Origin of the sequence: Aliirhizobium smilacinae, from assembly GCF_006335145.1 — a bacterium.
In the GTDB taxonomy this organism is placed as follows: domain Bacteria; phylum Pseudomonadota; class Alphaproteobacteria; order Rhizobiales; family Rhizobiaceae; genus Neorhizobium; species Neorhizobium smilacinae.
Map to the genome: position 1 here is coordinate 1244459 of NZ_VDMN01000001.1, position 461373 is coordinate 1705831.

The window sequence follows — 461373 nt, forward strand, 5'->3', positions numbered from 1 at the left end:
TGACAACCAGTTCACAGTCCTTACGGCCCTGTTTCAAGACGCTGTCGATAGCATCGATGACGTATTCCGCATAATTCCAGCAGGTCACGATAACCGCGAGTTTGGGAGTGCCGGAGCCGTGCGGTTCCGCGGTAAGATTACTGCTCAGGTCTGCCGAGGCGCTCTCATGCGGTATCGAGACAGCATCCTCTTTCATGATCGCTGCCTGTTGATCACATAACCAACGAGGTTGGCGCCGGCCCTGCGAAACTGCTGTTCGGCATCCTTCACGGCCTCCCGCGTCGTGCGCCCCCACCGCGCGACGATTACCACCGCATCGGATTGAGACGCCAATGCCAAAGCATCGAGAGAGCTGTCCAGGGCTGGCAGGTCGATGATGACATCGCCCTTCTGACGAGCCGCCTCGATGATCTCGCGAATGCGCGGATGGCGGAAATTGGAATAGACGTTGGTCGCCGTATCACGGGAAAGCACCGGCAGGATCGCGACCCCGTTCCGCTGCTCGAAGACCATGTCCGCGATATCCGCATCCGAAATCGCAGCATCGGCCAGCGATGCCAGCGGACCGCCCGTCACGCCTCTGATCTGCTCGCCGCACCAGAACAGGGTTGCTGTCCGGCCGCTTCGCTTCAGCATGTCGGCAAGGCTGAGCGCGAGCGCCGAGCTGCCGGCATCGCGGGAATGCCCCGCCAGGGCGATCACGGCGTTCTTCTCGCCTTTCTTGAGCGTGTAGGAGATGTCGATCAAGGTACGCAGATCGCGGATCGCCGCGGCGTGGCGCTGCAGCCGCTGGCTGGCCCCTACCCGCGTCGCCATTTTCAGCCTGCCGCCGGTTTCAGGAATCTGCGCCATGCAAGGAAGCGTGGTTTCGAGCTGGAGATCCTTGGGATCGCGAACCCGGCGATCGAAAGCAATGCTCATCGCCAGCCCGGCCATTCCGACGAACAGGCCGAGTATACCACCGAATGCGACGATCAGCGAGGTTCGCGGGCTCGACGGCGCAAGCGGAGAAAGTGCTGCACCGGTGATCTTGGCATCAGCATCGGGCGTCGCCGCCTTCGGCAGCGTGCCTTCCTTCATCGCTTGCCTGGCCGTCTCCACCTGAGCCGACAATGCATCGAGCCGGCCTTGCAGGGTTTCCGTGCCGGCACTTGCAACCTGTTCCTTGGAGGTTACGGATTGCAGGATGTAACCGGAGATGATGGCGTTGGCGACGCGCGCGGGCTGGGCCGGATCCGTCGACCAATAGCCAACCGCAACGACATAGGATTGGCCGACGCGGCGTGCAGAAACCCTCTCGATGAAATTGGCGAAAGCCACCCGCTTGAGATTTTCTTCCGGACCTTGCGTCAGCGCGGACACATCACTCTCGCCGGGCTGGGCGGAAAAGGTGGAGCGCACCAGTTCGATCGCACCCGTGATTGTCGATTTCAACAGACCTGCGGGCTGGGGGGCGAGTTCCGGGCTTTCATAGAGTTTCAGGCTCTCGAAAACTGCGGAGAGAAGCCGTTCCGAAAGAATGATCTGCAACTCGCTTTCGGCACTGTTCAGATCGAGCCCCTGCTGCAGGACAGAGCTGGCATTGGCGAACTGGCGCGGCTCGAGCAGCATGGTTGCAGTCGCATCATAGGTCCGTGGCAATGACTGCGCGTAGAGTGCTGCTGCGACAATGCCGGAAAACATGCAGGCCAGCAGGCGGATCTTGTATCGCCACGCGATCGCAAAAACCAGTTTCAGGAACATGACAGGGCCATCGACCCTGTTGTCCTTCGGCGCATTATCCAGCGGCCAGATTCGCGACGCTCGCTCGACGGGACCCGGTCTGTCAAAAGTCATCGTGCGACACCTCCGCCAAGGCGCTCGAGTTTGGTCGGCGCAACCTCCAGCGAGGCTGCTCTTTCGGGATTGATCTGGCCGCGGAAAAGGTCAAGCAAAGCCCTCAGATTTCCCTTCACCCTGCCCCGACGATCGATGAACGGCTCAGGCGACAAGGATTTTGCAAAATTCATCGACATGTTGCGCCAGATCTGGCCGATCGCCTGTTTGGTCGTCATCGTTCCCTTCCGACGTAGATAAACGGGATTGATTACCTGCGAATATCCCAGGCGCTGGCCGCTGACCCGGCCGACCTTCACCCCCATGTGAACACCATAGGCTTCTGCGCATTTGACCAGATCCCCGCTTTTTTTCGCAAGCGATGCACCGAAATCCCGATCTTCCAGCCAGCCATAGAGAACAAGACGCTCATCGAAGCGGTTGTCGCCTATGGCCGACACCCTGTAGGCCATGTTGCAGCCGTAAGGACTGAACGGCCGCTCCCATCCTGGTCCGTTAGCAGCGGGAGCCTGTTCGACCAACCTGACCGCCTCGTCAAACGGTATGCCCGGCCCCTTGATACCATCGGCCACCACGCGGCCAGTAAATCCGACGACACTGCTTTCATCGGCGAAGGCGCGAGCCGCAGTTGCAAGCCAGTTCGGATCAGCGACGAAATCGTCGTCCAGAAAGACGACGACGTCAATTCCCACTTTCAGATGCTCCAGAGCGTTGTTGCGCTGTGCCGGCAATCCCGCTTTTCCCGTGATGACCTCGACACGATGATCATCGGCGAGATCTCCGGCATCGCTGCGATCGACGCAGGAAAGGATCACGCGTTCCGGAGCGAGGGTCTGCGTTGCCAGCAAATGGCCGATGGTCTGCGACACGACGGCCGGGCGACCGCGGGTGGCGATGGCAACCGCGACCCTCGCAATGGGCTGGACTTCCGCTTGGCGGGACGCAAGCCGAGCTGTCGGTCTCTCAAGCAATTCACGGTAACCGGCGGCGGTCTCGCGCCAGGAGAATTTCTGCGTCTGAACGAAACCTTTTGCGCGCAGGTCGTCCGCCACGGAGGCCGAATTCTTCAGGGTTTCGACATGTTTTACCCATTGCGCCGGGTCGAAAGGCGATGCCAGCAGTGCGGCATCGCCACAGACTTCGGCCATGCTCGAATGGTAGGATGATATGACGGGACATCCCAGCGCCATCGCCTCGACGACCGGAAGGCCAAAACCCTCGTTCAGCGACGGGAAAGCAAGACACAGGGCATGTTTGAGGAAATAAGCGATATCATCGTCCGACACACGGCCGGCCATGATGACATTGCCGGGCTGCTCCGCGGTGCTTTCGCTGAAAATGCCGAAATCCCCCCCGGCGACGACAATGTCGATGCCGAGTGCATCAAGCTCTGCCGCGATCTTCGACAAAAGCGAGAGGTTCTTGTGTTTGGCGCGGGATCCGAGAGCGAAAACATAGCGGCGTGACCGCGTGGCAATCGAGCTTACGATGCCGGGTGCCACTTCCGCCGCATCGGCATTCCATTGCAGGACATGCTCATGGCCGTTGGGTAGAACGGCGATATCCTTTGCATCGATCGGCAGGTAGCGGGCCAGCTGACGCGCCGAGGCATGCGATACGGTCGCAATCCTCGTTGCGCGTCTTGCCAGGACAGGCTGGATGGATTTGTAGGCCGTGCGGAACGCGAGGCTGTAACTGTCAGGCGCCGCAAAGACATTGCCGTCATGGATACAGACGATCTGCTCCTTTTTCGCAATCGGAGCCGTATTGCATAGATTGAGCAAAGGCCCGCGCCAGTTTAACGGCAATGCGCATTGTTCCCACGCATGCCCTTTAAGCCTGCTGCTGATCTCGATCCGTTCGAAAGATTTCAGGCCCGGATCAACCGCACCGGACGGGAGGAGAAGCGTCGCGAGCGGATCGCCGCCACTCGCCTCGTCCAAAGCCTTCAGGACATTCAAGGCATAACGCTGCACACCGGTTGGCGCATGGGTCAGAAAGCGTCCATTGACTGCAAAACTATTCTTCAGGCCCATCGATCAATTCCAACGCTTTCTCTGCAACAGAAACTATTGTTGAAATCTCGCCCCAGTAAAAATACCGGGCACTTCAATATCATTAGCACAATAAATTTGAGCTGCAGCACTGAATAGTCGAAATAGTTAATCCGGCGGGGATGAAAATCCTGAGGACATCGGGATAGGTCGATCGCGCGCATCGGGCGCTCGGATGAGGCGCATGAAACGAGAAGACCGCGATCTCTCAATAGCTTCCACGCGCATTCAGAACGGCAGGGATGGTCTTCACCATGATCATGAGGTCACCGACAAGGCTGCGGTTGGCGACGTAAAGTGCGTCGAGCTGCACCCGTTTGACGTAGTCCGCATCGCTTCGTCCGCTAACTTGCCACAGTCCCGTGAGACCGGGACGCACGCGGATGTAATCGGCATAGTTCTGGCCGTAGTATATCGTTTCACTGGGAACGATCGGACGAGGTCCGACCATGCTCATATGACCAAGCACGACATTGACGAGCTGCGGGATCTCGTCAATGCTGCTCTTGCGCAGGAACGCCCCGAAAGGCGTCACGCGCGGATCGTTCTTTAGCTTGCGCGTTGCCGCCCATTCGGCCCGTTCCGCCGGATTGGCCGCCAAGTATTTCTCAAGCAACTCTTCGTTATTGTTAACCATCGTCCGGAACTTCAGGCACGGGAACATTCCCCCGCCGCGTCCGATCCTGCGATGTCCGATAAAAATCGGCTTCCCTTGAATCACAAGCAAAATAAGAGACGTGATCAAGAATAGCGGAGCGAGAACAAGCAACGCAGTCAGCGAAAGAAGAACATCCAACGCACGCTTCACAAACAAAGAAAGCCGTCTGGACATTCTTAACTTAGTTTTATCGGAAACGAATAATCGCTGAACGCCGCTTTCGCTAGCGCTTGCATTAACGTCACGCATTGACGCACTCCATATCAGCAGATGTGATTAAAGATCAGTCGTTTTGCATGCACTTCTTAACACTGTTAATTATTGCTAACAAATGCTTAAAAGTTTGACAATATATTTATTGACTGTAGTCTAGTGAAAATTGTGAGAAACTCCAGAAAGTCTTCTTTGATGCTTTCCGGCCCGTTCCCGCTTAGTTCCTCTTTGGAACAAATCAACAGTTGAGGTAAGTCCTCAAAACTCTCGGGCATTAGTACGGTTTAGAGAATTTATCCATTCTCATGAGGTTGTTCATGCGCGTTGCAATCATCCACTATTGGCTCGTTGGAATGCGAGGCGGTGAAAAAGTTCTTGAAGCGATCTGCAAGATTTATCCGCAGGCCGACATTTACACACATGTGTATGACAAGGATTCTATATCCGCTGCGATCAATTCACACACAATTTATCCGACCTTCATCAATTCTTTGCCATATGCAAAGCGGCTGTATAAAAAGTACCTGCCGTTGATGCCGATGGCGCTGGAACAGCTGGACCTAAGTCAATATGACCTAGTCATCAGTAGCGAATCCGGTCCCGCCAAGGGCGTTATTCCGAACTCACCTGCCGTTCACATTTGTTACTGCCATTCGCCGATGCGATATGTCTGGAACATGTATCACGAATACTATCGAAAGTCAGGCCTGATGACGCGGTTGATGATGCCGCCGCTCGCGCATCGCCTGAGAGCCTGGGATATAGGCACGGCGAGCCGTGTCGATCATTTCGCCGCCAACTCGGTCACGGTCGCCAACCGGATCAGAAGCTATTATCGGCGGGATTCCGATGTTATCCATCCTCCGGTCGATACTCAGGCCTTCCGGCCGGTGCCGATGCAGGAGGTCGGCGACTATTACCTGATGGTCGGCGAACTCGTCGGTTACAAAAGGCCCGATCTGGCTGTTCAGGCCTTCAACCTGATGAAGAAGAAACTCGTCGTCATCGGCGGCGGCGAGATGCTGGATTACCTTCGCAAGATTGCCGGCCCGACGGTGACGATCATGGGGTCGCAATCCTTCGACGTGCTGAAGTATCATTATGCCCGTTGCAGAGCCTTGATCTTCCCGGGGGAAGAAGATTTTGGTATTGTGCCACTGGAAGCAATGGCGAGCGGTCGCCCGGTGATCGCGTTTGGACGCGGCGGAGCAACCGAAACGGTTATCGATGGCAGGACGGGCGTGTTCTTCAAGGAACAGACCGTCGAGACGCTGATCGACGCAATCGATCGCCTGGAGCGCATGGACTTTGACCCGGCCGATGCCGTGACACGCGCGGCCGATTTTGCAACGCCTGTTTTCATCAGGAAATTCAGTAACTTCGCGTACAAGGCATTGGGCACTGAGCCGCCGCCTGCCGTGAGAGCCGCACAGATCGCATGACACAGACGAAATAGCTGAAGGAGCATCGGGAACGTGACGCATACCAATTCCTCCAGTCATCGCCGCCGCAAAGCAATCTCTTCTTTCTCTGCAAGTGCATGGATAGTTGCACTTGCTTCAAGCATGCTCGTGTCCGCCCTCGGCCCGACAATGGCGGCCACCTATCTGCTTGGCCCGCTCGATGTGCTGAAGATCCGTGTGTTCGAATGGCGACCGAGCGCCGGTATTGCCTATGAATGGGTGCCGCTGACGGGAGAGTTTACGGTTTCTGCCTCCGGCACGCTGTCGCTGCCGATCGTCGGCACGATCCCGGTCGCCGGCAAGACGCCGGAAGAGGTATCCGACATCATCGGCGAGCAACTGCAGGCGCAGATTGGGCTTCAGAAGCGTCCGAACGCGTCGATCGAAATCTCCAGCTACAGGCCCTTCTTCGTCACGGGTGCTGTCGGAACACCTGGCAAGTTCAACTTTCTCCCAGGTCTGACCGTCACGCAGGCGCTCAGCATGGCAGGCGGCAGCGGAAGCATCGATCCGCGGGTCATGGAGGTTCAGCGCGAGGCCCTGGTCAACCAGGGCGCGATGCGTGAACTCGAAGCAGAACGCCTCGGCCTTGTGGCGAGGCAGGCACGCGTGGATGCGATGCTGACAAAGAGCAGCAAGATCAATTTTCCGCGGGAACTGACGGAGCGCGCCGTCCAGACAGGTGCCGGACCTGTGATGCGCAACGAGCAGGCTCTTCTCGACAGCCGCCTGCGATCGATGGATTCGGATCTGACGGCGCTTGAGCAGTCCAAGGTTCTTGCCAAGAACCAGATAGAAGGGCTGAAGCAGAAAGAGGCGTCCCTTACGAAGCAGATCGATCTTGCCAACAAGGATCTGAGTTCCGTCAACAAGCTCGTCTCTCAGGGCCTGACCGTATCGTCACGCCAACTCGGCGCCAACCAGAACCTTGCGGATCTCGAAAGCCGGAATCTCGACGTGTCGCTGGCGCTTCTGACGACACAGCAGGATCTGACCAAGCTCGATCAGGACGCGTTGGCCGTGGTCGAGAAATTCAAGGCTTCCGCCCTGACGGAAGCTGCAGAGCTCAGAGACAAGCTCGCGGCCAATGACGAGAAGATGAGAACATCGCAGGCCTTGATGCTCAATATTGAGATGCGCGTGCCGGCCGCCTTGTCTGCCCTGAATGCCGAAGGCAGGCCCCGAACGATCACCAAGATCAGCCGGAATATCAACGGAACAGCCGAGACGTTCGTGGTCAAGGACGATGATCTGGTGCAGCCGGGCGACGTCATTCGCGTGGAGCCGCAACAAAACACCCTGACGCAAAACGGCGGTGCGTCTCAGTAACCGGCATAAACCTTAACCGGCAGGAAAACTTAAAACCACGGCAAGCGGGGCTTGATCGAAGGCGGGCGTACATGCGATATTAATATTAGAGAATCCTAATTAAAATTGAGTAATGAATGGTTACTTGGGTCCTAATCCTGTCCGCCGCTATTGGCGCCGTTTGCGGAATCTGGCTCCATGTTGTTGTATTCACGATACTTTCCGTAGTCGTTGCAGCCGGCTACCTGTTAACCGCCATCATTTCCGGGCTTTCCCTGGCGTCTACCGCCTTATGGATCGTGATGCTGAGCGCTGCGCTTTGTGCCGGTTACATCGCCTCGCATGTGCTGCGCTATGTGATCCATACCCGCGCGTATAAAGCCAAGCGCCAGCATTCGGAACTGGAAGCGGGCAGCAAATACCTCCACGATCAACAGCAGCCATGACCGCGAAAGCACGCAACAGGATGCGTGCTCGAAGCCAGTGCCGAGCCTGACAAAAATTTGACGGTTCGCAGCGAGTTCTTCCATCTACGCTCCCGCCCCCAGGTCAGCCTTGTAGTATTCTTCGCCGCACAGCGGGATCAAAATCACGCATCAATGTTTATTTCGATAGACGGCATGTCTATCGTTGATCTACTCTATCAATACATAGTGTTCATCTGAAATATTGATGCCTGGATCATAGGTTTACCACGATCGGTGGCTCCAATTCCGATAATACAGGGTAACATCCGAGTAGACGCGTTATCATCCGGAAATCGTTGAAGTGCGAGTTCACGCGCAACCTCCTTGCAAACAGGATCCGACATGTCGAAGCTGCCACGTAGAACATTCGTCAAGGCATCGATGCTGGCAGGCGCCGGGGTGATGCTTGGGGGCAAGGCACAGGCGGCCAGCGACCCGACGAGCGGGCGGCGCCTGATTTTTGACGAGCAGTTCAGGACGATCGACTGGACGGTATGGGAAGCCGGACGGAAAGCGACGACATTCGACCCCGGTTTTTACGGCCGTTCGGCCTTTTCCCGCAGCACAGGCGAGGAAGGTTTCAACCCTTACGCAATCGTCGACGACGCGGCCACGGCCAATGGCAAAGCCTTGCAGATCTCTGCCAAATATATCGGGCGGGAGATGTCCGTGCCGCATTATTTCGGCAACCAGCAGCCGGAGTTCCAGTGGATATCCGGCAACCTGCAGACGGCCCGCGGAGACGGGACGATCATGAAGGGATGGCGGACCGGTTATTTCGAGACGCGGATGATCTTTCCGAAACATCCCCTCACCTGGCCTGCCTTCTGGCTGATGAACGGCCGCAGCATTCTGTTTCCCAAGACCAGCATCGAGATCGATGTCGTTGAACAGAAGGGGTTCGAGCCCGGCAATTACGGGGCCTATCTGCACGAATGGGGCGAACCGGGGGAACGCCATGCCGAGGTGGGCGTGAAGACGCCGGTCGACATGACGACGCAATATTGCCGATACGGGGTACTGGTGACGGAAACGGAATGCAGACCGTATTTCGAGCGGGAGCCGGTCATCGATCCCGCGACCGGCAGGCCGACCATCTGGCCGATTGGCCGCGCTGCCGAAATAACGGCCAACAACGATGTCTTCTGGCCGCTTGTAACACTCGCATTGCGGGCGGACATTCCCTATCCGGACCCGCTGCTTGCCGAACATATGGAGACGTCGATGCGGGTGGACTATGTAAAGGTCTATGCCTGAGCGGGCACCGGTGCGAATGACGTTTCGGGCTCTTGTGACGGCACTGCGGTCGCAAGTCCGGCCATGACGAAGAACAACAGACCGGTATCGACCGTCGAGCCCGACACCGAGGCGCCGATGAGAAGGCAGAGGCAGCCGTTGCGGGCTGCGAGGCGGACATCGCCGTCGAATGTGCGCTGTGTTCCGCGTCTGGTGTAAAAGGCCGAGAGGAAGAACAGGCCGAAGAAGATAACTCCCGGAATACCGACATTGGAAAGAAGCGCGAGGACGAAGCTCGATGTGCGGGATGTGCCGAGCCCGACGCCCAGCCCGTAGCTATCGATGAAATTGCTCCAGCCATAGGCGTTCCACATGCCGCGCTCCACACCCGATGCGGATGTCGCCTTGCTGAACAGGAGCAGATCGAAATAGGCGTAAAGCTGGCGGAATATCTCATCCTGCATCACGATTATCATGCCGATCAGGATGAGGATGACCGGTGCGAACAGCACGATGCCGGCGCTGATACGGGTGCCGGATTGCCCTCCGCAGCGGAAAAAACACGTGACGTAGAGAATTGCAAGGCAGACCGGCAAACCGAACAAGCCTGCCGACGAGGTCGATCGAATGACCATGATCGAGGTGAGAAGAAACAGGAAACCTGTGGTCTTGCTGTAGCGTCCGCAGATGCGCATCGTGCCGGTAAATCCGATCACGCCGAGGCTGACGCCGGCGAATGTCGAGGCTTCCGGCCAGGATCCCACCACACGCTTGACGCCGGCGACGACGTCTTCATCATGAAAGGCGTAAGGCGCGTTGCGGATATAGCTGAAAAGCTCCTGTACAGGTGTGCCGTAGGTGACCAAATCGGCGATGCCGAAAAACAGGTTCGCAGATGCGAAGGTGAGAACGGTTGCTGTCGCGGCACGAAAGCCGGCCACGGTGGACGCCATCGCAACGACCATGACAAAGGTCACGATGTTGGCCGTGTTGTAGATGGCCTGGGTGAGGTTGCTGGAGACCGGACCGAGAGGGACCGCGCCGCCGGTATCGGGATATTCCGACGACCCGAGCGGGATGATGTTCATCGTCTGCGCCCAAAGCCTGGGGGCAAAGAAGCCGGTAATCACGCCATAGGTCAGAAGGCAGACCAGCCAGAAGGCGGGTTGCGGGAACGCCAGGGCGTTGATCGCAACTTTCATCTTTTCGCGATAGGAGAGCGTTGCAAGCGCGAGGAAACCGACAAACAGATGGCCGGGCTGGATGCCGGCCGAGCCGATCATCACTGCCGCGGCACCGCCGAACACGGTCATCACGCCGAAGGCAATGGTTGTCGCCCGGTAGCCGGATATCAGGCAGAGGATTCCGATAATGAGCGTGAAAACGCCAACGGGCGGGATACTCATCGCTGAGCCCCCGCCGCTTTCGGCAGATGATTTTCGCGCGCCCTCACCCGAAAGCGTTTTAGCGCAAAACCGGTTTCCACTTTTGCTGGAATCACTCTACTCCTCGACTGTTCCAGATAGTCCAAGCGCTGCGCGGGCTGCACGTTCACCGCTCAGGAAGGCGGCGTCCGTCCAGATATAACCCCACTGGCCGAAGCGTCCGCAATATTCAATGCCGACCTCGTCGAGATAGGCATGCACGGTCTCGACGGCGGCCTTGCGGTCGAGGTCGAAGATCACGTTGCCGAAGGGCAGCATGATGGCGCTCTTGTGGATGATTTCGGCCCGCGACTGGACGACGCCGGACTTGATCAGCGCATCGATGGCCGGTTCGATCCAGTCGTCCGCGTGGCCGGTCAGCGGCCGGTACTTCTCGCTGAAATAGATTTCGGCCTGCAAGGCACCACAGCCATCGGGAACGCTTTTCTTCGACAGGTTGCCGCGATAGCTGACGCGGGCAAACGGGATATCCTCGTCGTAGAAATAGGACCATTGCGGCTTGGTCTCGATCGGGCGGTTGAGGCCGATATTGACGACGACGACCTGAGTGCAGGCAAGCCTGGCTGCAGCTTCGCGGACATCATCCGGCACGCCCTTGATCAGCGGGATGACGATCGGAAGCGGCAGGGATGAAATCAGCTTGTTGAAGTCATGCGTCGTGCCGTCCTTGAAGGTCAGCTGCTTTTCTTTCGTGTCGATCGCCGCGATCTCGTGGTCGCAGAGAACTTCGGCCTTATCGTAAAAACCGCTGATGAAGGACTCGAAGCCACCTTCCGTCGGGTAACGGAACTCGTTGACATAAAAGACGTCGAGCGGCTCATGCTCCAGTGCGCCGCGCAGGACCTCTTCAAGATTGGGCCGGTAGAGACGCGGTCCCAGCCAGTCGGTCGACATGTTGCTGGCACCGGTCGTATGATATTTGCGGGTATAGACCGCCGGAAAAGTTTCCGCGAAGGTCTTGCCGAAGGCGGCCAGCAGCCAGTCCTCGTAGTTGGCGATCTTCGGGTTTTCGACCTGCCGGGCCTCGATGAAATCCTTGATGCAATTGACCACCAGATCGGCCGGCAGGCCATGCAGGTTGACCTGGGCCGGATGCTTGATCCAGTGCCCCTGCCAGTAATTGTTGCAATAGACATTGCCGGTCTCGAATTTCTGGCCGGTCGATTCCGCGAACAGGTCCTTCACACGGGGGTTTTTCGTGAACGAGATATGCACGCCCTCGTCGAAAACGAAGCCGTCGCCATTGCCGAAACTCGAGGTCAGCCCGCCCGGCCTCGAGCGCTTGTCGTAGATCCTGGCCCTGATGCCATTGGCAAACAGAACGTTGGCGGCGCCGAACCCGGCCATGCCGCCGCCCAAGATCGCGTATCCCTGATGCTCCATCATCGTTCCCTTGTCACCATTCCCTCATTACCGTTACCGGTCGTTCAGTTCACCCAGCGGACGTCGTCGGAAAGACGACCTGAATCCATCAGGCGTTCCAGTGTCGTCAGCCGCTTGGCGGCAGCAGGGATGACTTCGCGTCCGGCCTGCTTGGCAATTGTGAGACCGTTCACGAGGCGCTCGATCGATTCCGACAGGGAAACCGCCGGCTGATGTTCGGGGGCCGCCTTGGCGAAGCGGGTGAAATCCACCTGATAGGAGCGCAGATCCGGCAGTGCATCCTTGTTGATCGAGACGCTGGTACCAGGGATGGCTTTCGCCACGGCTTCAGCGAGCTGAGAGACCTGATAATTGTTCTCGTTGCGGCCGGCATTGATGGCGACGAAGCTTCCACCATTGTCGATCTCGCGTTTGATCGCCCATTCCATCGCACGCGCCATATCCTTGACGTCGATCAGCGGACGCCAGGGCGTGCCGTCGCTCAGAACCTTGATCTCGCCGGTCGACAGGGCCGTGGCGACGAAATCGTTGAGCACCAGATCGAGCCTCAGACGCGGGGACTGGCCGCAGGCTGTCGCAAAACGCAGGCAGGTGATCGCCATGTCCGGCGCCTCAAGCTGCTCCAGCGCCTGTTCGGTGGCGATCTTCGAGCGCGCATAGGCCGTCAGTGGCGTCAGCGTATCGGTCTCCTTGCGCGGGCCGCCCTCGGCATAACCGTAGACGCTGCAGCTGGAGGCAAAAACGAAGCTCTTCACGCCGGCTTCGGCTGCCGCAGAGGCGATATCGACGCTGGCGCGGTAGTTGATGCCCTCCGTCTGCTTCTCGAAACGGGCGCCGATCGGATCGTTGGAAAGGGCTGCGAGATGCACGACCGCATCGACGCCCTCCAGCAATTCAACCGGAAAATCCCGAACATCGCCAAAGACCTGTTTGTCGAGCACGCGTTCAGGGAATTCGTCAGGCGCGGTCAGGCATTGGGCGAAATAACCGGTGTCGAAGCCGATCAGCTCGGCATCCGGCCAGACGGAGCGAAAATGTGCTGCGACGACCGGGCCGATATAGCCCATGTTTCCGGTGATCAGGATACGCATACTTCACCTCTGCCTTATCTTGTGGTTGTCGAAAGAAAAGTGACGGACGGGCTCGCCCCGCCCGCTTTCTCAAGCTGCGTCGGCCGGTAGCCGAACTGGGTGACCGTGCGCAGCAGCATGCCGAAGCCAACCCTTCTGACATCGCGCGGTGTCCGCATCGCAGTTGCGATACGCAGCAGATGCAGTCCGTTGCGGATATTGGCGCCGATGCGACCTATCTTGTGGCCGCTGCGGGTTATGCCGCCATAGATCAGCTTTGGTTGAGGCAGCCCGCGGAAACTGCTCCTGATCTCCTTCAGATCGCCTTCCGGATTCATGCCCAGTTTCTCGAAGGTCTTGTACACGGCCCCGGTGTAAAGCGGCCTTGTATGCAGAATTGGCGAGGCATCGATGAAGGCGGCGCGATAGGCCGGTTTTGCCATCATCATAGTCCAGATATCGTCCTGCCCCCAGCCGGTCGGCCAGCGGTCGAGCACGGGCAGAAGCGTGCGCAGATAATCCGTGCGGATGATCGGGCACATCGGCTCGACATAATTTGCATAGCGAAGCTGGAATGCCGGGCAATGCGCCGTGACGGGATAGGAAATATGGCTCGACGGCAGAAGCGACGGCTGGCCTATATCGAGATCGTTCGAGGCCATGATCTGAAACAGGCTCGACAAGCCGCTCGGCTCGAACAACAGGTCGTCATCCGGGAACATGATGTAATCGTATCGGTCGAGCAGATCGGGGTTCGCCCGCAGATACCTGCAGGCGCTATCCCATTTCGTGCCCGTATCGACCGAGAGCGGAAAATCCCCGTCGTCGAGGTCCGTCTGCTGCTCGTCATAAGTGCTCAGTTGCAGGTCCCAGTTTCGCGACGCCTTCGCCTCAAGCAGCCAGTTGCGATGCAGCGACAGGCGGCCGACACGGGCGAAGACCAGGTTTCGAACTTGATGAGCGTCAGACATCAGGCGACCTCGATCTCCTGCGGATAGGGAATGGCCTTGAGGAAGGTGCCGCCCTTCTTCTTGTAATCCGCCTGCTGGACGACGATCTCGTCGGCAAAATTCCACGGCAGGATGAGGAGATAGTCGGTCGGCGCGGTGACGAGCTCTTCGACCGGCTTGATCGGCAGGCGCACGCCCGGCATGAACTTGCCGACCTTGTGGGTATTGCGATCGACGACGTAGGAAATCGTGCCGTGCGGCAGGTCCGCGTAGTTGAGCAGCGTGGCGCCCTTGGCGGCGGCGCCGTAAGCGGCGATCGTCTTGCCGGCAGAGTGGAATTCACCCAGCATTCGGCGCAGTTCATCGCGAATGCCCGAAACGCGCAGGCCGAAATCCCGGTAACATTCGAAACCGGTCAGCCCCATCGCGGCTTCCTCGTCCTGCATCTTGACCAGGCGATCCGTCTTGCCGGGCGTCTTGCTGACCCGCAGGCGCAGCGAACCGCCATGGATATCGAGCTTTTTGGCATCGTTGAGATAAAGCCCGTGCCGGCCCATCAGCGGTTCGAGGGCTGCCAGCGAATAATAGAAGAAATGCTCGTGATAGATCGTGTCGAAGGCGCAGCTTTCGATCAGATCCTTGACGTAAGGGAATTCGAATTCGGCAATGCCGTCATCGGCAAGCAGGATCGAAAAACCCTCGACGAAATAGTTGATGTCGTTGACATGGGCGAGCACGTTATTGGCCAGCATGACCGAGGCGCGCTTGCCTTCCGCGACCAGTTTCGTCGCCACGTCCTTGCCGAAGAAATCGATCACCGTCGGCACACCGATCTCAATCGCTGCCTTGGCCGGGCCGGAGGCCGGATCAATGCCGAGAACGGGAATGCCCTGTTCGACGAAATTCTTCAGCAGATAGCCGTCATTGCTGGCGATCTCGACGACGAGATTGTCAGGCCCGAGGCCACGTTCCGCGATGAGATCGAGCGCATGCTCGCGGCTATGGACGAGCAGGGCCGGAATGAAGGAGGAGAAATACGGATAATCCTGACCGAAGAGGATTTCCGGCGGCACGTCCTCGCTCACCTGCAGAAGGCCGCATTCCTGGCACAACACGACCTCAAGCGGGAAAAGCGGCTCCTGAACACCGAGCTGTTCGGGTTCGAGCAGCGCGTTTGCAAGCGGCTGCTGGCCGAGGTCGAGGATCGTGTCCAGATGATTGCCACCGCAGGACCGGCAGGCGGTGATGCGGCCGGATTTCGGCGTTGATGCTTCCACTTGAATGCTTGCGATAGTCATGGCCGAACCTCCGTGATTAATTCAGCGTTCAAACATAATTCTGCGGCTGCGCGTATTCTGGAGAACGGCGCTTTGGCGCGTTCTGCGATATCGAGAAGCGAGCGGTTGCCGTCGCACTGGTTGAGGATCCAGAGCAGGTCCATCTGCGAGGCACCGCCGGCTTCCTTCTGTCCGGCAATGGCACGGTAGAGCCCGCGCCGGCCAAGCTGAGGTTCGCCCCTTCCGTCGACGCGGCGATAGGTAACGTTCCGCTGCAGCAGATCGATGAGGTCCACCAGCAGCCGAAAGGACTGACCGAGCGCCTCCGACGTGACGAAATCGCAATTGTCGAGCGAGGTATGATATTCCGGAAAGGTGCCGTGGATGGCACGCATAAGGCAGCCGACCGGAAGAGCGATGCCGGGCGAGCCGTATTGACGCTCGTCATAACCATAGGGCGAGAATTCAAGCGTTTCGAAAGCGTGGCCGCTGTGCCGCAACACATGCTCCGTCGCCAGATCCACGACGGCGCCGTTGACGGTCTTCTTGTAATGGAACGGCCCGTCGTCACCGATGCAGGTGAGAACCAGACCGTGGACGATCCGGTCGAGATGATCCTCGTTCTGCGCCAGCCAGGTGATTGCGCCGATGGTTGCCGGCAGGAAGAGGAAGCGGATACCGAACCGAGGCTTCGGCTGCGCCAGGAAATGCCGGACGAGCGCGGTCGCGACGGTGATGCCGGACAGGTTGTCGTTGGCGAGGCTCGGGTGGCAGATGTGGACGGAGATCAGGATTTCCTGTTCGGTTTCGCCGGGAATGAGGAACTCGCCATAGGTCAACGCGCCATCGGCCAGCTCGCTGTCGATCTCGACCTCGTAAGCCTCGTCCTGCATCGTCTGCCAGAGCGAATGCGGCAGGCAGAAACCCCAGTTCTCGGCATAATAGGAGGTGCGATAAGGGATTGCGTCCGGCTGGTCCGGCAGCGTGTGGATATGCGCCGCCAATTGCTCACGGGTGAAGGTGCCGCGGACGGGCACGCTGTAACCGACCACATGCAGGTTGCTGTCGGCAAAATCGACCAGCACACGACCATCGAGCGTCTTGATCGTCGCTCCGCGAATATTCCACTCGCGCGGCACGTCCCAATCGAAGACCTTTGTGCCGGTGGCAACTTCGTGGATGTCGAGCGGGATATGCTTTTTCAGCGCCTGCAGCGTCGCACGCACGCCGTCGCCGGTCAGGCTGCGCGGCAGCGGAAACAGCGTCTTGAGCAAAGACATCATGTCGAGCGGCAGCAGGGTGCCACCGTCTTCACTGTCCGCAGTCTTGAATACGCCATCCAGCATCATGCATCGCTCCGTTGGAGCCAGGGCATTCTCGCCTCAAGATCCGGCCATATCCGATCCTTGTCGGACATTTCCGTTACCGGTTCCGGCCATTCGATCGACAGGAGCGGATCATCGTAACGCGCTCCGTCATAGAGTTCCGGATAATAGGCCTCGCCCATCAGGTATTCGACAATCGCATCCTCGGTCAGAGCCTGAAACCCGTGGGCGAAACCGGCCGGAATAAACAGCATCTTCCCTTCGTCTTCGCCGAGTTCGACATGAAATATCTCGCCCAGCGTCTTCGATCCCTCGCGAAGGTCGACTATAACGTCGTGGATGCGTCCATGACTGCAACGGACGACCTTGGCATCGGCATGCGGCGCCCTTTGAAAATGCATGCCGCGAACGGCGCCGCGTGTTTTCGTCAGGGACGTATTTCCCTGAATGGGCGTGAATGGGACACCGGCATCGTCAAAAAGCTTCGTGCACCATACGCGGGCAAAGCTGCCGCGACTGTCCGCGTGGACCTTGAGATCGATAAGCTTCGCATCCGTGCCGCCGAGAGAGGTGAAGTTCATGACGCCTCCTCGAGCCTGCGGCTACCAGACTTTCCACTCAGCCGAGCGGGATGCCCACATGTCGTTCAGCACCGTCTTGTCGCGCAGCGTATCCATCGGATGCCAGAAGCCACGATGGCGATAGGCCATCAGCTCGCCCTGCTTGGCCAGCTCGTCCATCGGCCCCCTCTCCCACATGACCTCGTCGCCTTCGATGAGGTTCAAGACGGAGGGATCGAGGACAAAGAAACCACCGCTGATCCAGGTGCCGCCGTTTTCCGGCTTCTCGTTGAATGCCTGGACGCGCGGATCCTCGTCTTCCAGATACATCGCGCCGAAACGGCCGACCGGCTGTACGGCGGTGACGGTTGCGCTTTTGCCGTGGTCCTTGTGGAACTTCAGCAGTGCCGTCAGGTCTATGTCGCCGACGCCGTCGCCATAGGTCATGAAAAATGGCTCGTTGCCCAGGAGATGCCGAATGCGGGCAAGCCTGCCGCCGGTCATGGTATCTGAACCCGTATCAGCCAGCGTGACGCGCCAGTCTTCGCTTGGCGGGTCGAGATAGGTGACGTCCGATGTCGCCAGATCGAAGGTCACGCTCGATCCACGCATGCGCAGGTCTTCAAAGAACTTCTTGATCAGATGCCCTTTGTAACCACAGCATACGATGAAGTCCTTCACGCCATGAGCGGCGTATATCTTCATGATATGCCAGAGAATTGGCTGTCCGCCAATTTCAACCAAAGGCTTTGGAACAGTCGACGTCTCTTCAGAAAGTCTTGTCCCAAGACCTCCCGCCAAAATTACTGCTTTCATAGTAAAACACGCCACCCGCTCTGTGACATCCACAAGAGGATTTCACATTAAACACAAAGGATACTCTAATGCCGGCAATTTCACGTGATATGCCAAGAAAAACATAAATCATCGGACCGGGCAAGCGCTTTTTAGTTATTGTTAAGCTTTAAAAAATGCAGGTGACAATAATAAAACGAAGATCGGGAGAATTGAGCAAAGTTATCCGGCAATAGGCAGGGCAGTCGTCAGAATATCGGGCTTTCGCCTTTGTATCAGACACTGCAGCAGCCACCCGTTGAGGAGGACCATCAGGGGATAGCCACAGCTCAATCGGGGACACAGCTCGATCATACAAAGCCTGCAAGTCAGCCCAAGGGCGCGGCGCGGTCAGCGTGCATCAAACAGCTCGAACCGGCCACCGCCGAGCTTCAACCTCAGGCCGAGAGCCAGAAGGGTCGCGCCGTAGCTCGCCGCACCAAAAGCCGCAATCAGGGCCATCTCGGCGAAGTCCGGTATTACCAGCCCGGCAAGCTGCGTCCGCAGCCAGTAGACGGCAACCACCATCATGGCGCCGGCCACCCCGACCTTCCAGAGGTTGGCGACCTGCCGTCGCAGGCCAAGGTTCAAAAGGCGGCGCAACAAGAAGACGTAAACGGTCCCCATGACGGCTGCCATGATCAGTCTGGCGAAGATGACACCCTCGATCGAGAAGAAATAGAAACCGATCGTGGCCGCAGTCGTCCGGAGGACGAAATCGATCAGGTTGATGCGAAACAGAACGTCCGGCCGGTCCAGTGCGAGGCTCAACGAGATGAGCGTCTGAAAATAGGGTACCGGCAGCATCGAAAGCGACAGGAGAGCCAGGTAAGGCGCGGCTTCCGCCCATTTCGGACCAAGCAGAAGATTGGTGACGAGATCCGCAGTCAGGGCGATGCCAAGCGTGGCCGGCACACAGATCAGCATGGCGATGCGGATGGCCTTCAGAAACGCGAGGCTCACCCGGCCACGGTCGGAACTCATCTTCGAAAACGCCGACATCAGCGGCTGCAGGGCAGGCCCGATGAGGCTCTGCGTCGGGATCAGCGATACATCGTTCGCCACCGTGTAACGGCCGAGCATCGCCTTTGGAACGTAAGCGCCGATCATCAGGCGATCATATTGCCAGTTCAGCGCAGACACGACCTGCGATGCGGTGAACCAGCCCATGAAACCGGCGAAATCACCCAGACGCTGGAGAGAGAAAGACGGGCGGTAACGGGCAAATACATAGGACATAATGGTCGTCACGCTCGCGGCGACGACATAGTTGGCGACCAGCGCCCAGTAACCGCCCTCGGTGTAAACGATCACGATAGCCGCGATAAGGCCGCAGACCTTGCTGGTCGTCTCGGCGATGAAGGTCGGCCGGAAGTCTATATTGCGGGCGAAATACACCATTGCCGGGCTGTACAGCCCCTTCACGACGGTGCCGATCGCAAGGATGCAGACCACCGGAACGAGTTCCGGATCGCCGTTTATCCAGGAATATGGCCAGGCGCAGCCGATTGTCAGGACCGCGACCGCAATACTTCGCAAAACGGCCAGGGTGAAGCCGGTATCGAGATGCTGCCGGTCTATCGTGGGAAGGCGCACGAGAGCCTGGGTGACGGGCACTTCCAGTACACTATCGATAATCAGCACCAGCGCCATGGCCAACGCAGTCACGCCAAAATCGGCGGGAACAAGCAAGCGCGCCAGAATGAGCAGATTGAGGAAATCGACAAGGCGGCCGAACAGGCGCGAGAAAATCAGCCAGGACGCGCCTCTTAACGTGGCAAATGCAAGCATTGACGACCCAACCCTCAAACAACAGAGACCGTCAGCGGGCCTTTACCAGCAAGGCTCACCGATAGAGAGAGCTTTCCGCCACCTGGATAGGATGACACGACGCGGAAGACTTCACAAACACAAACTATACGACTTCAACTCAGCCGGAGCGGCTAATTTTTCATCGAAACATGCCCTGCAAATACCGGAAACAGCAGCGACACGCCCTTCGACAAGCTGGACGATACACACAACCACGCAATAATCTATACTAAAATCAAAGATATTGTCGATATTCTACTGAGTTTCCATTCTACCGACTCGTAACTTATTGTGGATTTCTTCGTCTGATGACACAGTAATTATGGTAAGGATTTAGTCTCTGTGGTATTTCCCAAAACTATTGTTAGCCTTAGAGCCAACTGTAAAGGGGAATCGATGCATGATTCTTACGAGTTGCAGCAGGAAACGATATCCGAAGCCGAAGTCTTCGACGCAATCATCCTGGGCTCAGGCGTAAGCGGCCTGGTGGCTGCTTCAATCCTAATCCAGCAAGACAACAGACGTATTGCGGTTGTCGACGAATATGAAACCATCGGCGGAAACCACATCGACTGGTCGGCGAACGGATTTACCTTCGATGTCGGCAGCCTGATTTTTCAGGATGACTCTCCGTTGCTCAAGCATTTTCCGGAATTGCTGGAACACTATGTTCACATTCATCCGACCTGGGGCAGACTGAACCCTCAGGGAAAAGTTACCCGCTACCCGATTTCGATCCCCGACGACATTCTGCGTGCCGGACCACTCGCCATCTGCCGGATCGCGCTTTCCGTCATCCATGCGCGTCTTCGGCGCCGGCAGCTGCGCAACGCGAAGGATTTTGCGACATTCTGGATCGGCAGCTACCTGCTCAAGCGGTCGGGGCTGGAAAATTACATGGCCCGATTTTACGGTGTGCCGCCCGAATATATCGACCTGGAACCGGCGCAGAAGCGGATGATGTGGATCCAGGAGCATTCTTCGCTCAGGAGCCTGCTGCGAAAGATGCGACAGAAGAAATTGCCCCATATGCAGAACAGGCAGCTTGCACGGCCAAAGGAAGGATATGCCGCGCTCTACGAGCCGGCCAAGCTCAGACTGAGCAAAAACGGCATCACCTTCAAGCTCGGAACTCCGATTGCGAAGGTAGAGAAGGAGGCGGAACAATTTGTCGTGACATGCGCCCGCGGCAACCGGCTCGCCGCTGCGCGCGTGATCTCTACCGTACCGATCAACATCGCCAATCAACTTTGCGGATTGAGCCAAGAGAAACCGCTGCAGACGATCACGCTTATCAGCCTCTATTTCAGCTTTTCCGGCGAGCGCGGCTTCGAGCAATCGATCCTCTACAATTTCTCCTACGAGGCGGCGTGGAAACGACTGACCGTCTATTCGGACTTTTACGGCCGCACCGACGGCCGCGAATATTTTGCAGTCGAAGTGGTCGCCAACGATACGATTACAAGTATAGAATTGGCGGAAGCCGAATTCAGGGCGCATGTCGCCAGCAACACCATATTCAATGGCGACCTGAGGCTTGAAGGCGGCCAGGTTCTGGAAAATGCCTATCCGATCTATACGCATGGCGCACCGGCGGATGCCGCCAGGCAGATCGAGCGGCTGAGGCAATTCGGGATCGAATCTTTCGGTCGACACGGCGCCTTCAACTATCAGCCGACGGCCCGCGTTTCTACATTGGAAGCGGAGCAGGCTTTGGGCTATCGTCACCCGGTATCGGTCGGCAATCCGATACCGGAACCCACACGACAAGAAATTTGCGCTTATTCCATGTGAGAACGAGTAACCGATCATGCGTATCATGCATCTTCTCAACCATACCTATCGACTGAACGGACATGTGCATGCGGCAGTCGATCTGGCGTGCGAACAAAGAAGGCTCGGTCATGATGTGTGTATCGCCAGCGGTGGCGGCGACTTCGACCAGTTACTGGAAAGCAACCATGTAGCGACGCGCATTGTCGATCACGAACGGCGGGCATTGACAGTTGTCCGGTCAGTATTGGCGTTAAGACGGCATGTTAGGGAATGGAAGCCCGACGTCGTTCACGCGCATATGATGACGAGCGCCGTGATCGCCTATCCGGTCTGCAAGCTGTCCGGCATTCCTCTCGTGACGACCGTTCACAACGAATTCGAGAAAAGCGCCATTCTGATGGGGCTTGGCACCCGCGTGATTGCGGTCAGCGAATCCGTCAGCCGCTCGATGCAGCAAAGGGGCATTTCGGCGAAAAAGCTGCATGTCGTGCTGAACGGGACGATCGGAACGGCGCGCTTTGCGAACAGAGAGGCGGTGGCCGCAGACCTTTCGCATCCGAACATCGTTTTCGTCGGCGGCCTGCATCCGCGCAAGGGCGTTATCGATCTTATCCAGGCTTTCAAGACGGTTTACGCCACCTATCCGGCGGCGAGACTTTTCATCATCGGCAGCGGTCCGATGGAGAACGAATACCGGGAACTCGCCAGACAGACCGGCTACGGCGATGCAATCACCTTTCTCGGCGCAGTCGCGGATCCCTATCCCTATATGCTGGCAGCAGACATATTCGTCCTGCCCTCGCTTGCCGATCCGGCCCCCCTGGTCATTTCCGAGGCGCGCGAAGCACGCTGCGCCGTCATCGGAACCACGGTCGACGGCATCCCGCAGCTGCTGGAATTCGGCGAAGCCGGAATGCTGGTTCCTCCGGCCGCGCCCGACATGCTGGCCACGGCCCTCGCCGAGCTTCTGGCCGACCCGGCCAATCTTCTCGCCTGGCAGGAAAAAAGCCAGCTCCGTATCGATAATCTGACGATCGAGCGTGTTGCTCTCGAAACGACTGCCGTCTATCGATCCGCCATGACAAAGCCGAAGCTTGTTGTCGCCGCCAGTCTGCCAACCTGACGGCCTTCCTTTCAGAAATCATTCAATGCCGTTTTGTGGCGCGGAGACACATGGCGCGCCGGGTTTCGCGCGCACAAATCCGTGATAATCCGCTTTCGCGCCAAGAAATACATGCTCAACGCCTGGGTGCCAAATATTTTTTCGGCATAAAATCCCACCGAAATACACCCCTAGGTAGATAATTAAGTTATTGATTCGTTAAACCAATATTTTTCCTTTGGCCCGGAACAATCGTATTTCCGTACGGCCATGGTTAAGCTTAAAGCAATAAATAGTATTGAGCTTATTCACTTTGTAAAAATTTCATTTAACATAACGTCGTAAATAAACGGTAAATAAACTCAGGCGCAGATCCACACCGTAAACATAGTTTGAATCTATAGTATTGAGGCTAGATTCGATGATCACGCGTACCAAGAGTATTAATCAGCAGAGTCAACTAAAGGCTGCTGCAGAAACAGCTTTCGATCGACTGACGCCAACAATATTTCACGAGCAGTGGTGGCTGCAGGCCGCCACCGGTGGGCGGGTCGATTTCGTCGAAGTTACCGAGGGCGGACGAACGGTGGGACGCCTTCCGTATATGGTGAATTCCCGATACGGGCTGGCGAGCAGCAACATGCCGACGCTGACGCATTTTCTCGGACCCGGCATCGATGACGGCGGCGGCAGCGAAGCTAATCGCTATGTCAAACGTCACTCGATCACTCAGGAACTCATCCGCAAGCTTCCGTCGCTGTCATCCTTCCGCCAGAAGATGCATCGCGGCGTCTGCGACGCCCTGCCTTTCCAGGCGCAAGGATATAATGTCCAGGTCCAGTTCACCTTCGAGATCGAACCATACCCGGAAGCCGTGATCTGGAAGGCGATGCGCGACAAGACACGTAATGTCATTCGTCGCGCCGCCGAAAATTTCGATGTCTACGAAAGTTCCGACCCGGAAGCCTTCTTCCATCTTTCGGCGGTCCATCTCGAACAGCGGAATTTGAGGGCCAATATCGATTTCACAACTTGCAAGGAGATCGCGATCCAGGCGGTGAACCGCGGGCGCGGCCATATCTGGGTTGCGCGTGAGAGTGCAACCGGCGAACCGAAGGCAGCCATTTTCTGCGTCTTCGACAACAGTACCTATTATTACCTGATGTCGACCCGCGCGCCGGATGCCGGCAATGGCGTCGTGCCACTATTGCTCTGGAACGCGATCCAGTCAGCCTCGGCGATGGGATACGTCTTTGACTTCGACGGGATCGTCAATGCCGGCTCGATCCTGCTGTTTTCCGGCTTCGGCGGCAAGACATCCCCGCGCTACATCGTCACCAAAGCCAGCATGCCTTACCGCGTACTGCGACAGCTCCGCCGGATGGATACTTCGGTCCACAACGCATTTTGTTGAGGACAGATCGCTGAGCGGCTGAACATCTTACGAAATGATAACACGACCGCCTGATAGCGGATCGTGGCTGGGGCGCCAGGATTCGAACCTGGGAATGCCGGTACCAAAAACCGGTGCCTTACCGCTTGGCGACGCCCCAACGCGTCCATGACGGCACAAAAGCCGCACAGCAGGCGCTTCCTCTAGCAAAGCTTTATCTCGCCCTCAACGGCTATCTTCGTTCGCCCGCCTATTTTCCTTGCGATAGTTTTTGGAATAAAGCGGGGAATGACAAAGAAAACGACTGGCAAGACGCAGGGTATGGCAAGCGACATCGATTTCGACACCGAATTCTCTCCGGCTTACGGCACTGCCGTTGCGATCGCAGACGGTGTTGAGAGACTGACGGTCAACAACCCCTCGCCTTTCACCTTCCACGGCACCAACAGCTATATCGTCGGAAACTCCTCGGTTGCCGTCATCGACCCCGGCCCTGAAAACGAGGCGCATTTCGATGCACTGATGAAGGTTCTCGATGGCCGGACGGTCAGCCACATCTTCGTCAGTCATACGCATCGGGATCATTCGCCGCTTGCAAAGCGGCTGAAGGATGCGACAGGCGCGCTGACGGTTGCCGAAGGCCCGCACCGCGCATCGCGACCGCTGCATGAGGGCGAGATCAATCCGTTTTCCGAAAGCGCCGATACGGATTTCCGCCCGGATATCGCGATTGCCGACGGACAGGCGATCGAGGGCGACGGCTGGACACTTTCGGCCATTCATACGCCCGGCCATACGGCGAACCACTCGGCTTTCGCGCTCGACGGCACCGGCATCGTGTTTTCGGCCGATCACGTGATGGCATGGGCAACCACTATCGTTGCGCCGCCGGATGGATCGATGGCGGATTTCATGGCCTCGATCGAAAAACTTCTGGCCCGTACCGACCGGATCTATTTTCCCGGCCACGGTGGCCCGGTGCGCGAGCCCGCCTCGTTCCTGCGGGGCTTGCGGATGCACAGGCGCATGCGGGAACGGGCCGTGATGGAACGTATTCGTGCCGGCGACCGGCTGATCGCCGATATGGTCAAGGCCATCTACGTGAAGACCGATCCCAGGCTGCATGGCGCGGCAGCGCTTTCGGTTCTCGCCCATATCGAGGACCTGCTGGAGAAAGGACGGGTGACGACAGACGGTCCTCCGTCCCTGCTCGGCTCCTACCGTCCGGCCTGAGCGGGTAATTTAGCCGCCGGCCAGCCCGAGCAGTTCGGTATCTAGCCGATCGAGGAAATCCTCGGCGATTTCGGCGCCGAAACCGAGGTCGTGCGGCCCGTAACGGGAAACGACGCGGATATCGACGAATGTCGTTTCGGCATCCTCACGCAACCGGATCACCACGTCGAAGCGCAATCCGGCGATGAGGGTACGTGTCGCGCCCTGCAGTACAACCTCGGTCGGATTGCCGACAGCGGCATCGAGGGATGGTTCCGGCCGCGGCATTGGAACGGGTGCAATGTCCGGAACGGGGGCCTGGTCATCCTTGGGGGCGCTCCGTTCGGTCAGATCAGGCTCGACCAGCGAAAGGCCTTCGGTCTTGGCGATCGCAATCCTGGCCGACAGGGATGCCTTGCGGACGCCATCATAAACGCGGTCGAGCGCGCCTTCGTATCGTCTGCCGATCAGCCCCGGATAAGCGGCGAATTGGGCACGCCGTTCGCCGGCTGCCGGCGCCGGGGGTCTCGGAAGCCAACGCTGGGCAAAATGCGGCTCGGAGATGAAAGCCGGCGGATCTGTCAGATCGGTCGAGATGTCGTAGATCGCCGGTGCCGTGTAATATTGCATCGCGCCGTAAACGACGGTGCCGAGCGGCAGCGCCGCATAGATCAGCCCCTTCGTGGCCGCGATGCCGCCATCCGCCCCGACCTGCCACAGACGGACAATGCCGATCAGCGAAAGCGGCAGGGATACGGCGGCGATGGCTGCGGAGAGAAACAGCAGCGCCAGGAAATCCGGCTCGATCAGCGGACCAAAGCGGTGGGCAAGCACCACGAGCAGAAACAGAAGCAATGCCGACAAAGCCAGCCGCCGGCCGAGATAGGCGGAATGGGATACGGGCCGGACGAAACGGACTGTCATTTTGCGGCGCAAGCTCCGGGCGAAACAATCATGACTGTGTAGGACAGGTGTTGAAGAAATGGAATCTCAAAGCGGCGCAGGCCTCCTCCACGGCTGCGTACAACCCGTTTTTCCACCTCGATTTTTCGTGATGCCCCGCGCATTTTCGCGACGAATGCTCTACATAGCTGTTCGCGGCTCTCGCGCGCGATCTGATGGAGCATGACCATGCGTCTTCACCGAATTCTCATTCCCTCGGCACTGCTGCTGTTGCTGGCCTCGTGCCAGACATTAACGCCGGAGGAGAGACGAGCGGCCGACGAGAGAACCTGCATGGGTTACGGCTTCCGCACCAAGACCGATGCGATGGCGCGATGCCTGCTCGATATCGAACTCGACCGGCGCGCACAAAGCCGTTCGATGATGGAGCGCAGTGACTCGATGTTCTGGCGCCCACCGATCGTGGTGGAGCGGCGGGTGATCGTTCATCGGCGGTGATTGCCGCTACTGACGATACTGCAGCTCGATCCTGATTCCTTCAGGGCCGTAGACAAATATCTGGCCGATGCCCGCGCCGGGTATCTGATCGTGTTCGATCCGGAAGCCTGTTGCGGTCGCTCGTTTGATCGCGTCGTCACGGTCGAAAAATGCGAAGGCGGCGTGGTTGAGCATTCCCTGCGGGAAATCGTTTTGGCGCTCCACGATATTGAGATGGATTGCCGGGTGACCATCGAGATAAAGCCAGTGGCCGGGCATCTCGAAGGGCGGTCGTTACCCCTCCTCCACTCCGAGAAGCGTCTTCAGGAAATCGATCATCGCTTTCGCATCACGGGCATGGATATTGACATGATCCAGACGTGGCATCGGCCTCTCCCACGGTTTTCCGCCAAGGGGAGCACAATAGCATGACGCGATCAGTCAGAGCATCTGACCTGGTGGTCACAAAGCGGCCGTCAGGCGTTGCGCTTGGCGATCGCGGCCTGCGCTGCCGCCAGCCGTGCTACCGGCACGCGGAAGGGCGAGCAGGAAACGTAGTCGAGATCGGCATTTTCGCAGAAATGGATCGATGCCGGATCGCCGCCATGTTCGCCGCAGATGCCCATCTTGAGATCCGGCTTGGTCTTGCGTCCGCGCTCCGCCGCTATCTGGATCAGTTCGCCGACACCGTCGAAATCCAGCGAGACGAAGGGATCGTGTTCGATGATCCCCTTTCTCTGATAGGTCGGGATGAAGGTGGCGGCGTCGTCACGGGAAATGCCGAAGGTGGTCTGTGTCAGATCGTTGGTGCCGAAAGAGAAAAACTCGGCGGTTTCGGCAATCACATGGGCGCGGATCGCGGCACGCGGCAACTCGATCATGGTGCCGGTCAGATAACCGATCTTCACATCGGTCTCGCCGAATACCTCAACCGCAACGGCATCGATCACGCCCTTGACGTAGTCGAGTTCGGCCCGGAGGCTGACCAGAGGCACGAGGATTTCGAGCTCGACCGGCTCGCCGGTCTCCCTGGCAGCTTCGGCTGCAGCTTCGAAGATGGCGCGCGCCTGCATCTCGGCAATCTCGGGATAAGAGATCGCCAGGCGACAGCCGCGGTGGCCGAGCATCGGGTTAAATTCGTGGATTGCGTCGATACGGCGGGCGAGAAAGGCTGGCGGCATGCCCATGGCACGGGCGACGTCGTCGATTTCTGCTTCGGTCTTCGGCAGGAATTCATGCAGCGGCGGATCGAGAAGGCGGATCGTTACCGGCAGGCCGTGCATGATGGTGAAAAGCTCGGTGAAATCCGATCGCTGCAGCGGCAGAAGTTTTTCCAGCGCTGCACGCCGGGCCGTCTCGTCCTCGGCAAGGATCATCTCGCGCATCGCAAGGATGCGCTCGCCCTCGAAGAACATGTGCTCGGTACGACAAAGACCGATGCCTTCTGCACCGAAAGAACGGGCCGAACGGGCATCCTGCGGCGTATCGGCATTGGTTCGAACCTGCATACGACGCGCCTTGTCCGCCCAGGTCATCAGCTTGCCGAAATCGCCGGACAGTTCCGGCTGCTGCATGGCGACACTGCCCTTGAGGATCTGGCCGGAGGAACCGTCTATGGTGACGATGTCGCCCTTCTTGAGCGTGACGCCGCCGACACCGGTCAGAAGCTCGTTGCGCAGGTCGACACGCATCGAGCCTGCGCCAACGACGCAAGGGATGCCCATGCCGCGGGCAACGACCGCCGCATGGCTTGTCATGCCGCCGCGTGTCGTCAATATCGCTTCCGCGGCGTGCATGCCGTGGATGTCTTCCGGGCTGGTTTCGATGCGGACAAGAATGACGCGACGCCCTTCGGCTTCCGCGTCGACGGCCTGTTCGGCGGTGAAGACGATCTCGCCGGTTGCGGCACCCGGCGAAGCGGGAAGACCCGAACCGATCTGGTGTCGCTCGACGCGCGGATCGATGGTCGGGTGCAGCAGCTGATCAAGTGACGGCGGGTCGATGCGACAGACCGCCTGTTCTTCGGTAATCAGGCCTTCCTCAACCATATCGACGGCAACCCGCATGGCAGCCTTCGTCGTCCGCTTGCCGTTTCGCGTCTGGAGCATCCAGAGCTTGCCGCGCTCGACGGTGAACTCGACGTCCTGCAGGTCCTGATAATGTCGCTCAAGACGTTCGCAGATTTCGCGAAATTCCTGAAACGTCTCCGGCATCAGCTTTTCCATCGACGGCTTTTCGGAGCCGGATGCAAGCCTGCCTTCCTCGGTGATCGACTGCGGTGTGCGGATGCCGGCGACGACATCTTCCCCTTGCGCATTGGCGAGAAACTCGCCGTAAAGCGCCTTTTCACCGGTGGACGGATTGCGGGTGAAGGCAACGCCGGTGGCCGAGGTGGAACCGAGATTGCCGAACACCATGGCCTGGACGTTGACCGCCGTGCCCCAGGTTTCAGGAATACGATGGAGGGTGCGATAGGTGACGGCGCGGGCATTGTGCCAGCTGGAAAACACGGCGGCTATCGCCTTCCAGAGCTGCACATGCGGATCCTGCGGGAAACTTTCGTCCAGTTCATCTTCGATCAGGCGCTTGTACAGATCCACGACATGCTGCCATTCGACGGCGGAAAGATCGGTGTCGTTCTGGCGGCCGAGGCGGCCTTTCTCGTCTTCGAGAACCTCCTCGAAGATTTCATTGTCGAGACCCATGACGACATCGGCATACATCTGGATGAAGCGGCGATAGCTGTCCCAGGCAAAACGGGCGTCGCCGGCATCATGACCCAGCGCCTGCACCGTCTCGTCATTAAGGCCGAGATTGAGGACCGTATCCAGCATGCCGGGCATGGAGGCGCGCGATCCCGAACGGACGGAAAGAAGCAGCGGGCTCTCGCTGCCGCCGAAAATGCGGCCGGTTTCTTGTTCGACCGCTTTCAGCCCGGCCAGGACATCGGCCTTCAGGTCGTCGCAGAGTTTTCGATCATTGCGGAAAAATTCTTCGCAGCAGTCACAGGTGATGGTCAGCCCCGGAGGCACAGGCAGGCCAAGGCTTGCCATCTCGGCAAGATGCGCTCCTTTGCCGCCCAACAACGCGACATCCACCGCACCGCCATCGGCCTTTCCGCCGCCGAACCAGTAAACCCGTTTTGCCATTCCTGCCTCCCCGCTCATTGTTCCCCGAAATTCAGAGCTTTTGCAACAGCTTGGGAAATCATGACGGCAGGATTATGTGCGCTGCAGCATTAAGCAACAGGCAATTTGGCGCAATTTGCGGGAGAGCCGGATGTTGGAGATAAAAGCTTTGCGGGGCCGGATCACACTCGGCCCCGCAAAGCCTTCCGCGTAGGACAGGAGACCCACGCGGGGGGTACATATTCGCCGAAATGGCCTTTGCGCCCAAAAGACGCCCCCCAGCCCCCGCCGAATCCGTAATTCTGCATAGCCGTATACCACATCGGGCGCATCCCCTATATGGGTGAAACAACGTAGATGTGACTACAATCAATTATGGCGCGGAAAACTGTCGCTTTTTTCAGCTTGCCTCGCGCAACAGCTCGGCGGCCTGCAAATCCACAGATACCAGCTGGGAAACGCCCTGTTCCGCCATGGTCACACCGAAAAGCCGGTTCATCCGCGCCATGGTGATGGGGTTGTGGGTGATGATGACGAAACGCGTCTCGGTCGATGCGGCCATTTCGTCCATCAGGTTGCAGTAACGCTCGACATTGTGGTCGTCGAGCGGCGCATCAACTTCGTCCAATACGCAGATCGGCGCCGGATTGGTCAAGAAGACAGCAAAGATCAGCGCCATGGCCGTCAGCGCCTGTTCGCCGCCGGAAAGAAGCGTCATCGTCTGCGGTTTCTTGCCGGGTGGACGGGCGAGGATTTCGAGGCCCGCTTCGAGCGGATCTTCGGATTCGATCAGCTGCAGTTCCGCAGTGCCGCCCCCGAACAGATGGGTGAACAGGCGCTGGAACTGGGCGTTTACGACGTCGAAGGCGGCGATCAGGCGTTCGCGACCTTCCTTGTTGAGGCTCTGGATGGCGCCGCGCAGCTTGCGGATCGCATCGACCACGTCGTCACGCTCGCGTGTCAAGGCGTTGAGCTTGTCGGACAGTTCCTTCTGCTCCTCGTCGGCACGAAGATTGACGGCGCCAAGCCGCTCGCGCTCCATCTTCAGGCGATCGACATCACGCTCGATGGTACGGATATCCGGCAGCGGCTGGCCGGGCTGCAGGCCTGTGAGGCGCAGCACTTCCGGCGGCGAGACATTTAAGGCTTCGCGGATACGCTGCTCGCTCTCGTGACGCCGTTCGGCAGCAGAGACGAGGCGTTCTTCGGCACGGCCACGTTTCTCGCGCACATCGGCAAGTTCCGACAATGCGATTGCGGCGCGCTGGTCTGCCTCCCGCTGACGAGTTTCGGCGGTTACCAGTTCGTCGGCAGCAAGTTTTCGCGCCTCTTCCGCCTTCTGCAATGCAGACATCAGGCTGCGGCGGCGATCGTCCACCTCCTCCGGTGCCGCTTCCAGCTCGACGATTTCGTCGCGGGCCTCTTCCTCGCGTTCGCGCAGACTATCGATATGGGCGGCAGCGCTGTCGGACCGCGCCTTCCACGACGAGCGTTCCTGGGCAATCGCAGCGATGCGGCGCTTGCGAGCTTCGAGTTCGCGGCTCAGCCCTTCATAGCTGGCGCGCGCTTCCGCCAGACGCCCGCGATCGGTCGCAACCGCGGCTTGCTGATCGCGCAGACGGTTGTCGAGATCGGAGAGATCCGGTGCGTTTTCCAGCTCGATGCGGGCATTCTCGCCCTGCGCCTCGACGTCCTCGATCTGCGCATCGACCTGGCTCAGAGCCTCAGACACGACATCGCGGCGGCGCATGAGATCGCCGGACGCGCGTTCGGCGGCGGCAAGAGCCTCGCGGGCATCGGCGACCTGGCGCGTGGCAAGCCTCACACGGTCACGGGCATCGGCAAGCATCCGCTCGCTGGTGGCAATCTCGGCTACGGCCTCCTCCAGAAGGCTTTCGCATTCCGACAAAACATCACGGGCTTCATCGATCTCGGCTTCGAGTTCGGACAGGCGGTTCTTCTGCGACAGACGCAAGGCGGCGGCACCGGGCGCTTCCGACCCGGTCACATGACCATCCCAGCGATAAACGGCGCCGTCCTTGGTCACCAAACGCTGGCCGGGCTTCAGCGAAGCCATCAGTTTCGCGGCGTCGCCGGCGGAGACGATGCCGATCTGGGCCAGCGCGCGCGCCAGTTCCGGTGGAGCCGTGACGCGGGATGATAGCGGCGGCGCACCATCCGGCAGACGCGGATCGGCTGAGGCATCGCCATTCACCGACCAATAGGTGGGAGCGGCGTCATCCACCGGGCTTTCGAGATCATCGCCGAGCGCTGCACCAAGGGCTGCTTCATAACCGCGCTCGACATGGACCATTTCGGCGACCGGCACATAGTCACCCGAGGCGGCACCGGCGGCGAGCATTTTTGAAATCGTGCGGGCTTCGGTTTCCAGGCCGTTCACCACGGTCTTGGCATCCTCCACGGGACGACGTGCAGAAGCTTCGGCAGCGCGCGCGGTGCCAATCTCAGCCTCGGCCTCTTCGGCGGCGGCGGTCGCATCTTCCAATACGATCTCGGCGGCCTCGACCAGTTCGGCCTTTTCCGCCGGGTCATCCAATGACGCCAGACGTTCGGAAACGGAGTCGAGTTCGGCGCTCGCATCCTGCCGCTGGCGATCGAGACGCTGGCGGCGTTCGGCAAAATCGCGGATCAGGCGTTCGAGCTGGTTGCGTCCCGCTGCCGCCTCGGCGCGTTCGCCGGTAATCGTCGCCAGCGATTGCTCGCTTTCGGCAAGCGCTGAGCCGGTCGCCTCGAATGCCTCGCGCAGATCGGCACTTTCGGCACCGCTGTCTGCCAGCATGTCGCTCAGCTCGGCTTCTTCCTCGTCCAGCTTTTCAAGAAACGCGGTATTGTCGGCGGCGAGTTGCTCCTCGCGGCGAATGTCCTCGGCCAGTTGGGCAAGACGGCGGGTCAGCTCGTCGCGCCGCTTCAGCAGGCGACCCGCCTCTTCCTCGAGCTGGCTGCGGGCGATCTGCAGGCGCTGCAGGGCGGCACCGGCTTTCGCCTCTTCCTCACGCAGTTCCGGCAGTTTCAGGCTGGCAATCGCCTGATCCTTCGCCGCCTGCATCTGGCCCTGAGCTTTTTCGGCGACAATGTTGGTGATCTGGTTCAGCGCGGTCTGAGCTTCAAGCTCGGCCTGTTCGGCCTCGACCCAACGGATATGCAGCAGCATCGCGTCGCGGGCGCGGATATCGGCAGAGAGCGACTTGAAGCGGTTGGCCTGACGTGCCTGACGTTTGAGGCTTTCGATCTGGCTTTCCAGCTGGACGACGACGTCTTCCAGACGCTCCAGATTGGTTTCGGCGCCACGCAGGCGCAGTTCAGCCTCGTGCCGGCGGGAATGAAGGCCGGAAATACCGGCAGCCTCTTCCAGCAGCTGGCGACGGGCCTGCGGCTTGGCGTTGATCAGCTCGCCGATCCTGCCTTGCCCGACCATGGAGGGAGAGCGGGCGCCGGTTGAGGCGTCGGCGAAAAGCAGTTGCACATCCTTGGCGCGGCTTTCCTTGCCGTTGATGCGGTAGACGGAACCGTTTTCCCGCTCGATGCGGCGGGTGACCTGGATCTCGTCTGCATCGTTAAAGGCGGCCGGTGCGGTGCGATCGGAATTGTCGAGGTAAAGGCCGACTTCGGCTGTGTTGCGTGCCGGACGGTTGCCGGAGCCGGAAAAGATGACGTCGTCCATGCCGGACGCGCGCATGTTCTTGTAGGAGTTTTCCCCCATCACCCAGCGCAAAGCTTCGACAAGATTGGACTTGCCGCAGCCGTTCGGCCCGACCACACCGGTCAGGCCGCGCTCGATGAAAAATTCCGTCGGCTCGACGAAAGACTTGAACCCGACGAGGCGCAGCTTGTTGAACTTCATGCTGCGCCCCTCACTCTCTCAGGTGAGAGAGCGTTATCAGATGCTGTCGAAAAGCGCCGACATGGATTCAACCGACATGTCTCCAGAATACTTCTTCCCGTTGATCAGGAAGGTCGGCGTGGAGTTGACGGCGAATTCATCCGCACCCCGCTTAACCGAAGCGTTGATTTCATCGAGAAGCTTCTGGTTCGTCAAGCAGGCTTCGAAACTCTGCTGTGTGTAACCGGCGATCTTGACGGTCTGCATCAGCGCATTACGCACATCCTTGTCGGCCGGGGCTGCCCAGGTGCGCTGCTGCTTGAACAACATCGAGACCATGGCGAAATACTGTTCCGGTGTCGCAAGCTCTTCCGGCTTCTGCGGATTGCTGCGTGCCAGCATGAAGGCTGCGGTCGCGACCGGATCGAACGGGAATTCGCGGATGATGAACTGCACCTTGCCGCTATCGATGTACTTGGTCTTGATCGGATCGAAAGTGACATTGTGGAAGTTTGCGCAATGCGGGCAGGTCATCGACATGTATTCGATAACCTTGATCGGGGCATCGGCATTGCCGAGCGCCATTTCAGGCAGAGGACCCGGCTTCAGCGCCGCAGCCATATCGACAGTTCCCTGCGATTCCGGCTTTTCCTGAGCGAATGCGTCTGTGACGCTAAGCGGAAGGGCAAGAGCGAGCGCAGTGACAGCCACGCCGCCGAGAAGCGCGCGCCGTGTCGTGGTCATATCGTTCAAAAGCATGGGACACCCGTGTGAGAGCAAAAAAGAAAGATTGGAACCTCCGTATCCCGGCGCTCAATCCTCGGCAAGTTGCCGTTAAGTAACTTACTTCAAAGAATTGTGACGAAAGCTGGGAAATCAACCGCCTTAGCCAGCCTTCACCTCAACGTGTGCGCTTTTGCTGCATGACGGCGGTGCCGAGGCGTTCGACCGCCTTGCGCAGCGCCTCGCTTTCGATCCCCTCCATCATCTCGTGAAGTTTGCGCGCCGGTTCGCCCTTTAGCGGAGCGGGGGCACGGGCATGCCTGACCTGTGGCGCAACCGGCTTCTGAACGATGCGGATCTGGCGCACGGCGGGAAAGCCGAAAAAGCTGTTGATGCGTCCGATCAGTTCGCCCTGGGCATGGGTGAGGAACAGAGCGCGCGCACCTTCGCAGGCAATCGTCAGAACACCGGGCGTATAACCGTCGTCTCGATATCCGTCATTGCGCGCCCAGGTGATCTTTTCCGGCCGGGTGCAGTCGGCGAATTCCTCACCGGCGATCTCGTCCCAGGAGCCGAGCAGCGCCGTCGAAATGCCGGCGCGCTTGGCCAGAACCGGATCGATGATGCCGTTGGCGATCTCGGCGATCTGGTTTGCGCCCTTGCGGGTGAACGGCTTGTTCTTCTTGATGGGGTAATTCATCGCTGGATAACCGGCCTCGCAGGCTTGAGCCGTCCTTGATGCCGGCGCATTCATCTTCCAAGTATAGGGCACGCACCCCCATAACGGCAAACGATGCTCGATACCTTATCCCCGATACCCCCGCTAACCCACGCGGCAAAGCTGCTTTCCTGGTACGATCGCCACCATCGGGAACTGCCGTGGCGTGTCAGCCCGTCGGCTGCGACGGCCGGAAAACGGGCTGATCCCTATCATATCTGGCTTTCGGAAGTGATGCTGCAGCAGACCACCGTGCAGGCGGTCAAACCGTATTTCGCAAAGTTTCTCGATCGCTGGCCGAGCGTCAGGGACCTGGCGGCAGCGCCTTCCGACGATGTGATGGCGGCATGGGCGGGGCTCGGATATTACGCCCGCGCCCGTAACCTGAAGAAATGCGCCGAGGCGGTGGCCGCCGACCATGACGGCATCTTCCCGGATACGGAGGATGGGCTGCGCGCCCTGCCTGGCATCGGCGATTATACGTCTGCAGCCGTGGCCGCTATCGCTTTCAACCGGCCGTCCGCCGTGATGGACGGCAATGTCGAGCGGGTGATTTCACGCCTCTATGCAATCGACGCACCGCTCCCCGGCTCCAAGCCGGTGATGAAGGCAAAAGTGCGGGAACTGACGCCGACCGACCGGCCCGGCGATTTCGCCCAGGCGATGATGGATCTCGGTGCCACGATCTGTACCCCAAAGCGCCCCGCCTGCGCGCTCTGTCCCTTTCGCGACGACTGTCTTGCGCTGGCTGAACACCATCCGGAGCGCTTTCCGGTAAAGGCTGCGAAAAAGGAAAAGCCCGTGCGCGTCGGTGCCGGTTTCGTCGCCGTGACGGAGAGTGGCGAGATCATGCTGAGGCGGCGGGCCGAAACCGGCCTGCTCGGCGGGATGACCGAAGTGCCGACCACCGCATGGACTGCGCGAACCGACGGCGGTACCGGTATCGACCATGCCCCCTTCGCGGCAGACTGGCAGGCATGCGGCACGATTACCCACGTCTTCACCCATTTCGAACTGAGGCTTTCGGTTTTTCGCACGCGGCTTCCTGCCGGGATAAAACCGTCCGGCTGGTGGGTGCCAGTCGAAAAGCTGGACAACGAGGCTTTGCCGACTGTCATGAAAAAGGTAATCAGTCAGGCTATTCCGACAGCCTTTGCGAAACACTGACCGCAGGAAACATCATGGCAGACAAGATCGACCACATCGTCTTCGACATCGGCAAGGTTCTCATTCATTACGATCCGAACCTGCCGTTTTCCCGCATCATTCCCGATGCCGAAGAGCGGAAATGGTTTTTCCAGAATATCTGCACCCACGACTGGAACCTGGAGCAGGATCGCGGCCGCAAGTGGAAAGATGCCGAGGCGCTGCTGATCGCCCAATATCCCGAGCGAGAAGAGCATATCCGCGCATTCCGCACATACTGGCCCGAAATGGTGTCGCATTCCTATGACGATACGGTCGCGATCATGCTCGGGCTGATCGACAAGGGCCATGACGTGACGATGCTGACGAATTTCGCGGCCGACACGTTCGTCGAGGCGCGCAAAATGTATCCGTTTCTCAATGCGACACGCGGCATAACCGTGTCCGGCGAGATCGGGCTTATCAAGCCTGACGTGGCGATTTTTGAGCGACATGCGAAGGATTTCGACCTGGTGCCGGAAAACTCGATCTTCATCGACGATACGATGGTGAATGTAGAAGGCGCCCGTGCCGCCGGCTGGAAGGCCGTGCAGTTCACCGATGCCGAAACCCTGCGGAAGGATCTCATCGCTCACGGGGTCGAGATCTAGAGCAATTCCCGCAAAAGTGGTAACCGGTTTTGCGGTGAAACCGCTCTAAATTCCGGGCATTTCCGGCCGTCGTCAGCAGGCAACGGCCACACTGCGGACGCGGCCGATGATATCAAGCCCGGCCGATGCTGTTTCATCGATCCGCTGTGGCGGATAGGCGGCATTGTTGTCGGCCAGAAGCTGCAACCCTCCCCCGATCAGGCGTTGCACGCGCCGAATGAAGACGCTGCTTTCGATCCGCAGGGCATAGATACCGCCATCGACAAGATCGCGATCCCCGGTATCGACGAATACCGGGGACTGGTCGGCAATCGTCGGCACCATGCTGTCACCTTCAGCAAGAAATGTGCTGACGGCGTCAGGTTCAAGCCCCAATCTTGCCCAGTAATCCTCGATCACTGTAGCCGCCGCTACGGATGATGGCCTGATCTCGTCATAACCGTGAATATAAGGCTGAGACGGGTTGTCCATCAGGCCGGGGGGCATCGGGAGGCGCATTGCTCCGGCCTGCCCGGACAAGTCGATACGGACGCTATCCGCTTCGAACGACCAGTCGCCTCCGAGATAACACGAGGCAATGCCGGCCTTTTCCGCCATCAGGCCAAGCGTGGCATAGGTTGGATCCTTGATGCCGTGGCGGTAGTTGTCGAGCGTGTTGTCGGAGAGTTGTGCCGCCTCTGCCGCCTTCGTCCGGCCGCCCAGCATTTCGCAAAGGACAAGGACCTTGAACGATGTGGCGCGACGCAGAGGATCCAGTTCCAGCTTTGCCCAGCCACGAGAAAACTTGGCCAGCTTGGCCTCGATCTTCGCCGCAACATCTCCCTGAAGTGGAATCTTCATCTCACACAAAACCCTGAGTAGAAATCAGTTTACAGGTGAAATTATTTTTACTAGCCTTCAGACAATTAGGTTGATCCAGATTAGCCGCCAAAACCACAACCGCAAGTGGATTTCGTGGTTTTAAACCGCTCACCTCTGCGGCGAGCGGGCAAAAAGCTTCGTACCAACTTACAGCGACAGCCGCCCCTGATGCCTCACCCCGACAATCTCGCGCAGACATTCGAGACATCCGATGAGGATTTCAGCCAGATCTAAGGCTTCGACATGGAGGGAGACTTGCGCAAATCGGTCACGCTTGTCCGGTCAGGCCAAAACCTCAAGGTCGAGATCACCTATCTCGACGGGGCAGTGACGGATACGACCGTCGAGGTCTTCGAGGCCGATGGTCCGGTCAGGATCAGCGTCACCGAGAGCGGCGTGTATCTTGCCAGTTACCGCGCCCTGCTTGCCGACCGCGTCCGGCTTCGTCGAACCCGATTTTTCTGAACCGACAAAAAAATGGCGCCCGGGTACAGCCACCCGGGCGCCGATTATCCTCTTCCGGGACTAGAGGTACAAAAAACCGGAAGAGGAAATACGTGATTCTCCCCAAGGTCAGGGGCCGACTGGTGGTTCAGTCGAGCTTGGCGAGATCGTTGCGAATGACGACGCGGAGTTCATCGATGGGACGCAGGGACTGGCCGTCGTCGAAGTGCCAGAAGGTCCATCCGTTGCAGGCATCAAAGCCCTGTACTTTTGCGCCGAGCCTGTGGATCGAGCCGGCATCGCCGCCGGATGCCAGCGTTCCATCGGCGCGGATGATCGCGCTGTGGCGGCGGCGGGCGTCGGTCAGCACCTGGCCGGGCTTCAGCAGACCGGCTTCGATGAGGACATTGAAGGCAACACGCGGTTCTGCCCGCTTGCCGGTCATGACCGTCAGTTCCGCCTTGCCCAGCGGTTCGACCGCCTCGATACGGGCGGATGCAGCGTCGATATAGACCTGTTCGCGTTCGATGCCGACGAAGTTGCGGCCAAGGCGTTTTGCCACCGCACCCGTGGTGCCGGAACCGAAGAACGGGTCGAGAATGACATCGCCGGGCTTGGTGGAGGCCATGATGACGCGGGCCAGCAGCGCTTCCGGCTTCTGGGTCGGATGCACCTTCTTGCCGTCTTCACCCTTCAGGCGTTCGCCGCCCGAGCAGATCGGGAACAGCCAGTCGGAGCGCATCTGCACGTCGTCGTTGGAGGCCTTCATTGCATCGTAGTTGAAGGTATAACCCTTGGCCTTGGCATCGCGGCTTGCCCAGATCATCGTCTCATGGGCGTTCTGGAACCGGCGACCCTTGAAGTTCGGCATCGGGTTGACCTTGCGCCAGACAACGTCGTTCAGCAGCCAGAAATTCAGGTCCTGCATGATCGCGCCGACGCGGAAGATATTGTGGTAGGAGCCGATCACCCAGATCGTGCCACTCGGCTTCAGCACGCGACGGCAGGCAAGCAGCCAGGCGCGGGTGAAGGCATCGTACATCTGGAAGGAAGCGAACTGATCCCAGTCGTCATCGACGGCATCGACGACGGAATGATCCGGGCGATGCAGCGTGCCGCCAAGCTGGAGGTTGTATGGCGGATCGGCGAAGATCACATCGACGGAATGATCAGGCAGCGCTTCGAGAGCTGCGACGCAGTCACCCTTGATGATGGAATTCATCCAAGCGTCGGGACGGACCTGATGCTTCAGATCAGACAGCGGAAGAACAGCAGCCATTTCACACTCGCTACGCTATACATAAAACGAATTTACTGACTGTTATGGTTACTCATTCTGGTTACCAAAACCTGAAGGCGCTGAATTATTTCGGGAAAAGTTTGTTCAGGCGGCCGCCGCGACAGAGGCTGCATGCTGACCGCTACTGTCGCCGATCGGTCCAAAAATCGTTCTTGTGCTCGACCGCTGCCTTCGAATAACCGATTTCGGCCTCAGGTGCCCGATCGACGGAAAAGCTTTCGAACGATGCCGCCGGAAGCGAGCCGGCCGTCATAAGACCGAAATCGAAATTGCTACGGAGGTCGGAAGCCAGCACATATTGGCGATGCACGCGCAGGAAATCCAACTTGATCCTCCGGTATCGCTCGGCGGAGAGCATTTTTCGGATGCGGAGAAAGACAAGTTTCGGCTGGGGCGCATCCGGGTTTCCGGTCAGAGCCGTTACCGAGGATTTATAAAAGCTGATGATATCGGTCAGACACTGGACTTCAAGCCAGAGAACGGGTTTGGCACGGGCGATCGCGCCTACCCGAGTGCGAAGCACGCTTGCAGAGCGCAGCAGCGCGCATTGAAGCGTTGCCCCGCCAAGGGTTACGAACACGACGCGCTTGCCATCCAACAGATCCGGCTCCCGTTCGAGCAGAAGACCGATCGTGTGGGCCGCCATGCTGGAGCCCATGCTGTGGGAGCTGACGACATATTCATCGGCCTCCTGCGCAAATGCCTGCCTTGCCGATCGCGCCGAAGCCTCGATCCAGTCGTTGATCGCGGGATTATCCAGGCGCGATACCGCGACGGCCATTTCCCAGTCGGAAAACAGGTGCAGGGTGTGAAACCGCTCCGACCAGGGAATGAACAGCTTGATGAAAAAGAGAAAGCCGAGGGCTATCCCGATCGGATAATGCCAGACGGCAAGGCCCAGCCACAATGGGTAAGTCGCCAGCGCCAGACTTATCGCCAGAGCCAAAGCCACGAGCAGGAAGGGAAAGATGAAGAACAGGCCAAACCGCCAGGCATGCCGGAAATAACCGAAGGCACCGCCTTCAACGACGACGGCTGCCGCACTTTTAAACCCTTCGGCCAGCCGCTTTGCGAGCGGGCGGTTGGCCAGACTGTCGACGATATCCGCGTAATCGAAAACGAAGAACCGGGTCGATGTCTGCCAGGTGTCTCCGGGCCGGCTGGTCTCGATGTCGAAATGGGGCTGGCCGCCATCCTGACGCAAGGGGCTGATCCCGGCGCTCAGGCCCCAGAGTTCCGCAGTCTTCTGCATCGCCCTTTCATAACGGACCCGGTGCTTTTCCGCATCCAGAGGTTCAAATCCGGGGAAGTGCAGGACGACGCGTGTTTTCACACGTGCGGATGACAAAATTTCGGGCACTTAGTTCTTTCTCGACGACAACGCGGCTGCAGGTCGAACGGCTATGATCCCAGCGCTGTGGCGAGAATAAGGTGGTTCGGCAGAGGTGCTGACGCGCGCCTGCCGGATTTCGTTAGATCGCGGCCGTCAGATTGCCAAGCCCCCTGCGACATCGATGACACCGCCGGTCATGTAACCGCCATTCGGCCCGACCAGATGGATAACGAGCGCGGAGACTTCCTCAAGCGTTGCGATGCGGCGGATGGGATGCAGGTTGAGAAGCGCTTCAGGCACGCCTTCGCCCAGCACATCCGCCGCCATGTCAGTGGGCATGACGCCGGGCTGGATAACGTTGACGGTAATGTTGCGCCCGCCGAGATCACGAGCAACACCTCTCGCATATCCGACAATCGCCGCCTTCGTGCCCGCGTAATCCGCGGCGCCGGCGAACGGCACATGAGTGCCCAGAAGCGAGCCGATGAAGATGATCCGCCCACCATCCGACAGGACGGGCGCTGCGGCGCGCGTCACAGCCACCGATCCCATGACATTGATCTGCCACTGGCGATCGAGATTCACGGTATCGAGGGCGGGGTCATCGACCGTCTTGCCCTGCACGGCGATCGCCGCATTGTTGACGATAATATCGAGTTTGCCGAAATACTCGACGACCTTGTCGATCAGCGGCTTGGCTGCAGCCATATCGGCCTGATCGCTGCGAAACGCGACCGCGCGGACGCCCCTCGCTTTCAATTTTTCGACCACAGCTTCGGCCTTCTCGGAAGAAGCGACGTAGCTGATCGCGACGTCGGCGCCTTCTTCCGCCAAAGCTTCCGCCGTTGCTGCACCAAGCCCGCGTGAACCGCCGGTAACGAGGGCCACCTTTCCCTTCAAGATCTTCGACATGGATATCCTTTCCGTAACCAGCCACTGCGCTGCCGGTTATCGGAAAGCGCCAGCATTTATTTCGTAACATTCATTACTATAACGATCGGTATGAAATTTGACCTGAACCGTCAAGCAGTTTAATAACGGTCATTATGGAAAAATAGTTGAGTTGACCGAATGGGACGCCATCGCGAATTTGACGTGGATAAGGCGCTGGATGCGGCCCTGTGCGTTTTCTGGCGCAAGGGGTATGAGGGCGCTTCCTATGCCGATCTGACCGAGGCCACCGGCGTGGAAAGGCCCGCGCTTTATTCTGCCTTCGGCAACAAGGAGGCGCTTTTCGGCCGCGCGCTGGATCGTTATTACGAACGGTATCTGGATTACATACCGGAGGCGCTGAAGCTGCCGACCTCGAAAGAGGTCGCGGCTCACATGCTTTACAACGCGATCGATCTCAACACGCGATATCCGAGCCATACGGGGTGTTTCAACGTCAACGGCCTGCTTGCCGGATCGGATGCGTCCGAAACCGTCAGGCAATTGCTGATCAATGTCCGTGCGGCCGGTGAAGCGCAGTTTGTCGAGCGGTTCGAGCGGGCGAAGACCGAGGGCGATCTGCCCGAAACTGCCAAGCCGGAGGCGCTTGCTGCATTTCTGATGGCGGTGCTTCACGGCATGGCGGTGCAGGCGAAGGCCGGGTTCAGCCCGGAGACGTTGGAGTTGGTTGCAGAACAGGCGCTTTCCACATGGCCTGTTGGAGGCTCAAAGTTTTCGGATGGGTGATGCGCCTTCGTCTCGTTGAGCGATCCGTTTCCTTATCTTACGAATGGGGATGACGGGCCCTTAGTCGATGGATAATTCACATCGCCTCGCAGGTTTTCCGTCACCCCCTCTCAAATCAGCCGGCGTTTTTCGGCACCGGCGTGTTGAGCAGCTGTTGCTCCCACAGGAACGCGATGCCGCTGCCTGCGGCGTGATGCTTGAGTATATCCGTCAGTTCCGCCGCATGCTCGGTCCTTGCCCAGTCGCGCTGCCATTCCGACGCAAGCGCCAGCCATGTCATCACGTTCGCGCCGGCGGCGATCATGCGCTGGATGGCAACTTCGTGGGCCTCGACCGAAACCCCACCCGACGCATCGGTGATGACGGTCACGTCCCAGCCTTCGCCAAGCGCCTGAATGACCGGCATCGCGACACAGATTTCGGTCCACAGGCCGGCGATGATCAGCTGCTTGCGGCCCGTCGCCTTCACCGCATCCACCACCTTCCTGTCTTCCCATGTATTGATGAACGTCCGGTCGATTACCTCTTCGCCGGGGAACACGTCGGTGATCTGCGGAAAGATCCGACCGCCGCGGTCCGCGATCACGCTGGTCACGATGGTGGGAACGCCGAAAGCCTTGGCGGCCTTCGCCAGCGCCGTCGCATTGTTGACCACCATGTGCGGATCGTGACTGTTCAGGTTGGCAAGCTGGTAGGGCTGATGATCGATCAACACGAGTACCGAGTCTTCGGGACGAAGGAGCGACGCAAGGCCGTTACGAAAGGTCATGAATACATCCTCTGCTGCCGTTTTGTGTATGAGGCCGGTTTGCCGACAGACCTGCGCTGACAGCGGCGCTGCCTGTGCGGCGGAGACTGTCATTCCGGTTTTTGATACGGTAGCCTCCATTCCTGCCAAGCTGTGTCGCGAAACGAGGAACGCAAAGTTGGATATCGAAGACCTGCGGACATTCGTGGAAGTTGCCGAGGCCGGTGGCGTTTCACCCGCTGCGCGGCGGCTCGGCCTGTCGAAATCGATCGTCAGCCGACGGCTTATCCGGCTGGAGGCCGAGCTGGGCATTCAGCTCGTTGCCAGAACGACAAGGGGTTCTGCTCTCACCGAAGCCGGGCTTACCTTTCGGGACCATGCGGCCAGGGCCTGCGCCGAGATCGACCAGGCCAGGGAAACGATCCTGCCCGCGGGCGAACTTTGCGGCCGCCTGCGCGTTGCCGTGCCGCTTTCCTTCGGCCCGACCCATTTCGCTCCCGTGCTTGCGCAGATGGCGCAACGGCACCCGCAGCTGAACATCCAGACGTCCTACAGCGATCGCTTCGTCGACCTTGTTTCTGAAGGTTATGATTGCGCGATCCGGGTCGGTTATCTGCAGGACTCGAACCTGATCGCCAAACGCGTCGGGCCGCTCTACGGAAAGCTCGTTGCCAGCCCGGACTATATCAGGGCCCATGGTTCTCCGGAGACGCCGGAAGAGATCGTCGCGCATCAGGCACTGATGCAGGGGACGGAAGCCTGGCAGTTCATCGATGGCGAGAAGATCGTGACAGTCTATCCGCGCGGCCGCTTCAAGGCCGACAACGCCGTGGCGCTTACCGCCGCCGCATTGGCGGGACTGGGCATAGGCTGGCTGCCCGATGGCATCACCGAGGAACATATAGCTTCCGGCGCGCTGGTTCCGGTCATGACGCGCCATCCACCACCACCGGCGGGCATCTATGTCATCCGCCCGCCAGGGCAGCATCCGGCAAAAAAGGTCCGTGTGCTTACCGAGATGCTGATCGAGTGTTTCGAACAGGCCACGCAGCCGGCGGGCGCGGTTGGCTGAGGTACGGTACGGACTGTCATCAAATGTTTGTACGCTTTACAGTATTCCCGGTACCGCCAAGAATGATGATGCAAAATCGGTAGCATTATGAGCACAAAATCTATCGCATCGGTAACATCCGCCAATAAGGCGGCATGGGAAGCCTCCGCATATCTGCATAAATCCGGTGATGGCTGGGCAAGACTGATCGAGGCTGCCAGCCAACCCGGTTTTTCGGTCCTTGATGACACCGTCACCGAACTCCTGCGGAAGTATCATGTCGAAGGACGCTGCGCGGTTCAGGTCGGCTGCAATAATGCGCGGGAGCTGATATCGCTGGCGTCCCTTGGCGGCGTCCCCATGCTCGGGATCGATCAATCACCCAGCTTCCTGGCGCAAGGGCGTGAACTGGCTGATGCCGCGGGACTGGAATTGAACGTTCTTGAAGCCAATATCTATGACCTTCCGAAAAGTGTGGGACGTTTCGATCTGGTTTTAATCACGATCGGCGTGTTGAGCTGGATGCCTGACCTTCCGGAATTCTTTCGGGCCATTTCAGGCTTGATGGATGATGGCGCAGTGCTCGTGATCTACGAAACCCATCCCTTTCTCGAAATATTCGACCCGCATCGCGAAAACCCGCATGAACCGGGCTTCAGTTATTTCGAAGGAGCCTCAAGTACTTACTCAGGCGATTACCTATGACGGCAAAGACCATCACAAGGTGGAACCCAGCTACTGGTTCATCCACACTCTTGGGGACATCGTCACCTCTTGTATTCAAGCGGGTCTGCAACTGGTCGAGTTGACAGAATATCCGCACAGCATCCGCGAACCTGAATACGATATATATGCTGGTCGTTCTGCGCAGGTGCCGATGTCCTATTCTTTGGTCGCTTCAAGATGACATCCTTCGGCATCGCCGATTCACGCTCCTGACATGACCGCAATTGGCACGAAAACGCCACACTACCTGACCGCGCAGCATCCGGCCTTGCCTCTCGCGCCTGCCTTTCCTATTCAGGACCCTGATTTGGAATGAAGGAGCCGGAGCGCCATGGATAGTATCACGATAGCCCTGGTCCTGCTCCTTGCCGTCATTCTCAGCGGCACGATCTCGCGGCTTCTTCCGCTGCCCGTTCCCCTGCCGCTGATCCAGATCGCGCTCGGTGCGGCAATCACAGGGATCACCGGAGACGGTGTGGTGCTGGAACCGGATATATTCTTCCTGCTGTTTCTGCCGCCGCTTCTGTTTCTCGATGGCTGGCGTATTCCGAAAGAGGGGCTGTTCCGCGACAAGGGCGTGATCCTGGAACTGGCGCTTGGTCTGGTGATCTTCACGGTCGTCGGCGTCGGGCTTTTGATCCACTGGATGATCCCGGCCATGCCGCTTGCCGTCGCCTTTGCGCTTGCGGCCATCGTTTCGCCGACCGATCCGGTCGCCGTCTCGGCGATTGCCGCGCGCGTGCCGATCCCGCCGCGGCTGATGCATATTCTCGAAGGGGAATCACTGCTCAACGATGCGTCCGGTCTTGTCTGCATGCGGTTTGCGGTTGCCGCCGCCGTGACCGGCGCATTTTCGCTGACCGATGCGGTCGGCACATTCCTGTGGGTCGCGATCGGCGGCATTGCGATCGGCGTCGGCGTTACCTGGCTGATCGTGCGGGTGAAGGAAATCGCCTCCCGCAAGCTTGGTGAAGAGCCGGGCGCGCAGATCCTCATCAGCCTGCTCATTCCTTTCGGCGCCTATCTGGTTGCCGAACACCTGCATTGCTCGGGCATCCTTGCCGCCGTCGCCGCCGGTATCACGATGAGTTACGCGGAATTGCGGGGCAAGGTGCTCGGCATTACCCGCGTGCGGCGCAATGCCGTGTGGGACACGGTACAGTTCGCGCTCAACGGCATCATGTTCGTGCTTCTCGGCGAGCAACTGCCCGGCATCGTTTCGGGCGCAGCGCGGGTCGTCACCGAGACCGGGCATGTCGATCCGATCTGGCTGATCGGTTATGTGATCGCCATCAATGCAGCGCTTGCCGCCCTGCGTTTCGCCTGGGTGTGGGTTTCGCTGCATTTCACCATGTTTCGTGCCGCACGTCGCGGGCAGGAAATCCGTAAACCCCACTGGAAGCTGCTGGTCGCCACCTCGCTTGCCGGCGTGCGCGGCGCCATCACGCTTGCCGGTATCCTGACCCTGCCGCTGTTCCTCGATGACGGCATCACTCCCTTCCCGGCCCGCGACCTTGCGATCTTCCTTGCCGCCGGGGTGATCATCTTCTCGCTGATTGCCGCAAGCGTCGGCCTGCCCTTCCTGCTGAAAGATCTCGAACTGCCGCCCGAGCCGGACCATCACCAGGAAGAGGATACGGCCCGCATCGCCTCGGCCGAAGCTGCAATCCGGATGATCGAAAAGCTGCAGCACGCGATGAGCGAGGGCCGCACCGATGCCGATCTCTATGGCGATGTCGGGACGCGGCTGATGGAGCTCTACCGGCAGCGTATCGACGGGCGCTCGAAGATCGGCGACGAGGCCGAGGAGCTTCGGCGGATGGAAGAGGTCGACAGGCGGTTGCGCCTCGCCGCACTTCGTGCCGAGCGCGACGAGATTTTCCGCCTCAGCCGTGCGCGAAAGGTTTCCGAAGAGATCGCCCGCAAGCTTATCCGCGAGATCGACCTTGCGGAGGCGCGCTATACGGTGTGAGGTCCGCTACGCGGCATGGGTTTCCCGGCTGTCCTTCGGGGCTTCGTCGCGTTCGAACATGCCGTAATCGCGCAGCACATGGCCGATGCGCAGGCGGTAATCGGCAAAGACGCCGTTGCGGCCGGCATGCTGTGCGGCGCGGTGAACCTCCAGGTTTCGCCATTGCCGAACCGCTTCCTCGTCGCGCCAGAAGGAGAGCGAGAGGAGCTTGCCGCGCATCGTCAGGCTCTCGAAACGCTCGATGGAAATGAAACCGTCGATCTTTTCCAGCTCGCTACGCAGGTCGCCGGCGAGATCGAGATAACGGTGGCGTTCGCCCATATAGGGCACGACTTCGAAGATGACGGCGATCATGGCTCGACCAATGCTCCCATCGGGGCGCCATGCGGCTGGGACATGTTTTTAAGGAAGATGCGATCCTCTTTCAGGATGAAACGTTCGCGTTTGGCGAATTCGTAGTTCTCGCGGCCGAGTGGATCGGCGGACAGCCGGGCGCGGTAGGCTTCGTAGGCCGCCAGGTTCTCGATGTTGTAGACGCCGTAAGCGGTGGTGGCGGATCCCTCATGCGGACCGAAATAACCGATCAGGTCGGCGCCGTTGCGCGGGATCGACTGGCCCCAGGCGCGGGCATATTGCTCGAACCTATCGCGCTTGAACGGATCGATCTCGTAGCGGATGAAGCAGGTGATCATGGCATTTTCCTTGGGTTCGTTTCCTCGTGACCGGCTGTCTTTGCCATGGTGATGGACGACGATGCTTCGATAGCGATCGAAGTATGGATGGGAAAAGCGTGATAGAAGGTGGTGCATGAACGAAGGTCCAAACATTGCACAGATCGCCTCGCTGATCGGCGATCCCGCCCGCGCCAACATGCTGGCAGCGCTCACCGGCGGGCGGGCGCTGACGGCCACCGAGCTGGCCGCCATCGGCGGCATCACGCTGCAGACGGCGAGTTCGCATCTTTCCAAACTCGAGGCCGGAGGGCTGCTGGCCCAGCGCAAGCAGGGACGCCATCGCTATTTCGCACTGGCCGACGAAGCCGCGGCCCGGCTGATCGAAACGATGATGGGATTTGCCTCGAGCCGCGGACATCTGCGCTACCGACCCGGACCGAAGGACCCCGCGCTGCGCAAGGCACGTGTCTGCTACGATCATCTCGCGGGTGATTTCGGCGTGCGGATGCTCGACAGCTTTGTTTGTCACGGCGAGATCGTGTCGGATGGAGAGAACCTTTCGGTAACGGACAAAGGCCGCGCGCAGCTGGACGCCTTCGGCATCGATCTCTCAAGCCTCGCCTCCAACCGCCGGCCGTTGTGCAAATCCTGTCTCGACTGGAGCGAGCGCCGGTCACATCTGGCGGGTACGCTCGGCAAGGCGCTGCTTGGCCACATGTTTGATCAGGGATGGGCGCGGAGGAGCGAGGAAAGCCGGGCCGTGATTTTTACGCCTGAAGGCGAGCGAAAATTCCTGCTGCAGTTTCCCATCGACCCTTGAGCATCAAAGCATCCCGCCTCGCTCGACCCAGCCATGCGGCTGAACCGGTTGAGCTTATGCCGTCCATCCGGTAGAAGGCGGCTGACGTCTTAAAAAGGTATCCATCATGAGTGGCTTCGATCTCATCCTCTTCGATTGCGACGGCGTGCTCGTCGATTCCGAAATCATTGCAGCGCAGGTCGAATCGCGACTGCTGACGGAAGCTGGTTATCCCATCAGCGTCGAGGAAATGGGCGAACGTTTTGCCGGCATGACCTGGAAGAACATCCTGCTCGCCGTCGAGAAGGAAGCCGATATCCCGCTTTCCGCCTCGCTGCTCGACAAATCGGAAAAGCTGCTCGACGCCCGGCTGGAACGCGACGTGAAGATCATCGACGGCGTGAAGTTTGCGCTGGCCCGGTTGACCATGCAGCGCTGCATCTGCTCCAATTCGTCCAGCGCGCGGCTGGACATGATGCTGACCAAGGTCGGCCTCAAGCCGTATTTTGCCCCGCATATCTATTCCGCCAAGGATCTCGGGCCGGACCGGGTGAAGCCGAAGCCGGACATTTTTCTACATGGCGCACAGCAGTTCGGCGTCGATCCGTCGCGCTGCCTGGTAGTCGAGGATTCCACCCATGGCATCCATGGCGCACGCGCGGCCGGCATGCGGGTCGTCGGCTTTACCGGCGCATCGCACACCTATCCGAGCCATGCCGACCGTCTGACGGATGCGGGTGCCGAAACGGTGATCTCGCGCATGCAGGACCTGCCGGCGGTGGTTGCGGCGCTCGGCGAATGGGCCGACGCGATCTAATTCGCTTTGTTTTTTAGAAATCAACGACGAGACTGGCCTTTGCCGCATGAGCGGCAAAGGAGTGGGCGAATTCGCCCGAATAGCTGAGCTTGACCCTTGCCGTCTTTGAAACCTGCGCGGAGAGCGAAGCCTCCAGCACTGCCGTATCGCGCGGCAGGGAGACGCCCTCGATCACAAAAGGGCTGCCGGTTGAAAAGGCAAAGCGCGACGACGGCGTCAGATCGCCGATCGCATGGCGCCAGCCGAGCATGCCGGAAAACGTCGCCGGCAGATCCGCATTGCCGATATCGGCCGACCATCGGAGACCAAGCGTCGTCAGCGTCACGTCATCCGTGCCGCCATTTGCAGACAGGGCCGCTGCACCGCCTTTTTCGCCAAAACCATCGGTTTCGAGATTGATATAGGCGAGATTGGCGAAGGGTTCGAGCGTAACGGCTCCGAGCTTCTCGGACCAGCCGAGATCGGCGAAGACCTGACGCGTCGCGCTCCGATAATCGGCATGGAGCTGATCCTCGAACGTGCCGAAAGCGACATCCCGCTCCGTCGAGATATCATTTTTCGAGTAGATCGCGCCCGTCGTGAAGTTGAGCTTTCCCCACTCGGCGGCGGCATAAACACCGGCGCTGTAGCTGTCCCAGTCGGCATCGCTGCCTGCAGATGCGTTGGCGTAACCGAACATGCCGCCGATGCGCCAGTGATCCGAGACGTCAGCATCGATACCGCCAAACAGGCCTGCAACATGGCCATTCATGGCCGCGGCATTGCCGTCACTGTCGAAACGGTCGCTGGCGGCGATGCCGGTCATCCAGAAACTGGCGCCGCCTTCGACTTGCTGTACCGGCACATCGCCCTTGATCCGGTCGATCACAGCCTCGCGGGCAAGACTGCTCTGCTGCAGCAACTGGCTCTTCAGCGAGGCGTGCAGTTCGCCGCTCAGCTGCGAGAAGGCATCTCGGGCGCCGGCGGCATTGAGTGGCAGCACGCCAAGGAAGACGGAGTTGGTGCTGCCGAGGGATTGCACTGCTTCGGCCGTCGCGCGGGTGTTGCGCGTCTCGGTCACATCGGCGAAATCGACATCGTTGCGATAGAGGCCTAATGTCACCGAGGTCGGATCGTAGGTGAGGATCGGCGAAAGGAAGGCGAGATCGGAATTCACCTCATCGAATTCGCCGGTGACGCTGTCGCCGGTCAGGATCGTGTAGGTGGTGGCAAGAGAATAGGTTCCGGAACCGGCCAGCACATCCACGGTACCGCCGTCGATCGTTACCGTTCCGGCGGCATCGAGGCGGTCGGACAGGCCGGAGGCATCGGTTTCCACCTGGAAGGTGGAGCCCTTTTCGAATGTGACATCGCCATTCACCGCAACAGTCGCAATGCCCGGACCCGGCGCGAATGTTCCACCGGAGCCGACGGTCAGCCCTCCGATTTCACCCGATCCGGCCAGCGTTCCATCCGCGCCGATCGCGATTGCGCCGCCAACGGTACCGTCATTGACCAGCGTGCCGCCGATCACCGTTGCGTCGCCGGTAATCGTGCCGCCGTCATTGTTGGTGAACGTGCCGCCGGTATTGGTCAGCGAGGCGATCGTACCCGCATTGGAGACAGTGCCGGCGTTGGTTATTTCGCCAGCCGTTGCGCCGGTATTGTTGACGAAGCTGGAGGCGGCCGCGACGTCGACATCGGTGACGACAAAGTTGTTGACGACCGCGCCACCGGAGACCGTCGTATCGCCGGTGATCGTGCCGCCGTCATTATTGGTGAAGGTACCCCCGGTATTGGTCAGCGAGGCGGTCGTGCCGGCGTTCGAGGAATTGCCCGCATTGGTGACATCACCTGCCGTGGCGCCGGTATTGTTGACGAAAATCGCGGCGGCCGCCACATCGACGGTGGTGACGACAAAATTGTTGGTCAGCGTGCCACCGGTGATGACGGTATCGCCGGTGATCGTGCCGCCATCGTTGTTGGTGAAAGTACCACCGGTATTGGTCAGCGAGGCAATCGTGCCGGCATTCGAGGCCGTGCCGGCATTCGTCACGTCGCCGGCAGTCGCGCCGCCATTGTTGACGAAGATCGCCGCGGCCGCGACATCCACATAGGTGACAACGAAATTGTTGGTCACCGTGCCGCCGATGACATTCGTATCGCCGGTGATCCTGCCACCGCTGTTGTTGGTGAACGAGCCGCCGGTATTGGTCAGCGAGCCGACCGAGCCTGCATTGGAGGCCGTGCCGGCATTGGTGACATCGCCTGCCGTTGCACCAGAATTGTTGACGAACTCGGCCGCCGCCGAGACATCCACATCCGTGACAACGAAATTGTTGGTAAGCTTGCCGCCATCAAGATTGGCGGTGCCGGTAATCGTGCCGTCATTAACCGTCTCGCCGCCGGTCATATGAAGGTCGCCATCCAGCGTGCCGGAATTGGCGATATTGCCGCCACTCATCTCGACGTCGGAAGCGAGCCGGCCGCCGGTGGAGATTTCCAGCCGGCCGGGGCCTGAAAGACTGGTGCCGCCGGCTGCGGACAGATCGGCGTCGACATGCAGCGTGCCGCCGGACACATCGACGGTGTTGACGGTCGCATCCGTCGAGACCGTTGGAGCGCCCAGCCCTATCGCAGCGCTATCCGTTGCACCGGGTGCTGCCGGCGTCCAATTGGCACCGTTGGAGAAATCGTTGTCGGAAGCGCCCGTCCAGGTGGATTGCCCCGAGGCAGCAGCCGGCAGCAGCCACGCCAGCGAGACGATGGCCGTGCAAAGCTTGAGGCGCAGTTTCGCGCCCGCCGAGATCGCTGGAGCAGACATTCCTACCTCACCCAGACCCGATTAAAGACGATGCGCCCTTAACGATCTGCTAATATGAGTTAAGGAATTATGGTTAACGAAGCCTTAACGGCGGCCGCGACAGCGCGGCCGGAGGCTGTTCTTTTCTGCGCGCCGTTGTCGCGGGATAAAGATATCAGGAGCGCCGTGGCTTCTTGGCCGCGGGCGCATTGTCGAAGCCAAGACGAACGCGGGTGAAACGCGATGCGCCGCCTGGATTGTTCGGGATCTGAACGTCAGCCTTGGAGAAGATGAACTGGGTGCCGCCGACCGGCACGTCGACCGGATAGGCCACCTTCTGCGAATAGATGATGTTGTCGCCATCGACCACTTCGACCAGGATCGGCAGGGAGACCGAACCCGGCGTGCCTGCAGGACCCTGAACGACGCGGCCCTGGGCAATGAGATTGATGGTTATCGTGGTTTCGTTCGCCGTGCACTGGCGCGTCGAATCGTTGAACGAGACCTGGTAGAGGAGCTTGTCCGGGTTATCCTGACCACCCTTCGCATAGGAGCGATAGACAGCGTTCTGATCCCGCATCACCACCTGCGGGCAATAGGCCTGGACAACGGCCTGTACCGGCTGCGCGTTTGCAGAAGCAGCGTTGGAACTCAGGTCCAGTCCCTGCGAAGCAGAATTGCAGCTGCTCAAGCCAGCCACCAAAGACAACGTCAGAAAACCGCGAGAGAACTTGCCAACCACGTTACTCAACCCTTTGCAGCCTCGTTTCAAATGGCGGTACCGACCCGTCGTATTCCGGTCTTTCACCGCCGATTTCGATAGTCTATATCAGCGCTCAGAACAAAAATCGATTAGGGATTCAAGGTCGTGGAATACATTTCTACCCGGGGCACAGCACCCGCTCTCGGCTTCCGTGATGCGCTCATGGCCGGACTTGCAACAGACGGCGGCCTCTATGTGCCGCGCAAATGGCCTACCCTGTCGAAAAAGCAGATCCGTGGCCTCCGCGGCAAATCCTATCAGGATATAGCTTTTGAGATCCTGTCGCTCTTCGTCGATGGCGAGATTGCCGACGACAAGCTGAAGGCGATGATCGACGAAGCCTATGCCACGTTCAGGCATCCCGCAGTCGTGCCGCTGGTGCAGATCGGGCCGAACGATTTCATCCTCGAACTCTTCCACGGCACAACGCTCGCCTTCAAGGACGTGGCGATGCAGTTGCTTGCGCGACTGATGGACCATGTGCTTGCCGAGCGCGGCGAACGGGCAACCATCGTTGGCGCCACATCAGGCGACACGGGCGGAGCCGCGATCGACGCATTCGCCGGGCGCGAGCGCACCGACATCTTCATCTTCTTCCCACATGGCAAGGTTTCGCCGGTGCAGCAACGCCAGATGACCTCGTCGACGGCGTCGAACGTCCATGCGGTCGCGGTAAAAGGCAATTTCGACGACTGCCAGAACCTCGTCAAAGAAATGTTCAACGACGCCGCCTTCCGTGAGAAGGTCAAGCTTTCGGGCGTCAACTCGATCAACTGGGCGCGCATCATGGCGCAGGTGGTCTATTACTTTACCGCCGCCGTTTCGCTTGGCGGACCGGACCGGAAAATCTCGTTCACCGTACCGACCGGCAATTTCGGCGACATTTTCGCCGGATATGTCGCCAAAAAGATGGGTCTGCCGATCGATCGCCTTGTCATCGCCACCAATGACAATGACATTTTGGCCCGCACATTGAAGACCGGCCGTTACGAGATGAAGGGCGTCACCGCAACGACCTCTCCTTCGATGGACATCCAGATCTCGTCCAACTTCGAGCGCCTGCTGTTCGAGGCTTACGATCGCGACGATGCCGCAGTGCGGCGTTCGATGGACGGGCTGAAGCAATCCGGTGCATTCGAAATCAAGGACAAAGCGCTGAAGTCGATCAAGCGCGAATTCCGCGCTGGCCGCGCCACCGAAAAACAGGTCGCGCAGACGATCCGCGAGACATTGTCGGCCACCGGCTACCTGCTCGATCCGCATACGGCGACCGGCGTTTTCGTCGCAAAGAAGAACGCAAAGCCGTCTAGCCCGATGGTGACTCTGTCGACCGCGCATCCGGCCAAATTCCCGGCTGCGGTAAAATCCGCTTGCGGAATTGATCCGGCGCTCCCATCATGGTTGTCTGATCTTATGCAAAGGGAGGAGCGCTTCGATATACTTGAACCGGAGCTGAAAGCCGTCGAAACCTATATCGGCAGCAACGCACGGGCCAAGTAACAGCGCGCCGGAAAGACATAATATGAATGTAGAGATTACCCGGCTCCCCTCCGGGCTGACTGTCGTCACCGAAAGCATGCCACATCTGGAAAGCGTGGCACTCGGCGTGTGGATCAAGTCGGGTTCTCGCAACGAGACGACCGAAGAACACGGCATCGCCCACCTGCTCGAACATATGGCCTTCAAGGGAACCGCGCGACGCAGTGCCCGCGATATCGCCGAGGAAATCGAGGATGTCGGCGGCGAACTCAACGCCGCGACGTCTACAGAAACGACGTCCTATTACGCCCGCGTGCTCAAGGATCACGTGCCGCTGGCGGTCGACATTCTCGCCGATATCCTGACGGAATCGGCTTTCGACGAGGAAGAACTGCGGCGCGAGAAGCATGTTATTCTTCAGGAAATCGGCGCGGCCAACGATACGCCGGACGATGTGGTGTTCGACAAGTTTTCCGAAGTCGCCTATCGCGACCAGACGATCGGGCGCGCCATCCTCGGCACACCGGAACGGGTGAAAAGCTTCACGCCGGAGCAGATCCGCGGTTACCTCTCACGCAATTACACGACCGACCGGATGTTCGTCGTGGCCGCCGGCGCCGTCGATCACCAGACCTTCTGCAAACAGGTCGAGGAACGTTTTGCCGGTCTTCCGACCTCGCCGAGTGCTCCGCCGGTCTTCGACGCCGCCCGCTATATCGGCGGCGACATCCGCGAGGAACGTGACCTCATGGATACGCAGGTCCTGCTCGGTTTCGAGGGCAAGGCCTACCACATGCGCGACTTCTACTGTTCGCAGATCCTGGCCAACATTCTCGGCGGCGGCATGTCCTCCCGGCTGTTTCAGGAAGTACGCGAGCATCGCGGCCTGTGTTATTCGGTCTACGCCTTCCACTGGGGCTTTTCCGATACCGGCATTTTCGGCATCCATGCCGCGACCGGCGCAGACGACTTGCCGAAGCTGATCCCCGTCATCATCGACGAATTGCACAAATCGGCCGATACCATTCATCAGGTGGAAATCGACCGGGCACGCGCACAGATCCGCGCCCAGCTTTTGATGGGGCAGGAAAGCCCGGCCGCGCGCGCCGGCCAGATCGCCCGGCAGATGATGCTTTATGGCCGCTCGATCCCGAACGAGGAGATGATGGAACGCCTGGCAGGCATTACCACGGAGCGGCTGACGGATCTTGCCGGCCGCCTGTTCATCGACACCGTACCGACACTTTCGGCCGTCGGGCCGATCGAGAAGCTTGCCCCGATGTCCGATATCGCGGCGGCTCTTTCGTCTCCGGTGGTCAAGGCCAAAGCGGCCGGCTGAGCAGAGGTCCCGAAGCACAATGGGTAGATCGGTGTTTCGGTTCCTGTCCCGTCAATCGGACGCGCCGGAGCTGTCCGGCCCTCAGCACCTGCTGAGGCTGCCGCATAATTCCGACTATAAGCAGTGGTACAGGCTGCGTTCCGAGAGCCGCAGTTTTCTGCAGCCGTGGGAGCCGACCTGGCGCGGCGACGAGCTGACCGAGAGCGCATTTCGTGCCCGTATCCTGCGGGCCACCCAGGAATGCGCGTCGGGTCTTGCCGTGCCGATGCTGCTGTTCCGCAGGGAAGACATGGTGCTGCTGGGCGGGCTTACGATCGGCTATATCCGCCGCGGCGCCGCGCAAAGCTGCATGATCGGATACTGGATGGGTGAAAAACATGCGGGCCAAGGCCATATGTTGGCCGCATTGAGAGTGGCAATCCCCTATGTCTATGGCGGACTTCAGTTGCACCGGATCGAGGCAGCCTGTATTCCGGACAATTGGAAAAGTATCCGGCTTCTCGAAAAAGCCGGTTTCGAGCGGGAAGGTCTTTTGCGGAAATATCTCAAAATTAATGGCGAATGGCGTGACCACATGATGTTTTCCCGATTGCCGGAAGACGGCGAATTCGGGAAAATGGTCGGGCCATGATCGACGGTATGCGTTTTAGTTTTGCGTATCGGGCCTTCGGCCTGAAATTCCTGCTGCTGACAATCGTCGCCATTCTGGCTTTCGGGCTTGCAGGCGCACGTGCTGCCGAACCGGTAAAGATTTCCCGCGACGACACGGCACTCGACCTGACAGCCACGACCGATATTTATGCCAACCAGGGCGAGGCTTTTCAGGTTTCGACCGCTGCCGGCGGCGACGGGATCAGGCGGCGTATCGAAGTGCGCTCCAGCAACCCGAGCCACCAGGGTGACTGGGCGGTATTCGCGCTTTCCAACGTTTCGGAAGAACAGCTTGAGCGCGTTATCGTCGCGCCGCACTTCCGTCTCGTCGGGTCCAAAGTGTTCTGGCCGGATCTCGGCTCGCAGCGCATCATCGCGATCACCCCTTCGGAAGGTTTTTCGCTCGACCGGGTTCCGAGCGTCGATGACGACGTTTTCCGTATCACGCTCAATCCGGGCTCGACGATCACCTTCGTCGCCGAACTGGCCACCCCTTCCCTGCCGCAGATCTATCTCTGGGAACCGAACGCCTACAAGGACACGGTGAACTCCTTCACCCTCTACCGCGGCATCGTGCTCGGCATTGCCGGTCTTCTGGCGGTGTTCCTGACCATCCTCTTCGTCGTCAAGGGAACTTCGATGCTGCCGGCGGCGGCCGCCCTTGCCTGGGCGGTGCTTGCCTATATCTGCGTCGATTTCGGTTTTCTCGACAAGCTGATCACGATCACATCCAGCGACCAGCGAATATGGCGCGCGGGTGCCGAAGTGGCACTCGCCTCGTCGCTTGTCATTTTCTTGTTTACCTATCTCAACCTCAACCGATGGCATGTGCATCTCGGTTACGCGACACTTGCCTGGGTGGTCGGGCTGGTGCTGCTCGGCGGCGTGGCGATCTATGATCCTTCGGTTGCCGCGGGTATCGCGCGGCTCTCCTTTGCGCTGACAGGCACTGTCGGCATTCTGCTGATCATCTATCTCGGTTTCAACCGCTACGACCGCGCCATTTTGCTGGTGCCGACCTGGACGCTGATCCTGGTCTGGCTGTTCGGCAGCTGGCTGACGGTGACGGGACAGCTTGACAACGACATCATCCAGCCGGCGCTCGGCGGGGGTCTCGTTCTGATCGTCTTGCTGATCGGCTTTACCGTGATGCAGCACGCTTTTGCCGGCGGCGCCTACCAGCAGGGACTTTTCTCCGATCTGGAGCGTCAGTCGCTGGCGTTGACCGGAAGTGGCGATACGGTGTGGGACTGGGACGTCGCCCGTGACCGCGTCGTCACCACGCCGGATATTTCCGGTCGTCTCGGACTTGAGGCCGGCGCCATGCATGGCCCGGTGCGCAACTGGGTTCCACGGCTTCATCCCGATGACCGCGACCGGTTCCGCGCCACACTCGACGTGCTTCTGGAACATCGCCGCGGCCGCCTGCACCACGAATTCCGCATTCGTGCCGAGGACGGGCATTTCCACTGGCTGCAGATCCGCGCGCGGCCGGTGCTTGGTTCCAATGGCGAGATCATCCGCTGCGTCGGCACGATCGTCGATGTCACCGAACAGAAAAACTCGGTCGAACGGCTGCTGCAGGATGCGTTGCACGACAACCTGACAGGCCTGCCGAACCGGCAGATTTTTCTCGACCGCCTGCAGGGCGTGCTGACGCTTGCCGCGAGCGGCGACACCGTGCGTCCCACCGTGATGGCGATCGATCTCGACCGTTACAAGCAGGTCAACGACAGTCTGGGGATTGCCGCCGGCGACAACATGCTGATCGCGCTGACCCGGCGTCTGCGACGTCTGATGAAGCCGCAGGACACGCTCGCCAGACTGGCCGGCGACCAGTTCGGCCTGATCCTCGTTTCGGAACGCGACCCGGCCAAGATCGCCGACTTCGCCGATGCCGTGTCGCAGGCGATCATGGTGCCGATCAATTATGCCAATCGCGAGATCGTGCTGACCGCCTCGATCGGCCTTGCCTCCTTCGTCGACCAGCAGGAAAGCGCAGCCGGGCTTCTGGCCGATGCGGAACTTGCCATGTACCGTGCCAAGCGTGGCGGCGGAAACAAGGTGGAGCCGTTCCGGCCGGTCTTCCGCACGTCGGGTACAGATCGGCTGCAGATCGAGACCGACCTTCGCCGCGCGATCGAGCGCAAGGAGCTGTCGCTCGCTTACCAGCCGATCATCCAGCTGAAAGACGGCGAGATTGCCGGTTTCGAAGCGCTGATGCGGTGGGAACATCCCAAGCGCGGCACCATCCCGCCGGCGGAATTTATCCCGATCGCCGAAATGTCGGACCTCATCGGGCCGCTCGGCGTATTTGCCATGGAACGCGCGGCTGCGGACCTCGTGTCCTGGCAGGAGCAGACCGGCGAAGTGCCGATCTTCGTTTCGGTCAATCTTTCCAGCGCCCAGCTTCTCAATGCCGACCTCTATAACGATGTGCGGGCGCTGATTTCCAAGACGCAGGTCAATCCTCACCAGTTGAGACTTGAGCTGACCGAATCCCTGATGATGGAGAACCCGGAGCAGGCCCGGCTGATCCTCGCAAAGATCAAGGAAACGGGTCTCGGCCTGGCGCTCGACGACTTCGGCACCGGCTATTCCTCGCTTGCCTATCTGACCCAGTTCCCGTTCGACATGATCAAGCTGGACAAGACACTTGTCAGCGACATGAGCGAAAAAGGCGCCATCCTGCTCCGCTCCGTGATCGCCATGGCGCGTGGATTGGAAATGTCGGTCGTTGCGGAAGGTATTCGCACCGACGAGGACGCGATGGAACTCGCCAAGATGGGCTGCCATTTCGGCCAAAGCTATCTGTTCGGCCCCCCCGCCACGAGCGAGGCCATGCTGCGGCTTCTGAAGGAACGGTTTCCGCTGACGAAAAGGGCCTGATGCCTTAGGTCTTAGCCGCTGCCATCATCCTCGGGACAAGACCGAGGATGATGGCGTTGGGCAATTTACCGCCTCAACACCAGATCATGCACGAACTGCAGCTTCGTCGTTACCGCCGGTGTGAGGATGAACGGGTAGAGATCCGGCACGCCCATCGAGCGGTGGACACTGTTGAGTGCGAGACTGAACGGGATCCAGGCGGAGACGAGCTGTTCGGCATCGTGTGCAGAATAGGGATTGAAGTCGATCTCGGTCGATAGTTCCTCATGCCGGCGCGGCTCGACCGACATGCCGTAGGAGCGTGCCGTTTCCAGCGTATCGACGATATGGATGTAATGGGCGAAGGTCTCGGCGAAATCCTCCCAGGGGTGGGAGCTTGCATAGGTCGAGATGAAGAAATCCTGCCAGTTCGGCGGCGGGCCCTGTTCGTAATTGCGCTTCAGCGCCTCGCCGTAATCTAACGTTTCATCGCCGAATACGGCACGGAACTCATCAAGCCGCCCGCCATCCCTCACCATCTTGTCCCAGATGTAATGCCCGGTTTCATGGCGAAAATGGCCGAGCAGGGTGCGATAAGGCTCGTTCATCGAGACGCGGATCTGTTCGCGGGTGACGTCATCCGCCTCGGCGGCACGGATGGCGATCAGGCCGTTTTCGTGGCCGGTCATGGCCGCCTTGAGCGTGCCATCCGGCTGCATTTCGTCGACAAGGAAATCGAAGACGAGACCGCCAGCCGGGTCCTCGTCGCGATTGATCCGCGGCAGGTTCCATTTCAGCAGGGAATAAAAGAGGTGGCGCTGGGCCTGGCTGATCCGTCGCCATTGCGTCAGGCCTTCCTCGGCGGAAGCATCCGGCACCAGCCGGTTATGACGGCAGGCGGGGCAGAAGGGGTTAGGATCGTCGGCAAGAACCGTCCAGTTGCAGATATCCATTCCGGCATTGGCGCAGAGCCGAACTTTGTGTTCCGGCCTGGCGACGAGAGACCAGATTTCCTCTCCATCCACCGGCTGAAGCGCGTGCATGGCGAGGGTCGCCGGCACGAAGGCCAGTCGATACCCGCAGTTCATGCAATCCCTGTTGTCGAAGTGAATGGGTTGTCCGCAATGATCGCAATCGTAAAGGCGCATGGGCTGATCCGCGTGGAAGAGGGGAAACATAGAGAAAACCTGCTCCGGCTTGGCCGAAACAGGTTTTTCATAAAATGACTGGAGATCATTCTTCGGACCTTGAAAGATCCGGTATTTCCGGGGTGTGGTTAGGCCCCAGTATTAGAGTCGATCAACGAAATCCTTGCCGGCTTCCTTGATCTTGCCCTTGGCCTGCTGTGCATCGCCCTTTGCTTCCTGGGCAGTACCCTTGGCCTTGAGCTTCGGGTTATCGGTAAGGTCGCCCGCGGCCTGCTTGAGCTTGCCCGCAACTTCGTTACCCTTGCCTGCAACCTTATCGCTAGTGCTACCCATCCTAGGTCTCCTTTATCTTTTCCGGCGCTGCGTGCGCCTTGCGATAATAGAACTCCGGGAGGTGGATATCGTTCCACCGAATTGTTCAGGCGTGCCCGGCTTCGGTGGACAGCATTTCCGGGCTGACGCCCATGATGGCGAGCGCGCGCTCGTATTTGGTATCGACATTCGGGTCGAAGATGATGTCGTCCTGCGGGGTGCAGTTCAGCCAGCCGTTATTGCTGATTTCCGCTTCGAGCTGTCCCGGTCCCCATCCGGCATAACCTAGCAGCAGCGTGGCCCGCTTGGGACCTTTTCCTTCAGCGATCGCCCTCAGAATGTCGAGCGTGGCGGTCAACGAGATATCATCGCTGACAGGGATGGAGGATTCGCTCGAAAAATCATCGGAATGCAGGACAAAGCCCCTGCCAGTCTCCACCGGCCCCCCGTAGAGAACCGGGAAATAACGCGCCTGCTCGGAAAGGAACCCGGTGTGTGGCTCTTCAATAAGCTTCAGGTGTTCGAGCACGTCTGGAAAGGAGAGGTCCTGCTGCCTGTTTAGGATAAAACCCATGGCACCAGCTGGCGAATGGGCGCAGATATAAACGACACTGCGAGCGAAATTTCCGTCCTGTACGCCGGGCATGGCGATGAGGAACTGGCCGTCGAGGAACCCGCGTTCACTCTTGTCTTTCAGTGCCGAAATTCCCATCAAGCCTCCCGTCTGCCGTTAAAGCGCCGTGTGGCGACGGCTGCATCAGGCAGCCCTTCAGGGCAACATGGGGCAGTCGACGATATCATTCAACCGAAAATGATCGGTTTTCATCAGACGTGGCTGGCGAGCGATCAAGGGCTGGGTTAAATCCGTTGGCATGATCTCGACAGCCTTCATCATCCGCCGCCTTTGCCTTGCAGCCCTGCTCGCCCCGGCCTCCGTCGTTTTACCGGCCTCCGTGATGGCCGAAACGACAGACTGGGTCAGCAATGAAGGCGGGCGCATGCGGATAGTCGCGCTGGCACCCGATGCACGGGGCAGCGTGCGTGGTGCTTTGCAGATCGAGCCGAAGGCCGGCTGGATCACCTACTGGAAAGAGCCGGGTGATGCCGGCATACCGCCGCATATCGCCTTTGCCGATACGGCAGGCGTCAGCCTGCAGCGCATGTCCTATCCGGCGCCACGCCGTTTCGACAACGGCCCGATCCGCGACATCGGCTATGATGGCCCGGTGACATTTCCGTTCGAATTGAAGATCGAGGATGTCAACAAACCAGCAGCCCTGACGGCATCCGCCTTTGTCGGTCTGTGCCGCAATATATGCATTCCCTTCCAGGCCGATTTCAGCCTGTCGCTCAAGACGGATGCCGGCACATCCTTTGCCGAGGCGATGATTATCAACGACGCGGAAGCCAAATTGCCGGAGCATCCTTCCGACGATTTTGCCGTAACGCATTACGCAATCTCCTCCGACGGCGACACATTGCGTCTGCGGTTGCAGCTTCCGAAGGATGCGCCGAAGAAACCGCAAGTGATCGTCACCGGACCGGAAGGACATGTGCTGTTCAGCGATGCCAAGGGCGAGCGCACCGACGACAGCTACTCCCTGGAGATACCGGTCGGCAAGCTGCCGAAAGACTACGACATGAGCGGCAAACGCTGGGGCATCCTCGTACTTGCCGGCAAGCGCGCGATGGAAACGTCCCTCGCCTTCGAATAGGCAATGATCCCGTCGCTTACCGGCTCCGCGAAACCGCTTCAGAGGCCTCAAGCCCGATCGGATCTCCTTGTCTTGTGATTTGCCAACCCTATAGTGCCGCCAGACGATTGCGTGGGCAATCGAGATGGCTGGAGAAACAAGATGACGATTGCAGTTGGCGAAAAGCTTCCAGAGGCGAAGTTCAAGGAAAAGACGGCGGACGGCGCGGTGGAATTGACCACGGCTGACCTTTTTGCCGGCAAGAAGGTCGTGCTGTTTGCCGTACCCGGCGCATTCACGCCCACCTGCACGCTCAACCACCTGCCCGGCTACCTCGAAAATCGCGATGCCATTCTTGCGCGCGGCGTCGATGATATCGCTGTCGTCGCCGTCAACGACTGGCATGTGATGGGCGCATGGGCGCAGCAAACCAACGCGCTCGGCAAGATCCATTTCCTCGCAGACTTCGACGCCTCCTTCACCAAGGCGCTGGGGCTCGAGGCAGATCTTTCCGGCGGCGGGCTCGGCCTGCGTTCGAAGCGTTATTCCATGCTGGTGGAAGACGGCGTGGTGAAATCGCTCAACGTCGAGGAAAGCCCCGGCCAGGCCACCGTTTCGGGTGCAGCCGCGATGCTTGAACAGCTCTGATTTTCACCGCGACTATGTGTGAAACGACAGAGGGCGCCAACCGGCGCCCTTTTTACTTGCTCCCGAACCTATGACGCTAAAGCGCGTCGCGATCTTTTAGATTCGCTTGCCGCGCTTTAGCTCCTTGTTTCTTTGCATGTCTTTATCCCGAAACCGGAACCACTTTCGGGAGACATGCTTTAGGCGGCCAGATCGTAGACGATCAGGCCGGACAATCCGCCATCGGCGGAGGCGACGATGCGTTCGGCGACGGCGAGATGATCCGGCGCAGCGAGATAGGTGTCACGTGCTTCCGGGCTTTCGAATGTCACGATGAAACCATCGAGAAAACCACCGCTCAAACCTTCGGACGACACGTTCGGGCCGAATTTCACATCGATGATGCCCGACAGCTTATCCTTGAGAGCTGCAATCGCCGCGTAGATTTCCTGTTTTTCGGCGTCCTGTACCGACGACTTGAAGCGCAGAAAAACACAGTGAAGGATCATGCGTAGTCTCCCGTTATCGTGCCCTGTTTTTGCCGCGTTCACCATAGGCGGTCATTCCGCAATGGCAAGCTGCACCTGATGCGGCCCAGCGACACCGGTAAATTCTGTTTGATGCGAAATCCCGATGGCCTGGCGACTGTCGCGTCACCGAAAGCGATTTACTTCACCAACAGCGACCGGCCGAGAGTAGGTTTCTTGAAAGGCGCCATGCCGAGGCGGGCGAGTTCATCAGCGCGTTCATTCTCCGGATGGCCCGCGTGGCCCTTGACCCAGTGCCATTTGACCTGATGACGCTGGTTGGCGGCATCGAGCTGCTGCCACAACTCGCCATTCTTGACCGGTTTCTTGTCAGCGGTCTTCCAGCCGTTCTTCTTCCAGCCAAAAATCCATTTCGAGATGCCGTCCATGACGTATTTGCTGTCAGTGTGGAGGTTGACCTCGCAGGGGCTTTTCAACGCGTTCAGCGCCGAGATCGCAGCCATCAGCTCCATACGGTTGTTGGTGGTTTCCGCCTCGCCGCCATTCAATTCCTTGGTGGTTTCGCCATAACGCAGGATCGCGCCCCATCCACCGGGGCCGGGATTGCCGGAACACGCACCGTCCGTGAAGATATCGACTTGTTTCATGATGCCACCTCGATGGCCGGCGCATATTCGGCGACGGAGGAAATATGGCGGTGGAAACGCAGCTTCCTCAGATATTCGAGCGGGTCTTTCTTGACCACCAGAGCACCTTCCGGCGTGGTTAGCCAGTCATAGAGACGGGTGAGGAAGAACCGCAAAGCCGAACCGCGCGAGAGAACCGGCAGCGCATCGCGCTCTTCAGCGGAAAGCGGACGGACGGAGCAATAACCTTCCAGCAGTGCTGAACCCTTGGTGACGTTGTAGGAGCCATCCTTTTCGAAACACCAGGCATTGAGGCAGATCGAGACGTCGTAGGCGAGTAGATCGTTGCAGGCGAAATAGAAGTCGATCAGGCCGGAAAGCCCGTCACCCAAGAAGAAGACATTGTCCTGGAACAGGTCAGCATGAATGACGCCTGCCGGCAGGTTTTTAGGCCAATGCGCTTCGAGGAAAGCCAATTCGGCGGTGATTTCCTGCTCGAGGCCGGTCTCGACCTCATCTGCACGTTCGGCCGACTTTTCCCACAGGACCTTCCAGCCTTCGAGCGACAGTGCGTTCGGTCGCTTTATCTCGAAACCTTCGCCGGCAATATGCATTCCGGCCAGCGCCTTGCCCACCTCCCGGCAATGCTTTGCCTCGGGTTTTCTCAGCCACATGCCTTCGAGGAAGGAAATCAGCGCTGCGGGACGGTCGGAGAGTTCGCCCAGCAACTCGCCATCCCAGCGCGGCAAAGGCAGCGGGCAGGACAGGCCGCGTTCCGATAGGTGCTGCATCAGGCCGAGGAAAAACGGCAGATCGGACTTTTCCACGCGCTTTTCATAGAGCGTCAGGATCAGCGGGTCCTTCGTCGTATGGAGCAGGAAATTGGTGTTCTCGACGCCTTCGGCGATGCCCTTATACGAGGTCAGCTCACCGACGTCATATTGCGCCAGAAAATGCTTGAGGTCGGTTTCGGTGATGTCGGTATAAACGGCCAAGGCGGTCTCACAGTCGATCAGGGGGCAGAATCAACTGCCGGAAATATTGGCTTACCTATCGCGCTGTTTACGTGGTTGCGGCAAGCGGCCGATCGCCATTTACCCAGGCCATATCCTCCACCGTCAGCGGCACGGAGCGGAGCTCGCGGTTGACGAGGAAGTTTTCCGTCTCTTCAGCGGTGATCGCCAGTTCGATCTCGGCGACAAAACGCTCTTTGAATGCGGCGATAATCTCGTCGACGATGACTTCAGGCGCCGAGGCGCCGGCCGACAGACCGAGCGTACGGATCGGGCCGATTTCGTCCCAGTTCAGCTCGGAAGCGCGCTGGACGAGCAGGGAGCGCTTGGCCCCTGCCCTCAACGCCACTTCGACAAGGCGTTTGGAATTGGAGGAATTCGGCGCGCCGACGACGAGGAAGAGATCGCAGCCGGGGGCGGCTTCCTTGACCGCTTCCTGACGATTGGTTGTGGCGTAGCAGATACTGTCGGCCGCCGGTGCCATCAGGTTGGGGAAACGTTCCTGCAGCTTGGCGATCACGCCTGCCGTGTCATCCACCGACAACGTCGTCTGGGTGACGAAGCCGAGATTGTCGGGATCTTCCGGCATATAGGCTTCCGCATCGGCGATCGTATCGACCAGCGAGACCGTGCCGGGCGGCAACTGGCCCATCGTGCCTATGACTTCCGGGTGGCCGGCATGGCCGATCAGGACGACATGGCGGCCGAGGCGCTGGTGACGCATCGCCTGCTTGTGGACCTTGGAGACGAGCGGGCATGTGGCATCGAGATAGAAGAGATTGCGGGCCTGCGCGTCTTCCGGCACCGATTTCGGCACGCCATGGGCGGAAAAGACGACCGGCTGCTGACGGTGTTCGGCCGGGATCTCGTCGAGCTCCTCGACGAAGACGGCGCCCTTGGCTTCCAGTCCCTCGACCACATACCGGTTATGAACGATCTCATGGCGGACATAGACCGGTGCGCCATAGGATTTCAGGGCCAGCACGACGATCTGGATCGCCCGATCGACGCCGGCGCAAAAACCGCGCGGACCGCAAAGCCTGATCGTGAGAGCCGGTTTGGTGACCTGGATATTCATTCCGCGTCCGCTATTGGTGAATGTCTGAGGCCTCATATAGGCGAGGCAAATGAGGCACGCCAACAGAAAATGTCGTTACTGGCCTGCCGCGCCGGATGCCGCAGCCGGCTTGCGGCTTCGCCACCACATGCCGAAGACCACTGCAAGCAGTGCCGCGGCCAGCCCGTACCAGGTCATGGCATATTGAAGATGACTGTTCGGCAGGTCGAATTGCGTCACGCCGCCCTTCGGCCATCCACCGGGATTTTGCACCGTGCCATCGGCATCGACGAAGAACGGAATGACCTTGGACAGCCCGGCGCTTGCGGCCATGGCATCGAGGTCCTTCCAGTAGAAGATGTTTTTCGCCAGATCATTGTCCGGCACGAGCGATGACGGTTTTCCGACAAGTTTGGCGCGCGCGTAACCAGTGATCGTCTGTTCGCCTGCCACCTCGCCGGCCGCCCGCGTCGCCGGCTCCTTCATCTCGTAGGGTACGAAGCCGCGATTGACGAGGATGATGCGGGCATCGGACAGCGTCAGTGGCGTATAGACGTAAAAGCCGGTCCGCCCTTCGAAGGTGGCGAAGAAATGCCGTTCACTGGCATGATCGAACGTGCCGGACAGCGAGACGCGGCGATATTCGATATCTTCGCCGGCTGCTGCTCGATGTTCGATTTCGGAAAGCGACACCGGCTCCGCCGCGCGCCGCTCGGCGATATCGGCGAGAAGGCCTTCTTTCCAATGGAGGCGTTCGACCTGCCATGTGCCGAGGGTCAGCAGGATGGCGAGGGAAACGAGGACCAGGATGGCTGCGAGAATGGTGCGGGGTCGGCGATCTCCGACTGCCCGCCTAGCTGGCGTATCGAGCACGTTCAAACGAGCTCGATACGCAGGTTACGTCCAACGGCGGCAGCGGCGCGTCGTAAGGTCAGAAGAGTCACGGACGGATTGTTGGGATCAAGCAATCTATCCAATTGCTGCCGGCTGGACTGCATCCGTTGCGCCATCGCCGTTTTCGTCAACCCTTCCTTTTCCATTGCCGCACGCAGTTGATCCGCAATCACCTGCTTGAGCGCAATGGCCTCCGTTTCTTCCAGCAAGCCATCCGCTTCGAGGAAATCGTCAAACGTTTCCGAATGATCGATATAACCTTTGGCTTCCTTGCTCATTCCAAGTCTCTCTTTCTCGCCAAAGCCAGATTTATCTCGTGCGTTGGCGTCTTCTGCGTCTTTTTCTCGAACCCGTGGAGCAGGATCATCTCTCCGTCGTGAATAAAGAAGATGACCCTCGCTATTCGGCCACCATTCAGGGAGCTTCGCACCTCCCAAAGTCCATGCCCCAGCGATCGGCAATAGGGCATGCCGAGCGGCCAGCCGAACTTAACACGTTGGATATCGATGCCTATTTGCTTTCGGTCTTCACGAGAGAGAGCCATTAGCCAATCACGCGCCGGTTTGCGCCCGCCGCCAGTCGCATAAAACTTACCGACTATTATTTTTAGGCGGCTCGATCATCGCAGCAATATGTACCAAAATTGATACGTTTCCGCAAGCTAAAAAGGCGGCCTCCCACCGCCTTTCAATGTGTTCTAGGCCCAACTCTCACAAATGCGCCAGCGGTGCGCCCCAGCCGCCCCAGATGTAGATGGAGAAAAACAGGAACAGCCAGACCACGTCGACGAAGTGCCAATACCAGGCCGCCGCCTCGAAGCCGAAATGGCGTTCCGGGGTAAAGCCGCCGTTGATTGCTCGGATCAGGCAGACGATCAGGAATATTGTGCCGATGAGGACGTGGAAACCGTGGAAGCCGGTGGCCATGAAGAAGGTGGCACCGTAGATCGAATTGGAAAATTCGAAGGGTGCGTGGGCGTATTCATAGGCCTGCACCGCCGAGAACAGGATGCCGAGCGCCACTGTCAGGCCCAGGCCGGTGACCAGCCCCTTGCGGTCGTTGTGCAGAAGCGCGTGATGCGCCCAGGTCACGCAGGTGCCGGACAGGAGCAGGATGATGGTGTTGTAGAGCGGCAGATGCCATGGGTCGAGAACCTCGATGCCCTTGGGTGGCCATTGCCCGCCGAGCGCTTCGACGCGGGCGGCCTGGATCGCTTCGTTGGGATAGAGGCTCGCATCGAAAAAGGCCCAGAACCAGGCGACGAAGAACATCACCTCCGAGGCGATGAACATGATCATGCCATAGCGCAAATGCAGCGACACGACCCGCGTGTGATGGCCTTCATCACCTTCCTTGATCGTGTCCGACCACCAGCCGATCATCACGTAGAGGATGATCGCGAGACCGATGAAGAACACCCAGGGGGTGGCCCAGTTGAGGCCGAACATGTGGAATTCGGCACCCTTGAGGTAGCGCATGTAGCCGACGCCGCCGAAGGTGATGACGAAAGCGCCGATCGCGGCCAGAAGCGGCCAGGGGCTCGGGTCGATGATGTGGTAGTCGTGATGTTTCTGATGCGCGTCTGCCATGTCAGAATCCCCGATAAATGCCTCTCACCACCTCGGAGCCAACCCCGAAGCGTTCCTCTCAAAGCTTGCCGTCTGCCTCTTGCCCATTCTTCTTCACCGCGGCGACCGGCTTTGACGGCTCGCTCGGATAGAAGGAATAGGAAAGAGTAAGCGTCCTCAAATTCTTCGTCTCTTCCGCCTTCACGATCTCCGGATCGATATAGAAGATGACGGGCATAGAAACGGATTGACCGGGCTGCAGCGTCTGTTCGGTGAAGCAGAAACACTGGACCTTATTGAAATAGGCGCCGGCTTCCATCGGCGTGACGTTGAACACGGCGGTGCCTGTTGTTGCGACCGGCGAGCGGTTGGTCGCGGTGAACTCGACCTGCACGGTTTCGCCGATCTTCGGCTGCACCGGCTTGGCCGCCCTGAAATCCCAGTTCAGACCGCTCGAAATATTGGCGTCGAAGGTGATCTGCATGCTGCGGTCGAGCACGGTCGTCGAATATTGTTCGACCCGCTGGGTGGTGCCGTTGTAGCCGGTGACCTGGCAGAAGAGGCGGTAAAGCGGAACGGATGCATAGGCAGCGCCGACCATGCAGGTGACGAAAACGGCGCAGCCGGCAAAGATCGAGGCGTTGCTGACGCGCTTCGTCTGACCGTTTTGAATTCCGCCTCCCATGTCGCTCCTCCCTTAGCTCCGTGGTGCCGTCTGTTCTGGCCTAGTTCCAGAACCCGCCGACCTTGACGAGCGTGATGATGTAAAACAGGACGCAAAGCCCCGCGAGAACGAGGCCGAGCGCCACATTTCGGTTTCGCCGCGATTTCTTCTGTGTCTCGCTGAGCTTGACGGTGTCGATCACAGAAGTCCTCCGAGGAACTGGCCGAGACCGGCCGCCACATGATCGAACAGAAGCGCGGAGAAAACCGCGAAAAGGTAGAAGATCGAATAGAAGAACAGCTTCTTCGCCGGCAGCATCTTCTCGTCGTCCTCGCGCATGCGAAGCACAAGGATGGAATAGTAGATGAAGATGGCGCTGAGAATGCCGGCAAAGATGCCGTAGCCGATGCTGGCGAGACCGGTGAAGGTCGGCGCGACGGCGACGGCGGCCATCAGGAACGAATAGATGACCATCTGGATCTTGGTCGAACGCTGGCCGGCGACATTCGGCATCATCGGAATGCCGACGGAGCCGTAATCGCGCATCTTGAACAGAGCCAGCGCCCAGAAATGCGGCGGGGTCCACATGAAGGTGATCATGAACAGGATGACGCTGTCGAGCGACACGCCGCCGGTGACACAAGCCCAGCCGAGCATGGGCGGGAAAGCGCCGGCGGCACCGCCGATGACGATATTCTGCGGCGTCGAGCGTTTCAGCCACATCGTATAGACGACGGCATAAAAGAAGATGGTGAAGGCGAGCAGGCCGGCGGCGAACCAGTTGACCGCAAGGCCGAGGATGACGACGGAAAAGGCCGACAGGGTCAGGCCGAAGGCAAGCGCTTCGCGTGGCTGGATGCGGCCGGCCGGGATCGGACGCTTGGCGGTGCGGGTCATCACCGCATCGATATCGGCGTCATACCACATGTTGAGCGCGCCGGAGGCACCGGCACCGACGGCGATACAGAGGATCGAGATGATCGCCAGAACCGGATTGAGATGACCGGGCGCCAGAACGAGGCCGGCAAAGGCGGTGAAGACCACCAGCGACATGACCCGCGGCTTCAACAGCGCAAAATAATCGCGCGCATCCGCCTCGGAGAGGAGTTTTGTCTCCTCGCTGCCAATAACGTGGGTGGAATCGATGACGGTCATTTCAAATCAAATCCTGACGACATGCCGGGCGCCTCCCCGACACCCGGTTCTTAAAATTCTTACTTGATGCGGGGAAGCTGTTCCCACTGGTGATAGGGCGGAGGCGATGACAACTGCCATTCCAGCGTGGTCGCACCCTCGCCCCAGGGGTTATCACCGGCAACCCGCTTCTTGGCGAAGGCTTCCCATACGCCGAAGAGGAATATGAGTACACCCACAAATGAGATGTAGGATCCGACCGAGGACACGTAGTTCCAGCCGGCAAAGGCATCCGGGTAATCGATATAGCGGCGCGGCATGCCGGCCAAGCCCAGGAAGTGCTGCGGGAAGAACACCAGGTTGACGCCGATGAACATGACCCAGAAATGCAGCTTGCCGATGGTTTCGTTATACATGTAGCCGAACATTTTCGGGAACCAGTAATACCAGGCGGCGAAGATGGCAAAGACCGCGCCGAGTGACAGAACGTAGTGGAAGTGGGCCACGACATAATAGGTATCGTGCAGCGAGCGGTCGAGACCGGCATTGGCCAGCTGCACGCCGGTGACACCGCCGACGGTGAAAAGGAAGATGAATCCGATCGCCCACATCATCGGAGTCGCGAAGGTGATCGAACCGCCCCACATGGTGGCGATCCAGGAGAAGATCTTGATGCCGGTCGGCACCGCGATCACCATTGTGGCGAAAACGAAATAACGCTGTGCGTCCAGCGACAGGCCGACCGTATACATGTGGTGGGCCCAGACGACGAAACCGACGGCGCCGATCGCCACCATCGCATAGGCCATGCCGAGATAACCGAAGACCGGCTTTTTCGAGAAGGTCGAGACGATGTGGCTGACGATGCCAAAACCGGGCAGGATCAGGATGTAGACTTCCGGGTGACCGAAGAACCAGAACAGATGCTGGTAAAGGATCGGGTCGCCGCCGCCTTCCGGCGAAAAGAATGTCGTGCCGAAATTGCGGTCGGTCAGCGCCATGGTGATTGCACCGGCCAGAACCGGCAGCGACAGAAGCAGAAGGAAAGCCGTCACCAGCACCGACCAGGCAAACAGCGGCATCTTGTGCAGCGTCATGCCCGGAGCGCGCATGTTCAAAATGGTGGTGATGAAGTTGATCGCGCCGAGGATGGACGAAGCACCGGCGACGTGCAGCGAGAAGATCGCCAGATCGACGGCAGGTCCCGGATGGCCCGTGGTCGACAGCGGCGGATACATGGTCCAGCCGCCGCCTGCGCCATAGGCGCCGGCCGGGCCTTCGACGAACATCGAGAGCACCAGAAGCAGGAAGGCCGGGACGATCAGCCAGAAGGAAATGTTGTTCAGTCGCGGGAAGGCCATGTCCGGTGCGCCGATCATGATCGGCACCATCCAGTTGGCAAAGCCGCCGATCATCGCCGGCATGACCATGAAGAAGATCATGATCAGCGCGTGGGCGGTGGTGAACACATTGAACATGTGCTTGCCGCCATCGATCGCGGCATCACCCTCGAAACCGTAGACGATCGAGGCAAGGCCATGGAAAATCTGGATACCCGGTTCCTGCAGCTCCATGCGCATGGCAACCGACAGAAGGCCGCCGATGATGCCCGCCATGATCGCGAAGATCAGGTAGAGCGTGCCGATATCCTTGTGATTGGTGGAAAACAGCCAGCGGGCTGCAAAGCCCGGCTTGTGGTGATGTTCGCCGTGGGCATGCGCGTCTTCGTGAGCGGCGCGATGGGAATGGTCGTCGTGATGAGTCGTTTCAGCCATTGATCTCGCCTCCCCTTACTTGACGTCGTTTGCAGCGACATCGACGCCGGCTGCTTTTTTATTGTCCGCGGATGCGAGGAGCGCCTTGTAGGCTCCCGGCAGATCATTGGCGGCGGCGGAGAGCCAGGCTGTGTATTTTTCGTCCGAGACGACGCGGATGGCGATCGGCATATAGGCGTGGTCCTTGCCACAAAGCTCGGAACACTGTCCGTAATAAAGGCCCTCGCGCTCGGCGCGGAACCAGGTTTCGTTCAAACGGCCCGGAACGGCATCGATCTTGACGCCGAAGGCCGGCATGGCGAAGGCGTGGATGACATCCGTCGGCGCTGCGGTGACGAGCAATCGCACCGTCTTGCCGATCGGGATGATCATCTCGTTATCGACGGCGAGAAGGCGCGGATAAACACCTAAGTCGGTCTTGCCGGCTGCGGCGCGATCCGGCTCCTTCAAGAGAAAGCTGTCGAAAGCGACCGGGGTTTCGCCGGATCCTTCATATTCGTAATTCCACTGCCACTGGGTGGCGGTGGCCTTTACCGTCATATCCGTCTCGGGAATTTCGAGCTGGGCGTTCAAAAGATTGAAGGACGGGATGGCCAGCGCGAACAGAATCAGCACGGGCGCTACCGTCCAGACGATCTCGATCACCGTGTTATGGCTGGTGCGCGATGCTGTCGGGTTCTTGTCGGCGCGGAATTTGACCGCCACGATGATCAACAGCGCGAGCACGAACAGCGTGACCGGAACGATGAACCAGAGCGTGTAGTGCTCGAACCATTTAATCTGATGCATGATTTCGGTTGCCGGCGCCTGAAGATCAAGCTGCCAGGCATGCGGTTGGTCCGCATGCGCAACCGAAGCGCTTACCAGCCCCGCAAGCGGGGCAGTGATAAGACAGATGATCGCCATCATCATCGCATAAGCCCTGTTCACCACAAACTTTCTCCCCACGCATGTGATTCAGATCAAATCTTACGCAGTCTCCAAGCTATAGGCTTGGTTCAACCATAGTTTGCTTATATCCGCAACGCCTTGCGACAAATGCCCCTGCGGCATTTTGCGCATTGAAGGCATGCGACAGCCTGTGGTTGAATTCCCTCCGTAACAGACCACACCTCCCTCCACAGAGTCGCAGCCTAAATTGAGGATAAGCTCTTTCGGCTGACAAATTCCACCATATTTTGAAGGCGGCACCAACCTTGTGACTTGAACAGGGTCCTACTTTCGCCGTACTCCGCTGAAAACTCCGCAAGGCTTTCCAATTCGCGTCCCGAGCGACAAGAATGGCCGCATTGATTCGAACCAGAGGTTTCCATGGCTCGTCCCTCCCTCATCGGCGCAAGCCTTATTGCCCTCATCACGCTGGGCTCCGTCTCCGCCGCATTGGCGCAGCCGGCACAAACGCCGCCGGCGACGGGTGCAGCACCGAAAGGGCCGGCACCGAGCATGCAGGCTCCGGCGCCAACGCCAGCCCCGACTCCCGGCCCTTCGCCATCGGGACAGCAACCCGGCAACGTCAAGGAAAGCCATGGCGCATGGTCTGTCATCTGTGATCGACCCGCAGGCGCTTCTGCCGAGCAATGCGCGCTGATGCAGAACGTCATTGCCGAAGACCGGCCGGAAGTCGGCCTCTCGGTCGTCGTGCTGAAGACCGCCGACCGCAAGGCCCGCATCCTGCGTATCCTGGCGCCGCTCGGCGTATTGTTGAAAGACGGCATGGAGCTCTATGTCGACAACAACAATATCGGCCGCGCCTATTTCACCCGCTGCTTCTCCGAGGGCTGCTATGTGGAAGTGGAGATCGACGAGGAACTGATGCGCATCCTGCGCGCCGGCAAGAACGCCGTCTTCGCCCTGCGCGAATCCTCCGATCAGGACCGTGTCGGCATTCCTGTCGAACTCAACGGTTTTGGCCCCGGCTACGACGCCCTTCCTTAAAGCGTGAGCGGCGCAAGGCCCGACAGCGCTTGCGCCTGCCTGCTGAGGGACCTACATCGGTTTTCAGATATTTCGGCTTGGGCGCAAGTGATTGCCCCTCACCCTAACTCTCTCCCCGCTAGCGGGGAGAGGAGACGAGCCTCTATTTTGGCCGAACGGGTGCCCGCATAGGTCCTTCGTCTCGCTTACGGGGAGAAGGTGCCGGCAGGCGGATGAGGGGCGGATGCTTGCGCATACGCCAAAGGCCAGCGGAGCATGAAACAATGAACACCGATCTCTTGAGCCTGTTCGACAGCGACGAAGCGAAGCTGCGGGCAATCGTGGCGAAAGCGCTTGCCGGCGCCGATGACGGCGAACTTTTCGTCGAACATGCCCAGGCGGAGTCGCTGACTTTCGACAATGGCCGCCTGAAGGGCGGGTCGTTCAACACTGACCAGGGTTTTGGCCTGCGCGCGGTAGCCGGTGAAGCTGTCGGTTATGCCCATGCGGGCGACCTGAGCGCTGCTGCGCTGGAACGTGCTTCGGATGCCGTTCGGGCCGTAACTGCCGGTCACTCCGGCTCCTATGCGGCCGCTCCGCAGCGGACCAACAAGAAATATTACGGCGACGAGAACCCGATCGGACAGCCGAGCTTCGAGGCCAAAGCGAAGCTGCTTGCCGATATCGACGCCTATCTGCGCAACAAGGACGACAAGGTTCGCCAGGTCACCGCGACGATTTCCGCCAGCTGGCAGGTGGTTGATATTTTACGCGCCGACGGGCACCGGGTACAGGACATCCGTCCGATGACCCGCATCAACATTTCAGTCGTCGTGGGAAGCGGCGACCGACAGGAGAGCGGTTCGTTCGGTACCGGCGGCCGTATCGGCTTCGGTGATTTCGTCGCCGAGGGCAACTGGCAGACGGGTGCGGACGAGGCACTGCGTCAGGCGCTGGTCAATCTCGAAGCGATTGAAGCGCCGGCCGGCACGATGGATGTGGTGCTGTCTTCCGGCTGGCCGGGCGTGATGCTGCACGAAGCTGTCGGTCATGGGCTGGAAGGCGATTTCAACCGCAAGAAAACCTCGGCCTTTGCCGGGTTGCTCGGCGAGATGGTCGCCTCTCCGGGTGTCACCGTCGTCGACGACGGCACGATCGACAACCGTCGCGGCTCGATCACCATCGACGACGAAGGCACGCCTTCGGCCTATAACGTGCTGATCGAGAACGGAAAACTCGTCGGCTACATGCAGGACCGGCAGAATGCCCGGCTGATGGGCATGAAACCGACCGGCAACGGCCGCCGGCAGGGCTATTCTTCGGTGCCGATGCCACGGATGACCAACACATACATGCTCGGCGGCGATAAAACCCCGGAAGAGATAATCGCTTCCGTCAAAAAGGGCGTCTATGCCGTTTCCTTCGGCGGTGGTCAGGTGGATATCACCTCGGGCAAATTCGTCTTCGGCTGCACCGAGGCCTATCTCATCGAAAACGGCAAGGTCGGGCCGGCGATCAAGGGGGCGATGCTGATCGGCAACGGGCCGGATGCGATGAAACGCGTCTCCATGGTTGGTAACGACATGAAGCTGGATACCGGTATCGGCAATTGCGGCAAGGCCGGGCAATGGGTTCCGGTCGGCGTCGGCCAGCCGCATCTGAGGATGGATCAGGTCACCGTCGGCGGCACGAAGGCGTAAAGAGCCATGAGCGACATCGTCATCCGCGCCTTCCGCCCCGGCGACGAACAGGGCGTGATCGGCGTCATCCTGCCGATCCAGCGTGAGGAGTTCGGCGTGGCGATCACTGCCGCCGACCAGCCGGATCTCGCTGCTATTCCGGATTTTTACCAGTCGGGCAAGGGTGGGTTCTGGGTCGCGGTGAAGGACAGACATGTCGTCGGCACGATCGGGCTGAAGGATATCGGCGGTGACGAGGCGGCCTTGCGCAAGATGTTCGTTGCAGCCGAGGTTCGCGGCAAGGAGTTCGGCGTAGCTGCCAGATTGCTGGATACGCTGATGGCGCATGCTTCAAATGCCGGGCTGAAGGCGATCATTCTCGGCACGACCGACAAGTTTTTGGCCGCCCACCGCTTCTACGAGAAGAACGGGTTTGTCGAGATTGCCGCGGAAGACCTGCCTGCTAGCTTTCCACGCATGGCAGTGGATACGAAGTTCTATCTACGGACGATTTGACGGAGCAGACGGTGGGAAATGCTCTCGTTCCTGAATTTGCCGTTTCCGATTGGTTGAAAAGCCGACGATTTTACTGCGACCTGATCGGCTTCTCCGTCCGTTACGAAAGACCGGAAGAAGGTTTCTGTTATCTCGAACTCGGCGACGCGGAGCTGATGATCGACCAGATCGGGATAGGCCGCACCTTCAGCATCGACGGCGCACCCCTGGAAAAGCCGTTCGGGCGCGGTCTCAACCTGCAGATCCGGGTGACTGATGTCGCCGCCATTCTTTGCCGTCTTGCCGAGGCAGGTATCGATCCATATCTGCCATTGGAGGAAAAGTGGTACCGACGCGATAATCACGAAGTCGGTAACCGTCAATTCGTCGTAACTGATCCCGATGGTTATCTGTTGCGGCTGTTCGAGGACCTGGGAGAAAGGCCAATGCCCCATTCAACCGTTTCTGCCGATCAGTAACAATCATGGCGGGTGACACATTTACCCTGCAATATATCTCACCGGAAACAGATTGCTCCGTGCACGAGCTGCGCTTTCGTGCTGATCCCCAGCTCGTTACTAAAGCCCTCGCAATAGACACGGCCGTGCTGGCGACACAAATAGTCTATCTCGACGCAGATGATTTGGGCGCTCTTTCGAAGGTCACTGGCCTGTCCCTGCCCGAATGGGCGGGTGAGGTCATATTGAGGCGGCCTCACCGGATCGATGAAACCCCTATCTCGTCCATACCAATTTCGAATTGCCGCTGATGCTGGATGGTCGCAAGCCATTGACCATTCACAGTGGAGAAAGAGGTTTTGATCCGTTTGAAACTGGGCGCAGCTGTTTCAGACCCCATGTCGAGAATGGCAGGATCATCGAGCGCATTACTTCCGTTCAAGGTGGCGGCAGGAGTTTCCTGACCCTCTATTATGCCTTGCCGGGCCAGGAATGGCGGTTTGACGCTTATGACGAGCTGATGAACGGACCTCGCCCTTGGACCGAGGCAATGGAGCGACGACTGGGTATGCTGCTCGGTTATACCGACGAGGAATGCGATTGGTGGATCGCCAATGGCTTCAGGCATACATCTCCGATCGCCACTTCTTGACAGGTGAGATGAAACCACCACAGGTGGGCGGCTGATCCTCTTCCTGCAGCACGCCACATCATGACATCCCCCGATCCGATCTCCGCTTTTTTAACCGCATGGCTTCCAGGCCATTCGATCGGCGAACCTGCCTTCGTCCTGCTCGCCGCCGTTATCGCAGGGCTTGCACGCGGGTTTTCCGGGTTCGGCGGGGCGTTGATCTTCATACCGCTCGCCGGCGCAGCGACGAGCCCGCAGATGGCTTCGGGACTGCTGCTCGTGATCGATTGGGTGATGACACTCGGCATGCTGCCGCAGGGATGGCGCAGGGCGAACCGTCGCGACGTCTTCACCATGCTGGCCGGCGCCATTATCGGCGTTCCGGCTGGCGCGGCAATGCTTTCGCTCATGCCGTCGGTGACACTACGCTGGATCATTTCCGCTGTCGTCGTCTGCCTGCTGGTCTTCCTGATCTCGGGCTGGCGTTATCATGGTCGGCCGAAAACCTGGCTGACTGTCGGCGTCGGCGCAATTGCCGGGCTTTTCGGCGGCGCGGCGCAGATGTCCGGCCCGCCGATCGTCGCCTATTGGCTCGGCGGCGCGATCGAACGCAAAACCGTGCGCGCCAATCTCATCCTCTATTTCGCGCTGGCGAGCGTGCTGTCGGCCACATCCTACATCATCGGAGGAATCCTGACGCTCGACGTTCTGCTGATCGCGCTGATTGCCGGGCCGGCTTACGGCATCGGACTTTTCTTCGGATCGCGGATGTTCGGGATCGCCAGCGAGACGACGTTCAGGCGCATCTGCTTCGTGCTGATCGGGGCTGCCGCGATCATCGGACTTCCCTTGCTCGACGGGTTGCGCCCCTGAGATCGCTTGTCATTCAGCAAGACTTAACCGGTGCGGGACTAGCTTTCCCTATCCGGGGCAAGGACGAATCCGCAGAAAGATGAAGGACAGGGCAAAAGCGATCTGGCGTCGCAACGTCAAACGCTGGCTGATCGGCGCCGGGCTGGAAGCTTCGGCGCTCGCCACGGGTGCCGGCCTGATGAAGGCCGCACGCGGTTCGGGCGTCATCTTCACGCTGCATCATGTCAGGCCGGAAGCGCCTTCGATCATCGGCCCCAACCGGCATCTCGAAGTGACGCCGGAATTTCTCGATCTCGCCATCCGGCAATTGAAGAAACTTGGCTACGATTTCGTGCGCCTGTCGGACGTGCCGGCGCGGCTTAAAACTCCGTCAGGAAAGCCGTTCGCAGCCTTCACCCTCGATGACGGATACCGCAACAATGCGGAGCATGCGCTACCCGTCTTTGCCCGGCACGGGGTGCCCTTCACCGTTTTCATCGCGCAGGGGCTGGCAGAACATCGACAACCGCTCTGGTGGGAGATCATCGGCCGGCTGCTGCGCGAGCAGGACCGTGTCACTTTCGATTTCGGCCAAGGCCTGGAGACGGTCGATCTCAAGACACCGGTACAGCAGCTCGATACGTTCTTCCGTTTTGCCAGCTATGTCTGGGCGCGAGAGGAAACAGCGGCCGTCGCAGATCTTTGCGCTCTGGCGGAAAGATACGGTATCGATCCGCTTGCCATGACCCGCGAACTGCTCATGGGACCTGAGGAGCTCAAGGACTTCGCAGCCCATCCGCTCGTGTCGCTCGGCGCCCATACCGTGACGCATCGCAAGCTTTGCCGATTGACCGCAGAGGAAGCGACCAGGGAAATGCGCCAGTCGGCCGACTGGCTGGCCGATCTCACCGGCACGCGACCGACTGCAATCGCTTATCCTTACGGAAGCCGCGACGCCGTGGGGCCGCGGGAATTCCAGACGGCCCGCGATCTCGGTTTTGTGATCGGTCTCACGACACAACCTGGAATGCTGACCGAGGGCGATCTTTCACGACCGACCGCCCTGCCGCGCGTGTCGCTGAACGGCTATTATCAAAAGCCGCGTTACGTCACCGCGCTCGCCTCCGGCATTCCCTTCGCGCTGAAGCGCTAGAGATTTTGTTTTACCCAATTCCAGCAAAACCGGTTCCCGCTTTTGCTGGAATTGCTCACGGGTACATCCGCACCTTATTCCAATTACCCGCCGGGTCATCGCGGCGGAACTCGACGCGGTCATGCAGGCGGAATTGGCGGTCGTGCCAGAATTCGATCGATGTCGGACGGATGCGGAAGCCCGACCAGTAGGACGGCCGCGGGATTTCACCGATGGCATAACGCGCGGCGTATTCGGCGACCGATTTCTCCAGCGCAAAACGTCCTTCAAGCGGACGCGACTGTTTCGAAGCCCATGCGCCGATGCGGCTGCCACGCGGGCGGGACGCATAATAGGTATCGGCCTCGGCATCGGCGACGACCTCGACCGGACCGCGGATGCGCACCTGACGGCGGAGCGATTTCCAGTGGAAACACATGGCCGCCTTCTTCTGGCCAAGGATTTCCTGCCCCTTCTGGCTTTCGAAATTTGTGTAGAAGACGAAACCCTGCTCATCGAAGCCTTTCAACAGCACCATTCGCACGTTAGGCAGGCCATTCTCATCAACCGTTGCAACCGCAACGGCGTTCGGATCGTTAGGCTCGGAGCCCTCCGCATCCTTCAACCAACGGGCGAAAAGAGCGAATGGTTCAGATTCTTCGGTGAAGTCACCGGTTGTTAACTCACTTCCAGACATATTGACTTAATTACTCCCAATCTGCTCGAACATGCCCGAGACGAAGCGCCGGACAGGATACAAGGTGTCAGTGATAGCAAAGTGGACCGAAATGACAAAGTGCTGGGGCCGTAAGAGCGGCGCTGCAATTTGCCTCGCCACGCTGACGCTGTCGCTTGCGGGATGTACAAGCAGTATGGATTTGTTCGGCGGATCGAGCAAAGTCGATCGGTCGCTTGCAACGGGAACCGTCGCCGGCGCGCCGCAGTCCGATACGAGCCTTTCCGACGAAGCAACCGTGCGCAACGCGGTCACCTCGGCGGATCTGGCCAAGATGGGCGCCAGCCCCCTTCCCTGGGCCAATGCCGCGACCGGCAGTGCCGGCGTCGTTTCCGTCATCCACGAAGACAATGCCCAGGGCCGCGTCTGCCGCGCCTTCAAGACCACGCGTCATTCCTACGAGGGCATCGCCGTGTTTGCCGGCCAGACCTGCATGACGGGAAGCGGCGACTGGATGGTAACCGCCTTCGACAAGCAAGGCTGAGCCAAATCGCCACTTTGAGCGGAATTGTCTCGAAATCCTCCACATCGTTAACTCTTCCTTCACCATGCCTTCGTTGTGAAGCCGCGCTGTAACCACTGATTCAGGACTGCGCCTCTACTCTCCAATCTTGAGAAAATCGGAGCAGCGAGCAGTGCATGATGGCCCTGTGTTGCCCGTGATGTGTCGAGTATCGGTAGGTCCGCGATTATGCCGGATCTGCTATCAAAAGCGTAACCGGTGGTCTCACAATGCGTGATCCCTATTCCATCCTCGGCGTCAGACGAAACGCCGATGCAGACGAAATCAAGGCGGCCTGGCGGACAAAAGCCAAGACGATCCATCCTGACCAGAATCGCGACGATCCGAGCGCGACGGACCGGTTTGCGGAGGTCGGGCAAGCCTATGAAGTGCTCAAGGATCCCGAGCGGCGGCGGCGTTACGACCGTGCAGCCGACATGCACCAGACAATCATGCAGCAGCGTGATGCGGCCGAACGCGCCAAGGCTGCGCGTGCGAATGCGGAAAAGGTGATGGAGGAACTGGCACGGACCCAGGCTGCCCGCGCCCAGTCCGAGGCCGCAAAGGCGGATGCGAAGTCCGAGACCGCGAAGGCGAAAGCCCAGGCAGCGTCTGCCGGACAGACAAAAACACAGGATGGCAAGAAACCGGGTGAAAGCCCCGAGGAAACCATCGAGCGGATTTTCGGCGGTGGGCCTGAGGCCCGCGAGCGTGCCAGGGAATATCCCGAAACGCCGCCAGAGCCCAAGGCCGCGGAGACCGAGGTGAAGGAAACGCCCGCGCCGGAAGTTCGGCCACCCCTGCCGCTCATGGCGGTCGATCTGATCGCCAATCTCGTCAAGCGGATCCGTGGCACTGCGCCCGTGCCTGAAAAGGCGCCGGACCTTCTGGTCGAGGCAAAGGTGACGGTGGCCGAATTCCTGGCGCTGAGGCCCGTGATGATCAAGCTCTCCGACGACAGGGAGATTCGCGTACCGATCGAGAAAGGCGTGACCGACGGACAGCTGATTCGTCTTTCGGGCCAGGGCCTCAAGCTCCCCAACATGAAACAGGGCGATCTCGTCGTAACGCTGAAGGCGGCCCGCGACGACACCTATATCGTCAAAGATTTCGACCTTCACGTCGTGCTGCCCATCTCGCTGCAGGATGCCGTGCTTGGCGGCGAGGCCCGGGTGGAGACGCCATCTGGCCCGCGCTCGATCGAAATCCCCAGCTGGTCCGGATCTGACCGGACGGTCAGAATCGAGGGTCTCGGCCTTCACGGTGCTAACGGACGCGGCGATCTCGTGGTCGAACTCAGGATCGTGCTTCTGGAAAAACCGGATGCCAAGGTCACCGACCTGATGCGGCTGATGCGCGACGGGCTCTATCTGTGAAACGGGCCGGCATGGCGGGCGTATGACGTCATCCCCAGCCAAGCACCCATTGTTACGCCCTCTTAACAGTAGATGATACGACGCCAGCTTGAACCATGGTGCCGCCTATGCCATAGGCAGCACTCAATTTTTTCGTGTCAGGGATTACACAATGGTTCAGGCATCCGGCCTTATGGCAGGCAAGCGCGGGCTCATCATGGGCGTTGCGAACAACCGCTCGATTGCATGGGGCATTGCCAAGGCCATCGTCGACAATGGCGGCGAAGTTGCATTCACCTACCAGGGCGACGCCCTGAAGAAGCGGGTCGAACCGCTGGCTGCCGAACTGGGCGCCTTCCTGGCCGGACACTGTGATGTCAGCGACGAAGCGACGATCGACGAGGTGTTCGCCAATATCGAAAAGCACTGGGGCAAGATCGACTTCATCGTTCACGCCATCGGCTTTTCCGACAAGGACGAGCTGACCGGCCGTTACGTCGATACCTCGGCCGAGAATTTCGCCAAGACGATGCAGATCTCGGTCTATTCGTTCACCTCCGTTGCACGTCGCGCTGAAAAGCTGATGACCGATGGCGGCTCGATGCTGACGCTGACCTATTACGGCGCTGAAAAGGTCATGCCGAACTACAACGTCATGGGCGTTGCCAAGGCTGCACTCGAAGCGAGCGTCAAATATCTCGCCGTCGACCTCGGCCCGAAGAACATCCGCGTCAACGCGATCTCGGCTGGTCCGATCAAGACGCTTGCGGCATCCGGTATCGGCGATTTCCGTTATATCCTGAAATGGAACGAGTATAATGCACCGCTGCGTCGTACCGTGACCATCGAGGAAGTGGGCGATGTCGGTCTCTACATGCTTTCCGACCTGTCCCGTTCGGTCACCGGCGAAGTGCATCATGCCGACAGCGGTTACCACACGATCGGCATGAAGGCGGTCGATGCTCCCGACATCTCGGTCATCAAAGACTAATAAAGGATACTTGCCGTGCTCATCTATGTGATCCGCCACGGCCAGACGGACTGGAATGCCGAAGGCCGTCTCCAGGGGCAGAAGGACATTCCGATCAATGCGATCGGGCGTGGACAGGCGACCCGCAACGGAGAGACACTCCGCGACCTCGTCGGTTCTGCCGACGGGTTCGATTTCGTCGCCAGCCCCCTCTCCCGCACGCGGGAGACCATGGAGCGCGTACGGACTGCCATGGGGCTCGACCCCATGGGCTACCGCACCGACGAGCGTCTCAGGGAGCTCTCCTTCGGCGACTGGGAAGGCTTTACCACCGCCGAAATAAAAAAGAGCGTGCCGGAGCGGCTACGCGAACGGTCAAAAAACAAGTGGAGCTTCATTCCGCCGGGTCCGGATGCCGAGAGCTACGAAATCCTCTCGTGGCGTATCGGGGCATGGCTTGCCTCGCTGAAGGGACCGACGATTTCCGTCAGCCATGGCGGGGTGCTGCGGTCGCTTTTTCGCATCATCGGCAATGTCGATGAGAATGAAGCCGCCAACATGCCGATCCATCAGGACCGCATCGTCAGGATCGAAATGCACGATAGCGAAGCCAAAGATGGCGCTGCCGCAAAAAGCACGATCGCCTGGATCTGACACCGACCTGATCGGCCTTCGAGACGGTTGAAGGCGCCGGCACTGCCTATCGGCTTATTGAACGATTTCGAGATCGTCGACGATGCGGCTGCCATCCACCGTCGTGTAGAAGACCAGAACCTTCACGCCCGCCTTCAGTCCTTCGAAGTTGAATTCCTCCGGAACCTTGTAGGTCTTGCCGTCATCGAGGGTGAAGCTCAGCGCGTTGACATCCACCGTCTTGATGGTCGCTTCGATATCGACGCTCTGCGCCCAGCTGTTGAGCGGAGAGAAGATGCTGGCGGTGGCGAGCAGGGTGGCGATGAGCATGCGCATCTTGGAGGCCTTTGATGAGGTCCGTGTGTTTCGTTTCGATGCAAGGATAGCCTTGAGATTGTGGCAAAAGTTGCCCTCGATCATGGCATTTCATGCGCGAAACGAGGCATTATTATTAACAAAATATCACCAAATACTTTTTTCCACTTTCCACAGCCGTCTGAAAACACGAAAATCAAGTATTACTTAAGCATAATTCAGAACCCGCATGCCCTTCATCGCGAAATGATAAATTAACTCCCGAACAATACACTATTTCCTGCGTCTCAGGGGTTAACGGAAGGCATTTTGCAGGTGAAGTTCAGGCAGCCGCAACAACTAATCTGGCAGAACATCATTGCCTCGAATCCAATCTCCCTGCTTGTGGCGCTGACGATTTCGCTCTGCATCTTCGCGGTCGCGATAGGTCTTGACCGACGCAACACCGAATCGGGGCACGCCGCCCTGCGCGCGGATGTGGAAAACACTGCGTCGGCCATGACGCGCAATCTGACAGGGCGCATCGAGAGCGATATCAAGGACGCAAAGGCGCTGGCCCAACGCCTCATTCGCGAACAGAATGCGACTTCCGAGCATCTTCGCCATGTGATCGAGGCGACGTTCGAGAATCACCCGCATTTTTCCGCAGTAGCACTGGCGCCAAATCTTGCAATATCGCAGATCCACACGCCCGAAGGCATTTCGAGCATTGGCGGACCGCTGCCCTTCAATATAGAGCGGCTCGGCGACGATCTGACGGGAGCCAACGACAAAACATCGCCGATCATCGTGACCGGTTCGCAGGAAAATCACCTGACACTGATCGTCCCGATCACGCTAGACGAGAAAACGCTTCACCAGCCATGGGGCGCCATCGCAATCATCATCGACAAGGCGGAGCTTCTGAGGGAAGCGGGCATGTTGGTAGATGGCAATGCGGCCCGACCTAGTCCGGTCGATCTTACCAACGTGAATTTCTCGCTGCGGGACAAAGCCAAACCTGACTATCTGGCGTTTCTTGGTGACGATACCGTGGACAGCCAGTCGCCGTTGACCAGGGCGCTGGACGTTGCTGGCTCACGCTGGGACCTTGCCGTTGCGCCCAAAAGCGGTTGGACGGCGGCCCCACCCAACCAGAGCCATTTCCGACTTTTTCTTGCTTTCGGGGCGGTGGTGGTCATCGTGCCGATCTTCGTGGCGACCGGACTGCTTTCGGAACGAAACCGCAATATCGCCGAACTGAAGACACGCGAAACCAGCCTGTTAGACCTTTCGCAGCGTTTCAACCTTGCAATGGAAGCCTCCAATATCGGCATCTGGGAAGTGAGCGGCGACGGATTGCAGCTTTTCCTCGATCGGCGGGCCAGGATGCTTCACGGCGTGAACTCTCCCCAGGATGTTCAGCGCCTGAAGGGCCTGCTGCAACTGGTCGTGGCCGAAGATCGGGTCAAGGCGGAAGCCCATTTCATGAAATGGGCGCGACTCTACGAATCTTGCAGCGAAACCTATCGCATCACCCTGCCGGGCGGCCAGATCCGCCACCTGAGATCGGCCGGCGCGCGTTACGAAAACATCGACGGCAGCCAGCGCATGACCGGAATCGTCTGGGACGTGACGGCCGACATGCTGATGGCGCAAACGCTGCGCGACTCAAAGGCGAATACCGAAGTGAAGAATGCAGAGCTCGAACTTGCGCTGGACGAGTTGTCGAGCCGCGAACGAGAGCTCGAGGAATTGTCCGGCAAGCTGGATCTGGCGCTTGCTTCCTACGGCTGCGGCATATGGGAATATACGCCCGGGCTCGGCACGGAGACCTGGGATGCGCGCATGTGCCAGCTCTACGGCGTCCCGTTCACCAACGGCGTCGTGGCCCAGGAGCGGTGGCTTAACCTGCTTTTGCCGGAGGACCGGCCGATCGCGATCAATGCATCGAGAGCGTATCTGAGCGGACAGACGAAAGAAGCGCTGGTAGTTCGCGTGCCACAGACGGACGGCACGATCCGTTACGTGCGCTCCGTCGGCCAGTTGCATGTCGGCAAGGATGGCTCGAAAAAGCTCATCGGGCTGGCCTTCGACGTGACAAAGGACACGGCGCTGACCGTCGAACTGCAAAAGGCCAAGACCGAGGCCGACGCAAAGAACAACGAGCTTGAAATGGCCAAGAGTCGGATCGAGCACAATGCGCTTCACGATCCGCTGACGCATCTCGCCAACCGACGCAAGCTCGACATCGAACTGGATGCACTGTCACGCTCTGCGGGAAGGCGGAAATTCGCCCTGCTGCACCTCGATCTCGACCGCTTCAAGCAGATCAACGACACGCTGGGACATGCCGCGGGCGACGCCATGCTTGTGCATGCCTCGAAAATCCTGACACGAAACATCACCGAAAAGGACCTCGTGGCGCGGATCGGTGGGGACGAATTCGTTATTCTCGTGCATGACCAGGCCAGCTCCAAGGATCTTGCGCAGCTTGCGGCGCGGATCATTTCCGAGTTCCGCCAGCCGCTCGATTTCGACGGGTTCTCCTGCCGCTGCGGCGTGTCGATCGGCATTGCCGAGGCCAATGGCAGCCATGTCGATGCGCGCCGCATTCTCGTTAACGCCGATTTGGCGCTCTACCGGGCCAAGGGCATGGGGCGCAACCGCTTCGAATTCTTCACGCAGAACCTGCATGCGGAAATCATCGACCACAAGCGGACGGCAGACGAGCTGCTGGCCGCCATCGAAAACCACGAGTTTACCGCCTGGTACCAGCCACAGCTCAACGCGACCAACAATCAGCTGACGGGTGTCGAGGCGCTGATCCGCTGGCGGCACCCCCGCCGCGGGTTACTGGCTCCGGACCAGTTCCTGAAGATCGCCGACGACCTGAACGTGACGGCAACGCTCGACCAGATCGTGCTGGAAACGGTGCTGAAGGACAAGATGCGCTGGGCCGCCATGGGTGTTGCCGTTCCCAGGGTTTCGGTCAACGTGTCATCGAGACGGCTGCATGACGAACATCTGATCGACATGCTGCGCGGCCTGCAGATCAGTCCCGGCGAGATCGCCTTCGAACTGGTGGAATCGATCTTCCTAGATGACGGCGACAGTGCCGTGATCGCCAATCTGGACAGGATCAAGGAACTCGGCATCGATGTGGAAATCGACGATTTCGGCACCGGACACACCTCGATCGTCAGCCTGCTGAGGCTGAAGCCGAAGCGGCTGAAGATCGACAAGCAACTGGTGCTGCCGATCCTTCATTCGCCGCAGGAGCTGGCGCTTGTGAGGTCGATCATCGACATCGCCCGATCGCTCGGCCTCGAAACGGTGGCGGAAGGCGTCGAGACCTTCGAGCATGCAAACCTGCTGGAAAAACTAGGCTGCGACCTCTTACAGGGTTATGCCTTCGCCCGCCCCCTGCCCTTCGACGACTTCACGGCGAGGGCACAGGAAGGATGGCGGAGGTCGGTGGCCTGAGCGACCATGCTACCGTCAATTGACCGGAGTGTTCACCTGACCGGTACCGGTCGGGCGCAAGAAAGGCTTGTCCGCGCCCGGGCTTTTGCCTAAGAAAGCCTCGATAAAAACGGCGATATCCGCGCCCCGCAGCCAGGCAGCTTCCATGTCCCACAATACGTTCGGCCATCTTTTCCGCGTTACGACCTGGGGCGAGAGCCATGGCCCGTCACTCGGTTGCGTCGTCGACGGCTGCCCTCCCGGACTTCGTTTCACCCATGCAGACATCCAGGCCTGGATGGACAAGCGCAAGCCCGGCCAGTCCCGTTTCGTCACCCAGCGGCGTGAAGACGATATCGTCAAGGTTCTCTCCGGCGTGATGATCGACGAGGACGGCGAGACGATGATCTCGACCGGCACGCCGATCTCGATGCTGATCGAAAACACCGACCAGCGCTCAAAGGATTACGGCGAGATTGCCCAGCGTTATCGCCCCGGCCATGCCGACTATACCTATGATGTCAAATACGGGATCCGCGACTATCGCGGTGGCGGACGTTCATCGGCCCGTGAGACGGCGGCCCGCGTGGCGGCCGGCAGCATCGCCCGGCTTGTCGTGCCCGGCGTGAAGGTTCGCGGCGCGCTGGTACAGATCGGCAAGCACAAGATCAATCGCCAAAACTGGGACGGGGACCAGATCGACCAGAATCCGTTCTTCTGCCCCGATCCGCAGATGGTCCCCGTCTGGGAAGACTATCTCGACGGCATCCGGAAATCCGGCTCCTCGATCGGCGCCGTCGTCGAGGTGATTGCCGAAGGTGTTCCGGCGGGTCTTGGCGCGCCGATTTACGGCAAGCTAGACCAGGACATCGCCTCGTTGCTGATGTCGATCAATGCGGTCAAGGGCGTCGAGATCGGCGAAGGCTTTGCGTCCGCGGAACTGACCGGCGAAGAAAATGCCGACGAGATGCGGATGGGCAATGACGGCAAGCCGCTCTTCCTGTCCAACCATGCCGGCGGTATCCTCGGCGGCATTTCGACCGGCGAAGCGATCATCGCCCGTTTCGCGATCAAACCGACCTCCTCGATCCTGACCGAACGCCAGTCGATCGATGCGACCGGTAACAATGTCGATGTCCGCACCAAGGGTCGTCATGACCCCTGCGTCGGCATTCGCGCCGTGCCGATCGGCGAGGCCATGGTCGCCTGCGCCATTGCAGATCATTATCTTCGCGACCGCGCCCAGACCGGTCGCCTGAAATAGGATTATCATCATGGCCTACGATCAGAAGCATGTCGTCGATGCCCTCCGCGCTTTCGAAGCCGGCGAGATCGTCGTGGTCACCGATGACGACGACCGGGAAAACGAGGGGGACCTGATCGTCGCCGCCGTGCATTGCACGCCGGACAAGATGGCCTTCATCGTGCGCCACACATCCGGCATCGTCTGTGCCCCGATGCCACGTGAAGAAGCCAAGCGGCTGAACCTCAACGCCATGGTTGCCGAAAACGACAGTGCCCACACGACGGCCTTCACCGTCACCGTCGATTTCAAGCATGGCACGACGACCGGTATTTCCGCCGACGACCGGACGCTGACGGTGCGCAACCTTGCCAATCCCAATGCCGGCCCTTCCGACTTCGTCCGTCCCGGCCATATCTTCCCGCTGATTTCCCGCGAGGGCGGCGTGTTGATGCGTTCCGGCCATACGGAAGCGGCCGTCGATCTCTGCCGGCTTGCCAATCTGCCGCCGATCGGCGTGATCTCCGAACTCGTCAACGATGACGGCACAGTGATGCGCGGCCAGCAGGTGGCGGAATTTGCCGTCAAGCACGCGCTGAAGCAGGTTTCCGTTGCGGATCTGATCGCCTACCGGCAGCGCAAGGAAACGCTGATCGAATTGAAGTCATCCTTTGACGTGACGACCCCGAACGGAAAAGCCAAGGCGCATGCCTATTCGCTGCCCTGGGATCCGATGCAGCATGTCGCCGTCATCTTCGGCGACATCCGTGACGGCGTCGATATTCCGGTCCGCCTGCATCTCGAAAACGTGGCGCAGGACGTGTTTGGCGCGGAACGTTCGGTCGAACGCTACATGCGGATGATCGAAAAGGAAGGCCGCGGCGTCATCATCTATCTGCGCGAAGGGTCCGTCGGCGTCGGCCAGACGGACACCGGCCGCAAGGTGCGACAGGGCCAGGAAGCCCATGCCGAAGCCCAGGCACGCGAAAGCGAATGGCTGGAGATCGGGCTTGGCGCCCAGATTCTAAAAGATCTCGGCGTTTCCTCGATCAAGCTTCTGACCCGCAGCGAACGACACTATGTCGGCCTCGAAGGTTTCGGCATCCGGATTGCCGAGACGGTGATCTGCTGACCGTTAAAATCACGGCCCCCTAGAATCATATGATTGTAACGCTTTTCGTTTCGTCGGATCGTCGCTCGTTGTCGAGCGGCAATTTTTCGTGTACGAATAATGGTCAGATTTGTTTGGGATGAGATAAAGCGACAGAAAAACATCGCGCTGCACGGCTTGGATTTTGCCGTTGCGGCTGCAGAGTTCGATTTCAAGGAAGCCTTGATCGAGCCTGGCTATCCTGGGAGAGATGGTCGTCACCGATTTATGGCCATAGGACCTTTAGGTGACGATCTGACAACTATTGTTTTCTCAAGGCTTGGAAACGAAGCTATTTCAATCATCAGCTTCCGGCGCGCGAGCCGGAGTGAAAGGAGACGTTATGCAGAAACCTGAACCACGTTTCCGAGAGCTTACCGATGAAGAAGAGGCACGGATTCAGAAGGCCGCAAAGGAAGACCCGGATAATCCGCCGCTGACCGACGAAAAATTGGCACGTATGCGGCCGGCACGCGAAGTCATGCCGATGGAATTCTTCGAAGCAATCGACGAGATGCGCAAGGCCCGTGGCCGGCCAAAGATCGAGGCGCCCAAGGTCGCGGTGACGCTGAGGCTCGATCCCGACGTGCTCGACAAGTTCAAGTCATCGGGCAAAGATTGGCGCGGCCGTATGGCCGAAGAGCTGCGCAAGGCAGCAGGGCTCTGAGCAAACTCAACGCGCGTTGGCTAGGATCGCCTCGATCAGGCGGTGTGCCTTCAAGGCATCGTCTCCCGTGACCCGAAGCGTCTCGACACCCCTGATCGCAGCGAGAAAATTGCCGATCAGTGCACGGTGCATTTCATGGCCAAAGGCCATCGGGTCGGCGCCGGTGCCGATCGATCTTTCTCCGCCGAAACTCGCCACCGTTCCATCCATGAACGAGGCTTCCAGCGTATCGCCGGACAGCACCGCCGTGCCCTTCGTGCCGATCAGTTCGATGCGTTCCGGCAGGCCGGGATAGGCGCAGGTCGTGGCATTGAGCGTGCCGATCGCGCCACTTTCAAAGGAGAGTGTTGCCGTCACCAGATCTTCGGTTTCCATCGCATGGATGGGGGTGGTCCGGACGAAGGAAAAGACGTCTTTCGGCTCTCCCGCATAGCTGAGCAGCAGATCGATCGTGTGGATGGCCTGTGTCAGCAGAACCCCGCCGCCATCTCGCGCACGCGTGCCCCTGCCCTCGACATCGTAATAGCTCTGCGGCCGCCAGTTGCGGATTGCGGCGGACGCCTCGACCAATTCGCCGAGCCGGCCGGTGCGGACGATAAGGTCGAGCGCAAGCGCCGCCGGCCGAAACCGGTTCTGCAACACCATGCCCAACATCACGCCCGCTTGCGCTGCCGTGTCGACGATTGCCTCAGAGCGTTCGATGCTGATGTCGAGCGGTTTTTCCAGAAGGATATGTTTGCCGGATTGAGCCGCACGCTGCACCAGTTCCAGATGGCTTGCCGGCGGCGTCAGGATTAGAACGGCGTCGATCGCCCGGCTGTCGAAGATCGCATCCAGGTCTTCGACGACGGGGATGGAATATTGTGCTGCAAAAGCGTCGCGACGCGCCGCCGTCGGGCTATAGGCCGCCAGGCATTCGACCTCTTCTGAAAGGTCGAGCAACGCTCGGGCGTGGTGTCCCGCCGCCATGCCGAGACCAATAATCGCCACCCGTAACTTGCTCATGCCATGCCTCTCCCGAAATGCTGCAGGTAGAGACTTAACCGGTTCATGTCCTTTTTGCGAAGCCGAAAACATCATTCGCTACGCAGGATCGGACGTGGCGAATGGACGCCTGCGATGAAGGTGTATCGAAACGCCACTCCTCACATCGGCCGTTGATTGCTGTTGCGCTTCAATATCTTCGGCATCAGGGGCGGCGATGCATCCACCGCGATAGGCCTGATCGCAACAATTTTATCGGAACCGCCTCGGCTGCCCGGCAGTTAGACCACGAACTTCGTGGCTTCGATCGATGGCCCCAACCCTAAAAGGCAGGCAGAACCGATGAACACGCGACCGCAATTTGCATCCCGCACATCCCTTACCGACCTGCCGCCGCAGATCTATTATGTGCATCCGCTTGCGCTGAAAGGCGCCGATGCTTGGCGTGAGGTTTTCGCCCATGCGCGAGACCTCGGTTTCGATACCGTGCTTTCCGGCCCTCTGTTCGAGCGTGGAGACAAGGCGAGCATTTTCACGACGCGGAATTTCGGCCAGCTTGATCCGGCGCTTGGACTTGGGGACGATCCGAACGAAGCCATCGCCTCGCTCGTCACCGCTGCGCGGGACCATGACTTGAAATTCATGCTCGACCTCGTGATCGACCAGGTTGCAGCCGATCGGGAACATGCGCCGCCTGTCGCAGCCGACCCGCGGCTGAAGCCGCAAGAGAGCGGTGCGCGAAAGATCGATTTTCTGGCGGAGTCGCGACATATCGAAAACTGGCGCGACCGGCTGGTTTCGCTGGCAAATCTCGGGGTTGCCGGTTTTCGCTGCCTCGGCATCGGCCATATCGCGCCCGAAGCGTGGCACGATCTCATCGCGTTCACCCGCCGGTCGAAGCCAGATGCGGCTTTCATTGCCTGGACACCCGGCAGCTCCTTTGCCGATCGAAAGGCACTGGCCGGCACCGGCATGGACGGCAGTTTCTCATCGCTCGCATGGTGGGACATGGAGGAGCGCTGGATCATGGACGAGTACCAGATCCAGCGGGATCTCGGTTACCAGATCGCCTTCCCCGAAGCGCCGTTTGCCAAACGCATCGCGCATGGAACCGATGGATGCGAAGTGCTGAAACGCAAAGCGGTTCGCGCGCTGAAACTCGCTTCCACTTTTACCAGCGGTCTTATGATCCCGATGGGCTTCGAATACGGTGCCTCCATTCCGCTCGATCCGCTTTATGGCGATGGCTCGGGCCTGCGCGGGCTGAAGGAACAGGGCTCCTACGATCTGTCGGCCGAAATTCGCGAGATTACCGGGGCGACCAACAAGACCGCCGCAGGTTTTGCGCGGCGGCCGCTGAAACTGGTCTCCGCCAGTCAGGGTCCCGTCGTCGGCCTCTTCCAGACCGACGAAGAGGATAGCCGTGCGTCGGAAAAGATGCGCGTCATACTGCTCAACCGCGACCTGAGAAAAACGGCGGCAGCGCCTTTCAACCTTTTGCGCGAGGCCGCCTCTCCCTTCCTGCCGCTGATTGCGCCCGAGGATGAGACGGAGGTTTTCGACGCGAAACTGAAGCTGAAACCCGGTGAAATCCGCATCTTCGAAGGGTATGTTTCGGAGCCTATCGTCGATGCCGTGTCGGTACCGAGCGCCGGTGAAGCTGCCGCCACGCCGCGGCTGGCAATCGAGAAGATCACCCCGGCAGTCGATGATGGGCGTTTCGTGGTGAAGCGCGTTGTCGGCGAAGTGCTGAAGGTGGAGGCCGACATTTTCGGCGACGGTCACGATCCGCTTTCCGCTGCCCTGCTGTTTCGCGCCGCTGATGACGAAGAATGGCAGGAAGTGCCGATGGCGCTGGTGCTCAACGACCGCTGGCAGGCGGAATTTCCGCTGAAGCGGATGGGCCGGCATGAATTTGCAATCGAAGGCTGGAAGAACCCGTTCCAGATCTTTCGTTACGAACTGACCAAGAAAAATGAAGCCGGGCTCGATCTTAGGCTTGAGATCCAGGAAGGCATAAATCTGGTGCTCGATGCGCTGGACCATACCGATGGGCACCTGAAGCCGCATCTTCAAAAACTGTTCGACACGTTGACGGCAGAGCAGGACAAGCAGCGGACACAGATCCTGTTGCTGGCGGAAACTGCCGACCTGATGGCGAAGGCGGATCGCCGCCCGCACCGTGTCCGCTCCCAGGTCATCCCGGTCGATGCCGAGCGCATCGGCGCGGGGTTTGCCAGCTGGTACCAGATCTTTCCGCGCTCGCAGAGCGGCGATCCCGATCGTCACGGCACGTTCGACGATGTGATCGGCCGCTTGCCAGCGATCCGCGAGATGGGTTTCGACGTGCTCTACTTCCCGCCGATCCACCCGATCGGCAGCACCAATCGCAAGGGCCGAAACAACACGCTGACGCCGGCTCCGAACGATCCGGGCAGCCCTTATGCGATCGGCTCGGCGGATGGCGGGCATGGCGACATTCATCCCGAACTCGGCACGTTCGAGGATTTTCGCAGGCTCGTCGATGCGGCAGAGGACCATGGGCTGGAGATCGCGCTCGACCTCGCCATCCAGGCGTCTCCGGACCACCCGTGGCTGACATCGCATCCCGGCTGGTTCGACTGGCGGCCGGACGGCACGATCCGGTATGCGGAAAACCCGCCGAAGAAATACGAGGATATCGTCAATGTCGATTTCTACGCCAAGGAGGCGGTGCCGTCGCTGTGGATCGAGCTGCGCGACGTGGTGCAGAAATGGGTCGATAATGGCGTCAAACTGTTTCGGGTCGACAATCCGCACACCAAGCCGTTTCCCTTCTGGGAATGGATGATTGCCGATATCCGCTCGCGCCATCCCGATGTGGTATTCCTGTCCGAAGCCTTCACCAAGCCGAAGGTGATGTACCGGCTGGCCAAGGTCGGGTTCTCGCAGTCCTACACCTATTTCACCTGGCGTAATGCCAAGTGGGAACTCGAAGAATACATGCGCGAGATCACCACACAGGAGCCGAAAGAGTTCTTCCGGCCGCATTTCTTCGTCAACACCCACGATATCAACCCGGACTTTCTGCAGAACGCGCCGCGCCCGGCCTATCTGATCCGGGCGGCACTTGCCGCGACGCTGTCCGGCCTATGGGGCGTCTATAACGGGTTCGAGCTTTGCGAAGGCCGGCCGGATGCCAAGCGCAAGGAATATGCGGATTCGGAGAAATACGAGATCCGCGCCTGGGACCATGACCGGCCGGGCAATATCAAGGGCGAGATTGCGCTTCTCAACCGCATCCGCCGTGAAAATCCGGCATTGCACTCGCATCTGGGGTTGCAGCTTCTGCCTGCCTGGAACGACAACATCATGTTTTTCGAAAAGGCGAGCGCCGGCCGGGAGAATGTGCTGCTGATCGCGGTCAACCTCGATCCATACAATGCGCATGAAGCGGATGTCGAAATACCGCTCTGGTCATGGAACCTTCCGGACCACGGAGCACTTCAACTTGAAGATCTGATCGCCGGAAATCGATTTAGCTGGACAGGCAAGATCCAGCGTCTGCGGCTCGACCCGCAGGCAGGACTGCCGTTCGCCATATGGCGCGTCAGATAAGGGAGGAATGCGCCGTGGATTTCATGACGAACAGCCAAACAGACGCGATGGGCCAGAACCTCGGCCAGGGCGGCGATCCGCTATGGTACAAGGATGCGATCATCTACCAGCTGCATGTGAAGTCGTTTCACGATGCGAACGGAGATGGGATCGGCGACTTCAAGGGCCTGCACGAAAAGCTCGACCATATCGCTTCGCTCGGCGCCAATGCGATCTGGCTGCTGCCCTTCTTCCCTTCCCCGCGCCGCGATGACGGTTACGATATTGCCGATTACAGCAATGTGAGCGCGGATTACGGTACGATGGAGGAGTTCCGTGCCTTCGTCGATGCGGCCCACGAGCGCGGCATAAGGGTGATCATCGAACTCGTCATCAACCACACGTCAGACCAGCATCCGTGGTTTCAGCGGGCGCGCAACGCGCCGGCCGGTTCGCCCGAGCGGGATTTTTACGTCTGGTCGGACTCCGACCAGAAATTTCCCGAAACACGGATTATTTTTATTGATACGGAGAAGTCGAACTGGACATGGGACCCGGTCGCCGGCGCCTATTACTGGCACCGCTTCTATTCCCATCAGCCGGATCTCAACTTCGACAATCCGCAGGTGCTCGACGAGCTTCTAGAAGTGATGCGCTTCTGGGCCGATACGGGCATCGACGGTTTCCGGCTCGACGCCATCCCTTATCTGATCGAGCGTGAGGGGACCAATAACGAAAACCTGCCCGAGACCCACGATATCCTGAAGAAGATCCGTGCAGCGCTGGATGAAAGCCATCCCGGCAAGATGCTGCTTGCCGAGGCCAACCAGTGGCCGGAAGACACGAGCGAATATTTCGGCAATGGCGACGAATGCAACATGGCGTTCCACTTTCCGCTGATGCCGCGCATGTATATGGCGATCGCCAAGGAAGACCGTTTTCCGATCACCGACATCATGCGCCAGACACCGGAAATCCCGGAAAACTGCCAATGGGCGATCTTCCTTCGAAACCATGACGAGCTGACGCTGGAAATGGTGACCGACGAAGAGCGCGACTATCTGTGGAACACCTATGCTGCAGACCGCCGCGCCCGGATCAATCTCGGCATCCGCCGCCGTCTGGCCCCACTGATGGAGCGCGACCGGCGGCGCATCGAGCTGATGAATGCGCTGCTTTTATCCATGCCGGGCACGCCCGTTCTGTATTATGGCGACGAGATCGGCATGGGCGACAATATCTATCTCGGCGACCGCGACGGAGTCCGCACTCCGATGCAGTGGTCGCCTGACCGCAATGGCGGTTTCTCCAAGGCCGATCCGGCGCGGCTGGTGCTGCCGCCAGTGATGGACCCGCTTTACGGCTACGAGGCGGTGAATGTGGAAGCGCAGGGTGCGGATGCGCATTCGCTGCTCAACTGGACGCGGCGGATGCTTTCGCTGCGCAACCGGCATCCGGCCTTCGGTCGCGGTTCGCTGCGGTTCCTGACGCCGGGCAACCGCAAGATCATGGCTTACCTGCGCGAATATGACGGCGAGACGATCCTCTGCGTCGCAAATCTCTCGCGCCTGCCGCAGGCGGTGGAGCTGGATCTGGCGCAGTTCGAGGGCTCTGTGCCGATCGAGCTGACCGGCATGTCGCCTTTCCCGCCGATCGGCCAGTTGACCTATCTGCTGACACTTCCGCCCTACGGTTTCTTCTGGTTCCAGCTCGCGTCCGATTCCGATGGCCCGAGCTGGCGCAAGGCGCCGCCGGAACAGGTGCAGGACATGGTGACCATGGTGGTGCGCCGCGATCTGCAGGAGCTGATCGACCAGCCGAAATTGGCAGCCACCATGTCCAACGACGTGCTGCCGGGCTATCTCACCATGCGGCGGTGGTTCGGCTCCAAGGGGCAGATGCTCAACAGCGCATCGCTGGTTTCCGCCACCCCGCTGCCTTTCGCCAACAATATTCTGCTCGGCGAACTGGAAGCCGATATCGGCGGGCGCACTGACAGCTATCTCCTGCCGCTCGCCGTCTCTTGGGACGACAGTTTTCCGACCGCACTTGCCCAGCAGCTCGCTCTGGCACGGTTGCGGCAGGGACGGCGTGTCGGGTTCCTCACTGACGGTTTTGCCCATGAGAGTTTTGCGCGGGCCATCCTGCGCGGACTTTCGGAGCGGGCATCGATTACCGGCCGCACAGGAGCACTCGATTTCATCGGCACCGACCAGCTCGACACACTCACCATTACCGACGACCTGCCTGTGCACTGGCTTTCCGCCGAACAGTCGAACAGTTCGCTGATCGTCGGCGATCTGGCGATGGTGAAGCTGATCCGGCACATTTTCCCTGGCACCCACCCGGAAGTGGAGATGACCCGGCACCTGACAAAGGTTGGCTACCGGAACACAGCGCAGTTGCTGGGCGAAGTGACGCGCACAGGACCTGACGGCACAAGCCATACGCTGATCATCGTGCAGAAGGCGATCCGAAACCAAGGCGACGCCTGGAACTGGATGCTCGGCAACCTGCGCCGGTCGATCGACGATATCGTCGTTACCGGCTCGGACGGAGATGCGGCCGACGATCATTTCAAGCCGCTGGTCGCCTTCAGCGCCCGCATTGGTCAACGTCTCGGCGAACTGCATGTGACGCTGGCCGAAGAGAGCGACGACGAGGCTTTCAAGCCGGAATGGGCCAAGGAGAAGGACATTGCCGCATGGCGCGAGTCCGTCACCACCCAGATCGGTCAGAGCCTGACGGTTCTGGAAAATGCAGTCGGCGGGCTGGAAGGCGAGCTTGCCACGACAGCCAGATCGCTGGTCGAGCGGCGCGACGAACTGATCGATCTTGCGGCCCGGCTGACCGAACATACCAAGGGCACGCTGATGACCCGCCATCACGGTGATTTCCATCTCGGCCAGATTCTGGTGGCGGAAAGCGATGCCTATATCATCGACTTCGAGGGCGAGCCGACGCGGGCATTGGCCGAGCGCCGGGCAAAGACCAACCCGTTGCGCGATGTCGCCGGGCTGCTCAGGTCGCTGAGCTATCTGGCGGCCGCTGCCGACATGGACCGCGAGGTGGTGAGCGAGGTTGACGATATCCGCCACCGCGAGCTGATCACCCGCTTCATTGAGCTGGCCGAACCCGCGTTCTTGCAAGCCTATTTCACCGCCGTCGAAAAATCTGATGCGCTGATGCATTCGAATACGGCGCGCGAAAAGGTGCTCGACCTCTTCCTGCTGGAAAAGGCCGCCTATGAAGTGGCCTACGAGGTTCGCAGCCGTCCGCACTGGCTTCCTCTACCGCTCGCCGGATTTTCGGCGATCGCATCCCGACTTCTGGAGAGTGACCGATGAGATACGAGCGCGCAGACCTGATGACCGGCATGGTGCAGGAGGGTTTGCAGGCCCTTGTCGACGGGCGCCACGGCGATCCGTTCTCGATTCTCGGTCGGCACCAGTATGGTGATCTCACCGTCGTACGCGTTCTGTTGCCGGGCGCGCTTTCTGTGGCCGTGATCGAAAGCGAGACGGGAAAGGTGATGGCGGAGTTGGAGCCGATCCATGAAGCCGGCATCTTTGCCGGTCTGGTCGGCAGCCCCGTCCCTTATAAACTTCGCATCGAATGGCCGGATGCAATACAGGAAACCGAAGACCCCTATTCCTATCCGCCGCTGCTGGGCGAACTCGATCTGCATCTGATCAGCCAAGGCACGCATTACGAGCTGGGCCGCACGCTCGGGGCGATCCCGATGGAGATCGATGGCGTGGACGGCGTACGTTTTTCGGTCTGGGCGCCGAATGCTCAACGGGTCTCCGTCGTCGGCGATTTCAATGCCTGGGACGGACGGCGCAACCCGATGCGGCTTCGCGCGCAGGCCGGGATCTGGGAACTGTTCATTCCCCGCCTGACGCATGGCGAGCGCTACAAGTTCGAGCTGCTTGACGCCCACGGCAATCTTCTGCCGCAGCGCGCCGACCCGGTGGCACGGTCTTCGGAAGCTTCGCCTTCGACGGCATCGATCATCGCCTCGTCAAAACCGTTCCGCTGGAACGATGCGGACTGGCTGGCATCGCAGGCGAAGGACCGGACGCGTGAAGGCGCGATGTCCGTTTATGAAGTGCATCTCGGCTCGTGGGTCAGGATTGCCGAGGAAGGCAACCGCTCGCTCGACTGGGTGGAACTCAGCCAGCGGCTGGTGCCTTATGTGAAGAAGCTCGGTTTTACCCATATCGAGATGCTGCCGATCATGGAGCATCCGTTCGGCGGGTCCTGGGGTTACCAGCCGCTTGGCCTGTTTGCCCCGACCGGGCGGCACGGCACGCCGGAAGACTTTGCCTATTTCATCGACCGCTGCCATGAGGAAGGTATCGGCGTCATCCTCGACTGGGTGCCTGCGCATTTTCCGACCGATGTCTGGGGTCTGGCGCGCTTCGATGGCACGGCGCTTTACGAACATGCCGATCCGCGCGAGGGGTTCCACAAGGACTGGAACACGCTGATCTACAATCTCGGCCGCAACGAGGTGAAGGGGTTCCTGATCGCATCCGCGCTCGAATGGCTCGAACATTTCCATGTCGATGCGCTGCGCGTCGATGCCGTGGCCTCGATGCTCTACCGCGATTACAGCCGCAACGAGGGGGAATGGATCCCCAACCAGTATGGCGGTCGCGAGAACCTCGAATCCGTCGAGTTCTTCAAACATCTCAACAGCATCATCCATGACCGATGCCCGCATGCCTTTACCGTGGCGGAGGAATCGACCGCTTGGCCGGGCGTGACCAACAGCGTCGAAAATGGCGGGCTCGGTTTCGATTTCAAATGGAACATGGGCTGGATGCACGACACGCTGCATTACGTCTCGGACGATCCGGTCTACCGGAAATACGAACATGGCAGCATGACCTTCGGGATGATCTATGCCTATTCGGAACGTTTCATGCTGCCGATCAGCCATGACGAGGTGGTGCATGGCAAGGGCTCGCTGCTCGGCAAGATGCCGGGCGATGCGTGGCAGAAGCTCGCCAACCTGCGGGCCTATTACGGCTTCATGTGGGGCCATCCCGGCAAGAAACTGCTGTTCATGGGCTGCGAGATCGGCCAGGAAACAGAATGGAACCATGACGGGTCTGTTGTCTGGGACCTACTCGACCGACCGGAGCATGCTGGCATCCAGTTCCTGATCCGCGACCTCAACCAGATTTATGCCAAGGAACCGGCCTTGCAGTTCAGCGACCTCCACGCTGAAGGTTTTCAATGGGCAGTGGCGGATGACGCGGAAAACTCGGTTTACGGAATGCTGCGGACATCCGAGGATCGGTCGTCGCACATGCTGGTCATGTCCAACATGACGCCGGTGCCGCGATACGGCTACCGTGTCGGCGTGCCGGATGAAGGGCGCTGGGAAGTGGTGCTCAACACCGACGCGTCGATCTATGGCGGCACGAATTTCGGCCAGATGGACGCCTGGGCGCATCGTTCGCCGGAACACGGCAAGCCGTTCTCGGTGGCGCTGGACCTTCCGGCGCTGTCGACGGTGTTTCTGAGGTGGCGGGGATAACTTACCGCCGGGTTTGCCCGGATTGAAGAGTTGCGAAGATACGATTATCTTCGGGCAGCATGAGGCCGGAAACTCCGCAATGCCTGACCACGACAATGCCTATCGCCAGACGATGAACCAGATATCGGCACTCATGGATCTGATGCGGCCGATGATAAATCATGTCGGCCATTTCACGGAGGCACTGGGTCGCCATGATGTCGAATTCAACAAGATTGGGCGTCACTTCCATGACCTGCGTCAGGACATGATCACCTTGCGAACTGGGCAGATGCAGATCAAGTCGGAATTGGCGGAATTCAAAGCGGATATCACAATACGTCTAGACGCAATCTTCATTCGGCTAGATGAGATAGAGAGCACCGGGGTGAGGAACGAAACTGCAATTCGCAACCTTGCTTCGGAGATGGTGCTTCAGCACAATACGATCCTCAACGCGCTGCAGGACAGCCACAACAACAAGCTTGCCCTTGAGCAGCTTGAGGAAAGACTGAGTGAGCTTGAGCGCGAGGTTCGTCAGTTGCGGCGCAACTGACGTCGATCGTTTACAAGGTCTCTCGCCATCCTTGTTGATAGACCACCCGCTCCACCCCCGCGAACCGTGCAACGCGCTGCAATTCCGCATCGAGCTTTTCCAGCCTTCCCGCAGACGCCCGCACGCCCTTTTCAAGCCACAGCCGTTTGACGTCCAGCACGCCCGCCTTGCGGTCAGCCTTCATGTCGATCCGGCCGATCATGCGGTCGCCTTCGAGAAGCGGAAAGACGTAATAGCCGTATTGCCGTTTCGGCTCCGGCACGAAAACCTCGATGCGGTAGGAGAAGTTGAACAGACGTTCGGCACGGTTGCGATTGCGCAGCAGCGGGTCGAACGGGCTGAGAACCCGGATGCGAGCCGGCGGTTCGGGGATTGCGCCGAGATGGTCCAGAAAACCGAGAAGCGCGAAAGAGGCGCGTGGACGGCTGCCATCGGCCGCTTCGATCACCACCTCCGTCAGTTCGTCGCGATGGCCTGCCACCCATGCCCGCGCCTCTTCCGGCGTGACGATGTCCCAAAAGGCCGAAAGTTCGCCCGATGTGGCGAAACCGAGTTTGGTCATGGCACTGCGGCAGGCCCAGTCGACGAACTCATCGTGCTCGACATCCGGCTCATGATGATGCGCGGCAATGACACGTTCGGTGAGATTGTAGACCTTCTGGAAATTCACCCGGCCAGCGATCGACAGCTTGCCGGTGTGCCAGTGATATTCGAGCGCGCTCTTGTTCGGATGCCAGTTCCACCAGCCGCCGGATTTGTGGTCCTCCACCTTCATATCGCGTGACATGATGGCGCCGTTTTCGGTGATGTAACGGAGCGTTTCCTCGAATGCGGAATCGAAGCCTTCGCCCTGCCATTTCCGCCAACGCTCGGCGAGGATCGGCGCGCGGCGGCGGAAGCGGTGTTTCCAGTAGCGGAAGAGCTTTGCCGGGATGATCGAGGCGTCATGCGTCCAGTGTTCGAAAAGCTCGCCGTCCTTTTCCAGAAGTGCCGTCAGATGCTCCCGCCTGTAGGTCTGGTTGCGGGAAAACAGGATCATGTGATGGGCGCGTTCCACCGTCGCGATACTATCCACCTGGACGAAACCGAGATCGTCGATGAGCTGTAGAAGATCTGCCTTGGGCAACGCGCGGCCGGGCGGAGCGGAAAGCTGTTGCCGCTCGAGGAAGATGCGTCGTGCCTGCTCGTTCGGAATCAGGATAGCCATGCGTGCGAGATTAGGTCGGCTTTACGCCCTTTTCAATGTTCTTTTTTTGTTCCGAATTCCTTTGTTGGCGATGCGGGTTTATAGACGCTGGGACATTTTGAGGATCTGGTTTGGATATCCATTTTGACAAGGTCGAGGTTCGCTTCGAAGGCCGCACGGTCATCCATCCGCTCGACCTGACGCTCAGCGAACGGCGGATCGGCATTATCGGGTTGAACGGCTCGGGCAAAACCACGATCGCTCGGATGATCAACGGGCTGGTCAAGCCATCCTCCGGCCGGGTCACGGTCAACGGCTTCGATACGCTTGCCCAGGAGGACGAGGCCCGCGGGCAAAGCGGCTTCATCTTTCAGAACCCGCAGAACCAGATCATTCTGCCGCTGCTGCGCGAGGATATCGCGCTTGGTCTCAAGTCGAGGAAACTTTCCAAGACAGACGTGACGGCCGCAGTCGATGCCGTGCTGGATCGTTTCGGCATCCGCCATCTCGGCGACCGGCGTGCGCACGAACTGTCCGGCGGGGAACTGCAGCTTGCAGCGCTCGCTTCGGTGCTCGTGACCCAGCCGAAGATCCTGGTGATGGACGAGCCGACCAACCAGCTCGACATCAAGAACCGAAACCTCGTGGAAGAGACGATCCGAACGTTGCCGGAAGACGTCATCGTCATCAGTCATGATCTCAATCTCGTGGAAGGTATGGAACGGGTCCTGCTGGTCCGGGGCGGGCGAATTGCAGCCGATGGGGAACCGGCTCGGGTGATTGGCGAATATCGGGCGATGCATGGAGTCCCGGCCTGATGCGCTCGCTGCATATCGAGGGCGACAGTGTTCTTCACCGGCTGCCGGCGGGGGTGAAGCTGGCGACGCTGGCCGTCATAAGCCTTGTTCTGTTCAAGATCGATATTCCCGGATTGCTCGCCGTGGCAGCGCTCGCCGGTCTCGTCGGACATGCATTGCTGCGAATCAGTACAGCGGAAATCTGGCACCGGATGCGCCCATTTGCGCTGATCGTTGTCGTCGTTGCGCTGTTCACGGCGGTTTTCAGCGGCACCACCGAAGGCCTTACGGCATTTTTCCGGCTGGCGGCTCTGGCACTGTTTGCCAGCCTGGTTACAGCGACGACCACGACCGGTGATTTTATCGACGTGATCACCAAGGCGGCGATGCCACTTGAGCGTCTCGGCGTTCTGAGGGCTCAGGATGTCGGCCTTTCGATCGGTTTGGTCATCCGTTTCGTGCCGGAAATCCTCAGCCGCTACGAAATCATCCGCGATGCGCATTACGCCCGTGGGTTGAAACCTCGCCCGCTTTCCATCATCGTTCCGCTGATCATCACGACGCTTCGAAGCGCCGACGAGATAGCCGTAGCCATTGACGCTCGCGGCATCCGCAGTCAGAAGTGAGGCAATCTCAGCCTTAAGGATACCGAAACCATGGCAACCCGCGACCTCGTTCTCTCAGCGCTCTTTGCTGCCATCATCGTGGCTCTCGGCCTGGTTCCCCCGATTATGCTCGGCTTCATCCCGGTTCCGATCACCGCCCAGTCGCTGGGCGTGATGCTGGCGGGCGTCGTGCTCGGCGCCAAGCGCGGTACGATTGCGGTGCTGCTCGTGCTCGTGCTTGCCGCGATCGGGCTTCCGGTTCTTTCCGGCGGCCGCGGCGGCCTTGCCGTGTTCATGGCGCCGACGACCGGCTATCTGATCGGCTGGGTTCTGGCGGCGTTTACAACCGGCTACCTGTCGCAGCTTCTCGTCAGCCATAGTCAGGCCGGCTTCGTGCAGACCGTCAACTTCTTCGTCGCCGCGCTTTTTGGTGGCGTGATCGTTCTTTATGTCTGCGGCATCAGCTATCTGGCGCTGGTCACAGGCCTCGGTTTCTCCAAGGCCTTCATGGGATCGCTCGCCTTCATTCCGGGCGACGTGCTGAAGGCGCTGATCGCAGCCCTTGCCGGCCGGGCCGTCATGGTCGGGTATCCGCTCCTGCCGCAGCGGGCATGAATTCAGTCGAGGAACGAATAGAGCCAGTCGCGCAGGTCTTCCGGCAGCGCGACCGAGCCGCCGCCTTCGTTATCCATCGCTACCCAGACGATCTCGACTTCGGCAACCGCCTCGTCGCCGCGGGTCATCCTGACAATAAAACCCGAGGACTTGCCGCCGATCTTGCTGACGCCGACATGGGTGTGGATGATATCGCCGATTGCAAGCGGCACGTGGAATGTTGCCGAGACCTTGCCCACGATGAAGGCCGGATCATCGGATGCAGCCCTGCGGCGACGCCAGAAATCGGCGACGGCCTCTTCCGCCCGATCGACATAGACCGAGCGGAACATCTGCCCGTTCATGTCGACATCGCGGAAGGTGACGCGAAAATCCGACGCTTTAATCCTATCCTTGACCACGTTTTCCCCTGAACCGCTATTTCCCCAGGCGTTATTCTTTCCGTCCAAACAAACGCAAGAGCAAGGGCTGGCGCTTGAAAAAGTGCCGCGGATGCGCCATGTCGTGAACATCCCACGCCGGGGTACACGACGGGAACGCCGCATGACCACGCGCCTTTACGAACATCAGATATTCCTTGAACACCCCGCACCGGAAGGTCATCCCGAACGGCCGGACCGGCTGCGTTCGCTGGCAATTGCGCTGCAGCATCCGAATTTCGACGCGCTTGACCGCAAGCAAGCGCCTCAGGCCAACGAGGATGCCGTTCTTCTAGCGCATCCGGAAGATCATCTGCGCGCCGTCATGCGCGAAATTCCCGAAGAGGACATTATCCGGCAGGTCGAAGCCGATACCTATGTCGGTCCGAAAAGCCTACAGGCAGCGCTGACCGGCATCGGCGGAGCGATGGCCGCCGTCGACGACGTGATGACCGGCAAGGTGGACAATGCCTTCGTTGCGGCCCGACCGCCCGGCCATCATGCCGAGAAATCGAAGGCCATGGGCTTCTGCCTGTTCAACAACGCGGCAATCGCCGCGCGCCATGCGCAGCAGACCTATGGGGTCGAGCGGGTAGCGATCGTTGACTGGGACGTGCATCACGGCAACGGAACCCAGGACATCTTCTGGGACGATCCCTCGGTGCTGTTCTGCTCGACGCACCAGATGCCGCTTTATCCGGGCACCGGCGCGAAAAACGAGACGGGCGCGAAGAATACGGTGGTCAATGCGCCGCTTTCGCCCAATGACGGCAGCGAACATTTCCGCGAGGCGTTCAAGGATCGCGTATTGCCGAAACTTAACGATTTCCGTCCGGATTTCATCATCATTTCCGCCGGTTTCGACGCTCACCACCGCGATCCCCTGGCGCAGATCAACCTTGTCGGCGACGATTTCGACTGGGCAACCGGGCGGCTGATGGAAATTGCTGGGAAATACGCCAACAACCGGGTCGTCAGCCTGCTCGAGGGCGGTTATGATCTGGAAGGACTGGCGGAATCCGCCGGCATGCATATCTGCAGATTGATGAGAGGATGAAGGACATGACCGAAACCACACGGGATCTGGATGGCCAGGTCGATGTGAGCGGCTATTCCTTCGAAAAGGCCGTCGCCGAACTGGAAAGCATCGTTGCGCGGCTGGAACGCGGCGACGTGGCGCTCGACGAATCCATTGCCATCTACGAGCGCGGCGAAGCGCTGAAGAAGCATTGTGAAAACCTGCTCACCGCCGCCGAAAACCGCATCGAGAAAATCCGCCTCGACCGCGCCGGCAAGGTGCAGGGCGTGGAGCCGCTCGACGGCGAATAATGCAGATCGGCGGCAATTGAAATCATAGGTTGCCATGGCCGGTTTCACTCGACTGTCATACTGTTCCTTCCTATATTATCCGTATGGACAAGGATCAGGTCATCGCCAAGCTCAGAGAGCACGAGACGGAGCTGCGCGCCGCGGGCGCTGAGCGGATGTCGATCTTTGGCTCGGTGGCCCGTGGCGAGGCGACCGAGGACTTCGATATCGATCTGTCTAAAGGCTCACTGACACGCATTCGCGATATTTTGGAGAACGGTTCTGCCGCTCTTGCCTATACGAAGGGCATGGACTTCGAAGCCTATATGGGAAACGGTCTTGTGCGGGATGCAACCGAACGCTGCTTCACTCGAATAGCGGAAGCGGGGGCCAAACTTGGGTCATTGGCGGTAGAGCTGTTTCCCAATCATGACTGGCTGGCGATGCGGCATCTGGGCAATGTCCTCTGCCACGATTACGACGGCGTTCTGGATGAGACGATCTGGTCGATGATCACCGATCGCCTCCCTCCCCTCATCGTTGAACTGGAAACCTTCCTGGCCCAATATCCCGAAGATCAGGAAACGCTCTAGCGAGGCCCCATGTCGTTTTTCCCTGGAACCGATCCCGCCGCCGGCGATGCTTTTGCCTGCGATGCGATCGAAAATCTCATCATCCCGCGATCCAGCGACATCGGCGGATTTTCCGTGCGGCGAGCACTGCCGAGCCGGCAGCGGCGGCTGGTCGGGCCGTTCATCTTTTTCGATCGCATGGGGCCGGCCATTCTCAAGCCCGATGAGGCGCTGGATGTGAAGCCGCATCCGCATATCGGGCTGTCGACCGTGACCTACCTGTTCGACGGAGAGATCAAGCATCGCGACAGTCTCGGCACCGAACTTGTCATCAAGCCGGGCGACATCAACCTGATGACCGCCGGGCGCGGCATTACACATTCGGAACGCACGCCGGAAAATCTGCGCGGGCATCCGCTCTCCATGTCCGGGCTGCAGACCTGGCTGGCACTGCCGGATAACAAGGAAGAGATCGATCCAGCCTTCGCCCATACCGGCCGGGAGGTGATGCCCGAGATCAACTGGGACGGCGCGCATGGGCGCGTGGTGATCGGTGCATTCGAGGGACTTTCCTCGCCGGTCGCGACCTTCACCGATACGCTCTATGTCGATCTGCGGCTCGAGCCCGGCAAAAGCTTCCCCTTTGGCGCAGGTCACGAAGAACGGGCGCTCTATATCCTCGCCGGGGAACTGGAGATCGCCGGTGATAGATTCGCCCCCGATCAGCTGCTGGTTTTTCGGGCCGGTGACGAGATCACGCTTCGCGCGGGGCCGCTCGGCTGTCACGTCATGCTGTTCGGTGGGGCGGCACTGAACTCGAAGCGTTACATCTGGTGGAACTTCGTTTCCTCGTCGAAAGAGCGGATCGAAAAGGCCAAGGAAGAGTGGCGAACGGGCCGTTTTGATATCGTTCCGGGCGACGAAGAAGAGTTCGTACCGTTACCCTCCCCCTTGCCCGCAGGCTAAAATCGATTAGAACCAAGTATTCGTGAAACTTGAAAAAGTCCGTTTTCTGCTCATCTTTCGAGACGAAACGTTTCAAGAAAACAAGAAGAGAAAGCCAGCTTCCGTGACTTCCCTGCCCGCGACGCCGCTGCTCGACACCGTCAAGCTTCCCGCAGACCTTCGAAAAGTCGATGACCGAGACCTGCCGAAGCTCGCCCGCGAAGTGCGCGACGAGATGATCGATGCCGTCTCCAAGACAGGCGGGCATCTGGGGGCCGGCCTCGGCGTGGTCGAGCTGACGATCGCCATCCACAAGGTTTTCAACACGCCCGACGACAGGCTGATCTTCGATGTCGGCCACCAGTGTTATCCGCACAAGATCCTCACCGGGCGCCGTGACCGCATCCGTACCCTGCGCCAGGAAGACGGGCTTTCCGGCTTCACGCGACGAGCGGAAAGCGAATACGATCCCTTCGGCGCCGCACATTCCTCCACCTCTATCTCCGCCGGCCTCGGCATGGCGGTCGGTGCGGAGCTTGCAGGCAAGAAGCGCAATGTGATCTCCATCATCGGCGACGGTTCGATGTCGGCCGGCATGGCGTTCGAGGCGCTCAACAATGCCGGCGCGCTGGATGCCCGGCTGATCGTCATCCTCAACGACAACGACATGTCGATCGCCCCGCCGACCGGCGCGATGAGCGCCTATCTGGCACGTCTGGCCTCCGGCCGCGCCTATATGGGCGTGCGCGAGATGGGCAAGAAGCTGACCGGGTATCTGGGCAAATCCATCGACCGGGCGATCACCCGCGCCGTCGAACATGCCCGCGGTTACGTCACCGGCGGGACGATGTTCGAAGAACTCGGCTTCTATCATATCGGCCCGATTGACGGTCATTCCTTCGATCATCTTCTGCCTGTGCTGCGCAATGTGCGCGACAATGCCCATGGTCCGGTGCTGATCCATGTGGTCACGCAGAAGGGCAAGGGTTATCCGCCGGCGGAAGCCGCGGCCGACAAATATCACGGCGTCAACAAGTTCGACGTCATCACCGGCGCGCAGACGAAGGCCAAGCCGAACGCGCCCTCCTATACGAGCGTCTTCGGTGACGCGCTGGTGCAGGAAGCCGGCTTCGACGACAGGATCGTCGGCATCACCGCCGCCATGCCCGATGGCACCGGTCTCGGCAAGATGCTTCAAGCCTATCCGTCGCGCACGTTCGATGTCGGCATTGCCGAACAGCATGCCGTGACCTTTGCGGCCGGCCTTGCGACGGAAGGTTTCAAGCCGTTCTGCGCCATCTACTCCACCTTCCTGCAGCGCGGTTACGACCAGGTCGTGCATGACGTGGCGATCCAGGGATTGCCGGTCCGCTTCCCGATCGACCGCGCCGGTTTCGTTGGTGCCGACGGGCCGACCCATGCGGGATCTTTCGACACGACCTTCCTCGCCACCCTGCCGGGCATGGTGGTGATGGCGGCCGCCGACGAGGCGGAGTTGAAGCATATGGTGCGCACCGCCGTCGCCTATGACGACGGCCCGATCTCGTTCCGTTATCCGCGCGGCGAAGGCGTTGGCGTCGAGCTACCCGAGCGCGGCGAAATCCTGCAGATCGGCAAGGGCCGCATCGTCAAGGAAGGCTCCAAGGTCGCGATCCTTTCGTTCGGCACACGGCTGAAGGACTGTTTGCTGGCCGCCGAAGATCTCGAGGCCGCAGGCCTTTCGACGACCGTTGCCGATGCACGTTTTGCAAAACCGCTCGACCACGAGCTGATCCGCCAGCTGGCCCGCCACCACGAGGTGCTGATCACCATCGAGGAAGGTGCGGTCGGTGGCTTCGGCAGTCATGTGCTGCAGTTCCTCGCCACAGAGGGCCTGCTCGACCACGGACTGAAGGTTCGCTCTCTGGTGCTGCCTGACATCTGGATGGAGCAGGCAAGCCCGGACGTCATGTATGCCAAGGCCGGCCTCGACCGCGCCGGCATCGTCAAGACCGTGTTCGGTGCGCTTGGAAAGACCGTGATCGGCGTGGGTGCAGCGAGCTAACCGCCTTTTCAGTTGCGCTGGCCTTGCATCATCATGTCGAATTCCACCACGTTGGAATAGATCGGCGTGCCGACATCCATGGCGTAGTGCGACCGGAGTATTCGGCCGCTGACGGTAAAACCGATGGTCCTGCCGTTCCACGAGGTCAGCTTCACATCGAAACTTTCCGCGCCACTATGCCCCTTGGCCGTCAGCGTGCCGGTGATGTGAGCGCTATCCGGACCCGTTTGATCGACACGATCGGACCGGAAGGTAATCGTGTCGTAATTATCGGTATCGAAAACCGCGCTGGACCGCAGAAACGCATCCACTCGCGTTTGACCCGTGGCGACGCTTTGCGGTTTCAGCTCGAAACTCACCATTGCATGGGTCAGATCTCCGGCCTTGAGATTAAAGCTGCCGGAGAATTTGGCGAAATTTCCTTTGATGCCGCCGCCGCCGACCTGATCGACGTGAAAGCGGATGCTGGACGAGCTGGTGATCGCGTAACGCCCGGCAGCCTCCATAAGACTGGGAGTGTTGGTCACCGCTGACGCGAGTTGCGGAAACGTCGAACAAAAAGCCATTGCGGCAAAAATTGTGGTTCTTCGGATCATGATACGTCACCTCCCTGACGGATCTTTTTCATCGATGGCCGCGAAAACCGAGCATGCGGAGCAAAACGGAATCGCGCCGTACATAGTGATGATAGAGCGCAACGCTGGCATGCAGTGCCACCAGCGCGAGGACGAGATAGGCGAGCACGGCATGTGCTGTTGTCCACCACGCTTCGGCGGCATCGGATTTCGCGACCGGCAGATGCGGGATGACGAAGAGATCAAAAGCGAAAGTCGGAATTTCCAGCGTTGAGACAGAAGCGATCATCCAGCCCGCAAGCGGAACCGCCAGCGCCAGGAGAAACAGCAGGTGATGCATGCCTCGAGCGGCCCGATGCTCGAGAGGGCTGATGCCGGCCACCGGTTTCGGCTGCGCAGCGAAAAGCGAATGGACAAAGCGTATCAGCGATACAAGCAGCGCCAACATGCCGAAAGACTTGTGCCATTGAAAAAGCGAAAACTGCAATGCCGGGTCGATGGACCCGCGCGTCATCACGAAGCCGAGCATGATCAGCCCGAGGATCAACACAGCGACCAGCCAATGCAGCGTGATCGTCAGAGAACCATACCGATCAGGACCTTTGGCATGACAATGCATGACTGGATTTTCCGATGCCTGTCCCGGCAGCTTTGCGCCGGGTTGGCGGCGGCTTCAACTCACAATCACTTGCGTCGTCTTAAAATATACCGAGCGATCGACCGTGACTGGTATCCCGGTCAGGCCGGATTTGCCCCGTCAAACTGCAGACGGGTGGAGGAACTGCGCAATCTGTGCCGCTCGAGGAACCAGCCAAGTGCCAGATGTATGGCGCAGCCCGCGAAAAGGATTGCCATCTGCACGCCGAGCGGCGCATGCGGGTTCACATCCATGTAAACGCTTGCGGATGCCGACAGAACGATACCGATCGAAAAGATTGGAAGGCTGTGCCGGCCGATCATCGAGACAGGCCGCAGCCAGCTCAATCGAGCAGCTTTTTTGACTATGTCGAGGTTCCAGGCGAGATAGAGAATGGCCAGAGCATCGACGATGCGCAGCGGCCCGCTGTTTGTCTTGGAGACCAGCTCCCTGTAGAAGCCCTGATAGGGCAGCTGCGCCCACTCCAGGAAATAGGCGAGATTCATCGGAATGGCGAGGATGGCGAAGACTGCTGCCAGTGCGAACGCCATTCTGTTATAGGGTAAGGGATCGCGTCCGGTCCTGATACGGATGCCGAGGACGACACCGATCGTGAAGATCAGCTGCCACGACAGCGGATCGAAATACCAGTGACCGCCTTCCTGAGCGAGGTTCGAAAGGTTCACGTGGCCCAGGCCTGCAATGACCCAGAGCGCAGCCGAAATCCCCACCAGCAGTAGGGGAAACCGATCATAAAGCACGAATACGAACGGCACCCAGAGCATCAGCACGATATACATCGGCAGAATATCGAGATCTCCCGGCATATAGACCAGCAGCAGCGCCTGTATTCCGCGCCAAAGCGGGTCGGCAAGAAAACCGGACACATATTCAACGACGCTGGTGTCGGCATATTCTATCGCCACCATGGAGGCGAATGCCGCCATAATCAGGAACAGCAGTAGATGCGCGAGATAGATGCGCCAGGCGCGGCGCCAAGGGCGCAGTAAGGAGAGATCGGCATTCGGGCGATAATAGGCGAGCGCGGAGGACATGCCGGCGAGCAACACGAAGAGTTCGGACGCGTCTGCAAAACCGCGCGAATGCTGGAACGTGGCAGAGAAGGTGAATTCGGCATGGCCAATAAAGATCAGCAGCAGCGTAATGCCGCGCAGAAGATCGATCCTGACTTCGCGTTGAATGCCCATAGGTGTCTCCGCGACAAGATCTCCATGAATGCCGCAGCCCCGTTCCTAGCGAAAAATCGCTACTGCTCGCTTTACGCGCTCCGAATTATTTTAGCGATTTTCGACTTATGCCCGATTTCGGGATTTTCCGCCGGTTGCAACGGCAAGGCGCCATTGCTCTTGCCTTGCGGACGGGAAACCGCCAAGAGAGCCGCATGAACCAGAATTCCTCATCCGTACGCCTCGACCAGCTGCTGGTCACGCTCAACCTTTTCGACAGCCGCTCGCGGGCGCGCGACGCGATTGCGCGCGGAACCGTCAAGGTCGACGGCAAGGTCATTACCAAGCCGGCGCAGACCGTATCGGCGGAAGCTGAAATCGTCGTCGATGATCCGGCAAGCACCTATGTCTCGCGGGCCGCGCTGAAACTGATTGCGGCGCTCGACCATTTCGGTCTCGACCCGGAAGGCCTCACCTGCCTCGATGTCGGCGCTTCGACGGGTGGCTTTACACAGGTTCTGCTGGAGCGCGGAGCTGCCCATGTCATCGCCGTCGATGTCGGCCATGACCAGATGCATGAGCGACTGAGGAACGACGAGCGCGTCACCAATATCGAAGGGTTGAACGCCCGCGAGATGACCGCTGACGACATCGATGACGAGCCGGTCGATTTCATCGTCTCCGACGTCTCGTTCATCTCGCTGAAGCTTGCGCTGCCGCCGGCACTGGATCTGGCGGAACCGGGCACAGCTTGCGTGCTGCTGGTCAAGCCGCAATTTGAGGCGGGGCGGGACAATGTCGGCAAGAGCGGGCTTTTGAAGCAGCCGGAGACGGCACCGGACGTTGCGGCGGAACTGGAGCGCTGGCTTGTCGAGGAGATGGGCTGGACAAGCCTTGGCCTGATCCCCTCGCCGATTGCCGGGGGAGACGGCAATGTCGAATTCCTGCTTGGCGGAAGGAAACCATCGTGAGCACGGTCACCATCACGATCGACCGGCTGGGCGCCCAGGGCCATGGCATTGCCGATGGCGAAGACGGTCCGGTCTATGTGCCCTATGCACTGCCCGGCGAGACGCTGGCGATCGCCCGTAACGGCGACCACGGCACGGTCATGTCCACCTCCAATCTCTCGCCGGACCGGATCGAGCCCGTCTGTCGGCATTTCGATCCCGATCGCGACAATTGCGGCGGCTGCTCGCTGCAACATCTCGCGGCACCGGCCTATCTGGCCTTCAAGCGCGGGCTCGTCATCGATGCGCTGAAATCGCGTGGGCTGACGCCGGAAGTCGGCGAAACGATCGCCTGCCATCCCGGCGAGCGACGCCGTACCGTGTTTTCCGTGCGCCGCACCGAGAAGGAACTGCTGCTCGGCTTCAACCGCGCAGAGACCAATCATATCGTTTCGATCGAGGAATGTCCCATCGCCTCGCCCGGCATCGTGGCGAGGCTCTCCGCAATCCGCACGGTCGCGGCTTCGCTTGCGCAAGGGGCGGAGACTTTCCGCCTTACCGTGCTGGAAACGCTCTCCGGACTTGATCTCGCGGCCGACGGTCTGAAGAAGCTCGACGACAAGCAGCGTCGTGCCGTGACCGAGGCAGTGCTTTCGCTGAAAGGTATCACGCGGGTTTCGGTGAATGGCGAGATCGTGCTCGAGCCGACCAAGCCGGTTATCGATTTCGGCGGCGTAAAGGTCTCCCCGCCCCCCGGTGCATTCACCCAGGCGACAAAACCTGCGGAAGAGGCGATGGCGGAACTCGTCATGAGCCATATCGGCAAGGCCAAGCGGGTGATCGATCTGTTTGCCGGTTCCGGCACGTTTTCGCTCAGGATCGCCCGCAAGGCGAAGGTGCATGCGGTCGAGGGCGAGGAGATGTCGATCAATGCGCTCGATCTGGCCGCCCGCAACACGCAGGGGCTGAAACCCGTCACCGTTGAGAAGCGCGACCTGTTCCGCCGTCCGATGACGACGAAGGAACTGAAGGTCTATGACGCAGCCGTCTTCGACCCGCCGCGCGCCGGTGCAGAAGTGCAGGTGAAAGAGATCGTCGGCTCCGGCATCAAGACGATCGTCGCTGTCAGCTGCAACCCGGCCACACTTGCCAGAGACCTCAGAATTCTCGTCGATGCAGGCTACCGGATTCAGTCGGTGACGCCGATCGACCAGTTCCTGTGGTCGCCGCATGTGGAGGCTGTGGCGCTGCTTTCGCGCTGATTAAAGGCAAACAGCCGTCCTGGTCGGGCGTCAGCGCTGCAGGAAAGCCTCGAAGGCGGCGCGCGCCTCGGCGCTTTTCAGACGGGCGGAAAAATGGACGAGTTCCTCGTCGATACGGGCGAGAACCTCATCGCGCGGACCACGGACGAGATCGCGGGCTATCTTCAACGCCTGGGCTGGTTTCTTGCCCAGCTCCGCGCCAATTGCCAGCGCCTCCATCTCCACCTCGTTCGGACCGACGACTTTCCAGATCAGCCCGGCCTCGAGTGCTGCCTCGGCCGAAAACCCTCCACCGGCGACCAGAAGCGCGAAGGCCCGTTGATGCCCCATGATCTTCGGCGCAAGCAGGCTTGATGCGGCTTCGGGAACCAGGCCGAGATCGACAAAGGGCGTCTTGAACAGGCTTCGGCCGGAGGCAACCGTCAGGTCACAATGAAGATTGAGTGTCGTGCCGATGCCGATCGCCAGACCGTCGACGCCCGAGACAAGCGGTTTTTCGGCCAGCGCCAGCGCCTTGATGAACAGGGCTCCGGCAGGCGGCTCGCTGGAGCCGGACATGGCGTAACCGACAAAGTCACCCATGTCGTTACCGGCGGAAAAACATCCTTCCGTACCGAAAAACACGACGGACTTCACTTCGTCATCGGCATTCGCCTGTTCGAGCGCTGCCGTCATGCGCTGATACATGGCGGCGGTGATGGCATTCTTCTTTTCCGGCCGGTTGAAGCGGATGATCATCACACCCGGATAGGCGTCGGTACGCTCGACGATGATATGTTCGGTCAAGATGTTTTCCTCAATCCAGAAGGCCGCGGGCCGCTGCAAGGCTGGCGGAGCCGGCGATGACGCGATCCTTCAGTGCGGAGGTCTCGGCCAGTAGGTTTTCGGCCATGAAGCGGCATAGGCTGACACGCCCGTTCCCCTCGCCGTTATCGACCGCGACCAGGCCGCCTTTGGCCAGATAGACACCGGTGAGAACGAGGCCGAACAGCCGCTGGTACGGCGTGGCGCCTGCCAGGGCATCAGCGGTGCGGCCATCCGCCTGCGCCTGAAGCAGCCAGACGGTGGCGGCTTCCAGGGCCGCGATCGCGGCGCGCAACCGGCCGCCGGTCTCGCCGAAGGACGTCTCGTCGCGCGCGGAGACTTCGTCGGCCACCTGCTTCAATTCGGCCAGCAGCCCCCTGACCTGATCGCCGCCGGAAAGCGGCAGCTTGCGGGTGACGAGGTCGATCGCCTGAATGCCGTTGGTGCCTTCATAGATCGGGGCGATGCGGGCATCACGCAGATAACGCGCGGCACCGGTCTCTTCGATGAAGCCCATGCCGCCATGGACCTGAATGCCGAGCGAGGCGACATCGACGCCGATATCGGTGGAGAAGGACTTTGCGATCGGGGTCAGAAGCGCTGCCCGCTCGGCCCAATGCTGCGCCTCCGCGCCGTCGTGATGATGAGACATATCGGTCGCATGGGCGCAGACATAACAAATCGCCCTTGCCCCTTGTGTCAGCGCCTTCATGGTGAGCAGCATCTGGGCGACATCAGGATGCTGGATGATCGGGCTCATTGTGTCTGCCGCCCAACCGGGCGCCTTGCCCTGTATGCGCTCCTTCGCAAAGGCGATCGCCTTCTGGGTGGCGGCTTCGGCAATCGCGACCCCCTGAATGCCGACTGCGAGGCGTGCGTTGTTCATCATCGTGAACATGCAGGCGAGGCCCTTGTTTTCCTCGCCGACGAGATAACCGACCGCGCCCCATTCCTCACCGAACCGGCCATCGCCGAAAATCATCGTGCAGGTGGGAGAGCCGTGAATGCCGAGCTTGTGTTCGATCGAATGGCAGAGAACATCGTTGCGCTCGCCCAGCGAACCATCCTCGTTCACCAGGAATTTCGGCACCAGAAACAGCGAGATGCCCCGTGTGCCGGCCGGTGCATCCGGCAGACGTGCGAGCACGAGATGAATGATGTTGTCGGCGACATCATGTTCGCCCCAGGTGATGAAGATCTTCTGGCCGAAGATGCGGTAGGTGCCGTCGTCGCGCGGCTCGGCGCGGGCCTTCAGCACTCCGAGATCCGAACCGGCATGCGGTTCGGTCAGGTTCATCGTGCCGGTCCACTCGCCGGACACCATTTTTTCCAGAAAGACTTCCTTGAGAGAATCCGAGCCATGGGCGGCAAGCGCCTCGATCGCACCCATCGTCAGTGTCGGGGCGAGTGCAAAGGCCATGGAGGCGGAGTTCCACATTTCCAGCGCTGCGACGTTGAGCATATGCGGCAGGTTCTGGCCGCCATAGGCTTCCGGTGCGGTGAGACCGTTCCAGCCGCCTTCACGCCAGCGGCGGTAAAGATCGGGCCATCCCTTCGGCGTTTTCACTTCGCCGTCGTCTAGTTTTGCGCCTTCGCGATCGCCTTTTTCGCCCAGTGGTGCGATTTCGCCTGACGCGAAACGGCCGGCTTCTTCGAGGATCGCCGCCACCAGATCGCTGCTGAGGTCGCCGAAGCGCCCTTCCTCCAATGCACCGGAAAGACCGGCAACGTGATTCAATGTGAAGGCGATCTCCTCCACCGGGGCGCTGTACATGTGATCCTCCTCATCATCCGTGCAGCCTTGCCTCTCCAGACAAGAACCTACCTTTTACGTAAACGTAAATATGGTTGTCAATCGGATGGTTGTTCCATCATGAAGCAGTCGCGTTTTAGGGGAAAGCGAAATGATAAACCGCAATCAGCGCGGCACGCTAAAGATTCCTTCGCGAGTTTGACGTAGAACGTCGTCAGGATACCGGAGTTCTTGTGATGGATACGCCACCGCTGATGACGCCTGCCATTCCCGGCCTCGTCTGGGCCTATCGTTTCGATGCGCCGACGCGATCCTGCATCCGGCTTCCGCTTGAAACGACGTCTTCGCAACTGGCGGTCGAAGACGGTTTTCTATGGCTGCATCTGAGCCTTGCCGACAGCCGGGTACCGGCGTTTCTCGAAAACCTGCCTGGCGTGACACCGCCGGCGCTTGCCGCTCTCACGACACGCGATACACATGCGGCGATCATTCTCGACGAACAGCTGATCTATGGCACGCTGATCGATTTCCAGAAGGAATTCGACAGCGAAACACGCGATATTGGCTGGCTGCATTTCTTCGTTTCGGACCGCCTCATCATCACCACACGGCTGCAGCCGCTTCGCTCCATCGACAGGCTGAAGTCCCAGATGGAGAAGAATGCCGCCCGCTACAAACGGCCGATCGACGTGTTCGAGACGCTGGTGGCGGAATTCCAGCGGACGCTGATCTCGCTGGTCATGGAGCTGACGGAAGAGCTGAACCTGATCGAGGATTTCGTCTACGACAACGCACCCCGCGACGAACGCCGCAAGCTTGCGCCCGTCCGCCGCACCGTGGTGCGGCTGCACCGGCATTTGCGAACCGTCCTGACGCTGATGCGACGCGCTGCAGCTTCCGACGAGGATGACATGCCGGACGGTTTCGACGATGCGGCGGCGCGACTGATCGGCCGGCTGGAGGCGGTGGACCACGACGTCTACGCTCTGCAGGAGCGGGCACGCCTGCTGCACGAGGAAATCGATTCCAAGCTGTCATCGGAAACCAACCGCCACCTCTACATCCTGTCGCTGATGACTGCTTTCCTGCTGCCGCCATCGCTTGTTACCGGCTTTTTCGGGATGAACACGGATGGCCTGCCTTTCGCGCATCTGGAACACGGCACGCTGTTCGCCTTCGGCGCGATCGGGCTTTCGGTCGCTGCCGCATGGTGGCTACTGCGCCGTGTCGGCATACTCTGAAACGACAAAACCCGCGCCGGAGCGCGGGTCTGATAATTTCGGCCCGAGCGCCCTACCTCAGTAGTAGGGCGAATAACAGGTCTGGCGTGGGCCGTTATAGGGCTGGAACGAGTTCGAATAGGCGTCGTAGGACCGGTAACGGCCAGAACACCATTCGTAGTGGCGCGGATTGAGACCACCGCCGCCGCTATAGGCGGGTCTCGGCGCAGGCTCGACATAACGAGGCTGCGAGGCGATCGCACCGCCGATGATCGCACCGGCGCCGAAGGCTGCCAGCGGATACCAGTAACCATCGCTATGACGGCGATAGCCATCGCGATGATAACGGTAGCCGCGCTGACCGCCGTACCAGCCGCGGCGCGGGCCATCGCCACGCCAGCCGCGGTCGCGGTAATATTGCACGTTGCTGACGTCGGATACGACCGGTGCATTCGGTACAGCCGGGAGCGGCAGCGCCTGCGCGCTTCCCAAGGAGCCAGCCAGCACGAGTGCCGAGACGGCTGCGACAGCAAATTTCCTGAACAGAGGCATTTCCAAATTCTCCATCCCGCGATTGAAATAAGTCAGGTGACGCCTCCCGCGCCTCCAACCCTTACGATAGCCACCAAACATTCCACAACGCTAGGATTTTTATCCTGAATGGATAATGCGCGCGAAAATGTGAAAGCCCGGCCGCAAGAGCGTCCGGGCTTTTGGTCTTCAGATCGATTTACCTCGGCGAAACGCACGAGCGGCGAACGCCAGCGCTGGCGACGTAGGTGTTGTCCGAAGCGCGGTAAGTCCGGTAGCGGCTGGCACACCACTGTACGTGGCTGCTGCCGGAAGCGCGGGGCTGGCTGTTGATGGCACCGCCGATGATTGCACCGGTGGCGAAAGCGGCCAGCGGGAACCAGTAACCGTTATGCTGGCGATAACCGCGGCGATGTTCGCGGTAGCCGCGGTGGCCATTGTAGTAACCGCGACGGTTATCGCGACGCTCGCGATAATACCTGCGGTCGCGATCATCGCGACGATACTGGACCTCGGTCGCCTGAACGGACGATGTCTGGACCGCCATGGGTGCAGAAGGTGTCAGCGGCATGGCGGAAGCTGGAATGAAACTCGTGGCAAGAACTGCCGCCGCCGTCAGGGCGGTGGCAATACGCATGCGAAATGCGGTCATGGAATGTTTCCTCAAATGTAGATCAGCGGTCTAAAACGCGAGATATTCCAATTTGTTCCAGACGATCGACAGGCCCGCTCATCTAAAGCGATTTCCTTGTTCGCCGGTATCATCGTAGGCCTGCCGACTTTCTTCGATACGGGGGAGATTGTCCCTGATCCAGAGATTGAGACCTTGAAGCGAGGCCAATATGCCAGCCCCCAATCCGGTCAGTTCATATTCGACACGTGGAGGAACCTCGGGAAAATAATGGCGCTTCACGAAGCCGTCGCGTTCCAGATTACGCAAAGTCAGCGTCAGCATGCGCTGGGTAATCCCGTCAGTCTTCCTCTTGAGATCGGAGAAGCGCAGCCTGCGCTTTTCAGCAAGAGAAAGGCGCCAGATGACCTCGATGGTCCATTTGTCGCCGAGGCGCGCGCATATCCCGTTCGACGGCTGCGGCAAAAAACTGCGAGCACTTTCCGTCTGCTTGTCCGATCCGCTCTGGCTTGACGTGTCCAAAAGTATCACCCCTGTGCCCGAGGCTAAAAATAGTGCCGTCTTCCGGCAGCGTTTCAACAGTATATATGGGGACCCCGTGTTCACCACGAGGGTTTTCAGATGAAGGAATATAAACTTACGATCCTGGTGTTCGGCGCCACGGGCCGGCAGGGCGGTGCGGTTGTCCGTGCCCTGACAAAGGCCGGCTGGCCAGTTCGTGCGCTGGTGCGCGATTGCGCTGCAGCGAAGTCAGCGGCTCTTCGTGAAGCGGGCGTCGAACTGGTAGAGGGGTCGTTTGACGATATCGATGCGATCCGCTCTGCCATGAACAATACCCATGGCGTATTCAGCGTGCTGCCGGGCAATCTGGCCGAGGCGGAAGAGATACGCATAGGATGCGCGATCGCGGATCTTGCCGCCGAAAGAGGTGTCGCCCATCTCGTTTATTCTTCCGGCGCCAGTTCGGGTGATACGCCGACCGGCGTGGCCCGTTTCGACGCCAAACCGCGGATCGAAGCACATATCCGCGGGCTTCCAGTGACGGCGACGATCATCAGGCCGATGATCTTCATGGACATGCTGGTCAATTCCACATTCGGCCTGTCGGAAGGACGTTACACCTTTTTCCTGAGGCCGGAGCAATCGATGCAGATCGTTGCCGTCGACGACATCGGGAAATCCGTCGCTGCGATCTTTTCCGACCGGATGCGGTTTGGCGGAAAGACGGTGAAGCTCGCCAGCGATACGGTGACCGGCCGCGAATTGGGAATTATCTTCAGCGAGGCCGCTGGCCACCCGATCGTCTATTCCCGCTTTGCTGAGGAGGTTCTGGCCGCCAACAACGATCTGGCCCAGCTTGCTGCGTTGCTGGATGATGGACCGCTGGCAGATCATGTGGACCTCGACCTGATGCGCGACATCAATCCGGAGATCGTGTCGTTTCGATCCTGGCTCAAGGACGCCGGACGTCAGGCCTTCGATACGGCAATCGGAAAAGATCGCGATACGCTCCAGGTTTGAAAGCCGCGTGTTCGCAGCGTGCATGCGGCACGCTGCGAAGAGATCGTTTCAGCTTAGGCGACGGCGTGAAGCTTGCCCTCGCTGCCCTGCAGGCGATCGATCATGAAGTTCGAATACCATTCGACGAACTGCATCACACCGCCCTCATGCGCTTCCGAATAGGGACCCGGCTCATAGGCCGGCGAGCGGATGCCGAAGGCGTTTTCCTCGACGATCTGGCGGTCCTGGTCGTTGGTCATGTTCCACACATGGGTCAGCTGCTCGATATCGTAATCGACACCTTCGACGGCATCCTTGTGGACCAGCCAGGTGGTGGTGACGGCCGTTTCTTCCGGTCCGACAGGAATGACGCGGAAGGAGATCGCGTGGTCGACGAGCATGTGGTTCCAGGTCGTCGGGTAATGGAACAACAGCATCGTGCCGATATGGGAGATCGTCACGTCGTCGGACAGCGACCGCTGCACTGCAGGCCGGCCGTTCATCGTGTAGCTTTCGGCATCCTCGACCAGCGGCATGCGGGCAACGCGGAACTGGCCGTCCGGCGACATGTTGAACGTGCTGGGCAGGCCAGCCTGTTCGCAGCGGCTCCAGTGTTCGGAGATAAAAGGATCGTCGCCGGCGCCCTGCACGCCGGTCGCGGTCGGGGCTTCGGGATAGGTGCGGCAGAGTTCCGGGTGGTTGCCGGCGCAGTGATAACACTCTCGGTTGTTTTCCCAGACGAGCTTCCAGTTGCCCTTCTCGATAATGGTGTTCTGGGCGGCAACCTTCGTCTCAGGCAGCCGATGCGGCGCCATGTAAGGTTCGACGGTGGCGCGCACGGGCGCAAAATCCGGGGCCTCCTTCGCAAGGCAGACGAAGATGTAACCGGCCACCACCTGGCAGTGGATGGGCTTGAGGCCGAACTGCTTCTTATCGAAATTCTCGCCCATGTGACGGGCCGACATCAGCGAGCCGTCATGCTGGTAAGTCCACTGGTGATAGGGACAGACGAGACGGGTGGCAGAACCGGTCTCCTTGGTGCAGACGCGGTGACCGCGATGGCGACAGGTATTGTGAAAGGCGCGGATATCGCCGTCGCGGGTGCGGATGACGAGAACCGGATAATCGCCGACCTGCAGGGTGAAATACATGCCTGATTTTTCGATTTGGCAATCATGCCCGGCGAACAGCCAGTCGCGGTACCAGATCATCTCGAGATCGAGCTTGTAATAGTCGGGATCGATATAAAAGGGCTGCTCCAGGCTGAAACCTTCGCGGCGGTTCTTCAGCTGACGCAGAACCTGATTGTGAATGTCCATATGCTTCCTCGCAATACAAGCAAGCTTCAGGGCATGGACAAGCCGGCAGCAGCACATGCAGCCAATTCCCGTCCCGTGCGCCCTCCGCGACCGGTCTTCATCAAGCTCAGGCTGGTTTCCGGGCTGAGGAGTTGTCCTGACGGACGGCATGGAACCTTCCCGGGCGGCCGTTCGGCTCTGTCCCAGTGGTTGGGGTTGCCCCCTACCATGCCTTCAACTCCACCACCGTTGCGGGGGCAGCGCCGGATAGATCTCACCGATCCGCCGGCTTCCCAATTCTCCGCCTCCCCTAGCGAGGCGGCACCTTGAGCTTTGTCATATTTAATCGGGATGCCGGCCTGTCGCATAGACGACATTGCGACATCGAACACTGCATTGGCGACGACCAAAGACAGACACAGGTTCGTGGAGAAACCGACTGTTAAGGTCTTGCTAATAGTATTCATCAAAATTCATGGGGAAGAGCCGCCACGATGCCAGGACAGCTCCGGTATTACGAAGTCAACAGGCAGAGGCCTTTGATGGTGCCGCCAAGCAGCGGCAACGCCCATACGGAATTTCTGCGAACCGGCAGAATTGCCCGCTCCCGTCCAATCTGGGCACCCGACGAGCGGCGTTATCTCACCCATGACGAAGTGGCCGAGAAGACGGGCAAAAAGCTCGAGGCTGCAGGCGAGACGACACACAAGCGGCTCAACAGTTTTCACCGGTCGATCCAGCTGCCGAAGATCATCTTCCACCGCACGCTAGATGGCAGCCCGCATCTGGGCTATTGCCACGTGACGGCGGCGCGCACTTTCTTCTCCCAGGATGCGATGGTCAGTTGGTCGTTCTACATCGCCAATTTCTCCTCCGAGATCGGTGGGAACGAGGTATTTTTCGCCCGGATCAACCCGAAAAACTCCCGCATGTACTTCGCTGTCGCCGTCGAAGGCGAAGCAGGCGAGCAGGCGAAGATCGACCGGACATGGCGCAAGAACGGGCTGCTGTTCCAGACCAACAGCCCGCGCGAGGCGATGCGCAATGTGCTGATGCTCGGCGCGCCCGATGCCGCCGTTCGGGAAATCATCAAAAGGCTTTAAAGCGCAGGCACGCCGCTGTATTGACAGCGTCATGACAGCCGAAATCATCGATATCACCCGTGAGCCGCAGCGCGCCATCAGCGCGGCAAGCCGTGTGCTTCACGAAGGTCTTCCCGTCGCCATTCCGACCGAGACCGTCTATGGGCTTGCCGCCGACGCGACGCGGGCGGACGCCATCTCGCGCATCTACGAGACAAAGGGCCGGCCTCAGTTCAACCCGCTCATCTGCCATGTCTGCGATATCGAGATGGCAGAGCGTTATGCCGTGTTCGATCCGGTATCGCGGCAGCTGGCCGAAACCTTCTGGCCGGGTCCGCTGACCATCGTGCTGCCGCTCAAAAAAGACAGCGCCATCCATCCGCTCGCCACTGCAGGGCTGGAAACCGTCGGCCTTCGTTGCCCGGAAGGCTATGCCAGCGACCTGATCCGCGCCTTCGACCGTCCGCTTGCGGCCCCAAGCGCCAACACGTCCGGCAAGATCAGCCCGACATCCGCCCGCCATGTGATGGACGATCTCGGAGCCAAGCTTGAACTGATCATCGATGGCGGCGCCTCGCCTGTCGGCGTCGAGTCGACGATCGTCCGTGTCGATCCCGATACAGGCACGATCCTTCTGCTGAGACCAGGCGGGCTTGCCGCGGCGGACATTGCCCGCGCTGCCGGGCGCGATCTCAAGCGACGAGCCGGGCCTGCGGCGATCATCGAAGCGCCGGGCATGCTTGCCTCCCATTATGCGCCGGGTGCCGCCGTCCGCCTCGATGCGCTTTCGATCGAACCGGGCGAAGCGCTGATCCGCTTCGGCGCTGCACCGGTAGAAGGGATGGAGGCTGCAGCAATCGTTCTTGACCTCAGCCCGTCATCGGACCTTGCGCAGGCAGCGGCGAACCTGTTCGAATATTTGAAACGCGCCGATGCCAGCGGCGCCGCCCGCATCGCCGTGACCCCGATCCCGAATGAGGGACTGGGCGAAGCGATCAATGACAGGCTGGCGCGGGCAGCAGCACCACGCGACGGGGAGGAATGATTATGGACAATGCAAAGGGCGGCGCCGACATGGCGCCCGGTTTGGTCGATCGTTTCATCGCCATCGTCGGAGAGACCAATGTGATCCGGGATGCGGCAGGCCTTGCACCGCATCTTGTGGAAGACCGCGGCCTCTACAAGGGCTCCTCGCCTCTGCTCTTGAAACCTGCATCGACGCAGGAAGTCTCGGCCATTCTGAAGCTTGCCAGCGAAACCGGCACGGCCATCGTGCCACAGACCGGCAATACCGGTCTTGTCGGCGGGCAGACCCCGCGTGCTGGCGGCAGCGACGTCATCGTCTCGCTTGCCCGGATGAACCGCATCCGTGATATCGACCCGGTCGCCAATGTTCTGGTGGCCGATGGCGGTGCGATCCTTGCCGATGTGCAGAAGGCCGCCGAAGACGTCAACCGGCTGTTTCCGTTGTCGCTCGGCTCGGAAGGGTCCTGCCGGATCGGCGGCAATCTTTCCACCAATGCCGGCGGCACGGCGGTGCTTGCCTATGGCAACATGCGCCAGCTCTGCCTCGGGCTCGAGGTCGTTCTGCCGACCGGCGAGATCTGGGACGGGCTGCGACGCCTGAAGAAGGACAATACCGGCTACGACCTGCGCGACCTGTTCATCGGCGCGGAAGGCACGCTCGGCATCATCACCGGTGCGGTGCTCAAACTGTTTCCCCGTCCGGTCGGTCATCAGGTGGCATTTGCCGGTGTCGGTTCGACCGAGGATGCACTTCAACTGTTCGACAAGGCCTCGACGCTTTGCGGGTCCGCACTGACCGGCTTCGAGCTGATGCCGCGCATCGGCATCGAATTCACCACGCGCCATATCGACGGCGTGCGCGATCCGTTATCGGAGCCGCATCCATGGTATGTATTGATCGACATCTCGACCTCGGACTCGGCCCAGACCGCCGAGGTGATGGTCCATTCGCTGCTGGAACAGGGCTTTGAGGCCGGGCTCGTGCGCGACGCGGTGATCGCCTCGTCGGTCGCACAGCAGAAGGCATTGTGGACGATGCGCGAAAGCATGTCGGGCGCGCAGAAGCCGGAAGGCGGATCGATCAAGCACGACGTTTCGGTGCCGGTATCAAAGATCCCACAATTCATGGCGGAGGCCGAAAAAGCGGTGCTTGCCGCCATGCCCGGCGCACGCGTCTGCGCCTTCGGCCATATGGGCGACGGCAATATCCACTACAACATCTCCCAGCCGATCGGGGCCGACAAACAGGCCTTCCTCGACCGCTGGCGCGAGATCAACGCGATCGTCCATGCCATCGTGCTCAATGCCGGCGGGTCGATTTCCGCCGAACATGGCATCGGCCAGCTGAAGCGGGACGAGCTTGCGCATGTCCGTTCGCCGATCGAGATGGAGCTCATGTACCGGATCAAGAAATCCTTCGACCCGGCCGGCATCATGAACCCGGGCAAGGTCGTCATCGCCCCATGAGCCATATCCGGAAAACCACGATCCGCATCGATTTCGACATCGGCGTCAGGCTTGGTCCCGGTAAAGCACAACTGCTTGAACTGATTGCGGAACACGGCTCGATCCGGGCTGCCGGCGCCTCGATCGGCATGTCCTACCGACGCGCATGGCTATTGGCAGATGAGATCAACCGGATGTTCCGGCAACCTTCTATCTCTACCCGCCATGGCGGGAAAAGCGGTGGCGGCGCGGGACTTACCGAATTCGGTACAGAGCTTCTTTCACGTTATCGCCGGATGGAGGCTGTGATGCTTGCGGCGTCGCATGAAGACCTTAACTGGCTGTCCGGCGAAATCGACCCGGCCTTCGTTCCGTTCGCCAAAAAGGACGAAAGCTGACATTTTCTGGAGCGCGCTCCGGTCCGTTTCCGGAGTTTTCCACAGGCTCCGGGCGATGCCCCGGATGCCTTGTCCCGCAGCGATACGACTTCAATAAACAGACCCGCGTTCACCCTTCGGAAACCGCAATGGTTGTGACATTCGGTAACCATCCACCAAGGCAAACTTTCCTTAACCGCGATTTTTAAGGGGTTCTCGCAAAGCCCCCGCCTATTGTGAGGCCATCAGAGGACAAAAGTCCCGCAGAGAAACCGGAAACGGCTCTCAGGTAAAACAAGGGTAGCATTAAGCGATGAGCAAAACCGTTCTGAAGCCCGAATGGGCAGGGTCGACATTGAGGCTCGATCCGTCTCGTTTTCCGCAGCAAATCACCTATGCGCTGCGCGAGACCTCAGGAGATGTCACGATCACCATCGACGAGCGCGGCGCAGTGCTGCGCAAGATCCTTCCGGGTAGCGGCCTGCCGCTGTCCTTCGCACTGCCAGCACGTGCCTTCAAGGGCGTTGCAGCCCGTGCGATCGACCATGGCGACGGCGAAGTCACCGTGACGCTCGAACTTCATCACGACGACCCGGATCTGTGCATCCCGCTTCTCGTCGCCCACGATCTCTGCGACATCGCCGCCGACTGGCGCAGCTGGTCCGAAGCCTTCCGCATTCCGATGCTGATGGTGGAAGCCGATGGCGTTGCCCGCCCGCTGGAAAACCATATCGGCGATGTGCGCAACCACGGCACCAAGCAGCGCCGCCGTCACTCCTATTTCGCCTCAAGGCGTCCCCGCTTCCTCGTCCGCCGCTCGACCGGCAGCCTCGGCGTCGCGCTGAAGATCGAAGGCCGGGAAATCATCGCGCGCCGTTAAGGGTTCGTCCCCTTTTCCCGATATGGCGTAGCACAAAGCCCGGCTTTTCGAGCCGGGCTTTTCGATTCGATCCGTCCAGTTCCTGTTCTTTACAGAATGAGCGAGAGCGCCAGTCCGACAAACAGAATTGCACCGACACGGTTGTTCGAGAGAAACAGCCTGCGGCACTGATCGGGATTGCGGATATCCAATATCAGGATCTGCCAGCCCAGCATGACGGCGGTGACGATCAGCCCGACATAGGCGAAGAAGCCGGCACCGGCTGTGATGAAGGACAGAGCCAAAAACAGCAGCGTGATGCCGTAAAGGCCAACAAGGCAGGGTTTAGCCTTGTCACCGAACAGCCGTGCCGTGGAACGGACGCCGATCAGTTCGTCGTCCTCAATGTCCTGATAGGCATAGATCGTGTCGTAACCGATCGTCCAGGCGACGGCGCCGATGTAAAGAAAGATCGCAGCCCAGGAAAGCCCGCCGAAAATCGCGGCCCAGCCCATCAATGCGCCCCAGGAAAAGGCCAGCCCCAGGAAAAACTGCGGCCAATCGGTAAACCGCTTGGCGAAGGGATAGATCGCCACGACTGCCAGCGACGCGATGCCGAGCACGATCGAAAACGTGTTGAACTGAATCAGGACAAGCAGACCGACCAGCGCCTGCAGGGCGATGAATACCTTGGCGCCAAAACGGGACACGCGACCCGATGGCAGCGGCCGCGAGCGGGTGCGCGCAACTTCCATGTCGATGTCGTGGTCGACGAGATCGTTATAGGTGCAGCCGGCGCCGCGCATGGCAACCGAACCGACGAACATCAGGAACAGGTAGAAGATGACCGTGCCGAAGGACGGCTTGAGACCACCATGGGCCGCATCCGCCGCCAGAGCGATGGACCAGAAACACGGCCACATGAGAAGCTGCCAGCCGATCGGCCGGTCCCAGCGGGCAAGCTGGGAATAGCCCCAGAGGGATCGCGGCAGCACGCGATAGACAAAATTGTCGGAAGGGGCATCGGCCACGCGGGCGCCAAGATCAGGAGTGTTCGTCATCATGGCCGAGGTTCTAGCGCCCGGAAAAGCTGGCGGTCAAGGATTCTGAAACCGAGAGATGCTGTCCGGCATCGATCCCCTCACTTGCAATTTCTGAAACTTAGCCTTCGGCCAAGATTTCGAAATTGCTTTCTCTCCCACAAGGGGAGAGATAAAGGCGCTGCGCTCTCTATGCTTTACCTCTCCCTTGGTGGGAGAGGTTACAAAATCAGCATCTTAGCCAACGGCTAAGTGCTAGATTTTGTTGGTAAGGGGGTCGGCCACGGATAGCTACACCGCGATCTTATCCAGCGGCAGACGGCTTTGTTCGAACGCCTGGAGTTCCGACTCGCGCTGGTGGATGTAATCGCGGTTGTCCGGTACGGCCTGGCGCTTCTTGACGATCTGGATCTGGAAGATATGGAAGGCTTCGTGGGTGAAGGCCATTTCGGACGCGGCGAGATAGAACTCCCACATGCGCACGAAACGCTCGTCATAAAGCGCTGCCGCCTTTTCCCTGTTGGCCATGAAGCGCTCGCGCCAGTGCCGCAGCGTATAGGCATAATGCATCGGCAGGATCTCGACATCCGAAACAAGCAGCCCCGCCTTTTCGATCGACGGCAGAACTTCGGCGAGCGACGGAATGTAACCACCCGGAAAGATGTATTTCTCGATCCACGGATTGTTGTAGATCGCCGGATAAGGCTGGCCGATCGAATGCAGCACCATGACGCCGTCGTCGGCCAGAACGTCGTTCACCTTGTTGAAGAATTTTCGGTAATTCAGCCGCCCGACATGTTCGAACATTCCGACCGAGACGATCCGGTCATAGCTCTTGGTCGGTGGCAGATAATAATAGTCCTGGAGTTCGAAACGGACGGTGTTTGCCAAACCGCGCTTGGCGGCGCGCTCGCGCGATATTTTAAGCTGTTCGGTCGACAGCGTGATGCCGGTGACATCGACACCACAGCTTTCCGACAGATACATCGCCATGCCGCCCCAACCGGAGCCGATCTCTAACGCCTTCTGGCCGGGCTCGGCCCTGAGCTTCGCCACGATATGGCGCTTCTTGGCGATCTGGGCTTCGTCCAGCGAAATGCCGGGCGGGTTGAAATAGGCGCAGGAATACTGCCAGTCCTCGTCGAGGAAGAGCGAGAACAGCTTTTCGTCGAGATCATAGTGGTGAGAGACGTTCTTGCGATTGTGGTTGATCGGAACGCGATTGCGGAACTGCGCCTCGATCATGCGGCCGATACCGCGGACGACCATACCGAAGGTCAGCCCTTCAGACAGCGTGTTGTCCTTGATCAGGGCCAGGAACTCGTAGATGTCGCCTTCCTCTACGAGCAGACGACCGTCCATATAGAGTTCGCCGAGCATTAGCTGTGGGTCGCGCAGAAGCTCTTTTTCGGCCGCTTCCTCGGTGAAGCGGATCGTCACCGATCTCCCTCCCCCGCCGCCATAACGCTGCTGGCCGCCTGTTCCGCGGACTGTCAGAGTGCCTATCTTGATGATTTTGCTAAGAAGATCGTGAAGTGCCGAGGTCATCGAGCCACCTCCTGAATACTAAGGTTGCCTTACTAATTCTCGAAATCTAGCGTCTATTTGTCGGACTGCAAGCATATTCCGGCCACGAAAATGACATGAAACGGCACGCCGTCAAACGGGTTGTTTGACGGCGTGCACTTAAAAGTAGCGGTGAGTTCGAATCTTGTAAAATTCAGCGCTTTTTTAAAGCTTCTGCGAGCGCTGCACCGAAAGCGCCCTGCGAAGACGGCTTTTCGGTCTTCATGAATTTTTGATTGGCGGGGCGCTCGTTTTTGCCCGGACCGCGCGGCGCAGGGGCGGAATCGGCTCCATCCTTGCGCATTGTCAAGGCGATTCGCTTGCGCTTGACGTCCACCTCGACCACCTTGACCTTCACCACATCGCCGGCCTTGACCACTTCATGCGGGTCCTTGACGAACTTGTCTGCCAGTTGCGAAACGTGAACGAGGCCATCCTGATGCACTCCGATATCGACGAAGGCGCCGAAGGCCGCAACGTTGGTGACGGTCCCTTCCAAAAGCATGCCGGGCTTCAGATCGGTGATCTCGTCAATGCCATCGGCGAACGTGGCGGTCTTGAAACTCGGGCGCGGGTCGCGGCCGGGCTTTTCCAGTTCGGCGATGATGTCCTTGACGGTCGGAAGACCAAACTGCTCGTCGATGAACTGGCGCGGATCGACGGACTTCAGGGCAGCGCTGTCGCCCATCAGGCTGCGCAGGTCACGGCCGCAGGCGGCGACGATCTTCTTTGCCACGCCATAGGCTTCCGGGTGCACCGACGAGGCATCAAGCGGCTCCTTGCCGTTGACGATACGAAGGAAGCCGGCGGCCTGTTCGAAGGTGCGGTTGCCAAGGCGGGCGACCTTCAGGAGTTCCTTGCGGCTGGCAAAGGCACCGTTGGCGTCACGGTGGGCGACGATTGCCTCGGCGATCGATTTGCTGAGACCCGACACGCGGGAGAGAAGCGGCGCAGACGCCATGTTGAGATCGACGCCGACGGCATTCACCGCGTCTTCGACGACGGCATCGAGAGAACGGGCGAGTTTGCCCTGATCGACATCATGCTGGTACTGGCCGACGCCGATCGCCTTGGGTTCGATCTTCACCAGTTCGGCCAGCGGATCCTGCAGGCGGCGGGCGATGGAGACGGCGCCACGCAGCGACACGTCGAGGCCGGGGAACTCCAGGGCCGCAAGTTCGGATGCGGAATAGACCGAGGCGCCGGCTTCAGAGACGATGACCTTGGTCGGCTTGGCGCCCGGAAGCGAGACCAGCATGTCCGCCACCAGCTTTTCCGTCTCGCGGCTGCCGGTGCCGTTGCCGATGGCGATCAGCTCGACACCGTGCTTGCGGATCAGCGAGGCAAGTTCGGCCTGCGTACCGCGCACGTCATTGCGCGGCGGGAACGGGTAGACCGTCGAGGTTTCCAGGAGTTTGCCGGTCGCATCGACGATCGCGACCTTGACGCCGGTGCGGATGCCCGGGTCGAGACCCATCGTGGCGCGCGAACCCGCGGGTGCTGCCAGCAGCAGATCCTTCAGATTGCGGGCGAAAACGTGGATGGCATCCTCTTCGGAACGCTCGCGCATTTCCCGCATCAGGTCGAGCGACAGCGATACCGACAGCTTGACGCGCCATGTCCAGCCGGCGGCTTCCATCAGCCACAGATCGCCCTTGCCAGAGCCGCGGATCTCGAAGGCTGCGGCAATGATGCGTTGCGACGGTTTGACGGGTGACGTGTCGTCGGCATCCACATCGATCGTCAGCGTCAGCATTTCCTCGTTCCAACCGCGCAGCATGGCAAGCGCGCGGTGACCGGGGACTGTCGCCCAGCGTTCGGTGTGGTCGAAATAATCGGCGAATTTCGCACCTGCCTCCTGCTTGCCATCGACGACCTTGGCACGCAGCACGGCGCCATCGCGCATATGCTGGCGCAGGCGACCGAGGAGATCAGCATTTTCGGAGATTGTTTCGGCAACGATATCGCGCACACCATCGAGCGCCGTCTTCAGGTCGGCGACCTCGCCCTGAATATAGGCTTCGGCGAGCTTTGCCGGATCGGCGCTCCGGTCGGCCCAGATCGCCTCCGCCAGCGGACCGAGACCCCGTTCGCGGGCGATCTCGGCGCGGGTACGGCGCTTGGGTTTGTAGGGGAGATAAAGGTCTTCGAGTTCGGCCTTGGTGGCGGCACCGGCAAGCTTTCGCGCCAGTTCGTCAGTCATCTTGCCTTGCGTGTTGATGCTATCGACGATCGAGGTGCGGCGGGCTTCCAGTTCACGCAGATAGACGAGGCGCTCAGCGAGGTTGCGCAATTGCGTGTCATCGAGGCCGCCGGTCACTTCCTTGCGGTAACGCGCGATGAAGGGAACGGTCGCCCCCTCATCCAGCAGGCCGATCGCAGCCCTGGCCTGATCCGGGCGTGCGTTGATCTCAGCGGCAATCGCAAGGCTAAGTTTCTGGATATCGGCGGCCATGGAAGTCCTCGTCAAAATCAGGAGGCGCGACCATAGTCAAACTTTGCGGCAAGACAACACCGCCTTGCCCTGCGCTCACAGGATGATGAGGTGGCATGTGCCGAAATGGGCCACCGTTCAGCAAATGATAACCGTCACTCGGTGGATAAAGACGTGACATCTTCTCGCATTTACCTCCCTCCCTATAGTTAGGGGCGTCGCATGATGCGGCACGCATGGAGGTATGAATGCCCAGAAGAATCGCCACCCAACTAGCCAGTGATGACGCGGTGGGCTCCGAGGAGCTTGAGGCCGCCATCATTTACCTGAGCGAAAAGATCAAAGATGCAGCACATAGCAACGAGCCGGTTCCTTTTCTTGCCTATCGAAACCGGCTGATTTTCGAAACCACGCTGGCATTGCGCCGGCACGAGTATTTTCTGCTCTAGACATTTCCATCACCATGGCCGCGCCGACCCTAATACCCCTTCCGGGCCGGCCGCCAACCCGTCACTTCAAGTGCATATCGCTTGCAAAGCCTTGACCTTTGCGGCAACGGGCCTTAACCGCCCAGTTAAACAACCATGAGGGCGGTTTATGAAGGTTCTGCTGATCGGCTCCGGTGGCCGCGAACATGCATTGGCGTGGAAGCTCGCGCAGTCTGCCAAACTGACCACCCTTTATGCCGCTCCCGGTAATCCCGGCATCGCGGAAAATGCCGAGATCGTTTCTCTCGATATCGACGACCACGGCGCAGTTGCCCAATTCTGCCTGACCAATAACATCGATTTCGTCGTGGTCGGCCCTGAAGGCCCGCTTGTCGCCGGTCTGGCCGACGTGCTGCGCGCAAAGAACATCGTCGTTTTCGGACCTTCCGCGGCAGCAGCCCAGCTGGAAGGTTCCAAGGGTTTCACCAAGGATATCTGCGCCCGCTACAATATTCCGACCGGCGCCTATCGCCGCTTCGACAATGGTGACGAGGCCAAGGCCTATGTGACCGAGCAGGGCGCGCCGATCGTCGTCAAGGCGGACGGGCTTGCCGCCGGCAAAGGCGTGACCGTGGCAATGACGGAAGACGAAGCGCTGTCCGCTATCGACGATTGCTTCGACGGCGCCTTCGGGTCGGCCGGAGCGGAAGTGGTGGTCGAAGCCTATCTCGACGGCGAGGAAGCAAGCTTCTTCTGCCTGTCCGACGGCAAAACGGCGCTGGCGCTCGCCACCGCGCAGGATCACAAGCGTGTGGGCGACGGCGACACCGGCCCGAATACCGGCGGTATGGGCGCTTACTCACCTGCCCCTGTGATGACGCCCGAAATCGTCGAGCGGACGATGAAGGACATCATCGAACCGACGATCCGCGGCATGGCGGAAAGCGGTCATCCGTTTACCGGCGTCTTCTTTGCCGGCCTGATGATCACCCAGAAGGGTCCGGAACTGATCGAATACAATGTCCGCTTCGGCGATCCGGAATGCCAGGTGCTGATGATGCGGCTGAAGAGCGATCTTCTGGAACTGCTCTACGCTGCGGCGACCGGCACGCTGGATCAGGTAGAGGCGCTGTGGAGCGACGACGTGGCGCTGACCGTCGTCATGGCCTCCAAGGGCTATCCTGCCGCCTATGACAAGAACACGCCGATCGCAGCCCTGCCGACAACCGCCAAGGGCGAGAAGATCTTTCATGCGGGCACGGCGCTCAAGGACGGGCAACTGGTTGCAACCGGCGGTCGTGTGCTGAACGTGACGGCCATCGGCCACAATGTCCGCGAGGCGCAGGCCGGCGCCTATTCGCTGGTTGAAGGCATCGTCTGGGACAACGGCTTCTGCCGGCGGGATATCGGCTGGCGGGCGGCAGCGCGGGAAAACTCCTGACCTGATCGCCCTTCGGATGGGCCGCGCCCGGTTGTGGCCCATCGTTTCAGTTTAAGGCGTTATTTACCGATTCTCCTGACGGGATCGAAACCACTCATGGCGTATGCGTGATGCAAAGAGAGGATTTGCATCATGCGCCATCTGGCCCTTACAGCCTTCGTGCTTTTCGCCGGCACCGCCCAGGCGCAGTCGATCCTGCCGCTTTCAAGCAATACGCAGGGCACGAGCCCGAGCATGCTCAGCATGACATGCGAAACCTGCCCGCCCCTCAAGGCCTCGGATGACAGCAACTACAAAGTCCCAGTGCTGAGAGGAACGACCCAGTCGGTTTCGCTGATGGAGATCGACGGTCAGAAGAAGATCGTGCGGACCGATGCCTGGATGGGCGGCTCGCCGGTCGTTTATATCAGCAAGGTTCCGGACTGGATGAGCGTCGACCAGCTGCAGGCCGTGATCAATACGGGCAGCGGCAAGCATGTGCAGACCGAGGTTCAGATTGCCAGCCAGCAAAGCGATCCAATCGACCTTGAATCTAAGACGGGCGCGGTCGAGAAAAGCACTCATGACGAGCATGAATTTAATGCAATTCCCCTCAGGTTGAATCAGTAATTCGAGCTATCACGTTCGCATTTATCAAGATCCAATATTCCTAATACTTTCACTTGCGCATTATGGTGGTCTACACCGGCCATAAATACCCGATGACGGCAGATAATATCTCCGTTATCGAGGCTTGGGCCGCGAAAATTTAAATTTTTATTTAAATATACAGGGCATTGCTAGCCTTGTGCGATGCAGCACGACACCTGCGCAGGATGCGCGCCTTTCCAACACTTGAAATCTATTCGCCTGCCGAAACAACGGCGGCTCCTACGGTCGTGAGGATTCCATGAAGAACCTGAAGATCTCCCATCAGCTCGTGCTGCTTGTGCTGACCTTGATGGTCGCCTTCGCGGTCGGCACCTATTTCGAACTGCGCGCATCCACCAGCGCCATTTACGCCGAGCGCTACGGAATGCTACGCAGCCAGGTGGAATCCGGCATCGGCATTCTGAAGAAATTCCAGGAGCGTGAGGCCGCGGGCGAGTTTAGCCGCGACGAAGCGCAAAAACGCGCCTTTGAAGCCGTCGCCGCCATGACCTTCAAGCCGGATGGCTATCTCTACGCCTACGACTATGACGTGACGATGCGCCTGCATCCCGACGCCAAGCGTCTCGGCCAGAATTTCAAGGGCAAGCCTGACAGTCAGGGTTTCATGTATCGCGACGAGCTGGTCAAGCTTGGCCGCGCCGGTGGCGGCACGGCAGACTTTCTAGGCCCGAAGCCGGGCGAACAGGGGGAAAGTTTCCGCAAGAGCTCCTACGCGCTTGCCTTCGAACCGTGGCAGCTGGTGCTCGTCACCGGCGTATATGTCGACGATCTTGAAACTCAGGTCCGCGCCGACGTCATGAAGGCTGTCGGCATCGGCGCCGGCATTCTTCTCATCGCAACGCTTCTTGCCTTCGTCGTCATCCGCAACATTTCCGGCCCGCTTAGTGACATTCGCCAGGCGCTGAATGCCGTCGCCGACGAAGATGTGGCGCTGAAAATCCCGCATACCGGCATGACGAATGAAGTGGGCCTGATGGCCCGCGCCACCGAAGCCCTGCAGCAGAAGGTGCGCGAGCGCCACGCGATGGAAGAACGCCAGCAGCGCAGCCAGGAGGAACTCGACGGCGAGCGCCAGCAGAATCTCGACATGCAGCGCAGCGAAGCCGAACTTCAGGCCCGCGTCGTCTCCACCATCGGCGCCGCGCTGGAGGATCTGGCCAAGGGCGATCTGACCGTACGCTGCAACGATCTGGGCAGCCGCTATGCCGGCCTGCGCGACAACTTCAACGAGGCTCTCGGGCATCTCGAAGCCGCCATGGCCAAGGTCAATGCCAAAGGCATCGACATCAGCGGCTCCAAGGAAGAAATCCGTCGCGCTTCGAACGAGCTGTCCCAGCGCACCGAGCGCCAGGCGGCCAATCTCGAGGAAACATCGGCTGCCCTCGACGAACTGACGGTTGCCGTCAAGCAGACGGCCGATGGTGCCCGTGAAGCAGCACAGCGTGTCGTCACCGTCAGTGGTGAAGCAAACCGCAGCGATGCCGTGGTGGCGGAAGCCATCGAGGCGATGAGCGGTATCTCGAATTCCTCCGGCGAGATTACCAAGATCATCGGCGTGATCGACGAGATCGCCTTCCAGACCAATCTGCTTGCGCTCAACGCCGGCGTCGAGGCCGCACGTGCCGGCGAAAGCGGCAAGGGGTTTGCCGTCGTCGCCCAGGAAGTGCGCGAGCTTGCCCAGCGTTCGGCAGCCGCCGCCAAGCAAATCAAGGACCAGATCTCCCACTCCTCCCATCAGGTGGAGAACGGCGTGCGCCTCGTCGGCGAGGCGGGCGAAGCGTTGAAGCGGATTTCGAGCCAGGTGAAGGCTGCTAGCGACATCGTCAGCAAGATCGCCGATTCCGCTGCAGAACAGGATTCCACCCTGCGTTCCATCTCCTCGTCGCTCAATCACCTCGACCAGGCAACGCAGCAGAATGCCGCGATGGCGGAAGAGACAACAGCATCCGCCGAAGCGCTGGCAGTCGATACCGAGGATCTGCTGACGCTCATTCGTGGATTTCGCATCAGCGAGACCCGCAATGCCGGCACTCTGCGCGACATGGCCGGCCAGATGCGGATGGCAAGCTGACGCCTATCCGGCAACTCCGCAAACTGTTGGTGGAGTTGCCTCAAAGTTACGCGGGGGACGCGGGGAAGAAAGCCGTCCGGACACTAGGGTCCGGCGGCTTTCTCTTTTTCGGGGCAGCGAATTCCGGCAGATCCGGTCAGGCTGCGGTTAACGTCAGGACCTGCCCAGCAAGGCGTCCAGTTCATCCACCTGCTTATCCGAGCGCACGACGATACCGGCTTCCAGCAGCAGTGCTGCCGTTACACCGTTTCCGGCATGTTTTTGCCCATCGAACGAACCATCATAGATAAAGCCGGAACCACACGAGGGGCTGCCATCGATCAGAAGCGCATGGGTACAGCCATGCATTTGCGCAAATTCCAATGCGTGCCGGGCGCCCGCAACAAATGCCTCGGTGACGTCGCCACCGGTTATTTCCACGACCCGCGCCCGGCCGGCAAGCACATCGGCACCGGTCATGCCGTTCTCGATTTCGGCAGGTGGCCGCGGCACGCTCATGCCACCGGCAAGTTCGGGGCAGATCGTCACCAGCCTGCCCTCCGCGCGCCATCGGTCGATCGCCGGATGCACAAGCGGCTTGCCCTTGCCGTCATAACGGACAGCATGGCCGAGAAGACAGGCGCTGATGAGGATTTTGGACGTGGTCATAGCTGTTCGTCGAGATGGCGGCGGATATCGACTTTTTCGTTGAGGATGCGCGCGATCTCCACGGAGTCATCCGCCATGACGGCATAGAATATAAGATGATGGCCTGCAGCGCGGCGACGATACCCTTCGCGGATATCACTCACATCCTGGCCAGAAAAAGGATGGTCGCCGATTTGCTCGATCACATCCAGAAGCTGATCTACATAAATCCCGGCCTGATCTGCGGACCAATGTTCACGAGTATATCGCCCGATGCCGCGCAGATCGCTTTTCGCCGTCCGACGTAGCCGAACTTCAACCACGCTCAGCCCACGATGCGCGAACTGACGCCATCAATGCTTCGCGGTCGAAAGGCTCGGCCGGGCCGCTGTTCTCGCTTTCGATCAGCAATTCTCGCAGTCTTTCAATCTTCAACTGCTCATCTTCGAGCATTTTAAGGCCTGCCTCGACAACTTCATCTACAGTGTCGAAACGTCCGCTTTCCAGTTCGCGCGAAAGAAAGCTTGCAGCCTGGTCGCTGAGAGTGACTTGCACGGGCTTGTTCATCCAAAGCTCCAGAATCGTATCAGGGAGTTAGTTTAACACGGAGCATAAGGCAGAAAAAAGCCCCGTATTATCGGGGCTTTTGGAGAGGCTGACAGGGCGAACCGGAGACCCCTGCCCCTCGCCTAAGCTCAAGGGCTTGGGCGCTGCAATCGATTTACGGGATCGAGCGTTTCTGCTTACGGAGAACCGCGCCTCACCCACTGATCTTGGAGAAGTCGGCAACCGTAGCAGTCGCCTCGCGGATTGCCTTGAGCAGGGCCAGGCGATTGGCGCGGATGGCGGCATCTTCGTCGTTGACCAGCACATCCTCGAAGAACTTGTCGACCGGAGCGCGGAGTTTCGACAGGGCTTCCATGGCAGAGCGGAAGTCTTCCCTCGCGACGGCTTCGGCAGCTTCCTTCGAAGCAGCTGTGATGGCCGCCCAGAGCGCCTTTTCGGCATCGAGCTTCAGCAACTCGTCCGAAACACCATCGGCGACGACAGTGCCCTTCTTCTCTTCGGCGGCGAGCAGCTGCACAGCGCGCTTGGTGCCGGCCAGCAGGTTCAGGCCGTCATCCGACGAGATGAAGGAGGTCAGCGCTTCGGCACGACGGGCGACGAGCAGAAGATCGTCGGTCTCGGGCGTCAGGACGGAGTCGATAATGTCGTGACGGGCGCCCATATCGCGCAGATAGACTTTCAGGCGATCGTGGAAGAAGGAGAGAAGGTCAGAAGACTTCTCCCACGCAATTGGCCCCATAGCTTCGATCAAGGCTTCAGCACCGGATCGTCCGATCAACCTATCTCTTATTTCTTCGAAATTTTCAGTTGAGAGAAGTCCTTGCTCAACGAGCTTCTTCGCATTTTCTACCTCTGGCAAAGCAGCATCGAACTGCCAAGCTGCGACGAGACTCGCGAAGGTTTTTGCGGTCGCGAAACGAAGTGGTACACGCACATTCCGCTCCAGCAGAATGCGCACAATGCCAAGCGCTGCACGGCGCAGAGCATACGGGTCCTTCGAGCCGGTCGGCTTTTCGTCGATGGCCCAGAAGCCAACCAGCGTATCGAGCTTGTCAGCTAATGCGACGGTGATCGCCACCTTGTCCTTTGGCACGCGGTCGGACGGGCCCTGCGGCTTGTAATGATCCTCAAGCGCAATGGCGACGGATTCGTTTTCGCCCTGCAGGCCGGCATAACGGCGGCCCATCAGGCCCTGCAGTTCGGGGAATTCACCAACGGCTTCGGTGCGTAGATCAGCCTTGGCGAGAACCGCGGCCCGATCGACGAGGATCGGGTCGGCGCCGACGATCGGGGCCAGTTCCTTCGCCAGTGCGCGGATACGGGAAACACGTTCGCCCTGCGTGCCGAGCTTGGCGTGGAACGTCACGTTCAGCGCATCGAGCTTGGCTATGCGCTGGTCGAGCGGCTTCTTCAGGTCGAGATCGAATTTTTTGGCCGAATCCACCAGCGTGCCGAGATCCGGCAGGTCGCCCTGGTCGCGGGTCCAGAAATGCTTGGCATCCGACAGGCGCGCGCGCACGACCTTGCCGTTGCCGTGGATGATTTCCTTGCCGCCATCCTTGGCATCGATATTCGAGATCAGGATGAAATGATTGGACAGACCTTCTTCCGCGCCTTGCGGGCGGGTAACGAAGCATTTTTGGTTGGTCTTAATCGTCAGGCGGATGATCTCGGCCGGGATTTCGAGATAATCCTTCTCAAATGTGCCCATCAGCACATGCGGCCATTCGACCAGACCGGAGACCTCTTCCAGCAGGCCTTCATCCTCGACCAGATCCAGACCGCTTGCGAAAGCGAGGTCACGGGCGTCGTGCAGGATCATGTCCTTGCGGCGGTCCGCATCGAGCATGACCTTCGCCTTTTCGAGGCTTGCGACATAATCGTCGAAGCGGCGAACGGTTAACGCATCCGGCGCGTGGAAACGGTGCCCATAGGTGACGTTGCCGGCGGTAATGCTGTCGATCTCGAAGGGGATGACCTTCGTCTCGTCATGCTCGGAGCCGAAGGTGCAGACGATCGACTGCAGCGGGCGCACCCAGCGCAGGCTTTCCGACCCCTTGCCCTCGACGCCGCCATAGCTCGAGCCCTTCGGCATGGAGGCGAAACCGGAGCGCATCGATTTCGGCCAGGGGAAGGAGCGGATGACGCCGGGCATGACATCGGCAATGATCTCTTCGGCGGCACGGCCGGCCTTGGAAACGATGGCGACGTAGAAATCGCCCTTCTTCGGATCGGTGGCGACCTGAGCCTCAGAGATATCGGAGAGGCCTGCCTTGCGCAGGAAACCGGCGATCGCCTGTTCGGGCGCCTTGGTGGACGGGCCCTTGATTTCCTCGCGCAGATCGGCGGAACGGGCTGTCAGGCCGCGGATATCCAGCGTCAGGCGGCGCGGTGTCCAGTATTCGCGCGCCCCCTCGTAGGTCAGGCCTGCATCCACCAGCGCGTCGGTCACGAGCTTTTTCAGGTCACCCGCCGCCTTGCGCTGCATGCGGGCGGGAATTTCCTCGGAGCGAAGTTCTAGAAGCAGGTCGGGCATGAGGCTCAAGTCTTTGCGCTAAAAATGATGTCGTGGCGGGCTTAGCAAGCCCATCCGCAAAAGTCATCAGGTCTGATCGGGAAAGTGGAGGCCTAAGCGGCCGTCATGACCGGTATGGCCGCAATCTCCGCGGCCTTGGTCTTGCTTTCGATTTTCAGGTCATAACTCGTCTGGAGATTCATCCAGAACTCGGGCGTCGTGTTGAAAAATCGCGCAAGCCTCAGCGCCGTATCAGATGTTACCGCGGTCTGTTCGGAAACCAGCCGCTCTATGCGGGTTCTTGGCACATTCAGCTTTTTCGCCAGTCCGCCTGCGCTCAGCTTCAATGGGACGAGGTATTCTTCACGGAGAATTTCGCCGGGATGGACGGGGGGCAAGACACTCATCATTGTTGAAATCCTTCAGTGATAGTCGACAATCTCGACATTTTCCGCTCCGGCGTCCGTCCACACGAAACAAATCCGCCACTGATCGTTGATCCTGATCGAGTGCTGCCCCTGACGGTCAGCCTTTAATGCCTCCAGGTGGTTTCCCGGCGGCGAACGTAAGTCGATCAGTTCTCTGGCATTCTCTATCATGGTCAGCTTACGGACCGCTCTCCTTGCAAGGTCGGCTGGAAAGCCCTTAGGGACGTTGCCATAGGCGACTTCCTTCGTTCTGCTATTGGCATAAGATCGAATGACCATGAGCTAGCCTCCGTGTATCACGAAATGATACATTTCGCAACCTCCCTTACCATCCACCACCACCTCCTCCGCCTCCACCACCACCGGAGAAACCGCCGCCGGTGGAGAGGCCGGAGGACGAAGACGAGGATTTCGGCGTCGGGATGGTCGAGGCGATCGTCTGCGACATGGAAGACGAGAAACCGCCGATGCGATCGCCAAAACCGCCGAATCCGTCGCCGTGGTACCAGGTCGAGGTATAGGCGGCCGCACCGGCTGCAACGGCCGTCGCAAGCCATGTTTCGAAAGCCTCGCTCCACGGTTTTTCGACGCCGAGCGCCACGGCATAGGGCAACAGCTTTTCGAAATGCTGCGGCGACATGGCGGGCGCGCCGGCCATGTTCATCCGGTCTTTTTCGGCCACCGTCAGATAGGTGCGCAGGCCCTCGATCTCATCCATCAGCTTGCGGCCGAGCGGAGTGGGCGCGCCCATCAGGAAAAAGAACACGACATTGATGAGGACAAGGCCGCCGATGCCGGCAAAGACCGGCCACTGGCCATCCGCGATGCTTTCGACCGCACCGACGATGAAGGTGCCGCCGATGGAAAAGGCGACGAGGCCGAATATGGCGAGCGAGATGATCGCGCCGATACGGGCAGCAACCGTGTTCTTCCGCAGCAGCGATTTTCCGGCCTTGACGGCGAAGAAGGACCAGAAGGCGCCGAAGATGACCGACGGTATAAGCAGCCCCAGATCATCCGGATCGATATCGCCGAAAATCAGCAGCGCGCCGGCCGCAAGCAGGCTGAGCAAAACCCCAAGCACGATATAGACGACATTGTGCTTGTAATATTTGCCGCGGTGTTCTTTCTCGATCGCCAGACGGAAAGCCTTGCCGATTTCCTGCACCCGTTCGCCGTTGGACTTTTCGATCGCAAAAGTCTCGCCTGCCGCACCCATCTGGAAGAGCATGGCCTTTTGCCCGGATGGAAGATCCTTGAGCGGTTTCCTGTCGCTGATGCGGACGACGACCCGCGATTTCAGGTCTTCCAGCGTCAGATAACCTTTTACCGCGAGATCGAGCAGGCTGGCGGAAAACGCCGTCCAGCCGCCGCCGGAAAAGCCCTTGTTGTCGATGTAGTTGACGAGAGCGGGCGAAATGCCGGCCGGAGTATCCCAGCGCGGCACGATGACGCCGCCCTGCGGATCGCGGCCGACCCTGCGCCAGACCAGGACGTAATAAAGGGCGACGATGGCAAGACCGCCGAGCGCCAGCAACAGATTAAGATTGTCGCGCCACCACCAGGCGCTTTGCTGGTCTGCCGAGGGTGCTGCGACAACGCCCTTGGGGAAACCGACGACGATGGTGAGGCCCTCTTCGCTGCCCAGCGGCCGGGTCGTGGTGAAAACCGCCTGATTGCCGGTGGCGCTGATACGCGCATCTCCGGCAGTGGAACCGTAGGGACCCGTAAAAGCGGCGGTTTGCGTGACCCTGCCGCCCGGCAATGTCACCCGCGCCGAAGCACGCGCAATGCGGAACTGCCAGCCATTGCCGGTCGCATTCCAGTAAAGCTCGTCGTGATCGTTGAAATAGCGGATCTGTCGATTGCTCTTGTAGGTGATGGCATAGGTGTGCTCGCCGGGAGAAAGCTGCGTGTTTTCATCACCGGCATAGATGCGGATGCCGCGGGAAATGGATTCGGTGTGAAAGGCCTCGGGCCGCCCGTCGCGGGTAACGGAAACGAGTTCGAAACCGACCCTGATCGTGCGGCCTTTGGCATCTTCCATGGTCATCGGGAAATCGCGGAAGATGCCGCGGCGGATGCGGTTACCCTCGGCATTGACCGTGATCGTCTCGGTGACCGTCAGCGCGCCATCTGCGGCGATCAGGATGTCGGAGTTGTAGCTGCGGATATACTCCTCTGCAGCAGCCGGCAGGCATCCTGCCAAAAGCAGCGCAAGGGTGAAGAGGATGCGCCGAAACATCAGCCGCCTCCCGTTTCAGAATTTCACGCTGGGGACGGCGCGATCGGCCTCGTTCTCGATCTCGAAATATTCGCGCTTGGAAAAGCCGAAGGGACCGGCGATGAGATTGGCGGGAAAGCTCTCGACCTTGATATTCAGGTCGCGGGCGGAACCGTTGTAATAACGCCTTGCCATCTGGATCTCGCTTTCGATCGTCTCCAGCGAGGTCTGCAGCTCGGCGAAATTCTGGTTGGCCTTGAGGTCCGGATAGGCTTCGGCGAGTGCGAACAGTTTGCCGAGTGCCTGGGAAAGAAGCCCTTCCGCCTGCGCACGTCCGGCGACATCGCCTGCAGGCACGGCCTGCGCCTGGTTGCGCAGTTTCACGACCTCTTCGAGCGTACCCTTTTCATGGGCAGCATAACCCTTGACGGTCTCGATCAGGTTGGGGATGAGGTCGGCACGACGCTTCAGCTGCACATCAATGCCCGACCACGCTTCTTCCGCCATCTGCCGCGCCCGCACGAGGCCATTGTAGATGACGATCACATAAAGAGCGACGAGCGCGATCAAGCCGAGTGCGATGTACATGAAGAACTCCCCCGAGGTGTTTAGCCGCGGGGAGACTATGTCGCTAAAGCCGGATTGTCACCGGAAATTGATGATCACAGCGTTAGGCTGCCTTCTCACCAAAATTCGCACCGCCGGCATCGGTCAGCAGAAACGCCTCGCCGCAGGCCTTTGCCAGCGTGCGCACCCGTAAAATGTAGCTCTGGCGTTCGGTGACCGAGATCACGCCGCGGGCATCCAACAGATTGAAGATGTGGGATGCCTTGATGCACTGGTCATAGGCCGGAAAGACACATTTGTGCAGCATCTGGTTGGCGTTGTCGCCCGGTGCACCAGCAGCGAGAAGTGCCAAACATTCCTTTTCGGCATCGATGAAATGGCGATGCAGCATTTCGGTATTGGCGTATTCGAAATTGTGGCGTGAATATTCCTGCTCGGCCTGCAGGAAGACGTCGCCGTAAGAGATCTTCTCTTCGCCTTCGCGGCCGTTGAAGTTCAGGTCATAGACGTTGTCGACACCCTGGACATACATGGCCAACCGCTCAAGGCCATAGGTCAGTTCGCCGGCAACCGGGGAGCAGTCGATGCCGCAGACGGCCTGAAAATAGGTGAACTGTGAAACTTCCATGCCGTCGCACCAGCATTCCCAACCGAGACCCCAGGCACCGAGCGTCGGGCTTTCCCAGTCATCCTCGACGAAACGCACGTCATGCAGAAGTGGATCGAGGCCGATCGCCTTCAGCGAGCCGAGATAAAGCTCCTGCAGGTTCGACGGGTTCGGCTTCAGGATGACCTGATACTGATAATAGTGCTGCAACCGGTTCGGGTTTTCGCCGTAACGACCGTCGGATGGGCGGCGCGACGGCTGCACATAGGCAGCCTTCCACGGCTTGGGGCCGAGCGCGCGCAAAGTGGTGGCCGGATGGAACGTGCCTGCGCCGACTTCCATGTCATATGGCTGCAAAACGGCGCAGCCCTTGTCTGCCCAGTAGTTATGGAGCGTCAGGATCAGCGCCTGGAAAGAGCGCTTGGGGTCCATATGTTCGGGCAGATCGGTCATGGGCATATCGGCATCGTTTGATTGAGGATGCGGACGAGTGCCATGCGATGCAGAATGGGTCAAGGATTTATAGCCGAACCCGCTGAGCGGAACGGATTTATGACCGTCAGCGTACCATCGATGAGGAGGCCGTCATGAAGATCTTCAGACAGGAATAGCGTCGTTTTTGCTTCGAGAGCAGCAGCTATCATCAATGCGTCGAAGAATCCGAGGTTGTACCGGCCAACCAGATCAAAGGCCCTATCATTCAATGCCAGATCGACAACGACCACGCGTTCCGACATCCGATAGATGGCCGAAATGGCTGTCCGTATTTCATTCCATTCCCGTCGGGATTTGCGCCGCATGACATGTGAGAATTCATTGAACGCCTGCACGCTTGTGACATAGGGCTTTTCGAGCGAAGCTTGAGCCCTTGCGGTCCGCCGATCGTCCGTGAACGCGTAGACAAAGATATTCGTGTCCAGAAACGGCGACGCGCTCACCGTTCATTGGCCTCGTCACGATCAAATTTCCAGCCGTCTGGCAGCTTCCACCGCCGGGACCGAATGTGCTCCATTATCCTTTCGCGCTCTTCGACGGAAACCGGACGCTTATCGGGGTCAAGCTTCAAACTAAGCTCCACCTCATCGCCTTTCTTGAGATCGAGCGATTTGCCACGTCGTCGGGTATCTGCAATGCCAGAGCATCATTCCACTTGGTCACGCGCATGGTCGTCTCCAGTCCACTGTCTCCGCATTCTAGCAGAATATGTGGACTTTTCCGCTATTCCTCTTCCTTCTTCACCCGGTACTCGCCCGTCACCGGATCCTTCTCCAGCGTACCGACGGCGCCGGTCTGGCGTTCTTTTTCCTGCTGCTTGCTGCGTGCGGTCAGTTTCTCGGCATCCTTGATGAAGCGCTTGTAGAGCATCCACCCGCCGCAGATCAGCACGGCCATAAATATAAGCTGGGCCATTTCCCCTCGAAGTCCTCATAGAAAGCGCCTCGCCTTACAACGAAGCACGTCGGGCATCAGAGCCCGTATCGGCTCCACAATGCCCTTTCTTCGATACTTGCGGCAAGTCCCGCACCCGCCTGCGCGGCGATTTCGCCGAAGGACGGTGCGCCCGAGACCACGCCGGGAAGCCGCTTGCCGAGCAGCGTGCGGGCACTGCCGATCAGTTCGAGGCGAACATCCTTGCCGAAACGGCGTTTCAGCACTTCGCGCATATCACCGAGGCCGTCGATCAGGCCAAGTTCCAGTCCTCGCCCACCGGTCCAGAACAGGCCGGAGAAAATCTCTCCGTCATCAACGAGACGCTCGCCACGGCGCATCTTGACCATGTCGATGAACACCTTGTGGATCTCAAGCTGCAGCGTCTTCAGATATTCGATATCGCTGCCCTTTTCCGGCTGGAACGGATCGAGGATGACCTTGTTCTCGCCAGCGGTGTAGACGCGGCGCTCGACGCCGATCTTTCGCAGCAGTTCCGGGAAACCGAAACCGCCGGAGACGACGCCGATCGATCCGACGATCGAAGTCGGATCGGCAAAGATCTCGTCACCCGCAAGCGCGATCATATAACCGCCCGAAGCGGCTACATCCTCGACGAAGATCAGCACCTTCTTCTGCTTTTCCTCCGCAAGCGCACGAATGCGCTGAAAGATCAGCCGCGATTGCACGGGCGAACCACCCGGGGAGTTGAGCGAGATAGCGACAACCGGCGATTCCTTATTGGAAAAAGCCTTTTCCAGCATCGGCGCAGCGGTCGCGAGGCTCAGCGTCGGCTTGAACTGGCTTCCGCCCGTCATGATCGCTCCGTGCAGCCGGACGACGGGTATCGCCAATCCCTTTTTGCGAAAACGCTTCGGGAGCAGACGATTTAACAAGCCAGCCATTTACGATCCTTCCAGATACTCGGTTCAGCAATCCATGTAGGCATTGGAACGACAAGTGCAATCGTCCTGTTCCATGGAAGGTTTACAGCTTATTGCGAATGACTTGCAATTTCATTCCAGACAAGCATGATGCCGACACCGCCTATCCGAGGACTACATGGATCTCTCACGCATTAAGGCCGACAACGGCTGGCGCAACGACGCCCGCGAGGCTTCGCTTTCCGACGTCTACCAGTCGGTCAAGGTTACCAGCCACAGCTCGAAGCTCAGGCGCGTCCTGGCTTTCGCCGGTCCCGGTTATCTGGTGGCCGTCGGCTATATGGACCCCGGCAACTGGGCGACCTCGCTCGCCGGTGGATCGAAATTCGGTTACGCGCTGCTTTCAGTCGCACTTCTGTCCAACCTGATGGCGATCGTGCTGCAATCGCTCTGCGCCCGACTGGCGATCGCTTCGGGTCGCGATCTGGCGCAGGCCTGTCGCGATGCCTTTCCGCGGTCGGTTTCGGTCGTGCTGTGGGCTCTCGCCGAAATCGCCATCATTGCCACCGACATTGCCGAGGTAATCGGCACGGCGATAGGTCTCAACCTGATCTTCGGCATTTCGCTCGAACTCGGCGTTCTCGTCACCTCGCTCGACGTGTTTCTCATCCTCTATCTGCAAAAACTCGGTTTCCGCTGGGTGGAAGCTTTCATCATCACCCTGCTCGGCGTCATCGCCGTCTGTTTCGGGGTGCAGATCTTCTTTGCCGATCCGGTCTGGTCCGAGGTCGCCTTCGGTTTCGTGCCGACGACGGAGATCGTCAGGAACCCGGAAATGCTCTATCTGGCGCTTGGCATTCTCGGCGCGACCGTCATGCCGCACAATCTCTACCTGCATTCCGGCATTGTGCAGACGCGGGATTTCGGCAAGACCGTGCCGGAAAAACGCGAGGCGCTGAAATTCGCGACGATCGATTCCACCGTGGCGCTGACTTTTGCGTTGATGATCAATGCCGCCATCCTCATTCTGGCGGCCGCCGCCTTTAATGCCAACGGGCACACGGATGTGGTGGAGCTTGGCCAGGCGAATGCGCTTCTGTCTCCGATCCTGGGGCTGGCGCTGGCGCCTGTGTTCTTCGGCATCGCGCTGCTCTGCTGCGGCTTGAACTCGACGGTGACGGCAACACTTGCCGGCCAGATCGTCATGGAAGGTTTTCTGCACATCAAGCTGAAGCCATGGGTGCGGCGGGTGGTTACGCGGGCAATCGCCATCGTTCCGGCCGGCATCGTCACTATCTGGTATGGGGATGCAGGCACGTCCGAATTGCTCATCCTGACGCAGGTCGTGCTCAGCCTCCAGCTTTCCTTCGCCGTGTTTCCGCTGGTGATGTTCACCACCAGCAAGGCGAAGATGGGCGCTTTGGTCGCACCACGCTGGCTGGCAGCACTCGCCTATCTGATCGCGCTTGCCATCGCCGCGCTCAACGTCAAACTGCTGGTTGACGTGGTGACCGGCTGACAACCCGCCTGCGATAGGCCGAGCGGCCGTTGTTCAGGTCATCGACTTCGGTGTTGAGCGAGTGGCCGTCCGCGCCATGCACCACAAGTGGTGCGCGGAAAATGAGCCTCGCCTTCGATCCCTTGATCGCCGTCACGAGGATACGGGTCGCATCCTCACCGGGTCGCGGATGAACGGGGGTGATTTCCACGCCGCCGAAACGCCTGCCACAGGCCTCCAGAATCTCGGCAATCGATTCAGGCCTTGCGATCAACGACAATTGCCCGCCGGGCTTCATGATCGCACCTGCCGTCCTCAGCCAGGTCTCGAACAGGCCTTCCGTCATCGCATGCGCTTCAGCCTTCAGGTTGTCGGGTGTCTTTCGATCCCCGGCATGATTGAAGGGCGGGTTCATGATGACGTGATCGTGAACCTCGTCGTTCAGGCCTGCCGCGAGCCGGGCTTTTCCCGTCAGTGTCACGTCCGCCTCGACCACGTTTACGCGGTCTGCCAGAAAGGCGTTTTCAGGCAGTCCGATGCTTCTTCGGGCATAATCGGCCATGACCGGAAACTTCTCGATCAGCATGATACGGGCATCGGCAAGTCGCGACGCAACAGCAAGGCCGGCCGCCCCTGCCCCGGAACCGAGATCGGCAACGCTGACGGGTCTGTCGCTTGCCACCAGCGAGGCAAGCAGCATGGCGTCGATACCAGACCGATGCCCTTCATTCTTCGGCTGTACGACGTGAAACCGCCCCCGATGGAAGGCGTCGATCGTGAAGGCAGGTTCTTGCAGATCGGCGTTGCTCATGGACGAAGTTCGGCCTCCAGACCGGCATCGCTCAGAATGCCGCGAGCCTCGTCCGAACGTCCCTCTTCCACCAGAAGACGCCTCTGCAACAGACCGAGCGAACCTTCAAGCACGCTCATCGACTGGTCGGCAACAAGGCAGTGGATGCCGGCATCCTTCATCAGCGCCTCCGCCAGCGACAACGTGACGACGTCATTCGTGCGGATAAGCTCGATCATCAGGCATCCTTTCGTGAAAATCGCTTTATGTTTTCGTCTTGCCGCCCTATGGACCTTTTCTATTGTCGTAGCGAAATTTCCAAGGAGGCCTGAACTTGGGCGTCGTCATACCGCTTGAAGAAGGCAAAAACAAATCGGCATCCATCAAGCCGCTCGTCGACCTGACCAAGGCCGACATGGACAGGGTCAACCAGTTGATCCTGTCGAAAGCCGGTTCGGATGTTCAGATGATCCCGGAAGTGGCCAACCACCTGATCTCGTCAGGCGGCAAGCGACTGAGGCCGATGCTGACATTGGCTTCCGCCGCGATGTTCGGCTACCAGGGCGAAGGCCATGTGAAACTCGCCACCAGCGTCGAGTTCATGCATACGGCGACGCTGCTGCATGACGACGTGGTCGACGAGAGCGACCTGCGCCGCGGCAAGTCCACCGCGCGGATGATCTGGGGCAACCAAGCGAGCGTGCTTGTGGGCGACTTCCTGCTCGGCCAGGCGTTCAAGATGATGGTCGATGTTGGCTCGCTCGAAGCGCTCGACGTGCTGGCGACCGCCGCCGCCGTGATCGCCGAAGGTGAAGTGCTGCAGCTCTCCGTCGCCAAGAACATGGAAACGACCGAGGACGACTATCTTTCGGTCATCCGCGCCAAGACCGCAGCCCTGTTTGCAGCCGCTGCCGAAGTCGGTCCGATCATCGCCAATGCCGACAAGGCCAGCCGCTCGGCGCTGCGCTCCTATGGCATGAACCTCGGCTACGCCTTCCAGATGGTCGACGACGCGCTGGATTACGGCGGCAAGGCCGCCGATCTCGGCAAGAATGTCGGCGACGACTTTCGCGAGGGTAAGATCACTCTGCCCGTCATCCTCGCCTTCCGGCGTGGCACGCAGGAAGAACAGGCCTTCTGGCGGAGCTCGATCGAAAACGGCGAAAGCAGCGACGAGAACCTCGAAAAGGCGCTCGGGCTGATCACCCGGCATGATGCGCTGAAGGATACGATCGCGCGCGCGCTGCATTACGGCAAGATCGCCCGCGATGCGCTCGCGCCGCTACCGGCCGGCCCGCTGAAGGACGCGATGATGGAAGTCATCGACTTCACGATCCAGCGGGTGAACTGATCAATCTGCCGTGACAAGCCTTCTGTGGACAGGTGTGCTCACGGCAGATTTCCTTGCGGACCTGCTTCAAAAAAGCCATTCTGTTATGAATCATTCGGCGCACTCCTGCGGCGACGCGTCGCCGACACGCCAGCTTTCATGAAAGGCCCGTTTATGCGGCAGACAAACCGTCATCTCCTGCTTTCCAGCGTCGCGCTCGCGGCATGCCTGGTTTTCGGTTCCGTGGCGGGTGCCGCAACACCGGAAGCCAAACCTGCCGAAGAGAAGGCTGCAACGTTCGAAGCGCGCGACGTGAAGTCGTTTGCCGGCGCCTTTCTGGCGGCCCGCACGGCCGATGTCGATCACGACTATCCGACCGCGATCGCGCTCTATCGCAAGGCGCTCGATTTCGAGCCGGCCAATATCGAGATCCGCGAACGGCTGATGATCTCGTTTCTGCTCAACGGCGATTTTGAAGACGGGCTGAAGGAAGCCGAGGCGCTGAAGAGCGACACGGCCGTCGAGCGCGTCACCAAGATCGTGCGCGGGCTCGAAGCCTTGCGCACCGGCAAGTTCGACAATGCCAAGAAAATCCTCGCCTATGAAGGCCCCAACGATCTCGACCGGCTGACGCATCTTCTGTTGTCCGGCTGGGCCGATGTCGGCGCCGGCAAGGGAAAGAAGGCGATCGCCTCGATCAACGGTCTCAAGGGACCGGCGTGGTTCAAGGTCTTTACCGATTACCATCTCGGCGCGATGGCGATCGTCACCGGCGACATCTCGACTGCCCGCCAGTATCTCAACAAGGCGGTGACCAACAACGATGCTGTGGCAACCGCCCCGGACACGTTCATGCGCGCCGTCATGGCGCTGGCACGGCTGGAAGCATCGGCCGGCAACAAGCAGAAGGCGCTTGATGCGATCTCCGTCGGCGACGGGATGATTTCCAATTACGCGCCGCTGAAGGCGCTGCGCCAGAGCATCGAAAAGGGCGAGAAGCCGGTCCAGCAGATTACTACCGCTTCGGAAGGTGCTGCCGGCGTGCTCTTTTCCATCGGCGGCGCGCTGAACCGCCAGGGTGCCGAGGACATGGTGGCGCTTTATCTGCAGATTTCGCATGCGCTCGACGAAAAGAGCGCAGACACGCTGATCATGCTCGGCGGCATTGCCGAGAAACTGGAGCAGCCGCAACGCGCCATCGCCTTCTATCAGCAGGTGCCGCAGGATTCGCCGATGCGGCGGATTTCCGAGCTGCAGCTCGGCATCACGCTGTCGGATACCGGCAAGCTGGATGAGGCCAAGAGCCACCTGAAGGAACTGATCACGTCGGATCCGGCCGATATCCGCAGCTATATCGCCTATGGCAGCGTGCTTTCGGAAGCAAAAGACTACAAGGAAATGGCCGCCAATTACGACAAGGCCGTCGAGGTCATCGGCCCGATGCCCCGGCAGGGCGACTGGTCGGTGTTTTTCCAGCGCGGTATCGCTTATGAGCGCCTGAAGGACTGGCCCAAGGCTGAACCGAATTTCCGCAAGGCGCTGGAGCTGAACCCCGAACAGGCGCAAGTTCTCAACTATCTCGGCTATTCGCTGGTCGACATGAACCTCAGCCTGGACGAAGGCCTGAAGATGATCCAGCGGGCCGTCGATGCACGCCCCGATGACGGCTACATCGTCGATTCGCTCGGCTGGGCTTACTATCGCCTGGGCCGTTTCGACGATGCCGTGACGGAACTGGAAAAGGCAATCCAGCTGCGTGCCGGCGATGCCACGATCAACGACCACCTCGGTGATGCCTACTGGCGCGTCGGGCGCAAGCTCGAAGCCGTCTACCAGTGGAACCGGACGTTCGTTTCCGAAGGCGATGACGTCAACCGCGAACAGGTAAAGCAGAAAATCGAAAACGGCCTGCCGCCGCTCGATCCGAATGCCACCAATACCGTGCGCAACCAGACCGAAACGCCGGCCACGCCTTCGCCTGAACCGGCGACGCCCGACAAGAAGTCCTGATGTTCGACCAGTCGCTCGATCAGCCAAGGCCCGCCGCAGACGCGGGCCTTGGCGAATTTGCGCTCAGTGAATTTGCGCCGGCGAAAATCAATCTGGCGCTGCATGTGGTCGGTCGACGGGCAGACGGTTATCACCTGCTCGAAAGCATCGTGACTTTTGTGGCCCATGAGGCATCAGGCGGTGCCGATACGATCTACCCCGCAGGGGACCGGCTCGATTTTGCTTCCTCCGCCAGCGATGCCTTTTCGATCTCCGGGCGTTTCGGTGTGGACCTGTCGCCTGACCCGGCTGCCGTTCAGCAGAACCTCGTGCTCAAGGCCCGCGATCTTTTGAGAGCCGCGCTTGAAGCCAGGGGCATTGCCGCATCGCCGGTTGCCATCCATCTGGAAAAGAACCTGCCGATCGCCTCGGGCATTGGCGGAGGCTCGGCAGATGCGGCTGCGGCATTGCGCGGCCTTTCACGGTTGTGGAATGCGAAGCTCACCGACCCGGAGCTTTCGGCTCTTGCCCTTTCACTTGGCGCGGACGTGCCGATGTGCCTGAAAAGCCAACCGCTCGGCGCAAAGGGGATCGGCGAAGACATCACGTTGCTCGGCACCATGCCATCCTTTGCGATCGTGCTCGGCAATCCGCTTCGCGGCGTTTCGACACCGGACATCTTTCGGCGACTGACACAGAAGAACAATCCGACCATTCAACCGCTCACCGGCGACTGGCCCGCCGACCTCATTGTCGCGCGCAACGACCTGGAGCCACCAGCCCGTTCGCTTGTGCCGGAAATTGCCGAGCTTTCCGACATGATCGCCGCCGAAGGCGCGTGGCTGACGCGCATGTCGGGTTCCGGCGCCACATGTTTCGGGCTGTTCGAGACGTCGACTAAAGCCGCGCAGGCTGCGGCCAACCTTCAGCGCAGGCGGCCCGACTGGTATTTCGTCGCCGCGCAGACAATCGGAGTACATCCATGATCGGGATAGACGAGAGCCGCAACTTCGTGCCCCTCGGCATTGCCGTGATGACCGTGTCCGACACGCGGACGATGGAAAACGACAAGTCGGGCCAGACACTGGTCGACCGCATCGAGGCGGCCGGTCATCTCATGAAAGCCCGCGCCATCGTGACCGACGACAAGGATAAAATCGCCGCCCAGGTGACGGCGTGGACACTCGATGCCGGGATCGACGTGGTGATCACCACCGGAGGCACCGGCTTCACTGGCCGCGACGTGACGCCGGAAGCGCTGGAGCCTTTGTTCGAGAAGCGGATGGACGGATTTTCGGCTCTCTTTCACCGGATCTCCTATGACAAGATCGGCACCTCGACGATCCAGTCGCGGGCTACCGGCGGCGTGCTCAACGCCACGTATATCTTCGTCATTCCCGGTTCGCCCGGTGCCTGCAAGGATGCCTGGGACGGGATTTTGAAGGCGCAGCTAGACTATCGCCATATGCCCTGCAATTTCGTCGAGATCCTGCCGCGGCTGGACGAGCATCTGCAGCGGATGAAGGGCTGAGACCCTCCAGCTGATCAGCGTGCGGCCACGACCCAGGCGGGGATGAGCTGGCTCATCAGCTTCGAGGCCTTGTGGCCCTTGGCCAGCGTCTCGAGATCCATGCCGGATTTTGCCAGCGCAATGGCATTCTTCTTCGGCAGCAAAAGGCCATATTCCAGCGGTGGAACCGTGCGGCCGATACGCTTGAAAAAAGGACGGCGGTAACTACGCGACGGCGAAAACCGCGCCGCCTGCTTGTGAAGCGCCAGATATTCCATCACTTCGTCGATCCAGCCGCTTTGCGGTCGCGCACCCGCCTCGATGAACAGCAGCCATTCACCGCGCGCGCTGCGCAGCACATCCTTGATGTCCCAATGGTTGTGAAAACGGCAGCCGGCCGCATCCGCCACGCGGGACGAGCCGTCGCGCGACGCATGATCGAGCACGATCACATCGCTTACAAGTCCTTCCACGGCGGCCGTGACAAGGATCGAAAGCGTCTGCGCCAGCTCGGCTTCCTGATCCCTGCATTCCATCAAAACAGTCAGCATTCCTGACCCTTAACCCATAGCAATGGCGAAAGCCAGCAAGGAACAAAGTTTGTTCTTGCATTGTTCTCATATCAGCGGTAGGAATTTAGTCATCGAGAACGGGAAGCGATCCCGTCAGGAGCCTTCAATGACCGAGCTGTCTGATCTGCGGCAGGGTGCTTTTGCGCCCGCCCATACGGCTGACATTGCCGATGCGCTGGTTCAATCCTCCGGTCTGCGGATCGAGATCGACCGGCGTCGAGGCCGCGGTGCGGGCCTCAACCCGAGCGGACGCTTCGAGGCGGAACGGCGCGAGGCTTTCGACGATGGCTGGCAGCTGCTCGAGGAGCTGGAGCCGTTCCGAACCGAGGTGCAGGTGGAAAAGCCGAAAACGGCGATCACCCGCAACGATAGCCCCGATATCGGCTTCGACCGGTCGATCAATCCCTATCGCGGCTGCGAGCATGGCTGCATCTACTGCTTCGCCCGACCATCGCACAGTTTCATGGGCCTCTCACCGGGGCTCGACTTCGAGGCGAAGCTGTTCGCCAAGCCGGATGTGCCGCGTCTTCTCGAGCGGGAGCTGAGCCGGCAGGATTACAAGGTCAAGGCGATCGCGATCGGCACCAATACCGATCCCTACCAGCCGATCGAGCGGGAATGGCGGATCATGCGCCAGATCCTCGAAGTGCTGCAGAAGGCCAACCATCCAGTGGCGATCGTGACGAAGTCGGCGCTGGTCATGCGCGACATCGACATCCTTTCCGACATGGCGTCAAAAGGGCTTGCCAAGGTCGGTATTTCGGTGACGACGCTGGACCGCAAGCTGGCCCGGACGATGGAGCCGCGCGCCGCGACACCGACAAAGCGGCTGGAAGCGATCAAGGCGCTGACGGATGCCGGCATACCAACTGCGATCATGACCTCGCCGATCATTCCGGCTCTCAACGACCACGAGATCGAACGTATCCTCGATGCCGGCCATGCTGCGGGTGCGACGGAAGCAAGTTACGTCCTGCTTCGCCTGCCGCTGGAAGTGAGCCCCCTCTTCCGCGACTGGTTGCTGCGCAACTATCCGGACCGCTACCGGCACGTCATGTCGCTGATCCGCTCGATGCGCGGCGGCAAGGATTACGACGCCGAGTTCGGCAAGCGGATGAAGGGTGCCGGTCCCTATGCCTGGCAGATCGGCCGCCGTTTCGAAATGGCGACCAAGAGGCTTGGTCTCACCCGTCGCGGCATGCCACTGCGCGACGACATCTTCATCCGCCCCGACGGCGGTGGCATCCAGCTCTCGCTTCTGTAGGAGAACCACGAACACATTAGGCGAAGGACGGACGAAAATTGGAATATCCAAGAATGCGCCAGCGTTCTCCGGCAGGTTTCATCCCCGTCCTTCATATTCATTCTCATTCGTTCTCGGTCAGGTCCCCGCCCCCTTGCCCGCCGAGAACGTTGCCCCGAACCCATCGCCATCGGCGGTGGACAGCAAGGCCGCACTTGCTTTCGGGGCTTGCAGGAGATCGGGACGGCGTGCGAGCTTGCCGCCATGTTGGTTCGCACGCCGCCCGATTCTCCGATGCCCTTTGATACATCAACACTCATCTGCGATTTCAGCCTGGAGCTTGCCGCGCGCAGCGCCGGACACTGGCCGGTTGCCGGTACCGACGAGGCTGGACGCGGGCCGCTTGCCGGCCCGGTGGTTGCAGCCGCCGTCATCCTCGACGCGGACAATATTCCAGCCGGCCTCAACGATTCCAAGAAACTGAGTCTGAAACAGCGCGAAATTCTGTTCGAAATGATCATGGCGACCGCGCATGTCTCGATCGCCTCGTCGGGACCGCGTCTGATCGACGAGATCAATATTTTGCGCGCCAACCTGGACGCCATGCGCCGCGCCGTGGCCGGATTGCCGGTCAAACCCGCTCATGTGCTGGTTGATGGACGCGACGTGCCCAAGGGGCTTTCCTGCTCGGGCAAAGCCGTGATCAAGGGCGATAGCCGCTCCGTCTCGATCGCCGCCGCCTCGATTATTGCCAAGGTGACGCGGGACCGGATGATGGCACGCGCCGGTATCGTCTACCCGGCCTACGGTTTCGCCAAACACGCCGGTTACGGCACAAAGCAGCACCGCGACGCGATCATCACAGACGGCCCCTGCCCGTTGCATAGAATGAGCTTTCGGCCGTTGAAGAAGGATAATGTCGAGGGATAGGCCATTGGCAATGGACGCAGAGGCAGCAAGCCAATCCGTCCGCTCGCAACAACGAAAGCTCCACCGGCTATCATGGTGGCGATTCGTCATCCGCGATCATTGCGGCGGCTTATTCGCAAAGCTATGACTGCGCGCTTACGCACCAGCCATGGAGAGTTAAGATTATCAAGATAATGGTATTGCTGCACAGCGCCGTCGGCCTGGGCTGGCAGTCTCCCCCCAAGGGCACGAGCCTGAAGACGTTGAGCGAAGCCCAGGAACAGGGTTTCATTCTTATCCGCGGCGAATTCCAGAAACGGCAATTCCGCCTGACAGAAAAAGGGTTCGAGCACGTCGAGCATGACAAGCGACGCCTGGAAGCGCGCAAGCTCTAGACTATCTTCCCGTCGGCCAGATTGCGGCAAATACGGATGTAGCGGTTCACTTGCGTGTAAAACCCGTGTCCGTATAGAGGGCTAGACACAGATGATTGGCAAGCTTGTGAAACGGATCGTCCGCTCCGATCAAGCGATGCGCATAAGCGTATACCAGTGTTCGAACAGCGTGTTTTGTTATTTGGAGGAGCGGTTATCCGACACGGGCGATTGCCCACCAATCTGGGTGGAGGAATTGGTTTCAGGCATTTTCTACAGCGCAGCTGAGGCCGTCATCGAAGCTCGGCAGGCAGTCAGTTGGCTCAATTTCCCTGATGAACAGAGCAGTACGGCATCCGGCGAAAATGTTGCGGGACAATGGAGACCCATCGGCGAACGTGAATACGATGTACTGATGCATCTGATTCGAGATCAATTTCCCGGACGGCGTGAAATACTGACGCAGATTCAGTCCGTCGAGGTGATGCGCATCGACCGCGAAGGAAGCTTGAAATTGCGCAGCGGTGGACCGTTGGCCGTCGTGAAGGACAACGACTATCCATCTGCTCGGGTAGATGGGCGTATTCCGGTCGAGGGCTTTTATATGGATGACGTGGACGAAAGCGGCGCCTTGGTCCATTTACTGGTTCATGTCATCGGCGGGAAAATAGATGAGTTGGAGATCTACAAAGAAGACGGCAGTCCGATTCTGATTGATCCGTACGAAATTGAGCTCTCAAAAATCTACTTCTATTAAGGGCTCAGGCTTTCTATGCCATACACAGCCATCACAAACAAAAAAGCCGGGCGTTTCCACCCGGCTTTTAAAATATCATCTCTGATCGAAATCAGTTCAGACGCGACTGAACCTTGGAGACGGCGTCCTTGAAGAGCGCGGTCTGCGTCGTCTTGTCGGTCTTGGCAGCAATCACCTTTCCGGCAGCGGCGATTGCAATGTCGATCGCGGCAGAACGGACGGCATCGATGGCGTCGGTTTCGGCCTGCTTGATCTTCTGTTCCGAGAGAGCGTTGCGACGAGCGACGAATTCCTCGGTCTTCTGGCGCGCTTCCTCGGTCAGAAGAGCAGCTTCACGCTCGGCGGCGGCCAGCAGGGCTGCGGCTTCCGCTTCGGCTTCCTTGCGCTTCTTCTGGTATTCGGAAAGCAGCGCCTGAGCTTCTTCACGCAGGCGCTTGGCCTGCTCCAATTCGTCGCGGATATTGTCGGCGCGCTTGTCGAGCGAACGCGCCACCATGCCCGGAACCTTGAGGTAAACGATCAAAGCGATGAAGAGGAGAAGGCCGACGAGGGCAAAAAACGAATTGTCCAATGCCATGGATCAGGCTCCCTGCTTGGCAGCCGCAACTGCGGCCTTGATGTCTTCGCCAGTCGCCTTGCCGCCGATCAGCTGATCGACGATCGCGGTTGCCGTGTCTTCGGCGATCGCACCGACCTCGGCGAAAGCCTTGGTCTTGATCTCGCCGATGCGGGTTTCCGCGGCTGCCAGCTTCTCGGCGAGTTCTGCCTCGATTGCTGCGCGATCGCTTGCAGCCTTGGCCTTGGCCTCGTTGCGAGCGGCCTCGGCAATGCCGTTTGCCTTGGAACGGGCCTGAGCCAGCTCCTTCTCATAGGTCTCGACTGCAGCGTCGGCTTCCGCCTTCAGGCGGCCGGCTTCTTCGAGATCGCCGGCGATACGGCCCTTGCGATCTTCGAGAATGCCACCGACGCGCGGCATGATGACCTTCTGAATCACAAGATAGAAAAGGCCGAAAGTGATGACGAGCCAAAGAAGCTGCGAGGCGAAATGCGACGAATCGAAAGGCGGGAACCCCGCGGAACCGCCTTCAGCCCCGTGGGCGACGCCGGTTTCGGTATGAACCTCGCCTGCGGGCGCAGCGGGCGTTTCAGATGCGGCCGGCGCGGTCTGCGCGTATGCCGAGGTCACGAACATCATCACCTCCAGGTGAATTCCATAAAAAGTGGATCACGGCGCGCCATGAATGGACGGCCGTGATCCTATCCTATGCCGCTAGACGGTTATGTCTTAGACAGCGAACAGGAGAAGGAGAGCAACGAGCAGCGAGAAGATGCCCAGAGCTTCCGTAACGGCGAAGCCGAAGATCAGGCGGCCGAACTGGCCATCAGCAGCCGACGGGTTACGCAGAGCGCCCGACAGGTAGTTGCCGAAAATCGTGCCGAGGCCAATGCCTGCGCCACCCATGCCGAGGCAAGCGATACCTGCGCCGATGTACTTTGCTGCTTCCGCGTCCATATTGAACTCCTTCGATTGGTTTTTGCGGCTTTGGACTGGTGCTGGAAGCACCAACGACTTTATTTCTCAGTGACCGTCGGGATGCAGCGCATCGTTCAGGTACATGCATGTCAGGACCGCGAAGACGTAGGCCTGAAGGAATGCAACGAGAAATTCCAGACCAGTCAGAGCGACGGTCATGATGAGGGGCAGGATCGCGGTACCGATGCCGAGCGCGCCGAGCGCACCGAGCGATGCGACGAAACCTGCGAAAACCTTGAGCGTGATGTGGCCGGCCAGCATGTTGGCGAACAGACGAACCGAGAGGCTGATCGGACGGGCGATGAAGGAGATGACTTCGATCGAAATAACGAGCGGCATCAGGACGCCCGGGACACCCGAAGGCACGAACAGCTTCAGGAAACGCAGGCCATGCTTGTAGAAACCGTAAACGACGACCAGGCCGACGACCAGCATCGACAGTGCGAACGTGACGATGATCTGGCTGGTGACGGTGAAGAAATAGGGAACCATGCCCAGCAGGTTTGCCGTCAGGATGAACATGAACAGCGACAGAACCAGCGGGAAGAACTTCATGCCCTGGCTGCCCGCCCCTTCGCGCAACATATTTGCGACGAATTCATAGGACATTTCGGCTACTGACTGCGCACGACCCGGGATCAGCGAGCGCTGCGAGGTGGAGAAGTAGAGGAAGCCAGCGGCTATTGCGACCGTCGCGACCATGAACAACGAAGCGTTGGTGAAAGAGAAGTCAATTCCGCCGACTTCGATCGGAACGATCGTGTTGATGTGGAACTGATGGATCGGATCGTTTGCCACCGTCTACCCTCTTTCGATGACCGCCCGCGCGGCCTGTTCACCAGACGACCTTAAGGCCGTCTCACTTCTTGTCTTCACTGCTGCGACCATCAAGGTGCGGCGGCTGAGCCACCATGCCTACGGCGCGAAGCACACTTAACACGCCTGCGCAAAAACCGAGGAGGACAAAAAGTATCATCCCCCAAGGTTTTGAGCCGGCGGCCCAATCGATCAGATAGCCAAGAACCCCGCCAACGGCGATAGCAGCAATAAATTCGGAGGAAATCTTCAATCCGAGCGCCATACCCCTGCGGCTGGCTTCCGACTGCGCTTCCTTCCGATCTTCTGCCGCGCTTTCGGTCTTTCTATCAGCCAAGGCTGCAGAAAGACGTTTCCGGCGCTCATCCAGACCATCATCAGGGTCGTCCATCGCATCCTCCATCACCGGCTCTCCCGTCCGGCAAAGCCGCACGACGGTTAGCGAGGGATTTCGCGCCTTCCGGCCCTCTTTCAAGTGCGCGCAACATAGTTTTGACGGCCTTGCTAGTCAAGGCGCTGAAACAGCTTGCCCCAAGGGATTTAAAGCTAATGAATTCATCGCCTTATAGCAGAAGTGGCACTATGGCGGATAAAACTGATGCGGGAAACTGCGGGGTTGAAGCGCTTGTATCAGCTCCAACCACCACCATAGGTTCTGTAGAAGACGTGCAAACCGATGCGACCGACCTTTTTCATCGTCTTCGCCCAGTTCGGCCGCACATAGGTCGCGTGATAATGTGTCGCAGATCCGACTTCGGGCATCCAGATCCTGCCGGCAGTCACCGCCATCGCCACTTCCCGCGCCGTTTTCCAGTGGTCGACCGAGCGTATCCGGTCCTTGATATTGTCGCAGGCGAAGGAGAACTGGCAGCGGTTGCGCCAATCCTCGTTCTGGTAGACGACATCGCAGATCGTATCGGGATAGGCGGGATTACGTACACGGTTGAGAATGACCTGTGCAACTGCGGCCTGCCCACGTACCGATTCGCCACGCGCCTCAAAATAGACGCCGGAGGCGAGGCACTGCTGTTGCTTGGGGGAGAACGAATCAGCCGGCAGTGGGTTGGCGGCCCAGGCGTGGTCCTCCGGCCCGATAGGCGGAATGAAGCGGCCGGTATCCGGTTTCGTCAGAATGGCATCGAAGGGCGACTGGCGGGAGAAGTCGGGCGCAGACGAGGCATAGGCTGTCGCAAGGATGTCGGCGTGATCGTTGGTCACGAGACTGGCGATCATCGGCGGCAGGCTCTTTTCCTTCACCTCATCCTTGCGGAAATAGAATTCGGCAACCTCGACGGGCTGCGGATTGAGTTGCTCGCCATTATCGACTTTGACGAAGGCGGTCATCTCGTCTTCATCCTGAACGGGCCTGGTCAGGGAGCTGGAGCGCTCAAGGATAGATCCGGCGGAGAAAGCCTTCGGTGGCAGCATCGGCATCACCGCAACGATCCGCCCCTTCTTTTCGGAACGGTTGATGCGGTCTTCGTCGGGCGTGCCCTCGCCCGGCTTGTCCTTGTCGGCCAGCGCTACGGTGCGGCCGTCCGGCAAAGCGATCCCCGCATCACCGCCGAGAACCCGCGATCCGCCGGGGAACGCAAGTGAGGCCGTGTGGAGCGAACCGGCGGGCGACTGGGTAATGACCATGCGCCAGCTTTCGGACGATCCGTCGAGGCCGGCGAAAAGATCGGTCAGGTCACCCTGGGATGGGACTGCCGGAAAGGCCAGCCATGCGGCAAGGCCCAGCAAAACCGGAGAGGCCAACCTGTCCCAACGCGGCAGGGACCCCTTACGCAGAACTCTTTTCGAACGCAAAACGGCAACTCCACAAGGTAACCATAGGAGCCCAGGCGGGCAGCGACTATGCTTGAAGAGTGAATCATTAACCTTGATGAGCGGTTAACACGGAAACGGAAAGCCTTGCGCCACAGGCTCCTTCAGCACACGTGCATTTAACAAAGGCGTGAATGTTGCGTCAGGGACACGCGGCGGACGCAGGCTTGGCTTTGTCAGCGACAACATCACTAAATGTCTTTTGCCTCAGATGATCACATGAGAGCCAAGCTCGACAACACGGTTGGCCGGCAGGTGGAAATAGTCGGATGGGTCGGTCGCGGCATTGGCCATGCCGATGAACAGCGTGTCCTGCCACATGGGCATGCCGGATGCGGCATCCGGCACCAGCTTGCGGCGGCCCAAATAAAAGGAGGTCGACATGATGTCGAACTTGAAGCCGGTCTTGCGCAGATAGGCCAGCGCCTGCGAGACGTTATGCGACTGCATGAAGCCGAAACGCAGCTCGATCAGGGTGAAGCGCTCGGAGATCTTCTCGACATGATATCGCTCATCGATGCCAACGCGTGGCTTGTTCACCGTGCGGATCGTCAGGATGACGTTCTTCTCGTGCAGGACGTGGTTGTGCTTGATGTTGTGCAGCAATGCGGCGGGCGCGGTTTCCGGGTCGCTGGTCAAAAAGATGGCGATGCCGGGCACGGAGACGGGTGCATGGTCGGACTTCTTTTCCACCATCGGCACGAAGGTTGCGAGCGGCACGTCGATGCGGCGGGTCTTTTCGAACAGGATCGCCGTACCGCGTTTCCAGGTCCACATGACGATGGTGAAAAAGGCTGCCATCATCACCGGCACCCAGCCGCCGTCATGGATCTTGAGCAGGTTCGCGCCCAAAAAGACGAGTTCGAGCGCCAGCAGCGGCGCCAGCGTGGCGATCGCCACCGTCTGCGGCCAGTGCCATCTCAACCGCACGAATTCGAACGCCATCAGCGTGGTGACGACCATCGCGCCGGTCACAGAGATACCATAGGCGGTTGCCAGCGCTTCGGAGCTTTCAAATCCAAGCACCAGCGCGATGACGCCGATCAGAAGCAGCGTGTTGACGCCGGGCAGGAAGATCTGCCCCGTATTGGTTTCGGAGGTGAAGAGGATCTGCATGCGCGGCAGATAGCCGAGGTGGATCGCCTGCCGCACCAATGAGAAAGCGCCGGTAATGACCGCCTGGCTGGCGATGATGGTCGCCGCGGTCGCCAAAAGGATGACCGGGATGAGCGCCCATTCGGGAAACATCAGATAGAAGGGATTGCTCATCGCTTCGGGATGTTTCAGGACCATGGCGCCCTGGCCCAGATAGTTCAGCGTCAGCGCCGGAAAGACCAGCAGAAACCAGGCCAGCTGAATCGGCTTGCGGCCGAAATGGCCGAGATCCGCATAAAGCGCCTCGGCCCCGGTCACCGTCAGGAAGACTGCGCCGAGCACGACAACACCGGCGAACCCCTCGCGCAGCATGAACTCGGCCGCGTACCAGGGATTAAACGCCCTGAGGATGCTGAGATCGTCGACGATATGCACCAGCCCGATCGCGCCCATGACGATGAACCAGAGCGCGGTAATCGGCCCGAAAAAGCGGGATACAAGCGCCGTGCCCTTCGACTGGATGGCGAAAAGCGCGATCAGGATGACGACCGAGATCGGCAGGACGGCGCTGTCCAGTCTCGGCGTGACGAGTTTGAGGCCCTCGACCGCGGACATGACCGACAGAGCCGGCGTTATCATCGCGTCACCTAAAAAGAGCGCTGCGCCGATCAGGCCGAGCAGCATCAGCATGGCGCGCTGGCCGTTGGCCGACTTGGTCAGAAGCGCCAGAAGCGAGAGCGTGCCGCCTTCACCGTCGTTATCCGCTCTCAACAGGAAGATCACGTATTTCAGGGTGACTATGATCGTCAGCGTCCAGATCATCAGCGAGATCAGGCCGATGATCTCCATATGGGTCACGCCATCATTGGCAACGGGCTTCAGCGCTTCGCGGAAGGCGTAAAGCGGGCTGGTACCGATATCGCCGTAAACGACGCCGACTGAGCCTAGCGTGAGCGCAAACAGGCCGTGGCTACGCGTCTTTTCAGCAGCGTGATGTTCAGCGGGGTGACCCATAGAGTGCCTGACCTTCGGTCAGCCTTTCCAGAAGACGACAGGAAATGAAATGGATAGCGGCATGCGGAATGGAGCGGGCGGACTTCCAGACGACCTTTGGTTCGGCAGACTACCTTTTAATATGGCTGGCTTTTTATACGGCGAACCTTGATCACTCTCAATTTTTTGCCCGGAAACGGCCGACGAATTGCCGCCTGCCGTCAAGCGAGGCGTCTGTAGAGACGGCTACCAACAAAATCAAGAGGCGGGGTGCCCCGGACAATAGAGAGAAAATGGCGCTTTGAGGCCTTGTACGCAAGACCCTTGCGGCGATCGGCCACAAGCGGCACAGCACTGAGGGGACCGCAATACAGAGAGACCCCGGTATTGTGATGCCACACCTTATCTCTATTCGAAGACGATAGATGGCGCCTTTCGGCGCGTGCCTTGCGATACCTGCGACCAGACATTGGCGGCGATATCGCGATAGATGGCGGAGATTTCGCTGTGGGGATCGGCATGCACGATCGGCGTACCGAGATCGGAGCGCTCGCGTATGTCCATCGTCAGCGGCACTTCGCCAAGGAAAGGAACACCGATCCGCTCTGCCTCGGCGCGGGCGCCGCCATGGCCGAAGATATCGTAACGCTTGCCGGTATCGGGCGCGAGGAAATAGCTCATGTTCTCGACGATGCCGAGGATCGGGATCTCCACCTTGCCGAACATCGTCACTGCCTTGCGGGCATCGATGAGCGCCAGATCCTGCGGCGTGGAGACGATCACTGCGCCTGCGAGCGGCACCTGCTGGGCCATGGTCAGCTGCACATCGCCTGTGCCCGGCGGCATGTCGACGACCAGCACGTCCAGATCGCCCCAGGCAACTTCTCGCAGCATCTGCAGCAGCGCCGACTGGACCATCGGACCGCGCCAGATCATCGCGGTTTCCTCGTCGACGAGAAAGCCCATCGACATGGCCTTCAGCCCATAGTTTTCCTTGGGCTTGATCAGCCGACCATCGATCTGTTCGGGCCTGCCGGAAATCTTCAGCAGCCGCGGTACGGACGGGCCGTATATATCGGCATCGAGAATACCGACGCGCAGGCCATTCGCATGCAGCGCCAGGGCAAAATTGACGGCGGTAGTGGATTTGCCGACGCCGCCCTTGCCTGATGCCACTGCAATGATCGCGCCGACGCCGGGAACGCCGGCCTTCACGTTGGCAGGGCCGCGAGGCTGCCCACCGGCGGGAGCGTGAGAATGGCCGTGAGGCTGGGGTGCCGGCGCCGATTGCGGAGCGCTCGACGCCTTGCGATCGGCAGTCAGCGTGACCAGCGCGCCCTTGACGCCCGGCACAGCCGTCACCGCCTTTTCGGCGGCCAGCCGCAAGGGCTCCAGCTCTTGAGCCTTTTCGGCGGGCACGGTGATCGAAAAATAGACTTTTGAATCAGAGATGAAGACATCCGAGACAAGGCCGCGGGAGATGAGGTCGCTTTCCAGATCCGGGCTGCGAACCTTGCCGAGCGCCGCCAGCACCTGGTCCTTCGTTACATCCGGCATGTCGAACTCCTGCTTGTGCTCTAGCGCATCTCGGGCTTGCCGCCCTGACGCGTATCCATGGCCATATATAGGAGTTGCTGCTGCATACCGGCAAGACGAATAAAGCCGCCGCCCGGACGGCAGCCACAAGGCGCACAAACCGGACGACGGCTTTTTTCTCGAACGCGTCTCTTGGGACGCTTTTCTTAAGTCCCCTCTGGACCTGTTTCTAAGGAAGCATGAAACATGCCAGTCTGAAACACGCCGTTTAGGGGCTTTTTCGGAGTATTTCCGAGAATAAAAGTCGAATAAGTCGGCATTCCGCACTGCAGCAAACAGTGACCGCACACTAATTGTGCAGATTAGAAAAGGCCTATTTAATCAATCCGATGCGCAGAGCCTTGGCGACAGCCTGAGTACGGTTAACGGTATCAAGCTTCTTGGCGGCACGGTTCAGGTAATGATTGACGGTATGCTCAGATAGACCGAGGATATCGGCGATTTCTGCACTCGTCTTGCCGGCGGCAGTCCAGGTGAGGCAATCGATCTCGCGATCCGTCAAAAGATCGGTCGCACGTATGTCCATGTTGCGGATTTCGGCAAGTCGATCGAAGATATGGATCGCCGCGAAGCTCAGCTCCATCAGTTTCTGGCGATTTGGTTCGCCGCCGAGGCCGCCGATCACGACTGCGCCTCTGGCCCCCGCCGGATCGTGGACCGGAATGCAGGCGCCGCGGACGATGCCGAACCTGGTGAATGTAGCGGCCATTTCCGGCGTTTCTGCATCACGTTCAACGTCGAACGAGAAAGGCGTAACCGAACGGCGCAGCTGGCGCACAACGAAGCTGGAGCGAATCAGCCCTTCGCGGTCAAAGAGCGATACGAGTTCGGCCGGCCAATTGTTGATGATGGCGCTGCCGGACAGGCCGAGCGCGGTTGCCGGAGGCAGGTTGAGCACCATGAAATTCCGGAAGCCATAAAACTCCACGAGCGTCTTGGTAAAACGGAAGACATCGAACTGGGTCTTCAAACCTGCGATCTCTTCGACGTCTATGTCGAAGGTCAACAGTTCGGCGGCCGTTTCCGTTTTGGACATTTTTTAACTTCTCTGTTCCGAATGCACCGGGTCGCCGGCGCAAGCACACGAATCATTCAGGTGATGTTCGGAGATCGCTCAGTGGGAGAAAAGGCAAAAGTTGCAAATTCCCTGCATTTCTTCCCGCATCGCGTGTCTTACAATATAGGAGCTTCCACTGCAGACTTAAAAGAGATGTTAATTTTTTCGGCGATCAACCGTTTTATCAATAGTGACAGTTACTCGTCTTAACAGGGTTTGTCCGGGTAAAACATGATGTCGCAGTTATTAGCTGGGGACGACGTATTTGATTACACGCCATGTGGACAGTCACGCCACGATGTGGCGAATAGGCACCCACGATTGTTTCATGGCATCCGGGAGGAAGAAGATGGCATCCATTCATCCGTTCGAGGGCACCGTCCTGTCCTCGACTTTGTGCGACCTGGGCGAAGGGATCAGCTTCGAAGCCGAAACCAATACGCTGTGGTGGTGCAATATCCTCGGCAAGGCACTGCATTCACTTGATCTGACAAGTGGTAAGGAGACGATCCATCCGCTTCCGGTCATGGCAAGCGTCGTCGCGCGCATCGATGACGAGCGCCAGCTGATCGGAAGCGACAAGGGCCTGTTCATCCGCACCCGGGCAACGGGCGAACTTGCGCCGCATTGCGAACTCGAACCCGGCAACGACGCCAACCGATCCAATGACGGGCGCGTGCACGCCTCCGGCAGCCTGTGGATCGGCACGATGGGACGAACCGCAGCCGATGGCGCGGGCGCGATCTATCACGTCTCGAAGGGCGCGGTGACGAAACTTTACGACCGAATCAGCATCCCGAACGCGATCTGCTTCTCCCCCGATGCCGCGACGGCCTATTTCGTCGATACACGCGGCAACAGGCTGATGAAGGTTTCAATCGATCCCGCAACCGGCCTGCCGAGCGGTCAACCATCGGTATTCGTCGATGGGAGCGCCGATGCAGGCGGTATCGACGGAGCGATCTGCGATGCAAACGGCCATCTGTGGAACGCCCGCTGGGGCGAAGCGGCCCTCGACCATTACAATGCGGACGGAACGTTCATCCAGCGGTACCAGCTGCCGGCGAAGCGGACGACCTGCCCGGCCTTTATCGGCTCCAGCCGTATCGCCGTCACCTCCGCATGGGAAGGGCTGGACGATGCCGGCCGCGCTGCCGATCCGATGGCCGGTGCGACATTTGCCGTCGACACCGGCGCACAGGCTAAATACGACCCCGCCTATCGCCTCTGAGCATTGCAGAGACGTATCAGGTCGAGACATTTCCAGCCTAAAAAATCGGCATCCAGGGAACCAATGCCGTTCCAGCTTGTTACCTTATCGAGCCGCCAGCGTGACGACCTCCCGGTCAGATGAGCGGTTTTATGCAACGATAACAAACGGAAAAGGCAGGAACACCATGAAGAAGACATTTGCAGCAATTATCGCGACAGCTCTCATGACGTCCACCGCCCTTGCACCAGCATTTGCGCAGACCAACAATGCCACACCAGCTACTCCGGCAGCGCCGACTGCCCCGGCAGAAACCAATACGATGGCGCCAGCGGCTGGCTCGGCCATGTCTGCCGCCGGTGATGCAGCCTATCTGACCCAGCAGACGGAAACCCAGGTCAGCGCCAATGAATATATCGGCAAACAGATCTACAACGCCGGCGATGAAAGCATCGGTAAGGTCAACGACCTGATCCTTGAACAGAATGGCGGAATTGTTGCAGCCGTGGTCGGCGTCGGCGGTTTCCTCGGCATCGGTGCGAAGGATGTGGCCCTCCCGATGAGCAAGGTCAGCCTGACCCGTGACGCGGCAAACAACAACGATGTTCGCCTGACCACGACGGAGACGGCCGAAGCGCTTCAGGCGGCTCCCGAGTTCAAGACGCTGAGCGACAAGCAGGCGGCAACCGATACGACCACCACGTCGTCCACGACAACGGCACCGGCGACATCCGCCGCGCCTGCAACGCCCTCCACGGGTGGCGACACAAACTCGTCGACGGCACCGAAGCCGTAAGCTTCGGATCTGGAACGAGCTATCCGCCTCCCGTGATGCGAGGACGAGTGACAAGATGATGAAAAAGGGGCGGTGCTGCGGCGCCGCCCCTTCGTCGTTTTACAAGAGAGAACAGAGCCGCAGCGCGTCATAGATGGCCGCATGTACGTTACGACTAGAGACCGCGTCGCCAATCCTGACGAGGTCAAAGGCGCCCCCATCATTCTTGACGGCCAGCGGCGCGCGGCGCTCGATCAAGGCGCGATAATCCACGGCACCGAGATTTCTCGACAGTGGTTTCAATTCGAGAAACAGGTCGGCATTGGCCTTAGTGCCATGTTCGACAACGACCTGTCCGACCAGACGCTCGACAGTTGCCGGCGAATAATCGGAGCCGAGAACGGCGGTCAGGCCGTTACCGTTGCGTCGCACGGCCTTCAGCCGTGTATTGATCGTGACCTTCACATTCTTTTCGGCAAAGATTTTCGCATAGGGGACATGGTTCATGCCGCCCATTTCCGGTGCAAAAAAGCGTTCGGGAGAGACCAGTTCCAGCTCCGCGCCGGTCGATGCGATGATTTCCGCCGCGCTCATGCCGGGATGGCCGCCATTATCGTCGAACAGAAGAACCGGCCCCTGCGGTTTTGCCGTGCCGGCCAGGATATCCCAGCTCGAAGTGACGAGATCGTCGCCCTCGTCCAGCTCCGGTGTCTGCGCAAACCCTCCGGTCGCGACCACGACAAGATCGGGCGCGAGGGACAAGACGTCATCCGCCTCAGCATAGACGTCATAGCGGATGTCGACGCCGAAACGCTCGAGTTCTGACAGACGCCAATCGACGATGCCGATCATTTCGCGGCGGCGCGGATTTCGAACAAGCAGGTTGATCTGGCCGCCGGCCTGCCCCGTCGCTTCCAGCACGGTGACCGAATGGCCGCGTTCGGCCAGAACCCTTGCCGCTTCCAGCCCCGCCGGCCCTGCCCCGATCACAACGGCGCGGCGGATTTCCTTCGCAGGAGCGATGTCGTGGGAAATCAGCGCTTCGCGGCCGGTCGCCGCATTGTGAATACAGAGCGCCTCGCCGCCCTCATATATCCTGTCGAGACAATAGGTGGCGCCGACGCAGGGGCGGATTCGGGCCTCCTCGCCGCGGATGATCTTGTTGACGATATGCGGGTCAGCAATATGGGCGCGGGTCATGCCGACCATATCGAGCTTGCCTTCGGCGATCGCGTGGCGGGCGGTTGCGACATCGGCGATGCGGGCCGCATGAAAAACCGGGAATTTCGTCGCCGCCCTCACTTCGCCGGCAAAATCCAGATGCGGAGAGGCGCGCATGCCCTGGATCGGGATGACATTGTTGAGATCGGCGTCGTGGTCGATATGGCCGCGGATCACATTGAGAAAATCGATATGACCGGAGGCGGCCAGTCTCTTCGCAATTTCGATCCCTTCTTCGCGCGAAATTCCTTTTTCCCAGTCCTCGTCTGCTACCAAACGGATACCGACAATGAAATCCGGCCCCACGGAGCGACGGATCGCCTTCAGCACCATATCCGAGAACCGCATGCGGTTTTCCAGCGAACCGCCGAACTCATCCTCGCGCCTATTGGTGGCGGGCGACCAGAACTGGTCCATCAGGTGGCCATAGGCTTCGATCTCGATGCCGTCGAGCCCACCTTCGCGCATACGGGCAGCGGCATCGGCGTAGTCGGCGACGATCCGCTCGATGTCCCAGTCCTCCATCTCCTTCGGAAAGGCCCGATGGGCAGGTTCGCGGATCGGAGAGGGGCTGAGAACCGGCAGCCAGTTTCCCTTATTCCAGTTGGTGCGCCGGCCGAGATGGGTGAGCTGGATCATCACCGCCGTGCCGTAGTCATGACAGTCGTCGGTCAGGCGCTTCAGCCACGGAACGATCTCGTCCTTATAGGCCAGCAGATTGCCGAAGGCGGGCGGGCTGTCGACCGAGACGCTGGCGGACCCCGCCGTCATGGTCATGGCGATACCGCCCTTGGCCTTTTCCAGATGATAAAGCCGATACCGATCCTTCGGCATGCCGTCCTCGGAATAGGCCGGCTCATGCGCCGTCGACATGATGCGGTTTTTCAGCGTCAGATGCTTAAGCTGAAACGGCTGCAGAAGCGGATCGTTGGATATCGACATGGGGGCGCTCTCGTTCAGTCGAGAGAGGATCATCGCCGAGTAGCCGTCATTGCGCGAGGATCAGAAGCGCCTCTTGGTGTCGGTAAAGCGGCAGAGAAGTGGTCATTACGGAAAAGAAGCGCGGCTGTTTCGAGACGTCCGCAAGGCTCTCGAGCCTTCAGCGCCTCAGATCCGCTCGATCGCCATGAAGTCGTGGTAGTGATCCTGCAGATACCGCAGGGTCGCTGCGCCATCCACCGGGCGGCCGTAGTGATAGCCCTGGCCCATGCCGCAGCCCAGCGCGCGCAGCATCTCGACGTCGGCGGGTTCCTCTATGCCTTCGGCAACGACTTCGAGATCGAGGCCCTGGCACATGGCGATGATGGCGCGCACGATATGTTCGGACGGCCGGTCGCTGGTGATGCGCGAGATGAAGGCGCGGTCGATCTTGACCTTGTCGAAGGTGAAGTCGCGCAGCCGGCCGAGGCTGGACTGGCCGGTGCCGAAATCGTCGAGCGAGATGCGCACGCCTTTTGCCCGCAGCTCGCTGATGATGCGATGGGCGGTATCGGCAGACGTCATCACCGCGGTTTCGGTGATTTCCAGTTCGACGCGGCGCGGATCGAGACCGACATGCGAAAGGGTCGAGAGAATATTGCTCGACGTGCCCGGATCCATCAGCTGGGCGGAAGACAGATTGAACGACAGGAAAAGTTCGCGCGGCCATGAGAGCGCCGCTTCAGCAGCCTTGCGCAGCAGCGTATCCGACAGCGCGTCGATGAAACCGCGCTCTTCGGCCAGCGGCACGAAGACGGCGGGCGAGACGAAGCCGAGATCGGCATCGCGCCAGCGCGCGAGGGCCTCGAAACCTGCCACCACGCCGTCACGGATGCGGACGATCGGCTGGAAATGAACATCTACCGCATCGGAAATGATGGCGTTGCGCAGCGCCTGCTCGATCTGCGTGGCGCGCTTCATTTCCTGGGCGATTTCGGTGGAATAAACGGTGATCTGAGCGCGGCCGCGGCGCTTCGAGCGATAGAGCGCCGTTTCGGCGCTTTTCAGCAGGTCCTCGAATTCCTCGCCTGCAAAAGGATAGATGGCAAAACCGAAGGATGCCGACAGCCGGACATTGCGGTCGCCCAGATCGTAAGGGGCAGACAGAACATCCTTCATCATCTGACCGATGCGCTCCGCCCCCACCCGCTCGAAAACGAGCGGCAGGACGAAGGCAAACTCGTCGCCATCGTGACGCGTCACCGTCGCGCCGTCGGGCATGCATGCCTTCAGGCGATGGGCGACCTGGCAGAGAATTTCGTCACCGGCTTCTGACCCGAACAGATCGTTGATCGGCTTGAAGCCATCGAGATTGGCGATGCAGATGGCAAAGGGAGCCGGATCGTCGGCGCGTTCAGCGGCAAGCAGGCGCACCTTGTCGCGCAACCTGTAGCGGTTGCCCAAACCGGTCAGCGGATCGCTGTAGGCCATCGCCTGCAGTTCATTCTGGCTGACTTGCGGCAATGGGTTGCCCGCTGACTTCATAAAAAATCCTGCTCGTCGAAACCAGCGAAGGATGCGGGACAAAGATTAAGAAACTTTGCTGGTGTATCAGCTTATGCCAAGATGGTCACGAAACGGGCCATGCTTCAGCCTCGACCTCGTCTTCCGCCACCGCCAGAAACCGCTGGAAGACCGCATCCAGTGCTTCAGGGCTTATCGGCTTGAGGATCACGTCGTTCATGCCGGCCTCGATGCAGGCTTCCCGGTCACGGTCGAAGGCCTGCGGCAGAACGCCGATGATCGGCACAGGCTGCGTTCCGTCTTCCAGCGCCCGGATAGCGGCCGATGCCTCGAAACCCGTCAGTTTCGGCAGCGTCACATCCATCAGCACAAGGCGAGGTGAATGCTTACGCCACAGCCGTACCGCCTCTTCGCCATCGACAGCCAGGACATACCGATAGCCGAGCCCTTCGATGATCTGGGAAAAGACGATCTGGTTCACCTCGTTGTCCTCGGCGACAAGGACATCGATGCATTCGCTCTGCGACGATGAAGGGAAAGCCTGTCCGTCGACAGCCGGCAAGACCAACTCGGCAAAGGGTTTTCCGAGTTCGGCGGCGACCAGAACCGGCAGGTTGGGACCGATATGCGCTTCTTCGACACGCAATGCCGCGACCCCATAGGCTTCGGCAACCTGCGTGAGTTCCGCCGGCATACGGGCATCGATGACGACGAGATCGATCCGTACATCCGCTTCGGCGGCCAATTGCAAAAACAGGGTGAATTCGTCGGCATCGGCGGCAGCGGAAACATCGGCTCCCTGCCAGGACAGGATTTCGATAGCCTGTGCCGACGTATCGGCGAAACGGCTGACGACCAGAACCTTGACGCCGACGATGGCGGGGCCCGTGTTGACTGGCGAGGCCGGAACCGGTTCCCGCGTCATATCGATCGGCACGAAGCCGGAAGCCCATTCGTTCGACTGCAGCGACTGGTCGGCGCCGGCTCCTGCGGCAATCGATGAAACATCCTGCTTGACGGTGACGAGATAGTAGCGACCGGGCTTGCCGATCCGGTATTTGTGGACAATGGTAAGCGCCGTCGACCCATCCGGGCGGGTGATGCGCTCGGGAAGCTGGATGGGCTCACCGGTTTCGTAGACATGCTGGTTGATCGGCGCGAGACGATCCTCGAATGCCTTGGAATTGATGTCTGCACCCTTGTGACCAAGGATCGCATCGGCCGGAAGATCGAGGAAATCGCAATTGGCCTTGTTGACCGCGACGAAGGTGGAATTCCGGTCCTTGACGCTGATCGGGAAGGGAAGATTATCCAGCACTTCTTCGGTGACCTGAACGCGTTCCGTATCGACGCGCCACTGTTCCTCACGCCTCTTCTGCTCGGAAACGTCCTTGATGACGCAGACCCCGTAACCCGAGGGAAGACGCCGCTTGGCGACACTCAGCCAGCGGTCCGGTGCGGGGCGTTCCAGGCTTTCCGAACGTTCCTTCCACAGACCGGCAATCTGCTCGGCGACCCAATCCTCGCGGCTCAGCGCACGGCGATAATTGTGGGTGTCGGCGACGAGGCGAATACCCGCATCATACATGGCTGCCAGAAGATCGCGTATGCGGGTTCCGGGCACAAGAAGGCGAGGCTGCACCCGCATGATGTTTGCGATCTGCTGGCTGGCGAATACGACCAGGTCGTTCCTGTCATAGAGCAACACTGCCGCGGACATGCCTTCGGCCAGTGCTTCCAGAATGGCAGTCTGAATGTTCGGATCCGCCGTGTCCAAATCATTCATGGATGAAACTCCGTATGCTTTCAGGACGGCTTTTCGCCATGCCCGGTCAGCCGATTCAACGCTTGATCGGCAAAACTTCCTTCACGCTCGTCAGTAGGGAACATGCTGGCTCCAAGTCATCAACGAACGACCAGGTTGTCATGACGGTGCCCAGCTGGCCGCCACTCCGGTCATTCGCGAAGAGCAGAGATGCTCTCCCGGATTCATCCAATTTCTCAAGCAGACCCTAGCCAGTTTACCTTAAGGCCGGATTAATGGCGTTTCTCATTGAGACGATTGCCGAGGATAATCTTGCCGCAGCCCTTTCCTCCGACGGCAGAATCCCCGAAAATGGCACCATGTCCGTAAAACTCCTGCCTGAAACACTGATCAACCAGATTGCCGCCGGTGAGGTCATCGAACGCCCGGCCAGCGCGACCAAGGAATTGATCGAGAATGCGATCGATGCCGGTGCGACGCGCATCGAAATCGCCACGGCCGGCGGGGGAAAAAGCCTCGTGCGGGTGACCGATAACGGCTCGGGCATGGATGCGGCAGATCTGGAACTTGCCGTGCGCCGCCATTGCACATCGAAGATCTCCACGACGCTGGACGATATCCAGACGCTCGGTTTCCGCGGCGAAGCGCTGCCGTCGATCGGCTCGGTCGCACGACTGACTATCACCAGCCGCCGCAATAGTGATCCATCCGGCTTTCAGGTTTCCGTCAATGGCGGTGCTGCCTCGCCGGTCAAGCCGGCACCGGCCAATCAGGGTACGGTGGTCGAGGTGCGCGACCTGTTCTTCGCTACCCCTGCCCGGCTGAAATTCATGAAAACGGAGCGGGCGGAAGCGGCAGCGATCACCGAAGTGGTCAAGCGCATGGCAATCGCCTTCCCGCATGTCCGATTCGTGTTGTCCGGTTCGGATCGGTCGACGCTGGAATTTCCGGCAACCGGCGACGACCATCTTGCCCGCATGGCGCAGATTCTTGGCACGGAATTCAAGGAGAATGCGATCGAGATCGATGCCGGGCGTGAAGACGTGTCGCTCTCCGGCTTCGTCGGCGTGCCGACCTTTCACCGCGGCAACTCGGCGCACCAGTTCGCCTTCGTAAACGGCCGCCCGGTTCAGGACAAGCTGATCCTCTCAGCCATTCGCGGCGCCTATGCCGAACAGATGCCATCCGGGCGCTATCCGGTTGCGGTGCTGTCGATCGAACTCGATCCGGCCTTCGTCGATGTCAACGTGCATCCGGCCAAGGCCGATGTACGCTTCCGCGACCCGCAGCTGGTGCGCGGGCTGATCGTCGGTGCCATCCGCCAGGCGCTGCATCGCGAGGGCGACCGCGCCTCGACGACGGGTGCTGCCGCCATGTTGAGGGCTTTCCAGCCCGGATTCTCCCAGCAGACACCCGCACAACCGGGCTTTTCCGAAACACCGGGATCGGGTTTTCAGCGGCACTCCTATCCGCATTCGGCCCCTCAGGCGAGCTGGTCCGCGTCGTCTTCCCCTTCCCGGCCGCTCGATCTCGACGTAGCGACGTCTTATGCTGCCCGTCCGGTACAATCCGGGTTCGACGCGTTCTCGGCGCCGACGGCGCGCGCCGACACGGTTGCAGACACGACCTATACGCCCGAGACAACGGCCGCCGGCTACAGGCTGGGTGCAGCCCGTGCGCAGGTGCACGAGAATTATATCGTCGCTCAAACCGAAAACGGACTGGTGATCGTCGATCAGCACGCCGCGCATGAACGGCTGGTCTATGAAAGCCTGCGCAAGGCGCTGGAAAACGACCGCCTCGCTTCGCAGGTATTGCTGATCCCCGAAATCATCGATCTGCCGGAAGAGGATTGCGACCGGCTGATGGTGCATGCAACCGAACTCGACCGGCTCGGCCTTGCGATCGAGCGCTTCGGCCCGGGGGCTGTCGCCGTGCGCGAAACGCCGGCCATGCTTGGCGAAGTGGATCCGAACGCACTTATCCGCGATCTCGCCGACGAAATCGCCGAATGGAACACGGCAAGCGGCTTGAGGAACAAGCTCGAATATATAGCAGCCACCATGGCCTGCCACGGGTCTGTCCGGTCCGGGCGACGGCTGAAGCCCGATGAGATGAACGCGCTCTTGCGCCAGATGGAAGCGACGCCGGGTTCCGGCACCTGCAACCATGGGCGGCCGACCTATATTGAACTCAAGCTTTCTGATATAGAACGGCTGTTCGGGCGCAGTTGAGACGCGCTCTGGTAATCGCGCTTGGTTCGGGGTAGAGGGGACCGATGTTTTTTCGCAGGAGACGAGTGATGAACCGGTTTGAGGGAAGCGGCTTTCGCGAGGCCAAGATCCGCTATCTCGACGGCGACTATCAGATCCTCAGTGCCGGCTCCTACGTCGTGTGCGCGGCAACCGGCGTGCATATTCCCGTCGACGAACTTCGCTACTGGAGTGTCGCCCGACAGGAAGCGTATGTCGATTGCGCAACCTCGCTCGAAGCCGAAAAACGTGCCGGCATGCTGCCAAACCAGCAGGTGGGCTGAAAGATCAGCCCTTGGCCGCGCCTTCGCGCAGACGTCTTTCGCGGAAATTCCTGAATGCCGCTTCGATCATGGCCGAGGGGCCGTGCGGATCGTCGAAGATCATGTCGACCTCGACGATCTTTGACCTTTCCAGCAACTCGCGAGCCGGGCCGGAATGGCCGGCAAGGCGGGCAGCGTCCTTGGCCGTCGTCGCCAGCAGCAGGCCTTCGCGCTCGGCATCGTCGATCAGCGACCGGATCTCATCCTCGGTGAAATAGTGGTGATCGGGGAAAGAGCGGGTCGTGGTGATCAGCCCGCCGATTGACCGGACGGTGCGATAGAATTTTTCCGGATCGGCGATGCCGGCATAAGCGAGCATGTTTTTTCCCGCCAGCGTATCGTCCGGACGCGGCTGCAGAGTTGCCACATGGATCGCCTTGCCAGCGCGGGCCGCCTTGCGGACCAGCGCATCCGCAGCGTCCCCATTGCCGACCTTGAGGAGCGCCGACAACTGCCGCATCTGTTCTGGTATCGGCGCGCGCACCGGACCGCCCGGCACGAGATGGCCATTGCCGATGCCCCTGACGCTGTCGATCACAACAAGTGCGAAATCCAGATGCAGGCGCGCGCTCTGGAACCCGTCGTCCATGATGATCAGGTCAGCACCTTCGGCGGCAAGTTTCCTCGCGCCATCGACCCGCTTGCGCGAGATCACCGTCATGGCTTCTGATGCCAAAAGCAGCGCCTCGTCGCCCACGGCATCGGACCGGTGGCGATCGCAATCGACCAGCGTGGTCACGTCCAGCGAGCCGCCATAACCACGGCTCAGGAAACCGGGCGTGTGCCCCATTTCCTTCGCTGCCCTTGCGAGCGCAATCGAAGTCGGGGTCTTGCCGGCGCCGCCAACGGTGAAATTACCGACGCAGATGACCGGGATCGGGGCGGAAGCACGTTTGGCCGTGCGCATCCTTTTTCCCGCGATTGCGCCATAGATGGCCGAGAATGGCATCAGCGCGTAAGCACGCCAATCGGGTTTTTCCCACCAGAAAGGCGGTGCTTCGGAAACCATCGCGTCTATTCCCCCGCAGACGCCGCGTTGGGAGATGCCGGAGCGAAGATGACGTCGGAGAGTGTGGTGATGTCGTCGAGGCAGTGGTCGGCCAGCGCGGAAAGCGTCTCGCGCGTTCCGGTTCCGGTCAGAACGGCGAGGTTAAGTCCTGCGCCTGCGGCGCGGCCCATATGCATGTCGTGATTGTTGTCGCCGACCATCGCGACATGACACGGCTGAAGACCGACAGCCTTACAGAACGCCAGCATCATGCCCGGTTGGGGTTTTGTGCCGAAACCGCTGTCGTAACCGGCGATAAAATCCACATGGCCGGTTATGCCGAAGCTTTCCGCCATGCGGCGGATTGCCTTCTCGTTGTCGCTGGAGGCGATGCCGAGCTTGAAACCGCGCGCCTTCAGGTCAGAAAATACCGCCGGAAGATCGGCAACCGGGACGGAGAATTCGGCCGCCCGGAGGAACAACGCATCGAGTTCCCGTGTCAGATCGCTTGCATCGAGCGGCGATCCGGCGCCCACGAAACCTTCAGCGATCTCGGCTGAATTGCCGGCGGCGAACAGGCTGTCGGCTTTGGTCTTGCCGGTCTCGGCATCCATGCCACCGGCAGCCAGCAACACCGGCTCAAGCGCGCTATTGCCGGCTGACGCGATGCGCGCCGCCTCACGATTTACCGGCCCCCAGCTTTCGTCGTAGCGGATGAGCGTGCCGTCCTTGTCGAACAGAATGCCCGCGATCGCGGGGGAGGAACTCACCGGATGTTACCGGCGGCAGCGACCTTCGGCTGCAAACGCGCCGTGACGGTCAACGGATTGATATAGGGCTCGAGCGCCTTGATGGTCTTGCCGAGCGCGCCGCGCAGGTCTTCCATCGCATCGGTTCCGGCCTCCACCATCTTAGCTCGGGCTGGATCGGTGATCAGCAGGTAATGCACGGCCTTGGCCAGCATCTCGACATCCTTGACCATGCGTGCGCCGCCCTTGCGGACGAGGTGTTGGTAGGCATCGCGGAAATTCTGGATGTTCGGCCCGGTAAGCACCGCGCAACCGATCATGGCCGGTTCCAGCGGGTTCTGGCCACCTTCATTGGTCAGCGAGCGGCCGACAAAGGCGATCTCGGTCAGGCGCAGGTAAAGCCCCATCTCGCCAATGGAATCGCCGAGGAAGATATCGGTTTCGGGCGTCAGTTCGTCATTGCGCGAACGACGGGCGACGGCGAGACCTTCTTCCTTGAGCATGGCTTCGATCGCATCGGCCCTATCGGGATGGCGCGGGACTATGATGGTCAGCTGGCCGTTCTTGGCTTTCAGCGCCCGATGAACGGTCGCAGCGGCCTTTTCCTCACCGTCGAAGGTGGAGATCGCCGCCCAGGTCTTGCGGTCGCCGATCTCGGCCTTGTATTTTTCCAGAAGCAGTTCATCGCAAGGCGGTGGATCGGTGTCACTCTTCAGGTTGCCCGAAACGATGACCGGCCAGGCGCCGAGATCGCGGAACCGTTCGGCATCAAGATCGGACTGGGCGACCACGAGGGCCATCTTGTCGAACAGCGCCTCGGCCACCTTGGCGTGATTGTGCCAGCGGCTGAACGAGCGATCCGAAATGCGGGCATTGACGCGGATCTGCGGCACACGGCGGCGCGCAAGTTCGGCAACCGTCGTCGGCCAGATCTCTGATTCCGCCGTGATGCTGGCGTCCGGCTTCCAGTAGCTGAGGAAGCGCTTGATAGGAAACTTAACGTCGATCGGCACGTATTGATGGATGACTTCGTCGCCGAGCCGCGCTTCCACGAGAGCTGCAGAAGTGACGGTGCCGGTGGTCAGGACGACATAGATTTCACGACGGCGCAGTTCACGGATCAGCGGCAGAATGGAGAGGGTCTCGCCGACGCTGGCGGAATGGACCCAGACCAGCGGTCCTCTGGGACGCGGCTGGCTGGCATAACCAAGCCTTTCCAGCCGCCTTGAGCGATCTTCCTTGCCCTTCATCGCCCGAAAGGCGAGATAAGGGCCGGCCAGGGGATAAAGCGCGACACCTGCAAGGCGATAGCCGGCAAGAGCCATGCGAGCCATAGCACTGCTCATAGCCCTCGCTCCAGATCCCTGCATAGCACCATCAATACCTCACCCCTGAAGTGATATTCTAACCCGGCTTACGTGTTTCATAAATGCGTCAAAAAAGCGGGCTTCCGGTCGAGCCCCCTCAACCTGAAGCCTTATCATATTTCTTGCGGCTTGTGTCAGGCCTACTTGTTTTCAGGGTCCAGCAGGCGATGCATGTGGACGATGAAGTAGCGCATTTCGGCATTATCGACCGTCGACTGGGCCTTCGCACGCCAGGCGACCAGTGCCGTGGCATAGTCAGGATAGATGCCGACGATGTCGAGGGCCGACAAATCTTTGAACTGGACACCAGCCAGGCTCGAAAGTTCACCGCCGAAAACCAGGTGCAGGAGCTGCTTCTTGTCGCTCGATTCCGTCATTTCCAAATCCGTCCGTTTATTCGACTAGAAGCCCTTCCTCTGCGGCATTACGCCACAAAGGTCAACCCGCAGCACCGGTCACAAGATGAGGCAGAAGCACCTGGCGCGCGTGGCGCGTGCCGGCGACCAGAACGCCGTGACTGACGATTGTGCGATTGTAGGTCAGGGGCTCGTCTTCAAGGCCCGCCAGCGCCCCGCCGGCACGTTCCAGGATCAGGTCGGCAGCGGCCAGATCCCAATCATGGCTGCCCGTTTTGACGATCGTGCCATCGATACGTCCGTCAGCGGCCATGGCCAGCCGATAGGCGAGTGACGGAACGTGGCTGACCCGGTGGATGGCAAGCTCGGCCTGCAGCTTTCGAACGATCTTCTCGTCCGCAGCCAGAACCAACTCGCCAGTCTCGGTGCCTGACCGGACAGCAATTGGGGAGCCGTTTCTCAAGGCAGGCCCGTCGGCGGATGCCTGATATTCCTGTTGCAGCGCCGGCGCAACGAGCACGCCCGCCACCGGACGGCCATTGTGGACGACCGCCACCGACACGCACCAGATCGGCTCACCGGCAATGAAGGCACGGGTGCCGTCGATCGGGTCGACGACGAACAGGGTTTCGCAGCTCAGCCGGGCGCTGTCGTCATCGGTTTCTTCCGAAAGCCAGCCGTAGTTCGGGCGCGCTTTCAAAAGAAGCGACTGGAGGCAATCGTTAGCGGCAAAATCGGCAGCGCTGACCGGCGAGCGGCCCTCGTTCTTCCACCAGACTTCCGGCGATTGCCGGAAGAAGCCGTTGGCGATCTCACCCGCCTGACGCGCAGCATCGAGGATGAGATCGAGATCCGCACTCCATGGATTGTCGAAGGGAGCCATGGCGTCAGCTTCCCGCCAGCGTCATGCCCTCGATCGCGATGGTCGGCGAAGCGACGCCGTATTTGCGGTCGATGTCGTTTGCCAGCGTCAGGCGCATGAACATGTCCTTGAGGTTCGACGCGATCGTCACTTCCGAGACCGGAAAAGCGAGCTTGCCGTTCTCGATCCAGAAGCCGCTCGCGCCGCGCGAATATTCACCCGTGAGCATGTTGACGCCCTGGCCGATCAGCTCAGTCACATAAAGGCCGGTACCGACCGAAGCGATCAGCTCTTCCGGCGAGATGTCGCCCGGCTCGAGCGCCAGATTGGTCGAGGTCGGGCTGACGGAATTGCCGCCGCGCACGCCGCGTCCGTTTGTCGGCAGGCCGAGTTCGCGGCCGGTCGAGGTCGACAGGAACCAGTGTTTCAGCACACCGTCCTCGATCATCGTCATCCGTTCGCCCGAAATGCCCTCGCCGTCGAACGGACGTGAAGAGGAACCACGTACGATCAGCGGATCGTCGGTGACGTTGAGGCCGGCCTTCAGCACCTGCTCGCCCATCCGGTCACGCAGGAAGCTCGTCTTTCTGGCAACCGATGCGCCGTTGATCGCACCTGCAATCGTGCCGACGAAACCGCGCGCCATGCGAGGGTCGAAAACCACGGTGACATTGCTTGCCGTCGGCACCTGACGCGGGTTGATGCGGGCAACCGCCCGTTCGCCGGCGCGGCGGCCGATCAGGTCGGGCGCATCGAGGTCGGCAGCGTAAAGGCGGCTGTCGAAATCGTAGTCGCGCTCCATCTTCGTGCCTTCGCCGGCAATCACGCTGACTGAACGACCGAAGCGGGTGGCCATGTAACTGCCGGAAAAACCGTGCGACGTGACGAGAACCATGCCGCCCATGCCGGCAGATGCTCCGGAACCGGACGAATTTGAAACCCCATTGACCTCAAGGGCGGCCGCTTCCATCGCCAGCGCCGTCTCGCGCAGATCGTCCGTCGGCACATCGGTCGGGTCGAAGAGGTCGAGATCAGGATAGGATTTTGCCAGCCGCTCGGCGTCCGCAAGGCAGACGAAGGGATCTTCGGGCGAGACCTTCGCCATGGCGACGGCGCGTTCGGCCAGCGTCTTCATGTCGAAGCCGGGATTGGCTGAAACGCTCGCGACCTTCTGGCCGACGAAGACGCGCAGGGCAAAATCGTCGCTCTCGGAGGATTCGGTTCCCTCGACCTTGCCGAGGCGAACCGAGACGGAGCGGGAGCGGGAGCGCACGACGACGGCATCGGCCGCATCCGCCCCTGCGGCCTTCGCCAGATCGATCAATTCGGAAGCACGGGACAAAAGCTGGGCGGAATCAATTTCGGAGCTCATATTTGCAAGCCTTTCGTTGCCGTCCCATTTATTGTGAGCGCTTCGAAGCATCAAGGGCGCCACACCTTTTCTTGACCGGGTTGTCGCGCCTTTCGAACGACCTGACTACCCCTTTTCGCCGATCGAAAGTTTTTGCATGACCGCACCCGGCTCGCTGTTTACCGAAATGCTGCTTCTTCTGGCCGGAGCGGTCATCGCCGCGCCGATCTTCAAACGGCTGGGGCTGGGCACCGTGCTCGGTTATCTGGCGGTCGGCGTGATCATCGGACCGGTGTTCCAACGCATCACCGATACGGAAGAAGTGCTGCATGTTGCAGAATACGGCGTCGTCTTCCTGCTCTTCGTCATCGGGCTGGAACTGAAGCCTTCGCGCCTGTGGCAGATGCGCGGTGACGTATTCGGCCTCGGGCCTGCCCAGGTGCTGCTCAGCGGGCTTGTGCTCGCCGCGCTTTCCTTCGAGACCGGTTTGGCGAACTGGCAGGGCAGCCTGATCATCGGCTTCGGCCTTGCCCTGTCATCCACCGCGTTCGCCCTGCAGTTGCTCAACGATGCCGGCGACATCAACAGCCGATACGGGCAGCGGTCATTCTCGGTGCTGCTGTTCCAGGATCTGGCGATCGTGCCGCTTCTGGCGCTGATCACCGTGCTCGCACCCGGCACGGAAGAACAGGCCGCCACGCCGCTTGTCGATTTTGCCGTCGCGGTCGCCGCCATCGCCGCGATGATCGTCGCCGGAAAATATCTTCTCAATCCGATGTTCCAGATCATTGCGCGAACAGGGGCGCGCGAGGTGATGATCGCAGCCGCCCTGCTCGTCGTGCTCGGATCCGCGGCCGCGATGCAGATGGTTGGCCTTTCTATGGCGATGGGGGCATTTCTCTCCGGCGTGATGCTGGCCGAATCCTCCTACCGGCACGAACTGGAAGCGGATATCGAACCGTTCCGCGGCCTGCTTCTGGCGTTGTTCTTCGTCGCGGTCGGGCTGTCGCTCGAACTCGGCGTGATCATCGACCATATCCTGTTCATCGTGCCGGCCGTGATCGTCTTCATGGCGGTCAAGGCGCTGGTGGTCTACTGGCTGTGCCGGCTGTGGGGTTCATCCCATAACGACGCGATCCAGATCGCCTTCCTGCTGCCGCAGGGCGGTGAATTCGCCTTCGTACTGTTTACCACCGCGACGGCCGCCGGGCTGCTTTCTTCATCGACTGCCTCAATGCTGATCGCCATCGTAACGCTGTCCATGGCGCTGACGCCGCTTGGGGCAGCACTCGCCAAGCGGTTCATGAGCGGCGAAACACGGGAGGAGCTGGACGAGGATTTTGCCGGTGCCGGTGCTGGCGCCGACGTGCTGATGATCGGCTTTTCGCGCTTCGGCCAGATCGCCGCGCAGATCCTTCTTGCAGGCGGACGCGATGTTACCGTGATCGACGATTCGGCCGATCGCATCCGCCAGGCCGCCAATTTCGGTTTCCGCATCTATTTCGGCGATGGCACCCGCCGCGACGTTCTCGTCTCGTCGGGCATCGAACGAGCCAAGATCGTCGTCGTCGCGACGCAGAAACGAGAGACGACCAACAAGATCGTCGAACTGATCCAGTCCGATTTCCCAAATGTGCGGCTGTTTTCCCGCTCCTACGACCGTATCCACTCCTTGTGGCTGCGGGAAAAAGGCGTCGAATACGAATTGCGCGAGACGCTGGAATCCGGCCTGCTTTTCGGGGCAAAAACGCTGGAAGCGCTCGGAATGCCCGAGGCACGTGCCGGGGAAATCCTCGAAGACATCCGCCGCCGCGACGAGGAACGGCTGCAGATCCAGGCGGTCGAAGGTATTTCGGCGGGGCGGGACAAGCTGTTCAACAGCCCGGTCAAGCCGGAACCGCTGATCAAGCCGAAACGCGTCACCGTCGAGGAAGACGATGCCGGCGGCGTCAACACGGGTTTGTCAGTGGGGAAGTGGTGACGACGGACAGGTTCAGTCCCTTCCAACCGCCGTCTCCAACGCATCGACCGCCCGTTTCAGCTCGTCCTTCACATGGCTCGCTTCGTCGAGGATTTCCTGGGCTTTGAGAAAATCCAGGACGCGGAAGCGGTTTACCTGTGGGCGCAGAAAGATGTGCGGCGGGTTGAGCTTGAGTTTCAGTGCGATCGAGGCCTGCATGGTCAGCTGGCTGGCGCCGAAAAGACTGTCGATACGGCTGGGCGGATGGGTTCCGTCGCCTTCCGGGGCGCCGACCACATCGACGCCGATCACCACATCGGCAAGGTCCAGCAGCTGTTCGTAAGGAACAGGATTGAAGACGCCGCCATCGATCATCACACGGCCGTTGACCCAGACCGGCATGAACAGGCCTGGAATGGCAGCCGATGCGGCGATCGCTGTGCGCAGATCGCCCTCTTCCAGCACCACCTCGGCCTGCCCGTAATAATCGGTGGCGGAGATTTTCAGCGGGATTTTCAGATCGGCAAAATCCTCCGGGATATCGGGAGGTAGGAAGGCATCGAGGATAGGGTCGAGATTGAAATGGCCGAAACGGAAGCCGCCCAGCTTGTCGCGCATGCTTGCGGGGCCGAGCGTCCAGAGGCGATTGAAGAGCGAATTGCGGTTGCCCATCGTGCGCAGCGTATAGTCGCGGATATCCGAGCCTCGCATGCCGGACGCCATGCCGGCGCCCATGATAGCGCCGATCGAGGATCCCGAGATTGCCACCGGCGTGATGCCGAGTTCGTCGAGCGCCTCGATGATGCAGATATGCGAGACACCTCTCGCTCCGCCGCCACCGAAGGCGACCGCATAACGCAGGCCCTCCCCGCTTTTTTCAGGATCCAGATCCGGCAGGGAGAGGCGTGTGTTCATCGTGAGGATCAGCCCGGCTGATAACGATAGAATTCGATGCGGCTATCGCCGAACATCCGGCTTTCCAGCTGTTTGAAGGCAGGATCGACGGTGATTACGGCATCCGCATGTTCCTCGAGCGCAACGAGGGCGCCTGCCGCCAGCCAGCCGCCATTATGAGCCGAGAACAATGCCTTTTCGCCCAATCCCTTGCCGTATGGTGGATCGGCGAACAGGAAATCGAAGGGCTCGATGTTGCCGATCGAGCCCAAACTGGTCGCGTCGCGACGGAGAATGCGCGCCCGGCCGTGCAGACCGAAACTGTCGATATTCTCCCAGAGCAGCCCCCTGCCCTCGACGCTGTTTTCGACGAACAGCGCCTGCTTGCAGCCACGGGACAAAGCTTCCAGCCCGACAGCACCGGTGCCGGCAAAAAGGTCGATCACCCGAGTACCATCGACCGCGTCCGGATAGACGTGGCCGATGATGTTGAACAGGCTTTCGCGCGTCCGGTCGATGGTCGGCCGGATATCGTTCGTCTTCGGCGTGGCCAGAGCGCGGCCGCGGAACTCACCCCCTACAATCCGCACAGCTTAGCCCCTCGGTGTCCGCGGTTTACCGCCAGGACGTCCACCGCCTGGGCCACCGCGCGCACCACCACCGGGCTTGCCACCACTGGGTCTGCCACCGGACGGCTTGCCGCCAAACGATTTTCCGCCGCCCGGCTTACCGCCGAAACCGGGTTTTCCACCCGACGGCTTGCCACCAAAACCGGGTTTTGCGCCTGCGGGCTTTCCACCGAAAGGCTTGTCGCCCCTTGCTGGACGATCACCGAAAGAGCGTTCACCGCTGCCTTCGCGGGCCGGGCGGTCACCACGCGGCGGGCGATCCGAGAAAGACCGTGCGGGACGGTCGCCATCTTCGCGCGGCTTGCGGTCACCAAAGGGCCTGTCGCTTCTGGGGCGATCACCGAACGAACGTTCTCCCCTCGGCTTGTCGCCGTAGGGACGGTCGCCACGTGGCTTGTCGCCAAAACTGCGTTCTCCGCGCGGACGCTCCGAGCGCCCCTCGCTGGAAAAGGACTTGGGCCGTGCCGGACGGTCGCCGTCTTCACGGGGCTTGCGATCGCCATAGGGCTTGTCGCCGCGGGGGCGATCACCAAAGGAGCGTTCACCCCTCGGCTTGTCGCCGAACGAGCGCTCGCCGCGCGGCTTGTCACCAAAACCGCGATCGTCGCGATCACCACGCTTGCCGCCGAAACCACTCTTTTCCGGCTGGTCCTCGCCGCGGATCCAGTCGCTGTCTTCCTTGACGCGGTTGACGACGACACGGCGGTCGTTCTCCGGTGCCGGCTTCTTGAACAGCTGCTCGGCCTGGGCGCGGGCTGTGACCTTGCGGCCAGTGTCGTCGGTCGTCGGACGGGCGCCGGGCGCCATCCAGACATTGGCGGTGCGGCTGGTGCCCATCGGCGGGCGCTTCTTCGGCTTATCCTCGCCGAAATCGCGATCCGAGGGCTTGCTTCCGAACTTGCCTGCCGGCTTGTCGGAAAACTTGCGATCATCCCGACGGGCTTCCGGGCGCTTGGCATCGGGCCGTTTGGTGTCTAGACGACCAAGGGCACGCTCGCGGCGATCTCCCTGGTCGTTTCCACGATCGGCCCAGCCACTGCGCTCGGGCCTTGCAGGCCGTTCGGCCTTTTCTTCCCGCTGCGGCTTTTCGTCTTCGACGACGCGCTCGTTATAAATCGGTGCTTCGAAATTCGCCTTGGATTCGTCGATCAGGCGTGGGCCGAGCTGGTCGCGCAGCGTGCGGCCGCGCACTTCCAGAACTTCGCCTTCCGGCAGGTCCCCGAGCTGGAACGGGCCGTAGGAAATACGGATGAGGCGGTTGACCTCCAGACCGAGCGCGCCCAGCACGTTCTTGATTTCGCGGTTCTTGCCTTCGCGAAGACCCATGGTGATCCAGACGTTACGGCCCTGGCTGCGGTCGAGCGTCGCTTCGATCGAACCGTAGAGAACGCCGTCGACGGCGATGCCGTCCTTCAGCTTGTCGAGTTCGGCCTGATCGACCTCGCCATGGGCGCGGACGCGGTAGCGGCGCAGCCAGCCGGTGGTCGGCAGTTCGAGTGTGCGCGACAGGCCGCCGTCATTGGTGAGCAGCAGCAGGCCTTCGGTGTTGATGTCGAGACGGCCGATGGAGAGAACCCGCGGCAGGCCTTCCGGCAGGTTATCGAACACGGTCGGGCGGCCTTCCGGATCGGAATTGGTCGTCACCAGACCGCCGGGCTTGTGGTAAAGCCACAGGCGCGTACGCTCTATGCCGCGAATTGGCGTGCCATCCACCTCGATCTTGTCTTCCAGCGTCACGTTGACGACCGGCGTATCGAGCGGCTTGCCGTTCAGGGTAACGCGGCCTTCGAGGATCATCCGCTCGATGTCGCGGCGCGACGCCACGCCGACGCGGGCGAGTAGTTTCGAGATACGCTCCGGCTTGCCTTCCGTCGGTGCGGACGCGCCATCAGCAACGAATTCCTCACGCTTGGCCGAACGAACCGGCTTCCTGACAGCACCTTCCGCCTGGGCGCGCGGCTTTGCAGCGCCACCGGCCGGCTTGGCCGCGGACTTGAAACCGGGCTTGGCGCCGGACTTCGAAACAGTCTTGCCTTCCGCTCTCGGTTTGATTTCGCGAACGAAGGTCTTGGCTTCGCCGCGCTTCGGCTTGTCTTTTGAATTCATTTGTTGTTTGCCTGAAGCAGGATGTCGACGGATACGTTCCGGACATACTTGTTCGTGTTGACCAGATGGATGCGCACCCATAAGGCGCGCTTCGTGTTGCATGCTTCCTACCAGTTCATGCGATCCGGGTTAAGAGGAAATCGCTGAAATGCCTAAGAGCGACGGCTTCATGGATGCCGCACTGACAGAAGCCAGGAATGCCGCCGAACGTGGCGAGGTTCCGGTCGGCGCCGTACTCGTCATCGACGGCGAGATCGTTGCCCGCTCGGGCAACCGCACCCGCGCCGAAAACGACATTACCGCCCATGCCGAAATTGCCGTGATCCGTGAGGCTGCAGCCAGTTTCGGCAGCGAACGCCTCGGTGGAGCGGATCTCTACGTGACGCTGGAACCCTGCACCATGTGCGCCGGGGCGATATCCTTTGCCCGTATCCGCCGCCTCTATTACGGCGCAAACGATCCCAAGGGCGGAGCTGTGGAAAGCGGCGTGCGGTTCTTCTCGCAACCCACCTGCCACCATGCGCCGGAAGTCTATTCCGGCATTGCGGCAACACCGGCAGCCGAACTGCTTACCGGCTTTTTCCGTTCGCGACGGGAGAAATAAGCCTTATTGGCCGAGCCTTACTGGCCAAACTTTACTGGAAAGGCTTCCACCAGGAGGAATCCTTTGTGGACGCCGCCTCGGCTTCCTTCTTGCGGCGCGCTTCCTTCTTGGTTTCCGGCTCGCCGAGATCCTGCAGGGTCGTGGCATCGGCAGAGCGATACTGACTCGGCGGGTCAGACAGCGTCCGGCGGCCACCGACGATACCCGGATCGTTTGCGTTGGCCTTGGCCCTGCGGAAGGCTTCCCACTTCTCCGGCTCCGTCATCTGGCCGGCCTGACCACGGCCTGCCAGCAGCGGCGAACGATAGTTCGGATTGCCCTGGTTGTCGGTCGCTTCCTGACGCAGACGCTCGCGGGCTTCTTCCGGCGACTCGACCCAGTTCGGATTGTTTTCGCGGTTGGCAAGCGATTGCTGCGGTGGAGGCAGGTTTCCGCCTTCCTGATGGCTGGCAACAACCAGCGACGGACGCGGGTTGTAGCGGATCTTGGCCTTTTCCTTGCTGCGATCACCACCGATATCGATAGCCGAGGTCACGTCATCGCCCAGCTGTTCCATGGCCGTCTTGTCGGTGCCATAGGTCGGGCTTCCCATGCAGCCGGAAAGCGCCACGGTCACAGCCAACAAGCCGGCCGCGCTCAGGGCCACATGCAAGGTTTTCTTCGTTTCCATCAAACCCCTACCAGAGCGCCCGCCTCGACGCTTTAGAGACAATTGCAATCGACTGACGGATAAATCCGGCCAATTTCAGGCAGGAATACCGGATGACGCACTCAAGCGCAATCATCCGGCACAGTTCATGACATTACAGTTTGCCAAGCTTTGCGAGTTCGGTGAGTGCCGCCGCATCGCGCGCCGAAACATCCGGCCAGACAGGATCGGAACCGACATCGGTCGTAACCCGCCACGAACGGGCGCATTTGACCCCTTCGGCCAGCTTCGGATCGACGGAGACACCCTGTATTTCGGCCAGACGGAAAGCCGCTTCCGGCCCCTCGCCTGTCGTGATCGTGATGGCCGAGGTGATGCAGGTCTCCTCGAATTCGAGGCCTTCAAGTGCGGCCAGAAGATCGGCATCGGCGACATAGACGACCGGAGCCGCTTCCAGTGAAGAACCGATACGCTTGTCCTTGCGCTCGATTTCCAGCGCGCCGGTCACGACCGAACGGACCTTGCGGATTTTTGCCCACTTTTCGGCAACCGCGTCGTTCTTCCACTCGGCCGGCACGTCCGGGAATTGCTCGAGATGCACCGAAACCGCATCGGGCTTCAGCGACAACCATGCCTCTTCGGTGGTGAAAGGCAGCATCGGCGCCAGCCACGTCACCATGGATTCGAAGATCTTGCGGATGACGGCAAGCGACGCACGGCGGCGCGGGCTAGACGGCGCATCGCAATACAGCGCGTCCTTGCGGATATCGAAATAGAAGGCCGACAGTTCGATATTGGCGAAATCGATCAGCGCGCGGGCGATCTTCTTGAACTCGAATGCGTCATACCCTTCGCGCACCAGCTTATCGAGCTCGAACAGGCGATGCAGCATCAGCTTTTCGAGTTCGGGAAGCTCTGCATAGGCGATTTCCTCGCCTTCATCATGCGCCAGCGTGCCGAGCATCCAGCGGATGGTGTTGCGCAGTTTGCGATAGGCATCGACGTTCGTCTGGATGATCGTCTTGCCGAGACGCTGGTCTTCCCAGTAATCGGTGGTCATGACCCAGAGGCGCAGGATATCGGCGCCGGCATCCTTCATCACGTCCTGCGGGGACACGACATTGCCGAGCGACTTCGACATCTTCTGGCCCTTTTCATCCATGGTGAAACCATGGGTGACGACCGTATCGTAAGGTGCGCGGCCGCGGGTGGCAGCCGATTCCAAGAGCGACGAATGGAACCAGCCACGATGCTGGTCGGACCCTTCGAGATAGACGTCGGCCGGCCATTTCAGGTCGGGGCGATCTTCCAGCGTGAACGTGTGGGTGCTCCCCGAGTCGAACCAGACATCGAGGATGTCCATCACCTGCGTCCATTTGGCGTGGTCATGGCCATTGCCGAGGAAACGTTCCTTGGCACCTGCAGCAAACCATGCGTCCGCCCCTTCGGCATCAAAGGCTTCGAGGATGCGCTTGTTGACCTCTTCGTCTTGCAGGACATTGCCTTCGTCATCGGCAAACACGCAGATCGGGACGCCCCAGGCGCGCTGACGTGACAGAACCCAGTCCGGGCGCTGTTCGATCATGGCGCGCAGACGGTTCTGGCCGCCGGCGGGGACGAAACGGGTATCGTCGATGGCGTTGAGAGCGCGGGTGCGCAACGTCGTGCCGTCCTTCAGGTCCTTGTCCATATAGACGAACCATTGCGGCGTGTTGCGGAAGATGATCGGCTTCTTGGAGCGCCAGGAATGCGGATACTGGTGCTTCAGGCGACCACGCGCAAACAGCGCGTTGCGTTCGATCAGCGCCTTGATGACGCGATCGTTGGCATCGCCCTTCTTGCCGTTGTCATCCATGACGCGAGCGCCGTCAAAGCCGGGGGCGTCGGCGGTGTAGGTGCCGGAATCGTCGACCGGGAACGGGATGCGGGTATCGATGCCGCGCGCTTCGAGTTCCTTGACGCTGGACATCCAGGCCTCGAAGTCTTCGCGGCCATGGGAGGGGGCCGTATGGACGAAACCGGTACCGGCATCATCGGTGACGTGGTCGCCGGCGAGAAGGGGCACGGCGAAGTCGTAGCCGAGGTCGGCGAGCGGGTGGGCAGCAGTGATGCCGGCGAGTTCTTCGGCGGAAACGTCACGCAGCTTCTTGAAGGTGAGCTTTGCCTTGGCAGCGGATTCGTCCGACAGACCATCGGCAAAGATCAGCTTTTCACCCGGACGCGGGCCGAAATCGTTTTCGGCCGTCAACACTTCGTACAGGCCGTAAGCGACGCGCGGCGAAAACGCGATGGCGCGGTTGCCAGGGATGGTCCAAGGCGTGGTCGTCCAGATGACGACGTGGGCATCGGCCAGCTCTTCCGAGCCACTAACCACCGGGAATTTCACCCAGATCGTGTCACTCTCGTAGTCATGATATTCGACCTCGGCTTCCGCCAGCGCCGTGCGCTCGACGACCGACCACATGATCGGCTTCGAGCCGCGATAGAGCTGGCCGCTCATGGCGATCTTCAGCAGTTCTCCGGCGATGCGGCTTTCCGAATGGAAATTCATCGTCAGATAGGGATTGTCGAAATCGCCAACGATGCCGAGGCGCTTGAATTCTTCCGCCTGGATCTTGATCCACTTTTCGGCATAGGCGCGGCATTCCTTGCGGAATTCGATCATCGCGTCCGGCTGCTTCAGGTCAGGCTTGGCCTTGCCCTTGGCGCGGTAGTTTTCTTCCTCGATCTTCCACTCGATCGGCAGGCCGTGGCAATCCCAGCCGGGAACGTAGTTCGAGTCATATCCGCGCATCTGGAACGAGCGGGTGATGACGTCTTTCAGGATCTTGTTCAGCGCATGGCCGATATGGATGTTGCCGTTGGCATAGGGAGGGCCATCGTGCAGCACGAACTTTTCGCGGCCGGCGGCGGAAGCGCGGAGTTGTCTGTAAAGATCCATCTCGCGCCAGCGGGCAACCGTTTCCGGTTCTTTCTGCGGCAGGCCTGCACGCATGGGAAATTCGGTCTCGGGCAGATAGAGGGTCTTCGAGTAATCGAGCTTTTCGCCCGTTTCAGTCACTGTATCGGTCATGTCTGGCAATCGTCTCTGGCGCCGCTTTGGGGCGCGATGCGGATGAGAAGTCGGTGGCGGAGGCGCTGTTCAAACGCCAAAATCCCGGACCTTCCCGCAGCTTTTCTCAAGCAGCGGAGAAAGCCGGGCCGATAATTCGTATGATCATCTTGCGCATGATCCGTGCCGACCGGAAATCTGTCATGGACGCGGTTATTAAGGCGTTTTCGGACGGAAAGGAAGGGGGAAATCAGATAGGAGAGACGACACGATTGCCTGACCAACGAGAGGGCGTATATTCTTCTATCGACTGCACCAATACAGGTTTGGGCCATGGTTATGAAAAGAACGTTTTTCGTAAAGGCTGTTTGGGACGCCGAGGCCAAGGTTTTTTATTCCGAGAGCGATATCGATGGCCTCCATATCGAAGCTCCGACTGTGGACGCTTTCGAGGACGTTCTTTTTGACGCAGCCATCGACCTGATCGTTGCCAACCATATGTCGGCAGCGGATCTTGCGGACACACCGATCAGGGATCTCATTCCGGCAATTCTCTGGGAGAGACCCACCGCCATTCCGGCTGCCGCCTGATGGTCGATGGTTTCTACAAAACCGTCCGCACCATCATTTCGGAACTCGGATATGAATATCTCACCAACGCGAAGGGCTCACACGAAAAGTGGCGCTCGCGGGACACCGGAAAAATCATATTGCTTCCGCGTCATCTTTTGAGCCGGCACACCGCCAACGCCATCCTGAAAGATGCGGGTTCGGAAAAGCGCCTCTAAAAAATAGAGACCTCGTCTCAATCCTTCGGATTTTCCAGCATCACCGCCCGTAGCGCATCGTTGATGCGGTCCTGCCAGCCGGGGCCGTCATCTTGAAAATATTCGATCACGGCGCTGTCGAGTTTTATCGACACAAGTTCTTTCGCTTCCGGCACAGCGCGTTTTTCGACGGCCGGAGCGGCAGGTTTTTTGGTGGGCTTGAACAGGGCTTCGGCTGCATCCATCGGATTGACCGGTCTGCGCGGGGTCGTTGCCATGTGTTTATCCTTCGCTTTTCACATCCGAGGCGAATGCGATTTTCATGTCGAGTTCGCCGATCGGCGCCACGCCCGAGAGTAGCGCACGCGCCTCCTCTTCGTCGCGTTTGATCTGCGCCACCAGCGGCTCGAGCCCGTCGAATTTCAGCTCGTCGCGCAGATGGCCGAAAAAGGACACCGCGCATATCTCGCCATAAAGCGAACCGGAGAAGTCGAACAGATAGGTTTCGAGCAGGGCCACACCATTATCGGTCACCGTCGGGCGGCGGCCGTAGCTTGCGACGCCATCATACATGCTGCCATCCGGACGGCGGAAACGAACGGCGTAGATGCCGGGCTTCAATTCCACCTCAAGCGGCAGCTTCATGTTGGCGGTCGGAAAACCGAGCTGGCGGCCGAGCTTTTCTCCGTCGATCACCTCGGCCTCGACCGTATAACGATAACCGAGCAAGCCGGCGGCATGGCTGACATCGCCCGCGGAAAGCAGGTCGCGGATGCGGCTCGAGGAGATCACGTCGGCATTTTCATCGCGGAAGGCGTCGACCAGCGAGACGGTGAAACCATGGCGCTCGCCGGCTTCCATCAGGAAGGCCGGGCCGCCTTCGCGGCCCTTGCCGAAATGGAAATCGAAGCCGGTGACGACAGCACTTGCGCCCAGCCAGTCGACCAGGATCGACTTGACGAAATCCTCCGCCGAACGGGAGGCAAAGTCGCGATCGAACGGATATTCGATCACCGACCGAAAACCCATCGCCTCCAGCAGTCTTGCCTTCAGCGGTGCCGGCGTCAGGCGGAAGACCGGTTGATCCGGCTTGAAAACCGTGCGCGGATGCGGCTCGAAGGTCAGGACCAGCGCCGGCACGCCACGCTCTTTTGCGAGCGCCAGCGCGCGTTCCAAGACGCTGCGATGGCCGCGATGCCCACCATCGAAATTGCCGATCGCCACCACGCCGCCCTGCAGGGCCTCGGGCAGCGGATCCTTCTTTTCGTTGCGATGGAATACAGTCATGATGAGACGTCCGGATCAGGCTATTCGACTTTACAAGATCAGTCAGGCCACACCGTCAGGCCAGTCTGGGCATCCAGAATTTCGGCGCGGCATTTTCGCTTTTCAACCAGGCCTGCAGGATGGCCTCGTCCGTCTCGCCGTTGACGGTGTATTCCGCCACATGGATACCGGCGCTGATATAAAGCAGGTCGAGCCCTTGCGAAAGCGCGCCGCGCACATCGGTCGGCATGCCGTCACCGATGGCGAGCACTTTCGCCTTGTCGAAATCGCCGCGCGCTTCGCGGGCAGCTACCAGCGAAGCCTCATAAATCGGAAAATGCGGCTTGCCGGCGATGCGGGTCTTGCCGCCGAGCTGTTCATAATAGGCGGCGACCGCACCGGCGCAGGGAATGATCCTGTGGCCGCGCTCGACAACCAGATCGGGATTGGCGCAGATGAACGGCACGTCACGCTTCACGAAAGCCGTCAGCATCTCGGTATAGTCTTCCGGCACTTCCTTTTCGTCGTCGAAGAAGCCGGTGCAGACGATGGCTTCCGCCTCGTCGGCCGAAACGACCTCGACATCCAGCCCGTCGAACAACGGCATATCGCGCTCGGGGCCAAGCAGGAAAACCTTCTTCGGACCTTCGGCGATCAGATGGCGGGTCACGTCGCCGGAGGTGACGATGCGATCATAGGTGCCGTCTTCGACGCCCAGCACTTTCAGCTGCTCGATGACGCCAGGGGCCGGACGCGGCGAATTGGTGATCAGCACGACGGTCGCGCCGGCTTTTCTGGCTGCGGCGAGCGCGGCGCAGGAATGCTGGAAGGCTGCGACACCGTTATGCACAACGCCCCAGACGTCGGACAGAACCACATCGTAGCCGCCGATCACTTCGTTCAGATTCTGGATACGCTTTGCCATGCCTGTCGATCACCTTGCTTCATATCTCGCGCTGATGTCGCAAAGCGTGGCCATCATGGCAAGGAGATTTGCGTGCAGTGCGGGATATTTCATGCGGGCGTTACAGGATGGCAAGCAGGCGGATCACCAGTCCGGCAGCCGCACAAAGGCCAAGAACCGGCACCATGCCGAGCTTCAAACCGAACAGCAGAAAGGCCGAACCTACGAAGAAAGCAAGTGCGGCCGGGTCTAGGCTCGACCAGGCGGGCAGCGCAAGATCAAGACCGATTACCGGCAGAAGCTCGATCGTCCCGACTTCGCGGAACAACACATGCAGCCCGAACCAGATCGCCAGATTGAGGATGACGCCGACGACCGCGGCGGTGATTGCCGAGAGCGCACCGGGTAAAGTCCGGTTGCCGCGCAGGCGCTCGATATAGGGTGCGCCGGCAAAGATGAAGATGAAGCTCGGCACGAAGGTCGCCCAGGCGACGAGAAAAGCGCCGACGATTCCGCCCACTACCCCGCCCGCCGTGCCAGATGCCTCGCGAAAGCCGACGAGAAAACCGACGAAGGAAAGAACAAGGACCAGCGGACCGGGCGTCGTTTCGGCTAGTGCCAGCCCGTCCAGCATTTCGTCGGGGCGCAGCCAGCCGTAATCCTCGACACCCACCTGCGCCACATAAGCGAGAACGGCATAGGCGCCGCCGAAGGTGACCATCGCCATTTTCGAAAAGAAGGCAAACAGGTCGGTCAATGCAGCCGGCGCCGAACCGGCCCAGAGGATCAGCAGCGGCAATTGCCAGACGATTATCCAACCCAGCAGCCCGGCGACCGCCCTGCCTGCCGGCGGTCTGGGCGGCAGATCACCAGGCTCGACGGCAACGGCCGGTATATCGAGACGCCGTGCATTGACGAAGCCGGCCAGTGCCGCGACCAGGACGACGACCGGGAACGGCACGCTAAAAAAGAACAAAGCCGCGAAAGCCGCAGCGGCGACGCAACAGAGAAAACCGGTTTTCAGCGTTTTTTTGCCAAGCCGGATCACCGCCTCGACGACGATCGCCAGCACCGCAGCCTTCAGCCCGAAGAACAGACCTGTCAGCCAGGCCGTCTCCTGATAGAGTGCATAGGCTGCCGACAGGATGGTGATGACGACGAGGCCCGGAAAGACGAATAGAAGCCCGGAAATGATGCCGCCGCGCGTGCCGTGCATCAGCCAGCCGACGTAAGTTGCCAGTTGTTGCGCTTCCGGCCCCGGCAGGAGCATGCAGTAGTTCAGCGCATGCAAGAACCGCTCTTCGGAGATCCAGCGTTTTTCCTCAACCAATGCCTTGTGCATCATGCCGATCTGCGCCGCCGGGCCGCCGAAGCTCAACAGACCGATCCGGGCAAAGACAGAGGTCAGCTCGGCAAGCGTCGGAGGTGCGGATAGCTCATTCGTCGCCACGCGATCCGTCACTGCCATTCACTTCCCCCCACCGATCCGGCACCGGCCGGATATCAGACTGTGCCGTCTAAGCAAGCAGCATGAAAGCCATGTGACACAACATTCATATACCTGCCACGCTTCCACCAAAGTCCGATGCGAGAAGCCACCGCGCCCGAGCGGGAGAACGATCGGTCAGCGAGCCAGGGTCAAAGCCGTTAATACTCTTGCGACTGAAGGTTCCGGGCGGCGCTTTAAATTTCGAGCCCGTTCTTGACTCGTCCATCGGCCACCCTTATCTCGGGGCCGGTTAGCACTCTTAACAGAGGAGTGCTAAACGAGATCCGCGGGTCCTTAAGGACCTGTCCATGTCATTTGATCGAGGGATTAGACAATGGCAAGCACATCTTTCCGCCCCCTGCACGACCGCGTTGTTGTAAAGCGCGTCGAGTCTGAAGAAAAGACAAAGGGTGGCATCATCATTCCGGATACCGCCAAGGAAAAGCCGGCTGAAGGCGAAATCATCGCTGTTGGCTCCGGCGTTCGCGACGACAAGGGCGCAATCGTTGCCCTCGACGTCAAGGTCGGCGACCGCGTCCTGTTCGGCAAGTGGTCGGGCACCGAAGTGAAGCTCGACGGCGTAGACCTTCTGATCATGAAGGAATCCGACATCATGGGCGTTATCGGCTGATTGCCGGTTACGCCTTTTTCGTAATTCGCTGACACCTCTTTTCAGGAGTTCACACAATGGCTGCTAAAGAAATCAAGTTTGGCCGCACCGCGCGCGAAAAGATGCTTCACGGCGTCGATATCCTCGCTGACGCAGTAAAGGTCACGCTCGGCCCCAAGGGCCGTAACGTCATCATCGACAAGTCCTTCGGCGCACCGCGCATCACCAAGGACGGTGTTTCTGTCGCCAAGGAAATCGAACTTGAAGACAAGTTCGAAAACATGGGCGCCCAGATGGTCCGCGAAGTCGCTTCGAAGACCAACGACATCGCCGGCGACGGCACCACAACTGCTACCGTTCTTGCCCAGGCGATCGTTCGCGAAGGCAACAAGGCAGTTGCTGCCGGCATGAACCCGATGGACCTGAAGCGCGGCATCGACCTCGCTGTCGGCGAAGTCGTCAAGGATCTCCAGGCCAACGCCAAGAAGATCTCGACTTCGGAAGAAGTTGCACAGGTCGGCACGATTTCGGCAAACGGCGACACCCAGGTTGGTCGCGACATTGCCGAAGCCATGCAGAAGGTCGGCAACGAAGGCGTCATCACGGTTGAAGAAGCCAAGACCGCTGAAACCGAACTCGAAGTCGTCGAAGGCATGCAGTTCGACCGCGGCTACCTGTCGCCTTACTTCGTGACCAACCCGGAAAAGATGATCGCCGATCTCGACGACGTCTATGTCCTGCTTCACGAAAAGAAGCTTTCGAACCTTCAGGCAATGCTGCCGGTTCTGGAAGCCGTCGTTCAGACCGGCAAGCCGCTCCTGATCATCGCTGAAGACGTCGAAGGCGAAGCTCTTGCAACGCTCGTCGTCAACAAGCTGCGTGGCGGCCTGAAGATCGCTGCCGTCAAGGCTCCGGGCTTCGGCGATCGCCGCAAGGCCATGCTGGAAGACATCGCCATCCTGACGGGCGGCACTGTCATCTCGGAAGACCTCGGCATCAAGCTCGAAAACGTCACGCTCGACATGCTCGGCCGTTCCAAGAAGGTTTCGATCTCCAAGGAAAACACCACCATCGTTGATGGTGCCGGTCAGAAGTCGGACATCGAAGGCCGCGTAGCCCAGATCAAGGCGCAGATCGAAGAAACCACTTCGGACTACGACCGCGAAAAGCTGCAGGAACGTCTTGCCAAGCTCGCTGGCGGCGTTGCCGTCATCCGCGTTGGCGGTTCCACGGAAATCGAAGTCAAGGAACGCAAGGACCGCATCGACGACGCGCTCAACGCAACGCGCGCTGCCGTTCAGGAAGGCATCGTCCCCGGCGGCGGTACTGCCCTGCTGCGCGCTTCGACCAAGATCACCGTCAAGGGTGTGAACGACGACCAGGAAGCCGGCATCAACATCGTCCGCAAGGCGCTGCAGTCGCTGGTTCGCCAGATCGCCACCAACGCTGGTGACGAAGCTTCGATCGTTGTCGGCAAGATCCTCGACGGCAACAGCGACAACTTCGGCTACAACGCACAGACGTCCGAATATGGCGACATGATCGCCATGGGCATCGTCGACCCGGTCAAGGTTGTCCGCACGGCTCTGCAGAACGCAGCTTCGGTTGCTTCGCTGCTGATCACCACCGAAGCCATGATCGCCGAACTTCCTAAGAAGGAAGCAGCTGGCGGCATGCCTGGCGGCATGGGCGGCATGGGCGGTATGGACATGATGTAAGACCGAAAGGTCTTATGTCTGATCCATCCGGTTCAGCTTACGGAAAGGGCGGTCGCAAGACCGCCCTTTTTGCATTTTGGGTATGAGATGCGTGGGATGCCATGGAGACCGCGATAAGGCTGCTGACGGGCCCAATCTGGACATCGACGGCCAACTATGCGCACCGTGAACCATGTCCCTGACGCAAGACCTCGAAAAAATTCTGGAAACTGTCCTGCCAACCGATCCCAGCTTTCGGCGGAGCTTTCGGCGGATCGAACAGGCGATGATCGACAGCTGCATTTGTGAAACGCGACGATACGCTTTGGAGGGCTCCAAAGAGGCCTTTCTGTTGTCCGCGATGCGCCTACTCGCACTTCCCGACAATGGACACACACGGCTGATCCCGAACGATTCCATCTCGGTGCTCCCGCTGAGGTTTGTGAGCGTCGGTACGGTGGTGCAGTTAACTGACACGGCACTAGAGACAACTGCGCCAAGAGGAGAGCTGATAGCAGTCAACGGCACACCTTTGGGCCAAATCGAAGCTGCTGCAGAGAATTTTCTGGCGGGAACGCGCCAGAGGAAACGGGTCATCGGGCCGATTCTTCTCGCATGGCCGTATGCATTAGCTCACCTCGGTTTTTCTTCAAAAGAGAATACGACTGAATATCGCGTGAAAGGCGAGAATGGGCAGATAACCGATTTGAAGGTGGAGAACGGGCGTACGGTTCCTGCATCGACGCTCTACCCGAGAAGCGAGCATGGCAAGGCTGATCCGGCCTGGGAACCCGAGAGATTGGTGGAGATCAAGGACTGGCAGGAGCTTGGGCTTTCAATATTATTGCCAAGTTTCTTCGATCCAAGCGAAAGTGCGCTGCCGAAAGCCATCTCCGGTGCAGCGGAGCATGTACGAACCTGCTCCAATAAAAAACTCTTGATTGACGTTCGCGGAAACACCGGTGGCGACTTCCTTAAAACGATGCCCTTGATCGACGCCATCTCTGAAAACGCAAGCAGGCAGGTTGTTGTGCTTGTCGACAAATTCACGTTTTCCGCAGCGATAGTGTTTGTAGCCATCCTCAAACATCGTTTGGGACCCAGGCTCAAACTCATCGGGGAAGAAATGGGCGACGGGTTGATGTTTTTTGCCGAGGGAGGGTTGCTCGATTTGCCGATCAGCGGAGCGGTTGTTCGATACTCGTCAGCCTTTCACGACTGGGAGAACGGAACTAGCAACGAAACCACACCGGCTGAGATCGCGCGGCAACTGGTCCCGGCAGGAAAACTGAACTTGGATTGGGAATGGGTCGCAAGGTCTACTGCTGAGAATGCACAAGGCGCGTTCTATCAACAAGTTCTAAAGAGTCTGAACGATTAGACGAACGACGGCCCAGTCCGCACTGCTGACGATCGACCCTCGGAAAATGCTGCGCCAAGTATGAAATGTTCGCTTTCGGCGCCGCGGCAATCAGGCACGCTGCCACGGCCAACGACGCACACTTCATCCGTCCGCTTTCTGCGGCTCCCCCCTAAGGATTCACAGCCGTTGAACCCGACTTGTCGTTTTACCTGTCATCCTTGCCGTCGAAATCCAGCGCGCATTTTCGTGATCGACCCGGCGCGCGGCATTAGCCTCTCGTTAACCACCCCTGCTTAGAAAAAGCCGCAAGCACGGTGGTCAATGAGTTTCCGCCAAGGACCAGAATACCGCCATGTCAGTCATCTCCTTTTCGCTTCGCAAGAGCGGCCGCATGAAGACCTTGGCTGCGACTGCGCGCGCTCCCTGGGCACGGCAAAAAGCACCCGGCAGCGTCAAGCAGGCCAAGTCCCGGGTTATCGTGCTGACGGCCTGTTTCATCGCCGCCTATGGGGCCATGGTCGCCCGGCTCAGCTATTACGGCCTTACCCCGCCGGAAGTGACCGCATCCATTCCGGCCAATACCGCTATCGCTGCCCGTCCCGACATTACCGACCGGAACGGTGAATTGCTGGCGACCGATGTCCATACCGTGTCGATGTTTGCCGAGCCGTATCGGATCGTCGATGTCGACGAGACCGTGGAGAAGATCGGAAGCCTGTTCCACGACCTCGATCGCAAGGCGCTCTATGCCAAGCTTTCCGATAGGCGGCAGAAGTTCATCTGGGTCCGCCGACAGTTGACGCCGAAGCAGCAGAGCGACGTTCTGAAACTCGGCATGCCGGCGATCGGTTTCCGCCCCGAGGTCAAGCGCTTCTATCCTGACGGTCGTGTCGCCGCGCATGTGCTCGGTTATGTGGACATCGACAATCGCGGCGTCGCCGGCATGGAAAAATATCTCGACATGCAGGGCCTGTCCGATCTGAAAAGCGTCGGGCTGACGACGGAAGCGGCCTTGCAGCCGATCCGGCTTTCGATCGATATCCGGGTGCAGAACATCGTCCACGACGTGGTCGAGCATGCGATCACCGAATACAAGAGCAAGGCTGCCGGTGCGGCGGTCATCGACATTCACACCGGCGAAGTTCTGGCGCTTGCCTCGGCGCCCGATTTCGATCCGAACGACCCGCAGGCCGATGGCGGCGAAGGCTGGCTGAACCGGATGACCAACGGCACGTTCGAAATGGGCTCGACGTTCAAGACCTTCTCGATGGCGATGGCGCTGGATAGCGGCGCGGCAAAACTATCCGACACGTTCGACGCTTCGGCGCCGCTTCACTATGGCGGCTTCACCATCCATGACGACAACGAGGTGCCGCGGCGCTGGCTGACCGTTCCGGAAGTTTTTCGCTACTCCTCCAACATCGGCACAGCCAAGATGATGGACCGCGTCGGCATGGACAATCAGAAGGCCTATCTCACCAGATTTGGCCTGCTGACCCGAATGCAGACCGAATTGCCGGAGGTGAAGACGCCGAGCCAGCCGAAAGTGTGGAAGAAGATCAACTCGATCACCATCTCGTTCGGCCATGGCGTGGCAACGACGCCGCTGCAGACGGCCGTTGCCGGCGCAGCACTGGTCAATGGCGGCGAGTTGATCGAACCGACCTTCCTGCCGCGCACCGCGTCTGCTGCCGAACAGACGGCAACGAGGATCGTCAAGCCGGGCACCAGCGATACGATCAGGGCGCTGTTCAAGCTCAACGGAGAGCAGGGCTCGGGCAAGAGCGCCGATGTCGCGGGCTTTCATGTGGGCGGCAAGACCGGAACGGCGAACAAGGTGATCAACGGCAAATATTCGCACAAGCTGAGCTTCAATGCCTATCTTGCCGCCTTCCCGATCGATCATCCGCAATACGTGATCCTGTCGTTCTGCGACGAGCCGCTTTCCGGCGAACATACGACCAGCACGTTTGCCACAAATACGGCCGCCCCGATGGTCAAGCAGATCGTTGCCCGCGCCGCCCCGATGCTCAACGTCGTGCCGGATTTTGCGCCGACGATGGTGGCAGACTATTGATTGCCGACAGATAGGCTCCGACACGTCTGGAGCATGGCCGAAGTTTGCAAAAGCCGGTGTCAACGCAACGGGCGTAAACAATCACACCCATGTCGTTCATTTTTAGCGAACAGTTTGTCTGCCAGCGTTCATCTTTCGTGTTGCCGGTGAAAGTGGCACATAGGTTTCCAGAGAATTCAACGACTGTCCCGACATACCGGAGCACAGCGCACTTCTGGAGACTTCCATGTCTAGCTCGCAAAACACCGTTATCCTGATCGCCCGCATCCTGCTGTCGTTCATCTTCATCTATTCCGGCTTCGGCAAGCTGACCGACCCTGCCGGCACCGCCGGCATGATCACCGGCGCAGGCCTGCCGGCTGCAACTGCCCTTGCCTATCTTGCCGGTCTGTTCGAATTCATCACGGGCCTTGCCATCCTCGTCGGCTTCCAGACCAGGATAGTCGGCTGGGCTCTGGCCCTCTTCTGCATCTTCACCGGCCTCGTCTTCCATTCCGGCACGGTTGCCGTACCGGGCTGGCCTGACGCCGCACTCGGCTGGATCAATGCTCTGAACGGCATCATGCTGATGAAGAATTTTACGCTGGCCGGCGCCTATATCCTGCTCGCAACCTTCGGCCCCGGCGCATATTCGGTCGACGCCCGCCGCGGTTCCGTCGCAATTGCTGCCTAACTTTTGATAATTCCCTGCCAAGACAGCTCCCGCCGGACCAAAATCCGGCGGGTTTTTTGTTGTCTGAACAAGGAGATGTTTCAGCGCCTGATATTCTTGGCGAGCCAGACGGTGGCGCCGCCGCAGGCGGGATCCTGGGAGATCTGGGCGACGACCTTGAAGCCGTTCTTTGCCAGAAGCGCCTCGTATTCGGCCTTCGAGAGGCTGGCGTGATAAAGCGGTTCGCCACCGAACTCGCCCATCGCCTCGCCTTCGAAATGCCCCGAGGTAAACATCAGCGCAGCACCCGGACCGGCCAGCGCCCCGAAGCGCGGAAACATCGCCCGCTGGTCGTCTGCATTCAGGTGGAAGAAGCTGTGCCAGGCGAGAATGCCGTCGAACTTCGTTGGAATATAGAATTTCCGCATGTCGGCGACATACCAGGCCATGCCCGGAAACCGCTCCCGGGCCAGCCCGATCATCGTTTCCGACGTATCGACACCGGTGATGTGAAAACCGCGCCTTGCGAGATCCGCTGCCATCGGCTCGGCCGCGCCGCAACCGAGATCCAGCACATGGCCTTGACGCTTTATCAGCCCGGAAAAGTGGTCCAGCCACGGTTTTTCGAACAGGTTCCTGCCGCGAACCTTGTCGAAGGCCAGCGCGTGCCGTTCGTAAAGCGCTGCGATATTGGCGTCTTCGCCTGACATCAGAGAACCTTGCGCACAGCCTCGACGATTTCGGTAATCCGCACGTCACCGTCATGTTCTGCCTTGCGGGCACGAACGAGGCAGGCTTCCGATTTCAGGATCACGCCATCCGAAAGGATTTTGAGGTGATTGGCCTTGAGCGTCGAGCCGGTCGAGGTGATGTCGACGATGATATCCGCCTGTCCCGCCGCCGGAGCGCCTTCGGTCGCCCCGAGACTTTCGACGATGCGGTACAGCTGAATGCCGTGGCTACCCGAAAAATGCTGCTGCGTCAGCCGCCAGTACTTTGTCGCGATCTGCAGGCGGCGACCATGGCGCGAGCGGAAGTCGGCGGCGACGTCACCGAGATCGGCCATGGTATCCACGTCGAGCCAGATTTCCGGCACCGCGACAACGACATCGGCATGGCCGAAACCGAGACGAGCGGCGATTTCAACCTTGCGGTCGGCATCGGCCAGACCTTCGCGGATCAGGTCCTCGCCGGTAACGCCGAAATCGACAGTGCCGGCGCCCAGTTCGCGGGCAATCTCGGAGGCCGACAGGAAGGCGATCTCGATATCGCCGTGGCCTTCGACCCTGCCGCGATAGGAGCGTTCGTTGCCGACCGCGACGATGGGCAGACCGGCGCGTTCGAAGATCGCCGAGGCATCGTCCTTCATGCGTCCCTTGGACGGCAGGGCAATGGTAATGGTGGACATCAGCGCGCCCTCGCCTGTTCGATCCGGTCGAGCCAGAGCGAGAAGCCCACGGCCGGAATATCTTCACTCGCGCCAAGCAGTGTCAGCAGCCGGTCGAAACGCCCGCCACCTGCCAGAACCGCGTTTTCACGGCTGACCTCGAAAACCAGGCCGGTGTAATAATCCAGCGGGCGACCGAAAGCAGCGCGATAGGTCACCTTGTCGAGATCGACGCCGAGATCGGCCATCGCCTCGGCCCGCGCTTCGAAGGTGACGAGGGCTGCGCCCATGGCAAGCCCTGCGGCATCGGCAAAACCCGCCAGTGCCGCGGGTGCCTGTGACATCGGCAGTTCCAGCGACAGGAATTCGGTCAGAAGCACGAGGGCCGACCCATCGAGCCGGGTTTCGGCCAGCGACTGCTTTTCCTTCAGCCGGGCCGCGATCTCGCGCGGCGAACGGCTGGCATTGGTGGAATAGCCGGTTTCCTGCATCGTGCGGTCGATATGGGCGATCAGCGCCGCCTCGTCCTGGCCCAGAAGCTCGACAAGTTCCGGTGACAGGCCGGAGACCGCCTGCGGGCTCGCCAGCGTCATCAGCAAGTGGCGCAGATGGGCATTGTTGCCAAACGACTGGATCAGCCGTTTCTGCCAGCCGCCGGGAAGCCCCAGTGCCCTGACCACGGCCTCGAACACGGCCTGATCACCGAGCGTCACCGTCAGGCGGCGGCCGGGGATGAGGCTTTCGAGGATCTGCATCGCATCGTTGACGGCGCGGGCATCCGCATTCGCCGTCGCGGTCTCGCCGAGATCCTCGATGCCGGCCTGATAGAACTCGTTGTCACCCTCGCGGCGCTGGCGGAACACCTCGCCGAGATAACAATAACGCCGCGGCGTGCCGGTGGCATTGGAAATATGGCGCAGGCAGACGGGAATGGTGAATTCCGGCCGTAGGCACAGGCTTTCACCGGTCTCGCTCTCGGTGAGAAAGATACGGCGGCGCAGGTCCTCGCCGGCCATGTCGAGAAAGGGTGCCGCCGGCTGGATCACCGGCGTATCGATCCTTGCTGTGCCACGGGCTGCGAACTCGTCGAGCAGGTGGCTGGAGAATTCGGGCATGTTGATCAGCGGCATGGGCGCACCTCGGCGAGGCTGGCATACTCCCCCAACACAGAACGATTAAACATCCTTGGCCCGCCTGCGGTCTTCCGCCTGGGCGGCCAGAATTTCCTTCACCTTGGCGACCAGATCCGCCTCGGAGACGGTGTCCTGCGCCACGCGGGCTTCTCGCCACGAGGCATTGTCCTCGATCTCGCCGGAAAGCCGCTTGCCCTCGATCAGGTCCTTCAGCTGCACGACGCCTTGCGCGCGCTCATCACCGCCCTGGATGATGGCGATCGGGCAACCGCGGCGGTCGGCATATTTCAGCTGGTTGCCGAATTTCTTCCAGTTGCCCTGGTACATTTCGGCCCGAATACCTTCATTGCGCAGTGCTTGGGTAAAGCGCTGGTAACGGCCCATGCTTTCGACATCGCCATCCATGACGGTGACGAGAACCGGTGCAATCACATCGTCCTGACCAAGCTTGCCGAGGTTTTTCAGCGCCGTCATCAGGCGCGAGACGCCGATGGAAAAACCGGTCGCCGGAACCGGTTGGCCCATGAAGCGCGAAACGAGACCATCGTAACGGCCACCGCCGCCGACCGAGCCGAAAACGACCTTCTCGCCCTTCTCGTTGGTGACGTCGAAGGTGAGTTCGGCTTCGAAAACCGGGCCGGTGTAATATTCGAGGCCACGCACGACGGAGGGATCGATCTTGATGCGATCCGGGCCGTAACCGGCGCTGGTTGCCAATGCGCCGATGGTGTTCAGCTCATTGACGCCTTCGCCTCCGTTTGCCGTACCGGCAACGAGTTCGCCAAGTTGGGCAGCGCTTTCCGCATAATCCTTGATGCCGACGAAGAAGAGAACCTTGTCGATCTGCTCCTCATTCAGCCCGGCACCCTTGGTGAAGTCGCCGCTCTCATCCTTGCGGCCGGGGCCAAGCAGGAGCTTCACGCCTTCCGGGCCGAACTTGTCGAGCTTGTCGATGGCGCGCAGCACGTTGAGGCGCTGGCCAGCCTTGTCGTCACCGCCGAGGCCGATCGCCTCCATCACGCCGTCCAAAACCTTGCGGTTATTCACCCGGATCACATAATCGCCGCGCTTGATGCCGAGAGCTTCCATTGTGTCGGCCATCATCATGCACATTTCGGCATCGGCCTGGACGCCCGGTGAGCCGACCGTATCGGCATCGAACTGCATGAACTGGCGGAAACGGCCCGGACCCGGCTTTTCATTACGGAAGACATAACCGGCGCGATAGGTGCGGAACGGTAGCTGGATCTCGTTGAAATTCTCCGCGACATGGCGGGCAAGCGGCGCAGTCAGGTCGTAGCGCAGCGACATCCACTGGTCGTCGTCGTCGGTCAGCGAAAACACGCCTTCGTTGGGCCGGTCGCTATCGGGCAGGAATTTTCCCAGCGCATCGGTATATTCGAACAGCGGCGTCTCGACCGGATCGAAACCGTAACGCTCGTAAACCTCGCGGATTTTCGCGGTCATCTCGTTGGTGGCATGGATATCGGCAGCCGAGCGATCGACAAAACCACGCGGCAGGCGAGCTCTGAGTTTCTGGGGCTTCTTCTGCTTGTCATTCATGATCGATATCCATTGCCTTGAGGCCTATCTGAAAGGCCGAAATACGAGCGGTTTCTTAGAGGATGAAGGCTTAAGCGGCAAGGGCGGCGGCTGGCGAACTACAGGCCGCGATGGTATATATCCGCCATCAAAGGGATCATCGCCATGAACAAGCGTGTCACGATCGAAATGCCGGATGAGATGATGAAGCTCGTCGAGGAATATGCGGCCGAAGCCGGCTCCGCGCCGGACGCCTATGTGCGCGAGGTGATCGAGCAGCATCTGGAGGATCTCCACGACATCGCCTTGGCCGAGGCGGCGATGGAGCGCATCCGTTCTGGAGAAGACAAGGTCATAAGCTCCGAGGAGTTCTGGCGTGGCATGGACGATTGAGTATTCCACGTCGGCACAAAAGCAGGCCAAAAGGCTCGATCCCGTCATCCGTAAACGCATCAGACAATTTCTCGACGAGCGGCTTGCCATCCATGAAAATCCTAGAGAACTCGGCACCGCGCTGAAGGGGCATGCTCTCGGTGGTTTCTGGCGCTACAAGGTCGGCGACTATCGTATCATCTGCGACATCCAGGACCAGAAGCTTGTCGTGCTGGTGGTCGAAGTCGGCCATCGCCGGGAAGTCTATCGCTAATCCCATGTCCTTATCAAAATGATCGTCGAAGCCATCCAATATGCCGCGACTGCACTGGTCACGCCAAAAGAATTCCGTCCGTTCATCCGCTCTTCGCTTGGTCTTTGGGGCCGTGCGAAACGTTGCGCGAAAGCTTGGCGGCCGCATGAGGAAAACTGCCATGCTTTCATCCGCGAGGCCACGTTACCGATGCGGCAGAGGCGGACCGCCGTGGTGCTCGGCTCCGGCCTGTTGCGCGATGTGCCGATCGTAGAACTCTCGAAGAGATTCGATACGGTCGTGCTGGTCGATCTGGTGCATCTCGCCAGCGTGCGGGCGTGGATCAAGGTCAGGGGGCTCAACAATATCCGGCTGATCTCCCGCGATCTTTCCGGCCTTTCGCATGCTCTTGCCGGGACTGCGCCGGAGCCGCTCGGCTTCCTGCGGCAGGTGCCCTATCTCGATCTCGTCGTCTCGGCCAATATCGTCTCGCAGATCGGCGTGGGATGCCGGCGAAAGCTTGAACGCTCAGGCCATGCCGATCCTGACGCGATCGTCGCACAGCTCATCCGGGCGCATCTCGACGGGCTGGCGCAGTTGCAGTGCAGGACAGCGCTGCTGACGGATGTCCACTACCATGTCAGCGATCGCAGCGGGGCTGTTCTCGAAGAGGATGATCTTCTGTGCGGCGTGCCTGTGCCTGCGGCAAAACGCAGCTGGGATTGGCCGGTGGCGCCTTTCGGAGAATTGGGCCGAGACCGGCAGGCCGTACATCGGGTGATCGCGGCCTGATGCGGGGGCGACCCCCGTTCAGCCGGACGTGATATCGACCTCGATTGATTTCCGCCGCCCGAAGCCTAGAATGATTTCAATGAAACAGTTCGCCGCCATGATGATGTTTGCCGCCTGGCTCCTTTACGGGGCTATGCCGGCGATGGCGACCATGCCGATAAACGGTAAATCGATGGATGCCGGCACCGTGATGGCAGATCACGTCATGCCGGGGCATTCCGGCCACGGAGACGTGGCGGTTAAAAAGGTTCATTCAGGACAACCGGACAATATCCAGCAGCCCTGCCCGCATGAGGGCGAAAGCGGCAAAACGACCTGTGTTGCGCCTTTCTGCTCCGCCTGCCTCGTAATACCGCCGCATATCGTGTTCACCGAGACCGGCCGTTTCGTTCATCCCCATCGGGCGCCGGACGCTGGCCCGTCGATCATCGTTTCCGGTCCCGCACCGCTGACCCCACCTCCCCGCGCCTGATCGTTTTCGCCAACGGATCGAATAACGAAACTTTGGGACACGGAAGGATACATCATGTCCAAGACCACGATCATCATCGCCGCTGCAATTGCGTTCGCCTGTGCCACGGCCTCTTTTTCCGGTGCGTTTGCGCAGGATATGAAGGGGCATGACATGAAAGGCCATGCCGGTATGGCGATGAATACGGCCCCGGCCGACGACCATGCCTCGACCAAGGCCTTCAAGGCCGCCAATGCCAAGATGCATGAAGGCATGGCGATCGAATTTTCCGGCAATGCGGATGTCGATTTCGCCCGCGGCATGATCGCCCATCATCAGGGCGCGATCGATATGGCCAAAGTCGAACTCGAACACGGCAAGGACCCGGTGCAGCGCAGGCTGGCGGAAGCCGTCATCAAGGCGCAGGAGCAGGAAATCGCCGACATGCAGGCCTGGTTGAAAGAACACGGAAAATAACGGCCTGAACAAGCCGGCACCGGGTGAGCTTACCGCTTGCCCGGCGTCCATCTCCCTCCATATGGTAGAGCCGGAGGCAGAAATCATGCGCCCGATTACCGCCATCGGCTTCGATGCCGACGATACGCTCTGGCAGAACGAGCAATATTACCGGCTGACGGAAGAGCATTTTCAATCGCTGCTCGGCGATTTTGCCGAGGAAGCGGATATTTCCGCCCGGCTGCTGCAGGCCGAAAAACGGAACCTCGAATATTACGGTTTTGGCATCAAGGGGTTCACCCTGTCGATGATCGAGACGGCCGTGGAGATCACCGAGGGCAAGGTGACGACCGAAACGATCACAAAAATCCTCGACATCGGCCGCGATCTTCTGCGCCATCCGGTCGAATGCATGCCGCATGTGGAAGAAACGTTGCAGGCGCTGAACGGCCATTACCTGCTGGTGCTGATCACCAAGGGCGATCTGTTCGACCAGGAGCGCAAGCTGGCGCAATCGGGGCTCGGCGATTATTTCGATGCGGTGGAGATCGTCTCCGACAAGAACGCCACAACCTATCGCCGCATTTTTTCCAAGGTGGCCGACGGGCCGGAACGGGCGATGATGGTGGGCAATTCGCTGAAATCCGACATCGTGCCGGCAATCGCCGCCGGTTCCTACGGCGTCTTCGTTCCCCATGCGCTGACCTGGGTTCTGGAACATGTCGATGCGCCGAAAGACGCGCCGCGCTTCCGCCAGATCGAGCATCTGGGCGAGCTTGGAGGCGTGCTGAACGGCATCACCTCGTCCTCGGCCTGAACATCAGGGACGCACGAATTTCAGCCGCATCGCATCTACCTCGCGCTGGCAGAAACAGCCGTCGAGATGGTCGTTGACCATGCCCATGGCCTGCATGAAGGCATAGATCGTGGTCGGGCCGACAAAGGTCCAGCCGCGCTTCTTCAGGTTTTTGGACAGGGTGACGGAAACCGGCGTGGTCGGGTTGGCGCGCAGCGTGTCGAGATCCATCACCAGAGGCCGCGTGTCGACGCCGGGCTCGAAACTCCAGAAGAATTTCGCTAGCGAACCGAACTCGTCCTTGAGTTCAATCGCGCGCTTTGCATTGTTGATGGTCGAGACGATCTTGCCGCGGTGGCGGATGATGCCGGCGTCGGTGACCAGACGTTCGATATCGGACTCGCCGAATTCCGCCACCTTGTGGAAATCGAACCCGGCAAAGGCCGCGCGAAAATTCTCGCGTTTTCTTAAGATCGTCAGCCAGGACAGGCCGGATTGAAAGCCTTCGAGGCAGATCTTTTCGAACAGGCGGATATCGTCTGTGACGGGGCGGCCCCATTCCTCGTCGTGGTAACGGCGGTAATCTTCCAGCCCCCCATGCCAGAAGCAGCGCCCCCTGCCGTCGTCCCCGACGATGATGCCAGCCATTTCCTTCTCCCAGACCATCAAATTTCCAATCGTTAACGGCCCTAGCGGCCGTTTTAGTTTCAGGCAACCATGTTTCCAAACCGGCGGGTAACCCTGCCAAAAGCTATATCGGATTTGAATGCTTAAAGGCGCCACCTGTTTACCATTCGCTTTGAGCTTGCGTTCACCATTCCGATCACACGGCGGGGGTACCGCCTTTCGGTGATTGTAACGAGTGGATCCGACATGAAGGCGAAACTTCTTCTCGCGCTGGGCCTTGCCGCCCTGTTTTCCAATTCCGCACTGGCGGACGACCGTTATCGCGAACGGCCGCCGGTCATGGTGAGCCCCGATCTTGCCGCCCCATGGCTGATGCAGCTCGGCGCGCAGCCGAGATCAGGAGCGGCACAGCAACGCCCTGCCTATCAGCAGCCGCAGCGGCAGATGCGCCCGCAGGCCGTTGTAACCGGCCAGCGCAATTATTACCCTGCAGCCCCGAGCCGAGCCGGCGTTGCACGAGAGGCGGACGTCCAGCAACCGGCCCGCACACCGGTCGTACGCCGCGGCATCTTCGGCAATAACAGCCAGGTCCAGCAGGCGGCCGTGCGCCCCAACCGGGCGGTCCGCAGCCAGATCGAGCCGCAGTTCCTGCCGCAGATGGTGACCTATGACACGAAGGAAAAGCCGGGCACGATCGTTATCGATACCAACAACCGGTTCCTCTATCTCGTGATGGAAAATGGTCAGGCCAAACGTTACGGCGTCGGCGTCGGCAAACCGGGCTTCGAATGGGCAGGCGAACACAAGGTGACCCGCAAGGCCGAATGGCCGAACTGGACCCCACCGCAGGAAATGATCGCCCGCGAGGCCGCCAAGGGTCATTATCTTCCGGCACGCATGGATGGCGGCCCGGAAAACCCGCTTGGCGCGCGCGCCATGTATCTCGGCTCGACGCTTTACCGCATCCACGGCACCAATGCGCCCTGGACAATCGGAAGCGCGGTCTCGTCGGGTTGCATCCGCATGCGCAACGAGGATGTCACCGACCTGTACGGTCTGGTCAATGTCGGGACGAAGGTCATCGTGATCTAAAGCTTGTCGCGATCCTTCGGATTCGCTCCTCACGCTTTAGATTCTTGTTTTATCGCATGTCTTTTGCGCAAAACCGCTGCACACTTTTGCACGACATGCTTAGGCTTCCTCACCCCCTCTGCGACGATATCATGTGGCCGGATCGACACGATCCGGCCGTTTTATTATCCACACCCTGCTCATATTCTTGCCTCCTTGACTTGCTCTGCCGGCCAAGCCGGGACATTTTGCCTCAGCTTGAAGATCAGACCTGTATGAGGGGTAAGGATGAAATCGCGTAAATTGCTGCTGGCAGTGGCCGGCATGATGTTTGCAGCCATCGCCACCACGGCACCGGTCGAGACGGCCAGCGCACAATCTCAGAGCACAGCCAGCGACGTTGCGCCGAAAGTGCGCAACAAGGAAGTGCCGGCGAAATTCCAGCGCCGCAGCGTGCGCTTCGCCACAAACGAGGCACCGGGCACGATCATCGTCGATACAAACAACAAGTTCCTGTATCTCGTCGACGGCCAGAACCGCGCGACGCGTTACGGCATCGGGGTCGGCCGCGAAGGGTTCGGCTGGTCGGGCGAAGTCTCCATCGGTCGCAAGGCCGAATGGCCGACATGGACGCCGCCGGCCGAGATGCGCGCTCGCGAAGCCCGCCGCGGCATCAAGCTGCCGGCCGTGCAGCCCGGCGGCCCTGACAACCCGCTCGGCGCCCGCGCCATGTATCTCTACAAGGGCGGCCGCGACACGATCTTCCGTATCCACGGCACCAACCAGCCCTGGTCGATCGGCCTCAACCTGTCTTCCGGCTGCATCAGGATGATGAACAAGGATGTCGAGCATCTGTATGCCCGCGCCCCCGTCGGCACCAAGGTCGTCGTGGTCGGCCCCGGCTCCAAGCCCGGTGAAGTCGCCTTCAAGGACCGCGGCATCGACATTTTCCGCACGATTTTTGGCGGGTAATGGGGACAGGGGAAGCATAGAAACTCCCCTCATTCCTGTGCTTGTCACAGGAATCCAGCCAGCCCAAGTCCTTGGGCTGGAAAGAGTCATTTCGCCGCGCAGACGCGCGTCTGCTGGATCCCTGTGACAAGCACAGGGATGAGGGAAGAGTATGAGGTCGCCCTTTCAGCCCTTCAATTTCCCCGGCTTCTCGCCGCCATAGGCCCAGTCCAGCAGTTCGACCGTGTGGACGATCGGGATCGCTGTGCCTGAGCCGATCTGGGTCATGCAGCCGATATTGCCGGTGGCGATCACATCCGGTTTGGTCGCCTCGATATTTTTCACCTTGCGGGCCTTCAACTCGCTCGAGATTTCCGGCTGCAGGATGTTGTAGGTACCGGCCGAGCCGCAACAGAGATGTCCTTCCGCCGGATCGCGCACAGTGAAGCCGGCGTTTTTCAACAGCAGTTTTGGCGCGACGGTAATTTTCTGGCCGTGCTGCATTGAACAGGCGGAATGATAGGCGACGTTAAGGCGTTTCGGTTCCTGCCGCGGAAGATCGAGCGTTGTGAGATATTCGGTAATGTCGCTCGCCAGCGCCGACACTTTCGCGGCCTTTTCCGCATAATCGGGATCGAGCCGCAGCATATGGCCGTAATCCTTGATCGTCGTGCCGCAGCCGGAGGCGGTGATGATGATCGCATCAAGGCCCTTGTTGTCGATTTCCCGCATCCAGACATCGACATTACGGCGGGCAAAACCGAGCGCTTCGTCTTCCCGCCCCATGTGATGCACCAGTGCTCCGCAACAACCCTCGCCTTCCGGCACCACGACCTCGACACCGAAACGGGCAAGCAGCCGGACCGTCGCGAGATTGATGCCGGGATCGAGCACGGACTGGGCACAACCGGAGAGGATCGCCACCCGGCCACGCCGTATGCCTAGGACCGGCTGAGCGCCGCGCAGAACCGAGGACTGCGGCGCGGCGGCCGCTTGCGGCGCCAGATCGAGCATGGCGGCAAGCGGCCTGAGCGCCTTTACCTGTTTGAGAAGCGGGGCGAAGGGTCGGCCGAATTTGGCGAGCGTCAGCGCCGTGCGGAAACGGGCCGGGTAAGGCAGGACGGCTGCAAGCAGGCCGCGGACCAGCCGATCGGCAAGCGGGCGTCGATACGTGTTTTCGATATGGACACGGGCATGGTCGACCAGATGCATGTAGTCGACGCCGGAGGGACAGGTGGTGACGCAGGACAGGCAGGAGAGACAACGGTCGATATGGGTAACCACTTGCTCATCGGCGGCCCGGCCGTTTTCCAGCATGTCCTTGATCAGGTAGATGCGGCCACGCGGGCTATCCAGCTCGTTGCCCAGCGTCAGATAGGTGGGACAGGTGGCCGTGCAGAAGCCGCAATGCACGCAACGGCGGAGAATCTTTTCGGATTCGGCAACATGCGGGTCTTCGAGCTGTTCGGGGGTGAAGGAGGTTTGCATCAGGAAATCCCTCGAATCGAGGGGCCGAGCCCCCCTCTGGCCTGCCGGCTATCTCCCTCACAGGTGGGGAGATCACAAGCGGCAGGACCTTCGCCCATCTTTTTGACGGCATCAGGTGCGGCAGCGCCAATCCGGTTCACTCGGGGCAAAGCAGTGCGCCCAGCTGATCTCCCCCCTCGTGGGGGAGATGGCCGGCAGGCCAGAGGGGGGTGCCGCAGCGCAATCGTAATCGTCATCATCTCCATCACCCCAGCTTCCCCGGAGAAAAAATGCCCGCCGGATCGAGTTTTGCCTTGATGCGGGCAGAGAGTGCCGCGATCGCATCGGGTAGCGGTTCGAAGGTCGGGATTTGCGGTCTTCCGGCTTCCGAGGCGCGGATCAGCGTTGCGTGGCCGCCACCCAGCGCACGGATGTAGCGACGCAGCAGCTCGGCTTCCGGATCGGCTTCCATGCGCATCCACACCAGTCCTCCCTGCCAGTCGTAGAAGGCATCGATGCCTGCCTCCAGCCGCAGCGCGGAGACGAGATGATAACCGGCGCTCGGTGCGACCGAGACGCGCCAGAGCGGCTTTTCGGTGCCATCAGCGTAAGGAGCGACGTCGCGGATCTGGCGCCAGAGCATCAGGCTATTTTCCATGCCGAGTTTTCCCACAGGGCCGAAGGCTCCCATGACTGCTGCAAGTTTTTGCGATCGCACGTCAACGGAGGCGGTGAGGCCTTCGAGCCGCAAGACGGTCGCTTCACCTTCCGGCAGGACACCATCGATGAAACGGGAACGCACGGTTTGGGGCAGATGCGCGGCACCCGAAATTTCCACCGGCAGCGCGATTGCGGCGGCCATCGCCTTTGCCGCCGTTTCATCGTCGAGACCGGAGATGACAATGGTTTCCGTCATCGGCGGCACGGGCAACACGCGGAACGTGACTTCGGTGAGGAAACCGAGCGTGCCCTGCGAACCGGCAAGCAGTTTTACCAGATCGAGCCCGGTGACATTCTTCATCACCCTTCCGCCGGCGCGTATGATCTCGCCGCGGCCATTGACGAAGCGAATGCCGAGAAGACTGTCGCGCGCAGCACCGGCAATGAGGCGGCGGGGACCGGAAACATTGGCGGCAAATACGCCGCCGATGGTCGGTTCACCCTTGTTGCCCAGAATGCCGCGATGGTCCATCGGTTCGAAGGCCATCATCTGGCGATTGGCGGCAAGCGCTGCCTCGACCTCCGAAACCGGCGTGCCGGATTTCACCGTCATCACCATTTCCGCCGGATCGTAATCGACGATGCCGGAAAGGCCGCGGGAACTGATCGGTTCGGCCGGCTTGTTCAATCGGGCAAAACCGCGAGTGTCGGCGCCGCAGATCGACAGGGGCTTGTTGTCGGCAGCGGCATTGCGGATGACGTAAGCGGCATCGGTTTCGGAATTGGGGATCAGCATATGGGCAGCCTTGCCCGGCTTGCTCTCCGGAAAACACCCCCCTCTGCCCTGCCGGGCATCTCCCCCACAAGGGGGGAGATCAGCTGGGCTCGCCATCCTACCCCGATCAATGTCGCGATCTCTCCAACCAAAGAGGAAAACCATTCGGGCGAAGGTCGAGCGGCTTGTGATCTCCCCCCTTGTGGGGGAGATGGCCGGCAGGCCAGAGGGGGGGTTTTGGCGGATGACATAGAGACAACGGGGCGCATCATCCCCTCCCCTCCAGCGGAAACACCTTCGACGGGTTCAATATCCAGTCCTCGTCAAACGCCGCGCGCACCGCCATCTGCTGGGCGAGTTCGGCGTCCGTATATTGATGGCGCATCAGGTCGCGCTTTTCGATGCCGACGCCGTGTTCGCCGGTCAAGCAGCCGCCGGCATCGACGCAGAGTTTCAATATCTCGTTGCCGGCCTCTTCCGCTTTCATCGCCTCTTCCGGATCGTTGGCGTTGAACAGGATCAGCGGATGCATGTTGCCGTCGCCGGCATGGAAGACATTGGCGACGCGCAGGCCAAACCGGTCGATGATCTCAGACGTCTGTTTCAGCACATAGGAAAGCTTGCTGAGCGGCACCGTGCCATCCATGCAGATATAATCGGCGATGCGGCCGGTGGCGCCGAAGGCGGATTTGCGGCCCTTCCAGATCAGCGCCGCTTCCGTCGCCGACTGGCATTCGCGCACGGTCAAGACGGCGTGGCGGCGGGCAATACCGACGATGTTTTCCAGCATCGCATCCATTTCCGCTTCCGACCCCTCGACCTCGACGATCAACAGCGCGCCGACATCGAGCGGATAACCGGCCTTGGCAAAGGCCTCGCAGATCTCGATCGCCGGCTTGTCCATGAATTCGATGGCGACCGGAATGATGCCCGAGGCGATGATATCGGCGACGCAGGCACCCGCCTCTTCCGAAGTTTCGAAACCGAAGAGAACCGGTCGGGCACCTTCGGGTTTGGCGATCAGCCGCACCGTCGCCTCGGTGACGATGCCGAGCTGGCCTTCTGAACCGCAGACGAGACCCAAAAGATCATAACCTGCCGCATCCAGATGCTTGCCGCCGATTTCGATCACCTCGCCATCCACCAGCACCAGCTTGACGCCGAGCAGGTTGTTGGTGGTGACGCCGTATTTCAGACAGTGGGCGCCGCCGGAATTCATGCCGATATTGCCGCCGATGGTGCAGGCGAGCTGCGAGCTCGGATCAGGGGCATAAAAGAACCCATCGATGCCGACCGCTTCGGAAATGCTCAGATTGGTGACGCCTGCCTGAACCGTGGCGGTGCGGTTGGCGTAATCGATCTCGATGATGCGGGCCATGCGCGACAGGCCGAGCACGACCGCATCCTCCTGCGGGATGGCGCCGCCCGAAAGCGAAGTGCCGGCTCCGCGCGGCACGACCGGAATGCTATTGCGATGGCAATATTTCATCACCGCCGCGACCTGCGACGTGGTGCGCGGCAGCACGACCGCAAGAGGCATGCGACGATAGCTGACGAAGGCGTCGGTCTCGAACGGAACCAGTTCGCGCGCCTCATGGATGACGCAATCAGCCGGCAGAAGGCCGCACAGGTCGTCGATGATGATTGACCGCCGAGCCAGGACTTCTGGTCGTGGCAGCAGAAACTGGATTGCCTCCGGCATGCATTCCTCCTCGCATGACTCGATCGCAGCCTATTTCATCACGCCGGGAAGCTTCAACCTATTCTTGACGAATGTCGTATCGAGGCTGCCGGCACTCACATTTTCGCAACATCCGGAGGAAAGTTGAACAGCTGTGCAATAAGCTGTTGACGTCTCAGCTTCGCGACCCCTTTATACTTAGCTGAGTAAGGGTTTGTAACGAGTGATTCACGATCAAATTCGATCACGATGCCTCGTTAATCCTGGCGCAAGCATTATATTAGTAAAATGAAACTCTCGGAGGTGTTTTCGAAATTGGGCCTTATGAACCGCATCGCCAGCAATCTTCGTCTCATGGTGCAGCGCCCCCCGCGCCAGCAATATGCTGCGATCTGCTATCGCGCCAAGAAGCGCGGCGAAATCGAGGTTCTGGTTGCGACCAGCCGGGATACCGGACGCTGGGTGATCCCCAAAGGCTGGCCCATGGAAAACAAAAAAGCCCATCAGGTGGCCGAGCAGGAGGCACTCGAGGAAGTCGGCGTCAAAGGCAAGGCGGAAAAGCTTCCATTCGGGTTCTATCATTACCGCAAGGGGCTCGATAACGGCATCAGGGTGCCGGTGCGCGTGCAGGTGCATCTGCTCAAAGTCGAAGATCTCTGCAAGGACTTCAAGGAAAAGGGCGTGCGGCGCATCGAGTGGGTTTCCGCCGAGGAAGCCGCCAACCGGGTGAACGAGCCGGAGCTGAAAATCCTGCTGCTGCAGTTTGCCGAACGCGTTCGCAAGCCGGTGCAGGACGTAGCAGTTGCCAATGTGGCGATGAAAGCCACGGGCTGAGCAGACTGCCTGGCCCAGCATCATAATCTCTTCAAAAGCAAGTGCTAAAATCTCATACTTGGAGACAGGGCAGTATTGCCTCTAGCACCGCCCCTTACCGATAAAATGAAGCATGGCCCAACAGAAGCCGCGTCTGGCAAAACCGACGCTCGACAAGGATCTTGAAAAGCTATCCTCGGTGGAAGACGCCGCGCGACACACGTCGCGTGGGCTCGCCGGTCCGGGCGCGGCACTTGTCTTCATCATTCTCGCCGCGATCTTTGCCTCATCCTATGTGACGGGCGCACCCGGTTCGGTGATCGTCATCGCCGCTGCGGCGCTTGCCGGTTACATGGCGATGAATATCGGCGCCAACGACGTGACCAACAATATCGGTGCGGCCGTCGGTGCCCGCGCCATGACGATGGGCTTCGGCCTTGCACTGGCCGCCGTTTTCGAGGTTGCCGGTGCGGTGCTTGCCGGTGGCAGCGTGGCGCATACGATCGCCAGCGGCATTACCAATGGCGCCCTGGTTTCCAGCCCGAACATGCTGATCTGGGCGATGATGGCGGCGCTGCTTGCCGCTGCCGTGCTGATCAATATCGCTACTTGGGTCGGCGCGCCGATCTCCACCACCCACTCGATCGTCGGTGCGGTGATGGGAGCCGGCATCGCGGCGGCCGGTTTTGGTGCCGTCGACTGGGGTATGGTGGCCGGAATTACCGCAAGCTGGGTAGTCTCGCCGCTGCTGGGCGCCGTGATCGCGGCTGCTTTCCTGCTGCTGGTCAAGGAAACCATCATCTACCGCGAGGACAAGATCGCCGCGGCAAAGACCTGGGTGCCGGTGCTGATCGGTATCATGAGCGGGGCATTTTCCGGATATCTGGCGCTGATCGGTCTCGGCCAAATGATGACGGTTTCCGCTCTTACCGCGACCGCAATCGCAATCGTCATCGGTCTCTTCTCATGGCGGGCGCTGATCCCGGTGATTGCGGCGCAGGCGCAAGGGCTGGAAAACCGCAACCAGTCGTTGAGGAAACTTTTCCGCATTCCGCTGATCCTGTCGGCCGCGCTGATGTCGTTCGCGCATGGCGCAAACGATGTGTCGAACGCCATCGGGCCGCTGGCAGCGATCGTTTCTGCTGTTCAGGACATGGCGACGGACAGTGCGCTCCACGTTCCCGGCGTGCCGCTGTGGGAACTGGTCATCGGCGGATTGGGCATCTCGCTCGGGCTTTTGCTTTACGGTCCGAAACTGGTGCGGCTGGTGGGTGCCGAAATCACCAAGCTCAACCCGATGCGGGCCTATTGCGTTTCGCTGTCGACCGCGCTCACCGTGCTCGTCGCGTCCTGGGCGGGAATGCCGGTGTCGTCTACCCACATCGCCGTCGGTGCCGTGTTCGGCGTCGGGCTGTTCCGCGAATGGTACACGCGCAATTCGAAGCGGCGCTACGAATATATGCGGGTACGTGCCGGCAAGGTTTCCGCCGGGGAGCCGGAGGAAAACGAAACATTCGAGCGCAATGACGACGAGGTGAAACGGCGTTATCTCGTGCGCCGCTCGCATATGCTGAGCATACTTGCAGCCTGGATGATCACACTTCCGGCGGCGGCAGGCCTTGCGGCAATCATCGCGACGGTTATGTTCTCGCTGTTTCTGTAAGGACTTCCACCAGTGCGCGCCAATTTTCGCCTGCAACGGCTTTTCATCGATACACCGCTTTCCGCCGAAACACGGCATGAGGTGGCGAGCGAGCAGTTCAACTATCTCGCCAACGTGCTGCGGCTGGAGGCTGGCGCGAATGTGCTGGTGTTCAACGGCCGCGATGGCGAATGGCTGGCGCAGATCACCTTTCCGAGCCGCAAGAAGATCGTGCTGGCACTGACCGAGCAGACCCGGCCGCAGCCTCCGGCTTCGGATCTGCATTATCTCTTTGCGCCGCTGAAGGTGGGTCGGCTGGATTACCTGATCCAGAAGGCGGTCGAGATGGGTGCGGGCCTGCTACAGCCGGTGATGACCCAGCATGTGCAGGGCAAGATCACCAATCTCGACCGGCTTCGTGCCAATGTGACCGAGGCCGCTGAGCAATGCGGCGTGCTGTCCATCCCCGAGGTTTCCGAGCCGCGCAAGCTGGCCGATATTCTCGAGCGCTGGCCGTCGGATCGGCGGATCATCTTCTGTGACGAGAGTGACGAGGGACAGAACCCGCTGCCGATCCTGTCGAAAATCAGCGAGCGGAAACTGGCGCTTCTGGTCGGGCCGGAGGGCGGGTTTTCGGAAGAGGAGCGCGCGCTTTTGCATTCGCTCGCCTTCGTGACGGCAATACCGCTCGGGCCACGGATACTGAGGGCGGATACGGCAGCGGTGGCGGCGATGGCGGTCATTCAGGCTGCGGTGGGGGATTGGCAATGACATCGCACCGGCAAGAGGCTTGCGAAACCGCAACACTCGGCCTTGTTTTTCTGAACCGATCTTGAAACAAATTCGCTTGCACCGCAGATGAATTCGGTTCAATCAGCCGGACGATCATCAGTCTGGCTTATCATTCAGGCATTCCGACCAAGGTATCTTCATGGCGCGCGATACTACCGACCAGACACCACTCTCCTCGGTATCTGAGCTTTCGGCCTATCTGGCACAGGGCTCGCGCCCGAAAGAGCAATTCCGGATCGGCACCGAACACGAGAAATTCGTCTTCTTTGCTGCCGATAACGGCACTGTTCCCTATTCCGGCGATGCCAGCATTTCCGCGCTGCTGAAAGGCATGCAGGAAAGGCTCGGCTGGGAGCCGATCATGGATGGCGACAACATCATCGGGCTTGGAGAGCAATCCGGCATGGGTGCGATCTCGATCGAGCCCGGCGGGCAGTTCGAGCTTTCCGGTGCGCCTCTTGAGACGATCCACGAGACCTGCCGCGAATCCAACCGGCATCTGGCGCTGGTGAAAGAGATTGCCGAGCCGATGGGCATCCGTTTCCTCGGCCTCGGCGGCAGCCCTACATGGTCGCTTGCCGAAACCCCGCGCATGCCAAAATCTCGCTACGACATCATGACCCGCTACATGCCGAAGGTCGGCGCCAAGGGTCTCGACATGATGTATCGCACCTGCACGATCCAGGTGAATCTCGACTTCTCTTCCGAAGCGGACATGGCGCGCAAGATGCGCGTGTCGATGAAGCTGCAGTCGATCGCGACCGCGCTGTTTGCCTCCTCACCGTTTACCGAAAACAAGCCCAACGGGCTCGTCTCCTGGCGCGGCGACATCTGGCGCGATACAGACAACCAGCGTTCCGGCGCCCTGCCCTTCGTCTTCGATCCGGATTTGCGCTTCGACCACTATGTCGAATGGGCGCTTGACGTGCCGATGTATTTCATCGTCCGCGACGGCAAATATCATGACTGCACGCATGTCACCTTCCGCCAGTTCATGGCCGGCGCCCTGAAGGGTGAAGTGGCCGAGTGGCAGCCTAATATGGGCGACTGGACCAATCACCTCTCGACGCTCTTCCCGGATGTCCGACTGAAGCGCTTCCTCGAAATGCGCGGCGCCGATGGCGGACCGTGGCGCAGGATCTGCGCCCTGCCGGCCTTCTGGGTCGGATTGCTCTATGACGATGCGGCACTTGCCGATGCGGAAACGCTGACGGCCGACTGGACGTTCGAAGACGTCGTCGCCATGCGCGACAGCGTGCCGAGCCAGGGCTTGAAAGCGACGATCAGGGGCCGTTCGGTTCTGGACGTAGCACGCGATACGGTGCGTATCTCGACCGCGGGCCTGAAAGCGCGGGCGCGGCTGAACGGCGATGGCCAGGACGAAAGCATTTTTCTTGCCCCGCTCGAGGAAGTGCTGGCGAAAAAGGCGACGCTCGCCGACGATCTGCTCGGGCTTTACAACGGACGCTGGAACGGTTCGGTAAAGCCGGTGTTCGACGAATATCAGTACTGATTCTTCGCCTTCCTGCCCCCTCACCGTCATCCTCGGGCTTGTCCCGAGGATCTATGCACGTCGAGCCAAGTCGGGGCGTAGCAGATGCTCGGGACAAGCCCGAGCATGACGGAAGATGGGTTTGAATCCCTTTCCCCATAGACAAAAAAGGCCCGGCGCGGATGTCCGGCCGGGCAAGAAGCAGGGCTTTTGGCTCACCCTGCGGGGAAAACTGTCTGTCAGCGCCGGGCTGGGCGTGAAAAGCGGGTGCGGGCACGTTCGCGTGCTGCCTGGCTCAGGAGCAATGACGGATCGTCAAGAACACCGGAGCGGTCGAGTGCGATGACGACATCACCACGCGTCAGACCGATATCATCCAGCTGGTAATCGTCGAATTCGGCCAGGCTGTTGGACGCGATGCGGTTGCAGATGGCGCGCCATACGGATTTGATACGCACCAGCGTGGTCGAGCCGCCGGACTGAAGGCCGGAGGCCTTAACAAGCTTGATATCTGTTCCGCATTCGGTCGTGCTCATCGGGGTATCCTTTCATCGGGCACGGTCAAGGCTTACCGATCGCTGCTGCAAACGGACTGCCGGTGAAACATCTGCGCTTTTGGCAAGCGCCGTTGTTGAAGAATTGCCGTCGTTATCGGTTAATCGTATTGATCAGTCCAACGAATGTTTCTAATGATGATTATCAAGTTCACTGATGGATTGCGCTCATGTCCGCTCCTCTCGATATCGACCAGTTGCATACTTTCATCGCCATCATCGACACCGGCAGCTTCACCAAGGCCGCCGACCGGGTGTTCAAGACGCAATCTGCCGTCTCGATGCAGATGCGACGGCTCGAAGAACGGATCGGCAAGCAGCTGTTCGCCAAGGACGGTCGCGGCAACCGCCTGACCACCGAGGGCGAGAAGCTGATGAACTACGCCCGCCGGATCATCAGGCTGAACAACGAGGCGATCGCCGCCTTCGATGACAACCGGCTGGAAGGCACGCTGCGCATCGGCACGCCGGACGATTATGCCGACCGCTACATGCCGGAGATCATCGGCCGGTTTGCCAAGACCCATCCGAATGTCGAGCTCTACATAGTCTGCGAACCCTCGGTTAGCCTTGCAGAGAAGATGGCGCGCGGCGAGCTGGATATTGCGCTCGTGACCCACAATCCGCGCCAGAGGATTTCCGACGTGGTGCGGACAGAACCACTCTGCTGGGTGGGATCGGCCAACCATCCGCTGAAGGATGATGCGCCGGTGCCACTTGCGGTGGGACGCCGCGACTGCCTGTGGCGTCAGCTTGCCTGTTCGGCGCTCGATGCGGATGGACGCGAGTATCAGGTCCTGTTTACCAGCTGGTCTTCCACCGTCATCGCGGCTGCGATATTGGCCGGCATGGCCGTATCGGTGCTGCCGGAATCTGCGTTGCGACCTGGCATGAAAGTGCTGACCGCCGCCGACGGCTTTCCACCATTGCCGCCGGTGCAGATCGGCCTGATGAAGCGGCCGGGGCTTTCCCCCTCGCTGATGAACGCGATCACCGACCACATCACCGCCTGCCTCGACAACATCTCGCCGGCAGCGGCACCCGGCGATCTGGATGGCGAGGTGAAGACGTTTCGCCAGTCGCGTGGCCGCTCGGGGCAGTTGATGACGACGGGGTGGTGAGAGGCACCGTTTCGTTGACTTTCATTCGGACGAAGCGCAGGCTGACCGCGTTGCCTGGGAGAGATCGTTGAGCGAAAAAACGTCCCATATTTCAGCATCACTGCCGGCCGAACTTGTCGAACGGGTGGATAATCTTGCCACTTTAATCGAGCAGGATCGGGCCTGGATCATTCAACGCGCGCTTGAAAACTATCTGACAAACGAAGGCGCTGATCTGCAGGAAGACGCTGCGGGATTGGCAGAGCTGCAGGCCGGCAAGTTCAGCGAACTCGACGAGGTTCTGAAAAAGGCAAACTCCATCGTCGAGCATGCCGAAGCAAAGCGGGCACTACGAGCACGGTGACATGCCAAAACGCACGGTCCGTCTTTCCATAAGGGCCGAGCGATGGCTTCTCGCCTATATCGGCGAACTGGCAGAGCAAAATCCAGCAGCAGCACGGAACATTCTTTTTCGCCTCGACAAACTTCAAGACATCTTGGCAGAGTTTCCCGAAATGACCGAGCATGGGCCGATACCCGGCACGCGTCGCGTGGTCATGCGACCGCTTATTCTCACCACACGACTAAGGGGTGATATTCTTGAGATCGCTTCCATTCGACATGAAAGACAGCAGCCCCCGCATCGCCCAAAAGGCGATTGTGGTCTCCGGCGGGAACGACAGCTGTCTCTTTCATAGTTGAATCTGGTTACATCATTTCATAATCTCCAGTCGCAGCACCTGCACCCCGCGATTGGAATAAATTATCATGCTTACGCTTCGCCAGATGCGTTATTTCGAGGCTCTCGCCACGACGCGGCATTTCGGCAAGGCGGCGGCGATGGTACATGTCAGCCAGCCGGCGCTTTCCACCCAGATCATGGAGATGGAGGATCATCTCGGCGCGCAGCTGGTGGAGCGCAACCGGGCGGGTGTGCTTTTGACCGCAAAGGGGGAGGATGCGTTATCGCGCATCCGCGTCATTCTCGGTGCCGTCGACGAGCTGGAGGAGGTTGCAAGACGCAAGAGCTGCGTGCTTGGCGGCCCGATCCGTATCGGCATCATCCCGACGGTCGCCCCCTATCTGGTGCCGCGGCTGGTTCCTCATCTGCGTCGGGCGTATCCGGAGATCGAGATCGAACTCAAGGAGGCCGTGACCGATAGGCTGGTGGCGGAGCTGACCGAGGGCCGGCTGGATGCGGTGATCGCGGCGCTGCCGGTGGAAGCCGAAACGATCGAGACACGTTCGCTGTTTGCCGACCGATTCTTCATGGCGATGGCAAAGAACGACCGTGACGTGTTGATCTCGCCGATGACTGAAAACCAGGTGGATGCTGACCGGCTGCTGCTGCTTGAGGAAGGGCATTGCCTGCGGGATCAGGCGCTTGCGGTCTGTGGTGCAGCAGGCAAACGCAGCCTCGTCAATTTCGGCGCGACCTCGATGGCGACGCTGCTGCAGATGGTTTCCCACGACATGGGGATGACGCTGATCCCGGAAATGGCGCTCGCTTCGGAAACCACGCGCAACAACCTGAGGATCGTGCCTTTTGCCAACCCCGCACCGGCGCGCGAGATCGGCCTGATCTGGCGCAAATCGAGCGGCAGAACGGAGGATATGACGGCGCTGGCGCAAGCCGTCATCGCCTGCGCGCCATCCGGAGACGATAGGCCAGGCGATGCGGTTGTTTAGAACAGGCAGCGCTACGACAGATACTTTTTAAAGAAGGCGGTCGTCCTGCTCCAGGCGAGATCGGCGGCCGTCTTGTCGTAACGGGCGGCAGAGGTATCGTTGTTGAAGGCGTGGTTGACGCCTTCGTAGACGAAGATCTCGAAAGTCTTGCCATTCTTCTCCAGCGCCTCGCGATAGGCGGGGATACCGGCATTGATGCGTTCGTCGAGGCCACCGTAATGCAGCATCAGCGGCGCCTTGATCTTGGGTACGTCCGAAGCCTGCGGCTGCTGGCCGTAATAGGCGACGCCGGCATTCAGTTCCGGCGAGTTTACCGCCATGCGGTTGACGAGGCCGCCGCCCCAGCAGAAGCCGACAGCGCCGACCTTGCCGTTTGCACCTTCATGTTTCGCGAGCCATGTACGCGCCGCTTCGCCATCGGCTGCCGTCTGTGCCGGATCGAGCGTCGAGAACATTTCGCGCGCCTTGTCCTCGTCGGCGGGCGTTCCTCCGAGCGGAGACAGAAAATCCACCGCGAGCGCATTGAAGCCTTCGAGCGCCGCACGGCGGGCGACATCGCGGATGTGTTCGTTCAGACCGCGGTTCTCGTGGATGACGATGATGGAGCCGAGCGGGCCGGTCGCGGATTTCGGGCGGACCCAATAGGCTTTCCTCTCGCCCGTCGAGCCGGGAAAAGTGACATCTTCCGTAGTCAACCTGTCGTCAGCGGCCTCGACCACGGCGGCGCGAGCGCCGTTGCCGGCAAGCATGGGGGCGATGGCTGCGGCTGCCGCGCCGGATCCGGCCAGAGCCGTCAACCGCTCCATGAACTTGCGGCGATCGAGATGGAGATGCGTGTATTCGTCATAGGCGTTGATCATCGCCTGTGTGACTTTTGGCTTCGTGTCCATGCTGCCTGCTCCTCTCGCTTTCAGTGAGGCGAAGGTAGGGCAGGCCTTGCAACATGGCGATGAAGCGCGAGGTCGCCCGCGCTACACATATGCGTGAGGGCAAGGCCGGATCAGGAGGTGGCGAGCCAGATCGCCAGCCAGCCCCACATCAGCACGGTGGCGAGAAAACCGACCATGAACAACGGACGGCGCAAGAGCAGCCGGTTGCTGGTGACGTGCACATAGGAATGCACATAACGCGAGATGACAAAAATCCAGGCGAGCCCGATGGTGATGATGTTGTCGGCATTGCAGATGAAAATCGCCACGACACCGGCATGAAACAGCATCGGCAATTCGAACTGGTTCTTCAGATTGTTATGGACCAGCAGGCTTTCCGCCGGTTCGGCAAGGTTTTCCTTGAACTGCCGCGGATCGACATCTCCGGAGACAACCGCGGCCATGCGGCGCTTCGACAGCATGTAATAGAGGATGAAGACCAGAAAGGCATGGGCGATCATCGGCCAGAACATGGCGGTCGTGTCGGTCATCATCGGGCAATTCTCCTAATTTTGCCGGTGTTCTGACACGAAAACGGGCCAGGTAAAATGCCCGGCCCGCCTGAAATCGGTGGAGACTTTTCGTCAGATCAGGAGCTGGCGCCCGGATAGTTCGGGCTTTCGCGGGTGATCGTGACGCCATGCGGGTGGCTTTCGCGAAGGCCAGCGCCGGAAATGCGCACGAAGGTCGCCTTTTCCTGGAAGTCGGGAATATCCTTACCGCCGACATAACCCATAGCGGCCTTCAGACCACCGGCCAGCTGGTGCAGCACGGCCGAAACCGGACCCTTGTACGGAACCTGGCCTTCGATGCCCTCCGGCACCAGCTTCAGCGTATCGCGCACTTCCGCCTGGAAATAACGGTCTGCCGAACCGCGGGCCATGGCGCCGACGGAACCCATGCCGCGATAGGCTTTGAACGAACGGCCCTGGTAGAGATAAACTTCACCCGGGCTTTCATCGGTGCCGGCCAGCAGCGAGCCGACCATGACGGCCGAAGCACCGGCGGCGATTGCCTTGGCCAGATCGCCGGAGAACTTGATGCCGCCATCGGCGATGACAGGAATGCCGTGCTTGTTGCCTTCCTCGACAGCTGCCATGACAGCTGCGAGCTGCGGCACACCGACGCCTGCAACGACGCGGGTGGTGCAGATCGAACCCGGGCCGATACCGACCTTGATGCAATCGGCGCCGGCATCGATAAGCGCCTTGGTGCCTTCCGAGGTCGCGACATTGCCGGCGATGATGCGGATCGCATTCGACATCTTCTTGACCTCGGCAACCGCATCCAGAACCTTCTGGCTGTGGCCGTGGGCGGTATCGACGACGATGACATCGACCCCGGCTTCGATCAGGCGCTCAGCACGTTCGCGGCCATCAGAGCCGGTGGAGATCGCGGCGGCGACGCGCAGGCGACCCTGAATGTCCTTGGCGGCATTCGGGTTGAGCTGCGACTTCTCGATGTCCTTGACGGTGATGAGACCAACGCAACGGCCCTCATTGTCGACGACCAGAAGCTTCTCGATGCGGTGCGAGTGAAGCAGGCGCTTGGCTTCGGACTGTTCTACGCCGTCCTTGACCGTGATGAGATTCTCGCGGGTCATCAACTCGTAGATCTTCTGGGAAGGATCTGAGGCGAAACGGACGTCGCGGTTGGTGAGAATACCGACCAGACGGCCCGGACGACCGCCGTTTTCGACGACCGGGATGCCGGAAATGCCATGCGACTTCATCAGCGACAGGGCTTCGGCCAGCGTTGCGTCGGGGCCGATCGTTACCGGATTGACGACCATGCCGCTTTCGAACTTCTTGACCTGGCGGACTTCCTCAGCCTGTTCGATAGGGGTCAGGTTGCGGTGGATGACGCCCATGCCGCCCGACTGGGCCATGGCGATGGCAAGACGGCTTTCGGTGACCGTGTCCATGGCAGAAGACAGAATCGGCAGCGAGAGGTCGATATCCTTGGCGATACGGGTGGAAATGTTGGTCTGACCCGGCATGATTTCCGAGTGCCCCGGCTGCAGAAGCACATCATCGAAGGTAAGCGCTTCCGCGCCGGTTGCCGAGATTACGATGCGAGCCATTGCCAGTTCCTTCAGTTGGATAGGCAGAATCCGCCGGAAAAAGGAAAACCCTTGTCCGGTTGCTTCTGCATGAAATACATGGAAGTTGGCGAGGGCTGGTAACACGTTCATGACAACAAGGGAATAGAAAATTCCCGGGAGGCAGACCCTCCGGGTTTGCATGGCTTGGTATAGAAGGCCTTCACTGATTGCAGGCTGGACAGGGATGTCGGCCGCGATCGTGAAAATTGAGAGTTGGCAGAAATCACTTGATACCTATGCTGCGTAGTCACCAATATTGCAGCATAGTGGGCACGGATCATGCATATCTCACGCGGGCCGCAGGAATGCGTCGCCGTCTCCCGAAAGGGACATATAAGCCAAAGCCACCCTCGCGGGTGGCTTTGGTCGTTTTGGATGTTACTCGACAGTTCTGGATGACTATATATGACGGGCACGATTGCGCCCGTCGCCGGTCATATATCGAACTGGTAGCTCTTCGGCACGAACCGGTATCCGGTTTCCTGCCTTTCGGCGTAACCGACGGCCGGGAACGGCATGTGGTAGCCGAGGAAGGCGACCTTGTCGGTGGAGACCATGTCGAAGACCTTTTTGCGGGTGGCTGCGGCGGCCGTCTTGTCCATATCGAACTTCACTTCCCATTCCGGACGCTGCAGCGACAGCACGAAATGGTTGGCCGTGTCGGCCGTCAGGATCAGGCGCTTGCCGGCGGATTCGACATTGAAGATCAGATGGCCGGGCGAATGGCCGAAGGCAGCCATGCTGGTAATGCCAGGGACGACATCGGCGCCATCACCGATGAAGGTGATCTTTTCGGCGAGTGGCTTGACGTTGGCGAGCACACCCTTCTGACCGCCTTCGGCCGGCGTGCCGACACGCGCGGGATCAGTCCAGAAGTCATATTCCTTCTGGCCGGCGACATAACGGGCATTCTCGAAGGCCGGCTTTCCGTCTTCCATCAGGCCGCCGATATGATCGCCATGCATATGGGTAAGAACGACGATGGTCACGTCCGCCGGCATGTAACCGGCCGCGGCCATGCCTTCGATAAGACGACCTGCACCCTGCGCGCGGCCGGCCTTGCCGAAACCGGTATCGAACAGGATGACGTCGCTGCCGGTATCGATCAGGGTCGGCGAGAAGCCGTTGACGAACTGGTCGGTCGGCAGGAAGTTTTCAGACAGAAGCGCGCCGACGGTTTCAGCGGACTGGTTGATGCCGAAGGTCTCGTTCGGTACGCCGGACGGCCGGGCGCCATCCTTGACGACAAGAACCTCGAAGCTGCCGACCTTGAATTTGTGAATGTCCGGCGGGATGACGCGATCGATTGCCAATTTTCTGCTCGCTTTGCTGCTGTCCTGGGCGAAGGCTGCCCGATTGCCGATGATCGCCGGGGCGGCAAGCAGGGTGAGGCCTGCAGTGCCCAGCAATGTTCTTCTTCCGATACCCGTTCCAGTCATGTCCCGTTCCCTCTCGACTGATTTCCAGAAACGCTAACCTAGTGCGGCAGGAAGAAAAGTTGACGATCATCAGTCGCTAAAAGCGAATTTTCACGCAGACGTGACGGAGGCCGCAGAACGGCCGGCCATCAATGCAAGAAACGACAGGATCATCCATTGGCAGATCGGCATTAGAGGTCTACATCGCCTCTACCCTTCATCTTCCCGGGCCTCATGCCGTGGCATCCGCATCCATGAACCGCATCATTCCGCTCATCCTCGCCGTCGCGCTGTTCATGGAACAGATGGATTCGACGGTGATCGCCACGGCGCTGCCGACGATCGCCTATGATCTCGGCGTCAGTCCGATCACGCTGAAACTGGCGCTGACCTCCTATATGGTGGCGCTCGCGATGTTCATTCCGATCAGTGGCTGGATGTCGGACCGGTTCGGCGCCAAGAAGGTGTTCCGGCTGGCGATCTGCGTTTTCGTCATCGGCTCGATCCTCTGCGCCATATCGGATTCGCTGCTGCAATTCGTCATGTCGCGCTTCCTGCAGGGTATGGGCGGGGCGATGATGACGCCGGTCGGGCGCCTCGTGCTGCTTCGAACCACCAAGCGCAGCGATCTCGTCTCGGCCATGGCGCTCCTGACCATCCCTGCCCTTGTCGGACCACTGACCGGGCCGCCGATCGGTGGTTTCATCACAACCTATTTTTCCTGGCACTGGATTTTCATCATCAACGTGCCGATCGGCCTTGTCGGCCTCTATCTCACCGGCGTCTACCTGCCGGAAGTACCGCCGATGGAAACGGCGCGGATGGACTGGATGGGTTTCCTTCTGACCTCCGTCGCCGCGTCGGGCGTCGTTTTCGGCCTTTCGGTGATCGGCCTGCCGGCGCTTCCGCCCGCGGTCGGGATCAGCGCGACGATTGCCGGCTTTATCGCCACATTCCTCTACATTCGCCACGCAGCGCACCACCCTCACCCGATCCTTAACCTGAAAATCTTCAATGACCGGGCGTTTCGCGCCTCGACGACGGGCGGCACGCTGTTTCGCGTCGCCACCGGGGCGATCCCCTTTCTGATGCCGCTGATGCTGCAGCTTGGTTTCGGGCTGAATCCGTTCCAGTCCGGGCTGATCACGTTCTCAGGCGCGATCGGCGCGCTGACGGTGAAATTCATTGCAAGAAGGGTCTTCGCGCTGACCGGTTTCCGCACGGCGCTCTTGGTCGCCGGCATGCTCGGCGCAGCGATGACCGCGGTGAATGGTTTTTACACGCCGGAGACGCCGCATATCTGGATCATCGGCGCGCTGCTGGCTGCTGGCTTCTTCCGCTCGCTGTTCTTCACCGGCGTCAACGCGCTCGGTTATTCGGAGATATCCGACGACCTGGCGAGCCAGGCGACCTCGATGGCATCAGCGCTGCAGCAGGTGAGCCTGGCGCTGGGCGTGGCGTTTGCCGCCTTCATCCTGGAAATGTCGTCGATGTATTCCGGCAGCCATCTGCAGCTTGCAGATTTCCACCTGGCCTTCTTCATCGTCGCAGCCATCTCGCTGTTCTCGATCATCCCGATCTTCAGGCTCGACCCGTTGACGGGGACGGCCGTTTCCGGCCATCACGGCCGGCGCCCGGCCGAAGTGCAGCCGGAAGCCGGAGAATAACCGTCAGTCGTCGGCAGCCGCGTCTTCGTCAGCCTCGACCTCTACCTGCCTGCGGCCCTTGAAATGCTTGGCGAGCAGGAACATTTCGACCGATTCCTGACGCGACGAAGCGGGCTTCACGTGCACGACCTGCTTGAAGTTCTTCTTCAACAGGTCGAGCAGATCCTTTTCCGTGCCGCCCTGGAAGGTCTTGGCCAGGAAATGGCCGCCTTCCGCCAGAACCTCGATAGCGAAATGCGCCGCGACCTCGCACAGATGCATGGTGCGCAGATGGTCGGTCCGGTGGTGACCCGTTGTCGGGGCCGCCATGTCGGAGAGAACGAGGTTCGGTGTGCCGCCGATCGCTTCCATGAGGAGAGCGGGAGCGGCGTCATCGAGGAAGTCGAGCTGCAGGATTTTTACACCCGGCAGCGGATCGACCTCAAGGAAGTCGATGGCCGCGACGCGGGGATCATCGTCCGTCGAGTTCGTCACCTTTGCGGCAATCTGTGACCAGCTGCCCGGTGCGGCGCCCAGATCGATGATGCGACGGGCGCCCTTTAGGATCTGGTGCTTTTCGTCGATCTCCAGCAGCTTGAAGGCCGCACGGGCGCGATAACCCTCCAGCTTTGCCCGCTGGACGTAAGGATCGTTGATATGGCGCTCCAGCCAACGGCGCGAGGACGCCTTCAGCTTGCCCTTCTTGACCTTCTGGCCGAGCTTTCTGCCCGTTCTGTTTATTCCGACCGGTGTCTTCGTCATCGCCGTCTCAAACCTTCTCCGGAACCTGTCGCACCCGATCTGCGCGAGCGCATGCGTCGCCAGACGCCATCATCGGCCATCATATCGGTCAAAAGACCTTCGCGCAGCCCGCGATCGGCAACGCGCATTCTCGGGCTTGGCCAACGCCTGCGGATCGCCTCCAGAATTGCGCAGCCCGCCAACACGAGATCTGCCCTGTCCGGGCCGATGCAAGGGTTGGCGGCACGCCCGGCGAAATCCCAGGACAGGAGTTTCGCCTGCATGGCGGACACTTCCGCATCCGACAGCCACAAACCATCGACCTTGCGGCGGTCATAACGCGGCAGATCGAGATGGACGCCGGCAAGCGTCGTCACCGTGCCCGACGTGCCGATCAGATGGAAATCGTAGTCGCCATTGTGGGTGGAGGCTTCCTGCGGCGGGCAATCGAATTTTGCCAGCATGCCCTCGACTTCGCAGGTCATCGCCTCAAACACATCCGGCGTCACGTCGCGGCCGCCATAACGCTCCGACAGCGTGACGACACCGACGGGCAGCGAGGTCCAGTGGGTGATGTGGTTGGCAAGCCTGGAGGACCGGTTGTCGCCGATGCGGATGACGGCGATTTCCGAGGAGCCGCCGCCGATATCGAACAGCACGATCGAACGCGCCTCGCGACCGACCAGCGACGAGCAACCGGAGACGGCAAGCCGTGCTTCAGTCTCGCGATCGATGATTTCGAGCTCGAGCCCGGTCTCGGCCAGCACGCGCGCCAGAAACTCCTCGCCGTTTTCGGCAGCGCGGCAGGCTTCGGTGGCGATCAGCCGCATCTTGCGGATCGGCTTGGCGGCCAGCTTCAGGGCGCAGATGCGCAGGGCCTCGACGGCGCGATCCATGGCATCGTTCGACAGCCGGCCCGTCGCAGCAAGCCCCTCGCCCAGACGAACGATGCGCGAAAACGCATCGACGACGCGAAAATGACCGGGGCGTGTCGGCTGCGCAATCAACAGGCGGCAATTGTTGGTGCCGAGATCGAGCGCTGCATAAAGATCGTCATGGAAAGGAAGCGCCGCCTCGACCGCCTGCAGCGCAGCCGTCATCCCGCCGCCCTGCTCCGACGACGGACCCGACAGGGCACGCGCCAGTGCGGGTTGCGATACGCCGTTCAGAGCGCCTTTTGCCTGTGTGAGTGGACGCCCCTGCAGACCGCGCCCGGACCGGTTTTTCTTCCGGCGGTCACGACCCTTGCCGCCATGAGGTCGGTCACCCTGGTTTTTGTCCTCATGCCGCTGGCCGCCCTCGGCAACTGGCGGAAGGGCCGGTTGTGCATGGGTGCCGGCATTGGCCGCACCTGACGACTGGGACGATCCGCTTCGACTCTCGGCATGCGGCTTGCCACTGGCTTGCGCGACGGCACCGGATGCTGTCTGCGACGCATGGTCGGGTGATGCGGCGTGATGGGACCTCGAACGTCGACGCTTGCGTTTGCGCGCAGGCTGATCCTGCTTCGCAACATCCGATTTCACGGAATCACGTTTCGCCACGTCCTGTCTCGACAGGTCCTGCTTTTTTTCTGGGCGCGCGGCCGGGTCGGCCTGAACAGCCGAAGACGCGTGCAGAGAAGCTGTCGCATTGCGGTTTTTACCGCCGCGCTTCCCTTTCCTGCGACGGGGCCGCTTTTCTGCCCCACGCTCTCCGGCCGACGCCCCGCCATCTGGCGGCGCGCGGCCGCTATCGGGGTCCATTGGTCGTTCTATCCATTTCGCGGCGCACCGCCAGAAAAAGGCGTGCTGCTGCGTCTGATTGCTTCGTTGCACAAAGGATAACAGCGCAGGCGCCATTCGCCAATGTCTTTTTCCGAGTGGCGACCAAAAGTGGCCAAAGCGACATGACGCAATTTTTTCGGAAAAAACTATTTGCAAGTCGCGAAGGTTTGGCTATAAGCGCCGCACACCGATGAGCCGACCAGTGGTCGCTCCTGCTGGGGAATAGTTCAACGGTAGAACGACGGACTCTGACTCCGTTAATCTTGGTTCGAATCCAGGTTCCCCAGCCAATTTTCCTTTTTTATGATCAGATAAATAGAACTCTATTGGCGAAGAAATCGTCAGGCTTTCGGATGCCGGCGGCTCAACATCCGCAGATCCCGCAATTCATCCTCGGTCAACGCCCTCACGTTACCCTTTTCCAGCCCTCCAAGTACGAGATTGCCAATCGCGACGCGGATGAGGCGAAGGGTGGTGATGTCGAGGGCTTCGAGCATGCGGCGGATGTGGCGGTTCTTGCCTTCGTCGAGTTCAATTTCCAGCCAGGAGTTCTTGTCGCCTTCGCGCAGTCTTATCGCGCGGCGGGCCTTGAGGATTTCGCCGTCCTGGTCGAGGCCTCTTGTCATCGATTTCAGCATCTCGTCGTCCACGAGCGTGTCGATCTGGACATGATAGGTTTTTGGCACATGCGTCTCGGGATCGAGCAATGCATTGGCGAAGAGCGTGTCGTTGGTGAAGAGAAGCAGGCCTTCGCTGGCCTTGTCGAGCCGGCCGACGGGCGACAGGTGGGCGTGGTCGAAACCCTTGAGGCAATCAAAAACGGTCGGGCGGCCTTCGGGATCGTGACGGGTGGTGACGAGGCCGCGGGGTTTGTTGAGTATCAGGTAGACGGGTGTTTCAGCGGCAATTGAGTTTCCATCGACGGCAATCTTGCCGGTGTCGAGGTCGATCCAGGCTTCGATATCCGTGACGAGACTGCCGTTGACGCTGACGCGACCGGCTTGGATCAGCTCCTCGGCCTGTGTGCGCGAGCAATAACCGAGCTTGGAGAGAGCGCGGGGAAGCGTGACGCGCTTGCCGGCGGATGGCGGGGCGGGTTTACGGCTGGAGCCGATTGTCGGCTTGCGGTTTTGCGCCGAATGAGGCCGTCGGGTCTTTTCTTTCATTCACACGGTTCCTGCCGACACAATCATACTCTCGCTTGTCTATGAGTTTCCGGCACCCCTCCGGCCTGCCGGCTGCCGAGGTGGAGCACAAGTGGCTGCCGCCTGCCCAACTCAGGCTCTCGCTGAGCATCCGAATTACGCCTTCCATTCGACAAGAGGAGAAGTTGCACGATACTGCCTGTTGACCCATCCGCCCTTGCCATTCTATGCCCGGCTTCGTCCAGCCCTATATGGTCCGGACACGATCGAATCCCAGTTGCGAGCGAAGAGAGACACCGTTGGGCCAGGACAATATTACGACAGACCTCGTGACGCTGCGCGATTACTGGCGTTATGCGATCTCCCGTTTCAACGCCGCCGAGCTGGGTTACGGCCACGGCACGACGACGGCCGGTGACGATGCGGCGTTTCTGCTGCTCGATTCATTGAACCTGCCGATCGATGCGCTCGATCCGTTTCTCGATGCGCGGCTGCTGCCGTCCGAGCGCAAGCTGCTGGCTGACCGTATCGAGACGCGGGTGACGACCCGCAAGCCTTCCTCCTATATTACCGGTCATGCTTATATCCAGGGCGTGCGGTTCCATGTCGACGAGCGAGTAATCGTGCCGCGCTCGCATATCGGCGAGATCCTGTTTTCGGAATATCTCGGAGGACAGGGTTCGTCCTATCTGCCCGATCCGTTTGCGGTGGAAAGCGCTGTCGATATCTGCACCGGTTCCGGCTGCCTTGCCGTGCTTGCGGCAAAGTTCTTTCCCAATGCGGCGATCGATGCGGTCGACCTTTCGGCCGATGCGCTCGAGGTTGCGAAGATCAATTTGGCCGAACATGAGGTCGAGGAGCAGATCTCGCTTCATCAGGGCGACCTGTTTGCGCCGCTGAAGGGCAAGACCTACGATCTGATCATCACCAACCCGCCCTATGTGGATCATGCCTCGATGTCCGGTTTTCCGGCGGAACATCAGGCGGAGCCTGCCATGGCGCATGATGGTGGCGAGGACGGGCTCGATCTGGTGCGCCAGATTCTCGAGCAGGCCGGCGATTATCTCAATCCCGAAGGTGGGATGATCTGCGAGATCGGTTCGGGCCGTGAAATCCTCGAAGAAGAATATCCGCATCTGGAATTCCTCTGGCTGGAGACGGCAGAATCACAGGATGCCGTATTCTGGATTTCGGCCGATTCACTGAAGGGCTAAAGTACCGTCATCCCGGCACTTTTCGTTTGCGCAGCGATCACCGGAGCGGCATGTTCCGGTGATCGGGTGAGTGTGGAGACGAAAGATCATGGCTGCAGCGGATGTCATCGTGCTTGGGGCCGGCATTGTCGGTATTTCGACGGCAGTGCAGCTTGCACGGCGCGGCAAGGCGGTGGTCCTGGTTGATCGGGGCGAGCCGGGGCGTGAGACATCCTATGGCAATGCAGGACTGATCCAGCGCGAGGGCATTGTACCTTATGGCTTTCCGCAGCAGTTCGGCCAGATATTGCGTTATGCGCTGAACAACCGGATCGACTCGCATTTTCACTGGCGGGCGATTCCTTCGGTCTCCTCCTTTCTGGCGAAATACTGGTGGCATTCTAACCTCTCCCGCCATCAGCTGATCGCACGCGCCTATGCGCCGCTGATCGAACATTCGATCTCCACTCATAACGAGCTGATTGAAGAAGCGGGCGCGCAAGAACTAATCGCCAAGAACGGCTGGACGGAGGTTTTTCGCACATCGGCCAAGCGGGATGGCGAGCTTCGCGAGGCCGAAAGGCTGAAGCAGGAATATGGCGTTGCCTTCGAGGCGCTTTCGCCCGGGGATCTGGCGGCCAGGGAGCCGCATCTTTCCCATGATTTCGCCGGGGCATTGCGCTGGGAGGACCCGTGGTCGGTCAAGGACCCGCTGGCGCTGAGCCAGGCTTATGTGCGGCTGTTCGAGAAGCTTGGTGGACGGGTGCTGAAGGGGGATGCCCGCAGTCTTTCGAAAACCACGAGCGGATGGCGGGTCGTGGCCGGTGACGGCACGGTGGAAGCGAAAGACGTGGTCGTGGCGCTCGGGCCGTGGTCGGATGTGGTGACGAAACCGCTCGGCTACAGTTTCCTCGTCGGCGTGAAGCGCGGTTACCACATGCACTATGCGCCGAAGGGTAATGCGGTGCTCAACGGCTGGCTGCTGGACGCGGAGCGCGGTTATCTTCTGGCGCCGATGAACCAGGGGATCAGGCTGACGACCGGCGCCGAGTTCGCAAGACGGGACGCGCCGAAAACGCCAGTGCAGTTGGCCCGCGCGGAAGCCGCGGCGAAAGCGATCTTTCCGCTTGGCGAGAGATTGGACCAGCAGCCGTGGATGGGCGCCCGCCCCTGCACGCCGGACATGATGCCGGTGATCGGCAAGGCGCCCCGGCATGACGGATTGTGGTTCGCCTTCGGCCATGCGCATCACGGGCTGACGCTCGGGCCGGTGACCGGCCAGGTGATCGCCGAGGCGATCCTGGGCGAAAAGACCCTGATCGATATTTCCGCCTACCGGCCGGAGCGGTTCAATGCGTAAAGTTTCTGGGCCCGAAGCTTACGGGCCTGAATGACGATCGCAGCCGTCGGACTGGCTTTTGGCAAAAAGGCGGGTTAGGCTTGGATCAACAATCAAAGGGAACGATGCCCGGATGATCCCCATTGATCCCGCCGGACCGACGCGACAATGGCACGATATCTTATCTACGACGCCAGATTCCTCGACCGTTAGCGCGCTTCAATGCAGGCGTGAACGGGCGCTTGTTGCCCATGGTTCGAGTGAGTTTTCTGGTGTTTCATGAATGATATTGCCGACGCAAAAGCCTTTTTCGATGCCAATCCCGATATCGAGGTTCTCGAAGCCTTCGTGATCGATGCAAACGGTGTTCCGCGCGGAAAGTGGATACCGCGCGAACGGGCGCTCGACGTGCTGGACAAGGGCATGGCGATGCCGCGCTCGGTCTATGCGCTCGATGTCTGGGGCCGCGATGTCAATGCGGCGGGACTGGCTCAGGGAACCGGCGATCCGGATGGGCTGTGCTTTCCGGTACCCAGCACGCTGTCGCGGATCAGCTGGCTGAACCGGCCGACGGCGCAGGTCCTGCTCGACATGCGCGATCCCGACGGGTCGGGCTTCTACGGCGATCCGCGGCAGGTTCTGGCCAATGTCCTGAAAGGGTTTTCGAAGATCGGGCTGACGCCTGTGGTGGCGACGGAACTGGAATTCTATCTGATCGATCCGCTTCGCTCCGCGCTTGATCCGGTCCGGCCACCGAATTCACGTGAGGGACGCTGGCATGCCGGCCAGACCCAGGTGCTTTCGATCTCCGAACTGCAGGATTTCGAAGAGGTGTTCCACGGCATCGCCAGTGCTGCACGGGCGCAAGGCATACCGGCCGACATGGTGGTGCGCGAAAACGGTCCCGGCCAGTACGAAATCAACCTCAACCATGTGCCGGATGCGCTGAAGGCCGCAGACTATGCGGTCCTCCTGAAGCGGATCGTCAAGGGCGTGGCGCGGGCCAACGATCTCGATGCGACCTTCATGGCGAAACCCTATGGCATGCAGGCCGGCAGCGGCATGCATGTGCATTTCTCGCTAATCGACGAGACCAGTCGCAATGTCTATGCCGGCGCGGACGGGCCTTCGGAACTGCTGTTTCATTCGGTCGGCGGGTTGTTGGAAAACATGGCGGAGAGCATGGCGGTGTTTGCGCCGCATGCCAATTCCTACCGGCGGCTTCGGCCTTCCGAACACGCGCCGACCTACGCATCCTGGGGGTTCGACAACCGTTCGGCGGCGGTCAGGGTGATCACTGCGTCAAAGCCTGCGACACGGATCGAGCATCGCGTCGCGGGTGCAGACGTCAATCCCTATCTGGCGCTGGCGATGATCCTCAATGCCGCACTTTCCGGCATCAAGGAAAAACGCAACCCGGGCGGTGCGATCACCGGCGACGAGCATGCGATCAACCATGATCCGCTGCCGACCAATTGGGACTACGCGCTGCGGCAGTTTGCCCGATCCACATTCGCCTATGCCACACTCGGCCCGAAATACCGCTCGCTCTATATTGCCTGCAAGGCACAGGAACTGGCCGAATTTTCGCTGCGCGTCACCGATGTGGAATATGACGCCTACATAAGGACGGTATGAGATGACGTTCAACGATAACGCCAATCCCGGCCATACCGGTTCTTGGTACGCAGCAAGCGCCAAGGACAAGCGCGTGCGGCCTACGCTTGCCGGCGACATCGAAGCGGATGTCTGCATCATCGGCGCGGGTTTTACCGGCATATCTGCGGCGCTGGAGCTTTGCGAGCGCGGGTTTTCGGTGGTCGTGCTGGAAGCGGCAAGGATCGGCTTCGGTGCATCGGGGCGCAATGGCGGGCAGATCGTCAACGGTTACAGCCGTGACCTTGAGGTGATTGCCAAGCGTTACGGCAATGAGAAGGCCGTAGCGCTCGGCAAGATGTCGCTCGAGGGCGGCAATATCATCCGCGAGCGGGTGGCCAAATATGCGATCGACTGCGACCTTCAGCATGGCGGCTTTTTCGCAGCCTTTACCGACAAGCAGATCCGCGGGATGGCCGAGAGCAAAGCCGACTGGGAGCGGCATGGTCATCCGGGGCTGGAAATGGTGTCGAAGTCAGAGGTCTCAAAATATGTGAAGACCGACCGTTATGCCGGCGGGATGATCGATACACTCGGCGGGCATATCCATCCGCTCGATCTTGTGCTTGGCGAGGCGGCAGCGGCGGAAAGCCTTGGCGCGAAGATATTCGAGGGCTCGCGGGCGATTGCGGTGGATACAGAGAAGAAGCGGCCTGTCGTCAGCACGGGCGGCGGATCGGTGACGGCATCCTATGTGCTGATCTGCGGCAATGCCTATCTGGCGCCGCTGTTTCCGCAAGTGCATGGCCGGATGATGCCGGTGTCGAGCCAGGTCATGGTGACGGAACCGCTGGATGCCGATCTGATCGAAAATCTGCTGCCGGCGGATTACTGCGTTGAGGATGCCAATTACATTCTCGACTATTATCGCCGCACCTCAGACAACCGCCTGCTTTACGGCGGCGGCATCGGTTATGGCGGAAATGACCCGAAGAACCTGACGGGTGTGATCCGTCCCAACATGCTGAAGACATTTCCGCAGTTGAGCGACACGAAGATCGACTATGCCTGGAGCGGCAATTTCGCGCTGACCCTGACCCGCATTCCGCATATGGGAAAACTGTCCGATAGCGTCTATTTCTCTCATGGCGACAGTGGACACGGGGTGACGACGACGCATCTGCTGGGAAAGATCCTCGGCGAGGCCGTGGCCGGCCACGCCGAGCGTTTCGACGTCTGGGCATCGCTGCCCAATCTGCCCTTCCCCGGCGGACGGATTTTCCGCGTGCCGCTCACCGCGCTTGGTGCTTGGTGGTACGGTCTCAGGGACAAGCTTGGCGTCTGAGGCTGGATCGGTAAGGGCCCATCTCAGACCGTTGCAGGAAACTTGCCCGTCAGGAAGTAGGTCGCGTGGGTGCGTACGATCGACTTGAACTGGGCAGAAATCTGCGCCGCCTCATCCGGCACCATCAGCGCCAGGCGAAGCGTGGCGCCCGCCATGTGGAACATGACGAACAGTGTGTCGGCATAGTTTTCGCGCAGGTTCTCGGCGACGAAATGCTGGGTCACCTGATAAAAGCCTTCGGCCTGCGCACGCGTTTCGGCGATATCCAGATCGGCAAGCACCTTGTCGGCCTGGATGGCGTTCAACAGGTCCTGGGTCGCAGGCTCCTGGCGCATGCGCTCGTAATAGATATCGAAGAGATTGTCGGTCGCGTTCAACGCGTCTTCGGCAGTCTCGATCCGGGCCAGATTGCCGGCGATCAGCTCGCGCACGTCATCGACATAAAGCTCGTAGAGCATGCCAATGATCGCGGATTTGTTGGGGAAATACTGATAGACCGAAGCAATCGGGCCACCGGAGAGCGAAGCGATCTCCTTCATGGTGACGGCATCGATACCTTTCTGGCCGATCAATTCCTTTGCGACTTTCAGGATCTCGCCGATACGTTCGCGACTTCTTTCCTGCTTTGGCACCCGACGAAGCGCTGCCCGCCCGGCACCCTGGCTCGATTCCTGCATGCGAAACCTTTTCCCACCAACACTCATTGAACACGCGCCGTCAGCCAAACTGACACCGCTAATTGAGTGTTTTACGTAGAAGGGTCAGGTTCAGATCACCCGGCCAAGCAAAAATTGTAAATAAAAGATTAATTCGACAAGAAATGACGGATCGACCTAGCTATTGCTCAAATATCTACTCGCCAGAGTTTTTCCAATCTTCCGATTGCATCTTCTACGATATGCGGCACGGAAGCATCGATATCCACCGTCACCACATTGACCTCGCCTTGCGGGCTTTCCAGCGTCGCAAGCTGGCTCTGCAGCAGCGAGGTCGGCATGAAATGGCCCTTGCGTTCGCCCATACGGGAGGCAAGCAATTCGGGAGTGCCTTTGAGAAAGACAAAGTAAAGCGGCTCGCCGCCGGCGGAACGAAGCTTTTCGCGGTAGATCTTCTTCAACGCGGAACAGGTCACGACAATGTCTTCACCGGCAGAGCGGGCGGCCTGAAGCTCGTTACCGATGATATCCAGCCAGGGCCAGCGATCTTCATCCGTCAGCGGCGTTCCTTCCGCCATCTTCTTGACGTTCGCTTCCGGATGCAGCCGATCGCCCTCGACGAACCTGCAGCCGAGGCGGCTGGCCAGAAGATCGGCAATCGAGGTTTTACCGGCGCCGCTGACACCCATGACGATAATCGCCTTCGACATTCGTCCTCTTCTCCCTGCTTATTCTGCGCACATTGCGCAATGAGCCTATTTCAATCTTGCATCCCTGCCGATGACGAACGGCATCAGCACGGACAGGAACATCAGTCTTAACACATGGTGGGCCCCGACATAGGTCGGATCGGCATTGAGCATGACCGCCATGGCGGCCATGGTTTCCAACCCGCCGGGCGAAAACGCGATCAGCGCCGCATCGAGCGGCACATCGGCGACATAGGAGACGGTGACGGCAATGCCTGCCGCAAGCGCCATGACGACGAAGGTCACGACCAGCCCCGACACTAAGGCGACGCGCAGATCCGCCAGGGATACGCCGGAAAAGCGCGAACCGATGAGGGAGCCGAGCAGGACATAGATCGGGATCAGCAGCCAGTTGGGAACGGTGCCGGAAACCGATCCGGTAATATGGGTCGAGATGGAAACGAAGACGCCACCGACCAGAAGCGCTGCGGGAAATTTCCATCGCTGGAAAAGCAGACCGAAACCTGCCGACACGATCACCATGACCATGAGGATCGGGATACTCATCGACTGGGGGATAACGACCACGTCATTGCCGGCGAGATCGAAGATTTCGACGATCAGCGGGACACTGATCGTCAGCGCGAGCACGCGCACACTCTGGGAGATGCTGACGGCGCGAAGATCACAGCGCATTTCGGCGGCAAGGCTCAGGACATAACTCAGGTGGCCGGGCGATGCGGCGAGAAGTGCCGTCGTACGGTCGTATCGGAACAATCGCTGAAGCACCCAGGCAGCGGCGAAGAGCAGGATGACGACGGCCACGAAGACCATGACGAAGCTGAGCGGCCATGTACGCGCGGCAACAAAAATCTCCGGCGTGACCGTGGAGCCCATGGATATGCCGATAATGACGAAACAGGCGTTGCGGACGATATGCGGTATTTCCAGACTGAGGCCTGCAAGTCCGGCAAAACTCACGGCGACTGCCGGGCCGATCAGATAAGGGGCCGGAAAACCGATGGCGATCGCCACAAGTGCACCGATCGTTCCGATCAGGGACGTTATCAAAAATTGGCGTAATTCGGGGAAGCTCATAAAGACCGGTCCTTACGCCTGTCGGCGCGGCAGGTCGCCATTACGGCAGACCGCCGACGTGGCAAGGCGTCATTCGTTCTAGCCACCCGAACAGGAAGGTCAACCGAGGACGGTCCGCAGAAACAAAAAACGCCGGACGGACCGGCGTTTTTTCGCATTCTGAATTTCAGGCAGATCAGGCGGCGGGCGCAACAACCTTCATCATATCGACCGGATCGAGGCCGAGAAGGAAGTTGATCTGCGGGCGTGCCTTGACCAGATCATCGATAGTGTAATCGGCGAGAACGTCGAAAAACGCGTTCAATGCCTTGCGAAGCGCGGAGTTGAGACCGCAGCTGTCGACCAACGGACATTCGATGGCGCCGTCATCCTCGAAACATTCTGCCATTGCGAAACTGTCTTCGGTAACGCGTACGACATCAAAAAGGGTGATCTTGTCGGCAGCCCGGCCAAGCTTCACACCACCATTGCGGCCACGAACAGTCTGGACCAGACCAGCCTTGTTGAGCGGCTGGAGGATCTTGAAGAGGAAGAGTTCGGATACGCCATAGGCCCTGGCAATTTCCGGAATGCGGCTGAGATGCCCGTCATTCGCCGCGCAATACATCAGCATTCTTACGGCATAATTGGTCTGTTTTGTCAGGCGCATGATGGTCTCCGAAGACTCGAGAGAGCTCTATATAGACGCTTCCCTAGTTTTGAACAATTCCAAAATAGGAAAATCGAGATCATGTTTTCAAGTGCACTAATTCACCGAACGCGCAAAAAAGCAAATCCTGAATGCAAATATCAACATAAAGCAACCGCTGGATGCGGATTGCGTTGCAGCGATCATGTCTTCTTACACCTGTGCGGGCCTGCAATCCTTGACATACGGCATTTTCGGGGGCGCTGTGACAATAGGGTCAGACGGTTGGTAATCTTCCCTTAAGAAGATCTCTCGACACCGTCATCTAGGCAGAGAACCGGCCTTTGAACGAGGAAAAAGTCGCATCAGGCCGCCAGCCTTTCAGACCAGTGACATGGCTATTGCGATTGCGGCGGATACGCCCAAAGCGATTGTGGCTGCCAGGATGCTCAGGCCAATACGCGCCCAATGCGTGCGACGGGCACGCTTCTCGTCCCACTCGTAAACCATGACACAACTCCCACTCCTACCCGCTCCAATTTAGGGCAACAGGCGGCCACGTCAATCTTTCGTGAGGGATAGTTTACATAAGAGTGTTCGATGGCGGGGCCTGCGGCACCCGCCATCGATAGGGGTTCGATTACTTCATCACCGGCATGACGAATTCTGCGCCGTCCTTGATGCCGGAGGGCCAACGGGCGGTGATCGTCTTGGTCTTGGTCCAGAACTTGATCGAATCCGTGCCGTGCTGGTTCAGATCGCCGAAGGACGAGGCCTTCCAACCGCCGAAGGAATGATAGGCGAGCGGAACCGGGATCGGCACATTGATGCCGATCATGCCGATGTTGATCCGGCTGGCGAAATCGCGGGCGGCATCGCCGTCACGGGTATAGATCGCAACGCCATTGCCGTATTCGTGCTTCATCGGCAGCGACAGCGCATCCTCGTAGTTCGTCGCGCGGACGACGGAGAGAACGGGACCGAAGATTTCCTGTTTGTAGATTTCCATATCCGGCGTGACGTTGTCGAACAGCGAGCCGCCGACGAAATAGCCGTTTTCATAACCCTGCAGCTTGAAACCGCGGCCATCGACCAGAAGGCTTGCGCCCTCTTCGACACCCTTGTCGATCAGGCCATTGATACGCTCCTGTGCCGCCTTGGTGACGACCGGACCCAGATCGGCCTTGTCGTCCGTATACGGCCCGATGCGCAGGCTCTCGATCTTCGGGATCAACTTTTCGACCAGCCTGTTGGCAGTGTCCTCACCGACCGGAACCGCCACCGAGACGGCCATGCAGCGCTCGCCGGCAGAACCGTAACCCGCACCGATCAGGGCATTGACGGCCTGATCGAGATCGGCGTCCGGCATGATGATCATGTGGTTCTTGGCGCCGCCGAAGCACTGGGCGCGCTTGCCGTTCTGTGCGGCCGTTCCATACACATAGAGCGCAATCGGGGTGGAGCCGACGAAGGAGACGGCGCCGATATCAGGATCGGTCAGGATCGCATCGACGGCTGCCTTGTCGCCGTTGATAACGTTGAGGATACCGGCAGGCAGGCCTGCCTCGATCATCAATTCGGCAAGCCGGATCGGCAGAGACGGATCGCGCTCGGATGGCTTCAGGATGAAGGCGTTGCCGCAGGCGATCGCCGGGGCGAACATCCACATCGGAATCATGCCGGGGAAATTGAACGGGGTGATGCCAGCACCGATGCCGACCGGCTGGCGGATCGAATACATGTCGATCTGCGGACCGGCGCCTTCGGTGAACTCGCCCTTGGAGAGATGCGGAATGCCGATGACGAATTCGCAGACTTCCAGGCCGCGGACGATATCGCCCTTGGAATCCTCGACCGTCTTGCCGTGTTCCTTCGACAGCATCAGGGCCAGTTCATCCATGCTGCGGTTGAGCAGATCGACGAACTTCATGAACACGCGGGCACGGCGCTGCGGATTGATGGCCGCCCATGCCGGCTGGGCCGCCTTGGCATTTTCGACTGCGGCGCGGATTTCCGAAACGCTGGCGAGTGCTACCTTCGCCTGAACTTCGCCGGTTGCCGGGTTGAAGACGTCGGCTGTGCGACCGCTCGTTCCGGCAACGTGCTTGCCGCCGATGAAATGACCGATTTCCTGCATGGGATTCCTCCTAGTTTCTATTGGACGCAGCATGTCACTCGAATTTGCGCAATTCAACGCGATAGTTTACGCAACCGTTGTGCAAATTTCGACATTGAAAGGCGCGTTCGATGGATTGGGATGATGTCAGGATGTTTCTGGCGGTGGCGCGCACCGGCCAACTTCTCTCGGCTTCGCGGCGTCTCGGCATCAACCATGCTACACTCGGGCGACGAATGACGGCGCTGGAGGATGCGCTGCAGACGCGGCTTCTCGTGAGGCGTACCAACGGCTGTACGCTGACGGCGGAAGGTGAAGTGCTACTTGCGGCGGCCGAAAAGATGGAAACCGAAATGCTGTCGGCGCAGGCAAGGACCGCCAGTACCGACACGGTGATTGCCGGTACGGTGAGGATCGGCGCGCCCGACGGTTTCGGTGTGTCGTTTCTCGCATCGCGAATGGGCCACCTGACCCGCCGGCATCCGGAGCTGAAAATCCAGCTGGTGCCGGTGCCGCGGCATTTTTCGCTTTCCCAGCGCGAGGCCGATATCGCGATCACCATCGAGAGGCCCGATCAGGGCCGCCTCGTCTCCTCCAAGCTGACCGACTATACGCTCGGGCTTTATGCCTCACGCTCCTATATCGAGGTAGCTGGTGAACCGGAAACGGCAGAGGACTTGAGGCTGCATTCGCGGGTGGGCTACGTCGAGGACCTGATCTTTTCGCCGTCGCTGAATTTTACCGGCGAAATCATGCGCGACTGGGATGCGGGATTCGAGATTTCCAGCGCCATCGGCCAGACAGAGGCGGTGAAAGCCGGTGCCGGCATCGGCATCCTGCACGATTATGTCGCGCGTCAATTTTCCGACCTGGTCAGAATTTTGCCCGAGGTGACGCTCAAACGATCCTACTGGACGACCTATCACGAGACATCCCGCGATCTAGCACGGCTTCGGATCGTCGTCGACTACATCCGTGAACTGGTGACGGAGGAAAGCCACATCTTCGTCGCCACCTGAAGGCAGGTTCGAAAAAGCCCGGCCGAAGCCGGGCTTTGTTGGTGCGCCTTACGATCAGGCGACGAGAAGCGCCGATGGGGGCAATTTCAGCGCCAGAGCAATACGTTTCAGCCTGGCCGGATCGGCATTCAAGCCTTCTTCGACGCCGACGATTTCCTCATGTACGAGGCCAGTGGTCAACGCCAGATCATCGATGCTGTAGCCTGCGGCAAGACGCGCTTCGGCGACCGCTCGTGCTACATGACCAGAAAGAACAGCGCCGTTTTGGGATGCCTTGATGTTGCTAATCGAGACTGTCATGGTTTCATCCTTCTTGAAAAAACCCGTCGCAAGCGCCGGGTGAAGGGGGCCGAATGGCCCAGACTGCGACATGTCGTCGCGAGACAAACATAAGCCATAAAACGCGTTGTGCAATAGCCATTGGTGCATTGCACAAGATCGGGCGCGAAAAAACGGCGGCGCCTCCGTATTTTAATGGCGAAAATTCCGGCAGAACCAAAGCCGATCCTGCGCGTTTACAAGGCAAACGAGGACAAGATCATGCCCTATTCCGACTTTGCCTACACACCGCAAAATAATGATCACGATCACGGAACGGACGCGCAGCTGCTGCAGGCGGCGCACCATCTGGTCGATGTCTACCTCGTTTACCTTAGGGAGCATGAAACCGCCGGGGATCTGTTCGACACGCGCGAGCTTCCGGCGTCGAAGGGCAGCCTGATTAACGCGTTTCGGGTGGTTATTGCAACGGAAAGCCGTCCGGGCGTACGAGCGCTTCTGGTGAAAGCCGGCATGACGCTGGCCCAATTTCAGGAAAATATCGGGCCGCGCATGTCGGTCAGGCCCGCACACCAGAAAGAAAAGCCGAGCGACGGGCACTGGCGGCCTGAACCGAGCCAGATCCGTCGGTTCGATAGTGCCCTGATGCGGTTGGGCGAGGACCGTACGCGGCTGGTGCAGATGTTCCGGCATGCTGCCGATATCGCCGAGCACAAACCCTACTATAACGCGTAATTCAGTCTCATCTGGCAGCGATTGCGTTGGGTCAATGACGCAACCCTCCGTCTCTATAAGTTGTTATCCATACGACCAAACAGCGATGCACACTTTTAAAGTGCACATCACGTTTGCGGCCGCAGGCAAGGTGAAGACTGAGATCCGCTACCCCGTTCGATAATATCATCGATATCTTCGGGCGGCTGAAGGACGGCTCGTTTGAAGCCGGTTGGTGCCGGATTTCGCCACAACTGCCTGTACGGTCGGCTGGGGCGGCGCGACGGAGGCCGCGTCGTTCAGGAGGGACCCGGCCCAATATCCAATGGGCCGGGTCTTCGCGTTTTAAAACAGGGCTATAGTCGCCCGCATCGGCGATTTCGTCTCGCCGCTACACGCCATTCTTCGCCAATCCTTACAGGACCTATGGCTACCGGACGGTGCAGGTGGACGCTATCTTAATGATCCGTGGCACAGGGGCGTTCGCCTTAACGGGCCGATGGGACGATTTGGCGCTCCTGGTTGCCAATTCCGAGAACCGGTCGCCCCCATAGAGGCAAAACGCTGGCAATCGTCATCCTCTGCCCTATCCTCCGGCACATCGCGCGATAATTGATTGCTTGTCACAAAAAACGTCCAGACTGCCGCAAGCGCGATGCCTCTTGAGAGACGGACAATCCGCCAGTCCATGATCCATGTCATGAAACACATCATCTAAATCGATTAACATCGCAGATGAGGAAAAAAGAGGAGTTTTCAATGCAGCAACATGTAGTCCCCAAGGACGCCGCATTTTCGCAATCGGAATATTTTGATCCCGCCCGCCCGCGCACCGAATTGTCGCAGGCGGAGGTGACGCTGATGAACCGGTACTGGCGAGCGGCCAATTATCTTTCGGTCGGGCAGATCTACCTTCTTGAAAACCCGCTTCTGCGCGAGCCGCTTCAGCCGTTGCATATCAAGCCGCGACTTCTCGGCCACTGGGGCACGACCCCTGGCCTCAATTTCATCTATACCCATCTCAACCGGGTGATCAAAAACCGCGATCTGGACGTCATCTATATATGCGGGCCGGGACATGGCGGGCCGGGCATGGTCGCCAATACCTGGATGGAAGGCATTTACAGCGAAGTCTATCCGAACATTCCGGAAAACGCCGAGGGCATGCACAAGCTGTTCCGGCAATTCTCCTTCCCCGGCGGCGTGCCGAGCCATGTGGCGCCTGAAACGCCCGGCTCCATCCATGAAGGCGGCGAACTGGGTTATGCGCTGGTGCATGCTTATGGTGCAGCCTTCGACAACCCGGACCTGATCGTTGCCTGCGTCGTCGGTGACGGCGAGGCAGAAACCGGGCCGCTGGCAGCAAGCTGGCAGTCAAACAAGTTCCTCAACCCGGCACGCGACGGTGCGGTTCTACCGATCCTGCATCTGAACGGCTATAAGATCGCCAACCCGACCGTGCTTTCGCGCATTCCCCACGATGACCTGAGGAAACTGTTCGAGGGTCATGGTTATGCGCCGATCTTCGTCGAGGGTCATGAGCCGGAGGCGATGCATCGGTTGATGGCGGACGCGATGGATCTCGCCACGGACATGATCCGCGACATCCAAGAGAAGGCCCGCTCGGGTGCCGCTTCGACGCAGGCACCGCGCTGGCCGATGATCATCCTGCGCAGCCCCAAGGGTTGGACGGGACCGAAGGAAGTCGACGGCAAGAAGGTCGAGGATTTCTGGCGGGCGCACCAGGTTCCCGTCGCCACCTGCCGGGAAAACGACAGCCACCGCAAGGTTCTCGAAGACTGGATGCGGAGCTACGATCCGGAAGACCTGTTCGACGCGGACGGAAGCCTGAAGGCGGAATTGAAGGCGCTTGCGCCGACCGGCAACCGCCGTATGGGCGCAAACCCGCATACCAACGGCGGCATTCTGCGCAAGGAACTGAAATGCCCGCCGATTTCCGACTATGCCGTGGATGTGACGGTGCCGGGCGAAAAGATCGTCCAGACGACGGACGTGCTCGGCAAATACCTGCGCGACGTGCTGAGGCTCAACGACGAAGAAAAGAATTTCCGCATCTTCGGACCTGATGAAACGGATTCCAACCGGCTGGGTGCGGTGTTCGAAACAACCGACCGAGTGTGGATGGAAAATATCGAGCCCTTTGACGTGCATCTATCGCCGGAAGGGCGGGTGATGGAAGTGCTTTCCGAACACCTGTGCCAAGGGTGGCTGGAAGGGTATCTGCTCACCGGCCGGCACGGGTTCTTCTCCTGCTACGAAGCCTTCATCCACATCATCGACTCGATGTTCAACCAGCATGCCAAGTGGCTGAAGGTGACGCGCGAGCTGAAATGGAGAAAGCCGATCAGCTCACTCAACTACCTGTTGACCTCGCATGTGTGGCGGCAGGACCATAACGGCTTTTCGCATCAGGACCCGGGTTTCCTCGATCACGTCGCAAACAAGAAGGCAGACGTGGTGCGCATCTACCTGCCGCCGGATGCGAATACGCTTCTGTGGGTGGCCGACCATTGCCTCAACACCTGGGACCGAATCAACGTGATCGTGGCCGGCAAGCAGCCGGAGCCGCAATGGCTTTCCATCGAGGACGCGGCCAAACATTGCCAGGCCGGTGCCGGCATCTGGGACTGGGCCAGCAATGAAGATGACGCGATCGCACCGGATGTGGTGATGGCCTGCGCCGGCGACGTGCCGACGATGGAAACGCTGGCCGCCGTCATGCTGCTGCGCGAGGCGATCCCAGAACTGAAGATCCGTGTCGTCAACATCGTCGACCTGATGACGCTGCAGGCGAAGGAAGAGCATTCGCATGGCCTGACGGACGAAGAGTTCGACAAGCTGTTCACTACAGAACGGCCGGTCATCTTCGCCTATCACGGTTATCCCTATCTCATCCACCGGCTGACCTATAAGCGCAACAACCATCGCAACATGCATGTGCGCGGCTTCGTCGAGGAAGGCACGACCACGACGCCTTTCGACATGACGGTGCTCAACCAGCTCGACCGCTACCATCTGGCGCTCGAAGCTATCGAACGGGTGCCGGAACTGAAGGAAAAGGTTCCGCATGTGATCGAGATGCTGAACGGTAAGCTTGCCCTGCACACGGCCCATGTCCGTGAATACGGCGAAGACATGCCGGAGATCCTCAACTGGAAATGGACAGGCCTCACAGCTTAACCATCCGTTGATCGGCGGGGTCATCTCCCGTCAATGTCCGAATGACCCGGGCGGGCCGCACACAAGCGGCCCGCCTTTTTTATGCCGGTCACATGGGACAATCCGCCACACGAATGGGCCAAGGCCGTTAAACAGAAATTATCTGATACATTGTCATGTTTTGTTAATAGGCCGCAGTGCTGCGCGGGGCGCTGTAAGCCTTTTGTTAGGAAAGCTGTCACAAATCTCACCTGGCACGCGCACGAAACAAGAATGCACGGCACATCCAAGGACCAGATTATGTTTGCAAAAATTCAGATCAAAACACTTTTACCAATGCTATTCGGTCTCGTCGTCATGCTCGGGATCACTCAGGGCGCATTTTCCATTCTCTCCGTCAACTCTCTCCAGACCCATGTCGACAATGTTGGTGCGCGTGTTTCGCGGGCGGCGCAGATGGGCGAATTGGAGCGCCTTTTCGGCGACGTTCGACGCAATGCCGCGCTGCTTCTGAGCACATCGACCAAGGAAGAGCGCAGCGCCGGATCGACTGCCCTGAATGCCGCCTACCGCGCACGCGGCAAGGCTTTCGACGCTTATGGTACCAGCATAAACAGCGATGAGATGCGCGCCAAATATCAGGCCACAAAAGCTGCCATGGATGCCTATGAGGCTGAAGGTGGACGTCTCATTTCCCTTGTGGAAGAAGGCGATCTTGCGGCGGCCAAAAGGCATTTTAACCAGCAGCTGGTGGTAATCGGCGGAGAAGCCGTCAGGCTTTTCGGCGAGATGGTCAGTCTGAACAAGGCAAGCGGCGATGCGGCGGTCAGCGAAGCAAAAGCCACGGCAGGGTCGTCGTTGATGACCACAACGCTGATGGTGGCAGTCGTGGCCGTGATCGGCGGGATTGCAGCTCTGCTCGGCTTCCGCTGGATCGCCCGGCCGATCACCAATATCACCCTGTCGATGAATGCGCTCGCCGCCGGCAATACCGAACACCAGATCCCGCATCGTGACCGGAAGGACGAGATCGGCGACATGGCTGCCGCCGTCTCGATTTTTCGCGACAATGCGATCGAGCGCGAAAGGCTGGAACAGGAGGCGGAAGCCAATGGCAAGCTTTCCGAACAGGAACGGCTGGCCCGCGAGGAGCAGAAGGCGAAGGAAGCCGAAGAGGTCAAGTTTGCGGTGGACGGTATCGCCCGCGGCCTGAACCATCTTGCGGAAGGTGACGTGACCCACCGCCTGGACACTCCGTTTGCCGGCCAGCTCGATACGGTTCGTCTGAACTTTAACGAGTCTATTTCAAAGCTGCAGGCGGCGCTTCGTTCGGTCGGCGACAATGCCAAGATGATCGATGCGGGTGCGAGTGAAATCCGTTCCGCGACCGAGGACCTGTCGAAACGAACCGAACAACAGGCCGCATCGGTGGAAGAGACTGCTGCCGCGCTCGAACAGGTCACGACGGCCGTCAAGGATTCCGCCATGCAGGCCAGCAAGGCCGGTGATCTGGTGACTAGGACCCATGACGGCGCCGAACGCTCCGGAGAGATCGTTCGCAAGGCCGTTCAGGCGATGCAGGAGATCGAGAAATCATCGTCCGAGATCGGCAACATCATCGGAGTGATCGATGATATCGCGTTCCAGACCAATCTTCTCGCGCTCAATGCCGGTGTCGAAGCGGCACGTGCCGGCGATGCCGGCAAGGGGTTTGCGGTCGTGGCGCAAGAAGTGCGCGAACTGGCGCAGCGGTCCGCCCAAGCTGCCAAGGAGATCAAGGACCTGATCACCAAGTCGGGTGCCCAGGTGCGTGACGGGGTGGCTCTGGTCGGCGAGACCGGCACGGCGCTGCAGGCGATCGTCTCGGAAGTGCAGGAAATCAACCGGAATGTCTCTGCCATCGTGTCCTCGACACGCGAACAGTCCACCGGGCTTTCGGAGATCAATTCCGCAGTCAACCAGATGGATCAGGGTACCCAGAAAAACGCGTCAATGGTCGAGGAAACGACTGCCGCGACCTACAGCCTTGCGTCTCAGGCCGCAGAACTGACCACACTGCTTGCCCAGTTCAAGCTGGAAGCAGAAGCCCCGGTTCGTGGCGTCAACAGCGCGACAGCGGATATACGGGAAAAGGCACAGCCATCGCCGGCACGCGCACTCGGGCAGAGGCTGGCATCGGCCTTCCGCTGAGGCTTAACGCGGGCGATTGCTGCATTCAGGACGGATCCTCCGGGCCGCAAGCGGTCCGGAGGATTTCTTTTTCTCATGCCTGCGAATTGGCCAGCGCCACCGCATCAGCCCCGGCGGGGAGCCGCATCGGAGACGAAGGATCGGTAGCCGCCTGCCAGACGGCTTCCGCGACATCGATCGGCAGCGTGACTTCGGTTCGCTGCATCATCTCGCCAAGAACCTCCTTGGCATAACCTGCGTAGGCGTCAGGGAAGCCACCCTGCCCTTCCATGCGCGAAATCGCGGTCTTGCCGAAACTGGTGGCCGGTGCCGCGCCCGGAAGCACGATCCTGACATCGATGCCGAACGGCTCCAGTTCCAGCGCAAGCGATTCCGTAAAGGCGTTTACCGCCGTCTTGCTGGCGGTATAGACGGAGAGAAGCGGCAGCGGCTTCAAGGTGACTGTCGATGTGACGTTGACGATCATTCCGGCCTTCTTTTCGCGGAATTGCGGAAGCACGGCCTGGGCCATGCGCATCGTGCCAATCGTATTGGTCTCGAAGATGTCGCGAATAACGTCCACCGGCGTTCCTTCGAGCGCGTTCAGCCAGCCGATACCGGCATTGTTGACGAGGACATCGATCGGACCTGCCGCTTCCACCGCCCGGGTGACGCTTTCATCACTCCTGACGTCGAGCGGGAGGATGCGGAGGTTTTCGGATGCCGGCAGCAGATCCCCGCGCGGCGTGCGCATGGTGGCGATCACCTTCCAGCCGCGTTCGAGGAACAGTTTTGCGATATCGAGGCCAAAGCCGGACGAGCAGCCGGTGATGAGGACGGTCTTCATGGTGGTTCCTTTCATGTTTGCCGGACATGAAAGTAGATATGGAGCGCAGGACGCACTATAGTCGATCGTCCCATTTTCATTTCCGAGAGTCCTGATTTGGCCGATCCTTTTGCAGACGTGGTAACTTTGCTGCAACCCAGCCTTCCGTTTTCCAAGATGGCGAGCGGGTCTGGACCATGGCGCGTGGACGCGCCGGCAACCGCCCGGCCGCTCTTCTGCGTCATTCTTGAGGGCGCAGCACGGCTGTCAGCCCCCGGCGAGGAGCCGATCGAACTTCAGGCGGACGATTTCATCCTGATCCCCGCAGCCTGCGATTTTACCATGTCGAGCATAGAGCCTGTCGATGCCAGGAATGCCGCGCACTTCGCCGTCACCAAACGCGATGACGAAACCCGGCATGGCGATCCGGACGGATTGCCCAATATGCGCATGCTTGTCGGCGGGCTGGCATTCGGGTCTCCCGATGCGAGCCTGCTTGTCTCGCTGCTGCCGCGGTTGGTACATGTGCGGGGAGAAAAGCAGTTTGCCACGATCGTCCAACTCATCAGGAATGAGGCTCGGGAGGAGAAACCGGCACGCGACATGGTTCTGACCCGACTGCTGGAAGTCTTGCTGATCGAAGCCCTGCGGTCGGCATCCGGCGGCGGCACATCTGTGGGCCTGCTGCGCGGGCTTGCCGATGAGAGACTGGCAGCAGCACTCCGCAGTATCCATGGGGATCCGAAGCATGACTGGACGGTAGAGAAACTTGCGGGCGAAGCGGCGCTGTCGAGATCCGTGTTTTTTGAGCGGTTTCGCAAGGCGATGGGGGTTGCACCGATCGAATACCTGCTCTCGTGGCGCATGGCGATCGCGAAAAACCTGCTTCGGCGCGGAGATGGAGGCATCAAGGAGATCGCCGATCGTGTCGGCTATGGCTCGGCCAGCGCTTTCAGCATCGCATTCACGCGATTTGTCGGCGTGCCGCCAACGCATTACGCGCGTTCTGAGATGAACCGAGGCATCGAAGAAGCATAAAAGGAAGAAATGGTACGGTTGGGGGGAATTGAACCTCCGACCTCAGGTGCCACAAACCTGCGCTCTAACCAACTGAGCTACAACCGCATACATCGCCGAGGCGACGTTCGACCGGTCACATACGGCCATCGAATGAAGATTGCAAGCCTTTCCGACCGACAAATTTCGATCGGGCAATGATCCCTGCCAAGCCGGTGTGGACAACCCGCCTGGCAGAGGGACGTCAGGACGGCTTGAAGGCGTTCACGGCCTTTTCCGAAGCTTCCTTACCCGGCTTGGCCACGTCATCGGCCATCTTCTGGACTGCCTGCTGCATTGTCCTTGCTTGCTCGACGGTGAATTCCGCCTGCTTACGCACGAAGGTCGTCTGCAGTTCCAGCACTTCGAAGAAGGATTTTGCACCCATCAGCTGTTCCATATGGGAGAGCGACATTTCGGTATTGGTGCGAAACGCGTCGATCGCCTTCAGGCCGAATTCCATCGAGCCGACCTGAGCCGAATGGATTGTGGATTCAACCGTGCGGGAGGCTTCCTCCGCAGCGGTTTTCATCTTACCGTAGGCGTCGCGGGAATGGGTCGTGCCTTGCTCTGCGAATTCGCGCCAGCCCTGCGTGAGCTTTGCCGGGTCGAAAGCCGAGAACGAGAAGATATCATCAGTATAAGCCACAATCTTTTCCTCCAAAAAGATCCGGCCCGGCGAAATAACAGGCATCGCCGAACCTGTTCTGCCGTAAATATAGTCGATGCCATTGTGCATTGCAACATACGCCGCTTGCACGACCGTCCGACGTTAACCTTGTTTACGCGTTCCTGTTCTCCGATGTGGACCCTTTGAAGGGGGGAGGATATTAACAAGAGGTTAATTCCATGGCCTCATAGGCCGACACGTAATTTCACAGGCTTGCCCATGTCGGACGTGCAATACCCATTCATCGACGTCGCAGTACACGAGCGTGTCAGCGAAGCCTTTGCCGCGGGTATGGCGGTGGTGCTGTTTTCACCGGATCTGCGATCAGTCTCCTGGGCGAATGGCCGCGGGGCGGCACTTTTCGGCTTCGGCTCGATCTATGATTTCCTCGACCAGGGTCTCGACCGGGGCGAGCTGATGTTCCGCCAGGTGGAGCCGGTAGCCCGCTCGCTGCAATCCGTCGGTGACCGGCGCAGCTTCACCGTCCGCATCGCCTCCGGCTTCCTGCGGGTGGCCGTGCAGGCGCGTTGCGAGATGATCCGGGTGCAGAACAAGTCCTGCATCCTGCTTTCGGTCCCGGTCGACAACCAGCGCCTGTCGCTGAAGGAGTGCGCGGCCCGCCTGATCGAGGGTTTCGACGATCCCGAAACGCATATGGCCGTGCTCGATGCCGAAGGTAACGTGCTTGCCGCATCCGGCCAGTTTTCGGCACTCAACATTTCCATCCAGACGACGCGGATGCTGGTCTCGATGGTCGGCAATGACCGCCACCGGCTGATCAAGCGGCCGATCGCCACTGCTGGCGGATACCTGCCCGCCGCGATCGGGCAGGTGTCTGAGGAACCGGCACTCAATCTGCTGTTTGTCGTGGGGGTTGCCAAGGCGCAGGCTGCGGCCGTGACTGCCGTGCAGGCGATCGATGTTGCTGCACCCGATGCAGTTTCACCGGCTCCAGACGTCGACAAAACAGACGCGATCGCCGTACCGGATTATGAGGACGCGCTGAGCGCCGTCGCCGCAATCGAGGACAATCCGGATATCGAAGAAGAGATCTCGCTCGACGATACGTCAGAGGCTGGCCCTTCGGATGTGATTGCCGCCGACGAGACGGAGCTTGCCGAGGCTTCGCTGCCTGAGGCAGATGAGAACGTTTCGGCGGTGGAGAGTGACGCGGTAACGGCCAACGCGGATATCGGTAGCGTCGCGGCTGCAGATATCGAAGCCGGTATCGATGCTTCCGAGGAATTGCAGATCGGCGACGATCTCAACGACGATCAGGCCACGTTGCAGGACGAGGCCGAACCTGTTCTCGAAAGCGACGCGGCGGATGCGAGTGACGTCACGGAATCTTTCATTGAGCAGTCGGTCGATGAAGAGCCTACCGAGCAGGAAATGATCGAAGCGGAAGACATCCCGGCTGAAACGCAGGAGATTTCCGCCGGGCAGGAAGACCTTTTTGACGGTGGCGAAGAAGACGAGACGGTCGAAGACGCTTCGGTGACGGAAGACGACAGCAATGAGGCGGCTCCCGAAGGGCCTTCCGCGTCCATCGAGGCGGAGGAGCCCGTTGCGGCCGCAGTCCCGGCAGATGACGACGCTGATCTGGCGCCGCCGGTTGTCACCCAGCCGGTGCGTCCGCTCAGAACGGTGCGCTTCGTCTGGAAGATCGATGCGAGCGGCCGGTTCAGCGAGGTCTCGAAGGAGTTCGCCGAGGCCGTCGGGCCGCATGCCGCGGATATTTCCGGCATGGCCTTTTCCGATCTGGCGGCGCTGTTCAATCTCGATCCGGATGGCAAGATCACCGAACTTTTGAGCCGCCGCGACACGTGGTCGGGCAAGACGATCTGGTGGCCGGTGGAAGGTACGTCGCGGGTGGTGCCTGTCGATCTCGCAGCACTTCCGACCTATACGCGGGCACGCGAATTCGACGGTTTTCGCGGTTTCGGCATTGTGCGGATGGGTGATGCCGCCGAAGATCCGCATGCAGCCGGCCTGGCACTCGGTGCTGCTCAGGAGGATCACGCCGCGGAACCGGTGGAAACCGAACAGAGCGAATTACCGGTCCACGACTTGCCGTCGGTTGAAGCCGTTGCAGAACAGCCGGCCGATCATCACGTTGCGGAAGGTGGTGTTCTCGCTGCCGACGACATTGCGGAAACAGGTATCGAGCCGCTTGATGCTTCTGGCGATGAGCCGGTTGAAGATGTGGGGGCTGAACCGACATTTGTCGCAAATGACGACACACCGGCTGTTGCGGAGACGGTTGATGACGCCGACGCGTCCGACGATGATGCCGATGTTCCGGAAGCAGAAGACCAGCCGAAGGCCGGCGAATGGCCGGAAGGCGAGCGCCCTGCCCTGACGCTGGTCGACAATCCCGGCAGACGGCAATCGGACAAGGTGATTCAGCTCGAAGAGCGACGCTCTCGGCTCAGCCCCGGCGAGCAGGCAAATTTCCAGGAAATTGCCAAGCGGCTGGATAGATTCGTGAAATCCGCCGATGACGCGGAGGTCGAAGACGGCAGAACCGTCGAGGATGTGGCCGTCATCGAAGACGAGACCGCGGCCATTGCGCCGGAAGACAACGCACAATCGCTGGTTTCCGAGGAAGAACAATACGAGAGGAACGAAAACCTCGTTCCCGAAACGGATGACGTGACCGAAAAGCCTACATCGGTTGATGAGGGCGAATCCCAGTCTGCCGTTGAAGAAAAGCCGGAAGATATTCAGGCCGCTGATCTGGATCGCAACCTTGCGGCATCGGATCCGGTTGAGACGCCCGATGATACGGTCGTCGCGCTATTCGATGACGAATCGGCGGACGTGCCCGATGAGGTTCCGGCGGATGAGGCCGGAGATGAGGATGATGAACCGTTGGACGCTGCGGCTCTTGCCGCGATGCTGCCCGGTCGCGACCGTATCGGACTTTCCGAGGAGATCATCGACCAGATGCCGGTGGCGCTGCTGGTGCATGCCGGCGAAAAGCTGATCCATGCGAATGGCGAGTTCCTCAAGCTGACCGGCTATTCTTCGCTAGAGGCACTGGCCGATGTCGGCGGGCTCGATGCGCTGTTGCAGCGACAGGAGCTGGAAGGCAAGACTTCGGAAGCCGGCGGCATGGTCGTGGTGCGAGCCGACGACGTGATCGTGCCTGTCACGGCACGGCTGCAGTCCATCCGTTTCAACGATAACTCGGCCCTGATGCTGGCGCTGATGCCGGTGGCTGCCACCGAGCTGGAACCGCAAAGCGGCACGACGGCAGAGGTGCTGCCGCTTCGCCCGATCCGGACCGCCGACCAGCTGGCCAAGCTGCAGGTCGAAGTCGAAGAGCTGCGCGCCATTCTGGAAACCGCCACCGATGGCGTCGTCATCATCGGCTCCGACCGGGAAGTCCGTTCGATGAACCGGGCGGCGAGCGCGCTGTTCAATTTCGATGGCGAGGAAATCAACGGCAAACCTTTCGTCACGCTGTTTGCGCATGAAAGCCAGCGGGCCATTCTCGACTATCTCTCCGGGCTTTCCGACCACGGCGTGGCGAGCGTGCTGAATGACGGGCGCGAAGTGATCGGGCGCGAGGCATCCGGCGGCTTCATTCCACTGTTCATGACGATCGGCCGGCTGACATCGTCGAACGGTTATTGCGCCGTCATCCGCGACATCACCCAGTGGAAACGAACCGAAGACGAACTCAGGGCGGCAAAACGGGCGGCCGAAACCGCCAATGCGCACAAGAGCGAGTTCCTCGCGCATGTGAGCCATGAGATCCGCACGCCGCTCAATGCGATCATCGGCTTTGCCGACATGATGGCATCCGAACGGCTCGGACCGGTCGGTCATCCACGCTATATCGAATATTCCAACGATATCGGCCGCTCGGGCCGGCATGTGCTGGATATCGTCAACGACCTTCTCGACATTTCCAAGATCGAGGCCGGCGAACTGGATCTCGATTTCATCGCAGTCGGCCTGAACGAAACGGTCTCGGAGGCGGTGTCGCTGGTACAGCCACAGGCGAACGGCCAGCGGGTGATCATTCGCACGGCGCTTTCGCAGGCCGTGCCGCAGGTTGTGGCCGATCTGCGCTCGGTCAAGCAGATCGTGCTCAACATCCTGTCCAACGCGATCCGTTTCACGCCATCGGGCGGCCAGATCGTCGTCTCAACCGCCTATGAGGCAAACGGCAGCGTCGTGTTGCGAATCCGCGATACCGGCATCGGCATGAACCGCGCCGATCTGGAGCTTGCGATGAAGCCGTTCCGGCAGGTGGCGGGTGCATCACGCAAGCGCGGTGACGGCACCGGCCTCGGCCTGCCGCTGACCAAGGCGATGGTGGATGCAAACCGGGCGAATTTCGCTATTACTTCGGCGCCGAACGAGGGAACGCTAGTGGAAATCACCTTCCCGTCGCAACGGGTTCTGGCGAGCTAGGTTTCACACCTGTAAAACGCGACAATCTATCATAAAAACACGTTATGCGTGCATATGTCTTCAAAAAAGAGGCAGCCTTGGCTGCCCTGAAGAATTTGTGCTGTTCAACAACGATAGGAGAGCAAGACGTCCCGCCTCAAAATCTCATCGCGTGCTGATGTCATACACCCAAACGGGCCATTTTGCGCCAGGATTGACAGACGTCACTCAACAAGAGCTTAAACCTGTCCCGATCCGGATCATCGGAAGGTATTGCTGCATTGCAGCAAGATCAGGTGCCAAGCTCTGCAAGGTTTTCGTAGAGTTTCAGCGCATCGGGATTGGCGAGCGCCTCCCTGTTTTTGACCGGCCTTCCGTGGACGATATCGCGCACGGCCAGTTCGACGATCTTGCCGGATTTGGTTCGTGGAATATCGGCAACCTGGATGACCTTGGCGGGGACGTGGCGCGGCGTGGCGCCCGTCCTGATCCGGGTCCGGATCGCCTTTGCAAGCTCGTCATCAAGGGACAACCCATCGGCGAGCCGGACGAACAGCACGACGCGCACATCATCCTGCCAATCCTGACCGATGCAGATGGCTTCCGAGACCTCCTCCATCTGTTCGACCTGGTTATAGATCTCCGCCGTGCCGATGCGCACGCCGCCGGGATTGAGCGTCGCATCCGACCGGCCATGGATGACGAGGCCGCAGTGATCGGTCCATTCGGCAAAATCGCCGTGGCACCAGACGTTGTCGAAACGCTCGAAATAGGCGGCGCGGTATTTCGATTTGTCCGGGTCGTTCCAGAACATGATCGGCATCGAGGGGAAAGCCCTGGTGCAGACAAGTTCGCCCTTCTCGCCGCGCAGCGGTTCGCCTTCGTCGTTCCAGATATCCACGGCGAGACCAAGTCCCGGCCCCTGGATCTCGCCCTTCCAGACGGGTTTCAGCGGATTGCCGAGGACGAAGCAGGAGACGATATCCGTGCCGCCGGAGATCGAGGCGAGATGGATATCATCCTTGATGCCTTCGTAGACGAAGGAAAAGCCTTCAGGCGAAAGCGGCGAGCCGGTCGATGTCATCAGCCGGAGCGAGGAAAGATCGTGGCTCTCTTTCGGTACGAGGCCAGACTTGCGCACCGCATCGATATATTTGGCCGATGTTCCGAAGACCGCAAAACGCTCGTCCCGGGCGAAATCGAAGAGGATATTGCCATCGGGCGCAAAGGGTGAGCCATCGTAGAGGCAGAGCGTTGCACCAACCGCGAGGCCGGAAACCAGCCAGTTCCACATCATCCAGCCGCAGGTGGTGAAATAGAAGAGCCGTTCGCCGGGCTCGACCCCACAATGGAGACGGTGTTCCTTCAGATGCTGCAGCAATGTGCCGCCGGCCGAATGAACAATGCATTTGGGAATGCCGGTCGTGCCGGAGGAAAACAGGATGTAAAGCGGATGGGAGAAGGGCAGACGGGCGAATTCGAGCGGTTTTTCCTGATAGGCGGCTGTCACATCGGGATAGTTGCGGCCATTCTCTAGGCTGACGGCCAGCGCTGCTGCATCACCGGCATAGGGCACGACGATAACCGGTGCACCAAGCGTGGCTGCAACGGCCTTCAGCTTGGCCGAAACATCCTGCTGCTTGCCGTTATACCAATAACCGTCACAGGCGATGAAAAGTCTGGGCTCGATTTGCCCGAAACGGTCGAGCACGCCCTGTTCGCCGAAATCGGGAGAACATGACGACCAGATTGCGCCCAGCGATGCGGTGGCCAGCATGCAGGCGATGGTTTCGGGCATGTTCGGCATCATTGCCGCAACGCGATCGCCCTCTCCGAGGCCGATTGCGCGAAACGCCTGCTGCAGCTTCGAGACCTCGCAGCGCAGCCGGTCCCAGGTCCAGCTGTAACGGACTTTGTCTTCGCCGCGAAAGATCAGCGCCTCCTGCGATCCCTCACCGGCATGTGACAGCAGGTTTTCGGCAAAGTTCAGCCCGGCTTCGGGAAAGAAGCGTGCCGCCAGCATATCGTCGCCGTTTGCCAGCACCGTTTCGCCAGGCTCCCCGGTGACGCCGCAGAAATCCCAGATCGCAGACCAGAATTTCTCGCGCTCCCGGATCGACCAGGAATAAAAGGCATCGTAATCGGAAAATTTGTTTCCATGGCGCGCCTCGCACCAGTGAATGAACCGATGAAGCGGCGTTCTTTCCCGCTTCTCTTCGGACATGGTCCAGAGCGGCTTTTTCTGATCGAGCATATTCCTCCCTTTCCGGCCGTTGCCACGGGCCTTCCGACGTTTGCCGGCCTCCTCATGCCGCAGGCACCTCCATGCCCGTGCGACGGAGGATGTATAACATGTCGCATGCGACAATGAAGCACAGGATGCGGTCGTTGCTGCACCTGAATTGCGCCGTGCCGGCAATTCCTATATGCGCCTTGCATGTTCACAAAAGCCGCCCAGACATTCCGCAGGCATGCCCGCCGGCCAGTTGGCCGCACGGTGCTGATCGCGCTCGCGCTGATCCTTGCGGTGGCTGCCATTTTCCGGGTCGTCACGCCTTTCCTGATTTCCACCAGCGTGGTGCGGGAAAGCATCGAGCAGTCGGTCGAACAGTGGACCGGCAATAACGCCACGATCGGCGGCGTCTCCACCATTCGGTTCTGGCCACATCCGGAAGTCACGCTCACCGACATCACCATTCACAACGATGGGCAGGGCGAGCGGAAGATACTGGCGACGATCAAGGAACTGTCCGCATCGTTCGACCTGATCGAAGCCGTGCTGGGCCACCCCGTCTTCGAGGATTTCCGCCTCGTCGATCCCCACTTCTTCCTGAGCCGCAGCAAGGATGGACGGCTTCACTGGGTGAATGGCGGACAGCTGGTCGATGCCATGGCCAAGGCAACGGTCAATGGCGACCGGCAGAGGCTCGATCAGGCGCTCGATGCGCCGATCGGCGAAGTGCAGGTTCGAAACGGCATTATCGATATCATCGGATGGACCGACGGAAACGCTGCCCGCTTCGACGCCATCAACGGCGTGATGGACTGGCCGCATCTTTCCGATACCGCGACCATCCGTGGAGAGGCCGTCGTTCGCGGCAAGAAGATCGGCCTCGATATTCGCAGCACGCAGCCACTGCTGCTTCTCGACGGCAGAAGCGGAGACTTCGAGGGGACGGCCAGTGCCGATATCGGCCTTGCAAAGTTCGACGGCATCGCAAGCCTGACGCCGCGAGGTTATTTTTCCGGCAATGCAGAGCTTCGGGCGTCGGACATGCCGGCCGCATTGCGCTGGTTCGAGATCGATCCCCGTCTTGTCGACGGGTTGCAATCGGCGTCCGTCTCAGCCCGGCTGATTGCCGACCGGCAGGAATTGCGGTTCGAGGAACTTTCGCTCGGATTGAACGACGAGCATGCCACCGGCCTGCTGGAACTCGACACACCTGCGACCGGGCAGCCGAGGCTTTCAGGCACACTGGCCTTCGACCACATCGATCTGCGGCGCCTGCTTCTTGCGCTGGAGCCGACGATCAGCAGGGACGTGCATGCGCTGCCCTCGCTGGTGACCGATCTGGATCTCGATCTCAGGCTGTCTTCTCAGATCGCTTCGTTCGGTGGCGTGCAGCTTCATGACATCGCGCTGGGGCTGATGAACGTAGCGCAGCAATTCCGCCTGGACATTCTGGATAGCGACCTGCAGCCGGGCCGCGTGACAGGCCGGATCAGCACGCTCAAAGCCAATGCCGGCGCCGAGGACGAAGGACAGACGGTCGCTTTCCGCGCGGCCATCCGGGGAGCGGATTTTGCCGCGATCGCCCAGCAATTGCAGCTCAAAGGCGCATTGCCGGCGGCGCAGGGTTCACTCGATATCTCGCTGGACGTGCCAAGGCCGATCGATCAGAACGCGTGGAATGCAGCGGTGGGGACGATCAGTTTCCAGACTGGACCCGGCAGGCTGAACGGCATCGACCTATCGGCCATCCGCCAGCTGGCGGTGCAGAAGCCGTATTTCTCGCTCAGTGACGCGGCGACCGGATCGATCGAATTCGACAGCCTGAAAGCAACTGCGACGATCCGCAACGGCATCGCCGACCTTCAGGACACCGAGATTGCCGGCCGCAACGAGACGATAATGCTGGCGGGAGCCGTGCCGCTTGCCAATAGCAGCCTGGCACTTTCCGCCACGATCAGCCCGAAGGACGCAAGCCCGCCGCTGAACTTCTTCATCGGCGGAGCATGGCCAACACCGATCCTCTGGCCGATGAACGTGCCGGCGCCCAAGCCGGGCGAATAAACCGGCCGATCAGGATGCAGCTGCACCACGCACGGCAAGATGTTCGTCGCGGATACGCTTGATCTCGGTGCGCTTGGTGGTCAGAGACGCAGCGATGACACCCAATGTTACGAGGCCGATCAGGATGGTGCAGATGGCGTTGATCTCCGGCGTCACGCCAAGGCGGACCTGCGAATAGATCTTGATCGGCAGGGTCGTCGCGCCCGGACCGGTGTTGAAGCTGGCGATGACCAGATCGTCGAGCGAGAGCGTGAAGGCCAGCATCCAGCCGGCGATGACGGCGGGGAAAATCAACGGCAGGGTGATCTTGAAGAAGGTTTTCACCGGCGGGCAGCCGAGATCGAGTGCCGCCTCCTCAAGGCTGCGGTCAAAGGTCAGAAGCCGCGACTGCACGACAATCGCCACATAGCACATGGTGAAGGTCGTGTGCGCTATCGTGACGGTCCAGAAGCCGCGGTCGATGCCGATGGCGACGAACAGCAGCAGTAGCGAGAGGCCGGTAATAACCTCCGGCATGACCAATGGCGCATAGATCATGCCCGAGAAAGCCATGCGGCCCGGAAAGCGCGAATAACGGGTGAGTGCCAGTGCCGCCAGCGTGCCGAGGATGGTGCCCAACGTGGCGCTGAGCAATCCCACACGTGCCGTCACCCAGGCTGCGTCCATCAGGCCCTGGTTGGACCACATGGTCGAGTACCAGTTCAGCGAAAACCCGCCCCAGACCGTGACCAGCCGCGAGGCGTTGAACGAGTACACGATCAGGATGATGATCGGGATGTACAGGAAGGCGAAGCCGAGGGTCAGGACGGTGGCGTCAAAACGGGGAGATCTCATCACGCCACCTTCTTCTGCTGGTTCTGGAAGATCATGATCGGCACGACGAGCATGATCAGCAGGATAACGGCAACGGCGGAGGCGAGCGGCCAGTCGCGATTGCCGAAGAACTCGGTCCAGAGCGTCTTGCCGATCATCAGCGTATCGGCACCGCCCAACAGGTCGGGGATGACGAATTCACCGGTAATCGGGATGAAGCAGATCATCGAACCAGCGATGACGCCCGGCAGCGACAGCGGGAAAGTGATCTTCCAGAAGGCTTTCCAGGGCGGGCAACCGAGATCGCTCGCGGCTTCAAGCAGCGAATTGTCCATCTTTTCCAGCGCCGAATAGAGCGGCAGGACCATGAAGGGGAGATAGGAATAAACGATGCCGATGAAGACGGCATAATCGGTGCGGAAGATTTGCACCTGCTGGTCCGGGCCCATAAGGCCGACCGTCTGCAACAGAAGCGTCAGCAGCCCATCCGGCTTCAGGATGCCGATCCAGGCGTAAACGCGGATCAGGAAAGAGGTCCAGAAGGGCAGGATGACCAGCATGACGAGAGTCGGCCGAATCGACGTCGGCGCGCGGGCCATGGCAAGCGCCATCGGATAGCCGATCAGCAACAAAAGCAGCGTCGAGATCGCCGCGATCCTGAGCGACGATAGGTATGACCAGATGTAGAGCGGGTCTTCTGTAAGGAAGATGTAGTTCTCGAAATCGAGTTGCGAGAAAAAGTCGCCGAGCGCCCCAAAACCCTTGAAGGTCGGCGTATAGGGCGGGATCGAGATGGCCGTGTCCGAAAAGGATATCTTCAGGATGATCAGGAACGGCGCGACGAAGAACAGCAGCAGCCAGACATAAGGCACGGCGACAACCAGCCAGCGTGTCCAGGACGGGCCCCCTGCATTGATGGCGGCGTTGGTGGCAGGATTGGTTTCAGCGACATTGGTCATGTTCGCTCCCCCTTCCTATCGCGTCAGAACGAGGCCGGCATCACGCGACCAGGTGAGCCAGACCATATCGCCGAAGGTGATTGGCCGGTCGACGAGGCGCGAGACGTTAGCTTGTGCAGCGCGGAGAATGCGGCCATCCTCGGAGCGGACGAGGAAGAGCGAGAAATCGCCGAGATAACCGATATCCCAGACCTCACCGTAGAAGCTGTTGACCGACGTGTCGGCCGGTGCGTCCGGCGAGATGCGAACCTTTTCCGGTCGGACGGCGAAGGCGACCTGATCGCCTTTCACCGCCTGGCATTCCTGATCGACGGCAACGAACAGGCCACCGCAATCGATATTGACCGCTCCCGGCGCGCCGAGCGCACTGCCGGTTTCGGTGATCGTGCCTTCGAGAATATTGATGTCGCCGATGAAATCCGCGACGTAACGGCTGTTCGGCGCCTCGTAGATTTCCGCCGGCGTTGCCACCTGGACGATGACGCCCTTGTCCATCACCGCGATACGATCCGAAACCGTCATCGCCTCTTCCTGGTCGTGGGTGACGATCAGGAAGGTCAGGCCGAGCGTGTGCTGCAGATCCATCAGTTCGAACTGGGTTTCCTCGCGCAGCTTCTTGTCGAGTGCTCCGAGCGGTTCGTCGAGCAGCAGGACCTTGGGGCGTTTGGCGAGCGAGCGGGCAAGCGCGACGCGCTGGCGCTGGCCGCCGGAAAGCTGGTTCGGCTTGCGTTTGGCGAACTGTTCCAGCTTGACGAGCTTGAGCATTTCCTCGACGCGGGCCGCGATGTCGGCCTTGGGAAGATTGTCCTGCTCGAGGCCGAAAGCGATGTTCTTCTCCACCGTCATATGCGGGAAAAGCGCATAGGACTGGAACATCATGTTGGTCGGACGGCGATAGGGCGGCACGCCTCTTATATCGTTGCCCTGCAGCAGGATGCGGCCTTCGGTCGGCTCCTCGAAGCCGGCAAGCATGCGCATCAGCGTGGTCTTGCCGCAGCCGGAGGGGCCGAGCAGCGAGAAGAATTCCTTCTCGTAGATATCGAGCGTGAGGTTATCGACGGCGACGAAATCGCCGAAGCGTTTGGTGATGTTCTCGAAGCGGATAAAGGGGACCGCATTCGGATCGGTCCAGGGAGAGAATTTACGTTTTACCGGTCCGAGAGTTTTCGCCATGCCTTGCCCCAGCTTGTCTTTTAAGTCCCAGCGTGTCGTTCAAATCAAAAAGGCGGGTCAGTGCCCGCCCTTGAAGATATCGGTATCAGCTGCCGGTCTTGATCTGGGTCCAGACCCGGTTCAGCACGCGCTGTTCCTTGGGGCCGTAAGGCGAGATGGTGAAGAGCTTCGCCACGACATCTTCCGGCGGATAGACCGACGGATTTTCCAGCACTTCCTTGTCGACGAATTTCTGCGATGCGAGGTTGCCGTTCGCATACTGGACGTAGTTGGAGGCCTTGGCGATGATTTCCGGCTTCATCAGATAGTTGATGAAGGCATGGGCTTCCTCGACATTCTTCGCATCCGCAGGGATGGCGAGATTGTCGAACCACATGTAGGTGCCTTCTTTGGGGATGACGAAATCGACCTTGACGCCGTTGCCGGCCTCTTCGGCACGCGTTTTCGCCTGCAGCACGTCACCCGACCAGCCGATGGTGATGCAGCTGTCGCCATTGGCGAGCTCATCGATATAGGCCGAGGCGTTGAAGGTCTTCACATAAGGACGGATCTTCTTGTAGACCTCGCCGCCGGCTTCCAGATCGGCGGTTTCCTTGCTGTCGGGGTTCTTGCCGACATAGTTCATCGCGATCGCGAATGTCTCGTCGGAGGCATCGAGGATGTTGATGCCGCAGGATTTCAGCTTTTCGGCGTTTTCGGGCTTGAACAGGATGTCCCAGCTATCGACCGGCACATCGCCGAGGGCTGCCTTCACCTTATCGACATTGTAGCCGATGCCGGTGGTGCCCCACATGTAGTTGACGGCATATTCGTTGCCGGGGTCGTATTTGGCGAGGCGCTCGGAAACCAGCGGCCACATGTTCGTCAGGTTCGGCAGCTTCGACTTGTCGAGCTTCTGGAACACACCGGCGGTGATCTGGCGGGCAAGGAACGGGCCGGTCGGGACGACGACATCATAACCGGAGCCGCCGGCAAGCAGCTTGGTTTCCACGAGGTCATTGCTGTCGAAAACGTCGTAAACGACCTTGATGCCGGTTTCCTTGGTGAAATCCTCGAGAATGGACTCATCGATATAGTCCGACCAGTTATAGACGTGGACGACCTTTTCCTGCGCAAAAGCGGAGGAGCCGAGAGCGGTTGCAGCAAGTGCAGCCGCCATTCCAAGCAGATGGTTTCTCATGATTTCTCCTGTTTCTTTTTCTCCGCGGCGCCCACCGCGCAGGAATTCCCTCTGTATTTTGCAGTCAGAGTAGAAAGGATTTTTACGACCTACAAGTGGGAATGTGCGGTGCGGAAGAACTTGCCCCAAGGCTTGTTGCCCAAAAGCTCATTGAAAGTCGAAGGCACTCAGGCCGGTCACCATTTCGTCAAGTCCCAGCGGACGCGTGATCGGCGGCTCGGCGCGAGACAGGCACGCCTTGCGTTCGCAGATACGGCAGGCAGGACCGGCTGTGACGGCAAAGCCAGTGGCGGGCAGAGCCGCGGCATAGGCGATATCGGGTGCAAACCCGATATCGCAGCCGATGAGGATTGCCGTGCGCCGGATCCGCTCGCCGAAATCCGCCTGCGGTCCCTCAAGCGTTCTCGACACGGTGAGAAAGGCGTTGTCTTCCGACATCTCGACCCGATCGACGAGAATGCGGCCGGGTTCGGCGAAGGCGGAATGGATGCCGAGCTTGGGACAGTGGCCGCCGAAGCGCGACTGAGGAAACCCCTGCGCACCCGCGCGACGCACGGTGTTGCCGGCGTGATCCATCTCGATCAAGAAGAACGGGATACCGGCAGCCTCCGGCCGACACAGCGAGGTGAGACGGCCTGCCGCCTGTTCGAAGGAGACGTCGAAACGCGAGCGCAGCACGTCGATATCGTAACGGGCGCGCTGGGCGGCGGCGAGAAAAGCCGCGTAGGGCATGAGCAGCGCATGGGCCGCATACCGGGCGAGTTCGAACCGGGCGATACGCCGGGCCTCCGCCGTCTGCAGGGCCAGTCCATCAAGCTCCGCATCGATTTCCGACGTCAGCGCGAGAAGCGCCACCTCCATGGCCAGCTCGCGATTGCGATCGAAGGGCGACAGCCTCTCCGACAGGAAGAGCCGCATGCTGTGGCGATCGTAACGACGGCGCAGGCTTGGCATGACGTGGGTGGGAAGCGTGCGCACGGTTACTCCGCGCTCGCTTTTCAGCCAGGCTCGCAAGGCTGAAGGCGGGTCGTCACCTGCGGCAAAGGTCTTTGCCAAGGCTTCCGCAGCATCCTCTATGCGGGCGAAAAAATTCGGCCGGCGCTCGAGAGACTGGCGCACTTCATCGATCGGCATGCGGCTGCCGGTCGTCGCCATCTCGCGGCCTTCGCTTGCCAGAAGGGCTGCAAGGTCGGAAAGCCGACCGGCCTGTTCCCGATAAGCACGATAGAGCTTCACGGTTGCGAGTGCTGCATTGGGAGCAGCTTCCGCCACTTCGACGATCTCCTGGTCGCCGGGAATTTCGCCGGCCAGAAGCGGATCGGCAAACACCTCGCGCAATTGGCCCGAAAGACCGCCGCCCTCGCCCTGCAGCGCATCGAGATCCACCTTGTAGGTGGAGGCGAGCTTCAAGAGCAGCTGAACGGTCAGCGGCCGTTGGTTGCGCTCGATCAGATTGAGATAGGAGGGCGAGATTTCCAGCGCTCCTGCCATCGCCGTCTGTGTCAGTCCCAGCCCCAGACGGACACGCCTGACGCGTCCTCCCGCAAATACCTTCCGCTCCACTCCAGACCTCCTCCTGTCAAAGTTTTACGCGGCTTCGATTTTTACAATATTTACAAAAACACCTTCGTCTCTGTGTAAGTCGTGACATCGTAACTTCTTTTATATCATGTACTTATAGAATTAACATTCGTCATTCTGTAAATATTTCACATGACCTTCGGGCCTTATCCGAATGCTCAGGATCAAGTGGGAGAGAGACGCATGACAGGTTTTGACACGCTGGTTACCAATGCTCCGCAAGGCCGTTTCGATGGCATTACCCGGCCCTATTCGGCAGACGACGTGAAGCGGCTGCGCGGTTCGATCGAGATCCGTTATTCGCTGGCGGAAAGAGGCGCCAACCGGCTCTGGGAGCTGCTGAAAAGCGAGGACTTCGTCAACGCGCTAGGGGCAATGACCGGCAACCAGGCCATGCAGCAGGTTCGCGCCGGGCTGAAGGCAATCTATCTCTCCGGCTGGCAGGTGGCTGCAGACAGCAATACTGCCTCGTCCATGTATCCCGACCAGTCGCTTTATCCGGCCAATGCCGCGCCGGAACTGGCACGCCGGATCAACCGCACGCTCCAGCGGGCGGACCAGATCGAGACGGCGGAGGGCAACGGGCTTTCGGTCGAGACATGGTTCGCGCCTATTATCGCCGATGCGGAAGCCGGGTTCGGCGGGCCGCTTAATGCTTTCGAGATCATGAAGGCGTTCATCGAGGCGGGTGCTGCAGGCGTCCATTTCGAGGACCAGCTGGCTTCGGAAAAGAAGTGCGGCCACCTGGGCGGCAAGGTGCTGATCCCGACCGCGGCGCATATCCGCAACCTGACGGCCGCGCGGCTTGCCGCCGATGTCATGGGGGTGCCGACGCTTGTCATTGCCCGCACCGATGCGGAAGCCGCCAAGCTGCTGACCTCCGATATCGACGAGCGCGACCAGCCTTTCGTCGATTACGATGCGGGGCGGACGGCCGAAGGGTTCTACCGGGTGAAGAACGGGCTCGAGCCCTGTATTGCGCGAGCGGTCGCTTATGCGCCGCATTGCGACCTGATCTGGTGCGAGACGTCGAAGCCGGATCTGGAGCAGGCGCGCAGGTTCGCCGAGGGCGTGCACCGAGATCATCCGGGCAAGATGCTCGCTTACAATTGCTCGCCGTCGTTCAACTGGAAAAAGAACCTCGACGACGCGACGATCGCCAAGTTCCAGCGGGAGCTTGGGGCGATGGGTTACAAGTTCCAGTTCATCACGCTTGCCGGTTTCCACCAGCTGAATTTCGGCATGTTCGAGCTTTCACGCGGCTACAAGGACCGGCAGATGGCGGCCTATTCGGAGCTGCAGGAGGCCGAATTCGCCTCCGAGGTTAACGGTTATACCGCCACCAAACACCAGCGCGAAGTCGGCACCGGCTATTTCGATGCCGTGTCGATGGCGATTACCGGCGGGCTGTCTTCGACAACGGCGATGAGCGAGTCGACCGAACATACACAGTTTAGGCCGGCGGCGGAGTAACAACGCTCCCTGAAGTGCCACACACGGCTTGCGGTCGTGGCTGCCCCTCACCCTAACCCTTTCCCCGTAAACGGGGAGAGGGGACGTGCCCCGCTCGACGCTTCAGAGGGATGGAAACCTTGGCCGTAGGAGGCCCTTCGCCCCGCCTGCGGGGAGAAGGTGGCGGCAGCCGGATGAGGGCACACGCCGACATCGAGGACAAAACACCGAGGCTTAAGGCAGACAACCAAACCCAAACGAAAGGAGACCCCGACATGACGATCCAGACTCCCATCAAGACACACGTTAAGGAACGCGCGGAAGAACAGGCGAGTGCCATGACCGCCGACCAGCAGGCTGCGATCCGCTCGCTTGCCAATGATCTGCACCGGCTGAACCATGCCGTCATGAAGGCCGTCGAAGCCGGTGTTTCGGTCGAACTGATACGCTCGGCGCGGCATCACGGCGGCGACGGGCATTGGGGCGACCTGATGGTCCCAGTCGTCATGACCAACCGGCTTCAATAGCCCCCCGAGACAAACACCGGTCTAAACAAGTACCGGGACCATGACGAGCGTCGGCGCAGGCCGACGCCGGCCATACCTTCTCCGTTCCCCGCAAAGAGAAAGGGCGACCGATCGGCCGCCCCTTCTCGCATTCGGTATATGCAGGGGAGTCAGGCGGCGCGGTCGTAACGTTGCCCCGTGCGTGTGGACGCATCGATACGGAACTGCTGCAGCAGGCCGAACAGTGCTTCTGTCTCATCGGCCAGACGGCGGCTCGCCTCGCTGGTTTCGGCGACCATGGCGCCGTTCTGCTGGGTCATCTGGTCCATCTGGTTGACGGACTGGTTGATGTTCTGCAGCGCGGCCGACTGGTCGCGGCTGGCGGTGGCGATGGTCTCGACATGCTGGCTGATGACGACGATCTCGCTGCTGATCGTGGCGAGAACCTTGCCCGCCTGCTGCACGAGTGAAGCACCCTCGCCGACTTCGTGGGTCGACTGGTTGATCAGTCCCTTGATTTCCTTGGCGGCATCGGCGGAACGCTGCGCCAGTTCGCGCACTTCCTGCGCGACGACCGCAAACCCCTTGCCGGCGTCACCGGCGCGGGCCGCTTCGATGCCGGCGTTCAGCGCCAGAAGGTTGGTCTGGAAGGCGATATCGTCGATCACTTCGATGATCAGCTCGATCTTCTGCGACGCATCCTCGATCCGGCCCATGGCCTCGACGGCGTTCTTGACCACCACGCCGGAATTGTCAGCACTCTTCTTCGTGTGGGTGACTGCCTCGTTCGCCTCGCGGGCACGATCGGCAGACGAGCGGACGGTCGTGGTGATTTCGTCGACGGCAGCAGCCGTTTCCTCGAGCGATGCAGCCTGGCTTTCGGTGCGGCGCGACAGATCGGCGGAAGAATGGCTGAGATCGGCGCTGCTCTTCTGGATCGCCATCGTGCTCTGGCGGATATTGGAAAGCGTATCGCGCAGTTTGAGGATCGAACCGTTGAAATCTGTACGGAGCGGTTCGAGCTTGCCGGAGAAGGGATGGTCGATGGTGACGGAGAGATCACCCTGCGACAGACGCGAAAGCGCTGCGCCGAGTGCGGTGACAGCCTGATCGATCTGGCCGTCGACCAGACGCTTGTCGCTGTCGTTGCGTTCCCGCTCGGCTTCCGCCTCGGCGCGTTCCATGGCGCTCTGATGCTCGATACGCAGTTTTTCCAGCGCATTGTCGCGGAAGACCTGCAGGGCACGGGCGATATTGCCAAACTCATCGGAGCGCTGGTTATAGGGGATCTCGGACTTGTTATCGCCATCGGCAATCGCCCGGACCGAACCGGTCAAGACGCCGAGTGGACGGACAAGCGCACGGATGACGAAATAGCTGGCGACGGCAATGAAAAGAAGCGCGACCAGCGAGGAGATCATCAGCGCTGTGCCGGCAGATGCGATATGGGCGAAATAGACTTCCATCGGAATGCCGATGAAGAGGACGCCGCTGACGCCGGATGCATTTACGACAGGATAATAGGCGGTCATGAAATCGCGACCAAACAGGACGGCCGGGCCGTAATAGGCTTCGCCTCGGCCAAGTGCGGCCTGGGCGGGATGATCGGCTGCCAGCTTGGTGCCGATGGCGCGTTCGCCCTTTTCATTCTTCACATTGGTGGAGATGCGGACGTAATCGCTGCCCTGTTTTTCGAACACCGTGGACACGCCGCCGATGGAGCCAGCGGTACGATCGACGAGGTCGTGGCCCTGAAGTGCGCCGTCACCGGTCATGACTCTCGAAAGCTTGCCTTCGGTGAGCGTCGTCCTCGCGCCGGTCACAGATGTCTCATAGATCAACGCCATGGTCCGGATGGACTTGTGCGTATCCTCGACCGCCGTTTCCATGATGTCCTTGCGAAACGTGTTGTAGGCCAGCCCGGAAACGGCGGACACTGCAACCACGATGAGAAACAGGCAAAGGAATACAATTTTGGTGACGACCGAGGAGGGAACGATCTTGTTCATGGCGAGCCCTTGTGGGTGTAGAAGACCCACATACACTCGCCGATATAGGTGAAATTTTTGCTAAATTTGACTAAAGCCAAGACCAAGTCTTCGGATGCCCGCAGCAACGCGCCGGCAACCCATCACAGATCAAACTAATTTAGCGTACCGCTTAGAACAGTACCGGTACGGCCAGAAGTGCAGCCGTGGCTCCCACAGCAATCATCAGCAGGCTGAAGCGAACGAGTTTTACGCGGTCATCAGCCTTGGCAATTGCGATGGCGCGGGCACGGCGAGCATTCGACATGGATTGGAACTCCGAGACGATAATCAAACCTATAGTGGCAGCCTATTGGGATTTTGAACACTGAAATAAGCTGTCATTGTGGCAGGATCGTCCAGCTATATTAAGAAGTACTGAATGATGCCATTGCAACCGGAGGAACGCCCGGTTCGATGACGGAAATCAGAGGGCTTCTCCGCAGACATGGCCGGAAGACCATGCCCATTGGAAATTATAACCGCCGAGCCAGCCGGTGACGTCGACACATTCTCCGATGAAATAGAGGCCGGGCACGGACTTCGCCTGCATCGTCTTCGATTCCAATTCAGAAGTATCGATGCCGCCGAGCGTGACTTCCGCCGTGCGATAACCTTCGGAGCCCGCGGGGCGGATGCGCCAGTCCTGAATCGAGGCTGCAACGGCATCAAAGATCTTGTCGGAACAGTCGGCGAGCTTTGTTGCGGCCGGATGTTTCTCGGCAAAGAACTGTGCCAGTCGCTTGGGCAGGATTTCAGCCAAAGCTGTCTGGACGAGCTGCTTGCCGTTCGCCTTGCGGGCGGCCTTCAGATCATCGGCAATCCTGCGATCCGGCTCGCTCACAATGCTGATCTCGTCGCCTTCGCGCCAATAGGATGAGATCTGCAGGATTGCAGGACCACTGAGGCCACGGTGGGTGAAGAGCAGCGCTTCGCGAAAGGCGGTCTTGCCGTGGCGGATTTCTGCAGGGACGGCAATGCCCGAGAGCGGTGCGAGCTTTTCGAGCAGATTGGGATCGAGCGTCAACGGCACGAGGCCGGGGCGGGTTTCGATGAGCTTGAGGCCGAACTGTCTGGCGATGTCATAGGCCAGACCGGTCGCGCCCATTTTCGGGATGGACTTGCCGCCGGTGGCGACAACGACGGAGCGAGCTTCTATCGTCTCTCCGCCGGATGTGACGACGCGAAAACCATCGGCGGACTTTTCGACCGAGGCGACACCGGACTGCAGTTCGAGCTTGGCGCCGGCGGCCTGCATTTCGGACAACAACATGCGGATGATGTCCTTGGCGCTGTCATCGCAAAAGAGCTGGCCCAATGTCTTTTCCTGGAAGGCAATGCCATGACGGTTGACCAGATCGATGAAATCCTGCGCCGAATAACGGGCGAGCGCGGATTTGACGAAATGCGGGTTAGAAGAAAGGTAGTTCTTCGGGCTCGCATGGATATTGGTGAAGTTGCAACGGCCGCCGCCGGAGATGCGGATCTTTTCGCCCGGCCCCTTGGCATGGTCGAGAACCAGAACCGAACGGCCGCGCGCACCGGCACGAATGGCGCACATCATACCCGCCGCGCCTGCGCCCAGGATCACCACATCGAATTTACGGGCCAATCGATACTCCTTGGACTTCTGGCGGTTGCCGCCTCCGCTCTTCGCCATAGTTCACCCAAAGTCAACGCCTCCCCCTCGCCAATCGCCAATCGGTGGCTATGATGGGAACATTCGATCAACCTCACCCGGTGTGTCATGCCCACAAAAAAAGCCAATCCTGCTGCTGAAGTCGGTACGGTCGCAAAAGCCGCCGTCGCCCAACCCACACTGACCTCGCTTCGCGGCGTGGCGGACTGGCAGGAGGCCGCGGCATGGCTTCGCGCGCGCGGTATCGAGGATATCGAATGCATCACACCCGATCTTGCCGGCGTTCCGCGCGGCAAGATGATGCCGTCGTCGAAGTTTACGTCGAACACATCGCTGGCTTTGCCTTCGGCGCTCTACCGCCACACGATCTCCGGCGAATATCCGGAAGAAACGGCCAATTTCCGCTACGAGCCACGCGACAGCGACCTGAAGCTGACGCCGGATCTTTCGACGCTTTCAGTCGTGCCCTGGGAGACGGACCCGACGGCGCAGGTAATCTGCGATATCGTCAATACCGAGGGAAGCGCGGTCAGCTACACGCCGCGCAACGTGCTGAAGAACGTCGTCCGTCTCTATACCGAGCGCGGCTGGAAGCCGGTCGTGGCGCCGGAAATCGAGTTTTACCTTGTCGCCAAGAACGACGACCCGGATTATCCGCTGCATCCGCCGAAGGGACGTTCGGGGCGCTCCATTCTGGGCGGACAGGGATATTCGATCGCCGGCATCAACGAATTCGACGAGTTGATCGACGATATCTACCACTTTTCCGAAAAGCAGGGTCTGGAGATCGACACGCTGATCCATGAAGAAGGACCGGCGCAGCTCGAGATCAACCTGCGCCATGGCGATCCGATCGAGCTTGCCGATCAGGTGTTCATGTTCAAGCGGACGATCCGCGAAGCGGCGATGAAACATGGCATTTATGCCACCTTCATGGCCAAGCCGATGCAGGGCCAGGCTGGATCCGCCATGCATATCCACCAGTCGGTCGTCGATATCGATAGCGGCAGAAACATCTTCTCCAACAAGGACGGGTCGCCTTCCAAGGAGTTCTTCCAGTTCATCGGTGGGATGCAGACCTATATTCCAAAGGCGCTGGTGATGATGGCGCCCTATGTGAATTCCTACCGCCGCCTGACGCCGGACATGGCGGCACCGGTCAACACCGCCTGGGGTTACGATAACCGCACGACGGCTTTCCGGGTGCCGGTGTCCGATCCCGTGGCCCGGCGCGTGGAAAACCGGCTGCCGAGTTCGGACTCCAACCCGTATCTGGCGCTTGCAGCCTCGCTCGGCTGCGGCCTGCTCGGCATCATGAACAAGATTGATCCGACGCCGCCGACCGACGAATCCGCCAATGAAGGCGCGATCGACCTGCCCCGCGACCTGCTCTCGGCCGTGTCGCTGCTGGAAGAGGAGCCGGCGCTGGCGGAAGTCTTCAGCAAGGAATTCATCGGCATCTATGCCGGCGTCAAACGCGGCGAATTCGAAACCTTCATGCAGGTGATCAGCCCGTGGGAGCGCGAGTTCCTGCTGCTCAACGTGTGAGGCCAAGCTCCATGGACACATGGCGGAGCCCGATCGCACCGGGTCTTTCCTGGTATCAGGCGAGCGTTGACGAACGCCCGACCTATGCTTCGCTCGACGGATCGCAGACCGTCGACGTGACGATCATTGGTGGCGGTTATACCGGATTGCAGGCCGCCTGCAGTCTGGCCGCTGCAGGTGTTTCGGTGGCGCTGATCGAGGGCGGGCATTTCGGCGATGGCGGTTCCGGCCGCAACGGCGGGCAGCTGGGCACCGGTCAGCGCTGGTGGCCGGAAGAAGCAGAGAAGGAACTCGGCTTCGAGCGTTCGAAACTGCTGTTCGACATGGCAGAAAACGCCAAGCGCTATCTCCACGATTTTGCGACAGTGAACGGCATAGACATGGATTACATGCCGGGCCAGCTCAACGTGTCACACAAACCGGGTTATGAGCGCGATTACCGCGCCAATGCGGAGATCGCCGCCGAGCGCTACGGCTATCCGCATGTGAGCTTCATGGACAAGACGGAGACGGAGGAGCGCGTCGGCACGAAGGACTATTATTGCGGCGTGCGCGATACCGGCACCGGCCATATCCATCCGCTGAAACTGCTGATCGGACTGGCGAAGGTGGCAAAGGCTGCAGGCGCCGGCATCTATGAAAACACCAGAGCGACGGCGATCCGCCGCGAGGGCGGCAAGATCAAGGTCGAGACGGCGAATGGCACGCTGACATCCGATCGGGTGCTGATCGCCACCAATGCCTATGTCGGCGACCTCGAACCGGTTACCTCCGCACATGTTATGCCGATAGGGTCGTTCATCGCGGCGACGGAACCGCTCGACGCTTTTCCGCATGTCATCCCCGGAAGCGAGGCGGTCTGCGACAGTCGCTTCGTCGTGCGCTATTTCCGCAAGTCGAAAGACAACCGGCTGCTATTCGGCGGCCGCGAGGTCTACAGTTCGAAAGATCCGAGCGATACGGCGGAAGCTATCCGCAAACAGATCGTCACCACCTATCCGGCGCTGAAGAACGTTAAAGTAACCCATGCCTGGGGCGGCAATGTGGGGATCACCCTACCGCGGCGACCTTTCGTGCGCGAGGTCATGCCCGGCGTGACTTCGATCGGCGGTTATTCCGGCCATGGCGTCATGCTGTCAAATTATTGTGGCAAGCTTTATGCTGAAATGGTCGCCGGGCGCAAAAGCGAACTCGACGCGCTGGCCGATCTTGATATATCCGCCTTTCCCGGAGGACATGCTATGCGTAAACCCCTGCTTTTCCTTGCATTAACCTGGTTCGCGCTAAGAGATCGCATCTGAAAGCGACATTCGGACTAGAATTTTTAAATCGATTAGCATAAGACACACCAACCACACACGATGAAAGTTGAGCGATGAGCAGCCAGATCATTCCAGTGGAACCATTCGATTGCATCGTCTTCGGCGCAACCGGGGACCTTGCAGAGCGCAAGCTTCTTCCGGCGCTGTATCACCGGCAGATCGAAGGCCAGTTCACGGAGCCGACGCGGATCATCGGCGCGTCCCGCAGTGCGCTTTCCAATGAGGAATATCGCAAGTTCGCCGAGGATGCGCTCAAGGAGCACCTGAAGAAGGGCGAATATGACGAGGCCCAGGTCAAGGCCTTCTGCGAACGCATCTATTATATCTCCGTCGATGCCAAGTCCGATCAGGGCTGGGATAAGCTGAAAAAGATCCTCGACGAGGGCAGTGGCAAGGACCGCATCCGCGCCTTCTATCTGGCCGTCGCTCCGGGCATTTTCGGCGCGATCTCGGAAAAGATCCGTGACCACAAGCTGATCACCAAGTTGACCCGCATCGTCGTCGAAAAGCCGATCGGCCGCGACCTTGCTTCGGCGCTCGAACTGAACGACACGATCGGCAAGGTGTTCAAGGAAGAACAGATTTACCGTATCGACCATTATCTGGGCAAGGAAACCGTCCAGAACCTGATGGCGTTGCGTTTCGCAAACGCGCTCTACGAGCCGCTGTGGAACGCCAATTATATCGACCACGTTCAGATCACCGTGGCGGAAGCCGTCGGTCTGGAAGGCCGCGCGGGCTATTATGACACCGCCGGTGCGCTGCGCGACATGGTGCAGAACCATATCATGCAGCTGCTTTGCCTCGTGGCTATGGAAACGCCGTCGTCGATGAATTCCGAAGCGGTGCGTGACGAAAAGCTCAAGGTCCTGCGGGCGCTGAAGCCGATCAATGCCGATAATTGCGAGCAGATGACGGTGCGCGGCCAATACCGCGCCGGCGCTTCCGCAGGCGGCCCGGTCAAGGGTTATCTGGAAGAGCTGGAAGGCGGAGTTTCCAACACCGAAACCTTCGTCGCCATCAAGGCCGAGATCAACAACTGGCGTTGGGCGGGCGTTCCCTTCTACATTCGTACGGGCAAGCGCCTGACGGAGCGGATGTCGGAAATCGTCATCACCTTCAAGCCAGTGCCGCACAACATTTTCGACAGCGCGGCGGGCCGCATTTCGGCCAACCAGCTGATCATCCGCCTGCAGCCGGACGAAGGCGTCAAGCAATCGCTGATGATCAAGGATCCGGGTCCAGGCGGCATGCGCCTGCGCAACGTTTCGCTCGACATGAGCTTTGCAGCGGCCTTCAACGTGCGCAGCCCGGACGCCTACGAGCGCCTGCTGATGGACACGATTCGTGCCAACCAGACGCTGTTCATGCGCCGCGACGAAGTGGAAGCGGCATGGCAGTGGGTCGATCCGATCCTCAAGGGCTGGGAAGAAACCGCACAACTGGCACAGGGCTACACCGCCGGCACTTGGGGTCCGAGCCAGGCGATCGCGCTGATCGAACGTGACGGCCGCACCTGGCACGAAGGTTGATCGATCATGGCTTCGACTTTGCATAGCTTTGACGATGGAGCCGCACTGGCCGCAGCCTTGGCCGACGAGGTTGCAGCGCGGCTGAAGGTGGCGATTTCGGACAGGGGAGCGGCATCGATTGCCGTCTCCGGCGGATCGACGCCGAAGCGGTTCTTCGAGGCGCTGTCAGGCAAGGATATCGACTGGAGCAAGGTGACGGTGGTGCTGGTGGACGAACGGTTCGTACCGGCCGACAGTCCGCGTTCCAACCACCTTCTGGTGGCGACGCATCTCTTGAAGGACAAGGCCGCAGCTGCGACCTTTGTCCCTCTTTACCATGAGGCGCCTTCGATAGACGCTGCTGCTCAGATCGCAACGAAGGAAACGGCTTCGGTCGGAAAACCGTTCGATGTCGCGATCCTCGGCATGGGCGGTGACGGCCACACGGCATCGTTCTTCCCGCATGGCAACCATCTTGCCACGGCGCTCGATCTTTCGACGCCGCCCGGCGTGATGACCATGGCGGCGGCAGGGGCCGGCGAGGAACGACTGACCTTCACCTTCTCGGCCCTTTCGGATGCGCGCCTGCTGGTGCTGCATATCGAAGGCCAAGAGAAGAAGGACGTGCTTGCCAAGGCTCAGGCCGGATCGGACGAAACGGAAATGCCGATCCGCGCCGTACTGAACCGGGCGGCCTCTCCGCTCAATATATACTGGGCTCCATAGCGAGCCTGTTCCGGCGTCCGCCAACAAGGGCGCCGGCAGATTTATCATATCCATGATCCCGGTGGCTTCGGCCTCTCCCAAACCGGGATGGACCGAAGGAGACTTTGACATGGCCGCGCATCCCAGCATCCAGGCTATTACGGCAAGGATCGTCGAACGTTCCAAACCGCATCGCGAAGCCTATCTCGATCGATTGCAGCGGGCAGTCGCCAAGGGGCCGCATCGAACGGTTCTTTCCTGCGGCAACCTTGCCCACGGTTTTGCGGTCTGTTCCCCCGCCGAGAAGGACGCGCTTGCAGGCGACGTCGTCCCGAACCTCGGCATCATCACTGCCTATAACGACATGCTCTCGGCGCACCAGCCCTACGAGACGTTTCCGCAGATCATCCGCGACGCGGCACGCGAGGCCGGCGGCATCGCACAGGTAGCGGGCGCCGTACCTGCCATGTGCGACGGCGTCACCCAGGGCCAGCCGGGCATGGAACTGTCGCTGTTTTCGCGCGATACGATCGCCATGGCAGCCGGTATCGGCCTTTCGCACAACATGTTCGATGCCTCGGTCTATCTCGGCATCTGCGACAAGATCGTTCCGGGCCTTGTGATCGCGGCGCTTTCCTTCGGGCATCTGCCAGCCGTGTTCATTCCGGCAGGTCCGATGACATCAGGCCTGCCCAATGACGAAAAGTCGCGCATCCGCCAGCTTTATGCGGAAGGCAAGATCGGCCGCGCCGAACTGCTGGAAGCCGAGTCCAAGTCCTATCACGGGCCGGGCACCTGCACCTTTTACGGCACGGCCAATTCCAACCAGATGCTGATGGAGATCATGGGCTTCCACATGCCCGGTGCTTCCTTCGTCAACCCGGGCACGCCGCTACGCGAAGCGCTGACCCGCGAAGCCGCCAAGCGGGCGCTCGCCATCACCGCACAGGGCAACGAATTCACGCCGGCCGGCGAAATGATCGACGAACGTTCGATCGTCAACGGCGTCGTCGGCCTGCATGCGACCGGCGGCTCGACCAACCACACGATGCATCTCGTAGCGATGGCCCGTGCGGCCGGCATTCACCTGACATGGCAGGATATTTCCGAGCTTTCCGACGCCGTTCCGCTTCTCGCCCGCGTCTACCCGAACGGGCTTGCAGACGTGAACCATTTCCACGCGGCCGGCGGCATGGGTTTCCTGATCAAACAATTGCTGCGTGGAGGTTATGTGCATGACGACGTGCGCACCGTCTTCGGCCACGGGCTCGAAGCCTATACGGTCGAGGCCAAGCTGGGCGCCGAGGGCCAGGTCACACGCGAAAGCGTGCCTGAGGTCAGCGGCGACCCGAAGGTGCTGACGACGGTCGACCAGCCGTTCCAGAAGAGCGGCGGATTGAAGATGCTGACCGGCAATGTCGGCCTCGGCGTCATCAAGATCTCGGCCGTCAAGCCGGAGCGGCACATCATCGAGGCACCCGCCGTCGTCTTTCAGGACCAGCAGGGCTTGCAGGACGCGTTCAAGCGCGGCGAACTGAACCGTGATTTCGTCGCCGTCGTCCGTTTCCAGGGACCGAAGGCGAACGGCATGCCGGAACTTCACCGCCTGACGCCGCCACTCGGCGTGCTGCAGGATCGCGGCTTCAAGGTGGCTCTCGTTACCGACGGGCGCATGTCGGGCGCATCCGGCAAGGTGCCGGCAGCGATCCACATGACGCCGGAAGCATCCGATGGCGGCGCGATCGCCAAGATCCGCGATGGGGACATGATCCGTCTTGATGCGGTTGCGGGCACGCTGGAAGTTCTGGTCGATGCGGCCGAGTTTGATGCGCGCATACCGGCAGTGGCCGATCTTTCCGAAAACGAATTCGGCATGGGCCGCGAACTGTTTTCCGCCTTCCGCCGCAATGTCGGACGGGCGGATCAGGGCGCAAGCGTGTTTGCCTGAAGCACCGGCAAGACGCGTCTTCCGTCTTTATCAAGTAGCCGCAGTTCCATCTGCGGCTACACTCCAGCTCAGGGCCAGACTTCGGCGGCGTTCAGCGCCGGCAGTTTCGACCTCAGCGCACTGAGCGCGATTGCGTGGACGACTTCGATCGGAGCAGTGCAGAGGTCTGCGATGACGCTGACATCGAATGCATCTGCGTCCCGCGACATTGCCGTGAAGGCAACGCAGTTCTGCGTCATCATCCCGCAGACAAGCAGCGAGGTCACTCCGTCGAGATGCGCGGCAAGATCGGTCTCCTGAAAGGCATCCGCAAACCGCTTGGTCACGACAGGTGCGTCCCCGGCTGCAGCCTTTATCGCCGGTCGGATTGCACTGCCTTCACCACCGGCCGCGAATAGGCCCGTCGCAGCCGCAGACACATGCTGCACGAGTACGATCCGGTCTCCTGCCTTGCGGGCTTGCGCTATCGCCTCAATGACACGGGCCTCCACCTCCAGCGCCTGATGCAGCGGAAGGACACCTCCGGCGAAATAATCGTTCTGGATGTCGATGACGAGAAGCGCTCGGCTCATGAGATTTCCTCCGGTTGAATATGAGTATCTCTATCCCGCTATATGAATGGTTTTGAGTGGCCCGATGGACATCATTGGGGTAAATTGGGCCAATGCGCATTGCCATCATCGCCTATGACGGGATCAGCCCGTTCATGCTTTCCACGCCGCTGGCCGTATTCGGCGAGCCCTTCGTTGCCGGAGGACACGAGGTATGGGTCTGCGGCGAGAATAGCCGGGTATCGGCAACGGGTGGCCTGTCGATCGATACACCTTACGGGCTGGAAAAGGCCGGCGCTGCGGATGTGGTGATCCTGCCCGGATGGAGAAATGCCGACGAAGCCATACCAGCCGAAATCATTCGCGAGATTTCGATGGCGGCAGAGCGTGGTGCCATGGTTGCAGGCCTATGCCTGGGTGCATTCGGACTGGCTGAAGCCGGCCTGCTGGACGGCCGTCGCGCCACCACTCATTGGGCCAGGATCGAGACATTCGCGGCGCGTTATCCTCGGGTCACTGTCGATCCGGGTGCAATCTTCGTCGATGAGGGAATGGTGCTGACATCTGCCGGGATTGCTTCGGGGCTGGATTGCTGCCTGCACATTCTTGCTCGCCTGTCTGGCAGTGCAGAAGCGAACCGCGTTGCCCGCCATCTCGTACTGGCAACGCAAAGAAGCGGCGGGCAACCGCAGCTGATCGAGCGGCCGGTTCCTGCATCGTCAGCCGATCTCCGGGTCGCCAGGATTCTGGATGACCTTATCGCCAACCCGACAGGCGTACCGTCTCTCGACGACCTGGCCGAAAGAGCCGGCATGAGCCGACGCGGCTTCAGCCGGCATATTCGTGCCCAAACCGGCGACAATCTTGTAGCGTGGCTGCGTCGTGCACGGGTGGCCAGAGCCCAGACGTTTCTGCTCGAAGGGGTGAGTGGTCTCGATCAGATCGCAGGCCGTTGCGGCTTTCCGGATGCGAAATCCCTACGCCAGGCGTTTCATACAGAGGTGGGCGTCACGCCCAAACAGTGGCAGGCGAGGCAGAGGCTCAGTTAGCCGCGGGCTACACATCTGCCTCTACGTATTTACCAGGTCCGGATGTCCATCTTGTGGTCGCGATGTCTCGGATGGGTCGAGAAGACGAAGATGCGATTGAGTTCCTTGTCCGTCAGCAAGCGCAGGAAGCGGACGTCGATCGTGTTGTTCATGTTGATGCGCATCAGCAGACAGCCGACCTTGTTGATCCGGGCGTCCGGGATGTCGAGATAGAACTGCTGGGGAAGATTATACTGCGTCAGCAGGCCGAGGACCGCGCCGCTCTGGGAGATCTGCAGCACGTCGCAGCGGCGCTGCGCCATGTTGAGGATCGCCTTTTCGGTATATTCAATGCGGCCCGCATTCATCGTGTCTTCCATTTTGAACCGCTGTTCGCGGTCGTACATGAAAGATTCTTCCTTGTTCAAATAATGATTTTTGTTAATTGGCGCCGTAGCCACGACAATGCTCCTATACTTGCACATGGAGACTAGGGCGTGAAGTTTAACAAGGGGTTGGCGCGTCCCGTTTCCGGACAGGAGGACCGTCCGGTTCGTCAAATGTGGTGAACCCACCCTTACCGGCTAAATACGATATGTCCTGCCTTCGGTATTGAATAGATGAAGCTTTTCAGGCGCTGCCTTGAGGCGGACTATATCGCCCTTGGAAACATCGGATGTGCCCGGCAACTTGACCACGATCGGCTCTTCGCCGGCTCCCCCTTCGAGATAGAGCAAGGTCACTTCGCCAAGTGCTTCGACCAGCAGGACACGGCCCTCGACGAGGTAATCGTCGCCTGTCGAGATTTCGAGATCTTCGGGCCGCACGCCGAGGTTTGCGGGCTTGCCCTTGTCGGCAGTCGGCACCGCGATCGGCACTCTGGCGGATTTGCCGCCCTTGAGGCTGACGGAGGCTTCGGCACCGGGCTCGCCTATCGTGACCGGAAGGATGTTCATCGCCGGAGAGCCGATGAAACGGGCGACGAAAAGGTTGGCCGGGCGCTCGTAGAGTTCCAGCGGCGGCCCGACCTGCTCGATCTTGCCGGCAGACAGAACGACGATACGGTCGGCAAGCGTCATCGCCTCCACCTGATCGTGGGTGACATAGATCATCGTCGTATCGGCCAGCTTTTCCTTGAGCCTGGCGATCTCGATACGGGTCGCAACGCGCAGGGCCGCATCAAGATTCGACAAGGGCTCGTCGAAGAGAAAGACCTTGGGATTGCGGCAGATGGCGCGTCCGATCGCAACGCGCTGGCGCTGGCCGCCGGAGAGCGCTTTGGGCAGGCGGTCGAGATAGGGCGTGAGTTGGAGGGTATCGGCCGCCGCGCGGACGCGGCGATCGATTTCTGTCTTGCTTTCGCGGGCGATCCTCATGCCGAAAGCCATGTTGTCGTAGACGGTCATATGCGGATAAAGCGCATAGGACTGGAAGACCATGGCGATGCCGCGGCGCGAGGGGGGCACTTCATTGACCACCTCGCCGTCGATAGACATCTGACCGGAAGTCACGGTTTCCAGCCCTGCAATCATTCGAAGCAGGGTGGATTTTCCGCAGCCGGACGGGCCGACGAAGACGATAAACTCGCCCTGTTCTATTTCCAGATCGATGCCGTGCAGCACCTTGACCTGACCATAGGACTTGCGGATCTCCTTGAGCGTTACACCGGTCATGATCTTCCTCCCTCCCCTTATCCTTGCCTCAGACCTGTCGGGCGAAGAACCCGCCCCAGGCCGGTAGTTCGATGTTTTTCCCATCGCGAGCGGCTTCGAAGCCGTGACCTTCGAGAGCCTCCCACTCGCCGGCCGGCAACGTGCCTGAAACGGAAGTAGCGCTCATGTTGAAAATGCACAGGATCGTCTCGTTGCCGTGGTGCCGCTGGTACGTCAGCAACGATGCTTCCACGGGTAGAAATTCTATCTCGCCCTTGGCAAAGGCGGGATGCGCCTTGCGGAAGGCGAGGAAGCGGCGGTACTGCTCCAGCACCGAGGACGGATCGCCATATTGGGCGCTGACGGCGTGCAACTGGTGTTCGACCGGGATGGGTAGCCAAGTGCGTTCGGCTGTCGAGAAACCTGCCTGCAGTGCCTGCGCGTCCCAGACCATCGGTGTGCGGCAACCGTCGCGGCCCTTGAATTCCGGCCAGAACTGGATGCCGTAAGGGTCCTGCAGGTCGGCATAGGCGATATCGGCTTCCGTCAGGCCAAGTTCCTCGCCCTGATAAAGGCAGACGGAACCGCGCTGGCTGAGCAGGATGCCCGAGAGCATCTTGGCATAGCTGTCGCGGTCGAGAACCTCCTGGCCCCAGCGGCTGACATGGCGGATGACATCGTGGTTGGAGAAAGCCCAGCAGACCCAGCCTTCCGGTGCTGCGGCGGAAAATGCATGCTGCGTTTCGACCACGCGTTCGGGCGTCAGCGCATCGGGCGCCAGGAATTCGAAGGCGTAGCACATTTGCATCTTGTCATCGCCGGACGTATATTCGCCGACGATTTCGAGGCCACGCTGGCTATCGCCGACTTCGCCGACGGCAGCAATTGCGGGAAACTCGTTCAGAACGGCGCGAAAACGCTTGAGGAATTCGAGGTTTTCCGGGCGGTTCTTGTCGTAGAGATGTTCCTGGAAATTGTAGGGATTGACCGCCGGCGCCGTGGAGGCGTTGCGGCGCGACGGATCGAGCGCCGGGTTGTCGCGCAGTTCCTTGTCGTGGAAGTAGAAGTTGATCGTGTCGAGGCGGAAACCATCGACGCCGCGCTTCAGCCAGAAGCGGGTCATGTCGAGCAGCGCATCCTGCACCTCGGCATTATGCAGGTTCATATCCGGCTGCGAGGTGAGGAAGTTGTGCATGTAATATTGCATGCGCGTCGGATCCCAATGCCAGGCGGACCCGCCGAAAATCGAAAGCCAGTTGTTGGGCGGCGTGCCATCGGGCCTGGCATCGGCCCAGACATACCAGTCGGCCTTGGGATTGAAGCGCGAGGAGCGGCTTTCTATGAACCACGGGTGCTGGTCGGACGAATGGGACATGACCAGATCGATCATCACCTTGATGCCGAGGCGATGGGCTTCGGCGATCATGCCGTCGAAATCCGACAGCGTGCCGAACATCGGATCGACATCGGTATAGTTTGAGACGTCGTAGCCGAAATCCTTCATCGGCGACGGGAAGAAAGGCGAGATCCAGACGGCATCGGCGCCGAGCGCTGCGATATGCGGCAGGCGGGCGGTGATGCCCTTCAGATCGCCGATGCCGTCGCCGTTCGAATCCTGAAAGGAGCGCGGGTAGATCTGATAGATGACCGCGCCACGCCACCAGTCGCGGTCCTGGCTCTTATCGGACGTAGCGACAGCTTCTGCGGAAATGCTCATTCAAAATCCTTGTCGGTTCTTAATGGATCAGCCGCCCTTGACTGAGCCCGCGAGGAGGCCGCGGACGAGATATCGCTGCAGGGCAAAAAAGACGATAATCGGGACGATGATGGTAATGAAGGCCGAAGCGGTGAGGATTTCCCACTTTCCGCCCATGGAGCCAAGCAATGCGTTGAGCGCGCCCGTCAGCACCAGCTGGTCCTTGCCGGTGCCGAGGAAAACCATGGCGACGAGAAGGTCGTTCCAGGTCCAGAGGAACTGGAAGATGGAAAACGACGCCAGCGCCGGGAAGGAGAGAGGCAGCACGATCCGCACAAAAATCTCGAAATCGCTGGCGCCATCGACACGGGCGGATTCGATCACTTCCTTCGGCAGGCCGGCGATGTAATTGCGCAGCAGATAGATCGCCAGCGGCATGCCGAAAGCCGCATGTGCCAGCCATATGCCGACGTAACTGCGGGATGCGATGCCGAAGAAAGCACCGATCTCGTTGTACATTTTCAGAAGCGGGATAAGCGACATCTGCAACGGAACGACGATCAGGCCGACAACCACGGCAATGATGATCGCTCTGCCGGGAAAATGCATCCATGACAGCGCGTAAGCCGCAAAGGCTGAGATCAGAATAGGGATAATCGTTGCCGGGATGGCGACCGTCAGCGAATTGACGAAGGCCTGGCCGATGCCCTGCGACGTGAGTACCGTTCGGTAGTTATCGAGCGTGAAGGAGGCGGGTTGTGCGATCGACAGATAAACGCGCTTGCCGCGCTTGTCGCTGAATGGTGCGTTCTTCGAATAGACGTAACTGCCATCCTCGTTGACAGTCAGCGTTTCGCCATCGCCGATATCCGCGGGATTGCCGGCGGTGAATTCCGTCGGGGCCGCGACTTTCGTGCCGAAGGCGCGGACTGCTCCCTTTTTTGCTCCCTCTTGGCTGCCGTCGAAGACCGAACCGGAAATCACGAAGTTAGGGCCGTCCTGCCTTGCCGTCGATGGCTCGCCGAGACGCGCCGCACTGGTTTCTGCGGCACCGGTGAAGGCCGTCCACCAGCCGGACGAGGCGATCTGCCCCGGCTCGCGCAACGAGGTGACGAGGATGCCGATTGTCGGGATGAGCCAGAGGATGCAGATGAGCAGAACGGAAAGATGAACGATCAGTCGAGGCAAGCCGATGCGGCGGAGGTTGATCGCTGCGTTCATGTCAGTGACCTCCCCGGTCTTCGCTGGCCTGGCGGATGTTCCAGATCATGATCGGCGTCACCGCCGCCATGATGATCAGCGCTATTATCGCGCTTCGGCCGCTATCTCCGCCGCCGCGGAACATCCAGTCGAACATCAGGTTTGCCAGTACCATCGTGTTCCACTGGCCGTTGGTCATGGTCAAAACGATATCGAAGACCTTTAGGACGAGAATGGTGATCGTCGTCCAGACGACCGCGATCGTGCCCCAGATCTGCGGCACCATGATCTTCCAGAAAATTTGCCAGCCATTCGCGCCGTCGATCACGGCCGCTTCGATCGTTTCCTCCGGAATACCGCGGAGTGCCGCCGACAGGATGACCATGGCGAAACCGGTCTGGATCCAGATCAGGATCACCATGAGGAAGAAATTGTTCCAGATCGGCATCGCAATCCAGACCTGAGGATCGCCGCCAAAGAATTGCACGATGGCATTGAGAAGGCCGATCTGCGTGCCGTCCGCACCGCGATATTCGTAGATGAATTTCCAGATGACGGAAGCGCCGACGAAGGAGATCGCCATCGGCATGAAGATCAGGCTTTTGGCGATATTGCCCCACCAGATGCGGTCGGTCAGGACCGCGATGACGAGACCAAAGAAGGTGCAGGCGGCGGGCACGACCGCAAGCCAGAGGATGTTGTTGAAGATCGACTGGCGGAACTGCGCGTCGGTTGCCGCCCATTTGTAATTGGCCAGCCCGACGAAATTGCCACCGGACCGGTCATAGAAGGAGAGGATGAAGGTCGCGATGACGGGATAGACGAGGTAGACGATCATCAGCAGCAGCGCAGGGCCTAAAAACAGCCAGGGCCGGATTGCTGCCTGGGTCTTGAGGTTGGCGGAGATCCGCCGCACGTCTCCCGAGCGCACGGGCAGGATGATCTGCAGCAGCTTGTCGGAAAGCCAGTAATAGATCGCACAGGCGAAGACGCCGGTGATTACGGCGCCAAAGGCCGAGATTATCTGCGATGCCATGCCGCCCCTCCCAATTTCTGTGGCTTAAGCGCAGACATTCGTCTGCTTGGCCCCTAACTCTAACCCTCTCCCCGTAAACGGGGCGAGGGAACGTGCCCTGCGCATAGGCCGAGACTATCGAGACGTCGCGCCTTGCGTCCTTCTCCCCGCATGCGGGGAGAAGGTGCCGGCAGGCGGATGAGGGGCCGCCGGCATAATCGAGAGAAGAAGTTTCTACTTCAACCCGTCCCAGGCCTTCTGGATTTCGCCTGCAGCCGTCTTTGCATCCTTGCCGCCGACATAATCGATCATGCCGGTCCAGAAGGCACCGGCGCCGATCTTGCCGGGCATCTGGTCGGAAGCATCGAAACGGAAGGTGGTTGCGTTGGTAAGGAGTTCGCCCTGTTTCTTGAGGACGTCGTTGGCATAGGCGTGCAGATTGACGCCCTTGTACGGCGTAAGGAAGGAGGCCTGCGCCATCCAGACCTCATGGGCGATCGGCGTCTTCAGGAACTCGATGAAGGCCTTGGAGGCGGGACTATCCTTGGTGATGGCGAAGAACGTGCCGGCCCCGAGAACCGGTGTGCCGAGTTCAGGCTTGGATGCATAGGTCGGCATGTAGAAGAAATCGGCATCGACGCCGAGTTCCTTGTCCGGTGGGAAGAAGGACGGGACGAAGGAGGCCTGGTGATGCAGGTAGCATTTCGGCGGGATGTCGAAGAGGCCCTTCGGGCTGTCGCGGAAATCGGTGGAGGCAACAGCTGCCACGCCGCCGGCGACATATTTTTCGTTCTTGGCGAACTTGCCGAATTCATCGATCGCTCCGACCACGGCCGGATCGTCGAACTTCACCTCGTTGCTCACCCATTTGTCGTAGGTTTCCGGCGTCTGGGTGCGCAGCATCATGTCCTCGACCCAATCGGTCGCCGGCCAGCCGGTCGCGCCGCCGGAACCAAGACCGATGCACCACGGCACACCACCGTCCTCAACGATCTGGTCGGTCAGCTTGAGGAGATCCTCCATGGTTTTGGGCACTTCATAGCCGGCTTCCTCGAAATTTTCCGGCACGTACCAGACCATGGACTTGAGATCGGCCTTGAAGGGGAAGCCGAAATACCCTTCCTCGCCATCCTTGCCCTTGTAGGTGCCGTAGCGGATCCAGTCCTCGCCGGAGCCGTAATTGGTCTTGACCCAATCGGCATTTTCCTGACCGAGCGGGGTCAGAAAGCCCTTGGTGGAAAGGTCGGCCAGAAGGCCGGGCTGCGGGATGATGGCGATGTTTGGCGGAGATCCCGCCTGAGTATCGATGACGATCTGCTGTTCGTAATTTTCGGAAGAAGAATATTTTCCATTCACGCCGGTGGCAGCGTTAAAATAGGCAAGCACGCTGTTGAACAGCACTTCGTCTTCACCGCGCCATGGGCCAAACAGGGTCAGGCTCTGGCCTTTGATGTCCGCATGGGCCGCCTTGAAATCCTCAAAGCTTTTCCAGTTGAATTTCGCATCCTCGCCGGGCGGAAACTTCAGTTCCTGCGCACCTGCCGCCCCCGCCAGCAAGGCAACCAATGCGGTGCCAACCCAAACTGAAGTTCTCATCAAATATCCTCCCGTCAGAAATCGTTTTGCCGATCTGAAAGGCAGCCTTCGAAGCGAAAGAAGGCAACCGGGATATTGATTTAACGCGCTGGCTGAAGAATCAAGAGGGCGCCTACGCAACCCTTTGTCGCATACCGGATCAAATGCTCTTTATGGGATCAAAACTTCGGTGCGGCCAGACCTGCGGTGCGGTGTGCGGCGATGACCGTATTGGCCATCAGCATGGCGATCGTCATTGGTCCAACGCCGCCCGGAACCGGTGTGATCGAAGCGGCAACCTCGGAGGCTTCGGCAAAGGCGACATCGCCGACCAGCCTGGTCTTGCCTTCGCCTTTTTCCGGCGCGGCTATACGATTGATGCCGACATCGATGACGGTAGCGCCCGGCTTTACCCAATCACGCCTGACCATTTCGGCGCGGCCCACGGCAGCGACGAGAATATCGGCATTGCGGCAAACGGATGCGAGATCCTTGGTGCGCGAGTGCGCCATGGTGACGGTGGCGTTGGCTGCAAGCAGCAACAGGCCCATCGGCTTGCCGAACAGGTTGGAGCGGCCGATGACGACGGCGTTGAGGCCCGACAGATCATCGCCGTGGACGCGCCTGACCAACAGCATCGAGCCGGCAGGGGTGCAGGAGATGAGACCGCTTTCGAGGTCGCCGGTGGCGATCTTGCCGGCATTGGCGATGTTCAGTCCGTCGACATCCTTTTCAGGCAGGATCGACTGGACGATGGCATCGGAATCGAAATGTTTCGGCAAAGGCAATTGCACGAGAATGCCATGGACTTGCGGATCGGCATTGAGCGTATCGACGAGAGCCTGCAGTTCCTCCTGCGTCGTCTCTTCCGGCAAAGTGTGCTGGATCGAGTTGAAGCCGCATTGCTTGGCCATCTTGCCCTTGGAATTGACATAGGCGTGGCTTGCCGGATCATTGCCGACGATGACGACCGCGAGGCCCGGCTTGATGCCGGTTTTGCCTTCCAGCGATACGGATGCTTCGGTTACGGCGGAAATCACGGAAGCGGCCGCTTCCTTGCCATCGATCACAAATGCCACGGTGAACTCCTCGCTTCTCAGCGTCAAATTAGGGGATCGGCAAGCGGCCGATTGCCCGTCCACGCCCTATGCTGTCCCGATCAGGCAAATGCAAGGAGTTTGTGCGGGGTGGGCAGGGTCAGCCGGTTGCTTTCAACTGGCGAGCCGTCTGCTCGGCGACCAGTTCGCGAAGCTCGGCGAGTTCCCGTTGCAACTGCAGCAGTTCCTCTTCGTCGTAGTCGGGCGCATCCGCAGAAACATCGGCCCAAAACGGCCAATTCTCCTCGCCGCGCCGGTTCACGGACTCATCGATCAAGGTGCCGACATGCGGCGGCAAAACAGTCTCCGCGAGGGGACGGCGGTTTTCGATGAGCAGCGAGCGCATCCGGTCGCCGAAGGCCGTGTCATTTGCGGCAAATCGCTCCTCGACCGACTCGTGATCAGGGAGGAACTCATCCTCGTCATGATGAACGAGCTGCGTGGCTCCGGCAGCGGTGGCGTCCGTTTCCGCAGGCTCGACCAGCAGGTCTTGCTCCGGAAAATCCAGATGAACGGGCATGTCGTCGAATTCGCTCGCCAGTTGTGACTGGCGCCGATAGCGCAGTGCGGCCAGGGCGAGACCAGCCAGAAGACCGATAACCGCACCGAGACCTGCGAGCCTGACGAGGTCCGGTCCAAGCCGTTCAGCGGAGGCCGGCGATGCCGGCCGCAGGACCGGCGGGGCGGATATCGCAACAGGCCTGGAGGAGCGCGCGTTCCCCTCGAGTTTTTCAAGATTGTGGCGGGCCTCTTCGGCGGCCGCATGAAGGGACGACAGCTGCACGGCCGTCTCATTCAACGGCCTGTCGGCATCAAGCGTTATCCTGCGGTCCTTGAGTTCGGCCAGGGATTTCGTCGTTGATGCGACTTCATCCTTGAGCGAGGCAACGAGCTGGCGCAGCGCACCGCCGATATCCCGTCTGGCGCCGTCGAGAGCACCCTGGGCCGCGACGAGCCTTGGGTGGAGCGGGCCGAGATTGACGGCGAGCTGCTGGACACTCAGCTCCGCCTGCACATAACGCTGCCGTTCATATTCGAGGCCGGTAAATTCGAGGCTGTCGGGAAGTGGTTTGGCCAGCACATCGGCGAGTTTCATCGACGACGCCGCCTGCTGCTTTTCAGTCAGTTCCGCCAGTCGCTGCTCGGTACCGGCGATATCGGCGGCCACGCTGCCGCGTTCGTCATGCAGCGCCTGCAATTTTGCGCGCGTTCCCTCGTCCAGCTTGCCTACAAAACCTGCCAGAGCGGATTGAGCCCTGTCGGCCGCCTTTCGCATCGCGTCCACCTGCGGGCTCTGCGCTTCACCTGCATCTGAAACAAGCGCGCGCCGAAGTTCGGCCGCCAGCTGATTGGCGATCGCGGCTGCGGACTGCGGATCATGGGCTTTCGCGCCGAGCACGATCCTGCTCGCGGTAGCGTCGTAGTTGACGGACATCGCATCGCGCAGCCGCTGGCGCGCCGCTTCCTCGGCCTGCGAAACGGTGGTCACCTCGCCTGAAAGAACCTCGGAGATGACACGAACGATGGTGGGTCGGTTTTCCTCGCCGCTGGCAAGGTTGAGCGTGCGGATGACATTGTCCAGAACGGCCTTCGAGCCAAGCTCCTGAATGGCGGAATGGATCGCGTCGCCGCTTTGCGTACCGGAAGCGATCTGCGTCTCGGCCCGGAACTGGGTGCCGACAAGCTGCATGGCGACGAAAGGCACGGTGATGCCGACGGCCGCGGTCATTCCAAGGGTCAGGAATACCGCGTGGAGCCGGCGAAGGATCGACGGCGTCTCGTCAAACGCTTGCCTGTCTTCTGCATCGGCATCGATCTGCCCATACATCGCTCACCACCTCTGCGCGCAGCGGAACCGACATTGCCCGCAATAATTAACGCAGTCTAAATATTCGCGGCAAACAAAAGGTTAATAGTCAGGCGAAAGACGGTCCGGGAATTGCCGGCTGAGTGCGGACGGAAGCCGGGTTTGGTCGTGCGAGCATGGAGAGGCCCCTGCCCGCCATGATGACCAGCCCGATATCTGCCCCCTCCAGGCGCTGTTCGATACGTCGTGTCGCAGCCTTATCGGCGGCATAGACAATCACCAGATCGAGGCGACCGGATAGGTTCGCATCGGGTGCGATGGCAACGAACTCATGCCACGGCGCGTGTCGGCTGAAATGCACGCAAAGAGCCTTCAATCGGCTCTCGTCATTACAGATGACGCCGATACGGCGGGGCTCTGCGAAATAGGTCAAAAGCGACGAGATGAAGCGGGCGGGAGAAAACATCGCCTCGATTGGCTGCTTTCGGCAGACAAGTTTCAGCAAAAGACGCAGAAACGCGCCGCCGGACGGCAGAAGAAGACGCTTCGTCAGATCACGGCGACCGAAGCCGAGCAGCGACGCTGCAATCTTGCCTTTGTCGGCGAAAGCGATCGTTGCGGGCTGGCTTTTCGATAGTGCAAGCTCTTCCGCGTGCGCCAGGGCCGCATTCCAGCCGAAAATCGCTACCTGCAGACCGAGTAGCTTTCGGGAAACGGGGAGGTTCGAAGATTTTACGTCTGTGCTCATGACCGGCTCTGTCGCGGATATCCTAGACTGTCCGATCTTGTAACAGCGCATCCTCAAACAGCATTTAAACCAAACGCTAAAATGCCAGCTTTGTGCGGTTATGCGGCACAAGGCAGGTATCCGGTTAGCGCATCGAACAGAGTTCTGTGAATCCGATGGGGACACATATTTGCGCAGCTTGCCGATGGTTGTTCCGAGGCGATAAGACCTAGATGTCCGGCATGATGCCGGTGCATATCCAGGCAAGGCCGGCGACGTTATTGCCTACATCATAGATTTTACGAATTTCATGGATGCCAAGGTAGACAAGATGAGCTTAACCTCCGACGCCCCCCTCGCCGAAATTCTGGAACTTGCGCGCACACAGCGGCTCGCCTTCACCGACCTCTTCAACGTTGCCGAAAGCCGAAGTGCCGCTGGGCAGAAAGCCGAGGCTGCCGAAATCTACAAGGCCTGGATCGCTTTCAACGACGGCAATCCCTTCCTTCATCTGGTCTATTTCAACTATTCGGTCACACTGCGTCAGCTGAACGACCTTTCCGGGGCGATCAATGCGTTGCGCGCCTGCCTGAAGCTCGATCCCGCTTTCGGCCCGGCGCATATCAATCTCGGTCGTGCGCTCGAAGACGGCGGTCTTGCCGTGCAGGCGATCCAGCAGTGGCAGAGCTTTACCGCGCTGACCGCCGAAAGCACGGCCGATCGGGTCGGCCACCGGCTGATGACGCTGCAGCATATCGGCCGGGTGATGGAAAATGCCGGATTGCTGGAAGAAGCCGAGACCGCGCTTTGGCAGGCGATCGAACTTCGTCCCGACAAGCCTGAAGCCGGCCAGCACTGGAGCGCGCTTCGGCAGCGGCAATGCAAATGGCCGGTGCTGACGCCATCGACCCATGCGACACAGCGGCAGATGATCGATGCGATGTCGCCGCTGACGCTTGCCTGCTATTCGGACGATCCGATGTTCCAGCTCGCCAAGGCCTATCGCTACAACAGGTCGCTGGTCGGGCGCGTCGAGACGAAGGAACTGCAACGCCGCATACCGAAGCAGAAGACCGGAACCGGCGAGCGTCTGCGGGTCGGTTACGTCTCGTCCGATCTGCGTGATCACGCAGTCGGCTTTGCACTTCGGGAAGTGCTCGAACTGCACGACAAGAACAGCATCGAGGTCTACGCCTATTATTGCGGCGACCCGGTTCTGCGTGATGAAACCCAGACGCGGATGAAGGCGGCGGTGGATTGCTGGCGCGATATCGCAACCTTGAGCGATGCCGAAGCCGCAAAGCTGATCGGCGACGACGAGATCGATATCCTGATCGACGTGAACGGTTATACCAAACACGCGCGGACGAAGATTTTCGCCTATCGGCCGGCACCAGTCATCGTCAACTTCTGCGGTTATCCGAGTTCGATGGGCAGCCCGTTCCATCAGTATATGATCGCCGACGAGCATATCGTGCCGCCGGACAACGAGATCTATTATTCGGAAAAGGTTTTTCGTATCGCCTGCAACCAGCCGATCGACCGGCAGCGGACGGTCGCGGCCAAGCCCTCGCGCACTGAGGCCGGGCTACCGAAGGACAAGTTCGTCTTTGCCTGCTTCAATGGCATGCAGAAGATCACCGAGACAACGTTCGGACACTGGATGCAGATCCTGCGGGAGGCGCCAAACAGCGTGCTGTGGCTGCTGACCGGCGGCGACAAGGTGGATCAGCGGCTGCGCGAAAGTGCGGAAAAGGCCGGCATCACCAGCGACCGGATCATCTTTGCTCCGAAGGCGGCAAACGCGCAGCATCTGGCGCGTATCGCAGTCGCCGACCTGTTCCTCGACACATTCCCCTATGGTGCGCATTCGACCGGGGCCGATGCCCTGACGATGGGGTTGCCGGTGCTGACCTTCCCCGGCCGAAGCTTTGCCGCCCGCTTCTGCCACAGCATCGTGCATGCCGCAGGCGTTCCGGAACTGCTGTGCAGCGATCCTGACAGCTATGTGGCGAAGGCGATCGGTTATGCGAAAAATCCGGCCAGCCTGAGAACAGTCAGGGACCAGCTTGCAGCCAAACGCGAGACGAGTGTTCTTCGCGACATCCCTGGACTTGCCTGCCGCCTGGAAGAGATCTTCTGGGAGATGCAGGGCGAATGCGAGCGTGGTGAGACGCCGGTACCGGACCTGCGCAACATGGACATCTATTACGATATCGGCGCAGACCTCGTTCAGGCCCATGTCGATTATTGTGACGATGGCGATTACCGCCGACACTATCGCGACAAGCTTTCCGAATGGGACGACCAGTCGCCCATCGAGGCTGACAACCGTCTCTGGACCGTTTCGGAGAAATAGGCCGAGAATAGCATCGCCGCTCTCACGGGAGCGGCGATGTGATTCGTTTCTGTTATCTGAGCTTTGCGCTTACGCTGCCAGATAGAGCGAGATGATTGCCGAGACCTGTGCCGGGCTTAGCGCTGCCATATGCGTTTCGATCAGCGTGTCGCGTTGCGCGCTGGACATGGCCACGATGCTTTCGGTCGAGAGGCCCGGAAGAGCGGCACTGTTGAAGGCCGCGATATCGGCAGTCGAGAACGTCGCCAATCCATCATTCGACAGAGCTGCGAGCTGGTTCGACGTCAGGGCGTTGACCTGTGTCGGGCTAAGGGCTTCTGCCTGCGCCGTGGTCAGCGACGAGATCACCGAGGTGGTGAGACCGGAGATCGCGCCGGTTCCGAGTGCCGCGATCTCGCCCGTCGTCAGGACGGCGATGTCATCCGTACCCAGTGCTGCAGCCTGCAGCGCGCTGAGAGCACCGATCTGCGCAGTGGTAAGCTCCGCGACCTGAGCGGTGGAGAGAGCCACGATCTGATTGTAATTCAGACCGCCGACCTGGCTGGCAGACAAGGCGCCGATCTGCGCCGTCGTCAACGATGCGATGATCGCCGTCGACAGCCCCTTGATTGCGGCCGTACCGATGGCGGCAAGATCCGTTGTCGAGAAGGATGCCAGATCATCGGTGGTCAGGCCGGCAAGACCTGCGGAGCTGAAGGCCGCTATCTGCGCCGTCGAGAGCGAGTCGAGATGTTCGGCGGTCAACGCATCGACCTGGGCGCTGGTGAGACCGGAGATGCCGGCGGTACCGAGTGCGGCCAGTTCCTGCGTCGACAAAGCCGCGATGAAGGTGGTCGACAGGCCTGCGATCGCCGTCGACGAGATGGCCGCAAGCTTTTCGGTCGAGAAGGATTCCAGATCGTCGGCGGTCAGGCCCGATATGGCGGTCGATGTCAGAGCCGCGATCTGAGTCGTGGAGAGCACGGAGATCTGGTCCAGTGTCAGTGCACCGGTCTGATCGCTGGTCAGACCGGCGATGCCGGCCGTGCTCAGCGCCGCAATCTGCGCCGTCGTCAGCGCCGCGATCTCGGTGGTTGTAAGCACCGCGACCTGGCTCGACGAGAGCACACCGATCTGTGCCGTCGAGAAGGTCTCGAGCTGATCCAGGCTGAGCGCCGCGATCTGGCCGGTGGTGAGACCTGAAATGGCTGCGGTTCCGAGCGCCGCAATCTGTTCCGTCGTCAGGGCGGCGACGGTGGCGGTCGATAGACCGGAAATGGCAGCCGAGCTGATCGCTGCGATTTCATCGGTGGTAAAGGTGGCGAGATCATCAAGGCCGAGCGCGGAGATCTGTCTGGAACTCAGCGCCGCAATCTGTGTCGCCGTCAGCGCTTCGGCCTGAACGGTGCTCAGGGCCGAGATCTGGCTGCTGGTGAGACCGGCGATGCCGGCAGCACTCAGATGCGCAATCTGTTCCGTCGACAGAGCCGCCAGAACGGTGGTCGTCAATCCTGCCACGCCGCTGGAGCTGAGGGCCGCGATATCGGCGGTCGAGAAGACCTCCAGATCGTCGGTACCGAAGGCTGCGACCTGCGCCGAGTTAAGGGCGCCGATCTGCATCGAAGTCAGGGCTTCGACCTGGCTGGTGGACAGCGCAGTGATCTGGGCCGCTGTCAGACCGGCTATGCCGCCAGTGCCAAGAGCGGCAATCTGACCGGTCGAGAGGCCTGCTATGCTGTCGGTGCTGAGGACTGCGATCTGTTTGGAACCGAGGGCTCCCATCTGCGCCGTCGTCAGGGCATCTATCTGTGCGTTGCTCAGAGCTGCCACCTGGCCGGTAGTCAGCCCTCCGATTGCAGCCGAACTGAGCGATGCGACCTGTTCGGTCGATAGTGCCGCGAGGACAGTCGTGGACAAGCCGGCGATCGCGGCTGAGCCGAGGACTGCCAGTTCCTTCGTCGAAAAGACCGCCAGATCGTCGGCGCCGAGTGCAGCCAGCTGCGCCGACGTCAGGACCGCAACCTGGGTGCTGGTCAGTGCCTCAACCTGGCTCGTGGACATCGCAGTCACCTGAGCCGAGGTGAGACCGGCCAGGCCGGCTGTCCCCATGGCGGCAATCTGTGCGGTCGAGAGTGTCGATATACCGGCTGTGCCGAGGGCTGCGATCTGCCTTGATGACAGATGGCCGATCTGGGCTGTCGTGAGGGCTTCAAGCTGATTGCTGCCGAGGGCGGTCACCTGAGTGGTCGAAAGCGCTGCAATGCTCGAGAAGCTCAGAGCCTCGATCTTATCGCTCGTCAGCGACGCGAGGACGGCTGTCGAAAGACCGGCGATCGCACTCGCGCTCAATGCAGCGATTTCCCTGGTCGTGAAGAGCGCGAGGTCATCGCTGCCGAGAGCGGCGATCTGGTTCGAGTTCAGGACCGCGATCTGGGAGCTGGACAAAGCTTCTGCCTGGGCCGTGGAAAGCGTGGCTATCTGGGCGGTCGACAGCCCGGCTATGACAGCCGTGCTCAAACCAGCGATCTCCTCTGTCGAAAGAGAGGCGATATAGGTTGTGCCCAGTGCCTCAAGCTGTTTCGAGTTCAATGCGCTGACCTGGGTGCTCGTCATCGCTGCGAGCTGGGTTGTCGAGAACGCGGCCATCTGGGCGGTCGAGAGGCTGGTAATCGCAGCCGTGCTGAGTGCTGCTATGAGATCGGTTGAGAGAGACCCCAGCGTGGCGGACGACAGTCCGGCAACCGCGCTGGAACTCAAGGCCGCAATTTCCCTGGTCGCGAACAATGCAAGATCATCGGCACCGAGAGCCGCAACCTGCTTGGACGTAAGCGACGCCACCTGTGTTGCGGTCAGGGCTTCGGTCTGGGCCGTCGTGAGCGCCTCGATCTGGCTCGATGAAAGCCCCGAAATGCCAGCGGTGCTTAAAGCGGCGATCTGACCGGTGGTCAGCACCGCGAGATCGGCAGTCGAAAGGGCTGCGGCTTGATAAGAATTCAACGCCCCCATCTGGCGGGTCGTCAAAGCCTCTACCTGGCCGGTACTCAGTGTCGCAATCTGCCTGGTGGTGAGACCGGCAATGGCCGAGGTGCCAAGGCCCGCGACCATTTCAGTCGACAGGGATGCGAGTGTATCGGTCGACAGACCGGCTATCGCACCGGAGCTGATTGCCGAAAGGGCGGAACTCGAAAGCGCCTCAAGATCGTCTGCACCCAGGGCCGCGATCTGTTGTGAGGTGAGCGCGCCGACCTGCTTGCTGGAGAGAGCCGCAATCTGGCCGGTGCTCAGCGCTGCTATCTGCTTGGTCGTAAGGGAGGCGACCGCAGTTGTACTCAGGGAAGCAATCTGGCCCGTGGAGAGCGAGGCGATGACGGCCGTCGTCAGGCTGGAAATCGCATCGGTATGGATGGCCGCGACATCGGAGGTAGAGAACGTCTTGATATTTTCCGTGCCGATAACCGCGATCTGGGCAGAACTCAATGCAGCGACCTGAACACTGGTCAGGGCACCGGCATGCGCGGTGGAGAGAGCCGCTACCTGCTTCGTGGTCAGGCCGGAAATGCCGGCCGTGCTGAACGACGAGACCTGGGCGGTGGACAGGGCTGCAATGTCATCCGTACCAAGGGCCGCCGCCTGGGCAGCACTCAGCGAAGAAATCTGCTTCGTCGTCAGCGATGACACCTGGCTCGTCAACAAGGCCGAAATCTGGCCTGTCGTCAAACCGGTCATGCCGCTGGCACTCAATGCCGCGATCTGGGCAGTGGACAACGAGGCCAATGCCGACGTCGACAATCCGGAGATGGCGGAAGAACTGATCGCGGCCATTTCCTTGGTCGAGAAGGTCGCGATATCGGCAGGGTCAAGAACCTCGATCTGGTCGAGGCTCAAGACCGCGATCTGGGTGGCGGTGAGGGCATCGACCTGCGCAGTTGAAAGAGCTGCCACCTGTCTTGTCGAAAGGCCCGCCACGCCGGCCGTGCTCAGCGCAGCAACCTGAGCCGTGGAGAGTGCGGCGATGTCGTTGGTGCCGAAAGCTGCGATCTGCACCGAACTCAGCGTCGCCATCTGCACGGTAGACAAGGCCGAAATCTGCGCTGGTGTCAGCGCCGCAATATGGTCTTCGCTCAAGCCCTTGAGGCCTGCCGTGCTCAGTGCCGCAATCTGGGCGGAGCTGAACTGCCCGACTGCGGTGTCGCTCAACGCGGCCACCTGGGCAGACGTCAGGGCGGCAACCTGCTTGGTCGACAAGGCACCGATCTGGGCCGAGCTGAGCGTATCGATCTGGTCGCTCGTCAGGTTGGCGATCGCCGTTACTCCGAGCGCACCAATCTGTTCGCTGGTCAGTGAGTTAATTGCACTGCTGCTCAGGCCCGCGATGGCCTTGGCTCCGATCGCGGCGATATCGGCTGGAGAGAAGGTGGCAAGGTCCGCTGTGCTCAAGGCAGCAATCTGCGAAGTCTTGAGAACGCTTATCTGAAGCGTCGACAGGGCATCCACCTGCGCCGTGGACAGAGCGGCGATCTGGTTCGTCGTCAGGCTGGCGATCCCGGCCGTGCTGAGAGCGGCGACCTGGGCCGTCGATAGGGCCGCGATCACATCCGTGGACAGGGCCGCAACAGCACCGGTGTTCAAAACAGCAAGTCGCGCGGGCGAGAATGCCGCGATGGTCTCCGGGGCGAGCGCTCCAACCTGCACCGACGTCAGTGCCGCGACCTGTGCCGTGGAAAGGGCTGCGAATTGAGCAGATGACAGGGCGGCGATCTGATCCGTCGACAGGGTGGCGAAAGCAGCTGTGGTCAGCGATGCAACCTGGCCGCTGTTGAGGGATACAAGCGCTTCCGTGCTGAGGGCCCCGATCTGCTTGGACGTCAGCGCCTTGATCTGGGTCGTGGACAAAGCCGATGCCTGATCGCTCGATAGCACTGCAATCTGGGCAGTCGATAGCGCCGCGATCGCTGTCGCACCCAGCGCGGCGACCTGCACCTTCGACAGGGCCGCAATCGTGCTGGTCGGCAAGCCAGCCATAGCCGCGGAGCTTATCGACGCCAAGGACTTGGCTGAAAGAGCGAGGAAGCTTTCCGCGTCGATCGCCCCGAGCTGGGACGAAGACAAGGCCGCAATCTGAGCGGTGGTGAGTGCGGCGATCTTGTCGCTGCTCAAGGCAGCCACCTGTTCCGTCGTCATTTTCGCGACGGCGACGGTTGTAAGAGCGGCGATCTGGGCGGTCGACAATGCCTGCAGCGTGGCAGTGCTCAAACCCTGAACTGCCGCTGTGGTGAGGACGGCCATCTCTGCGGTCGAGAACGTCGCCACATCCTCTGCATCCAGCGCAGCGATCTGGGCGGAACTCAAGGTCTTTATCTGCGCCGTGGTGAGTGCTTCGGCCTGGCTGGAATTCAAGGCCGCGACCTGTGCAACGGTCAGGCGGGACACCGTAGCGGCAGACAGAGCCGCGATCTGGGTCGCGGACAAGACGGCGATGCCGTCTGTTCCAAGCGCTCCGATCTGCGAGGTCCGTAAAGCGGTGATCTGGTCGGTGCTTAGTACCTTGATCTGCGCCGTTGACAGACTATCGAGCTGCTCCGTCGTCAATCCACCGATTGTGCCTGCCGCCAGGGCAGCAATTTGAGCGGTAGAAAGCGACGCGATCACGTTTGCGCTCAAGCCGGAAATCGCCGCGCTCGTGATCGCCGCCATGTCATCAGTCGAAAATGTGGCAAGCTGCTGTGACGTCAGTGTTGCGAGCTGGGTTGCCGACAGCACTTTCACCTGAACGGCAGTGAGCGCCTGGGTTTGGGCAACCGACAGAACTTCCATCTGCGCAGAAGAAAGTTTCCCAACGACGGCCGTGCTCAGCGCTGCAATCTGCCCGGTCGACAGAGATGCCATGGCGCTGGTGCTGAGGCCGGTAATGCTGCGGCTGGTAAGCGCCGCGATATTGGCTGTCGAGAAAGCCGCGAGGTCAGCGGAATTCAGCACGGCAAGCTGCACCGAAGTCAGTGCAGCAACTTGGGCTGTCGTGAGCGCCGCGATCTGCGCGGTCTTCAACACATCGACCTGATCCGTCGACAAGGCAGCCACGGCACTCGCGCTCAGGGATGCAATCTGGGCAGTCGCCAGTGATGCCATGACTGCCGTCGACAGCCCGGCCACCGCCTTGTTGCTGAGCGCGGCCATCTCGGCAGTCGAGAATGTCGCCAGATCATCGGCGCCAAGAGACGACACCTGATCCGATGACAGGACCTTGATCTGGATCGAGGTCAGAGCTTCAACCTGACTGGTCGAAAGTGCTGCAACCTGATCGGTGGTAAGCCCAAGGATGGATTTCGTACTCAGGGCGGCAATCTGCGCCGGTGTCAGTCCCGCAATGTCTCCCGTTGAAAAGGCGACGATCTGCGTTGCCTTAAACGCCGACATCTGAACCGTCGTCAACGCTGCAATCTGCTTAGTCGAGAGCGCATTGATCTGATCGGTGGTCAGACTGGATATGCTTCCGGTGCTGAGCGAGGCAATCTGCACGGTGGTCAAAGCGCCGACCTGCACTGTGCTGAGCGCCGCAACCTGCAGAGCTTTCAAGGCCCCCATCTGCGTTGACGTCAATGCCGCGACCTGGCCGGTGGAGAATGCAGCGATCTGGGTAGTTGTCAGGCTCGCGATAAGCGCCGTGTTGGCGGCGGCGAGCTGCGCGGACGAAAGGGCGGAAATCTGGGCTGTCGACAGGCCGGGGGCCGCACCATTGCTGAGCGCCGCGACGCTTGCCGTCGACAAGGCAGCAATGTCGTTGGTTCCAAGGACAGCCACCTGCAAGGACTTGAGAGCACCAACCTGCGTGGTGGTCAAAGCAGCAACCTGCCCGGTGGACAAGGCCACGATCTGGTCGGTCGTCAGCCTTGAAATTGCTCCGGTGGACAGCGAGGCGACCTGTGCCGTCGTCAACGAAGCCACGACTTCGGTTCTAAGACCGACAACCGCTGTCGCGCTGATGGCGGCCATGTCCGCTGTCGAAAAAGTCGCGAGATCCTCGGGCGTCAGCGCTGCGAGCTGGGCGGAAGTCAGGGAACCAACCTGCGACGACGTCAGGGCTTCGGCCTGATCCGTGGACAATGCCTGCAATTGGGCGGTTGTCAGCGCTGCGACCTGACCGGTGCTCAGGCTTTCGATCGCAACCTTGCTGAGAACGGCAAGCTGATCCATCGTCAGACCGACGATCGCGTTGGTTGCAATCGCGCTCAGCTGACGGGAATCCATCGTTTCGATGTCTTCCGTATCCATCGCCGAAATCTGCTCGGAAGACAGGGCCTTGATCTGGGCCGTGGATAGTGACGCCACGTCCTCGGTAGTCCATGCCGCAACTGCCGTCGTCGAAAGCGACCTGATCTGGGTGACGCTGAGCGAGGAAATGGTAGTAGTCATGTGCAGAGCCTTGACGCTTGATCAAATGCTTAAAACAAACCCGAAGAACGTCTTCTCCGGCATGGTGAACAATGCGAGGAAACCAAATCCGGCCGCCCCCTCCCCCAGGAATGGCGAGCTACAACCGGCGTTCATGCCGATGACATCAGAAGCTGTAAGGGGGCCGACTTGCGCGAAGCTGAAGTTTTGTTCCAGCCCGGCAGAAAACATGACTGAATATCAACTTTAATAAAGATGGCCCGAACCGATGCCGGATCTCAGTGGTTTCAAGCCATTGCGCAAGCGAAGCCGGTTCCTGCTGTGCGGGAATTGCTTTTGATCAGTCGAGGTGTCAGTGGCTGAAGCGTTGCGGGGTTCAGAACCCGCTTTGCACGCGCGAAAAAACCAGATCGGCAAACAAGGCGATCTGGCCACCGATAAAGGACGCCGACAGGCCGATGACGACCATGACCGCAACGATCTTTGGCACGAAGGTAAGCGTCATTTCCTGAACCTGTGTCAGTGCCTGGATCAGCGCGATCGTGACGCCGACAATCATGCCGGCAAGGACGGCTGGTCCCGCTGCAATGAGGATCGTCCAGATGGCGTTGCGCATAATATCCAGCGCATCGGCCTCATTCATGACATTCTACCCTTCATAGGCGCCTGGACGGCCGCACGTTCGTCGTACACCGACCGTCCCAGCTCTAAGGGATTCGCAAGCTCAATTTAAGTGGAAGTTTCGCTTGTCGTCGTGGTTTTCGCAGTGGAGATCGTTATCCCCTCTCCGATGCTGATTTCCTTGCCATCCACGGTCTTGGCCGTGAGACCGTCGGACGTCACTTCGACCGATGCGACAACGCCGGTGGTCTTGCCATCAGCGCTGGTAATCGTCTTGCCGATATAGTTCGACGCGTTCGACAGGTTGGACTGGCTGATCAAGCTTTCCAGATTGGAGTTCGTCTTGATCGTCTGCTCGACCTGCGAGAATGTCGCAAGCTGCGAAACCTGCTCGGTCGCATCCATCGGATCGGTCGGATCCTGGTTCTGCATCTGGGTGATCAGCAGCTTGAGAAAGCTGTTGTAATCCAGCGATGCAGCGGCCGAAGCGCTGGCCGAGGCGGATGTCGAAGTGGACGCCGTCGATGTCGTCGACGTCGCGGAAGTGACGGTCACCATAGAGCAATTTCCTTTCGCAGTTCCATAACCGCTGCGGGCGTGATCTCATTCTTGTTGAGAATGGCTTCCTCGACCGGATAAAGGGTGCGGATGGCCTTGAGCGCATCGAAGGGGCGGCCCGACGAGACCATGCTGTCGATCCGCTTCAGTTCAGAACGAACTTCCTCGTTCTGGAAGCAGGCGACCAGCATGATGATCGACTTGCGGAAGAGCGCCATAGAGTGCTCTTTGCCTTCCGGATTGATCAGCATCATCTGGGCGATGAAATAAAGCTGCCGAAGCGGCGTCGTGGTTTGCTCCGGCTGAAGCACATGGTTTTCCAGGAGGAACGTCACGTCGTTGAGGAATTCGATCGAAACCTTCCGATCCACCCGAAGGACGGCACCGTTGACGAAGATCTTTTCCCCGGATTTCAGCGAGAGGCGTAGCGTACTTTTCATTTAAGTCCATCCCGAATGATGATGGTTATGTCGATGATACCTTGGTAGTTGGTGGAGGTACGTCGGCGAATGTTTTCCAACTCCTTCAGTATCCATATTGCGATCGATATGAGATTGGCTCTGACTTCCACACTGAGCTGGTTATCGGCGCTCCGGAGATCCTCGATCAACCTTATCCATACCCGTCTTGTGTAATAGACAGCCTCGATCGAATCCTTGTCGTATTTGGCGCTTTGTTTCGCCACTTCCAAAAGCTCGATCGACCTTGCCAGGATCTGACGTTCTCGTTCGCGGGCAACAGTGAGATCATCCTCCATGATCTCCGCGTATGAAAACTGAAACATTCAATTACCCTTCATGGTAGAGCGCGCATCGTCCACATGCCGATGACTAGAGATAATCCGCGAGGCTCAAGCCTAAGATTCGAGAGGTGATCGAGTAAGAGGTTTCGACCTGGTTCAGCAGCGTCGACAGGCGCACAGAGGCCTCCTCCGTGTCCACACCCACCAAGCCCGTCAGCTGCGTATCGATGATCGTGATCTGGTTGTTCATGTATGTATTCGCTTTGTCGATGCGTTCCTGCGACAAACCAATTGCTGACTGCTGAGCAGTCACGCCGGAGATTGCGGTGCCGGCATATTGCGTTGCCTTCTGGCTAACCACGGACAAGGCTCCGCTTCCGAGGCCGGCATTCGATAGCTGCGACGCTATCACAGAAGCGAGAACAAGGTTCTTGAAACCTTCGGAATTGGCGCTGGTGGATGTCGGTACGGTTTCCGAAGAGCTTATGCGCGTCATCATTACCGTGTCAGACGCGTTGGTCCAGGACGCCCAGTCGAAAGACGTTTCATAATCGGACAGAAACTGGCTCATCTGAGTGGCAGTGACATCGCTCGGGGAAGCGATTCCGTTTGCCGTCCTGAAGGCACCGAATGCCGTATTGAAGTCGTCAGTAACGTTGTCGATGAAGTCATCGTCGAACGTCTGCACATCCGTGGATATGCCGGAGAAAAGGTATTCGCCGTTGACGGCGGTGTTCGCATAGCTGACGAAATTCTCAAGAACCGACTTTGCGCTGTCGGCGGAAACCTTGAGGCTGTTGACGTCGGAATTGCCGCTCAGGGCGGTCAAGGCATCCAGCAGCGTCTGCCCCGCATCCGAGATGTTGGTCAGTGCGAGCTGCGACCCTTCCATTCTCGTCTCGGCGAAGGAATTCGAGGCGATGACAGACTTGAGGCGGCTGCTCTCGCGCGAATAATCCAGGCTTGTCGAGGTGCGGGTTCCGAGTTCCAGCCCGACATCCGAGTAGGTGCCGGTCACCGCTTCGTCCTGCAGCTTGGTGATCTCCGTCATCGCGGTGGAGACGGTGGACTGCATGGACTGACTAATGGCGAGGGATGAGATAGACGTTGTTTTCATGACTAGCTAGCCGCCTGCATCAGTGCGCTGAGCATTTCGTCAATCGTCGAAAGCAGTTTCGTGGCTGCCTTGTAGGACTGCTCGATGTCCAGCAGGAGAATAAGTTCCTCGTCGAGATTCACGCCGGTTGCGTTGGCATAGGCTTCCTTTGCCCGCATCTGCATGGCCGAGGTGCTTTCCGCTGCCGAACTGGCGTTGCTTCGATATTCCTGAACCCAGCCGACCGAGTCGGTCGAATATGCCAGAAGCGTGGCGCTGGTTGTTGATCCTGCGTTACCATCGAAGCTGACGGTTTCCTCAAAACCTGCGAGATATTTGTAGAGAAGATCCGAAAAGCCGCTGGCATTTTCCGTGTTCTGGCTTACGCCGGAAATGTTGCCGTTTCTCAAGGTGGTCGGATCGGTCTGCGCGTTGGTGTTGACGGTAATCAGACCAGCAAGGCCGGACACGATCTGCGCGGTATCGAAATCGACGGGCGATCCGTCCTTGGTCGTGAACAGACCGGCGATATCGTTGGTACCGTCCGTTTCCGCGAAGACTCCGATCGTCACACGGGCAATTTCATCCAACTGTTCCTGGTAGGTCGGATAGACTTCGTCGCGAAGCTGCAACAGCGACTGAAGCGAGCCGCTGGCGCTCGTACTGCTGCCCTTGCCCTGAGCGAGTGCTACGCCATCGATATATACCGCGTTGCCATCGGTGGTCGCGTCCAGTGCCGCGCTCGCATCGAAGGTCACCGCGCGCGGTACTGTCTCGAACAGAGTGATCCCGCCACTGGTATAGAGCACCATATCGTTGCCGTCGCGGATCGTGCTCGAGACACCGACGATTTCGGAAATCTGCTTTACAAGGCTTTCACGTGTGTCGAGCGCATCATTAGCATCCTCACCCCTTGAAATCTTCTCCTTGACCTTGTCGTTGACCTTCTCGAAATCCTTCAAGAGCTGGTTCAACTTATCAACGGTCGTCGAGATTTCCGAATCCGCTTCGACGCGCAAGCCTTGTACAGCCGACGTCTGCTGATTGAGAGAGTTGGCAACATCGCCGGCAGCCGCGACAGCGGCAGCCGCCAACGTCACATCACTCGGCGATGTCGCATATGTATCCAGCGCTTCGACGAGGGCAGCAAGATACTGCGAAGGCGTCGCCGAAGATTCGTTTCCGCCCATCACAGCGTCAAGAGATACCAGCCCCTTCAACAAAGCCTGCTGGCCCGCATCGTCGGCAATCGCCGACAATGTCTGCTTCAGCAGAGCCGCGTCCTCGGTACGTTCAAGCTTGACCGTGGTCGCGCCGGAATAAGGGTTCGTCGTCGTGACCGCAGTACGCCGATTGTAATCCTCAGTATTCGTATTGGACGTGTTGGTCGACACCGTGGCCGTTTGGGTCGCGGTGTTGCTCAGGATCGATTTCGTCGTATTAATTGCGGACGCGATGGACATTCAACTGGCTCCTACGCCTTATCGGGCGAGATTGATGAGAACATCCATCAGATCAGAGCCGGTCTGGAATACCTTGGAATTGGCCGTGTAGCTGCGCTGCGATTCGATCATTTCGGTCAGTTCGCTCGCGAGGTCGACGTTTGATGTTTCCAAGGCACCGGAAACGATTTCGCCAAACCCGGTTGTACCGGCAAAACCGATGGTCACGACACCCGAGTCAGCGGTCGGCTTGTAGACGTTGCCCGAATAGAGCTTGAGATTGTCCGGGCTCTGGACCGTTGCCATGGCAATTTGATAGAGAGCCTTCGGATCGCTCTTGGCATAGGTAGCGTAAACCGTACCGTCCGAATCAATCTCGATACCGGTCATCGCTTCCGCCGGGCTGCCGTTGGCACTCCCCTTGGAGATGACAGAGTCGCTCGAGAGCTGGTTCATGCCGGAAAGATCGAACGAAATACCGTTGATGTCTATCGAGAGAGGCGTGGTATTTCCGTCAACGCTCACCAGACCCTTCGAATCGAACACCAAGTCGGCGGTGATGGCTGTGCTGGAATAAGGGAAGCTGCCGCTACCGGTCGTGCTTTTATCGGCAGCATTGTAAACTGCGACTTCCCAGGAATTATCGGCCGTCTTCGTGAAGTAGAAATCGTAGGTGACGGATGCACCATATTCGTCATAGGTCGTCACCGAAGTCTTCAGGATGCTGTCCATGTTAACATCGGTGGTAGGGCTGTTGTCACTTGCCCAGCTGCCTGCAGCGATTGCCTCGGCCGATTTGTTCAGGTTGCCGGTCAGCGAGCCGTTCGTCGTTGCAACGGCCGTAATGCTCGAATTGGAAGCCTTGACCGGCACAAGCCCATCGTAGGAATTGACAACGGTGGTGGGTGTGCCTCCATCAGCATCGTAACCGAGAAGCATATAACCAGCATCGTTGACAAGGTAACCTTCCTCGTCCGGTGTAAAAGAGCCCGCGCGCGTCAGGAAAATGTTGCCGGCCGTATCCTGAACGATGAAGAAACCTTCACCTTGGATCGCTAGGTCGGATCCGGACGTGGTATATTCAAGTGCGCCTTGCTCAGAAACGGAATAACGAACCTTCGTCTCGACGCCGCCGGAATTGTAGTTTCCGGAGGTGGACGGAAGAACCAGTGACGAAAAAGCGGTCGAAGCGCCTTTGTAGGCTGTCGTGCTCGAGTTCGCGATATTGTCACCGACCGTCCCCAGGCGGTTCGCCTGAGCATTCATGCCCGAAACGGCGGTCTTCATGGTTCCAAAAATGCTCATTTCGAATCCTCGCTGTGATAGTCGCTCCACATTAGGTGCCGGTCCTTGCGTGAAGCTGTCTGAAAACGGTGGGCTGAAAATTGGGGAAACTATTTTCGAAGACGCGGCGGCCACCAAGTGCAGGCGGCGAAACTAACAATCGAAACGACTAAAAGCGGCCGGACATAAAATACCCGGCCGAGTTACAAAAAAGGGGCGATCCAGATCGCCCCTCGCCGTCAATTCCAGTCGATGCAATATCCGAGGAAGCGCTTTGAATCGATCGGATCGGTTCCGAGCTTCTTGCGGAGTTTCTTGCGCAGCTTGCTGATATGGCTCTCGACGACGTTTTCCTCAACGTCCTCATCGAAGATGCCGTAGATGGCGGAGAAGATCTGCGCCTTGGAAACACGACGGCCGCGGTTGGCGACCAGATATTCGAGAATACGACGCTCGCGGCGCGGCAGCGGGAAGACGTCACCGGAAATCTCGGGATCGCGGCCGTCGGAATAGACGCGGATCGAACCGATGTCGGTATAATTGGAAATGGCCGACAGACGACGACGGATGGCGGCGGCGCGGGCCAGGATCTCACGTGGATGAACGGGCTTGCGGACAACATCATCGACGCCGGCATCGAAAAGCGCCAGCGTCGCCTCAAGCGATGGCTGGTCGGAGACGGCGATGACCGGTGCGGTGGAGCGATCACGGATGGTGCGCGGCAGATCGCAGGGGCCGGTGGTCTGGCCGATCAGGAATGCCTCTATCGCATGAATGTCGGCATCGGCTGCAGAGTTGACCCACTCGCCGAACTCGACGGGATCGAAGCCTGCCGACGGAATGCCTTCGCGTCCGAACAGGGATGTGTAACCTTGCGTTACGAGCTCTCGCTCATCAACCACGACGATCATTCATCCATCTCCGAATCAGCAGCGTTCATGTGCTGGACCATGAGTACGAATCGTGAGAGTCGGCCACAATTATAGGAAGTTGCAGGGACTAATTAATAATTGATTAACCATGGCACTCCGATTTGCCCCACATCTAGTGGGTCAAATCGACAGAGGCACAATTTTTCTAGGGGATATCACGAAGTGATGTCGGATATCGGCAAGACTCCATTTGACACGCCTCATTCTTGCCAGACTCGCAACAGGCGAACGTCTGCAAAAACAAAAACAACCCAAGATTGTTAAATTCAAGTCACCGCGGCTTGAAAGCTGTGAATACCGGATCTGCGTTCGCGAGACCCATCAACGACATTTCCCTGCTTACGGCGCCATGCTGAAGACCGGTGGCCTTAAGTTCCCGGTCACCGCTCCGATGTAAGACTGCGCCGTGTCGAGCGCTTCGCGGATCGTCACGTCCATGTCGAGGTAACGGTACGTTCCGAGACGGCCAACGAAGGTGACGTTTTCTTCCATTCGCGCACGCGCGACATATTGCGCCAGCAGCGCCTGCTCGCCGCTCAGGCGGATCGGGTAATAGGGCACATCGTCCGGCCCGCATGCCCGCGAATATTCCCTGTAACATATGCTGCGCTCATGGGTCTCCCAGGGCGAGAAATGCTTGTGCTCCGTGATCCGCGTGTAGGGAACATCAGCATTGCCATAGTTCATCACCGCACAGCCCTGATAATCGCCATCGTGGCGAAATTCCTCGAAATCAAGCGTGCGATATCCGAGCCGGCCAAACTCGTAATCGAAATAACCGTCGAGCGGTCCGGAATAGAACACATGTCCGAAGCCCTCGGCATCGGCGCGGACAAAGTCCCGTTCGAGTTCCACCTCGATGTTCTCGTGCGACAGAATGCTGGCGACCATCTCGGTGTAACCGTGCTCCGGCATGCCCTGGAAGCGGTGGGAGAAGTAATTGTCGTCGTAATTGAACCGCACCGGCAGTCGCTTGAGGATACTGGCAGGCAGATCCCGAGGGGAACATCCCCACTGCTTGCGTGTGTATCCTTCAAAAAAAGCTTCGTAGAGCTCGCGCCCGACGAATTTCAGCGCTTGGTCCTCGAAGGTAACGGGCTCGCCGATCGATGCATCGGATAACGACAGGATGAAAGCTTTCGCCTCGTCCGGACCGAGCGTCTTGCCGAAAAACTGGTTGATCGTGTGAAGGTTGACGGGCAGCGAATAGACCCGGCCATTGCTCGTCGTCTTTACCCTGTTCACATAGGGCATAAACGTCATGTGCCGGTTGACGTATGCCCACACCTCATCGTCATTGGTGTGGAAGATATGCGGCCCATATACATGCACCATCACGCCGGACGCTTCGTCCCGCGCCATGTGGCAATTGCCGGCAATGTGGGAGCGCCGGTCGATGATCCTGACGAGATGACCGGCCTCTGCCAGTTCCCGCCCGATGACAGCACCGGACAGACCGGCACCGACGATCAGAACTGGTTTCGTCACTGCTGATCCCCCCTACACTATCAAAACCGCTAATGTGAAGGAGCAGCTTTGCCGCCTGCTGCAGGTGCGGGCTCCGGCGGCACGATCTTCTTGGACGCCATCTTCTGGTTCGATTTCCCGTTCAGGTCGGCCTTGGAGAGATAATCGAGCTGTTCGAAAATCACCGCCGTCACCAGTGCATCGCCGGCGCGGGCATTGAGGTCGTCCTTGATCTTCTTTCTCAGACCCTCGACATCCAGGTTACCCGCCTTCGGCAGATCGATCATCTTGTTGCCCACCAGAACGGTGTAGAGCTCGTCCGTGATATAGGGCGCGACCGGAATATGGGTTTTCGCTGCCTTCTCCTGATCGACCATAACCGAAACCTTGGTGAGGAAATAGCCCGTCACGGCTCCTTCAGTCACGACGGGAATGCTCAAGGTTTCGCCCGCAACGTAGGCCGGCGGAATGACCGGCTTGGCGGCTTCTACGCCGGAGGCGCCCGACAGGGTGACGGCCGCATATACCCCGCCCAGCGAGATGATGCATACCCAGACGCCGATCAGGACAATCTTGATCATCTATCAGCCCGGACGAGAAACTGTTCCTGCGAATAGGTACCGTCGTCGTCGGCGCTGCGAACAGCGTTCTTCAGAAGTTCGGCAACCGCGCGCACTGCGCGCATATGGGCTTCTACACGGCGCTCGTTCAGCTTCAGCTTGGCCTTGAGCGCATGCAGCTGATCCAGGTGGGCCGCCGTGATGTCGTTTCGGTCGCTGGCACGGAACAGCATCGTCAGTTCGTAGAGGCAGCGGCTCTTGTGTGCATTCGAAAGCTTGAAATCGAAGTCTGGATCGGTGCCGATCCGCTGGTTTTCGTTTTCGATGATCACATCAAGACGACCGAGAACCGCCTTGATGCGGTACTCGCTGTTCAACACTTCCATGGAATCGTTCTCCCTCGGCATTTTCTTCAAGCCGCGTCGTTATCTGTTTTTTCGATGGCGCCCGGCGATATCAGCGTACGGCGTTCAAAATCCGTGATCATGCTGACCGCCTTGGCCTTGTCATTCTGGTCGGTCGTGTTGTTCGGCACTTCAAGACGCTGCTTGTTCAGCGCCTGTGCGAAAACCTGTTCCGCAATACCGATGCCGCCACGCTTGGAAACCGAGTCGGCCATCTGCTCGGCCATCATGCTCTTCCAGAATTCACCGGCAGAGCCCTTGCCGTAAACAGCCTCGCTGTCGGATGGCATCATATCCTTGAGGAAGGTCGTCAGGACGCTGGATTCGAACTTCCGGTAGACTTCCGGAACCGGCTCCTTGCCCGTGGCATGCTGAATATTGCCGACACCGGCTTTTGCCGCGTCGCTTGCACCGGCACCCAGCATGGATGCAAACCCGGCATTGCTTGCCGTCAGCACCGATGCCTGATGTTCGGCGCTTACAGAGCGCAGCTTTTCGCGTGCTGCCAGCATGCTGTTCGGATCGGCTGCCTTGACTACGTCGAGCACAAGATCGCTGGGGGGAGATATGGCCACGTCGTTTCCCTCTTGCTGGCGCGTCAGTCAAAAACCGGAACGATTTTCGGACTTACGATACGCAGACCTCAGTGTCACAGCGTCTTGGTGAACCCATGAACGGCGCACAACACTGTAAAATCGAGGGGGATGTTGCCATCCTAACCTTGCTGGAAGCTGGCGTCCTTCAATGTGATCATCATCTCAAGCAAGTTGTAGACGGCATCGTCTTCGCTCGCGCGCTGTTCCTGCTCCAAAGCTTCCTTGCGCCGCTCGTCCAGCTTGTCTCCCTTGCTGCGCTCCTTGGCCAGGCGCGTTTCCTGAGAGCGTCGTGCCGCCATGAGCTGTTTTTCTTCCGTTGCCAGGCGAGAGAACCGGCCCAGATAATGGCGCGAAAGACCACGGTGGATCGGATCGAGCGAGGTCATGACATTTGCCGTCAATTCCATTGCGGCATTCACTTCCTCACCTTGGCGAACGATGATCGCGAGCTCGTTCTCGATCATCTTCTCCATATGCCGCTGAACGCCGACAAGGCGCTTGAGCTTCTTCGATCTGTCGAGATCCGCCATTACCGCTCCTATAGATTGCTGAAGATGACGAAGAAGCCATCGGCGAACTGATCGAGCATCGCCGCTATGCCGAAGTAAATCAGCAGGATGCCACCCGCGAGTGCAAAGGGCGTGGAAATGAAATAGAGGGGAATCTGCGGCGCCAGCTTGTTGATGAGGCCGATGACCACGTTGAACAGAAGACCGTAGAGAATGAAGGGGCTGGCAAGCCTGAGCATGATCGTGAACGAGGCAGCCAGCGTGTCCGTCAAGCTGATCAGCGATCGCTGCGCGCCGATCAGCGAGCCGACGGGAATGGTCCTGTACGATTCGGCCAGCGCCTTGATCATGTAGTGATGGAAGTCGAGAACGAAGAGAACGAGCAGCGCGCCCGTCGCGAGAAGACTGGTCAACGAGTTGTCGGAACTGTCTTCGAATATATCCCCTGTCGGCGTGGCGTTGAACGAGATGGCCATGCTGATGGCTGCCCCTGCGAACTGGATGCCGAGAACATAGATGCGTGCGACAAGGCCGAAAATCACGCCTGTCAACGTCTCGCAGAAGATCGTCACCATGTACGTCTCGGGTGCAGCCGACGCCGGCGGATAGAGGACATCCCAGAACAAAGGCAAAAGCGCCAGCGATAACGCCAGCGCCAGAAAGAGCCTGATCTGCATCGGCAGACGTGCCGATGAAAATCCTGGCATGACCATCACGCATCCGCCTATTCGGCAGAATGCCAGGAAAAGCGCCATGATGGCGCCCTGCGGATCGGGGATCATGAAATCGAACCGAGTATCTTGATTTCCGTGCCTTTTGCCAACTCGACATGAGAGAGCACCGGAAGCGTCGAGAACAGGCGTTCGGTGATCATGCGCACATAGGAGCGCGTTTCGGGCAGCGTCACAAGTACAAAAGGCAGTCCCTCATCCATGAATTCACGGATAACCTTGCTTGCCTCGTTGCTGAACTCTTCCAGATGGCGCGGATCGATGTCGAATTCGATGACTTCGCCCTTGGCGTCGCGCTTCAAAGCCTGCTGGAAGATCAGATCCCATTTGGTGCCGATGCGGACGACGCGCAGCACACCGTTGTCGGACAGATCGCCGCAGATCTGCTGCGACATGCGGACACGCACATGTTCGACGATCTGCTCGGCCTTCTTCAGATGCGGGGCAAGTTCGGCGACCGCTTCGAGAATGAGATGCAGGTTGCGGATCGAGACACGCTCGGCCAGCAGCAGTTTCAAGATGGCCTGCAGACCGGAATAGGACATGTGGGACGAGCAAATCTCGTCGGCCAGCTTCTTGTATTCCGGGTCCAGCCGATCGATCAGGATCTTCACATCCTTGAACGACAGCAGCGACGGCAGGTTGTTGCGGATGACCTCACTCACATGGGTCAGCAGCGCGGAGATGTTGTCGATCGGGTGGAAGCCCTCACGCTTCAGATCCTCGACGAAATGCTCCAGAACGGAAAACGCCGGCATGCCGAAGGCGGGTTCGCGAACCTCGTCGCCCGGAACCGACGGCTTGTGCCGCTTGCCGGTGATAACGAGCACCTCGCCCACGCGCAGCGTGCTTGCCGCCACCGTCGTGCCGTGGATACGGATCTGGTAGGACTTGTCGGGAATAGCGATATCGTCGGTGACCTTGATCTCGGGCACGACGAAACCATACTGGACGGCAAACTTCTTGCGCATCTTGCTGACGCGGAAGGCGAGTTCCTGGTGTGCTCCAAGCAGGCGCGGCGAGACGAGCTTGCCGAGTGCCAATTCGATCTCGGTGGTCTTGAGCACGTTCTTGACCGTATCGCGCTCGACCTCCTGCTTCTGGACGGCCTTCTTCTCTTCCTCGTCGCGCAGAGCCTTATTCTGTGCCTCGATCTGACGGGGAACGACCCAGGCGCCAGCAGCCAACAGACCGCCAAGGACGGTGAACGGCACGAACGGCAATCCGGGAATGACCGCCAGCAAGAACATCAGGCCTGCCGCGACCGACATCGCCTTGGGATAACTGCTCAACTGGCCGATGACGGCCGTATCGGTGGATCCCTGAGTACCACCGCGCGTGACGATAAGGCCGGCGGCGAGCGAAACGATGAGCGCCGGGATCTGTGTGACGATACCGTCACCGACCGAAAGCTTGACGAAAACGTCGGCGGCTTCGCCAATTTCCATTCCGTGGCGGAAATAGCCGATGATGATACCGCCGAAGATGTTGATGGCGGTAATCAGAAGGCCCGCAACCGCGTCACCGCGGACGAATTTCGAGGCACCGTCCATGGCGCCGTAAAAGGAGCTTTCTTCTTCAAGCTCGCGGCGGCGGCGCTGGGCTTCCTTCTCGTCGATCGTGCCGGCGGACAGGTCGGCATCGATGGACATCTGCTTGCCGGGGATGGCGTCGAGGGTGAAGCGGGCGCCGACTTCCGCGATACGCGTAGCACCCTTGGTGATGACGATGAAATTGACGACGATCAGGATCAGGAAGACGATCAGACCGATGACGAAGTCGCCGGACATAACGAGGCTGGAAAAACCAGCGATAACGCCGCCGGCCGCATCGTGCCCTTCATGACCGTGGGAAAGAATGACGCGTGTGGTCGCGATGTTGAGCGACAGCCGGATCATGGTGGCGATCAGGAGGATGGTCGGGAAGGACGAGAAATCCAGAGGACGCTGGATCCAGAGTGAAACCATCAGGATCAGGACAGCGAAGGCGATGGAGAAAGCCAGCCCGACGTCGATCATGAAGACCGGAATGGGCAGGAAGAGAATGCACAGGATCGTGATTATGCCGACGGCAAAGCCGATGTCACGGCCTTTCGGCGCAACCTTCGGCAGCGGCAGGATACTCTGAGGGGTGGCCATTTCTGCTCCGTCTCGTCATGAGATGCGGAAACCGCCTAAGGCGCTTTCGCTTACAACTTCCTGGGACCCCGGTGACCATCGCAACATCCGACAGCCGGCCGGTTTGGGGAAAATCTAGAAAACGAAGCTTGCGTGAGAGTGACGGCGGCGCTTTCAGCCGCTATCGGATTTGATAGGCGGGTGGGGATGACATAATGGCAATTTTCAACTATGATTGCCGCTAAATCGGTCCCGAGGGCGAAACAGCCCGGTGGACGTGTGCGCGATGGAAGCGCAACTCTGGGCCATGATATCGGCCATTGCAGCAAGCAAGAGGCTTCCATTCGCATGGTTTCGAGCGCATTCTCCACGTATACGAGCTATCTTGTCCTCAACCGGGACATTAATTCGTCGCTGTCGCGCGTTGCAAATCAGGGCGATGTTGCGAACAACACGGCTTATTACGAAGAGAATATCGGCAAGGTCACCACGGCCGAAGAGTTCGTCAACGACTACAGGCTTTTCTCCTATGCGATGAAGGCTTACGGCCTGGAGGAGATGACCTACGCCAAAGCCTTCATGAAGAAGGTGCTGGAAAGCGATCCGAACGACTCTTCCAGCTTCGCGAATTCGCTGACGGATACCCGATACGCGGATTTCGCCAAGGCCTACAATTTCTCGGGCGATTCGGCGAAGGCCCAGACATCGGCTCAGACCGACAATCTGGTCACCGCCTACCAGGATTCGTTCACGCAGGAAGAGGCGGATATCAAGTCCGAAGTATCCTATTTTCAGGGCCAGATCGGCAGCGTCGATAACGTCAACGACATCATCGGCAACGACAGGCTGCGTACTTACGTGCTGGAATCGTTCGGGCTCGACGCGACCTATACATCCAAGAACTATCTCAGCAAGGTGCTGACAAGCGATCTGGACGATCCCGACAGCGTTGCCAACCAAGCGAGCAGCGATGCCTGGCGCAAACTGGCGGCGGCGTTCAATTTCAGCGCCGACGGCACGGTCGCAGCCGGGGAAACCGCACAGAGCGCGGACCAGACATCGGACCTGCGCCTTGATTACATTTACAATAAATCGACCTTTCCCTCCGACCTGCTGCTTGATGCAAACCAGTCTTACTGGGAAAAGAACGTCGCGACTGCCGCAAGTGCGACCGAGATCACATCGGACGAGCGCCTGCTTGCCTATGTCAAGTCTGCGTTCGGCCTGCGCGAAACGCTGATGGCATCAAGCGTCGCCAGCATGATGTACAGCCAGGCGTTCGCCGAGACGATCGGCAATACGGAACTGCTGGATTATTTCAGCTTCCAGAGCGACGGAACGGTTGCTGCAGGCGGATCGGCACAGACCAGCGAGCAGACGACCGGTGTCGCGGCCAAGTACAAAACCGCATTCCAGACCGATCAGACGGATGCGATGGAGAAAGCCGTCTCCAATTTCGAGACCCGTATTGCCGACGTCAAAAGCATCGACGACTTTTTCAAATCCAATGCGGATGACGACGACGCAAACAACGACGATGTCACCGAGATATGGGACGTCGCGTTACGCGCTTATGGTATCGATCCCGACGAGGTTTCGATGACGGCCCTGCGCAAGATCCTCGCCAGCGACCTCGGCGCCAAGGATAGCTACGTCAACCAGCTGGATGACGAACGGTACGTGGCCCTCGTCAAGGCGTTCAATTTCGACAGCAAGGGTGAGGTGGACATACCTCTGCTGGCACAGTCGGAAAACGTCACCCAGGATTTCACCGCAGACTATCTCAGCCTCAAGACGCGCTTCCTGACGGGCACGGAACGGGATAAGGCGGGAGAAACCGCCACAACCGAAATCGAGTATTTCGAGAAAAAGATGGAGACGATCACGACGGCAGGCGAGCTGCTTTCAGACAGCCGGCTTGTGAACTTTCTGCTGGAAAGCCAGGAGATCGATCCGAAAAGCGTTACCAATGACGAATTGAAGCAGATGTTCGCCTCGGATCTCGACGATCCGAAAAGTTATGTGAACCAGCTCTCGGACAGCAGTTTCGCCAAGATCGTCGCATCGTTCAATTTCGATATCGAGGGCAATCTGACGGCCGACACGATCGGTACGGTGCAGCAGAGAGGCGACGTGCTCCAGACGGTCAACAACTATTATCGGCAGACACTGGAAGAGGAGCAGGGCGATTCCAACGAGGGCGTCAGACTGGCGCTTTATTTCGAACGCAAGGCTTCTTCGATCACCAGTCCCTACGATATTCTCGGGGATACCGCGCTGCTCAATTTCTTCAAGACCGCGTACAATCTGTCGACCTATTTCTCCAGCCAGGAGCTTGAAAAGCAGGCCGCGACAGTCGAAAAATTCGTCGAGCTCGATAAGTTGTCCGATCCGGATTACGTGCAGAAGGTGATCCAGCGCTTTACCGCACTTTACGACAGCCAGAACGGCGCGACGAATTCGGCGGCTCTGTCAATCCTGCAGGGCAGCTCCTCTTCGATCAGCGCTGACACACTGCTGGCCGTGGCCCAGCTCTCGGCGCGCTGACGAAGGCGCAGGTATCCTTCTATGACCTCAAACGAAAACACCGCCCGATAGCTTCGGGCGGTGTTTTCGCTTCGTCGCGAAGACGGTGACGCCTCAGCGCGCCGTGATCAATTCCAGTCGATGCAATATCCGAGGAAGCGCTTTGAATCGATCGGATCGGTTCCGAGCTTCTTGCGGAGTTTCTTGCGCAGCTTGCTGATATGGCTCTCGACGACGTTTTCCTCAACGTCCTCATCGAAGATGCCGTAGATGGCGGAGAAGATCTGCGCCTTGGAAACACGACGGCCGCGGTTGGCGACCAGATATTCGAGAATACGACGCTCGCGGCGCGGCAGCGGGAAGACGTCACCGGAAATCTCGGGATCGCGGCCGTCGGAATAGACGCGGATCGAACCGATGTCGGTATAATTGGAAATGGCCGACAGACGACGACGGATGGCGGCGGCGCGGGCCAGGATCTCACGTGGATGAACGGGCTTGCGGACAACATCATCGACGCCGGCATCGAAAAGCGCCAGCGTCGCCTCAAGCGATGGCTGGTCGGAGACGGCGATGACCGGTGCGGTGGAGCGATCACGGATGGTGCGCGGCAGATCGCAGGGGCCGGTGGTCTGGCCGATCAGGAATGCCTCTATCGCATGAATGTCGGCATCGGCTGCAGAGTTGACCCACTCGCCGAACTCGACGGGATCGAAGCCTGCCGACGGAATGCCTTCGCGTCCGAACAGGGATGTGTAACCTTGCGTTACGAGCTCTCGCTCATCAACCACGACGATCATTCATCCATCTCCGAATCAGCAGCGTTCATGTGCTGGACCATGAGTACGAATCGCGAGAGTCGGCCACAATTATAGGAAGTTGCAGGGACTAATTAATAATTGATTAACCATGGCACTCCGATTTGCCCCACATCTAGTGGGTAAAATCGACAGAGACACAATTTTTCTGGGGGAATCTGACAGATTCATAACAGGATTCAGCACGGGCATGTTTGACATGCCTCATTGCTGCCGGATTGAAGGCAGGAGGTAGAACCAAGAGGCAATCTACTTCCAGTTGCCGCCAGCGCAGAAATTCGTGGCTCCTAAAGTCCACTGCCCATAGCCCGATGCAACGAGGTTGGCGATCACGCGGCATACGTATCGCTGTTGCGCCGGATCGTTGTTCGGCCCAGCGTGATAACGCGCGACCGCCATCGTCCAGGTTTCGTGCCGATCATAGAGCTGGCGTAAAAAACGAGCGGCATAGGCAACGTTCTGGGCCGGATCGAACATATCCTGCAGAGAGGCAAACTCCGCGCCGTGATACATCAGGTTGATCTGCATGCAGCCGATATCGATCAGCTTGGCGCCCTGCCCCCGCGACGTGGCAACCTGGGTAAATGCCTCCTGCAACGAGCCCGGAAAAAAGGCCTTGCCTTCGACGTTCAGGGCATAAGGACTGAGCGAGCCTTTTCGCCCTGTCTCGGTGAGACCGACAGAATAGAGTATTCCTTCGGGAATACCGTATTGTGCGGCAGCATGCTGTATCTGTCGTTCACATGCGAGACTGGCCCCGACCGCGGCTTCTCCCGGATCAGAGATAAACGGTATCGGGACGAGCACCAGCGCCGCCAGAACCCGCGCCTTGAGCCAAACCTTCATCCTTACCTCCAGAGGAGCTGCCACGGGCGCCTGTTTCCGACGTATCCGTCAGGTGGCCAGTCGTCGTGCTGCCGCCCTGGCGGCCGTTCTGTTGCTGTTGCTGCTGCGCCTGTCCCATATCGGAGGACTGACGGCCGTTGGCAAACGAATCACTGCCCTTGTCAGAGGATGTCGAGCTGCTTCCGCTGGCAATGCTGACCGTGATCTGATCGACGCTGTAACCTTGTGCCTTGAGGTTATCGAGCATCGACGAGCTGTCGTGGAGGAGCTGCCTGTAGGCCTTGCTGCTTTCGACCGTCAGGTGAATGTTCAGCTCTTCGCCGACCATGCGCATGGTTGCTGTCACATGTCCAAGATCGTTGGGGTTCAGCTCGATCTTGAGCGTGTTCACCACTTTACCCGTGCTGGCGTAAAGCGCCTCGTTGGACAGTTTGGCGCTTGGGTTCATCGCAGCCGACCAGTCAGGATCCTGGCCGAAGGCGGTTGCCAATGAGACCGCGTTCGAGCTCGGTGCAATGCCGATATAACGCCGGTTCTCGGTCACCTGCACGGCAGGCGTTTCGATGTCGGCCGAAACTTCGCTGTCATGCTCCAGCGCATCACGAACAGCCGGGACCGCTTCCGCGGCCGCTGCTGCGCTGCTCTTGACGGCCTTGCCGACATCCGATGCCGCCGTATTCGTGGTCATTTCGGGCGCCGCGTCCTTCAACGGCTGAGCTGCGTTACCGGCCTGCGATGCTAACGAACCCACATCGATTTCAGTGGACGGCGTCTGCGTCGTCTGTTGATCGCCGACCACGTCGGACTGCGCGGTCTGGGCAGCCGCGACATCCGGCAGCGCCTGAAGCAGTGCCAGCGCATCATCCGCCGCGTCAGGATCGGCTGCATCGGTATCCGTCTGGTCGGTCTTGGCCTGATCCGCGGTGGTGCTGCGAACCGTGTTACCCTGACCTTTCGTGTTGGCGGGCATGGCTGCCTGCAGGTCTGCCAGCAAGTCCGTCGCCGTATCGAGATCGGCGCCATCGACAGGTGCCTGTTGTGCCGCTTCTGGTGCCTCGACCGGAATTTCGATGACCGTCTCCGGGGTAACCGGATCCGAAGGCAGTGCCGTCGCCTTCGACAGCATGGATTCAACGGTCATCGCGAATGGACGAGTACCTGAAGACGCCTGCGACGTAGTGGCATCGGTTCCGGCCTCGCCCTGATCGGATTGAGTCGTGGTCGCCGCGCTATCGTCGCTCGAAGCGGAACCGGTTTTGCCACGCTGGCTCTGCCCGTCGCCGTAGGAGTTAAGCGTCTTTGCAAAACCGTCGTCCTTGGCAGAACGCGTTCCCTTGTTGGACGCGGAAGAGGCTGCCGTTGAAACATCCGCGCCCGCCGGCAAGGCGTTGTTCACTACATTCATCATCGGTCCCCAATCTCCTCCGAAAGAAGCGAATCTATCTCACCCAGCTTGTTTCGACCTTGCGTAACGAAGTCGTCAACGGCCGCATTTGTCGCGGTCGATGCATTCGGCACGACTGACCCCGCGGTGGTCGGATCAGGTCGGGCATCGGCAGTCTGGATGTCACCATCGACAACCTCGGCGCCGCTACCGCTGATTTCCACGGGCCTGACGATCTCTTCGCCGACGCGCTGTGCGGCGTCCAGAAGCGCTCGGTCGCGGTCGGAAAGACCATCCCGGGGAATGGACGAAAGCTGTTCGACTATCGCCGAGACATTCGAGGACGGAACCTTGGCAATATGCTCGTAGAGGCCCGGAAGAACCGCACGTCCCTTGCCGCTGAGCACGTCGTTCAGCTTGCGTGCCTGTTCCGCCGTATAGCTTGCCAGGTCATACTTGCCCTTCAGCGTCGCCAACCGCGATATGCGCAGGTAAAGCTCCTGGGCTCGGTCCGGGTCCATCAGGTCCGCTACTTCGGAAATCCGATCGTGCCCCAGCCCCGGATCGTTGGTTACGGCCAGATCCACAAACAGATCGGCAAACTGGCTGGCATAAGGCGAGTGCAGGAAACGCCGCGCATAGCGCACGGAATAACCGAAGGCACGGTCGACGTTCTTGAGGCTTGCGCTGGCCACGATGGAGCGGCGCAGAGCGGCCTCCTCCAGGATCGTGCCTGGTGCATCGACGCGCGTGCGATCATAGAAAATCAACGCAGCGGTCGGATCCGTCGGGTAATTGACGTTGCCGGCGACCAGATTGAGATAGGGGCCTATCGGAGAACCCTGATATTCCTCGGAGAGGGAAGCAATCGAGCTTGCGACCTGCGCGCCCCGGCCGTCGAGATATTTCTGCAGCACGTTGACAACCCGCGCGTCGAGATAACCCTGGGTGTCGCGGGATGCCAGGAAGTTCAAAGTCGCGGGATTACCGCCGCTCATAACATAAACGAAGACCGCGTCGGCATTGCGGCTATCCGCAAGCGTGCCGTTGTCGGCAGCTCTCAATCTCTTGTCGAGTGAATCGATCAGGTAGCGCTGAAGCTCGGAAGCGGAATGATCCCCAAGAACCAGCGAATCCTGGACGAACTGCAGGGATCTCAGGATCTTGTAGGCGTCGAGCGACTGGTCCTGGGCGCGCGTTTCGGCCACTCCTGCAGCCAGTGCGGCTGCAAGAAACGCGGAACGGACAAACCAGTGTCTACGAGCGAACATCAGCGCTTACCCTCAACCATCGGCGATCAGGATTTCGATGCGGCGATTGGCTCCGTCCTCGGGATTATCCATCACCTGCGGACGGCGATCGGCAAAACCGGACAGTTGCTTCACCCGGGTATCATCGAGGCCGCCACGCAGAAGCATGAAATAGGCGGCATGGGCGCGATCCATCGAGAGCGTCCAGTTGTCGGCATTTCCGCCACGATAGGGCCGGCTGTCCGTATGACCGCGAATGACGATGGAACCGGCCTTCTCCTTTAGAACTGCGGCGACCTTCTCCATAGCCAGGATCGTCTCCCTGCGCGGGACGGCCGATCCGAGATCGAACATCGGCGTTCCCGCCTGATCGGAAATGGTAACCAGCATGCCGCCCTCGGATGGCGTCACGACGATGCCCTCGGAGAGCTTTCCCGGTACTCCGGTCAGAGCCTTGACGAGTTCTTCCTTGAGCTCATCTGCCTTCTCAGTTTCCTGCGCCGTTGCTTCAGGGCGATCTGGCTCGGGAGCGCCGTCATAGGGCTTTTCCTCCTGCCGGGCTTTCGCCTCAGTGGTGGTTTTCGCCGATTGAAGCGCTGCGATCTGCTGCTGGGCAGAGAGGTCGGCAGGCGCCTGCGCGGTCGACGGAGATTGGTTATGGGCCTCAGCCTGTTTCTGGGACTGGACCTGGGCTGCGGCCGTCTCGATCGGCTTCGCATCCGGAGCCTGCGGCAAGCTGCTGTCCTGCGTCACCGCGACTGCGCCGTTCTGCCCGTTTTGCGATGCAGAGGCCTGTTTGCTCCAGAAATCGGGGTCGAACGGATCGCGATATGCTTCACCGCCGGAAGCACCTGTCGATGGACCGGAATTTGCCGCACCGCCCTCGCCCTTGACGCTGACATTGGCCTGCTGGCCGACTTCCTGTGCGATCTCCGCCAGGACAGCATAGGGATTTTCGAAGAATGCTTCTTCCGAAAAGCTCGTGTTTTCGCCGGAGGACGCCGTAAGATCCTCGCCGGAGGCAGCGGCGGAACCGTCCTGCGTCTTGTCGGCTGCGATGTCCGACTTCTGGCCGTCCTGTTCGCCCTGCGCGTTCTTTGCCGGCTCCTTGACGCCATCGGAACTCGGCGATTCGTCCGTCAGCTTGATCGGATTGAAGTAGCTTGCGATCGAAGCCTTGGTTTCTTCATTGGAGGCGTTGACGAGCCACATGACCAAGAAGAATGCCATCATCGCCGTCATGAAGTCCGCATAGGCGATCTTCCAGGCGCCGCCATGGGAACCTTCGTGATCACCCTTGTGGCGTTTTACGACAATGATCTCGTTCTTGCCGTGATGGTGACTTTCACTCATCTATCTGCTCTTCCATCGCTTCGACAAAAGTCTTCAGACGCGTCACAAGAATCGAGTCACCGACTTCCAGCGTCATGTCGATTTCCGCCGAGTCCCCGTATTCGACTTCGGTCACCAGCGGATCGAGCCGCTTGCGCATCATTTCGATAAATGTTTCGGACCCTCTCACCGAGAGTTTCACCGTCCTGCCCTGCCCGATTTCCTCGGCAACATCGGCAGCAAATTTAGCTCCGGCAGCGCGAGCGACCTCTTCCTGGACGAAAGGCCGCAGGACACGTGCCACCGAATTGTCCACAGCATCCGCGACCGATACCTTCATCTCTTTGAGGAAGGCCTCTACGCGCTCGGCAACCACGCCCTCGTATTTGACGGTCAGCGCTTCGATTTCAGCGCGATGTTCCGCAGCAATCTGCGCCAGCTGCTGTTCGTGGCGCTCGGTCATCTCAAGAGAGGCAGCCTCGTAGCCTTCGGCACGCGCCTTGCTCTTTTCTTCCTCGATATCGACGGCAGGCTCCAGCGGCACTTCCGGCAGGTCGAAGTTGTTTTCTGAAAAATCGAAGTCGGAGACGAACTCCAGCGGCTTCGGCTGCGGGGCGCCAAAATCCTTCAAATAACGGGCAAGCGGCACACTCATGGAAACATCCCTATCGAGCCGACATGCAGATAATGAAAAGGCTTACCTCAGAAATGAACAAGTTGACCCTTCCTTCGTGCGTTTGCCGCTCGCTTCGAAGCGATCGGCGAGACGCATCCGGGAATGGACGCATCATCGCCAGAAACCAGCTACGATGCCAAACTTGTGCGAAGATGAAGACCCGCCAAACGGTATCAGCTAAAAAGAACCCGCGAGCTCTGCTGATGGCTGTTGAGCAGGGAGAGCAACTGTACCGAGAGCGACTGCTGTGTCTGATAGGCGGCCAGCTTGGTGGATTCTTCTTCCATGTCCGCATCAACCAAGCGACCAACGCCCTTGTCGAGTACATCCTGAAGAGATTTGACAAAACCGGTCTGCTGATCGACACGGGAAGAGACCGTGCCAAGATTGCTCGCCAGCTGGTTGAGCTTGTCAGTCAGATGGCCAATGACGACAATCATATCGTCCAGCTCGCTCGAACTGGTGGCATCGGATACTGCAATCTGCGTGCCGGTCGTCGCAACGGTCGAATCCACATCAAGCAGGTAATAGTTGCGGGGTGTCGAAGTTCCATCGGAATTCAATGTGTTGGCGTCGATCGAAGCAGTCAGAAGCCCGCGATTGGCATTCGCGGAATCGATCAGCGTCGTATCCGCGGTTTCGACCGAGACATAGCTGAGCGATACCGCACCCGAAACACTGCGCTGAAAAGCAGTCGGGATCGACTTCGATGCACCGAGCACCTCATCGGAATTGTAGAGCCAATTGTCACCGGAGAACGTCGCCGCCTGAAGCACGGAACTGAGGTTTTCCTTGAGCGAGCCAATGCGGGCATTCAATGCATCTCTATCTGTCCCCTCCTCGTAGGCGGTAACCAGCTGACTGGTTATTTCATCCAGAATGCTGATGGAGGAGGTCACGGCCCCATAGGCGGTATCGAGCTTCGACGCACCGAGATTGAGCGCGTCTCCGATACTGCCGAGAACACTCTGGTCAGATGTCATGTTGGTGGCCGCCGACCAGTAACCGGCATTATCTGCGGCAGAAGCAACCTCCAGACCAGATGCTGTCCGCTTCTGGGTTTCCTCGAGATTATCGCTCGCGAAAAGAAGGGTCTGCAGCGCGCTCTGCACGTAACCAACCGTCATGATTTTTGACATATTCTAACCACCTATGTTCGGAATCAGGACATGCCGGTTACGTAATCCGGCTGTGACGCATCGACTTCATGCTGCCTGCCATCTGGCAAGCGCGTCACTTCAAGTTTTCTGGCATGGCGTTCCAGCCAGCACGCGAAGGTTAATGAAAACCTACGATTCGGACAAGACGCAAACAACCTTGCGCCAGCATAACGCCCCTGAGACCTGTCGATCGGCAGCCGGCCGAAGCCGTTGATTTTGCTTAATACGGATCGAGCCGCGTCTTTGAAACGCGGCCCGAAATCTATTGTCAGCTTCGAAAATCTTCGAGCCCTTAGCCCTGGAAGAGCGAGAGGATATTCTGCGAGGAGGAGTTGGCAATCGACAGCGACTGGATCGCAAGCTGCTGCTGCGTCTGGAGTGCCGAGAGCTTTGCCGATTCCTCTTCCATGTCTGCATCGACCAGTCGGCTTACGCCTGTTTCGATTGCATCCGACAGGGTGGCCGCATAGTCGTCCTGCAGGTCGATGCGGGTAATCAGCGCGCCGAGGGCGGCGCCCGAATCCGTCAGGCTGGAGAGAGCGGCTTCTACCTGATCGAGGAAGACCTGGATATCGCCGGTGGTGGACGAGCTTGTCAAAGCGATGCTCATCACGCTGCCAAGAATTCCTTCTTCGCCGACACCGGCATTGATGGTGCCGAACATCGCGTAGGAGGCAACCTTGAATTCGGCGGTCGTAACCTTCACCGTACCATCGGAGTTGCGGATGAAGCCATCGACGACAACCGTGTTGGAAGCATCATCCGCAGCGACCATCCAGTTCTCGCCGGAGAATGAGGCGGCTTGAGCAATCGCGCTCAGCTGTTCCTGCAGCTTCTCAACTTCAAGGTTGATCTGGTCTTTATCTGTAGATTCTTCCGTCGCGGTTACAAGCTTCGCCTTGATCTCGTCGACGACATCGATGGCGCTTTCCATCGCGGCATAAGCTGTATCCACCTTGGCGGCGCCGACGCCGAGAGCGTCCTTGGCAGCGTTGATCGCCTTGTTGTCGGAATTCATGGTCGTGGAAATCGACCAGTAGGCGACGTTATCGGCAGCCTCGCTCACGCGGAAGCCGGAAGAGACGCGATCCTGGGTGTCGGCAAGGCTGCTGCCAATAGCGCGAAGCGTCTGCAGTGCCGACATCGCGGAAGTGTTTGTCAAAATGCTCGTCATCTCAAATTGCCCCTTGGCTCTCGGTTGGGAGGGACATTCCGGCGTGGACCGGTAAACGCGATCAGCTTCATGCCTGGCCGGAGGACGTTGCGCGTTCGCTGCTGTCCGGCCCGCTGTTTCAATGACGAGGAGAAAAACCGATCACGGTTAATAGAAGGTTAACGATCGTCCGGTGCCGTTAACACGAATGAACAAAACAATAACAGCCATTGATTGTGCAAAGACAAAATTAACGAATAAAAACAAGACGTAAAAAAGGGCCGCACCATGGTGCGACCCTGATTTCCGAAACCGGATTTTTTTTAGCTGCGGAACAGCGTCATGATGTTCTGCGAAGAAGAGTTGGCGATCGACAGCGACTGGACGGCGAGCTGCTGCTGCGTCTGGAGAGCCGAAAGCTTGGCTGATTCTTCTTCCATGTCTGCATCGACGAGGCGGCTTACGCCCGATTCGATAGCGTCGGAGAGGCTGGAAGCGAAGTCGTCCTGCAGGTCGATACGGGTGGTCAGCGCGCCGAGAGCTGCGCCGGCATCCGTCAGGCTCGACAGAGCAGTTTCAACCGTGGTCATGAAGCCGTCGATGTCGCCCTGGGTCGAAGCCGAGGTCAGAGCAATGGTCATGACTGCGCCGAGAATACCGCCGCTGCCGACGTCGCTGGCCAGGGTCTCGAACATTGCATAGCTTTCGAGATTGAAGCTTGCAGTGGTGATTTTGACCGAGCTGTTATCTTCGCGGATGAAGCCGTCAACAACCTTGGCTTCCGTCGTGGTGTTGGAACCGGAAATCTGCCAGTTTTCGCCCGAGAAGGATGCGGCCTGAGCAACTGCGGTGAGCTGCTGCTGCAGCTTCTCGACTTCCAGGTTGATCTGTTCCTTGTCGGTCGAGCTTTCGGAAGCGGTAACCAGCTTGGCCTTGATCTCGTTGACGATGTCGATGGCGCTTTCGGTTGCAGCGTAAGCGGTGTCGACCTTGGCAGCGCCGACGCCGAGTGCGTCCTGAGCAGCGTTAAGTGCCTTGTTGTCGGAATTCATGGTCGTGGAGATCGACCAGTAGGCAACGTTGTCGGATGCTTCGCCAACGCGATAACCAGACGAAACGCGATTCTGCGTGTCGGCGAGATCGCTATTGATGTTCCGCAGCGTTGCGAGAGCGGACATGGCGGAGGTGTTGGTCAGAATGCTGGTCATAAAAGTTGCCCCTTTGGCACTGTGATTTGAAGGGACATTCCGGATTTCGCCGGGAACGACAGTCAGCGTCATGCTTGCCGGAAACCGTTAATTTCGGCCCGTCGTTTTGATGAGCCGAGTAGACACTGTTAAGGTTAACAATTTCCCAACGCCAAAAGAAAAAATCTCTATGAATTCATTTACTTCCCGTTAATTTTTAAGCATTTACTTCCTGTTAATATCTGCGGTTTTCCAGTGCATTCCCGCCGGAATTCAAGGCTTCAAAACGAAAAGGGCCGCACCTTGAAGGTGCGGCCCCAATTCAGATTGCTGCCAGTGATTACTGGAACAGACGCAGGATGTTCTGGCCCGAAGAGTTTGCGATCGACAGGGACTGAACAGCGAGCTGCTGCTGGGTCTGGAGTGCCGAAAGCTTGGCCGATTCTTCTTCCATGTCGGCGTCGATGAGGCGGCTGACGCCCGAGTCGATTGCGTCCGAAATCTTGGAAGCGAATTCGTCCTGCAGGGTGATACGGCTCGTCAGTGCGCCGAGGGCGGCGCCGGCATCCGTCAGACCTGCCAGTGCGGTTTCGACGGTGTCCATGAAGCCGTCGATGACGCCCTGCGTGGAAGCCGAGGTCAGAGCGATAGTCATGACAGCGCCGAGAATGCCACCGCTGCCGACGTCGCTTGAAAGCGTCGAGAACATTGCATAGCTCTCGAGGTTGAAGCTGGCCGTGGTGATCTTGACCGAGCCGCTGTCTTCGCGGACGAAGCCGTCGACAACCTTGGCTTCAGTCGATGTGTTGGAACCGGAAATCTGCCAGTTTTCGCCGTTGAACGATGCAGCCTTGCCGATTGCAGTCAGCTGTTCCTGAAGCTTTTCGACTTCCAGGTTGATCTGGTCCTTGTCGGAAGAGCTTTCGGAAGCGGTAACCAGCTTGGCCTTGATTTCGTTAACGACGTCGATTGCGCTTTCCGTAGCAGCGTAAGCAGTGTCGACCTTGGCAGCGCCAACGCCGAGTGCGTCGGAAGCAGCGCCGAGAGCCTTGTTGTCCGACTTCATCGTGGTCGCGATGGACCAGTAGGAAACGCCATCAGCAGCGGAGTTTACGCGCTCGCCGGTCGAGACGCTGTTCTGCGTCTTCTGCAGATCCTTGTTGATGTTACGGAGAGTTTCGAGAGCCGAAGTAGCGCCGGCATTGAAGTTGATGCTAGACATGAAGTGTCCCCTAAAGACTGAAAACAAACGGTGAGGACATGCCGGGGTTTAATCGGCTGCGACGGTCCGACATCATGCCACTCGGTTCCGTTTAATCGTTTAGGACACCAACCCGTCGCAGGATCAAATTAGCCAGCCAAGAGTTGCCACAGTCTTAATTTTGGGGGTGAGTCGCCGCTGATGCTGAGACGTAGTAAACAAACGGTTAACGCATCACGAATAACGTTAAACATAATTCGACCGGTTGTTTTTCGCGCCGCCGGTCAACGCACACCGGTTTCAAGCAAGCTTCGACGGATAGCAAAGTCGGATGGATTTCTTGCGTTGCCCGCCAACCGGATTCTGCGATCGACAGGCAGACTTGGCACGGCAATGAAAATACGGAGCAGATGTTGACCGAGATCAGCTACAAAGCCGCGTCCCAGCATTTCCGCAGCGGCGACTACACTTCGTCACTCGTTACGATCAACAAGCTGCTCGACGTTCAGAAAGACGCTCGTACATATATGCTGCTTGCCCGGACGCTGAAGCAACTGAAGCACAAGGCGGAAGCCGCTCAGGCTTTCCAGCTCGCAGCCGAGCTTGGAGGCCAACACTCCGAAGACAATCTGATCGACGCCATCAGGCTGTATTTCGAGTTGGGCGAGAAGGAAAAGGCTTTGGCTTTGGCCAACCGGATCCTGCCAAAACTGACCCGCGATCCTGAGTTGGCTTTCATCGTGGCATCGCTTCTGGTCGAGCGCGGTCAGGCCCGCATCGCCCGCGTGTTCAAGACGGTGCTTATTCGGAGCAAAGAACTGCCGCATATGCTGCTAGGCGCCCGGATCTCGCTGAACACTTGGGATCTGTTCGATCCTTCCGACATCGAGACCGCCCGTGTGCTGTTGAGCCGGATTCCCACCAGCCATCCAGTGCGGCTAATGTATCTCACCTTCAGCCGCGAGCACAGCAAGTATGACGCAGTAGAGCGTCACCAGCCGATCATCGACGCGGCTATCGCTTCGGGTGAGACAGATTTCGTCAAGATGGACGGAACGTTCTTCAACCTCCACTGGACCGGTGACGAGCACCTGAACCAGCTTGCTCGCAGCAACACGCCGAAATTCTCTCCGGAGATGACCGCACTCCGCCATCAGATGCCCCACACATGGGGAGACAAGATCCGTATCGGCTATCTGTCCTCCGACCTCTTCGACAAGCACGCGACGATGAAGCTGATCCGCCGTGTGTTCGAATTGCACGACCGGGATCGCTTCGACGTAACGCTGTTCTGCCACTCCGATCCAAAGATGCTCGCGAGCAACGAGGCCAACCGCGAAGAATGGGGCAATCTGGTCACCGTTCGGGATATGAGCGACGAGGAAATCCTGGCCGAGATCAAATCCCGCAATATCGACATCCTCGTCGATCTGAAAGGCCATACGATCGGTACCCGCAATACCGTCTTCAACATGCAGGCAGCACCCATCCAGGTCGCCTGGCTGGGCTTCCCGGGCTCCACCGTCAACGTCGATCTCGATTATGCCATCGGTGACAAATTCGTGCTGCCGGACAGTTCGAAGCCGCACTATTACGAGAAGTTCTGCCGGCTGCCGGAAACCTATCAGCCGAACGATCCAATTCACAGGCCGCTTGCCAAGCCAATGACGCGCAAGGAAGTGGGACTTCCCGAAGACGCATTCATCTATGCGTCATTCAACTCGAACCGCAAGATTACGCCGCAAATGCTGGATCTGTGGGCGGCGATCGTGAAGTCCACTCCCAACGGCGTTCTGTGGATCATGACCAACAACGCCGAAGGCCGGATCAACATCCAGAAGAAGCTTGTTGCCAGTGGTGTACCCGCCAAGCGCATCCTCTTCATGACCAAGATGCATTTCGAGCACCACCTCAATCGTATCCCGCTTGCGGATCTCGGGCTCGATACCTACCCCGTCAACGGCCATACGACGACATCGGAGCAGCTTTGGGCTGGCCTGCCGGTCCTGACCTACAAGGGTACCAACTTCGCCTCGCGCGTCAGCGAAAGCCTGCTTCACGCGATCGATCTGCCTGAACTGATTGCGGAGAACAAGGACGACTATCTACGCAAGGCAGTCGAGTTCGGAAACAATCCCGAGCTCATCAAGCCGCTGAGACAGCGTCTGGAAGACAATCGTCTCAAGAGCCCGCTATTCGACGCCGAGCGCTTCTGCCGGCATCTCGAAACGGCTTACGAAATGATGGCCGATCGCGCCAGACAAGGCCTGAAGCCCGATCACATCGATGTCGCGTCCCTGCCGACACGCACCGAGCCTTTCATGGAAAAGCTTGACTGACGATCCCCGCCAGGCAGAAGCCTGGCCGGACGCGCATTGAGCGCTGCGTCCGACAAAATCCAAGCATGATGCTGCCCAGATGTGCACCAGCCCCGACAACCATTCGTCCGGAGCCGAGCATCATTGCCGAGATGCGTGTGAGGCGCATCATGACAACCCGGTACCAAATCTGATCGAAACTGGCGACCGAAATCCGGCGCGATAAACTGCGCCACCATGGTCAGACGAAATCTGGAATGTCGAATTTCCTTTTAAATTCAATACTCCATTTTTGCGCAAGCCTCATGCACTAACTTTATGACCGAGCGATCCTCTGACGTTCAGGGATCTCGTGACGGCCCGAATACAATGTTAACCATAAAAACTGGCTAGACGGCTCATTATGAAAACATGCCCCTACTCCATCGAACGCGAAGAAATCCTTGCCAAGGCCATTGGCCCTCTGGCGGCCGAACTGAGGTTGCTCGATGCAGCCGACCTCATTTCGCTTCTTCATTTCGAGTATCACAGCAGCATCGCTGATCTGGTCGATTCTGCTGCCGAACTCTATTTCCATCCGGGAACCGTGCGCTTCGGTGTCGGCGGGGACTATGCGATGGATTGGTCGGCCTACCCGTCGATCACGCTCGACCTGGAGATCAATCCCCCGGGCATCACGATCTACAGCCGACTGAAGCTGGAAGCAGACAAAGCCAGCATCTCGATCAATTACATCAACTTCCATAGCCCGTCTGCCGATCCGAAGGAGAACACCTCCATTCTGGCAGACAGCCTCAAGAAGGTGACCTTCCATAACACCAAGACGCGGGCAGCCCTGGAACTGAGCAGCCAAGCCCATCATTAAGACAAGCGCTGCCCCTTCCGGCGACCGCTGGAAGGGCCTTTGCGTCATTCACCCGTTGCCGCGCCCCGTGTGCGGCAATTTGCGTTTATGGCGCCTCCGCCTTTTCGACAGACCTTTCCCTGTGCAGCCCTCATATCTCGCCGTTATACGAGCTCAAGTGGCATAGACGACAAATCGCATCCGTGACCGGTCAAACCCGATCCCAGGCCGGCCAGGCACGAGCGCCAGTGCGCTATAAAGCACACTGGCATGTAGAGACGAAAAATTGGGCGTGCTGTGCCGCAGGGCTGAACGCGGACGACTTCGTGCAATCCGGATGAAGCGGTGCGGAGACAGTCTCGTTGCCGAGACCGAGAGCTTTCCAACATTCAAAAATGATAGACAAATAGCTCTATCCGGCAGGCTTGCCGGGCGGAGTTAACGCACGATTTCAATATTTCAGGAGAACGATCGGACCAAGGAGCCAACAAGAAGGTTCCAGCCGTCGATAAGGACGAAAAACAGGATCTTGAACGGCAGAGAGATCGAGGTCGGCGGAAGCATCATCATGCCCATGGCCATGGTGATCGTGGCGACCACCATATCGATGACGAGAAACGGCAGAACGATGAGGAAGCCGATCTCGAAGCCGCGGCGAATCTCCGACAGCATGAATGCCGGAACGAGCACGCGGTAATAGGGCCTGTCGTTCTCGGAGGTCTGCTGCCCGCGTTCGGTGGCCAGATCGACGAACAGGGCCAGATCCTTCGGACGGGTATTCGCCATCATGAAGGTGCGGAACGGTTCCGCCGTTCGCTCGACCGCCTGGGCTTCCGTCACCTGGCTCTGCAGCATCGGCTGAATGCCGTCGCGCCAGGATTGCTCAAGCGTCGGCGACATGACGTAGAACGTCATGAACATCGCCATGCTGGTGAGAATCATGTTCGACGGCGTAGTGGCAAGCCCCATGCCCGTTCTCAAGATAGAAAAGGCAATGATGAAGCGCGGGAAGCTCGTCACCATGATCAGGATGCCCGGCGCAACGGACAGGACCGTCAGCAAACCGAAGGTGCGAACAATCCAGGCTGCTGCCGAACCATCAACTGGGACGTTGATCAGATCCTGCAACTGCTGCGCATGCGCCAGACCGGGCGCCAAAGCCAATACGGCAACGAAAATCGCGAGACGAATCATTCGACAACAAAAGTCCTAATCAGGACCTTTGTTACACGCCCCTGGGAGCGCAAGCTAGCAATCTCCTCGAGATCGCCCTTCAAATATGTGAATCCACGCGGCCCCTGCAGTTGTTGCAGCGACAAGGTTCGCAGATAGGCAACGATATTCTGATTGACCGTTTCGGCCAGTGCCGGATCGGGCGGACCATCGAAAACCAGCCCCACCTGCAGGCGAATGAGGTTTTCGGCCGGATAGCCGATATTGGTCAGGATCGGCGTCAGTTCTAGGAGATTGGATACAGCTGGTGCAGTCTTTTCGCCCTCACCACTCTTTTCTCCCTCGGCTGCATGCGTGCTTGCCGCTGCTTCGGCCGGCTTCGGGGCCGGCGCAATCAGCTTGCCGGTCAGCCAGCCGCCACCGCCGCCCACCAAAGACAACAGCACCACAGCGCCAACCATCGGAATGAGCGTGTTTTTCTTCGGGACGGTTTCGTCCTCAGCCGTGATAGCCATTTGGTTTCACTCCTTGGCAAAATGCCAGCATACCTCAGATCGGCGAGAACAGATCCATGAGCTGCTGGCCGACGGGCGGCTGTTGAATTTCGCTCACGCGGCCACGGCCGCCATAGGAGATGCGTGCTTCGGCGATCTTTTCATAAGAAATTTCGTTCTCTGAATCGACATCCTGCGGCCTGACGATACCGGCAACGTTGAGGATACGGATCTCGTTGTTGACGCGTACTTCCTGCGAACCGCTGATCAGCAGATTACCATTTTCAAGAACGCCGGTCACGACTGCCGCAACGAGCAGATTCAACTGCTCGGACCGGGTGGTAGACCCCTTGCCGTCCGAATTGGATTCGCCGTTGAAACCGAAAGAGGAATCGGTGCTGGGCTTCCATCCAAAGATGGTCGCATCGGCCTTCCAGGCCGTGGTGCGGTCGTTGCTCTTTTCGAGCTTCGTCTGATTATCGAAATCCGCCTTGTCGTTGATCTTGATCGTGACAGTCATAATGTCACCGATATTGAGCGCGCGCGCATCCTTGAACAGGGCGGCCTGACTGTCGCTCCAGATCGAGTAGCCGTTGTTCATGTTGTGCGGACGCTTCGGATAGGAGGCGAGCTGCGGGGCCTGGCTGAACTGCAACCCGCTGCCGATCGGGCTCATCGACGGCGCATTGCCGACCTCCCTGATCGTCTGGGGCGTTTGTGAGCATCCTGAAAGAAGCGCGACGGTCGCGAGGAGTGCGGGTGCGAGTTTGGTCATGACGGATCTTTCGACGTGTTGGGATCCGCTGCACTGGCGATGATGGAGGCGACGGCCGCAGCCTTCTTGGCATCCATTTCACTCAATATCAGGCCGGATTGGCGGGGCGGAAGCCGCATGACAATAGCGGCGGCAAGCCCTGCCTGCATTTCTGCCAACTGCGGGGCGGCAGTGTCTGGCTTCATGGTCTTGAAGATATCGACGAGGCCGTTTTCGGCCTGCTTCATGAATTCGTTGCGCCGGCCGATCCAGTCTTCATATTCGGCCTTGCGGGTTTCCATGACGGCGATGCGGTCGTTGACCTCGCCCTGAAGTTTCTCAAGGTCCTGCTTCTGCAAAGCATAACGGCGATCACGCGCAGCGTCGGCAATGTTGCCGCAGAATTGCTGAACCTCGTTCTCGCTCGTCAGGCCGGACGTGTCGCGGACCTGTTCCTGGGCGTCGGCCGAGGGCAAGGCAACAAGCAACCCGAGGAGAGCCAGCACCGGAAGAGCCACCGAGGAACGCTCCCAAGGCCGTAACCGAGACGGTGATGAAGTATCTGGGCCAATCATTGCAGTACCAGCTCCGCTTGCAGTGCACCTGCAGACTTGATCCCCTGGAGGATCGCGATAATCCCATCAGGCTTGACGCCGATGCTGTTGAGCCCTGCAACCAGCGACCGCAGATCCGGACCTTCGAGGACCGCAACCGGGCCACCTGTCTTCTCAGCCGTGATATCCGTCTGCGGCTGGACGTAGGTCTCGCCGCGCGAGAAAGGCAGCGGCTGGATGACCTGCGGCGTCTCAGTGACCTGAACCGTCAATGTTCCGTAGCTGACCGCGACTTTCGATATACGAACATCGGCACCGATGACGATGGTTCCGGTGCGTTCATTGATGACCACCTTGGCAGGCGTATCGGTTTCGACGGCAAGGTTCTCGATGCGCGCCATCAGACGGGCCAGATCCTCCTGCGGAGGCTTCTGTACCGAAACGACCTGAGAATCACGGGCTTCGGCAATCGGCATGCGATAGGTGCTGGTGGAGAAGGAATTGATCACGTCCGCGACACGGATCGCGGTGGAGAAATCCGGATTTCGCAGCTGCAGGACGAGCGCCCCGGAATCCTTGAAGCGCGACGGCAGTTCGCGTTCGATAATGGCACCGCCGGGGATGCGGCCTGCGGTGGTTATGCCTTCGGTGAGCTGGGTCGCGGCACCCGTGGCCGAGAAGCCGGAAACGACGACGGCGCCCTGCGCGACGGCATAGATCTGACCGTCGGCACCGGTGAGCGACGTCATGACCAGTGTTCCGCCGCGTAGCGATGTCGCGTCGCCGAGAGAGCTAACGGTCACGTCGATACGGCTACCGGGGCTGGTGAAGGGCGGCAGGTTCGTCGTGACCATGACGGCCGCAACGTTCTTGGCGGCCGACTGGCCGCCCTGCGTCGAAATGCCGAGGTTCTGGAGCATTGCGCGCATTGACTGATCGGTAAACGGCGATGCCCGCAGGCCGTCGCCTGTGCCTTGCAAGCCGACCACGAGACCATATCCGATGAGCTGGTTATCACGTCCCGCCTGGAGTGAGACCACGTCCTTGATACGCGCATTCGATGCCGCCTCGACGACAGACGCCGCAGCAAAAAGCGCCAGCACGCTGGCGACGATTGTTGTTAGCAGTCTAGCGATCATTTCTGGACAACCTCGACATTTCCGTCAGGCCTGACCGTGCCGGTGACGGTAACCCCGCTCTCAGTGTTACGGACGCGAATCGAATCTCCGGCCATGGCGTCCTGCAGAGCAGATCCGGAGGCGGAAATCGTCAGCCCACCAACGTTGAACATGATGCGGATCGCCTTGCCTCGCTCGACTGTGAAAGGCTCTCGCAACGAAGCAGCGGGGATGGTTCTTCCCGCTACCAGTGTGCGCTTTGCCACCTTGCCGATGACATCAGTGACGCTTGACGTGTAACCACCGGCCAGGTTCGGATTGGTCACTTCGACCTCCATCACCTGGCTTGAGGAAATGATATCGCCGGGGAAGATCGTCGATGTGGGAACGACGGCGTAAAGAGGCTGGGCAACCGCGACCTGCGATCCGGCACCAGCGATGAACAGCAGCGACAGGGTAACCCCGCCGATAGCCGACCGAAGTGCATTTCCACTAGGAAACATCATGTTTGCCCGCCTCTTAATCCGTTATTTCAGGTTCTTACTGACGATCTGAGCCATTTCATCCGCTGTCGTGATGACCTTGGAATTCATTTCGTAAGCGCGCTGCGCCGAGATCAGGTCGGTGATTTCCTTGACCGAATCGACGTTGGAGCTTTCGAGGTAACCCTGCTTCAGGTAGCCGTAACCGGTATCCGCCGGTGATGCGACGACCGCATCGCCCGAAGCTTCGGTGACCGAGAAAAGATTGTCGCCCAGCGGGCGCAGACCTGCATCGTTGGCAAACAGCGCCAGCTGGAGCTGACCGACCTGCGTCATGTTATCCTGTTCGCCGATACGGACCGAAACCGTGCCGTCCTGGGCAATGGTGACTTCGGTGGCGTCCTGCGGGATGGTGATCGCGGGAATGACGCCGTGGCCATCGATCGTCACCAGACGTCCGTTGGCATCCTTGTTGAATGCACCGGCGCGCGTATAAAGCGTCGTGCCGTCCGAACCTTCGATCTGGAACCAGCCATTGCCGACAATTGCGGCATCAAGCGTGTTGCTGGTCTGGGAAATCTCACCCTGTTCGAACAGCTTGCGGACAGCCGACGTCTGCACGCCGAGACCGATATTGGCACCTTCCGGCACAACCGACTGGTTGGCACGGTTGGCGACGCCTGCGGCGCGCTCGGTCTGATAGAGAAGGTCGGTAAACTCCGCCCGGCCGCGCTTGAACGCGGTCGTGTTGATGTTGGCGATGTTGTTGGCGATGACTTCGAGGTTCGTCTGCTGGGCATTCATACCCGTTGCAGCAATGGCGAGTGCTCTCATAGACTTGAAACCTCTTTATCCTAGATCTGCATTTTGGAAATTTCGAGGTAGGCCGAAACGACCTTGTCTCGCAGTGCGACCGCTGTCTGGAGCGTGCGGTTGGCTTCCATAACGGCATCGACAACTTCGCGTGTGTCGGCCTTGCCCTGGATGCCGGCAAACGACATCGTCTCACCCTGCTTCACGCTATCGAGTGCGCCCTTTGCGGCATCGGCGAGAAAGCTGCCGAAAGACGGCCCGGCAACACCGGTTGCGGCCGTACCGACTGCGGCGCCCAGCATGTTTGACAGGCTGCTGCCGGTGGATACCGTCTGGTCGAGACCAGTGGATTTCGTCAGACCACCGATGCTTGAAATGCTATCGATCATAATTAACCTTTCAACAAATCGATTGTCGACGAGATCAGATCCCGCGTCTGCTTGATGCTCTGCAGGTTCGCCTCGTAGCTGCGATTGGCTTCGCGTAGGTCAGCCATTTCGATCAGCACATTGACGTTCGGATACTTGACCATGCCCTTGCTATCGGCAGCGGGATGGTCCGGGTCGTATTCTTCGGTGAAATCACCCTGATCGGTGCCGATCTTCTTGACATCCACCATGTTGATGCCGCTGGCGCGATCCATCTCGTTGCCGAAGGTAATGATCTTGCGGCGATAGGGATCGGCACCCGTAGTGTCGCCGGTCGTGCGTGCGTTTGCGATGTTTTCGGAAACGACACGAAGGCGGGTGGACTGGGCTTCCATTCCACTGCCTGCAATCTTCAGCGAAGCGATCAGTGCGTCCATCTTATTTACCCAATGCCGTCAGCATCATTCTGTTGATGTTCTGAACGAGCAGCGTGTTCAGTTCGAACTGACGCTTGATCTCGCCCATCTTGGACATTTCCGTCGCCAGTGCGACTGTATTGCCGGATTCCTGAACACCGATCTCCTGATTGAGCTTCGTGTCCTTGAGTTCAACCCGACCATTGCCGGCAATGTCCGCGGTCATGTGCGCCGAATTGGTCCTTGCCATTTCCATCGATCCGAGGCCGCTTGCAGACTTCAGTTCGGCATCGAAAGGCGTCAGGTCCTTGGAGGCGTATTTCGGCGTGTTCGCATTGGCGATGTTCGTCGTGGTTACCTGCTGTCGAACGGACAGCCATTCCGCTTGCCGAGACGCAAGCTCGAACAACTGAATCGGCTGCATGGTCATGGTTGTTCTCCATCTTGTTGCCTTGGACGCTAGAGGGACAATCTTGCGCGGGACTTGCGGTAGGAGCCGCCTGAAAGTTTCCAGCCGCTGCAGGCATTTTCCATTCGCCAAGCCAAACAGGTTCGCGCAAGCCCTGGCTCTTAACTGTCGGTCGAAATCGCCAGAGCTCTCCCGCGCGGGGGCATGCGCCGTATCCCGTAATTCAGGAGACACCCATGCAATCCGGTATCTATGTCGGCATTTCCTCGCAGATCGCCCTCGAGCGTCGCCTCACCACGATCTCCGACAACATCGCCAACATGAACACCGTCGGCTTTCGCTCGACCGAGGTGAAGTTCGATCAGATCCTCAGCCAGACCCAGAACGAGAACAACACCAAGATCGCCTTCGTGTCCCAGGGCAACGACTATCTGTCGATGCGCAACGGCGAACTCGAGCAGACCGGTAACTCGCTGGATTTTGCCGTCAAGGGCGATGCATGGTTTGCCGTTCAGACACCGCAGGGCCAGGTGCTCACGCGTGACGGACGGTTTTCGATGTCGCTTACCGGGGAACTGATCTCAACGAAGGGCTATCCGGTTCTCGATGGCGGCGGTGCCCCGATACAGCTCGATCCAAGAGCCCCTACGCCAAAGGTCGGCCAGGACGGACGCATCATGCAGGGTGAACGGACCGTCGGGCAGATCGGTGTATTTACAGTGGACATCGACAAGGGTTTCTACCGCGCCGACAATAGCGGCATCATCCCCACCGACGCGCCGCAGGCGGTTGTCGATACCATGGGCATCGGCGTCATGCAGGGCTTCCTCGAGCAGTCCAACGTCAATGCCATCGGTGAAATGACCCAGCTCATCCAGGTGAACCGCGCGTTCGAAAGCATCTCCTCGCTGATGAGCACGAGTGAAGACAATTTCTCGTCTGCCATGAGAACGCTGGGCGGTAGCCAGTAGGAAACATACCGATGACGACAACGGCCCAACCCGATTTCCAGCCGGTCGAGATGCCCCATCTGGACCGTCTATCCGACATGGCCGCGCATTATGCAAACCCTTCGAGCGTTCTCTCCTGGGGCGGAAGGGTGAGGATGATCGCGGCCGGATATTATACCGTCAGCGGCCTTTCCAGACATGTCCGCCTTGGCGAATTCGTCTCGCATCAAAGCGCGACGGGTACGCATATGGGCGAAGTCGTGCGTGTCGAACCCGATCTTATCTACGTCTGCCCGATCGAGCCGGGCGCACCGATCGGCGTCGATGATCTAGTCTTGCGCGCAGGCGAATTCCGCCTGGCTCCAAGCGACAGCTGGTGCGGCAGAACGATCAACTCACTCTGCAAGCCGATCGACGGCAAGGGGCCGTTGCGCGAAGGTGCCATAAAGCGTTCGATCAACACCCTGCCGCCGCCATCCATGACCCGCAGGCGCGTCGATACTTCGTTCCGCACCGGGGTGAAGGCGATCGATATCTTCGCTCCCATCTGTTACGGCCAGCGTCTCGGCATTTTTGCCGGATCCGGCGTCGGTAAATCAACGCTTCTTTCGATGCTTGCCAAGGCCGACGCCTTCGACCGGGTGGTGATAACGCTGGTCGGCGAACGCGGCCGCGAAGTGCGCGAATTCATCGAGGACACGCTGGGCGACAATGTCGCCAAGGCGGTAATCGTCGTCACGACGAGCGACGAAAGCCCGATGCTGCGCAAGATGGCGCCGCTGGTCGGCATGACGATCGCGGAACATTTTCGTGATCAGGGACAGAACGTGCTGTTCATTGCCGACAGCGTGACGCGGTTTGCCCATGCGATCCGCGAGGTTGCGATCGCCGCCGGCGAGCCGCCGGTCGCGCGCGGTTATCCGGCATCCGTCTTCACCGAGCTACCGCGCCTCTTGGAGCGTGCCGGCCCCGGCATCGAGGGCAGCGGCACGATCACGGCAATCATCTCCATTCTCGTCGACGGCGACAATCACAACGATCCGATCGCCGACTCGACCCGCGGTATCCTTGATGGCCATATCGTGCTCGATCGCGCGCTGGCCGACGAAGGCCGGTACCCGCCGGTCAATCCGCTCTCCTCGATCTCGCGTCTCGCCCGCAAGGCATGGACGACAGACCAGGAACGGCTCGTCTCCCGATTGAAGGGCCTGATCAGCGTTTACGAGGAGACCAAGGATCTGAGGCTTATCGGCGGTTACAGGCCAGGCGCGGATCCCGATCTCGACATGGCCGTCAAGCAGGTCCCGATCATCTACGACGTGCTCAAGCAGTCGCCTGGCGATGCGGCCGTCATCGACGCCTATACCGAACTCGCCAATGCCCTGAAGGCATCTCTCAGCAATACCAATCGCCCCATGCCGGCAGGAAAGAGGTGAGCATGATAAGCAGGCTCTTCGGTGGAACAACACCCGGCAGGAAGCAGAATTCTGCGGCAGCAGCTACGGTGACCAAGCCGATCGATCGCTGGCTCGTCGCCACGCTCGTCGGCTTCTCCATGCTGTGCGCCGCCTTTCCCTGGTACGTGTTCTTCAATCAGGACAAGTTCGGGGTCAACGTGGCCGGCTGGGAGCGGCTTCGAGACGTCAGACACGCACGTCCGGCGGGCGAATCCGGTATCGGCGCATTGCGCGATCCGCAACAGGACGAAGTCGAACGCGCCCTGCTACGCGAAATGGAGACCGACCGGCTGACGACCGCTGCGATACCGTCGGCCCCATCCGGAAACGGATCGGATGCAGGCGGTTTCGAAGACCAGGCATTCCCCGGCGGCACTGAATTCAAACTGCTTCATGTCGCCAACGGCCGTGCCCTGATCGAAAATGGCAGCGGGATTTTCCTCGTTCAGATCGGCTCGAAGCTTCCGGACAGCTCGCGTCTGGCAGGCTTGCGGCAACGCAACGGCAAGTGGGAAATCGTCACATCGGCAGGCAAGGTTTACGGCGAATAGGTAACTGGGGACCTCCCCGGTGACTTTCATGGCCATTCGGTCGCATTGCCAAGGGAGACAACAACAGTCTCACGCAAGGCAGCTGCCTTATCGGTATAGTCCAGGACAAGCGTTGGATACGAGCTTACAATGAATCTTATTATCGGATTTGTCATCACGGTCGGCTGTATCATTGGCGGCTACATGGCCATGGGCGGCTACGTCGCTCTCCTCATGCAACCGTTCGAACTGGTCGTCATCGGCGGCGCCGGCGTCGGCAGCTTCATCATGGCAAACCCGATGAAGGTGTTGAAAGATTCCGGCAAGGCGATCGGCGAAATTTTCCGAAATGCGGTCCCCAAGGAAAAAGCCTATCTGGAAGTCCTCGGCGTGCTTTATTCGCTGATGCGCGACCTGAGAACCAAGTCACGCAACGAGATCGAAGCACATATCGACAATCCGGCGGAATCGCCGATCTTCCAGTCGGCGCCGACCGTCCTGAAGGATACCGAACTTACCTCCTTCATCTGCGACTACGTGCGCCTCATCATCATCGGCAACGCCCGTTCCCACGAGATCGAAGCGCTGATGGACGAAGAGATCGAGACGATCCTTCATGACCGTATGAAGCCGTATCATTCCATCCAGTCGATGGGTGACGCGTTCCCCGCGCTCGGCATCATTGCTGCGGTTCTCGGCGTCATCAAGGCAATGAGCCACATCAACGAATCTCCCGAGGTTCTTGGCGGCCTGATCGGCGCCGCACTCGTCGGCACCATGCTCGGCATCTTCCTCTCCTACTGCCTCTGCAACCCGATCGTCTCGCAGATCAAGGTCGTGCGTACCAAGCAGCACCGGCTCTACATCATCGTCAAGCAGACCCTGCTTGCCTACATGAACGGCTCGGTACCGCAGGTGGCGCTTGAATACGGCCGCAAGACGATCTCCTCGTCCGACCGTCCGTCGATCGATTCGGTCGAACAGGAAATGATGAAGCCCGGCGGCGATACGAAGGCGGCGTGACAACAATGAGCAACCCCAACCAAGCTTCGCAAGCACGGCCCGCAATGGAGCGGGCCCTCCTCGCCCGCCTGACGGGCTCGCTCGGCGACCAGAAGACCCTGGAGCGCCTCGCCCAGGACTTCGGTGCTCTCTATCAAGGTTTTCTGCCGGACGTTCTGCAGAGCGAACTCGGGCTCTCTGTCGAAGTAACCTTCGACGGATACAAATCCGGCCTGATGAGCGAACTGGTTGGAAAGCTGGGCGATAATGTCGTGCTGGCCGATGCGACATTGCGCAATTGGTGCCCGAAATTCGTCATCGCCTGCGGCAACGCCTTCGTCATCACGCTTATGGAAAACATGCTCGGCGCGACGCCGGATTCGATTTTCCAGCCGCCGCGTCGGGCTCTGTCACAGATCGAGCTGGATCTCTCGACGGTGATTTTCGACAAGATAGCCCAGGTACTGCGCTCGGGTGTGAATGCCCCCGGCGGCTTCGAGACGGCGCTTGAGAAGCCCTACAATGCCGATGCCAGATCGACGCTGGAAGAGGAAGAGGCCGATCCTTTCGCCATGTCCATCCGCGTGGAGCTGAAGCTTGGCAAGGTTGCATCCGAATTCTTCCTCGTCATTCCGCAGAAGTATCTCTTGAAGACGGTGATAACCCTTCCAAAGTCCAAAGGCGACTTTTCCCGCGAGCAGGACGCCTGGGCCGAACATATGTCCGATCAGGTCCGCCGTTCGCGGGTGACGCTGGAAGCAAAAATCCCGCTCGAGTCTCTGACGCTCGAGACGATCTCCAAACTGGTCGCAGGCGATGTGATCGCGTTTCGCGACAAGGAGGAGATCATTGTCGATGTCAGCGCCAACGGCCGCGAAATGTACAATTGCGAGTTCGGCAGGAGCGGCGAAAACTACACTGTTCGCGTCAAGGACAACGTGAGCAACGAAAACGACATTTTGAAACATTTGCTCGGCTAGAGCGAAGGACCTCTGGTCCTTGCGGCGACAGACCAGTAGTCGATTGATTTAGAACGGGAATGCTACTTTCATGGCGACAAAGAAAACAGCTTCGACGGACGAAAACGGACTGCCCCCCTCAGACTCGGATTTCGATTTCGACAATGCGGTCAACGAACTCCGTGGCGTGATGAAACACGATGCCGAGGGCACGGCGCCCGCGGCTGACGACAGTTTCGGCTTCGACTTTCCAGCCGGTGGCGAAACAAGCCCGGAACTGCCCGTATTCGGCGATGCCGCGGGCAGCAGTGATTTTGGCGCAAGCGACGATTTCGGAGCAAGCAGCGATTTCGGCTTCTCCCAATCCGAAACGAAGCAAAGCGCTGGCTCGGGGCTGAACAGCAACCTCGACCTGATCATGGATATCCCCATCGATGTGCATGTCGTGCTCGGTACGAGTCGCATTTCGGTCTCGAATCTGATGAACCTTCAGGAAGGCGCCGTTGTGGCGCTCGACAAGAAGATCGGCGAACCCGTCGATATCACCGTCAACGGGCGCCGCATTGCCCGTGGTGAGATCACGGTTCTCGAAGACGACGATACCCGCTTTGGCGTGAAGCTCATTGAAGTCATGAGCTCCAGGACCTCCTGATCCTGCAGGCCAAAGCAAAGAGGAAAAGACCATGATGGACTTTGAAGACTTCGGCGGGGCATTGACAGACAAACCTCTTTCCCAGGCGGAAAAGGCAGCCGCGGTGCTGCTCGCCATGGGAAAGAATGTCGCCGGAAAGCTGCTCAAATTTTTCACCCAGGCGGAACTGCAGGCGATCATCGCCGCAGCGCAGACCTTGCGCACAATCCCGCCGAATGAACTTGCGCAACTCGTCAACGAGTTCGAGGATCTGTTCACCGAAGGTGCAGGTCTGATGGACAACGCCAAGGTCATCGAAAGCATCCTCGAGGCAGGTCTCACCCCGGAAGAGGTCGATAGCCTGCTTGGCCGCCGCATGGCCTTCCAGTCTTACGAAGAATCCATCTGGGACCGGCTGCAGGAAGCCGATCCGGATTTCATCGCGACGTTCCTCACACGCGAACATCCGCAGACGGTGGCCTACATCCTTTCGATGCTGCCGTCCGTTTTTGGTGCCAAGGTGCTGCTGAAACTGCCAGACGGCCAGCGCGCCGACATCATGAACCGTACGGTGAACCTCAAGAACGTCAACCCGAAGGCCGCCCAGATCATCGAGAACAAGGTCGTGGACCTGATCACCGAGATCGAGCGCGAGAAGAACTCCGTCGGCCCGATGAAGGTCGCGGAACTGATGAACGAACTGACCAAGCCCGACGTCGATACGCTGCTCAACTCGCTCGAGGAGATCAGCCAGGATGCCGTTGCCAAGGTTCGTCCGAAGATCTTCCTCTTCGAAGACATTCTCCTCATGCCGCAGCGCAGCCGCGTGCTGCTATTGAACGACATCTCCGGCGAAGTTCTGACCATGGCGCTGAGAACCTCTTCCTCACAGCTGCGTGAAAGCGTCCTGTCTTCGATCAGCCCGCGTTCTCGCCGCATGATCGAATCGGACCTGCAGGTCGAGATGCCCGGCACAAATCCGCGCGAAATCGCGATTGCGCGCCGCGCCATCGCACAGGAAGCACTGCGTCTCGCCGGTTCGGGCCAGATCATCCTCAAGGATCCCGAAGCTCAGGCTGAGGGTGCTGCCGCCTAAAGCAGGCTCGGCAAAGAGTTCCGCGCGCCAGATTCGGCGCGCGGCGCCGTAGCGGACGCTGTTGATAACCACGATACCGGCGGACCTCGCGATTGCCCCTATCCAATCCCGTGAATAATGTCTGATGGCAGCTTGTGCATCGGCCCCGAAAGCCGGGACGGTTTTCAGGTCTATGCGCGGTTTTTAGGTTTCTACAGCTAGCCTGTAGCTCACGTGGACTGCTCCAGGGCCGTCAGGAAGGCGCTCGTGTCCGACGATCAGGACAAGGACAGTAAAACAGAAGACCCGACCGAGAAAAAGATCCGGGACGCGATGGCGGAGGGCAATATTCCCTCCTCACGCGAAGTCCCGATCTTCGCGTCTTCCCTCGCCTTTTACATCTACCTGGTTTTCTTTCTGCCGGACGGCGCGGCCAGGATGGCGGAAACACTGCGCGATCTGCTTGAACAGCCCGACCAGTGGCGTCTTCAGACAGCCAACGATCTCGTCTCGCTGTTCGTCCGTCTGATGTGGGATGCCAGCGCCATGTTGCTGCCGGTGGCCGTTCTATTCATCATATTCGGACTGGGGTCCAATTTCGCCCAGCATATGCCCGAGTTCGTTTTGAAGCGGATCACCCCGCAATTCGACCGGATCTCCCCCGTGAAAGGATGGAAGCGTCTCTTCAGCGTTGCAGGACTGGTCGAATTCGGCAAGTCGATGTTCAAGATCATCGTCGTTTCGATTGTGATGGTCCTTGTTCTGAGAGCGGACTATTTCCGCTCGCTCGATGCGCTCTTTTCCGATCCACAGGTCATGCTGGTCGAGATGATGGTCATCATGAAGAAGATCATGATCGTGATCCTCTTCGCCACTGGCATTCTCGCAGTCGTCGACTACATGTGGACGCGGCATCATTGGTATTCGAACATGCGAATGACCAAGCAGGAAGTGAAGGACGAATTCAAGCAGTCGCAGGGCGACCCGATCATCAAAGCTCGTATCCGCTCGATCGGCCGCGACCGCGCAAGACGACGGATGATGACCAACGTTCCTCGTGCCACGCTCGTCATCACAAACCCTACCCATTATGCGGTGGCACTGCGCTACGCCCAGGGCGAAAGCGAAGCGCCGATGGTCGTTGCGAAAGGCCAGGATCTCGTCGCTCTCAAGATCCGCGAGGTTGCGCAACAGCACAATATTCCGATCTTCGAGGACGCGCCGCTGGCGCGCTCGATGTTCGCACAGGTGACAGTCGATGGGGTCATCCCCCCGCCTTTCTACAAGGCGGTGGCCGAACTCATCCATCGCGTCTATGCATCGAGAGCAAAACGCGGTCCACGAAGATAACGACTGGAAATGATCAGGTGATGTAACCGAGCCTGATCGCCTTGGCGATTGCCTGGATCCTGTTGACGGAATCGAGCTTGATCGTCGCAGAACCGAGATAGGCGTTCACAGTGTGAACGGACAGACCCAGCTTTTCGGCAATCTCTTCGCTGATGCGACCATCGCCGGCCAGCTGCAGGCAGGTAATTTCACGCTCGCTCAATGATTCCGCCGGTACGCTGCGCCGCTCGTCCAGCGCCAGCAGGTCCATCATGATCTGGCAGCTTTCGACATGCAGATCGATCACCACATCAGCCGTCAGAGACAGCTGGTCTGAGAAGAACGCCACGTAACCGTTGCCGAGCGCGCCCAGACGCACCGGAAAAACGACGCCGGAAAAGGGTAAGGCGACAGTTTCCAACCGCCGGACAAGCGGGGAAAATTCGCCCGCATCGACCATGCTGCCGGATCGGGCACCACTCCATACCAGCGGAAGCAGCGACATTTCCACGTGATCGAGCAACGTCTCTTCGAATTCGCCGAGAAGCTGGGCGCTGACTTCGGCCCCGCCCGAGCCCCAATTCTCGAGCTCGCATACCAGCTTTCGCTTGTTGGGAAGACCGGCGCCGGTAATGCGGAAAACAGAAAAATTACGAGCCTTCAGGCTCTTCTGCATGGCGACAAGTTTCGGAAATATATCCGATCGGCTCGATCCACGTTGCAAGCGAATGTATTGAACGCTTCCCGGTCCGTCCGCTGCACCGCCTCGTGAATACCCCATCCCGTTGCCGCCCTATACCAGATTGTTGCGAACCGCGTAGGCGATCGCCTCGGAGCGGGTCTTGGTGGCCGTCTTGCGCATCACGCTGGTAATGTAGTTGTTGATCGTATTGCGCGAGATGCCGAGGATCACCGCGATTTCGTCGCTGGTTTTTCCTTCCGCGATCCAGAAAAGACATTCGAGTTCTCGTTCGGTCAGCTCGAAATCCCGTTCGGTGCGCGATTCCACGCTCTCAACGAAGCTCGCGCCGTAGGCGGCTAGAAGCCCGACTTCCCTCAACTGTTCCTGGGAAAGAATGACGCCTTCCACAAACAACAGCATCAGCGAAAAACGTGTCCGACCAACGGAGAAGGTCAATGCGCAATATTGCCGGCTCAATTTGTCCGGCAGGACGACATCTTCGGGCAAAAGCGCGAAGTTCGGCGTCAGAACCGAGAAGCACTTTTCCAGTTCCGTGGACCGTGCATAACCGCTGGCCAGTTCCGACCCGAGACGGCGGACGAGATCGAAGGGCCAGTTCGAGGTGACGATGAAGTCGAGCCCCTGTTCCTGGATCAAGTCGTAGCGAGCCAGGAAAAAATTCGAGGCGCCGACATGATCTGCCAGCAATCGCATGATCACCTGCAGATTTTCCGAGCCGGTCAGAGCGGAAAGGCGACGGACCAACTGTTCGCGAGACATGATTCGAGTATCATCTATCTCCGAGGGAGAGCGGCCTTGCACCGAGACATCCTTGCCCGATAACTCCATTCGTTATCTGCTCCTGCTGCGTCGATTGAGACCTCGCCTGAAGAAGCCTGTCCGAGTTTCTGCGTTACCGACACCTGCTGCAACCCTGCTGAGGGGCTCTGAAACCGCCGACGAATCATCGCTAGTTTAAGAGAAGCCCACATAATAGCCATCGTGCATCGTCCGAATTTCCCCAGATGCTGCGCGAGTGTCACATCGTGTGTTAAAGTGACGCAGCCGAATTTGTTCCAATTTACGCAAAGATGGGCCGGATTTGCATCCGACCCACTGCCTCATATTTTTGTGATTCCGCGTTATGCGGCTTTTTCGAAAGCCCACTTGCGAAGGATCTTCGCGGCGCGCTCTTCGGAAATCTCGACCATGCGAGAAAGACGCTTTTCGGGACCTTCCTTGACGCGGCGGTTGAAACCCTCGCCTTCGTCGTCGCCCATGAGGTCGTTGCTGCCATCGAAGCCGAAGTCCGCGCCGAAACCGTCCATGAGGGCGGGGCTGCCGCCGGCCGGAGAGAAATCGGGCAGCTCTAGTCCGGCGCCTTCGCCGATGGTTTCGCCCGATGCACTGGTACCAGCGACCGTGCGGATCAGAGGACGCAGGCCGAGCCAGATGACCAGGAAGGCGACTGCGAGGAAGGCAAGCGAGTTGATGATACCGCCGACGTTGCGGGTCAGGACTTCCGTGACACTCGGGCCACTTGCCGCTTCGTCAAGCAACTGCGTCTCGAGGAAGTCCATCGCTGTCAGGGTTACAACGTCACCGCGATCCGCGCTTATGCCGGCAGCAGAGCTGACGATCTTCTGCATCTCGGCGAGGTAGGCGTCGATCTTGGCCTGGTCCGCGGGTTCGCCAACCATCTGGGCGATCCGGCCCTTGTTGACGACAACGGCAATCGAGACCTTTTCGATCAGATAGCTGTTGCGGGTCGTGGCGATGGTCTTCTGGTTGATCTCGTAGTTGGTCTGTTCTTCGCGCTTGTCGGACTTGTCGGAGGACTTCGGACCGTTGTTGCCACCCTGATCAGGTGCTGCCTGAGGCACGTTCTGCTCGACGGTCGCCGCGTTGTCGTCGGCCGCCTGCTGCGACTGCGAGTTTTCCTTCGTCGCGCGGACGGAACGTTCTACGCGGGAGTTCGGATCGTAAACCGTCTCCTGAGTCTGCTGGCTATCGGTGTTCAGGGCAGCCGTGACGCTGGAGCGGAAGTTGTCCATGCCGAGGAACGGTGCCAGAGCCTTGTCGATATTGGTCTCGATTTCAGACTGGACCGACTGGACAATGTTCAGCGAACGGCTGAGCTGGTTGTTGCCACCATCGTCGCCTGAAGCAAGCAGCTGGCCGGTTGAATCGAGAATCGTCACGTCTTCGACATCAAGACCCGGAACGGCCGAAGCGACGAGGTGACGGATTGAAGACGCGGCCTTGCGGCCGGTCGACGATCCCGCGCGGATCATCACGGAGGCCGTCGGCTTCTGTTGCGCGCGCCGGAAGTTTCCGACATCGGGCATGACGATGTGGACGCGGGCTGCGGAGACGCCGCTGATCGACTGGATCGACCGGGATATTTCGCCCTCGAGCGCGCGAACCCGTGTCACTTCCTGCATGAAGGAGGTGAGGCCGAGCGAGCCGACATTGTCGAAAAGTTCGTAACCGGCGTTGGAGCTGTTCGGCAGTCCCTTTTCCGCAAGCAGCAAACGCGCCTTGCTGGTGCTGCCGACCGGAACCTGAATGCTTTTTCCGTCAGAACCGACATCAAAAGGCAGGTTCGCTTCGGCAAGTGCCATGCTGACCTGATTGAGATCGCTAGACTCAAGGTTCACGTAGAGCGTCTCGAAGGCAGGCTTATTAACAAACATCGCTGCGGCGATGACAATAGCGATCGAAATCACACCTGCAGCAGCTAAAGCAATAAGTTTTGTCTGACCGAGAGATGCCAGATTTCTAGAAATTTGTGAAAATTGAGCCAACAGATTCATTCTGTTCCCACATCGCCGAACACGGTTATAGAGCTACTGCCCGAGCGCACCCTATGAGGCGAAGCTTGTGCGAGCATTTCGGCGATATGGAATGTGGCAATGGAGGAATGCAGGCGCGGAAGCGCGCGGACTGCTCTTTTGCATCCGGCCTAGAAGAAGTCGAAGTCGCCTGCTGCCTTGTTGAGGGGCTGTGAATGCCCGTGTCGCATGCCATTGGCCAACGACCTCTGCATGTCGGCAAGTTTCACGAGGCTGAGCGCGGTGGAAACATCCACCTTCCACTCATTGGGAATGGAGCCGGTGATGGTGTCGATGAATTCGGCCAGACCACGGGTCTTTTGCACGGCAAGATCAATGCCTTGCAGAATCTTCATCGTGTCAGGCGACTGCAGGACGCCTTCCCCGCCTATCTCCAGGATCTGCGGCTCCACCCGCTCGATGAGATAGGCAACATCATGCAGTTCGGAAACGAGCCGCATCAGAACATCCGGCAAAGCCTCCTCCGGGGCAGCGGTTAGCGGCGTAACAATGTCGTTCATAGCCATTCCAAGATATGAATTGAGGTGACGATCAGAAAAATTCGATAGCGTTGTCGACCGGCTTGGGCGGCGTACGGACAGGGCGCTGTTCCAGCGCGACTGTTCGTTGCGTTTCCGCGCCTGTCAGCGGGTATTGTCTGGCACGCCCGTGCACGGGCCAGTATTCAAGCTTGCGGCCGTGTTCGCCTCCGGTGGAGGAGCCAACGACCTGAATGCCTTCGTCTCTGAGAAACTGCATCGCGAAAGCCGCATTCTGCTCCCCGACATTCGAGAAGCTTGCGATCGTCTTGGCGCCGCCGAAGACCTTGGCCTCCAGCCTGTCGCGCCGCGCACCCTTCTTCAGGAGGCCGTTGATCAGCAGCTCCATCAGATGAACGCCGTAGCGCGTCGCGTCCCCTCCCGATGCCATGGCCCCGCCCGAGCCAGGCAAGAGGAAGTGGTTCATGCCGCCGACGCCGGCCACAGGATCACGAAGACACGCGGCCACGCACGATCCCAATATCGTCGACAGGACGACGTCAGGGTCGTCGATGACCTTGTACTCCCCCTGGATGATATGGACGCGCCTGACCGCGATGGCATCATTCATTTTAGGGCTCCGAATACCGCTTCGATAGCGGCCTTCATCTTTTCTATGGTGAACGGCTTGGCCAGTACGTTGTTGGCGCCGAGCTGTGCTGCCTTCTGCACCAGCGCGCGGTCGCCCTGCGCTGTCAGAATGATGAAGGCTGCCTTCTTGGTGCTCGGGTTGGAGCGGACGGCCTGCAGGAAGCCGATGCCGTCCATGTTGGGCATGTTGAAGTCGGAGATGACTAGGTGATGCGGCTGCTCGGACATGATCTTCATGCCCTGCACGCCATCACCTGCGGACGTGATCTGCTTGAAGCCGAGCTGCGTCAGGGCATCGCTGAGCAGCAGGCGGCTGGTGACCTGATCGTCAACGATCAGAACTTTGATTTTTTCAGCGAGAGACATTTATTCGGTACCTTCTTTTCGGGCGGCAGTTAATTTCAAAACTTCTTCTCCAATGGAGCCCAATGGCAGTTGCTGCTCGACCGCGCCCAACTCATAGGCGACCCTCGGCATGCCATAAACCACACAGGTCTTCTCGTTCTGTCCGATCGTGCGCGCGCCGGCGCTGCGCATCTTCAGAAGTCCGGAAGCCCCATCGCGCCCCATGCCAGTCAAAATCACGCCGACCGCATTGCGGCCGGCCAATTCCGCGACCGAGTCGAACAACACGTCGACCGACGGCCTGTGGCCGTTGACGGGTTCCTTTTCGACCAGCCGGCAGCATGGCGCTGACGGGTTTGCCACCTGCATGTGTCGGTCGCCACCGGGCGCGAGATAGATCTTGCCGATCTCCAGCCGCGCGCCATCAGTCGCCTCTTCCACTACAGGGGCGCAGATACGATTAAGACGTTCAGCAAAACTTTTGGTAAACGTCGGAGGCATATGTTGAGTGATTACTGTCGGCGGGCAATTCTGCGGAAACTTTTGCAGCACCGCAATCAGCGCTTCTACGCCTCCGGTAGAAGATCCGATGGCGACGACCTTGCGTCCCACGCGATATTCGTGAACGGACATCGGCGGTGCAACCGGGGTCGGTGCAGACGATGTGGTCCACTTGCGCCCGGAGCGGGCCGCCGCTTTGACCTTTTCCGCCAGATCCATGAACGGGCGTCGGTCTCCCGGAGCGGGCTTGCCGACACAATCAAAAGCGCCGATCTCAAGTGCGGCAAGCGTCGCATTGGCGCCATGATGCGTCATCGTCGAGACCATGATGACCGGCATCGGTCTCAGGCGCATGATCTTTTCGAGGAATTCGAGCCCGTTCATGTTCGGCATCTCGATGTCGAGCGTGACGACATCGGGATTGAGCTGCTTGATCGCAGCGCGCGCTTCCATGGCATCGCCGGCCTGGCCGATGACGCTGACGTCCGGATCTGAATTGAGAACGGCGGTTATCAAGCCCCGCATGGTGGGGCTGTCGTCAACAACGAGGACGCGTGCAGGCGCGCTCATGCCTTCCTCCCAGCGTGCTTGCCGATATAGCGGTAGGTGGTGATCCCGATATTGTCGAACTGATGCTTGGCATCGCCCGACACCCGCTCGGAGTGACCGATATAAAGATGGCCGCCATCCGGAAGCAGGGACGCGAAGCGCGACCAGATCTTAACCTGCGTCGGTTCGTCGAAATAGATCACCACGTTGCGGCAGAAGATGATGTCGAAACCGCCCTTGAACGGCCACTGGGCCATAAGGTTAAGTTCGTTGAAGGTGATCAGCTTCTTGACGCGATCGTCGATCTGGCATTTGCGGCGGCCGTTGATATCGACATCGCGGAACCATTGCTTGCGCATCGCCGGCGAGATGCTCTCCAGAGCATTTTCGTCATAGGCGCCGGCTCTCGCCGTCTCCAGAATCTTCGGGTCGATATCGGTCGCCAGGATGCGGAAATCGTAGTCGGCGGCATTGGGGAAAAGCGTCAGCACGGTGAGCGCGATAGAATAGGGTTCCTGCCCGTCGGAGCAGGCGGCCGACCAGATGCGTACGCGGCCACCACTCTTGGCGCGGTTGATCAGGCCCGGCAGGACTTCGTCGCGCAGGTGCTCGAAATGATGGTTCTCGCGGAAGAAGCGGGTGAAGTTGGTCGTCAGATGCGACAGCATCTCGCGACGGACCGGAGCGCCCTCTGGAGAAGAGACCAGCGTGCAATATTCCCGAAACCCTCTTAAGCCCAGATTGCGGATGTGCTTGGACAAACGCGAATAGACAAGGGAAGCCTTGGAATCGTTGAGATAGATTCCGGCATCGGCATAGATCATCGCGGCGATCTCGGAAAGGTCACGCCGGGTCAGCGGATATTCTCCGCTTGCCAGTACCTCATCCGGCGACTGCCGGCTTTCAATCGCGCCTAACGGCATCATGCAGCTTCACTTTCCTTGTCGTGAGCTTTCTCGGGGAAGAGGGCTTCCAGCTCGATCAGGCAGATCATCCGCGTGTCGATTGCCAGGATTCCCCTCGCGTACTGCTTTTCCAGATCCGAAGAGATTTCCGGGACCGGCTGGATAGTATCGTCGGTAATCGTAAGGATATCGGAAACGGCCTCGACCAGCAGGCCAACCGTCTTGCTCTTTACCTGCGCTACGATGATGACGTGGCGGGCCGTCGGCTCGGCAGGCTTCATGCCCAGTCGGGCGGACATATCGATAATCGGCAAGACCGCGCCGCGAAGGTTGACCACGCCCATGACATAGGATGGCGCATGCGGCATCGGGGTTGCTAGAGTCCATCCGCGAATTTCGCGGACGGACATGATGTTCACGCAAAATTCCTGATCGCCGATCCGGAAAGCGATCAGCTCCCGGCTTCCCTGCGACAGAGACTTTACTGCGTAAGAGACGCTCATCGGCCCAGTTATCCTGCTGCTGCGAGCGACATTTCAGGCTTCATGGACTGGCCACGCGAGGCGCCAACGACTGCATCGACATCAAGGATAAGCGCCACACGGCCATCACCGAGAATGGTTGCCGCGGCGATACCCGGAACGTGGGTATAGTTGGCCTCTAGCGACTTGATGACGACCTGACGCTGGCCCTGGATGGCATCGACCATCAGAGCGCGCTGGCCACCGCCTTCGGATTCGACCAGAAGCGCCACGCCATCGACCGGATTGGCCTGGTTGGCGCGGAAGTTTAGGATGCGACCGACATCGACCAGCGGGCAGAACGAGTTGCGGATCGAGATCAGCCGCTGGTTCGCACCGAAGGAATGGATGGCGGCGGCTTCAGGCTGAAGCGTTTCGACGATCGCGGTCAGCGGTACGACCAGCGTCTGGCCGGCAACGGTGACGACCATGCCGTCGAGAACGGCGAGCGTCAGCGGCAGGCTCATGGTGAAGGTCGAGCCGAGGCCGGGGCGCGAGGAGATCGAAATACGACCGCCAAGTGCCTGGATCGAGCGCTTGACCACGTCCATGCCGACGCCGCGGCCGGAAATGTCGGAAATCTTGTCAGCGGTCGAGAAGCCCGGCGCGAAGATCAGATTGTCGATCTCTTCGTCGGACAGGTTGGCATCGGGGCTGATCAGATCGTTATCGATCGCCTTCTGCTTGACGCGCTCGCGGTTGATTCCGGCGCCGTCGTCCTGCAGTTCGATGAGAATGCGGCCAGAACGATGCTTTGCCGAAAGCTTGATCGTGCCTTCCGGATCCTTGCCGGCGGCCTCGCGCTTTTCGGGGCTCTCAATACCGTGGTCGACGGCATTGCGGATCATGTGGGTCAGCGGTTCGGCGATCTTGTCGATGACCGTCTTGTCGACTTCGGTGTTCTCACCTTCGGTGACCAGACGGATCTGCTTGCCGACCATGTCGGCCACTTCGCGGACGATACGCGACATGCGCTGGAAGACAGGCTTCACCGGCTGCGCGCGGATCGCCATGACCGAGTCCTGGATCTCGCGGGTGAGCTGCTGCAGCTCCTCAAGGCCCATGTTGATCGAGGACGTGCCGTTATTGTCGTTTTCGATGACGCTCTGCGAGAGCATCGCCTGATTGATGACGAGCTCGCCCACGAGGTTGATCAGGCGGTCGACGCGATCGAGATCGACTCGGATCGTCTGGCCGACCGACGATGCAGCGGCAGCCGCATTGTTCTGGGCTGCAGCGGCAGCAGTCGCTGCGGCCGATGCTTCCTTCTTTTCAACCGCGGCGTTGACCGCCTTGGCTACGCTGTTGACCGTCTCTGCGGCGGCCACTGCGGCAGCAACGTCCGGCTGCGGCTCGGCAATTTCGGCCGGCTCATCGTCCAGTGCTGAAAGATCGAACGGTACCGGGATCATCGGCAGTTCTTCGTCTGCGGATGCTTCGGTCAGCTTGACCTCCAGCTCGCAATCCCATTCGGCGAATTCGAAGACGGCCCGGACTTCATCCTCGGACTTCGGCGTGGTGATGGAGATCTTCCAGCCGAAATAGGATGCTTCCGGGTCCATGCTTTCCAGCGTCGGCAGCTGGTCCATGTCGCAGGCAATGTTCATCTCGCCAAGGCGGGACAGATCCCTGAGCAGAAGAGCGGCCTCGTTGCCCTTGGAATAAAGTTCACGCGTCGGCTTGAAGGTGACGTCGTAGGTGAACTGATCCACCACTTCCTCTTCTTCGCCGAAACCGTCGAAGGTGAAGGGAATAGGCTGGAAACCGCTCTCGTCGGTCGGCTTCGCGGCAGGAGCCGCAGCCACGGGCTTTGCAGCCTTTGGTGCTTCGGCGGCCGGCGGCGCTTCGCCATTGGCCAAAGCCTCCAGTTCCTTGACAAGGCCGCGCGTACGGCTTTCTTCGACACTACCGCCATCACGCGAGCAGGTGACGAGGTCAGCCAATACGTCGGCCGACTTGAGCATGACCTTCAGGACGTCCTGGTTCGGCTCCAGCTTGTTGGAGCGCACGCAATCCAGTGTCGTTTCGAAGACGTGGGCAAAGGCCACGAGCTCTTCCAGACCAAAAGCGCCGGCACCTCCCTTGATGGAATGAACGGCGCGGAAGACGGCGTTGACCGTCTCGGGGTCGCGATCCCCATCGTTCAGCTTGAGAAGACCCGACTCCAGTTCAGCGAGCTGCTCTTCGCATTCCTGAAAGAAGATCTCTTTGATTTCGTTCATATCCATCGGAGGAATTCCCGGTTCAGGCGGTTACACGCTCGATCGCATCAATCAGTTTTGCCGGATCGAAGGGCTTGACGATCCAGCCGGTGGCACCGGCCTGGCGCGCACGGTTCTTCTTTTCCGCGTCGCTTTCCGTGGTGAGAACCAGGATCGGAACGGCGCGATACTTCTCGTTGCGGCGCACGCCTTCGATGAAGCCGAAGCCATCGAGACGCGGCATGTTGATGTCGGTGACGATGACATCCGGGTTGCAGCCTTCGAGAACCTCGAGACCTTCGATGCCGTCTTCTGCCTGGATGGTCTCAAAACCTGCGTTGTTGAGGGTCACCAGAAGCATGTTCCGGATCGTCCGTGAATCATCCACGGTGAGCACTTTTTTCTTCATTGCTAGATCTCCTTAGCAATTAACTGGGCTTCGCTGATTCCGATCAGCTGCATCGTCTTTTGAAAGGCATCCGATGCCTTTTCGACGAGGAATGACTTCTTGTCGGCCTGCCATGCCGCGGCGCCGGCAACCAGAACCTGGGCGCACTGCACGCCGACACGCTCTACCGACGAAGCATCGATCACGACGTCCTTGCCACGCATGGACATCAGCTTGCCATGCAGCGCCGATGCTTCGTTGAGGTCGAGAACCGGCGAGAGCGCCAGTTTTCCCGAGGCGGGCTTCTTTGCTGCCATCAGCGTGTTCCTTGCCGTTTGTAAAAGGGTTGCGCTTCGGTCTCAGCCGATGCGTAATATCGGTCGGTCAATGCGACGCCTGCAGCCTGAGCCGAGGGGCGCCTGTCCTCGTAGCCGTTCTCGACATCGCGCTGCCGTGCGATACGGAATTCGCGGACGGTGCGGCCGAGTTCGAGAATGACGGTATGCAATTCATCGGCGCTTTCGCCGGTATTGCGGGCAAAGCTCGCATTCGCACCGATCTCATGGCTGAGCGAACCGATCTCCGAGGTGACGCGATTCAGTCCGTCAGCCTGTTCAGCCGTGCGACGGGCGACGCCCGTTATCGCATCGTTGATCTCGCCGACCTGCTGGACGATGCCGCCGATAGCCGCCTGGGTGCGGTGAACCATGTCGACACCTGCGCCGACTTGGCTCTTGGTGCCAGTGACCAGCGTCTTGATCTCGCGGGCCGCATCGGCGGATCGCTGGGCGAGTGCCCGCACTTCCTGCGCAACAACCGCAAAGCCGCGGCCGCTGTCACCGGCACGGGCGGCTTCGATGCCGGCGTTGAGGGCGAGAAGATTGGTCTGGAAAGCGATTTCGTCGATGACACCGATGATCTCGCCGATCTTTTCGGCGGAATTCTCGATGTCGGTCATGGCGTTGATCGCGCGACCGACGATCTCGCCGCTTTGTTCGACAGAACGGCGGGTTGCGGCAGCTGCGTTTTCGGCAGCGGACGTCCCGGCAACGCTTTCCTTGACGAGCGCGGCAAGCTGATGAAGATCGTTGTGCACCGATTGTGCCCGGCGCGCCTGCTCTTCGGAGGCAGCAGCAAAGGTTGAGGCGTTGCGTGCCATGGCATCGGTGAGCCCCACGGCCTGCATGCCGGCTGCATCGATGACGCCGACCGAGGCACGCATGCCGCCGATCGCGCCCGTCAGCAGTTCCGCCAGTTCGCGATAGGCTTCCGGCACGTCGTCCGGCAGCGCCGTGGTCAGGTCACGCTCGGCGAGCGCAGAGATGACAGCGGCAAACGTGTCGACCGCTTCTGCCTGATCGGCTGTGTGCTGGTCGGCCAGCGCGCGCTGGTGCTTCTGGCGGAGTTCGTTGAAACGGAGAGAAACCGCGATTTCCACATCGACCATGACCAGACGCATGATAGCGGAGAGCAGATCCCTGAGTTCCTGTCCCCGCCGGCGGGCACCGGGAAGGAAGGAGCGCGGTGCGAGATCCTCGACGGCGCCAAGCACGAGATGTTCCAGCATCACCGAATGGCCGGCAATGTGCCAGCGCGGGTCGAGCCCCATACGGCTTTCGGTATCGGAAAGAACCTTGACGCGATCGGCATAAAGCGCGTCGAAACGCGCATCGGTCAACACCGACCAGTGGGAGGACTGAAGATCGCTCAGTCGCTCGACCTGCTGTTCGCTTTCGAAATGACGGGAAGCTTCGGGAGAGGATTGCAGACGATGGAAGAGATCACGCAGACCGTTCTTCAGATGCCCCTCGAGCTGGGGGCGACAGCGGCGGAGCAGATCGCGCAGATCGCCGTCGAGCCCGGCGAATGCCAGTCTCTCGCCAAGGCTGCCAGCCTGGCCGCGTCGAACCTGATCGCTTGGCGTGTCCTGCACCAAAGTCGTCCCCAATACCACACAAACCGAGAGCTCGGCGTGAAAGAAGCCATGCGGGTCAGGGACTGGAGATGAACGATGAATGCCCGGCATCAAGGATCGTAATCCCATGCCTTGCGAACGCGGTTACCGCAGCTTTCCTGACTTTTTATGAGCGGATACCGGATTCAAACCGGTACGGCTTTGGCGGCTTCATGCCTTGGTGAGCAGACCGCAGTCGTCCCATTTTGCCGTGGTGTCCAATTAGTATGGTTAATTCCTTGCCCGAAGGTTAATGGACGATGGATGTCAGCCGTTTTGCTACAGAACCGCAGTAGAGAATACGGTATCGGGACACCTTCTGAAAAAGGCTGCAAGCCCAGGTTTTATCCGATCAATTGCTACGATTTGTAAGATCGGCGATCGCTCTTAAGCCATCCTTGTTGCCGAGGTCGGCCAAAGCCTGGAATATCCGCAGGGCTTCCGCCTGTTGGCCAAGGTTCATCAGGGCATATCCGCGCAGGCTCATCAGATCGGTCTGTTCAGGGACGATCTGGGCTCGCTGGTCGAGCGCGATCAACGCTTCCCTGTAGCGTGCCGACTTGAACGCGTTCACGGCTCGGTCGGCAAGGATGGACGACTGAAGCTCGACAGCGCGGGTATTGTTCTGCGGTGCGATGGTTGCCGCGGCAGCCGCCTTGTCGGTCAGACCGACCCGCAGATAGGCGAGGCTCTTGCCATAGGCGGCATCGGACCGTGCAGCCTGAGATGAAGCCATGGTACCGACATCGAATGCCTGGGCCGCTTCCAGCGGACGGTTGAGATCCATCAGGCACCAGCCGCGGGCCAGAGCCTGATCAGGCGAAAGCTGGCGAGGGTCGACCGTGGAGGCGCAGCCGCGGCCCACCGGTGCGCTGCGGGCGGGAGCCGAACGAACCACGCGTGGCGCTGCTCTTTGTACAGGTGCCGGCGCATAGCTCTGAGCCATTCCCGCATCCGCCTGACGGGCATACGGCTGTTGCTGGCGGGGCTGCGACTGCATTTGCTGCTGAGCCGGGTATTGCCGTGCCTGCTGCTGCGGTGGCGTCAACTGAGAAAGATAATCCTGCCCCTGCAGACGGCGGTTAACGTCTTCGCCGAGGTTGGCGATACGCTCGGACTTGCCGGCCCAGGTGCGCTGGATCGCGGCAACGCCGGCCCTGTCACCCAAGTCGTTTCGGCTCAAGACCAGGCCGTAGGCGGAGGGCTCGTCATCGGGCTTCCAGGTGAGAGCGGCGGCGAACCATTGTGCGGCGGTACCCGGCTGGCGCATGTAGCGCGCATACCAGCCGAACTGCTGGGCTGCAGCGGCATCCTTCGCCTCGATGACGACGGGCGCCATGCGCGACAGCACTTCCTCCTGCAGGATCGGCGGAGGATCGATGGCCAGCAGGTTTGCGACCGCAGCCATATAGGCGGCCTTCGAACCCGGCGAGCTGTCACGCCATTTGTAGAGGACGTTTTCGGCTTCGAGCGGCGAATTCTGGCGCGTCAGGGTCAGCGCAAGGCCTTCGGCCGCAGACGCGGTGTCTTCCTTGGTGTAGGCCTTGCGGAACCAGCGTTCGGCGCCGCCGAGATTGTCGCGTCGATAATAATACCAGCCGAGCAGAAGCGCATCGGAGGCCAGTTCATCCGTATCGGCCAGCCTTTCCAGGCGCGTGAGATATTTGTCGGCAACGACGAGCTTCGCGTCGGTATTGCCCTCGCCGACCAGACGGCGGGCGAGATCATCACGCAGGCTTTCGAATTCCGGCTGTCCGTCAGGTCTCGTCCGCTCTTTCGATAGCAGATCCTCGATCATGTCGGACGTCAGCAATTCGCTCGCCTTCTGCACCGTCGCCAGCCGCTCGGGAGGATTGTCGCAATTGCTCAGCACATAGAGATAGGCGTCGCGAGCGCGCGGCTGCCTGTCTGTGTCGGCAAAGGCCTCCGCCAGACGCCACAAGACATCGACTTCGCTGCAGGTCAAAAGCGTCGGGTTTTCAGCGGCGATGCGGATGACTTCATCATAGGTCTTGGCATCGGATGCCGCCGTCAGACGGGTGCGCGCCTCGGCAAGCTTCAGCCGATCCACAAGATCGGCTGGCGGCTGCCAGTTCGGCTCGGCTGTCTGGCGATCGGAGATTGCCTTGCGCACATCGACATAACGCGCCTGGGCATAGAGGTCCCACATGCTCTCGAGCTGCGGATCGGTCGTCGGGCGCGCGGCCAGCGGATCGGCCGGCGGCGTCCAGTTGGGATAAAGGGCACGAAGGCGGGAAATTTCGGCCTGAAGCCGGGCGGTGTCGCCTCGGGCGGCAAAATAGCGAAGCGCGCTTTCATCGACTTGGGGGGCAGCAGCAGTCGGCTGCGTGCCTGCCCTTGGCTGCGCCTGTGCAGGCGGCTGGGTCGCAGGCTGGCTCTGGAATGGTTGCGATATCTGGGCGTTTTGCTGAGGCGCCTGGGAGATCGGCTGTGATTGGGCAACCACCAGTGAAGGGCGGCCGGCCCTCTGGTCCGCCGATGACGTCGTCGGCAATGGATATTGCAACCGGTTCGTCCGGTTCGCATCTGTGCCGGCAGCGCCGGGCGAAACCGAATCAGCCGCGGTCAACGAACCAGTGATCTGGTTGAAGTCGACGTCAGACGTCCGTTTGTAGGCGATCAAAGCCGCTACGGCCATGCCGAAAGCAGCCAAAGAGATCAGCGAAAACCGCATTTGCACCCCGGTCCCTGTCCATTCAGATCATTTCGGCCCGTGCACACAAGCCCACATTTGACAGCAATTGGTTAAAGAATGAGGGCATATAGTTAACGAACAATTTAGATTTCGTCAGTAAATAAGAAATCACGAATACACAAAGGTGACTCGAACCGGCAGGCATCGAAAAGATGGCTGGCGGTGACCTCGCAGAAAGCGGGCAATGAGTAATGCGTGTCTGCCCCAGGACTGGATTTCGATGACGGACAGACACTTTATGACATTGCAACCAGGATGGCGTGCCTGCCGCCCGGCACTCACAGCACTTATGGGGCTCGCCGCGCTTACTCTCGCCGGATGCGCCGGAAAACCTATCCAATCCGAAGCATTCATAAAGAGCGTGCCGCCAGAGCAGGCGATGGTCATGCCGCCGCCGGCGGGACCTGCCGTCGTCAGCATCATCGAACGGCGGTTCAACAACGCCATCAGCCAGGACATCCACCTGGGGACCGACGCATCCACGCCCGGCCAGAACATGCTGAAGGTCCAGCTCTACGGTACCGAAAGCGCCTATCGTCACGCCGACAACAGTCTCGGGATGTCCTCTATTACCGAAGGACGCATCTCTTCCGAAATGCGGCAGTCCCTGCCGCGGATCGCGATGGCCAAGTCGCAGTTCTATGTCCAGAACGCCTACGGCCCCTTCGGTTATGCATTCGGGCGCGGCAGAGGTTCCGATCTCTGCCTTTATGCCTGGCAGCAGATCCGCACACGCGACCAGGGCACGCCGTTTGCCAATTACGGCGTGATCCAGATCCGTCTGCGAACCTGCGAAGCGAATGCTACCGAACAAAAGCTACTCTCGGTAATGTACAACTTCACGATCAACGCCTCGGTCGATGCGCTCGGCTGGAACCCCTATGGCGCAAATCGCGAGTTCAATTCCGCGGTCGGCACCACAGGCGCTCCCATCTATCCGCGCCCGGCTTCTGCCGAGCCGATCGTGCAGACGCTGCCGCCGCGCCAGACGACGTCCTATGCGCCTCGGGTGCAGGTGCGTCGCGTTCAGCCGGCCCCGCGGGCCGTGGCACCTCCGGTTTCCCAACCCCAGCCCCAGCTTGAGCCACGTGGACCTCGCGTGCCTTCGCCGTTCGGCGGCGGCTATTCGTCGGCCACGGGACGACCATCCGACGGTTATGCCGCGGCGACATCGTCATCCGGAACAACGGCACCGGCCGCACAAAGGGTGACCGTTCCTTCTCCATCCTGCACCATGGCAACCGACGGAGCAGACGTTGTCTGCCGCTGATCCTGTTGTCCGTCTTCGGCTCTCATCGAGGTAGTCCGTCATGAGGACACTATATTCAGCCGTCATCTGGGCCGTTGCCACGGTAATGATCATCCTTCTGGTGACATTGCCGATCAATACGCGCACGCAGCTGATCGCAAGCATTCTCATCGTCACCGTCATGGCGATCATCAAGCTTCTCGACGTCGGCGGAAAATGGCGGCTGGTGGCGCTGGCCTTCGGTACAGGGATGGTGCTGCGCTATGTCTACTGGCGCACAACGAGCACGCTGCCGCCGGTCAACCAGCTCGAGAACTTCATTCCCGGCATGCTCGTCTATCTGGCCGAGATGTACAGCGTTCTGATGCTTTCGCTCAGCCTGTTCGTCGTTGCCATGCCGCTGCCGCCGAGCCGGCCGGGCACTCGCTCCAGCAGCGACGAAAACCTGCCTACGGTCGATGTCTTCGTGCCGAGCTACAATGAGGACGAGCAGCTTCTGGCCAATACGCTGGCGGCGGCCCGCAACATGGACTACCCACCGGAAAAGCTGACCGTCTGGCTGCTTGACGATGGCGGCACCGTGCAGAAGCGCAAGGCGAGCAACGTCGCCGACGCACGTGCAGCCGAGGCCCGCTACGAGAAGCTGAACCAGCTTTGCAAAGAAATGGGCGTGCGCTATCTCACCCGCGAGCGCAACGAACATGCCAAGGCCGGCAATCTCAACAACGGGCTTGCCCATTCGACCGGCGACCTGATCGCCGTCTTCGATGCCGACCACGCCCCGACACGCGACTTCCTGCTGGAAACGGTGCATTATTTCGAGAAAGACCCGATGCTCTTTCTCGTGCAGACGCCGCACTTTTTCCTCAATCCCGATCCCGTCGAGCGCAATCTGCAGACATTCGAAAAGATGCCGAGCGAGAACGAGATGTTCTATGGCATCATTCAGCGCGGTCTGGACAAATGGAACGCGTCCTTCTTCTGCGGCTCGGCGGCAGTTCTCAACCGCAAGGCGCTACAGGTTTCCAACGGCTTTTCCGGCGTCAGCATCACCGAAGATTGCGAAACCGCGCTCGACCTGCACGGGCTGGGCTGGAACAGCATCTATGTCGATCGCCCGTTGATCGCTGGCCTGCAGCCTGCGACATTTGCCAGCTTCATCGGCCAGCGTTCGCGTTGGGCGCAAGGCATGATGCAGATCCTGCGCTTCCGCTTCCCGCCGCTCAAGCGTGGCCTCTCGATGGCACAGCGTCTTTGCTACATGTCATCGACGCTGTTCTGGCTGTTCCCTTTCCCGCGGACGATCTTCCTCTTCGCGCCGCTGTTCTACATCTTCTTCGATCTCGAAATCTTCACCTCGTCCGGCGGCGAATTCCTCGTCTATTCGCTGACCTACATGGCGGTGAACATGATGATGCAGAACTATCTCTACGGATCGTTCCGCTGGCCATGGATTTCCGAGCTTTATGAGTATGTGCAGACGGTTCACCTGCTGCCTGCGGTTATCTCGGTCATGCTCAATCCACGCTCGCCGACCTTCAAGGTGACGGCGAAGGACGAGTCCGTTTCGGTCAGCCGTCTTTCTGAAGTCAGCCGGCCGTTCTTCGTGATCTTCTTCATTCTGATCGTCGCTTTTGCGATGAGCGTCTACAAGGTCTATACCGAACCCTACAAAGCCGACGTGACGCTCGTGGTCGGCGGCTGGAACCTGCTGAACATCATCATCGCCGGTTGCGCGCTGGGCGTCGTATCAGAGCGCGGCGAACGCCAGGCCTCGCGTCGCGTGAAAATCAGCCGACGCTGCGAATTCGGCATCGATGGAAAATGGTACACCGCAACGATCAACAACGTCTCTGTGCATGGAGCCTCACTTGAGGTCTATACGGAGGGTAAGACGGGCATCGCCACCGATACGGTGGGCCATATCCGCTTCCAGCCGTTCAGCGACCTTCCGGTCAGTGAACTGCCGGTCGATATCCGAAACTTCGACCGGACGGGAGACGTGACCTCCGTGGGCTGCCGTTACGTGCCGCAGAAGGCTCTCGATCACCGCCTGATCGCCGACCTGATGTTCGCCAATTCCGCCCAGTGGACCCAGTTCCAGACCGCGCGCCGCACCAATCCGGGGCTATTCCGCGGCACAGTGTGGTTCCTCTGGCTTTCCGTCTACCAGACCAGCCGTGGTCTCGGATATCTGATGCGCGATCTCGGCAAGTCCCGCGGCACCGAGAAAGGCTAGGAGATCGACATGAACAAGCTCATCGTTCTCGCCCTTGTCGCCTGCACCGCCACGCCGGCACTCGCGCAGCAAGGTTCAACGCCGTTCGACATGGGCGGCGAACGCCGCGACCGGGGCATTCAGGAAACGCCGCCGCCCTCCCCGTCTGCACCCGCCGCACCCGTCCCCGTCAATCCCGCACCGCTCGCTCCGGCACAGCGGGCGCCAACAAGCCGTGCACCGTCTCCCACCCCAACGCCACCGATCGCGAGGCCTTCGACGCCGCCTGCACACCAGACGGCGCCGGCCCAGTGGAGCGCCCAGCCGCCATCAGCGACCCCTTCTGCGGCAACAGCCGGCGCCACCGACCAGACGCGCCGTTATCTGCTGCCGTTTTCGGACATGCGCTTGAATGGCGAGATTGAGCAGCGCTCATGGTCCGTCTATCTGACGGCCGATCAGGCCGGACGTGCGGCAAAGCTGAATGTCGCCTATCAGAACTCGATCTTTGTTGCGCCGGAAACGTCGAAGCTGACCATCACGATCAACGACGTCGTCGTTGCCGCAGAAACAATAGCCTCGGCCGAACAGCCCGCCGAACGGGTGTTCGAGATACCGGCCGGATTGCTCAGGGCTGGCGGCAACATGGTCCGTTTTGGCACCAGCCAGCGCCACCGCACTGACTGCACGATCGAATCCACCTACGAACTCTGGACGGATGTCGATCCCTCCAAGACCTATCTGTCTTTCGACGGCGCCAACGAAAGGCGCCTCGGCACGCTGGATGACCTGCGGGCCATCGGGGTGGACGGCAAGGGTAATACCCGCTTCCGGATCATCGCTCCGGCGCTCGACCAGCTCGGCGCGACAGACACGCTGATGCGGCTGTCCCAAGGGCTTGCACTGATTGCCGGAATGCCCAACCAGTCGTTCACTTTCAGCAGGCAGGCGGATGGCGAGATCAAGCCTGGCGAAGTTGCCGTTTTCATCGGCACAACAGATGAACTCAGGTCTGTCATTCCACGCCTTTCTGCTTCAGGAAACAACTCGGCGGCCGCAAGCTTCATCGACTATCCGGGCAGCGCCGGCGTCTCTTCTCTCGTGCTCTCCGGTCCGAACTGGCCATCGATCGACGGGCTGATCGACAGTTTCGTCGCTTCGCTCGACGGTCGCTCGACGCAGAGGCTCGATACGCTTTCGACGGAAAGCTGGCGCGGCATGGACACGCCGCTTTTGTTTTCCGACACGGTGCTCGATTTCTCGACGCTCGGGGTCAATAGCCAGGAATTCACCGGCCGCCTGTTCAGAACCACCTTCACGATCGGTGTGCCGGCGGATTTTTACGCTAATGCCTATGGCGAGGCCCGTATCCTTCTTGATGCCGCCTATACGCCGGATGTTCTGCCCGGCAGCCATCTCGATATCTTCGTCAACGGAAACATCGCATCCACCGTACCGATCACCTCTGCGGGCGGTGCGGTGCTGCGGCATCTGCCGATCAAGCTGACGCTCAGGCATTTCCGGCCCGGCGTGAATACGATCACTGTCGAGGCATCGTTGCGCACCAAGTCCGATGCGTCATGTGCGCCTGGTACGAGCAGTGAAGAGAAACCGCGGTTTGCGATCTTCAACACATCGCAGTTCCACATGCCGGACTTTGCCCGCATTGCCCAGGTTCCCAACGTCGCAGCAACCGCCGGCATCGGCTTTCCTTATTTCATCGGGCAGGATCCGGTATCGCTGTTTCTCGGCCGGATCGACGAGCCGACGCTTTCGGCTGCTGCCACCTTCGCCGGCAAGATCGCGGCCGCATCTCACCGGGTCATTCCGCTCAACGTGACGATCTCGGCAGCCCGAATGGCGGAGCGCAACGCGATCTTCGTTGGCGGCATTTCCGAAATGCCGCTGAATGTCCTCTCTCAGCTGAAGATCGATCAGGAAAGTCGCAACAGCTGGAGCCCGGAAATTGCACCCCAGACCGTTTCGCCATCCGGCATCAGCCTTCAGGACTGGCAGCAACGCTCCGACAGCAATTTCCTCAGCCGGCAATTCGAAGAGCTGAGCAACTGGGCGAAGGACAATTACGACCTGTCGCTTTCGGCCCTGCGTTTCGCGCCACCAACCGACGAACTCTACAAGCCGCCGAAATCGGCTCACCTGCTCGTCGCACAGGAAAGCGATCCGACCGGACAAGGAACATGGACTGCAGTGCTTGCGCCGGACAGCACACAGCTCAACGAAAGCATGAGGGAAATCGCCAGCCGCGAGGAATGGGAGAAGATGAGCGGGCGCATCGCCATTTATAGCGGTGCGGAAGACGAGATCGGCAGCGTTCCGGTCAGCTGGTTCCGCTTCATGCCGACGCAAAGCCTGAGCTTCAGCAATGCAAGGCTGATCACGGCAAACTGGCTGTCGGACAACATCATGTCCTACGCCCTGCTTCTGGCGGCCGGCAGCGTGTTGCTCGGACTTGCGACCGGCGGGCTGCTGAACCTGCTCGGCCGCCGCTGAATTCGTCAGGCGGGAAACCGCTTGCTGACATAGACCGATCCCTGGAGGCCAAAACGCCAGGGATGGTCGATGGCTTGCGATATCCCTATCCGGGGGCCAGTCATCACAAGGGCCGGCTCCGCCGGCGCTTTCAGACTGAATGGCTGTTCGAACAAGGACATTCCGTCATGATCAATGGTGATACCGAGTGCCTGGCAAAGCCGGCCCGGACCTGAACACAAAAGCAGAGGATCGTTGCGGCCACGGCGGCGTTCCATCTCGGCCAGACCTGCGAGCGGCTGCACGGCACGGATCAGAACGGCGCTGCCGGGCCGGCAGACGAAATTCAGGCACCAGTGAATACCGTAGGAACGGTAGACATAGGCATGTCCGGCCGGACCGAACATGCTGCGGGTTCGAAGGCTCTGACCCCGAAAACTATGCGAGGCGGGATCATCCGGCTCATAAGCCTCCGTTTCCACGATGATGCCGCCGGCCCCGCCAACGTAGAGTTCCGTACCGATCAGCTGTGGAGCCACGATTGTTGCTTCGCGTTCGAAGAAACCCGGATTCATCTTCTTCTGCCATATGACTGATACCGTCGTCCTTACTGCTCCTGTGTAAGGGGTGATCCATGTTCGACACAAGATACGGCTCAACACCGCCATTTACCCTCTGCTAACGCCATCTTTCATTCGGGCCTTCCCATCCAAGAGAAAAGCGCATGTATTAGGTATCGCTAAAAGAAAAACACTTGGGGAAGCAAGGGATGAGAGTTTCCAATACGGCCACAGCACACGAGCCGATCGGCCCCGACGAACTGGAGCGGCTGCAGACGATTTTCGAGACGGCACGCTATATCGCCTGCATGTCACGTCACGACCCTGCCGCCGAACGGCTTGCCGCAATGGCGATCCGTTTCTACCAGCTGGGCATTCGCGATGACGACGCGCTCATCCATACGATCGTCAAGACCAACAGGGCGTTGCGACCGTTCGGGCAGGAAAAGATTCTGGCGGATCTAGCCTGAAATATCCGCCCATATACCAAATGCTGGCGCGTCTTCGCCAGTATCCTTGTTATTGCCCGGCCTCAACAGGGCATAACTCCCTCCCCCCTCATCAATAGCGGCGAAGAGTTCGCCTGCGCAGTTGCTTACCGCAACCGGCCATCCTATCTCCTGTTCATGGAACAACAGCCGCGCGAGGCGGCGTAAGGATGGACGAAAGCGCATGACCGAGCTGAAGCTTCTGGCCCTCGATACGGATGACCTGGGTGTCGTATCCGCCCATATGCAGGATGCCGTCTTCAAGCTTGGCGATGTGCGCTGGTCTGCGGCGGAAAAGACGTTTTCGCTCGCCGCCAACCGCTTCGACTGGGCGGCGGCGGAAGGCAAGCGCAAAGGCTTCGAGCGTCACCGTGCGGCCCTGGTGCTGAAGCGGGTGGAGACAGTTCGCTCCAACGGCATCGACCGCAACCGCAAGGAGGACGTGCTCTCGCTTCTCGCCGTACGCTTTATCCCCAAAGGCGAAGGTCCTGAAGGCACGGTCGAACTGGTTCTTTCCGGCAATGCTGCAATCGAATTGGATGTCGAATGCATTGAAGTCGCACTTGCGGATATCGGCGGCGCGTGGGAAACCCCATCGAGGCCGCGCCATCCCTGACCCAATATGGGTGTCTCCGGCCTGATCATGGCATGGAATGGGAAGGAAGACCCGCGTGGCAAGCTGGCTTGAACAGACATCCGACGATTTCGAAACACGCTTTTCAGCGTTTCTGTCAACGAAGCGCGAGGTGTCCGAAGACGTCAATGCCGTGGTCAAGGCCATCATCGACGACGTGCGTGCCCGCGGCGATGCCGCACTGATCGACTATTCCGCGCGTTTCGATGGTGTCGATCTGGCCAAAACCGGTATTCGCATTTCGGAAGACGAGGTCGATGCCGCGTTTGCGGAAACCGATCCGGCCGTCATCGACGCACTGAAATTTGCCGCCGAGCGCATTGAAAAACATCATGCCCGGCAGATGCCGAAGGACGATATCTACGAGGATGCGATCGGTGTCGGCCTCGGTTCCCGCTGGACGGCGATCGAGGCGGTCGGGCTTTATGTTCCGGGCGGCACCGCAAGCTATCCGAGTTCCGTTCTGATGAACGCCATGCCGGCCAAGGTTGCCGGCGTGCCGCGCCTCGTCATGGTCGTGCCGGCCGGTGGCGGCAAGATCAATCCCGCAGTGCTGGCAGCCGCCCGTATCGCCGGCGTGACCGAAATCTACCGCGTCGGCGGTGCGCAGGCTGTGGCTGCGCTCGCCTATGGCACCGAAACGATCGCGCCGGTCGCCAAGATCGTCGGCCCCGGCAATGCCTATGTAGCCGCCGCCAAGCGACAGGTGTTCGGCACGGTCGGCATCGACATGATTGCCGGCCCTTCCGAAGTTCTGGTCATCGCCGACCGCGAAAACGATCCGGACTGGATCGCCGCCGACCTTCTGGCCCAGGCCGAACACGATGCCGGCGCCCAGTCGATCCTGATGACCGACGATGCCGAGTTCGGCCACGCGGTCGAAGCCGCCGTGGAGCGCCAGCTCAAGACCCTGTCGCGCTCGCAGATCGCCTCTGCCAGCTGGCGGGATTTCGGCGCAGTCATCCTGGTCGAAAATTTCGACAAGGCCCTGCCGCTTGCCAATCGCATCGCAGCCGAACATCTGGAACTTGCCGTCGCCGATCCAGAGGCGCTTCTGCCCGGCATCACCAATGCCGGCGCGATCTTCATCGGCCGCCATACGCCGGAAGTGATCGGCGATTATGTCGGCGGCTCCAACCACGTTCTGCCGACGGCGCGTTCCGCCCGCTTTTCGTCCGGTCTCGGCGTACTCGATTTCGTCAAGCGCTCGTCGATCCTGCGCCTCGGGCCCGATCAGCTGCGCAAGCTTGCGCCGGCAGCCATCACGCTGGCAAAATCGGAAGGGCTTGATGGCCATGCCCGTTCCGTCTCCATCCGCCTGAACGAAACCGCCTTGGAAAATGGGGACTGAGGATGGGCCAGGGGGAGTTTCGTCTTTGCGATGTCGTTCTGGACGACTCGATCGGGCGTTCCACCCCCGACGTGGAGCATGAGCGGGCTGTCGCCATCTTCGACCTCGTCGAGGAGAACTCCTTCCAGCCGCACGGCCATGTCGGCGGCCCCTATAAGCTTCGTCTTTCGCTGGTCAGCGCACGGCTGGTGCTGACGATCACGACGGATGCGGATGAGGACGTCGCCACCCACATCCTGTCGCTGACGCCGTTCCGGCGGATCATCAAGGACTATTTCATGGTCTGCGAGAGCTATTACGAGGCGATCAAGACCGCCACGCCATCCCGCATCGAAGCGATCGACATGGGGCGCCGGGGCATTCACAACGAAGGCTCGCAGACCTTGATGGATCGTCTGGACGGCAAGATCGGTGTCGATTTCGATACTGCCCGGCGCCTTTTCACGCTCGTTTGCGTTCTTTACTGGCGCGGCTGACCATGACCGTGGACGCGCCGAACCGGAAACAGACGATCGGCATACCGACAGCCATCTTGTTCATGTGCGGGCAGAACTCAATCCGCTCGCCCATGGCAGAGGCCATTGCAAAAAGCCTGCTGCAACCCGATATATACATACAGTCAGCCGGCGTTCGCTCCGGCGAGCCGGACCCTTTCGTCGATGTCGTACTGGAAGAGGTCGGGCTGTCGCTCAACCGAAAACGGCCGCACAAGCCGCGTACTCTGGAGGAGATCGAAGACGACTTCTTCGATCTGATCGTTACACTGGCACCCGAAGCGCACCATGCGGCCCTTGAGCTGACCCGATCCCACGCCGTCGATGTCGTTTATTGGCCAACCATGGACCCAACCGTGGTAACGGGAACACGAGAGCAGGTTCTCAACGCCTATCGCGAGGTTCGCGACCATCTCTGGAAGCTGATCGACAAGCGGATGAAGCCCATTCGACGTGCTCCAACGGCAAGCGATTGACCTGTTGAAAGAATAGCTATTAGGCGTGGTTCACAAACCGGACGCGATTGTGTAGTTTCCGCGCAAATTTCGAGGCGGTGGACGAAAATTCCTGCCTGCCCGACCTTACACAGAAAGAAAACCGATACATGGCTAAAGAAGAAGTCCTTGAATTCCCGGGCGTCGTTACGGAATTGCTGCCGAACGCGACCTTCCGGGTGAAGCTCGAAAACGAGCATGAAATCATTGCCCATACTGCCGGCCGCATGCGCAAGAACCGTATCCGCGTTCTCGCTGGCGACAAGGTTCTGGTTGAAATGACACCTTACGACCTGACCAAGGGCCGTATCACATACCGCTTCAAGTAAGTTTTGGCAGGATACGGCTTGAAATGGCGCTTGAGCAAAAGCTGATACTGGCATCGGGTTCGCCACGCCGTCTCGACCTCCTCAACCAGGTGGGCATCGAGCCCGCCCGGCTGATGCCCATGGATATCGACGAGACACCGAAGCGTGCCGAACATCCCCGTTCGCTCGCGCGTCGTCTGTCGAGCGAAAAGGCTGAAGCGGCCTATCGCGCGATCAAGGACGACCCGACCTGGCGGCACAGCTATATCCTGTCCGCCGATACGGTCGTTGCGGTCGGTCGCCGGATTCTGGAAAAGACCGAATACACAGAGGAGGCATCGTCCGCGCTGCACCTTCTGTCCGGTCGCGGCCACTGGGTCTATACCGGTATCTGCCTGGTCACCCCCGGCGGACAGTTCCGCCAGAAGGTGGTCGAAACGAAAGTGCGCTTCAAGCGGCTTTCGACCCGCGAGATCGAAAACTACATCGCGTCGGGCCAATGGCGCGGCAAGGCAGGCGCCTATGCCATCCAGGGCATTGCCGGCGCTTTCGTGCAGAAGCTGGTCGGCTCCTACAGCAACGTCGTCGGGCTGCCGCTCTATGACGTGACGACGCTTCTGGCCGGCGAAGGGTTCGATGCTGCGCAAGGCTGGCCCGAGGCCTGATCAAGGCCTATCCCGAGCAGTTCACCGCTTTACCGCTGCCATTTGAATGATTTGACAGAAAAGGAGTAGCTCCTATGACATCCGAACCGATCAAACCGGGCGGCAAAGTCGAGCCTCTCAGGAAAGCCCGGCCCTGCCCGGAATGCGGCAAGCCTTCATCCCGCGACGACTACCCCTTCTGCTCCGAGCGCTGCCGAACGCTCGACCTGTCGCGCTGGCTGAAGGGCTCCTATGCCATTCCGGTGGCAGACGACGAGAGCAAGGCCGACGACGACCAATAGCGTTGTCCCGCTGTCGACACGGCTCGGCGGGGCCCCTGCCCCGCCCTCTGTAACGCTGCTCCGCCTGGCTCCACACCTTGCGGCAGCGTTTCCGACCCTGTGCGTTGCTCTCAAGCTCCCGCGTCATCCAGAAACCGTCGCATCGGTTTATGTAATATCTGTCGCCTTCGCCTGCGGACGGTCAATCAACGCCTCAGTCTCCCTTGAAATTGGCAGATATCCACAACCACCCTTCCGTCCATGTCGTTAGGGGTCACCGTTTCCTCCTGATTTCACAGGGGAATTCGCAATTTTCGCAAAGCTGTCAAAAAAGTCGCGCGGGGTGCTGGACATGGCTGAACAAGATGTTATAACCCCGCTCGCTTCCGGGGGTTACGGCCCCTACCGGTACAGACCGGAAGGCTTGAAGCCTGGATGCCCGGATAGCTCAGTTGGTAGAGCAGCGGATTGAAAATCCGCGTGTCGGTGGTTCAAATCCGCCTCCGGGCACCATCTTATGCCTTTGTAAGGAATAGATTTTTTCACGTTTCTCCGTGCTCCTCATCTTTTGAATTTGACAGTTTCAAACCGCCGGTTTGACAACTTTCGTTTTTCGTTTGTTCAATTCGGCCTCGAAATCGGTGACTACGGACACCGCTCGCGCGGTCATATCAGCGCGCCTCGAGTAATGCTTCGCCATAGCTTCCGTAGCGTGACCTAGCACCAGCGCGATCGTGCCATTGTCTTTTCCCATCTCCGCCAGAATGGTCGCCACGGTATGTCGCAGACCCTTCAGCGTTAGACCTGGCTGGACAGCACCATCGGCCTCCAGCTTTGCCTTCTGCTTAGCCCAACTGGTGCTGAAACCGTTGTACGTCCATGGGCGCCCCAAGCTATTGGCGCAAAGTGTAAGGGCGTCATGATTTGGCGCACGGGCCATTGCCGCCTCGACCGGCTCAAATAGGGGTAGATATATTGGACGCCCTGTTTTGTTTCGCCGAGTATCGAGGCCCTTCTCGGTTATCGCTGTCCTTGGCAAGGCCAGCGCATCCTGCGGATCGAGCGCATAGAACATCATCAACGCGATTGGGAGTTCCATATGGGCCGGGAGCGCTGCCAGTACCGAATCACGTTCAGCGTCGGTCCATGGTCGATTCGCATCAGGTAAACTTTTGGGGCGTCGAGCAGGTTTTACTTTTGCCGCTGGATTATCCCGTGTGTACCCGTATTCGATGCCCCAATCAAAAATCACCGACAATACTGAGCGAACGTAGTTGGCAAATCGGAACTTGCGCTTCTCCAACGCCTTATCTCGTATCTTAGCGATCAGGGGCGGATTAAATCGGTCGAGGGGGGTGTTTTCGATTGCCTGAAGGTAGTCGAAGCATTTCTGGTAGTCGGCACGCGTGCGTGGCGCCAGCTCGCTGCGAAACCGAGCGCTTTCGCGATACTTGACGATTAGCATGCCGAGCGTGCCCGGCTTCGCCGCCTTCTCGTTCACCAGACCGTTGATCCGGTGTATCTCCATGTCGAACGCGAGCGAGTATGGTTCGAACTTTTGACAGTCGATCTTCTCCCGCGTTTTACGATGATAACAGCGCCAGCGATCGTCTTCGTCCCTGAAGATTTGCCAGCCCTTGTATTTGTTTGGCCGTCTAGCTCGACTTTTCGTCATCCAAGCCGCCCCAGGATATCAGCGTCCGTGTCGGCGCCTCCGACTTTGATTTGGTCAATCCACTGATCTAGATCGCGAATGTCGTAGCGCTCTTCGCTTTCAGGTAAGGCTACGGGTCGTACCGTGCAGATGCGTGGAAATCGCCGTAAGGGTAGACCGACATAATCTGCGGCCTGCTTGATCGACATCATCCTCGGCTGAACAATCCTTATGTTCAACATTGCATTGGCCATTTTTCGCTCCAGCTCTTAAATCCAGGTCATAAGTTTGGAGGAAAGACTTCAGGTGCGATCGACTTCAAGCAGCGGACAAACCGCATTTCAGTTTTACTGAGCTCAACAATCGACCTGCACTTTTTGCCGCAGTCTTCCGAATGCTTTCATGCTGTTAATAGAAACCCGATTCCCTTGTTTCTGGAAATTGCTGAATCCTCCAAGGAACAAAGAATGAACAATATACTCGGTAAAAATGGGGGCGAGCACTTCGGGTCACTTCGTAACGTAAGCCCTTCGATATCGATAAACGGCAACCCGCAAACCAATCTTCTAGGTGTGGCAGACCGGTCCTCAAAACAGTTTAAACTCCATCAGATTTATGCGGCTATTTATCACATACCAGCGATAAGCCGGGGTCCGGGGCAAACGCGACTGCGGATGAAATCAGCCGTAAGACGATCGCTCGACTTCGACGAGGTCTAGCAGCATCCTCCTGAGCTCAATCCATGGTGCGTCGAGGCACTTGTTGCCCGGATCTTGCATGCTCAATAGGCAATGAAGTTTCGCCGTTACTTCGACAATTGTCTTGGGTTTAGATAACGACATCACACGCGACATCACTTGTTCCTGCTGAGCTAGGTCGTGCTCAAAGGCCAGCGCAGGGCTATAACCAAGCCGCCTGTCAGCCGAATTCCAGCTGTCTCGGCGTTTCCTCAGGAGAGACCGTGCCGACGCCAAAGCTTTTGGGTCCACTCGCGCTTTCAATCGATCGATTTCGGCCAACGAGTAAACCGTCAGCAACGGCTCTTCCTTAGAGATCTCAATCTGCACAACCGGATAGGCGCCCGCCATTGCAAGAACCCTCGATTCGAGCTTCTGCTGGTATCTCGTAATGGAAGCCAGTCGTTGATGGATGTCGTACCAGTTAAGCCAGAGGCGTGCTGTTGAAGTGGGACCTGGCACCAACCGGTCGGGCGCCTGCTCTAATTCTAAGGTGAGCGACAGCAAGATTTTCGCAACTGCCCCAAGAAGGTTCTGACGAGTGATTCTGGATGGAAGCTCGGTTTTGCTTCGCGATTTGGATTTACGTTTTCTACGGGTATCTGGAGGCGAAGTTCTGCTAGTCTCAGAATCAGCCATGATCCGAGCTCCCTTTAGCTTGGTTGTGGTTAGGTCAAGCAAGGGTGTTACAGCATCCTGCTTGGCCGCATTCCGGGGCATCAGCCCAATCAGGGAAGTCTGAATCAAAACAGAATTAAGTCAAGGTGTTAATTTGTTGACGGCTGATCAAGTTCGCATGGCCCGCGCTGCCCTTCGGTGGGGGGTCCGCGACCTAGCACGAAATGCGGACGTGACTCCTACTACGATATCCCGCGTAGAAGCCGGCAAGCCGGCGTTTACGGGCACACTCCAGTCGATCCGCGCTGCGTTTGAAGCAGCAGGCTTAGAGTTCATAGATGAAAATGGCGGAGGGGTTGGCGTAAGATTTTCAAGGCCTAGGTCAGACTTGACTTGATCGCGACATGTGAACGTTCAGTGTTGCCGCCGAGGCAAAATAGACGATTTCTTCGCGCCAACTCGCCAAGGCCTCGGCAGCCTTGGCCGCTGCGACTGCTCGTACTGAAATGCCACCGCCAATCACTCCGCGATAAGCAGTTTATGCCATGCAGTCGGCTTGCCCTGCCTCAATACTTCATCAATACGCATGCGGAGAAAGTTGATCTCAATTTCGCTCAGCATAGCACCTCCACTTAGAATGTTAGTCGCCTATAGCTAACATAGCCTTATGTGAAACGCCGTATCTCTTGGGGTAGGCGTTATCGTAGACGGCAATGCCGTATATTCGCTTGCTCATAGGGCGGCAATGCCGTATAGAATTTCATGCAAAGCGTAATCCAAACGTCCGTCTTTTTGGCGCAGTGCAAGCGGTCTGGCCTATCCGATGATGAGATTCAGGAGATCGTCTCGGTTATCGCTGCCGACCCAGAGGCTGGAGCGTTGATGTCCGGAACCGGTGGAGCGCGTAAGCTGCGTCATGCCCGTGAGGGGCAAGGAAAGAGCGGTGGGTTCCGCACCATTCATTACTTTGGGGGTGGAGATATTCCTGTGTTTGCACTTGCCATCTACGGAAAAAATGAAAAGGGCAACCTTTCGAAAGCCGAGCGAAACGAGTTGGCTCGCATCCTGCCGAAGCTGGCAGATGCTTACAGAAAAAGAAAGGAACAGGCATGACTTTCGGAAAAGAGCTTATCCAGAGCGCAGAGGAAGCACTCGCAATTGCAGAAGGGCGTACGGAACCCGCCGCTGTCTTCGTCCCCGAGACGGTCGATGTTGCGGCCATTCGTAAGCGACAGAAGCTTTCGCAGGTCGCTTTTGCCAAACGATATGGCCTGTCTGCAGGCACAATTAAGGATTGGGAACAGAATCGCCGTCAACCCGACAGAGCAGCGATGCTACTGCTGAAGGTGATCGAGCAAGCCCCTGACATGGTCGCGCGGGCCATCCGCGCATGAACACGTGATTTTTTCTGCGACCCCGGCGAGCTTATAAAGCGCGACTGTCGCGATCTTGCGGCCTTAATCCGCGAGAAGCAGACCCAAGGTTTCAGGACTGAATTCGATCCGATTTGCTTTGGTAGGCACCGTGTTAGAGCTCGAGCACGACCACCGAGGACAGCGAGTCGTTATCTTTCATCTAACCTGGTGTGCTTAGCGCGCGTTTTCAGCCTAGCATCCCCCTAAATTCCGCATCCTCAAAATACCGCAGCTTCTTTGCCTGAACCGGTCGCTGCCCTTGCCGCAGTAATATCATCCTATCCGCCGGCAGCCTCATGATCTCGTCCGGGTTGATCAGGTCTCGCGCCGATATGTGCTCCGACGTCGAGGTTTTCCCCTCGCTCCAGGACTGCGTCGTGTAGACCGCATCGGCTTTGCCGATCGTCTTACCAACGAGTTCTGCTGTTTCCACGTCATTGACCCCGAACACTTGCAGCACGGCCGCGTTCGACAAAAACGTCCCGGCGCGTCTCCCATAAACTGCACGCAGCTGGTGAATGTCCTGCAGGATCGGCCAGAGCTGAACGCTGTAACCAGCCATCAAGCCCATGGCGCGCTCGACCGGAGCGAGGTAGCCAAGAGCTGCAAACTCATCGAGGAGATAGAGCACCGGCTGGAGTGGTGCGGTCTTGTCCCGGGACATCTCCGTCAGGCTTTGCGTGACTAGTAGTCTCAGCCATCGCGAATAAGTCGATACGCGATCCGGCGGCAGAACCAGAAATACCGTGGCGTTGCTGTTCTTAAGATCCGAGAATGCAAAATCCGATCGGGCCAACACCACCGCCATGCGCGGACTGTCGAGGAAATGCGTGTGCCGCTGCGCCGCCGACAGGACGCCGGATGCCTCACGATCGGACTTGCCGAGATGCCGGTTTGCCGCACGAGCGATCAGCCCGTTGCAGTCCGGCATGCTCTGCATGTCCCCCAGCAAGGCTGTGAACGCTTGTGGCGCCAGCGTAAGGTGTTTCCGCAGCGCGCCAAGATGTCGCTCGCTCGGGGGCTCGGCCGCGATGATATGAAGAAGCAGGCCGGCAATAAGCGCCTTGGCCTCCTCGTTCCAATGCGCTTCGCCGGACATGCCTGGTTCGTCGACGACGAGTGCATCCGCGAGTATGCTGACATCTTCGGCAACATCCATTCCGTCGGCTTTCAGGCCATCGAGCGGGTTGAATGCCGAGCCCGATCGGCCAGTTACCTCGAACGGATCTAGATAGAAGACCGGCCCAAACATCTGCCGTGCGCGGCCGGCGACTTTAGCGTTCTCGCCCTTCGGATCGACACAGATAACCGACCTTTCGGCTGTCAGCAGATTGGGAATGATTGTGCCGACGCCTTTGCCAGTTCTGGTCGGTGCCATGGTCAGCAGATGTGCCGGTCCATCGTAACGCAGAAGTTCGCCTGTCTGCGAATCGCGGCCGATCAAAAGGCCGTCGATCCCGGTGAGTTGTTTCCGATCCTTCTTGTCCGCCCAGCGTGCAGTCCCGAACACAGCAGGGATAGGACCGTCCGTGATGAAGGCTGAAAGAGCCCCGAGAATGCCAAGGATCATAGGGAAATAGCGGGCAACATCTACGACCGCCTCGCTGATCGGGCCAGGCGTAAAGTCACCGATAACAAGGATCGCAAAATTGATGAGTAGGATCAGCGCGGAAAAGACCGTGCCGATGATGATGCATAACAACGCTAAAAACGGTGCGGCGATAAGCGACTTGAGGACCTGAGCGAAACTCATCGCTCTTCCTCCCGATCGCTGTTCGGTTGAGCCGGAGCAGAAATGAGAACGTCGTCGAACAATCGGCGGTCGCCCTCTCGTGTCAAAAAACCGGGCAGTTCAGCGCGCAACCATTCACGTAGGCGCGACGTAAAAGCCGGATCTCTGGCGTTCTCCAGCCGATAGAGGACGAGCGCGCCAATCAGAATCTTTCGTCGTGTGTCGCGGGCACGGGCCTGTTTGCCCAGGCGTGTTAACAGGACCCGTCGCCGCTCATCGAGTTCGGCAATTCGTTGCGTGATCGGTTTGCGAACCATGTACGTCTCCCTGTGAAAGGGTTGACGCTACGCCCCGGGCTAGAAGCTTCAATATGATGAATCCTACAATAGCCGCATCCTGTGAGATCCCTTAACGATGAGAGCGAAGCGAAAAGAGTTTCCAAGGGCGCACTTACGAGTTGCTGCGCAACTCAGTGCTCAGAACCGCTCCTTCCCGCATCTGGAGGCGGTCGTGGCGATCTACCATTGCAGCATGAAGCCGATCGCCCGTGCTGCGGGGCGGAGTGCGGTGGCAGCCGTCGCTTACCGGACGGCTAGCCGGCTGCTCAACGAACGCGATGGCCTGGTCCACGATTTTACCGGCAAGCGCGGTGTCGAGCATTGCGAGATCGTCCTTCCGGAAGGGGTGGAGGCGGCGTGGGCGCGTGACCGAGCGACGCTGTGGAATGCGGCGGAGCGGGCGGAGAAACGCAGTGATGCCCGGGTGGCCCGTGAGTTCGAACTGGCGCTGCCGCATGAACTCACCCGAGACCAGCAGATCGTCCTGACGCGCGCCTTCGCACAGGATATGGCGGACCGCCATGGTGCGGCGGTCGATTTTGCCATCCATCGGCCGATCGGCGATACTGACATCCGCAATGTGCATGCCCATGTGCTGATGACCACACGCCAGGTCGTCGAACATGGCCTGGGCGACAAGACGCTGATCGAGCGGGAAAACAAATGGCTGCTCAATCATAATCAGCCAACCGCGCAGATGCAGTTGCGCGACATCCGCCGGGCCTGGGAGAGCCATGCCAACCGTGCGCTGATGCGGGCCGGCCTCGACATCCGCGTCGATCATCGCGGCCATCTGGAGCGTGGGCTGGAGATCGAGCCGACAGAACATATGGGCGTGCATGCCTCGCAGATGGACCGACGAGGTCTCGGCGTGTCGCGGGCACGCAATGAGCAGAAGGCGGCCGCCCGCAATGCCAGCCTCATTCGGGAAAAGCCGGAGCAGGTGCTGGCGCTGATCACGGCTGAGAAGAGCGTGTTCGACCGGCACGACGTGGCCCGTACCCTGCATCGTTACATCGATGACGTGCAGGCCTTCCAGAATGCCTTTGCCGCGGTCATGGCGTCGCCGGCACTGGTGGAACTGCAGCCGGAGGGAAATGGCCAGCTGGCGCGCTATTCAACGAAGGAAATGGTGACGATCGAGCACGCCATGGCTTCGAGCGCTTCGACGATGGCAGGCAGAAGAAGCCACGGAGTTGATGTCGCGATCATCGCGGCGGCCATGAACAAGCAGGATGACGCGATCAAGGCGAGCGTTGCGGGCTCACTTGGCGGTCCGGCCAATCATGACGAAATGCCCGGCGCCCTACGCGCTCGCCTAATCGATCACGTTGGTCTCAGCGCCGAGCAGCGTGTCGCGGTGAAGCATGTCACGGGGCCGGCACAGATCGCCGCGGTAGTCGGGTTTGCTGGTGCCGGCAAGTCGACGATGCTGGCGGCAGCACGCGACGCCTGGGAGCGCCAGGGATACCGCGTCCATGGTGCGGCACTCGCCGGCAAGGCGGCCGAAGGATTGGAAGAGTCCTCGGACATCGCTTCACGCACATTGGCGTCCTGGGACTATGGCTGGCAGCGTGGCCGGGGCGAGCTCGGTCCAAACGACATATTTGTCATCGACGAGGCCGGCATGGTCGGCAGTCGCCAGCTTGCGATGTTCGTCAACGAAATACAGGCGCGCGGCGCGAAGCTGGTCCTGGTCGGTGATCATGAACAGTTGCAGGCGATCGGTGCGGGATCACCGTTCCGCGCGATTGTGGAGCAGGTTGGCGCCGTCGAGCTGTCGGAAATCCGCCGACAACAGCAGGCCTGGCAGCGCGAAACCTCAATCGCCCTGGCAACGCATCGGACGGCCGAGGCTCTTGCGGCCTATGCCGGGCACGGCGATGTCCGGTTCCTGCCCGATCGAGAGGCGACGACCAAAGATTTGGTGACGGACTATCTCGCCGACGTCGAAAACCGGCCATCCGGCTCCCGCATCGCGCTCGCCCATCGCCGGGTCGATGTCAGGGCGATTAATACCGAAATCCGTGCAGGGCTTCAGGAACAGGGTAAGCTCGCCCGCGGAGAAGACGTGACAGGCGAACTTGGGCGCGAGCGGGTTTACCAGACAATTGAAGGCGAGCGTTCGTTTGCCCCCGGCGACAGGATCGTGATGCTTGAGAATAACCGCGATCTCGGCTTGAAGAACGGCATGCTCGGAAACGTCATGGCCGTCGAGCAGGACGCGATACAAATACGGCTCGACGGCGGAGGGTTGGACACCCGTGAGGTCACGATACCGGTGAACAGTTACCAAGCCTTTGATCATGGTTACGCCACCACCATCCACAAATCGCAAGGCTCGACTGTCGATCGGGCGTTTGTCATGGCGTCGAAGACGTTGGACCGGCATCTCACCTATGTTGCGTTGACCCGTCATCGAGAGCAGGTTGGGCTCTATGTTCGGCAGGACGAAATGAAGGACCTGAAGAGCCTTGCCAGCAACCTGGGCCGCTCCGGCGCCAAGCAGACGACGCTCGACTACACCGACGTTTTCGCTTCACGCAGGGGTATTGCCGCGGATCTGGGAATCAGCAGCGATATCGCGATCGGCCTGAAGTCCGGCCAGCGCCGGGAGCGGTCGTCTACCCAGAAAAACGCAATTGAGGAGCCCCTTCGCAATCAGGCCGGCCTTCCGCAAACGGAAGGCGACGGCCCCTCAGGTTCGCTTCCTCCCGATACGGTCGCCGAAAAGGTCGAACCGTTGATACCGGCCAAAACAAGCTGGTCGCGCACTGTCGAGGATATCGCTCGTGAGAAAGCAATGCCACATCTTGTGCAATCTATGGAGAGCGTTCGATCCGTCGGCAGGTTGGTTTATGACGACCCGGAAGGCTCGACAAAGAGGCTCACCACGGCAGTTTTGGGGGAGCATCGGAGCGGACTTGAACTTGCGAAGGTAGTCGCGTCCCATCCGGAGGAGTTTGGCAAACTACGCGGCAAGCACGGCCTGCTAGGCGAGAACGCCCTCCGAAAGGCGGCGCGGCATCGTGCCAAAGCCCTCGGAACCCATGTCGCATTCTCGGCGGAGACCTGGAACCGGCGATACGGCGCAGAAAAACAATCAGAGACCTGGAAGCGCGAAAGGCTGGATATCATTGAGGTACCGGGGTTGAGCAGCCGAAGCGAGCAGATTCTAACACAGTTGAGTGCGATGCCTGTTGAGGAGAAGAGCGCCTTTCTTGAGAAAATCAACAGCACTCCGGAGGGCAGGGTCGCAATGGAAGAGGCCCGCAGGATTGCCGAGGCACTGACGCAGCGATTTGGCAGCTCTGATCCACGCGACCTCATCACGTCGAAAGAGAGACTCACCTCGCCAGCTGCCGCTAATGTCGGGCGGATCGCTCACGTCGCCGGTATCTGCCATCGTGCATGGAACGACGAGCTTGCTCAGAAGTGCGAGCTCCAACAGCTAGTCGGCAGGCGTCTTGGTCTCGGGCTCAGCAGGTGAAAATCCTGCCAGACCGGGACCGAGTTAACCTCGAACGACTATTTTATAGCATGATAGCAATCATGATATCATGCTATAAAGCGTGATTGAAATATTGAATGAATGCGTGCAATCATGGTTGATTTCATGCGTTCTTGGCGTGATCTTGTGCGGGATTTGATTCGGAGAGCGAAATGCCGGTTATATGTGCCGCAAACCCTAAAGGGGGTGCTGGGAAATCGACCACCCTGCTGACGATCGCCACCTGCCTTGCGCAGTCGGGCGCATCGGTCATGATAATCGATGCCGACCCAAATAGGCCGATTACCGATTGGCGCTCTGGGCCGACCGCACTGCAGCTTAAAGTCCGGAGCGACGCTACCGAAGCAAACATTCGAGACCTCATAAACGAAACAGCCTCACAGGCGCAGTTCGTGTTCATCGATCTAGAGGGCACGGCGAGCCGACTAACCTCGCGTGCCATCATTCGAAGTGACCTGACCTTGATACCCCTTGCTGGAAGCGCTCTGGATGCCCAGCAGGCAGCTCGCGCGGTTGGACTGGTACGGGAAAGCGAGGCAGATATCGGTCGCAAGCTGAATTTCGCGTTGTGCTTCAATCGGACCAGCCCTCCCCCTTTTGTCCGCAAGATCGAGCGTGAGATCAGCCAGCAAATGCGCGAGAGCGGTCTGCCGGTCCTTAGTACCCACCTTCATCGCCGCGAGGCCTACAATGCGATGTTTATGGAGCGGCTTTCGCTCCACGAATTAAGTCAGACAGCGATAAATGGCGTTCCAGCCGCGATCGAAAACGCCATGCAATTGACCAGCGAAGTGTTGGAACTTCTCCAGACACTTTCGGATGAGAGGGCCGCGTAATGTCGAGAGACTTCGGATTCAGCAAGGACGACAAGCGGCTCGACGTCTCGAAGTTCTCTCCGCGCGAAAGTGTCGCCCCGAAGGACGACGCCGACGATCTTGGAGACCGGGCCGCCGATAGAGCCGGCTTCAAAAGTCGAGAAGTAGTGGAGCGCGTTGCGCGGGTGCGGAAGCCCTCTCAGCCCTTCGATCAAGCCTTTGTCAGGGCACCAATCGACGTCATCAACCGTTTCAAAACATTCTGCAACGATACCGGAATGTCCTATGGGGAAGCGCTCGATGAATTGATGCGACGCGCAAAGCTCTAGCAGATCAAAAACGAAACTTGACCGAAACTACGGGAGTGGCATTGTTCGGCTGAAATAAACTTGGTCACGCGCTCCAAAAGGTATTGAAGCGCATCTTCTCGTGGTCGACATCATGGCGCGCGACTACCCTCTTACTGATGTGCAGGCTCAGCATATGAAGCCCGGGGACAAGCCCATTTCCGACGGTGCTGTCCTGGGCTTGTACCTTTTCGCCTCAACCAAGGAGGGAACGGGCAAATGGATATTCCGGTATAAATCGCCGCTCACGGGAAAACGCAGGGAAATGGGGTTTGGAACATTCCCCTTGGTACCAATCGAAACCGCTAGAAAAAAAGCATTGAAGGCGCGAGAGTGCCTCCTTCGAAAAATGGATCCGCTTGAGTTCAGAGAACAGAACGGACCGTACTCTGCACAGTTAAGGCGCATCCCCACATTTGAAGCTGCGGCCCGTCAACTCCATAGTCAACTTTCCTCCGGATTTAGGAGCCAAAAACACAGCGACCAGTGGCTCCAGACGATGGAGGAGTATGCCTTCCCGATTATTGGAAAACAGAGCTTTGACACGCTAACGCCGGAGAAATTTGCATCTTGCTTGCGGCCTATCTGGCTTACTAGGCCGGAGACGGCACGTCGCGTTAAACAACGATGTGCGGCTGTAGTCCGCTGGGCGTTAGCCCACCAATACGTTTCAACGGATCCCATGAGTTACGTCAAGGCGCTGTTACCGAGACAACCGACAAGGCGTGAGCGCGTTCGCCATTTCCCCGCCCTTCCCTGGAGCATGATCCCGGAGTTTATCGCAACCACACTGCGCTCAGATGGTAACGACGTTCACCAAACCATGCTCGAGCTGGTTATCTTGACCGCATGCCGTTCCGGTGAAATTCGCAAGATGCGTTGGGACGAAATTGATCTTGAAGAGAAAACCTTCACTATCCCCGGATATAGAATGAAGGCGCGGGTCGCACATCGCGTTCCTTTGACGCCTCGGGTGTTGCGTCTTCTCGAAATCCAGCGTGGCAAATATGCACTCCACCAGGGTCTGGTGTTCAAATCTCGCGCCGGCACACCCGTAACCGACATGGCACTTACAACGATTCTTCGCGAAAACTGTGTTTCAAGCGATACCAAAGGGAGAACCGCGACCACTCATGGATTTCGTTCGAGCTTTCGCGATTGGGCATCGGAGAATGGTCACTCCAACAATCTTGCGGATCGCACACTTGCCCACAGCTTAAGGAGTGTGGTCGAAGCTGCCTATCACCGGACAGATCTGCTCGAACAGCGAGCGAAATTGATGTTGCAATGGGAAAACTATTGCCTTCAAAAAACTCGATCATCTGACGAGCATCGCCGTGACGGAGAGCAAAAACGATTGGAGCAGCTGATCAACAAAGCGACAGCTTTCCGCCAGGCCGAGGAAATCCGGGCGTATGTGAACGCCGTGGTAGCGCGTAGCAGCGGTGATCCATTCACCATCAATGACGACTTAAGCCAATGGGCCGATTGGGCCTTAAGACAGGCTGATAGTATCGACCCCGTTGACGCAGCGACTTGATCTGCTGAGGATCGATCCGTAGCAAACTCACCCCAGCTCTTTTTTTGAGGAAACAGTCACCTAAGTGAGATATTTCTGTAAATATCGGTTGCTCCTGGGAAATTCATCGGTATATATCGCGGCCGTTCCAACGTTTTGGGTCTGCAACGACACAGAACATCCTAAGGACAGGTGGCCGAGTGGTTTAAGGCGCACGCCTGGAACGCGTGTGTGCGTGAAAGCGTACCGTGGGTTCGAATCCCACCTTGTCCGCCATTAGGCTTAAATTCTCTAATCATTTCATCTCCTTAGTCGTTGCTTTGACCAACTATTGTCTCGTGTTGGGTAATTTTCGCTTGTCTGTCTGACCGTTCCGGCATGGTCGCCACGGCCGCATCTGCCATCTTCTCCTGATCGGCTGCGCGGGTATAGCGTTCGACCTCCTTAAGCGAGAGATGGCCTGTCACAGCCGCAATGTGGTTGGCGCTGTTCCCGGCTTCAGCCAGACGCCGGGCTGCAGCTTTTCGCAGGCCATGAGCCGAGCAGTGTTGCAAGTGGGCTTCATCACAGCATCCGCGGAACCAGTTGCCGAAGCCGGCGGCCGTGAAGGGTTTGCCGAAGGATGTTAGAAGGAAGGTGGCCTTGTCCTCCGATGCAACCTCGAGCGCCTCGACGAGCGAGCGATGCATTCTGATAGCAAGGGGAGTGCCCGTTTTCTCCTGCCGGACAGAGATCCTGTTCGCGCTGACATCCTTCCATCCCAGCTTGACGGCATCGCCACGTCTTTGCCCCGTATAGAGCATGAGTGCCATGGCCAGGCGCGGCTTCGTTCCAATCGGATGCCGTGCCTCATAAGCTGCAATCTCAGCCTCGGTTCATGTGTGGAAGCCAGCCGTCTTTCTGCTGTATCCCTTAAGCTTCAGCGTCGGATCACGAGAGACCCACTCGATGTCGATCGCATGCCGCATCAGAATGCGCAGCATTCGCAGATAATTGTTGGCCGCTGCCGGCGTCGCACTCATCTTGCCAATGATCGCCTTGACGTGCTGCCGACCTAGATCCTTGACCATGCGGTCGGCGTGATCCTGGCGAACCTTCTCGCAGATGCCGCGATAGCTTGTCTGCGTACTTGCAGCCGTACCCTTAAACTCCGGCGAGGCATAGTAAGAGACGATCAGAGCGGCGATGCTGCGAGGCTTCGTCCTTGATTTGCCGATCTCACTGCGGCCCGCATTCTCGCTGCGCAGCGCCGCCTGATATTCCTCGTCGAAAGCGTCCGACGGAAACGGTGACTTAAGATAGGCCGAGTGCCGCCCCCTGCGGAACCGTAGCCGTACGGTTCCATATCGATCGCGTGCCACCGTCACGTATTTCGGCAACGCCGTTCGCGAGCGCCTAGCCATTGTCGAGAACATCATCCCACGAATTGCGAAGCGGACGGGCTGCAGCCTCGCGGGTCAAAATGTGGATTGCATCGCGTGTGGCAATCACTTGCCCAACCTCGATGCCGGCCTGTATCGCGCCGCGAACCATACGGGTGATATCGGATTGGCGAATGCCTAGGGCACCGGAACTTCGTTGGGCTTTCTGTTTCGCCGATCCAGAGCCTGTCGGCACCAGGACCATCACCTGTCCTCGACGCGAAAGACTTGCTCTTTCGCTCTCTTTTGGTGTATTTAGGGTGCGCATATCAAATCTTTCACGGATGCGCAAAAGGGCGAAACAGGTTCCTAGGCCGAGGGTTCGCCCTTTTTGTTTGCGCTGGTTTCAAGGCTGGTCAGAACGAGCCTACGGATCGCCTCCGACCGGGTTCTAATGCGATTCTCATAGCTGTAATCATCGATGCGCTCGACAAGCTGCTTATCGAACATGATCGGGATGCGCTCTGTCTTGGTCGCTACCATTCGCTGGCCTCACTTAAGGCACAAGCAGCGCTTTATGTGCCTATTTTAATTATTTGATCTTTTGCTGCCGCTGGTCAATACCTATTTCGCTATCGTGCCTTTTCGGGAGAATGCAAATAGTGAAGTCACGCGAGAACCGCGTCCCGATAATGCTGTCGAGTGAAGAGCTTGAAGCCATAGACGACTGGCGCTTTGCCAATCGTGTTGCGACGCGGTCGGAAGCAATCCGCAGATTGTGCCGGATAGGCCTCCACCAAGAGACTGACCCCTCCGATGAGGCGACACGCCGCGCAGCAAACGCTGATGTGGTTGATTGACACGCTCGCATCAGTTTCGGTCTCCAACCGTTCTGGTGCCGTGCAGTATCCGCGGACCCAGCTGATCGATCACCAATTGCAGCCCACCGCCATGCCTTCGCATTTCCGCTAACGCCGCGGCTTCAACCATGACATCGTCCATGTACTCGATCGCGTACGCATGGGCTTGCCAACCAAGCCGTCGAAGATCAGCGTCGAGCCGCCTTTCCGCCTGCGCGCGGGCAGCCGTCCCGTGACACGTCCCATCACGAGCCTTCCATCGCCCAGACACTTCCTTTGCATGCTCCCAGGACCGCCTGCCGCCTTCCTCGAGCTGCAAATCTCGGCAGCGATCCGACAAAACATGACGACCATCACAAGTAACGTCTCCCCAAGTAGAGGATGGTGCAGTAGGTTTATGCGATAGGTTACTTCTAAGGGTTTGTAGGGCAATTTTGCCCGGTTGAGCCGGGCGCAGTCGCCCTGTTGAAGCGGGCGGATTCGCCCTATGATCGTCGGTGTTGATCGGCTCCCTGCGCGCCCGCATTCGGCAATCCCAGTCTTCGACAATCGCGGTGAGCTTCTTCCAGTTCGGCGTGTAAGCTGCCCGATGCGACTTGCCCCCGTGGGAGACCTTGGAGAACAATCCGTACACACTGCATAGGTCGCTGGTTGCTCGGCGTACGGTTCTCGCATCCAGGCCGAGCAGCTCGGCAAGGCGCTCGTTACCCGGATCGCACTGTCCGGTCCGCTTGTTGAAATGATCGATGATGGCGCCCGCAACCCGCCGATCGGCGACGGACAACTCTCCGACCAAGGTGAGTGCCTTGTGTGCGAAGAGGACGGCGTTTTTCTCAAGCATGGCCCACCTCGCTCGATGTTGTCACAACGCACGACTTGAAACTCGTCATCGTGTTGGGAACGACGCGAAAAAGCCGAACCATCTCAATGACCCTCACCAAGGCAGCGGGCGCAGTAAGGCATTGGTTTAAAAGCAGAACTTTGTATCCACCTTGTCCGCCATTACCCGAATAAAGCCTATCAATCCGAAAAATTAAACCAGCCGACACGTCGGATCTTAGACGATCGTATGTCTAGCGCCGTCTTTTGCCAGAGATCCCGTTCCACGCTGGCTGGTTTGCTCCCCCTTGCCGACACCAAGCCCTGCGAATGCTCGGCAATCACTGCGGATAACGCCATCGCTCAGACCAAACGGCGTAAAGCAGTTTAGCATCGCGGCGATGCCATCTTTCCGCTTTGTTCGTGGACGACGATTCGTGACCGCCGCACACTAAGGTAGGCATCGCTAAGTTGGGAGAACTCTATGCCGACATACTACGGAAACAATTCTAATAATGTCGTTCATCAGGACGACTACGATTCGGATCTGACCGTATATACCTATGGCGGCAATGACTCCATTTATCTCAATCTTGTGGGTGCATATGGCGGATACAACACCGTGTATGCGGGACCAGGCAGCGATCTGATTAGAAACAGCTTTGAAGGCGGTAACCGGGTAAATCTCGAGTCTGGTAACGACACCTACGTGGCCACTGGTTTTTCGAAAGCCGCCAGCCTCTACGACATCGTGTATGCAGGTTCCGGTAACGATGAGTTCGACGTGTCGACCTACCACAGCGACTACTACGGTGAAGACGGAAACGACACCTTTTTCTCCGTGGGATTTAACAACTATTTTCATGGGGGTGCCGGCAACGACACTATCAGCTACCAGAGCCAAGACGATGATGCCGATCTAAGCGGCGCCGGCGTTGTGATCGATCTGCAAGCTGGATATGCGGATACTCGCGGGACGAGTTACACGGAGAAACTCGTAAGTATCGAGAACGCCGAAGGGACTGGGGTTTCCGACAAAATTTACGGGTCATCTGGGGCGAACAAGCTTTGGGGTGGAGCAGGAAACGATTCCATTTATGGCCGGAACGGCAGCGACACAATCTATGGCGATTCTGGAAACGACTACTTGTCAGGCGGCAACGGCAACGACCGTCTCTATGGCGGATCAGGCAACGATGATCTGTCTGGAGGCGCGGGCAATGATAAGCTCTATGGCGGTTCTGGTAACGACTATCTGACGGGTGGATCAGGAGCAGACACTTTTGTGTTTGCGTCACTTTCAGACTCCCGCGCCAATTCCACAAGGGACGTCATCACCGATTTTAGCCGTGGTGACGATGATTACATTGACCTTCGATCGATCGACGCAGATAGCACTCGCGGCGGTAATCAGGCATTCGATTTCATCGGTGCCAGCGCGTTCTCAGGTGAGGCCGGTGAACTCAGGTTCAAGAGTGGAATTGTCTCGGGCGATATCGATGGGGATGGCGTCGCTGATTTTCAAGTAAAGGTCGACGACCTTACCAAGATGGATTCGGGTGATTTTCTTCTGTGATTGAAACACCCAGCCACTGATTGGTGGCTGGGTTCCCGCTCGTCCTTGGCACAGTCCGCATCGACGGCTCTCAGCCCATCCGGATCGAACGCTGCGGTGAAACCGTGCCCCCAAACCTTGAGAGAGGGAAAAATGTTCCGCAGGGCTAACCGGCCGGCTCGTTTCCGCCATCCGCCCTACACTTCAGGTCTAACCGTTCCGGTAGATCATCTAGCCCGAGAATTCGGAGTGGGCCAACACGGCGCATATCGAATAGCGATCTCATCGCAAAACTTATGCTCATGGCGCTTGGGCGCCATCTCCCCGAGCCGGCTGAGTGGCTGTCTAAACCCCTTTTCGCTCGCAGCTCTTATTCTTCGCGGAACGTATGTGCCAACTGGTCGGTGAACGGCTTGGCAAGGTAGGAAATCACAGATCTGTCCGACACCCGGATAAACACTTCCGCTGGCATGCCAGGATAAAGTGCCAGCTTTTCGAGCTTTGCGAGGCTTGCCGGATCAGGTCTGACACGGACGGGATAGTAGCTTACGCCAGTCCTCTGATCCGAGATGATGTCTGGCGACATCGATACGACCTCCCCAATGACTTCAGGTGTCGTTCTCTGATCGAAAGCGCTGAAGCGGATGTCGACCGTTTGGCCTGGATGAACCTGATCGATATTGCGCGAGGCGATTTTCGCCTCAACCGTCAACTCCCGTTGATCCGGTGCCAAAAGCATCAGCGGCTCACCTGGATTGGCGACCCCGCCAACGGTGTGGACCATCAGCTGATAGACCCGGCCGCTCATCGGAGCTTTCAGCTCAAGTCGCTGGAGCTGATCCAGATTAGCCACTTTGCGTTCTTCCATCTCGGAAATCTTCGCCTCGACCTCGGTCAGCTCTTTCGCATTCTCCGTGCGACGATCTTCGTCGAGCTGTAATATTTGAAGGTTGATCTCGTTGATCCGGCCTTCCGCCTGCGCCCGCGAGGCAATACGCTCGCCCTTATTGCCATCTAGTTCGACACGCTGCCGTTTCAACGAATTGACTCGTTGCAACGTCACTAGCTGCTGCTGGTAAAGTGAATTGATGGCGCGGTATTCCTCATCGATCAGGGTGATAGCATCGTCGATCGCACGGATCTGCAGATCGTTTCCCTTGATCTGCTCCTTGAGCTGAGCCTTTCGTTCCTCCAGCTGTTTTTTCATGCCGGATAGCGCGGATTTTCGCGTTGTAAACAGTCGTATCTCACCGTCGACCAGCTTTCGGTTGGCATCGACGTCAATTCCACTGCCGGAAAGGTCGGCGACTGTCAGCGTGTCAGCACCAAGTGTTTCGGCCTGCAGGCGGGCCCGTTTGGCATAGAGTTGAGCCAGCGTGCTAGTCACGATACCAAGGCTTGCCCGGAAGGTAGTGGCATCTAGCCGCAACAGGACGTCGCCGTCCTTCACTTGGGCACCTTCCTTGACGAGCAGCTCCGAGATAATGCCACCACTCAGATGCTGTATCTTCTTTACATTGTCGTCGATGATCACGGTTCCATCGCCGACAACGGCACTGGAAAGCGTTGCCGTCGCCGCCCACCCACCGACACCTGCAACAAGCGATAGGCCCAGTACGGTGACAAAGACGATATGCCGACCAAGGGATTTTTGCGAGCTTTGTTCGGCCATCTCTTTACTCCTGCCCCTGTCCTTCGCTGACGATCTTCAAAGGCGTCGGCCTAAGTTCCCCAGAAGAAAATTCACGGCGCAGAACTCTCGAGAGCACTTCGTCTTTAGGTCCAAATGCCGCGACGCGGCCTTCCTTCATCATCAAGACGAGATCAACGCCGGCAAGCGCGCTTGGCCGGTGGGCAATCACGATTGCAATACTGCCACGCTCGCGAATCCTCACGATCGCCTCGGCAAGCGCCGCTTCTCCTTCTGCATCAAGATTTGAGTTCGGTTCGTCGAGCACAACAAGAAAAGGATTGCCGAACAGGGCCCGTGCCAGCGCAATACGCTGACGTTGCCCCGCCGATAGCGTCGATCCGCCGGGTCCGATCTCTGTGGAATATCCGCCCGGCAGGCCTAAGATTAATTCGTGGACGCCGGCAACCTTGGCTGCCTCGATCACGGCCTCAGGCGCCGGGCTTTCGCGAAACCTTGAGATGTTCTGTGTGATTGTCCCTTCAAACAGCTCGATATCCTGAGGCAAATAGCCAATATGCTTGCCTCGATCTTCGTCGCTCCACTGTTGGATAGTTGCACCATCCAGTCGCGCCGATCCGCGGTGGATCGGCCATATCCCGGTCAAAGCGCGCGCAAGCGACGACTTACCAGATGCACTTGGTCCAATCACGCCGACGGCGCTGCCCGCATCGACGGCAAAGCTGATATTCGCGATGACCATCTCCTGACGCCCGGGCGCACCACTGATCAGTCCATCAACTATCAGGTTCTGTCTTGGAGCCGGAAGCGCCAGGGGCGCGTCAGTCTCAGGAACAATCTCAAAAGACTGCCGCAGACGTTTCCAAGACTGCTGGGCAGAAACGAAACTGCGCCAATTGGCAATCGCCTGTTCGACGGGCGCAAGGGCACGTGAGGTCAGGATCGATGCAGCGATGATAATACCGGCCGAAGCCTGGTTTTCGATCACCAGGACCGCACCTGCAGCGAGCACCCCTGACTGCAGCGCGATACGGAAAATCTTCGAAACCGTCGCATAACCATTGGCAACGTCGGAATTTTGCCGGTGAGATTGCCGGTAGCGGTCGTTAATCTGTGACCACGAGCGGGAGAGATCATCTCCCATGCCCATCGCTTCGACGACTTCTGCATTCCGATGCGCTGCCCCAAGCAGGGTGCCGCGCTGACTGCCAATCTCATGCAGCTCCTTGGCCGATGCCTGTGTCTTGCGGTTTGTCAGAATGGTCAAAATGGTAAGGATTACCGCACCGCCAATTGCGATATAGCCTACCACCTGATGGAACAAAAAGCAGATGGCAATGTAAAACGGCAACCATGGTAGATCAAAAAAGGCGGGAAGGCCTGCGCTGGACAAAAATGTTCTGACCTGGTCGAAGTCACGCATCAAGGCCATGCCATCGCCGCCAGCATGGCCTTTGACCGGTGCCTTGACCACTGTTTTGAAGATCCGCGCTCCAAGCGCCTCGTCGAATATGCCGGCTACGCGGGTCAGCATTCGGCTTCGCGCAAGTTCAAATGCGCCCTGAAACGCATAAAGCATCAAGGCAAGCAGGCAAAGTGCCACGAGGGTCGGGATGCTTCTACTCGGAATGACCCTGTCGTAGATCTGAAGCATGAAGAATGAACTGGTCAGATAAAGAAGGTTGATAAGCGCGCTTGCAACCGCGACCGTTATTAATCCTCCTTTGCATTTCTGAAGCACTTTGGATGCGGCGTTTTTGCCGTTGGTTCCGCTGGTACCTTCATTCCTTACGCTCATATTGTTTGGGTCCCTCAACCCATGATCGATGCAACTCAAACCGATCTATCGCAACCCGTATATCAAACTTTGCAGCTTAATAAAAAAGCCGGAAGCGATATTGCTCCCGGCCTTATGGTTTCTCAAAGGTAATCGGCCAACTATCATTACCCGATAATGTCGAAATCGGACGCGGTGATGCTCAGTCCCTTCTGCAGCTGCGCAAACTGAATGGCGGCTGCGCCACCCTTGCCATCAGCGTCATAAAACAATTTGCCGCTCGACTTGTCGTAGATGATCCGGTCCGAGCTATCATGGGCGGCGGTTCCCGCATAAAAAGCCGCAGACGAAAGATCTCCCACTTTGCCAGCCTTGGTCACCGAAAATGCTGGGCGAATATCCCTGCAAAGGCCAATCGAAAGCAGACATTCAGCTTCAGCCGCTGGGTCTACCGTCAGCGCAATCTCGTGGAACGGTTCTTCAACCGTATCAAGCAGATGCGAGGCCTCGCGACGCGATACGACAGGCGCGCTGACAATTACCTCGCCGCCCTCAAGCTTGCAGCGACGAGAATATGGATCGCCTCAGCTAATGAGTCCGTGCCCTAGTTGTTTAGTCCCACAGTGTGATGGTGTATCATTGTCGCGATCACAGAGGGAAACTCTATGGGCCAATTTCTTCACGGCAGCGCCAAGACCACGCACGCCATTCGAGCAGAGTTACAGCGATCGAAAGCTTCAACCGCGGCGCTCGCGCGGCGGTACGGCATCAACGAAAAAACGGTGAGGAAATGGCGATCTCGGCCAGGCGTCGAGGATGACGCAATGGGTCCAAAAGAGCGCAGAAGTACGGTCTTGTCGGCACTTGAAGAGTGAGCGTCCGGCGAACGCATTTTTGGGGGTCGAGCGATGGAAGCTATAGGTCGCGTTTCATCTCATCGGCCATGATGCGGTCGATTACTTTAGGATCGCACTGTGTTTCGATGAGGAACTTGCGGATACCGCCGTCCCACGTCCTGATGTCGGCGAGTAGGCTTTGAAGTTCTTCGATGCCATTCTCGGTCAGCCCCTTCGTGCCATCTTCACTGCCGTCGCTGACGTAAACCAGTTCGCCTTCGGAGATGTTGTCCGAGTTTGCGGTCACTTCTTCGATCAGTTCGAGGTTCTCGCCGATCATGCCGGCGACTTGGCTGAGTGTGTAGATGAACCTCGAGCGTGCCATCACGCAACCTCGCATCGAGCGTTTGCTGGCGTCCAGTTCCAGGGCAGCAGGTCTTCAATTCGATCCTTGGGATGATCCTGGATCCGGGCAAGGACATCTGTCAGATACACCTCCGGATTTCGCCCGTGCAATTTGACCGTTTCGATGATGGTCAGGATGTTGGCGATGCGCTCACCGCCGCTATCGGAGCCAGCAAAAAGCCAGTTCTTTCTGCCAATTCCGAGCGGTCTCATTGCTCGTTCAGCAATGTTGTTGTCGATTTCGACCCGGCCATCGTCGATGTAGACGCTCAAAGCTGCCCATCTAGACAGGGCGTATCGCATAGCCTCGGCCAGCCTCTGCTTCTATGGCAAAGTTGAGAGTGTCGCCTCGATCCAGGCCTTGAGCTCGTGCAGAATAGGCCGGGCATGGTGTTGGCGCAGGGTGCGCCGCTCGTCAGCCGAGATGCCTTGGATACGGTTCTCGATATCGTAGAGAGCGCCGATGCGCGACAGTGCTTCCTCAGCGATCGGAGAAGGCTTCAGCTTGATCACATCATGGAACTTGCGGCGCACATGCGCCATGCAGGCGGCTTCGACGATCTGATTGCCGTAGAGCTTTTTGTAACCTCCGTAGCCGTCGGCATGCATGACGCCGCTGAAGTTTGCGAGGTGGTCAGCCGGATGCGCGCCTTTGCGGTCAGGGCTGTAGTAATAGGCGATGGCTGCGGGAGTGGCGGATTGATAGCCACTGCCGTCGAAGACGTAGACCCAGACCCTGCCGGTTTTTGTCTTGCCCCGTCCGGGGTCGAGAACATCGACCGGGGTATCGTCCGTATGTATTCGGTCGAGCGCGGCGATATGGGCCCTGATGGCAAGGACGAGTGGCGCAAGCAGACCTGATACGCGGCCGACCCAGTCAGCCATTACGGATCGGGAGATGTCTATCCCCAATCGATCGTACATCTCGGACAGGCGGTAGAGGGGGATGTGATCGTCGAATTTTGCGATCATGATATGGGCGAGCAGCCCCGGTCCGGGTTTGCCGCGCTCGATCGGCAAGGTGGGCATCTCGCCAGCCACTGTCGTATCGCATTCCCTGCAGATCATGCGCTTTTCGACATGCCGGACAATCTTGACTGACGCCGGCACGTGCTCCAGCACCTGGACCACTCTGTCGGCCGCCTTCAGGAACGAAGTGCCACCGCAGGTCGGGCAATTGCACGGAGCCGCATAGACCAGTTCTTCGGTGGTGAGATCATCGGGTAGAGGCTTGCGCTTCGGCTTCTCGGATGCGTCATCCAACTCCGGCAGAGGAGTTTTCCCGGAGCGCAGCTCAGCTTCGGCACGAGAGGCCTCGATCTCCTCCAGCATCAGCTCGAACTGCTCGATCTTCCGGTCGATCTTTTCCGAAGACGCGCCATGTTGCCGATGTCGGAGAAGCTCCAGTTGTGCGCGAAGAAGCCCGATTATGGAGTCTCGCTTGATGACCTCGGCTTCCTGGCTCTCAAGTTTCGCCGCCTGTTCCGCGACGAGTGCGCGCAAAGCAGTGAGCTCGTCCTGACTGTCCAGCGGCGCTGTTTCCATACCCGCGAATCTAGCCGATTTGCAATTGACGCGCCAGCGTGAAGCCTCGCATGCCTCTGCAAAATATAGCTTTTATCCCATTCGGCCGGGAGCGGACGTCCACGCCGGGCGTCGCCAATCAATCCCCTCAACGAGCATGGAAAGCTGCGCCTGCGTCAGGTGCGCTACACCCTCTTTCGCCGTCGGCCATGGAAAGTACCCGCGCTCCAAAATCTTGTAGAATAGGCAGAACCCTTGGCCGTCCCACCAGAGGAGTTTGATCCGGTCAGCGCGCTTTCCGCGGAAGCCGAAGATCGCGCCCGAGCCCGGCGCCTCCTTCACGACCGTTTCGACCAGTGCCGATAGGCCATCGATGCCACGCCGCATATCGGTCACTCCGCAGGCCAGGTAGACCCGCACATTCCCCGATGGTCCGATCATGCCGCCTCCACGCAAGCGACGAGCAGGCCAAGCAGTTTCAACTCAACGTCAACCGGAACCTTCAAGCTCCGACCGTTTCGAAGCAAGATCTCGACGATCGCCGGCCTCGTTGCTGCGGTAGACGGCTGGCTTACGCCAACTTCCTCGGTGATTTCCACTGGGAGGAACACCGTTGGCCGATCGGCATAGCTGAATGATTGCCGCCACAAGCGAATCTGGCCCGGATGAATGTCGTTCCGGCGCGCCACATCTCCGATGCGAGCACCGGGCTCATCAGCTTCCGCAAGTATCCTCAGCTTCGCCTCGTCCGACCAACGCCGTCTGCGCTCGGTACCGGACATGATCTCTATGCGAGCCATGAAACCTCTTCGTTCTGGTACTAATGTCAGCACTAATGCTGGTTCTCATGCCAGAACATCGCCTGATTTTCCCGATTAGCAAAAACAGCTCACCGGACGCTCACCTTGAAGAGGCCGCGATTGTTTCATTGAGAGTGCAGGCTCGGTTGCCACTGGATGACGTCTATATTGCTCTGAAAGATGTGATCCCACATCTGTCCCGTTCAAGCCTTCATCGCTGCCTGCAGCGCCACGGTATCTCCCGTCTTCCGAAGGCGGATCGTGAAAAGCCCAAGCGGTTCAAATCCTACGAAATCGGCTATTTCCATATCGATATTGCAGAGTTGCGATATGATGGCGGCAAGGCCTTCCTCTTTGTCGCGGTCGATCGCACTTCAAAGATCGTCGTCGCCAGAATCTATCGCAAGGCGACAAAGCTTGTAGCAGCCGGCTTCCTCAAGGCTTTGGTCAAAACGGTACCCTACAAAATCCACACAGTTCTCACCGATAACGGTGTCCAGTTCGTGCAGCATGACAGGCGGGCAGAACGTGGTTTCGTTGATCACATCTTCGGCGCTGTATGCTCAGCAAATGATATCGAGCACCGTCAGACCAAGCCTTATCATCCATGGACCAATGGGCAGGCTGAACGCATGGTCAGAACGATCAAGGACGCCACGGTTAAGTCATTCCATTACGCCTCGATCACTGACCTGCGGCGTCATGTCCGGGACTGGCTACTCGCCTACAACTACGCCAAGCAACTCAAAGCCTTGAGATTCAGAACACCGTTCGAAGCCATCAGGCAACTCAACGAGAAAAAGCCAGAAATCTTCATTCGAAACCCAACCCATGACATGCTGGGACCAAACACCTAGTGGTGATTAGTCGATGATGTCGAAATCCGCGGATGTGAGCTTGAGGCCGGTGTCCAACTGGGCAAATTGAATTGCTGGCCCCTTACCATTTCCATCGGCATGTACCAGAGCTCACCAGACTTGCTGTCGTAGATGATGCGATCCGAGCTATCGTGAGCCTTCGTGCCGACATAAAAGCACCTGACGCCAAGTCCCCAACCTTGCCGGCCTTGGTGAAAATATCACCGTCGAGCCAGATCGTATCGATGTTCGTCGACGCAAGCCTCGTGTCAAGGACAAAAGTGTCTTTCCCTGCGCCGCCATGAAGGAAATCATTTTCGAGTCCGCCGTAGAGGCGATCGTTACCATCCTCGCCGTTGAGCGTGCCGCTTTCGCCGAGCATTACGACACCACGGTGGTTCCGGCACGCCCTCGGCATCCTCGCGACAACCCCTCCGCTGAAGGGACGGTTTTAATCGTCGAAAAATGGGTCCTGGCGAGGCTCCGAAACGAACAGCTCTTCAGCCTTGTCGATCTTGATATCCGCATCAGCGCCTTGATCGAGGACCTCAACACCCGAACCATGCGTCGATATGGAAAATCTCGCCGCGCTTTGTTCGATGAAGTCGAACGCTCGCAGCTCAAACCTTTGCCTTCAACGCCGTTTGAGTATGCGGTATGGAAGATCGCCAAGGTACATCGGCAGCTTCACGCCGAAGACTTTGAGCAGGCCTCGAATCTCGTTTTCGAGATCAAGGCATTTTCGCTGCACTCCCTTCCGACTATTAAGAAGCGCACGGGTGTAGTGGCTCTCGACACTCTTCACATGTACGCGGCTGTACCAACCTGACCGAAGCAGTTGAGCGATGCCGCGGGCATCGTTTTTGTCCGTCTTGTTCAGCATCGCCGAAAGAGCGGCATTCATCTGCCGTGCCTCCATGCATACGACGTCGAAGCCTGCCTCCGTCAGCCCGTATACCAGGTGTTGTGTGAGCGTCCCAGCTTCGAGTCCGACCTGGTGTAGAGGTTCGCCGAACTCCTCGAAGCAGCGGACAATACCCTTTTCTCGACAAATCCAATCATGCCGCCACCCAGAGTTGATCACTCGCTACAGTGGCGACGTATAGTATCAAACGCCACGTTGGCGCGAGTATCATCGCTTCTCTGGCGCCCACGCCTCGAAAACCACACATGCGGGCGGACGGTTGCGCCTTGTAGCTCTGGAAAAAATGATTGATGCTGACTGCCGCGGAGATGTCGTGGCGGCCTTCTATATTTTAAGGCTATCCTGACGAGTTTCACAGCCTCAGACCGTAGTGTCTTGGTGCCGATGGCGAGATTTCTGCTAAAGCTGGTAGAGACTATTGCAATTGAAGAAACTTAGGATTCGATGGCTTATGGATATCTTTGAACTGCTAGGTATCGAGAGCAAAATCGAGATTGTAGACGCCGGTGCGTCGCTTGGCGGTCGAAGAACTATCTATCAGGAAATTGCAGAAAATGGCTGGGCTCACATAGTCGGTTTCGAACCAAGTAAAGATGAACTTGTGAAACTCAACGCCCAAAAAAAAGCCTATGAGCGATATTTCCCTTTTTTTCTTGGGTCAGGTTGCGAAGAGGTTTTCTACGAATGCTCGTCGCCTTTCACAAGCTCCATTTTTGAGCCCAACAAGGAACTCCTTGACCACTTTTCAAATCTAGGAGACCTTTGCCGAGTAGAGCATAGGCACATGATTACGACCAAACGCATCGACGATATTGAAGAGATCGAAGATATCGACTTTTTCAAACTGGACATCCAAGGCGCGGAGCTATCGGTTCTTCAGAATGGCCTAGAAAAGTTAAGTTCCGCGGTGGTGGTTCAGGTCGAGGTGGAGTTTGTTGAGCTTTATAGAGGGCAGCCGCTTTTTGCAGATGTCGACGCGTTTATGCGAACGCTCGGATTTCAGTTTCACACGTTCGAATCAATAGGTGGCCGTCCGTTCAAGCCTTTTCGTATGGCTAAAAGCGCGAACCTCGGAATAAACCAATTGCTTTGGGCAGATGCTGTCTACGTCCGCGACTGGATGAAACCAGAAAGCCTGCCATCTCAAAAGCTACGAAAATGCGCTTTGATTTTAGATATGTGCTACGGATCAGTCGATCTGGCGCATAGAATACTCGAAGAACACGATAGAATTTACGGCAGCGATTTCAGCAGGATTTATCAAGTTTCCGCTTTACGCAAAGAAAGGAGCAACCGAATTTTGCTTGTTCACGAAAACGACACTTAACAATTTATTTTTGGATGTCTTTTTCTTGAGGGGCGATACATTCGATGAGAGTTTCGTTCTGTCAATAAAAGGCTGTAGCTGTCCAAGCGGGAAGCTTAGGCGGTCTGCGTACTCACAGCTGTGGGCCTCTGTGCGTTGGAGAAAATCCTTTCCTGAAGTCAGTCCGTAAACGCACCATTGACGAAAATTCTCGATTTTCAAGAAATGATAATCGCTAGCGAATACATGGTCGCAATCTGATGTCTGACATCGTCGCGCGTTCGGGATTAGGAGAATGAGCAGTTGTCTAGCGGAGTGTAACTTACTAAAGCAGGCGTGGGACACAGGCTTCGATGCAAGTCGCCTGGTTAGTTGTCCAAAAGTGCCTTTTCATTCCGACCCGGAGCGGTCGTACACAAAAGATGCCAACAAGTACGGTCGATACAGCAGTGAGCTTTGATTATCGCTCGAGCTGATTGCCAACGAAGCGGAGGTGGCGAAGCCCATGCAAGAACATAAGCCCCGTCATCTGGATGTTGATCAGCTTCTCAATTTGGTAAATGATGAGAGCGCAAGACCTGATCTCGAGAAGAAGATCAGTGATCCCGCACTTCACATGAAAGCAATGCTTCGCTCTGTTTACGAAGAGAGGCGTTGGCGGGCGCAACATGATTTCTTTGATGCCGTCTATCGAGACTACCAGCGAGACGATTTGAGGGAGCGTCCGTTCCTCATTTACGGACCGGGTAATTTTCGACATAAGCACTGGCAAACTGCGGATGTGATCCGTCGATTGAAGCAGCCGAAATCGATCGAGACGATGGGAGGTTCTCACAAAGAGATAGGCATCGATCATGCCTGGAAACAGCACTACGATGATCCATTATCTATTGAGGATAATTCGATCAATGTTGTTTATGCGAGCCATGTGGTCGACTACGCGAGCAATAAAAACAATGATTTCTTTTTCAAAGATGTCCACCGCATTTTGCGTATAGGTGGTGTCTTCAGGCTGACTAGCTGTGATGTAGATCTGGGACTGAGAGCGGCGAAGACGGCCGATTTCGCGTACTATGGGATGTCGCACATTCAGAGAGGTGAGAGCGTTTACAGAAGAACGTTAGGTCTCGATGGCAAAGCTACACCTATTGAATGGTACATATTAGAAAGCTGTTCACTGGTAACTCGCAAAGAGAACAGCACGTATTACCCCCCTGAGCTCTGCGCGGATTTCCTCTGGTCGGACGATAACGTTTATAATGCCCTCGATCTCGCAACGGAATTGTCCGACAGTCCTCTGCGCGAGGCAATAGGTGGGCGCGTAAATTGGTCAAACCCAAATAAAATTACTGGTATGCTGCGCGAAGCAGGTTTTTCCGAAGTTATGACCTCCTCATATGGTCAAAGCTGCTGTCCAGTATTAAGAGATACTCGATACTTTGATACCATCAACCCTGGCATGAGTTGGTACGTTGAGGCAATAAAGTAGTGCAGCTAAAAATATAACCCTGGAGGGCGTCTGAGGGTTTTGAAATCTAAAAGGCTATCATCAATTCCGCTCATCGGGGCCCATTCAATTTTGCTCTTTCTGCTCGGTTGAGTTTGGCTCTAGCCATCTGTTGAATTATTCTCAGCGTAGCGAGAAAAGTATCTCTTTCCGGGCGATCCGCACCTAGTTTGAGTGCCTCGTCACATACCTCCAAGCTTCTCGCGAAATCACACTGACGCAGATGTGCTCTGGCAAGGATTAGCTGGGCAGAGGCCATCAGTTCATGATCGCGCTCCACATTTTTGAGGAACGCTGTTGCCAGGGGAAAATTGCCTCGATCGAACAGTAATTTGGCAACTTCAGGGTAGTTAATGCCGCGAAGCTCCGAGCTGACGATAGCGCCTTGAGCAATCGGTTTTCTAGCCATGTTTAGGTCTTTGAGAACATCTTCGTGAATAAACCAAGCGTCCCATTTCGAGACATCTCGGCAAACTCGTTGATATCCTCTACCTTGAAGTAAAACTTCAATTTTTTTCTCGGCATCAGAATAGTTATGCTCAACGCATATTATTGCAGGTTCCAATTCTGAATATGGGAAGTGCTCTAAGATCGGAAGTTCCAATCCTTCGATATCTAGAGACACAAAATCAATTTCGCTAAGGCTAGATTTATACAGTTCGATCAGGTCACATATGCTTATGGTCTCGACCAGGGTTTTTTCGATGTGCAGGCGCTTACCTCGGGCGTCATGCACATCGGATAGGGAAAAGCCATCTAGTCTCGAAAATTCTGGATTATCCGCAACTAGATCCAGCTCGGCGAAACCTGTCTCGCGCGGTGTGACGGCTTTGTTTACAAGGATCGCATTTCGTTGGCGACGGATTGATGCTGCATAAGTTGGATTCGGCTCGACTAACACTCCCCGCCAGCCGGATCGCTCGAGACAGATCGTATTGCTTATCGATAACGGATCGGCGGCTCCAATATCAAGAAACGTGCCCGATCTAGGTCCAACAACGAATAAAGCGAGCATGTCTTGCCCGAGCTGTGAACTGGAGAATGCGTAATTTTCTGCGTAAAACTGAGCAAATCGATATTCGAACTCAACAATTTCGCTGCTCCCAGGCGAATGTATAGACAACTCGCGATCTCCTTGGTTGGTTTTGGGCGACTGTGTTCTCAGAAGACATTATTCAGATTTCAGGGCAAGAGCGGTGCGTAGAATTAGCAAGCCGGCGATCTGTCAGCTTGGCGTCGGTTAACCTCTTGCACCCTGCGAGCGAGCATAAACGTCTTCATAGCGGATGATATCGTCCTCTCCGAGATAGCTTCCAGTTTGCACCTCAATCACCACCATGCCGGGATTCTCCAACCGATGGATCGCACCAAGCGGAATATACACCGACTCGTTTTCCGTCAGGAGACTTACCTGTTGGTCAACGGTAACTTGTGCAGTATGCTTGCCGCTTACGAAACAGTGAGCGATGGGGTGGACGCTCTCTCTTGTAATGGTTCCAACACAACCATTCTGGCACGAAGATGCCGTTGAGTGGGAGCGTCCACCCCATCGCTCACTATTGAACTGCTTTGGATAGCTTTTCTACTCAACGGCCAAAGGCCGTTACCGGACCCTCCGCAAAGAAGCAGCGGGTGAATTTTCTCGTGCATGTTTATACCGGAGAACACGGTATTAGCTTCGATAGCTAGCTTCTGAAGTAAGAAACCATTTGTAAGTCTCTTCCAGGCCGTCTTTAAGGCTAATACTTGCCCGCCAACCCATTTCGGCCAACCTAGTTCCGTCCATTAGCTTACGCATCGTGCCATCGGGTTTCGAAGGATCCGTAGTTATTCTACCCGAAAATCCGGTAACCTCTGCGACCATTTTCGCTAGCTCAGCGATGCTAATTTCTTGACCTGATCCTACGTTGATATGGCTAAGCATCGTCAAGGTGTTGCGTGCATAGATGTCTTTATCAAGGTCTAGTACAAATAGTGAGGCCTCGGCCATGTCATCCACGTGAAGAAATTCACGCATAGGCGTTCCGCTTCCCCAAATGACAACTTCGCGGGCCTTTTCCAATGCAGCCTCGTGAAAGCGCCGAATGAGTGCTGGCAAAACATGAGAGTTCTGAGGATGGAAGTTGTCACCAGGGCCGTAAAGGTTAGTCGGCATAACTGATCGATAATCTGTGCCGTATTGGCGGTTATAACTTTCACAGAGCTTGATGCCTGCTATTTTGGCTATAGCGTAAGGTTCGTTGGTGGATTCTAGTATCCCTGTTAAGAGAGCGTCTTCGCGCATAGGCTGTGGCGCTTCTTTGGGATAAATGCAGGATGAACCCAACTGTAAAAGCTTTCGGACGCCCGCTGAAAAAGCCTCCTGAATGACATTACATTCGATCATCAGGTTCTGATAAATGAACTCTGCGGGATAGGTATTGTTTGCATGTATTCCGCCAACTTTGGCCGCCGCTAAGATCACCACATCGGGTTTCTCAGCTTCCATGAACACTCGCACGGCTTTCTGATCAATGAGATCTAATTCGGAGTGTTTGCGCGTGATAATGGTCAGCGCTTCTCCAGCATTCCGGCGCGCCTCTAGTTTACGCAAAATCGCGCTTCCCACCATTCCCCTGTGGCCTGCAACGTAAATTTTTTTATCTACCATCGACTTACTACCCCTCAATTGTCACGGGAATCGAGAAGCCATGCTCCGCCAATAGTGCATGGCGTCTTGCGGCCTTGAGATCCTCTGCAACCATCTCTGCGCACATTTCTTGGGCGGTAATTTCAGGTATCCAGCCGAGCTTTTGCTTGGCCTTTGCGGGATCACCGAGCAGCGTTTCTACTTCCGCTGGTCGAAAATAGCGCGGATCGATACGGACGATGACGTCGCCTGGTTTGAGAGCCGAAGCTGTATCACCATCAACCGCATCTATCACGCCTATTTCATCAACTCCTTGGCCTTCGAAATGAAGCGCTATTCCAAGTTCTTTTGCCGCCCAGGTTACAAACTCGCGCACTGAATATTGCAGGCCCGTGGCGATTACGTAATCTTCAGGTTGATCCTGCTGGAGCATTAACCACTGCATGCGGACGTAGTCTTTGGCGTGCCCCCAGTCCCTAAGACTGTCGATATTGCCGAGATACAAGCAAGGCTCTAAACCTAGGGCGATATTGGCGAGGCCGCGCGTAATCTTTCTCGTGACGAAAGTCTCGCCGCGGCGTGGGGACTCGTGATTGAAGAGGATCCCATTGCAGGCATACATATTGTACGCCTCGCGGTAGTTCACGCAAATCCAATATGCATAAAGTTTAGCGACGGCGTAGGGGCTGCGGGGATAAAATGGGGTGGTTTCCCGCTGAGGCGTTTCTTGGACAAGACCATAAAGCTCTGATGTTGACGCTTGGTAAAATCTGGTTTTTTTATCAAGCCCAAGAAAGCGTATCGCTTCCAGCAGACGCAAGGTTCCGATCGCATCTACATCCGCCGTATATTCCGGGGCCTCGAAGCTTACGGCTACGTGTGATTGTGCACCGAGATTGTATACCTCGTCAGGTTCGATGTCTCGAAGTATCCGCGTCAAATTGGAGGTGTCAGTCAGATCGCCGTAGTGCAACTTGAAGCGAGAATTTTCTAGATGAGGATCCTGATAGATGTGATCGATTCTCGCTGTATTGAAGAGCGAGGCTCGGCGCTTTATACCGTGCACCTCATAGCCCTTGGCGAGCAGAAACTCAGCTAGATATGAGCCATCCTGACCAGTTACGCCTGTGATTAAGGCAACTTTACTACGTGATTCAAAGTCCTGCTTAATTTGTTCCATTGATTTTCTCTGCTATTGTGCGATGCAAGAAGGCCAAAATGATTGCCTTTCGCGGCTCGAAGGCCATCTCATATTGCGAAAACTAGCTGTGGTTGCAATCCAAGATGGGAATGGACACATAACGTATACCAGTATGTCGGCTGTAGACGACACGAGCGGTCCGCGCAAGTTGGGCCGTCTCGACGAAAAATTTTATTGGGTGAAGGCCTCCCTGAAACACATAACAGGGCATAGAACCGACGTTTGCCGTCCCGGACAATCTTGAAACTTGATCCGCTGTTATGAGACGGGTTTAGAGATTTATGGACATCATGAGAACTAAGTTGCAGGCAGAAAATATGTTTAAGAATTTTGGCAGATTAATAGCGCTACTTGCTCCTACTCATTCGAAGAAGCTAGAGTCCAAAGCGCGAGACATGGGAAGGCGTCAAAATCCCGTGGTCGAGCCTTCTGGCAATGTCTCAAAGGCGCTCACCGACAGGCATGTGTCGCAAGCAAAAAAATTCGCGAAAACTCACGACTGGCACAAGGCTTTGAAGGAATGGTCTACAGCTAAGTCTCTAGCAAGTGAGCAGGCGAACGTTTCTAATCGCATCTACATCGGCGAAAGCCGGGCATTGCGAGCATTGGCGAGATCTCATCTTGCTCGTCCAAAAATCGAAGAAGCAATCGAGATGAAGGGCCGCCACGCGACGTTGCTTAATGAATACGCATCCGTTCTTGCCGACCTTGGAGAAAACGGTAGGGCAATCGATCTAATGATCGAAGTTGTAGGGGCATCACCCACCAGCGAACGGTTCGCCCAGCTCATCTCTTTGTACGCAGATGAAGGCATGCATGAACGAGCACATTCGACTCTATCGGCGGCGATTCCAAGGTACCCGCAAGACCCGATTTTGCGCGAGGCTGAGATCGCGTTACGCCTTAAATTTGGGGACATTGGCTCGGACGCTACTCTTCTCGATTCATTGTCTGCCACGGATTACCTCTTTCTCGACAAAAGAGTTTCGCAAAGCATGCCAGAGGTTGCTCTCACGATAGGAAGCGAAAACGAAAACATTTACGTACAGAGAATTTTGAATGCAAATCGGTGCATAGCTCCGTTTTCAGAGAAAGACGATCCGAATTCCGTTACGGCATTCGCCGTGTGGGGAGCGACTAAATCTGGCAGGCATGATCTTCTGCGCATGTACGCAGAAAAGCTGAAAAAGCCCTTGCTTACGCTGGAGTATGGATTTGTCAGCTCACTAGATATTGCGCTAAACAAGGCTGCGCAGCACTCGCTGATAGTCAATCCCGGCCCGATATATTTCGACAGCACTCAACCGACTGCGGCGGAAAAGGATCTCAATGATCCCGCTTTCTCGTTAACGAGAGACCAGATTAGGCGCGCAGAAAATTGCATAGCCTTGCTTCGAGATACGAAAGTCACGAAATACAACCATGCGCCTGTTCTAGATATGGAAGTTCGGTTGGGGGAGAAAATTCGACCTCGGATTTTGCTGGTAGACCAACGTTTTGGAGATAAGTCAATCTCCATGGGATTGGCGAGTGCCTCATCCTTCAAAGCCATGTTTGATTGCGCCCTTGCTATGAAAGACCACGATATTTTGGTCAAAATGCATCCCGATGCCATCTCTGGCGGTAAGGGTTCATACCTCAAGGAGCTGGTCGATTCATGTGACGATCCTCGTATTACAGTCATCGACTACGAGGTTAACCCATTCTCACTTTTCGACGTAGTTGACAAAGTATTCGTTGTTGTTTCCCAGCTCGGCTTTGAAGCGGCGTTTTCACAAAAGGAAGTTTGGTGCTTTGGGGTCGCTTTCTACTCCGGATGGGGGGTAACGGTCGATAAGGTACCAGTTCCTCGGCGACGTGTTCCACGCACCGTTGCTGAGGTATTCCATGTGTTCTATTTGAGGTATTCTCGCTATTGGGTTCCGGACTCAGCAAATCATGAGCTCGAGGACCTCATTGATTATGTCGTTGCAAATAGAGCCGTCATCACCGCACCGGTCAATTTGCCGGTATCGCCTTCGAGTGTGGCTAAGAAGATTTTGTTCATCGTACCGAGCGGCCGGGCTGGCGCTTCAGGTCGATATATGCAGACGCTAGGTGAAAGCCTTACAAGCCTCGGCTACTCCGTTACAATCTTGGCTGAGGGAAAAGGCTATCCCATACGAAATGGCGTCCGGTGGAGAACGCTGGACTTCGATGGCTCCAAGCTTACCCATGCCTTGAGGCAGAGATTGGTCGAATTTTCTCCGGACATAATCTATATGAACGGCGTACGGACAAGAGCTCAGCGCGCCGCATTGGAAATAATGTATCTTACTGGCGCCCGGCTGGCAGTCCAATCGGAAGATGATGATGTAGATGTGTATAAACATCGTCGACCATCTGGACGTATTTCCCACCTCACGGAACTAGATAAGGAGCATGTGACCTATGAAGAAGCTGCGAAGTTCCTTTCTAATCTCGATTGGTCCAGCACTCTGAATGTCCTCTTTGATCCAGCGTATGACAGATGGATAGATCCACTACTCCGAATCATCATAAATCGTGCAGCTGAGTTGCATACCGCGATTTGGTATCCGTTTGCCGAAAGATTGCGCGCCGAGTATGGGAAGCCAACCCTCGTTGTTCCCCCTGTAGCCAGCGCTGGTGACTTTAGTCGACCGATGCTGACTCATTCTGAAAGATGCGATGTACTTCGGCGATATGAAATTGATCCTGATAAAATAGTATTTTTCCTAGGTGGGTCAATTTATGAGTATTCAGATGGGTTTCAACTTTTCCTAAAGGCAATCAATCATCTCGCTCGTTTTGCTCCAGGCAAGATTGCGCTAATCATAGCCGGCAAATCCACGGTTGACGTCGATAGTCTCCTAAATGATACGCTTGATCCGGAAATCCAGAGAATTTATCTTCAGCGTCCGTCAGATGCCGTGTTCATGGAGCTGACTAAAGCGTCAGATGTTTGCTGCTCGCCAGGCGGCGACAATCGGTTTGAGCTATACAGGTTGCCGTCCCGTCTTGTGAAGGCGATGGCGATGGGAAAGCCCATTGTGGTGGGTAGCTGCGGCTTTGGTGCAACCTTGCAACACGGACTTAACGCTGTAATCATTGATGGAAACGATCCACTGGCATGGGCAGATCGGATGGCATCTTTGCTAAACAGCGAAACGCGGGAGAGAATCGGTCGCGGGGCTCGTGATTTTGCATTGATCCATTTTGAACCGAGCGTCGTGGCATCGAGACTTAGCGACGCTTTCCAGAACATGAGGTCGGGCACGCAAGGCAATTTCCTGAATATAACAGTCAGCGGAAAGTCGCGAAAAACGGATATTCCGTTGGAGATTGACGCACCCCTCTACAAGCCGCTTGCATCGTTATTCGGTAACGGAATGGACGATGTATCCGACGTACTTCACATCGGCCCTTCATGCCTCGCTTCTTTATCCGATTATATTCGGATGGCACCGCGACGTGTGGGATTAAAGGGAGGCATCCAGACCGAGATGGCGGAGGTCGGGGGGTCAAACAAAGACATTGAGGTGATTGCTGCGGATACCCACCCTATCGACTCTGTAAGGGAGTGGGCCGCGGGTAGCAGGGCGCTTCTCGTATGTGAATTAAATGGCGAGTGCGAGACGATTTCCTACTCCGACTTAATTGCAGCGGCTTCGAAATTTCGTTGGATCATTCTTTCCATTACTGGAACAACCTCAGTCAATCCGGCCGAGATTGCTAGAATGATTGCTGACGGCAACACTCAAGCGGAGGTGATCGATATTCCAGCAGATGGGAACAAGGTATTCGTTATAGCGTCTCGTTCATTTTAGAGCCTCCACCATTTAGGGCATTGTAAATAAAGTTATGGGGACAGCTAACCTAGAGAAATTCCTTCGTCGAAATATCGCTTTCCTGATGGGGACTATGTTGAATTCGCGGGGCGACGCTCGTGGCCTCTGATACGAAAGGCAAGCTTATGAATATCGTAGGTGCTGGTGAAAACGGAAATGAAATTGTAGGATCCCCTCAGAAAACAGAGAGTTGCAATATCCGTTTTCTTGGCTCCCGCGGAAAGCTCATAATACATGAGAATGTCAGCCTTCTGACAGTAAATATCAATGTTCACGATGATGCTTACATAGAGATAGGCTCCGGAAGTCGATATAGGGGTACTTTGAATGTATTGACCGGCTGTTCTGTCAAAATCGGCAAGCGATTACACTGCAATAGTTTTTTGAATATCTCCTGTGCTGAAGAAACTCAGGTATCGATCGGAGATGACTGCCTAATCTCAACGGCGATTATCCGCCCGTCCGATATGCATGCCATTCATGACCGGACAACGGGAGAGCGTATCAATTTTGGTGCTGATGTTGCGATCGGAAACAACGTCTGGCTTGCGCAGGAGGCTATGATCCTAAAGGGCGTCACCATTGGCGACGGTTGTGCGATTGCTGCACGCGCAGTAGTCACGAAAGATATTCCGGCGCACTCGATTGCTGCGGGGAACCCTGCACGTGTTGTACGGGAAAACATTGTCTGGGGCGGTGACTTCCCACTCCGCCGTCCGGGTCTCGGCGGGTGATTCACGCGGTCGTTGCTTGAGGCGGCACAACGAGCTGGGCCTTATCCTGGTCGATTTCAATAACTGGAAATGGCGAATAACATGATTGAGAAGGCGCATGCCGGAGATTTCCTCGGTCGGTTTCGTGAAATCGTCTCAGATCCCCTCAACACCCTGATCCGCAGACATGAACTCGCAGGAGTGGTTCAGGGAGAAGAGGTTTTTCTTCATAACGGTCACGCTGTTCCATTGCGTGGAACCGGCTCCTATTATGGGACCTTCGGAGATATTCTTGTAATAAATCGTGGCGTTCACGAACCCCTTGAGGAATATTTGTTTCAGCAAACCCTAGAAAGAGTTTCTGGAAAGCCGGTCATGTTAGAGCTGGGTGCCTACTGGGGGCACTATTCTATGTGGCTAAAACGTGTTTTTCCCGAAGCCATCACATATCTCGTGGAGCCTGTTGAGGATAATCTCGATGCTGGGCGTAAAAATTTCGAGCGCAACGGTTATGAGGGGATTTTCATTAGGGACAAGGTTGGTCTCGGTGGTTTCAGTGTTGATGCGTTTTTCAATGATAGCGCACTCGAAAAATTGGACATTCTTCACTGCGACATCCAAGGGTTTGAGCAGGAGATGGTCGAAGGCGCAGTAGGAGCCTTCAAAAATAGAAAAATCGATTATGCGTTCGTTTCAACCCACTCTGAGAACTTAGACAATTCAATTTCGGATTTCTTCAATAGTGTCGGCTATCGCATTGAGGCGTCGAGCAGCTTCGTTCATCACACCACATCTCATGATGGATTTATTTTCGCGGCGTCGCCTGGGGCTGCTCCCGTTGTCAGTCGAAACAAGTTTTTTGGTCGTGAGGATGTTGTTAGGTCGACCCCTTCACAGATCTTGCAATATCTTGCCGATGTCTGCGAGAGTTAGTGGAAATTGAAATGTTGGAGCCAGATTCGCGGCACGCTTTGCACTTTTGATCTGGAGCGCGCCACTAACCTTAGCTCGCTCACAACCAGCGGGATATTTAGTTAATTGATCCGAAATTGATCTCGTTTTTATCTGCGAAGTTTGCCCGTATCGCGTTAAGGATGAACTGTGAGGCAGAGGCAGGATATCGATGCAAGTGGTTGAACTGTTAAAGATGTTAATTACGCTTGAAACGGGATATCGTCGTCTTGATGGTGAAATTGCCAAGATACTAGGATGGCGTGAGGTGGCGGAGAAGCTTACCGAGGATGGCGAGACGAAAACCAGATACGTTTGGTTGCATCCGGAAAACGGTCAGCCCGGCAAGGTGCCTTTTTACACCACCAACTTAGATGCCGCGATACAATTCGCTGAAGCCGCGTGTCCCAACGAGCGTTGCGGATTCTCCTGGGAAGATGGAAAAGCCAGCGCGCGCCTTGGAAATGGGCCCTATTTCCAAGCAAAGAACCCTATACTCGCGCTTTCCGCCGCCGCTTTGCATCGTGTAGTTACGACTACCGCGCGTGTGCCTGAGTAACTTTCGATACATCTCCAAACAATGAAAAAAACGAGCTAATATCGAAAAAACCTACAGCGAAAGCAGGCACTTTGTATCAGAGATTGGACGAAGATTTACGTCAGCGGACATCGATGCGAGGTGTCATACTCGGCGACTCCACATTTAGCCGAAACGCTAAACTTTTAGTTGAGAGCCCAATCCGTCTTTCTTGTCATGTTAATATGCGCGGAGCGATTGGGGCTTACACCTATGTCCGACATGAAACGAGACTAGGGCCCTCGACTGTTCATATCGGTCGATACTGTTCGATTGCGCAAGGCGTGAGTATTGGTGACGGCGAGCATCCTCTTGAATGGTTGTCGACGCATCCATTTCAATGGGGACATCCTTCTTGGACGTCTAACTCGAATTTTAAGGCCCGATTGGCGCCTTCGAAGAGAAAACCGCGAGTTGGGACATTTATCGGAAATGATGTCTGGATTGGGACTAACGCCGTCGTCCTCCAAGGAGTAAAAATTGGGGATGGTGCTGTTATCGCTGCCGGTGCGGTCGTAACTCGTGATGTACCCCCTTATGCGGTGGTGGGGGGCGTACCTGCGAAACTGATCAGATACAGAATGTCTCGTGCAGTATGCGAACAGATAATGAAGCAAAGGTGGTGGCTCTATGAGCATACTTCGCTATCAGGACTCTGTTTCGATGAGCCATTAAAGGCGGTTAATCAGATGAAAAGGCGGAGGCGTGATGGCCTGCTGGTTGAAAAACAAATTGAGCTTTTTGCGATCACCGCGAGTTCGTTTGTGCAATCGGATGATGCCACATTTATCGCCAAATTCGGGAGGCGATTAACGAGGACAGCGGGAGGGGGGCCTCCCTATGAGGCAACCAAGGTGGCGCCGTCGATGGATCGAAAATGGGGGGCTTGGTGGCGGACACTAAGCACCTGGGCCAGCAAATAGACGCTTCTGCGAGAAGCGTCCGCCCGGTATTAGGCGAGTTAATGGAACTGGAACAGCTCGAATGGACTTAATCGACGCTCGAAAGCTGCTATTAGATTTGCAGCGTTCTAGAGAAAAATCGCGCGAATTTGATTTTAGGACCGCCAGAGCTGTTGGTTTTACAAGAGCAGGCTCAAGCTATTCCACACAGCAAGGCGTTGGTAAATGGCTCAGCCCTGATGGGACCGAACTAGATCGTGTTCCATCATTCAGTCGGTCTGCTGATGACTGTCAAATGCTATTCGATATCGTCGCGCGGGGGAGCGCGGTGGCGATTTCTTGGGACGCGGATGGCTGCATCGCCACATTGGAAGGAGGTATTCAGATCCAAGCGCATACAGTTCCGCTCGCTTTGTCCGCTTTGGCGGTATGGATTGCGCTTGAGCGCGAGGCAACCTAGAGCACTAGCCACATTTAATATAACCAAATTGAATCAGTGCCGCCGCGATGAAGCGAGGTTTCTCGGCGTGACAGGTTGTACTCTAGGAGTTTAAAATGAAACTCGAGAAAATTGCCTTTTTTGTAAATAAACAGAAAGGCACTGTGACACTCCCGATAGCGGATTATCTCACGTTAACAGATCTTGAACCGGAAAACGTTCCTGAACGAGTATCACGTAGGTTCAAAAGGTTTTCGGTCAGTGGAAGCGGCCATAGATTAATTGCCACTGAGGATGCCCAAACTAAACAACTGGTTATCGGCATTAAGGGTGCGAGAAACACTCTCATGCTTGGATCGGGCATCAATTTGCGGGGGACCATTGCGATTCAGGGGCGGGATCTCACTGTTTCAATTGGTGCGGGTACGACATTCAACAACGTTGAGATTTACTGTAAGGGGAAGCGGAATGGCGTCTTCATTGGTCGCGACTGCATGTTTTCTGCAGGCATCGAAATTCGTACTTCGGACGCGCATACAATAATTGATCTTGATACGATGCAGAGGTGTAACGTTGCCGATGGCGTGTACATTGGCGACCACGTGTGGGTCTCAAAGAACGCATTTGTCCAGAAAGGTACCACGGTTGGTAGCGATAACGTTATAGGTTACGGATCAATGGTGAAAGGTGATCTAGACATCACGAATGCGGTGATAGTTGGCGCTCCCGCAAAACCGCTGCGCGATCGGCGTGTAACCTGGTCACGGCAAGGTGATCTTAAGGATGTTGACGTCGATCGTTTGAAAGATTGGCAGTCGTTGCCTGAATTGTAACGCTCATCCGAAAGGCACTTTCGTTGTTTAATGTAGTCTCTCACATCGAAAAGGCCATTTCGCAGGGACGCTACCGTCTTTGGGTCCGCCTTATTCTTAAATCTGGTGATTTCATCGGGAGGCTCACAGGTGCGCAACGTTTGAGCCGACTTTCGCTACGAGGAATGATTTTTGCCGCCGAACGCGATAATGACGTTCCGACATTGGAAGAGTTGCTCGTCAGATACTCGCGAAAACACCCAGTTTCATGGAAAATACTTCAGGAATTTAGCAAGACCGGAAAACTCACGAGTGACCACGAAATTATGTCCGGGCCGTACATAGATTCTGAAGTGCGTGACTTGATTAAAGCGGACAGTTTACGGGCAGAAGGTTTCGTCGATGAAGCGATAGCGGTCTTGTTGAAAGTCAAAGGAAGCACACTCGATCTGCGGCAGCAGGTTACAAACCTCTTGAGATCACTGTATCATCAAAAGCAGGATCATCTCGGTATTGCGGAGTTGCTCATACGTTTTATCGAAGCCGAGGAAAGCGAGATTTTGATAAAGCAGTCTGTTGCCGCAGCGGCCTCATCAGAGGCGGCTCAACGTGAAGATCTTTTTGCAAAAGCTGTTGTCCGGGTCCGGAGAGACATTGAAAGGGTGCTCTCCGATCGTTCGGCATTCAAGCGTCACTGGAAAGATGCGGTAGAAGGTGCAGTCTCTCTTTTCGAAATCGACAAGGCAGTGAATATTGCGCAGCAGGCCAAAATGTTGCGGCTGAAAACGGGCAGGATACTAGAAGATCTGATTGAACTTAGAGTGGATGTTGAGCCAATTCGTCACGTCGTGGACGAAGCACGGAGAGATTTTCTTGAGCGATCTGGCGTTCAAAAGTCTTTCTCACATCCCAGCAAAGCCATTGTAGTAATGCCAGCGGCGGCAGTTCGCTCTAATAAGATAGACTATTCCGGCTTCCGTGCGGATATTCGGTGCTGTATTAAGGAAATAGTCGCAACGCTGGAAAGGGACGGGATTCCTTTCACAATAAAAGGGCGTATCCGCACGCACGGTGTCTTGTCGTTCGATAAACCCTATTTCTCCTACCATACTGTATCGGATGATGCCAAAGGTCTCCATTTCAAAGAAACTGATCGACCGTCACTTTTTAGTTTCGATAATCATGGATATGCCGGGTGGTCGGATTTCGGCTCTAGACCCTATTCAGACCTCTCCGTTTTCGATGTAGATCAATTGGAGGCGGATCGCTTTTTCAAGAATGATCAGCAGCGGATATTCAGCAACCGTCTATCAAAATATGCACAAGAGGACGTGGCTGAAACTCTGCCGAGCGCCTTTATATTTGTAGCACTGCAGGTCATTGGAGATGCGGTGCAAAGCCTTGCGTACTCGACGCCATTTGCGATGCTAGATGAGGTTATCAAGACCGCAAAAAGGGAGGGTTTATCGGTTGTTGTCAAAAGGCACCCCGCCTGCCGTTCCTCACAGATCAGCAGATATCTCAGTGACCACCAAGAAGATCTGATCGTTTCGAATGGAAACATCCACGATATCATTCCTGCAGCGAAGGCAGTTTGCATTGTTAACTCAGGCGTGGGTGCAGAGGCTCTGCTGTACGAAAAGCCAGTCTATATTTTTGGCCGATCAGATTACATGGGAGCGTGTTTTGTCTGTGAAACCGCTCAAAAATTTGCAGAAATATTCCTTCCTGATGCCGTAAAGCTTAATTCTGCAGATCTTCGAAAGTTTTGGTATATTTTTCGGACAAGATATGCCTGTGACCTCCGTGACGCGAACGCTGCTTCTTTTTGGATCGAGACGCGTGTTCGTCAGCATCTCAAAAACCTGAACTGACTATTCGGTGGGCGACAGAGATCATCGTTGCTGCTAGTGACGTCGCATTCATTAGCCAGGATGGCCGCATGCTCGTGTCGCTGTCGCCCTGCTAAGGCATTTTGTTCGGCTTCGAGGAATAAAAAATGGCAGTCTCCCCCAATTCAGAGGTTTTGGTCGGCGAAAGCGAAAAGAAGGTCGTGTTCTGCAATACCGGCCGGCTTTCGCTAATTGCAGGCCCCTGCCAGATGGAAAGCCGCGACCATGCTTTCATGATCGCCGGCACACTCAATGAACTTTGCGGCAAGCTCGGCCTCGGCCTCGTCTACAAATCGTCCTACGACAAGGCCAATCGAACGTCGATTTCGGGCAAGCGTGGCATCGGGCTCGAAATCGCGATGGAAGTCTTTGCCGACCTGAAGAAGGAATTCGGCTTTCCGGTTCTGACCGACATCCACACGGAAGAGCAGTGCGCGCTTGTCGCGCCGACTGTCGATGTCCTGCAGATCCCGGCCTTCCTTTCGCGTCAGACGGACTTGCTGGTTGCTGCCGCCAAGACGGGGCGGGCGATCAACGTCAAGAAGGGCCAGTTCCTGGCGCCCTGGGATATGAAAAACGTCCAGACGAAGCTTACCGAAAGCGGCAATCCGAACGTGATGCTGTGCGAACGCGGCGCATCTTTCGGCTATAATACGCTGGTGTCCGACATGCGCTCGCTGCCGATCATGGCCTCGCTCGGTTCGCCGGTGGTTTTCGATGCGACGCATTCGGTCCAGCAGCCGGGCGGGCAGGGCGGATCGACCGGCGGCCAGCGCGAATTCGTCGAAACGCTGGCGCGTGCGGCGGTTGCCGTCGGCATTGCCGGCCTGTTCGTCGAAACCCATGAGGATCCCGACAATGCTCCGTCGGACGGTCCGAACATGGTGCATCTGAAAGACATGCCGCGGCTTCTGGAAAAGCTGATGGCTTTCGATGCGGTGGCCAAGACCGCCTGAACTCTCGATGAAGTATGGACGTGAAGCTCTGAAGGAACTAAGGCTTTCACGATGATCAAGCGCGCATTACAACTAGTTGAACATGACGCCGTCGATTCCGCCTTGCGGACGATTTCCTTTGGGCAACAAGGGCTTAGCGCTCTTGAGGAGGCGCTGAAGGGCGGTCTCGGTCTGGCCTTCCGGCAGGCCGTGGAGACAATCGGCGCAATCGATGGTCGAGTCGTGATCACCGGCGTCGGCAAGAGCGGCCATATCGGACGCAAGATTTCGGCCAGCCTCGCCTCGACCGGCACGCCCTCTTTCTTCGTTCATCCGGTTGAGGCAAATCACGGCGATCTCGGCATGATTGCGCCGGGCGATGTGGTACTGGCACTGTCCTGGAGCGGGGAGACCGCCGAGCTGCAGGGCATCGTTTCCTTTACCCGCCGTTTTTCCATCCCGCTGATAGCATTGACCTCGGGTGAGACATCGACGCTTGCGCGTGAAGTCGACATCGTTCTTCTGCTACCGAAGGCGCAGGAAGCCTGCCCGCACGGGCTGGCGCCGACGACGTCGACCTTGCTGCAGCTTGCACTCGGTGATGCGCTCGCTGTTGCCCTGCTCGAAGCGCGCGGCTTTTCGGCTGCGGATTTCCGCGTCTATCATCCGGGCGGCAAGCTCGGTGCGATGCTTTCCCATGTTAGCGACCTTATGCACACTGGTGACCGCCTGCCACTGGTGAAAAAGGGCGCTTCGATGCAGGACGCCATTCACGAGCTTTCCGCCAAACGGTTCGGCTGTGTCGGCGTGATCGATGACAAGGGACGTATCTGCGGCGTGCTGACCGATGGTGACATTGCTCGTCATCTCGACGGCAATCTCAGCATAATGACGGTAGACGAGGTGATGACCGCAAACCCGAAAACGGTCAGCAAGGCTACGCTGGCGACGGCCGCGATGGCGCTCCTCAACAAGCACAGCATCGGCGCGCTTCTGGTGGTCGATGAGGAAAATCGACCCGCAGGCGTCGTGCATTTCCACGATCTGTTGCGGGTCGGAGTCGCGTGATCTGTAGCTCTCCAGCTACCAAAGATCGCTAGCGGCGACCCAATATGGCCCGAGCCTTTTCTAAATCGGCCGGCGTATCGACACCGAGCGGGATCGAATGAACGGTCTCGGCATCGATGCGCATTCCGTGAGCGATGGGGTGGACGCTCACCTTCGAACATACCCTCCCAACTTTTTTCGGGGGTGACTCATCGCAGAATATGTCGGCCTTGTTTCCTTCAGGCCACTCGCGGGCATAATTCGCTTCGAACACCACGCTGCTGAGCTTGTTGATCGGGCAAGAGGGATCGGCGTTGGCGGAAAAATGAGAGCCATTCCAACGCTGTTGAGCTTGCCTCATCCGGCGGCCAGTATCCCGGCAAGGCATAGCCCAATTTTTTGGCTCTAACCGTCAGAACGCCCATACCTTCGAGTGAATGGAGGCCTGAAGACGGAACCACGAGCGCCACTGCTCGATCTGCTTCGTCTTGGTCTCGGCCACGAAAACAAGCGGAACGGCTCGCCGCGTCGTTACGCGCGGCAGGGCGTCCTCGCGCGGGTTAGGTTTATATATTTTTTCTTTCTTTGGGTTTGGTGGACATATCTGTCCCCCTTCGCCGGACACATCTGACCGCCTTGCCGGACGGATTTGACCACCTTCGCTGGGGTAAAGGGTGACAACTTTGTCCGTCTTTTCGCGAGCGTCCGATGCGCGTAAAATCGACGCCGCAGAGGGACGATATTCGGTGTTGTGCCCGATGCCATTTCCGCGCCGGATCTCGAACCAGCCACTGGCCTCAAGTTCACGGATGGCGCGCTGAATGGTCTTGACGCTCTTGCCGGTCGCGTCGGCAATCGTTTGATAGGACGGCCACGCCCTCTCGGTGTGGCCGTTCAAATGCGTGGTGACGACATAGAGCGCCACGGACCGCGCGTTGTCGCTCAGATCCTTATCGCAGCTGAGATGCTGAAGCCATTGCAGCTTCACGTCCCGGAATGGCCTCGCCCCGCTCATGCCCGCATCCCCGCGCAGTGACCGAAATGACAATCGAGGGGCCTGCATGATCGCTTTAGCAAGTTCGAAAAGGGAGGAACTATGTGCAGCACAACGAGGCAAGCGGCCCTTGACAAAATCGACCTAAGCCATTGATTTCGTGTCGCCCGCCTGACAGTGTTTTTCGTGTAAGCAATTGAAAATAAACCGACCGCACTGGATTGAAAATCCGCGTGTCGGTGGTTCAAATCCGCCTCCGGGCACCATTTATCTTATTGGCCTGATTAGATTTTTGGTTAATTTTCATATCTCTAAAATCTTTGAATTTGACCGGATCATCTGTCGAGTTTGGAAACTTTCGTCCTGCGAATGTTCAATTCGGCTCGCAGGATAGTGATTGCAATGGGCGCTTTTTTTTCGTCAGATCTGCTACTCGGGAAGAGTGCCTTGCCATCGCTTCATTGGCACGTCCGGAATTAGGGCGTTTGGTCGTGATCGAGCCTGTCTCCGCCAATATTGCCCCCACCTGATGCCGCAAACCGCTCTTCCCGCGCCCTAAGAGATGAGGTCAACTCGCCGTTCGTCTTGGATGGCCCGCATATTCAACAGGCTTAAATCCGCCGGGCTGAACCCGGAAAAGGCGACACATCGTCCGCACCGAGAATTGCAAGCAATGGAGAGCAATGAACGGGTGCTTCACGTTGCATCACTGGCGATCCGTGGCCGTTTTTCAGGATGGCTGGCCCGTCAATGACGCGAGCCAACCCACTCTTCAGCCGGCTGATCTCTTGCGCATAATCACCACCCTTCGCGCCAGACGCGGCAAACCTTTCCAACCGTGAGGCCCATGCTGGCTGCACCCGAGCCATTGCAAAGGTTAGGACGGAAGGCGTCCACAAATCTTGAGACCATTCAACTCAAAAAAAGCCATCAACACGCTGGGCGCAAACGCACCCCCTGCGACGTTTTTGCTTTACAGTAACGAAAAATCTGGTAACTGACGCAATCAATGGATGCCCTTGTAGCTCAGTTGGTAGAGCACCTGATTTGTAATCAGGGGGTCACGAGTTCGAACCTTGTCGGGGGCACCATTAATTCCAAGGAGTTAGGGTAATTCCTAACCTCTTTTCATTTTGAAAATCGGATTCCGGTTAGTATCCCTGATTAATTGAAATCGATTTGGTCAGGCGAAGCTCTCCTGAAGAGTTATGCCATTAATCTGCCCCCTAAACACCAAGACCCACAACATCCAGTTTGCTAGTCCAGGCGCGATATAAACCGATGAATTTTCAGGGATCAACCACAATCTGAGAATCTGAGAAAAATGAAGAGATAATGACGTTTGTCCAAAATTAGCTGGCTTCTGAAACCGAGGCGTCCCCAAATCACCTTCTCCCGGCGCTAACTTGCGATGGAAACTGGCATTCTTTTCATTCAGGCATCCAAAGGTGAACTTTGCCCAAGCTCTCCAATCGACCATCGATACAGTAGGGCGACCTCGATATCGGCAAGACTTGAGAGACCTGCGCGCGAATGACGGTTCCGCTTAACGCATCGGCACGGATGCGCTAGAGTAAAAAGACATCATGTCGACAAGCGGGGCGCGAATGACGGATAATGACACGAGCCAGATCACGGAGCGCAAACGCGGCTCCGGAGTCAAACTGGTCTATGATCTTCTGCGCGACGAAATTCTCGATCTGAAACTTGCGCCCGGCAGTGCCATCGACGAAGTGCAGCTGGCGGCCCGCTTCGGCATGTCCCGCACGCCGATCCGCGAGGCGCTGGTGCGGCTCGTCGGCGAAGGCCTGATCGAGACGCTACCCAACCGTTCGACCATGGTGTCGAATATCGATTTCCTCGGCATGCCCGCCTATTTCGATGCGCTTGTGCTCATGTACCGCGTCACGACGCGACTGGCAGCTCAACATCATACGGTAAACGACCTCATCATCATCCGCGAGCGGCAAGCGGAGTTCAGCGCGGCGGTCGCAGGGCAGGATGCGCTGGAGATGATTTCCACCAATGCCGACTTCCATTCGGCGATCGCGGCTGCCGGCCGAAATGCCTATTACGCCAGCTTCTTCGACCGGCTGCTCGGCGAAGGGCGCCGAATGTTGCGTCTCTATTATCAGTCCTACGACGACCGCCTGCCGCCGCGCTATGTCGATGAGCATGAAGAAATCATTGCTGCGGTCGAGGCGCGTGACGTGGCTGCTGCCGACCAACTCGGCAAGGCGCATGGCGAGCAGATCGTCGAGCAGATCGGCCGACTTCTGACCCGGAACGATCGCCTCGATATTGATCTTTGACATCTTGTATTTTTCTTGTCGACAAAGAATATGGAAGGAGTATTCTCTATGCCAGAGGCTAGGGATCGTCTCCGCCGGCCGTTCTGATATCGAGGATTTGCAAGATGAAATCGAAGATTTTCTCCGGCGTCGTACCGGCATTGATGACCCCCTGCAAAAGCGACCGCACACCGGATTTCGACGCACTTGTCGCCAAGGGCAAGCAGCTGATCGAGGCCGGCATGTCGGCCGTGGTCTATTGCGGCTCGATGGGCGACTGGCCTCTCTTGACGGACGCACAGCGCATGGAAGGCGTCGAACGCCTGGTCGAGGCCGGCATTCCGGTCATCGTCGGCACGGGCGCGATCAACTCGGCCTCGGCCGTGGCGCTTGCCGCCCATGCACAGAAGGTCGGTGCGCAAGGGTTGATGGTCATCCCGCGCGTTCTTTCACGCGGTTCGGTGATTTCTGCCCAGAAGGCCCATTTCAAGGCGATCCTGTCGGCAGCTCCGGATCTCCCGGCTGTCATCTACAACAGCCCCTATTATGGTTTCGCCACCCGCGCCGACCTGTTCTTCGCGCTGCGCGCAGAACATCCGAACCTTGTCGGCTTCAAGGAATTCGGCGGCCCGGACGACATGCGTTATGCTGCCGAAAACATCACCAGCCGTGATGACGACGTCACGTTGATGATCGGCGTCGATACGGCCGTCTTCCACGGTTACGTCAATTGCGGAGCGACTGGCGCCATCACCGGCATCGGCAACGTGCTGCCGAAGGAAGTGCTGCATCTTTGCGCGCTGGCTCAGGCAGCCGCCGCAGGCGACGCAGATGCCCGCAGTCGCGCCAGAGAACTGGAAGAAGCACTCGGCGTGCTTTCCTCCTTCGACGAAGGCCCGGATCTGGTTCTCTATTTCAAGCACATGATGGTGCTGAAGGGGAGCAAGGAATTTGCCTTGAACTTCATTGAGACGGACGTTCTCTCAGACAGCCAGCGCGGTTATGTCGAAGCACAGCTCAAGCTTTTCGACAGCTGGTATGCCGACTGGAGCAAACTTCCGGGCGCCGTACAGAAGTACAAGGCCTGATTTTCGAATAGGCAAAGCCCTCCCGCAAGGAGGGCTTTGCTGCATCAGAACAAGGGGAATATGCGCGAAGCCGCAAACGGCCGCGCAAAACAGGGCGATCAGGGAAATGGCAAGGTCGGATGTAATCGTCATCGGGGCGGGGGTCGTCGGCCTTTCCGTCGCCATCGCCGCGCAGATGCGTGGTCTCACCGTCACCGTTATCGACCGGGAAGGACCAGCTGCCGGTGCTTCCGCCGGTAATGCCGGCGCCTTCGCCTTTACCGATATCCTGCCGCTCGCCTCGCCCGGCATCCTGAAGAAGGCGCCGAAATGGCTGCTCGATCCGCTCGGGCCACTGTCGATCCGGCCGGCTTATGCGCTCAACATCGCGCCGTGGATGTTTCGCTTCTGGCGCGCCTGCTCCGCTTCGCGCGTGGCGCATTCGACCAGCGCCCAAACGGCGCTGATGGATCTTTCAAAGGCTGAGCTCGAGCCCTTCCTGTCGGCTACCGACACGCTGTCCATGCTGCGCAAGGAAGGCAATCTGCAGGTCTATGAAAGCGACGCCGAGTTCCGCGCCTCTCTGCCGGGCTGGGAAGCCCGCGAGCTGCACGGCATCGAGTTCCGGCACATGGATGCAGCCGAGATGGCCGCAATTCAGCCAGGCATCGCCCCCCGCTTCATCCGGGCGACGTTCACGCCGGGATGGTATTCTATCGCCGACCCGAAACTCTACACGCTGGCCCTTGCCGAGCATTTTCGCGCACGCGGTGGTGTGGTCGAGATTGCCGAGGTGACGGCGCTGCGTCCGGTATCAGATGGGGTCGAGATCGTTCTTGCGGGCGATGTGGCACGGTCGGCCGGCAAGGTGGTGCTTTCAGCCGGCGCGTTTTCACATCGCGTTGCTCGTTCGCTCGGCGAGAACATCCCGCTGGAAACCGAGCGCGGCTATAACACCACGCTCCCCTCGGACGCTCTCGATCTGCGCACGCAAATCACCTTCGGCGGTCATGGTTTCGTCGTCACCCGGTTGACCAGCGGCATCCGCGTCGGCGGGGCTGTCGAACTCGGTGGACTGGATTTGCCGCCGAACTATGCGCGTTCGGACGCCATGCTGAAAAAGGCGAAAACTTTTCTGCCGGGTCTCAAGACGGCGGGCGGCACGCAGTGGATGGGTTTTCGCCCGTCCATGCCGGACAGTCTGCCGGCCATCGGCCGAGCCAAGGTGACGCCAAATGTCGTCTACGCCTTCGGCCACGGCCATCTCGGGCTGACACAGGCGGCCGGTACGGCGCGGCTGGTGGCGGATCTTCTGCAGGATCAGTCGCCGGCCATCGATCTGGCATCGTTCTCGCCCAGCCGTTTCGGCTGAGCGAAGGGCTTAAGCTCGCAAGACGCCGGTAATCAAAGTCACGGAGACGACTGCCAGCCAGACGGACGCGATCCGCTGAACGACCAGAAGCCGCCTGTTGCCACTCTCGCCCGTCTGGGTCATCTGGCCGAACCCGCCCCATAACAGGGCAACGGCCATCACCATGACGCAGAACATGGCAAACTTCGGCAGGAACTGGCTGTCGGCGGGCGCCGGCAGTAGCACAAGGCCGAAGATCAGCGCCTTCGGATTGAGCACCGTGGTCAGGTAAACACGTCCTGCCGTGACACCACTGCCTCCCGCCGCCCCGCCGGGCATCCTCCAGAGCTTCACCGCCAGAAACATCACCCAGGCTGCGGCAACCAGCTTCAACCCCGTAGAGGCAGAGGGAAAACGTGCGAGAAGCTCCGCACCCAACCATGTCAGCGGCAGGATCGTCGTCAGATAACCGCCCAGTTCCGCCGGCAGAAGCCGGATGACGGCGCCGATGCGGCCTCGCGCGCCGGCAATACCCATCAACGTGTTCGTCGGGCCCGGCGCCAGAAGCAGGGCGAGGACCGCTGAGGAAAAGGCAAGAAATGTCATAAGCTGATACAATTCCGTCTGAAGCGATATCGAACCTAGGCAGGGTTGAGGTGCGAAACATTGACCTGCGTCACCTTCGCAACCATATCGCCGCAATATCGAAGATTTGGAAAAATTCCAGCCGGCCCAATAACCTAATACTTACCTTTGACTGAACATCATCCCGACATCCATTACCCAAGTCATTTAGAACCGGGAAAAATTGACGAATGGCGGCCAAAAAGGGACGGCTTCAGCAGGAAATACTGGATATGCTTGCCCGCGGTTGCTCTGTGGAAGAGGCGGGCAACCATATTTGCGCCCATGCCGAACAGGTGACGGAGGGTGTGCTCTGCTCTCTGGTGACGGTCGATCGAGACGGCCGGCTTCATCCGCTTGCCGGCCCGACCATTGCCAAAGACTATTCAAATGCGCTCGACGGCATCGCAATCGGCCCGGGTGTCGGCTCCTGCGGGACGGCCGCATTTCTCGGCAGGGAGATCGCTGTCGAGAACATTTTCACCGATCCATACTGGCTGCCCTATCGCGCACTCGCCGACATTCTGGCAGACGAACATGACGTAAAGGCATGCTGGTCGAGCCCGATCTGCCAAAGCGACGGGCGGGTGCTTGGCGCCTTCGGTTTCTACTACAAGGAAAATAGGGGACCGACCGAAGACGAGCGCATGATTGTGGCCGAATGCGTCGACCTCTGCTCGCTCGTGCTCGAACGCGAAGAGGTGAAGGCCGAGAACCAGCGGCTCGCGTATTTCGACGTACTGACCGGGCTCGGCAATCGCGCCAATTTCATCAAAACACTCGAAATCACCTTGGCGGGTGCCGATACCTCCTTCGGCATCCTGTTGATCGACCTCGATCATCTCGGAAGGATCAATGACGCCTTCGGGCATGCGATCGGCGACAGGCTCATCCTTGAAGCGGCTAACGCGATCAGCCAGACAGTTGGATCGGAAAAAACGTTCAGAGTCGATGCCGACGAGTTCGCAGTCCTGATCGAGGGAAATGCAACGGATCTATCACTTGTCTGTCGGAACATCCTGTGTGCCCTGGAGCAACGCTCGCTGCAAGAGAGCGATCACACGCTTCGCCTCTCGGCAAGCTGCGGCGGCGCAATATGCGCGCCCTCCCCGCTGCCCGATGTTCCTACCTACCTCCAGCACGCCAATCTCGCGCTTCATCATGCCAAGCGAACCGCCCGTGGCGGATTCGTCCTCTACAGCGAGGAGCTTGCCGGCGCGGTGGCCGAACGTTTTCGCGTTCTGCAGACCGTCACGAGCGCGCTCGCCGAGGGACGTATCGAGCCGCATTACCAGCCAATCGTCCGGCTCGACACGAAGGAGATTGTCGGGCTGGAAGCGCTTTGCCGTGTGCGCACCGCAGAGGGAAAAATCATTTCTGCTGGCATGTTTGCTGAAGCGCTGCAGGACGCATCTCTCGGCCACAAGCTGACGGACCGGATGCTACAGCAGGTTGCCCGCGACATGCGGTTTTGGCACGAGCAGGATATTCCGCTCGCTTACGTCAGCGTGAATGTTTCGATGGCCGATTTCGATCAGGGCGATTTGCGTGAGCGGATAATGCAAGCCTTTTCGCAGGAGAATGTATTGCCTGCGCAGGTCGTCGTGGAGGTCACAGAATCCGTTTATATGGACGAGAGAAACAGCAAGGTCGGCGAGACGATCGAGAGAATGCGCTCCGACGGCCTTGTCGTGGCGCTGGACGATTTCGGCACCGGTTATGCCTCGCTCACCCATCTTCTGGATTTCCCGGTCGACATCATCAAGATCGACAAGACCTTCGTCGATCGTATGTCGGGTGGTCCGGGCGAAGTCATCATCAAGGCTCTGCTGGCTATGGCAAGCGGGCTGGGTGTGCGGATGGTGGCAGAAGGTGTCGAGACTACCGATCAGGCGCTTCGCCTGCAGCGTCTCGGCTGCGGTTTTGCACAGGGCTATCTGTTTGGCCGTCCCGCCGACCGCAATGCCACTACCGAAATCCTTCGGCGCCAGGCGCAGCAAAGATCTGCCTGAGACAGTTCAACAAAAAAGCCGGGGCGTGATTATCCGCCCCGGCTTTTTCAATCGATATCGCAAAACCTATTTCGGGAAATCGGCGGAAAGGCTGACGTCCTTCCAGCTTTCTATCTCGGCCAGCCGTTCGGCAAGCTTCCCGGTAATGCCGTTATAGGCGAGTTCGCCAAGCACGAGATGGCGCGGCGGATTCTGCGCTTCGGTCGCCTTGATCATCGCTTCGCCGGCACGAACCGGATCGCCTGGCTGCTGACCGCTGTAACCTGCGGTCGCCGTCATCCGGTTGCCGGCCGTCTCCTGATATTCGGCGATCTTCACCGGCGTCTGCTTCAGTGAGCGGCCTGCCCAGTCGGTGCGGAAGGGACCCGGTGCCACGCAGGTGACCTTGATGCCGATCGGCGCGCCTTCGGCGGCCAGCGCATCGGAAAAGCCCTCGACGGCATGTTTGGTGGCTGCGTAATAACCCGAGCCGGCAAAACCGATGAAACCGGCCTGCGAGGTGAGGTTGAGGATATGGCCCTTGCGGCGCGCGCGCATGCCCGGCAGAACGGCGCGCGTCATAGCAAAGAGGCCGAAGACATTGGCGTCGAACATATCGCGGATTTCGTTCTCCTCACCCTCTTCAAGCGAGGCCTGATAGCCGTAGCCAGCATTGTTGACGAGAACATCGATGCGGCCGAACTTGTCTTCCGCAGCCTTTACCGCCGCGTCGATCTGGGCCTGGTCCGTCACGTCGAGATCGACGGCAAGCGCGTTGTCGTAACCGGCAATCAGATCGGCAAGCCGGCTCTTGTCGCGCGCGGTGACGATGGTCGGCCAACCGCGGTCAAGCGTCAGCTTAGCGAGTTCGCGACCAAAACCGGTCGAGCAGCCGGTGATGAACCAGACGGGGGAAGAAACGTCAGCCATGGGAGATCTCCGTATAAAGCCGGATCATGAATATGAGGCGGGGGGCAAAATGGGATGCCGCTTCAACATAGGGATACGAAAAAGGACGGCAAGGGTTTCCCTGCCGTCCTTTCGAAGACTTCTCGATTGAGAGTGATAATCAGTCGCTGACGCGTTCGACGATCGCGCCGCAGCGGGTGAGTTTTTCTTCCAGACGCTCGAAGCCGCGGTCGAGGTGATAGACACGGCTGACCATCGTATCGCCTTCGGCGGCAAGGCCGGCGATGACGAGTGACACAGAGGCGCGCAGGTCGGTCGCCATGACCGGTGCGCCCTTCAGCTTGGAGACGCCTTCGATCCGTGCCATCTGGCCCGAGAGCGAAATCTTGGCGCCGAGGCGGGCAAGTTCCTGCACATGCATGAAGCGGTTTTCGAAGATGGTTTCGGTCACGTGCGACACGCCCGAAGAGCGCGTCATCAGCGCCATGAACTGCGCCTGCAGGTCGGTCGGGAAGCCCGGGAAAGGCTCGGTGACGATATCGACCGGCTGGATACCGTTGCCGTTGCGCACGACGCGCAGACCGCTTTCGGTGTCAGTGATTTCCGCACCGGCGAGGCGCAGCGTATCGAGTGCGTTGTCGAGCAGCGAGGCGCGCGTACCGGTCAGCGTCACATCGCCGCCGGTCATGGCGACGGCCATGGCATAGGTGCCGGTCTCGATACGGTCAGGCAGCACCCGGTGACGGGCGCCGTGAAGGGAATCGACGCCTTCGATGGTGATCGTTCTGGTGCCGGCACCGGTGATCTTGGCGCCCATGGCGATGAGGCAATCGGCCAGATCGACGATTTCCGGCTCTCGCGCGGCGTTGTCGATGACCGTCGTACCCTTGGCGAGCGTCGCCGCCATCATCAGCACGTGGGTGGCGCCGACCGAAACCTTGGGGAAGGTGTAGTGCGCGCCGACAAGGCCGCCCTTGGGCGCAGTTACGTTGACATAACCGCTATCGATCTCGATCTCGGCACCGAGCGCTGCAAGGCTCTCGAGGAACAGATCGACCGGACGCGTGCCGATGGCGCAACCGCCCGGCAGCGATACGCGCGCCCTGCCTTCACGTGCCAGAAGCGGGCCGATGACCCAGAAGCTGGCGCGCATCTTCGAGACCAGCTCGTAAGGAGCAGTGGTGTCGACAATCGTGCGGCAGGTGAACTGTATGGTGCGGGCGTAGCTGTCGGCCTGGCCTTCGCGGCGGCCGTTGACGGAAATATCGACGCCATGGTTGCCGAGGATACGTAGCAGCTGCTCGACGTCTGCCAGATGGGGCACGTTTTCCAACGTCAGGGTGTCGCTCGTCAGAAGCGAGGCGATCATCAGCGGCAGGGCTGCGTTCTTGGCACCGGAAATCGGGATAATACCGTTCAGCTTGTTGCCGCCGGAAATGCGAATGCGATCCATGATTGAAAAACTTTCCCTCTCACGCGTGGAAGGCAGCGTCCTTAGACGAAAACCCGTAGCGCTTCAATGTTCGTGAAACCCTGCACATTCCACTTCCCGAAAATCGAAGCCGATTTTCGACAAATGGAATGTTCAGGCTCTAAGATGTTGCAGCGTCCGATGTGCGCAAGGCGCACGGCGCTGCAGTGAAGTCCCGTGACGACATAAGTCAGGATGATTCGTCCGATTTTGCGGCAGACGGCGTCGATGCCGGAAGTCCCTGTGTATCGTCCGCTTCACCGGCGCGACGGGCGCGTGCCTGCCCCTTGCGGCGCATCAGGTTTTCGCGAAGTTTTGCGGCGGCCTTGGCCTTGCGCTCGGCTTCGCGGGCGGCCTGCGCCTTGCGGGCGCGGTCGCCCCGGCTTTCGCCCTTGTCCGGGCTTTCCCCATCATGCATGTCGTCATTTTCGGCCATGGCTTTCCATAACCAAAAAGGCCGGGAAACGAAAGCGCGCACGATGTTTTTCCCACGGCGCGCGAAATACCGAGCAAGACGATATCAGGCGAGCGGAAAAGGATCGACCGGCGTCTCGCAGCTTAACCGGTCCAGATCGACCGCTGCAAAAGCCTTGCCGGACGTCGTGGGGTCGCGCAGAACCCGGAATGCAAGCAGCGCCACGTCGGCGCGCTGGATGAAACCATGGACCTGGGGATTTTGCGACAGCAGGCCGTTGCCCGTGGATGGTTCGGACAGGAGACCGCCCGGGCGCAGGATCGTCCAGTCGAGATCGGTCTGCTTCAACCTGTCTTCCGCCCGTGTCTTGGCATCGACCACGGCACCGAAGGCGGCAATCGCTCTTTCGGACCGATAGGGCGCCATATCTCCGCAGCCCATGGAGGTGACAAGCACGAAACGCCCTACCCGGCCGCTTGCCGCAACCTCCTCGATGACGTTGATATTGCCTTCATCGTCGGCTAGCCGCCCGTCCTCGCCTCGCCCGCTTAATGTCGACACTATATCGAACGGACCGGTGAAAGACGCTAGTGCCTGTCCGATATCCGGGCGCGACAGCGCATCGCCGCGCAGGACCTGCACGCCGATCTCCTGCAGATGCCCGGCATCCGACCGGGGCCGCAAAAGCGCCGCAACGGGGCGACCGGCAGCGCGTTCGAGACGCGCCAGTTCAAGGCCGACGCCGCGGCTTGCGCCGAAAATCAGAAGCGGCCGCATGTCAGGCATTTCCCGCAGCCCTGGCAAATTGTTTGGCAAGCCGCTCGAACCGTTCGACCTGAACAACCTTCAGCTTCCGCTCCCGGTCGCGACCGACATAGATCTTGAAGATCGTTTCGCCCTCGGCATTGAAGAACTGGATCGACTTTGTTTCCATGCCCATGAAGAGGCGGCGAACGAAAAAGATTGCTGCGCAATTTTCCGGGCGAAGATGGCCCGAAAGACCACCCGTGCCGCCGCGCAGATTATACATGCCATGTCCCATCTCGCCCTGCGGCAGAGGGCCGGAGAACTCGATGATGGCGTCTTTCGAATGGCAGATGAACATGACGTCGCCCCAGTTGGCGATATCGGTCAGCACATCGATGAAATGGCGCCCGTCAATGCGCGTCACGCCCTCGGGCAGGCATTCCAGCACTGTCTGAATCGAGACGCCATATTGTGCGGCGAGCGCTTCAAGTACACCGTCCGGTTTATCAGCGATCGCCTGTGTGATCTGCTTGATCGTTTCCGCGTGATCGAGTTCGGGCATGTCCTTGCTCCGTTCGCATGAGGTCTTTCAGGCCGCGTCCCGTGACGGGCCCAGTTCGAGAGTGAGAATGTCGTGAAGGGCGGCGATCAGGTTCGAGTACCAGAAGCGCCCGGCGGTGGTGAGTTCGACGATACCGCCGGTAAACGACAGGAGGCCCGCCCCCTGCCACTGGGCAAGAAGCGGTTCCAGAACCGGCGTCATGGCGCGGCCCGAAGTCCGGTCCAGGCGACCGAGATCGAGATGCCCGACTTCGAAACCTGCAGTCACCAGTGTGCGTAGGGCAGAGAGTTCATCGGAGACCATCATCATGCCGAGCGATTTGCGGCCCGCCCGCACGTCCTCGCCATAAACGGTCAGATCGCCACTGAGACCGTAACCGACCGCACCGATCGAACCGCCGGCACCGGACCCGAAGGCGATACAATCGGCCCCTTCCTTGATCAGCAGGTTGTAGAGATTTCTCTCGCGGGTGGTGCGGGCCCAATGATTGTTGCTGATCTGGCGCCAGTTTCTGCGCCGGAAGAACTCGGCACCGGTGCGGTAAAAGGCCCCGATCTGGTTCAGCCCCGGTGTTGCCGGGAATTTTCCGGCTTCAATCGCCTTGAACAGAGGGGTCGTCGGAATGAGGTTCAACCCATAGAGATCGAGCCCGTCAGGGCCGATATCCGCAGCCGTTTCGAGATCCCGCTGCCACACATCCAGTGTCTGGCCAGGCAGCCCGTAAATCAGATCGATCACCACTGCCGCGCGATCCTGATCGCGAAGATATTCGAGGAAGTGGACAACTTCCTCCCTGCTCGAACGACGGCCCTGCCGCTTCCTGACATCCGTATCGAAGGTCTGGACGCCGATGGAAAAACGGTTCGCCCCCGCTTCCAGGCAGGCATCGATCTTGTCCGGGGTGAAATGAATGATGCGTCCCTCGACTGTGATCTCGCAATCAGGCGCAAGCGGCAGTTCCGCCCGGACTGTGGAAATCAGCCGTGACAGTTCTTCCGCGCTCAGCGCCGTCGGCGTGCCGCCGCCGAGATACACTGCGTGGATCGGATTGTGGCGCAGCGCATTGGTCTGCGCCTCCCGCCGGATTTCCTCGATGACCAGATCGACATAATCGGCACCGGTCTGGGGCACGTAGGTATTGCGATAAAACCCGCAGAAGAGACAGTGATTGGCGCAGAAGGGAATATGGATATAGGCGAGCCGCTTGCCCGGCCTGCCGGGTTGTGAAAGGACCTGCAGCCAGACATCCTGCATCTCTTCGGGCGGCAGACGCCGCTTGCCGCGAAACGGCATGACGGCATTTCGCCGGCTGAATGCCTCGCCGAATGGATTGAGCCCGGTTCCGGCCGCAAAATAGCGCGCCAATTCCTCACTCGAGGCCATGCCTTGTTTCCCTGCTGATTATCGATCGTCAATATGCAGAGAACTTAAAGGCACAAAAACTTGAGTCACTTGCTCCAGATCAAGTGACCTGAGAGTTTAACTCATGTTTTGCTTCATCGGACGACGGCGTCGCGCGACCGGCGCAACGCCTTCATCACGGTTTCATCGAGGCTGAGATGCCCGCGAATGAGATCGGGCGGGGTCAACGCCATCCAGCGGTTGAGAGAAATGTCGATGCAGAGACGGTTGTTGAAAACGTTAATTACCTTGACCGGTGTTTCGCCGGTATTTTCGATATAGTGGCCGAGTGTGCGCGGAACGAAGCCGACATCGCCAGCACGATAATTGAAGGTGCGCGCCTTGGAAGTGGCATCGAACACGGTCATCCGTGCTTCGCCCGCGATGTAATATTGCCATTCGTCGGCATCCGGATGCCAATGCATCTCCCGCATGCCGCCCGGTTCGATCTCGATGATCAGAGCCGAGAGCGTCGTTACCGGAAAATTGCGGGAGTCGATCGTCTTCACCGTGCCGCCGCTGTAACGCACGACCTCGATTTCGGTCGTATGGAAGACGTAAGGGCGCGGTATCGGGCTGTCGGGAAGTTCTGCCCGAACGAGATCGAGCGATTTGGGCACCGGCAGGCGAAAAATGTATTTCTCCGCTTTCGGGATGTCTGCGAAATGATCGCTCGTCACGCCGAAATTTTTGGCGAGCACGCTTGGCGGCGTATGCGCCAGGTATTCCGTGATCAGCAGCGTTTCGTTTTCGGAGAAATTGCCGTCGTCGAAGACGAGCAGAAACTCGGTGCCTTCCTCCATACCCTGGATCGAATGGGGAATGCCGGCCGGGATTAGCCAGACATCGCCCGGCTTCAGATCGTCGATCGAAAGATTGCCATCTGGATCGACCACGGTCAGGCGCGCAGTGCCCTCAAGGATATAGGCCCATTCGGCTTCCTTGTGCCAATGCAGTTCGCGCACGACACCCGGCCCGAGACGCATGTTGACGCCAGCCATCGACGTGGCGACCGGCAGTTCGCGGACCGTCACTTCCCGTGCCCAGCCGCCATCTTCCAGCCGGTTATGTGCCATGGCAAAGGGGAATTTCAAGTTGGGCAGCGATCCGTTGTCGGTCTCCGGCGGCAGCGTGATATCCGGGTTCTGCAGGTCGAGCGGCAGGTTACGTGGACCGGGATCATCGGCGCCGCGCGTGCCGCGGATCGGCTCAAATTTCGGCTGTTCTGTCATGCTCATCATCCCCGTTCGCTTGCCTCAAGGCATTGGGACGATGATTGCAGGTCAGGCTGCCAGGTGATTGCCAAAACCAACGGATTTTGGCGAAACTCCCGGTATTTTGGAGGTTCAGAACAGGCCGGGACGTGGCGCGGTCGTATCGTTGTCGCCGATGGTCTCGACATCGGCCAGGCGGACGAATTGGACGCCGCGTGTCTTCAGCTTCAGGATACCGTTGACGACACCCTGGCCCGCGGCATGGGTCGGCTGGTTGATGTGCGAGATGACGACATCGCCGTCCTTTGCCGCCGCGATACGCTTTTCGGCCGATCCCGCGCCAAGCAGCGAGCCGTCGTCGCCGTTCAGCGAATAACCGGCGACGCGATAGCCCATCTTGCGGATCTCATCGATAGAGGTCGCGTCGTATTTCGCCGTTGCACCCCGGAACCAGTGCGGTGCGGGCAGGCCGGAGGCGATGACGGCTTCGGCACCCTTGCCGACTTCCCGCGACACGGCCTGCGGCGATCCGGCTGAGGGAATGCCATAGACCGGCACGGCCACATCGATCGCCGGAATATGGTTCTCGCCGTGGTTTTCGATCTCGAACAGGTCCGGATTGGCGAGGAAGATCGCCACCGTCTGCGGGTTCTTGCGCAGCCAGCGGGCTGTCACGAACACCGTGGACGGAATACGCTCGCGGACAAGCGTCGAGAGGATGCGTTCGTCCACCGCGCCCATGCAGGCATCGAAGGTCAGAGCCACACGCGGCTTTGTAGCGGTTTCGCTTTTGGCGAGATGCAGGCGCGGTTCGACCAGCTTCACCTTGGGTGACGGGGACGACGGCGATTGCACCGGAGCCTTGGCGGCATCCGACGCATAGGCCGGGATGGCGGCAATCCAGCAGCTGAGAAGAACGAGACCGGCTGTCAAAGAGAGGCGCATGATATCCGTCAAATCTGGTTGGTTGCGCTTCCCTTACTCCTCAAGCGATCGCTTATCCATCCACATTTCGGCATGACAACCGTGCCGTCGAAGCGGATGTCAGAAGCGGACGGCCGCCAGCCGCTGGTGCAGCGAGCGAAGATCTTCCACCCGACGGGCCGCCAGCTGGCCTTCCCACGCGATCGCGGTCTCGACGATCAGGTCGAGATCGTCGTGGCGCGGCTGCCATTCGAGAAGCCTGCGGGCCAGCGTCGAATTGGCGACGACACTTGCGGCGTCACCCGGCCGGCGTGGTCCGTAATGCACGTCGACGGATTGGCCGCTGATACGTTTCACCGCGTTCAGCACTTCGAGCACCGAATAACCGCGACCATAACCGCAATTGGCAATCAGCGGCTCACCGCCGCGGCGCAGATAGCTCAGCGCCTTCAGATGCGCTTCGACCAGATCGGTGACGTGGATATAGTCGCGAACGCCGGTTCCATCGGGCGTCGGATAATCGGTGCCGTAGATATCGACGCCCGGACGTTCGCCGAGTGCGGCTTCGCAGGCGAGCTTGATCAGGTGCGTCGCGCCGATGGTGGAGAGACCGGTGCGGCCGAGAGGATCGGCACCTGCAACGTTGAAATAACGCAGTGCGACGAAGCGGAAGTCGTGCGCTGCAGCAGCATCGCGCAACATCAGTTCCGACATCAGCTTGGACTGGCCATAGGGGTTTTTCGGCAGCGTCGGAGCGCTTTCCAGGACCGGCATATCTTCCTTCTGGTCGCCATAGACGGCGGCGGTGGACGAGAAGACGAAATGCCTGATGCCGGCATCGATCGCGGCAGCCGCCAGAAGCCGGGTCTTGCTGGTGTTGTTTTCGTAATAGTCGAGCGGATGGGCAACCGACTGCGGCACGATGATGGAGCCGGCGAAATGCATGATCGCTTCGATGTCGTTTTCCGCAAAGATCTGGGCAAGCAACGCCTGATCGCCGACATCGCCGAGATAAAAGCGCGCCGCATCCGGCACCGCCCAGCGGAAACCGGTCGAAAGACGATCGATCACCACCACATCTTCCCCGGCATCCAGCAATGCCCAGGCCATGTGGCTGCCTATATATCCCGCACCGCCTGTTACCAGCACTGCCATGATCTGCTTCCCTGCCTTTTGTTTTCGGCAGGAAAGCATTTTCGCGATTGACCACAGGTTACTTACGGGCGCTTGGCCCGACTATATCCGGTGGCATGGATAAGGGAGGTTTTCGGGGATATTTCGAATTTTATCGAATCTGTCTCACAAGGCCTTTATGTAGCCAGCCAGCCGGTCTGCGGCCTCTTCGACATGTTTCGGATTGCGCAGGAAACAGGCGCGAAGAAAGTTCTCGCCGCCCTTGCCGAAGGCCGAACCCGGTGCCAGCGCCACGCCGATCTTATCGACGATATCGAGTGCTGCCGCACGGCTGTCGGTGATGCCATCGACCTTGAGGAACGCATAGATCGCGCCTTCCGGCTTCAGGGTCTGGACCCGGTTGGTGGCGATCAGCATGTCGCAAAGGATATCGCGCGACTGGCGCGCGCGCTGGATATTCTCCTCAACGAAGGCATCCCCTTCGTTGAGCGCGACAACGGCACCGCGCTGCATGAACTGGGCGACACCGGAATTGGAATACTGGATGAGGTTCTCGATCACCTGCCCCAGTTCCGGTGGGGCGACCAGCCAGCCGATGCGCCAGCCGGTCATCGACCAGTTCTTGGAGAAGGAGTTTGCATAAATGATGCGGTCGTTCGGCTCGGCTATATCGAGGAAGGACGGAGCGCGCACCGCGCCGCCATAATAATAACGGGCATAGATTTCGTCGGCGATGATCCACAGGCCGTGCTTGCGGGCAAGGCCGAGGATGGCGGCAAGGTCTTCTTTCGTTGCGGTCCAACCGGTCGGGTTGGATGGCGTGTTGACGAAGAGGCCCTTCGTCTTCGGCGTGATCGCGGCTTCGAGCTTGTACAGATCGAGCGACCATTTACCGCCAGTAAATTCCAGTGGCAGGCCGGTTGCGACCGCGCCGGAAATCTCGATCGCGGAAACGATGTTCGGCCAGGTTGGCGACAGATAGATCAGTTCGTCACCCGGTCCGGTGATCGCCTGAACCGCCATCATGATCGCATGCATGCCGGAGCCGGTGACGTAGAAATGTTCGGCAGGCAGCGAAACGGAAAAATGCCGGGTGTAATAATCGGACAGTGCCTGACGCAGTTCGGGAATGCCACGCTGCCAGGTGTAGAATGTCTCGCCGCCCAGAAGGGCATCCGATGCCGCACGATTGATGAAATCCGGGCTCGGCAGATCGCCTTCGCCGGCCCAGAGCGGAATGAGATCGTCACGACCGCCGATACGGGCATGTGTAATGATCTCCACGATGCCGCTTTCGGGTGCAGTGGTGGCTCGGGTGCTGAGCGAAGAAAGCAAAGACATGCGGATTTCCTGTTTTTCCTGCCTCTTCTTTAGCGCAGAAAAACAGGGAAATCCCATGAGAATCCGTGAGCCTGCAATTCATTGTTCTGATGAATTGCAGGCTCATGACGGGTCGGATTATTTGGTTTTCAGGATATCCCTGATTTCGGACAGAAGCAGGATATCGGCCGGCGGCGGCGCGGGCTTTTCATCCGCCGGCTTCTTTTCTTCCATGGCACGCAGCTTGTTCACGCCCTTGACCATCAGGAAGATGATGAAAGCGAGGATCAGGAAGTTGATCATCACGGTGATGAAGCTGCCATAGGCGAAGACTGCACCCTGCTTGCGCGCTTCTTCCAGCGACGGCGCGGTGACTGCGCTCGACAAGGCCACGAAGTAATTGGAGAAATCGAAACCGCCGCCGGTCACTGCACCGACGACCGGCATGACGATGTCATTGACGAGCGACGTGACGATGCCGGTAAAGGCGCCGCCGATGATGATACCGACCGCGAGATCGATCACGTTGCCCTTGGCGATAAATGAACGGAATTCGCTGACTACAGACATGATAGAGCCCCTCTCTTGGTTGTCGTCGTGCCTAACATAGCGTTTCCTCAGATACTGAAAAGGTACAAAAGCCCAAAGGCTTAAAGCTGACTTTCTATTGGATATGCCTTGCGCTCATTGGACTTTTTGACGAGACGGCGCCGATTTCCAACGCCTCGGGTTTCGCCTAATCTCGTCTCCTAACCGCAAGTCCTTGCGGGGGAGGAAACATGCTTCCAGGCTGGGCCATCCTTGTCTCGGCATTCGCCTATATCCTGCTGCTTTTTGCAGTGGCGAGTTATGGGGACCGAAAAAGCCGGCTTTCCGGTGTTCCGAAGGGCGGGCGTCCGCTCGTCTATGCCTTGAGCCTTGCCGTCTACTGCACATCCTGGACCTATTTCGGCGGCGTCGGTCTGGCGTCCCAGCGGGGACTGGAATTTGCGGCGATCTATATCGGGCCGATCCTGGCGTTTACGCTCGGCATGCCGATCATCCGGCGTATCGTCGAACTCGCCAAGGCGGAAAAGCTCACATCGATCGCGGATTTCATCGCCGCCCGTTACGGCAAGAACGCGACTGTGGCGGCAATCGTCGCGGTGCTGGCTCTGGTCGGCACCGTTCCCTATATCGCGCTGCAGCTGAAGGCCGTGTCGAGCTCGGTCGCCGTGATGGTCAATCCATCCGATTTCGGCATCGGCAGCGGCAACCTGCATTTCGTCGATCTGGCGCTGATCGTGACACTGCTGATGGCCTGTTTTGCCGTTGTTTTCGGCACTCGCCATACGGATGCCACCGAGCATCAGGACGGGCTGATCCTGGCGGTGGCGATGGAATCGCTGGTGAAGCTTGTTGCGTTTGCGACGGTCGGCATTGCGGTGGTGTTCTTCATGTTCGACGGCTGGTCGGATCTCGCCGCCAAAGCATCTGAAAACCTGCTGGTCGCATCCGCGGCATCCTATGAAACACCGGTCAGCCGGTGGGTGCTGATCATCCTCATCTCCGCTTTCGCCATCGTCATCCTGCCACGGCAGTTCCATGTCACGGTGGTGGAGAACAGGACACCGCGGGAACGGCGGGCAGCCGGTTTCCTGCTGCCGGTCTATCTCATCGCCATCAATATCTTCGTGATCCCGGTCGCGGCCGCCGGGCTGATCACGTTCGGCGGCATGGGGGATGCCGACCTTTACGTGCTGACACTGCCTCTGCAAGCAGGGCTTCCCTTCGTCACGCTGCTGACCTTCATCGGCGGCTTTTCGGCGGCGACGGCGATGGTGATCGTGGAGTCTGTCGCACTGTCGATCATGATCTCCAACGATATCGTCATTCCGCTGTTTCTCAGGCGAAAATTGGTCTCGACGCCAGCGGGGCAGAAGGACCTCACCCGCACGCTTCTCAACATCCGGCGCGCTTCGATCTTTGCCGTCATGCTGCTCGGTTACGGTTATTACCGTATGGCCGACACCCAATCGGGGCTGGCCTCGATAGGGCTTCTCGCCTTTGCCGCGATCGCACAGATCGCCCCTGCCCTGCTCGGCGGCCTGATCTGGCGGCGGGCAAATGCCCGCGGCGCCATTCTCGGTCTTTCCTTCGGCTTTATCTCCTGGGCCTATCTGCTGTTCCTGCCGAGCCTGGGCGGACCGGACAATTCCCATATCGCGGCGGCCGTGCTGAACTTCGTGTTTCCCGGCACGGCAATCTTTTCCGGGCCGGAGATCGATCCGTTCGTGGCGACGACGATCTTCAGTCTGGCGCTCAATACGATCGCCTTCGTGCTCGGATCGCTGTCGCGCAATCCGCGCCCGGTGGAGCGGCTTCAGGCCGGTATCTTCGTCAAGCGCCAGCCCCGCTCGCAATTTGCCACGCGCGGCTGGAAGACCCGCATCAGCGTCGGCGACCTGAAGACGGTGATCGCGCGCTATCTGGGCGAAGAGCGGATGCTGCGCTCATTCTCCAATTACGAGAAGACCGCCGGGCGAAGGTTCCGCGACGACCAGCCGTCGGACATGGCTATGATCCATTTTTCCGAACAGCTGCTCGGCAGCGCGATCGGCTCGTCTTCGGCCCGGCTGGTTTTATCGCTTGTGCTGCAGAAGGTGGAAGATACCAATTCCGACACCGCCTGGCTTCTGGATCAGGCCAGCGAGGCGTTGCAATATAACCAGGACATGATGCAGACGGCGCTTTCCCACATGGACCAGGGGATCGCCGTGTTCGACAGTTCCGAGCGGCTGACGGTGTGGAACCGGCGGTTCCGGCAATTGCTCGACCTTCCCGAACAGGCGGGACAGGTGGGGTTCCTGCTGTCCGACATCGTGGCGCTTCTGGCGGAGCGCGGCGACGTGAGCGAGGACGAAAGACAAGCGATCACGGGCCAGTTCAAGGATCTCGGAACATCCTTCTCCCTCGTGCTGCAGGGGGGGCAGCGGATCATCGAGGTTCGCAGCAACCCGATGCCGGATGCGGGGTTCGTCGCGACCTTCACCGATATTACCGCACGAGTGGCTGCGGATCAGGCGCTGAAGCAGGCGAACGAGACGCTGGAGCAGCGCGTCGGGGAGCGCACCGCAGAGCTTACCCGCGTCAACCGCGCGCTTGGCGAGGCACGCGCCGCGGCCGACGATGCCAACCTGAGCAAGACCCGCTTCTTTGCTGCGGCCGGCCACGACATCCTGCAGCCGCTGAATGCTGCGCGGCTTTATTCATCGACGCTGGTCGAGCGGCTTGGCGGGCCGGACAAGAACGCGGCGATTGCCCGCAATATCGACAGCTCGCTTGAATCGGTGGAGACGATTCTCGGTGCGGTGCTGGATATTTCCCGGCTCGACACCGGCACGATGAAGCCGCGTTTCAGCTCGATCGATCTCGAGGATCTCTTCAAGCGGATCGACACGGATTTTTCGCCGATGGCGCGGGAAAAGAACCTGAAATTCGTGGTGATGCCGACATCCCTGAAGGTGGTCTCCGATGCCAACCTTTTGCGCCGGCTGGTGCAGAACCTCGTTTCCAACGCGATCAAATACACGCTGACGGGCAAGGTGATCGTCGGCGCGCGCCGGCGTGGCGACAAAGTCGTGATCGAGGTGCTCGATTCCGGCATAGGCATTCCCTCGTCGAAATTCCGCACGGTGTTCAAGGAATTCGCGCGACTAGAAGATGGCGCCAGGACGGCGAGCGGGCTGGGGCTTGGTCTTTCCATCGTCGACCGGCTGTCGCGCATGCTCAGCCATCCGGTGCAGCTGACCTCGACCCCCGGCCGCGGCACCGCCTTCCGGGTCGAAATCCCGCGCGACCTTGCCGTTGCGAATGCAGGTTCGGCAAAGATCCGTCGCGAACGGGCAAAACCCGCCGACGCGCTGAACGGCTTGCGGGTTTTGTGCGTCGACAACGAACCAAAAATCCTCGACGGCATGGCGCTGCTGATCGCCGGATGGGGCTGCACGGTCGGGCAGGCACGCTCGCTTAGCGAACTCAGCACAATCATCGAGGCGCACGAACCGCCACCAGACGTGGTGATCGCCGATTATCATCTCGATGATGGCGACGGAATCGAGGCGATCCTTGCCTTGAGAGCGCATTATCAGGCCGCAATTCCGGCGATGATGATCACGGCCGACCGGACGCCAGTGGTGCGGGCGGAGGCAGAACGGCACGGCATCACCGTCCAGCACAAACCGGTAAAGCCGGCTGCGATCCGCGCCTACCTAACGCAGGCGGCCGGTTTGCGCCGGGTCGCGGCGGAGTGACGAATCGCGATCCCCAGCGTATGTCGTTCATGTGACAGTCATCACGGACTGTTTACGGATGAAATGTCTAAACGTCGGCTAAAACCGATTCTTGCCGGAACCACCGGCTTCTCGCGACGTTTTAGGCGCGTGACTTCCTGGCCCGCAGAGGCCTTACGGACCGAGGGGCTGCTGCCATCAGGACCGGCAAAGACGGAGACCGCGATCGATGAAGCGCTTTGAGATCATTGATGGTATGCGAGGGTATTTCCTCGTTTTTATGGTACTGAACCACCTTATTTTTGCCGGTGGATATTTCCTCGTAAAGATCAATCACAACCAGCTTGCCTTCGTAGAAGACGCTCAGGGCTTCGTGTTCCTGTCAGGTCTGATGATCGGCATGGTCTATGCCCGCAAGATGATGAAGGCGGGTTACGCAGCCGGTCGCTCGGCGGTCTATAGCCGCGCCTTCGAGCTTTATCGGTATGCGATGGGCATCGTGATCGCCGTCATGGTGGCGCAGATGATTCTGCCGGGTGCCTATTCGATCTGGTTCAACTGGCTGGGCTATACGACATTCGATGATCCGCTGCGTCTCGCCGCGATCGCGACCTTCCTGTACCAGCCGACCTTCATGGACATCCTGCCGCAGTACATCGTCTACATGCTGTTTGCGCCGATGCTGATCAAGCTCGTCCTGGACGACAAGTGGCATTATGTGGTGGCCGCATCGATCATGCTGTGGATGGCCGGTCAGCTTGGCCTGCACCAGATCGTGACGACGCCGATTAACGAAATGATCATGGGTGCCGACGACCAGGGCCTGCGCGTTTCGTTCAACCTGTTCGGCTGGCAGATCGTGTTCTTCTCGGGCCTAGTGCTCGGTGCGCTGACCTCGTCCGGCAAGATCGACTGGAGCCGCGTGCTGTCACCCGACAACACGTTCATTCCGAAGGTAGCGCTGGTCCTGGTACTGTTCTTCCTGCCGCTGCGCCTGATTACCGCCAACGAACTGATGCCGCCGCACATGATCGGCAAGTTCGCCTCGATGGAAATCCGTGCCGATTTCGGTCCGGTCTACCTGCTTAACTTTGCTGCCATGGCCCTGCTCGTCACCTGGCTGATCGTTGCCGGTCCCAAGCACAAGGCCGCATGGGTTCGCGGCGTCGCATCGGCGCTGACCTGGGTGTTCACGCTCCGCTTCCTGCGTCTCCTCGGCCGCCACTCGCTTTATGTTTATGTGTGGCACGTCGCGATCGTCTATTTCGTCTATTATTTCGACGGCCGTTCGCCGGAACTGGACGAACTCACCAAGACGGCAATCGCCTTGGTCGCAGTGGCCCTGCTGGCAATCCCTGCCGTGTGGCGGGAACGGGACAAATATCTCGGCACCTCGACCGGGACAACCTCGGCCAAGACACGGGAGCCGAAACCGGCAGGTCCCGCAACGGGTCAGCAGCAGATGGTCGTTCGTTAAGGCGAACACAGACACGATCAAAGGGCGGCTCCTCGGGGCCGCCCTTTTCTTTGCCGAATATTTTCAGGACAAAAGATGGTCCAGCGAGTGGACGATGCCGGCGTAGTGAACGGGAATTCCCGTTCGGTCACGAAAGCATCGACCGAAAGCCATGACCGGTCGGATCAAACCGGAAGCATTCACGACGCGGTATTTGGCTCGGTAGGGGCGACCGTCCTCCACCGCTTCACGGATCAACTGGGCGACCTTGCCCTGATCATCCGGATGGACCCTCGCGATGTAATCCGTGACCGAAAGGCCCCTGAGCGTCGCGGCGGGATCAAGGCCAAAGAGAGCAGCGAGCGCCGTATCGCCGTATAAAATGTCGTCTTCCAGGCACCATGTGTATATTCCCGCTTCACAGTCGGGTTCGGCATAAGAATCACTATCTCGCATGCTATGCATCTCCAGCTCAAAGAGTTTTAGAGAGCAGGAATACAAGCTCAAGATGATTTGGAACAAATTCCGCGGTTCGTACGATAACGGACGAAGGCGTCAGCTCAGCAACGGAACAAATCCCTAGATCCCCTCGCCGTAACCGCCCTGGGCGGCACCGATCGAGGAGACGAAACGGCGGGTGCGCTCGTGTTCCGGCGCGCCGAAGATGCGGGTCGCCGGTCCCTGTTCCACCACCTTGCCGGCTTCCAGAAAGACGGCGTGATCGGCAACCCGGGAGGCAAGCCGCAGGTCGTGGGTGGCAATCACCATGGTCGTGCCTTCACTGGCAAGCTTGCTCAAGACCTCGACGACTTCGGTCGCCAGTTCCGGATCGAGCGCCGAAGTGGGCTCGTCGCAAAGCAGAACACGCGGCGAAAGCGCCAGTGCGCGGGCAATCGCCACACGCTGCTGCTGGCCGCCGGACAGCGTTGCCGGCCAGGCATCGGCCTTGTGCGACATGCCTACCTTGGCGAGCAGTTCGCGTGCATGGGCTTCGGCCTTCTGGCGCGGCCATTTGAGCACCGTGACCAGACCTTCCATGACATTTTCCAGCGCCGTGCGATGCGGGAAAAGCTGGAAGTTCTGGAACACCATGCCGGTCTGGCGGCGGATCTTCTGGATCGCATCCCAGCCGGGCTTCTTGCCCGGTGAAAACTCGATCGAGGCATCGCCGAGGCGGATGGTGCCGGAGGTCGGGATTTCCAGCAGGTTGATGCAGCGCAGAAGCGTGCTCTTGCCGCCACCGGAAGGGCCGACCAGCGCCGTGACGCTGCCTTCGCTGACCTTGAGGCTGACATCGTCGATGACCTGAAGATCGCCGAAATTCTTGAAGATGTGGGACAGCTCGATCATCGGTTGGCCTCCAGCATGCCGCCATAACGGGAAAAGCGCTTTTCCAGCCTGACCTGCAGCGTCGAAAGGACGGAGCTGAGCGCCAGATAGATGATCGCCGCCTGGATGTAGAGGATCAGCGGCTCGTAGGTGGTCGCGACGATGCGCTGTGCCGCCTGAAACAGTTCCGGCACGGTGATGGCGGCGGCAAGCGAGGTATCCTTGACCAGCGAGATGAAGGTGTTGGACAGCGGCGGCACGGCAACACGGGCCGCCTGCGGCAGGATGGTGCGGGCCATGGCCTGACGCCAGTTCATGCCGATCGAATAGGCCGCTTCCCACTGCCCTTTTGGCACCGAGGCGATAACGGCACGGATGATTTCAGACGAATAGGCGCCGATATTGAGCGTGAAGCCGATCAATGCCGCCGGAAACGCATCGAGCAGGATGCCAACGCTGGGCAGGCCGTAGAAGATGACGAAAAGCTGGACGAGAAGCGGCGTGCCGCGGATGACCCAGACGTAGAAGCGGGCGATCAGCACCAGCGGTTTGGGACCGAACAGCCTTGTGACGGCGGTGACCAGGCCGAGCGCCAGGCCGAAGGCGAAGGACAGGAGCGTCAGCGGCACGGTGAATTTTACGCCGGCCCATAACAGCGTCGGCAGCGATTCCATCATCAATTGAAGCCAGTGCGGCACGGGCAAAGTCCTTTGTTCTCGACTAGGGCGATCTGAGAAACGCGAAAACGCCCGGCCAAGGCCGGACGTTGTGGTTCAGCTTTCAGTCGATCCTAGCACGATTCAAGCCGGCGAGGATCAGACGAAGATGTCTTACTTGGAGACGTCCTGGCCGAAATACTTGTCGGAAATCTTCTTGTAGGTCCCATCGGCCTTGATATCGGCCAGCGCCTTGTTGACCTCTGCCACCAGTTCGTCATCACCCTTGCGCAGCAGGATGCCGGAATAGCTGGCTTCGGCCTGTTCGGCGACGATCTTGACCGGCGCATCGGGCTTCTGCTTCTTGAAGTCGAGGAAGGAGAGGCTGTCGTTCAGCGTCGCATCGGCGCGGCGGGTAAGCACCAGCTGGATCGACTGGTCGAAACCGTCGGTGCCGACCAGTTCGGCGCCGGCTTCCGTAGCGATCTTGCCATAGTTGCTGGTAAGCGACTGGGCGGCCTTCTTGCCCTTCAGATCGGCGAAGGCCTTGATATCGGTGTTGTCGTCACGGACGATCAGTACGGCCTTGGAAGCGATATAGGGTTCGGAGAAGGCGTATTTCTGCTTGCGGGCATCGGTGATGCCGACCTGGTTGATGACCGTGTCATAACGATCGGCATCGATGCCGGCGATCAGGCCATCCCATTTGCCTTCAACGAACTGAGCCTTGACGCCGAGCTTGGCGGCAACCGCTTCGCCGATCTCGACATCGAAACCGACCAGCTTGTTCGATGCATCGTGGAAGGTGAAGGGCGCATAGGTGCCTTCGGTGCCGACGCGGAGGACGCCGGCTTGTCTGATCTTGTCGAGGTTTTCACCGGCCATGACCGGCGCAGCAAGAGCTGCCTGAACGAGGACTGCGGCGGCAAGCGCCTTGAGAGTGGTTTTGACGAGGTTCATTTCGGTATTCTCCAAGGAATAAGCTGGCGTGTTGATCGCAGAAAATAGGGGCGTTGGGATGAAAGAAAACTGCCGTCGAAAGCGGCAAATGCGAATATTTTTTGCTCAACGTCGATGCATATGCCGGAAACGCCGATTTGCCGCAGGGGATCAGGTGGTTTGACAGGAGGTCGGGTGGGCCTCGAGATCACGACATGGAGCTGCGACCACGCGACCGGGATGGTCCGTGGTGTGTGAACATGATTGGCCGGGGCGCTGAAAGCTGCCTCGTAAAGTTAGTTTAAAGTGACACCTCTCAGCGTCTCGTTCGGCAGTTTTTATTCGCGACTCCGGTCCCTCTGCCTTGGCCTTTCAGGATGGTGTTCGTCTGATGCCACGGAACACGGACGGATCCTCGGGTTAAACCCGAGGACTTACCGCCAACATCCCGCTTTACCGCCGCCGGGCTTTCCGTTTTCACGGACGGACTTAACAGCCCGGCGAAACCATCCTTCAAGCCACCCTGTGTGCCGCACAGGCACATCCGACGCGCCATTCGGGCATCAGAAGCGGAAAGGCCGGTCCGAAACCTCATCCGCTTCCCCCGTGTCGCCGGAGGGAGACCATTTTCCGCGAACCCCGGTGGTGGAGATTTACGTCATCCCTCCATCACCGGAACCGGTCCCGCCTCGCCGGCACGCCTGCCGGTGTATCCGTGACGGAACGGAGGGATTGTAGGCACGGGTTTGGAGGGTGGGGATGAGATTTTGTGTAAGGGATTGGTTTTGTTGAGGGGGAGGCTGTATCCGTCACCGTTGGGGCGATCCCCTCACTTGCGATTTCTAACACTTAGCCTTTGGCTAAGATGTTGAAATCGCTTTCTCTCCCACGGGGGGAGAGATAACAGTGCCCGCGTCCTCGGAGGACTACCTATCCCGTTGTGGGAGAGGTTGCAAAATCACGATCTTAGCTTTAGCTAAGTCGTAGATTTTGTTGGTGAGGGGGAAAATGCCCAGGCCATCAGCCCCTTCCCTTTGAGTTTCCAGCACTTAGCCTTCGCTCAACTGCGGCCCGCACTTATGCCGTATTGCATCGCCCCACTCCGGGTGCCATTACCGAACGCATGCAAGATGCCGCGATCAGACTGAGGGCCAGGGGCCTTAAATTCCAATCGATTGGACCGATAGACCTGGAAGTCGCGGCAGGACGATGCCTTGCCGTCAGCGGGCCTTCGGGCGCGGGCAAGAGCCTGACGCTGAAGATGCTGGCCGATCTGGTGCCGCATGAGGGCGACTGTTTCGTCGACGGGGTGGCGGCAGGCTCGATGTCCGGGCCGGGATGGCGGCGGCTGGTTCGATACGTCTCGTCGGAACCCGGCTGGTGGGCGGCAAGCGTGGCGCAGCATTTTGCCGATGCGAATGGCCAAGCCGAGAACATGCGGCGGCTGTCGCTGGATGCCTCGCTGCTGGAAGCGGCGCCCGAGCGGCTTTCGACCGGCGAGCGGCAGCGCATGGCTTTTCTGCGCGCCATCGAGGACCGGCCGAAGGTGCTGCTGCTCGACGAGCCGACCTCGGCGCTGGATCCGGTCTCGGTCCACGCGCTGGAAGAGATAGTTCGGGAGATGATGCAGGCGGGATGCGCCGTTGTGCTGACCTCGCATGATCCCGAACAGGTGGAGCGGCTGGCCCATACGGTGATGCAACTGGAGAGCAGACGATGAACGGCCTGGTTTTCGGCCCCGGAGAGCTGGCGCTTGCCGCAGCGCTGGTTCTCGTGAATGCCGGGTTTTCGGCGGCATTCAGCCTCGGCATTCATCGTTCTGTGCTGATCGCCGCGGCCCGGATGGTGGCGCAGCTTCTGCTGGTCGGCCTGGTTCTCGGCTTTATCTTCACCCGTGCCGATCATTGGCTGAGCATCGTGGTGCTGGCAGCGATGCTGGTGGCCGCGACGTTCGAGGTGGGGTCGCGGCAGCGCAACAAGCTGGCCGGTTTCTGGCATTACGGGCTTTCCGGAATTGCGGTAAGCGGCGGCACGATGCTGGTGGCCGCCTTCGCACTGCTGACAGTTTCAGCAAGCGATGACTGGACGGCACCGCGTGTCGTGATCCCGATCTTCGGCATCATTCTGGGATCCGCGATGAGCGCCAGCAGCATTGCGCTGAACAACATGTTCGAGGGCGTGTCGTCGCAGCGCGCCGCAATCGAGGCGCAGCTTTCGCTTGGCCGCACGCGTGCTCAGGCGATGGCGCCTTTGATGCAGCGCGCCATCTATGCCGGCACGCTGCCGGTGCTGAACCAGATGGCGGGTGCCGGCGTGATCACCCTTCCCGGCATCATGAGCGGCCAGATTCTTGCCGGGGCAAACCCGCTGGTCGCGGCGCAATCACAGATCTTTCTGATGCTGCTTTTGTGCGCCGCCTCGACAGCAAGCGTGGTCACCGCCGTCTGGCTGGCCGCCAAAAGCCTGAGCGACGACCGCGAGCGGCTGCGGCTCGACCGGTTCCGGGCGAAGAAATCGTAAGCAGGCGGCCGATCTGATCCGCCTCCAACCGACTGCGCCGTTGCCGGAGCCGGTGGGTGCCGTGCAGCGCCAAACGCCGGCACACAACGCCGGGAGCGGACCGGACAATGCGACCTTTGCCATAAACATCTTATTTAGAAGATCGTAATATACAGAAGGCATGGGCACAGCAGACTGAACCCAGATCTCTATGCAGTGGGGTTTCATGCCGAAATTGCCTTCTCTCAATCTTCCGTTTCGAAGCAGTCTCGTCGTTATCGTAACTGCGTTCTTCATGGCCATCGCCGGGATACTGGCGGTTCTGATTGCTATTTCCGTGCGCGACATGACGGGTGCGGCGACGACGATCGACGATGCGCGCGCATCACATGCGGCAACGGCCGCCATGCGGGCGCTGGAAGCGCATTTGAGCGCAACCGTGCAGGACAACACCGTCTGGGACGACGGCTACGAACACATTACCTCCGACAGTGCCAAGGATTTTGCCGATTCGACCTGGGGACAGAGCAGCGACGACAATCCGCTTTTCGATGCCGCGGTGGTGCTGACACCGGAACGCGGCGTTCTGAGCAGTTACAAGAAAGGCCGCGGGTTCGATCCCTTCGCGTATTTCGGTCCTTCCCTCAACGGCATCGTTTCAAGCGCCGACACATCGGGACGGATGCCGGTCGTCAGCTTCGTGCGAACACCGGACGGGCTGGCGATCATGGCAGCCTGCAACATCCAGCCCTATGACAAACAGACTTCCGTCACCGGCCCGTTCCATACGCTGGTACTTGCGCGGTTTCTTTCAACAGAGGCGCTTGCCGATATCGAGCAGACCTTCGATCTGAACGATCTGCGGCTGGGCGAGGCACCCGGCGCAGGTCTCCTGAATATTCCGCTTGCCGGCGCGGACGGCACTATCCTCGGCTATCTGCAATGGCCGAGCCGTGATCCGGGCACGATGATCTATGATCGCGCTCGCGGCTATCTGTTGACTGCGGCTTTCATTCTTTTCGCCTTTTTGCTGGCGGTGCTGGTGACGGGCATCTTTTCCACCCGGATGCTGCAACGATCCGCCGACCGCGCCCGCCACCGCGCCACCCACGATGCGCTGAGCGGCCTGTTGAACCGCGCCGGCATTCTGGAACGGCTCGACCAAGCCATTGCCGGCGGCAAAGCCGGGCTGGTGCTGCATCTCATCGATCTCGACGGGTTCAAGGGTGTCAACGACGCCTGGGGCCATGCCGTGGGCGACGAGCTGATCAAGCTGGTGGCCGAGCGGGTGAAAAGCCGGCTTCCCGCCGATGCGCTGTTTGCCCGGCTTGGCGGCGACGAATTTGCGGTGGCGACCGATGCCGGCAGGAAGGGCGGCAGTGCCAAACGACCAACCCTTGCCCAATCTATCGTCGACTGTCTGTCCGAACCGTTCATGATCGGCGGGCGCACGATCGAGATCGGCGGCAGTATCGGCACGGTGACCGCGACCGAGGACGTGACCGATGCGCTGGAACTGCTCCGGCGCGCCGACATGGCGCTCTACACCGCCAAGGAAGGCGGCCGCGGGCGGGCGATCGATTTTACCGCCGATCTCGACCGCGACCGGCTGAATGCCGCGGAACTGGAAAACAGGCTGCGGCAGGCGCTGGAAAAACAGGATATCCATGTTGCCTACCAGCCGCTTTTCGATGCCAAGGGCGGGCGGGTATGCGGGGTGGAGGCGCTGGCGCAATGGAGCCCGGAGACCGGGCGGATCAGCCCGGAAATCTTCATCACCATCGCCGAACGCTCCGGCCTGATCGACCAGCTGGGTATGCAGGTCCTGAAAGTTTCGATCGACCAGGCCAAGCAATGGAGCGGGCTGCAGCTTTCGGTGAACGTGTCGCCGATCCAATTGCGCAATCCGAATTTTCCGGCCGATGTGATCGCACTTCTCGACCAGACGGGGTTCGATCCGCGCCGGCTGACGCTGGAGATTACCGAGGGCGTGCTGATGTCCAATCCGGAACAGGCGCGCCGCGCGATCGAGATGCTGCGCAATGCCGGGGTGAAATTCGCGCTCGACGATTTCGGCTGCGGTTATGCCAGTATCGGGGCGTTGCGCACCTTCGGCTTCGACCGGATGAAGATCGACCGGTCGCTGGTGAGCGGGCTCAACAATCGCGAGGGATCGGAAGTGCTGACGGCAACGATTTCGCTAGCGCGGGCGCTCAACATTCCGGTGACGGCCGAGGGCATCGAGACGCAGGAACAGGCGGATGCGCTGACGATTTCGGGATGCGACCAGCTGCAGGGCTTTTTGCTCGGGCGGCCGATGGCGGGAAGCGCGATCACGGCATTGCTGCGGTCGAGTGCGGCGTGACGAGGATAGGCGGCGGCGGTTGAGGTTTGCCCCTCATCCGCCGGCCAGCACCTTCTCCCCGCGGGCGGGGAGAAGGACGGGTGGGGCGATGGCTTATGCTGCCGCCTTGGCCTTTTCGTAAGGGTTAAAGCGGCTGTAGAAGGTGTCGCCCTTGGCCGCCATATCCTTCAGCAGCGCTGTCGGGGCAAAATGATCGCCGTATTGACGGCTCAGTTTTTCCGCCAGTTCCACGAAGGTTTTCACGCCCATACCGTCGATATAGCTGAGCGTGCCCCCCGTATATGGGGCGAAACCGAAACCGAGGATGGAGCCGACATCGGCTTCACGCGGGTCGGTGACGATGCCTTCCTCGACGGTGCGGGCGGCTTCCAGCGCGATGGTCACGAGGAAGCGCTGTTTCAGCGTGTTGACGTCGGTTTCGGAGGCCGGTTTCTGCGGGTAGAGGTCCTTGAGGCCGGGCCAGAGGGATTTTTTCGCCGGCTTCGGCGGGTAGTCGTAAAAGCCCTGGCCATTCTTGCGGCCGCGGCGGTCTAACTCGTTGACCATCTTGTCGATCAGCGCCATGTGGCCGGGCTTGACCGAGGCCGCGCCCAGATCGGCAATCGAGGCCTTCATGATCTTCTGGGACAGATCGACGGCGACTTCGTCATTCAATGACAGCGGGCCGACCGGCATGCCGGCCATCTTGGCGGCGTTCTCGATCATCGCGGCCGGCACGCCTTCGGCCAGCATGTCATAGGCCTCGTTGATATACCGGAAGACACAGCGGTTGACGAAGAAACCGCGCGTATCGTTGACGACGATCGGGGTCTTCCTGATTTTCGCGACGAAATCCAGGGCCATGGCCAACGCCCTGTCGCCGGTTTTTTCACCGAGGATGACTTCGGTGAGCATCATCTTTTCGACCGGCGAGAAGAAATGCACGCCGACGAACTGGTCCGGGCGTCTGGAATTTTCCGCAAGGCCGGAGATCGGCAGGGTGGAGGTGTTGGAGGCGAAAATGGTGGTGGCCGGAATGACGGCCTCGACCTGTTCGATCACCGCCTTCTTCACCGCACGGTCCTCGAACACGGCTTCGATGACGAGGTCGGCATCCGACAGGGTGGAATAATCCGACGTCGGGGTGACGAGCGACAGCAGCTTTTCGCCCTCTTCCTTGGTCAGACGGCCCTTGGCGATGCTATCGGCTACCAGCTTTTCGGAGACGGACTTGCCCTTATTCGCGGATTCCTGGGTCTGGTCGATGAGGACAACCGGAATGCCGGCAGCGGCCGTGACATAGGCGATCGAGGCGCCCATGAAGCCCGCGCCGACAATACCGACCTTGTTGAACTCGCTCTTTGCAACACCGGCCGGGCGACGGGCGCCCTTGCCCAGTTCCTGCATCGAAATGAACAGCGAGCGGATCATCGAGAAGGCTTCGGTGGTCTGCAGAACCTGCGTGAAATAACGCTGCTCGACCTTGAGCGCCGTATCGAAAGGAAGCTGCAGGCCTTCATAGACGCATTTCAGAATGGCAAGCGCGCCCGGATAATTGCCGGCTGTCTCGCGGCGCAGGATGGCGGGGGCAGCCGGGAAAAGCTGAGCGGCCGCCGGGGTCCAGACACCACCGCCGGGGGCCTTGAAGCCTCTCTCATCCCAGGGGGCGACGGGTTTGAGGCCATCCCTGATCATCTGTTTAGCCGCGGTGACAAGCTGATCCTGCTCGACCACCTGGTGGATAAGGCCCATGGCCTTGGCGCGTTGCGGGGTGAGCGACTGGCCGGTCGTCATCATCTGCAGGGCGGACTGGGCATCGGTGAGGCGCGACACACGCTGTGTGCCGCCGGCACCCGGAAAGATGCCGACCTTGACCTCGGGAAGCGCCAGTTTGACCGACTTGGAATTGGATGCGACACGGCCGTGGCAGGCGAGCGACAGTTCGAAAGCGCCGCCCATGCAGGTGCCGTTGATGGCCGAGACCCAGGGCTTGCCATTGGTTTCGATGGCGCGGAACAGCCATGTCATGCGGCCGGCGACATCGAAGAGTTTTTGCGCGGCAGCGGCCGGGTCTTTCTCGCGTTCATCGGCCAGCATGGAGAACATGCCGCGGATCATGGTGAGATCGGCGCCGCCGGAGAAGGATGATTTGCCGGAGGTGAAAACCACGCCCTTAATGGCGGCATCCTCGACGGTCTGTTTGAGGATCGTCTCGAGTTCGTCCATCACCTCTTGCGTGAAGACGTTCATCGACTTGCCGGGCATGTCCCAGGTAACGAGTGCCATGCCGTCCGCGTCGGTCTCGATGGTGAAATTGGTGTAGGTGCTCATGATGGGATTTCCTCTTCCCTGAAATCTTCGTGTGCAGCATGGACGCCGGCTGATCCCCTCACTTGCGATTTCTGAAACTTAGCTGCGCTAAGACTTCGAAATCGCTTTCTCTCCCACAAGGGGGAGAGATGCCGGAGAGGCTTGCTCGGCGCTCCACCTCTCCCCTTGTGGGAGAGGTTACAAAATCAAGATCTTAGCGTCAGCTAAGTCTCAGATTTTGTTGGTGAGGGGATCACTTCCCCCTCACCCCATCAAACCCGCTCTATGACCGTCGCCGTGCCCATGCCGGCGCCGATGCAGAGCGTGACCAATGCAGTGTTGAGATCCCGCCGCTCCAGCTCGTCCAACACTGTGCCCAGGATCATCGCGCCGGTGGCGCCGAGTGGATGGCCCATGGCAATTGCCCCGCCGTTGACGTTGATGATGTCGTGGCTGATGTCGAAAGCCTGCATGTAGCGCAGCACGACGGCGGCAAAAGCTTCGTTGAGTTCGAACAGGTCGATATCCGCAATCGTCATGCCGGTACGGGCGAGCAGCTTTTCGGTGACATCGACCGGGCCGGTCAGCATCAAGGCCGGGTCGGAGCCGATATTGGCGAAGGCGCGGATACGGGCGCGCGGCTTGATGCCCATGGATTGGCCACCGGCTTTCGAGCCAATCAGCACGGCCGCAGCGCCATCAACGATGCCCGACGAATTGCCGGCATGGTGGACGTAATTGATCTTTTCGATTTCCGGATGGGCCTGAATGCCAACGGCTTCGAAACCGCCCATTTCGCCCGGCATCTGGAAGGAGGCGTTGAGCGAGGCCAGCGCCTGCATGTCGGTGCCGGGGCGCATGTGCTCGTCACGGTCGAGAAGGATCAGGCCGTTCTGGTCCTTTACCGGGATGACCGAATTCTTGAAATAACCGGCATTCCAGGCCTTTGCGGCGCGCTTCTGGCTTTCGACCGCATAGGCATCGACGTCATCGCGGGAGAAACCGTATTTGGTGGCGATCAGATCGGCGGAAACGCCCTGCGGCATGAAGAAAGCGGGGAAATTGACGGAGGGGTCCATGTACCAGGCACCGCCGGACATGCCCATGCCGACACGCGACATCGATTCGATACCGCCGGCGATGACGATGTCGTCGGACCCGGCCGCGATCTTGCCGGCGCCGAAATTGATGGCGTCGAGGCCCGAGGCGCAGAAACGGGAGATCTGCATGCCGGGGGCTTTTGTCGAATAACCGGCCTCGAAGGCCGCCGCCTTGGGGATGACGGCGCCACTGTCCATCACCGGATCGACGCAGCCCATGATGATGTCGTCGACCGTCGAGGTGTCGAGGCCATTGCGGTCGCGGATGGCTTCCAGCGTTTTTGCGGCAAGGCGGACGGAGGGCACCTCATGCAGGCTACCATCCTTCTTGCCGCGACCGCGCGGCGTGCGCACATGGTCGTAAATGAAGACTTCGGTCATGGTGTCATCTCTCCCGTGTCATGTCGTGGGGCACATATCGCGCCCTCGAATTCCCGTTGGCCGGATTTCGGCCTGTCGTTTCGGCTAAGCCGAGCGCGTCTCATCCCCTCACCAACAAAATCTAAGACTTAGCCTTCGGCTAAGATCTTGATTTTGTAACCTCTCCCACAAGGGGAGAGGTAGGCTGTCGAGCAAGCCTCCCCGGCATCTCTCCCCTTGTGGGAGAGAAAGCGATTTCAACATCTTAGCTTCAGCTAAGTGTTAGAAATCGCAAGTGAAGGGATCGCGCGTCCCGCACTCCTCAAAACGCCTCCGCCGCCAGTTCCATCACGCTGTCGGCACCCGCTTCGATGCGGATCTTGCGCAGAGCCGTTTCCGGCATGATCTTATCCATATAGAAGCGCGCCGTCGTAAGCTTGGCCTTCAGATAGTCCTCACGCGGATCACCGAGGCTAAGCTTTTCCTGTGCTGCCTTGGCGATCTTTGCCCACATGTAGCCGAGCGTGACGAGGCCGAAGAGGTGCATGTAATCCGTCGAGCCGGCGCCGGCATTGTTCGGTTTGGCCATGGCATTCTGCATGAACCACATGGTCGAGGCCTGTACGTCGTTCAGACCCTTCTTGAGGTGTTTGGTGTAGAAGGCCAAATTCTCGTTGGCACGGTTTTCCTCGCAGAAATCGCCGATTTCCTTGAACATCGCCATCACGGCGCGGCCGCCATTGAGCGCCAGTTTTCTGCCGACCAGATCGAGCGCCTGGATGCCGTTGGCGCCTTCATAGATCATGGCGATACGGGCATCGCGGACATACTGGCTCATGCCATGTTCCTCGATGTAGCCGTGGCCGCCGAAGACCTGTTGCGCCATCACGGCGTGGTCGAATCCCTTGTCGGTCAGCACACCTTTCAGGATCGGGGTGGCGAGGCCGAGCAGATCGTCGGCGTTCTGGCGTTCTGCTGCATCCGGCGAACGGTGGGCGATGTCGGATTTCAGCGCGGTCCAGAGAAGGAAGGCGCGGCCGGCCTCGTTGAAGGCCTTGATGGTCATCAGTGAACGGCGGATATCCGGGTGGACGATGATCGGATCGGCCTTTTTGTCCGGGGCCTTGGCGCCGGAGAGCGAGCGGCCCTGAATGCGCTCGTTGGCATAAGCGACGGCGTTCTGGTAGGCGGTCTCAGCGATCGACAGGCCCTGCAGGCCAACGCCCAGGCGGGCTTCGTTCATCATCACGAACATGGCCGAAAGGCCCTTGTTTTCCGCGCCGATAAGATAACCCACTGCCTCGTCATAGTTCATGACGCAGGTGGAATTGCCGTGGATGCCCATCTTTTCCTCGATGGCACCGCAGGTCGCAGTGTTGCGGGCGCCCAGAGACCCGTCATCCCCGACGATGAATTTCGGCACGATGAACAGCGAGATGCCCTTGGTGCCCTCCGGCGCGCCTTCGATGCGGGCAAGAACCAGATGGACGATATTGTCGGTCATCGAATGTTCCCCGGCCGAGATGAAGATCTTCTGGCCGGAGATTTTGTAACTTCCATCACCCTGCGGCACCGCCTTGGTGCGCAACAGGCCGAGATCGGTGCCGCAATGGGGTTCGGTCAGGTTCATGGTGCCGGACCATGTGCCCTCGACCATTTTCGGCAGATAGGTGGCCTTCTGTTGGTCCGAACCATGGACGAGGATGGCGGCGATGGCGCCCTGCGTCAGGCCCGGATACATCATCAGCGACATATTGGCCGAGGACATGTATTCGCCGACGGCCGCGTGCAACGTGTAGGGCAGGCCCTGGCCACCGAACTCTTCCGGTACGGCAAGGCCGATCCAACCACCCTGGCAATACTGGTCATAAGCCTGTTTGAAGCCGTTCGGCACCGAGACGGTGCCGTCGTCATGGCGGGTGCAGCCTTGCTGGTCGCCGGACAGATTGAGCGGGAAAAGGGATTCCTCCGCTACCTTGGCCGCCTCGCCGAGGATCGCCTCGATCATGTCGGGCGTTGCATCGGCGAAACCGGGCAGGTTGCCATAACGCTCAAGGCCCAGAACATCGTTGAGTATAAAAAGCGTATCGGCGGTGGGGGCCTTATAAACTGGCATCGATGAGCATCCTCCCTGTCATCTTCAGCAGCAGCACCACTCCTTCTGCGCTGCGATTTTCCGAAATCGTTTCCGATTGCGGGCCGATGCGCTGGCACTGCGAACTCTTGCATTCGTCATTTAATTGACGTGCGCGTAAACGTCAATTGGTACTCACGTGCAATTTATGCAGCTCAGGGCCGGAACATAGGGCGGGTGGATGTGAAGTCAGCCGGGCCGATCTGTATTAGAATGTTATGAAATAGTTAAAATCTGCAGTCGGCTTAACGGGTTGTTTACCATGTTTTCGCACATAGTAGGCGATCTGACGATGCGAAGCGTTTATTCGAAAACGGCTCGAACCGTCACAATGGCAAGCCTTGCGTAAGGTTACTCTAATATTCGGACTTACTTATGGAGGAATACCTCCGGGGGGAAGTTCAGAGTCGTACCGGCAGGATCAACGTCGAAGCGAGCGAGTACATGAACGGATCACGATCGGCACATCCCCGTCACGGCGACCAAGACCGCTCGTCGTTGGATGCGCTGAGCCGCACAATCGAGGGACTGGAAGCGCGCATTCAGGGCCTGATGGCAGGCGGCCGTACGGCTGCGCCATCAACGCCCCCGCTCGCGCCGCCGCAGAGAGCCGTCGAGGACAATCGCCAGCCGCGCATGCCAGCCGCCACCGACCCACGCCCGAAGGCCGGCCCTGCCGGATCTGCCTATGGTGAAAGACTACGCGACCCGCTGGCGGAAATCCGCGAGCGGCAACGCATGCTCGAACAGACGAGCCAGAGCAGCCGGCACTATGACGTCAGCGCCGCGAGGCCTGCAGTACCCGCCCAACCCGAACAGCGTGCCGACTCTCGCTTCGAGCAGCGCGCGGGTACACGGCGCGAAGATATCCGCCAGCCGGCCGTCGCAACGCGCGTGGCCGAAGCCAGCCAGCGCCGTGCCGACCTGAGAGAATTCACCGAAACCCTTTCCGGCCTGCGGCACGATCTCAAGCGCGACATTTCCGAAGGCGTATCGCTTGAGATGCGCGCTCTGCGCGAAGAAGTCCGGGCGATCAAGACCCAGGCGGAAGAAGCCCGTTACAGCCAGGACGTCCAGGCCGACCTCGCACGGCTGGCGCAGGGGATCGACCATCTGACGCTGCAGGCAGCACCCGGAGCGGCGGGCCTGCGCGCCGAATTCGAAGACCTGCGCACGGTGATGGACGGTCTGGCGCGCGAAGAGTCGCTGCGCCTGATGCAGGACCAGTGGCTGGGCCTGGAAGAGCGGCTGCAGGAAAATGACACGACCGCGCTGCGCGAGGAACTGGTGGCGCTTGCCTACCGGATCGACGAGATCCGCAACCAGATCGGCGTAATGGCGGACAGCCCGACGATCCGCGCGCTGGAGCAGAAGCTGCTGGCGCTGGCCGGAATGATGGAACAGCTCGGCTCGCGAATGAAGCCGAATGATGCCGTTTTTGCCCAGCAGTTCGGCCAGCTGGACAGCCGGCTGGACGAAATCAGCCGCGCGATTGCCGCCAATGCCCGCTCAAGCGCTGCAAATCTGCAGGACGATGTTGCGATCCAGCGGTTCGAGGATCGGTTGTCGATGCTGATGGCGCAGGTCGAGACGATCGGCCTTGCGACGTCGGATCAGAGCGCGACCGACGGGCTTTCGACGCGGCTCGAGCTGCTTGCCGGCAAGATCGAGGAACTGGCAGAGGAACAGGCCGCCGCACAGCTGGAAGAGCGGATCGAACATCTGACGGCGCTGGTTCAGCAGCTTCATGCACCCGGACAGCAGGAAGAGGTCAGCAATTATCTCTCCGACATTTCCCGCAAGATCGATGCACTGGACACGAGTTTTGGCGCAGAGGGACTTGGCGAACGGCTCGATTACCTGTCGCGCCGTATCGAGGAGATCGAACTGCAGCCGCGGCCGCAGCATGCCGATGACGGCGCTGCCTTCGTGCGGATCGAAGACCGGCTTAGCGACATTGCAGCACGGCTGGACGAAGCCTCGTCCTCTCCGCGCAGCGACGACGAGGCCCTGCGCGGGCTCGAAGCCCAGATCGCCAACCTCTCGACGCTGATTTCGCAGCCGAACACCGCATCGGCCGAATGGCCGCCGGAATTCGACAGCCGGATGGCCGCGATCGAAGGATATATGGCGACCAATGACGAATATATCGTCGAGGCTGCGCGGCAGGCAGCCGAGGCGGTGGTCGAGGCCTATTCCCGCAATATCAACGCCGGTGCCAGCGGATCGAGCGGCGACGTGGCGGCATTTGCCGCGCTTGCCGACGACCTGAAACACCTGGAAGAGCTGACGCGCGGTTCGGAAACCCGGACGCACCAGACATTCGAGGCACTGCACGGCACGCTGGTGCAGATTGCCGACCGGCTGGACCAGCTCGAGGGCCAGTTCGCCCCCGCCCCTGCCCCGTCCTATCGGAACGAAGAGCCCGCTCGCCAGCCGGCGTTTGCGGCAGCACCGATCCACCGGGATGTTTCGCCGTCACGCGAACAGGCCCCGGCCGCCATACCGGCACTTTCGGCCGACGTCGCCCGCGAACTTGCCAGTATCGACATGCCGCGCACGGAAGCCCGGTTGAGGGAAACCAGCGCGATCGGCTCCACCATGTCCGATCATATTCCGGCCATGCTGCAGCCCGTTGAACCGGAAGCAGAGATCGAAGACGAACCGAAGCGGGCCAGCAAAAGCCTGATCGGCGGGCTGGTCAAACGTCTGCGCCCCGGCGCCAAGCAGGACAAGGCCGCTAGCACGCGCACCTTCGTCGATCCGACACCATCGATCGATCCTTCGGCGGACGATGCCGTGGTTGCCGGTGACGTACTGGACAACGAAAGCGAGAACGATCTTCTGGAGCCCGGTTCCGGTGCCCCGGATGTGCGCAAGATCCTCGAACGGGTGAGAGCAAGCCAGGCGGCCGGAGAATTTTCGGGCGAGAAGGCCGGCGACCGGACCGGAGACCGGGCCGATTATATCGCGGCGGCCCGCCGTGCCGCAAAAGCTGCGGCGCAGGAAGCCGATCCTTCGCAGATGGGATCCATGCCGAAGGGCCAGGCCAAGCCGGGCAAGCCCAAGCCTGCCGTCGGCAAGGCCGACACGGCCAAGGGCACATCCGCCTTTTCGCGTCATCGCCGGCCGATCCTGATGGCGGTCGGCGCCGTGCTTCTGGCGCTGATGGCGATGCCGCTGATCAAGACCGTCACCGGCGGCAACCCGGCGCCGCAAGTGGCTTCCGTCGAACAGCAGCCGGCGCCGATCAGCGCCCCCATGGCCAGCGCGCCGACGCCTGCCGCTCTCGTGCCGCAGACACCGGTGGCTTCCGAGCAGCCGGGTCCGGCTTCGATAGATAGCTCGGCACCGAGCGTGACCGCCTTGCCGGAAGAACCGTCGAACCTTGCTGCTGCTCCGCAGGCCAGCGATTCCGATACATCAGCTGAGGCTCCAGCAGAGGATCTGCCGGCGTCTCCGATTGCTCCTGTCGAGCACGCTTCGATTGCGGTTCCGGCCGGGATCGAACCCCAGTCCATGGCCGATGCAGCAGCAGCCGGCGATGCCAATGCCCTGTTCGAAGTCGGCGCCCGCTTCAGCGACGGCCGCGGCGTGAAGGCCGATCTCGGCGAAGCTGCCAAGTGGTACAGGCTGGCAGCCGATCGCGGTCTTGCGCCGGCACAATACCGCATGGGCAACCTGCTGGAGAAGGGAACCGGGGTCGACCGCAATCTGGGCGAGGCGATTTCCTACTACCGTCAGGCGGCCGGCGCCGGCAATGCCAGCGCGATGCACAATCTCGCGGTTCTTTACGCTTCGGGTGCAGCCGGCCAGCCGGATTATGCGGCGGCCGTCGAGTGGTTCCGCAAGGCAAGCGAACTCGGCGTCGCCGACAGCCAGTTCAACCTCGCGATCCTCTATGCCCGTGGCAACGGGGTGAAACAGGATCTCGAAGAGAGCTACAAGTGGTTCGGCGTGGCTGCCAAGGGCGGCGATACCGATGCGGCGGCCAAGCAGGAAGAAGTGGGCAAGGCGATGCGCAAGGAGCAGCTGGACAGCGCTCGCGCCAAGCTGAACTCATGGACTGCCAAGCCGCTCGACCCGAAGGCCAATGCCGTCGACCTGCCGGACGAATGGGCTTCGGGCAAGAAGCTGAC

At 59.2% G+C, this 461373-nt stretch carries 414 protein-coding genes, 6 tRNA genes, 9 pseudogenes and 1 riboswitch (2 of these 430 only partly in view); of the genes and pseudogenes, 184 read left to right on the forward strand and 245 right to left on the reverse strand.

All coding sequences use genetic code 11. From position 1 onward, the window contains the following. The 4 genes from FHP24_RS06155 to FHP24_RS06170 form a co-directional block, all read right to left on the reverse strand. Positions 1-196, reverse strand: the beginning of a protein-coding gene (locus FHP24_RS06155) for a glycosyltransferase family 2 protein (protein ID WP_139674333.1). It extends 893 nt beyond the left edge of the window; 196 of the gene's 1089 nt are visible here — the first part of the coding sequence; its start codon is at positions 194-196; the stop codon falls past the left edge of the window. Beyond that, positions 193-1836 carry a Wzz/FepE/Etk N-terminal domain-containing protein gene (locus FHP24_RS06160; RefSeq protein WP_139674337.1) on the reverse strand — a complete coding sequence of 548 codons (1644 nt, stop codon included), beginning with the start codon at positions 1834-1836 and terminating at the stop codon, positions 193-195. Before FHP24_RS06160 ends, FHP24_RS06155 begins: the two co-directional genes overlap by 4 nt. Next, positions 1833-3872: a glycosyltransferase gene (locus tag FHP24_RS06165; RefSeq protein WP_139674340.1), complete on the reverse strand. Its 2040-nt coding sequence runs from the start codon at positions 3870-3872 to the stop codon at positions 1833-1835. Before FHP24_RS06165 ends, FHP24_RS06160 begins: the two co-directional genes overlap by 4 nt. A 226-nt stretch (positions 3873-4098) precedes the next feature. Further along, on the reverse strand, positions 4099-4797 hold the full coding sequence (locus tag FHP24_RS06170) for a sugar transferase (RefSeq protein WP_139674343.1): 699 nt from the start codon (positions 4795-4797) through the stop codon (positions 4099-4101). A 281-nt stretch (positions 4798-5078) separates the two neighbouring features. Here FHP24_RS06170 and FHP24_RS06175 point away from each other — a divergent pair, with 281 nt between their 5' ends. From FHP24_RS06175 to FHP24_RS06190, 4 genes are all read left to right on the forward strand, one after another. Continuing rightward, positions 5079-6203, forward strand: coding sequence for a glycosyltransferase (locus FHP24_RS06175; RefSeq protein WP_180355914.1), 1125 nt, complete (start codon positions 5079-5081; stop codon positions 6201-6203). Between the two features lie 123 nt (positions 6204-6326). After that, complete coding sequence (locus FHP24_RS06180; protein WP_139674346.1) at positions 6327-7553, forward strand: polysaccharide biosynthesis/export family protein; 1227 nt, start codon at positions 6327-6329, stop codon at positions 7551-7553. Between the two features lie 116 nt (positions 7554-7669). Continuing rightward, positions 7670-7978: a hypothetical protein gene (locus FHP24_RS06185; protein WP_139674349.1), complete on the forward strand. Its 309-nt coding sequence runs from the start codon at positions 7670-7672 to the stop codon at positions 7976-7978. A 363-nt stretch (positions 7979-8341) separates the two neighbouring features. Beyond that, positions 8342-9256: a glycoside hydrolase family 16 protein gene (locus FHP24_RS06190; protein ID WP_139674352.1), complete on the forward strand. Its 915-nt coding sequence runs from the start codon at positions 8342-8344 to the stop codon at positions 9254-9256. Here the strand turns inward: FHP24_RS06190 and FHP24_RS06195 are convergent. From FHP24_RS06195 to FHP24_RS06235, 9 genes are all read right to left on the reverse strand, one after another. Beyond that, positions 9247-10641, reverse strand: coding sequence for a hypothetical protein (locus FHP24_RS06195; RefSeq protein ID WP_139674355.1), 1395 nt, complete (start codon positions 10639-10641; stop codon positions 9247-9249). The two genes, FHP24_RS06190 and FHP24_RS06195, sit on opposite strands and share 10 nt — an antisense overlap. Positions 10642-10737: 96 nt before the next feature. After that, positions 10738-12066: a protoporphyrinogen/coproporphyrinogen oxidase gene (locus FHP24_RS06200; protein ID WP_210237809.1), complete on the reverse strand. Its 1329-nt coding sequence runs from the start codon at positions 12064-12066 to the stop codon at positions 10738-10740. 41 nt (positions 12067-12107) lie between these two features. Continuing rightward, positions 12108-13154, reverse strand: coding sequence for an NAD-dependent epimerase/dehydratase family protein (locus tag FHP24_RS06205; RefSeq protein ID WP_139674358.1), 1047 nt, complete (start codon positions 13152-13154; stop codon positions 12108-12110). A gap of 14 nt (positions 13155-13168) precedes the next feature. After that, positions 13169-14104, reverse strand: coding sequence for a DUF707 domain-containing protein (locus FHP24_RS06210; protein ID WP_139674361.1), 936 nt, complete (start codon positions 14102-14104; stop codon positions 13169-13171). After that, positions 14104-15381 (reverse strand): class I SAM-dependent methyltransferase, encoded by a 1278-nt coding sequence (locus FHP24_RS06215; protein ID WP_139674365.1) that lies wholly within the window; start codon positions 15379-15381, stop codon positions 14104-14106. Before FHP24_RS06215 ends, FHP24_RS06210 begins: the two co-directional genes overlap by 1 nt. After that, positions 15378-16706 carry a DUF4910 domain-containing protein gene (locus FHP24_RS06220; RefSeq protein ID WP_139676161.1) on the reverse strand — a complete coding sequence of 443 codons (1329 nt, stop codon included), beginning with the start codon at positions 16704-16706 and terminating at the stop codon, positions 15378-15380. The genes FHP24_RS06215 and FHP24_RS06220 overlap by 4 nt, the downstream gene beginning before the upstream one ends. Continuing rightward, the gene (locus FHP24_RS06225) at positions 16706-17266 is read right to left on the reverse strand and encodes a dTDP-4-dehydrorhamnose 3,5-epimerase family protein (protein WP_139674368.1); all 561 of its coding nucleotides are present in this window, start codon (positions 17264-17266) and stop codon (positions 16706-16708) included. The genes FHP24_RS06220 and FHP24_RS06225 overlap by 1 nt, the downstream gene beginning before the upstream one ends. 21 nt (positions 17267-17287) lie before the next feature. Continuing rightward, positions 17288-18061 carry a glucose-1-phosphate cytidylyltransferase gene (gene rfbF / locus FHP24_RS06230; protein ID WP_139674371.1) on the reverse strand — a complete coding sequence of 258 codons (774 nt, stop codon included), beginning with the start codon at positions 18059-18061 and terminating at the stop codon, positions 17288-17290. Positions 18062-18430: 369 nt separating this feature from the next. Next, the gene (locus FHP24_RS06235) at positions 18431-19870 is read right to left on the reverse strand and encodes a lipopolysaccharide biosynthesis protein (RefSeq protein ID WP_139674375.1); all 1440 of its coding nucleotides are present in this window, start codon (positions 19868-19870) and stop codon (positions 18431-18433) included. 417 nt (positions 19871-20287) lie between these two features. Between FHP24_RS06235 and FHP24_RS06240 the strand changes: the two genes are divergently transcribed. The 3 genes from FHP24_RS06240 to FHP24_RS06250 all read left to right on the forward strand — a co-directional run bounded on the left by FHP24_RS06240 (position 20288) and on the right by FHP24_RS06250 (position 24183). Next, positions 20288-21685, forward strand: coding sequence for an FAD-dependent oxidoreductase (locus FHP24_RS06240; RefSeq protein ID WP_139674377.1), 1398 nt, complete (start codon positions 20288-20290; stop codon positions 21683-21685). A gap of 16 nt (positions 21686-21701) precedes the next feature. Next, positions 21702-22790, forward strand: coding sequence for a glycosyltransferase family 4 protein (locus tag FHP24_RS06245; RefSeq protein ID WP_139674380.1), 1089 nt, complete (start codon positions 21702-21704; stop codon positions 22788-22790). Between the two features lie 400 nt (positions 22791-23190). Next, positions 23191-24183, forward strand: coding sequence for a GNAT family N-acetyltransferase (locus tag FHP24_RS06250; protein WP_139674385.1), 993 nt, complete (start codon positions 23191-23193; stop codon positions 24181-24183). 64 nt (positions 24184-24247) lie between these two features. On the opposite strand, the gene FHP24_RS06255 is transcribed toward FHP24_RS06250, so the two are convergent. Beyond that, a tRNA-Gln gene (locus tag FHP24_RS06255) sits at positions 24248-24322 on the reverse strand. 128 nt (positions 24323-24450) lie between these two features. On the opposite strand from FHP24_RS06255, the gene FHP24_RS06260 reads away from it, so the two are divergent. Next, complete coding sequence (locus FHP24_RS06260; RefSeq protein ID WP_246091616.1) at positions 24451-25395, forward strand: MBL fold metallo-hydrolase; 945 nt, start codon at positions 24451-24453, stop codon at positions 25393-25395. Positions 25396-25404: 9 nt separating this feature from the next. Here the strand turns inward: FHP24_RS06260 and FHP24_RS06265 are convergent, their stop codons facing one another. Beyond that, positions 25405-26298, reverse strand: coding sequence for a DUF1499 domain-containing protein (locus tag FHP24_RS06265; protein ID WP_139674388.1), 894 nt, complete (start codon positions 26296-26298; stop codon positions 25405-25407). Next, positions 26295-26507 carry a hypothetical protein gene (locus FHP24_RS06270; protein WP_139674391.1) on the reverse strand — a complete coding sequence of 71 codons (213 nt, stop codon included), beginning with the start codon at positions 26505-26507 and terminating at the stop codon, positions 26295-26297. The genes FHP24_RS06265 and FHP24_RS06270 overlap by 4 nt, the downstream gene beginning before the upstream one ends. Here FHP24_RS06270 and FHP24_RS06275 point away from each other — a divergent pair. Continuing rightward, positions 26506-26775 (forward strand): hypothetical protein, encoded by a 270-nt coding sequence (locus tag FHP24_RS06275; RefSeq protein ID WP_139674394.1) that lies wholly within the window; start codon positions 26506-26508, stop codon positions 26773-26775. The two genes, FHP24_RS06270 and FHP24_RS06275, sit on opposite strands and share 2 nt — an antisense overlap. 6 nt (positions 26776-26781) lie before the next feature. On the opposite strand, the pseudogene FHP24_RS29330 reads toward FHP24_RS06275, so the two are convergent. From FHP24_RS29330 to FHP24_RS06300, 5 genes and pseudogenes are all read right to left on the reverse strand, one after another. Beyond that, positions 26782-27141, reverse strand: a pseudogene (locus tag FHP24_RS29330) (VOC family protein). A gap of 89 nt (positions 27142-27230) precedes the next feature. Further along, positions 27231-29903: a pyruvate, phosphate dikinase gene (gene ppdK / locus FHP24_RS06285; protein ID WP_139674397.1), complete on the reverse strand. Its 2673-nt coding sequence runs from the start codon at positions 29901-29903 to the stop codon at positions 27231-27233. Between the two features lie 379 nt (positions 29904-30282). Further along, positions 30283-33744 carry a chromosome segregation SMC family protein gene (locus FHP24_RS06290; RefSeq protein ID WP_139674401.1) on the reverse strand — a complete coding sequence of 1154 codons (3462 nt, stop codon included), beginning with the start codon at positions 33742-33744 and terminating at the stop codon, positions 30283-30285. A gap of 36 nt (positions 33745-33780) precedes the next feature. After that, positions 33781-34482 carry a DsbA family protein gene (locus FHP24_RS06295; RefSeq protein WP_139674404.1) on the reverse strand — a complete coding sequence of 234 codons (702 nt, stop codon included), beginning with the start codon at positions 34480-34482 and terminating at the stop codon, positions 33781-33783. 142 nt (positions 34483-34624) lie between these two features. Next, on the reverse strand, positions 34625-35146 hold the full coding sequence (locus tag FHP24_RS06300) for a DUF721 domain-containing protein (protein WP_139674406.1): 522 nt from the start codon (positions 35144-35146) through the stop codon (positions 34625-34627). A 93-nt stretch (positions 35147-35239) separates the two neighbouring features. Here FHP24_RS06300 and mutY point away from each other — a divergent pair, with 93 nt between their 5' ends. Continuing rightward, entirely contained in the window at positions 35240-36331 is a 1092-nt protein-coding gene (mutY, locus tag FHP24_RS06305) for an A/G-specific adenine glycosylase (RefSeq protein ID WP_139674409.1), read from the forward strand. Between the two features lie 14 nt (positions 36332-36345). Continuing rightward, complete coding sequence (locus FHP24_RS06310; protein ID WP_139674412.1) at positions 36346-36960, forward strand: HAD family hydrolase; 615 nt, start codon at positions 36346-36348, stop codon at positions 36958-36960. Between the two features lie 72 nt (positions 36961-37032). Here the strand turns inward: FHP24_RS06310 and FHP24_RS06315 are convergent, their stop codons facing one another. Beyond that, positions 37033-37800, reverse strand: coding sequence for a S24 family peptidase (locus FHP24_RS06315; protein WP_139674414.1), 768 nt, complete (start codon positions 37798-37800; stop codon positions 37033-37035). A gap of 276 nt (positions 37801-38076) precedes the next feature. Between FHP24_RS06315 and FHP24_RS06320 the strand changes: the two genes are divergently transcribed. Further along, the gene (locus FHP24_RS06320) at positions 38077-38286 is read left to right on the forward strand and encodes a hypothetical protein (protein ID WP_139674419.1); all 210 of its coding nucleotides are present in this window, start codon (positions 38077-38079) and stop codon (positions 38284-38286) included. 127 nt (positions 38287-38413) lie between these two features. On the opposite strand, the gene FHP24_RS06325 is transcribed toward FHP24_RS06320, so the two are convergent. The 3 genes from FHP24_RS06325 to FHP24_RS06335 form a co-directional block, all read right to left on the reverse strand. Beyond that, a complete protein-coding gene (locus FHP24_RS06325) occupies positions 38414-39544 on the reverse strand; it encodes a site-specific DNA-methyltransferase (protein ID WP_139674422.1) in 1131 nt (376 codons plus the stop codon). A gap of 142 nt (positions 39545-39686) precedes the next feature. Continuing rightward, on the reverse strand, positions 39687-40817 hold the full coding sequence (locus FHP24_RS06330; protein ID WP_246091617.1) for a hypothetical protein: 1131 nt from the start codon (positions 40815-40817) through the stop codon (positions 39687-39689). Positions 40818-41051: 234 nt separating this feature from the next. Next, on the reverse strand, positions 41052-41810 hold the full coding sequence (locus tag FHP24_RS06335; RefSeq protein WP_139674425.1) for an SDR family NAD(P)-dependent oxidoreductase: 759 nt from the start codon (positions 41808-41810) through the stop codon (positions 41052-41054). Between the two features lie 159 nt (positions 41811-41969). Between FHP24_RS06335 and FHP24_RS06340 the strand changes: the two genes are divergently transcribed. Next, positions 41970-42575, forward strand: coding sequence for a TetR/AcrR family transcriptional regulator (locus tag FHP24_RS06340; RefSeq protein WP_139674428.1), 606 nt, complete (start codon positions 41970-41972; stop codon positions 42573-42575). A gap of 115 nt (positions 42576-42690) precedes the next feature. Here the strand turns inward: FHP24_RS06340 and FHP24_RS06345 are convergent, their stop codons facing one another. After that, positions 42691-43344: a hydrolase gene (locus tag FHP24_RS06345; protein WP_139674431.1), complete on the reverse strand. Its 654-nt coding sequence runs from the start codon at positions 43342-43344 to the stop codon at positions 42691-42693. Between the two features lie 157 nt (positions 43345-43501). Between FHP24_RS06345 and FHP24_RS06350 the strand changes: the two genes are divergently transcribed. From FHP24_RS06350 to FHP24_RS06360, 3 genes are all read left to right on the forward strand, one after another. Continuing rightward, positions 43502-44395: a LysR family transcriptional regulator gene (locus FHP24_RS06350; protein WP_139674434.1), complete on the forward strand. Its 894-nt coding sequence runs from the start codon at positions 43502-43504 to the stop codon at positions 44393-44395. A gap of 87 nt (positions 44396-44482) precedes the next feature. Next, positions 44483-45079 carry a class I SAM-dependent methyltransferase gene (locus FHP24_RS06355; RefSeq protein WP_210237810.1) on the forward strand — a complete coding sequence of 199 codons (597 nt, stop codon included), beginning with the start codon at positions 44483-44485 and terminating at the stop codon, positions 45077-45079. Positions 45080-45431: 352 nt separating this feature from the next. Continuing rightward, the gene (locus FHP24_RS06360; RefSeq protein ID WP_139674437.1) at positions 45432-47072 is read left to right on the forward strand and encodes a Na+/H+ antiporter; all 1641 of its coding nucleotides are present in this window, start codon (positions 45432-45434) and stop codon (positions 47070-47072) included. 6 nt (positions 47073-47078) lie between these two features. Here the strand turns inward: FHP24_RS06360 and FHP24_RS06365 are convergent, their stop codons facing one another. Further along, positions 47079-47426, reverse strand: coding sequence for an antibiotic biosynthesis monooxygenase family protein (locus FHP24_RS06365; protein WP_139674440.1), 348 nt, complete (start codon positions 47424-47426; stop codon positions 47079-47081). Further along, positions 47423-47764: an NIPSNAP family protein gene (locus FHP24_RS06370; protein ID WP_139674443.1), complete on the reverse strand. Its 342-nt coding sequence runs from the start codon at positions 47762-47764 to the stop codon at positions 47423-47425. Before FHP24_RS06370 ends, FHP24_RS06365 begins: the two co-directional genes overlap by 4 nt. Positions 47765-47879: 115 nt before the next feature. Between FHP24_RS06370 and FHP24_RS06375 the strand changes: the two genes are divergently transcribed. Then, positions 47880-48566, forward strand: coding sequence for an ArsR/SmtB family transcription factor (locus FHP24_RS06375; protein ID WP_139674446.1), 687 nt, complete (start codon positions 47880-47882; stop codon positions 48564-48566). Positions 48567-48672: 106 nt separating this feature from the next. Then, positions 48673-49362 carry an HAD family hydrolase gene (locus FHP24_RS06380; RefSeq protein WP_139674449.1) on the forward strand — a complete coding sequence of 230 codons (690 nt, stop codon included), beginning with the start codon at positions 48673-48675 and terminating at the stop codon, positions 49360-49362. A 13-nt stretch (positions 49363-49375) separates the two neighbouring features. Here the strand turns inward: FHP24_RS06380 and FHP24_RS06385 are convergent, their stop codons facing one another. Together FHP24_RS06385 and FHP24_RS06390 are read right to left on the reverse strand one after the other, a co-directional pair. Further along, the gene (locus FHP24_RS06385; RefSeq protein ID WP_139674452.1) at positions 49376-52165 is read right to left on the reverse strand and encodes an autotransporter outer membrane beta-barrel domain-containing protein; all 2790 of its coding nucleotides are present in this window, start codon (positions 52163-52165) and stop codon (positions 49376-49378) included. A 154-nt stretch (positions 52166-52319) separates the two neighbouring features. Continuing rightward, positions 52320-52844: a PilZ domain-containing protein gene (locus FHP24_RS06390; protein ID WP_246091674.1), complete on the reverse strand. Its 525-nt coding sequence runs from the start codon at positions 52842-52844 to the stop codon at positions 52320-52322. Between the two features lie 168 nt (positions 52845-53012). On the opposite strand from FHP24_RS06390, the gene thrC reads away from it, so the two are divergent. The 4 genes and pseudogenes from thrC to FHP24_RS06410 all read left to right on the forward strand — a co-directional run. Beyond that, complete coding sequence (gene thrC / locus FHP24_RS06395) at positions 53013-54407, forward strand: threonine synthase (protein WP_139674455.1); 1395 nt, start codon at positions 53013-53015, stop codon at positions 54405-54407. Positions 54408-54429: 22 nt separating this feature from the next. Next, positions 54430-55725: a M16 family metallopeptidase gene (locus FHP24_RS06400; RefSeq protein WP_139674458.1), complete on the forward strand. Its 1296-nt coding sequence runs from the start codon at positions 54430-54432 to the stop codon at positions 55723-55725. A gap of 19 nt (positions 55726-55744) precedes the next feature. Further along, positions 55745-56356: a GNAT family N-acetyltransferase gene (locus FHP24_RS06405; protein WP_139674461.1), complete on the forward strand. Its 612-nt coding sequence runs from the start codon at positions 55745-55747 to the stop codon at positions 56354-56356. A 95-nt stretch (positions 56357-56451) separates the two neighbouring features. After that, positions 56452-59265 (forward strand): annotated as a pseudogene (locus tag FHP24_RS06410) (EAL domain-containing protein); the annotation flags it as partial. A gap of 65 nt (positions 59266-59330) precedes the next feature. Here the strand turns inward: FHP24_RS06410 and FHP24_RS06415 are convergent. The 3 genes from FHP24_RS06415 to FHP24_RS06425 all read right to left on the reverse strand — a co-directional run bounded on the left by FHP24_RS06415 (position 59331) and on the right by FHP24_RS06425 (position 61416). After that, positions 59331-60392 carry a zinc-binding metallopeptidase family protein gene (locus FHP24_RS06415; protein WP_139674467.1) on the reverse strand — a complete coding sequence of 354 codons (1062 nt, stop codon included), beginning with the start codon at positions 60390-60392 and terminating at the stop codon, positions 59331-59333. A 141-nt stretch (positions 60393-60533) separates the two neighbouring features. Then, entirely contained in the window at positions 60534-60725 is a 192-nt protein-coding gene (locus tag FHP24_RS06420; protein WP_139674470.1) for a CsbD family protein, read from the reverse strand. An 85-nt stretch (positions 60726-60810) separates the two neighbouring features. Then, a complete protein-coding gene (locus FHP24_RS06425) occupies positions 60811-61416 on the reverse strand; it encodes a YqgE/AlgH family protein (protein WP_139674473.1) in 606 nt (201 codons plus the stop codon). 160 nt (positions 61417-61576) lie between these two features. On the opposite strand from FHP24_RS06425, the gene FHP24_RS06430 reads away from it, so the two are divergent. Together FHP24_RS06430 and FHP24_RS06435 are read left to right on the forward strand one after the other, a co-directional pair. Next, a complete protein-coding gene (locus FHP24_RS06430; protein ID WP_139674476.1) occupies positions 61577-62419 on the forward strand; it encodes a protein-disulfide reductase DsbD domain-containing protein in 843 nt (280 codons plus the stop codon). A 141-nt stretch (positions 62420-62560) separates the two neighbouring features. Next, positions 62561-63046 carry a peroxiredoxin gene (locus tag FHP24_RS06435; protein ID WP_139674479.1) on the forward strand — a complete coding sequence of 162 codons (486 nt, stop codon included), beginning with the start codon at positions 62561-62563 and terminating at the stop codon, positions 63044-63046. A gap of 179 nt (positions 63047-63225) precedes the next feature. Here the strand turns inward: FHP24_RS06435 and FHP24_RS06440 are convergent, their stop codons facing one another. The 13 genes from FHP24_RS06440 to coxB all read right to left on the reverse strand — a co-directional run bounded on the left by FHP24_RS06440 (position 63226) and on the right by coxB (position 73177). Then, positions 63226-63534 (reverse strand): Dabb family protein, encoded by a 309-nt coding sequence (locus tag FHP24_RS06440; RefSeq protein WP_139674482.1) that lies wholly within the window; start codon positions 63532-63534, stop codon positions 63226-63228. A 158-nt stretch (positions 63535-63692) separates the two neighbouring features. Then, positions 63693-64160: a ribonuclease HI gene (gene rnhA / locus FHP24_RS06445; RefSeq protein WP_139674486.1), complete on the reverse strand. Its 468-nt coding sequence runs from the start codon at positions 64158-64160 to the stop codon at positions 63693-63695. Beyond that, positions 64157-65134: a homoserine kinase gene (locus tag FHP24_RS06450; RefSeq protein WP_139674489.1), complete on the reverse strand. Its 978-nt coding sequence runs from the start codon at positions 65132-65134 to the stop codon at positions 64157-64159. The genes rnhA and FHP24_RS06450 overlap by 4 nt, the downstream gene beginning before the upstream one ends. Before the next feature lie 67 nt (positions 65135-65201). After that, positions 65202-66230 (reverse strand): 4-hydroxy-3-methylbut-2-enyl diphosphate reductase, encoded by a 1029-nt coding sequence (ispH, locus tag FHP24_RS06455; protein ID WP_139674492.1) that lies wholly within the window; start codon positions 66228-66230, stop codon positions 65202-65204. A 75-nt stretch (positions 66231-66305) separates the two neighbouring features. After that, positions 66306-67088: an SURF1 family protein gene (locus tag FHP24_RS06460; protein WP_394344597.1), complete on the reverse strand. Its 783-nt coding sequence runs from the start codon at positions 67086-67088 to the stop codon at positions 66306-66308. Further along, positions 67085-67381 carry a helix-turn-helix domain-containing protein gene (locus FHP24_RS06465; protein WP_139674495.1) on the reverse strand — a complete coding sequence of 99 codons (297 nt, stop codon included), beginning with the start codon at positions 67379-67381 and terminating at the stop codon, positions 67085-67087. Before FHP24_RS06465 ends, FHP24_RS06460 begins: the two co-directional genes overlap by 4 nt. Next, entirely contained in the window at positions 67378-67647 is a 270-nt protein-coding gene (locus tag FHP24_RS06470; protein ID WP_139674498.1) for a type II toxin-antitoxin system RelE/ParE family toxin, read from the reverse strand. The genes FHP24_RS06465 and FHP24_RS06470 overlap by 4 nt, the downstream gene beginning before the upstream one ends. 166 nt (positions 67648-67813) lie before the next feature. After that, positions 67814-68692 (reverse strand): cytochrome c oxidase subunit 3, encoded by an 879-nt coding sequence (locus tag FHP24_RS06475; RefSeq protein ID WP_139674501.1) that lies wholly within the window; start codon positions 68690-68692, stop codon positions 67814-67816. 58 nt (positions 68693-68750) lie between these two features. Then, complete coding sequence (locus tag FHP24_RS06480; RefSeq protein ID WP_139674504.1) at positions 68751-69356, reverse strand: cytochrome c oxidase assembly protein; 606 nt, start codon at positions 69354-69356, stop codon at positions 68751-68753. Between the two features lie 40 nt (positions 69357-69396). After that, complete coding sequence (locus FHP24_RS06485; protein ID WP_162706676.1) at positions 69397-69537, reverse strand: hypothetical protein; 141 nt, start codon at positions 69535-69537, stop codon at positions 69397-69399. Beyond that, a complete protein-coding gene (cyoE, locus tag FHP24_RS06490) occupies positions 69534-70490 on the reverse strand; it encodes a heme o synthase (RefSeq protein ID WP_139674507.1) in 957 nt (318 codons plus the stop codon). The genes FHP24_RS06485 and cyoE overlap by 4 nt, the downstream gene beginning before the upstream one ends. 59 nt (positions 70491-70549) lie before the next feature. Continuing rightward, a complete protein-coding gene (gene ctaD, locus FHP24_RS06495) occupies positions 70550-72244 on the reverse strand; it encodes a cytochrome c oxidase subunit I (RefSeq protein WP_139674510.1) in 1695 nt (564 codons plus the stop codon). Between the two features lie 15 nt (positions 72245-72259). Continuing rightward, positions 72260-73177 (reverse strand): cytochrome c oxidase subunit II, encoded by a 918-nt coding sequence (coxB, locus tag FHP24_RS06500; protein WP_139674513.1) that lies wholly within the window; start codon positions 73175-73177, stop codon positions 72260-72262. Positions 73178-73687: 510 nt separating this feature from the next. Here coxB and FHP24_RS06505 point away from each other — a divergent pair. The 7 genes from FHP24_RS06505 to FHP24_RS06535 all read left to right on the forward strand — a co-directional run bounded on the left by FHP24_RS06505 (position 73688) and on the right by FHP24_RS06535 (position 79426). Further along, entirely contained in the window at positions 73688-74179 is a 492-nt protein-coding gene (locus tag FHP24_RS06505; protein WP_139676165.1) for an invasion associated locus B family protein, read from the forward strand. Positions 74180-74442: 263 nt separating this feature from the next. Beyond that, positions 74443-75858 (forward strand): metalloprotease TldD, encoded by a 1416-nt coding sequence (tldD, locus tag FHP24_RS06510; protein ID WP_139674515.1) that lies wholly within the window; start codon positions 74443-74445, stop codon positions 75856-75858. A gap of 6 nt (positions 75859-75864) precedes the next feature. Beyond that, positions 75865-76353, forward strand: coding sequence for a GNAT family N-acetyltransferase (locus FHP24_RS06515; protein ID WP_139674518.1), 489 nt, complete (start codon positions 75865-75867; stop codon positions 76351-76353). Positions 76354-76364: 11 nt separating this feature from the next. Next, complete coding sequence (locus tag FHP24_RS06520; protein WP_139674522.1) at positions 76365-76811, forward strand: bleomycin resistance protein; 447 nt, start codon at positions 76365-76367, stop codon at positions 76809-76811. A gap of 289 nt (positions 76812-77100) precedes the next feature. Next, entirely contained in the window at positions 77101-77442 is a 342-nt protein-coding gene (locus tag FHP24_RS06525; RefSeq protein ID WP_139674525.1) for a hypothetical protein, read from the forward strand. A gap of 60 nt (positions 77443-77502) precedes the next feature. Beyond that, positions 77503-78294, forward strand: coding sequence for a sulfite exporter TauE/SafE family protein (locus FHP24_RS06530; protein WP_139674528.1), 792 nt, complete (start codon positions 77503-77505; stop codon positions 78292-78294). A 79-nt stretch (positions 78295-78373) separates the two neighbouring features. After that, positions 78374-79426, forward strand: coding sequence for a polysaccharide deacetylase family protein (locus FHP24_RS06535; RefSeq protein ID WP_139674531.1), 1053 nt, complete (start codon positions 78374-78376; stop codon positions 79424-79426). Positions 79427-79481: 55 nt separating this feature from the next. Here the strand turns inward: FHP24_RS06535 and pdxH are convergent, their stop codons facing one another. Beyond that, positions 79482-80102, reverse strand: a complete 621-nt coding sequence (gene pdxH, locus FHP24_RS06540; RefSeq protein WP_139674534.1) for a pyridoxamine 5'-phosphate oxidase — start codon at positions 80100-80102, stop codon at positions 79482-79484. Between the two features lie 64 nt (positions 80103-80166). On the opposite strand from pdxH, the gene FHP24_RS06545 reads away from it, so the two are divergent. The 4 genes from FHP24_RS06545 to FHP24_RS06560 all read left to right on the forward strand — a co-directional run bounded on the left by FHP24_RS06545 (position 80167) and on the right by FHP24_RS06560 (position 83622). After that, a complete protein-coding gene (locus tag FHP24_RS06545) occupies positions 80167-80625 on the forward strand; it encodes an RT0821/Lpp0805 family surface protein (protein WP_394344598.1) in 459 nt (152 codons plus the stop codon). Positions 80626-80873: 248 nt separating this feature from the next. Continuing rightward, positions 80874-82019, forward strand: coding sequence for a J domain-containing protein (locus FHP24_RS06550; RefSeq protein WP_139674537.1), 1146 nt, complete (start codon positions 80874-80876; stop codon positions 82017-82019). A gap of 151 nt (positions 82020-82170) precedes the next feature. Then, positions 82171-82989 (forward strand): enoyl-ACP reductase FabI, encoded by an 819-nt coding sequence (gene fabI / locus FHP24_RS06555; protein ID WP_139674540.1) that lies wholly within the window; start codon positions 82171-82173, stop codon positions 82987-82989. Positions 82990-83004: 15 nt separating this feature from the next. Next, on the forward strand, positions 83005-83622 hold the full coding sequence (locus FHP24_RS06560; protein WP_139674543.1) for a histidine phosphatase family protein: 618 nt from the start codon (positions 83005-83007) through the stop codon (positions 83620-83622). A gap of 54 nt (positions 83623-83676) precedes the next feature. On the opposite strand, the gene FHP24_RS06565 is transcribed toward FHP24_RS06560, so the two are convergent. Next, positions 83677-83937, reverse strand: coding sequence for a DUF1344 domain-containing protein (locus FHP24_RS06565; RefSeq protein ID WP_139674546.1), 261 nt, complete (start codon positions 83935-83937; stop codon positions 83677-83679). Positions 83938-84231: 294 nt separating this feature from the next. Here FHP24_RS06565 and FHP24_RS06570 point away from each other — a divergent pair, with 294 nt between their 5' ends. From FHP24_RS06570 to FHP24_RS06590, 5 genes are all read left to right on the forward strand, one after another. After that, a complete protein-coding gene (locus tag FHP24_RS06570) occupies positions 84232-87381 on the forward strand; it encodes a bifunctional diguanylate cyclase/phosphodiesterase (protein ID WP_246091676.1) in 3150 nt (1049 codons plus the stop codon). A 145-nt stretch (positions 87382-87526) separates the two neighbouring features. Then, on the forward strand, positions 87527-88624 hold the full coding sequence (gene aroC / locus FHP24_RS06575; protein WP_139674549.1) for a chorismate synthase: 1098 nt from the start codon (positions 87527-87529) through the stop codon (positions 88622-88624). 10 nt (positions 88625-88634) lie between these two features. Beyond that, complete coding sequence (gene ribB, locus FHP24_RS06580; RefSeq protein WP_139674552.1) at positions 88635-89735, forward strand: 3,4-dihydroxy-2-butanone-4-phosphate synthase; 1101 nt, start codon at positions 88635-88637, stop codon at positions 89733-89735. Positions 89736-89834: 99 nt separating this feature from the next. Further along, positions 89835-90110, forward strand: a complete 276-nt coding sequence (locus FHP24_RS06585) for a BrnT family toxin (RefSeq protein ID WP_139674555.1) — start codon at positions 89835-89837, stop codon at positions 90108-90110. Further along, positions 90097-90420, forward strand: coding sequence for a BrnA antitoxin family protein (locus FHP24_RS06590; RefSeq protein WP_139674558.1), 324 nt, complete (start codon positions 90097-90099; stop codon positions 90418-90420). The genes FHP24_RS06585 and FHP24_RS06590 overlap by 14 nt, the downstream gene beginning before the upstream one ends. 6 nt (positions 90421-90426) lie before the next feature. Here FHP24_RS06590 and FHP24_RS06595 read toward each other — a convergent pair whose 3' ends face one another. Next, positions 90427-91425, reverse strand: a complete 999-nt coding sequence (locus FHP24_RS06595; protein WP_139674563.1) for a Gfo/Idh/MocA family protein — start codon at positions 91423-91425, stop codon at positions 90427-90429. A 321-nt stretch (positions 91426-91746) separates the two neighbouring features. Between FHP24_RS06595 and FHP24_RS06600 the strand changes: the two genes are divergently transcribed. From FHP24_RS06600 to FHP24_RS06615, 4 genes are all read left to right on the forward strand, one after another. Next, complete coding sequence (locus FHP24_RS06600; protein ID WP_139674566.1) at positions 91747-95001, forward strand: maltotransferase domain-containing protein; 3255 nt, start codon at positions 91747-91749, stop codon at positions 94999-95001. A 23-nt stretch (positions 95002-95024) separates the two neighbouring features. Next, positions 95025-98327 carry a maltose alpha-D-glucosyltransferase gene (treS, locus tag FHP24_RS06605; RefSeq protein ID WP_394344599.1) on the forward strand — a complete coding sequence of 1101 codons (3303 nt, stop codon included), beginning with the start codon at positions 95025-95027 and terminating at the stop codon, positions 98325-98327. Beyond that, positions 98324-100531: a 1,4-alpha-glucan branching protein GlgB gene (glgB, locus tag FHP24_RS06610; protein ID WP_139674571.1), complete on the forward strand. Its 2208-nt coding sequence runs from the start codon at positions 98324-98326 to the stop codon at positions 100529-100531. Before treS ends, glgB begins: the two co-directional genes overlap by 4 nt. Before the next feature lie 79 nt (positions 100532-100610). Further along, the gene (locus FHP24_RS06615; protein WP_139674574.1) at positions 100611-101066 is read left to right on the forward strand and encodes a hypothetical protein; all 456 of its coding nucleotides are present in this window, start codon (positions 100611-100613) and stop codon (positions 101064-101066) included. Positions 101067-101076: 10 nt separating this feature from the next. Here the strand turns inward: FHP24_RS06615 and FHP24_RS06620 are convergent, their stop codons facing one another. Continuing rightward, complete coding sequence (locus tag FHP24_RS06620) at positions 101077-102273, reverse strand: winged helix-turn-helix domain-containing protein (RefSeq protein WP_139674578.1); 1197 nt, start codon at positions 102271-102273, stop codon at positions 101077-101079. Positions 102274-102383: 110 nt separating this feature from the next. Between FHP24_RS06620 and FHP24_RS06625 the strand changes: the two genes are divergently transcribed. The 3 genes from FHP24_RS06625 to FHP24_RS06635 are packed head-to-tail and all read left to right on the forward strand — an operon-like array spanning position 102384 to position 104269. After that, positions 102384-103070, forward strand: coding sequence for an energy-coupling factor ABC transporter ATP-binding protein (locus FHP24_RS06625; protein ID WP_139674581.1), 687 nt, complete (start codon positions 102384-102386; stop codon positions 103068-103070). Next, entirely contained in the window at positions 103070-103675 is a 606-nt protein-coding gene (locus FHP24_RS06630; protein ID WP_139674583.1) for an energy-coupling factor transporter transmembrane component T family protein, read from the forward strand. Before FHP24_RS06625 ends, FHP24_RS06630 begins: the two co-directional genes overlap by 1 nt. Before the next feature lie 30 nt (positions 103676-103705). Next, a complete protein-coding gene (locus FHP24_RS06635) occupies positions 103706-104269 on the forward strand; it encodes a biotin transporter BioY (protein ID WP_139674587.1) in 564 nt (187 codons plus the stop codon). A 2-nt stretch (positions 104270-104271) separates the two neighbouring features. On the opposite strand, the gene FHP24_RS06640 is transcribed toward FHP24_RS06635, so the two are convergent. Then, on the reverse strand, positions 104272-104670 hold the full coding sequence (locus FHP24_RS06640) for an acyl-CoA thioesterase (protein ID WP_180355916.1): 399 nt from the start codon (positions 104668-104670) through the stop codon (positions 104272-104274). 142 nt (positions 104671-104812) lie between these two features. Between FHP24_RS06640 and FHP24_RS06645 the strand changes: the two genes are divergently transcribed. From FHP24_RS06645 to dxs, 5 genes are all read left to right on the forward strand, one after another. Then, entirely contained in the window at positions 104813-105745 is a 933-nt protein-coding gene (locus tag FHP24_RS06645) for a histone deacetylase family protein (protein WP_139674594.1), read from the forward strand. Positions 105746-105750: 5 nt separating this feature from the next. Continuing rightward, the gene (locus FHP24_RS06650; RefSeq protein ID WP_139674597.1) at positions 105751-106017 is read left to right on the forward strand and encodes an exodeoxyribonuclease VII small subunit; all 267 of its coding nucleotides are present in this window, start codon (positions 105751-105753) and stop codon (positions 106015-106017) included. A gap of 83 nt (positions 106018-106100) precedes the next feature. Beyond that, positions 106101-106589 carry a HepT-like ribonuclease domain-containing protein gene (locus FHP24_RS06655; RefSeq protein ID WP_139674600.1) on the forward strand — a complete coding sequence of 163 codons (489 nt, stop codon included), beginning with the start codon at positions 106101-106103 and terminating at the stop codon, positions 106587-106589. Between the two features lie 9 nt (positions 106590-106598). Beyond that, on the forward strand, positions 106599-107534 hold the full coding sequence (locus FHP24_RS06660) for a pirin family protein (RefSeq protein WP_139674603.1): 936 nt from the start codon (positions 106599-106601) through the stop codon (positions 107532-107534). Positions 107535-107637: 103 nt separating this feature from the next. Then, positions 107638-109557 (forward strand): 1-deoxy-D-xylulose-5-phosphate synthase, encoded by a 1920-nt coding sequence (gene dxs, locus FHP24_RS06665; protein ID WP_180355917.1) that lies wholly within the window; start codon positions 107638-107640, stop codon positions 109555-109557. Positions 109558-109565: 8 nt separating this feature from the next. Here the strand turns inward: dxs and FHP24_RS06670 are convergent, their stop codons facing one another. From FHP24_RS06670 to FHP24_RS06680, 3 genes are all read right to left on the reverse strand, one after another. After that, complete coding sequence (locus FHP24_RS06670) at positions 109566-110153, reverse strand: YceI family protein (RefSeq protein ID WP_139674606.1); 588 nt, start codon at positions 110151-110153, stop codon at positions 109566-109568. Between the two features lie 28 nt (positions 110154-110181). After that, positions 110182-110751: a cytochrome b gene (locus FHP24_RS06675; protein WP_139674609.1), complete on the reverse strand. Its 570-nt coding sequence runs from the start codon at positions 110749-110751 to the stop codon at positions 110182-110184. A 119-nt stretch (positions 110752-110870) separates the two neighbouring features. After that, on the reverse strand, positions 110871-111977 hold the full coding sequence (locus FHP24_RS06680; protein WP_139674612.1) for an OpgC family protein: 1107 nt from the start codon (positions 111975-111977) through the stop codon (positions 110871-110873). Positions 111978-112171: 194 nt separating this feature from the next. On the opposite strand from FHP24_RS06680, the gene FHP24_RS06685 reads away from it, so the two are divergent. Both FHP24_RS06685 and FHP24_RS06690 read left to right on the forward strand, forming a co-directional pair. Beyond that, entirely contained in the window at positions 112172-112927 is a 756-nt protein-coding gene (locus FHP24_RS06685) for a TlyA family RNA methyltransferase (protein WP_139674615.1), read from the forward strand. Beyond that, positions 112924-114168, forward strand: a complete 1245-nt coding sequence (locus FHP24_RS06690; protein ID WP_139674618.1) for a class I SAM-dependent RNA methyltransferase — start codon at positions 112924-112926, stop codon at positions 114166-114168. Before FHP24_RS06685 ends, FHP24_RS06690 begins: the two co-directional genes overlap by 4 nt. Positions 114169-114198: 30 nt before the next feature. On the opposite strand, the gene FHP24_RS06695 is transcribed toward FHP24_RS06690, so the two are convergent. Beyond that, positions 114199-114954 carry a crotonase/enoyl-CoA hydratase family protein gene (locus FHP24_RS06695; RefSeq protein WP_139674621.1) on the reverse strand — a complete coding sequence of 252 codons (756 nt, stop codon included), beginning with the start codon at positions 114952-114954 and terminating at the stop codon, positions 114199-114201. 10 nt (positions 114955-114964) lie between these two features. After that, a complete protein-coding gene (locus FHP24_RS06700; protein WP_139674625.1) occupies positions 114965-116746 on the reverse strand; it encodes an acyl-CoA dehydrogenase in 1782 nt (593 codons plus the stop codon). Between the two features lie 215 nt (positions 116747-116961). Between FHP24_RS06700 and FHP24_RS06705 the strand changes: the two genes are divergently transcribed. After that, positions 116962-117966 carry a transporter gene (locus FHP24_RS06705; RefSeq protein WP_139674628.1) on the forward strand — a complete coding sequence of 335 codons (1005 nt, stop codon included), beginning with the start codon at positions 116962-116964 and terminating at the stop codon, positions 117964-117966. 57 nt (positions 117967-118023) lie between these two features. On the opposite strand, the gene FHP24_RS06710 is transcribed toward FHP24_RS06705, so the two are convergent. The 3 genes from FHP24_RS06710 to FHP24_RS06720 form a co-directional block, all read right to left on the reverse strand. Then, entirely contained in the window at positions 118024-118497 is a 474-nt protein-coding gene (locus FHP24_RS06710; RefSeq protein ID WP_139674631.1) for a BA14K family protein, read from the reverse strand. Between the two features lie 178 nt (positions 118498-118675). After that, positions 118676-119128 (reverse strand): BA14K family protein, encoded by a 453-nt coding sequence (locus FHP24_RS06715; protein ID WP_139674634.1) that lies wholly within the window; start codon positions 119126-119128, stop codon positions 118676-118678. 78 nt (positions 119129-119206) lie between these two features. After that, a complete protein-coding gene (locus tag FHP24_RS06720) occupies positions 119207-119686 on the reverse strand; it encodes a winged helix-turn-helix transcriptional regulator (protein ID WP_246091619.1) in 480 nt (159 codons plus the stop codon). A gap of 42 nt (positions 119687-119728) precedes the next feature. Between FHP24_RS06720 and FHP24_RS06725 the strand changes: the two genes are divergently transcribed. After that, positions 119729-120628, forward strand: a complete 900-nt coding sequence (locus tag FHP24_RS06725) for an NmrA/HSCARG family protein (protein ID WP_139674637.1) — start codon at positions 119729-119731, stop codon at positions 120626-120628. Between the two features lie 53 nt (positions 120629-120681). Here FHP24_RS06725 and FHP24_RS06730 read toward each other — a convergent pair whose 3' ends face one another. Continuing rightward, a complete protein-coding gene (locus FHP24_RS06730; protein WP_139674640.1) occupies positions 120682-121926 on the reverse strand; it encodes an aromatic ring-hydroxylating oxygenase subunit alpha in 1245 nt (414 codons plus the stop codon). 92 nt (positions 121927-122018) lie between these two features. Beyond that, a riboswitch (cobalamin riboswitch) is annotated at positions 122019-122250 on the reverse strand. A gap of 197 nt (positions 122251-122447) precedes the next feature. Here FHP24_RS06730 and FHP24_RS06735 point away from each other — a divergent pair. The 5 genes from FHP24_RS06735 to FHP24_RS06755 all read left to right on the forward strand — a co-directional run bounded on the left by FHP24_RS06735 (position 122448) and on the right by FHP24_RS06755 (position 126716). Continuing rightward, entirely contained in the window at positions 122448-123008 is a 561-nt protein-coding gene (locus FHP24_RS06735; RefSeq protein ID WP_246091678.1) for a DUF6656 family protein, read from the forward strand. A gap of 31 nt (positions 123009-123039) precedes the next feature. Continuing rightward, positions 123040-124032: an L-threonylcarbamoyladenylate synthase gene (locus FHP24_RS06740; RefSeq protein WP_139674646.1), complete on the forward strand. Its 993-nt coding sequence runs from the start codon at positions 123040-123042 to the stop codon at positions 124030-124032. Positions 124033-124034: 2 nt separating this feature from the next. Next, positions 124035-125480: an FAD-binding oxidoreductase gene (locus FHP24_RS06745; protein WP_246091620.1), complete on the forward strand. Its 1446-nt coding sequence runs from the start codon at positions 124035-124037 to the stop codon at positions 125478-125480. After that, positions 125477-125857: a winged helix-turn-helix domain-containing protein gene (locus FHP24_RS06750; protein ID WP_139674649.1), complete on the forward strand. Its 381-nt coding sequence runs from the start codon at positions 125477-125479 to the stop codon at positions 125855-125857. Before FHP24_RS06745 ends, FHP24_RS06750 begins: the two co-directional genes overlap by 4 nt. A 292-nt stretch (positions 125858-126149) precedes the next feature. Continuing rightward, positions 126150-126716: a DUF6101 family protein gene (locus FHP24_RS06755; RefSeq protein WP_139674652.1), complete on the forward strand. Its 567-nt coding sequence runs from the start codon at positions 126150-126152 to the stop codon at positions 126714-126716. 89 nt (positions 126717-126805) lie between these two features. Here the strand turns inward: FHP24_RS06755 and ubiA are convergent, their stop codons facing one another. The 3 genes from ubiA to FHP24_RS06770 all read right to left on the reverse strand — a co-directional run bounded on the left by ubiA (position 126806) and on the right by FHP24_RS06770 (position 131756). Continuing rightward, the gene (gene ubiA, locus FHP24_RS06760; RefSeq protein ID WP_139676171.1) at positions 126806-127756 is read right to left on the reverse strand and encodes a 4-hydroxybenzoate octaprenyltransferase; all 951 of its coding nucleotides are present in this window, start codon (positions 127754-127756) and stop codon (positions 126806-126808) included. Positions 127757-128026: 270 nt separating this feature from the next. Further along, positions 128027-129283 carry an SAM-dependent methyltransferase gene (locus FHP24_RS06765; RefSeq protein ID WP_139674655.1) on the reverse strand — a complete coding sequence of 419 codons (1257 nt, stop codon included), beginning with the start codon at positions 129281-129283 and terminating at the stop codon, positions 128027-128029. A 172-nt stretch (positions 129284-129455) separates the two neighbouring features. Beyond that, the gene (locus tag FHP24_RS06770) at positions 129456-131756 is read right to left on the reverse strand and encodes a Tex family protein (protein WP_139674660.1); all 2301 of its coding nucleotides are present in this window, start codon (positions 131754-131756) and stop codon (positions 129456-129458) included. A gap of 227 nt (positions 131757-131983) precedes the next feature. Here FHP24_RS06770 and FHP24_RS06775 point away from each other — a divergent pair, with 227 nt between their 5' ends. The 4 genes from FHP24_RS06775 to FHP24_RS06790 all read left to right on the forward strand — a co-directional run bounded on the left by FHP24_RS06775 (position 131984) and on the right by FHP24_RS06790 (position 136326). Further along, positions 131984-132184 carry a hypothetical protein gene (locus FHP24_RS06775; RefSeq protein ID WP_139674664.1) on the forward strand — a complete coding sequence of 67 codons (201 nt, stop codon included), beginning with the start codon at positions 131984-131986 and terminating at the stop codon, positions 132182-132184. Positions 132185-132332: 148 nt separating this feature from the next. Then, a complete protein-coding gene (gene purD, locus FHP24_RS06780) occupies positions 132333-133604 on the forward strand; it encodes a phosphoribosylamine--glycine ligase (RefSeq protein ID WP_139674667.1) in 1272 nt (423 codons plus the stop codon). Between the two features lie 132 nt (positions 133605-133736). Next, positions 133737-134213, forward strand: coding sequence for a plant virulence effector HPE1-like domain-containing protein (locus FHP24_RS06785; RefSeq protein WP_139674670.1), 477 nt, complete (start codon positions 133737-133739; stop codon positions 134211-134213). Between the two features lie 280 nt (positions 134214-134493). Continuing rightward, positions 134494-136326, forward strand: coding sequence for a methyl-accepting chemotaxis protein (locus FHP24_RS06790; RefSeq protein ID WP_139674673.1), 1833 nt, complete (start codon positions 134494-134496; stop codon positions 136324-136326). A gap of 153 nt (positions 136327-136479) precedes the next feature. Here the strand turns inward: FHP24_RS06790 and FHP24_RS06795 are convergent, their stop codons facing one another. The 12 genes from FHP24_RS06795 to FHP24_RS06855 form a co-directional block, all read right to left on the reverse strand. After that, the gene (locus FHP24_RS06795; protein ID WP_139674676.1) at positions 136480-136974 is read right to left on the reverse strand and encodes a DUF523 domain-containing protein; all 495 of its coding nucleotides are present in this window, start codon (positions 136972-136974) and stop codon (positions 136480-136482) included. Then, on the reverse strand, positions 136971-137276 hold the full coding sequence (locus FHP24_RS06800; protein WP_180355918.1) for a type II toxin-antitoxin system RelE/ParE family toxin: 306 nt from the start codon (positions 137274-137276) through the stop codon (positions 136971-136973). Before FHP24_RS06800 ends, FHP24_RS06795 begins: the two co-directional genes overlap by 4 nt. Beyond that, positions 137269-137520 (reverse strand): type II toxin-antitoxin system ParD family antitoxin, encoded by a 252-nt coding sequence (locus FHP24_RS06805; protein ID WP_139674682.1) that lies wholly within the window; start codon positions 137518-137520, stop codon positions 137269-137271. The genes FHP24_RS06800 and FHP24_RS06805 overlap by 8 nt, the downstream gene beginning before the upstream one ends. A 193-nt stretch (positions 137521-137713) precedes the next feature. Then, positions 137714-140056 (reverse strand): glycine--tRNA ligase subunit beta, encoded by a 2343-nt coding sequence (glyS, locus tag FHP24_RS06810; protein WP_139674686.1) that lies wholly within the window; start codon positions 140054-140056, stop codon positions 137714-137716. A gap of 92 nt (positions 140057-140148) precedes the next feature. Beyond that, a complete protein-coding gene (locus tag FHP24_RS06815) occupies positions 140149-140445 on the reverse strand; it encodes a HigA family addiction module antitoxin (RefSeq protein WP_139674689.1) in 297 nt (98 codons plus the stop codon). 12 nt (positions 140446-140457) lie between these two features. Continuing rightward, positions 140458-140742 carry a type II toxin-antitoxin system RelE/ParE family toxin gene (locus tag FHP24_RS06820; RefSeq protein ID WP_139674692.1) on the reverse strand — a complete coding sequence of 95 codons (285 nt, stop codon included), beginning with the start codon at positions 140740-140742 and terminating at the stop codon, positions 140458-140460. A gap of 46 nt (positions 140743-140788) precedes the next feature. Continuing rightward, positions 140789-142708, reverse strand: a complete 1920-nt coding sequence (locus tag FHP24_RS06825) for a DUF2207 domain-containing protein (protein WP_139674695.1) — start codon at positions 142706-142708, stop codon at positions 140789-140791. Positions 142709-142723: 15 nt separating this feature from the next. After that, positions 142724-143275, reverse strand: coding sequence for a LemA family protein (locus FHP24_RS06830; protein WP_139674698.1), 552 nt, complete (start codon positions 143273-143275; stop codon positions 142724-142726). An 82-nt stretch (positions 143276-143357) separates the two neighbouring features. Further along, a complete protein-coding gene (locus tag FHP24_RS06835) occupies positions 143358-144314 on the reverse strand; it encodes a glycine--tRNA ligase subunit alpha (protein WP_112456127.1) in 957 nt (318 codons plus the stop codon). A gap of 59 nt (positions 144315-144373) precedes the next feature. Continuing rightward, positions 144374-144799, reverse strand: coding sequence for a PIN domain-containing protein (locus tag FHP24_RS06840; RefSeq protein WP_139674701.1), 426 nt, complete (start codon positions 144797-144799; stop codon positions 144374-144376). Between the two features lie 280 nt (positions 144800-145079). Beyond that, positions 145080-145271: a hypothetical protein gene (locus FHP24_RS06850; protein WP_112456129.1), complete on the reverse strand. Its 192-nt coding sequence runs from the start codon at positions 145269-145271 to the stop codon at positions 145080-145082. 56 nt (positions 145272-145327) lie between these two features. Then, positions 145328-146194: a S49 family peptidase gene (locus FHP24_RS06855; protein ID WP_139674704.1), complete on the reverse strand. Its 867-nt coding sequence runs from the start codon at positions 146192-146194 to the stop codon at positions 145328-145330. Positions 146195-146351: 157 nt separating this feature from the next. On the opposite strand from FHP24_RS06855, the gene FHP24_RS06860 reads away from it, so the two are divergent. After that, positions 146352-147692, forward strand: a complete 1341-nt coding sequence (locus tag FHP24_RS06860) for an Nramp family divalent metal transporter (protein ID WP_139674707.1) — start codon at positions 146352-146354, stop codon at positions 147690-147692. Here the strand turns inward: FHP24_RS06860 and FHP24_RS06865 are convergent. Beyond that, positions 147661-148482 (reverse strand): tRNA1(Val) (adenine(37)-N6)-methyltransferase, encoded by an 822-nt coding sequence (locus tag FHP24_RS06865; RefSeq protein ID WP_139674711.1) that lies wholly within the window; start codon positions 148480-148482, stop codon positions 147661-147663. The genes FHP24_RS06860 and FHP24_RS06865 overlap by 32 nt on opposite strands. Continuing rightward, entirely contained in the window at positions 148479-148700 is a 222-nt protein-coding gene (locus FHP24_RS06870; protein WP_139674715.1) for a putative signal transducing protein, read from the reverse strand. The genes FHP24_RS06865 and FHP24_RS06870 overlap by 4 nt, the downstream gene beginning before the upstream one ends. A 95-nt stretch (positions 148701-148795) precedes the next feature. Here FHP24_RS06870 and FHP24_RS06875 point away from each other — a divergent pair, with 95 nt between their 5' ends. The 4 genes from FHP24_RS06875 to moaB all read left to right on the forward strand — a co-directional run bounded on the left by FHP24_RS06875 (position 148796) and on the right by moaB (position 153311). Then, positions 148796-149812: a polyprenyl synthetase family protein gene (locus FHP24_RS06875; RefSeq protein WP_139674719.1), complete on the forward strand. Its 1017-nt coding sequence runs from the start codon at positions 148796-148798 to the stop codon at positions 149810-149812. Between the two features lie 153 nt (positions 149813-149965). Beyond that, the gene (locus tag FHP24_RS06880; RefSeq protein WP_139674721.1) at positions 149966-151801 is read left to right on the forward strand and encodes a tetratricopeptide repeat protein; all 1836 of its coding nucleotides are present in this window, start codon (positions 149966-149968) and stop codon (positions 151799-151801) included. Next, the gene (locus FHP24_RS06885) at positions 151801-152766 is read left to right on the forward strand and encodes a 4-(cytidine 5'-diphospho)-2-C-methyl-D-erythritol kinase (protein ID WP_139674724.1); all 966 of its coding nucleotides are present in this window, start codon (positions 151801-151803) and stop codon (positions 152764-152766) included. Before FHP24_RS06880 ends, FHP24_RS06885 begins: the two co-directional genes overlap by 1 nt. After that, complete coding sequence (moaB, locus tag FHP24_RS06890) at positions 152763-153311, forward strand: molybdenum cofactor biosynthesis protein B (protein ID WP_139674728.1); 549 nt, start codon at positions 152763-152765, stop codon at positions 153309-153311. The genes FHP24_RS06885 and moaB overlap by 4 nt, the downstream gene beginning before the upstream one ends. Positions 153312-153325: 14 nt before the next feature. Here the strand turns inward: moaB and FHP24_RS06895 are convergent, their stop codons facing one another. Beyond that, positions 153326-153841, reverse strand: a complete 516-nt coding sequence (locus FHP24_RS06895; RefSeq protein WP_139674731.1) for a glycosyltransferase family A protein — start codon at positions 153839-153841, stop codon at positions 153326-153328. A gap of 127 nt (positions 153842-153968) precedes the next feature. Here FHP24_RS06895 and FHP24_RS06900 point away from each other — a divergent pair, with 127 nt between their 5' ends. From FHP24_RS06900 to FHP24_RS29000, 4 genes are all read left to right on the forward strand, one after another. Beyond that, entirely contained in the window at positions 153969-155126 is a 1158-nt protein-coding gene (locus FHP24_RS06900; protein ID WP_139674734.1) for a PA0069 family radical SAM protein, read from the forward strand. Positions 155127-155369: 243 nt separating this feature from the next. Then, on the forward strand, positions 155370-156035 hold the full coding sequence (locus FHP24_RS06905) for a ribonuclease HII (RefSeq protein WP_139674735.1): 666 nt from the start codon (positions 155370-155372) through the stop codon (positions 156033-156035). 173 nt (positions 156036-156208) lie between these two features. Beyond that, entirely contained in the window at positions 156209-156409 is a 201-nt protein-coding gene (locus tag FHP24_RS06910) for a hypothetical protein (protein ID WP_139674737.1), read from the forward strand. A 91-nt stretch (positions 156410-156500) separates the two neighbouring features. Then, the gene (locus FHP24_RS29000; protein WP_246091621.1) at positions 156501-157145 is read left to right on the forward strand and encodes a DUF6984 family protein; all 645 of its coding nucleotides are present in this window, start codon (positions 156501-156503) and stop codon (positions 157143-157145) included. 91 nt (positions 157146-157236) lie between these two features. On the opposite strand, the gene FHP24_RS06920 is transcribed toward FHP24_RS29000, so the two are convergent. From FHP24_RS06920 to FHP24_RS06960, 9 genes are all read right to left on the reverse strand, one after another. After that, positions 157237-157722, reverse strand: coding sequence for a F0F1 ATP synthase subunit B (locus FHP24_RS06920; RefSeq protein ID WP_139674740.1), 486 nt, complete (start codon positions 157720-157722; stop codon positions 157237-157239). Between the two features lie 3 nt (positions 157723-157725). Further along, the gene (locus FHP24_RS06925) at positions 157726-158337 is read right to left on the reverse strand and encodes a F0F1 ATP synthase subunit B (RefSeq protein ID WP_139676173.1); all 612 of its coding nucleotides are present in this window, start codon (positions 158335-158337) and stop codon (positions 157726-157728) included. A 93-nt stretch (positions 158338-158430) separates the two neighbouring features. Continuing rightward, positions 158431-158658: a F0F1 ATP synthase subunit C gene (locus tag FHP24_RS06930; protein ID WP_112455014.1), complete on the reverse strand. Its 228-nt coding sequence runs from the start codon at positions 158656-158658 to the stop codon at positions 158431-158433. Between the two features lie 66 nt (positions 158659-158724). Next, a complete protein-coding gene (locus tag FHP24_RS06935) occupies positions 158725-159477 on the reverse strand; it encodes a F0F1 ATP synthase subunit A (RefSeq protein ID WP_139674744.1) in 753 nt (250 codons plus the stop codon). Positions 159478-159538: 61 nt separating this feature from the next. Next, the gene (locus FHP24_RS06940) at positions 159539-159898 is read right to left on the reverse strand and encodes an AtpZ/AtpI family protein (RefSeq protein ID WP_246091622.1); all 360 of its coding nucleotides are present in this window, start codon (positions 159896-159898) and stop codon (positions 159539-159541) included. A gap of 227 nt (positions 159899-160125) precedes the next feature. Beyond that, a complete protein-coding gene (locus FHP24_RS06945; protein WP_139674746.1) occupies positions 160126-161304 on the reverse strand; it encodes a cell wall hydrolase in 1179 nt (392 codons plus the stop codon). Positions 161305-161529: 225 nt separating this feature from the next. Then, positions 161530-163431: a potassium transporter Kup gene (locus FHP24_RS06950; protein WP_139674749.1), complete on the reverse strand. Its 1902-nt coding sequence runs from the start codon at positions 163429-163431 to the stop codon at positions 161530-161532. Positions 163432-163818: 387 nt separating this feature from the next. Then, on the reverse strand, positions 163819-164967 hold the full coding sequence (locus FHP24_RS06955; protein ID WP_139674752.1) for an Mrp/NBP35 family ATP-binding protein: 1149 nt from the start codon (positions 164965-164967) through the stop codon (positions 163819-163821). A gap of 352 nt (positions 164968-165319) precedes the next feature. After that, positions 165320-166042, reverse strand: a complete 723-nt coding sequence (locus FHP24_RS06960; protein WP_139674755.1) for a LuxR family transcriptional regulator — start codon at positions 166040-166042, stop codon at positions 165320-165322. Between the two features lie 370 nt (positions 166043-166412). Here FHP24_RS06960 and FHP24_RS06965 point away from each other — a divergent pair, with 370 nt between their 5' ends. Both FHP24_RS06965 and FHP24_RS06970 read left to right on the forward strand, forming a co-directional pair. Beyond that, positions 166413-167294, forward strand: a complete 882-nt coding sequence (locus FHP24_RS06965) for an SMP-30/gluconolactonase/LRE family protein (protein WP_139674758.1) — start codon at positions 166413-166415, stop codon at positions 167292-167294. 166 nt (positions 167295-167460) lie between these two features. Further along, on the forward strand, positions 167461-168069 hold the full coding sequence (locus tag FHP24_RS06970; protein ID WP_139674760.1) for a PRC-barrel domain-containing protein: 609 nt from the start codon (positions 167461-167463) through the stop codon (positions 168067-168069). 99 nt (positions 168070-168168) lie between these two features. Here the strand turns inward: FHP24_RS06970 and FHP24_RS06975 are convergent, their stop codons facing one another. The 3 genes from FHP24_RS06975 to FHP24_RS06985 all read right to left on the reverse strand — a co-directional run bounded on the left by FHP24_RS06975 (position 168169) and on the right by FHP24_RS06985 (position 173497). After that, positions 168169-170211: an NADH:flavin oxidoreductase gene (locus FHP24_RS06975; RefSeq protein WP_139674763.1), complete on the reverse strand. Its 2043-nt coding sequence runs from the start codon at positions 170209-170211 to the stop codon at positions 168169-168171. Positions 170212-170376: 165 nt separating this feature from the next. Continuing rightward, positions 170377-171732, reverse strand: coding sequence for a putative bifunctional diguanylate cyclase/phosphodiesterase (locus FHP24_RS06980; RefSeq protein WP_139674766.1), 1356 nt, complete (start codon positions 171730-171732; stop codon positions 170377-170379). 85 nt (positions 171733-171817) lie between these two features. Then, the gene (locus tag FHP24_RS06985; RefSeq protein ID WP_139674769.1) at positions 171818-173497 is read right to left on the reverse strand and encodes a response regulator; all 1680 of its coding nucleotides are present in this window, start codon (positions 173495-173497) and stop codon (positions 171818-171820) included. A gap of 338 nt (positions 173498-173835) precedes the next feature. Between FHP24_RS06985 and mutL the strand changes: the two genes are divergently transcribed. Both mutL and FHP24_RS06995 read left to right on the forward strand, forming a co-directional pair. Next, on the forward strand, positions 173836-175710 hold the full coding sequence (gene mutL, locus FHP24_RS06990) for a DNA mismatch repair endonuclease MutL (protein ID WP_139676175.1): 1875 nt from the start codon (positions 173836-173838) through the stop codon (positions 175708-175710). Between the two features lie 68 nt (positions 175711-175778). Continuing rightward, positions 175779-176012: a DUF2093 domain-containing protein gene (locus tag FHP24_RS06995; protein WP_180355919.1), complete on the forward strand. Its 234-nt coding sequence runs from the start codon at positions 175779-175781 to the stop codon at positions 176010-176012. Positions 176013-176016: 4 nt separating this feature from the next. On the opposite strand, the gene lpxK is transcribed toward FHP24_RS06995, so the two are convergent. The 6 genes from lpxK to FHP24_RS07025 form a co-directional block, all read right to left on the reverse strand. Then, a complete protein-coding gene (gene lpxK, locus FHP24_RS07000; protein WP_139674775.1) occupies positions 176017-177060 on the reverse strand; it encodes a tetraacyldisaccharide 4'-kinase in 1044 nt (347 codons plus the stop codon). A 5-nt stretch (positions 177061-177065) separates the two neighbouring features. Further along, positions 177066-177809, reverse strand: a complete 744-nt coding sequence (locus FHP24_RS07005) for an HAD family hydrolase (RefSeq protein ID WP_139674777.1) — start codon at positions 177807-177809, stop codon at positions 177066-177068. Continuing rightward, positions 177806-179134, reverse strand: a complete 1329-nt coding sequence (waaA, locus tag FHP24_RS07010; RefSeq protein ID WP_139674780.1) for a lipid IV(A) 3-deoxy-D-manno-octulosonic acid transferase — start codon at positions 179132-179134, stop codon at positions 177806-177808. The genes FHP24_RS07005 and waaA overlap by 4 nt, the downstream gene beginning before the upstream one ends. 161 nt (positions 179135-179295) lie before the next feature. Continuing rightward, positions 179296-179532: a DUF4170 domain-containing protein gene (locus FHP24_RS07015; RefSeq protein WP_139674783.1), complete on the reverse strand. Its 237-nt coding sequence runs from the start codon at positions 179530-179532 to the stop codon at positions 179296-179298. A 61-nt stretch (positions 179533-179593) separates the two neighbouring features. Continuing rightward, positions 179594-180394, reverse strand: coding sequence for a 3'(2'),5'-bisphosphate nucleotidase CysQ (locus tag FHP24_RS07020; protein WP_139674786.1), 801 nt, complete (start codon positions 180392-180394; stop codon positions 179594-179596). Between the two features lie 4 nt (positions 180395-180398). Then, on the reverse strand, positions 180399-181745 hold the full coding sequence (locus FHP24_RS07025) for a TldD/PmbA family protein (RefSeq protein ID WP_139674789.1): 1347 nt from the start codon (positions 181743-181745) through the stop codon (positions 180399-180401). Between the two features lie 136 nt (positions 181746-181881). Here FHP24_RS07025 and FHP24_RS07030 point away from each other — a divergent pair, with 136 nt between their 5' ends. Further along, a complete protein-coding gene (locus FHP24_RS07030) occupies positions 181882-183705 on the forward strand; it encodes a monovalent cation:proton antiporter-2 (CPA2) family protein (RefSeq protein ID WP_139674792.1) in 1824 nt (607 codons plus the stop codon). 12 nt (positions 183706-183717) lie between these two features. Here the strand turns inward: FHP24_RS07030 and FHP24_RS07035 are convergent, their stop codons facing one another. From FHP24_RS07035 to FHP24_RS07045, 3 genes are read right to left on the reverse strand one after another with little or no spacing between them, the layout of a single operon-like run. After that, positions 183718-184599 (reverse strand): patatin-like phospholipase family protein, encoded by an 882-nt coding sequence (locus tag FHP24_RS07035; protein WP_139674795.1) that lies wholly within the window; start codon positions 184597-184599, stop codon positions 183718-183720. Positions 184600-184607: 8 nt separating this feature from the next. Next, the gene (gene rsmD, locus FHP24_RS07040) at positions 184608-185168 is read right to left on the reverse strand and encodes a 16S rRNA (guanine(966)-N(2))-methyltransferase RsmD (protein WP_139674798.1); all 561 of its coding nucleotides are present in this window, start codon (positions 185166-185168) and stop codon (positions 184608-184610) included. Between the two features lie 3 nt (positions 185169-185171). After that, on the reverse strand, positions 185172-187313 hold the full coding sequence (locus tag FHP24_RS07045; RefSeq protein ID WP_139674801.1) for a pseudouridine synthase: 2142 nt from the start codon (positions 187311-187313) through the stop codon (positions 185172-185174). A gap of 148 nt (positions 187314-187461) precedes the next feature. Between FHP24_RS07045 and FHP24_RS07050 the strand changes: the two genes are divergently transcribed. Beyond that, positions 187462-187917 carry a nucleoside deaminase gene (locus FHP24_RS07050; RefSeq protein ID WP_139674804.1) on the forward strand — a complete coding sequence of 152 codons (456 nt, stop codon included), beginning with the start codon at positions 187462-187464 and terminating at the stop codon, positions 187915-187917. 31 nt (positions 187918-187948) lie between these two features. On the opposite strand, the gene FHP24_RS07055 is transcribed toward FHP24_RS07050, so the two are convergent. Together FHP24_RS07055 and ileS are read right to left on the reverse strand one after the other, a co-directional pair. Continuing rightward, a complete protein-coding gene (locus FHP24_RS07055; RefSeq protein ID WP_139674807.1) occupies positions 187949-188587 on the reverse strand; it encodes a hypothetical protein in 639 nt (212 codons plus the stop codon). Between the two features lie 133 nt (positions 188588-188720). After that, on the reverse strand, positions 188721-191627 hold the full coding sequence (gene ileS / locus FHP24_RS07060; RefSeq protein WP_139676176.1) for an isoleucine--tRNA ligase: 2907 nt from the start codon (positions 191625-191627) through the stop codon (positions 188721-188723). A 324-nt stretch (positions 191628-191951) separates the two neighbouring features. On the opposite strand from ileS, the gene FHP24_RS07065 reads away from it, so the two are divergent. Then, a complete protein-coding gene (locus FHP24_RS07065; protein ID WP_139674810.1) occupies positions 191952-192209 on the forward strand; it encodes a DUF1902 domain-containing protein in 258 nt (85 codons plus the stop codon). Next, the gene (locus tag FHP24_RS29400) at positions 192209-192406 is read left to right on the forward strand and encodes a type II toxin-antitoxin system HicA family toxin (protein WP_139674813.1); all 198 of its coding nucleotides are present in this window, start codon (positions 192209-192211) and stop codon (positions 192404-192406) included. The genes FHP24_RS07065 and FHP24_RS29400 overlap by 1 nt, the downstream gene beginning before the upstream one ends. 17 nt (positions 192407-192423) lie before the next feature. Here the strand turns inward: FHP24_RS29400 and FHP24_RS07075 are convergent, their stop codons facing one another. The 4 genes from FHP24_RS07075 to chrA form a co-directional block, all read right to left on the reverse strand. Next, entirely contained in the window at positions 192424-192663 is a 240-nt protein-coding gene (locus FHP24_RS07075; protein ID WP_139674816.1) for a BrnA antitoxin family protein, read from the reverse strand. Positions 192664-192667: 4 nt separating this feature from the next. Further along, positions 192668-193672, reverse strand: a complete 1005-nt coding sequence (locus tag FHP24_RS07080) for a bifunctional riboflavin kinase/FAD synthetase (RefSeq protein ID WP_139674819.1) — start codon at positions 193670-193672, stop codon at positions 192668-192670. A 55-nt stretch (positions 193673-193727) separates the two neighbouring features. Continuing rightward, on the reverse strand, positions 193728-194576 hold the full coding sequence (locus tag FHP24_RS07085; RefSeq protein WP_139674822.1) for a TIGR01459 family HAD-type hydrolase: 849 nt from the start codon (positions 194574-194576) through the stop codon (positions 193728-193730). Positions 194577-194676: 100 nt separating this feature from the next. Continuing rightward, on the reverse strand, positions 194677-196023 hold the full coding sequence (gene chrA / locus FHP24_RS07090; RefSeq protein ID WP_139674825.1) for a chromate efflux transporter: 1347 nt from the start codon (positions 196021-196023) through the stop codon (positions 194677-194679). Positions 196024-196378: 355 nt separating this feature from the next. On the opposite strand from chrA, the gene groES reads away from it, so the two are divergent. The 5 genes from groES (at position 196379) to FHP24_RS07115 (ending at position 202464) form a co-directional block, all read left to right on the forward strand. Continuing rightward, the gene (gene groES / locus FHP24_RS07095) at positions 196379-196675 is read left to right on the forward strand and encodes a co-chaperone GroES (RefSeq protein WP_139674828.1); all 297 of its coding nucleotides are present in this window, start codon (positions 196379-196381) and stop codon (positions 196673-196675) included. A gap of 56 nt (positions 196676-196731) precedes the next feature. Further along, a complete protein-coding gene (gene groL, locus FHP24_RS07100) occupies positions 196732-198372 on the forward strand; it encodes a chaperonin GroEL (protein WP_139674831.1) in 1641 nt (546 codons plus the stop codon). Between the two features lie 172 nt (positions 198373-198544). Next, positions 198545-199732: a peptidase S41 gene (locus FHP24_RS07105; RefSeq protein ID WP_139674834.1), complete on the forward strand. Its 1188-nt coding sequence runs from the start codon at positions 198545-198547 to the stop codon at positions 199730-199732. A gap of 334 nt (positions 199733-200066) precedes the next feature. Next, positions 200067-201791, forward strand: coding sequence for a peptidoglycan D,D-transpeptidase FtsI family protein (locus FHP24_RS07110; RefSeq protein WP_139674837.1), 1725 nt, complete (start codon positions 200067-200069; stop codon positions 201789-201791). Positions 201792-202017: 226 nt separating this feature from the next. Next, positions 202018-202464 (forward strand): DoxX family protein, encoded by a 447-nt coding sequence (locus tag FHP24_RS07115; protein ID WP_139674840.1) that lies wholly within the window; start codon positions 202018-202020, stop codon positions 202462-202464. A gap of 80 nt (positions 202465-202544) precedes the next feature. Here FHP24_RS07115 and FHP24_RS07120 read toward each other — a convergent pair whose 3' ends face one another. Genes FHP24_RS07120 through hisS form a run of 4 tightly spaced genes read right to left on the reverse strand, consistent with a single transcriptional unit; the run spans position 202545 to position 206526 of the window. After that, a complete protein-coding gene (locus FHP24_RS07120; RefSeq protein ID WP_139674843.1) occupies positions 202545-203153 on the reverse strand; it encodes a class I SAM-dependent DNA methyltransferase in 609 nt (202 codons plus the stop codon). After that, complete coding sequence (hisG, locus tag FHP24_RS07125) at positions 203153-203851, reverse strand: ATP phosphoribosyltransferase (RefSeq protein WP_139674846.1); 699 nt, start codon at positions 203849-203851, stop codon at positions 203153-203155. The genes FHP24_RS07120 and hisG overlap by 1 nt, the downstream gene beginning before the upstream one ends. Further along, on the reverse strand, positions 203851-204960 hold the full coding sequence (locus tag FHP24_RS07130) for an ATP phosphoribosyltransferase regulatory subunit (protein ID WP_139674849.1): 1110 nt from the start codon (positions 204958-204960) through the stop codon (positions 203851-203853). The genes hisG and FHP24_RS07130 overlap by 1 nt, the downstream gene beginning before the upstream one ends. A 45-nt stretch (positions 204961-205005) precedes the next feature. Then, the gene (hisS, locus tag FHP24_RS07135; protein WP_139674852.1) at positions 205006-206526 is read right to left on the reverse strand and encodes a histidine--tRNA ligase; all 1521 of its coding nucleotides are present in this window, start codon (positions 206524-206526) and stop codon (positions 205006-205008) included. 144 nt (positions 206527-206670) lie between these two features. On the opposite strand from hisS, the gene relB reads away from it, so the two are divergent. The 6 genes from relB to FHP24_RS07165 all read left to right on the forward strand — a co-directional run bounded on the left by relB (position 206671) and on the right by FHP24_RS07165 (position 209646). Further along, positions 206671-206898, forward strand: a complete 228-nt coding sequence (relB, locus tag FHP24_RS07140) for a type II toxin-antitoxin system RelB family antitoxin (protein WP_210237811.1) — start codon at positions 206671-206673, stop codon at positions 206896-206898. Continuing rightward, the gene (locus FHP24_RS07145; RefSeq protein ID WP_139674855.1) at positions 206882-207151 is read left to right on the forward strand and encodes a type II toxin-antitoxin system RelE family toxin; all 270 of its coding nucleotides are present in this window, start codon (positions 206882-206884) and stop codon (positions 207149-207151) included. The genes relB and FHP24_RS07145 overlap by 17 nt, the downstream gene beginning before the upstream one ends. Before the next feature lie 18 nt (positions 207152-207169). Beyond that, the gene (locus tag FHP24_RS07150; protein ID WP_139674858.1) at positions 207170-207922 is read left to right on the forward strand and encodes a hypothetical protein; all 753 of its coding nucleotides are present in this window, start codon (positions 207170-207172) and stop codon (positions 207920-207922) included. Positions 207923-208001: 79 nt separating this feature from the next. Further along, positions 208002-208394 (forward strand): hypothetical protein, encoded by a 393-nt coding sequence (locus tag FHP24_RS07155; protein WP_139674861.1) that lies wholly within the window; start codon positions 208002-208004, stop codon positions 208392-208394. 54 nt (positions 208395-208448) lie between these two features. Then, complete coding sequence (gene copM / locus FHP24_RS07160) at positions 208449-208850, forward strand: CopM family metallochaperone (RefSeq protein WP_139674865.1); 402 nt, start codon at positions 208449-208451, stop codon at positions 208848-208850. 85 nt (positions 208851-208935) lie between these two features. After that, complete coding sequence (locus tag FHP24_RS07165; RefSeq protein WP_139674868.1) at positions 208936-209646, forward strand: HAD family hydrolase; 711 nt, start codon at positions 208936-208938, stop codon at positions 209644-209646. 3 nt (positions 209647-209649) lie between these two features. On the opposite strand, the gene FHP24_RS07170 is transcribed toward FHP24_RS07165, so the two are convergent. Continuing rightward, a complete protein-coding gene (locus FHP24_RS07170; protein ID WP_139674870.1) occupies positions 209650-210273 on the reverse strand; it encodes a DNA-3-methyladenine glycosylase I in 624 nt (207 codons plus the stop codon). A 225-nt stretch (positions 210274-210498) separates the two neighbouring features. Here FHP24_RS07170 and FHP24_RS07175 point away from each other — a divergent pair, with 225 nt between their 5' ends. Together FHP24_RS07175 and FHP24_RS07180 are read left to right on the forward strand one after the other, a co-directional pair. Beyond that, on the forward strand, positions 210499-211344 hold the full coding sequence (locus FHP24_RS07175; protein ID WP_139674873.1) for a L,D-transpeptidase: 846 nt from the start codon (positions 210499-210501) through the stop codon (positions 211342-211344). Positions 211345-211611: 267 nt separating this feature from the next. Then, positions 211612-212295 (forward strand): L,D-transpeptidase, encoded by a 684-nt coding sequence (locus tag FHP24_RS07180; protein ID WP_139674876.1) that lies wholly within the window; start codon positions 211612-211614, stop codon positions 212293-212295. Between the two features lie 165 nt (positions 212296-212460). Here the strand turns inward: FHP24_RS07180 and glcF are convergent, their stop codons facing one another. The 3 genes from glcF to FHP24_RS07205 form a co-directional block, all read right to left on the reverse strand. Next, a complete protein-coding gene (gene glcF / locus FHP24_RS07185) occupies positions 212461-213762 on the reverse strand; it encodes a glycolate oxidase subunit GlcF (RefSeq protein ID WP_139674879.1) in 1302 nt (433 codons plus the stop codon). 244 nt (positions 213763-214006) lie between these two features. Then, positions 214007-215197: an FAD-binding protein gene (locus tag FHP24_RS07195; protein ID WP_139674882.1), complete on the reverse strand. Its 1191-nt coding sequence runs from the start codon at positions 215195-215197 to the stop codon at positions 214007-214009. Between the two features lie 247 nt (positions 215198-215444). Then, the gene (locus FHP24_RS07205; RefSeq protein WP_139674885.1) at positions 215445-216878 is read right to left on the reverse strand and encodes an FAD-binding oxidoreductase; all 1434 of its coding nucleotides are present in this window, start codon (positions 216876-216878) and stop codon (positions 215445-215447) included. Positions 216879-217172: 294 nt separating this feature from the next. Here FHP24_RS07205 and FHP24_RS07210 point away from each other — a divergent pair, with 294 nt between their 5' ends. The 4 genes from FHP24_RS07210 (at position 217173) to FHP24_RS07225 (ending at position 221617) form a co-directional block, all read left to right on the forward strand. Continuing rightward, a complete protein-coding gene (locus FHP24_RS07210; RefSeq protein ID WP_139676179.1) occupies positions 217173-217691 on the forward strand; it encodes an NUDIX hydrolase in 519 nt (172 codons plus the stop codon). A gap of 112 nt (positions 217692-217803) precedes the next feature. Continuing rightward, positions 217804-219333: an inorganic phosphate transporter gene (locus FHP24_RS07215; RefSeq protein ID WP_139674888.1), complete on the forward strand. Its 1530-nt coding sequence runs from the start codon at positions 217804-217806 to the stop codon at positions 219331-219333. Between the two features lie 12 nt (positions 219334-219345). Continuing rightward, positions 219346-220083, forward strand: a complete 738-nt coding sequence (locus tag FHP24_RS07220) for a 16S rRNA (uracil(1498)-N(3))-methyltransferase (protein WP_139674891.1) — start codon at positions 219346-219348, stop codon at positions 220081-220083. A gap of 160 nt (positions 220084-220243) precedes the next feature. Next, complete coding sequence (locus FHP24_RS07225) at positions 220244-221617, forward strand: glutamate--cysteine ligase (protein WP_139674894.1); 1374 nt, start codon at positions 220244-220246, stop codon at positions 221615-221617. A gap of 218 nt (positions 221618-221835) precedes the next feature. Here FHP24_RS07225 and FHP24_RS07230 read toward each other — a convergent pair whose 3' ends face one another. Next, positions 221836-222132 carry a DUF1127 domain-containing protein gene (locus FHP24_RS07230; protein ID WP_139674897.1) on the reverse strand — a complete coding sequence of 99 codons (297 nt, stop codon included), beginning with the start codon at positions 222130-222132 and terminating at the stop codon, positions 221836-221838. A gap of 188 nt (positions 222133-222320) precedes the next feature. Between FHP24_RS07230 and FHP24_RS07235 the strand changes: the two genes are divergently transcribed. The 4 genes from FHP24_RS07235 to FHP24_RS07250 all read left to right on the forward strand — a co-directional run bounded on the left by FHP24_RS07235 (position 222321) and on the right by FHP24_RS07250 (position 224939). Then, positions 222321-223271, forward strand: a complete 951-nt coding sequence (locus tag FHP24_RS07235) for a LysR substrate-binding domain-containing protein (protein ID WP_139674900.1) — start codon at positions 222321-222323, stop codon at positions 223269-223271. 67 nt (positions 223272-223338) lie between these two features. Continuing rightward, positions 223339-223614, forward strand: a complete 276-nt coding sequence (locus tag FHP24_RS07240; protein ID WP_139674903.1) for a CopG family ribbon-helix-helix protein — start codon at positions 223339-223341, stop codon at positions 223612-223614. A gap of 1 nt (position 223615) precedes the next feature. Then, on the forward strand, positions 223616-223948 hold the full coding sequence (locus FHP24_RS07245) for a type II toxin-antitoxin system RelE/ParE family toxin (RefSeq protein WP_139674906.1): 333 nt from the start codon (positions 223616-223618) through the stop codon (positions 223946-223948). 70 nt (positions 223949-224018) lie between these two features. Beyond that, positions 224019-224939 carry a hydrogen peroxide-inducible genes activator gene (locus FHP24_RS07250; protein ID WP_139674909.1) on the forward strand — a complete coding sequence of 307 codons (921 nt, stop codon included), beginning with the start codon at positions 224019-224021 and terminating at the stop codon, positions 224937-224939. 11 nt (positions 224940-224950) lie between these two features. Here the strand turns inward: FHP24_RS07250 and FHP24_RS07255 are convergent, their stop codons facing one another. The 4 genes from FHP24_RS07255 to FHP24_RS07270 form a co-directional block, all read right to left on the reverse strand. Then, entirely contained in the window at positions 224951-225829 is an 879-nt protein-coding gene (locus FHP24_RS07255; protein WP_139674912.1) for a dienelactone hydrolase family protein, read from the reverse strand. Between the two features lie 110 nt (positions 225830-225939). Next, on the reverse strand, positions 225940-226359 hold the full coding sequence (locus FHP24_RS07260) for an MAPEG family protein (RefSeq protein ID WP_139676180.1): 420 nt from the start codon (positions 226357-226359) through the stop codon (positions 225940-225942). A 98-nt stretch (positions 226360-226457) separates the two neighbouring features. Further along, on the reverse strand, positions 226458-227951 hold the full coding sequence (gene guaB / locus FHP24_RS07265; protein WP_139674915.1) for an IMP dehydrogenase: 1494 nt from the start codon (positions 227949-227951) through the stop codon (positions 226458-226460). A 455-nt stretch (positions 227952-228406) separates the two neighbouring features. Continuing rightward, the gene (locus tag FHP24_RS07270) at positions 228407-229411 is read right to left on the reverse strand and encodes an MBL fold metallo-hydrolase (RefSeq protein WP_139674918.1); all 1005 of its coding nucleotides are present in this window, start codon (positions 229409-229411) and stop codon (positions 228407-228409) included. 233 nt (positions 229412-229644) lie between these two features. Between FHP24_RS07270 and FHP24_RS07275 the strand changes: the two genes are divergently transcribed. Then, positions 229645-231057 carry an MFS transporter gene (locus FHP24_RS07275; protein ID WP_139674921.1) on the forward strand — a complete coding sequence of 471 codons (1413 nt, stop codon included), beginning with the start codon at positions 229645-229647 and terminating at the stop codon, positions 231055-231057. A gap of 3 nt (positions 231058-231060) precedes the next feature. Here the strand turns inward: FHP24_RS07275 and FHP24_RS07280 are convergent, their stop codons facing one another. Together FHP24_RS07280 and FHP24_RS07285 are read right to left on the reverse strand one after the other, a co-directional pair. Next, complete coding sequence (locus FHP24_RS07280; protein ID WP_139674924.1) at positions 231061-231798, reverse strand: RlmE family RNA methyltransferase; 738 nt, start codon at positions 231796-231798, stop codon at positions 231061-231063. Next, positions 231795-233522 (reverse strand): Ppx/GppA phosphatase family protein, encoded by a 1728-nt coding sequence (locus FHP24_RS07285; protein WP_139674928.1) that lies wholly within the window; start codon positions 233520-233522, stop codon positions 231795-231797. The genes FHP24_RS07280 and FHP24_RS07285 overlap by 4 nt, the downstream gene beginning before the upstream one ends. A 237-nt stretch (positions 233523-233759) precedes the next feature. Here FHP24_RS07285 and FHP24_RS07290 point away from each other — a divergent pair. Next, positions 233760-233833 (forward strand) — tRNA-Gln (locus FHP24_RS07290). A gap of 51 nt (positions 233834-233884) precedes the next feature. Here the strand turns inward: FHP24_RS07290 and FHP24_RS07295 are convergent. Next, positions 233885-234709, reverse strand: a complete 825-nt coding sequence (locus tag FHP24_RS07295; RefSeq protein ID WP_139674930.1) for a pseudouridine synthase — start codon at positions 234707-234709, stop codon at positions 233885-233887. A 278-nt stretch (positions 234710-234987) separates the two neighbouring features. Here FHP24_RS07295 and prmB point away from each other — a divergent pair, with 278 nt between their 5' ends. The 4 genes from prmB to FHP24_RS07315 all read left to right on the forward strand — a co-directional run bounded on the left by prmB (position 234988) and on the right by FHP24_RS07315 (position 240161). Then, the gene (gene prmB, locus FHP24_RS07300) at positions 234988-235902 is read left to right on the forward strand and encodes a 50S ribosomal protein L3 N(5)-glutamine methyltransferase (RefSeq protein WP_246091623.1); all 915 of its coding nucleotides are present in this window, start codon (positions 234988-234990) and stop codon (positions 235900-235902) included. 88 nt (positions 235903-235990) lie between these two features. Continuing rightward, entirely contained in the window at positions 235991-237241 is a 1251-nt protein-coding gene (locus tag FHP24_RS07305; protein WP_139674932.1) for an NAD(P)/FAD-dependent oxidoreductase, read from the forward strand. Positions 237242-237499: 258 nt separating this feature from the next. Further along, complete coding sequence (locus FHP24_RS07310; RefSeq protein WP_139674935.1) at positions 237500-238858, forward strand: glutamine synthetase family protein; 1359 nt, start codon at positions 237500-237502, stop codon at positions 238856-238858. A gap of 1 nt (position 238859) precedes the next feature. Continuing rightward, entirely contained in the window at positions 238860-240161 is a 1302-nt protein-coding gene (locus tag FHP24_RS07315) for an NAD(P)/FAD-dependent oxidoreductase (protein ID WP_139674938.1), read from the forward strand. A gap of 23 nt (positions 240162-240184) precedes the next feature. Here FHP24_RS07315 and FHP24_RS07320 read toward each other — a convergent pair whose 3' ends face one another. The 6 genes from FHP24_RS07320 to FHP24_RS07340 form a co-directional block, all read right to left on the reverse strand. Next, the gene (locus FHP24_RS07320) at positions 240185-240838 is read right to left on the reverse strand and encodes a TetR/AcrR family transcriptional regulator (RefSeq protein ID WP_139674941.1); all 654 of its coding nucleotides are present in this window, start codon (positions 240836-240838) and stop codon (positions 240185-240187) included. A gap of 167 nt (positions 240839-241005) precedes the next feature. Continuing rightward, entirely contained in the window at positions 241006-241527 is a 522-nt protein-coding gene (locus FHP24_RS07325) for a gluconokinase (protein WP_139674944.1), read from the reverse strand. A gap of 45 nt (positions 241528-241572) precedes the next feature. After that, positions 241573-242604: an AbrB family transcriptional regulator gene (locus FHP24_RS07330; protein ID WP_139674947.1), complete on the reverse strand. Its 1032-nt coding sequence runs from the start codon at positions 242602-242604 to the stop codon at positions 241573-241575. Between the two features lie 175 nt (positions 242605-242779). Continuing rightward, positions 242780-243253 carry an iron-responsive transcriptional regulator RirA gene (rirA, locus tag FHP24_RS07335; RefSeq protein WP_139674950.1) on the reverse strand — a complete coding sequence of 158 codons (474 nt, stop codon included), beginning with the start codon at positions 243251-243253 and terminating at the stop codon, positions 242780-242782. A gap of 360 nt (positions 243254-243613) precedes the next feature. Continuing rightward, a complete protein-coding gene (locus FHP24_RS29205) occupies positions 243614-243742 on the reverse strand; it encodes a hypothetical protein (protein ID WP_281287402.1) in 129 nt (42 codons plus the stop codon). A 130-nt stretch (positions 243743-243872) separates the two neighbouring features. Then, positions 243873-245369 carry a CoA-acylating methylmalonate-semialdehyde dehydrogenase gene (locus FHP24_RS07340; RefSeq protein ID WP_139674953.1) on the reverse strand — a complete coding sequence of 499 codons (1497 nt, stop codon included), beginning with the start codon at positions 245367-245369 and terminating at the stop codon, positions 243873-243875. Positions 245370-245479: 110 nt separating this feature from the next. On the opposite strand from FHP24_RS07340, the gene FHP24_RS07345 reads away from it, so the two are divergent. After that, entirely contained in the window at positions 245480-246367 is an 888-nt protein-coding gene (locus FHP24_RS07345; RefSeq protein ID WP_139674956.1) for a LysR family transcriptional regulator, read from the forward strand. A 54-nt stretch (positions 246368-246421) separates the two neighbouring features. Here FHP24_RS07345 and FHP24_RS07350 read toward each other — a convergent pair whose 3' ends face one another. Next, on the reverse strand, positions 246422-246667 hold the full coding sequence (locus FHP24_RS07350; protein ID WP_139674959.1) for a helix-turn-helix transcriptional regulator: 246 nt from the start codon (positions 246665-246667) through the stop codon (positions 246422-246424). A 240-nt stretch (positions 246668-246907) separates the two neighbouring features. On the opposite strand from FHP24_RS07350, the gene FHP24_RS07355 reads away from it, so the two are divergent. From FHP24_RS07355 to FHP24_RS07365, 3 genes are all read left to right on the forward strand, one after another. Continuing rightward, positions 246908-247381, forward strand: coding sequence for a hypothetical protein (locus tag FHP24_RS07355; protein ID WP_139674962.1), 474 nt, complete (start codon positions 246908-246910; stop codon positions 247379-247381). A 738-nt stretch (positions 247382-248119) separates the two neighbouring features. Further along, the gene (locus FHP24_RS07360; RefSeq protein ID WP_139674965.1) at positions 248120-250561 is read left to right on the forward strand and encodes a phosphoketolase family protein; all 2442 of its coding nucleotides are present in this window, start codon (positions 248120-248122) and stop codon (positions 250559-250561) included. Between the two features lie 279 nt (positions 250562-250840). Next, positions 250841-252730, forward strand: a complete 1890-nt coding sequence (locus tag FHP24_RS07365; protein ID WP_139674968.1) for a methyl-accepting chemotaxis protein — start codon at positions 250841-250843, stop codon at positions 252728-252730. A 73-nt stretch (positions 252731-252803) separates the two neighbouring features. Here the strand turns inward: FHP24_RS07365 and FHP24_RS07370 are convergent, their stop codons facing one another. Then, entirely contained in the window at positions 252804-253556 is a 753-nt protein-coding gene (locus FHP24_RS07370; RefSeq protein ID WP_139674971.1) for an SDR family oxidoreductase, read from the reverse strand. 96 nt (positions 253557-253652) lie between these two features. Here FHP24_RS07370 and FHP24_RS07375 point away from each other — a divergent pair, with 96 nt between their 5' ends. Beyond that, positions 253653-254573: an AraC family transcriptional regulator gene (locus tag FHP24_RS07375; protein ID WP_139674972.1), complete on the forward strand. Its 921-nt coding sequence runs from the start codon at positions 253653-253655 to the stop codon at positions 254571-254573. A gap of 10 nt (positions 254574-254583) precedes the next feature. Here FHP24_RS07375 and FHP24_RS07380 read toward each other — a convergent pair. Continuing rightward, positions 254584-254660 (reverse strand) — tRNA-His (locus FHP24_RS07380). Positions 254661-254796: 136 nt separating this feature from the next. Next, positions 254797-255240, reverse strand: a complete 444-nt coding sequence (locus FHP24_RS07385) for a phasin family protein (protein ID WP_246091624.1) — start codon at positions 255238-255240, stop codon at positions 254797-254799. A gap of 240 nt (positions 255241-255480) precedes the next feature. Between FHP24_RS07385 and FHP24_RS07390 the strand changes: the two genes are divergently transcribed. Continuing rightward, positions 255481-259689 (forward strand): ATP-binding protein, encoded by a 4209-nt coding sequence (locus FHP24_RS07390; protein WP_139674979.1) that lies wholly within the window; start codon positions 255481-255483, stop codon positions 259687-259689. Positions 259690-259960: 271 nt separating this feature from the next. Here FHP24_RS07390 and FHP24_RS07395 read toward each other — a convergent pair whose 3' ends face one another. Then, on the reverse strand, positions 259961-261892 hold the full coding sequence (locus FHP24_RS07395; RefSeq protein WP_394344609.1) for an acetoacetate--CoA ligase: 1932 nt from the start codon (positions 261890-261892) through the stop codon (positions 259961-259963). Between the two features lie 213 nt (positions 261893-262105). On the opposite strand from FHP24_RS07395, the gene FHP24_RS07400 reads away from it, so the two are divergent. Beyond that, entirely contained in the window at positions 262106-263962 is a 1857-nt protein-coding gene (locus tag FHP24_RS07400) for an AsmA family protein (protein ID WP_139674985.1), read from the forward strand. Positions 263963-263971: 9 nt separating this feature from the next. Here FHP24_RS07400 and FHP24_RS07405 read toward each other — a convergent pair whose 3' ends face one another. From FHP24_RS07405 to FHP24_RS07425, 5 genes are all read right to left on the reverse strand, one after another. Then, positions 263972-264796 (reverse strand): ABC transporter permease, encoded by an 825-nt coding sequence (locus FHP24_RS07405; protein WP_139674988.1) that lies wholly within the window; start codon positions 264794-264796, stop codon positions 263972-263974. Continuing rightward, on the reverse strand, positions 264796-265734 hold the full coding sequence (locus FHP24_RS07410) for an ABC transporter permease subunit (protein WP_139674991.1): 939 nt from the start codon (positions 265732-265734) through the stop codon (positions 264796-264798). The genes FHP24_RS07405 and FHP24_RS07410 overlap by 1 nt, the downstream gene beginning before the upstream one ends. 15 nt (positions 265735-265749) lie before the next feature. Then, positions 265750-266907 (reverse strand): ABC transporter ATP-binding protein, encoded by a 1158-nt coding sequence (locus FHP24_RS07415; protein WP_139674993.1) that lies wholly within the window; start codon positions 266905-266907, stop codon positions 265750-265752. Between the two features lie 85 nt (positions 266908-266992). Next, entirely contained in the window at positions 266993-268087 is a 1095-nt protein-coding gene (locus FHP24_RS07420; RefSeq protein WP_139674996.1) for a polyamine ABC transporter substrate-binding protein, read from the reverse strand. Positions 268088-268234: 147 nt separating this feature from the next. Continuing rightward, entirely contained in the window at positions 268235-269650 is a 1416-nt protein-coding gene (locus tag FHP24_RS07425; RefSeq protein WP_246091625.1) for a helix-turn-helix domain-containing protein, read from the reverse strand. Positions 269651-269851: 201 nt separating this feature from the next. Here FHP24_RS07425 and aceA point away from each other — a divergent pair, with 201 nt between their 5' ends. Together aceA and FHP24_RS07440 are read left to right on the forward strand one after the other, a co-directional pair. After that, the gene (gene aceA, locus FHP24_RS07430) at positions 269852-271141 is read left to right on the forward strand and encodes an isocitrate lyase (protein WP_139674999.1); all 1290 of its coding nucleotides are present in this window, start codon (positions 269852-269854) and stop codon (positions 271139-271141) included. A 254-nt stretch (positions 271142-271395) separates the two neighbouring features. After that, complete coding sequence (locus FHP24_RS07440; protein ID WP_112510623.1) at positions 271396-271647, forward strand: SMc00767 family acetate metabolism repressor; 252 nt, start codon at positions 271396-271398, stop codon at positions 271645-271647. Positions 271648-271796: 149 nt separating this feature from the next. On the opposite strand, the gene FHP24_RS07445 is transcribed toward FHP24_RS07440, so the two are convergent. The 3 genes from FHP24_RS07445 to FHP24_RS07450 form a co-directional block, all read right to left on the reverse strand. Then, a complete protein-coding gene (locus FHP24_RS07445) occupies positions 271797-273635 on the reverse strand; it encodes a methyl-accepting chemotaxis protein (RefSeq protein WP_139675002.1) in 1839 nt (612 codons plus the stop codon). A 151-nt stretch (positions 273636-273786) separates the two neighbouring features. After that, positions 273787-273921, reverse strand: coding sequence for a hypothetical protein (locus FHP24_RS29210; protein ID WP_281287403.1), 135 nt, complete (start codon positions 273919-273921; stop codon positions 273787-273789). 159 nt (positions 273922-274080) lie between these two features. Continuing rightward, positions 274081-275265 (reverse strand): BaiN/RdsA family NAD(P)/FAD-dependent oxidoreductase, encoded by a 1185-nt coding sequence (locus FHP24_RS07450; protein WP_180355921.1) that lies wholly within the window; start codon positions 275263-275265, stop codon positions 274081-274083. A 135-nt stretch (positions 275266-275400) separates the two neighbouring features. Between FHP24_RS07450 and FHP24_RS07455 the strand changes: the two genes are divergently transcribed. From FHP24_RS07455 to edd, 5 genes are all read left to right on the forward strand, one after another. After that, positions 275401-276840, forward strand: coding sequence for a glutamine synthetase family protein (locus FHP24_RS07455; RefSeq protein WP_139675009.1), 1440 nt, complete (start codon positions 275401-275403; stop codon positions 276838-276840). Between the two features lie 11 nt (positions 276841-276851). Then, positions 276852-278141, forward strand: a complete 1290-nt coding sequence (locus FHP24_RS07460; RefSeq protein ID WP_139675011.1) for an NAD(P)/FAD-dependent oxidoreductase — start codon at positions 276852-276854, stop codon at positions 278139-278141. A 74-nt stretch (positions 278142-278215) separates the two neighbouring features. Further along, entirely contained in the window at positions 278216-279694 is a 1479-nt protein-coding gene (gene zwf, locus FHP24_RS07465; protein ID WP_139675014.1) for a glucose-6-phosphate dehydrogenase, read from the forward strand. Between the two features lie 6 nt (positions 279695-279700). Beyond that, positions 279701-280399 (forward strand): 6-phosphogluconolactonase, encoded by a 699-nt coding sequence (gene pgl, locus FHP24_RS07470; RefSeq protein ID WP_139675017.1) that lies wholly within the window; start codon positions 279701-279703, stop codon positions 280397-280399. Positions 280400-280508: 109 nt separating this feature from the next. Beyond that, entirely contained in the window at positions 280509-282326 is a 1818-nt protein-coding gene (edd, locus tag FHP24_RS07475) for a phosphogluconate dehydratase (RefSeq protein ID WP_139675020.1), read from the forward strand. Positions 282327-282394: 68 nt separating this feature from the next. Here edd and FHP24_RS07480 read toward each other — a convergent pair whose 3' ends face one another. Beyond that, entirely contained in the window at positions 282395-282898 is a 504-nt protein-coding gene (locus tag FHP24_RS07480; RefSeq protein ID WP_139675022.1) for an isochorismatase family protein, read from the reverse strand. A 92-nt stretch (positions 282899-282990) separates the two neighbouring features. Between FHP24_RS07480 and FHP24_RS07485 the strand changes: the two genes are divergently transcribed. Then, positions 282991-283926: a GlxA family transcriptional regulator gene (locus tag FHP24_RS07485; protein WP_139675025.1), complete on the forward strand. Its 936-nt coding sequence runs from the start codon at positions 282991-282993 to the stop codon at positions 283924-283926. 29 nt (positions 283927-283955) lie between these two features. Here FHP24_RS07485 and FHP24_RS07490 read toward each other — a convergent pair whose 3' ends face one another. From FHP24_RS07490 to FHP24_RS07530, 9 genes are all read right to left on the reverse strand, one after another. Then, positions 283956-284312 carry a hypothetical protein gene (locus FHP24_RS07490; protein WP_180355922.1) on the reverse strand — a complete coding sequence of 119 codons (357 nt, stop codon included), beginning with the start codon at positions 284310-284312 and terminating at the stop codon, positions 283956-283958. Between the two features lie 177 nt (positions 284313-284489). Next, positions 284490-285578 (reverse strand): ABC transporter ATP-binding protein, encoded by a 1089-nt coding sequence (locus tag FHP24_RS07495; RefSeq protein WP_139675033.1) that lies wholly within the window; start codon positions 285576-285578, stop codon positions 284490-284492. A gap of 28 nt (positions 285579-285606) precedes the next feature. Beyond that, positions 285607-287274 (reverse strand): beta-galactosidase BglA, encoded by a 1668-nt coding sequence (bglA, locus tag FHP24_RS07500; RefSeq protein ID WP_139675037.1) that lies wholly within the window; start codon positions 287272-287274, stop codon positions 285607-285609. Positions 287275-287301: 27 nt separating this feature from the next. Beyond that, positions 287302-288474 (reverse strand): carbohydrate ABC transporter permease, encoded by a 1173-nt coding sequence (locus FHP24_RS07505; protein WP_139675040.1) that lies wholly within the window; start codon positions 288472-288474, stop codon positions 287302-287304. 1 nt (position 288475) lies between these two features. Continuing rightward, on the reverse strand, positions 288476-289489 hold the full coding sequence (locus tag FHP24_RS07510; RefSeq protein ID WP_139675043.1) for a carbohydrate ABC transporter permease: 1014 nt from the start codon (positions 289487-289489) through the stop codon (positions 288476-288478). Positions 289490-289702: 213 nt separating this feature from the next. After that, positions 289703-291064 (reverse strand): ABC transporter substrate-binding protein, encoded by a 1362-nt coding sequence (locus FHP24_RS07515; RefSeq protein ID WP_139675046.1) that lies wholly within the window; start codon positions 291062-291064, stop codon positions 289703-289705. Between the two features lie 158 nt (positions 291065-291222). After that, the gene (gene folD, locus FHP24_RS07520) at positions 291223-292122 is read right to left on the reverse strand and encodes a bifunctional methylenetetrahydrofolate dehydrogenase/methenyltetrahydrofolate cyclohydrolase FolD (protein ID WP_139675049.1); all 900 of its coding nucleotides are present in this window, start codon (positions 292120-292122) and stop codon (positions 291223-291225) included. Positions 292123-292240: 118 nt separating this feature from the next. Continuing rightward, entirely contained in the window at positions 292241-293968 is a 1728-nt protein-coding gene (locus FHP24_RS07525) for a hypothetical protein (protein ID WP_139675055.1), read from the reverse strand. A gap of 88 nt (positions 293969-294056) precedes the next feature. Further along, positions 294057-294695 (reverse strand): hypothetical protein, encoded by a 639-nt coding sequence (locus tag FHP24_RS07530; RefSeq protein ID WP_139675058.1) that lies wholly within the window; start codon positions 294693-294695, stop codon positions 294057-294059. Between the two features lie 310 nt (positions 294696-295005). Here FHP24_RS07530 and FHP24_RS07535 point away from each other — a divergent pair, with 310 nt between their 5' ends. Continuing rightward, on the forward strand, positions 295006-297033 hold the full coding sequence (locus tag FHP24_RS07535) for an O-linked N-acetylglucosamine transferase, SPINDLY family protein (protein ID WP_246091626.1): 2028 nt from the start codon (positions 295006-295008) through the stop codon (positions 297031-297033). 69 nt (positions 297034-297102) lie between these two features. Here FHP24_RS07535 and FHP24_RS07540 read toward each other — a convergent pair whose 3' ends face one another. From FHP24_RS07540 to flhA, 17 genes are all read right to left on the reverse strand, one after another. Further along, positions 297103-304422: a hypothetical protein gene (locus FHP24_RS07540; RefSeq protein WP_139675064.1), complete on the reverse strand. Its 7320-nt coding sequence runs from the start codon at positions 304420-304422 to the stop codon at positions 297103-297105. Positions 304423-304443: 21 nt separating this feature from the next. Continuing rightward, entirely contained in the window at positions 304444-304632 is a 189-nt protein-coding gene (locus FHP24_RS07545; protein ID WP_139675067.1) for a hypothetical protein, read from the reverse strand. A 145-nt stretch (positions 304633-304777) separates the two neighbouring features. Next, positions 304778-305044, reverse strand: coding sequence for a flagellar biosynthesis protein FliQ (gene fliQ / locus FHP24_RS07550; protein ID WP_139675070.1), 267 nt, complete (start codon positions 305042-305044; stop codon positions 304778-304780). 86 nt (positions 305045-305130) lie between these two features. Next, the gene (gene flgD / locus FHP24_RS07555; RefSeq protein ID WP_180355923.1) at positions 305131-305580 is read right to left on the reverse strand and encodes a flagellar hook assembly protein FlgD; all 450 of its coding nucleotides are present in this window, start codon (positions 305578-305580) and stop codon (positions 305131-305133) included. Further along, entirely contained in the window at positions 305574-306020 is a 447-nt protein-coding gene (gene flbT, locus FHP24_RS07560; RefSeq protein ID WP_139675072.1) for a flagellar biosynthesis repressor FlbT, read from the reverse strand. Before flbT ends, flgD begins: the two co-directional genes overlap by 7 nt. Further along, positions 306017-306364, reverse strand: a complete 348-nt coding sequence (gene flaF / locus FHP24_RS07565) for a flagellar biosynthesis regulator FlaF (RefSeq protein WP_139675075.1) — start codon at positions 306362-306364, stop codon at positions 306017-306019. Before flaF ends, flbT begins: the two co-directional genes overlap by 4 nt. 46 nt (positions 306365-306410) lie before the next feature. Next, positions 306411-307439: a flagellar hook-associated family protein gene (locus FHP24_RS07570; RefSeq protein ID WP_139675078.1), complete on the reverse strand. Its 1029-nt coding sequence runs from the start codon at positions 307437-307439 to the stop codon at positions 306411-306413. Positions 307440-307441: 2 nt separating this feature from the next. Then, positions 307442-308881, reverse strand: coding sequence for a flagellar hook-associated protein FlgK (flgK, locus tag FHP24_RS07575; protein WP_139675081.1), 1440 nt, complete (start codon positions 308879-308881; stop codon positions 307442-307444). 18 nt (positions 308882-308899) lie between these two features. Next, complete coding sequence (locus FHP24_RS07580) at positions 308900-310165, reverse strand: flagellar hook protein FlgE (protein WP_139675084.1); 1266 nt, start codon at positions 310163-310165, stop codon at positions 308900-308902. A gap of 218 nt (positions 310166-310383) precedes the next feature. Next, on the reverse strand, positions 310384-311055 hold the full coding sequence (locus tag FHP24_RS07585; RefSeq protein WP_139675087.1) for a response regulator transcription factor: 672 nt from the start codon (positions 311053-311055) through the stop codon (positions 310384-310386). A gap of 360 nt (positions 311056-311415) precedes the next feature. Continuing rightward, positions 311416-312564 carry a UDP-galactopyranose mutase gene (gene glf / locus FHP24_RS07590; protein ID WP_139675089.1) on the reverse strand — a complete coding sequence of 383 codons (1149 nt, stop codon included), beginning with the start codon at positions 312562-312564 and terminating at the stop codon, positions 311416-311418. A 29-nt stretch (positions 312565-312593) separates the two neighbouring features. Then, a complete protein-coding gene (locus FHP24_RS07595) occupies positions 312594-313124 on the reverse strand; it encodes a hypothetical protein (RefSeq protein ID WP_139675093.1) in 531 nt (176 codons plus the stop codon). Next, positions 313121-313489: a hypothetical protein gene (locus tag FHP24_RS07600; RefSeq protein ID WP_139675095.1), complete on the reverse strand. Its 369-nt coding sequence runs from the start codon at positions 313487-313489 to the stop codon at positions 313121-313123. Before FHP24_RS07600 ends, FHP24_RS07595 begins: the two co-directional genes overlap by 4 nt. A 26-nt stretch (positions 313490-313515) precedes the next feature. Next, positions 313516-314082 (reverse strand): rod-binding protein, encoded by a 567-nt coding sequence (locus tag FHP24_RS07605; RefSeq protein WP_139675098.1) that lies wholly within the window; start codon positions 314080-314082, stop codon positions 313516-313518. Between the two features lie 140 nt (positions 314083-314222). Continuing rightward, entirely contained in the window at positions 314223-314633 is a 411-nt protein-coding gene (locus FHP24_RS07610) for a hypothetical protein (protein ID WP_139675101.1), read from the reverse strand. A gap of 8 nt (positions 314634-314641) precedes the next feature. Beyond that, on the reverse strand, positions 314642-315394 hold the full coding sequence (fliR, locus tag FHP24_RS07615; protein WP_139675104.1) for a flagellar biosynthetic protein FliR: 753 nt from the start codon (positions 315392-315394) through the stop codon (positions 314642-314644). After that, a complete protein-coding gene (flhA, locus tag FHP24_RS07620) occupies positions 315391-317481 on the reverse strand; it encodes a flagellar biosynthesis protein FlhA (RefSeq protein WP_139675106.1) in 2091 nt (696 codons plus the stop codon). The genes fliR and flhA overlap by 4 nt, the downstream gene beginning before the upstream one ends. A gap of 327 nt (positions 317482-317808) precedes the next feature. Here flhA and FHP24_RS07625 point away from each other — a divergent pair, with 327 nt between their 5' ends. After that, positions 317809-320007: a DUF1217 domain-containing protein gene (locus tag FHP24_RS07625; RefSeq protein WP_139675108.1), complete on the forward strand. Its 2199-nt coding sequence runs from the start codon at positions 317809-317811 to the stop codon at positions 320005-320007. A gap of 107 nt (positions 320008-320114) precedes the next feature. Here the strand turns inward: FHP24_RS07625 and FHP24_RS07630 are convergent, their stop codons facing one another. From FHP24_RS07630 to FHP24_RS07675, 10 genes are all read right to left on the reverse strand, one after another. Beyond that, entirely contained in the window at positions 320115-320786 is a 672-nt protein-coding gene (locus FHP24_RS07630) for a response regulator transcription factor (RefSeq protein WP_139675087.1), read from the reverse strand. A gap of 267 nt (positions 320787-321053) precedes the next feature. Next, positions 321054-321623: a lytic transglycosylase domain-containing protein gene (locus tag FHP24_RS07635; protein ID WP_394344610.1), complete on the reverse strand. Its 570-nt coding sequence runs from the start codon at positions 321621-321623 to the stop codon at positions 321054-321056. Next, positions 321583-323058 (reverse strand): flagellar hook-length control protein FliK, encoded by a 1476-nt coding sequence (gene fliK, locus FHP24_RS07640; protein WP_139675114.1) that lies wholly within the window; start codon positions 323056-323058, stop codon positions 321583-321585. Before fliK ends, FHP24_RS07635 begins: the two co-directional genes overlap by 41 nt. Further along, complete coding sequence (locus tag FHP24_RS07645; protein WP_139675118.1) at positions 323055-324305, reverse strand: chemotaxis protein; 1251 nt, start codon at positions 324303-324305, stop codon at positions 323055-323057. Before FHP24_RS07645 ends, fliK begins: the two co-directional genes overlap by 4 nt. Positions 324306-324317: 12 nt before the next feature. After that, positions 324318-325637 (reverse strand): MotB family protein, encoded by a 1320-nt coding sequence (locus FHP24_RS07650; protein WP_139675121.1) that lies wholly within the window; start codon positions 325635-325637, stop codon positions 324318-324320. Next, positions 325630-326271, reverse strand: a complete 642-nt coding sequence (locus FHP24_RS07655) for a hypothetical protein (protein ID WP_139675124.1) — start codon at positions 326269-326271, stop codon at positions 325630-325632. Before FHP24_RS07655 ends, FHP24_RS07650 begins: the two co-directional genes overlap by 8 nt. Positions 326272-326465: 194 nt before the next feature. Then, on the reverse strand, positions 326466-327431 hold the full coding sequence (locus FHP24_RS07660; protein WP_139675127.1) for a flagellin N-terminal helical domain-containing protein: 966 nt from the start codon (positions 327429-327431) through the stop codon (positions 326466-326468). A 313-nt stretch (positions 327432-327744) separates the two neighbouring features. Beyond that, positions 327745-328626, reverse strand: a complete 882-nt coding sequence (locus tag FHP24_RS07665) for a flagellin N-terminal helical domain-containing protein (RefSeq protein ID WP_139675130.1) — start codon at positions 328624-328626, stop codon at positions 327745-327747. Between the two features lie 302 nt (positions 328627-328928). Beyond that, positions 328929-329813, reverse strand: coding sequence for a flagellin N-terminal helical domain-containing protein (locus FHP24_RS07670; RefSeq protein WP_139675133.1), 885 nt, complete (start codon positions 329811-329813; stop codon positions 328929-328931). A 319-nt stretch (positions 329814-330132) separates the two neighbouring features. Beyond that, positions 330133-331014, reverse strand: a complete 882-nt coding sequence (locus FHP24_RS07675; RefSeq protein ID WP_139675136.1) for a flagellin N-terminal helical domain-containing protein — start codon at positions 331012-331014, stop codon at positions 330133-330135. A 389-nt stretch (positions 331015-331403) separates the two neighbouring features. Here FHP24_RS07675 and FHP24_RS07680 point away from each other — a divergent pair, with 389 nt between their 5' ends. Together FHP24_RS07680 and FHP24_RS07685 are read left to right on the forward strand one after the other, a co-directional pair. After that, a complete protein-coding gene (locus FHP24_RS07680) occupies positions 331404-333332 on the forward strand; it encodes an O-linked N-acetylglucosamine transferase, SPINDLY family protein (protein ID WP_139675139.1) in 1929 nt (642 codons plus the stop codon). A gap of 382 nt (positions 333333-333714) precedes the next feature. Next, on the forward strand, positions 333715-334176 hold the full coding sequence (locus FHP24_RS07685) for a hypothetical protein (RefSeq protein WP_246091627.1): 462 nt from the start codon (positions 333715-333717) through the stop codon (positions 334174-334176). A gap of 438 nt (positions 334177-334614) precedes the next feature. On the opposite strand, the gene fliP is transcribed toward FHP24_RS07685, so the two are convergent. Genes fliP through flgB form a run of 10 tightly spaced genes read right to left on the reverse strand, consistent with a single transcriptional unit; the run spans position 334615 to position 340751 of the window. After that, a complete protein-coding gene (gene fliP / locus FHP24_RS07690; protein ID WP_139675142.1) occupies positions 334615-335349 on the reverse strand; it encodes a flagellar type III secretion system pore protein FliP in 735 nt (244 codons plus the stop codon). Continuing rightward, a complete protein-coding gene (locus FHP24_RS07695) occupies positions 335346-335843 on the reverse strand; it encodes a flagellar basal body-associated FliL family protein (protein WP_139675145.1) in 498 nt (165 codons plus the stop codon). Before FHP24_RS07695 ends, fliP begins: the two co-directional genes overlap by 4 nt. Before the next feature lie 34 nt (positions 335844-335877). Beyond that, positions 335878-336597, reverse strand: coding sequence for a flagellar basal body L-ring protein FlgH (gene flgH / locus FHP24_RS07700; protein ID WP_139675148.1), 720 nt, complete (start codon positions 336595-336597; stop codon positions 335878-335880). Beyond that, a complete protein-coding gene (locus tag FHP24_RS07705; RefSeq protein WP_246091628.1) occupies positions 336594-337151 on the reverse strand; it encodes a MotE family protein in 558 nt (185 codons plus the stop codon). Before FHP24_RS07705 ends, flgH begins: the two co-directional genes overlap by 4 nt. Beyond that, positions 337148-338269 carry a flagellar basal body P-ring protein FlgI gene (locus tag FHP24_RS07710; protein ID WP_139675154.1) on the reverse strand — a complete coding sequence of 374 codons (1122 nt, stop codon included), beginning with the start codon at positions 338267-338269 and terminating at the stop codon, positions 337148-337150. Before FHP24_RS07710 ends, FHP24_RS07705 begins: the two co-directional genes overlap by 4 nt. Continuing rightward, complete coding sequence (gene flgA / locus FHP24_RS07715) at positions 338266-338754, reverse strand: flagellar basal body P-ring formation chaperone FlgA (protein WP_139675157.1); 489 nt, start codon at positions 338752-338754, stop codon at positions 338266-338268. Before flgA ends, FHP24_RS07710 begins: the two co-directional genes overlap by 4 nt. A 21-nt stretch (positions 338755-338775) precedes the next feature. Beyond that, positions 338776-339564 (reverse strand): flagellar basal-body rod protein FlgG, encoded by a 789-nt coding sequence (gene flgG / locus FHP24_RS07720; protein WP_139675160.1) that lies wholly within the window; start codon positions 339562-339564, stop codon positions 338776-338778. A 20-nt stretch (positions 339565-339584) separates the two neighbouring features. Continuing rightward, entirely contained in the window at positions 339585-339932 is a 348-nt protein-coding gene (locus FHP24_RS07725) for a flagellar hook-basal body complex protein FliE (protein WP_139675163.1), read from the reverse strand. Positions 339933-339934: 2 nt separating this feature from the next. Next, complete coding sequence (gene flgC / locus FHP24_RS07730) at positions 339935-340348, reverse strand: flagellar basal body rod protein FlgC (RefSeq protein ID WP_139675166.1); 414 nt, start codon at positions 340346-340348, stop codon at positions 339935-339937. A gap of 1 nt (position 340349) precedes the next feature. Then, on the reverse strand, positions 340350-340751 hold the full coding sequence (gene flgB / locus FHP24_RS07735; protein ID WP_139676183.1) for a flagellar basal body rod protein FlgB: 402 nt from the start codon (positions 340749-340751) through the stop codon (positions 340350-340352). Between the two features lie 221 nt (positions 340752-340972). On the opposite strand from flgB, the gene flgF reads away from it, so the two are divergent. The 8 genes from flgF to flhB all read left to right on the forward strand — a co-directional run bounded on the left by flgF (position 340973) and on the right by flhB (position 348690). Continuing rightward, a complete protein-coding gene (gene flgF, locus FHP24_RS07740; RefSeq protein ID WP_139675169.1) occupies positions 340973-341707 on the forward strand; it encodes a flagellar basal-body rod protein FlgF in 735 nt (244 codons plus the stop codon). 77 nt (positions 341708-341784) lie between these two features. Further along, positions 341785-343122, forward strand: a complete 1338-nt coding sequence (gene fliI / locus FHP24_RS07745; RefSeq protein WP_394344611.1) for a flagellar protein export ATPase FliI — start codon at positions 341785-341787, stop codon at positions 343120-343122. 2 nt (positions 343123-343124) lie between these two features. After that, entirely contained in the window at positions 343125-343694 is a 570-nt protein-coding gene (locus FHP24_RS07750) for a hypothetical protein (RefSeq protein WP_139675177.1), read from the forward strand. Between the two features lie 129 nt (positions 343695-343823). After that, positions 343824-344696, forward strand: coding sequence for a flagellar motor stator protein MotA (motA, locus tag FHP24_RS07755; RefSeq protein WP_139675179.1), 873 nt, complete (start codon positions 343824-343826; stop codon positions 344694-344696). 5 nt (positions 344697-344701) lie between these two features. Further along, complete coding sequence (locus FHP24_RS07760) at positions 344702-345655, forward strand: FliM/FliN family flagellar motor switch protein (RefSeq protein ID WP_139675182.1); 954 nt, start codon at positions 344702-344704, stop codon at positions 345653-345655. A gap of 70 nt (positions 345656-345725) precedes the next feature. Next, on the forward strand, positions 345726-346286 hold the full coding sequence (gene fliN, locus FHP24_RS07765) for a flagellar motor switch protein FliN (protein ID WP_139675186.1): 561 nt from the start codon (positions 345726-345728) through the stop codon (positions 346284-346286). A 31-nt stretch (positions 346287-346317) separates the two neighbouring features. Beyond that, on the forward strand, positions 346318-347361 hold the full coding sequence (gene fliG / locus FHP24_RS07770; protein WP_139675189.1) for a flagellar motor switch protein FliG: 1044 nt from the start codon (positions 346318-346320) through the stop codon (positions 347359-347361). Positions 347362-347607: 246 nt separating this feature from the next. Then, entirely contained in the window at positions 347608-348690 is a 1083-nt protein-coding gene (gene flhB / locus FHP24_RS07775) for a flagellar biosynthesis protein FlhB (RefSeq protein WP_139675192.1), read from the forward strand. 13 nt (positions 348691-348703) lie between these two features. On the opposite strand, the gene visR is transcribed toward flhB, so the two are convergent. The 14 genes from visR to FHP24_RS07845 form a co-directional block, all read right to left on the reverse strand. Beyond that, a complete protein-coding gene (gene visR, locus FHP24_RS07780; protein ID WP_139675195.1) occupies positions 348704-349450 on the reverse strand; it encodes a transcriptional regulator VisR in 747 nt (248 codons plus the stop codon). 12 nt (positions 349451-349462) lie between these two features. After that, positions 349463-350200, reverse strand: a complete 738-nt coding sequence (gene visN / locus FHP24_RS07785; RefSeq protein ID WP_139675198.1) for a transcriptional regulator VisN — start codon at positions 350198-350200, stop codon at positions 349463-349465. A gap of 293 nt (positions 350201-350493) precedes the next feature. Beyond that, on the reverse strand, positions 350494-352167 hold the full coding sequence (gene fliF, locus FHP24_RS07790) for a flagellar basal-body MS-ring/collar protein FliF (protein WP_139675200.1): 1674 nt from the start codon (positions 352165-352167) through the stop codon (positions 350494-350496). Between the two features lie 149 nt (positions 352168-352316). Next, complete coding sequence (gene cheT, locus FHP24_RS07795; RefSeq protein WP_139675203.1) at positions 352317-352706, reverse strand: chemotaxis protein CheT; 390 nt, start codon at positions 352704-352706, stop codon at positions 352317-352319. A gap of 31 nt (positions 352707-352737) precedes the next feature. Then, positions 352738-353295: a chemoreceptor glutamine deamidase CheD gene (gene cheD / locus FHP24_RS07800; RefSeq protein WP_139675206.1), complete on the reverse strand. Its 558-nt coding sequence runs from the start codon at positions 353293-353295 to the stop codon at positions 352738-352740. Then, positions 353292-353681: a response regulator gene (locus FHP24_RS07805; protein WP_139675211.1), complete on the reverse strand. Its 390-nt coding sequence runs from the start codon at positions 353679-353681 to the stop codon at positions 353292-353294. Before FHP24_RS07805 ends, cheD begins: the two co-directional genes overlap by 4 nt. Then, on the reverse strand, positions 353682-354731 hold the full coding sequence (cheB, locus tag FHP24_RS07810) for a protein-glutamate O-methylesterase CheB (RefSeq protein ID WP_139675214.1): 1050 nt from the start codon (positions 354729-354731) through the stop codon (positions 353682-353684). Next, positions 354728-355636: a protein-glutamate O-methyltransferase CheR gene (gene cheR / locus FHP24_RS07815; protein WP_139675217.1), complete on the reverse strand. Its 909-nt coding sequence runs from the start codon at positions 355634-355636 to the stop codon at positions 354728-354730. Before cheR ends, cheB begins: the two co-directional genes overlap by 4 nt. Then, the gene (locus FHP24_RS07820) at positions 355633-356118 is read right to left on the reverse strand and encodes a chemotaxis protein CheW (protein ID WP_139675220.1); all 486 of its coding nucleotides are present in this window, start codon (positions 356116-356118) and stop codon (positions 355633-355635) included. The genes cheR and FHP24_RS07820 overlap by 4 nt, the downstream gene beginning before the upstream one ends. Before the next feature lie 8 nt (positions 356119-356126). After that, positions 356127-358364, reverse strand: a complete 2238-nt coding sequence (locus FHP24_RS07825; protein WP_139675224.1) for a chemotaxis protein CheA — start codon at positions 358362-358364, stop codon at positions 356127-356129. A gap of 16 nt (positions 358365-358380) precedes the next feature. Next, positions 358381-358746: a chemotaxis response regulator CheY1 gene (cheY1, locus tag FHP24_RS07830; RefSeq protein ID WP_038539665.1), complete on the reverse strand. Its 366-nt coding sequence runs from the start codon at positions 358744-358746 to the stop codon at positions 358381-358383. Between the two features lie 2 nt (positions 358747-358748). Beyond that, positions 358749-359042, reverse strand: coding sequence for an STAS domain-containing protein (locus FHP24_RS07835; RefSeq protein WP_139675227.1), 294 nt, complete (start codon positions 359040-359042; stop codon positions 358749-358751). Beyond that, positions 359042-360661 (reverse strand): globin-coupled sensor protein, encoded by a 1620-nt coding sequence (locus FHP24_RS07840; protein ID WP_180355924.1) that lies wholly within the window; start codon positions 360659-360661, stop codon positions 359042-359044. The genes FHP24_RS07835 and FHP24_RS07840 overlap by 1 nt, the downstream gene beginning before the upstream one ends. Before the next feature lie 370 nt (positions 360662-361031). After that, positions 361032-363374 (reverse strand): cellulose synthase, encoded by a 2343-nt coding sequence (locus tag FHP24_RS07845; protein ID WP_139675234.1) that lies wholly within the window; start codon positions 363372-363374, stop codon positions 361032-361034. 259 nt (positions 363375-363633) lie between these two features. Here FHP24_RS07845 and bcsN point away from each other — a divergent pair, with 259 nt between their 5' ends. From bcsN to FHP24_RS07860, 3 genes are read left to right on the forward strand one after another with little or no spacing between them, the layout of a single operon-like run. Continuing rightward, a complete protein-coding gene (gene bcsN, locus FHP24_RS07850; protein ID WP_180355925.1) occupies positions 363634-364665 on the forward strand; it encodes a cellulose biosynthesis protein BcsN in 1032 nt (343 codons plus the stop codon). 40 nt (positions 364666-364705) lie between these two features. Further along, positions 364706-366883, forward strand: coding sequence for a UDP-forming cellulose synthase catalytic subunit (gene bcsA, locus FHP24_RS07855; protein WP_139675240.1), 2178 nt, complete (start codon positions 364706-364708; stop codon positions 366881-366883). Between the two features lie 9 nt (positions 366884-366892). Then, on the forward strand, positions 366893-369373 hold the full coding sequence (locus tag FHP24_RS07860) for a cellulose biosynthesis cyclic di-GMP-binding regulatory protein BcsB (RefSeq protein ID WP_139675243.1): 2481 nt from the start codon (positions 366893-366895) through the stop codon (positions 369371-369373). A gap of 5 nt (positions 369374-369378) precedes the next feature. On the opposite strand, the gene FHP24_RS07865 is transcribed toward FHP24_RS07860, so the two are convergent. Next, the gene (locus FHP24_RS07865) at positions 369379-369927 is read right to left on the reverse strand and encodes a DNA-3-methyladenine glycosylase (RefSeq protein ID WP_139675246.1); all 549 of its coding nucleotides are present in this window, start codon (positions 369925-369927) and stop codon (positions 369379-369381) included. Between the two features lie 194 nt (positions 369928-370121). Here FHP24_RS07865 and FHP24_RS07870 point away from each other — a divergent pair, with 194 nt between their 5' ends. The 9 genes from FHP24_RS07870 (at position 370122) to FHP24_RS07910 (ending at position 375119) form a co-directional block, all read left to right on the forward strand. Then, positions 370122-370382 (forward strand): hypothetical protein, encoded by a 261-nt coding sequence (locus FHP24_RS07870; protein ID WP_139675248.1) that lies wholly within the window; start codon positions 370122-370124, stop codon positions 370380-370382. Between the two features lie 202 nt (positions 370383-370584). After that, positions 370585-371016 carry a DUF2948 family protein gene (locus FHP24_RS07875; RefSeq protein WP_139675251.1) on the forward strand — a complete coding sequence of 144 codons (432 nt, stop codon included), beginning with the start codon at positions 370585-370587 and terminating at the stop codon, positions 371014-371016. A 55-nt stretch (positions 371017-371071) separates the two neighbouring features. Further along, the gene (hisD, locus tag FHP24_RS07880; RefSeq protein WP_180355926.1) at positions 371072-372385 is read left to right on the forward strand and encodes a histidinol dehydrogenase; all 1314 of its coding nucleotides are present in this window, start codon (positions 371072-371074) and stop codon (positions 372383-372385) included. A gap of 2 nt (positions 372386-372387) precedes the next feature. Continuing rightward, complete coding sequence (locus FHP24_RS07885; RefSeq protein WP_139675256.1) at positions 372388-372861, forward strand: UPF0262 family protein; 474 nt, start codon at positions 372388-372390, stop codon at positions 372859-372861. Between the two features lie 2 nt (positions 372862-372863). Next, entirely contained in the window at positions 372864-373355 is a 492-nt protein-coding gene (locus tag FHP24_RS07890) for an arsenate-mycothiol transferase ArsC (protein WP_394344600.1), read from the forward strand. Between the two features lie 128 nt (positions 373356-373483). Next, on the forward strand, positions 373484-373702 hold the full coding sequence (gene infA / locus FHP24_RS07895; RefSeq protein WP_004435948.1) for a translation initiation factor IF-1: 219 nt from the start codon (positions 373484-373486) through the stop codon (positions 373700-373702). Between the two features lie 23 nt (positions 373703-373725). Further along, the gene (locus FHP24_RS07900; protein WP_139675258.1) at positions 373726-374346 is read left to right on the forward strand and encodes a Maf-like protein; all 621 of its coding nucleotides are present in this window, start codon (positions 373726-373728) and stop codon (positions 374344-374346) included. 74 nt (positions 374347-374420) lie between these two features. After that, positions 374421-374627: a DNA gyrase inhibitor YacG gene (gene yacG / locus FHP24_RS07905; protein ID WP_139675261.1), complete on the forward strand. Its 207-nt coding sequence runs from the start codon at positions 374421-374423 to the stop codon at positions 374625-374627. Positions 374628-375043: 416 nt separating this feature from the next. Next, positions 375044-375119: transfer RNA gene (locus FHP24_RS07910), tRNA-Phe, on the forward strand. Between the two features lie 70 nt (positions 375120-375189). Here FHP24_RS07910 and FHP24_RS07915 read toward each other — a convergent pair. From FHP24_RS07915 to FHP24_RS07925, 3 genes are all read right to left on the reverse strand, one after another. Further along, positions 375190-376281: a tyrosine-type recombinase/integrase gene (locus FHP24_RS07915; protein ID WP_139675264.1), complete on the reverse strand. Its 1092-nt coding sequence runs from the start codon at positions 376279-376281 to the stop codon at positions 375190-375192. Continuing rightward, positions 376278-376514, reverse strand: a complete 237-nt coding sequence (locus FHP24_RS07920; RefSeq protein ID WP_139675267.1) for a hypothetical protein — start codon at positions 376512-376514, stop codon at positions 376278-376280. Before FHP24_RS07920 ends, FHP24_RS07915 begins: the two co-directional genes overlap by 4 nt. Before the next feature lie 426 nt (positions 376515-376940). Then, complete coding sequence (locus FHP24_RS07925) at positions 376941-377636, reverse strand: hypothetical protein (protein WP_180355927.1); 696 nt, start codon at positions 377634-377636, stop codon at positions 376941-376943. Between the two features lie 157 nt (positions 377637-377793). Here FHP24_RS07925 and FHP24_RS07930 point away from each other — a divergent pair, with 157 nt between their 5' ends. The 3 genes from FHP24_RS07930 to nadS all read left to right on the forward strand — a co-directional run bounded on the left by FHP24_RS07930 (position 377794) and on the right by nadS (position 379009). Continuing rightward, positions 377794-378012: a transcriptional regulator gene (locus FHP24_RS07930; protein WP_139675273.1), complete on the forward strand. Its 219-nt coding sequence runs from the start codon at positions 377794-377796 to the stop codon at positions 378010-378012. 365 nt (positions 378013-378377) lie between these two features. Beyond that, positions 378378-378728: a type II toxin-antitoxin system RelE/ParE family toxin gene (locus tag FHP24_RS07935; protein WP_139675276.1), complete on the forward strand. Its 351-nt coding sequence runs from the start codon at positions 378378-378380 to the stop codon at positions 378726-378728. Beyond that, complete coding sequence (gene nadS, locus FHP24_RS07940; protein WP_139675278.1) at positions 378725-379009, forward strand: NadS family protein; 285 nt, start codon at positions 378725-378727, stop codon at positions 379007-379009. Before FHP24_RS07935 ends, nadS begins: the two co-directional genes overlap by 4 nt. Positions 379010-379217: 208 nt before the next feature. Here the strand turns inward: nadS and FHP24_RS07945 are convergent, their stop codons facing one another. Continuing rightward, positions 379218-380783, reverse strand: a complete 1566-nt coding sequence (locus FHP24_RS07945; protein ID WP_139675283.1) for a type IV secretory system conjugative DNA transfer family protein — start codon at positions 380781-380783, stop codon at positions 379218-379220. Beyond that, positions 380780-381079: a mobilization protein gene (locus tag FHP24_RS07950; RefSeq protein ID WP_139675285.1), complete on the reverse strand. Its 300-nt coding sequence runs from the start codon at positions 381077-381079 to the stop codon at positions 380780-380782. The genes FHP24_RS07945 and FHP24_RS07950 overlap by 4 nt, the downstream gene beginning before the upstream one ends. 193 nt (positions 381080-381272) lie before the next feature. On the opposite strand from FHP24_RS07950, the gene traA reads away from it, so the two are divergent. From traA to FHP24_RS07975, 5 genes are all read left to right on the forward strand, one after another. Beyond that, on the forward strand, positions 381273-384590 hold the full coding sequence (gene traA, locus FHP24_RS07955) for a Ti-type conjugative transfer relaxase TraA (protein WP_139675287.1): 3318 nt from the start codon (positions 381273-381275) through the stop codon (positions 384588-384590). A 173-nt stretch (positions 384591-384763) separates the two neighbouring features. Beyond that, positions 384764-385447 carry a ParA family protein gene (locus FHP24_RS07960; protein WP_139675289.1) on the forward strand — a complete coding sequence of 228 codons (684 nt, stop codon included), beginning with the start codon at positions 384764-384766 and terminating at the stop codon, positions 385445-385447. After that, entirely contained in the window at positions 385447-385755 is a 309-nt protein-coding gene (locus tag FHP24_RS07965) for a hypothetical protein (RefSeq protein WP_139675291.1), read from the forward strand. Before FHP24_RS07960 ends, FHP24_RS07965 begins: the two co-directional genes overlap by 1 nt. 112 nt (positions 385756-385867) lie before the next feature. Further along, complete coding sequence (locus tag FHP24_RS07970) at positions 385868-387313, forward strand: tyrosine-type recombinase/integrase (protein WP_139675292.1); 1446 nt, start codon at positions 385868-385870, stop codon at positions 387311-387313. A gap of 165 nt (positions 387314-387478) precedes the next feature. Continuing rightward, positions 387479-387568 (forward strand) — tRNA-Ser (locus FHP24_RS07975). Between the two features lie 32 nt (positions 387569-387600). Here the strand turns inward: FHP24_RS07975 and FHP24_RS07980 are convergent. The 4 genes from FHP24_RS07980 to FHP24_RS07990 form a co-directional block, all read right to left on the reverse strand. Beyond that, positions 387601-388155 (reverse strand): tyrosine-type recombinase/integrase, encoded by a 555-nt coding sequence (locus tag FHP24_RS07980; RefSeq protein ID WP_342782336.1) that lies wholly within the window; start codon positions 388153-388155, stop codon positions 387601-387603. A 12-nt stretch (positions 388156-388167) separates the two neighbouring features. Further along, positions 388168-388695, reverse strand: coding sequence for a hypothetical protein (locus FHP24_RS07985; RefSeq protein WP_139675297.1), 528 nt, complete (start codon positions 388693-388695; stop codon positions 388168-388170). A 327-nt stretch (positions 388696-389022) separates the two neighbouring features. Continuing rightward, the gene (locus FHP24_RS28675) at positions 389023-389196 is read right to left on the reverse strand and encodes a hypothetical protein (protein WP_180355928.1); all 174 of its coding nucleotides are present in this window, start codon (positions 389194-389196) and stop codon (positions 389023-389025) included. Between the two features lie 327 nt (positions 389197-389523). Then, positions 389524-390354 carry a helix-turn-helix domain-containing protein gene (locus tag FHP24_RS07990; protein WP_139675299.1) on the reverse strand — a complete coding sequence of 277 codons (831 nt, stop codon included), beginning with the start codon at positions 390352-390354 and terminating at the stop codon, positions 389524-389526. Between the two features lie 462 nt (positions 390355-390816). Here FHP24_RS07990 and FHP24_RS07995 point away from each other — a divergent pair, with 462 nt between their 5' ends. Then, the gene (locus FHP24_RS07995) at positions 390817-391908 is read left to right on the forward strand and encodes a calcium-binding protein (RefSeq protein WP_139675301.1); all 1092 of its coding nucleotides are present in this window, start codon (positions 390817-390819) and stop codon (positions 391906-391908) included. 349 nt (positions 391909-392257) lie between these two features. Here the strand turns inward: FHP24_RS07995 and FHP24_RS08000 are convergent, their stop codons facing one another. The 3 genes from FHP24_RS08000 to FHP24_RS28680 all read right to left on the reverse strand — a co-directional run bounded on the left by FHP24_RS08000 (position 392258) and on the right by FHP24_RS28680 (position 395695). Further along, a complete protein-coding gene (locus tag FHP24_RS08000) occupies positions 392258-393559 on the reverse strand; it encodes an HlyD family type I secretion periplasmic adaptor subunit (RefSeq protein ID WP_139675303.1) in 1302 nt (433 codons plus the stop codon). Positions 393560-393563: 4 nt separating this feature from the next. Further along, the gene (locus FHP24_RS08005; RefSeq protein ID WP_139675305.1) at positions 393564-395336 is read right to left on the reverse strand and encodes a type I secretion system permease/ATPase; all 1773 of its coding nucleotides are present in this window, start codon (positions 395334-395336) and stop codon (positions 393564-393566) included. Between the two features lie 146 nt (positions 395337-395482). Beyond that, positions 395483-395695: a hypothetical protein gene (locus FHP24_RS28680; protein ID WP_180355838.1), complete on the reverse strand. Its 213-nt coding sequence runs from the start codon at positions 395693-395695 to the stop codon at positions 395483-395485. A gap of 3 nt (positions 395696-395698) precedes the next feature. Here FHP24_RS28680 and FHP24_RS08010 point away from each other — a divergent pair. Continuing rightward, positions 395699-395923 (forward strand): annotated as a pseudogene (locus FHP24_RS08010) (transposase); the annotation flags it as partial. A 57-nt stretch (positions 395924-395980) separates the two neighbouring features. Then, positions 395981-396187 (forward strand): annotated as a pseudogene (locus tag FHP24_RS08015) (helix-turn-helix domain-containing protein); the annotation flags it as partial. 43 nt (positions 396188-396230) lie between these two features. Here FHP24_RS08015 and FHP24_RS29335 read toward each other — a convergent pair. The 4 genes and pseudogenes from FHP24_RS29335 to tnpA all read right to left on the reverse strand — a co-directional run bounded on the left by FHP24_RS29335 (position 396231) and on the right by tnpA (position 398880). After that, complete coding sequence (locus tag FHP24_RS29335) at positions 396231-396536, reverse strand: hypothetical protein (protein WP_139675307.1); 306 nt, start codon at positions 396534-396536, stop codon at positions 396231-396233. Next, positions 396536-398101 (reverse strand): annotated as a pseudogene (gene tnpC / locus FHP24_RS08025) (IS66 family transposase). Before tnpC ends, FHP24_RS29335 begins: the two are co-directional and overlap by 1 nt. 72 nt (positions 398102-398173) lie before the next feature. After that, positions 398174-398521 (reverse strand): IS66 family insertion sequence element accessory protein TnpB, encoded by a 348-nt coding sequence (tnpB, locus tag FHP24_RS08030; protein WP_094513857.1) that lies wholly within the window; start codon positions 398519-398521, stop codon positions 398174-398176. Next, entirely contained in the window at positions 398518-398880 is a 363-nt protein-coding gene (tnpA, locus tag FHP24_RS08035) for an IS66-like element accessory protein TnpA (RefSeq protein ID WP_139675309.1), read from the reverse strand. Before tnpA ends, tnpB begins: the two co-directional genes overlap by 4 nt. A 104-nt stretch (positions 398881-398984) precedes the next feature. Here tnpA and FHP24_RS08040 point away from each other — a divergent pair. Continuing rightward, positions 398985-399737: pseudogene (locus tag FHP24_RS08040) on the forward strand (IS481 family transposase); the annotation flags it as partial. 82 nt (positions 399738-399819) lie between these two features. Here FHP24_RS08040 and FHP24_RS29405 read toward each other — a convergent pair. After that, entirely contained in the window at positions 399820-400155 is a 336-nt protein-coding gene (locus FHP24_RS29405; RefSeq protein WP_180355929.1) for a hypothetical protein, read from the reverse strand. Here FHP24_RS29405 and FHP24_RS08045 point away from each other — a divergent pair. Next, positions 400102-400434: pseudogene (locus FHP24_RS08045) on the forward strand (IS21 family transposase); the annotation flags it as partial. The gene FHP24_RS29405 and the pseudogene FHP24_RS08045 sit on opposite strands and share 54 nt — an antisense overlap. Here FHP24_RS08045 and FHP24_RS08050 read toward each other — a convergent pair. Then, positions 400372-400821, reverse strand: coding sequence for an IS110 family transposase (locus FHP24_RS08050; RefSeq protein ID WP_210237812.1), 450 nt, complete (start codon positions 400819-400821; stop codon positions 400372-400374). The pseudogene FHP24_RS08045 and the gene FHP24_RS08050 overlap by 63 nt on opposite strands. Before the next feature lie 292 nt (positions 400822-401113). Between FHP24_RS08050 and FHP24_RS08055 the strand changes: the two genes are divergently transcribed. Both FHP24_RS08055 and FHP24_RS08060 read left to right on the forward strand, forming a co-directional pair. Next, complete coding sequence (locus FHP24_RS08055; protein ID WP_139675311.1) at positions 401114-401989, forward strand: FkbM family methyltransferase; 876 nt, start codon at positions 401114-401116, stop codon at positions 401987-401989. A 484-nt stretch (positions 401990-402473) separates the two neighbouring features. Beyond that, on the forward strand, positions 402474-403457 hold the full coding sequence (locus tag FHP24_RS08060) for a hypothetical protein (RefSeq protein ID WP_139675313.1): 984 nt from the start codon (positions 402474-402476) through the stop codon (positions 403455-403457). Positions 403458-403527: 70 nt separating this feature from the next. On the opposite strand, the gene FHP24_RS08065 is transcribed toward FHP24_RS08060, so the two are convergent. The 4 genes and pseudogenes from FHP24_RS08065 to gmd form a co-directional block, all read right to left on the reverse strand. After that, positions 403528-404598: an FkbM family methyltransferase gene (locus tag FHP24_RS08065; protein ID WP_139675316.1), complete on the reverse strand. Its 1071-nt coding sequence runs from the start codon at positions 404596-404598 to the stop codon at positions 403528-403530. A 117-nt stretch (positions 404599-404715) separates the two neighbouring features. Then, a pseudogene (gene cpsB, locus FHP24_RS08070) lies at positions 404716-404919 on the reverse strand (mannose-1-phosphate guanylyltransferase/mannose-6-phosphate isomerase); the annotation flags it as partial. Between the two features lie 228 nt (positions 404920-405147). Next, complete coding sequence (gene fcl / locus FHP24_RS08075) at positions 405148-406125, reverse strand: GDP-L-fucose synthase (protein WP_139675318.1); 978 nt, start codon at positions 406123-406125, stop codon at positions 405148-405150. Positions 406126-406132: 7 nt separating this feature from the next. Beyond that, positions 406133-407284, reverse strand: coding sequence for a GDP-mannose 4,6-dehydratase (gmd, locus tag FHP24_RS08080; protein ID WP_139675320.1), 1152 nt, complete (start codon positions 407282-407284; stop codon positions 406133-406135). A 323-nt stretch (positions 407285-407607) separates the two neighbouring features. On the opposite strand from gmd, the gene FHP24_RS08085 reads away from it, so the two are divergent. From FHP24_RS08085 to FHP24_RS08130, 10 genes are all read left to right on the forward strand, one after another. Continuing rightward, positions 407608-411132, forward strand: coding sequence for a capsular polysaccharide export protein, LipB/KpsS family (locus tag FHP24_RS08085; RefSeq protein WP_180355930.1), 3525 nt, complete (start codon positions 407608-407610; stop codon positions 411130-411132). A gap of 119 nt (positions 411133-411251) precedes the next feature. Further along, positions 411252-411887, forward strand: a complete 636-nt coding sequence (locus FHP24_RS08090; protein ID WP_139675324.1) for an acyltransferase — start codon at positions 411252-411254, stop codon at positions 411885-411887. Between the two features lie 81 nt (positions 411888-411968). Further along, positions 411969-412799 carry a hypothetical protein gene (locus FHP24_RS08095; RefSeq protein WP_246091632.1) on the forward strand — a complete coding sequence of 277 codons (831 nt, stop codon included), beginning with the start codon at positions 411969-411971 and terminating at the stop codon, positions 412797-412799. 190 nt (positions 412800-412989) lie between these two features. Continuing rightward, positions 412990-413376 (forward strand): hypothetical protein, encoded by a 387-nt coding sequence (locus tag FHP24_RS08100; RefSeq protein WP_139675328.1) that lies wholly within the window; start codon positions 412990-412992, stop codon positions 413374-413376. Between the two features lie 203 nt (positions 413377-413579). Further along, on the forward strand, positions 413580-414317 hold the full coding sequence (locus tag FHP24_RS29215; protein WP_281287416.1) for a CatB-related O-acetyltransferase: 738 nt from the start codon (positions 413580-413582) through the stop codon (positions 414315-414317). A gap of 61 nt (positions 414318-414378) precedes the next feature. Then, positions 414379-414756, forward strand: a complete 378-nt coding sequence (locus tag FHP24_RS08110; RefSeq protein ID WP_139675330.1) for a hypothetical protein — start codon at positions 414379-414381, stop codon at positions 414754-414756. 95 nt (positions 414757-414851) lie between these two features. Then, positions 414852-415568: an acyltransferase gene (locus tag FHP24_RS08115; protein WP_139675332.1), complete on the forward strand. Its 717-nt coding sequence runs from the start codon at positions 414852-414854 to the stop codon at positions 415566-415568. A gap of 23 nt (positions 415569-415591) precedes the next feature. Then, the gene (locus FHP24_RS08120) at positions 415592-417421 is read left to right on the forward strand and encodes a capsular polysaccharide export protein, LipB/KpsS family (protein ID WP_139675333.1); all 1830 of its coding nucleotides are present in this window, start codon (positions 415592-415594) and stop codon (positions 417419-417421) included. Positions 417422-417546: 125 nt separating this feature from the next. Beyond that, complete coding sequence (gene kdsA, locus FHP24_RS08125) at positions 417547-418395, forward strand: 3-deoxy-8-phosphooctulonate synthase (RefSeq protein WP_139675336.1); 849 nt, start codon at positions 417547-417549, stop codon at positions 418393-418395. 51 nt (positions 418396-418446) lie between these two features. Further along, positions 418447-419442 carry a KpsF/GutQ family sugar-phosphate isomerase gene (locus tag FHP24_RS08130; RefSeq protein ID WP_139675338.1) on the forward strand — a complete coding sequence of 332 codons (996 nt, stop codon included), beginning with the start codon at positions 418447-418449 and terminating at the stop codon, positions 419440-419442. A 28-nt stretch (positions 419443-419470) separates the two neighbouring features. On the opposite strand, the pseudogene FHP24_RS08135 reads toward FHP24_RS08130, so the two are convergent. Beyond that, positions 419471-419569, reverse strand: a pseudogene (locus FHP24_RS08135) (3-deoxy-manno-octulosonate cytidylyltransferase); the annotation flags it as partial. A gap of 264 nt (positions 419570-419833) precedes the next feature. After that, positions 419834-420436 carry a helix-turn-helix domain-containing protein gene (locus FHP24_RS08140; protein ID WP_246091633.1) on the reverse strand — a complete coding sequence of 201 codons (603 nt, stop codon included), beginning with the start codon at positions 420434-420436 and terminating at the stop codon, positions 419834-419836. 994 nt (positions 420437-421430) lie between these two features. On the opposite strand from FHP24_RS08140, the gene FHP24_RS08145 reads away from it, so the two are divergent. The 4 genes from FHP24_RS08145 (at position 421431) to FHP24_RS08160 (ending at position 425145) form a co-directional block, all read left to right on the forward strand. Beyond that, a tRNA-Thr gene (locus FHP24_RS08145) sits at positions 421431-421506 on the forward strand. A gap of 516 nt (positions 421507-422022) precedes the next feature. Then, positions 422023-422727, forward strand: coding sequence for a GntR family transcriptional regulator (locus FHP24_RS08150; protein WP_139675340.1), 705 nt, complete (start codon positions 422023-422025; stop codon positions 422725-422727). Between the two features lie 104 nt (positions 422728-422831). Next, on the forward strand, positions 422832-423794 hold the full coding sequence (locus FHP24_RS08155) for a dihydrodipicolinate synthase family protein (RefSeq protein WP_139675342.1): 963 nt from the start codon (positions 422832-422834) through the stop codon (positions 423792-423794). Positions 423795-423900: 106 nt separating this feature from the next. Further along, the gene (locus FHP24_RS08160; RefSeq protein ID WP_139675344.1) at positions 423901-425145 is read left to right on the forward strand and encodes an NAD(P)/FAD-dependent oxidoreductase; all 1245 of its coding nucleotides are present in this window, start codon (positions 423901-423903) and stop codon (positions 425143-425145) included. A gap of 9 nt (positions 425146-425154) precedes the next feature. Here FHP24_RS08160 and FHP24_RS08165 read toward each other — a convergent pair whose 3' ends face one another. Then, positions 425155-425730, reverse strand: coding sequence for a LysE family translocator (locus FHP24_RS08165; protein WP_139675346.1), 576 nt, complete (start codon positions 425728-425730; stop codon positions 425155-425157). A gap of 209 nt (positions 425731-425939) precedes the next feature. Here FHP24_RS08165 and FHP24_RS08170 point away from each other — a divergent pair, with 209 nt between their 5' ends. Then, a complete protein-coding gene (locus FHP24_RS08170; RefSeq protein WP_139675348.1) occupies positions 425940-427760 on the forward strand; it encodes a bifunctional diguanylate cyclase/phosphodiesterase in 1821 nt (606 codons plus the stop codon). A gap of 66 nt (positions 427761-427826) precedes the next feature. Here the strand turns inward: FHP24_RS08170 and FHP24_RS08175 are convergent, their stop codons facing one another. The 11 genes from FHP24_RS08175 to mscL all read right to left on the reverse strand — a co-directional run bounded on the left by FHP24_RS08175 (position 427827) and on the right by mscL (position 438406). Then, a complete protein-coding gene (locus FHP24_RS08175; protein ID WP_139675351.1) occupies positions 427827-428669 on the reverse strand; it encodes an oxidoreductase in 843 nt (280 codons plus the stop codon). Positions 428670-428808: 139 nt separating this feature from the next. Beyond that, a complete protein-coding gene (gene murA / locus FHP24_RS08180; RefSeq protein ID WP_139675353.1) occupies positions 428809-430101 on the reverse strand; it encodes a UDP-N-acetylglucosamine 1-carboxyvinyltransferase in 1293 nt (430 codons plus the stop codon). A gap of 208 nt (positions 430102-430309) precedes the next feature. After that, positions 430310-430555: a hypothetical protein gene (locus FHP24_RS08185; RefSeq protein WP_180355931.1), complete on the reverse strand. Its 246-nt coding sequence runs from the start codon at positions 430553-430555 to the stop codon at positions 430310-430312. Between the two features lie 84 nt (positions 430556-430639). Then, entirely contained in the window at positions 430640-431311 is a 672-nt protein-coding gene (locus FHP24_RS08190) for an SDR family oxidoreductase (protein ID WP_139675355.1), read from the reverse strand. Between the two features lies 1 nt (position 431312). After that, the gene (gene hutX / locus FHP24_RS08195) at positions 431313-431843 is read right to left on the reverse strand and encodes a heme utilization cystosolic carrier protein HutX (RefSeq protein WP_139675357.1); all 531 of its coding nucleotides are present in this window, start codon (positions 431841-431843) and stop codon (positions 431313-431315) included. Positions 431844-431870: 27 nt separating this feature from the next. Next, the gene (gene hutW / locus FHP24_RS08200; protein ID WP_139675359.1) at positions 431871-433226 is read right to left on the reverse strand and encodes a heme anaerobic degradation radical SAM methyltransferase ChuW/HutW; all 1356 of its coding nucleotides are present in this window, start codon (positions 433224-433226) and stop codon (positions 431871-431873) included. A 113-nt stretch (positions 433227-433339) separates the two neighbouring features. Next, complete coding sequence (locus FHP24_RS08205) at positions 433340-434476, reverse strand: cupin domain-containing protein (RefSeq protein WP_139675361.1); 1137 nt, start codon at positions 434474-434476, stop codon at positions 433340-433342. Between the two features lie 114 nt (positions 434477-434590). Continuing rightward, a complete protein-coding gene (locus FHP24_RS08210; protein ID WP_139675363.1) occupies positions 434591-435403 on the reverse strand; it encodes a polysaccharide deacetylase family protein in 813 nt (270 codons plus the stop codon). A gap of 99 nt (positions 435404-435502) precedes the next feature. After that, a complete protein-coding gene (galE, locus tag FHP24_RS08215) occupies positions 435503-436537 on the reverse strand; it encodes a UDP-glucose 4-epimerase GalE (RefSeq protein WP_139675365.1) in 1035 nt (344 codons plus the stop codon). 144 nt (positions 436538-436681) lie between these two features. Further along, entirely contained in the window at positions 436682-437857 is a 1176-nt protein-coding gene (locus FHP24_RS08220) for a pyridoxal phosphate-dependent aminotransferase (protein ID WP_139675367.1), read from the reverse strand. Between the two features lie 117 nt (positions 437858-437974). Next, positions 437975-438406, reverse strand: coding sequence for a large conductance mechanosensitive channel protein MscL (gene mscL, locus FHP24_RS08225; RefSeq protein ID WP_139675369.1), 432 nt, complete (start codon positions 438404-438406; stop codon positions 437975-437977). A gap of 209 nt (positions 438407-438615) precedes the next feature. Here mscL and FHP24_RS08230 point away from each other — a divergent pair, with 209 nt between their 5' ends. Beyond that, positions 438616-442128 carry a PAS domain-containing hybrid sensor histidine kinase/response regulator gene (locus FHP24_RS08230; RefSeq protein WP_139675371.1) on the forward strand — a complete coding sequence of 1171 codons (3513 nt, stop codon included), beginning with the start codon at positions 438616-438618 and terminating at the stop codon, positions 442126-442128. 208 nt (positions 442129-442336) lie between these two features. Beyond that, a complete protein-coding gene (locus FHP24_RS08235) occupies positions 442337-443584 on the forward strand; it encodes an OpgC family protein (protein WP_139675373.1) in 1248 nt (415 codons plus the stop codon). 63 nt (positions 443585-443647) lie between these two features. Here FHP24_RS08235 and FHP24_RS08240 read toward each other — a convergent pair whose 3' ends face one another. The 4 genes from FHP24_RS08240 to FHP24_RS08255 form a co-directional block, all read right to left on the reverse strand. Next, positions 443648-444019: a PAS domain-containing protein gene (locus FHP24_RS08240; RefSeq protein WP_246091634.1), complete on the reverse strand. Its 372-nt coding sequence runs from the start codon at positions 444017-444019 to the stop codon at positions 443648-443650. A 123-nt stretch (positions 444020-444142) separates the two neighbouring features. Next, entirely contained in the window at positions 444143-444913 is a 771-nt protein-coding gene (locus FHP24_RS08245) for an amino acid ABC transporter ATP-binding protein (RefSeq protein WP_139675376.1), read from the reverse strand. Continuing rightward, entirely contained in the window at positions 444910-445590 is a 681-nt protein-coding gene (locus FHP24_RS08250; protein ID WP_139675378.1) for an amino acid ABC transporter permease, read from the reverse strand. Before FHP24_RS08250 ends, FHP24_RS08245 begins: the two co-directional genes overlap by 4 nt. 132 nt (positions 445591-445722) lie before the next feature. Beyond that, positions 445723-446508: an amino acid ABC transporter substrate-binding protein gene (locus tag FHP24_RS08255; protein ID WP_139675380.1), complete on the reverse strand. Its 786-nt coding sequence runs from the start codon at positions 446506-446508 to the stop codon at positions 445723-445725. 1102 nt (positions 446509-447610) lie between these two features. Here FHP24_RS08255 and FHP24_RS08260 point away from each other — a divergent pair. The 3 genes from FHP24_RS08260 (at position 447611) to FHP24_RS08270 (ending at position 451351) form a co-directional block, all read left to right on the forward strand. Continuing rightward, on the forward strand, positions 447611-448207 hold the full coding sequence (locus FHP24_RS08260) for an ABC transporter ATP-binding protein (protein WP_139675382.1): 597 nt from the start codon (positions 447611-447613) through the stop codon (positions 448205-448207). After that, on the forward strand, positions 448204-449007 hold the full coding sequence (locus FHP24_RS08265) for an ABC transporter permease (RefSeq protein WP_139675385.1): 804 nt from the start codon (positions 448204-448206) through the stop codon (positions 449005-449007). Before FHP24_RS08260 ends, FHP24_RS08265 begins: the two co-directional genes overlap by 4 nt. A 205-nt stretch (positions 449008-449212) precedes the next feature. After that, positions 449213-451351 carry a bifunctional diguanylate cyclase/phosphodiesterase gene (locus FHP24_RS08270; RefSeq protein WP_139675388.1) on the forward strand — a complete coding sequence of 713 codons (2139 nt, stop codon included), beginning with the start codon at positions 449213-449215 and terminating at the stop codon, positions 451349-451351. 93 nt (positions 451352-451444) lie between these two features. On the opposite strand, the gene FHP24_RS08275 is transcribed toward FHP24_RS08270, so the two are convergent. The 3 genes from FHP24_RS08275 to FHP24_RS08285 all read right to left on the reverse strand — a co-directional run bounded on the left by FHP24_RS08275 (position 451445) and on the right by FHP24_RS08285 (position 457216). Continuing rightward, on the reverse strand, positions 451445-453661 hold the full coding sequence (locus FHP24_RS08275; RefSeq protein WP_139675390.1) for a 3-hydroxyacyl-CoA dehydrogenase NAD-binding domain-containing protein: 2217 nt from the start codon (positions 453659-453661) through the stop codon (positions 451445-451447). A gap of 251 nt (positions 453662-453912) precedes the next feature. Continuing rightward, positions 453913-455121, reverse strand: a complete 1209-nt coding sequence (locus FHP24_RS08280; RefSeq protein WP_139675392.1) for an acetyl-CoA C-acetyltransferase — start codon at positions 455119-455121, stop codon at positions 453913-453915. 301 nt (positions 455122-455422) lie between these two features. Continuing rightward, on the reverse strand, positions 455423-457216 hold the full coding sequence (locus FHP24_RS08285; RefSeq protein ID WP_139675394.1) for an acyl-CoA dehydrogenase C-terminal domain-containing protein: 1794 nt from the start codon (positions 457214-457216) through the stop codon (positions 455423-455425). 462 nt (positions 457217-457678) lie between these two features. On the opposite strand from FHP24_RS08285, the gene FHP24_RS08290 reads away from it, so the two are divergent. Next, positions 457679-461373: the 5' portion of a peptidoglycan-binding protein gene (locus tag FHP24_RS08290; RefSeq protein WP_139675396.1), read on the forward strand. The gene runs 205 nt beyond the window's last position; the window shows 3695 of its 3900 coding nt (coding positions 1-3695); the start codon lies at positions 457679-457681; its stop codon lies off the right edge, out of view.

What these genes read in the sequence shown, in the direction of transcription:
- FHP24_RS06985 (WP_139674769.1), bottom strand. Translation starts at nt 173,497, where the DNA reads ATGAATGATTTGGACACGGCGGATCCGAACATTCAGACTGCCATTCTG.
- FHP24_RS08260 (WP_139675382.1), top strand. Translation starts at nt 447,611, where the DNA reads ATGCAAGATGCCGCGATCAGACTGAGGGCCAGGGGCCTTAAATTCCAA.
- FHP24_RS07950 (WP_139675285.1), bottom strand. Translation starts at nt 381,079, where the DNA reads ATGGTTCGCAAACCGATCACGCAACGAATTGCCGAACTCGATGAGCGG.
- FHP24_RS07915 (WP_139675264.1), bottom strand. Translation starts at nt 376,281, where the DNA reads ATGACGAAAAGTCGAGCTAGACGGCCAAACAAATACAAGGGCTGGCAA.
- kdsA (WP_139675336.1), top strand. Translation starts at nt 417,547, where the DNA reads ATGGCAGTCTCCCCCAATTCAGAGGTTTTGGTCGGCGAAAGCGAAAAG.
- FHP24_RS07355 (WP_139674962.1), top strand. Translation starts at nt 246,908, where the DNA reads ATGCCCTATTCCGACTTTGCCTACACACCGCAAAATAATGATCACGAT.
- zwf (WP_139675014.1), top strand. Translation starts at nt 278,216, where the DNA reads ATGAGCAGCCAGATCATTCCAGTGGAACCATTCGATTGCATCGTCTTC.
- rirA (WP_139674950.1), bottom strand. Translation starts at nt 243,253, where the DNA reads ATGCGCCTGACAAAACAGACCAATTATGCCGTAAGAATGCTGATGTAT.
- relB (WP_210237811.1), top strand. Translation starts at nt 206,671, where the DNA reads ATGAACAAGCGTGTCACGATCGAAATGCCGGATGAGATGATGAAGCTC.
- mscL (WP_139675369.1), bottom strand. Translation starts at nt 438,406, where the DNA reads ATGTCTGTAGTCAGCGAATTCCGTTCATTTATCGCCAAGGGCAACGTG.
- FHP24_RS08270 (WP_139675388.1), top strand. Translation starts at nt 449,213, where the DNA reads ATGCCGAAATTGCCTTCTCTCAATCTTCCGTTTCGAAGCAGTCTCGTC.
- FHP24_RS06770 (WP_139674660.1), bottom strand. Translation starts at nt 131,756, where the DNA reads ATGGCCGCCGATATCCAGAAACTTAGCCTTGCGATTGCCGCTGAGATC.
- FHP24_RS07750 (WP_139675177.1), top strand. Translation starts at nt 343,125, where the DNA reads ATGATAAGCAGGCTCTTCGGTGGAACAACACCCGGCAGGAAGCAGAAT.
- FHP24_RS06750 (WP_139674649.1), top strand. Translation starts at nt 125,477, where the DNA reads ATGAGCCATATCCGGAAAACCACGATCCGCATCGATTTCGACATCGGC.
- FHP24_RS07480 (WP_139675022.1), bottom strand. Translation starts at nt 282,898, where the DNA reads ATGAGCCGAGCGCTTCTCGTCATCGACATCCAGAACGATTATTTCGCC.
- FHP24_RS06355 (WP_210237810.1), top strand. Translation starts at nt 44,483, where the DNA reads ATGAGCACAAAATCTATCGCATCGGTAACATCCGCCAATAAGGCGGCA.
- FHP24_RS07120 (WP_139674843.1), bottom strand. Translation starts at nt 203,153, where the DNA reads ATGTCAGGCGAAGACGCCAATATCGCAGCGCTTTACGAACGGCACGCG.
- FHP24_RS06375 (WP_139674446.1), top strand. Translation starts at nt 47,880, where the DNA reads ATGAACGAAGGTCCAAACATTGCACAGATCGCCTCGCTGATCGGCGAT.
- FHP24_RS07390 (WP_139674979.1), top strand. Translation starts at nt 255,481, where the DNA reads ATGTCGGACGTGCAATACCCATTCATCGACGTCGCAGTACACGAGCGT.
- FHP24_RS07260 (WP_139676180.1), bottom strand. Translation starts at nt 226,359, where the DNA reads ATGACCGACACGACCGCCATGTTCTGGCCGATGATCGCCCATGCCTTT.
- cyoE (WP_139674507.1), bottom strand. Translation starts at nt 70,490, where the DNA reads ATGACCGTCATCGATTCCACCCACGTTATTGGCAGCGAGGAGACAAAA.
- FHP24_RS08245 (WP_139675376.1), bottom strand. Translation starts at nt 444,913, where the DNA reads ATGATCGAGCTGTCCCACATCTTCAAGAATTTCGGCGATCTTCAGGTC.
- FHP24_RS07295 (WP_139674930.1), bottom strand. Translation starts at nt 234,709, where the DNA reads ATGAAAGAAAAGACCCGACGGCCTCATTCGGCGCAAAACCGCAAGCCG.
- FHP24_RS06970 (WP_139674760.1), top strand. Translation starts at nt 167,461, where the DNA reads ATGAAGAAGACATTTGCAGCAATTATCGCGACAGCTCTCATGACGTCC.
- FHP24_RS28675 (WP_180355928.1), bottom strand. Translation starts at nt 389,196, where the DNA reads ATGGTAGCGACCAAGACAGAGCGCATCCCGATCATGTTCGATAAGCAG.
- FHP24_RS07585 (WP_139675087.1), bottom strand. Translation starts at nt 311,055, where the DNA reads ATGATCGTCGTGGTTGATGAGCGAGAGCTCGTAACGCAAGGTTACACA.
- FHP24_RS07925 (WP_180355927.1), bottom strand. Translation starts at nt 377,636, where the DNA reads ATGGCTGATTCTGAGACTAGCAGAACTTCGCCTCCAGATACCCGTAGA.
- FHP24_RS07595 (WP_139675093.1), bottom strand. Translation starts at nt 313,124, where the DNA reads ATGATCAAGATTGTCCTGATCGGCGTCTGGGTATGCATCATCTCGCTG.
- hisS (WP_139674852.1), bottom strand. Translation starts at nt 206,526, where the DNA reads ATGAATGACAAGCAGAAGAAGCCCCAGAAACTCAGAGCTCGCCTGCCG.
- FHP24_RS07230 (WP_139674897.1), bottom strand. Translation starts at nt 222,132, where the DNA reads ATGAGCACGACCGAATGCGGAACAGATATCAAGCTTGTTAAGGCCTCC.
- FHP24_RS08130 (WP_139675338.1), top strand. Translation starts at nt 418,447, where the DNA reads ATGATCAAGCGCGCATTACAACTAGTTGAACATGACGCCGTCGATTCC.
- hutX (WP_139675357.1), bottom strand. Translation starts at nt 431,843, where the DNA reads ATGCCCGAACTCGATCACGCGGAAACGATCAAGCAGATCACACAGGCG.
- FHP24_RS07485 (WP_139675025.1), top strand. Translation starts at nt 282,991, where the DNA reads ATGCGCATTGCCATCATCGCCTATGACGGGATCAGCCCGTTCATGCTT.
- FHP24_RS06950 (WP_139674749.1), bottom strand. Translation starts at nt 163,431, where the DNA reads ATGGGTCACCCCGCTGAACATCACGCTGCTGAAAAGACGCGTAGCCAC.
- FHP24_RS08235 (WP_139675373.1), top strand. Translation starts at nt 442,337, where the DNA reads ATGAAGCGCTTTGAGATCATTGATGGTATGCGAGGGTATTTCCTCGTT.
- FHP24_RS07655 (WP_139675124.1), bottom strand. Translation starts at nt 326,271, where the DNA reads ATGAGTGTGCCGCTTGCCCGTTATTTGAAGGATTTTGGCGCCCCGCAG.
- FHP24_RS07195 (WP_139674882.1), bottom strand. Translation starts at nt 215,197, where the DNA reads ATGCTGATCCCCAATTCCGAAACCGATGCCGCTTACGTCATCCGCAAT.
- FHP24_RS06430 (WP_139674476.1), top strand. Translation starts at nt 61,577, where the DNA reads ATGATCTCGACAGCCTTCATCATCCGCCGCCTTTGCCTTGCAGCCCTG.
- FHP24_RS07085 (WP_139674822.1), bottom strand. Translation starts at nt 194,576, where the DNA reads ATGGCAAAGCGTATCCAGAATCTGAACGAAGTGATCGGCGGCTACGAT.
- FHP24_RS08280 (WP_139675392.1), bottom strand. Translation starts at nt 455,121, where the DNA reads ATGACCGAAGTCTTCATTTACGACCATGTGCGCACGCCGCGCGGTCGC.
- FHP24_RS06220 (WP_139676161.1), bottom strand. Translation starts at nt 16,706, where the DNA reads ATGCTGGATGGCGTATTCAAGACTGCGGACAGTGAAGACGGTGGCACC.
- mutL (WP_139676175.1), top strand. Translation starts at nt 173,836, where the DNA reads ATGTCCGTAAAACTCCTGCCTGAAACACTGATCAACCAGATTGCCGCC.
- FHP24_RS06820 (WP_139674692.1), bottom strand. Translation starts at nt 140,742, where the DNA reads ATGGTCATTCGATCTTATGCCAATAGCAGAACGAAGGAAGTCGCCTAT.
- fliQ (WP_139675070.1), bottom strand. Translation starts at nt 305,044, where the DNA reads ATGAATGAGGCCGATGCGCTGGATATTATGCGCAACGCCATCTGGACG.
- FHP24_RS07885 (WP_139675256.1), top strand. Translation starts at nt 372,388, where the DNA reads ATGGGCCAGGGGGAGTTTCGTCTTTGCGATGTCGTTCTGGACGACTCG.
- FHP24_RS07175 (WP_139674873.1), top strand. Translation starts at nt 210,499, where the DNA reads ATGAAGGCGAAACTTCTTCTCGCGCTGGGCCTTGCCGCCCTGTTTTCC.
- FHP24_RS07845 (WP_139675234.1), bottom strand. Translation starts at nt 363,374, where the DNA reads ATGCGGTTTTCGCTGATCTCTTTGGCTGCTTTCGGCATGGCCGTAGCG.
- murA (WP_139675353.1), bottom strand. Translation starts at nt 430,101, where the DNA reads ATGGATCGCATTCGCATTTCCGGCGGCAACAAGCTGAACGGTATTATC.
- FHP24_RS07890 (WP_394344600.1), top strand. Translation starts at nt 372,864, where the DNA reads ATGACCGTGGACGCGCCGAACCGGAAACAGACGATCGGCATACCGACA.
- fcl (WP_139675318.1), bottom strand. Translation starts at nt 406,125, where the DNA reads ATGGTAGATAAAAAAATTTACGTTGCAGGCCACAGGGGAATGGTGGGA.
- motA (WP_139675179.1), top strand. Translation starts at nt 343,824, where the DNA reads ATGAATCTTATTATCGGATTTGTCATCACGGTCGGCTGTATCATTGGC.
- FHP24_RS06995 (WP_180355919.1), top strand. Translation starts at nt 175,779, where the DNA reads ATGAACCGGTTTGAGGGAAGCGGCTTTCGCGAGGCCAAGATCCGCTAT.
- FHP24_RS06185 (WP_139674349.1), top strand. Translation starts at nt 7,670, where the DNA reads ATGGTTACTTGGGTCCTAATCCTGTCCGCCGCTATTGGCGCCGTTTGC.
- FHP24_RS06920 (WP_139674740.1), bottom strand. Translation starts at nt 157,722, where the DNA reads ATGGCATTGGACAATTCGTTTTTTGCCCTCGTCGGCCTTCTCCTCTTC.
- FHP24_RS06525 (WP_139674525.1), top strand. Translation starts at nt 77,101, where the DNA reads ATGCTGGATGGTCGCAAGCCATTGACCATTCACAGTGGAGAAAGAGGT.
- FHP24_RS07310 (WP_139674935.1), top strand. Translation starts at nt 237,500, where the DNA reads ATGAATGATATTGCCGACGCAAAAGCCTTTTTCGATGCCAATCCCGAT.
- FHP24_RS06630 (WP_139674583.1), top strand. Translation starts at nt 103,070, where the DNA reads ATGCGCTCGCTGCATATCGAGGGCGACAGTGTTCTTCACCGGCTGCCG.
- FHP24_RS29205 (WP_281287402.1), bottom strand. Translation starts at nt 243,742, where the DNA reads ATGGTTTACGAGTGGGACGAGAAGCGTGCCCGTCGCACGCATTGGGCG.
- FHP24_RS06650 (WP_139674597.1), top strand. Translation starts at nt 105,751, where the DNA reads ATGACCGAAACCACACGGGATCTGGATGGCCAGGTCGATGTGAGCGGC.
- FHP24_RS07110 (WP_139674837.1), top strand. Translation starts at nt 200,067, where the DNA reads ATGTCAGTCATCTCCTTTTCGCTTCGCAAGAGCGGCCGCATGAAGACC.
- FHP24_RS07105 (WP_139674834.1), top strand. Translation starts at nt 198,545, where the DNA reads ATGTCCCTGACGCAAGACCTCGAAAAAATTCTGGAAACTGTCCTGCCA.
- FHP24_RS06365 (WP_139674440.1), bottom strand. Translation starts at nt 47,426, where the DNA reads ATGATCGCCGTCATCTTCGAAGTCGTGCCCTATATGGGCGAACGCCAC.
- FHP24_RS06260 (WP_246091616.1), top strand. Translation starts at nt 24,451, where the DNA reads ATGACAAAGAAAACGACTGGCAAGACGCAGGGTATGGCAAGCGACATC.
- FHP24_RS07970 (WP_139675292.1), top strand. Translation starts at nt 385,868, where the DNA reads ATGGCGCGCGACTACCCTCTTACTGATGTGCAGGCTCAGCATATGAAG.
- bcsN (WP_180355925.1), top strand. Translation starts at nt 363,634, where the DNA reads ATGACATTGCAACCAGGATGGCGTGCCTGCCGCCCGGCACTCACAGCA.
- pgl (WP_139675017.1), top strand. Translation starts at nt 279,701, where the DNA reads ATGGCTTCGACTTTGCATAGCTTTGACGATGGAGCCGCACTGGCCGCA.
- FHP24_RS07080 (WP_139674819.1), bottom strand. Translation starts at nt 193,672, where the DNA reads ATGACTGTATTCCATCGCAACGAAAAGAAGGATCCGCTGCCCGAGGCC.
- FHP24_RS06725 (WP_139674637.1), top strand. Translation starts at nt 119,729, where the DNA reads ATGAAGGAATATAAACTTACGATCCTGGTGTTCGGCGCCACGGGCCGG.
- FHP24_RS29210 (WP_281287403.1), bottom strand. Translation starts at nt 273,921, where the DNA reads ATGTCGAATGCTCGCCGTGCCCGCGCCATCGCAATTGCCAAGGCTGAT.
- FHP24_RS06480 (WP_139674504.1), bottom strand. Translation starts at nt 69,356, where the DNA reads ATGGGAGGCGGAATTCAAAACGGTCAGACGAAGCGCGTCAGCAACGCC.
- FHP24_RS06590 (WP_139674558.1), top strand. Translation starts at nt 90,097, where the DNA reads ATGCAGAAACCTGAACCACGTTTCCGAGAGCTTACCGATGAAGAAGAG.
- FHP24_RS08160 (WP_139675344.1), top strand. Translation starts at nt 423,901, where the DNA reads ATGGCAAGGTCGGATGTAATCGTCATCGGGGCGGGGGTCGTCGGCCTT.
- flbT (WP_139675072.1), bottom strand. Translation starts at nt 306,020, where the DNA reads ATGAAAAGTACGCTACGCCTCTCGCTGAAATCCGGGGAAAAGATCTTC.
- FHP24_RS08285 (WP_139675394.1), bottom strand. Translation starts at nt 457,216, where the DNA reads ATGCCAGTTTATAAGGCCCCCACCGCCGATACGCTTTTTATACTCAAC.
- FHP24_RS07180 (WP_139674876.1), top strand. Translation starts at nt 211,612, where the DNA reads ATGAAATCGCGTAAATTGCTGCTGGCAGTGGCCGGCATGATGTTTGCA.
- FHP24_RS07630 (WP_139675087.1), bottom strand. Translation starts at nt 320,786, where the DNA reads ATGATCGTCGTGGTTGATGAGCGAGAGCTCGTAACGCAAGGTTACACA.
- FHP24_RS06225 (WP_139674368.1), bottom strand. Translation starts at nt 17,266, where the DNA reads ATGAACTTCACCTCTCTCGGCGGCACGGATGCGAAGCTTATCGATCTC.
- FHP24_RS07235 (WP_139674900.1), top strand. Translation starts at nt 222,321, where the DNA reads ATGTCCGCTCCTCTCGATATCGACCAGTTGCATACTTTCATCGCCATC.
- FHP24_RS06785 (WP_139674670.1), top strand. Translation starts at nt 133,737, where the DNA reads ATGCGCCATCTGGCCCTTACAGCCTTCGTGCTTTTCGCCGGCACCGCC.
- groES (WP_139674828.1), top strand. Translation starts at nt 196,379, where the DNA reads ATGGCAAGCACATCTTTCCGCCCCCTGCACGACCGCGTTGTTGTAAAG.
- FHP24_RS06705 (WP_139674628.1), top strand. Translation starts at nt 116,962, where the DNA reads ATGGATACGCCACCGCTGATGACGCCTGCCATTCCCGGCCTCGTCTGG.
- FHP24_RS06755 (WP_139674652.1), top strand. Translation starts at nt 126,150, where the DNA reads ATGAGCAAAACCGTTCTGAAGCCCGAATGGGCAGGGTCGACATTGAGG.
- cheY1 (WP_038539665.1), bottom strand. Translation starts at nt 358,746, where the DNA reads ATGAAGAAAAAAGTGCTCACCGTGGATGATTCACGGACGATCCGGAAC.
- aceA (WP_139674999.1), top strand. Translation starts at nt 269,852, where the DNA reads ATGACAGGTTTTGACACGCTGGTTACCAATGCTCCGCAAGGCCGTTTC.
- FHP24_RS06550 (WP_139674537.1), top strand. Translation starts at nt 80,874, where the DNA reads ATGCGTGATCCCTATTCCATCCTCGGCGTCAGACGAAACGCCGATGCA.
- FHP24_RS06330 (WP_246091617.1), bottom strand. Translation starts at nt 40,817, where the DNA reads ATGCAGAAGACTGCGGAACTCTGGGGCCTGAGCGCCGGGATCAGCCCC.
- FHP24_RS07725 (WP_139675163.1), bottom strand. Translation starts at nt 339,932, where the DNA reads ATGATCGATAGCATTTCAAGCATCGGTGGTCTGACGAAATCCACTGGT.
- FHP24_RS06865 (WP_139674711.1), bottom strand. Translation starts at nt 148,482, where the DNA reads ATGAGCAACGCCGATCTGCAAGAACCTGCCTTCACGATCGACGCCTTC.
- FHP24_RS07870 (WP_139675248.1), top strand. Translation starts at nt 370,122, where the DNA reads ATGAGAGTTTCCAATACGGCCACAGCACACGAGCCGATCGGCCCCGAC.
- FHP24_RS06680 (WP_139674612.1), bottom strand. Translation starts at nt 111,977, where the DNA reads ATGGGCATTCAACGCGAAGTCAGGATCGATCTTCTGCGCGGCATTACG.
- FHP24_RS07025 (WP_139674789.1), bottom strand. Translation starts at nt 181,745, where the DNA reads ATGAGCTCCGAAATTGATTCCGCCCAGCTTTTGTCCCGTGCTTCCGAA.
- FHP24_RS07675 (WP_139675136.1), bottom strand. Translation starts at nt 331,014, where the DNA reads ATGTCTAGCATCAACTTCAATGCCGGCGCTACTTCGGCTCTCGAAACT.
- galE (WP_139675365.1), bottom strand. Translation starts at nt 436,537, where the DNA reads ATGGCAGTGCTGGTAACAGGCGGTGCGGGATATATAGGCAGCCACATG.
- purD (WP_139674667.1), top strand. Translation starts at nt 132,333, where the DNA reads ATGAAGGTTCTGCTGATCGGCTCCGGTGGCCGCGAACATGCATTGGCG.
- flgG (WP_139675160.1), bottom strand. Translation starts at nt 339,564, where the DNA reads ATGAGAGCACTCGCCATTGCTGCAACGGGTATGAATGCCCAGCAGACG.
- tnpA (WP_139675309.1), bottom strand. Translation starts at nt 398,880, where the DNA reads ATGGCTCGCATAGAGATCATGTCCGGTACCGAGCGCAGACGGCGTTGG.
- FHP24_RS07215 (WP_139674888.1), top strand. Translation starts at nt 217,804, where the DNA reads ATGGCCCAACAGAAGCCGCGTCTGGCAAAACCGACGCTCGACAAGGAT.
- FHP24_RS08185 (WP_180355931.1), bottom strand. Translation starts at nt 430,555, where the DNA reads ATGGCCGAAAATGACGACATGCATGATGGGGAAAGCCCGGACAAGGGC.
- FHP24_RS07170 (WP_139674870.1), bottom strand. Translation starts at nt 210,273, where the DNA reads ATGGCTGGCATCATCGTCGGGGACGACGGCAGGGGGCGCTGCTTCTGG.
- infA (WP_004435948.1), top strand. Translation starts at nt 373,484, where the DNA reads ATGGCTAAAGAAGAAGTCCTTGAATTCCCGGGCGTCGTTACGGAATTG.
- flgH (WP_139675148.1), bottom strand. Translation starts at nt 336,597, where the DNA reads ATGACCAAACTCGCACCCGCACTCCTCGCGACCGTCGCGCTTCTTTCA.
- FHP24_RS07320 (WP_139674941.1), bottom strand. Translation starts at nt 240,838, where the DNA reads ATGCAGGAATCGAGCCAGGGTGCCGGGCGGGCAGCGCTTCGTCGGGTG.
- FHP24_RS07155 (WP_139674861.1), top strand. Translation starts at nt 208,002, where the DNA reads ATGAAACAGTTCGCCGCCATGATGATGTTTGCCGCCTGGCTCCTTTAC.
- FHP24_RS07305 (WP_139674932.1), top strand. Translation starts at nt 235,991, where the DNA reads ATGGCTGCAGCGGATGTCATCGTGCTTGGGGCCGGCATTGTCGGTATT.
- FHP24_RS06360 (WP_139674437.1), top strand. Translation starts at nt 45,432, where the DNA reads ATGGATAGTATCACGATAGCCCTGGTCCTGCTCCTTGCCGTCATTCTC.
- FHP24_RS29400 (WP_139674813.1), top strand. Translation starts at nt 192,209, where the DNA reads ATGGTCGATGGTTTCTACAAAACCGTCCGCACCATCATTTCGGAACTC.
- FHP24_RS06825 (WP_139674695.1), bottom strand. Translation starts at nt 142,708, where the DNA reads ATGTTTCGGCGCATCCTCTTCACCCTTGCGCTGCTTTTGGCAGGATGC.
- glgB (WP_139674571.1), top strand. Translation starts at nt 98,324, where the DNA reads ATGAGATACGAGCGCGCAGACCTGATGACCGGCATGGTGCAGGAGGGT.
- FHP24_RS06870 (WP_139674715.1), bottom strand. Translation starts at nt 148,700, where the DNA reads ATGATCGAGCTTATCCGCACGAATGACGTCGTCACGTTGTCGCTGGCG.
- FHP24_RS06180 (WP_139674346.1), top strand. Translation starts at nt 6,327, where the DNA reads ATGCTCGTGTCCGCCCTCGGCCCGACAATGGCGGCCACCTATCTGCTT.
- flgB (WP_139676183.1), bottom strand. Translation starts at nt 340,751, where the DNA reads ATGCAGCCGATTCAGTTGTTCGAGCTTGCGTCTCGGCAAGCGGAATGG.
- FHP24_RS06420 (WP_139674470.1), bottom strand. Translation starts at nt 60,725, where the DNA reads ATGGGTAGCACTAGCGATAAGGTTGCAGGCAAGGGTAACGAAGTTGCG.
- FHP24_RS06160 (WP_139674337.1), bottom strand. Translation starts at nt 1,836, where the DNA reads ATGACTTTTGACAGACCGGGTCCCGTCGAGCGAGCGTCGCGAATCTGG.
- FHP24_RS07945 (WP_139675283.1), bottom strand. Translation starts at nt 380,783, where the DNA reads ATGAGTTTCGCTCAGGTCCTCAAGTCGCTTATCGCCGCACCGTTTTTA.
- FHP24_RS06860 (WP_139674707.1), top strand. Translation starts at nt 146,352, where the DNA reads ATGGATCTCTCACGCATTAAGGCCGACAACGGCTGGCGCAACGACGCC.
- FHP24_RS06700 (WP_139674625.1), bottom strand. Translation starts at nt 116,746, where the DNA reads ATGTACAGCGCCCCGGTGGAGGAGATCGCCTTCACATTGAATCACGTT.
- FHP24_RS07395 (WP_394344609.1), bottom strand. Translation starts at nt 261,892, where the DNA reads ATGTCCGAAGAGAAGCGGGAAAGAACGCCGCTTCATCGGTTCATTCAC.
- FHP24_RS06850 (WP_112456129.1), bottom strand. Translation starts at nt 145,271, where the DNA reads ATGGCCCAGCTTATATTTATGGCCGTGCTGATCTGCGGCGGGTGGATG.
- FHP24_RS06210 (WP_139674361.1), bottom strand. Translation starts at nt 14,104, where the DNA reads ATGTCTGACGCTCATCAAGTTCGAAACCTGGTCTTCGCCCGTGTCGGC.
- FHP24_RS08100 (WP_139675328.1), top strand. Translation starts at nt 412,990, where the DNA reads ATGCAAGTGGTTGAACTGTTAAAGATGTTAATTACGCTTGAAACGGGA.
- FHP24_RS06955 (WP_139674752.1), bottom strand. Translation starts at nt 164,967, where the DNA reads ATGCCGGATGTAACGAAGGACCAGGTGCTGGCGGCGCTCGGCAAGGTT.
- FHP24_RS06655 (WP_139674600.1), top strand. Translation starts at nt 106,101, where the DNA reads ATGGACAAGGATCAGGTCATCGCCAAGCTCAGAGAGCACGAGACGGAG.
- FHP24_RS06730 (WP_139674640.1), bottom strand. Translation starts at nt 121,926, where the DNA reads ATGGACATTCACAATCAGGTTCTGCGTCAGCTGAAGAACCGCCGCGAA.
- FHP24_RS07580 (WP_139675084.1), bottom strand. Translation starts at nt 310,165, where the DNA reads ATGAGCATTTTTGGAACCATGAAGACCGCCGTTTCGGGCATGAATGCT.
- FHP24_RS06215 (WP_139674365.1), bottom strand. Translation starts at nt 15,381, where the DNA reads ATGACTATCGCAAGCATTCAAGTGGAAGCATCAACGCCGAAATCCGGC.
- flgF (WP_139675169.1), top strand. Translation starts at nt 340,973, where the DNA reads ATGCAATCCGGTATCTATGTCGGCATTTCCTCGCAGATCGCCCTCGAG.
- FHP24_RS07710 (WP_139675154.1), bottom strand. Translation starts at nt 338,269, where the DNA reads ATGATCGCTAGACTGCTAACAACAATCGTCGCCAGCGTGCTGGCGCTT.
- FHP24_RS06795 (WP_139674676.1), bottom strand. Translation starts at nt 136,974, where the DNA reads ATGACCACGTCCAAAATCCTCATCAGCGCCTGTCTTCTCGGCCATGCT.
- FHP24_RS07115 (WP_139674840.1), top strand. Translation starts at nt 202,018, where the DNA reads ATGTCTAGCTCGCAAAACACCGTTATCCTGATCGCCCGCATCCTGCTG.
- FHP24_RS08170 (WP_139675348.1), top strand. Translation starts at nt 425,940, where the DNA reads ATGGCGGCCAAAAAGGGACGGCTTCAGCAGGAAATACTGGATATGCTT.
- FHP24_RS07400 (WP_139674985.1), top strand. Translation starts at nt 262,106, where the DNA reads ATGTTCACAAAAGCCGCCCAGACATTCCGCAGGCATGCCCGCCGGCCA.
- FHP24_RS07530 (WP_139675058.1), bottom strand. Translation starts at nt 294,695, where the DNA reads ATGAGCACAGACGTAAAATCTTCGAACCTCCCCGTTTCCCGAAAGCTA.
- FHP24_RS07350 (WP_139674959.1), bottom strand. Translation starts at nt 246,667, where the DNA reads ATGACAGTCTCGATTAGCAACATCAAGGCATCCCAAAACGGCGCTGTT.
- aroC (WP_139674549.1), top strand. Translation starts at nt 87,527, where the DNA reads ATGTCCCACAATACGTTCGGCCATCTTTTCCGCGTTACGACCTGGGGC.
- FHP24_RS06895 (WP_139674731.1), bottom strand. Translation starts at nt 153,841, where the DNA reads ATGCTGACTGTTTTGATGGAATGCAGGGATCAGGAAGCCGAGCTGGCG.
- FHP24_RS07130 (WP_139674849.1), bottom strand. Translation starts at nt 204,960, where the DNA reads ATGCCGCTGATCAACATGCCCGAATTCTCCAGCCACCTGCTCGACGAG.
- FHP24_RS08115 (WP_139675332.1), top strand. Translation starts at nt 414,852, where the DNA reads ATGAAACTCGAGAAAATTGCCTTTTTTGTAAATAAACAGAAAGGCACT.
- FHP24_RS29405 (WP_180355929.1), bottom strand. Translation starts at nt 400,155, where the DNA reads ATGCCGAGGGCGTGCCGGAACCACCGTGGTGTCGTAATGCTCGGCGAA.
- FHP24_RS06805 (WP_139674682.1), bottom strand. Translation starts at nt 137,520, where the DNA reads ATGAACAAGCCCGTGCAAGTCACTCTCAGCGACCAGGCTGCAAGCTTT.
- FHP24_RS06435 (WP_139674479.1), top strand. Translation starts at nt 62,561, where the DNA reads ATGACGATTGCAGTTGGCGAAAAGCTTCCAGAGGCGAAGTTCAAGGAA.
- FHP24_RS07835 (WP_139675227.1), bottom strand. Translation starts at nt 359,042, where the DNA reads ATGGCAGCAAAGAAGCCCGCCTCGGGAAAACTGGCGCTCTCGCCGGTT.
- ispH (WP_139674492.1), bottom strand. Translation starts at nt 66,230, where the DNA reads ATGAATATCCAGGTCACCAAACCGGCTCTCACGATCAGGCTTTGCGGT.
- FHP24_RS08165 (WP_139675346.1), bottom strand. Translation starts at nt 425,730, where the DNA reads ATGACATTTCTTGCCTTTTCCTCAGCGGTCCTCGCCCTGCTTCTGGCG.
- FHP24_RS06315 (WP_139674414.1), bottom strand. Translation starts at nt 37,800, where the DNA reads ATGAAGATTCCACTTCAGGGAGATGTTGCGGCGAAGATCGAGGCCAAG.
- FHP24_RS06910 (WP_139674737.1), top strand. Translation starts at nt 156,209, where the DNA reads ATGGTATTGCTGCACAGCGCCGTCGGCCTGGGCTGGCAGTCTCCCCCC.
- FHP24_RS07665 (WP_139675130.1), bottom strand. Translation starts at nt 328,626, where the DNA reads ATGACGAGCATTTTGACAAACACTTCCGCGATGTCGGCACTGCAGACG.
- FHP24_RS07360 (WP_139674965.1), top strand. Translation starts at nt 248,120, where the DNA reads ATGCAGCAACATGTAGTCCCCAAGGACGCCGCATTTTCGCAATCGGAA.
- FHP24_RS08155 (WP_139675342.1), top strand. Translation starts at nt 422,832, where the DNA reads ATGAAATCGAAGATTTTCTCCGGCGTCGTACCGGCATTGATGACCCCC.
- FHP24_RS06170 (WP_139674343.1), bottom strand. Translation starts at nt 4,797, where the DNA reads ATGCGTGACGTTAATGCAAGCGCTAGCGAAAGCGGCGTTCAGCGATTA.
- FHP24_RS06530 (WP_139674528.1), top strand. Translation starts at nt 77,503, where the DNA reads ATGACATCCCCCGATCCGATCTCCGCTTTTTTAACCGCATGGCTTCCA.
- ubiA (WP_139676171.1), bottom strand. Translation starts at nt 127,756, where the DNA reads ATGACGAACACTCCTGATCTTGGCGCCCGCGTGGCCGATGCCCCTTCC.
- FHP24_RS06975 (WP_139674763.1), bottom strand. Translation starts at nt 170,211, where the DNA reads ATGTCGATATCCAACGATCCGCTTCTGCAGCCGTTTCAGCTTAAGCAT.
- FHP24_RS06535 (WP_139674531.1), top strand. Translation starts at nt 78,374, where the DNA reads ATGAAGGACAGGGCAAAAGCGATCTGGCGTCGCAACGTCAAACGCTGG.
- FHP24_RS06340 (WP_139674428.1), top strand. Translation starts at nt 41,970, where the DNA reads ATGGGACGCCATCGCGAATTTGACGTGGATAAGGCGCTGGATGCGGCC.
- FHP24_RS06880 (WP_139674721.1), top strand. Translation starts at nt 149,966, where the DNA reads ATGCGGCAGACAAACCGTCATCTCCTGCTTTCCAGCGTCGCGCTCGCG.
- FHP24_RS06635 (WP_139674587.1), top strand. Translation starts at nt 103,706, where the DNA reads ATGGCAACCCGCGACCTCGTTCTCTCAGCGCTCTTTGCTGCCATCATC.
- FHP24_RS07315 (WP_139674938.1), top strand. Translation starts at nt 238,860, where the DNA reads ATGACGTTCAACGATAACGCCAATCCCGGCCATACCGGTTCTTGGTAC.
- FHP24_RS06190 (WP_139674352.1), top strand. Translation starts at nt 8,342, where the DNA reads ATGTCGAAGCTGCCACGTAGAACATTCGTCAAGGCATCGATGCTGGCA.
- FHP24_RS29335 (WP_139675307.1), bottom strand. Translation starts at nt 396,536, where the DNA reads ATGGCACGCTCGAGGTTCATCTACACACTCAGCCAAGTCGCCGGCATG.
- FHP24_RS06515 (WP_139674518.1), top strand. Translation starts at nt 75,865, where the DNA reads ATGAGCGACATCGTCATCCGCGCCTTCCGCCCCGGCGACGAACAGGGC.
- FHP24_RS06165 (WP_139674340.1), bottom strand. Translation starts at nt 3,872, where the DNA reads ATGGGCCTGAAGAATAGTTTTGCAGTCAATGGACGCTTTCTGACCCAT.
- FHP24_RS06980 (WP_139674766.1), bottom strand. Translation starts at nt 171,732, where the DNA reads ATGAAGTCAGCGGGCAACCCATTGCCGCAAGTCAGCCAGAATGAACTG.
- visN (WP_139675198.1), bottom strand. Translation starts at nt 350,200, where the DNA reads ATGGAGTTATCGGGCAAGGATGTCTCGGTGCAAGGCCGCTCTCCCTCG.
- FHP24_RS06240 (WP_139674377.1), top strand. Translation starts at nt 20,288, where the DNA reads ATGCATGATTCTTACGAGTTGCAGCAGGAAACGATATCCGAAGCCGAA.
- FHP24_RS29000 (WP_246091621.1), top strand. Translation starts at nt 156,501, where the DNA reads ATGATTGGCAAGCTTGTGAAACGGATCGTCCGCTCCGATCAAGCGATG.
- cheR (WP_139675217.1), bottom strand. Translation starts at nt 355,636, where the DNA reads ATGATGCCGTTAGGCGCGATTGAAAGCCGGCAGTCGCCGGATGAGGTA.
- FHP24_RS07420 (WP_139674996.1), bottom strand. Translation starts at nt 268,087, where the DNA reads ATGAGAAACCATCTGCTTGGAATGGCGGCTGCACTTGCTGCAACCGCT.
- FHP24_RS06925 (WP_139676173.1), bottom strand. Translation starts at nt 158,337, where the DNA reads ATGTTCGTGACCTCGGCATACGCGCAGACCGCGCCGGCCGCATCTGAA.
- FHP24_RS06465 (WP_139674495.1), bottom strand. Translation starts at nt 67,381, where the DNA reads ATGAGCAAGGAAGCCAAAGGTTATATCGATCATTCGGAAACGTTTGAC.
- FHP24_RS07705 (WP_246091628.1), bottom strand. Translation starts at nt 337,151, where the DNA reads ATGATTGGCCCAGATACTTCATCACCGTCTCGGTTACGGCCTTGGGAG.
- FHP24_RS07275 (WP_139674921.1), top strand. Translation starts at nt 229,645, where the DNA reads ATGAACCGCATCATTCCGCTCATCCTCGCCGTCGCGCTGTTCATGGAA.
- FHP24_RS06345 (WP_139674431.1), bottom strand. Translation starts at nt 43,344, where the DNA reads ATGACCTTTCGTAACGGCCTTGCGTCGCTCCTTCGTCCCGAAGACTCG.
- FHP24_RS07695 (WP_139675145.1), bottom strand. Translation starts at nt 335,843, where the DNA reads ATGGCTATCACGGCTGAGGACGAAACCGTCCCGAAGAAAAACACGCTC.
- FHP24_RS06685 (WP_139674615.1), top strand. Translation starts at nt 112,172, where the DNA reads ATGAACCAGAATTCCTCATCCGTACGCCTCGACCAGCTGCTGGTCACG.
- FHP24_RS07540 (WP_139675064.1), bottom strand. Translation starts at nt 304,422, where the DNA reads ATGACTACTACCATTTCCTCGCTCAGCGTCACCCAGATCAGGTCGCTT.
- FHP24_RS06200 (WP_210237809.1), bottom strand. Translation starts at nt 12,066, where the DNA reads ATGATGGAGCATCAGGGATACGCGATCTTGGGCGGCGGCATGGCCGGG.
- FHP24_RS07440 (WP_112510623.1), top strand. Translation starts at nt 271,396, where the DNA reads ATGACGATCCAGACTCCCATCAAGACACACGTTAAGGAACGCGCGGAA.
- FHP24_RS07410 (WP_139674991.1), bottom strand. Translation starts at nt 265,734, where the DNA reads ATGACCAATGTCGCTGAAACCAATCCTGCCACCAACGCCGCCATCAAT.
- chrA (WP_139674825.1), bottom strand. Translation starts at nt 196,023, where the DNA reads ATGGCAGTGACGGATCGCGTGGCGACGAATGAGCTATCCGCACCTCCG.
- FHP24_RS06415 (WP_139674467.1), bottom strand. Translation starts at nt 60,392, where the DNA reads ATGCGCCTTTACGATTGCGATCATTGCGGACAACCCATTCACTTCGAC.
- ctaD (WP_139674510.1), bottom strand. Translation starts at nt 72,244, where the DNA reads ATGGCTGAAACGACTCATCACGACGACCATTCCCATCGCGCCGCTCAC.
- rnhA (WP_139674486.1), bottom strand. Translation starts at nt 64,160, where the DNA reads ATGAAACAAGTCGATATCTTCACGGACGGTGCGTGTTCCGGCAATCCC.
- FHP24_RS07020 (WP_139674786.1), bottom strand. Translation starts at nt 180,394, where the DNA reads ATGGCTCCCTTCGACAATCCATGGAGTGCGGATCTCGATCTCATCCTC.
- FHP24_RS07875 (WP_139675251.1), top strand. Translation starts at nt 370,585, where the DNA reads ATGACCGAGCTGAAGCTTCTGGCCCTCGATACGGATGACCTGGGTGTC.
- cheD (WP_139675206.1), bottom strand. Translation starts at nt 353,295, where the DNA reads ATGAATGATGCCATCGCGGTCAGGCGCGTCCATATCATCCAGGGGGAG.
- FHP24_RS08275 (WP_139675390.1), bottom strand. Translation starts at nt 453,661, where the DNA reads ATGAGCACCTACACCAATTTCACCATCGAGACCGACGCGGACGGCATG.
- edd (WP_139675020.1), top strand. Translation starts at nt 280,509, where the DNA reads ATGGCCGCGCATCCCAGCATCCAGGCTATTACGGCAAGGATCGTCGAA.
- FHP24_RS07510 (WP_139675043.1), bottom strand. Translation starts at nt 289,489, where the DNA reads ATGGCATCGCAGATAATCTCGGCCTTTGGCGCCGTAATCACCGGCGTC.
- FHP24_RS06735 (WP_246091678.1), top strand. Translation starts at nt 122,448, where the DNA reads ATGGTGCCGCCAAGCAGCGGCAACGCCCATACGGAATTTCTGCGAACC.
- treS (WP_394344599.1), top strand. Translation starts at nt 95,025, where the DNA reads ATGACGAACAGCCAAACAGACGCGATGGGCCAGAACCTCGGCCAGGGC.
- FHP24_RS08095 (WP_246091632.1), top strand. Translation starts at nt 411,969, where the DNA reads ATGATTGAGAAGGCGCATGCCGGAGATTTCCTCGGTCGGTTTCGTGAA.
- FHP24_RS06940 (WP_246091622.1), bottom strand. Translation starts at nt 159,898, where the DNA reads ATGGAGGATGCGATGGACGACCCTGATGATGGTCTGGATGAGCGCCGG.
- FHP24_RS07055 (WP_139674807.1), bottom strand. Translation starts at nt 188,587, where the DNA reads ATGGAAACGAAGAAAACCTTGCATGTGGCCCTGAGCGCGGCCGGCTTG.
- FHP24_RS06205 (WP_139674358.1), bottom strand. Translation starts at nt 13,154, where the DNA reads ATGCGTATCCTGATCACCGGAAACATGGGCTATATCGGCCCGGTCGTC.
- FHP24_RS07340 (WP_139674953.1), bottom strand. Translation starts at nt 245,369, where the DNA reads ATGCAGGAAATCGGTCATTTCATCGGCGGCAAGCACGTTGCCGGAACG.
- FHP24_RS08240 (WP_246091634.1), bottom strand. Translation starts at nt 444,019, where the DNA reads ATGCGAGATAGTGATTCTTATGCCGAACCCGACTGTGAAGCGGGAATA.
- FHP24_RS07920 (WP_139675267.1), bottom strand. Translation starts at nt 376,514, where the DNA reads ATGGCCAATGCAATGTTGAACATAAGGATTGTTCAGCCGAGGATGATG.
- copM (WP_139674865.1), top strand. Translation starts at nt 208,449, where the DNA reads ATGTCCAAGACCACGATCATCATCGCCGCTGCAATTGCGTTCGCCTGT.
- FHP24_RS07345 (WP_139674956.1), top strand. Translation starts at nt 245,480, where the DNA reads ATGGATTGGGATGATGTCAGGATGTTTCTGGCGGTGGCGCGCACCGGC.
- FHP24_RS06300 (WP_139674406.1), bottom strand. Translation starts at nt 35,146, where the DNA reads ATGAATTACCCCATCAAGAAGAACAAGCCGTTCACCCGCAAGGGCGCA.
- FHP24_RS07150 (WP_139674858.1), top strand. Translation starts at nt 207,170, where the DNA reads ATGATCGTCGAAGCCATCCAATATGCCGCGACTGCACTGGTCACGCCA.
- FHP24_RS07965 (WP_139675291.1), top strand. Translation starts at nt 385,447, where the DNA reads ATGTCGAGAGACTTCGGATTCAGCAAGGACGACAAGCGGCTCGACGTC.
- FHP24_RS07330 (WP_139674947.1), bottom strand. Translation starts at nt 242,604, where the DNA reads ATGAGCTTCCCCGAATTACGCCAATTTTTGATAACGTCCCTGATCGGA.
- FHP24_RS06425 (WP_139674473.1), bottom strand. Translation starts at nt 61,416, where the DNA reads ATGGGAATTTCGGCACTGAAAGACAAGAGTGAACGCGGGTTCCTCGAC.
- FHP24_RS06385 (WP_139674452.1), bottom strand. Translation starts at nt 52,165, where the DNA reads ATGTCTGCTCCAGCGATCTCGGCGGGCGCGAAACTGCGCCTCAAGCTT.
- FHP24_RS06835 (WP_112456127.1), bottom strand. Translation starts at nt 144,314, where the DNA reads ATGACCGATCTGCCCGAACATATGGACCCCAAGCGCTCTTTCCAGGCG.
- nadS (WP_139675278.1), top strand. Translation starts at nt 378,725, where the DNA reads ATGACTTTCGGAAAAGAGCTTATCCAGAGCGCAGAGGAAGCACTCGCA.
- FHP24_RS06670 (WP_139674606.1), bottom strand. Translation starts at nt 110,153, where the DNA reads ATGATCCGAAGAACCACAATTTTTGCCGCAATGGCTTTTTGTTCGACG.
- flhA (WP_139675106.1), bottom strand. Translation starts at nt 317,481, where the DNA reads ATGGCCACCCCTCAGAGTATCCTGCCGCTGCCGAAGGTTGCGCCGAAA.
- FHP24_RS07405 (WP_139674988.1), bottom strand. Translation starts at nt 264,796, where the DNA reads ATGAGATCTCCCCGTTTTGACGCCACCGTCCTGACCCTCGGCTTCGCC.
- FHP24_RS06585 (WP_139674555.1), top strand. Translation starts at nt 89,835, where the DNA reads ATGGTCAGATTTGTTTGGGATGAGATAAAGCGACAGAAAAACATCGCG.
- glyS (WP_139674686.1), bottom strand. Translation starts at nt 140,056, where the DNA reads ATGCCCGACCTGCTTCTAGAACTTCGCTCCGAGGAAATTCCCGCCCGC.
- FHP24_RS06370 (WP_139674443.1), bottom strand. Translation starts at nt 47,764, where the DNA reads ATGATCACCTGCTTCATCCGCTACGAGATCGATCCGTTCAAGCGCGAT.
- FHP24_RS07805 (WP_139675211.1), bottom strand. Translation starts at nt 353,681, where the DNA reads ATGTCTCTCGCTGAAAAAATCAAAGTTCTGATCGTTGACGATCAGGTC.
- lpxK (WP_139674775.1), bottom strand. Translation starts at nt 177,060, where the DNA reads ATGGTTTCCGAAGCACCGCCTTTCTGGTGGGAAAAACCCGATTGGCGT.
- FHP24_RS06675 (WP_139674609.1), bottom strand. Translation starts at nt 110,751, where the DNA reads ATGCATTGTCATGCCAAAGGTCCTGATCGGTATGGTTCTCTGACGATC.
- FHP24_RS07165 (WP_139674868.1), top strand. Translation starts at nt 208,936, where the DNA reads ATGCGCCCGATTACCGCCATCGGCTTCGATGCCGACGATACGCTCTGG.
- waaA (WP_139674780.1), bottom strand. Translation starts at nt 179,134, where the DNA reads ATGAGCAGTGCTATGGCTCGCATGGCTCTTGCCGGCTATCGCCTTGCA.
- FHP24_RS07205 (WP_139674885.1), bottom strand. Translation starts at nt 216,878, where the DNA reads ATGCCGGAGGCAATCCAGTTTCTGCTGCCACGACCAGAAGTCCTGGCT.
- FHP24_RS07035 (WP_139674795.1), bottom strand. Translation starts at nt 184,599, where the DNA reads ATGAACACACGCCTCTCCCTGCCGGATCTGGATCCTGAAAAAAGCGGG.
- FHP24_RS07015 (WP_139674783.1), bottom strand. Translation starts at nt 179,532, where the DNA reads ATGACGGAATCGAGCGACAAGAAGCAGCTCCTGCACCTGGTTTTCGGC.
- FHP24_RS07045 (WP_139674801.1), bottom strand. Translation starts at nt 187,313, where the DNA reads ATGAATTCAAAAGACAAGCCGAAGCGCGGCGAAGCCAAGACCTTCGTT.
- FHP24_RS07960 (WP_139675289.1), top strand. Translation starts at nt 384,764, where the DNA reads ATGCCGGTTATATGTGCCGCAAACCCTAAAGGGGGTGCTGGGAAATCG.
- FHP24_RS07600 (WP_139675095.1), bottom strand. Translation starts at nt 313,489, where the DNA reads ATGGAAGTGTTGAACAGCGAGTACCGCATCAAGGCGGTTCTCGGTCGT.
- FHP24_RS06275 (WP_139674394.1), top strand. Translation starts at nt 26,506, where the DNA reads ATGCGTCTTCACCGAATTCTCATTCCCTCGGCACTGCTGCTGTTGCTG.
- FHP24_RS07900 (WP_139675258.1), top strand. Translation starts at nt 373,726, where the DNA reads ATGGCGCTTGAGCAAAAGCTGATACTGGCATCGGGTTCGCCACGCCGT.
- FHP24_RS07505 (WP_139675040.1), bottom strand. Translation starts at nt 288,474, where the DNA reads ATGAACGCAGCGATCAACCTCCGCCGCATCGGCTTGCCTCGACTGATC.
- FHP24_RS06310 (WP_139674412.1), top strand. Translation starts at nt 36,346, where the DNA reads ATGGCAGACAAGATCGACCACATCGTCTTCGACATCGGCAAGGTTCTC.
- FHP24_RS07285 (WP_139674928.1), bottom strand. Translation starts at nt 233,522, where the DNA reads ATGGACCCCGATAGCGGCCGCGCGCCGCCAGATGGCGGGGCGTCGGCC.
- FHP24_RS07255 (WP_139674912.1), bottom strand. Translation starts at nt 225,829, where the DNA reads ATGGACACGAAGCCAAAAGTCACACAGGCGATGATCAACGCCTATGAC.
- pdxH (WP_139674534.1), bottom strand. Translation starts at nt 80,102, where the DNA reads ATGTCTGGAAGTGAGTTAACAACCGGTGACTTCACCGAAGAATCTGAA.
- FHP24_RS06270 (WP_139674391.1), bottom strand. Translation starts at nt 26,507, where the DNA reads ATGGTCATGCTCCATCAGATCGCGCGCGAGAGCCGCGAACAGCTATGT.
- FHP24_RS07820 (WP_139675220.1), bottom strand. Translation starts at nt 356,118, where the DNA reads ATGAGCGTCTCTTACGCAGTAAAGTCTCTGTCGCAGGGAAGCCGGGAG.
- FHP24_RS07570 (WP_139675078.1), bottom strand. Translation starts at nt 307,439, where the DNA reads ATGAAAACAACGTCTATCTCATCCCTCGCCATTAGTCAGTCCATGCAG.
- fliF (WP_139675200.1), bottom strand. Translation starts at nt 352,167, where the DNA reads ATGAATCTGTTGGCTCAATTTTCACAAATTTCTAGAAATCTGGCATCT.
- FHP24_RS08265 (WP_139675385.1), top strand. Translation starts at nt 448,204, where the DNA reads ATGAACGGCCTGGTTTTCGGCCCCGGAGAGCTGGCGCTTGCCGCAGCG.
- FHP24_RS07670 (WP_139675133.1), bottom strand. Translation starts at nt 329,813, where the DNA reads ATGACCAGCATTCTGACCAACACCTCCGCCATGTCCGCTCTCGCAACG.
- FHP24_RS07225 (WP_139674894.1), top strand. Translation starts at nt 220,244, where the DNA reads ATGGCGCGCGATACTACCGACCAGACACCACTCTCCTCGGTATCTGAG.
- FHP24_RS06600 (WP_139674566.1), top strand. Translation starts at nt 91,747, where the DNA reads ATGAACACGCGACCGCAATTTGCATCCCGCACATCCCTTACCGACCTG.
- FHP24_RS06775 (WP_139674664.1), top strand. Translation starts at nt 131,984, where the DNA reads ATGCCCAGAAGAATCGCCACCCAACTAGCCAGTGATGACGCGGTGGGC.
- fliI (WP_394344611.1), top strand. Translation starts at nt 341,785, where the DNA reads ATGGCCGCGCATTATGCAAACCCTTCGAGCGTTCTCTCCTGGGGCGGA.
- FHP24_RS07030 (WP_139674792.1), top strand. Translation starts at nt 181,882, where the DNA reads ATGACCGCACCCGGCTCGCTGTTTACCGAAATGCTGCTTCTTCTGGCC.
- FHP24_RS07415 (WP_139674993.1), bottom strand. Translation starts at nt 266,907, where the DNA reads ATGGCGAAAACTCTCGGACCGGTAAAACGTAAATTCTCTCCCTGGACC.
- FHP24_RS07860 (WP_139675243.1), top strand. Translation starts at nt 366,893, where the DNA reads ATGAACAAGCTCATCGTTCTCGCCCTTGTCGCCTGCACCGCCACGCCG.
- FHP24_RS06335 (WP_139674425.1), bottom strand. Translation starts at nt 41,810, where the DNA reads ATGTCGAAGATCTTGAAGGGAAAGGTGGCCCTCGTTACCGGCGGTTCA.
- FHP24_RS06295 (WP_139674404.1), bottom strand. Translation starts at nt 34,482, where the DNA reads ATGCTTTTGAACGATATGACCACGACACGGCGCGCGCTTCTCGGCGGC.
- FHP24_RS08140 (WP_246091633.1), bottom strand. Translation starts at nt 420,436, where the DNA reads ATGAGCGGGGCGAGGCCATTCCGGGACGTGAAGCTGCAATGGCTTCAG.
- FHP24_RS08000 (WP_139675303.1), bottom strand. Translation starts at nt 393,559, where the DNA reads ATGGCCGAACAAAGCTCGCAAAAATCCCTTGGTCGGCATATCGTCTTT.
- gmd (WP_139675320.1), bottom strand. Translation starts at nt 407,284, where the DNA reads ATGGAACAAATTAAGCAGGACTTTGAATCACGTAGTAAAGTTGCCTTA.
- fliK (WP_139675114.1), bottom strand. Translation starts at nt 323,058, where the DNA reads ATGATGAATGTAGTGAACAACGCCTTGCCGGCGGGCGCGGATGTTTCA.
- FHP24_RS07455 (WP_139675009.1), top strand. Translation starts at nt 275,401, where the DNA reads ATGCCCACAAAAAAAGCCAATCCTGCTGCTGAAGTCGGTACGGTCGCA.
- fliG (WP_139675189.1), top strand. Translation starts at nt 346,318, where the DNA reads ATGATGGACTTTGAAGACTTCGGCGGGGCATTGACAGACAAACCTCTT.
- rfbF (WP_139674371.1), bottom strand. Translation starts at nt 18,061, where the DNA reads ATGAAAGCAGTAATTTTGGCGGGAGGTCTTGGGACAAGACTTTCTGAA.
- ribB (WP_139674552.1), top strand. Translation starts at nt 88,635, where the DNA reads ATGGCCTACGATCAGAAGCATGTCGTCGATGCCCTCCGCGCTTTCGAA.
- FHP24_RS06740 (WP_139674646.1), top strand. Translation starts at nt 123,040, where the DNA reads ATGACAGCCGAAATCATCGATATCACCCGTGAGCCGCAGCGCGCCATC.
- FHP24_RS06235 (WP_139674375.1), bottom strand. Translation starts at nt 19,870, where the DNA reads ATGCTTGCATTTGCCACGTTAAGAGGCGCGTCCTGGCTGATTTTCTCG.
- FHP24_RS08175 (WP_139675351.1), bottom strand. Translation starts at nt 428,669, where the DNA reads ATGGCTGACGTTTCTTCCCCCGTCTGGTTCATCACCGGCTGCTCGACC.
- FHP24_RS07250 (WP_139674909.1), top strand. Translation starts at nt 224,019, where the DNA reads ATGCTTACGCTTCGCCAGATGCGTTATTTCGAGGCTCTCGCCACGACG.
- FHP24_RS07680 (WP_139675139.1), top strand. Translation starts at nt 331,404, where the DNA reads ATGTTGACCGAGATCAGCTACAAAGCCGCGTCCCAGCATTTCCGCAGC.
- FHP24_RS07280 (WP_139674924.1), bottom strand. Translation starts at nt 231,798, where the DNA reads ATGACGAAGACACCGGTCGGAATAAACAGAACGGGCAGAAAGCTCGGC.
- FHP24_RS06855 (WP_139674704.1), bottom strand. Translation starts at nt 146,194, where the DNA reads ATGGCTGGCTTGTTAAATCGTCTGCTCCCGAAGCGTTTTCGCAAAAAG.
- FHP24_RS07610 (WP_139675101.1), bottom strand. Translation starts at nt 314,633, where the DNA reads ATGGCGGATCTCGACAGATCGAAGAAGCTCAAGCGCCTTGTCGGCGTT.
- FHP24_RS08255 (WP_139675380.1), bottom strand. Translation starts at nt 446,508, where the DNA reads ATGAACCTCGTCAAAACCACTCTCAAGGCGCTTGCCGCCGCAGTCCTC.
- FHP24_RS29215 (WP_281287416.1), top strand. Translation starts at nt 413,580, where the DNA reads ATGCGCGGAGCGATTGGGGCTTACACCTATGTCCGACATGAAACGAGA.
- ppdK (WP_139674397.1), bottom strand. Translation starts at nt 29,903, where the DNA reads ATGGCAAAACGGGTTTACTGGTTCGGCGGCGGAAAGGCCGATGGCGGT.
- FHP24_RS07825 (WP_139675224.1), bottom strand. Translation starts at nt 358,364, where the DNA reads ATGGATATGAACGAAATCAAAGAGATCTTCTTTCAGGAATGCGAAGAG.
- FHP24_RS07515 (WP_139675046.1), bottom strand. Translation starts at nt 291,064, where the DNA reads ATGAGAACTTCAGTTTGGGTTGGCACCGCATTGGTTGCCTTGCTGGCG.
- FHP24_RS06175 (WP_180355914.1), top strand. Translation starts at nt 5,079, where the DNA reads ATGCGCGTTGCAATCATCCACTATTGGCTCGTTGGAATGCGAGGCGGT.
- FHP24_RS06195 (WP_139674355.1), bottom strand. Translation starts at nt 10,641, where the DNA reads ATGAGTATCCCGCCCGTTGGCGTTTTCACGCTCATTATCGGAATCCTC.
- FHP24_RS07545 (WP_139675067.1), bottom strand. Translation starts at nt 304,632, where the DNA reads ATGTTTTCTGCCGGGCTGGAACAAAACTTCAGCTTCGCGCAAGTCGGC.
- FHP24_RS08055 (WP_139675311.1), top strand. Translation starts at nt 401,114, where the DNA reads ATGGATATCTTTGAACTGCTAGGTATCGAGAGCAAAATCGAGATTGTA.
- FHP24_RS06745 (WP_246091620.1), top strand. Translation starts at nt 124,035, where the DNA reads ATGGACAATGCAAAGGGCGGCGCCGACATGGCGCCCGGTTTGGTCGAT.
- FHP24_RS07365 (WP_139674968.1), top strand. Translation starts at nt 250,841, where the DNA reads ATGTTTGCAAAAATTCAGATCAAAACACTTTTACCAATGCTATTCGGT.
- FHP24_RS06815 (WP_139674689.1), bottom strand. Translation starts at nt 140,445, where the DNA reads ATGATGAGTGTCTTGCCCCCCGTCCATCCCGGCGAAATTCTCCGTGAA.
- FHP24_RS06440 (WP_139674482.1), bottom strand. Translation starts at nt 63,534, where the DNA reads ATGATCCTTCACTGTGTTTTTCTGCGCTTCAAGTCGTCGGTACAGGAC.
- FHP24_RS07935 (WP_139675276.1), top strand. Translation starts at nt 378,378, where the DNA reads ATGCAAAGCGTAATCCAAACGTCCGTCTTTTTGGCGCAGTGCAAGCGG.
- fabI (WP_139674540.1), top strand. Translation starts at nt 82,171, where the DNA reads ATGGTTCAGGCATCCGGCCTTATGGCAGGCAAGCGCGGGCTCATCATG.
- groL (WP_139674831.1), top strand. Translation starts at nt 196,732, where the DNA reads ATGGCTGCTAAAGAAATCAAGTTTGGCCGCACCGCGCGCGAAAAGATG.
- FHP24_RS06265 (WP_139674388.1), bottom strand. Translation starts at nt 26,298, where the DNA reads ATGACAGTCCGTTTCGTCCGGCCCGTATCCCATTCCGCCTATCTCGGC.
- FHP24_RS07445 (WP_139675002.1), bottom strand. Translation starts at nt 273,635, where the DNA reads ATGAACAAGATCGTTCCCTCCTCGGTCGTCACCAAAATTGTATTCCTT.
- FHP24_RS06710 (WP_139674631.1), bottom strand. Translation starts at nt 118,497, where the DNA reads ATGCCTCTGTTCAGGAAATTTGCTGTCGCAGCCGTCTCGGCACTCGTG.
- FHP24_RS06660 (WP_139674603.1), top strand. Translation starts at nt 106,599, where the DNA reads ATGTCGTTTTTCCCTGGAACCGATCCCGCCGCCGGCGATGCTTTTGCC.
- guaB (WP_139674915.1), bottom strand. Translation starts at nt 227,951, where the DNA reads ATGGCTCGCATCGTAATCTCGGCAACCGGCGCGGAAGCGCTTACCTTC.
- FHP24_RS08210 (WP_139675363.1), bottom strand. Translation starts at nt 435,403, where the DNA reads ATGCGCCTCTCTTTGACAGCCGGTCTCGTTCTTCTCAGCTGCTGGATT.
- FHP24_RS06765 (WP_139674655.1), bottom strand. Translation starts at nt 129,283, where the DNA reads ATGACCTCGGCACTTCACGATCTTCTTAGCAAAATCATCAAGATAGGC.
- FHP24_RS06960 (WP_139674755.1), bottom strand. Translation starts at nt 166,042, where the DNA reads ATGTCCAAAACGGAAACGGCCGCCGAACTGTTGACCTTCGACATAGAC.
- FHP24_RS07985 (WP_139675297.1), bottom strand. Translation starts at nt 388,695, where the DNA reads ATGGCTAGGCGCTCGCGAACGGCGTTGCCGAAATACGTGACGGTGGCA.
- FHP24_RS07930 (WP_139675273.1), top strand. Translation starts at nt 377,794, where the DNA reads ATGGCCCGCGCTGCCCTTCGGTGGGGGGTCCGCGACCTAGCACGAAAT.
- FHP24_RS06290 (WP_139674401.1), bottom strand. Translation starts at nt 33,744, where the DNA reads ATGAAGTTCAACAAGCTGCGCCTCGTCGGGTTCAAGTCTTTCGTCGAG.
- FHP24_RS08205 (WP_139675361.1), bottom strand. Translation starts at nt 434,476, where the DNA reads ATGACAGAACAGCCGAAATTTGAGCCGATCCGCGGCACGCGCGGCGCC.
- FHP24_RS08150 (WP_139675340.1), top strand. Translation starts at nt 422,023, where the DNA reads ATGACGGATAATGACACGAGCCAGATCACGGAGCGCAAACGCGGCTCC.
- FHP24_RS07065 (WP_139674810.1), top strand. Translation starts at nt 191,952, where the DNA reads ATGGTTATGAAAAGAACGTTTTTCGTAAAGGCTGTTTGGGACGCCGAG.
- tnpB (WP_094513857.1), bottom strand. Translation starts at nt 398,521, where the DNA reads ATGATCGGACCATCGGGGAATGTGCGGGTCTACCTGGCCTGCGGAGTG.
- FHP24_RS08005 (WP_139675305.1), bottom strand. Translation starts at nt 395,336, where the DNA reads ATGAGCGTAAGGAATGAAGGTACCAGCGGAACCAACGGCAAAAACGCC.
- FHP24_RS06470 (WP_139674498.1), bottom strand. Translation starts at nt 67,647, where the DNA reads ATGGCTCTCTCTCGTGAAGACCGAAAGCAAATAGGCATCGATATCCAA.
- flgC (WP_139675166.1), bottom strand. Translation starts at nt 340,348, where the DNA reads ATGGACGCACTGATCGCTTCGCTGAAGATTGCAGGCAGTGGAATGGAA.
- FHP24_RS07460 (WP_139675011.1), top strand. Translation starts at nt 276,852, where the DNA reads ATGGACACATGGCGGAGCCCGATCGCACCGGGTCTTTCCTGGTATCAG.
- FHP24_RS06620 (WP_139674578.1), bottom strand. Translation starts at nt 102,273, where the DNA reads ATGGCTATCCTGATTCCGAACGAGCAGGCACGACGCATCTTCCTCGAG.
- FHP24_RS06245 (WP_139674380.1), top strand. Translation starts at nt 21,702, where the DNA reads ATGCGTATCATGCATCTTCTCAACCATACCTATCGACTGAACGGACAT.
- glcF (WP_139674879.1), bottom strand. Translation starts at nt 213,762, where the DNA reads ATGCAAACCTCCTTCACCCCCGAACAGCTCGAAGACCCGCATGTTGCC.
- FHP24_RS07865 (WP_139675246.1), bottom strand. Translation starts at nt 369,927, where the DNA reads ATGAATCCGGGTTTCTTCGAACGCGAAGCAACAATCGTGGCTCCACAG.
- cheT (WP_139675203.1), bottom strand. Translation starts at nt 352,706, where the DNA reads ATGAACGACATTGTTACGCCGCTAACCGCTGCCCCGGAGGAGGCTTTG.
- FHP24_RS07990 (WP_139675299.1), bottom strand. Translation starts at nt 390,354, where the DNA reads ATGCTTGAGAAAAACGCCGTCCTCTTCGCACACAAGGCACTCACCTTG.
- flgD (WP_180355923.1), bottom strand. Translation starts at nt 305,580, where the DNA reads ATGGTGACCGTCACTTCCGCGACGTCGACGACATCGACGGCGTCCACT.
- FHP24_RS07535 (WP_246091626.1), top strand. Translation starts at nt 295,006, where the DNA reads ATGAGCTTAACCTCCGACGCCCCCCTCGCCGAAATTCTGGAACTTGCG.
- FHP24_RS07685 (WP_246091627.1), top strand. Translation starts at nt 333,715, where the DNA reads ATGAAAACATGCCCCTACTCCATCGAACGCGAAGAAATCCTTGCCAAG.
- FHP24_RS07075 (WP_139674816.1), bottom strand. Translation starts at nt 192,663, where the DNA reads ATGGCAACGACCCCGCGCAGACCGGTCAATCCGATGGATGCAGCCGAA.
- FHP24_RS08060 (WP_139675313.1), top strand. Translation starts at nt 402,474, where the DNA reads ATGCAAGAACATAAGCCCCGTCATCTGGATGTTGATCAGCTTCTCAAT.
- FHP24_RS06380 (WP_139674449.1), top strand. Translation starts at nt 48,673, where the DNA reads ATGAGTGGCTTCGATCTCATCCTCTTCGATTGCGACGGCGTGCTCGTC.
- FHP24_RS06645 (WP_139674594.1), top strand. Translation starts at nt 104,813, where the DNA reads ATGACCACGCGCCTTTACGAACATCAGATATTCCTTGAACACCCCGCA.
- FHP24_RS06615 (WP_139674574.1), top strand. Translation starts at nt 100,611, where the DNA reads ATGCCTGACCACGACAATGCCTATCGCCAGACGATGAACCAGATATCG.
- FHP24_RS07490 (WP_180355922.1), bottom strand. Translation starts at nt 284,312, where the DNA reads ATGTACGACCGCGAACAGCGGTTCAAAATGGAAGACACGATGAATGCG.
- fliR (WP_139675104.1), bottom strand. Translation starts at nt 315,394, where the DNA reads ATGATCCCCGATCCGCAGGGCGCCATCATGGCGCTTTTCCTGGCATTC.
- FHP24_RS06830 (WP_139674698.1), bottom strand. Translation starts at nt 143,275, where the DNA reads ATGTACATCGCACTCGGCTTGATCGCGCTCGTCGCTCTTTATGTGATC.
- moaB (WP_139674728.1), top strand. Translation starts at nt 152,763, where the DNA reads ATGATCGGGATAGACGAGAGCCGCAACTTCGTGCCCCTCGGCATTGCC.
- hutW (WP_139675359.1), bottom strand. Translation starts at nt 433,226, where the DNA reads ATGGCCTCGAGTGAGGAATTGGCGCGCTATTTTGCGGCCGGAACCGGG.
- FHP24_RS07645 (WP_139675118.1), bottom strand. Translation starts at nt 324,305, where the DNA reads ATGTTCGCTCGTAGACACTGGTTTGTCCGTTCCGCGTTTCTTGCAGCC.
- FHP24_RS06595 (WP_139674563.1), bottom strand. Translation starts at nt 91,425, where the DNA reads ATGAGCAAGTTACGGGTGGCGATTATTGGTCTCGGCATGGCGGCGGGA.
- flgK (WP_139675081.1), bottom strand. Translation starts at nt 308,881, where the DNA reads ATGTCCATCGCGTCCGCAATTAATACGACGAAATCGATCCTGAGCAAC.
- FHP24_RS08190 (WP_139675355.1), bottom strand. Translation starts at nt 431,311, where the DNA reads ATGCGGCCGCTTCTGATTTTCGGCGCAAGCCGCGGCGTCGGCCTTGAA.
- FHP24_RS06930 (WP_112455014.1), bottom strand. Translation starts at nt 158,658, where the DNA reads ATGGACGCGGAAGCAGCAAAGTACATCGGCGCAGGTATCGCTTGCCTC.
- FHP24_RS06790 (WP_139674673.1), top strand. Translation starts at nt 134,494, where the DNA reads ATGAAGAACCTGAAGATCTCCCATCAGCTCGTGCTGCTTGTGCTGACC.
- FHP24_RS07995 (WP_139675301.1), top strand. Translation starts at nt 390,817, where the DNA reads ATGCCGACATACTACGGAAACAATTCTAATAATGTCGTTCATCAGGAC.
- FHP24_RS07760 (WP_139675182.1), top strand. Translation starts at nt 344,702, where the DNA reads ATGAGCAACCCCAACCAAGCTTCGCAAGCACGGCCCGCAATGGAGCGG.
- visR (WP_139675195.1), bottom strand. Translation starts at nt 349,450, where the DNA reads ATGGGGTATTCACGAGGCGGTGCAGCGGACGGACCGGGAAGCGTTCAA.
- mutY (WP_139674409.1), top strand. Translation starts at nt 35,240, where the DNA reads ATGCTCGATACCTTATCCCCGATACCCCCGCTAACCCACGCGGCAAAG.
- FHP24_RS06900 (WP_139674734.1), top strand. Translation starts at nt 153,969, where the DNA reads ATGACCGAGCTGTCTGATCTGCGGCAGGGTGCTTTTGCGCCCGCCCAT.
- FHP24_RS06475 (WP_139674501.1), bottom strand. Translation starts at nt 68,692, where the DNA reads ATGGCAGACGCGCATCAGAAACATCACGACTACCACATCATCGACCCG.
- FHP24_RS08220 (WP_139675367.1), bottom strand. Translation starts at nt 437,857, where the DNA reads ATGTCTTTGCTTTCTTCGCTCAGCACCCGAGCCACCACTGCACCCGAA.
- FHP24_RS06565 (WP_139674546.1), bottom strand. Translation starts at nt 83,937, where the DNA reads ATGCGCATGCTCATCGCCACCCTGCTCGCCACCGCCAGCATCTTCTCT.
- bglA (WP_139675037.1), bottom strand. Translation starts at nt 287,274, where the DNA reads ATGAGCATTTCCGCAGAAGCTGTCGCTACGTCCGATAAGAGCCAGGAC.
- fliN (WP_139675186.1), top strand. Translation starts at nt 345,726, where the DNA reads ATGGCGACAAAGAAAACAGCTTCGACGGACGAAAACGGACTGCCCCCC.
- FHP24_RS07245 (WP_139674906.1), top strand. Translation starts at nt 223,616, where the DNA reads ATGCCAAAACGCACGGTCCGTCTTTCCATAAGGGCCGAGCGATGGCTT.
- FHP24_RS06505 (WP_139676165.1), top strand. Translation starts at nt 73,688, where the DNA reads ATGCAGGCTCCGGCGCCAACGCCAGCCCCGACTCCCGGCCCTTCGCCA.
- yacG (WP_139675261.1), top strand. Translation starts at nt 374,421, where the DNA reads ATGACATCCGAACCGATCAAACCGGGCGGCAAAGTCGAGCCTCTCAGG.
- FHP24_RS06400 (WP_139674458.1), top strand. Translation starts at nt 54,430, where the DNA reads ATGAATGTAGAGATTACCCGGCTCCCCTCCGGGCTGACTGTCGTCACC.
- FHP24_RS07370 (WP_139674971.1), bottom strand. Translation starts at nt 253,556, where the DNA reads ATGAAGACCGTCCTCATCACCGGCTGCTCGTCCGGCTTTGGCCTCGAT.
- cheB (WP_139675214.1), bottom strand. Translation starts at nt 354,731, where the DNA reads ATGAGCGCGCCTGCACGCGTCCTCGTTGTTGACGACAGCCCCACCATG.
- FHP24_RS07495 (WP_139675033.1), bottom strand. Translation starts at nt 285,578, where the DNA reads ATGACCGGTGTAACGCTCAAGGAGATCCGCAAGTCCTATGGTCAGGTC.
- bcsA (WP_139675240.1), top strand. Translation starts at nt 364,706, where the DNA reads ATGAGGACACTATATTCAGCCGTCATCTGGGCCGTTGCCACGGTAATG.
- flgA (WP_139675157.1), bottom strand. Translation starts at nt 338,754, where the DNA reads ATGATGTTTCCTAGTGGAAATGCACTTCGGTCGGCTATCGGCGGGGTT.
- FHP24_RS07525 (WP_139675055.1), bottom strand. Translation starts at nt 293,968, where the DNA reads ATGTATGGGCAGATCGATGCCGATGCAGAAGACAGGCAAGCGTTTGAC.
- FHP24_RS06405 (WP_139674461.1), top strand. Translation starts at nt 55,745, where the DNA reads ATGGGTAGATCGGTGTTTCGGTTCCTGTCCCGTCAATCGGACGCGCCG.
- FHP24_RS06325 (WP_139674422.1), bottom strand. Translation starts at nt 39,544, where the DNA reads ATGGCTGCTGTTCTTCCGCTGTCTGATCTGAAGCATCAGGTCCGTCCC.
- FHP24_RS06965 (WP_139674758.1), top strand. Translation starts at nt 166,413, where the DNA reads ATGGCATCCATTCATCCGTTCGAGGGCACCGTCCTGTCCTCGACTTTG.
- tldD (WP_139674515.1), top strand. Translation starts at nt 74,443, where the DNA reads ATGAACACCGATCTCTTGAGCCTGTTCGACAGCGACGAAGCGAAGCTG.
- FHP24_RS07625 (WP_139675108.1), top strand. Translation starts at nt 317,809, where the DNA reads ATGGTTTCGAGCGCATTCTCCACGTATACGAGCTATCTTGTCCTCAAC.
- flaF (WP_139675075.1), bottom strand. Translation starts at nt 306,364, where the DNA reads ATGTTTCAGTTTTCATACGCGGAGATCATGGAGGATGATCTCACTGTT.
- FHP24_RS07660 (WP_139675127.1), bottom strand. Translation starts at nt 327,431, where the DNA reads ATGTCAAAAATCATGACGGTTGGTTACGTGCAGAGCGCGCTGCAGACC.
- FHP24_RS06250 (WP_139674385.1), top strand. Translation starts at nt 23,191, where the DNA reads ATGATCACGCGTACCAAGAGTATTAATCAGCAGAGTCAACTAAAGGCT.
- FHP24_RS07650 (WP_139675121.1), bottom strand. Translation starts at nt 325,637, where the DNA reads ATGAGTGAAAGTCACCATCACGGCAAGAACGAGATCATTGTCGTAAAA.
- FHP24_RS06885 (WP_139674724.1), top strand. Translation starts at nt 151,801, where the DNA reads ATGTTCGACCAGTCGCTCGATCAGCCAAGGCCCGCCGCAGACGCGGGC.
- FHP24_RS08230 (WP_139675371.1), top strand. Translation starts at nt 438,616, where the DNA reads ATGCTTCCAGGCTGGGCCATCCTTGTCTCGGCATTCGCCTATATCCTG.
- FHP24_RS07325 (WP_139674944.1), bottom strand. Translation starts at nt 241,527, where the DNA reads ATGTCGAAGGCGATTATCGTCATGGGTGTCAGCGGCGCCGGTAAAACC.
- FHP24_RS06715 (WP_139674634.1), bottom strand. Translation starts at nt 119,128, where the DNA reads ATGACCGCATTTCGCATGCGTATTGCCACCGCCCTGACGGCGGCGGCA.
- fliP (WP_139675142.1), bottom strand. Translation starts at nt 335,349, where the DNA reads ATGATTCGTCTCGCGATTTTCGTTGCCGTATTGGCTTTGGCGCCCGGT.
- FHP24_RS07270 (WP_139674918.1), bottom strand. Translation starts at nt 229,411, where the DNA reads ATGACTGGAACGGGTATCGGAAGAAGAACATTGCTGGGCACTGCAGGC.
- FHP24_RS06905 (WP_139674735.1), top strand. Translation starts at nt 155,370, where the DNA reads ATGTTGGTTCGCACGCCGCCCGATTCTCCGATGCCCTTTGATACATCA.
- FHP24_RS08110 (WP_139675330.1), top strand. Translation starts at nt 414,379, where the DNA reads ATGGACTTAATCGACGCTCGAAAGCTGCTATTAGATTTGCAGCGTTCT.
- FHP24_RS07050 (WP_139674804.1), top strand. Translation starts at nt 187,462, where the DNA reads ATGCCTAAGAGCGACGGCTTCATGGATGCCGCACTGACAGAAGCCAGG.
- hisG (WP_139674846.1), bottom strand. Translation starts at nt 203,851, where the DNA reads ATGTCCACCATTACCATTGCCCTGCCGTCCAAGGGACGCATGAAGGAC.